Source organism: Photobacterium sp. GJ3, from assembly GCF_018199995.1.
GTDB lineage: Bacteria > Pseudomonadota > Gammaproteobacteria > Enterobacterales > Vibrionaceae > Photobacterium.
Window position 1 is genome coordinate 1 of sequence record NZ_CP073578.1, and the last position, 461,373, is coordinate 461,373.

A 461,373-nucleotide genomic window follows, 5' to 3' on the forward strand; every position below is an offset into this window, starting at 1 on the left:
GTAACTTCGGGAGAAGGTACGCTGCCGGCGGTGAAGAGACTCGCTCTTGGAGCTGCTGGCAGTCGCAGATACCAGGTGGCTGCAACTGTTTATTAAAAACACAGCACTGTGCAAAATCGAAAGATGACGTATACGGTGTGACGCCTGCCCGGTGCCGGAAGGTTAATTGATGGGGTTATCTTCGGAGAAGCTCTTGATCGAAGCCCCGGTAAACGGCGGCCGTAACTATAACGGTCCTAAGGTAGCGAAATTCCTTGTCGGGTAAGTTCCGACCTGCACGAATGGCGTAATGATGGCCACGCTGTCTCCACCCGAGACTCAGTGAAATTGAAATCGCAGTGAAGATGCTGCGTCCCCGCGGCTAGACGGAAAGACCCCGTGAACCTTTACTACAGCTTGGCACTGAACATTGACCCTACATGTGTAGGATAGGTGGGAGGCTTCGAAGCAGGTACGCCAGTATCTGTGGAGCCGTCCTTGAAATACCACCCTTGTCGTGTTGATGTTCTAACGTCGCCCCGTTATCCGGGGTGCGGACAGTGCCTGGTGGGTAGTTTGACTGGGGCGGTCTCCTCCCAAAGCGTAACGGAGGAGCACGAAGGTGGGCTAATCACGGTCGGACATCGTGAGGTTAGTGCAATGGCATAAGCCCGCTTAACTGCGAGAATGACGGTTCGAGCAGGTGCGAAAGCAGGTCATAGTGATCCGGTGGTTCTGAATGGAAGGGCCATCGCTCAACGGATAAAAGGTACTCCGGGGATAACAGGCTGATACCGCCCAAGAGTTCATATCGACGGCGGTGTTTGGCACCTCGATGTCGGCTCATCACATCCTGGGGCTGAAGTCGGTCCCAAGGGTATGGCTGTTCGCCATTTAAAGTGGTACGCGAGCTGGGTTTAGAACGTCGTGAGACAGTTCGGTCCCTATCTGCCGTGGGCGCTGGATGATTGAAGGGAGTTGCTCCTAGTACGAGAGGACCGGAGTGAACGAACCGCTGGTGTTCGGGTTGTGTCGCCAGACGCATTGCCCGGTAGCTAAGTTCGGAACAGATAACCGCTGAAAGCATCTAAGCGGGAAGCTGGCCCTGAGATGAGTCATCCCTGAGACTTTAAGTCTCCTGAAGGGCTGTTCGAGACTAGAACGTTGATAGGCAGGGTGTGTAAGCGTTGTGAGGCGCTCAGCTAACCTGTACTAATTGCCCGTGAGGCTTAACCATACAACACCCAAAGGGTTTGAAGTACGGACTCCATAAGCACTTGAATGATGTGCTGAGAACTTTAGTCAGATTTTTCCAAGATTGTTGAACAAAATATTTGCCTGGCGACCATAGCGCTGTGGACCCACCTGATCCCATGCCGAACTCAGACGTGAAACGCAGCAGCGCCGATGGTAGTGTGGGGTCTCCCCATGTGAGAGTAGGACATCGCCAGGCTCCTCTTTAAGAAGGCCACCCTTATCGGGTGGCCTTTTTGCGTTTATCACGTTCTGGAAAATTAACGGCTCAGGTCAATCCATTCCCGTGAGCATATCTGTTTGAGCCGATGAGTGCACTGCAAGAACTGGTTCCAGAACTGGTTCCAAGCAGCATAAATCTTATCAACAATATCGTCATAATTGCTGAAACTTTGATTGGCTAAGCAACGTTGCCTTAACCAACGCCATACCTGCTCTATTGGGTTCAGCTCAGGAGAATAGGGAGGCAGCTTGATGATGCTGACATTCTCAAATTGATGTGCGACGTCATCAGTATGCCATCCCGCACCATCCATGATCATGACGGCATACCGCTCTTTTTATGTCACTCTCGAGATTTGCTTGAGGTGTTCGATCATGATCTCTTTGTTGACCCAGGGGACGACAATCGCTTCATCAATCCCTCGGCTTGGGCAAACGGAGCCAAACAAGTCGGCATAATCGAACTGTTGCTGTTTCACCGCGCGTGGCCTTGTTCTGCGTTTAGCCCAAAGCCGTGTCGTTGTATTCTGCTGGCCAAATCGGGCTTCATCCTGGAACCAGGCATCCACCTGTTCAAGGCGGGATGTTACGGATCGTTTCCAGTAAGAAGTTTTTTAAACGCTTCTGGCGTCGCTTGGCATTGATTTGGGTGTTTTGAGCGGGATGTTATCCATGAGAAGTCCATCTGATCGAGAAAATAGCAAATAGAATCAGGGTGATAGTGCTTATTAAACTGCTGGACGATATATACATGGATATCGGCACCTGTGAGGGGTTATGGGCTTTATCTTTGAGATATTGGCGGAGTTGTTCTTGTTGCTCTGAGGTAAGAATGCAGGTCTACCTGTATTTGGTGTTTCTTGAAGTCATTCGAGGCCTTCATTTGAAGTAGGAAAGCGCGAGCAATCTCATTCTTATTTGAATGGATTTTTGTTGGCTTCCCAGGTTTTTGAAGTCGATATTATTGAGACTATCCATAGCGATTTGGCCATATGAAAAAGAAGCCTCAATGAGATCATATTCTTGCTTGGAATGGGATGAGATCACAGATAGATCTTGGATTGAAAACCTCAAATGAAGTACAAGAAAAAGCCAGTAGGGAACTCTGACTGGCCACATCAAATGGAATAGGTATGGCTTTAGTGCTGATGATGGCTGCGAGTGATGTTGAGCGATTGAATTGCGGACAGATCCTCGGCGAGGAGAATACCCGCTTTGAGCATCTCCTGGCAGCTGGATGCGACCGTCTCTGGCGCAATGCCACGACATGCTGAAAGGTTCACAATCACCCGAAACGCCCCTGTCGCTTGCAACTGTAGGGCAGTCGTCTTTACACAATAATCCGTTGCAAGACCGCCGACCAACACCGTCGTAACGTTCTTTGCTTTCAGCCATTCGATCAAACCTGTGCTGAGCTTTTCTTCCAGATCATGGTAGCAGGCGCCATAAGGGTGAAGATCAGGCTCGATCCCTTTCCAGATGACATGATCATAGTCGGTCACATCAGGCAGGCCAGGGATCACGTCAAATCCCCGGCTTCCCGGAACGGCATGCTTCACCCAGGTCAGGTCTGCATTTGGGTAGGACAGGGATTGCAGCATTTTATCATGGCTATCAACGACCCAGACAGCATTCGCCGGATGGGCGTCTTTCGTCAGAATACGCCAATCGGCTAGCTGTGCTTGCTGATTGAGTGCATCGACAATGCTGTCACCATCCGGAACGGGCAGTTCATTCGGACAAAGTGGTGTAAATGTTTGCTGCACATCAACATCAATTGCCGCGACAGACATGATCAACCTCCTACAGGATCTGATTCAGGATATGATCAGCTTTCAGTCGTCGGATACGTTTGATCAGACGTCTGACGGGGAGCGGGTAACTTTCGACCTTATCGATAAACTTATAACTACCCATTAACTGAGTATGTCGCAAGATAGCACTGAGTTCCTGCTGTTTTTGCTCGGCCAGCAGTTCATGCTTGTCATGCACCAGAATGGCGTTTTCCAGATCCAGTTTCCAGGCGCGCGGATTCAGGTTATTGCCTGTGATCAGCATATACTGGCGGTCTACCCAGATGCCTTTGAGATGGAAGCTGTTGTTGTCGTGTTTCCAGATATGGATGGCGAGCTGACGCCGTGCGATTGCCGCTTCATTGTGCTTGGCAAAATTGCGCAAATTGACTTCATACAGATAAGGTAAGCCGGCAATGGTTTTGAATGGCTCACTGGGTGGGATGTAGAAATCATTGGCTGTTTTATCCCCGACAATTAGAGTGATCTTTACACCACGACGCAAGGCGCGTTTCACTTCACGGCTGATACTGCGAGGAAAATTGAAATAAGGTGTGCAGATCGTCAGCTCCTGCTGGGCACTGGCAATCAGGGTACAGATATATTTGTTCAGATTGTTTTTACGACGCCCTAGTCCTACGATAGGGGTCAGACCAACCTGATGCGCTGCTACGGACTCCGCTTCGAACGTATAGCTTGCCTGTTGCAATTCCTGTCGCAAGTCTTTGATCGCATTGCGTAACGACTTGGTCTCCGGGCGGATTTGCTGGTTCAGACAATTGACTGCCGGACTATCGACCAGCGTTTGCTGAACAAAAGCCGCCATGCTGTCCGCAAGTTTTTCATTTTTGATGACATGATATCTGTCGTAGCGGTAGCGTTGATGCTGTGCCAGATAAACGTCATTCAAACTGGCGCCGCTATAGATCACTGAATCATCAATCACAAACCCTTTGAGGTGCAGGACGCCGAAAACTTCCCGATTACGTACAGGCACACCAAGAACTTCAATTTTATGCTCGTATGATTGTGAAAACTCTCGGTAGAGCGCTGCGTTCCCTTCTGATTTTTGTGCACCAATCAGCCCTCGCTGGGCTCGATGCCAGTCAACCAGGACTTTGATGTCCAGTTCGGGACGCTGTTGCTTGGCGTCATATAATGCTTTGAGAATACCTCGGCCTGCGTCGTCATCTTGCAGGTACAGTGCGACCAGATAAATCCGCTGAGTAGCGCTGGCAATAGCCTGATACAAGCGTTCACGGAAAGCACTGGCTTCTAGCAGTGTTTCCAAATTTTCCGGCTGATGTGCAATACGCGGCAGCTGGTCAATGAGCTGCCTATTTGCAGTAGCTGAATCCATTATCGCCTCGTTCCGCGACTTATTTGATAAATCTAAAAATTAAGGGGACCGATTATACCAGATTTTAATGATGGTAAAGCGGTCCAGCTGGAGCAATTCCTGAGCTTGGGAGGCAAGTTGGTCAATTCGGACTGTATCGCATGGGAATGAGCGATTTTCCAGCACTGCGATAGCGTTGAATTCTTCCCGCGAGCGAGACTGGTAGTGCATCTTCCGAGATCACCTGAAAGCCAGCCTGAGCATACAGGTTTTCAAGATGGCTGAATGCAAAGCAAAAGCAATGCTTTGATATCAGCTGAACCTGACAGGCTTTTAAGAGCGCCTGACTAATGCCTTGTTGTCTGAATGCGGGAACGACCAACATCCCTGTCATCAGTTGGTGATCTTCAAATTGCTGAAAACGAACGGCAGAGACAATCTCTGTTGTCGATTCACCAATCCAGATGACTTCATCCTTTTTCGCCTTCCCTGCCGGATAATGCGCTTTATACAGTCGGTTGACTAAGGGGAAGCGCAGAGGTTCCAAAGGATGGAAGCTAAGTGTTGTTTTCGTTAAATCTGTCATGGAATTCACTGCGTCAACAGCAGGGATCAGTTAGAATGCGGCCTCCAGTATAAAGTGATGGTTTGAAATTGGTATGGAAGTTTTGCGTTCCCATTCACTGGCTCGGCTGCACACCTTTGGGATTGATGTCAGTGCTGAACGAGTGATTCCCGTAACCTCTGTTGACGAGATGAAATCTCTTATTCGTGATGATGACATCAGCTCTGAGCCAGTCATGGTGATAGGGCAGGGCAGCAATTTACTGTTCTGTGAACACTATCGGGGAACCATCATTCTGAACCGGATTATGGGCATTGATGTTCGGGAAACAGATGTTGCTTACCACCTGCACATTGGAGCGGGTGAAAACTGGCATCAATTGGTGTGCTGGACTGTAGAGCAAGGCTATCCGGGTCTGGAGAATCTGGCACTGATCCCTGGCTGTGTCGGTTCCGCACCCATTCAGAATATTGGTGCCTATGGCGTAGAGCTACAGGATGTTTGTGCGTATGTTGATGTTCTGGAACGAGCCAGCGGAACGCTGACACGGCTGACTGCGGAAGCTTGCCGTTTCGGCTACCGGGATTCTGTGTTCAAGCATGAATTGAAAGAGACGCACATCATTGTGGCCGTTGGCCTTCGTCTGAGCAAAGACTGGCTCCCGAATATTTCCTATGGCCCGTTGGCCAACCTGAATGCACAAACCGTGACCCCCGCCCAGATTCTGGCACAGGTCTGCAAAGTGCGCCGGGAAAAATTGCCCGATCCGGCGGAGCTGGGGAATGCAGGGAGTTTTTTCAAAAACCCTGTGGTAAACCAGGACACCTATGAGCGGCTGATGGGCGATTATCCGAATTTACCCCATTTTCCGGCGCCTGACGGTCAGTATAAACTGGCGGCGGGCTGGCTGATCGACCAGTGCCAGTTGAAGGGATACAAGGTTGGTGGTGCCGCAGTACATCAGCAACAGGCGCTGGTGATTGTGAATACCGGTTCGGCAACCGCTGCAGATGTGTTGAAACTGGCACGTCATATCGTTGATACGGTACAGACACGTTTTGGTGTGAGCCTGGAGCATGAGGTGCGGTTTATGGACGCTACCGGGGAAACGACATTAGACAGAGAACTGCCATGAAAGAGCATGTCACAAAGCTGGCACTGATCCGTATTCTTGCTGATGGCCAATTTCACTCCGGTGAAGCGCTGGGTCAACAGATTGGGATTTCCCGCGCCGCAGTCAGCAAACACATGAAAGTGATCCAGGAGTGGGGGCTGGAAGTCCATCGTGTCCAAGGGAAAGGATACCGTCTGGCTGCTGGGTTTGATTTGCTGGATGAGGCGCAGATTCTTGATCAGACCGATTGTTCATCACTCTCGGTGATCCCGGTGATCGACTCCACCAATCAATATATGCTGGATCGCATTGGCCAAATGCCGAAAGGAGCCGTTTGTCTGGCTGAATATCAGCAAGCCGGGCGTGGCCGGCGTGGTCGCCAATGGCTCTCACCGTTTGGCAGTAACTTATATTTGTCCATGTATTGGCGCTTGGACGCCGGTGTCGCTGCGGCAATGGGACTGAGCCTGGTGGTTGGTCTGGCGATTGCCAAAACGCTTCGTCAGATCGGTGCAGCAGAGGTCAAAGTCAAATGGCCGAATGACCTCTATTTTCAGGATAAAAAACTGGCGGGGATTTTGGTTGAGATGAGCGGCAAAGCTGGCGATGCCGCGCATCTGGTCATTGGGATGGGTCTGAACCTAACCATGGCAACGACAGACACCAAAGTTGTGGGGCAGCCCTGGTCAAATCTGGCTGAAGCCTGTGACCCCATGCCAGAGCGCAATCAACTGGCAGCTGCACTCATTGCAGGTATGACTGAAACCTTGCAGCGCTATGAAGAAGTGGGGATGGCGGGCTTTGTTGACGAATGGGATCAGTATGATAATTTTCTCAATCGGCCGGTGAAATTACTGATGGGTGAAAAAGTCGTTCGTGGGATTGCTCGGGGCATTAATCCTCAGGGCGCTTTGCTTCTGGAAACCGAGCAGGGGATTGTCCCCTATCTTGGGGGCGAGATTTCTCTGCGCAAAGATGATTAAGTGCAAGGCCAGCGATTGCTAGCCTTGCTGATCTTCGGATTATTTTCGCAGGCGAACCGTTTGTACAGCGTGGTTCGAGCCTTTCTGCAGTATCAGACTGGCCCGCTCCCGAGTCGGAAGAATATTTTCGATCAAATTCTTCCCGTTAATTTCCTGCCAGATATTCGTTGCGGTTTTTACCGCATCGTTTTCTGTCAGTTTGGTGTAGTGATTAAAGTAGGATGATGGATCCTGAAACGCTCCTTCGCGGAATTTCAGAAAACGTTCGATGTACCAGGTTTGCAGCAAGTCTGGTTCTGCATCAACGTAAATTGAAAAATCGAGCAGATCCGAAATGAAAACCCGGTGGGGTTCATGCGGATAATCCATACCGCTTTGCAATACATTCAGTCCTTCAATGATCAGAATGTCCGGTTGCTCAACCATTTTAATTTCGTCAGTAATGTCATAAATGAGATGCGAATAGACTGGTGCTTCAACTTTGGTTTTGCCGGATTTAATCTCGGTCAGAAACTCAACCAGACGGCGAATATCATATGACTGCGGAAACCCTTTTTTCTTCATCAGTTTTTTTTCCATCAGCACATCATTCGGGTATAAGAAGCCGTCAGTGGTGATTAACTCGACTTTCGGATGTTCTGGCCAACGCGTTAACAGCGTTTTGAGTAAACGTGCGGTGGTGCTTTTCCCAACAGCCACACTTCCGGCAATGCCAATGATATAAGGCACATTGCTTGGTTTGGGTTGAGACAGAAATTCATCCAGAACACGATTACGTCCTTTGCGTGCACCCACGTATAAATTTAACAAGCGAGATAGCGGCAAATAAATATCGCGCACTTCATCCATCGATAAGTGCTCATTTATGCCGCGCAGGCGTTCGAGATCAGCTTCGTCCAACGTCATCGGAACGGACTTACGCAATTCAGCCCATGCCTGTCGGCCAAAGGAGAGGTAAGGGGTCAGGATCTCGTTCATTTTGTAACCAAAATCTCATTTACAGGGAATGGGACAATACAGGATCAATCCACGAAGTAAAAGTGCCCTGCTTTGAAGTTCCCGATAAATTATGTGCACGCAGGCCATTGTTTGATTAAGAATTGTTCATTGAAACCATTAAAAGTGATTTTTTTTAATTTTCCTATTGCAACCCCTAAAACCATCGCATAGAATGCGCAGCACTTAAGCCGACTTAGCTCAGTAGGTAGAGCAACTGACTTGTAATCAGTAGGTCACCAGTTCGATTCCGGTAGTCGGCACCAAAATTTGGAGGGATTCCCGAGTGGCCAAAGGGATCAGACTGTAAATCTGACGGCTCCGCCTTCGAAGGTTCGAATCCTTCTCCCTCCACCATATTCAAATGGTTGAATAGCTCTACGAGTTACGAGTTTGCGGGCATCGTATAATGGCTATTACCTCAGCCTTCCAAGCTGATGATGCGGGTTCGATTCCCGCTGCCCGCTCCACATTTCTCGTGTGCTGATATAGCTCAGTTGGTAGAGCGCACCCTTGGTAAGGGTGAGGTCGGCGGTTCAAATCCGCCTATCAGCACCACTCTCTCTCCGAAGCACTTCAATCCTTTTGATATATACTCTACAAAACCCATGATTGGTTGTGTGGTCGTTATACCACCTAAATACCGTGCCTAGAGGGACTACCCATGTCTAAAGAAAAATTTGAACGTACGAAACCGCACGTTAACGTTGGTACTATCGGCCACGTTGACCACGGTAAAACAACTCTGACTGCTGCAATCTGTACTACTTTGTCTAAAGTATACGGCGGTGCTGCGCGTGACTTCGCATCTATCGACAATGCGCCAGAAGAGCGTGAGCGTGGTATCACCATCTCTACTTCTCACGTAGAGTATGATACTCCGACTCGCCACTACGCGCACGTTGACTGCCCAGGACACGCCGACTACGTGAAAAACATGATCACCGGTGCTGCTCAGATGGACGGTGGTATCCTGGTTGTTGCTGCGACTGATGGCCCAATGCCACAGACGCGTGAGCACATCCTGCTGGGTCGTCAGGTTGGTATCCCTTACATCATCGTGTTCATGAACAAGTGTGACATGGTTGATGACGAAGAGCTGCTGGAGCTGGTTGAGATGGAAGTTCGTGAACTTCTGTCTGAGTACGAATTCCCAGGCGATGACTGCCCAGTAATCATGGGTTCTGCTCTGGGCGCGCTGAATGGCGAAGCTCAGTGGGAAGAGAAAATCGTTGAGCTGGCTGAAGCGCTGGACAACTACATCCCAGAGCCAGAGCGTGCAATCGACAAGCCGTTCATCCTGCCAATCGAAGACGTATTCTCAATCCAGGGCCGTGGTACTGTAGTTACTGGTCGTGTTGAGCAAGGTATCGTTCGCGTAGGTGACGAAGTTGCTATCGTTGGTATCAAAGAGACCACGACGACAACTTGTACTGGCGTTGAGATGTTCCGTAAGCTTCTGGACGAAGGCCGTGCAGGTGAGAACGTTGGTGTTCTGCTGCGTGGTACTAAGCGTGACGAAGTTGAGCGTGGTCAAGTTCTGGCGAAGCCTGGTTCAATCACTCCACACACAACTTTCGAGTCAGAAGTATACGTTCTGTCTAAAGACGAAGGCGGCCGTCATACTCCGTTCTTCAAAGGTTACCGTCCACAGTTCTACTTCCGTACAACTGACGTGACCGGTACTATCGAACTGCCAGAAGGCGTTGAGATGGTTATGCCAGGTGACAACATCAAGATGGTTGTTACTCTGATCGCACCTATCGCAATGGACGAAGGTCTGCGCTTCGCAATCCGTGAAGGTGGCCGTACCGTTGGTGCTGGTGTTGTTGCTAAGATCGTTGAATAATATTTGACGACAAGGCACGAAAAAGGGCATCATTTGATGCCCTTTTTCTACGCTCCGATTCAGATTAGCGCATTTTTTGGTCAGTGTGCCGAGTAAAAAGTGCGTTAGGCGTACAGAGCGTCAATAGGGATTGATTAAATCCTTTGAATGCCTCGCCACTTGCGAGGTTATTTTCGTCTATATTTTGAGACAAGTTACAGGTTGGTTGTATGAAAGCGAATGCTGAAAACCAAAGCAGCTCTAGTAGTATGGATGGCCTGAAGTGGGTTGTTGTATTTGCACTGCTGGCAACTGCCGTGGTTGGTTTTTACCTGTCTAGTAGTTTGATACCTTATGTCGCAGCCAGAGCTGCAGGCGTTGTGGTTCTTGTTGCTGCTGCTGGTGGTATTGCCGCAATGACAGCGAAAGGTAAAACAGCGATCACTTTTGCTCGTGAATCGCGCATGGAAGTCCGCAAGGTCGTATGGCCAACTCGTCAGGAAGCGACGCAGACAACCTTTATCGTTTTAGCTGTCACTGTCATTATGGCGTTAGCCCTGTGGGGTATCGACGGCATCATGGTCCGTTTGGTCCGCCTGGTTACCGGTGTATAGAGGTAAAAGTTCATGAGCGAAGCTCCTAAAAAACGATGGTATGTTGTGCAGGCCTTTTCTGGTTTTGAAGGTCGTGTAGCACAGTCACTACGTGAACATATCAAGATGCATGGCATGGAAGACTACTTTGACGAGGTCCTGGTACCGACAGAGGAAGTTGTTGAAATGCGCGCTGGTCAGCGCCGCAAAAGCGAGCGTAAGTTCTTCCCAGGGTACGTGCTTGTGCAAATGGTGATGAACGATGAAACCTGGCATCTGGTTCGTAGTATCCCTCGTGTGATGGGGTTCATTGGCGGAACTTCTGATCGTCCGGCACCGATTTCTGATAAAGAAGCTGCAGCGATTCTGAATCGTCTTCAGCAGGCAAGTGAATCTCCGGTTCACAAGACCGTATTCGAGCCGGGTGAAGTGGTTCGCGTGACAGACGGTCCGTTTGCCGACTTTAACGGTGTGGTGGAAGAAGTCGATTATGACAAGAGCCGCGTGAAGGTCTCTGTATCGATCTTCGGTCGTGCAACGCCGGTAGAATTGGAGTTTGGTCAGGTTGAGAAAAACTGATCAATAAATAATCAGGCATTATTGTCAGGGGCGCGGAATTGGACTATAATTTCGCGCCCTTTCGTTAGACGGGGAGTCTGTTTGCAGAAAGCAGACGTTTGAACCCAAATTAAGGTAATTTGTAATGGCTAAAAAAGTAGAAGCTTACATCAAGCTGCAAGTTGCAGCTGGTATGGCAAACCCTTCTCCACCAGTTGGTCCAGCTCTGGGTCAGCACGGTGTGAACATCATGGAATTCTGTAAAGCGTTCAACGCAAAAACAGACTCTATGGAAAAAGGTCTGCCAACGCCAGTTGTCATCACTGTTTACAGTGACCGTTCTTTCACTTTCATCACCAAGACTCCACCTGCAGCAGTTCTGCTGAAGAAAGCTGTTGGTATCAAGTCTGGTTCTGGTCGTCCGAACACTGAGAAAGTTGGTACTATCACTGACGCTCAGATTCAGGAAATCGCAGAAACTAAAGCTGCTGACATGACTGGTGCCGACATCGAAGCGATGAAGCGCTCTATCGCGGGTACTGCCCGTTCTATGGGTCTGGTAGTAGAGGGTTAAGACAATGGCAAAACTAACTAAGCGTATGCGCGTTATCCGCGAGAAAGTTGACGCAACTCGTGAATACGACATCAACGAAGCTGTTGCTCTGCTGAAAGAACTGGCTACTGCTAAATTCGTAGAAAGTGTTGACGTTTCAGTTAACCTGGGCATCGACGCTCGTAAATCTGATCAGAACGTTCGTGGCGCAACTGTACTGCCACACGGTACTGGCCGTGACATCCGCGTAGCGGTATTCACGCAAGGTGCAAACGCTGAAGCTGCGAAAGAAGCTGGTGCGGATCTGGTTGGTATGGAAGATCTGGCTGAGCAAGTGAAGAAAGGCGAAATGAACTTTGACGTCGTTATCGCTTCTCCAGACGCAATGCGCGTTGTGGGTCAGCTGGGTACTATCTTGGGTCCACGTGGCCTGATGCCAAACCCAAAAGTTGGTACTGTAACGCCAAACGTTGCTGAAGCGGTTAAAAACGCGAAAGCAGGTCAGGTTCGTTACCGTAACGACAAGAACGGTATCATCCACACTACCATTGGTAAGGTTGATTTTGACGCTGACAAACTGAAAGAAAACCTGGAATCTCTGCTGGTTGCGCTGAAAAAAGCGAAGCCTGCTTCTGCGAAAGGTTCTTTCATCAAGAAAGTTAGCATCTCAACCACAATGGGTGCGGGTGTTGCGCTAGACCAGAATTCTCTGGACACTAACGCTTAATATTTGCAGAATCGCTGGGATTATGTATAATCCTGCGTTTCGAATTTATGGCTAAGATCCGGGCAGTTTTCCTGCCGGGATCTTCGTCCCAGACCGTAGGTGTTCTCTGAACTTAATAATTCAGCCTACGTAGACGGTGCCAGGAACATGATTGATTTTTTCATTCTTGGATCTGCGCCGTACAAACTCTCCTGCAATTTTGCAGTGAGTGGGTAAACACAATCCAGGAGCAAATCCAATGGCTTTAAACCTTCAAGACAAAAAGGCAATTGTTGCTGAAGTCAACGAAGCTGCCAGCGGTGCCCTGTCTGCAGTTGTAGCTGATTCTCGTGGCGTGTCCGTGGGTGCAATGACTACTCTGCGTAAACAAGCGCGTGAAGCGGGCGTTTACGTACGTGTTGTTCGTAACACTCTGGCTCGTCGTGCAGTTGTTGGTACTAACTACGAGTGTCTGACTGACACTTTCGTAGGTCCGACTCTGCTTGCTTTCTCTAACGAGCACCCAGGTGCTGCGGCGCGTCTGTTCAAAGACTTCGCTAAAGAGAACAAAGATTTCGAGATCAAAGCTGCTGCATTCGAAGGCACACTGACTGATGCAGACGTTCTGGCGAAACTGCCGACTTACGACGAAGCGATTGCACGTCTGATGATGTGCATGAAAGAAGCTTCTGCTGGCAAGCTGGTTCGCACTATTGCAGCTATCCGCGATCAGAAAGAAGCCGCTTAATCTATTTGGCTTTTCACTGGTTGCTATTTAAACTAATTGTTGACTTTAAAAGAGAATTGTTATGTCTATCACTAACGAGCAAATCCTAGACGCAGTTGCAGAAATGTCTGTAATGCAAGTTGTTGAACTGATCGAAGCTATGGAAGAGAAGTTCGGCGTTTCTGCTGCGGCAGCAGTTGTTGCTGGCGGTGCTGCTGAAGGCGCAGCTGCAGAAGAGCAAACTGAATTCGACGTAATCCTGACTGCTGCTGGCGCGAACAAAGTTGCTGTTATCAAAGCAGTACGTGGCGCAACTGGTCTGGGTCTGAAAGAAGCGAAAGGCCTGGTTGACGGCGCTCCAGCACCTCTGAAAGAAGGCGTTGAGAAAGCTGAAGCTGAAGCTCTGAAAGCTCAGCTGGAAGAAGCTGGTGCTTCTGTTGAAATCAAGTAATTATTACTTAATTTCTTAGCCTTAATGGCTATGGGCTGGTGGCTAAAAAGCCACCGGCCCTTTTGCGCTGTAGGGTAGTGGTGTTTTTCACATTGTTTTGCAACCATTTCCCATGCGTTTAACAGCCTGTAATCCAGTGCTGTCCCTGCGACAAACAATGTTATTAGTCACTGCCTCTTACTAGAGGTAGTTAGGATCACTTATCAGCGATCTGAGGAACCTATGGTTTACTCTTATACCGAGAAAAAGCGTATCCGTAAGGATTTTGGTAAGCGTCCACAAGTATTGGATGTACCTTACTTGCTGTCGATCCAGCTTGAGTCTTTTGATAAGTTCATCGAGCAGGATCCGGAAGGGCATTACGGTCTAGAAGCTGCCTTTCGTTCTGTTTTCCCAATTCAGAGCTATAACGGCAATTCCGAGCTGCAATACGTTAGCTATCGTCTCGGTGAGCCGGTGTTCGATGTCAAAGAATGTCAGATTCGTGGTGTAACGTACTCCGCGCCACTGCGCGTGAAGCTACGTCTTGTTATGTATGACAAGGATGCACCAGCTGGCACCGTCAAAGACATTAAAGAACAAGAAGTTTACATGGGCGAAATTCCGCTCATGACAGATAACGGTACATTCGTTATTAACGGTACCGAGAGGGTTATCGTATCCCAGCTGCACCGTAGCCCGGGCGTCTTTTTCGACAGCGATAAGGGTAAAACCCACTCCTCAGGTAAAGTGCTGTATAACGCACGCATTATTCCATACCGTGGCTCATGGTTGGATTTCGAATTTGATCCGAAGGATAACGTCTACGTTCGTATCGACCGTCGTCGTAAACTGCCTGCGTCTATTATTCTGCGCGCTCTGGGTTACACCACCGAGCAAATTCTTGACCTGTTCTTTGAGAAGATCAATTTCGAAGTGCAAGGCAAGTCCTTGGTGATGGAGCTGATCCCTGACCGTCTGCGTGGGGAAACTGCGAGCTTCGATATCGAAGCAAACGGTACAGTGTACGTTGAGAAAGGCCGCCGAATTACCGCGCGCCATATCCGTCAGCTGCAGAAAGACAATGTAGACCACATCGAAGTGCCTGTTGAGTACATCGTCGGTAAAATTTCTTCACGTGATTACGTGAACGAAGAAACCGGTGAACTGATCGCAGAAGCCAACCAGGAACTAAGCCTGGAAAGCCTGGCGAAACTGTCTCAAGCGGGTCACAAGTCAATTCAGGTGCTGTTTACGAACGACCTGGACTACGGTCCGTACATGTCTGATACCCTGCGTATCGACAGCACGACTGATCGTCTGAGTGCTCTGGTTGAAATCTACCGCATGATGCGCCCTGGTGAGCCACCAACGCGCGAAGCGGCAGAACAGCTGTTCGAAAGCCTGTTCTTCACCGAAGATCGCTATGACCTGTCTGCGGTAGGCCGCATGAAGTTCAACAGCTCTCTGGTTCGTGAAGAAACCACTGGCCCGGGTACGCTGGACCACGATGACATCATCGAAGTCATGCGTAAGCTGATCGACATCCGGAACGGTAAAGGTGAAGTTGATGATATCGACCACCTGGGTAACCGTCGTATCCGTAGTGTTGGTGAAATGGCTGAGAACCAGTTCCGTGTGGGTCTGGTGCGTGTTGAGCGTGCAGTGAAAGAGCGTCTGAGTCTGGGTGACCTGGACAACGTGATGCCTCAGGATCTGATCAACGCCAAACCAATTTCAGCGGCAGTGAAAGAGTTCTTTGGCTCTTCTCAGCTGTCTCAATTTATGGATCAGAACAACCCGCTGTCAGAAGTCACGCACAAGCGTCGTATCTCTGCACTGGGTCCAGGCGGTCTGACGCGTGAGCGTGCGGGCTTTGAAGTTCGAGACGTTCACGCAACGCACTATGGTCGTCTGTGTCCGATCGAGACCCCTGAAGGTCCGAACATCGGTCTGATCAACTCGCTGTCTGTATTTGCGCGTTGTAACCCATACGGTTTCCTGGAAACGCCATACCGTAAAGTGGTTGACGGCAAAGTGACAGACCAGATTGATTATCTGTCTGCGATTGAAGAAGGTCAGTTTGTTATCGCTCAGGCAAACGCCGCGCTTGAAGAAGACGGTGGTTTTACTGATGAACTGATCACGGCTCGTCACAAAGGTGAATCTGGTCTTCACCCACGTGATCACGTCCAGTACATGGACGTTGCAACCAACCAGGTGGTTTCTGTGGCCGCGTCCCTGATCCCATTCCTGGAACACGATGATGCGAACCGCGCCCTGATGGGTGCAAACATGCAACGTCAGGCTGTTCCAACATTGCGTGCAGACAAGCCGCTGGTTGGTACAGGTATTGAGCGTGCGGTTGCGGTTGACTCCGGTGTAACAGCCGTTGCGAAACGTGGTGGTATGGTTCAGTCCGTCGATGCTTCTCGTATCGTGATTAAAGTCAACGAAGACGAGCTGGTACCAGGCGAAGCGGGTATCGATATTTACAACCTGACCAAATACACCCGTTCTAACCAGAACACCTGTATTAACCAGCGTCCGACTGTGATGCCTGGTGAACCTGTTGCACGTGGTGACGTGTTGGCAGATGGTCCTTCAACCGACCTGGGTGAACTGGCTCTGGGCCAGAACATGCGTATCGCGTTCATGCCTTGGAACGGTTACAACTTCGAGGACTCCATCCTGGTGTCTGAGCGTGTTGTTCAGGAAGATCGCCTGACCACTATCCACATTCAGGAACTGTCCTGTGTGGCACGTGATACCAAGCTGGGTGCTGAAGAAATCACAGCAGATATCCCGAACGTGGGTGAAGCTGCCCTGTCCAAACTGGACGAGTCCGGCATCGTATATATCGGTGCGGAAGTGAAGGGTGGTGACATTCTGGTTGGTAAGGTAACGCCGAAGGGTGAAACCCAGCTGACGCCAGAAGAAAAACTGCTGCGAGCTATCTTCGGTGAGAAAGCCTCTGACGTGAAAGACTCGTCGCTACGTGTACCGAACTCTGTGTCGGGTACCATCATCGACGTTCAGGTCTTCACCCGTGATGGCGTAGAGAAAGACAAGCGTGCACTCGAAATTGAAGAGATGCAGCTGAAAGAAGCGAAGAAAGATATCACCGAAGAATTCCAGATTCTGGAAGGTGGTTTGCTGGCTCGTGTTCGTTCTCTGCTGCTGTCTGCCGGTTATGCTGAAGACAGACTGTCTGGCATGGATCGTGAGAAGCTGTTCTCTCAGACACTGGATGACGAATCTCTGCAAAACCAGCTGGAGCAGCTGGCTGAGCAGTACGATGAGCTGAAAGCTGAGTTCGATAAGAAGTTCGAAACCAAGCGCCGTAAGATCACTCAAGGTGATGATCTGGCCCCTGGCGTCCTGAAGATCGTGAAGGTCTATCTGGCCGTGAAGCGCCGCATTCAGCCGGGTGATAAGATGGCCGGTCGTCACGGTAACAAAGGTGTTATCTCGAAGATCTGTCCGGTAGAAGACATGCCTTACGATGAGAAAGGTCAGACTGTCGATATCGTACTGAACCCACTGGGTGTACCTTCGCGGATGAACATCGGTCAGATTCTGGAAACTCACCTGGGTCTGGCTGCGAAAGGTATCGGTGACAAGATCAATCAGATGCTGAAAGAACAGCAAGAACTGCATAAGTTCCGCGAGTTCCTGCAGAAGGTCTATGATCTGGGCGATACCCGTCAGAAGGTAGACATTGCGTCTATGTCTGATGATGAAGTTCGTACCCTGATTGAGAACTTGCGTGCTGGTCTGCCAATCGCGACCCCTGTTTTCGATGGTGCACCAGAGCCTTCAATCAAAGAGCTGCTGAAACTGGGTGATCTCCCAGAGTCTGGTCAGCTGAATCTGTTTGATGGCCGTACGGGTGAGCAGTTCGAGCGTCCTGTAACCGTGGGTTACATGTACATGCTGAAACTGAACCACCTGGTCGACGACAAGATGCACGCGCGTTCTACTGGTTCGTACAGTCTGGTTACTCAGCAGCCACTGGGTGGTAAAGCTCAGTTCGGTGGTCAGCGCTTCGGTGAGATGGAAGTGTGGGCACTGGAAGCTTATGGTGCCGCGTATACGCTGCAGGAAATGCTGACCGTGAAATCGGATGACGTGAATGGCCGGACGAAGATGTATAAAAACATCGTCGATGGCGATCACCGTATGGAACCAGGTATGCCGGAATCCTTCAACGTACTGTTGAAAGAGATCCGCTCGTTGGGTATCAACATCGAGCTGGAAGACGAGTAATCCTGACTTGGTCAGGGACTCTTAAATCCGGTATCAATATGAAGGCGCCGCCGCCCCGGCGCCTTTATGGGTCAACTCCTCACAGGAGCCGAATGTGAAAGACTTACTTAAGTTTCTGAAAGCACAGCACAAGACCGAAGAATTTGACGCGATCAAAATCGGTCTTGCTTCACCTGACATGATTCGTTCATGGTCTTTCGGTGAAGTGAAAAAGCCAGAAACCATTAACTACCGTACCTTTAAGCCTGAGCGTGACGGTCTGTTCTGTGCACGTATCTTTGGCCCGGTCAAAGACTATGAATGTCTTTGTGGTAAATACAAGCGCCTGAAGCACCGTGGCGTGATCTGTGAAAAATGTGGTGTAGAAGTTACTCAGACCAAAGTACGTCGTGAGCGTATGGGTCACATTGAGCTGGCTTCTCCTGTAGCCCACATCTGGTTCCTGAAATCACTGCCATCCCGTATCGGTCTGTTGATGGACATGCCGCTGCGTGATATCGAGCGTGTGCTTTATTTTGAATCTTATGTGGTTATCGAACCAGGCATGACCAATCTTGAGCGGAGTCAGCTGCTGTCTGAAGAACAGTATCTGGACGCGCTGGAAGAGTGGGGCGATGAGTTCGACGCGCGCATGGGCGCCGAAGCAGTGAAAGCACTGCTGGCCAACATGGATCTGAATGCTGAAATCGAACTGATGCGTGAAGAGCTGGAAGAAACCAACTCTGAAACCAAGCGTAAGAAGCTGACCAAGCGTCTGAAACTGGTTGAAGCATTTGTTCAATCCGGTAACAACCCAGAGTGGATGATCCTGTCAGTACTGCCAGTACTGCCGCCGGATCTGCGCCCGCTGGTACCGCTGGATGGTGGTCGTTTCGCGACCTCTGATCTGAACGACCTTTACCGTCGTGTGATCAACCGGAACAACCGTCTGAAGCGTCTGCTGGATCTGGCTGCCCCAGACATCATCGTACGTAACGAAAAACGTATGCTGCAAGAGTCTGTGGATGCGCTGCTGGACAACGGCCGCCGTGGTCGCGCCATCACTGGTTCGAACAAGCGTCCGCTGAAATCTCTGGCTGACATGATCAAAGGTAAGCAGGGTCGTTTCCGTCAGAACCTGCTGGGTAAGCGTGTTGACTACTCAGGCCGTTCGGTCATTACCGTTGGTCCATACCTGCGTCTGCATCAGTGTGGTCTGCCGAAGAAAATGGCACTGGAGCTGTTCAAACCGTTCATCTACGGCAAGCTGGAAACCCGTGGTCTGGCGACCACCATCAAAGCTGCTAAGAAGATGGTTGAGCGTGAAGAAGCTGTCGTTTGGGATATCCTGGACGAAGTGATCCGCGAACACCCGGTGATGCTGAACCGTGCACCAACACTGCACCGTCTGGGTATTCAGGCGTTCGAACCTGTCCTGATCGAAGGTAAAGCAATTCAGCTGCACCCGCTGGTTTGTGCGGCTTATAACGCCGACTTCGATGGTGACCAGATGGCTGTTCACGTACCGCTGACGCTGGAAGCCCAGCTGGAAGCGCGTGCGCTGATGATGTCGACGAACAACATTCTGTCGCCAGCATCCGGTGATCCAATCATCGTACCGTCTCAGGACGTTGTACTGGGTCTGTACTACATGACCCGTGACAAGATCAACGCGAAAGGCGAAGGCATGTACCTGGCTGGCTCTGCTGAAGCAGAGAAAGCTTACCGCACCGGCAATGCTGAACTGCATGCTCGTGTGAAAGTGCGTATTACCGAGCACGTGAAAAACGAGCAAGGCGAGCTGGTGAAAAACACCCAGCTGGTGGATACCACTGTCGGTCGTGCAATGCTGTGGCAAATCGTGCCAAAAGGCCTGCCATACAGCTTGGTCAACACGGAAGCACTGGGTAAGAAGCAGATCTCAAACCTGCTGAACACCTGTTACCGTGAACTGGGTATGAAGCAAACCGTTATCTTTGCTGACCAGATCATGTACACAGGTTTTGCTTACGCAGCCCTGTCTGGTGTCTCTGTTGGTATCGACGATATGGTCGTGCCAGATGCGAAATACACCAAGATCGCTGAAGCAGAAGCTGAAGTTGCAGAAATTCAGGATCAGTTCCAGTCCGGTCTGGTGACCGCTGGCGAACGTTACAACAAAGTTATCGATATCTGGGCAACGGCGAACGAGCAAGTTGCGAAAGCGATGATGGATAACCTGTCTTTCGATACCGTGATTAACCGTGACGGTGAAGAAGAGCAGCAGAAGTCGTTCAACAGCGTTTACATGATGGCCGACTCTGGTGCGCGTGGTTCTGCGGCACAGATTCGTCAGCTGGCGGGTATGCGTGGTCTGATGGCGAAGCCAGATGGTTCGATCATCGAAACGCCAATCACCGCGAACTTCCGTGAAGGTCTGAACGTACTGCAGTACTTCATCTCGACGCACGGTGCGCGTAAAGGTCTGGCGGATACGGCACTGAAAACAGCGAACTCCGGTTACCTGACCCGTCGTCTGGTAGACGTTGCGCAGGACGTTGTGATCACAGCTGATGACTGTGGTACCCATGCGGGTATCAACATGATGCCACTGATCGAAGGTGGTGACGTGAAAGAGCCACTGCGCGATCGCGTACTGGGTCGAGTTGTTGCTGAAGACGTGCTGAAACCAGGTACGGAAGAAGTGCTGGCACCACGAAACACCCTGCTGGATGAGAAATGGTGTGACATCCTGGAAGAAAACTCTGTCGACCAGGTGAAAGTACGTTCTGTTGTAACCTGTGAAAACGACTTTGGTGCATGCCGTAACTGTTACGGTCGTGACCTGGCGCGTGGTCACCTGGTGAACCAGGGTGAAGCGGTCGGTGTTGTGGCTGCACAGTCAATCGGTGAACCAGGTACACAGCTGACGATGCGTACGTTCCACATCGGTGGTGCGGCATCGCGTGCTGCGGCAGAAAACAGCATTCAGGTGAAGAACAAAGGTTCTGTGAAGCTGCACAATGCGAAGTTCGTTACCAATGGTGACGGCAAGCTGGTGATCACTTCCCGTGCTGCTGAAATGACCGTTGTTGATGAGTTCGGCCGTACCAAGGAAAGCTATAAGCTGCCTTACGGTTCGATGCTGAGCAAAGGCGACAATGATGCAGTTGATGCTGGTGAAGTTGTGGCGAACTGGGACCCGCACACCATGCCAATCATCACCGAAGTAGCAGGTCACCTGCAGTTCGTTGACCTGATTGACGGTGTGACTGTCTCTCGTCAGACCGATGAGCTGACTGGCCTGTCTTCCATCGTGATCCTGGACGGTGCAGAGCGTACCGGTGCAGGTAAAGACATGCGTCCGATGGTGAAACTGGTGGATGACAAAGGCAACGATGTCATGATCCCAGGTACCGAGATGCCAGCACAGTACTTCCTGCCAGGTAAAGCGATCGTTCAGCTGGATGATGGTGCATCTGTTGGTATCGGTGACACACTGGCACGTATTCCTCAGGAATCTGGCGGTACGAAAGATATCACCGGTGGTCTGCCACGCGTTGCTGACTTGTTCGAAGCGCGTAAGCCGAAAGAGCCTGCAATCCTGGCTGAAATCACAGGTGCAGTATCCTTCGGTAAAGAGACCAAAGGTAAGCGTCGTCTGATCATCACCCCAACTGACGGCCAGCCATATGAGGAAATGATTCCGAAATGGCGTCAGCTGAACGTCTTCGAAGGCGAGAAAGTTGAGAAAGGTGATGTGATCGCCGATGGTCCAGAAGCGCCGCACGATATCCTGCGTCTGCGTGGTGTTCACGCCGTTGCTGAGTACATCGTGAACGAAGTTCAGGAAGTTTACCGTCTGCAGGGCGTGAAGATTAACGATAAGCACATCGAAACGATTGTTCGTCAGATGCTGCGTAAGGTAACCATTACTTCCCACGGCGACTCTGAGTTCCTGGAAGGCGAGCAGGTGGAATTCTCCCGCGTGAACATCGCGAACCGTCAGCTGATTGCCGATGGCAAACAGCCAGCACTGTTCGAGCGTGATCTGCTGGGTATCACCAAAGCGTCTCTGGCAACTGAGTCCTTCATCTCTGCGGCGTCGTTCCAGGAAACGACTCGCGTACTGACTGAAGCTGCTGTTGCTGGTAAGCGTGATGAGCTGCGTGGTCTGAAAGAGAACGTGATTGTAGGTCGTCTGATCCCTGCAGGTACGGGCTTCTCTTACCATCAGGAACGTCAGCGCCGTCGCGATGCGGATCTGGCACCAGTTGAGCCACAGGTTGATGCCGAGCAGGCGTCTCAGGATCTGGCGGCACTGCTGAATGCAGGTCTGAACGACGAAGACTAAGTACCGGGGTAAGCTCCGAGACAAAAAAGGCACCCTTCGGGGTGCCTTTTGTTTAGCTGCTGTTTTGCGTCATGAATCGCTGGAAACGGGTTGCCTCTGGTTTCATTGTTGTTGGATTTCAGGACAGATCTGTCTCCGCGTGGTCAGCCGTACCGGACAACGCAGGGTGGGAAGCATAACACCTGCTGGTTAAGCGCCCGGTGGCACTGCCAGACTCTCGCTGATGAGTTCAATCAGCTCATCTTCCAGTTCAAATCGCCATTCCATCTGTTCACCCATTTCAGACAAATTCTGATCGAAATCGTCCCAGTCTTCACTCTCATCCGTAATTTCGCAGTAGCGATCAGCGAAATTCAGTAAAGGATCTGTGGTATCTGTGATTTTGTGATAGAGCTGAGAGATTTCAGTGGTGGGGGAGTATCCGGTAGCCTGCCATCTTGCCATGACCTGGTCATAGATCTTAAAGTGACCTTCTGAGATGTAATCAACCAGTTGTTGGCTGAATAGTTGCAGTTGGGCAGAGGTGGGCAGATGTCGTGTTTTGTTTTCGAATGGAGGCAGTCCGGCCAATTTACAGTAATCGATCAACAGTTGCTGCCTCGACATGAGCCAGTGATCGATGACATCATTACTGCCACCCCATTGTTTTTGCACTTGTTCGAATTTACTTAACATGACCATGTCCTCATGATCGCCCAGCACCTGTGCTTGAGCAGAAAACAATACCTGTCAAACTCTTAGACAGTCCAAGAGTACCATGTATGGCGACGCCAAATTCCGTTGTTCTGTTTAGATTGCCAGCAAAATATCCCCCCTGCAAGGAGAGAGGAATCCCTGATGTCAAAAAAGCAAGACCCTGCTTACTGGTGTGTCATCCGTGATCGCCGGATCTATCTGGAAGCGGGTAAGTTACCGCTAACCCCACCTGCCGCTTTTTATCTTGATCACACGCGATCGCGTCAGATCGGAGACTATCAGGGGATTCCGGTCTTCTGGCTGGAAGATCCGATAGAACTGCCGGATGAAAATTTTTATTCCTTAAGGGAATTGCTCGACGTGGATCCGGTTTTGTTTGCCCTGGCAGGTAAAGCGCAGCAGCTTTCCTTTATGTGTGAGTCACAGGCGTTTTGTCCGAGCTGCGGCGGGGAGGCGCAATTGGCAGATAACGCATTGGCGATGGTGTGTCAGGATTGCAGGCAGCATCATTATCCGCGTGTCTCGCCCTGCGTTATTGTGGCTGTGCGAAAAGGTGGGCAGATCTTGCTGGCGCAGCATCCGCGTCATCAAAATGGTATGTACACGGTGATTGCCGGATTTGTCGAGCCGGGTGAAACGCTGGAGGAATGTGTGGCCCGTGAGGTGGCAGAAGAAACCGGGATCACGCTGACCAATATTCGTTATTTCGATAGCCAGCCCTGGGCATTTCCGTCGAACCTGATGATGGGGTTTCTGGCCGATTATCACAGCGGGCAAATCAGACTTGACTATGAAGAGCTGGTGGATGCCCGCTGGTTTGATTGTGATCAGCTCCCGCCAGTCGCACCGCCGGGCACCATTGCTTATCGTCTGATTCAGGCGACCTGTGATGCCGTTAGTCAGGACGCGGCATTTCGGGAACAAAGCCGTGAGTGATAGCAGTCATCAAAAGGGATGGCTCCCTGATAGAAAGGAAGCGAGTGTCGGTTACTCCGAGTGAATCTCGGGGATGTCGCGAAAGACGGCTTTGGCATTTTTGATCAGGTGCGCTGCGTACTGGGGGGAGACGCGGTGCAACTGACCTTTCATCGCTTTGAATGAGCTTTCCCAGCATCTGTCTTTGTAGATGCCCGTTTCTGTAAATTCGATAACAACTTGCAGGTTCATTGATCCTCCAAACTATGTTGCAGCCGATGTTGACTTTCAATCACCCTAACAAAGAATTGATAGAGAACTGATTAAAATATCTGCAACATTAGATTACCGGAAATGAAACACCGGACACTGGACGTATGGAAGGGCGGGTTGATGTGCTCTAAGCGGCATTAATTACTTCCCAGCTTATCCCTTTGGCTGCTGTTCCCGGATCAGAGTGTTACAATAGCGCCATTAACTTGCCAGGATGTTGACAATGACAGAATTGAAAAACGATCGCTATCTGCGTGCTTTGCTCAAACAACCGGTTGACTGTACTCCAGTATGGATGATGCGTCAGGCGGGCCGTTACCTTCCGGAATACCGTGCCACCCGCAGCCAGGCTGGCGATTTTATGTCGCTGTGTAAGAATGCTGAGCTGGCAAGTGAAGTCACATTGCAGCCATTGCGTCGTTTTCCGTTGGATGCGGCGATTCTGTTCTCAGACATTCTAACGATTCCGGATGCCATGGGGCTTGGGCTGTATTTTGAGGCCGGTGAAGGTCCGAAATTTGAGCGTCCGATCACCTGTAAGGCTGATGTCGACAAAATCGGAATCCCTGATCCTGAAGGTGAACTGCAGTACGTGATGAATGCGGTTCGTCAGATTCGCAAAGATTTGAAAGGCGAAGTGCCGCTGATTGGTTTCTCAGGCAGCCCGTGGACACTGGCGACCTACATGGTGGAAGGTGGCAGTACCAAGGCATTCACCAAGATCAAGAAAATGATGTATGCAGAACCTGCTGTGCTGCACGCTCTGCTGGATAAACTGGCAGACAGCGTGATCGCGTATCTGAATGCGCAGATCAAAGCGGGTGCTCAGTCCGTGATGGTGTTTGACACCTGGGGTGGCGTTCTCACGCCACGGGATTACAAGCTGTTCTCCCTGCAGTACATGCACAAGATCGTTGATGGCCTGATCCGTGAAAACGAGGGCCGCCGTGTACCGGTCACCCTGTTTACCAAAAATGGCGGCATGTGGCTGGAAGCGATTGCGGATACGGGGTGTGATGCAGTTGGTCTGGACTGGACCATCGATATTGCTGATGCGAAACGCCGTGTTGGCGACCGGGTTGCGTTGCAGGGCAATATGGATCCGTCGATGCTGTACGCAGCCCCCGAGCGAATTCGTGAAGAAGTGGCTGGGATCCTGTCAGGCTTTGGGGAAGGCACTGGTCACGTGTTCAATCTTGGCCATGGTATTCATCTGGATGTGCCGCCAGAAAACGCCGGTGTGTTTGTGGAGGCCGTTCACGAGCTGTCTGCGCCTTATCACAAGTAATCAGACATTTGCCTTATAAAAAGCGAGCTTCTGCTCGCTTTTTTGCGTTATTGTTTCGGTGTTTTTGCGCAAATCAGGCCCAGATGCTGGTGAACGTATTCCCGGATATAAGGCACGACTTCGGCTTCAAACCACGGATTCTTCTTCAGCCACAAGGTATTCCGCGGTGACGGATGCGGCAGGGGCAGATAGGTCGGTGCCCACTGTCGCCAGGCCCGCACGGTTTCGGTCAGTGTTTTGGGTCTGTCGGACAAATAATAATGCTGCGCATACTGGCCTACCAACAGCGTCATGCCCACATTGGGCAGCAAGGGCCAGACCTGCCCGTGCCATTGAGGTGCACATTCGGGTCTGGGGGGCAGATCGCCGCTTTTGCCTTTGCCCGGATAGCACAGGCCCATCGGCATGATGGCTATCTGGGTGGGGTCATAGAAGGTCTCCCGATCCAGCGCCAGCCACTGCCGTAAGCGATCCCCGCTGGGGTCATTCCAGGGAATACCGGTTTCATGGACCCGGGTGCCGGGTGCCTGTCCGACAATCATCAGCCGGGCTTCGCTGCTGGCCTGAATCACCGGCCGCGGGCCAAGCGGCAAGTGGGCCTGACATAGCGAACACTGACGGATCTGATGGAGTAACGCGGGTAAGGCGTTCGGATCTGGATTTGTTTTCATCGGCAGGTTTAATAACCCCGTTCAAAATCAATCTGAAATTGCAGTGGCTTTCCTTCAACATAGCGCAGGTAGTTGGTTTTGAATATGGTCATCACTTGTTCCGGGAAGCTTTCTGCGGCAATGTGCGGTGTGACTGTGATGGCCGGATGCTGCCAGAATGGATGATCCTGGGGTAATGGCTCCTGTTTGAATACATCCAGATACGCATGCGCGATGTTCCCGCCATCCAGCGCCTCCAGTAAGCCTGACTCACAGATCGCATTACCTCGCCCAACATTGAACAGCAGCGTATTTGTGCAATGGCTCAGGCTGTCAGCATTGAGTAAGTCATTGGTATGCGCAGTTGCCGGTAAAACAGACACCAGGACATCGGCCAGTGCTAATGCTTCGTGTAACCGGTGAGTCGGAAACACCGGGTCAAAATGCGTGGTCGGCTCACCCGAGCGGCTCACGCCAATTACGCGAAGCCCGAGTGCTTTGGCTGCGCCAGCCAGATGCTGGCCAATCGTGCCGGTGCCCAGAATCACCATGGTCTTTTCCGATAATGCGCCGTAAGAGTGCTGATGCCATTCTGCGGCCTGCTGCTGCGTCTGATACCGTGCAAAATGACGCTGGTGGCTGATCAGATAACCCAGCACATACTCACTGATCAACTGGCCAAAGAGGCCGCGGATATTGGTCAGCCGGTAGTCGGTGCGCAGGCCGGGCTGCGTCAGCGCATCAATCCCGGCATAGGTGGACTGCATCCAGTCCAGCTTCGAACAGTGTGCCAGTTGCTTGGTCATCAGCGGCGGATCGGCCAGGATCAGCGTTGCATCCTGCAGATTTTCAGTGATCTTCAGTTCAGGAAGGTTTTCTTTTTCAATCAGTTGCCTGTAAAGATCGGCTCGGCGGGAAATGATACAGAGCTGGTGCATGTGGCTTTTCCTTTTGCGCTGACGGGTTATCAAGTAAAATTCAGTGAACCTTTTCAGACAGATTATCCCATGCTTAAAAATCCAATTCAGCTTCGCTTAGAAAAATTTGAACCCTGGCAATACCTGACCTTTATGGCTTCCTTGTGTGAACGGATGTATCCCAATTACGCTCTGTTCTGCCAGGAGACGGAATTTTCCGATCCGCAACCTTATCGTTTGATTCTCGACAGCGTCTGGGAAATCCTGACGGTGAAGAATGCCAAGATCAATTTTGAGCGGCAGTTGGAAAAGCTGGAAGATATGGTACCTGCAGCGGATGATTTCGATCTGTACGCGGTGAATCCGGCGATTGATGCCTGTGTGGCGCTGTCGGATTTATTGCATGCCCTGCTGGATCGCGATCAGATCCCTGAGATTGCATTGAGCATCAGCGCTTTGTCGGTGGAAACCGTTGCCAATCTGGAAGAAGCGCAAACAGGCGAAGCCATCACCAATGAAAACCAGAAAGACAATCCGGCAGTTTGTGAAGAATGGGATGTGCAGTGGGCGATTTATCGTGCCCTGAAAGAAGCGGAAAGTCGCGACATTGAGCTGATCAAGAGTTTACGCAAAGAATTGCGTGATCCTTGTGTCAGCAATATCGGAATTGAACTCTGAAGCTGAACCTGATGAAAACGGCAGGTCTGATTGCCTGCCGTTTCTGAGGTGTGTTATTGCGGGGATTCGTCGTCTTCATCCCGGTTTTCGATAACGTTGTGCTTTTTCTTCCAGCGTTCCCAGCGCTGAAATGCCAGCTGCTGCATGTCGGTACTGGTGTCTGCCTCATCCACGATTTCCTCGCCGACCAGGCTTTCAAAGATATCTTCCAGGGTCACCAGGCCCATGACAGTGCCGTATTCGTCGACAACCAGTGCCAGCTGCGCGCGCTCTTTCATCAGTTTTTCAAACGCGATAGGCACGGTATCCAGATTCAGCACCACAGGTAACGGGCGCATCATCTCATTGAGGGTCATATTGCCCCGGCCACTCTGGCTTTCGGCAAAGAGCTCCAGCCGGTGGGCGAAGCCCAGAATATTGTCTTTGCTGCCGCGGTATACCAGCGGACGGGAAAACGGACTGTCTTTGGCTGTCGCTAGAAACTCATTGATCGTCATCGTTTCCTCTACCCGGAACAGGACCGGGCGCGGAGTCATGATCTTCGTGACGCTGACATCGCAAAACTGCAGCAGGTTATGCATGATTTTCGACTCACCCTCTGCCAGCTCGCCGGACTCTTTCGCCAGCATCGCCATGGCAGACAGCTCGTCCCGCAGTTTTGGCGGCTGATGGCCCCGGGACAGTCGGCGGGTAATTTGCTCCGACACCCAGACAAAAGGACGCAACAGCCAGACCATCCAGAACAGCATCCGGGCAGTGAGTGGTGCCAGCTGACGCCAGTATGTTGCACCAATGGTCTTTGGAATAATTTCAGACAACAGCAAAATGCCCACGGTCAGAGCCGCCGAGAACACCCCCAGCCACTGGCTGCCAAACACGACGGCCGCCTGCGCACCGGCTGTCGCTGCGCCAATGGTGTGAGCAATGGTGTTTAAGGTCAGAATTGAGGCCAGCGGCCGGTCAATATTGTCTTTCAGTGCAGCCAGTTTGTCTGCCATGGGGTGTTCCTGCTGACGCAGGGTACCGACATAGCTGGGGGAGATACTGAGCAGAACCGCCTCAAGGATGGAACAAACAAACGAAATACCAATCGCAATTGCGATATAAATGGTCAGAAGTATCATGCGCTTTTATAAGCTCTCAATGGAATAACAACTTAATATATCTGGTCACTTCAGCGTCGGACTTCAGCATCCGGGCATCGGTTCGGTTGAAGCGCATCATCTTATCTCATGATGTGCTCGCCCGGATGATGCAATGCAAAAAATAAAAGCAATGTCGTTTGCTCGCTTCGTTGATCTGGTTCTCTCATCGTGTGCATTCACGCGCCCTGACATCATCGTTTGTCAGCGGATTGTCGTGCTTTCCGTGAGTCAAACCACCCGCAACTGTCCTGATTTCCTGAGGTGACTTGGGAGTATAGATTGGTGCTTTCTGGCGCAAAAGCAACCAGCGCTTTCTTCAGGATAGTAACAATTTGTGAACTTGCGCTCAGTTTATGGTTAAAGAGACCGCAGGCGACCACAGGAAAGTGGACAAACCTTTGCCACATGGGCTTCTTTTGAATTAGAGTGGAATGCGTCTGAAGAAAAACCTTAGAAGGGAACCCGAATGAACAAGACCCAACTGATTGACCTGATTGCTGAACAAGCGGACCTGACGAAAGCGCAAGCAAAAGATGCGCTGGAATCAACTCTGGGCGGCATCACCGAAGCACTGAAATCCGGTGACCAGGTTCAACTTATTGGCTTTGGTACATTTAAAGTAAATCACCGTGCAGCACGTACTGGCCGTAACCCACAGACGGGTAAAGAAATCCAGATCGCTGCAGCAAACGTACCAGCTTTCGTAGCGGGTAAAGCGCTGAAAGACTCTGTAAAATAATTTGAACTCCGTCGATGAGCATTCCTCGACGGAGTTTTTTCTTTTATGAAACGAACCTGCCTTATTTTACTGACGCTTCTTCTTTCTGCATGTGGGTCCACCACGCTTTCTCAACATGCCCGTTCTTCTTCTGAGCTTCTGACCGGCGGTCAGGTTGCCGGGGATGCTGCATCCTTATATTGGGCCAGTTTTCGTCAGTCGAAACCTGAATCTTTATCGGAACGTGTCTGGATGGGAGAGTATGGCGAATACCAGACGGATTACCGCTGGCGGGAAGGCCGATTGCGCGAACTGAAGCGGACCGGGACTGCCCTGAAGGATAATGCGGTGCAGCCGTTTGAACTTCATGTCCGTTATGACCCACATGGCGAAGCTGTTTTTCAGCGTTACAAAGTGGGCGATGCGGTTTATCCGTTATCGGATATACAGCTGAACCAACTGAGTCAGCAAGCGGAACAGGTCATGGATGTGGTGAAATCTCAATCCCGGGATGGGCTGGAACTGGTTCAGGGGCTCTGGGATGGTCAGCGATTGATTCGTTGCGATAATCAGAAAGCGCTGACTGTTGAAGCCTTGCAAACGACTTTACCGGGTTATGTCGCACTGGTCGGGAAGCCTCAAGGCCCCGGGAAACTTACTGCAGAGACGGTATTGCTGAACCGAACCGCGACTCAGTCCTGCATTGAGCGACCGGTATTACTGGGGGAAGCGTCTTAAAACGCGCCAGAGAAAGATATAACAAAGGCGCCCGAGGGCGCCTTGATTGATTTGACAGAGTTGCTGTCTGCTTATGCCTGTTCACGGGCAATGGCACGATAGCCAATGTCATCGCGGCAGAAAGCCCCGTCCCAGTGGATTTGTTTGGCTAGTGCATAAGCGCGTTGCTGGGCTTCAGAGACGGTGTCGCCCATCGCTGTGGCACACAGCACGCGACCGCCGTTCGTCACGACCAGACCGTCTTTGCTCGCCGTACCGGCATGGAAGACTTTCTCGGCTTCGCCGTCCTGCTGAGGCAGGCCTGAAATGACATCACCCTTGTTGTACGCTGCCGGGTAGCCACCTGCCGCCAGAACAATGCCAATCGCAGCACGTGGATCCCACTCAGAGGTCACGGTGTCGAGTTTGCCATCCACGGCTGCCAGACACAGTTCGACCAGATCAGATTGCAGACGCAGCATGATCGGCTGAGTTTCCGGATCGCCGAACCGGCAATTGTATTCAATGACTTTCGGCGTGCCGTCGGCCATGATCATCAGACCGGCGTACAGGAAACCGGTATACGGATTGCCTTCCGCAGCCATGCCTTCAACTGTGGGTTTGATCACTTCATTCATGACGCGCTGGTGGATGTCAGCGGTCACAACCGGTGCCGGAGAATAAGCGCCCATACCGCCGGTATTCGGTCCGGTGTCGCCGTTGCCGACACGCTTGTGGTCCTGACTGGTGGCCATCGGCAGGATGTGCTCACCGTCGACCATGACGATGAAGCTGGCTTCCTCGCCATCCAGAAATTCTTCAATCACCACACGGTGACCCGCTTCACCGAAAGCATTGCCTGCCAGCATGTCCCGGACAGCCGCTTCAGCTTCGGGCAGTGTCATGGCGACAATCACGCCTTTACCCGCGGCCAGACCGTCGGCTTTCACGACGATTGGTGCGCCTTTCTCTTGCAGGTAGGCCAGTGCCGGTTCGATTTCCGTGAAGTTCTGATATTCCGCGGTCGGGATCTGATGACGGGCCAGGAAGTCTTTGGTAAAGGCTTTGGAGCCTTCCAGCTGCGCTGCCGCCTGAGTCGGACCGAAAATCGGCAAGCCTGCCTCACGGAAGGCATCGACGACACCGATCACCAGCGGCGCTTCCGGGCCAACGATGGTCAGTGCGATGTCATTTTCTTTGGCAAATGCAACCAGTGCCGGTACATCTTCCACACCAATCGCGACGTTTTCCAGTTTTGGTTCCAGTGCGGTGCCTGCATTGCCTGGTGCAACGAAAACGGTCTCGACCTGTGCAGACTGTGCCGCTTTCCAACCCAGCGCGTGCTCGCGGCCGCCGTTACCAATCACAAGAATTTTCATGCTCAGTCCTTTACCTCGTGAGATGGAGGAAAGCCCCTGAACGGATCAGAGGCTGAAATACGCAGGAAGGCGCCGCAACGACGCCTTCGGGAAATGTTAGTGACGGAAATGACGCATGCCTGTGAAGACCATCGCCATGCCGTGTTCATCGGCAGCAGCAATGACTTCCTCATCGCGCATCGAACCGCCTGGCTGAATCACACAGGTGATTCCGGCTGCTGCGGCTGCATCAATGCCATCACGGAACGGGAAGAATGCATCAGATGCCATCACACTGCCAGCGACTTCCAGATTTTCATCCGCGGCTTTGATGCCTGCGATTTTCGCAGAATAAACGCGGCTCATCTGGCCCGCGCCCACACCAATGGTCATGTTGCCTTTGGCGTAGACAATCGCATTGGATTTGACGTACTTGGCGACTTTCCAGCAGAACAGCGAATCACGCAGCTCTTCTTCGGTCGGCTGGCGCTTGGAAACGACTTTCAGATCGCTCAGAGCCACCATGCCCTGATCGCGGTCCTGAACCAGCAGACCGCCGTTCACGCGTTTGACATCAAACCCTGTGGTTTTGCTGTCCCACTGACCGCATGCCAGCAAGCGCACGTTTTGCTTGGCAGCAACGACTGCCGCTGCTTCAGCGCTGACGCTTGGTGCAATAATCACTTCAACGAACTGGCGCTCAATCATCGCTTTGGCGGTTTCAGCATCCAGTTCGCCATTGAAGGCAATGATGCCGCCAAACGCAGACGTTGGGTCGGTTTGATAGGCACGGTCATACGCTTCCAACAGATTTGCACCCAGCGCGACCCCACAAGGGTTGGCGTGTTTCACGATCACACAGGCTGGCTGGTCGAATTCTTTGACACACTCCAGTGCGGCATCGGTATCGGCAATGTTGTTGTAAGACAATGCTTTGCCTTGCAACTGACGTGCGGTTGCCACAGAGGCTTCTTCCGGTTGCGCTTCAACATAGAACGCAGCATCCTGATGGCTGTTCTCGCCATAACGCATGTCTTGTTTCTTGATGAACTGCTGATTGAAGGTGCGCGGGAATTTCGACGCGTCGTCGCCTTCTTTGTTGTCCCCGTAAGAAGGAACCATGGTGCCGAAATAGTTGGCAATCATGCCGTCGTAAGCGGCAGTGTGTTCGAAAGCTGCAATGGCCAGATCGAAGCGGGTCGCATGGGTCAGAGAGCCTTCATTGCCAGCCATCTCAGCCAGCACTCGGTCGTAGTCGTGTGCATTGACCACAATGGTCACGTCTTTGTGGTTTTTCGCCGCGCTGCGGACCATGGTCGGGCCGCCGATATCGATGTTTTCGACGGCATCTTCCAGCGTACAGCCTGGCTTGGCGACGGTGGCCGCGAACGGATAGAGGTTCACAACAACCATATCAATCGGTGCAATGCCGTGCGTTTCCATGATTGCATCGTCCTGACCGCGGCGGCCAAGGACGCCCCCATGGACTTTCGGGTGCAGGGTTTTCACACGGCCATCCATCATTTCCGGAAAGCCGGTATAATCGGATACTTCAGTGACCTGAATGCCGCTGTCAGCCAGCAGACGGGCCGTGCCGCCGGTGGACAGGATATCAACGCCACGGTTGGCAAGAGCTTGTGCGAATTCAACAATTCCCGTTTTGTCTGATACGCTGATCAGAGCACGGCGAATAGGACGAGCGTTTTCCATTGCTACCATCTCTTTGATTGCGGTGAATTATTTGCCAAAAGCTGACCGGACAGATGGCGGTTGCCTTTGGCAAATAGCCTCACACGGTAATGTGGGATGGAAGGATGTGATGGCGCGTATTTTACATGATTCTCAGTGTTGCGCAAACGTTTGCCTTGGGTGTTTTCTATCGTCTCTAGGGCCACGATTCAGCATGGAGGGTCTGCACATCATGGGGCAACATGGCTAGGTACTTGATTGGACAGCTGGCAAAGCTGTGCGAGGTCAGCAGTGATACGCTGCGGTTTTATGAAAAAAACGGTTTGCTGGTGCCCGGTGAGCGCAGTGACAGTGGTTACCGGCTATACAGCGAAGAAGACCTGTCGCGGGTTCACTTTATTCTCAGGGCCAAAGCGATTGGCCTGAGTCTGGACGAAATCCGGGAACTGCTGGCGATCCGGGTCGAAGCGGATCAGCACTCCTGTGCCGAGGTGAAAGCGATCACGCAGGCCAAACTGGATGATATCGACAGTAAACTGGCGGAGTTGAAGCGCATCCGTAATGCACTGAAAAAACTCAATGATGCCTGTTGCGGTGAAGACAATGACAATGCCAGTCATTGCTCAATTCTGGAAGCACTCGCAGATGAACCGCATTGATCACAATGCCCGGCTGAGAAAGATGTATGCGCTGTCAGGGAACTGTGATAGCGTGAGGAATCCAGCTTTTTCAGGATAAGGACTATCATGCTGAACAATAACGAATATTTTGATGGAAATGTGAAATCCATCGGTTTTGAATCCCAGGGCGATCGCAGCAGTGTCGGCGTGATGCAGCCAGGTGTTTATACGTTTTCAACGGCCGCCCCGGAGCGGATGACCGTGGTTAAAGGCGCGATTTCGGTCAAACTGCCGGGCCATGTGGACTGGGAAACCTACAATGCCGGTGATGACTTTGAAGTCCCGGGCGACGCTTCATTTGAGGTACAGATCCAAGTCACCACAGCTTACCTGTGTGATTACCTGTAAGTCAGGGGCTTCCCGCAATGACTGACACGGGATGTGCCCAGCGCGCATCCCATGTACCCCTCCGCTTTCCTTTCCTAATAACGCTTGTTCCATCCTGAGCTTTTTTGCCATACGTCGGAGAGGCGAGCATGCGATGGCGCTTTCCTGCCCATTTCCAGAAGTCACGGTTCGTGATGGATGCATTGTCATCCGGATGAAGCTGAAAATTTCCGGGTGGCGATCCTTGAATGTGCAAGAGGCTATCAGCAAGTGGATCACATCGAGTTGTTATTGAGTTGTTTGACCTGAATGGTTTTTGATTGGATAGATTTTGCTTGGTGTTGCTCTGAGGAAAAGACAGGCCATTGATTAAAACGGGCTGTCTTTATTGAGTGCAGTCGCAATCCCTGAAATGGCCAAAGCCAGGGTGGATTTCACAATCTGCTCTTGCCGGGCCATTTGCATCTGATAGAAGCTGAGGTCGACATCGTCGGAGATGGGCGGCATGTCCAGCTGAGCAACCCCCATGACGTTGGCCTGATGCAGTGCTTTGATTTCCTGTGTGATTTTCGGATCAGTGAAGCTGTATTCCGCTCCGTCTCGGTTGAGCATATCTCTGATCTTCAGGCAGCGTTCGATATCCTGATACAGCGGTTGTGCGATCACTCCCAGTCCGTACAGCAGTTTCATGCGGACGGTGAGTTCACCCAGTGGCCCGGAGTCATGGAGCAGGGGCTCTACGACGGATTTCACAGCGAAGTCATCTTTACGGAAAATACGTTGGATCAGTGCATCTACGGCTTCCTCCAGAATATCCACAGTGGTGATAAAAAAACCTCGGACTGTGGTGGCCTCGTTGAGGCGCTCAATCATGTCTGCTTCGTGTTCACAGGGTGCCATAGATGATATTTCTCTTGGTTGTAGTAACGGGGAGCGGACTCCCCGTACTGAATTCAGGACAACGCCTGATAACACTGTTCAATGCGACGGGCGACATCGCCATCGGCATCTAGCCCAGTGTACTGCGCCAGTGTCTGGCGGACGCCTTTCTCTTTTAACGAGGTCTGTAACGCAACGGCTTGCGGGTCGCTGTTGTTGATGTACAACAGAGCGGCAGCAATGCCGGTGATCAGCGTCTGATTTGGCGTGTTGTACTCCAGAGTGCCCAGCAAGGGTTTGATGAGTCGATCATTCGGGCCCAGCTTTCGGATCGGCTGGCGACCGACCCGGTCAATTTCATCCCGAAGGAATGGATTGGCAAACCGGGACAGGATTTTCTCGATATAGGCATCGTGCTGTGCCCGATCAAACCCGTACCGGCGGATCAGCACTTCGCCACTTTCACGCATGGCATTGCTGACCTGAGTCCGGATGTCCGGATCTTCAATCGCATCCCGGATGGTCTCATAACCCTGCAGCGCCCCCAGATAGGCCGCTATGATATGGCCTGTGTTGAGTGTAAACAACTTCCGCTCGACGAATGCCATCAGATCGTTGGTGGTTTCCATGCCAGCGATGGCAGGAATCTCGCCTTTGAACTGCTGCTGGTCGACAATCCACTCGCTGAAACTTTCCACTGTGACTTCCAGTGGATCATCATTGGCCGCTTCGGCTGGTGGGACGATCCGGTCGACTGCTGAGTCCACAAACCCGACATAAGCTTCCGCCATTGCCTGATGGGACAGACTCAGATAACGATAGACTTCCTCTTTTAGATGCGACGTGCCGCGCACCATGTTTTCACACGCGATGATATTCAGTGGGTTGAGATTGCCGGATTCAAAGCGTTTTGTCAGCCCATCGGCAATCGTCTTGGCGATTTTATCCAGCACCGCCGGGCCAACGGCCGTGGTGATTAAATCGGTGTGCGCGATCTGTTCGATGACATCCGGTCCCGCTGCGTTGACGGCGGTGATGTGGCTGACCGTGTCCAGGTGGCAGTCGTTGCCAACAACTTTCACCTTGTACGATTGCGCGTGACTGAGCTGGTCGATGAGTGGCTCGTTCACATCGGCAAAGGTCACATTGACCTGCGCATCTGCCAGTACTTTTCCAATAAAACCCCGGCCGATATTTCCGGCACCAAAATGAATTGCTTTCATAATCATATCTACCTTCAATCAAGAGGCTGGTGGGCTAGCCTCTGAACACACTGGCGTTAAGCCGCTTCTTCCGTTGCAAGAATGCTCAGGACTTCCTGGACATCTGTCGTCCGTTTGAGGCGCTCAATGGCCTCTGGATCATCCAGTGCGTTGGTGATGGTGGTAATGACTTGAATATGCTCGTCATTTCTTGCGGCGATGCCGATCACCAGATGCGCAATGTCATCTGCATCATCGGTGAATAGGACGCCGTCCGGGTACTGACATATAACGATCCCGGTTTGAATGACACGGTCTTTGGCTTCGACCGTCCCGTGTGGCACGGCGATGGATTCGCCCAGATAGGTCGGGACCAGCGCTTCACGGTCAAACATGGCCTTGACGTATTCCGGCTCTGCGTAGCCCAGTTTCACCAGTTGTTCACCGGCAAAACGAATGGCTTCTTCTTTGCTTGCCGCTTTCAGGCCTAAATGAATATTGCTGGCCTGAATCTGGAACACAGAGGGTTGCTGTGGTTCGAGTGAGTCATCGTTCGCCGCCACGGGCGTCAGTTTCACCAAGGTCGGATCGTTGGCTGCTTCCGGACTGGACGCCGCAATAATCCGGGTGATCAGATCGTTGTAGACCTGGCCATCCAGAAAGTTCGTCAGTGAAATATGCTGGGCGTGTGGCGCATGTTTGCGGGCGCGTTCCGTCAGATCTTTGTGTGTGATCACGACATCCACATCATTCGGCAGACTGTTGATGGCACTATTGGTCACATCAATATTGAGCTTAGCCTCGTTCACTTTTTTACGCAGCAGTCCGGCGCCCATGGCACTGGAGCCCATGCCGGCATCGCAGGCCACAATCATTTTGCGAACCTGACTGAGTGACGTACCAGATGCGGTGTGTGCTGTGGTCGTTGCGTTACTTTGTGCCGCTTTGCCAGACTTCATGGCTTTCATTTTTTCACTGGCCGTTTCCAGTGCAGTGCCGTCGTCTTCATCGGTCACTTTCTGGGTTTTCAGCAGTAACGAGGCAACCAGGAAGGAGACGGCTGCTGCAGCCACGATGGAGCACAGCACGCCAAACATGGAAGCTTTGGGTGACATCAGCATCACGGCAAAAATCGAACCGGGAGAGGCCGGAGAAACCAGACCCGCATGAAACATTGTCAGTGTGAACACACCGGTCATCCCGCCAGCGATGGCTGCCAGAATCAGGCGTGGATTCATCAGAATATACGGGAAGTAAATCTCGTGGATCCCACCAAAGAAATGAATGATGGCTGCACCCCCGGCGGTTTGTTTCGCCGTACCGCGGCCAAACACCATGTAGGCCAGTAAAATACCTAGCCCCGGTCCCGGATTGGCTTCAATCAGGAAGAAGATAGACTGGCCGACTTCGTTGGACTGCTGGATCCCCAACGGAGAGAAGATACCGTGATTAATCGCGTTGTTCAGGAAGAGGATTTTGGCCGGCTCAACGAAAATAGACGTCAGCGGCAGCAAGCCAGCATCGACCAGAAAATTGACCCCCGCAGCCAGTCCGCCGGACAGCAGTTTCACGAAAGGACCGATCAGGAAAAAGGCGACGATGGCACACAGCATCCCGATGATGCCGGCTGAGAAGTTGTTGACCAGCATTTCGAAGCCGCTTTTGATTTTGCCTTCAACGGCCTTATCAAAGTGCTTAATTGCCCAGCCGCCCATCGGGCCGACAATCATGGCCCCATGAACATCGGAATATCTGTCCCCACGATCACACCCATGGTGGTCACGGCACCGACAACGGCACCCCGGTCGCCCCCAACCAATTTACCGCCGGTATACCCAATCAGCAGCGGTAGCAGGTAAGTGATCATCGGACCAACCAGCTTGGCGAGCGTTTCGTTAGGCAGCCAGCCGGTTGGAATGAAGAGTGCGGTAATAAACCCCCAAGCGATGAATGCGCCAATATTAGGCATCACCATGTTGGAGAGGAAGCGGCCAAAATTCTGTATCTTGACCTTGGTGTCTGGTGATATCATAACCTTTCCCCGTTTGATGTTCTGTTTACAGTTCTGAGTGTGGATAACGGTTCGCCAAAACCGTCGATTGCTTCGTACCCAATCAATCTACCACAGAACGGTCAAACCGAACTGATGACGGGGTTTTTGTGATCCCCGCCTCCTCAACCAGCGCTTCCCCTCTAAATTTCGTGACATCACTATCAAAATCTAACTGTAACTTTATTACATTTATCAGAAGTTAGAATTGTCAAATCAATTTTAGGTGATCTATGTATCATTTACTGACTGTTTGATAATTAATCTTTTAGTGATCATTATCACGTATTTGGTATTTGAATGGCGATTGGTCAGTATTGATGGTGATCTTGATCACTGCTTGGTTTTTGTTTGAATCGTGAAATAAATACGCTGTTTCGAGGTTTCGTCACGCTCAATTCGATTTGTAGAAAAATTACATTGGAGAGTTGAATTCAGTGTGCGAATGAGTGAGGTCAATTCGAACGGATTCAGGCTGGGGGAACTGCTGGCAGCAGAATAATGCTGAACTGGCTGAGCGCTGAGGAAGGGCTGCTTGATCCGTTGATAAAAATCAGAAAGGGGCTCCTGTGTGAACAGGAACCCCTTTCTCTGAACAAAAACAGAAAAGTTCTGCTTAGTTCATACCATACTTTTTCAGTTTCTTACGCAGTGTACCGCGGTTGATGCCCATCATGGTTGCTGCGCGGGTCTGGTTGCCGCGAGTGTATTGCATGATGGTGTCCAGCAGAGGCTGCTCGACTTCTGCCAGTACAAGCTCGTACAGATCATCGACGTCCTGACCGTTCAGCTGGGCGAGATAGTTCTTTAGCGAGGCTTTGACGGAGTCACGCAGAGGCTTCTGAGTGATTTGGTCCTGAGAAGTGACAGTAGTCACTGTAAGTGCTTCGGAAGTCAGATTTTGTTCGAACATATTCTGTAAGCTCTTCTGGTATTTATGCAACGTTGTCGAAGTAGCCTTGCAGCGCATCGAGCTGCTGTTGGGCATCCTCGAGTGCGTTGAAGGTCCGGCGGAAATCACCTGCAGAAGCTTGTTCTTTGAGGTACCAAGACACGTGTTTGCGTGCAATGCGTAACCCCTGGTACTCCCCGTAAAAGGCGTGGAGTGCCTGAACGTGCTCCATCAAAATGCTGCGCACTTCCTCCAGGGAAGGAGCAGGCAAGTGTTCACCGGTTGTTAAATAGTGGTGGATTTCGCGAAAAATCCACGGCCGTCCCTGCGCTGGGCGGCCAATCATCAAGGCATCAGCCCCGGTATACTCCAGGACGAAGCGTGCTTTTTCCGGCGAGTCGATATCACCGTTCGCAATCACAGGAATCGATACCGCCTGCTTTGCTGCCTTGATGTAATCGTATTCCGCTTCCCCTTTGTACATACAGGCTTTGGTTCTGCCATGCAGTGCCAGTGCCTGAATGCCGCAATGTTCAGCGAGCTGTGCGATTTCGACACAGTTTCGGTTCTCTGTATCCCAGCCGGTCCGTGTTTTGAGCGTCACAGGGACGTCCACGGCGTTGACCACGGCCTTGAGGATATCCTCAATCAGGTCCGGGTATTGCAGCAGGGCAGAGCCAGCCAGTCGCTTGTTCACTTTCTTCGCCGGACAACCCATGTTGATGTCGATGATCTGAGCACCGTGCGCCACACTAAAGCGGGCTGCATCGGCCATCTGCTGGGGATCAGCCCCGGCAATCTGAACCGAACGGAGACCGGATTCACCTTCATGAACCATACGGTTGAGCGACTTGGTCGTGTTCCAAACGTCTGGATTGGCAGACATCATTTCGCTGACAGCCATCCCTGCACCATGGCGCAGGCATAACTCCCGAAACGGACGATCGGTCACCCCTGCCATTGGGGCAACAATTAACGGGTTGTCTAATTGATAAGGACCGATCTTCAACGTCTGTTCCTGACTATGCCAGTAAGGGCGCGCATTTTACGCATTTTTTGTGGTGCTGAAAAGGCCAATATTTGAGCATCCCTGAATTGCAGGGGAAAAGACCATGGAATTCAGTCAATTGCTCAGAAATTGGTCAGTGGACAAATTTGTCCGATCAGGCTTTTTGGCCTGAAATCCGGCACCATTCCTCGCGGGCTGCGATGGGATCTAAACGCAGTTCATCACGGTAATGACTGGCTACATCTTCAGCCTGAGATTCCAGAACACCGGAAATGGCAAGCAGACCTTCGTCTTTCACCAGACTTTTGATCACCGGCGATAACTCCCGCAGCGGACCTGCCAGAATGTTGGCAACCACCACGTCAGCCTGCAGGTTTTCAGGTTGATCCTGAGGCAGGTAGAGTTCCAGATGATCGGCCACGCCATTGCGTTTAGCGTTATCGCGCGAAGCCAGAATGGCTTGTGGGTCGATATCGATCCCGATCACTTTGGCTGCGCCCAGTTTCAGCGCAGCGATCGCCAGGATGCCGGAGCCACAGCCGAAATCAATCACGGTTTTGCCAGTCAGATCCTGACCGTCCAGCCACTCCAGACACAGCGAAGTGGTCGGGTGGGTGCCCGTTCCGAAGGCCAGACCCGGATCCAGCAGTACGTTGACTGCGCCCGGTTCTGGTGCTTCACGCCAGCTCGGACAAATCCACAGGCGGCGACCGAACTTCATCGGGTGGAAGTTATCCATCCACTCGCGTTCCCAGTCTTTGTCTTCCAGTTGCTCAACCTTGTAAGCGAAATCGTCTGCCAGCAGCGGACTGGATTTCAGCAGGCTGAGGACCATGTCCATGTCGCTTTCTGCATCGTACAGGCCCACCACATCGGTATCGCCCCACAGGCGGGTTTCGCCCGGCAGTGGTTCAAAAACAGGGGTGTCCTGTGCATCGAGAAAGGTGACCGACAGCGCGCCGGTTTCATCCATCAGCAAGTCGCCAATGGCTTCTGCATTGGCGGCAGTGGCATTCAGTTTCAGTTGAATCCAAGGCATGAGTAAATTCGCTTTCAAAGGGACTTTGGCATAAGGCCGCGGAGTTTAGCACGAAAAGTAGTCAGCTCGCATCTGCTTCCTGTCGCGTACAGCAGGAGATCCTGACGCCAGCATGAAAAATAGCACCCGAAGGTGCTATTGGATCAGTGTGTTGTGATTTCTGTCTGGGCTTGCTCTGCAGGGGCCTGTTTGGGCCACAGGTAGCTGCCGGCAATGAAGCTGATCAGCCCGACCAGTAGGGTCGGTACGATGGCATGCACGCCCCCCAGGTCCGGTTTGAGCAACAGCAGCGCAATGTAGCAGCCCAGCCCGCTCAGCATCGATGCAAATGCCCCGGCAGCAGAGGCTTTTTGCCAGTAGAGCCCCAGCACCAGCGGCCACAGGAAAACTGCCTGCATCCCGCCAAAGGCCAGCAGGTTCAGCCAGATGATCATGTCGGGGGGGTTGGTTGCGGCGATGAACACCAGAACCGAAAAAATCCCGGTCACCCACAACGACAGTTTGGGTAAGCGGCTTTCGATTTCTGGGGCTTTGGCTGCCTTGGGGCTGAGGTAATTCAGGTAGAGATCTTTCAGCAAAGTGGCAGAGGCCTGAATCAGCTGGGAATCAATGGTCGACATGATGGCCGCCATTGGACCGGCAAGGAAAATCCCGGCCACCACTGGCGGCAGAACGGTCATCATCAGGGTCGGCATGATCTGATCCGGGGTGGCAATATCCGGAACAATCGCCCGGCCCAGTGCGCCGGCCAAATGCATACCCAGCATCAGAAAGGCTACCATGACAGTGCTGATCACCATGCCCCGGTGCAGGGAGCGGCTGTCTTTGTACGACATACAACGCACTGCGGCATGGGGCAGACCAATCACGCCGAAACACACCAGGATCCAGAAACTGAGCATAAAGGGCTGCGATAAAAAGTTGTCCGGCCCGTAAGGCGACACCAGTGCCGGATCGATCTGATGCAGCGTGGTCACCAGCTCGCCGATGCTACCGCCAGCGTGAATAATGCCGGCCAGTAATGCCAGCGTGCCGATGATCATCATGATGCCCTGCAGGGTGTCGGTCATGACCACAGCCCGAAATCCGCCAATGGTGGTGTAAAGGCCCACTGTGACGGCAAAGATCATCAGCCCCTGCGCATAAGATAGTCCGGTGACGGTTTGCAGCAACCGGGCTCCGCCGACAAACTGCACCACCATGGTGCCAAAAAATGCCAGCAGCAATGCCAGCGAGGCGAAGATCACCACGCCCCGGTGCTGATAGCGGGCATACAGCATGTCATTCAGTGTCAGGGCGTTGTGCTTGCGGGCTTCGATCGCAAACTTTTTCCCCAGCACCCCGAGCGTCAGCCAGGCGGCAGGCAACTGAATCATTGCCAGTAACACCCAGCCCAGGCCCATTTGATAGGCAGCCCCCGGACCACCAATGAAAGAACTGGCACTGGCATAGGTGGCCGCCAGTGTCATGGCCAGTACGAAGCCGCCCATACTGCGGTTGCCCAGCAGGTACTCGCTTAAAAAACCACTGCCTTGCTGTGTCCGGCGACGCGTGAACAGTGCCAGCGCAAACACGGCAGCGAGATACAGGACGAGGGGGATCAGCAGTTGACTATGCATTGTCATCCTCCGTATCCGCAGACAGCGGCATGTCCTGATAAATGAATTTCACCATCAGTGCACACAGCAATGTAAAGAGAGCCGGTCCGACAATGCAGGCGAGCACAAACCACAGCGGCAGGCCCCAGTACAGCTCTGGCAGGGTGTCCTGAGCAGGCGTAGGGGCAACGTAATAGGCAGTGCAGTACCACCACAGAAAATAGGCGACAGCCAGTCCCAATGCCCACCTGGCTTCTTTGTGCGCCTGACGGTATCGGGTGGAAAGGGTCTTCATACTGAAATTCCGCTCAGTCGGTGTATCACACAGAACGACGTCGAAATGGTGCCGAAATCGTTCTAAAACGAAGAAAAAGAAAGGTATTGTGACAAATGACATCCATCTGCACCAGATGCAGATGATAGGACCGGAGAAAATAAAAAGGCTGCCGAGCGGCAGCCTTGATTCAGTGCTGAAAGTGGGATTGCAATTATTGCAGGCCCAGTTTCTTCTCCAGGTAGTGGATGTTTGCGCCACCGTGCTGGAAGTTCTCGTCTGCCATGATGTCTTTCTGCAGCGGAACGTTGGTCTTGATGCCGTCGATGATCATCTCGTTCAGGGCATTGCGCATCCGCGAAATTGCCACGTCACGGTTTTCACCAAAGGCGATCAGCTTACCGATCATTGAATCGTAGTGCGGCGGAACCGTGTAGCCTGTGTAGATATGGGATTCCCAACGGATACCCATGCCACCTGGCGCGTGGAAACGCTCGATCTTGCCCGGAGATGGCAGGAAGCGCACTGGATCTTCAGCGTTGATACGACACTCGATGGCATGGCCACGCAGATGAATGTCACTCTGGCTGAAAGACAGCGGCTGACCGGCTGCAATACGCAGTTGCTCTTTGATCAGGTCAACGCCGGTCACCATTTCAGTCACAGGGTGTTCTACCTGAATCCGGGTGTTCATCTCAATGAAGTAGAACTCGCCGTTTTCGTACAGGAACTCGAATGTACCTGCACCGCGGTAGCCGATTTCAACACATGCACGGGTACAACGCTCACCGATGTACTTACGCATTTCTTCAGTGATGCCCGGTGCCGGTGCTTCTTCAACCACTTTCTGGTGACGACGCTGCATTGAACAGTCACGCTCACCCAGATGGATGGCGCCGCCCTGGCCGTCAGCCAGAACCTGAACTTCGATATGGCGTGGGTTTTCCAGGAATTTCTCCATGTACACCATGTCGTTGCTGAAAGCCGCTTTGGATTCCGCGCGGGTCATGGCGATGGACTGGATCAGATCCGCTTCTTTGCGAACCACACGCATACCACGGCCGCCGCCGCCACCGGATGCTTTGATGATCACCGGATAACCGATGCGTTTCGCGATCGCTTTGTTCTTCGCTTCATCGTTGCCCAGCGGGCCGTCAGAACCTGGAACACAAGGTACGCCTGCTTTCTTCATGGCGTTGATTGCAGAAACTTTGTCACCCATCAGGCGAATGGTTTCTGCTTTCGGGCCCACGAAGATGAAGCCGGAGCGCTCAACCTGCTCAGCAAAGTCTGCATTCTCAGACAGGAAGCCGTAGCCTGGGTGAATGGCAACCGCGCCAGTCACTTCAGCCGCACTGATGATGCGCGGAATGTTCAGGTAGCTGTCGGTGCCTTTTGCCGGACCGATACAGATAGACTCGTCAGCCAGCAGAACGTGTTTCAGATCGCGATCCGCTGTGGAGTGCACAGCGACCGTTTTGATCCCCAGCTCTTTACAGGCACGCAGGATACGCAGGGCGATTTCGCCGCGGTTTGCTATGACTACTTTATCTAACATAAGCGCCTCTGTTACTCGATGATAACGAGAGGTTGATCGAACTCAATCGGATCACCATTTTCAGCCAGAACAGCAACAACAGTACCGGCTTTATCGGCTTCGATCTGGTTCATCATTTTCATGGCTTCAACGATGCACAGGGTATCGCCGACTTTCACGCTCTGACCAACTTCAACAAATGGTTTTGCTTCCGGGCTTGGCGAACGGTAGAAAGTACCGACCATAGGAGACAGAACTTTGTGACCCGCAGGCTCAGCGACTGCTGGCGCTGCTTCTGCAGCCGGTGCAGGCGCCGCCGCTGGTGCAGGCGCTGCAACAGGGGCAGGGGCCGCGGCGTAAACCTGTGCTGGCGCAGGGGCTGCAGCAGTGGTACGGCTGATGCGTACGGATTCTTCACCTTCAGAGATTTCCAGCTCAGAAATGCCAGACTCTTCTACCAGTTCGATAAGTTTCTTGATCTTGCGAATATCCATGTATCTATACTCTTATGTTTGTTCATTGAGCATTCTGAAGGCGGCGTACTGCTGCCTCCAGGGCGAATTCATAACCATCCGGACCCAAGCCGCAAATCACACCTACGGCCTTGTCAGACAGGTAGGAGTGATGCCGGAATGGTTCACGGGCATGTACGTTAGACAAATGTATTTCAATAAACGGTATCGCCACGCCCAGCAGCGCGTCGCGAATGGCAACGCTGGTGTGGGTGTAGGCCGCCGGGTTGATGAGGATAAAATCCACCTTGCCATGTGCCTGGTGAATGGCCTCAATCAGTTCGTGCTCTGCATTTGACTGCAGATGGTCCAGTGTCACGCCCAGTTTTGCGGCTTTGGCGGTCAGGTTTGCGACAATCTGATCCAGCGTATGCTGGCCGTAGTGGCCGGGCTCTCGCAGTCCCAGCAGATTCAGATTGGGTCCGTTCAGCAATAAAATGTGGTATTGTGTCGACATATTCAGTTATCTATACCCGTTCTTGGTCTTTTCTTACCGAATCAAGTATCAAAGCACTAAAAAACTGTGATTTTGCTTCCTTTCATGCAAACCTGCACGGCTTAAAACCTGATTGTTGCTCAATTATAGAGAATTCAGCGCAATTCGCAGCAAAATACTGGTCTAATCAGCATATTTTTGACCTTACACTTGTACGCGAACGGTTGGTATTGCTGCATCTTGGGCTGATTTTCACCGCGGGTTCAGGCAGATAGCGGCCAATGAGCACCCACTTAGAAGATAAGCGGCTAATCCTGTTGAATCTTAATCGGTTTTACAGAAAATACCGGCAGGATGCAGCAGGTTCCGCCAAGTTTCCATGCAGTTGTTTCAGACAATGAGACGGGTTGGGAAGTTCCCCGCGGCGGGTTTCCTGAAATGGGTGACCGACTGCCCATCTTGTTGAGCAGGCGCTGAAAAAGAAAAAAGCCGCCAGGCTGAAGTGACCCCATAAAGTTGGACATTTCTGTTAAACGGCTTGTAAGGCCTGCTTCCGATATTCTATCGGTGTCAGGCCTTTTAGTTTCACCTTGATGCGTTTGGTATTGTAATACTCAATATATTCTTGGATTTTCTCTATGAGATCATTTGCGTCTTCAAAGTGCTGGTTATGGTACATCTCGGTTTTGAGCAGGGCAAAGAAGTTCTCAGCGATGGCGTTGTCTAAGCAGTTACCTTTTCTCGACATACTTTGCGTTAACCCTCTGGCAGCCACTGTCTGCTGGTATGTCCGGTGACGATACTGCCAACCTTGATCGCTATGTATGATTGGCTTTGCGTTTCGAGCTAGCTTCGAGATCGCTTCCGTCAACATGTCAGTAACGAGCGACAAGCGTGCATTCTTATCAACCTTATAAGCAACGACTTCTTGAGTAAACAAGTCAACCACGGGTGATAGGTAAACTCTCTGCTCTTTGACTTTGAACTCCGTAACGTCAGTTACCCATTTCTCATCTGGCTTGGTCGCCGTAAAATCTCTTTCAAGTACATTAGGAGCAACTTTTCCAGACTCGCCTCGGTAAGCGCGGTATTTCTTCGGCCTGACTATCGATTTCAGTTCAAGTTGAGCCATAAGCCGCTGTACGGTCTTGTGGTTCAGTATGATGCCTTGCTTTCTCAGCTCTAAGTGAATGCGGCGATAGCCATATCGTCCCTTATGTTCATGATAAATTGACGTTATCAGCTCCCGTTCATTCGCATAGCTATCAGGTCGCTTACTGGCTTGCATCTGGTAATAGAATGCACTTCTCGCAAGCTGGAGAGCTTGGAGTAGGTCTTTTAAGGAGTGCGTGTTTCTTAGAGTTAGAGCTATTGCCGTTTTTTCTTTGTTTGACGGCGCTTTTCCTGCTCTAACTCCTCCAACTTTTTTAGGACAGCATTCTCTGCTCTCAAGTAGGCTAACTCATCTTTTAGCTCCTCAAGCGTCATTTCATCATCTGATTTGGTCGTACGTTGAGGTTGCTGCTTCATGGGTGGCCTTCCTATTGCGTGAGGCTTAAGCCCTTTGATACCTTGCTCTTTATATCTTTTGAGCCAAACAGATAGTATCCCAGGGGTAGAGAGATTTAAGACTGCACTAGTGTGCGTCAGAGACCAGCCATTCGTCCACATTAAATTTAATGCTTGGAGCTTAGCTTCAGCCGTTGATGTATGAGCTGTTGGTAAAAATGAATCAGTACCGTGAATAGCAAAGACTTGAGTCCAGTACCTTATTTGCCTAGAAGAGATGGAATGTTGCTTGGATAAAAGACCGGATGGCACGCCACTCAAGCACTGCTTAGCAATGACGCACTTCAATTCGCGGCAATATTTGGACATAAAAGACCCCCAATAATTGGTGTCCAACTATTGGGGGTCAGTTCAAGGCGGCGGCTTGAAGATTGCAGTCATTTTGGGTCTGTCAGACCACTTTTTCTTTCTCGGCGATGAGTTTATCCACCACACTTGGATCGGCCAGCGTGGAAGTATCGCCCAGCGAGCCGGTGTCACCGGTTGCGATCTTGCGCAGAATCCGGCGCATGATCTTGCCTGAACGGGTTTTTGGCAGCGCATCAGTCCAGTGCAGGAAATCCGGCGTTGCAATCGGGCCGATTTCTTTACGTACCCAGTCTTTGACCTCTTTGTGCAGCTCTGCTGTTGGGATCACGCCATCATTGAGGGTGATGTAAGCGTAAATGGCTTGCCCTTTGATGTCGTGCGGTACGCCCACAATTGCGGCTTCTGCGATCTTGTCAAAGGCGACCAGCGCCGATTCGATTTCTGCCGTGCCCATCCGGTGACCGGAAATGTTCAGCACGTCATCCACACGGCCGGTGATCCAGTAATAGCCGTCTTCATCGCGACGGGCGCCGTCACCGGTGAAATACATGCCTTTAAAGGTCGAGAAGTAAGTCTGCTCGAAGCGCTCGTGGTCGCCCCACAGTGTCCGCATTTGCCCCGGCCAGCTGTCCAGCATCACCAGATTGCCTTCTGTTGCGCCTTCAAGAATATTGCCCATGTTATCCACCAGCGCGGGTTGTACGCCGAAGAACGGACGGGTGGCTGAGCCGGGTTTCAGGGCGGTTGCACCTGGTAGCGGCGTGATCAGAATGCCACCGGTTTCGGTTTGCCACCAGGTATCAACGATCGGGCAACGGTTGTCGCCAATGGTCCGGTGATACCATTCCCAGGCTTCCGGGTTAATGGGTTCACCCACAGAGCCCATAATCCGCAGTGACGTGCGCTGAGTGCCTTGAATGGCTTCATCCCCTTTGGCCATCAGGGCGCGAATGGCGGTTGGAGCGGTATACAGAATATTGACCTGATGTTTGTCGACCACTTCGCTCATGCGGGCGGTGGACGGGTAATTCGGCACACCTTCAAACAGCAGCGTGGTGGCGCCGTTTGCCAGCGGACCGTAAACCAGATAGCTGTGGCCGGTGATCCAGCCCACATCGGCGGTACACCAGTAGACTTCACCTTCCTGATAATCGAAGACGTATTTGAATGTCATGGTCGCGTAAACCAGATAGCCGCCCGTGGTGTGCAGTACACCTTTCGGCTTCCCGGTGGAACCCGAGGTATACAGGATAAACAGCGGATCTTCCGCATTCATCGGTTCCGGATCGCAGTGTGCAGGCACTGCTGCAGTGGCGTCATGCCACCACACATCGCGGTTGTTGTCCCATTCGACCGGGTTACCGGTGCGTTTGAAGACAATGACTTTCTCGACACAGTCGACATCCGGATTTTTCAGCGCGTCGTCGACATTCTTTTTCAGGGGAACGTTGCGGCCACCGCGAACACCTTCATCGGCAGTCACCACGACTTTGGCTTTTGAATCCGTGATCCGGCCTGCCAGTGCTTCCGGAGAGAAGCCCCCGAAGACGATGGTATGGACTGCACCAATGCGGGTACAGGCCAGCATGGCCACGGCGGCTTCTGCAACCATTGGCATGTACAGGCAGACCACATCGCCTTTCTTCACGCCCTGTGCTTTCAGTGCGTTGGCGAACTGGCACACCTGCTGGTGAAGTTCGTTGTACGTCAGCGTGGCATCGTCGCGGGGATCATCGCCTTCCCAGATAATGGCAGGTTGGTTACCACGCGTTGCCAGATGGCGGTCCAGACAGTTTGCCGACACGTTCAGGGTGCCGTCTTCAAACCATTTGATGCTGACATGGCCGGTATCGAAAGAGGTCTGTTTGATGGTGTTGTACGGCGTCATCCAGTCAACAATGTTGCCGTGCTCGCGCCAGAAGGCTTCGGGGTCGGTGACAGACTGCTGATACATGTCGCGGTATTGCTCTTCCGTGATATGAGCTCGCGCAGCAATCTGCGGGTTGACAGGGTAAACGTGAACCTCACTCATTGTACTCTCCTTGTGTTTCCGTCATCGTCCTGTGCGGACCGGATCAATCAATACATCTGCCACTAACTTGTGCCAGATTCATCACTTCCTCAATTAGACTTTAGGATGAGTGTGCGCTGTCTTCGTTTTTTCTGATGGCTTACATTGAGTTACATCACGCCATCATGCGCTGGTTGGAGGAGTGGAGCCGGAATGTTGCGACGGGTGCCACAACCAACCCCGGATCATCCGGGGGAGGTCAGGGCCGGTAAATCGCCGTGTTTCAGCCGGACGTAAATCAGTGCGGCTGTAATGCTGTCCTGCAGCGCATCATGGCGCTCAGTGGGGGGTAAATCCAGATGGCGGCTGATCGCCTCCAGACTGAGGTCGTAGCAGGTATTGGGTAACTGGCGTTCGAGCTGCGCATGGTACAGATGGCTGACCTCAATCAGTTTATTGGGCAGCGCAAAGCCGAACATCTGCCGGAAGTACCGGTCCAGAATCGTTTTGTCATAGCGAATGTGATAGCCCACCAAGGGGCGGTTGCCAATGAAATCCAGCAGCCGGGTCAGGGCTTCACGGGCATCCAGCCCATGCCGGAGATCCTGGTGCCGCATTTTGTGAATCGTCACTGATCCGGCATCCAGGCTGTCTGGCGGGCTCAGGGTCAGGTACAGCGATTCACTGGTCAGAATGCGGTTGGCCTGAATTCGCGTGGCTGCAATGGTCACCAGTTCGGCACTCGATGGATCCAGGCTGGTGGTTTCACAATCGAGCGACACTAGCTCTTCTCCCCGGTAGGGTTCAAAGAGTTTTTTCACAGAATGATGGCGAAATTTGTACTGATACCACCAGCGACGAAAAATATTCATGATGATTCGGGGGCCTCCGGCGATTAGTCTCTCAGCTGGTAGTGGTAGCTGAGCCATTCCTTGAATTTCTTGACGACGTGCAGGCTGTGGCGCAGAACGTCCCGCTCTGCCCGGCTTAAGACAGACAGATCCAACTGGTGATGCAGCCCGGCCACTGCTTCGGGTTGACCGAGCTGCTGCTGTAGTCTGAGGCGGATAAACAGCTTCAGCGCTTCGCTGAGATTCGAGGCCGTTGCCGGTTCCAGTACGTTGCGTTGTTCCAGTGCCGTCAGGCGGCGAAACGTATTGGTGTCTTCGATGCCATATTCGAGTGCCAGCGTCCGCACGCCATGCACAATGGGAAAAATGCCGCCGCGTTTGATGTCCGGACCATGTTTACTGCGCCTGATGTTGCCAAACAGGGTCAGCGGGACGCTGAACTGGATCGCCGGACGGGCGAAGGTTGCCAGAATGAATTCCTGACCGGCCAGGTGCTGCTGCAAGGTGTCCCGTACCGGTCGCAGCAGGTGAGTTTGTCCCGCCACGGCTTGGGCATCCGACAAAATAGCCAGGGTCATCATGGCCTGCTCGTCGCCCTGTTCACAGCAGGTCCGGATGCGTTTTTGCCAGCCGGAAACGCTGTGAACCCAGTCCGGATTGTTCACCATGACTTTTCCGGGGCAGGGCGGGTAGCCCAACTGACACAGCGTGTGGCTGAGCTGTTCCATCACCTCTTGCTGCTCGGGCCATTCGATGCCATCGGCCAGAATCAGGGCGTTGTCCTGATCGGTTTTCAGAATTTGCTCGCCCCGGCCTTCGGAACCCAGCACCAGCAGACAGCATTGATCCTGCCAGATTTCAGGCACAATCAACTGAAACGCTTTCTCGATGATTTGTTCATTCACGCTGGCAATCAGTTCCATGACAAAGCGGGTGTGAATGCCGTTGTTGAATAAGGTTTGTACCAGAGACGACTGGCTTTCGGCGGCTACCGCCAGTTCCTCGATGCTGGTGGCCCGGGCAATGCGCAGAGTGAGTACGTGCGAGTGCGTTGAAAACAGGCTCAGCACCTGTGTCATGTCCAGCATGCCGGCAATGGTGCCCTGATGGGTGATCAGCACCCGTTTGACCCGGTGCCGGGTCATCGCAATCATGGCATTGAACAGATAATCGTCCAGCGCAATGCTGATGACCGGTGTGGTGGCGATCTGGCTGATGGGCGTGCTGGTGGCTTTCCCCGCCAGCATCACGGCATGAAGCAGATCGGTGCGGGTCACGATGCCAAACGATGTTTTGTTGGCGTCTTGCATCTGAATAAAAGCGGCATCGCAGCTCTCCTGACGCATCCGGGCTGTGGCGGTGTGCAAATCGGTTTCGGGCTCCAGCACCAGACAGGGCTGGATGTTGTCAGTCCGGATGCGGGTCAGAATAAATTCGGCCAGATTCTGCTGACGCTGTGTCTGATCCAGCAGTTGCTGGCGAATCGCCAGATTACTGTCGAAATAGGCGGCAAACTCTGGATTCTGGTGGTACAGCTCAGAAAACAGGGACTGGGGCAGCAGATAGCACAGGGTATCTTCGATGGCGCGATACTGATGACGGCTGTGGCCGCTGAGTTGTGCGCGGACGTCGAACAGATCGTCTGTCGTGTAATGGGCAAAATGTTCCTGACGGTCTGCCGAAGTCTCTTCAACACTGCCTTTCATGATGATGTGCAGCGACTGGCAGGGATCCCCGATCCGGATAATCACATCTCCGGCTCTGAAATAAGCCACATCCAATGCCTTCACCAGACGGGATTGCTGTTGGGCATCCAGCCGGTCAAAGGGGATCAGTGAAGTGTTGAAGGTTTCCGACATGACGCTCTCGCTTCGTTTCGCCGCTGCACGGGCAGTCTACGGGATGTCCCGCTCTGTTAGCAGTGTCGCCCAGTGCCTGCATTTGCTCCAGCCGACTTTAGTCTATGGGGGCTCGGCGTGTGCCGGAGCGTCAACGGCTTCCTTCTGCATTTCATGACAATCCGGCTTTGCGGTCATGTGCTCTGCTGGCATAATTTGCGCTCTTTTCTACAGCAGCAGGATGTTCGGGATGTTCAGAAGTAGCCCGTTTGGCTGGACAGCGCAGTATATGTTCGGTTTTTACTTTAACTATGGTGTGTACTTACCGTTTTGGGCCGTGTGGCTGGATGCGCAAGGCATCCCTGCCGGGGATATCGGCCTGCTGCTGGGACTCGGGCTCGGGGTGCGCTGTTTTGCCAATATGGTACTGACTCCGCGCGTCCACCGGGTGGAGCACCTGCTGCCGGCATTGCGCTGGCTGGCGCTGAGCAGTTTGATTTGCTGTGCTGCTTTTGTGATGGTCAGCGACAGTCTGATTGCGCTGACGACGGTGATCGTGCTCTTCAATCTCCTGGTGGGTCCGGTGATCCCACTCTCAGACAGTCTGGCGAATTACTATGCCAAACAAGGCCATTTAGACTATGGTCGAACCCGGCTCTGGGGGTCGATTGCCTTTATCGTGGGCTCAACGATTGCGGGGCTGGCAGCCGCCGAACTGGGGGCGTCGGTGATCCCTTGGGTGGCGATGCTCGGACTGGCAGCAGCCTTGTTGCTCTCACTGCGGCAACCCTCTGTGATGCCAGCTGAAGACGCTGCATGCCGCCCGCCCCGGCCGCCGTTGATGGGATTTCTGAAAGACCGCCGGGTGATGCGTTTTCTGCTGATTGTGGCTTTGCTGCAAGGCAGTCATGCGGCGTATTACAGTTTTAGTGCCATGTACTGGAAGTCGATTGGTTACAGCGAGGCGATCAGCGGCTATTTGTGGAGCTTCAGTGTGGTGGCCGAAATTGCCGTTTTTGCGCTGAGTAAGCGCCTGTTCGCGGGCTGGAGTGTGGCGGGCATGTTCCGTCTGGCGGCGGCAGGTGTCCTGCTGCGCTGGGGACTGACGGCGACGATGACAGAGCTGCCGATGCTGGTGCTGACTCAGGCGCTGCACGGGGTGACTTTTGCCGCGGCGCATCTGGCTGCGATTCGCTATATTCAGCATGCCCAGAGCCATCAGATGGTTGCGCTACAGGCACTTTATAATGCTTTGCCGCTGGGGGCTGTGATGGCCGCGCTGACCACGCTGAGTGGCTGGGGCTACGGCTGGTGGGGCGCTGATGTGTTCTGGCTGATGGCGCTGATGGGCCTGCCCGTGCTGGTGATGAAAATTGATGAAGCACCGGCGGCGCGTCCGGCGGGTGCTCAGGAAGTGTTTTAATCTCAAATAGCTGGCGGGTGATGGGATGTGACTCGCCGGGCGGATGTCCGCACTGAACTGCGTTACACTGCAGTGCGGGCGAAGGCCGCCACAAGGATGATATTCAGGGAGATCCGATGGAGCAGGGATGGATAGTAGTGCCGGTCTCACTGGCATATCTGGGTTTATTGTTTTTGATTGCCTGGTACGGCGACAAACACAGTCACTGGATGGCGCGCTGGCGTCCCTGGATTTACAGCCTGTCGATTGCGGTGTACTGCACCTCATGGACGTTTTATGGCACGGTCGGGCAGGCCAGTCGTGATCTCTGGTCCTTCCTGCCCATTTATCTGGCACCGATTCTGGTCTTTACCTTTGGCTGGCGGATATTTGCCCGGCTGATTCTGATCGCCAAGCGCGAACACATTACCTCCATTGCCGACTTCATTGCAGCCCGGTACGGCAAATCTCAGGGGCTGGCCGTGCTGGTCACGCTGATCGCTGTGGCGGGGATTCTGCCTTATATCGCCCTGCAACTGCGGGGGATCACCATGGGGCTGGCGCAGGTCGCGCCTCAGCTCGCTCAGAACAGCGGGCTGAATGATGGGGATATCGCCTGGCTGGTCACACTGGCGCTGGCCGCTTTTACTGTGCTGTTCGGTACCCGGCATCTGGATACCACAGAACATCACCGCGGTATGATGATGGCGGTCGCTTTTGAGTCTCTGGTGAAGTTAGGCGCGTTTTTACTGGTCGGGCTCTTTGTCATGGTGCTGTGGTGGGAAGTCCCGGCGCTGGAACTGAGTCAGATTGAAGCCGCCGTGCTGCCTTCGACCTCAATGAATCCGGGCAGCTTCCTGATCCATACCCTGCTGACGATGACGGCGATTATCTGCCTGCCCCGTCAGTTCCATACCACAGTGGTTGAAAATACCCATGCGCCGGATTTGCACCTCGCGCGCCGGGTCTTCCCGGTTTATCTGCTGCTGATGGGGATATTCGTGATCCCCTTAGCTTTGGCGGGCAATGTACTGTTACCGGGCGTATCTGCCGATACTTACGTGATTAACCTGCCGCTGATGCAGGGGGCCGACACCATTGCTTTGCTGGCGTTTCTGGGCGGAACGTCTGCGGCCAGCGGCATGGTGATTGTGTCGACCATCGCGCTGGCGATTATGGCGTCCAACGATCTGGTACTGCCGCTGCTGCTGCGGCGGCTGCGGGTGTCTGGCCGCAATCATGCTGCATTTTCCGGGTTACTGCTGAATATCCGTCGTGCGCTGATCCTGCTGCTGTTACTGGCTGCCTGGGGCTTTCACGAAGTGCTGGATGAGATTGAATCCCTGTCTGCGATTGGTCTGCTGTCGTTTGCGGCAATTGCTCAGTTTGCGCCAGCGCTGCTCGGAGGGATTTACTGGCGGGAAGGGAACCGCAACGGGGTGTACGCCGGGATGCTGGGCGGCACAGCGCTGTGGGTCATCACTTTGATGAGCCAGACGGGCATGCTGGGGGGCACGGCGGAGACCAACCTGCTGCTCTGGCTGCTGACTCCCCCGTCATTGCCAGTGCTCAATGAACTGACCATCGTGGATTGGGGGATGCTGCTGAGTATGACGATCAACGTCGTGCTGTACGTGGTGATTTCCATCGTCACCCGCTCATCCCTGACAGAGCGGTTACAGGCCGCGACTTTTGTGGGCGCGCCGATGCCAGAAGCCGATGATGCGCGGTTATATCAGGCACGGGTCACCGTTTCTGAGCTGGAGTTGCTGGCGGCACGTTTTGTCGGCCGCAAGCGGATGCGCCAGGCGTTCAGCCATTTCGCGCAACAGCATCAGTACAATTTCATGCCTCAGCAGCAGGCACCTGCCAGTCTGATCCGGCATACCGAGCGTGTTCTGGCCGGGGTGTTCGGCGCTTCATCTGCGCGTCTGGTTCTGACGTCGGCGTTGCAGGGGCGGAACATGCAGCTGGAAGAAGTGGCGACCATTGTTGATGAGGCTTCAGAGCTGTTCGATTTCAGCCGTGGTTTACTGCAGGGGGCGATTGAACACATCAGTCAGGGGATTGCTGTGGTTGACAAGCAACTGCGGCTGGTGGCCTGGAATCAGCGCTATCTGGAACTCTTTTCTTTTCCGCCGGGCCTGATTCAGGTCGGGCGGCCCATCGCAGATGTGATCCGGCACAATGCCCGGCAGGGGTTGTGCGGACCGGGCGATCCAGAGATCCATGTCGCCAAGCGGGTGAAGCATTTACAACATGGCACCGCGCATACCTCCTCCCGCATCCGGCCGGATGGCCGGGTGATTGAAGTTCAGGGAAATCCCATGCCGGGCGGGGGCTTTGTGATGAGCTTTACCGACATCACCGCGTTCCGTCAGGCGGAAGAGGCGCTGAAAGAAGCCAACGAAAATCTGGAAGCCAGGGTGTTGCAGCGCACAGAAGAGCTGCAACAGTTGAACCGTCAGCTGGTGGCTGCCACGCAGCATGCCGAGCAGCAGACGCAGTCGAAAAGCCGTTTTCTGGCGGCCGTCAGCCATGATTTGATGCAACCGCTGAATGCCGCCCGGCTGTTTTCATCGTCACTGACGGAAGTGGCAATAGATGCGGAAAGTACCAAGCTCGCCCATCATATTGAAAGCGCGCTGGGTGCTGCGGAAGATCTGATCGGCGATTTGCTGGACGTGTCCCGGCTGGAGGCCGGAAAGCTGCAGGTGAATGTGCATGTTTTCCCGGTCAGTGACGTGTTCAACAATCTGAATGCCGAATTCAGCGCACTCGCCAAACAGCAGGGCATCGATTTCGCGGTGGTCGACAGTCAGGCGCTGGTCCATTCTGATCCCAAGCTGCTGCGCCGTGCACTGCAGAATTTCCTGACCAATGCATTCCGGTACAACCCCGGTGGCCGGGTGCTGCTCGGGGTTCGTCGGACCGGAAGCCAGTTGCGGATCGAAGTCTGGGATAACGGTCCGGGGATCCCTGAAGAGAAACAGGCCCATATTTTTGATGAGTTCACCCGCATCGACCGTGGACGCGGCGAGCATGGCCTCGGACTCGGTCTGGCGATTGCCCGGGGGATCAGCCGGGTGCTGGATCATCCGTTATCACTGCGATCCTGGCTCGGGGAAGGGACGGTCTTTTCGCTGTCTGTTCGCCGGGGGCAGGCGATTCATCTGCCAAAACTGGAGACAGAATCAGCTCAGGCTGCACACACTTTGCCGCTTTCCGGCACCCGGGTGCTGTGTGTGGATAATGAAAAAGAGATCCTGATTGGTATGGACCACCTGCTGAGTCGCTGGGGCTGCGAAGTCCGGCTGGCTGAGTCGGTCGAGGCTGCATTAGCTCAGTGCGCGCAGGGGTGGGTACCGGATGTCATTCTCAGTGATTATCATCTGGCCGATCAGGAAACCGGTCTGGATGTGCTGGAGCAGTGTGAAAGTAAACTGGGGCGGGTGTTCAACGGCGTGGTCATCAGCGCCGATCGGATGCCGGAAACCCAGCAGACCATCCGGCGGAAAGGTTTTGCCTTTATCAGCAAGCCGGTGAAGCCGCTGAAGCTGCGCTCTTTGCTCAACCAGTATAGCCAGGCAAAAATGAGCTAGAGTCTGTTTGATTCGAACTCAACCTGCCACACTCACGCGGGGTCCGCAGGGCAAGGTCGCAGCGAGATGACCTGCCCGGCGAGTGTTCAGTCTGAACTGATGCCGCTTGTCTTTTTGGAGCACTGCTTGGGTGCTCAGGAGAATCTGGCCGGATAAAAAAAGCGGAGCCTTTCGGCTCCGCCAGTGGTCGGGGTTTCCCCCGAGTTTGCAACTGAGTGTTATGATTGCCGATGCTCGGTTTTAGTGACTATGCGCCTCGCCAGCACCTTTCGGATAGCGGATGGACTCGACCAACTCCTGCACATCCTCTGGGACTTCGGCGGTGAATTTATTGACGACAATAGCCACCACGAAGTTCACACACATTCCCAGTGTACCAATGCCCTCAGGGCTGATGCCGAACCACCAGTTGTCTGGGGTGCTGGCTGCCGGGTTGATGAACTTGAAGTAAATGATGTACGCCGCGGTAAACAGGATACCGCTCAGCATCCCGGCAATCGCGCCTTCTTTGTTCATCTTCTTATAGAAGATGCCCATGATAATCGCCGGGAAGAAGGACGATGCAGCCAGGCCGAAGGCAAAGGCAACCACCTGTGCCACAAATCCCGGTGGATTGATCCCCAGATAGCCTGCACCAATCACCGCCAGTGCAGCACCAATCCGAGCGGCCCTCAGCTCCTGCTTGTCGGTCATGTTCGGCTTGAATCCTTTCTTGAGCAGGTCGTGCGAGACCGAGGTTGAGATCACCAGCAGCAGGCCCGCCGCCGTGGACAGCGCCGCCGCCAGGCCACCTGCGGCCAGCAGAGCGACAACCCAGTTTGGCAGTTTTGCCAGCTCAGGACTTGCCAGAACGATGATGTCACGGTTGATGTTCATTTCATTACGCTCATCGCCTGAGTAGAACATCTTGCCGTCGCCATTCTTATCTTCCCAGGCCACCAGACCGGTTTTTTCCCAGTTCTTGACCCAGCCCGGTGCCTGTTCAGCAGCAACACCCTGCATGTCCGGACCATTAATGGTTTCGAACATATTGATGCGGGCAAAGGCTGCCACGGCAGGCGCGGTGGTGTACAGAAAAGCGATGAACAGCAGTGCCCAGCCGGCAGAGATCCGTGCATCTTTGACGCGAGGTACGGTGAAGAAACGGATGATCACGTGAGGCAGGCCAGCGGTACCCACCATCAGAGCAGCGGTGATGAAGAAGACATCCACCATGCTCTTCGAGCCATCAATATAGGAGTTGAAGCCCAGTTCAGTACTCAGCCCTTCCAGTTTATCCATCAGATACACATCAGTACCGCTGATGGTCGAACCAAAGCCGACTTGCGGGAACACGGAACCTGTGACCATGATGGAGGTGAAGATGGCAGGCACCATGAAGGCGAAAATCAGCACGCAGTATTGGGCGACCTGAGTGTAAGTGATCCCTTTCATGCCACCCATGACGGCATAGAAGAACACGATAGCCATCCCGATGATAATCCCGATGTTGATATCAACTTCAAGGAAACGGGCAAACACAACGCCGACGCCCCGCATTTGTCCTGCGACATAAGTGAAGGAAACAAAGATTGCACAGAACACGGCTACCATACGGGCAGTTCGGGAGTAGTAACGATCGCCGATGAAATCCGGCACGGTGAATTTGCCAAATTTACGCAGGTAAGGTGCCAGACACAGCGCAAGCAGGACGTAACCGCCGGTCCAGCCCATCAGGTATACGCCGCCGTCATAACCGGCAAAGGAAATAATCCCGGCCATTGAAATGAAGGAAGCGGCTGACATCCAGTCTGCTGCCGTCGCCATGCCATTCGCGACCGGGTGAACACCGCCGCCTGCGACGTAGAATTCACTGGTGGAGCCCGCGCGGGACCAGATCGCGATCCCGATATAGAGCGCGAAAGACAGACCGACGAGTATGAAGGTCCAGGTTTGAATATCCATGAGTGACGACTCCCTTAATCCTCGTGAACGTTGAACTTACGGTCCAGCGCATTCATTTTGTAGACATAGACGAAAATCAGTGCCACAAAGACATAAATGGACCCTTGCTGTGAAAACCAGAAACCGAGCTTAAAACCGCCCAGATTGAACTGATTGAGGAAATCTACAAACAATACCCCGGCCCCGTATGACACGAGGAACCAGATGGCAAGCAAAGAACCCATAATGGTCAGGTTCTCCTTCCAGTAGGCTTGCGCTTGCTCCTTGGATTCAAACGCCATGGTCATCTCCTTATGATGGTCTGTCATTTTCAGTTAAAGAAATGTTACCTGATGACAATAGCAAGCTTCTTTCTGAGGCACAGTCCAACTTTAGTCGGGCAAAAAACGACCAAAACAAGCTGGAATTGAATAGGTTAGTGATTTATGTCAATAAAAATGCGATGTTAAATTGGTGTTAAGTTAGCCAAAAGTATAAGGCGGAGAAGGGACTGAGATTGAAGGGCTCGTTGGCTCGGTTTCCGGTTTTCCCTTGGTGGAAGAACGATTTTTCAGTGGATTACACTGGTTGATTGGAGAATTTGTTTACATATAGTTTTCTTAATGTCGCTGTAATTTAGGGCAAAATATAAAAGCGTGTCACTGAACCAAGGGGCACAGATAACAACAAGAAAGATGATGAATGGAGGATGAGTGGACGCTATTACAATTAACAGCTTTTTTTTGGTTGGTGCACTCCTGATTGCGTTAAGTGTTCTCCTGAGTCCGGTGTCGTCCCGATTGGGGATCCCGATTCTGCTGGTGTTTCTGGCCGTAGGGATGCTGGCCGGTGAAGACGGGCCGGGTGGCATTTTATTTGATGATTATTCACTGGCTTATCTGGTCAGTAACCTGGCGCTAGCCGTGATTCTGCTGGACGGCGGAATGCGGACCCGGGTTGCCAGTTTTCGCGTTGCGTTCTGGCCATCGATCACACTGGCGACGGTCGGCGTTGCCATTACAACCGTTCTGACCGGCCTGATGGCGATGTGGCTGTTTGATCTTGCGCCGCTTCAGGGCATTTTGGTGGGCGCCATTGTGGGATCGACTGATGCGGCTGCTGTTTTTTCCTTGCTGAAAGGACGCAGTCTGAACGAACGGGTCGGCTCGACCCTGGAAATCGAGTCCGGTACCAACGACCCGATGGCCGTCTTTTTAACCGTCACCCTGATTGCTGTGTTGAGCAGTCAGGGAGAAAGCTTCGGTGCCGGGTTTCTTGCACTGAGTTTTGTCAAACAGTTTGGCATCGGCACATTGCTGGGATTGGCCGGCGGCTGGGTCTTGTGGCGGATCATTAATCGCAGCCAGTTACCCGAAGGTCTGTACTCCATTCTGGCTGTCAGCGGCGGCCTGATGATTTTTGCCGTGTCGAACGCGCTGGGCGGCAGCGGTATTTTGTCGATTTATCTCACAGGCCTGCTGCTGGGGAATCGTCCGACCCGCTGTCGTCATTCCATTCTGAACGTGCTGGACGGGATGACCTGGCTCAGCCAGATCGGCATGTTCCTGGTGCTGGGTCTGTTGATTACACCATCAAATCTGATGGATATCGCCCTGCCGGGTCTGGCTCTGGCCTTCGGTATGATTTTGTTTGCCCGGCCGATATCGGTCTGGATTGGCCTGCTGCCATTTCGCAGTTTCACGGCACGAGAAAAATGGTTTATCTCCTGGGTGGGACTGCGTGGTGCGGTGCCTATCATATTGGCCGTATTCCCGATGATGGCGGGTCTGCCGAATGCGCAGCTGTATTTTAACCTGGCATTTTTCGTGGTCATGGTCTCGCTGATCCTTCAGGGCGGAACGCTGACCAAAGCCATGTCGCTGGCCAAAGTCGAGCTCCCGAGCCGGCCGGAGCCGGTGTCGCGCACCGGGGTTGAGATCTTCCCGACTTCGGAGTGGGAGTTGTTCGTTTACCGGATGAAAGCCGACAAATGGTGTATCGGTGAGCCACTACGCAACCTGTTCTTACCTCAAGGCACCCGGATTGCGGCGGTGTTCCGGGGAGAGCAACTGATGCACCCTTCAGGCAGTACGCGGCTGGAGGAAGGGGACACGCTGTGTGTGCTGGCGCAGGAAAAAGATCTGGAAGCGCTGAGCCAGTTGTTCAGTGAAGCGCCTGAAAAAGCCGAACTGGTGCGTTTCTTCGGGGACTTCTTTCTGGATGCAAACGCCCGGCTGGCCGATGTGGCTGTGGCGTACGGTCTGGATCTGGGCGATATCGATCCGGCGTTTACGCTCAAGGATCTGGTGATTCAGCATCTGGGGGTGAATCAGGTGCTGGGGGATAATTTTGAATGGAATGGCCTGTACTGGGTCGTTGCAGACGTGATCGACTGGCAGGTGACTAAAGTGGGTTTACGCCTGCCAGAAGAAGAGGAAGAGAAAAAGGACGGGCCAGAAGAAGAGTAAGTCTGAACTGATACCAATCAAAGTCAGTCAGTGATCAAAAATAGCGCAGGATAAATGTTTGAGAACAAGACAGATTTTTTAGATAAGTAGTGATTCTACAATCAAAAAATCTAACGCAGTGATCGAACATTTGAACAAGCTAGGATGACCAGTGATTGACTGCGATTGGTATTACTCGCCTCCGAGTTCGTTGAGCAGGATGACCGCCTGCGTCCGGTTCTTGACACCAAGTTTGCGGAAGATGGCGGTCATATGCGCTTTAATCGTAGCTTCAGAGACATTCAGCTCATAGGCAATCTGCTTGTTGAGCAACCCATCTGATAACATACACAAAACTTTGTATTGCTGGGGGGTCAGGGTCGCAATCTTGGCCGCCAGCGCATCCATTTCCGGGTTGTCTTCATCTTCACCAATCCCTGGCGGGAAGTAGGGATCGCCGTCCAGAACCTGATTCAGCGCACTGATCAGCGCCCGCATGTCGCTGGATTTCGGAATGAACCCGAAGGCACCATGATGCCGGACCTGACGGATCACCGACGCTTCTTCGTTGGCAGAAACCACCACTACAGGCAGTTCAGGATATTGAGCACGGAGCTGGATCAGTCCGGACATTCCATTGGCGCCGGGCATTTTTAAATCCAGCAGCAACAGGTCAACATCCGGTTCTTTCTCAAGCAGTTGTAGGAGCGTTTCAAGGGAATCCGCTTCCAGCAGATTCGCTTTGCTGACCGCCATATGCACCGATTGAAACAGGGCATTGCGAAACAGCGGGTGGTCATCGGCGATGACAATGGTGTACTGAGCGTCCATGGCATTCGTAGTCTAGTTTTTGTTAACGCTAGCATTGCTCAAATGTCAGATCAATTTGTTCCCCCTCAAGATACGAAGTGGATCCGGTCCTTGGTGCCACTTGAGGGGGAGTTTATACCGACAGCGTATGCTCAGATCAGGGTTGAGCAATCAACTGGTTTGCCTTGAGGTGATCGAGGAAAGGTGCGGCCTCCACAAATCCGGTCAGGCGTGCTTTCGGGGCCTGCTCACCGTCGGCATGCCAGAAATCCAGTGTCGGTAGCCCCAGCACGTTCATTTTTTGCAGCAGCTTGATGTCGTCCGGTGTACTTTGGGTGACATCAGCCTGCAGCAGGACAAAGCGCTGCAGCTGCGGGGCAACTGACGCATCGTGGAAGGTATATTTATCAAATTCCTTACAGGCGACGCACCAGTCGGCATAGAAATCCAGCATCACAGGTTTTCCTTCAGCTTTCGCCTGAGCCAGCGCAGCATCCAGTTCCGCCATATCAGCAACCCGCTGGAAGGTGATGTCCGGGACGGGAGTTGTGACCGTCTGAGAGCCGGACGTCTGGAACACGGCCTGGTAGATCGGCAGCAGCGATCCGAGCAGACCGACAATGGCTACGATGCCCACCAGACTGCTGCGCCAGGAATGGCTCAGGCCCTGTTTGACGTGATACAGCCAGCCAAACAGTGCAAGTCCAAACCCGGCCCACAGGAAGGGCATCCATGATTCAGGCAGAATGCGTTCCAGCAGGAAGAGCGGCACGGCCAGCAGCACAAATCCGAAGAAGGCTTTCACCCGATCCATCCAGGCCCCGGCTTTGGGCAGCAGGCGGTTGCCGAACATGGCCACCAGAATCAGCGGAATTCCCATCCCGATGGCCAGCGCATAGAGCGCGACCGCACCGGTAAGTAAGTCCCCACTTTGGGCGACATAAATCAGTGCGCCGGACAGCGGTGCCGTGGTGCACGGTGAGCAAACCAGACCGGAAATGGCACCCATGGCAAAGACCCCGCCCAACTGGCCGCCTTTTTGCTGGTTACTGAGCTGATTCAGCCAGGTCTGGACACTGGCGGGCAGTTGCAGGGTATAGGCGCCAAACATCGACAGCGCGAGCAACACGAAGAGTGCACTCAGGCCAATCAGCACATACGGATGCTGTAAGGCGGCCTGAAACTGGAGTCCGGCCGAAGCGACCACTAACCCCAGCACGGTGTAAGTCAGTGCCATGCCCTGGACATAAGTGAATGCGAGGGTAAAGGTCCGGCTGGTGCTGAGCTGGCCGCGTCCGAGGACGATGCCAGTCAGAATCGGGTACATCGGCAGGACACACGGGGTGAAGGCCAGCCCGATGCCCAGCGCCAGAAAGAGCAACGGCGTCCACCACTGTTCTGCCAGTTCACTGGCCAGCTGATCCTGCCGGGACTGCGGGGCAGCGGTGTCCGGACGAGATTGAGTGTCGTTTGCCGGGTTTGTTGCAGTAGCGGCTTCAGCCGCAGGGAGGATCAGGTTTGCTTTGACCGGCTCATGACTGCCGGGCGGTGTGCCTGTAACGGCAAACAGCGGGACTTCACGGGTTTCCGGCGGGTAGCAGAATCCGGCTTTGGCGCAGCCCTGATAGCGGACGGTCAGCGTAGCCTTGTCTCCGGCCTGTTTGATCGGAACATTCAGCGCCATAGACGCCGGATAAATATTGACCTCGCCAAAGAACTCATCCTTGTAAGGCGTTCCGGCTGGCAGGTGAATCTCACCGACCACAGCGTCCTGAGTGGTGACTGAAAACTGATGCTGGTACAGGTAATAGCCGGGCTTGACCTGCCAGTCCAGCACCAGTTGATCACCACGTTGATCAAAGTTGAATGCAAACGCCTGATCCACAGGGACAAAGCTGTTCTGGCTCGCATTGTCAGTCAGGCCCGGCAGAGAAAACTCGGCCCGCAACGGCAGGCTGAGCAGCAGGCACGCAAAGACAAACAAACGTGAGATGGGCAAATGTCGCAATATCGTCATCAATTTCGGCTCGTAACAGTAAGGGGCTGGCCGCCTGAAAGCGGACTGCTTTTCAGACGACTATACCTGATTGCTCTATGCCTGTCAGACCGGGGAAACGCGTCAGAGTTTCATATCGGTGTTTTCCTTCACGCAATCATGGGACCGAACACAAAACCGAGTGCGACAGAGGCGGCAATCGTGGTCACGCCGGGCAGGAAGAAGGGATGGTTAAACACCAGATTGCCAATCCGGGTCGAACCGGTGTCATCCATCTCCACCGCTGCCAGCAGGGTCGGATAAGTGGGCAACACAAAGAGCGCGCTGACCGCTGCAAAGGAGGCAATGGCAGTCAGGGGTGAGACGCCGATGGCCAGCGCAGCGGGCATCAGGGCCGTGGTGGTTGCGCCCTGGGAGTAGAGCAGCATGGAGGCAAAGAACAGTGTGACTGCCAGCATCCACGGATACTGAGCCAGCAGTTCTCCGGCAACGCCTTTGATTTCATCAATATGGCTGGCGACAAAAGTATCCCCCAGCCAGGCGACCCCTAACACGCACACACAGGCGCTCATCCCGGATTTAAAGGTCGCGGCATTGGCGATCTGACTCGCATCAATCTTGGTGAGCAGCACAATCGCCATGGCCGCTGTCAGCATGAAGACCATGATGGCATCGTTCCGGCCCATTGCCGGATCAGGGATCAGGCCGACGGCGTCGGACACCAGCGTGGCATAAATCACGACGGCAGCGATGGCCGTGAGAAAAATAAAGGTGGCCGGTTTGGCACTGGCCGGAATCTGTCGGGTCTGACTGCCCTGAACGTTCACCAGACCTTTTGCAAGTCTGTCCTGATAGACCGGATCATCTTTGAGCTCGCATCCTAAAAAACTGGCGATCATCGCTCCGACCATACAGGCCAGAAACGTACTCGGAATACAGATGGCCAGTAACGTCAGATAACTGATCCCCAAAGGTTCCAGCAACCCGGAAAAGAACACCAGTGCGGCGGAAATGGGGGAGGCGGTGATGGCAATCTGAGAGGCAATCACTGCGATCGACAGCGGGCGGGACGGCCGGATCCCTTGTTCTTTCGCGACTTCAGCGATGACGGGCAGGGTCGAGAACGCGGTGTGCCCGGTACCCGCCAGCAGTGTCATGCCGTAAGTCACCATCGGAGCATAGAAGGTGATGCGTTTGGGATGTTTGCGTAAAAAGCATTCCGCCAGATGCACCAGCCAGTCCATGCCCCCGGCCACTTGCATGGCAGCGATGGCGGTGATGACTGACATGATGATCAAAATGACATCAACCGGAATGTGCCCGGCGGGCAGGCCCAGTCCGAGCGACAGCACCAGAACACCGGCGCCACCGGCGAATCCGATGCCGATCCCGCCGATCCGCGCGCCGAGAAAAATAAAAGCCAGTACAACGAACAGTTCAATTCCAATCATGACAACCAACCCCTGCGGTGATGTGATACCAATCGCAGTCAATCACTGGTCATCCTCGCTTGTTCAAATGTTCGATCACTGCGTTAGATTTTTTGATTGTAGAATGACTACTTATCTAAAAAATCTGCCTTGTTCTCAAACATTTTTCCTGCGTTATTTCTGAACATTGACTGACTTTGATTGGTATGATTGAAACCGGGTATTCTCAACGGCTCCTTGTCGGAATCGGTTTCAGTGCAATACTTCTTCACAAATTATCGCGTTCACGATATCACCAAATTCAGGCCGGGAAATTGATTCAGAAAGGTGATCCGGTTAAAAGGCTCCGGTGCTATGGTTGAAAATCAGGGGAATCGCGCCATCGTACCCCCTGACTGATTTGATTTATTTTCCTGCCTGACAAAAGGGGTGTTTGTGTTTCCTGTTCTCTTGTTGCTGTTTATTCTGGTCCCCGTGATTGAAATTGCCCTCTTTATTCAGGTTGGCGGTGTGCTGGGATTGTGGACCACCTTATTTCTGGTGCTGCTCACAGCCATCGTCGGCGCATCACTGGTCCGCAGCCAGGGCATTGCGACTCTGATGTCGGTGCAGGATCGGCTCAATCGCGGTGAGTTACCTGCCCAGCAGATTCTGGAAGGTGTCATGCTGGCGGTGGCTGGTGTTTTGCTGCTGACGCCGGGATTTATGACGGATGCCATGGGGTTGGTCGTATTGCTGCCCGCACCCCGTGCAGCGCTGGCCAAATACCTGATGACCAAAGTGAAAGTGCAGAGCATGCATCAGGGCGGCTTTGGCGGCGGTTTTGGTTCACAGGGACCGTTTTCTCAGCGCGGTCCGTTTGAACGGGATGAGAACGGAGATATCTTTGACGGCGAGTATGAACGCAAAGACGAAAAAGAGAAAAAAGACAAATCAGACGACGATGATCAGCATCGTCTGCACTGAGTGTTGAATCATCCGACCTTGATGCCCTTTTCTTGAGCATGAAAAGGGTTGTCAGCGTGAGATGGACGACGAATCTGCTGCTTGCGACTCTGTGACTTTGATATGCTTGCGTCGCAATTGTCTCGCATACACCAAGGCTGCCAGGCCACACAGCACATTCGCGACGGCAATGCCGGTAAACAGCCCTTCAGTACCATTGAGTTGTCCGCCAATCCATGCTGCGGGCAGCAGCAGACCAAACAGGCGGATCAGGTTCCACAGCAATGCCTGAAATGACAGGTGCAGGGCATTCAGCGCATTGATTAACTGCATACAAACGGCCAGTAAGCCATAACTGGCTGGCACCAGGATCAGGTAATGCCACAGCTGCGTCTGGACGGCTTCATCCTGACTGAACATGGCGGAAATCGGCCAGCTGAGCGGCACCATCATGATGAAGACCAGTAACTGAAAGCCGATGGCAAACTTCATGGCAGTAAACAACGCTGTAAACGCCCGCTTGGGCTGCTCTGCACCTAAATTTTGTGCCATGAAGGGCATCAGGGCTGAGCCCAGAGCAATCATCACCAGCATCAGTAACGATTCAATCCGCATCGCGGCACCATAGGCTGCCACAGACGCCGTGCCTTGTGTTGCCAGCAATGTCATGACCAGCGCGTTTGAGAGCGGCGTCAGCGCGTTTGAGAGTCCTGCTGGCGTACCTACGTGCAGAATTTGCCGCCAGTCGGCAAAGATGAGTCGTAAATCCGGGGTTGCCAGTAGTTTTTCACGGACAATCAGCACCCGCAGCGACCAGACCAGCGCGACTGCCCAACTGACCCCACTTGAAATGGCTGCGCCTTGTACGCCCAATTCAGGAAACGGGCCGAGGCCAAAAATCAACATCGGATCGAGTACCCCATTGATCCCGCCAGCCAGCATCATAATTTTTGCCGGGGTTTTGGCATCTCCCGTAGCACGAATGGCACTGTTACCGGCCATTGGGATCACCAGCAACGGGATCGCCAGATACCAGACGTTCATGTATTCGTGAATGATGGGCAGCAGATTGTCTTCAGCCCCGAGCAGGCGGAACAGCGGGTCAATGGTCAGCAGTCCCAGCGTCGCTGCCGCGACCACCAGCAGCACTGCCAGCAGGAGGCCATGACTTGAGACCCGAGCCGCTGCATGCGTGTCACCCCCGCCCAGCAATCGGCCAATACAAGCGGATAAACCCACCCCGACGCCCATGGTGATCGAGTTCAGGGCAAAAGTGACGGGAAAGGTAAAACTCACGGCAGCCAGTGCCTGAGTGCCCAGCAGCGAGATAAAAAAGGTGTCGACCAGATTGAACATCAGGATCGCGACCATGCCGAACACCATGGGAATGGTCAGGCGTCGTAAAACTTCCGGAATCGGATCGGACAACAAACCGTGTTTATCGGGGCGTTCTGCTTGGGTCATAAGGCTCTCGCGTACTTCAGTGCCTGCACACCCTAATGCAAAGAATGTGATCCGGCAAAAAATCTGGCAGAAAAAACAAAAAAATTTCGCGACAGGACTTGGGTTCCAGAAAAACGACCCAACATGTCTAGAGAACAGATTTCGCGAGACGGCAAACTCACCGGCTCGCTTTTATATAAACCTATGGATATTACCAAAATCAGGAGAGACGACCGATGAATATTCGTCCTTTACATGACCGAGTGATCGTTGAGCGCCAGGAAGTTGAATCAAAATCTGCTGGTGGCATCGTTCTGACTGGTTCTGCTGCAGAAAAATCGACCCGCGGTATCGTACTGGCTGTGGGCAAAGGCCGCATTCTGGAGAATGGCTCTGTGCAGCCGTTGGACGTGAAAGTTGGTGATACTGTGATTTTCTCAGAAGGTTATGCAACCAAGACCGAGAAGATTGAAGGCAAAGAAGTTCTGATTATGTCTGAAACTGACATCTTGGCAATTGTTGAATAATCCATTCACCTCGAATCAAGAATGAAGAAAGGAAGTTAAACATGGCTGCTAAAGACGTAAAATTTGGTAATGACGCTCGTGTAAAAATGCTGGAAGGTGTAAACGTTCTGGCTGACGCTGTGAAAGTCACTCTGGGCCCGAAAGGCCGTAACGTAGTACTGGACAAGTCGTTCGGTGCACCAACCATCACCAAAGATGGTGTTTCTGTTGCGCGTGAAATTGAACTGGAAGACAAGTTCCAGAACATGGGCGCACAAATGGTGAAAGAAGTTGCTTCTCAGGCGAACGACGCAGCGGGCGACGGCACCACAACAGCAACCGTGCTGGCGCAATCGATCGTCAACGAAGGTCTGAAAGCTGTGGCTGCGGGCATGAACCCGATGGATCTGAAGCGCGGTATCGACAAAGCGGTTGTGGCTGCGGTTGAAGAACTGAAAGCGCTGTCTCAGCCTTGTACCGACAGCAAAGCGATTGCTCAGGTGGGTACAATTTCTGCGAACTCTGATGCGACCGTGGGTAACATCATTGCGGAAGCGATGGAAAGAGTGGGCCGCGACGGTGTGATCACCGTTGAAGAAGGTCAGGCACTGCAAGATGAACTGGACGTGGTTGAAGGCATGCAGTTCGATCGTGGTTACCTGTCTCCTTACTTCATTAACAACCAGGAAGCAGGCAGCGTTGATCTGGAAAGCCCGTTCATCCTGCTGGTTGACAAGAAAATCTCAAACATCCGTGAACTGCTGCCAACACTGGAAGCGGTTGCAAAAGCGTCCCGTCCACTGCTGATCATTGCAGAAGACGTGGAAGGTGAAGCACTGGCAACACTGGTTGTGAACAACATGCGTGGCATCGTGAAAGTTGCTGCTGTGAAAGCACCAGGTTTCGGTGACCGTCGTAAAGCTATGCTGCAAGACATCGCTGTCCTGACGGCCGGTACTGTGATTTCTGAAGAAATCGGCATGGAACTGGACAAAGTGGTTCTGGAAGATCTGGGTCAGGCGAAACGCGTGACGATCACCAAAGAAAACACCACCATCATTGATGGCCATGGTGAAGAAACCGCGATTCAGGGCCGTGTGACGCAAATCCGTCAGCAAATCGAAGATGCAACGTCAGACTACGACAAAGAGAAACTGCAAGAGCGTGTTGCCAAACTGGCAGGCGGCGTTGCAGTGATCAAAGTTGGCGCAGCAACTGAAGTTGAAATGAAAGAGAAGAAAGACCGCGTTGAAGATGCCCTGCACGCAACCCGTGCTGCGGTTGAAGAAGGCGTGGTTGCCGGTGGTGGTGTTGCCCTGATCCGTGCGGCATCGAAACTGACCGAGCTGACTGGCGACAACGAAGAGCAAAACGTGGGTATCCGTGTTGCGCTGCGTGCGATGGAAGCGCCAATCCGTCAAATCACTCGTAACGCAGGTGACGAAGAGTCTGTGGTTGCGAACGAAGTGAAGAACGGCGAAGGCAACTTCGGTTACAACGCTGCAACAGGCGAATACGGCGACATGCTGGAAATGGGTATCCTGGATCCAACCAAGGTCACCCGTTCTGCACTGCAGTTTGCAGCATCTGTTGCTGGCCTGATGATCACCACCGAAGCCATGGTCACTGATCTGCCAAAAGACGACGCACCAGACATGGGTGCCGCGATGGGCGGTATGGGTGGCATGGGCGGCATGATGTAATCAGCCCCGTCATCTGTGATGAATTTGAAAACCCGCCGCAAGGCGGGTTTTTTTATGGGTAATTTTTACATCTCTGATGTTTGTATTTTCAATCTGGCTTGAGGCGCTGAGGGTTTTATGTTGAGGGGGATGGAGATATACAATTTCTGGCGACTATAAGACCCTCAAGATAAACCTGTTTTTTAAAGCCGTCGTGAGAATTGAATCCGCTGCTCAATATTTAATTCTTAATTCAACCTCATCTTGATAAAAAATATACTGATTTTATTTGAGGTGTTTGTGATTGAAAAATATTTGAATGTTTGGAAGCGTAGTTTTGATTATCAATCCAGGGCGACTCGTTCGGATGTATTAATTTTCACTTTGATTCATTGGTTTGTGGCTTTGCTTTTGTCACCTTTGTTGACGGTGTTTCAAGGCAGTTGGATCGTTTTATTCTTTATACCTTTTGTACTGATATTGATGGTTTCCATCGTTCCTTCTTTATCTATGCTGGTGAGAAGGTTTCATGACATGAATATGAGTGGAAAGTGGTTGGGTACTTACTTCGTACTGAGTCTGATCCTTTTCTACTTGATGGTTAACCTGATGAAAGAGTTCAGTGTGCTTTCTGGGTTTGCTTTAGTGCTCTTTGTGATACTGCAATTCCCCCTATCAATATTTATTTTCTTGTCGCCTGAACATTTTGAAAATCGATATGGGAAAGACCCAAGGGGATAATCAATCAAACACTTTCTGCTGTTTCCTGAGACAATCATAGAAGTTACCGCGACGAAGTCCTCTACTCCTATAGCTGGGTGTCATGGTTACAGGTAGTTCTCAGCGATGAAAGGTGACATGTCATGTATCACGCCTGATAGCTTGTCACCCCAAATATAGCAAGGCATCCAGCGTTGTACGGGGGGGGCTGTGAAGGAAGTCTGTTTTGTATTGTGGAGATTCCTTCTATTTTCTGAAATTTATTTGTATATCAGTAATTATTATTCTTACAGGGTTTGAGTTTTCAATATTTTCATGTGTACCAAGCGGTTCCATTTCAATGAAGATTCCTCATTGAAATTATTTTCACAAGTGGGGATCTTCCATGTTCATGAAGACGATGTTTGGTACAGCGATGAAGAGAAAATTCATGCCTTTGATGGCTTTCAGCGGTTTTTGCATGACCGGAACTGCGTACGCCAGTGATTCTGAACAGGCATTTATCGAACAATACCACCTGGATGCTCAGATACATCAGGTACCAGGAAATGAAATGCTTTCTGATGATCGTCTGAGTGAAATGTTTCAGGCGCAGGCCAGAAGTTTGAAGATCTGCCGGGGAGATTTTATTCCAGCGGGGTATGTGATCACCAGTACGACGGTAGACTTCAACTGCGGTAGCTGGCAGCACAGTGATAATGCTTACATTCTTTCATTGGCACCGACAGATGGATCAACGTTCAAAACTTGTGCGGGCTACCACAGCCGTGTCTATGACGGTTTCGTGATTATCGCGAATATTTATAACCCGGCCTGTAATTTTGGTTCCGGCAATTCCGTGAACGGAAGTACACAAGTCTATGCAGATAAATACCGATCCAGATTTACCGTCTGTGCGAATTCTCCGATTCCCAGTAACTACACCCTTGGCAGACATCACTTCTCGATCAATTGTCGGGTCGGTTCTAGCATGAGCAACAATGCTTATGAAATTACCCGAAATTAATGCAGTTCGACACTGAAATGCTCGAAGCCCGCAGCTTGCTGCGGGCTTGATTGATTCTTGAAGGCAAAACAAGAACGACCCTTGCAAAAAATCGATAATACCCTCCAATTCTTTGCAATTTTTATCCTGCGGCTTTCCCCCTAAGATGATTCCTGAGCTGAACGAACAGCATGCACTGCCTGGCCAGGCTTTTGAATTTGATGCACTGAACCTGAATTTGATGCACTGAACCTGAATTGAGGAAATGATTGATGTCGGATACAAAGCCCAAAATCACCCTGGAATTTTTTCATGATGCCGTCTGTGGCTGGTGTTATGTCCTGAGCCCAAGGCTGCGCAAGCTGGCTGAGCGGGCAGATATCGAAGTGAAACAGCGCTGTTTTGTGTTGCAGCGTAATGATGACGAGATGATCACGCGCTTTGGTTCACTGGCAGCGGCGAAACAGGAAATTCTCAATCACTGGGTGGCTTGTCAGCAACATGCGGATGATCCGGAGCGGTTTGAAATTGAAGGGATGCGCGCCAAGCCTTTTTCTTATCCGAGCGGTTATCTGGCGGCGTTGGGGGCGAAAGCAGCCGAGCTGATGGGGAACTCGGATACCCACTGGGATTATTTTGATGAAATTCAGCATCTTCACCTCAAAGTGAATGACAACATCGGCGATCGTGACGTGATTCTTGCGGCTGCGAACAACATCGGGCTGGATACCGTGCGTTTTGAAACACTGCTGGACAGTGATGCAGTGCGAGATGCTGTGGAAGCGGATTTGAAGCGTGCCCGGGCATTTCATCTGCGCAGTATTCCCAGCCTCATCATCAATGGTGAGCAGGTGGTTTCGCAAACCCTGACGGAGCAGGCGCTTTTACAACTGCTCACTCAGGTTGAGCCAGTTTAACCGACACACATCAAATTCATCGGATTGAGGCGAGGAAATACCATGAATACAAAAGTTTTAGTGCTTTATTACTCCAGCTACGGACACGTTGAAACCATGGCGTATGCGGTCGCCGAAGGGGCAAGAGGTGTCGGCCATGTGGACGTAGATATCAAGCGGGTACCAGAACTAGTGCCAGAAGAAATTGCACGAAACTCCGGGATCCAGCGCGATCAGCTGGCACCGATTGCCAAGCCACAGGATCTGGCTGATTACGATGCGATCATTTTTGGTACCCCAACACGCTTTGGCAATATGGCATCGCAGATGCGGAACTTTCTCGATCAGACCGGCGGTTTATGGTTTGAGCAGAAACTGGTGGGAAAGATCGGCAGTGTGTTCACCTCGACTGGCACAGGGGGTGGCAATGAGACCACGCTGCAATCCTTTCATACCACCTTGTTTCACCATGGCATGGTGGTCGTCGGATTACCTTACACCGCGCCGGGTCTGGCTGATGTCTCGGAAGTCAAAGGGGGCTCGCCTCTGGGGGCGGCCTGTATTGCCGGCGGAGATGGTTCCCGTCAGCCATCAGAGAAAGAGCTGGCCCTGGCACAATTTCAGGGCATGCATGTCGCGACACTGGCGAAAAAGCTCAGCCGTTAAATTGCGGGTTCAGGCCGTTCCTGGTACTGAAGGTTGTTGCCTGAACCTGCCGCATTCAGTCATAGTGCGTTCTTTCTGTGAAAAGGGATGAATCATGACCACTGCGCGTGTCACGCTGGAAATGTGGCGGGCTTTTATCGCCATTGCCGAACAGGGCAGTGCTGCGAAAGCCGCGCTGTTGCTGCATAAGAGTCAGTCGGCGGTTTGCCACAGTATCAAGAAGATGGAGTCACTGCTTGGCCAGCCGTTGTTTGTGGTCGAAGGGCGGCAATCGGTGCTGACGGAGCTTGGGCAGGCGTTACTGCCTCGTGCCCAGAGCCTGCATCATAATGCAGTTCAGATTGAGTCCGTAGCGTCGAAATATCAGGGGCAGTTGATGACTGAAGTGAGTCTTGCTGTGGACGTTCTGCTGCCGCATACACTGACTCAGTCAGTCTTTGAACGCTTTTACGCGTTGTACCCGAACGTTTCTCTGCGGGTTTATGAAACGGCGCTTTCCGGGGCGGGTCAGTTGCTGGCGTCCGGTGTCGTTTCACTGGCCATTGCCAGCCAGTTACCGAAAGAAACTGTGGCTGAACCTTTGCTCGATCTGGAATTACGTTGCGTCTGTGCCCCCGATTTTGCTTTTGCTCAAGCACAGCAGATGACTCAGTCGGAACTGAAAGCACATCGGCAGGTGGTGATCCGGGATTCTGGTCAGCAAAATACGGACAGTGGTTGGTTGGGTTCGCATCAGCGGCTGACGGTGAGCAGTCTTGATGCGGCGATTGCAGCGGTTCGGCGCGGTTTGGGATTTGGCTGGCTGCCACAACATGCGGTGGCTGAACCCTGCCGCCGGGGGGAGTTGGTGCTGGTTGATTTGTCCCATGGACAAAACCGGCGGGTGAGCCTGAAATTGGGAATGAACCCGGAACTGGCTCATATCGGTGAAATCAGCACTTTGTTTGAGCTGTTCCACAGCCTGAGTATGGCTTCGGATGCTGTGGCATCGCTGGAAGCGGAGTGAATCGCTTTTTTATTGTCTTATTAGTCAGTTTTTGCATAGAAATCGCACAGCAAGTCATGCAAGATGAGGAGAAAGAACGACGAAGGAAGCGACCATGCATATTCAGGGATTATCACACCATACCGAATCCGCCTCGGTTTCTGTGGCGGACTGGCAGCTTGAGCCAACTCAACACTGGGGGATTTTTTCCACACACAGCCATGCGGCCACCTTACTGGTGCGTATTTTCAGTGGCGAACTGACACCGGAAAAAGGCCTGATTGAGGGGCTGCCGCAGCGAATTGCCTGTATTTCCCTGCACGAACAGCAAAGGTTGCTCGACCTGGAACTGGAAAAAGATGAAACCGATTTTGCCGACAGCATTGATTACGGCACCACAGTTGAGGCCTTGGTGCTGGAGGCAGGTTGCAATGCTGGGGCCTTGGAGTCGCTGCTGGAGAAAGCCGATTTGCGCCATTTGCGTCATCGGGGATTCCGGCAACTGTCCACGGGCGAAACCCGCCGGGTGATGCTGGCCAGAGCGCTGGCTGCCAATCCTGAATTATTGATTCTTGATGAGCCCTACGCCGGTCTGGATGTCCGTCATCGTCAGACACTATCTGAGCTGCTACAAGAGCTCTCAGCGCAGATGCAGATTCTGATTGTGACCTCCCGGGAAGATGAGTTGCCGGACTTTATCTCCCATGTGGCTTTATTCGACGAAACATCACTGTCGCAGACGCTGACGCGCGCTCAGTGGCTGTCCCATCCGGTGATGGCGCAGATGAAGGCGCTGTCTGCACAGAAAAGTGATGCCATGATGGCGTTGTTGCAGGCGCATCAGTCTGAACATGTTTATCCCAATCCGCTGGTCGAAATGCGTGAGGTCAGCGTCGCATATGTGGGAGCCACCATTTTTACCGGCGTGAACTGGCAGATTGAACAAGGACAGCACTGGCAGATCCGCGGACCGAATGGTTGCGGTAAAAGTACCTTGCTGGGGCTGATCCTCGGCGACCATCCGCAATGCTACAGCAACGACATCACCGTGCTGGGCATGAAGCGCGGCAGTGGTGAAACTATCTGGGATGTGAAAAAGCACATCGGGGTAGTGTCTTCGGCCTTACATCTGCAATATCGCGTTGGTTGTCAGGCGCTGGATGTACTGTTGTCCGGATTTTACGATTCAATCGGACTGTATCAGCAGCCGAGCAAACGCGAGGTTCAGCTGGCTCGGGAATGGCTGAATCTGCTGGAAATGAGCGCGCTGGAAAAGGTCAGTTTCCGGGCATTGGATTACGGCCAGCAACGGCTGCTGCTGATTGGCCGTGCGTTGATCAAACAACCGGCATTACTGATTCTGGATGAACCGTATCAGGGGCTGGATTTTCTCAACCGGAAGCTGGTTTTTCAGGCCCTCAACCGGATTGCCTCAGCGGGGCTGAGTCAGTTGCTGTATGTGACCCATCATGAAGAAGATACGCTGGAGGCGGTTCAGAACGTTGTCGATTTCGAACCGGCCCCGGCTGGTGGGTATACTGTGCGGCTTCATCGGCGTGAATCATGACGCCTTGTCTGAGGTTCATTCGGAAAAAAGCCTGAAAAGCTGTACGCTGAATGAATTATCTTTTAAATCAGTCTGTTAGTGTGGTTTTTTGAAGTTTGAGAATGATGATAATCAATGCGTACAGCAAAGTGCTGATTTTTCTGTAGAAAGCTGTTTAGTCTGCTCAGCGACAGATCCTTGCGTTTTTCCTGATTAACTCGTGTTGAGCCTGAGAAAAAATTAGTTCACCTGGAAAAAAGCCGGAAAAGCTGTACGGATGATTTTTTCGTTTAGTTTCAGTTGTTTGGGTGTTTTTTCTGATGACGATTGATTCACTGATTGAAAATGTACACCAATAAGCTGTTGTCTGTGGTAAGTGCTGCACGGAATGATGTTTTGTTTGTCGTTTGTTCGGGGCTGGCTGTTTTTTCTGATCAATCATCCGTCAGGGTTCATTGTGAAAATTGCCGGAAAAGCTGCACATGATTTTTTATCACATAAAAACAATGACTTATGATTTTTTTATCACACGGTTTATCCTGCGGCCTGGATCTGGTCAGGTTTTTACTGATCTTCAAGCGAATTGCTGTACAGGCTGCGTGAGGTAAATACGCAGCCTTGAGGGAATTACTGATCCTGATGACGACGCTTTTTCTTGGCGTGTTTTTCAATGTATTCAACAATCATGCTGGCAATGTCTTTGCCGGTCGCATGTTCAATGCCTTCCAGGCCCGGTGATGAGTTCACTTCCATGATCAGCGGGCCCCGGTTGGAGCGCAGCAAATCGACACCTGCGACATGCAGCCCCATGGCTTTGGCGGCAGCAACCGCGGTGCGGCGTTCTTCCGGGGTGATGCGGACCAGAGATGCACTGCCACCCCGGTGAAGGTTTGAACGGAATTCGCCGTCAGCAGCCTGACGTTTCATCGACGCAATCACTTTATCGCCCAGAACAAAACAGCGAATATCAGCACCGCCAGCTTCGGCAATGTACTCCTGAATCATGATGTTGGCTTTCAGGCCCATGAAGGCTTCGATCACGCTTTCGGCTGCTTTCTGGGTTTCTGCCAGTACCACGCCAATGCCCTGAGTCCCTTCCAGCAGTTTGATCACTACCGGCGTGCCACCCACCATTTTAATCAGATCTTTGATATCGTCCGGTTTGCTGGCAAAGCCAGTGATCGGCATGCCAATACCTTTGCGGCTCAGTAGCTGCAGAGAGCGTAGTTTGTCCCGGGAGCGCGAAATTGCAATCGACTGGTTGATGGAAAACACATTCATCATTTCAAACTGGCGTAGCACAGAACAGCCGTAAAATGTAATGTCCGCCCCGATTCGCGGAATAATGGCATCAATACCGACCAGATCGTGTCCTTCAAAGTGAATGGAGGGCTGAACGGAGTTGATGTTCATATAACAGCGCAGGGCGTTAATCACCACCGCTTCATGGCCGCGCTGCTCACAGGCTTCGCGCAGACGACGGGTGGAATACAGATTTGCGTTCTGGGACAAAATGCCAATTTTCATCGTGTTCTCATCAAAAAGCTGGAGGAATCTGAGCGGGTTGGCTGGCGAACCTGGAATTTCTGCTCAGTAAAACGGACGCAGAATATGCCTTGAAAGTGACCAAGAATCGAGAGGTTGGACCATGATCTCTTTTAATGGTGACGAGAAGAGAATTTACTCAATAGAGAGGAATGCAGAGAAGAAGCTGGCTGGAAAGGTCCCTGAGACCAAAGGGGGAGGATGGTCTCAGGGGAGGGCTGAATTATTTCAGCACTTTCGGATTGGACGTGCCCCAAAGCGTGTAGATTTCAGACAGAATCCGGCCTGAGTGATCTTCTGTTTCGCCAATGGTGATTTCGTCGCGGCCCTGACGGCCAAACAGCACCACTTCATCGCCAGGTCTCACGCCTTTGATATCTGTGATGTCGACCATGGTGGTGTTCATTGACGTTGAACCCAGTACTTTGGCACGCTGACCGTTGATCAGTACTTCACCCACACGGCTCATTGAGCGCGGGAATGCATCAGAGTAACCGATCGGCAGGTTAGCCAGCACGGAATTACGCGTCAGTGTTTCTGTTTTGCTGTAACCAATGGTTGAGCCTTTTGGCAGACGGTGCACAGAAGCAACCTGCGTCTTGAACGACACAATACGCTTGTACTCAGGGTATGCTGGTGTGGTGTCACCATACAGAGCGCCACCGGTACGAACCATGTCCAGATGTGCTTCCGGCACCATCAGTGTGGTGAAAGAGTTTGCCACGTGCAGCAATACATCATCACGATCCAGATCCGTGTGGTTGAAAATCCACTGGCTGTCTTGTTTGAACTGGTGCAGGCCGTCACGGATTTCATTCAGATCTTCCGTTGGGAAGTGCGTCATGATACCGACCACTTGCAGGTGACGGGTGTTCACAATCTTACGGGCTTCTTTTTTCCCGTGCTTGGTGCGCATTTCCAGACCGTTACGGCCCATGCTGGCAGAGTTCAGTGCCAGATGTACCGGGATCACCGTGCCGTGTTTACGTGCGATGCGGGCAATAATTTTTGCCTGCTGCTTGGTGCCGATCAGCTCTTCCAGTCCCAGATCAACAGCGGTTTCGATCTCAGAAGGAGTCGCGGCACGCAGACGCATCAGGCGGCCGTTAAAGCCCAGCTCACGCGCCAGACGTGCTTCCGCATTACTGGTGATCCCCACGCAAGAGATCCCGCTTTGCATCACGGAAGGCATCAGGTTGGCAATACCATTGCCGTAGGCGTCTGCTTTCATGACGGCACAGATCTCGGTGCTGCTGCCAACATGGTTTTGCAGGTGCATAATATTCGATTCAAACGCTGCCTTGTCGACTTCCACCCATGCATTCGCAGTTTGAACTTCATCCATGGTGTTCGCGTGCTCAATGCTTGGCAGCATTGGTGCAGCAGTCGCATGCATTGAAGCGGAAGTTGTCCCCATCATGGCAAGGGCAATCAGTGAGAATTTAAAGTTTTTCATTGTAAGTCTCTGTTGTTATTACAGGTTACAGGGTGAATTGATTGACGACCTGATGCAGTGCATTCGCACGGCGTTTCAGTTCATCAACACCCTGCTGAGCTTCCAGAGTGGACAGGCGGTTTTCTTCCGCGCTGTCACTCAGAGAAGCGACATTGCGAGACAGATGATCTGAGGCGTGAGCCTGCTCCTTGACCGAACCGGCGATTTCTTCCATGCCGGAACTGACCGCTGAGATTTCCTGGTTAAAGGAACTGAGGGATGCGTTGGCTTGATCTGCATGCTGCACGCTGCTGTCGACACGATCGACGGCGTGTTGCATGGTTTGCGTGGTGTCGCTGGTGTCTGTCTGAATCGAGCGGATCATGGTGCTGATCTCGACGGTTGCTTTTGAGGTGCGTTCAGACAGCTGACGTACTTCGTCAGCGACCACCGCGAAGCCGCGGCCTTGGGTACCGGCGCGTGCTGCTTCAATTGCAGCGTTGAGTGCCAGCAGGTTGGTTTGATCGGCGATGTCTTTGATCACTTCAACAATTGAATTGATTTCACCGGCGCGGCTGTCCAGCTGAAGGAGTTTATTGGCGACGGTATTGGTTTCCGTCTGGACCGATTGCATGCCGCGAACTGCATGGTCAATGGCTTCCACGGTGCTTTGTGTCAGCAGTTCAAACTGACCCATCTGCTGATTGGCGTTGTCGACAATCTCGGTGATACTTTGTGCACTGGCGGCCAGTTCTTCGATGGCGGTTGCACTGCTGCCGACATGATCGGACTGCGTGACAGAACGCTCGGCGACCGCGCGGATCAGTGAATCCAGTTGTGCGCTGGTGGCGGCGACGCTGTCTGATGACTGCTGGACTTCCAGCATGCGGTTACGCAGGGCTGCCATGAAGATATTGAAGGAATCGGACATTTCACCGATTTCATCCTGGCTGCTCACTTTGACGCGCTGGTTCAGATCCCAGTTGCCGTTTGCCAGCGAGCGCAGCACCTCATTCAGGCCATTCACTGGGGTGACAATCAGATTGGCAATCATGCGTGCAACTATCACGGTCAGGATCAGGAAAATTGCCGCAATAATAAAGGTTTTCTTCAGAGCTTCTGTTTTGACTTCGTCAATGTCGGTGAGTTTGACATCAATCCCGATGACATGAACTTCTCCGTTATCATTTCGGAAAGGTACAAAAATCGACCGGTACAGGCCGAATTCGCCCTGATAGCTCTGATACTGAGTCTGCTCTGTACGGAAGGCTTCATACAGCATTTCCGGCACTTTCTGATAGCGCTCCAGATACCAGTTTTTGTATCGGCCACTTTTCCACTCTTTTTCATCGCGGTTGATGTAGGTGTAATACACCTGACCGCCACGACGTACGGTGGCATAAGCCCATTCCAGCTTGGCCCCCTGTGTAAAATGGGTCAGATGGGCTGAAATGTCATCATAAAGGGCATCATCACGGTTGGCTTCATCGTTGGGCAGATCGCCAATGAGCTGCTCCACGGCATAAGCTGCTGTGTTTAGTTCAGTGTCAATACTGCTCATCGCTGAATTGACCAGAGTGTGATAAGAAATCGCAGACAGGGCCGCGATGATAATAAGCGCGATGGCTGTGAACAGCATCGAAAGCTTGGTTTTTAGATTCCAATTGGCAGTCATGACTTATTCCGAATGCTAGAGTGGGTGATGTGAATCACAAAAAAATGTATACCCGTGTATTCGGCGGCCAGTCTAATGACATTATTAACACTTTCAAATGCTAATAATTGATTAATTTTATTTGTTTTTTATTTGTTTTTGTTTTGTTTTTCAGATGTATGTGCTGTTGTTTGCGGGATATGGGAAAGGTTATTTTTTGTGGTGATTTATTGTTTTTTAATCACCAGAAATTGGCGCAGCGGCAAAAACTTGGGGGAGGGGCCGCTGCTCGTTTCATTTATTCCAGATGTAAATCCAGAGGCGTTTTACTGTTGCGCCCACCAATCTCCCGGGTCAGTTTCGGAACCAGATAACCTGAGACCTGTGCGATCAGTCCGGCCATGAGTCGGCGGGCTTCCTCATCGCTGACCATGAAGTGAGCGGCTCCCTGAACCTTGTCCAGCACATGCAGGTAATAAGGCAGAATCCCGGCATCAAACAGGGATTCACTCAGATTCACCAGTGCGTCTACGGAATCATTGACCCCCCGCAGCAGGACGCCCTGATTGAGCAGGGTTACCCCGGCATCACGCAATGGTGACAATGCCTGAGACAGGGTGTCGTTGATTTCATTGGCATGATTGATATGGGTGACCAGAATGGTTTGCAGCCGGATATGTTTCAGCAGCGAACAGAGCTCCGGCGTGATCCGGGCCGGAATCACCACAGGCAGCCGGGTGTGGATCCGCAGCCGTTTGATATGCGGGATCTCGGCGATACCTTCAATCAGCCAGCGCAATTCACTGTCTTTTGCCATCAGCGGATCACCGCCAGACAGAATGACTTCGTTCAGCTCCGGATGCGCAGCAATGTAATCCAGCGCCTGTTGCCACTGACGTTTGCCGCCCGGATTATCCTGATACGGAAAATGACGGCGGAAACAGTAACGACAGTTGATTGCGCAGCCCCCTTTCACAATCAGCAGCACCCGGTTGCGGTATTTGTGCAACAGGCCGGGCTGTTCGTTTTGCTGCTCTTCCAGCGGATCCTGAGAAAAGCCTTCGTGTACCTCAAACTCTTCGGCCAGAGGCAGAACCTGACGCAGCAACGGATCCTGCGGGTTGCCAATTTCCATCCGATCGACGAAGCTTCTGGGGACACGCTGCGCAAACAGCTTTCTGGCTGCCAGCCCTTCTTGCCAGGGGGCAGGATCAATCTCCAGCAGCCGGAGAAGTTCAAGCGGATCCGAGATCGCATTGGCTAACTGATCGAGCCAGTTTTGCTCAACAGTGGCGACGTTTCGGGTTATGATGTGCGGCATGAAAATAACTCGAAGATGTTAAGAGGAAAAAAATGGCGTCTTTCAGCACGAATGAATTCCGCGGCGGAATGAAAATTATGCTCGATAATGAACCATGTGTCATTATCGAAAACGAATTTGTGAAGCCAGGCAAAGGCCAGGCGTTCAACCGAGTCAAAATCCGTAAGCTGCTGTCTGGCAAGGTTCTGGAAAAAACCTTCAAGTCTGGCGACACAGTTGAAGCAGCAGACGTGGTTGATACGGATCTGGATTATCTGTACAACGACGGTGAATTCTACCACTTCATGAACAATGAAACCTTCGAGCAAATCGCAGCTGATCTGAAAGCAGTGGGCGACAACGCGAAGTGGCTGGTTGAAAACAACACCTGTACGCTGACCTTGTGGAATGGTAACCCAATCGCAGTGACGCCACCAAACTTCGTTGAACTGGAAGTGGTTGAAACGGATCCGGGCCTGAAAGGCGATACGCAGGGCACGGGCGGTAAGCCAGCCACGCTGTCAACCGGTGCTGTGGTGCGTGTACCTCTGTTCATCCAAATCGGTGAAGTGATTAAAATTGACACCCGCTCTGCGGAATACGTCAGCCGCGTGAAGTAATTCATCGCGTGATCAGACAAGGGCCGCATCATGCGGCCTTTGTTGTTTTCATCCCCCGTTTCATGTCTGCAATTTTCGACTCAGATGAAAAAAGACTCTCCTATGACAATGCATTGGCAACCCACCGCTGAGATCGCAACCCTGCGTCAGCGGGCTGAAATTCTGGCGTCGGTTCGTGATTTTTTCGCACAACGCGATGTTCTGGAAGTGGATACCCCGGCCATGAGCCAGGCCACCGTCACTGATATTCACCTGCATACTTTTCAGACGGCGTTTGTCGGACCGGGCTTTGCTGACGGCCAGACCTTATATCTGATGACCAGTCCGGAGTTTCATATGAAACGTCTGTTGTCGGCAGGCAGCGGCCCGATTTATCAGATCTGTAAATCCTTCCGCAATGAAGAATCCGGCCGTTATCACAATCCGGAATTTACCATGCTGGAGTGGTACCGCCCCGGTTTCGACCATCACGCGCTGATGGATGAAATGGATGCGCTGTTGCAGCAGGTCCTGCACTGCGGTGCTGCAGAGCGGATGAGTTATCAGCAGGCTTTCTTAAAAGTGCTGTCCGTCTGCCCGCTGACCGCTTCCATGGATACGCTGAAACAAGCGGCGCTGTCGCTGAATCTGGGCGATGTGGCGGCAAATGAAACCGATCGCGATACCTTGCTGCAACTGATGTTTAGCATGGGCGTGGAGCCGGTGATCGGGCAGCAGGTGCCAGCCTTTGTGTATGACTTTCCAGCGTCTCAGGCGGCACTGGCGCGGATCAGCCCGACAGACAGCCGCGTGGCAGAACGCTTCGAGGTCTATCATCAGGGAATTGAACTGGCAAACGGCTTTCATGAACTCTCAGATGGTGATGAGCAGCTGGCGCGCTTTGAAGCTGATAATGCCAAGCGTGTTTCTATGGGGTTACTGCCTCAGCCGATTGATCATCATCTGGTTGCTGCGCTGAAAGCCGGATTCCCCGACTGTGCCGGGGTTGCACTGGGCATTGACCGTCTGGTGATGCTGGCGCTGAAACAGACTCATATTGCCCAGGTTACAGCGTTTCCGGTCACGATTGCCTGAGCCTGGTCTGGCTCAAAACTTCAGGATCAGCCCGGCGCCAATCACGGCCAGAATGGCGCCCAACCAGGCTGCCGCCGGTGGACGATGTCGGGTGTAAAGCCAGAGCAATGGCAGGATCATGATGGGGGTGGTGGCGGATAATAAAGCCACCATCCCGACATCGCCATGCTGCAGTGCGAATAAAATCAGGGTCATTCCGACGGCCATGGCCAGAAATCCGTTCAGTGCCACCATCCCGAGGATCCGCCCGTTGATAGGCTGGCGTGGTTTGGCAATCTGCGCGCCACTCAGGCGCAGCACACTATGCGCGCTGAACGCTGCGGCCATTCGCATTGCAGAAGCAGCCACCGGATCCAGTGTTGTCTGCATGGCCGGTTTGGCAATAATCGCCCCGAGTGACTGACACAATGCCGCAGTTAACCCCAGAATGACCGCCACGCCCAGACTGCCGGTGATGGCTTCAATCTGATGTTTCTGACTTTTCTGGCCGAATAAAATGGCGGTCACGACCCCGGCAAAAACCAGTAACGCGCCCACCAGTTTCCAGCCGAACAAGCTTTCATCAAACAGCCAGATCCCGAGCAGCGCCGAGAAGACGGCATGACAGGAGAACAGCAGTCCGCCCCGTCGCGGACCAACCCGGTTAAAACAGGCAAACAGGGCGGTATCTCCGATGAAGATCCCAATGAGCCCGGACAGCATCATCACCAGTGCGAAGTCCCAGGAAACCGTGGACCAGCCACCGTTGAGTGCGGCCATGACGGTGAGCATCAGGGTGACACAGGCCATGCGCCAGCGGCTGTAGGCAAAAGCACCTAAATGACGGGAGGGTGTCACGGAGATTAAACTGCTGACCGCCCAGAGTGCGGCGGCGGCCAGTGCCAGCCATTCGTAGCCCATGGATATCCTTATTGAAAATGACTGCGAAGGCAGTGCGTCATGCTGATTGGCTGCATATCATGCAGCAAAGTGGCCGAAATTGGTATGGGAGAAAGAAGGTCTGTATCAGGGGGGAACACGGCCAGCAGAGCTGGCCATGTCCAGTGACGCGGGGGCGTTAAATTTTGAAGCGAGAGACGTCCTGCCGCATCGCTTCCGCAGACTGATTCATCGACTGAGCGCTGTGGCTGACATCCTGAGTCTGGGTTGCCAGATGATCCGACACATCGCGAATGGCCTGTGTATTGCGGCTGATATCTTCACTGACTGCCCGCTGCTCTTCTGCTGCGCTGGCGATTTGCGTGGCCATATCTGAAATTTCCCCAATGGACTGGGTGATTTGCGTCAGGCTGTCACTGGCTGCCTGCGCATAATCGACACTCTGACCAGCCAGATCCGTGCTGGCGCCCATGCTGTCAACGGCCTGGCGGGTGTTATTCTGCAGGGTTTCAATCATGGCCCTGATTTCTTCCGTGGAGTCGTGGGTTCGCTGACTCAGCACACGCACTTCGTCGGCCACCACTGCAAAACCGCGGCCTTGTTCACCGGCACGGGCGGCTTCAATCGCGGCATTCAAGGCCAGCAGATTGGTCTGCTCTGCGATGCCCTGGATGGTTGCCAGAATATGGTTGATGTCCTGCGCATTGGCTTCCAGTGCCTGAATGACCCGGGCTGCATCCTGCACCTGATTGGCCAGCGACACAATGGCTTCGCGGTTCTGGCTGATGACACTTTGTCCCTGCGCGCAAGCGCCGGTGGAAGACTGCGCTGCGGAGGCGGTCAGTTCGGCATGGCTGGCCACTTCGGCAGCGGTGGCCGACATTTCATGGATGGCCGTGGCGATCTGGTTGATCTCATTCTGCTGGCCGTTGACCCGTTCTGAGGCCTGACGCGCCTGATGGTAAGATTGCCCGGCCTGTTCACTCAACGTATTCGAACGGCTCACGATGCCCTGAATCATATGCTGCAGCTGGCTCAGGAACAGGTTCATGTTTTCTGCCAGTTCACCAACTTCATCCATACGCTCAATGGCGATACGCTGGGTGAGATCGCCGCTGCCCTGCGTGAGTGCATGTACAGAGCGGTTCAGATCACTGAGCGGGCGGAGCAGACTGTTGATAATCAGACCGGCGATCATGGCAATGACGACATACATCAAGAGTGAGGCCAGCAGCGTAAAGGAAAGCACTTTACCAATGGCCGCATAGGCCATGGATTTGTCTTCAATGATCCCGACAGACCAGTCTGTGCCGGCAATCGGTGCCACCAGAATCAGTTTATCACTGTTATCTTTATCAAAATGGAACTCGGCAACGGTCTGGCTGCCGTTCAGGCTGCGGATAAAGCTGGGGGTCAGATCATTATCCAGCTGTGTCAGCGGCTTGCGGCTGAGAGAGGCGTCCTGATAAGCCACCAGTGTATTATTACCGTCAATCAGAAAGGCGCTGCCGGCATTGTCGATCTTCAGACTGAGGATTTTGTCGATAATGTGAGTCACCGTCAGATCGGCGGCGAGCACACCCTGGTGTTCACCATGAAATGCGCGGGCAAAACTGACCACCAGGCTACCGTCAAAGTCCTGATAAGGTTCGGTCAGGATGAGTTTGCTGGACTTGATGGCATCCTGATACCAAGGGCGTGTACGGGGATCATAATCAGCCGGCCAGTCTTCCGTTTTATCGCCATACGCAATGCTGCCGTCCGTAAATCCGGCATAGACCGACAGAAAATCACCGGCACGTTTGGTCAGCAGTAATTCTCGGTCGACATTGTCTGTCGAGGCAATCAGTGGCAGGTTTGCCAGCATGAGATTGCGTCGGGCGTCCAGCCAGTCGGCAATATAGTCGCCGGTTGCTGCGCCGATCGCGCTCATTTGTGCATTCACCTCGCTGGTGGTTTCCTCGCGAAGCTGGGAAATAGAGATGCCAGCCTGAATCGCGCTGACGGTGGCAATGATGGCAGCAATGGCTACCTGTATTTTTAGCTTTATCGTGAATTTCATACTGCAATTCCGGTTTGGTTGGCCCCTTCTCATCCCGACGAAGGCGCTCAAGATGCCATAAGTGACTCAACCAGAATTATCAGCGAAACCGATGTTCGCTTTACATCAAATTAACAGGTCTATTGTTAAGCTGTGATCACGATGCCAGTTTTAGATGCGAGTGTTACAGGGATGCATTCATAAAAACAATAATGCTGCCAGATAGAGCAGCCCCAGCCCACTGAGGCCGACCAGCACCCCGATTTTCATCATATCCCGGCTGTGGAATAAACCTGTTGAATAAGCCAGAGAGTTCGGTGGCGTTGAGACGGGCAGAACCATGCCTAAAGATGCAGAAAATGCCAGAATCACCAGCATGGACGTCAGGCCGCCGGTGCCAGCCAGTGTCGGAACTGAGGTGGCAATCGCTGCGCCGATGGGCATTAGCAGGTTGGCGGTTGCAGTGTTGGACATAAAATTTGCCATCAGCCAGCACAGCAAGGAAAGCAGGACCAGCACGAGCAGGGCAGGCATCAGCGTATAATCGATCGCATGAGCCAGTTGCCGGGCCAGTCCGGTTTTTTCCAGCGCCATGCCGATGGCGATCCCTCCGGCAACCAGCCAGAGCACATCCCAGTTGAATAACTTGAGCTCTTCTTTTCCAATGATACCCGTCAGGGTAAACACAGTCAGCGGGATCAGCGCAACCACGTAGGCATTCATGCCATGAATCGCGGTGGTCAGCCACAGCAGAATGGTGATCCCGAAAGTCAGATAGACCACCCAGGCTTGCCAGCATTGCTGGAACTGTCCGTCCAGTTTGAGCTCAAGTACAGAAAGCCGGGCTGGAAACAGGCGCTGCAGTAACCACCAGGCCAGCCCAAGCTGAAGGAGCACGAAGGGTAAGCCGATGGCCATCCAGCCCAGAAAACTGATGCTGTGCTCACCGGTGAGATATTGCAGGGCGATGGCATTTGGCGGTGTGCCGATAGGGGTGGCAATACCGCCAGTGTTGGCGGCGACAGGCACAGCCAGAACCAAGGCCTTGACGCCAGTGTCTTCTTTCGGCACCGAAGCCAGGATGGGGGTCAGCAAAGCCAGCATCATCACGGTCGTAGCAGTGTTTGACATGAACATCGAAAACACGGCCGTGATCAGCATGAGTCCCAGCATGATGTAGCGCGGTTCATGGCCGAAGGGCTTGAGCAGGACCCGGGCCAGATTGGTATCCAGTCTGTACTTTGCTGCGGCGATGGCCAGCGCAAATCCACCCAGAAACAGCATGATGATGGGGGAGGCGAAGGCGTGAAAGATATCAGTATAAGGGAGCAGGGCGCCGAAATCGGGAGTGTCAGCGGGATGGCGAAAGATGCGGAGGCTTTGATCTGACAGCAGAACCAGTTCCAGTACGATGATCAGTAAAGACGTGGCATAAACCGGAACAGGTTCGAGTACCCAGAGCAGGGCAGCCATGACGAAAATTGCCAGTAACCGGTGCTGAATCAGGGTCAGTCCGTCCAGCGGGATGGCTTCGGTGGGGATTTGCAGCAGGGCAAAAGGCAGGCCAAAGGCGATCAGCAATTTCAGCAGTTGTACGAAAGATAGTTCCCGCATGTTGGATGCTCTGACTCAAAACTGGCTCAGGCAGCTTAACATGTCGTGTCTATGCATATGCTGGAGCAGATCAAAAAGCAGGCATTAAAAAAGGGACGTGATGAACGTCCCTTTTGTGATGATTGTCCGACTTATGCGTCGTTTGCTTCCGTCGCCACAGGCGATTGCAAGCGGGCATAGGCTTCACCCATCCGGGTTGGAACATTCGGCGCCAGAACTGGCTCGAAATTCACCATGCCTTTCGGGAACAGGTTGATGACGGTGGAACCCAGCTTGAAGCGGCCCATCTCTTCCCCTTTTTTCAGGGTAATGGCTTGCTCGCCTTCCGCCGGATAATCCCAGCGACGGACAACCGGACCACGCGGTGGGGTAATGGTGCCAGCCCAGACAGTTTCGATACTGCCAACAATGGTCGCGCCGACCAACACCTGAGCCACCGGACCGAACTCAGTATCAAAGATACAGACCACGCGCTCATTGCGGGCAAACAGGTTCGGCACGTTCTCTGCGGTCAGCGGGTTGACCGAGAACAGATCGCCCGGAACATAAATCATCTGACGCAGTGTTCCGTCACAAGGCATATGGACTCGGTGGTAGTCGCGTGGCGACAGATACAAGGTTGCGAAGTCTCCTTCGGCGAACTCATCAGCCAGCGTCTGATCGCCACCCAGCAATTCAACCGCTTCGTAAGTGTGTCCTTTCGCCTGAATTAACTGGCCTTTTTCAATCGGCCCCAATTGGCTGACACAGGCATCAGCCGGATGACAAAAGACATCAGCTTCCGTATTCAGGGGACGTGCGTCTTGCTTCAGCTCGCGCACGAAAAAGTCGTTGAAAGTCGCGTAGGCACCCGGATCTTCATTTCGGGCCTCAGACATATCGACTTTATAGCGGTTGATAAACCAGCGGATGACCGCGGTGGTTACAAAGCCGCCTTTCAAATCAGCTAACTTGCCTGCCAGACGGGTCAGGGCATGTTTCGGCGCGCAATATTGCAGGCCAATTTTCAGGTTATCGCTCACAATAAGATTCCAAATGTGTGATAAATCAATTGCTTGGTCTGTCACTTGATGCGACGCTGACCCGGGCAGCGAATTTTACCCGACTTCGTTGGTGAAGTCAGGCAGTGCTGCCGGAAGAGGAAGCCAGCTCGCAAAGTCACGGCTTAATTTTGCTTGTTCCGGGAAAACTGACGGTTTGCGACGTTTTCCGACATGCTGTCGATGATTTTATGGTAGCTGTCAAAGCGTGTCTGACTGATCTTGCCTTCAGCCAGCGCTTCACGCAGCAGGCAGCCGGGATCGTCTTTGTGTTTACAGTCACGGAATTTACAGCCACCGAGATAATCACGGAATTCGACAAATGCTTTGGTCACTTGTTCCGGCTCCAGATGCCAGAGACCAAATTCGCGCACACCCGGGGAATCGATCAAATCGCCGCCTTCGGCAAAATGATAGAGCCTTGCCGCTGTGGTGGTGTGCTGACCCAGTCCGGAGTTCTCCGACACAGCACCGATCTCTGCCTCAACTTCTGGCATCAATGCATTCACCAGACTGGATTTACCGACACCGGATTGTCCGGCGAAGATACTGATATGACCTTTTAAATCGGCTTTCAGGGCATCCAGGCCTTCTCCGGTCACAGTACTGACGTAACGTACTTCGTATCCAATGGCACGGTAAAGTGCGAGTGTTTCCTCAACCTGGGTGCGGCTTGCGTCATCCAGCAGATCGACTTTATTGAGGACGATCAGGGGCTCGATATCTACTGTCTCTGAAGCCACCAGGTAGCGGTCAATAATGTTGAGTGACAGTTCCGGCAACACAGAAGAAACGATGATAATTCGATCCACGTTTGCCGCCACCGGCTTCACACCGTCGTAATAGTCTGGCCGTGTCAAAACGGACGTGCGTTCATGCACCGCCTCGACGACACCTGCAATGCCCTGGAGTGTTTCGACGCCCGGCCGCCAGACAACCCGATCCCCAGAGACCAGGCTCTGAATGCTGCGACGCAGGTTACAGCGGTGAATGTCCCCGGTTTGTGGATCTTCAATATCGGCGTGCTGGCCGAAACGCGTAATCACAAGACCTTCACGGGCATTCTCCAGCAGGGCTTCATCCCACTGGACTTCTTCTGCGCCACGGTTGAGGCGCTTATTTTGATTAGAGCGGACACGCCGGCTCTGACCTTTAGTCAGCTTTTTCTTTTTTGCCACAAGAATATCGTTCAGTTTGGTTGGCTTTCATTTCAGGCTAAGTATGATACATGCTTTAGTCATCAAATAGGCAACTTCCAATGACAATCAGCGATCAGAACCTGATTTGGATCGATCTGGAAATGACAGGTCTGGATCCCGAGACTCACAAAATCATTGAAATTGCGACCATTGTTACCGACGCTCAGCTGAATATTCTGGCTGAAGGACCGGTGCTGGCCATTCATCAGCCACCGGAAGAACTGGCAAAAATGGATGACTGGTGCACCAATACCCATACGAACAGTGGCCTGATTGCACGGGTAGAACAAAGTCAGATCAATGAACAGGAAGCCGTTCGTCAGACGATCGCGTTTCTGGAACAGTGGGTCCCGAAGGGCAAATCCCCAATCTGTGGTAACAGCATTGGTCAGGATCGTCGTTTCTTATATCGTTATATGCCTGAACTGGAATCTTATTTCCATTACCGCTATCTGGATGTCAGCACCCTGAAAGAGCTGACGCGTCGCTGGAAACCTGAAATTTTGGATGGCCTTCACAAAAAGGGAAGCCATCTGGCACTGGATGATATCCGGGATTCGATTGCTGAACTGCGTTTTTATCGTGAACAAATCTTTAAGATTTGATGTTTTAATGAACGCTTAAGCTGAAAGGCGGAGATTTTTTTTCAGAACTATTGCATCCGCCTTTTTTCCTCGTATAATGCGCAGCCTCGAAAGGCAATAATGTTTTAGTTTGCTTTTCAGTGTTTTCGGACGCGGGGTGGAGCAGCTTGGTAGCTCGTCGGGCTCATAACCCGAAGGTCGTCGGTTCAAATCCGGCCCCCGCAACCAACGAATTTTACGATAGTTTGGGTGTTTGCAATGTCATAACCCTCAGGCCGTCGACGGATGCGCCGCCCGGATCAAATCCGGCCTCCGCAACCAACGAATTCAGATGATTCGATTCAAATCGAATGATCGACATGCGACACTAGCTCAGTTGGTAGAGCGCAACCTTGCCAAGGTTGAGGTCACGAGTTCGAACCTCGTGTGTCGCTCCAGTTTTAAAGCTGTCATCGTGCTAAACGGTGAAACAATTCGGACGCGGGGTGGAGCAGCTTGGTAGCTCGTCGGGCTCATAACCCGAAGGTCGTCGGTTCAAATCCGGCCCCCGCAACCAACGAATTTTACGATAGTTTGGGTGTTTGCAATGTCATAACCCTCAGGCCGTCGACGGATGCGCCGCCCGGATCAAATCCGGCCTCCGCAACCAACGAATTTTACGACAGTTTGAGTTGGCCAAGACTCAGGCATGTCCATGCGACACTAGCTCAGTTGGTAGAGCGCAACCTTGCCAAGGTTGAGGTCACGAGTTCGAACCTCGTGTGTCGCTCCAGTTTCAAAGCTGTCATCGTGCTAAACGGTGAAACAATTCGGACGCGGGGTGGAGCAGCTTGGTAGCTCGTCGGGCTCATAACCCGAAGGTCGTCGGTTCAAATCCGGCCCCCGCAACCAACGAATTTTACGATAGTTTGGGTGTTTGCAGTGTCATAACCCTCAGGCCGTCGACGGATGCGCCGCCCGGATCAAATCCGGCCTCCGCAACCAACGAATTTTACGACAGTTTGAGTTGGCCAAGACTCAGGCATGTCCATGCGACACTAGCTCAGTTGGTAGAGCGCAACCTTGCCAAGGTTGAGGTCACGAGTTCGAACCTCGTGTGTCGCTCCAGTTTCAAAGCTGTCATCGTGCTGAACGGTGAAACAATTCGGACGCGGGGTGGAGCAGCTTGGTAGCTCGTCGGGCTCATAACCCGAAGGTCGTCGGTTCAAATCCGGCCCCCGCAACCAACGAATTTTACGATAGTTTGGGTGTTTGCAATGTCATAACCCTCAGGCCGTCGACGGATGCGCCGCCCGGATCAAATCCGGCCCCCGCACCAATTTTCTTTTTAAGAAATTTATGCGACACTAGCTCAGTTGGTAGAGCGCAACCTTGCCAAGGTTGAGGTCACGAGTTCGAACCTCGTGTGTCGCTCCAGATTCAAAGCTGTCATCGTGCTGAACGATGAAATAAGATGCGACACTAGCTCAGTTGGTAGAGCGCAACCTTGCCAAGGTTGAGGTCACGAGTTCGAACCTCGTGTGTCGCTCCAGATTCAAAGCTGTCATCGTGCTGAACGATGAAATAAGATGCGACACTAGCTCAGTTGGTAGAGCGCAACCTTGCCAAGGTTGAGGTCACGAGTTCGAACCTCGTGTGTCGCTCCAGATTCAAAGCTGTCACCGTGTTGAACGATGAAACAAGATGCGACACTCACTCAGTTGGTCAAGCGCAGCTTGCCAAGGTTGAGGTCACGCTGTCTCCTCGAAGATCAGGAACCTCGTGTGTCGCTCCAGATTCAAAGCTGTCACCGTGCTGAACGATGAAATAAGATGCGACACTAGCTCAGTTGGTAGAGCGCAACCTTGCCAAGGTTGAGGTCACGAGTTCGAACCTCGTGTGTCGCTCCAAATTCCAGATTCGAAGCAGAATTCTGAAGATCAAAGCATTACTGTGAAGTAATCATCTGAGAGGCCAGTTGAACTTTGCCTCGTGAGGTTCAACAGGACGAAGTCCCAGCCGCCTCAGCTCTATGAGCAATATCACATCATCCCAAATCAGAGAAACAGCCGTCAGGTTGTTTTTTTGTCTGAGAATAAGATGCTCTGTATTCCCATACTGAGAAGTATTGGCGACCATCAATGATGACAATCAAAGTTGTAGTGTAGAAATTTGAGCTACACTTGTGCTTTGTTGCACATCATCTTCCAAACATGGTGACTCTTGTTGAACTGCAAGTTTCTCTGAGAGAACCGGTCTAATCTGTTTCGTTGCATAACATGATGCACAGACTTATCCACATATCATGCCATGTGGATAAGTTGGTTGATGACATGTGTTGTCTGCTTGTGTATAACTCTGTGTGTTTCTAAAGATATCCCCACAATTCACTGATTGTAACATTTTCTCTATTTCTGCAAGTGGTTGTTTTTTATTGGTTTAATTGTCTATCCTCTAAAGTTGTAAACAGCCTGATCATATAGTGATCATCGTGAATAACATTATTTTAGAGATCCCTTGCGGCTTGTGTTTAATAACCACTGTTCAGAACCAAATTGGTGCAATTGAAATTTTTTTCCACATACAAGAAAAGCTGATCAGGATCGCGTTTTGTAGCCCGTGACTCTCCCTGAGGCTGAACCCGGGCCGCTGGGAGTGAATGTCAGGCGTCGCGGGGCAGACCTTTTTCGACAATCCGAATCAGGCGCTTGGTTTTGGTTGGCAGCACTTCAACTGCTGCGGCTTCGCGTTTTGTCATTTGCTGTGCGATAGCCCAGTCCAGGTGCTCATCCAGCATGGCATCTTGCCCCTGGCGTGAGATCAGGGCGTCCAGTAAAGCGGGGTCATAGGGGGCATTGCCAATGGCAACGCTGAGGTTGCGTAACCATTTCAGGTGGCCAATCCGCCGGATGGGGGATCCTTCCGTATTTTTCAGGAAGGTCGCTTCGTCCCATTGAAAGAGCGTCAGCAGATCTTGTTGATAAAGCTGCGGCCGGCAATGGTAATCCTGCTCTTCTGTGATATCTGATTCGCGATTGAATGGGCACACCAGCTGGCAATCGTCGCAGCCATAGATCCGGTTGCCGATGGCTTCGCGAAACGCTTCAGGAATCGGGCCATCAAGTTCAATGGTGAGATAGGAGATGCAGCGACGGGCATCAATGACGCCTTCCGCTACAATCGCTTGTGTCGGACAACTGGTCATGCAGGCGACACACTTGCCGCATTGGTTTGAAACCGGGCTGTCGACCGGTAAAGGTAAATCAATCAGCAGTTCACCCAGAAAAAACCAGGACCCTGCCGTTTCATTGAGAATCAGCGAATGTTTGCCTGTCCATCCCAGACCTGCTTTCTCTGCCAGTGGGCGCTCCAGGATCGGGGCAGAATCGACAAATGGGCGATACCCAAAGGGGCCGACGGCCTGTTCAATTTTCTGACCCAGTTGCTTGAGGCGATTACGAACCAGTTTGTGGTAATCCCGGCCAAGTGCATAGCGGCTGATGTACGCCTTTTGCGGTTGCTTCAGTGTTTGGGCAAAACCGGCCTCAGGCGGCAGGTAATTCATCCGCACACTAATCACCCGGATAGTTCCCGGCAGTAATTCAGCCGGGCGGGCTCGCATCATGCCGTGGCGGGCCATCCAGTCCATTTCACCGTGGTAACCGGCGTCCAGCCAGCGCTGCAGTTGTGCCTCATGCTTCGACAAATCCACATCGCAGATCCCGACATGCTGAAAACCAAGGTCTTTTCCCCAGTGTTTGATGTCTTGTGCGAGTTGATGATAGTCGATGGTCATGGCACAGCCGCTTGATGGATAAATCGGGGGCCGGAGTGTAGCACAGTTCAGACTGGGAAAAATAACCTGTTGTAGTGAAAAATAATGTAAGGGTCGTTGTGACTTTCTGCGCTTTTCGGCACTATTTTAGAGTATATGCCACAACTGTTGACGAGCGGAAAACCACAGGTCATGACGCAGAACGCTTTACCCACTGTTGCTTATCGTGCAGTACAGGTCCGTCAGGGAGAGCAGATCGCTGCCCGACGGCTGGGCTGGCCGATGTACCGGTTAATGGAAAGTGCCGGTGCGGCTGTGTTTGAAGTGATCCGGGAAAAGTATCCTGCTTTAAAGTCTCTGTGCGTGTGCTGTGGCGGAGGCAATAACGGGGGAGACGGCTATATTGTCGCCCGGCTGGCGAAATTGCACGGGATGGATGTGGTGCTCTGGCAATTGGGCGATGCAGAGAATCTGAAAGGCGATGCTGCCGCCGCCCGCGATGCCTGGTTGGCCTGCGGTGGTCGGATTGAGTCTCCAGAAGTGCAGATACCCGAGTCATCAGAAGTCATTCTTGATGCCGTTCTCGGTACGGGTCTGACAGGAGCGGTCCGGCCTGATGCTGCCGCGCTGATCACCACAATCAATGCCGCCGGTAAGCCTGTGGTGGCGGTAGATATTCCATCGGGCCTTTGTGCCGATACCGGGCGCTGCCTGGGGGAGACGGTGCACGCTCGTCAAACGGTCACTTTTATCGGGATGAAACAAGGGCTGCTGACCGGACAGGCTGCGCAATATCGGGGAGAGCTGAGGTATGCTGGACTCGGCGTGGCTGAAACGCTGATGCAGATTGAGCCGCCGACAGCGTTGCGGATTGATCCGCAGGATATGTTGAACTGGCTGCCGCCCCGATCGAAGGTCGCACATAAAGGCAATTTCGGTCGCGTCCTATGTCTGGGAGGCGAGCAGGGCATGGGCGGCGCAATTCGTCTGGCCGCAGAAGCCAGTGCCAGAAGTGGCGCAGGCCTGACAGCGGCGGTAACACATGCTGACAATGTATTGGCAATCCTGGCCGCCAGACCTGAGATAATGACCCAAAGCTGGCAATCCGGATGTCCCGACGCAGAACAGAGGCTGACCTCAAGATTGAACTGGGCAGATGTGATTGTGATGGGGCCCGGACTGGGGCAAAATTCGTGGGGCAGCGCACTCTTTGACCATCTCAAGCGGTTAAGAGACGATCAATCGCTGGTTCTGGATGCGGATGGATTGAACTTATTGGCCCGGTCGCCTGACTATAAAGACAACAGAATTCTGACGCCTCATCCAGGAGAAGCTGCGCACTTACTTGGGCTGAGTGTGGCTGATATTGAAGCTGATCGATTTGAGGCGGTGGCAAGCCTGCAGCGCCGTTATGGCGGTGTGGTTGTGCTCAAAGGGGCTGGAACCCTGATTAATGATGGTCAGCAGCATTTCGTGTGTCTGGCTGGAAATCCGGGGATGGCCACCGGCGGGATGGGAGATGTGCTGGCCGGACTTATTGGTGGCTTGCGCTCACAGGGGCTGACGCTGTCTGAGGCTGCGCGGGCTGGCGTATGGATTCACAGCCGCGCGGCTGATCTGGCTGCCGAAGCCGGAGAGCGGGGCTTGCTGGCAAGCGACCTCTTTGCGTATATTCGACAATTGATAAATCTAAGATAAAGACAACGACAACAATGCAGACATTGAAACTTGTGTTGGCCGATGAAGCGGCAACCGTGAATTTTGGTCAACAATTGGCGCAGGCTTGTGAGCGTCAGACCACCATCTACCTGCACGGCGATCTGGGTGCAGGCAAAACCACATTTTGCCGCGGTTTTATCCGGGCGCTTGGCCATCAGGGTAATGTGAAAAGCCCGACGTATACGCTGGTAGAACCCTATGAACTGCCGCCCTGGCAAGTATACCACTTTGACCTGTATCGGCTGGCTGATCCGGAAGAGCTGGAATTTATGGGGATTCGTGATTATTTCACCCCGGATGCCATCTGTCTGGTGGAATGGCCGGAAAAAGGGACCGGGCTGCTGCCATCACCGGATCTGGATCTTGAGTTCCGTTACGTGGATGAACACCGTGAGGTGGAAGTGACAGCCAATAATGGTTACGGCATGGCGTTAATTCAGACACTGGAGCAGAGTTGATTCAATGGGGTGGCGCAGAAGTTTTTCTTTATTGGTTTGGTTGGCCGGGGTAAGCAGTGGATCCGTTCTGGCGAATCAATTAGAAGGGATTCGTGTCTGGCCAGCCCCGGATGAAACCCGGGTCGTGTTGGACATGGAGGAAGAACCGACTTTCACCTATTTCACGCTGACCAAACCCAATCGTTTGGTCGTCGACTTAAAACAGACATCACTGAAAGCCTCGCTGCCTGTTGTGGTGAAGGATAGCGACGTACTGACAAAAATCCGCAGCAGCAGCGCACCGGAGAGCGGTACTTACCGGCTGGTGCTGGAGACTAAAACCGGCACGTCTCCGAACATATTTAAACTGGCGCCCACTCCGGATGGCCATTACAGTCACCGATTGGTGGTCGATCTGCCGCATGCCGGAAAGCCGGAAAAGCCAGCGGTTTCTGAAACGAAATCACCGTCGAAACCTGTCAACAGCATCCATATGCCTTATGGCAATGACGATATCATCGTGGCGATCGACGCCGGACATGGCGGTGAGGATCCGGGATCGATCGGTCCGACCCGTAAATACGAAAAAAATGTCACGCTGACCATTGCCAAGAAAGTGGCCGCTCGGATCAACGCGACGCCGGGTATGAAAGCGGTGATGACCCGTCGGGGAGACTATTTCGTCAATCTCAACAAACGGTCTGAGATTGCCCGTAAGAATAAAGCTCATTTGCTGGTATCCATTCACGCAGACGGTTTCCATAAGCCGCAGCCGCAGGGCGCGTCGGTCTGGGTGCTCAACACCCGTCGTGCCAATACTGAAATTGGTCGCTGGCTGGAGCAGCACGAGAAGCAGTCTGAGTTGCTGGGCGGCGGTGATGTCTTGTCCGGCGGGCAGGATGATCAGTACCTGAGTATGGCCGTGCTGGATCTGCAGTTCAGTCATTCCCAGAAAGAAGGCTATGATGTTGCGAGCCGTGTGCTGGGCGAGTTAGCCAAAGTGACGAAATTGCACAAATCGAAACCTGAGCACGCCAGTCTGGCGGTCCTTAAGTCGCCAGATATCCCGTCACTGCTGGTCGAAACCGGCTTTATCACGAATCCGAGAGAAGAACGTTTGCTGAACAATCTGAGCCATCAGAACAAGATTTCGGACGCGGTTTACAAAGGAATCCTGGCTTATTTCAATGAGAAGCCGCCGGAAGGAACCTTATTTGCCGCACGCAAACACGGGATTCGGCATAAAGTTGCCAGTGGGGAATCCCTGAGTGTGATTGCGGATAAATACCGGACCACGGTCGAGGCGATTCGCGGGATGAACCAACTGAGTTCCAATGTTGTGAAAGTGGGTCAGGTGCTGCGAATCCCAGCGGGTAACAGTGCGCCAGCCGGGAGTGGGGGCGCTGTGACGTCTATCCTGAAACGCAATGTTGTGCATACCGTGCAGCGCGGTGAATTTTTGGGTAAGATTGCCGGCCAGTATCAGGTATCTGTCGGGACCATTCGTCAGGCTAATCAGCTCAGGTCAGATGAACTGGCGATTGGTCAGAAACTGAAAATCCCGGTAGAGCGCAAAATGGTTGAGCATACCGTTCGCCGGGGGGAGTTCCTCGGTAAGATTGCCTCCCATTACGGGGTCAGCGTCAGTAGTATCCGAGATGCAAATCAGCTACGCTCAGATACACTGGCCGTCGGCCAGAAACTCAAAATTCCTAGCAGTTAGTTGCAGAGCGATTATGCCGATTCAGATATTACCCGCCAGGCTTGCGAACCAGATTGCCGCCGGTGAAGTCGTGGAGCGTCCTGCCTCCGTGGTGAAAGAGCTGGTGGAAAACAGTCTGGATGCCGGGGCAACTAAAATTGAAATCGACATCGACAAAGGTGGCAGCCAGACGATCCGGATCCGGGATAATGGTCAGGGCATCGCGAAAGATGAACTGGAACTGGCGCTTAGCCGTCATGCCACCTCAAAAATTGCGACGCTGGATGATTTGGAAGCCATTGCCAGTCTGGGGTTTCGGGGTGAAGCGCTCGCCAGTATCAGCTCTGTTTCCCGCCTGACGCTGACATCCAAAACGGCATCGCAGCAGGAAGCCTGGTCTGCGTATGCTGAAGGCCGGGATATGCAGGTACAGCTCAAACCCGCGGCACATCCGGTGGGGACGACGCTTGAAGTCTTGGATCTGTTTTTCAACACCCCAGCCCGTCGGAAATTCTTACGCACAGAAAAAACCGAGTTCGCTCATATTGATGAGTTACTCAAACGCATCGCCTTAAGTCGGTTTGATGTCAGTATTTTGCTGCGCCATAACGGCAAGCTGATCCGACAGTACCGGGCCGCAGAAACTCAGGCTCAGCAGGAACGCCGTGTGGCTGCGGTATGCGGGCAGGGCTTTTTGCAGCATGCCATGTCACTGGAATTGAGTCATGGTGAGCTGCGGCTGTCTGGCTGGGTCTGTACACCTCAGGGAGCACGGGCTCAGAACGATATTCAGTACTGCTATGTCAACGGCCGGATGATGAAGGATAAGCTGATTAATCATGCGATCCGTCAGGCCTTTGAAGGTGCATTGCCATCAGAGCAGTATGCTGCTTATGTACTTTATATCGATATTGATCCCCATCAGGTCGATGTGAATGTGCACCCGGCCAAACACGAAGTTCGGTTTCATCAGGCCCGTCTGGTCCATGATTTTATTTATCAGGGTGTCCAGAGTGCGTTACAGCAAAGTGAAGCCAGTGACGCGCAACGCTATGCAGCGCCGGAACGGGCCTCGGCCAGTGCCGCTTATCAGGTGCGTGAACCGGCCCCTGAGACGCGCACGGCCTCGGAAGCCATTGCCAACACACCAGCTTACCCCCGACAGGCACCCGCTCAGGATTGGCTGGCTCAGGATGCACCTGAGCCATCGCCTGCACCTCAGCCAACAAGTCGCCGGGAAACGGGGGACATCCCCGTCAGTACTGCGTGTCGGACACAATCAAACAGCCGGATGCCATCTTCCCGCGCCTTTGGCCATGATTCACCTTCCAAAGCGGAGGTGGCTGCGTATCAGTCACTGATGCAGACACCGGAAGAAAGCGCGCCAAGTCATTCACCGCAGCCCGAAGCAAGTATGAACACCTGGCGAGACACACCGTCGCCCAAACCAAGGACACCAGTGTTCAAGCAGCCTGTCCAGGCGTTGGGAAAAGCACTGACCGTGGTTGCAGACCAGTATTTACTCCTCAGTTTTGGTGACGGGGTGGCTTTGCTGTCTCTGCCGGAAGCGGAGCGTCTCCGGGCGAAAGGCCAGCTGCGATTTGCCCGTCAGGACGGGCTGAAACCCCAGCCTTTGCTGATCCCGTTGGCGATTCCGGCTGCGCAGGCGCAACTTCAGGTCGCTGAACAGCACCGGGAGGTACTGCAAAAACTGGGGATCCAGTTGCGCAGTAAAGGGCAGGATAAGCTGGTGATTCTGGCCGTCAGTCAGCCACTGCGACAGCAAAATCTGCAGATCCTGATCCCGGCGATACTTGGAAGACTCGAAAAGCTGGCAGAAGCCAGTGACCAGCTCAGTGAAGATGAATCCTGGGAACCGCTGCTTGACTGGTTGTCGGGTCAGCTGGCTGCGGAACTCACGCGCTTCACACTGTCTCAGGCCATCAGCCTGTTGGGTGAGCTGGAACAGCTTTGGGGCCCTGCCCTGGAAACTTATTACTCCCGGTTGCTGCGTCCGGTTGACCTGCAGCCGGCTTTAGAAGCATTTCATCATGACTAAACCTCTTCCTCAGGCCATTTTTCTGATGGGGCCGACGGCCTCAGGTAAAACCGATCTGGCGATTCGCCTGCGGCAGCAACTGCCCGTTGAGATCATCAGTGTCGACTCGGCGCTGATCTACCGTGATATGGATATCGGTACGGCGAAACCGGATGCTGCCGAGCTGTCACAAGCTCCACATCGGTTGATCAATATTCTGGATCCGGCAGAAAGTTATTCAGCCGCCGATTTTCGTGCTGATGCACTCAAAGAAATGGCAGATATTGTTCAGGCTGGTCGCATTCCTCTATTGGTGGGCGGCACAATGCTCTATTACAAAGCGTTGCTGGAAGGACTTTCACCATTACCTCAGGCAGATCCGACCATTCGTGCTGAGATTGAGCAGGAGGCGAAATCACGGGGATGGCAGGCTCTGCATGAAGAATTGCAACAGATAGATCCTGTCTCTGCGACACGGATCCATCCAAATGATCCCCAACGGCTGTCACGGGCATTGGAAGTTTTCCGAATTTCAGGTAAAACTTTAACTGAGTTGACCCAAACGCAGGGGGAAACATTACCTTATCAGGTTCACCAATTTGCGATAACACCCAAGGATAGGGCTATCTTGCATCAACGGATCGAGCAGCGGTTTGACAAAATGATCATCGCAGGCTTTGAACAGGAAGTTCGAGCACTGTATGAGCGTGGGGATCTGCATCCGGATCTTCCGTCAGTTCGCTGTGTTGGATACCGCCAGATGTGGGATTACTTTGATGGGAACTGCACGATTGATGATGCGATTTATCGTGGTATCTGTGCAACTCGTCAGTTAGCCAAGCGTCAAATTACCTGGCTTCGCAGCTGGAAAGATTTGACCTGGTTGGATAGCAGTGATGTAGAGAAAGCGTTACAAACAGTCACAAACTCCGTTAGCCGTGAGGTTTGATTAACGTGTATACTCATCTCTGCTTTGCGTATTGTTAATTTTGTTCATTGAAACATACAACTACAATCAAATAAGGAAAAGAAAGAATGGCTAAGGGGCAATCTCTACAAGACCCGTTTTTGAATGCGCTGCGTCGTGAAAGAATCCCGGTTTCTATTTACTTGGTCAATGGTATTAAGCTCCAGGGCCAGATTGAGTCATTTGACCAGTTCGTGATCCTGCTGAAAAACACGGTCAACCAGATGGTCTATAAGCACGCGATCTCGACTGTTGTGCCGGCTCGTCCGGTCAACCATCACCATTCCGGTGATCGTCAGTCCCCAGAACGTGGCCAGGAAAAAACAGAAGAATAAGATTCTTCGATAAGGAGTTGATTGCTTGTTTGACCGTTATGAAGCCGGTGAACAGGCAATTCTTGTTCATATCAACTTCACGCAAGAAGGGGAGTGGGAAGATCTCAGCGAGTTTGAAATGCTGGTCTCCTCGGCGGGAGTCAACACGCTGCGTGTGATTACAGGCAGCCGACAGGCTCCCCACCCTAAGTATTACGTGGGAGAAGGTAAAGCACAGGAAATTGCCGATGCGGTCAGAGCGGAGAACGCTGAGATCGTGATTTTCAACCATTCACTCTCGCCAGCCCAGGAGCGAAACCTGGAACGGCTGTGCAAATGCCGTGTTCTGGACAGAACCGGATTGATTCTGGACATCTTTGCTCAGCGCGCACGCACTCACGAAGGTAAGTTGCAGGTCGAGCTGGCACAGTTACGTCATATTTCTACCCGATTGATCCGCGGCTGGACCCACCTTGAGCGTCAGAAAGGCGGGATAGGTTTGCGTGGCCCGGGTGAAACTCAGTTGGAAACGGACCGCCGTTTACTGCGTGAACGAATTAAATCGATATTGCGTCGGCTGGACAAAGTCTCCAAGCAACGTGATCAGGGGCGTCGGGCCAGAAACCGGGCGGAAATTCCGACCTTGTCTCTGGTGGGGTATACCAACGCCGGGAAATCGACCCTGTTTAACCGGGTGACCGATGCCGGGGTTTATGCCGCGGATCAACTGTTTGCGACCTTGGATCCGACCCTGCGTAAAATCGAAGTGGACGATGTCGGCACCAGCATTCTGGCAGATACGGTGGGCTTTATCCGCCACCTGCCGCATGATCTGGTGGCTGCCTTTAAGGCCACATTGAAGGAAACACAGGAAGCCACGCTGCTCTTGCATGTTGTGGATGCCAGTGACGAGCGTTACCGCGAGAATATCGATGCGGTCAACACTGTCCTGGAAGAAATTGATGCCCATGATGTACCGATGCTGGTCGTCATGAATAAGATCGATAATCTGGAAAACGCCGAGCCACGGATTGAACGTGACGAGGATGGCATTCCGCGCAGGGTTTGGGTATCTGCCCGTGATGGATTGGGGATCGACTTGCTCTTTACGGCATTGACGGAGCGTCTGGCCGGCACCATGGTAACGCATACATTGCGTTTACCGCCTGCGGTCAGCGGGCGGTTTCGCAGTAAGTTTTACCAATTAGGTGCGATTGTCCGTGAAGAGTATGAGCAAGATGGCTGTCTGATTCTGGATGTGCGTTTGCCGCTGGCAGAGTGGGCACGGCTGCAAAAAAGAGAGGAGCAGGGGCTGGATGACTTTATCCTGGCCTGATGGACTGCTAGAGTAATAAAAAAACTGTCGTCATATCATATTGATGGAGTTCTATAATGGCGTGGAATGAGCCTGGAAACAACGGTGGCCGCGATCAGGACCCTTGGGGGAACAAGAATCGTGGTGGCCGTGATCAAGGGCCGCCTGATCTCGATGAAGTCTTTGCGAAGCTGAGTCGTAAGTTTGGTGGTATTTTTGGGAACAAGCGTGGACCTTCTAGCGGCGGCGGTGCTGTCGGCTTAGGGGTCATCGCTGTGATCGCAGCTGCGATCTGGGGATTCTCTGGTTTTTACACCGTCGGCGAAGCCGAGCGTGGTGTGGTGCTGCGATTCGGAAAATTCTATGAGATGGTTGATCCAGGTCTGAACTGGAAGCCGACTTTCATTGATGATGTTGAACTCGTGAACGTTCAGGCGATTCGCTCGCTGCGCAGCTCAGGTCTGATGCTGACAAAAGACGAAAACGTGCTGAAAGTTGAAATGGAAGTTCAGTATAAAGTTTCGGATGCGCAAAAGTATCTGTTTAGCGTGACCAACGCCGATGACAGTCTGCGTCAGGCCACGGATTCTGCACTGCGTGCGGTGATTGGTGATTCCACCATGGATGAAGCATTGACTCGTGGCCGTCAGACCATTCGTGCAAATACTCAAACGGACATCGATAAAATTATCGATAAGTACGATATGGGGATCCTGGTTGTTGATGTGAACTTCCAGTCGGCACGTCCGCCGGAAGCAGTGAAAGACGCATTTGATGATGCGATTGCTGCCCGAGAGGATGAAGAGCGTTTTGTCCGTGAAGCGGAAGCTTACAGCAACGACATTCTGCCAAAAGCAACTGGTCGTGCTGAGCGTTTGAAGAAAGAAGCTGAAGGGTACACCGAGCGTGTCGTTAATGGTGCACTGGGTGAAGTCGCTCAGTTTGAGAAGCTCCTGCCAGAGTATCAGGCTGCAAAAGATGTCACGCGTACGCGATTGTATCTGGATACTATGGAGCGTGTTTACAGCAACACGAGCAAAGTGATGGTGGATTCAAACGCGGGTGGCGGTAACTTGTTCTATCTGCCGCTGGATAAACTGATGAATCAGACTGAGCAGGGTAGCAAGAAGACAATGCCGTCCAACACCTATGGTATTGAGCTTGAAAAGTCTGAAGAAGCATCGTCATCTTCGGTGGCACCTCGTGCTGACACTGGTCGTCAGGGGAGATATTAATTATGCGTAAGTTAATTATCCCGCTCGTGGTCATTCTCATCGCAGTGGTGTTGATGTCCGTCTTCGTGGTGAAGGAAGGTGAGCGTGGTATCGTGGTTCGCTTTGGTCGAATCATCAAAGATGACACAGCCAATATGGCGCGCGTTTATGAGCCGGGCCTGCACTTTAAAGTGCCGGTGTTTGACCGGGTTCGTACCCTGGACGCCCGTATCCAGACCATGGATGATCAGGCCGACCGCTTTGTAACGTCTGAGAAAAAAGACGTGATCATTGATACCTATGTGAAGTGGCGGATTCAGGACTTCGGGCAGTACTATCTGGCAACGGGTGGCGGCAATACCGCGACTGCAGAAGGTCTGTTGAAGCGGAAAGTGGTCGACAGCCTGCGTGCTCAGATTGGTTCGAAAGAGATCAAACAGATCGTCTCCGGCCCGGATCGTGGCAACAGTGTTGATGCAGATGTGGCTCCTTCCGACGAAAGTGTCGCGATCGCTTCGGAAATTGTCGAAGAAGTAGCACCGAAGAAAGCACTGGAAGGTGAGCGAGACAAGATCATGGAAGATGTGCTGGCGGAAACGCAGATTAGTGCCCGTGATCTGGGCATTGAAGTGGTTGATTTCCGGATGAAGAAAATCAATTTGCCGGATGAAATCAGCGAATCCATCTACCGCCGGATGCGTGCTGAGCGTGAGTCGGTTGCCCGTAAGCACCGCTCTCAGGGCCGTGAAAAAGCTGAAGTTATTCGTGCGCAGTCCGAGCTGGAAGTTGCGAAGATTATTACTGAAGCAGAGCGTGTTGCCCGGATTCAGCGTGGTGATGCTGAAGCAAAAGCTGCAGATATTTACGCAACAGCATTCAACAAAGATCCAGAGTTCTACAACTTCCTGCGTTCTCTGAAAGCCTATGAGAATAGCTTCAGCTCGAAACAGGATATTCTGGTCGTGGATCCGAACAGCGATTTCTTCAAATATATGAAGGAGTCAAACAGCGTGAATTAACACCTGTTGGACTGAACAGAAAGACAAGGCTTCGGCCTTGTCTTTTTTTTGCCTGCGATTCGAGGGCGTTCCCATACAAGGAAATGAGAGATGACTGTATTTTGGCTTGCCTTCGGGCTGGTTCTGATTCTGGAAGGTCTGGGCCCTTTACTGGCACCCAGAGGCTGGCGCGAGATGGTGCGTCAGCTCAGTCAGCAAGATGACGTCAACCTGCGTCGGATTGGTGGCTGTTTAGTGGTCGCTGGTGTCGTGATTGCTTATATCATGTACAGCCGACTGTAAATCTTCACGAAAGGGATTCGTGAACCATGCCTTAGGAATTTTCTGGCTCATGGTCAAAAAATGACTGCAAGCAAAATTGGAAGGTGCTAGAATCCATTTTTAACTACTGATAGACGAAGAAAGATGGCAAACAATGTAGTCGTTCTCGGCACCCAGTGGGGTGACGAAGGTAAGGGCAAGATCGTTGATCTGCTGACTGAAGATGCACAGTATGTAGTTCGCTACCAAGGTGGCCATAACGCGGGTCATACCCTTGTCATTGATGGTGAAAAAACTGTCCTGCACTTAATCCCTTCAGGCATTCTGCGTAACAACGTGAAATGCATTATCGGTAACGGTGTCGTCCTTTCTCCTGATGCACTGCTAAAAGAAATGGAACCACTGGAAGCCCGTGGTATTCCGGTTCGCGAGCGTCTATTCCTGTCAGAAGCTTGTCCGCTAATTCTTCCGTACCACATCGCTCTGGATCAGGCGCGTGAACTGGCGCGTGGTAAGAAAGCGATTGGTACCACTGGTCGTGGTATCGGCCCTGCCTATGAAGATAAAGTCGCACGTCGTGGCCTGCGTGTTGGCGACCTGTTCGACAAAGAAGCATTTGCCGAGAAGCTTAAGGAAGTCATGGCTTACCATAACTTCCAGCTGGAGCACTATTTTAATGCTGAGCCTGTCAGCTACGACGAAGTGCTGGAAAATGTCATGGCTCAGGCTGACATTCTGACTTCTATGGTCATTGATGTGACTCAGGAGTTGGATGATGCGCGTAAGCGTGGTGATAAGATCATGTTCGAAGGTGCTCAGGGCACATTGCTGGACATCGACCACGGTACTTACCCGTACGTAACGTCTTCAAACACCACAGCTGGTGGCGTTGCTGCAGGTTCTGGTTTTGGTCCGCGTTACCTGGGCTACATTCTGGGAATTGCGAAAGCTTACTGTACTCGTGTCGGTGCAGGCCCGTTCCCGACCGAGCTGGATGACGCGATTGGTGAGCATCTGGGCGTGAAAGGAAACGAGTTTGGTGCGACCACAGGTCGTAAACGTCGTTGTGGCTGGTTTGATGCAGTCGCGATGCGTCGTGCGGTTCAAATCAACTCCGTAACGGGTTTCTGTCTGACCAAGCTGGACGTGCTGGATGGTCTGGAAGAACTCAAGATCTGTACTGGCTACAAAATGCCTGACGGTAAGATCCTGACTGTTTCTCCAATGGCTGCGGATGCATTTGAAAACATCGAGCCAATCTATGAAACCATGCCTGGCTGGAGTGAAAATACTTTCGGTGTGAAAACACTGGATGAGCTGCCACAGGCAGCGCTGAATTACATTGCACGTCTGGAAGAACTGACGGGTGTGCCAATTGATCTGATCTCAACGGGTCCAGACCGTAACGAGACGATTATCAAGGTTCACCCATACGCGGGCTAATCGCCCAGTGAGTTGACCTGATGCTCAAAAGCCAACCGAAAGGTTGGCTTTTTGTTTTCCGCTTTCTTAAATTTTGTCTAAAGTCTGATGCATGCCAGCCGATAGACTTCATACTGCCGTCAGACCCTCAGTTGTCGTGAACAGGGGATGCGGTCGTGTCGTCTGATGTATCAATCAATAGAGAGAGCGGGATGTTTCTGCGAGCAGTGGTGCTTTCAGCCTGTCTGGCAGTGATGCCAGCGCAAGCGATTACAGATGTTGGAGATGCTGTGCCTTTGTATTCAGAGGCGGAATTGATCCATCTGTTTGAAGGCAACCAGCAGTTGCAGCGCGTCAGAGCGGATGACTGTCAGTTGGTTCAGGACATTGAAGCCCGTGCCGAACGGGTTGAATCACCGGCTTATCAATTTCTGTATGGTGATATGCTGGCCTGGGGGGTCTGCGTGAGCCGGGATGTTGAGCTGGGTCTGTACTACATGGAAACAGCAGCGCGTCAGGGACTGCCGTCCGCATTGGAACAACTGGGTCGCTACTACGCCAGAGGTACGCTGGTACAGCAGGATCAGGAACGAGCGATTCCTTATCTGCGTGAAGCCGCATCAATGGGCGATTTACGCGCCCGGATTCAGCTGGCAGAGTTGTTGCTGAAAGATTTTGGCAGCCCGAGAGATTATGAAGATGCCTATCGCTGGCTGTATCAGACCGCCACGGCAGACCGTCAGGTACATCAAAAGATCACCAAGCTTCGTGGCCGTTTAGAGCAGCGGATGCCTTCAAATGTCATCGCTCGCGCCAAACGTCGCGAAAGCTTCTGGTAACCTTCCTCTGACCGCAGCAGATGATGGCTGCGGTATCTTTTCATGCAGTTAGCGCTTAGAATGTGATCTGAGCGGCACTCTTTTTGTCGCGTAGCCGAGGCTGCCAGATACCAGCAGCACGCCTGAAAATCATGCAAGTGACTGATTTTCTCGCAGACAACGAATTCTTTTATTGGAGTGGATCTTGATCTGCTCCCCACTAATTAATGACGGCAGGGATATACTTAAGGTTATCTGGCTGCCAATACGGATGATTTTATGTCCAAAGGTACAACTGATTTACCTGTCGATCCTTTCCGTGAGCGGGAAGCTCAAAATTACGAAAACCCAATTCCAAGCCGCGAATTTATCCTGGAAGTGATTCGTGGCTTCAGTACGCCGGTGAACCGGGATCAGCTGTTTGCTGAAATGAAGTTATCAGGTGAAGACCAGTATGAAGGGCTGCGTCGCCGTTTACGGGCGATGGAGCGTGATGGTCAGCTGGTCTATACCCGACGCCAGTGTTATGCCCTGCCGGAGCGACTGGATCTGATCAAAGGCCATGTGATTGGCCATAAAGATGGGTTTGGATTCCTGCGTCCGGAAGGCAGCGGAATGGCCCGTCAGGATGATTTACTGTTGCCGCAGCATCAGATGCGTGGCGTGATCCATGGGGACTACGTCCTGGTTCAGGTGGCTGGCGTAGATAAGCGCGGTCGTCGAGAAGGACGGATTGTCCGCGTGTTGCAGGAATACAGCGGCCAGATTGTCGGCCGCTATTTTATTGAAGACGGTATGGGCTTTGTCGTGCCGGATGATTCGCGTATCGCACAAGATATCGTGATCCCGCAGGATGCCCGGATGGGTTCCCGGATGGGGAACGTGGTGGTGGTTGAAATCACCCAGCGGGCGACTCGTCAGTACAATGCGGTTGGTAAAATTGTTGAAGTCCTGGGCGAGAATATGGCGCCGGGGATGGAAATTGAAATTGCATTGCGCACCTATGATATTCCGCATGTCTGGCCGCACGACGTCGAGAAACAGGTGTCGACACTGAGCGAAGAAGTACCGGAAGAAGCCAAGAAAGGCCGGGTCGATCTGCGCGATTTGCCGTTGGTCACCATTGACGGTGAAGACGCCCGCGACTTTGATGATGCCGTTTACTGTGAGAAGAAAAAATCCGGTGGCTGGCGTCTGTGGGTTGCCATTGCGGACGTCAGCTATTACGTGCGTCCGGATTCAGCTCTGGATAAAGAAGCGATTCAGCGCGGAAACTCAGTTTATTTCCCGTCTCAGGTGATCCCGATGTTGCCTGAAGTACTGTCGAACGGGCTGTGCTCTCTCAACCCACAGGTCGACCGGTTGTGCATGGTGTGCGAGATGACGATCTCTGCAGCAGGTAAGCTGTCGGGTTACAAGCATTACGAAGCCGTGATGAATTCTCATGCGCGCCTGACGTATACCAAGGTCAGCAAGATGCTGGAAGGCGATGAAGACCTGCGCCAGCGTTATGCGCCTTTGGTTCCACACCTGGAAGAGCTGCACAACATGTACAAGGTGCTCAAGCAGTCGCGGGAAGAGCGTGGTGCAATTGAGTTTGAAACCGTAGAGACGCAATTCATCTTCAATGCGGACCGGAAAATTGATCGCATTGTGCCAGCAGAGCGGAACGACGCCCATAAGATCATCGAAGAATGTATGATCCTGGCAAATGTGGCCTCGGCCAAGCTGGTGGAAAAAGCCAAAGAGCCTGCCCTGTACCGTGTGCACGATACTCCGGGCGAAGAGCGTCTGACCGGGTTCCGGGATTTCCTGGGTGAACTGGGTCTGAATCTGACCGGTGGACTGACACCAGCACCAAGCGATTACGCGCATCTGGCCGCTGCCATTCAGAACCGTCTGGACAAAGAACTGATCCAGACCATGCTGTTGCGTTCGATGAAGCAGGCGGTTTATCAGGCAGACAACATCGGTCACTTTGGTCTGGCGCTGAATTCATACGCCCACTTTACCTCACCCATCCGCCGTTATCCGGATCTGGCGTTGCATCGTGCAATCAAGTATTTGATTGCGAAAGAAAACGGCACGAATAAAGATCGCTGGACACCGACCGGCGGCTATCATTATTCCTTTGATGATATGGATGTGCTGGGCGAACAGTGCTCCATGACAGAGCGCCGAGCCGATGATGCAACCCGTGATGTGGCCGACTGGCTCAAGTGTGAATATATGCAGGACCACGTCGGTGATGAATTTGACGGGGTGATCGCCAATGTGACCGGCTTTGGTTTCTTTGTACGGCTCAATGAGCTGAACATTGACGGCTTGGTGCATATTTCGAATCTGGATAATGACTACTATCAGTTTGACCCGATTGGTCAGCGACTGGTGGGGGATGCATCCGGGAAGATCTACCGTCTGGGTGATGCCGTACAAGTGAAGGTGGCGGCAATCAATCTTAACGATCGCCAGATTGATTTTGAACTGGTGGGCGGTGGCCGGCAGGTTCGCCGGAAAGGCAAAACAGCTCAGACCCGAGAGAAGCAACAGCGGATGAGGAAAGCGGAAGGGTTGAAGCGTCAGAACCTGAAAGTATTCCGGGTTGAAGACGGTGAGGCCCAGCAGGAGCACCGGGCGGAAGCAAAAAAAGAGCGCAGCTCCGTGCGTCAGCAACTGAAATCGGGTATGGTGCCGCGGCCGGACAGTGAAGACGGTAAGAAAGACAAGAAAGACAAGAAAAAAGATAAGGCGAAAAAGAAATCGGTCAAAGCGCGCAAGCAGCGGGCCGGTAAGAAAGAACGAGCGGCGAAGAAGAAAAAATAATGCGTAATGATATGATTTTCGGCATTCATGCCGTGAGCGCAGTGCTGGGTTCCGACCCGGCACGTTTCATTGAAGTCTTTGTGCTGAAAGGCCGTCAGGACGAGCGTTTGCTGCCGCTGCTCAATGAGCTGCAGCGTCTGGGCGTGACGATTCAGCAAACGGGCCGTAAAGCGCTGGATGACAAAGCTGATGGCGGCAGTCATCAGGGGATTGTGGCCCGTGTGAAGCCGGGTAAGCAGTACAACGAAAACGATCTGGATGACATTGTGTCTCAGAGCGAGAATCCGTTATTACTGGTGCTTGACGGCGTGACCGATCCTCATAACCTTGGCGCTTGCCTGCGTAATGCAGATGCTGCCGGTGTTGCCGCCGTGATTGTACCCAAGGATCGGGCTGCACAACTGAACGCCACCGCCTCGAAAGTTGCCTGTGGGGCGGCAGAAGTGGTGCCTTTGATTCGGGTGACGAATCTGGCTCGTACCCTGCGGGCGCTGCAGGAAAAAGGTGTCTGGGTGGTCGGGACCGCCGGTGAAGCCACGCATGATGTGTTTCAGAGCAAACTGACCGGGCCATTAGCCATTGTGATGGGTGCTGAAGGGGAAGGCATGCGTCGTCTGACCCGTGAAACCTGTGACGATCTGATTAAAATCCCGATGGCTGGTTCTGTCTCCAGCCTGAATGTTTCCGTGGCGACCGGTATCTGCCTGTTTGAGGCCGTGCGCCAGCGTCAGGGATAATCGAGTCTCAGTGCACGCCGTGCCTGACTGCCAGCTGAAACGCCACCCAATTGGGTGGCGTTTTCTATGGGATAGAAAAAGATCGCTGATTGTCGCCTGGCAGCCACAGTTTTAGTTGCGCTTGTCGGTGTAATTCTGTACTATCTCGCGCCTAAATTCTCGGTTTTATACCCTTAGTTCCTTGCTTCCCCAGGATAACCGAGCCGAACAGGGAAGCTGAATAATCCGTAAGGAGCAACAAATGCGTCATTACGAAATCGTATTTATGGTGCACCCTGATCAAAGCGAGCAAGTTGCTGGCATGGTCGAGCGTTACACTGGTGCTATCAAAGATTCTGGCGGTCAGATCCACCGTCTGGAAGATTGGGGCCGTCGTCAACTGGCTTACCCAATCAACAAACTGCACAAAGCTCACTACGTTCTGATGAACGTTGAAGCAGAGCAGTCTGTTATCGACGAGCTGGAGTCTAACTTCCGCTTCAACGACGCTGTGATCCGTAACATGATCATGCGCACTAAAGGCGCTATCACTGAGCCATCTCCAATGATGAAGGCTAAAGAAGAGCGTGCCCCACGTCGTGAAGAGCGTGCAGAAGCACAATCTGAAGACGAAGCTGCAGCTGAGTAATCATTGAATGACCAATCGTCTGGAGTTGTCTGGCACCATTGCCAAGCATCCCAAACGAAGTCAGTCCCCGGCCGGCGTACCTCATTGTCACTTTGTGCTTGAGCATCGTTCCAGTCAGGTGGAAGCGGGCTTACCCCGTCAGGTGTATTGTTACATCAACGTGGTAGTCAGCGGCAAAGGTCAGCAAATACTCACTCAAGATTTAGCTGTCGGAAGCAACATTCAAGCCGGGGGATTCATCTCGTGGCAAACCGGCCGGAATGGCATTGGTAAGTTAGTGTTGCACGCCGATCACATTGAAAAAATTTAGTTCAGGAGATAAGCCCATGGCACGTTTCTTCCGTCGTCGTAAATTCTGCCGTTTTACTGCAGAAGGCGTACAAGAGATTGACTACAAAGACGTAGCAACTCTGAAAAACTACATCACTGAAGCTGGTAAAATCGTACCAAGCCGTATCACCGGTACTCGTGCGAAGTACCAGCGTCAGCTGGCACGCGCTATCAAGCGTTCACGTTACCTGGCTCTGCTGCCATACACTGACAAGCATCAGTAATTGGCCGGTTTCATTAAGTTTAAGAGGACAAGATAATGCAAGTTATTCTACTTGATAAAATCGGTAACCTGGGCAGCCTTGGTGATCAGGTAAGCGTTAAAGCTGGTTATGCTCGTAACTTCCTGATCCCTCAGGGGAAAGCGGTTATGGCGACTAAAGCGAACGTTGAAGTGTTCGAAGCACGTCGTGCTGAGCTGGAAGCAAAAGTTGCTGAGCAACTGTCTGCTGCTCAAGCGCGCGCTGAGAAAGTTAGCGCTCTGGAAGCAGTTGTGATTGCTTCTAAAGCGGGTGACGAAGGTAAACTGTTCGGTTCTATCGGTACGCGTGACATCGCTGACGCTGTGACTGCAGCTGGCGTTGAAGTAGCGAAGAGCGAAGTACGTCTGCCAGAAGGTGCACTGCGCACAACTGGCGAATTCGAGATCAGCCTGCAGCTGCACTCTGACGTATTCGCAACCGTAAACGTGAACGTTGTTGCTGCTGAGTAATCAGTCGTAATTTCGTCCATAAAAAAACCAGCCTCCGGGCTGGTTTTTTTGTCTCTGAAGCCCGGTAAAACGTGGCAGAAGAGACGGCTTAGTATTGGAACAGCAGATTAATGGTCATGGTGCCATCGCGTTTTTGCAGGCCGTCCGGTACCCAGCTGTTCAGCTTTTGAGTATTACTGAGTTTAATGGCGATGTGCTCTGAGATCGCACTGGTCATCGAGACCTGACTTTCCAGTGTGCTGTTGCTGTTTCCTGCAATGCCAGTCAGCTTAAAGCTGAGTTCGACATCTTTTGATGGCTTCCAGATCATTCGGGTACTGCCCCGCAGGATCAGTTCATCGACCGTTTCCGGCACGATGATGTCATCATCATCAATCTCGTCGATATTGGGTTCCTGATGGCGATAACCCGGTCCCGCTTCGACTTCCATCAGCAAGTTTTCCAGCCGGAATACCCGGTAACCAATACCGGTCGCCAGGGTGAAATCTTTGAAATACGGGCCATACTTATCGTCGATGTAGCTGGTGTTGCCCAGAACATAAGCACGTTCGTTAATAATGAAGTCGCTTTGCAGCTCCATCTGGCCTTTGCGTTTCTCTTCTTCACCATCCTCTTCGGCCAGCAGATACTTGGCTTCGACCTGTTGGCGGAACTGATCTTTTACATAGGTCAGACCCAAACGGGTATTGAGTGATTTAGTATTAGAATTGCCGGAGAGCGACTGATACCCCAGTTCCAGTTCACTGGTCCAGGGGGATGTGATGGGCGGTAGTTCAGGTACATCCTCAGCACTGGCATGGGGAGCCAGAAGCAGACCTGCAGTCATCGCTGAAAGCAGTATGCAAGATTTTGCCAAGTGTCCTCCCAACGACTGACACAAGAAATGACAACTGGCACACAAAAAAAGTGCGGATCAGCATAAGCGCGCAGTCTAGCCTAAAAATGTCAGCGAATCGTCAGGATGTCAGGGGATTCGGCATATATTTTCCTGAACTGCCGTAAGATTAGGCAGGGTGAATATTTGCGGGTCTTTTTTGACGCGACGGCTGCCTGCTGGCAAGGATGTTCAGGTATACTAACCGACCGGATTCAGTTCAATCGTGCAAGTGGTTATGGCAGAAAACAGTAAATCCAATCGAGCAAGAGACAGTCAGATGGACGCCATCAAGATGCCGCCTCATTCTCTGGAAGCAGAGCAGTCGGTCCTTGGCGGTCTGTTGCTGGATAATGAGCGCTGGGACAGCGTCGCCGAAAAAGTCGTCTCGCGAGACTTCTACAGTCGTCCGCACCGGATGATTTTTGAAGCCGCTGCCGGGCTGCTGGAATCAGGTCAGCCTTTGGATCTGATTACGCTGTCGGAGCGGTTGGAACAGCTGGATCAACTGGATGATGTCGGCGGTTTTGCGTATCTGGCTGAGCTGGCAAAAAATACGCCTTCTGCGGCAAACATTATTGCCTATACCGACATTGTGCGTGAGCGCGCGCTGATACGCGACATGATCGGCGTGGCGAATGAAATTGCGGATGCAGGTTATGATCCGCAGGGCCGTACCAGTGAAGAATTGCTGGATATGGCAGAAAGTAAGGTGTTTGCCATTGCCGAACAGCGGACCAATGAGAATGAAGGTCCGCAGAATGTCGATTCCATTCTTGAGAAGACGTTGGAGCGGATTGAGCTGCTCTACCAGTCGCCACAGGATGGTGTAACCGGGGTTTCAACTGGTTTTACCGATCTGAATAAGAAAACCGCCGGTCTGCAAGGCTCGGATTTGATCATCGTGGCGGCCCGTCCGTCGATGGGTAAAACCACCTTTGCGATGAACCTGTGTGAAAATGCCGCGATGGAGCAGGAAAAGCCAGTGCTGATCTTCTCACTGGAGATGCCCGCGGAACAAATCATGATGCGTATGCTGGCGTCGCTGTCTCGGGTGGATCAGACCAAAATCCGGACCGGCCAGCTGGACGACGAGGACTGGGCACGGATCTCGTCGACCATGGGCATCCTGATGGAAAAGAAAAACATGTACATCGATGACAGCTCGGGTCTGACACCGACAGAAGTTCGCTCCCGTGCCCGTCGTATCGCCCGGGATCATGGCGGACTCAGCCTCATCATGGTCGACTACCTGCAGCTGATGCGTGTACCGGGACTGCAGGATAACCGGACCCTGGAGATTGCTGAAATCTCCCGCTCCCTCAAAGCACTGGCGAAAGAGCTGAATGTGCCCGTGGTTGCGCTGTCGCAGCTGAACCGATCGCTGGAGCAGCGGGCCGATAAACGCCCGGTGAACTCGGACTTGCGTGAATCCGGTGCCATCGAGCAGGATGCGGACTTGATCATGTTCATTTACCGTGATGAGGTATATCACGAAGACAGTGCACTCAAAGGCATTGCAGAAATCATCATCGGTAAACAGCGTAATGGTCCGATTGGATCCGTGCGTCTCACCTTCCAGGGCCAGTTCTCCCGTTTCGATAACTATGCCGGCCCGGCTTTTGATGATGAGTATTAATCTCTCCCAGCAGTAGGAAAAAGAATGAAAGCCGCGACCGCCTATATTGATCTTCAGGCCCTGCGCCATAATGTCAGTCTGCTCAGACAGCAGACGCCAGGCTGTAAGTTGCTCGCCATGGTCAAAGCCAATGGCTATGGGCATGGTTTGGCGCAGGTGGCAGCGGGACTGCCGGATGTGGACGGATTCGGTGTTGCTCGTATTGAAGAAGCGCTGTCACTGCGGGCGGGCGGGGTGGTGAAGCCCATTTTGCTGATGGAAGGCTTTTACTGTCCAACCGATTTGCCGGTGCTGGTGACCAATAATATTCAAACCGTGGTCCACACGCTGGAACAACTGGAAGCGCTGGAACAGGCGACACTGGATACACCGGTGAAAGTCTGGCTGAAAATCGACAGCGGGATGCACCGTCTGGGTGTTCGGCCGGAAGAGTTTCAGCAGTTTGTCGAACGTTTACATGCCAGTCCGAATGTCGCGCAGCCGTTGCGTTATCTCAGCCATTTTGCCTGCGCCGATGAGCTGGACAGCCCGGTGACAGACACGCAGATCCAGTCTTTCCTGACTCTGACACAAGGCTGCCGCGGCGAGCGTTCGCTGGCAAACTCTGCCGGGATTCTGGCCTGGCCGGACAGTCATCTCGACTGGATTCGTCCGGGCATCATCATGTATGGAATTTCTCCGTTTGCAGAAGAAAGCCACTCGGCGGCATCTTTCGGGATGACGCCTGTGATGACGCTGACTTCCAGTGTGATTGCCGTGCGGACCCTGAAGCAGGGGGAATCCGTGGGGTATGGCTGCACCTGGGTGAGTGAGCGTGATACTAAAATTGGCGTGGTGGCGATTGGTTATGGCGATGGTTATCCGCGCACAGCACCTAACGGAACGCCTGTACTCATCAATGGCCGACTGGTGCCGATTGCCGGTCGGGTGTCGATGGATATGATGACGGTTGATCTGGGGCCGGATGCTCCGGATCAAGTCGGTGATGAAGCCATTCTCTGGGGACAGGGATTGCCTGCGGAAGTGGTGGCGGCCCACGTGGGCACCATTGCTTACGAGCTGGTGACCAAACTGACTTCCCGGGTTGCAATGGCTTATCGGTGAGGAGGCGTCGGATGACAAGGAAGCACATCAAGCGTCAACCCGATCTCCAACCTCTGCAAGGTGTATTACGACAAGCCGCGGCGATTGCTGCGGCTTGTTTGTTTTCGGTGGGTATTCATGCTGCGGATGATGGCGTCAAAGTGAATACAGGCCAATATGAAGCCGATGGTGAGCTGAGCTGGGCGAAGGATTATGCCGTGGTCCCGTTTGCTTTTTATACCGATAATTTTGGCTTTGCGGTGGGCATGGCCGGTGTGGTGAAAGGGGCCTTTCAGCCGCAGGCATCTCTGTTTGGTGCTGGGGTCAAAGGCAGCAGCGGGACTTGGCTGACGTATTTCAGGGGAGATAACTTCCGCCTGAATGAACAGAGTCGCTGGTTGTTCGGGGCAGAAATCTACAATGCTGATTTTCAGGACACAGATTTCTATCTCGGCGAGGCAGCCGGTAATGATTCCACCCGGCAAGATGCGCTCAACACAAATGCTCAGGATGCCCGCTATCGGTTATTCGCCCGATATATTTTTCCACTCGGCTCTGCCACAAGTCATCCGTTAGCCGCACTGGCGCTCAAGCGGCCACTGACGGGCAGTACGCCTTGGGACAGCGGTATCACTTCTCTGGAATTCCGTCCTTTTTATCAAAGCCGCCGATTTGAAGATCGTCATGCGTTACCCCCCACTGAATTTTCAGAAACAGAGGAAGTCTGGGCGCTGGAAACACGGCTGGAGTGGGACAACCTCAATAATGAACATAATCCCAGCGAGGGCTCACACAGTTTGCTGACTGTGACGGCTGATCCCGGCAGTTCTGCGCGGGAAAGCTGGTGGCAGTGGGAGCTGAGTCAGAGCTGGTTCTGGGATATGGGACCCGCCGGTGACTGGTTCGATCAGCAAGTCATTGCGTTCAATGCCTATCTGTCGGATGTGCCCAGCTGGAATGACAGCGAACAGGCTCAGGGGGAAACGCGCTATCACCGGCCGCCGGAGTTTGCCCGGGCGAGTCTGGGAGGATTGTTTCGCTTGCGCAGCTATCCGGGCGGCCGCTTCAGCGACCGTAGTGCACTGAGCTACAGCCTGGAATATCGTGTCATGCCGGAGTGGCAACCCTTGAGTGGCTGGCCAGTGTTCGAATGGTATGACGTGCCCTGGTGGCAGTGGGTCGTTTTCGGAGATTTGGGCCGGGTGGCGGGTGAGTTCGATCTGAAGACTCTGAATCAGGAGATGCGCTGGAGTACGGGGGGCGCGGTACGGTTTCAGGTGGAAGGGATCGTGGTGCGCGCAGAAATGGCCTGGGGAGAAGAAGAAAGCAGTTTTAACGTCATGGTGAATCAGCCGTTCTGAAGGCGGTGCTTCAGTAAACTCGGTCATGTTCGTCCTCTTTGTGAAGAGACAGCCCTAACCCTCCCCTTGCCAAGGGGAGGGAAAACGGAAGACTTGCAGCAAACTCAATCAGTCCCTCCCCCTTTTCAAGGGGGAGGCTAGGCGGGAGTATTCATCCAAATCAGAAGCCGCGCAGTTGGATCCGGCGCAGGAATTCGGTCATGACGCGGTCGTAGAGCAGATCACCCAGGAAGGCGTCTTCCACGCGGTGGTCAATACTCGGGTTGTCATTGATCTCAATCACCACCACCTGGCCATTCACTTCTTTCAGATCGACGCCGTACAGGCCGGAACCTATCTGGTTGGCGGCTTTGAGCGCCACATCAATCACGTTCTTCGGCACTTGTTTCAGATCCAGCGTTTCAAAGCCGCCGGAGCTGACCCGGCCGCTGTTGTGGTGCTGGTAAATCTGCCAGTGGCCGCGGCTCATGAAATACTTACAGGCAAACAGTGGCTGACGGTTGATCACCCCAATCCGCCAGTCGAAATCGGTCGGCAGAAATTCCTGCGCCAGAATCAGCGTACTGCGGGCAAAGAGTGTATCCATTTGCGTCAGCAGTTCGTCGCGGTTTTTCACCTTGACCACGCCCACCGAGAAGGCACCATCCGGCACTTTCAGCACCATCGGGTAGCCGATTTCGTTCTCGGCCTGATCCAGCCAGCCGGGGTCGAAACTTTTCAGCACCGCACTTTTCGGGGTCGGCACCTTATGTAAACGTAGCAGCTCGGTCAGGAACACCTTGTTGGTGCACTTCATGATGGATTCCGGATCATCCATCACCACCAGTCCCAGCTTCTCGGCTGTTTTCGCGAACCGGTAGGTGAAATTACCGATGTTGGTGGTGGCGCGGATAAACAGACCGTCAAATTCACCCAGCCGTGACAAATCATCCGGCGTGATGGTTTGCAGGCGCATGCCCAGCCGCTTGGCTGCTTTTTTGAAGTTGCTCAGTGCCGTGCTGTCGGATGGAGGCATCTTCTCGTTCGGATCAATCAGCAGCGCCAGATCATAACGGGCATTTTTGTTTGGTTTTGGCGATCGCCAGACCTTGTTCGAAAAGCGCTCCAGGGCCTCTGCAAACAAATCCTGTTCCGGATCAGTCAGATCCTGAAAAGGATAGGGAGTGATCTGATCCACCTGCCAGTGGGCGTCTGAACGGCGAATGGTGACTTTAATGACAGGCACCATGAAATGTTCGAACAGGCGGCGGGCTATTTTCTCAAAGCCCGGCACCTTGGACTGACCAAAATAAATTTTTTCTTCTAACTGTTCTCCCGGTGACAGCAACTGACTGGCAAATGCCTTTTCCAGTTGGTCTGATGGTACCGACAACAAAAAAGGCTGAGACAAATCATTGATTGTCATCACCCTTGGAATCACCCGGTGTCCGCGCGCTTCCGCCATCAGCGAGCAGTAATAGCCGCTGCTCATGTAGCCGTAGTCACGACACAGATTGATAACCTGAGTGGTTTTGTTTTCACAAAAAGCACCCTGCTGTAAATATGTGTCTACAGTGACAACCCTGTCGGAGGGAAAGTACTGCCGCCAGTCACTGTCGTTGTCGGTAATAATGAGGACTTTAGTCATCTTATTGTTCACCTATAGCCTTACGGCTAATTTTGGGATTAAATCGAACCAGTCCACTCAAGCGTGAATCAGTCCATGATAGTCCGAATTGCACAGCTTTATGATCTAGCCAGTTTAAATACTCTTGAGGCTCAGCTGTTTGACGGTGATCGAATTTCGCCCCGTCAGATGCGGCGGTTTATTGTATCGCCTCAGAGTGTGTTGTTTGTCGCGGAAGATGAAGGCCGCATTGCTGGTTACGGGCTGGTGTTGTTTCACCGCGGTACCCAGTTGGCACGGTTGTATTCCCTCGCCGTCGATCCCGTTTACCGAGGCAGGCACATTGCCCAGCAGTTGCTTTCTGCATGTGAAGCGGCGGCATTGGCAAACGGTTTCAATACATTAAGGCTGGAAGTGCGGAATGACAATGTCGCTGCGCGAAATCTCTATGAAAAATGCGGATATAAACCATTAAAAGTTTTAATCCATTATTACGACGATCTGGCGGATGGACTCCGGATGCAAAAGCGTCTGAGCCCGATAGAAGCCAAGCATTTGTTGCCGTTGCCTTTGTATGTTCAGACCACCCCATTTACCTGCGGACCCGCGTGTCTGATGATGAGTCTGGCGTATGTGGATCCGCAGGTGCAGCCCAGCCGTCAGTTAGAGATGCAACTGTGGCGGGAAGCCACCACCATTTTTATGGCATCCGGCCATGGCGGGTGCAGCGGTCACGGTCTGGCACTGGCGGCATCTCGCCGGGGGTGTAAGGTTGAGCTCTGGACTCAGTCGTTATCCACGCCTTTTATTGACAGTGTGCGGGATCCGAAAAAGAAAGACATTATTGAATTGGTGCATCAGGATTTCTGTCAGCAGCTGGATGCGGCCAGCATTCCTGTGGTGGATGCGATGCCGACGGTCGAACAGGTTGAAAATTGGCTCAAGCAGGGATATTGCCTGCTGATGCTGATCAGCACTTATCGGTTTAATGGCAGCAAAGAGCCGCACTGGATTGTGCTGAGCGGGGTCAGTGAGCAGTTCTTTTTCTTTCATGACCCTTATGCGGAAGATGAAACAGATATCGGCCACCGGGCTCATATTCCGCTCAACAAGGCTGGGTTGAGTCAGGTACTGGGTTTCGGCCGTCAGAAACACACGGCGTGTGTGGTGATTCATCCCTGAACTTCAGCGATGCAGAATTCGGGTGACAGAAAAAGCCGCAGCTGCGGCTTTTTCTGTGCCTGATTTGCTGTTTCCACCAGAGCAGGATGGGGATGTGTCGTCAGATGGTGTGACTCTTTCCTTCTCACATCCCGAATGGGAATTGTTGCATATCTTCCTGTAGTGTTGCGCGGACCGGTCCCAGCGCTTTCGCGTAGGCTAACAGCGATTTGACGGTATACCGTGCCCGGCTGTCGAACTGTTCGTCACTGACTGCTTTGTCGGACACCAGAAGGCTTTCGCAGTGACGGAAAATCAAATGATCCGGGATAAAGCAAGCGTGATTGTTTTTACTGCCGGTCATCCGCAGTTCACTGATCGGATAAACGCCGTTCACGCTTGCGGAAACACTGGCGAGCAGTACAGGTTTATGGCCCAACTCTTCCGAAGTACACAGCATCAGGAAGTTCTTGAGGGCTGGCGTCACCATGCCATGCCATTCAGGCGTGATTAGCACAATAGCATCAGACTGTTTCAGCGCTGCTGCGAGGGTTCTCCAGTCATGCCATTCTTCACTGGCATTCCAGACGCCCTCATTCCACATCGGAAAATCAAGTGTACTCAAATCCATGATGTTCGCGTCCTGGAAGCCTTCTTGACAAGCCAGATGCTGTAAATAGGTTGCGGCTTTCAGGCTGTATGAGTTCTTGCGGTGACTTCCTGAAATAATGCTGAGTTTCATCGTTTTTTCCTTATGGCAGTGCGGTTGTTGTCGGCGTCGTGTGAGCGGCACAGACGCTTATTCGGGCGCTTGTGACCGGCCAAATTGGTGCTAGAATGTCTATTGCTTTCCAGTAAGTATCTTTTTGGAAAGGTATGTTCAAAAGATACGCGAGGAATATCTTTTATTCAAGTATCTTTTTGAAAAGATAAATTAAGGAGTCACAATGAAAAATGATCATGTAGACCGAGTGCTGCTGCAGTGGCAGGATCAGCGGCCGGATCTCGACTGCTCACCAATGGGGGTGATTGGCCGACTCAGCCGTATGAGCCGAATCGTCGACAAGGAAATGAATCGAGTCTTTCAAAACAACGGATTAAGTTCGGTTGAGTTCGATATCTTAGCCACGCTGAGGCGTTTCAATGAACCGATGACACCCACCGAGCTTTATCAGACACTGATGTTGTCATCCGGCGCAATGAGTACGCGCATTGAGCAGTTGGTCAAACGGGAGCTGATTGAACGGATTGCCAGCCCGGAAGACAGAAGAAGCTGCCGTGTGGTCCTGACCAGAGAGGGCAGGGCACTGATTGATCAGGCGCTTGAGGCGCATGTGATCAACGAAAAAGCCATTCTCGATCCACTGACAGATGAGCAGCGCGAGCATTTCGCCAGCCTGCTCAGAGTCTGGCTAATGGCCAACGAGTCTTAAGGCTTCAGCCAGCACACCGTCGGCTTTTTTAATGATTCATTGAGTCAGTTTCAGAATCTGTTGTTCAGTTACATCAGCCCTTCGAACAGCACGGGGTCATCCTCTGCATGGTTACTGCTGAAGTTGCTTCCCGTCGGCTGCTTATTTCTCTTCGTTTCTTTCCGGCTGCAGCCGATTATTCCTTTCGCCTTCCGGTTTATAACCGCTATGATTGAGTCACCAAAAGCGTGACCTGGAGCAAGGCAGGGGGTGGTTTGTGGGTGGCATCATTCACAATAAGTTGTAAATTTACCAAAATATCGCCATGCTTATGGCCAGTTTGGCCGTGCTAACGCCGTTGATTCAGGAAATTATGGCAGCTGCCTTGTTTTTGCTGTCGTGAAAAAATAACACATCAGGAACGTCATTATGTTGAAAAACATTAACCCCACGCAAACCCCGGCCTGGAAGGCACTGACTGCTCATTTCGAACAGGCGCAGGATCTTCAGCTCAGTGAGCTGTTTGCAAAGGATCCGTCGCGGTTCGAGAAATTTTCTGCTGCGTTCGGCAACGATATCCTGCTGGATTATTCGAAGAACCTGATCACCGAAGAAACCCTCAGCAAGCTGTTTGAACTGGCGGATCAGACTGAACTGAAAGCAGCAATCAGCGCGATGTTCAGTGGCGAGAAGATCAACCGGACGGAAGACCGTGCTGTGCTGCACGTGGCGTTGCGTAACCGCAGCAACACACCCGTGCTGGTGGATGGCGAAGACGTGATGCCAAACGTGAATGCGGTGCTGGAGAAGATGAAGCAGTTCTCCGATCGCATTATCGGTGGCGACTGGAAAGGATACACCGGGAAAGAAATTACGGATGTGGTCAACATTGGTATCGGTGGTTCTGATCTGGGCCCATACATGGTCTCTGAAGCACTGGCGCCTTACAAAACACGTTTGAACCTGCATTTTGTTTCGAATGTTGACGGGACGCATATCGCGGAAACGCTGAAAGGTCTGAATCCGGAAACCACACTGTTCCTGATTGCATCGAAAACGTTCACCACACAGGAAACCATGACCAATGCGCACTCGGCGCGGGACTGGTTCCTGGCTGAAGCCAAAGATGCCGCGCATGTTGCCAAGCACTTTGCAGCCCTGTCGACCAACGCTGATGCCGTGTCTGCGTTCGGGATTGATACCGCCAATATGTTCGAGTTCTGGGACTGGGTTGGTGGCCGTTATTCGCTATGGTCTGCGATTGGCCTGTCGATTTGCCTGTCGGTCGGCTTTGACAACTTTGAAGCGCTGCTGGCCGGTGCGCATGCCATGGACAAGCATTTCGCAGAAGCCCCGCTTCAGGAAAATCTGCCAGTGATTCTGGCGCTGGTTGGCCTGTGGTACAACAACTTCTTTGGTGCGGAATCTGAAGCCATTCTGCCTTACGATCAGTACATGCATCGTTTTGCGGCTTACTTCCAGCAGGGCAATATGGAATCCAACGGGAAGTCTGTCGATCGTGGCGGTTTTCCGGTGGACTACCAGACGGGTCCGATCATCTGGGGCGAGCCGGGTACCAATGGCCAGCATGCGTTTTATCAGCTGATCCATCAGGGAACCAAGCTGATCCCATGCGACTTTATTGCGCCGGCCATCAGCCACAATGCTATCAGCGATCATCATCCGAAACTGATGGCTAACTTTTTTGCGCAGACAGAAGCGCTGGCATTCGGGAAAACCCGTGCTCAGGTCGAAGCTGAATTCGCCGCGGCCGGGAAGTCTCCGGAAGAAGTTGCTGAGCTGGTACCGTTTAAAGTGTTCGAAGGGAATCGTCCGACCAACTCGATTCTGGTGAAACAAATTACTCCGGAAACGCTCGGTGCGTTGATCGCGATGTACGAGCATAAGATCTTCACGCAAGGGGTGATCTGGAATATTTACAGCTTTGATCAGTGGGGCGTCGAGCTGGGCAAACAGCTGGCCAATCAGATTTTGCCAGAATTGGCAGACAATGCGCCGGTGAGCAGCCACGACAGCTCAACCAATGGTTTGATCAATGCGTTCAAGCAATGGCGCCAGTAATCGGACTGGACTGCTGAATGACAAAACGCCGCTGCTTGCGGCGTTTTTCATAGATTGCGCATGCCTTTCGGTTAAGACAGGGCGACCACTTCACTGGCCTGTGGACCTTTCTGGCCATCAGTAACGATAAACTCTACGCTTTGGCCTTCTTTCAGGGTACGACGACCTTGTGCCTGAATTGCACTGAAGTGAACAAAAACGTCTTTACCATCAGTACCAGAGATAAAGCCAAAACCCTTTTCATCGTTGAACCATTTGACGGTTCCTGTCAGTTTGCTCATTTGAAGATTTTTCCTTTGTAATCTTATTTCCTTGCGTTACCCGAAGGCAGGCAACACGAATGCTATTGATAGGTATCATGGTATGCAAGTTGATGCCTCAGCAGCATTTCCAGTCTAGATCGTAACCGAATCCGGGGGCAATCCTTTCTGAAGGAAATATGCAAAAAGATGAGAAGGGCGCTGTAAACTCAGTTATTTTTATCTTGCGCGAACTGGGGACAACAGGGAAGCGGAGGGAGCTGAGCGGTCAGGCCAGTATACACTGGCCCGAAAAACGAACGGTTTGAAAGGGACTTAGCGGTCAAAGCTGATTTCGATGAAGGCTTTGCCATACTCAGATTCAAACGGCATGATGATGATCGCACCTTCACTTTTGTGGGTGATGGTATGACCGCGACCAGACACGACGGCAGGCGTAGCCATTTCAAAGTCATAGCCTTTTTCAGACAAAATGCGCTTGGCACCGCCTGTCACCATATTGGTGATTTCACCGACCATATCGGTCACTTCATCATTAATGCCATTCGGGCGTTCGCCCAGCATTCGCTGCATAATTTCCAGTGCCAACCCTTCATCGAAGGTGATGGACATCGAACCTCGTGTTTGCGGGCCGATCATACCGATCAGGCCGGAGACATCACCACGGGCGATTTCATCTTTTTTCAGCAGAGGTTTTTGCGGGGCCAGCTCCATTGACGCCATGGTCTTGAGCACATTCAGCAGAGAGGCCAGAAACGGGTTTACAAATTCTGCTCGCATAGGATCTGGGTTGCCTTGTTGTTGAACGGAAACGGACTACTTCTTACGCTGGCATGCCTGGCACACACCGTGACTTTCCACCACATGGTGCGCAATCTGAAAGCCTTGTTGTTGTGCCTTTATTTTTAGCATTTTTGCCAGCTCGTCGTCGTGACATTCCTCCACATGACTGCATTCATCACAAATCAACAGTTGTGAGCAATGGTCGGCATGTTCAGGTAAATGGCACGCAATATAGCTGTTTGTGGACTCTACTTTATGAACAAACCCCTGAGCGAGCAGGAAGTCGAGTGCACGGTAAACAGTCGGCGGCTTCGCCTGAGGTTCGGACTCCCGAAGCAAATCAAGCAGCTCATAAGCACTGATAGAACTGCGATGCGAGAGAATCAGTTCCAGTACTTTATGACGTTGCGGCGTCAGCCGGACTCCACGTTGTTCACAGAGTTGCTGAGCCTGGTTCAGCAGTTGCATATGATTTGCCATACTTCCTCAAAAAAAGCGACGAGCAACATAGTCTATCATAGCATTTCAAAAACCCAGCTCAGAGAGACACAATCGCACGGATATGGAGAAAATTTTCGTGTAACTGATCACATTCGAAGCAGTTTTCACGCACAACGAGCGGGAATTTGTGTTTAAGACACGCGTGAAAATGATGGCGGGCCTTTGCCTGAGCAAAGGCACCGCATTATCGGGCGAGCATCCAGTGAGATGTTGCGTAGCGCGAGACTATGGCTGGGCCTGAAAGGTATCGCAGTCTTTGGGGTTGCCAGATTCAAAGCCTTTGCGGAACCAGGCAACACGCTGCTCAGAAGTCCCATGGGTAAAGGCATCCGGCTGAACGGCACGGCCTGACATTTCCATCAGCCGATCATCGCCGACTGAGCTGGCCGCCTGAATCCCTTCTTCTAAATCACCGGTTTCCAGAAGTTGCATGTCATTGTGAACATAATAGCCCCAGACGCCTGCATAGCAGTCGGCCTGAAGTTCCAGCATCACACTGAGCTGATTGGCCTCTGTTTCACTGGCTTGCTGCTGTAACTGAGCCACCTGTTTACTGGTGCCCAGCACATTTTGTACGTGGTGCCCGACTTCGTGCGCAATCACATAGGCAAAGGCAAAATCACCAGGTGCACCTAGCTTTTTCAGTTCATCCATAAAGCTGAGATCCAGATACACTTTGCTGTCTGCCGGACAATAAAACGGACCCGATTGAGCCTGTCCCATACCACAACCGGTTTGGGTAATGTTGTTATACAGCACCAGCTGCGGTTCCGGATATTGGCCGTTCAGCAGCTTGTTCCACACGGTTTCTGTGGTGCCGAGAATGGCGGCGACAAACTGGGCATTTTCATCATTGGCCGCGGCTTGACCATTGCTCGTGCCCTGTTGCTGTTCCTGCCCCGGTGCCTGCTGGACATCCATCGTACTCATGCCACCGGTAAAGTACTGGTAAGCCAGATAAATCCCGCCCACCACCAAAATCAGTTTGCCAACTTTGGTGCGCAGTAAAAAAGGCAGAAATCGCAGCAACCCAGCCGCAGCCATCCCGGAACGGGCGGGCCCCTGACCCCGTCTGTCGTCAATATTTGTACTTTGTTTGGTATTGCGCCAGCGCATGGGAACCTCCGGATCAGCGGCGATATACCGATTAAGTCTGAACGATTCCAGAGATTTTTCCTGTTACACACTGAGAAAATGTTTGTGTTCCGAAATCCAGAGAATTCCCTTCGTACTTAGACCAAATATTCTGCGTATCAAATCGTATCAAAATGGAATTTTTTTCTACTGTAAATTCAAGAAAACGAAAATGTTGAGTGATTTTTAAACGCGTTACTTGTAAGTGGTTGTAATTTATGTGTTTTCTGTCGGGTTTTTATCTGTCACTAAAAATGAACGATTTTGAAGACACTCAAATACCTCGTGGCTATTGCCTTTCAATCCTTTTAAAACAATACGTTAGTTAATCTTTGTTGTGGATCGCATCATTCATGTAATTCGCAAACACTCTGTTACAGCCAAAAAATTCAGAATGATCCGCTGATGCATAAGTGAAATGTTGCGTATAGCTTTGAATGGATGCCCGCGGTGAGAGGCAGCATTCCAACCAAACGGAACGATCAGGAAAAGGATTTATCATGCTAAAAACAATGCTAGGTTGCTGTATCACGTCTGCACTGGCGCTCTCCAGTGCTGCTGTCTGGGCTGTGGATGCGCAGGCCACGGAGAATGACACATATCAGGCGGCACTGATTCAGGCTGCGCCCGAGAAAGCGATTGCCAATCAGTACATTGTGGTTCTGAAAGAACCTGCGTTCATTGCCAATGATCAGGCTGCCCGCGCCAATTTTGTTGCGACTCAGGTGGAAAGCCTGAGCGCTGTCCATGCCGTCAGTGCAAAGCGTGTTTTTGATACCGCGCTGAGCGGCTTCGTTGCAGAGCTGACCCAAGAGCAGGTCGATGCACTGCGTCAGGATGGTCAGGTTGATTATATTGAGCAGGATCAGATCATTTCTATCGACCCTTTGTTCCCTGAAGCCTTCAATGCTCAGCAGTCGAATGCAACCTGGGGATTGGATCGGGTGGACCAGCGTAATCTGCCATTGGACGGCAATTACGTCAGTCAGTATAACGGCACAGGTGTCACGGCTTATGTCATTGATACCGGGGTGACCACAACACATGCTGAGTTCGGCAATCGCGCCCGTTCGGGTTACGACTTTGTCGATAACGACGCGGATGCGAGCGACTGTAACGGCCACGGTACCCATGTTGCAGGGACCATTGGCGGCACACAGTATGGTGTGGCGAAAAATGTCGATATCGTTGGTGTGCGTGTCCTGAGTTGTACCGGTTCAGGGACGACGTCGGGGGTTATCTCTGGGGTGGACTGGGTGAAGCGGAATGCCAGCGGACCATCGGTTGCGAATATGAGTCTGGGCGGCGGCATTTCAACGGCACTGGATAGTGCAATCAATAACGCGATCAGCGCTGGTGTCAGCTTCATGCTGGCAGCAGGGAATGAAAATCAGGACGCCTGTAATGTTTCTCCGGCACGGGTTGGGGCTGGGATCACTGTGGGCTCGACCACACGTTCAGATCAGCGTTCCAGCTTCTCGAACTGGGGCAACTGTGTTGATATCTTTGCCCCGGGCTCGTCGATTACATCCGCCTGGTATGACGGCAGTTATAAAACCATCAGTGGCACCTCCATGGCAACCCCGCATGTTGCCGGTGTGGTCGCACTGTATCTGGATGAGAACCCAGGTCTGAGCCCGTCGCAGGTGGGTCAGTTACTGGCTGAGCGCGGCACAAACGGAAAAGTGACCGACACTCGGAATACAATCAACAAGCTGGCATACAGCGGTACGGATGTCGGTGGCGGCGATCCGGGCACTCCGGATCCGGGCACAGACGGCAAACTGGAAAATGGCAAGACAGTCAGCGGTCTGAGCGGTCAGTACGGCAGTGAGCAGCACTTCTATATTGATGTACCGGCAGGCAAGCGACTGACCGTCACTTCGTCTGGCGGCACCGGTGATGTGGATCTCTATGCCCGTTATGGTCAGAAAGCCTCGAAGTCCAGCTGGGACTGTCGCCCTTACCGCTATGGCAACGGCGAAACCTGTACCATCACCCCGACGCAGTCTGGCCGTTATCACGTGATGCTGAATGGTTTTAACGCCTACAATGGCGTATCACTGACTGCGAGCTTCTGATTCGTTTGAATTCATCCACTTGTGATGCGCCTCTGCCATCTGGCCGGGGCGCATTTTTGTCGTGCGCATGCTGTCAGCAAAGTTGTCGATAAAATGGGACGTCATCCTTCCGGTGATTTGGCTAGCTTTTGTTTAAGCTGAATCGCTTCTTGCAAGTGACCCTTCTTATCCCCCGTCAGGGGTTGTCAGTGGCCTGGATCTGCGGATCCTGAGGAGTAGTCATGGGTTTATTCAACGATATTCTCAACAAATTAGGGTTCGGGAAAAAGGCAGCGCCGACCCCACAGCCGTCCGAGAATGTGACTTTTGCACCGGATTCCCCGGCGTCCGATACGGCAGCGCAAACCGATGCTCCAGCGACCGAAACCGTGGATGTGGTGGCGCAATTAGAGGCGATGGCCAGCAGCCATCCTGAACCGCTGAACTGGAAAACTTCCATCGTTGATTTAATGAAACTGCTGGGGCTCGACAGCAGCGTCACCGCCCGAAAAGCGCTGGCCACCGAGCTGGGTTGCCCGGCGGATAAGATGGCAGACTCAGCACAGATGAATTCGTGGTTGCACAAAACCGTGCTGCAAAAGCTGGCGGATAATGGCGGAAACGTGCCGCCGGAATGGCTTTAATCCGGCGCGTCTTGCTCCGTTTCACTGTAAGCGGCGAGCTGTTGTGCGACAGTCAGGCGCTTGAGCAGGTGCATATTCATCAGCAATTGCTGGAAGGCCTGTGCCTGCTCACTGGCAGTGCGTGCGGGTTCAGTTACCTGAGCTGCCAGCGCGGCCAGATCGGAAAAACCGAGCAGTTCAGCCTGCGCCTGCCAGTGCCGGGCCAGTTGAATATTGTAGGTTGCCGGAGCATTCAGGCCCTGGGTCAGGTAGCGTTCTGCCCAGATTTGCCAGTCCTGAATGAAAGTGGTCAGGGTGAATTCAGTCATGTGAGTGCCCATTCTGGTGATGTTGCTGTATGACGGTGTCGTCGAGCAGGGTGATGCACTGAAATGTCGGATGACCCAGCCCCGTCTGCCAGCGGCCAAACAGGACCGCGTCGGTAGCGGCATCCCAGCGTTGCTGCAGATCCGCTGACATCGTATCCGCCGGAACCGTGACCCTGATGTCATGTCCGCAGAGGCTCTGGCAACTGGCCTGCCATTCACCCAGAGCCGGTTCGGATTGTAAAGGCCGTCTGGACTGCGTCACCACCCAGCCAAGATAATCCCGATGGGCCGGCGCTGTTGGCGCGGCCAGTTTATCAGCCAGTTTCTGCCATTGCGCCTGAATGGACAGGGCGGGCAGGGCGCGCAGCATGGCTAAGGTGACGGGGCGCAGCAAATTGACATGCCGGGTCTGTGCGGCATTGATGCTGCCGTCTTCGCTGATCGCCCCTGCCAATTCAAATTCCCGGAACTGCGCCGCACTGAGCGGATGCATCACCAGCCGGCACTCGTGAAACCCCTGTTGCGGTGACCACGACGGATCGAGCCCTGCCTTTCGGCTGGCTGCGACGGTATAGAATTCAGCCGATTGCGGATCATAGCAGTAATACCGAAATCCCCGTCCGCGTTGTTGATCCTCCCAAAACACTGCATTTAAGCCGATGAGCGTCATGCTGGATTGCGGGCGATATAACCGGCGATGCTGACCGGCAAGATCCCGCAGCGGCTGCGGTAGCACGGGTTGGCTGAGGGCATTCAGATTCAGCAGCACGTCAGCGATTTGTTCCAGCAACCGGCTATGGGAAGCTTGGTGGTGCTTTTGCTGCAGCAGGCGCAATGTCGAGATCACGCCACCGAGCAGAGCCGCAGGCTTGGGCAAATCGGCCTGATTGAGTTCGGTGCTGTAACCGGCACCCTGATCGATCTGAGCCTTCAGTGTTTCTGTGGTGCCAGTTTTCAGCAGGGTTTGCAGCCAGGCCAGTACCGTGTTCACCAGTTCGGCCTGCTCCGGATTCAGGCGGTCCAGCTCGATGTCTGCTTCAGCAGAAAAGGTGTTGTGCGCGACAGAAAATGCCAGAATTGCCAGTGCCCGGTGTGTGCATGGGGTCTCTTTACAGTTACACAGCACGGATGCCCATTCGCCGGTCGCGGGTAAGTGCAACTGATAGGATTTCTGACTGTGCAGGGTCACCTGGACGACGCAATGATCGGCCTGAGTATCAAATGTGACCAGCGCACCTTTCTGGTACAGCTTGATCGCCTGTGTCGCGTTGCCACGGCCATAGGCCTGATCGAGGGCTTCACGGGACCGGATGCACCAGTGTTCAGGTTCAAAAGGCGTCGGCGGTGGGGGAGCCTCCGTGGCATTCAGTTGGCGGAGCTTCAGCAAAAAGGCGAGCTGATGGACGCAACTGCCCAGCGTGCCGCACTGGCAACTGAATTGCGCCAGATCTGCGCCGGATAAGGTGACATCGACATTGTCGATCCTGAGGGTCAGCGGTAGCGCCGGATTCGTGCTTGAAATGTCCGGGCTTTGGTCTGCCAGTTTCCCGGCCCGGCGGAACAGCCCTTTGCTGGTCCAGTTGATCAGGTATTCATCGGTGAGCTGGCGGGTCCAGTCGGATAAGTGCATGGTGTTTTCTCTTTGGTGTATTGTGCACGGATTACCGGATCACATCGGCAACCCATTGGCTCAGGTGTTCCGGCGTCATTGATGCAATCGGCATGTCCATCTTGAGTAAACGATCAATGATCTGATGGTCATAGCTGGGCGCACCAATGGTGTCCATGGCAGTCAGCCCCAGAAGCGTGACCCCGGCTTCCTGCATTTTCGCAACCTGTTGATACAGATTGGCCGGAGAGCCGCCCTCATAAAAATCACTGATCAGCACCACGATGGAACGGTGCGGCTGGGTGATCTGTTCCCGGGTATATTGCATGGCTTTGCCGATATCGGTGCCGCCGCCCAGCTGGACAGACAAGAGATTTCGGACCGGATCATCAATAAAGTCCGACATGTCGACCACCCGGGTATCGAACAGCACCAGCCGGACGTTCAGCACGGACAAACGACAGAAAATAGCCGCAATGACGGTGGCATGGATCAGGTTGTTCAGCATGGAACCGCTCTGATCGACCACCAGATGGATGTCCCAGCACACTTGGCTAACCTGACTTTGGTAGAAATACATCCGCTCCGGCAAGATGACCTGCTCGTCCGGCTGATAATGTTTGAGGTTTCGCATCAGGCTGCTTCGCCAGTCCGTGAGGGCAAAGGGCATTTTCCGGCTGCTGCGAAAGGGGGTCCGCTGACGGGCAAAAGGGGACTGAACCGGTTGGGCCAGCACGGCTTCCAGATCGGCGCATACCTGCTTCACGATGGCTTCGATTTCGTTTTCCAGTGCAGGCGGGATCTGCGAACGAAAGGACAGAATGGTCTGCAATAACCCGATATCCGGTTTCAGGGACGCCAGCATGTCTTTATCCAGCAAGAGTTCCTGAATTCCGTATCGGTCAACCCCATCTTTTTGCAGGATGTCTGCGGCTGGCACCGGAAAAGCTTTCCGGACCTGATTCAGCCAGGTGACGGGTTTGGGCATTCCGGAAGCGGTGCCTCCCGACAAGCCATTGCGGTCATGGTATTCGTTGACGTACAGGGTCTCGAGGCATTCATCCCGGGTGGCGTCCTCGCCGGATAACTGCTGCGGATGCGCGTTGCCCAGGATCAGTCGCCAGCGTCGGGACAGTTCATTGTGTGTACTCATACTGGGATCCCCCAATGCGTCTGAGTCTGACGCAGTTGTTCTTTCAGCGCCTGTGCCGCCAGCAGTGTGTCCTGTGTGATCGCCGGTGTCTGTCCGGGTAGCCCGGGGGCGTGTTCTGACAGGCATGTCTGGCTGAAGTCGGCGGCTTCTCTGGGGGTGAGCTGAGTAAACGCACGCCGCAGGGCCGGAAGACAGGTAAGAAAGGTGGTTTCATCCAGCAGAGATAGCTGGTGATTCAGTGCCGGCAACACCTGATCGGGCTGGAACAGCTGATTCTTGTTGGTGGTCAGCAGGCCGAAGAGAAAATCGCCGATGGCCGAGGGTTCAGTGTGCTGACGGGAAAATGCCCGGGCCAGACAAGTATCCAGTGCGTCGGGCAGCCGTTCATGGCGGATCAGGACACCGGCACAGGCACCGGTCAGCAGGGCAGAATCTTCCTGCGGATAGCAGGCTTCAATGGCATCGATAAAATAGACCGCCGGACACAGCGACGGATACTGCTGGGTCATGGCCGACAGATCGGCCATCCACTGCGCGCAGGTTTTGGCGTCATAGCTGTGATCGATGCGCGGCAGCCGGGTGCAAATCCGGATAAAACTGTGCCGGATGAGCCCGGCCAGATCGTCGGTCGATACCCGGCTGAAAATGCCGCTGCCGTGATAGCAGGTCAGCAGGATGTGCAGGGACTGATGCAGGGCGAACAGGTTGGTCTCCTGTTCCAGTAGCTGCTGAACCCGGTGAAAGATAGGCAGCAGCCATTGCTGGATCCCCATTTGCATGGCCTGCAACAGCAGATGGACCATGTCTGTCGCGCAGGGATCATCCTGTTCAAACGCGACTTGCAGCTTGTTGCGAGCGGCATCGATGACACTGGCGCCCAGATGGCTGGATTCAATCAGTGCGGCGTCTGTTTCGGTCTGCCATTGGCACTGCCAGCGTTCCCGCACCAGATGCAGGGATTCAGGATCGCTGGCATCCGGACCGGCAATCCGGCTGGCGTAAGGGATCGCCAGAAAACGCAGGCGGTGCAGAAACTGAGAGACGGCCTGATGTTTCTGTTTGCGGTAAATCGACAAATCTTTTCTGACCGTGCCTGCCTGGAAATCCATCGGCAGCCCGAGCTGCGATGTCAGTAGCCGGAAGTCCTGAATCAGGGGCGCGACGGGTAATCCCGGGGGACCTGGCCAATGGCCGGTGTATCAAAGAACGCATCCAGCCAGCGGCGGAAATAAGTGTCCGAAGGCTGGTGGTTTTTCATCAGGGTCGCGGTCAGCGATTCCCGCAGTTCGGATCGCCCGGCCGGGATCCCACGCAAAGCGGACAGTTGCTGGCACATCACCAGCGCGTCGGTGAGTTGTGGCAGCGCTACGGGATGGCGGTGTTGTTTCAGAAAGCTCATCCATCCGGCAGCCAGTTCCGTGTGATAGCTTTGTGTAAACTGGTCCGGCAGCGCGTCTGGGTACCGAGACAATTGTTGCCAGAGCTGATGATAATAGCCGCAATCGGTCAGTCCCGCCGGATAGCCCTGTTTCTTGCTGAATCGGTTCAAGGCATAAGGGATCAGGTGAGAACCGGTTTCCCAGTGTTCCGGCAATGGCTCGCGTGGTGGCTCTGAGGCAGAAACCGTGGCGTCGGATGCCAGAAAATGGGCGATGCCCAGACAGTGATAGCCGCCGCAGACCACCAGAACCCGTTTACCTTCAGACAGGTAGGGTTGAATCTGCTGTGCCATGAACTGTTCACGCTTCAGGGTCTCTGGATCGCTGTCGACAGACAGGTTTCGCATCATCAGACAAAAGTGGTGCATCTGCGTGAAGAAGGCATCCGGGGCCGATGCACTGGCAGATTCAAAATGGCGATCCCACCACTGGTCAAAGTCGTCACAGCGGCTTTCGGTCAGCAGCGCTGCGAGATATTCCCCTTCTTCGAGTTTTCTGTTGTCGTACAGCAACTGATCCCGATTGACATCGGCATGATGGTCGGGTGTTCGCGCGGCATAGGGCAAATCAATAAACTGGCAGGGCACCTGCGCCTGTTTTGCCAACTGGATGGCCTGCCACTCCGGCGACATGTCCGCAAACGGAATAAAGACCCGGCTGGCTCTGAGTTTTTGCGTCGATGTTCCATCTGCCTCATCGTCAGGCTGGGCGGACAGATCGGCGGTGCTGTTATCCCGCAGATAGCTGTAAATCGCCAGCGGCAGCGTCGTCTGCTCGTTCTGCAGAAACGGGATCAGGAAATTGGCGTCATGCGGTCCTTCAATCAGGACGACGTCAGGCTGATGCTGTCTGAACAGGCGGCCCAGTTGCCAACTGCACATCGGGCTGTGATGGCGGACCGGTGCCCAGATTAACTGCGGATCTGCCCGGAGCGTCGCCAGACAGGACTGTAATGCGGATGAATCAGACATGGTTTCGGCATCCGTCCAGAAATGCCTGCCATTGCGGGTCATCGGCCCGTTGCCGTTTAATCACACGAATGTAGTCGTGAAAACAATCCCGGTCTTTCTCATTGTCTTTGATGATGGTGCCGAGCATGAATGAGGGTAAATGCCCTGCGGAGACTTGCTGGTCCCCGAAATAATGACTGCTGATGGCGGCGTTGTACGCAACGTTGATCGCTTCGGCCAGCGACAGCAGCGTGGTCGGAGAGGTCACCGATAAGCCGGAGACATTGCCGTGACGTAACTCGTCAAAAACGGTGATCAGCAGCTCGGTGGTGTCCTGATCGATCTGAATGTCCAGCGCATCTTGTTGTAAGCGACGATTGACCTGGGTCATCACCAGTTCTGTTTTCTGTTTTTTGGTGCGGATGGGTTGCAGGGTTTCAAAGTTGAAGCGACGCTTCAGTGCCGAAGACATCTGATTCACGCCCCGGTCATGCAGGTTGGCCGTGGCGATGATGTTAAAGCCGGGCTGGGACAACAGGTATGCTTCATCGCTGTCCTTCAGTTCCGGGATTTGCAGGATACGGTCGGACATCACTGGGATCAGGTTGTCCTGAACCTCGGTCGGGCAGCGGGTGATTTCCTCAAACCGCATCAGTCGGCCCTGTTTCATGGCCTGAAAGAGCGGACCGGGAACCATGGCATCCAGACTCGGCCCGTCTTTCAGCAGGGCGGCATAGTTCCAGCTGTAGCGGATATTCTCCTCAAACAGCCCGGCACTGCCTTGCACGGTCAGGGTGCTCTGGCCGGAAATGGCGGCGGTGAGTAATTCAGACAGCAAGGATTTGGCCGTGCCCGGTTCACCGACCAGCATCAGTCCCTGCTGGCTCATCAAGGTGACGATGGCGCGCTCAACCGCGGCGTCGTTGCCGTATATTTTGCGGCTGATGGGCGTGCCCTGAACCGGCTCGTTGTTACTGCCGAGAATGAAGGTCCGTACCATGCGCGGGCTGAGCTGCCAGCCCGCCGGTTTCTGGTTCTGATCTGCGGATTGAAGCGCTGCCAGCTCTGTGGCATACAGGGTTTCCGCTGGGAGTCGTTGTCCATTTTGCATCGGTTTTCTCTCGTCGAATTTGGCTTGTGGCACCGCCAGCCGGTCAGGGGCTGGCGGCCCAGTCTGGATTACTGGAAGGCGCGTCTGGCCTCCAGCAGTAACTCGCGGGCAACCCGTGTTGGGAGATCGTTGACCGCCAGACGCAGGTTGGCGTATGCCTTGTCCTGTAAGTCGTCGTAAACGTAACTGCCTCGCGGTAGCTGACCCGTGCGGTAAAATTCAATGGTTTTGGCGGTAACACTGGGTTCATCGCTTTCGTAGCCGTCACTGCTGTGCCAGATGCAGGCATCAAAGGTGATTTCAATCCCTACACTAAGACCATCCAGTTCTTTGTAGATTTCGTCAAAAGAACCGCCATCCCTGACGGAACCCACCGACCAGCCGTTTTTCCGCAGCCGGTTGATTACTGTCGAAGGCGATTTTCGGCCAAAATCCGACACTTTGTACTGAGTACTCTTGGCTGACTTGAGCTGAACCGCCTCTCGTGTCAGTTGGCTAAACAGGGGCGTCAGATTCCAGTCATCGAAATAACCTTGCCAGGTGGCCAGTTGTTCCGACGACAGCTCCGCCGGATGCACCAGGCCGACTCTGGCGTCTGGCTGGATCGCAACCGGCTCATCTGCGGTATCCACGGGGGCCGGATTAGGCAGGAATGTGCGGATGAGCTGATCATCTTCATAGACGCCCCAGACCAGCTGTTCGGCAATTTTGTGCATCACCGGATTGCCCAGAAACAGCGTCCGCCAGCAGTCAAAGGACCAGGTTCGCCAGGCAACGAACGCATCTTCCATGCGTTTCACCTGCAGATCGACCATGGCTTTCAGCAGCTTTTTCAGGGTGTTGAAGTGTTGTTTCGCCTGCTCTGCCTGCTGGGCGTCATCGCCCTGTTTCGGCTTCGGCAGGGTTGTGCTGAGTTTGCCGTCCGGCTTGCGGATCACGAATTTGAGTTCGTCATTGAGGATCAGCGACAGGGTCTGGCCGCAGTAGTCGAACGGGATCTGATCGCCGTCAAAGCCCAGATCGTCCACCAGTTGATCCCCGAGTTCCTCAGGCGTGATCCCGGCTTGTCTGGCGCCGATGACAAAGGCTGCCCGGGCGGCATCTTTTATGCTTTGTTTTTTACTTTGGCGGCTGATGCGGTCAATCACCATGAAAGCGATCATCTGGTGACTCAGTCCCATGAGTTTCATCGTGTGACCCGCCAGCTGGTGCTTCGAGCCAGCGGCGTATTTTTCAAGCAGCGTTGCCAGAGCTTCCATCACTCGGGTATCGCCATGAATGGCCGGAATTGCCAGCAGCCATTTGTTTTTGGCTGTGATTTTTTCGCCGTAAACGCTGAGGAGACTCAGCGCGAATTGTGCCAGCGAATCGGGTGTGAAAGCGCTGGTAATGGCACGGGCTTCCTGAGGGAGGCGATACCCTTCGTGGTGCTGATAAATCAGACAAAGCTGCATAACGGCATCATGTGCAGCTTTGCCATCGGTCCGGATCGGCAGGTGCAGCGGCTCGAAATCCACCGGTGATTTTTTCGGCGGGTGATAGTTGCTGGCCAGATAGGCATCGAGGTCAAATTGCCCGGCCGCATTGGTGTAAACGGCACTGAGATCAATCGGCCCGTGCTCGATCAGCAGGGCACGGGAAGCAGCGGCACTGACTTGGTCGAACAACTGGCGGGCAGTTTGCGCATGCACGCCAGCCGTACAGATGAGTTCGATGGCATGCACCTCCTGTTGGGCGCTGAAGTTCGTCAGGTCGTGAATCATCTGTTGGATGACTGCAGCCCGAATCGGCTGCGGTAATGCGTCCATACAGTCCTTCACCGCGGCAATGACGCCTTTGTGCTTGTCTTTCAGCAGGGCAACCAGCAGCTGCGCTTCTTCCGGATCCGTGATCTGGCCTTTGAATAACGGCAGCACAATTGCTTTCAACCTTGCGGGCAGTGTGGTCAGCCGTTGAATGACGGCCACGCCATGCTGATGCAGATAGTGCAGTTCATTGGCAGCGATATGACGGCGGAATCTGACGTTGTGCCATTCATACTCGTCTGAGCGGCGGTCGTTGCATTCGGCAAATGATTCGGCAAAGTGGGCGTAAACCGGGAAAGCGATGGCCTGGTATTCTGGCCGCTCAAGTACGATCTCTGAGATCAGGCGATGTGGAGTCGCTGTAAATTTCCGCTCTGCCGCGTGAAAGAAGTCGGCAAAAAGCGCGTTGTTTTTCCCGTTCAGCATGACCCGGGTGAGGCGTTGCAACGGCCGATCTTCCAGATAGCAGACTTGCGGGAACTCGCTGTCTTCTGCAAGCTGAAGCGCAAGCGTGCTGCTTGCTTCCTCATGTTCCCCGGTCACAAGGTAATCTGCGAGCTGCGCGGCATCCTGTGCATTTGCTGTCAGCGCCGGGCTGAAGGACAGGATCCACTGCCGATCATGTTCGGCTTTCAGTGCGGCCAGTTGGTCGTCAGCGGCAAGCCGGTTTAGTGTGTAGTAACCCCGCCGTTCAGTCATAGCATCGCGCGGTTCGAAACCATCCCAGATGGTTTGGGCACCATAGGTTTCAATCAGTGTCATTAGAATCTGATCATGCGGGTTAGGTTTTCGTGCATCGGCCGGGATGCGATAGAACGAACAGGCATAGTGTTCAATGCTGTAACGGGCAATGAACGTAACGAGGGGGACCTGAATTTCCGGATTTTCGGCCACGGCTTGATTGAGTTCTGCCAGAACCTCACGTTTGCTCGACCACCGGCATTCGGGAAAATAGCCTAACCTGAGCTGTTTTTTAAACCAAATAGAAGGTTCCAGCCGGAAGACAAGTTCTTTCAGATGGTTGGCCGCAACAGACTGGTGGACGATGGGATCTTTACTGTTGCAGAGAAAATGGAATAAATCAGTGAAATCTTCGTCAGCTTCCAGCAGGGTATAAGCGGCCTGCTGATGATGAAAAAGGGGCTTCCGGTGCAGATGCGCCCGGATCAGCGCTGGGGTCTTCGCCCAGTCGCCCTGCCCGCGCAGCAGCTCGGTGAGCGCTGTGATTGCTTCGACTGGCAGTGCGGCCCGGTACTGGCTGATCTTGTTTTTGTCCAGTTCATCGGCCTCGGGGAACGTTTCACAATTCAGATAATCACTGGTTAAATCCTGTAGGTAGGTGATCAGCGCTTCTTCAAAATGCGCGGCGTCACGTCGCACCAATGCCTGTTTCATTTCAGGAAATAAAATTCCCCGGCAATACAGGTGGTGAGGCCAGTGATAGTGTCCATGGGTTTGATGGCGTTCATCGGCAAAAAACGAGCGCAGGTCGTCCTCTCGGAACATGGAGCGAAGCTGGCTGATGCCGGCATCTGTGCCGAAGTAGTCGGTGAAAATTTCCGTCATGAGTGAAAACTCGGCTTTGATGCAGTCCGAAAATGTCGGCATGACGGCGCGGAGTTTATTGATTCTGACACTTTTGAGCCATTGCTGATCTTGGGTCGACAGGACCAGCGCATGCAGGAAGCGCGCAATGTGGTCAGGGGTATCGTTCAGCGTTGCCAGCATTTGATTGAGAAAGGTTTCTAAATAAAAAGGAGGTAAGCTGGGAATGGTCTGAAACTGATTCAACCCGGCATTGCTGTACACAAAGTCGCGGATTTTACGGATGGCTTCGACGTCGTCCGGGCAATCGGACAACGGATTGTCCTGGAGCTGGTCGAGTACCGTGCTGATATTCATGGTGTTGTCCTGAGCGTGAGTCAAAATGAAAAACAGCCAGTGCCATCCGGGCACTGGCTGATAAAAGGTGCATGATTATAGGAAGGCTTTTTTCGCTTCCAGCAGTAGCTCGCGGGCAACCCGCTCTGGCAGATCATCGGCCGTCAGACGAAGGCCTGCATATGCTGCATCCTGCAAATCATCGTAGACATAACTGCCCCGGTGCAGCGGGCCGGTGCGGTAGAACTCGACGGTTTTCGCGGTGACGGTCGACTCATGACTTTCGTAGCCATAGCCGCCATGCCAGATACTTTCATCGAATGTGATTTCGATACCGACATCGAGTCCGTCCACTTCTTTGTAGATTTCATCGAAGGAGCCAGCGTCGCGGACTGAACCAACCGACCAGCCATTCTTTCGGAGCCGGTTAATCACGGTCGACGGTGACTTGCGGCCGAAACAAGGGACGCTGTACTGATTGCTGGTGGCCGGTTGCAGCGCGACGACTTCGCGCAACAGTTGGCCGAACAGGGGCTCCAGATTCCAGTCGTCAAAGTAATCCTGCCAGGCCGCCAGTTGCTCGGAGGACAGTTCGATCGGATGTACCAGGCCGATTTGGCCACTGGCCGGGATGTCAACCGGTTCATCTTCCATGTCGACCGGTTCCGGATTTGGCAGGAAGGTGCTGACAAGCTGCTGGTTTTCATAGACCCCCAGACCAGCTGGCTGGCAATTTTGTGCATCACCGGATTGCCCAGAAACAGTTTCTGCCAGCGCTCAAAAGACCACATCCGCCAGGTGACGAAGGCATCTTCCATACGTCTGACCTGCAGGCCAACCATGTCTTTCAGCAGTTTTTTCAGTGCGTTGAAGTGCTGTTTGGCTTGCTCTGCCTGTTCGGTATCATCGTCCTGCTTGGGCTTTGGCAGGGTTTTGGCGAGTTTCCCGTCCGGTTTCCGGATGACAAATTTGAGCTCCTCATTGAGGATCAGTGCCAGCGTCTGACCACAGTATTCAAGCGGGATCTGGTCGCCATCAAAACCCAGATCGTCTACCAGTTGATCGCCGAGTTCATCTTTGGTGATCCCCGCTTGTTTCGCGCCGATGACAAATGCCTCGTGGGCGGCATCTTTCACACTTTGCTTTTTGGTATTGCGGCAGATGCGGTCGATTTCCATATAGGCTTGCGTTTGGCCACTGAGTCCCATGAGTTTCATCAGGTGGCCTGCCAACTGATGCTTGGAACCGCTGGCAAATTTTTCAACCAGCGTTGCCAGGGCTTTCAACACGCCGGTATCGCCGTGAACCGCGGGAATGTTCATCAGCCACTTGTTTTTGGCCGTGATATTCGGGCCATACCCGCTCAGCAGTGCATGTGCGAATTGCGCCAGAGACGCTGGCGTAAACTGGCTGACAATTGCGTGGGCTTCCTGGCTGTGGCGATAGCCTTCGTGATTTTGATAAATCAGGCATAGCTGAATCACCGCATCTTGTGCTGGCTTGCCGTCAATCCGTTCAGGTCGTGGCAACTGGCTAAGGTCGAGCGGCATTTTTTTCGGTGCGGTATAGCTTTCGGCCAGATAGGCATCGAGATCGAACTCACCGTCATTTCCTGCAAATAATTGCGAGAAATCGAGATTGCCCTGCTCAACCAGCAGGGTACGGGATGCCGTCGACTGAACGCGGTCCAGCAGATCGCGTGCGGTGTCCGCATCAATACCGGGTTCACACAGCACTTCGATGGCATGGACTTCCTGCTGGGTATTGAAGGTGGCCAGTTCTGCGAGGATTTTTTCCCGCACACGCTGGCGTAATGTCTCTGGCAGGGCTGCCAGACAGGATTTGGCGGATTCCACCACGCCTTTCTGTTTTTCTTTGAGGAAATCAATCAGTAACAGTGCTTCTTCTGCATCGGAAATGCGTCCCTTCAACAAAGGCAGCAGTACGCCTTTCGATTTGGCGGGTAGTTTGGAAACCTGATTCACACAAGCCATGCCGTGCTGCATCAGATAGTCCAGCTCATCTAAGACGATGTGATTCGCGTACGCAACGCCCTGCCAGTAAAAGGATTCATCCCCCAGTTCATTACGTTCTGCAAAGGATTCGGCGAATTCGACATAAGCTTTGAACGCGATTTCGTGATAATCCGGGTTCTCAAGCACCACGTCTGAAATCAGTCGTAGGGGGGCGGTTGTATAGAGACGGCGCGCGCCAATGACAAAACGCGGGAAGAGTTTGTTGTTTTTGCCGTTCAGCATGACGCGGGTCAGGCGTTGCAGCCGCGTGTCATCCAGATAGCACAGGGTGCCGAGCTGACGGGCCGGGTCAATGACGATTTTGCTGATCTGACTTTCGTGTTCACCGGACATAAGGTAGTCAAACAGCGGCTGCGCATCGGCCTCTTTTTTCGTGAAATGGGTGCTGAACCATTGAAGCCACTGGCGATCATACTCGGTTTTGAGCGCTGAAAGGCTGTCGTCTTTCGCCAGCGCAGCGAGGGTGTAATAACCCAGCCGCTGTTCAACGAGACTGCGGGGTTCGAATGCCTCCCAGATAGACCGGGCACCATACTGATCCATCAAGGCACAAAGTAACTGATTGTGCGGGTTCTCTTCCGGCGACATGACTGTGTGTCCGAACGCACAGTCGTAGTGTTCGAAGGTGTAGCGCAGCGTATAGGCAATCAGTTGATCTTTTTTATCCGGGGCTGCTGCGATCGCCGCATTCAGCTCTTTCACAACCTCATCTTTATCGGACCAGCTGCAATGGTGGTGACAGTCCTGCAGGAAATGCTGCTCAATCCAGACATTCGGATCCAGCAGAAAAACCAACTGTTTCAGATTGTTGGCGACCTCGGACTGGGTAATGATTGCTTCTTCACGTTCACACAGCCAACTGAATAATGCTTCAAAGTCCTGATCGGCTTCCAGCAGGGTATAGGCGGTCCGATCGTGTTTGTAGACAGGTTTGTGGCTCAGGTGAGCGCGGATCAGTTCTGGATCCTGATCCCAGTCTCCCTGTCCCAGCAACAGGTTGGTCATGGCCTGAATGGCGGTCGGATGCAACGCGATTCGGTATTTCGTTTCGTCGTTCTCGCGTTTTCTGGTGCGTAATCTGGGAATGTAGCTTGCGTCAGCATAGTCGCTCGCCAGTTCCTGAACATAAGCGAGCAATTGGGTATCAAATCGCTGGGCATCCTGATCGGCAACGGCTTGCTTGATTTCAGGCAGCAGGACAAAGCGGCAATACAGGTGATATTTGCCTTGGTAATGGCCATCCATTTTGAGATCGTCTGATCTCAGAAATGTATTGATCTCGGCTCTCGGGAAAGCCCGTAAGAGTGCTTTCAATCCATCTTCAGAGTCATAGGCATCTTTGAAGATATGCATCATCAGATCAGCCGGGGACATGACGTAGTCGTGGAAGGTCGGCATCCATTTTCTGACCTTCTCAATACTGACCTGATTGAGCCATGAATCGTCTTCCAGTGACAGGGCCAGTGCGTGTAAATACCGGGCGATATGTTCAGGCGTATCCTTCAGATCTTTTAGTTGTTCGTTGAAGAACATGTGCATGAAAAAAGTGGGCATCACCGGATTTGGTTGAAAGTCGGCGTAGTTCATGTCGCCGTATACAAAATTGCGGATGTTGATTGCACTTTGCTCGGGTACTAAGCGCTGGTAGTAGCTGCTCTCTCTCAGTGCGTCAATCACCTGACTGATATTCATCTGTTGTCCCTTAGAATGCTTCATTTGCCGGATGGACGGTAAATGGATGGGTTCTGCCTTATACAAGACCGCGATTTATTATCTTCTTCTGAATTAGTAAAACGTCAGAATGTATAAAACCCTTTGCATGGTGCTGTGATGAAGTTCGTATTTTTGAATAAAAGTCTCAGAATCAGAATTTGGAGCTTATGCCTTATCTTGGTTTAATTTTGTGCTGCGGAAGGTCGTTTATCCCTGTTTTCAATTCTTCCGATTCAGTGTGAGTCGGATCCTCAGAGGAAGGCATTCTCATGCGGCAGGCTGGCATTCATCAAACCGAACCCCATCAACAAAGACAAACGACGTCCCGGCAACCCCGGAAAGTGAGTTACACCCGGATGTTTCAGATTGCCCTTGGCGTCGCTCTGTTACTGCTGGGTGCTTACGTTCTGGTGTTGCTCGGACTGAACCTGTATGACTACATTCAGTCTTTTCCGGGAACACCGGTCCATCAGTATATTGTCGATATTCAGGATCACGGCTTTTTTCTGGCGTTTGGCGACAGTGACTTCCGGGTTTCCCGATCTTTCCTGAATATCCTGGCTTTATTTTTTGGTCTGCATATCCTGAAAATCTGGCTCAGTATTGGTAAAACACTGGTCCAGACGGGCAAGTTCCTGCTGGATAACAAAACAGATCAGAAGTGATCCCTGTTGATCCTTGTGCGATGAGGAAGATCGCCCGGTCTCCGTCTATAGTGACAGCGCGCACGAAAGATGCAGGAGATGCCGGATGCCCGCGCCCACGACGATGACCTTTTTTGCCCGGTTTGAAGCCGATATTCTGTCGGGCAAAAAGACGATTACCCTACGGGATGAATCAGAAAGTCACTATGTGCCCGGATCTGTCGTTGAAGTGTCGACGCTCGAAGACGGGCGGGTCTTTTGTCGGCTCGAAATCTTATCCGTCACGCCGGTGCAGTTTGACCAGCTGTCCGAAGCCCACGCCCGGCAGGAAAACATGACCTTACCGCAGCTCAAAGCCGTGATTCAGGAAATTTATCCGGGCATCGAACACTTGTATGAGGTGTCGTATCGGTTGGTGGGTTAGATAAACTGCAAAAGCACTCAGGCTGTAAAAAGAGTGGTGGAAACGTTATTCTCAAATCTTGAAATCTTAGCGAGTACGTATGCATCGCTTAGTTCCCAGTGCAGGAAAAATTCTTAAGGGCATATTTGACCCGATGTTAACCGTGGGGGGGGATTTGAGTCATTATCTCTGTTTAGGTCTTGGATTCTTTTGTAAATATACGAGAAATACGTTTGTAAATTATTGATTAAAATCATGATTTTTGATTGTGTTCTTGAAGGTGAATTTGAATGTATTTCTCAATCTTTTGGTATTTGTTTATATTTATAACTTTAATTCTTGATTTGTTTGATGTGTTTCATTATGACCTTCCACCAATTATAGGGATTTTTATTGGTCTGACGGTACCGATTACAATTGCTTTCTATCTTGTTCAAATCATATTGACTGCGATTGAACGTGACTGGAAACATTTTTCACTTCACCATGTATGTATGGGGATAATTGTCCCAACCTTCTATATCCTGATGTATTAGTTCGTATTCAACCTATCAAATTAATGATATGCAGGCATTATTACTCATGCGGATCGACGTTAACCGTTAGCGATTTCATTGAAGTGTCCGTAAAATAAAAATCAGGTTCGGATCAGCTTTTACAGGTATACATTCAAAAAGATAAGATCATGTTCGATCACTTTGGAGGATTTTAATGTGTTTTTCAATTGTCCACTTCCCCTATGCTGAGACAGTCTAAACTGGAGATTTCTGCCACACAAAAGCCGGCGGCGTTCATCCCGCGGTAGCCATTTCGCATCCTGGTGCTGGATGGCCGCCTGAGATAACTCGCCCACACTGGCAGAAGCGGCCAGCGCACAGCTGGCAAGCGTGGCGGCGTTGGCATCGGTGGGCCGTTTTGCGGCCACCATGTCGAGCGCAAGCAAAAGCCCATTAATGATTTTTTGGTCGTCGGTGTAGTCGGTCAGCATGATGAGATCACGACAGGTGAGCTGCGCTGGCTGTTCTGGGTTCAACTTGTTTCGCAGCTTTTGCCCGGCCATGCCCAGTTCGATGGCAACGTGCTCAATCACCACCGATTCCGCAAATGCGCAGCAGGCATCATCAAAAAGCTTTTGTTTACGTTCAGGTAATCCATACATTGAGTGATTTCCGTCCGTGCTAAATACTCAAATACAAACAAAGGGTAAGAAAACAACGCAAAACGCGAACAGGTGCAGCCAAAGCGGATACTTTTCCGGATGCCCGGCTGAATGCGCGGTGTGAAGGCGTTCGGTTTTGCGGAGTGTGAATTTAGGCTTCGAGCTAATGTGAATGTGTTTAGATCACCTGTTTGAGAGCTTGCTTAGCGGCTTGCTCTGTCATCGCTAACACATTGATAAGTGGGGTTTCTCGTTTGCCGTCCTTAGGCACCATGATGAGCTTTCCCTGTGCTGCCCAGTCTTTCAGGGTACGGACGGACAGGCCTGAGTGACGGGAATATTCCTCATATGTCATGTATGGCGCGTTGATCACTATTTGAAATGAGAGCATGGTGTTATCCTTAGTCGTTGGTTTTGCGTGTTTATTTGTGTTGTTTCGCATTAATGCGTTTATGTGAATGTGTTTGCGTTGATTCTTGATCGGTTTTTCGTTCAATTGGTGTTTGGGGTTCGTAGATGGGTAGGTTAAAAGCAGAAATCCCGCCTTTTGAGTATCTGAAGGGCAACGATTTCACGAACATGTTGTTAGAGATAAATGGAGTTAAATCGCATAGACAGCTTGCTGATATCTATGGGATCCCAGCTAGCACTATCTCAACGTGGAATCAGTTCGATAGAACTGCACATGAGCTGATCTTAAGAGCAGCCTTACATAATCCAAGGCTGAACTTAAGGGCTATTGCATTAGGTGAAGGGAAGTTTCTTGGTGATGAGCAATTAACAGCTAACTCTTTGCCTGTTTATAAGATTATTGATGGCAGGAAAGTTGAGTCAGGTACTACAAGTATTGATGAGGGCACACTAGAACGATATGGATTGAATCACCAGTCTACAGAAGTGATTGATATAGATAGTGTTTTACATTTTGTTGACATGACTAACATTGACCCTTTCTCTGGTCATTATCTGATTGATTTTGACGGAAGAGTTTCTATCAACAAGATTCAGCGCTTGCCCGGGAAGAAGCTATCTGTTGTGTTCTCGGATACACCTACAGAAATTTCAGAAAACGATATCAAGGTTATTGGTAGGGTAGCAGCAAGGTTATTGAAGGATTAGATATACGACATGATGTCGTTGATTAAAATGTTAGATAAATTTAGAAATAAAATACGGAGGTTTGATTGTGGCAAGACCTGCTAGATGGTTAGATGGATATTTTAGTGATGGAGTTAAAGAGTTTCGGTTGAGCTCATGGAAGTACTTTTCCGATTTTATTAATCAAGAGATGTTGGATTACACAACTTATGTTTATAGAGGGCATGCAAAGTCTGAGTGGAAGCTTGAGCCTACCTTAGATAGATTAATTCGATACTCTAAGTCACCTAAACGAAAACAGCACTTAGAGAAGTTTAAATATGAGACAAGAGGTCGGCGAGGGGCTCACCCCACAGCACTCAATACGGATGATGATTGGTGGGCATTGGGTCAACACCACGGTTTAGCGACACCTCTTCTAGACTGGACTGAATCACCGTTTGTAGCTTTATTCTTTGCTATGAGTAACGCGGTTCGAGAAAAAAGCAGCGAAATTGTTGTATATGCAATATCCCAGTCTTCAATAAGATACAAAAATAACATCATTAAAAAGAGCGATTCGATAAAATTAATAAATGATCAAAAGCCGACAGTAAAAATTGTACGACCATTGAGTGATGAAAATAGCCGACTGGTTAGTCAAAGAGGATTATTCACCAGAGGGCCCAATAATGTCGACTTAGAAACTTGGGTTAAAACGCATAGAGTTGAAGGGAACGAAAATATTATTGAGCTAATGAAGGTTTTTATACCTATAAAAAACAAAAGGGATTTTTTTGACTGCTTACGATACTTAAACCGCATGAATATTAATCACTCAACGCTTTTTCCAGATCTAGGCGGAGCTTCAGATTATTGTAATTTACATCTTGAGGTTGATCGATACTAATTTGTCTAACAAGTTATTTATTCTGATTAGACAGGTAATCACATCATGACAAGAGGTAACAAGGATGTCAGAACAGATATGTGTTTATCGAAACAATGAAGGCTTTGTAAGTGTACAGAGCCTTCGAAACACCAGCCACAATGAACCCTACATACAAGGGTGGTGTAAAAAGTTCAAAGCCCCGCGAACGTTGAGGATAGAAAGAATCATCAACACCTTCGACATCCTGCAAGATGCTAATGACTACCTTAACAATTTCGACCCCGATGAGATTGTTTCCCCCTCCCAAAGAAAAGCTCTCTCCGCATCAACCTTCGACGTTCACTTCACTGGTTTTAAGAAAGCAGACAAGACCCAACTCACAGAAATTGCTAAAGCAAATGGCATGACTGTACGCGGTGAAGTAACAAAGAATTTGAACTTGCTTTGCTACGGCTACAATGCAGGCCAAAAGAAACTGGAAAAGGCACTCGATCAAGGCTGCATCATCCTGAACGAACCACAGTTCATAGCCTTGATTGAGACTGGGGAAATACCGGAGGAGTGATGACTCCTCATTTTACATTACAAGGATGTAATCATGAAAGAATTTACGTCATTATTTAGTGATGTTTTAAAAGATAGGCTCAAAAACACTTTACTCGTTAACTTTGTTTTTTCTTGGGTTTTTGTTAATCATAGTTTGGTTTTTTATCTTATTTTTAGTGAGGATTCAAGAAATACGAAACTGGAAAAGCTGGATAGTCTTTCGTTTAGCTTTATGACAGATTTGATTTTGCCATTGGTCGTAGTATCTATTTATGTGTTTATATTGCCATTAGTTAACTTGTTCGTATCAAAAGCTAAATTTAATTTTGTTGATGAAAAAATCGTTAAGCAAGTTGAAGAAGAAAATCAATTTAAACTTGACCAAAAAGTGAAGACTGAAAGTGCTCGTGTTAAGTTAGCATTATTGGAAAAATCATCTGAAGTAGAATTAGACCAGAAAAGGGCAATTCATCAAGAAAAATTATCAAAGTCCATTGAAGATGAAGCTAAAGCTGTAGAGAGGAAAAATGAGGCCGAAAAAGAAGAAATTATTTTGCTTGAGCAAAGAAAGGTCGAATTTGAAAAAGTGGTAAAGTTAGAAGATGTTGTCGAGAGAATAAATGAAGTTGAGAAAAGAGAAGATCATCTAAGGCTATTGAAGAAAAATTTAGATTTGCAGAGGCATGATTTAGATACTCGTATGAGTGGGTACGTTTGGGGGGCGTTTGATGTTGAAGTTGAGGAGTCCGATAGAGTAACATTTTCTTATGAATCCAGACAGAGAGGTAAAAATATTGCTATTTTTGGAAACCGCATGAAAGAATCTGTCGAACTTGGTCTTGGTCAAATGCCTGAAGATTTCGAGATGCAGTTAATAGGTCGGAAATTGCATGATGAATTCATTGTTAAATTTAATTTTCCGAATGATTTTCATAAAGAAGATTTAGCTGGTCGGCATGAAGAGTTGGCGCTGAAAATAGAAAAGATTGAAAAGAAGGTAATACCGATAAAGTCTACGTTTCTTAAAAAAAGAATGATACCAATGAATTCAAAGTATTCATTGGATAACAATTTAATGAAATTAATTAAAAATGAGTTGAATGTGTATTTCAAAAGTAAACCTTATGGTATTACAGGGCATCGAGATGACTTGGAAAATGAAGCTTATGAGATAATTTCTGATATAAGTGACGTATACAAAGAATTCAGGAATGATTCTGAATTTAAAGCTTATTTTAAAGCGGCATATCAAGAGTTGATAAACTCAGAGAGTAATGAAGAAGTCGATGCTTGATGAAAGTTCTTAAGTATGAGGTAAAGGTATGATTGACATTGCGTCTTTGAATGCAGCATTAGGAAGTCTGAAAACGGCAACTGACATAGCAAAACTGATTAAAGAAAGTGGCACTTCACTTGAGCAAGCTGAGATCAATATGAAATTGGCAGAGCTCATCAGTGCGTTGGCCGATGCAAAGCTTGAGGTTTCTGACTTAAAGGAACTTTTAGTTAGTAAGGATGAAGAGATTCGTAAGCTTCAGGAATCTCAGGACTTGAAGAAGCATATGATTTGGGAGAAGCCTTACTATTGGAATATGCAGTCAAGAGACAAGGAGGGTCCCTATTGTCCTCAATGTTTTGACTCTGATACAAAGCTTATCCGACTGCAAGAACATAATGTAGGTTCTTGGCATTGCAGAACTTGCAATGTCTCGTATAGAGATAGTAATTACCAAGAACCTGAACCTCCTATCGTGCCTAGTATCTCTTGGTAGTTGGATTAATGATTTTCTTAAATAGCTCACATAACCATAAAGAGCATGAGATATAAAATACTACTTTTTTAACAAATTTTCATATGGCAGGAGGAATGATGCCTGATTTATTAGGTTCACTTATACAGCTTCTTCAATTGTTAGAAGAAGCGATGTTTGGGTGGCTAGCTAACACAGTGCTTGTCATTTTTACGGCAATGAGCGTTATCTATTTTTCGGCTGTTGTACTGTTTAGCCAGAAAGTCATAATGTTGGGGAGGTTAATCCTTCAAGGTGTTTCTTCAGTTAAACCAAAAATTAAAGAAGCAATGAGTTCTCCTTATGACCATAAATTTGCTAACAATAGAGTTTTAATCATCATTTCAATGCTCATGTATTACTTCTATCTGATCTTTGTGCTCATTTATGCTCTGTTATTTACTGGTATTGCATCGGGCTTCTTGATTGATGGTAAGTTACCACTATCTAAGTCCCTTTTAGCATATGTTTGTGCATTAGGTTTCTTTCTTCTGGCTCGTTTGTTCAAGTGTCAGGGAGATAAAGAGCTGTTTAAGCTTCGCAACCCAGAAGAAACGAACAAAACGCTTGAAAGTGATTCATAGGGTATGAATATGTTAATTTTTATTCCTATACTTTCGTGACTTACGGCTCAGTATCGTAACTCACCGTTATGGTACTAAAACACCACAGCTCAATTCAAAAAGGGGGCACGAATATGGAAGAGTGGACATTCGATTATGATGATTACGAATACAAGATAAACCCTCGTTCTATCGAGTTTGTTGGGGCATGCAACGGCTTTGTTGACTAAATCAGCTTGAACTTTTCTTGCAGCCAGTGATCTGATCTTATAACGCTCACTGACTGATCACTTCCATGGACAAAAGCACTTACCGAACAGAAAACTGGAAAGAGTACAACCAAGCACTGATTAACCGCGGCTCGCTGACATTCTGGATCGACGAAGAAGCAATAAGCAGTTGGTTATGCTCTGAACATCACGGTAACCGTGGACGCGGCTATCAGTATTCAGACACAGCGATCATGACTGCGCTCATGGTGAAGCGACTATTCAATCTGTCACTTCGTGCTGTTCAAGGGTTCATGAACTCAGTGTTTTCTCTGATGAAAGTACCGCTAACATGCCCGAACTACAGCAGTATCAGCAAACGAGCGAAAACGGTCGATATCCCCATCAAAATGCCTGCTCGAGGTGAAATTCGTCATCTTGCCATTGACGCAACTGGCCTGAAGGTTTTCGGTGAAGGTGAATGGAAAATGAAAAAGCATGGCAAGGAGAAACGCCGTGTCTGGCGAAAACTCCATCTTGCAGTTGATGCGGATACCCATCAAGTCATCTGTGCAGAACTCTCGTTATTAACCGTCACTGATGGCGAAGTTATGCCAACGTTGCTCAACCAGACTTATCGTCAGATCAAATCGATATCAGGTGATGGTGCGTATGATACCAGGCTGTGCTACCAAGCGATTCAAAGGAAAAAGGCACAGCCCCTTATCCCGCCCAGAGCTGGAGCAGCCTACTGGGAGCACGGTCATCCCAGAAATGTTGCGGTTGCAAACCAGCGGATTCACGGTAGCAATGAACACTGGAAAAAGACCAGTGGTTACCATAGTCGCTCAATCTCTGAAACAGCGATGTCGAGATATAAACGATTACTTGGCTCGGCGCTAAGCCTGCGAGATTACAACGCTCAAGTCGGCGAAGCATATGCGGCCGTCCGAGCGTTGAACAAATTAACAGGGCTGGGTATGCCCAAAACACATAAAGTTAGATAAATTATGATTTATTTGGGATAGATCTGTTTGTTATCCGATTTGATCAACAAAGCCGCATGCAACGGCAATCGTTATGTGTTCAGAGTGTTAGCTAGCACGCTGAATGATTTTTTTGAAACGGCAGATGATAGAGAGTCAGCAATAGTTAACTATTTAGAAAATATGGACGATATTCATAGTGCAGCAGAAAGTGTGGCCGCTGAAAACGAGGAAAATGAAGACTCACCACACTTTTACATCGAAGCTGAAGACTTAGCCGAGTTTTGTTAAGTGTTGCTTTTCTCATGCAGCTTATGCGGATAAAGCTGCGTGTAAATCTGCCACAGAATGTTCAAGTTCCGGTGGCCTGTGACCTGGGCCACTTCTTCAATCGAATAACCTTTCTCAAACAGGCGGCTGGCCCCTTCTCGACGTAGATCGTGGTAGCGTAAATCTTCAATACCCAGTTTGTTTCTTACTCGCTGAAAACCTGCAGTCACGCTGCGCGGTTGGTAGGGGAAGATCAGGCGGTTGGTGCGCGGGTGCTGAAGGCTGGGATTCAGGCGGCGTAATGCTGGGTGCATTGATGAGCCTAATCACGGGCGGGGTGGCGGCTTGGCAGCAGCACAGCCAGAACAGGGCGGAAGCCCTCAAGCGCAAAGACGAGCTGGCGCAGGCCAAGCACGCCGCCCGGCTCAAGCGGCTGGAGTATGGCGACGAGCAAGCGGCCAATCTGGACGAGCTGAGTCTCAAGGGCAGGGGCTGGAAAGATGAATTCATTCTGCTGGTTGTGTTCACGCCCTTGGTGCTGTGCTTCGTGCCGGACTATGCAGTGTATGTGGATGCGGGCTTTCAGGCGCTGCGAAGCATTCCAGAGCCGTACTGGTATGTGGTCGGGGCCATTGTCGTGGATGTGCTGGGGATGCGCTCTATGGTGCGCTACCTGCTGGAATTTTTCTCACAAAAACTCAGAGGCAAACCGACTTGATAGAGATACTGCAACAACTCACCGCAATGGGCTTACCGCCAACCATGATCGCGCTGCTCATCGTCCTGTACAAGCAGGACAAGCGGCTAACAATACTGGAAACGAACGTACAACTGGGGAAAAAACATGGCTAAGACAGGACTGAAAAGTAACGGCACACTGAAGAAAGGCTACCGCTTCGCCAAAGGTGGCCGGGTGGTGAAAGCGAAGAATGCGACGGTGAAGAAAAGACGCACTTAAATATTACTATAGCCCGTCATAAAACGCGGGCTATAGCCAGTAAATTTGGTGGCTTGAGATGTTTTATACTTAGTTCTGCGATTCAAGTTGTGTATTGACAAAAATTATGAGTGGTAAATGTGATGAAGTGCATTTAAAATGCGTTACAAGATAAGTTAGAAGGTATAAGCTTAATTAAGTTTATCTAATATTTTAGATCTAAAAACCTATTGGAAATTATATGGATCTCATTCATCAAAATCATCACTTTCATTTTTTTTCAAATAATAGTGACGTTGAACCTTCACCTACAGTGATAGGAGATCTTCTGGAAGCATTTTCAGAATATCAATTAGTTCCTGTACCTTCTAATGAATACAATACACTTACTGGGCAAAATCGTGATTACGTCACATTGATTACACCAGATCATCGATTGAGATTGGAGTTTCCAAGTAATGAAATAATAATTTATTCATTTGGTGATGAATCGCAAGATGAATTTAGAAGTACAACAATTAAGATCATTTCAATTTTGTCAACGCTGTTTCCACTAAAAATGGCTAATCGATTATCTGTTCTTAATTCAATTTACTTTAAAGGTGAAGTTCAGCAATATGACTCTCTCTATAAGAAACTTTTTACGTTCAAAAAGGTTTCTCCATTTGAGTGGGATAATAGAATTGTTGAGAAAATAGCTCTTGATGACATTGGTGAAGAAATTAACAGCATTAGTTCAATAAGACGTTCAGTTGTTTCCTCTCAATTTTTCAAAAGCCAGTCGCCAATGGACTTAATAAATTTTAATATTGATAGCAACACTGTTTACCAAAACCAACAACAGCGTTTTCGATTAAAAGATTGCCAATTGGTAGTAGATAGATTATTTGAAAATAACAGTAAAATAATTACTGAACTTCAACGGTATTTCTAGTTGGGAGCGTTTATTTTGGAAGATTTATCTAAAATTGTAAATCATTACTCAGACGGTTCTACCAGTCATTTTTTTGATAATTTTTTTGATAGTTCAAGTCAAAGGAAAAACAATTTAATTGAACATTCAAAAGTGAAAAGATGCGCGAATGAAATTATTCAATATGTGATTTCTGATGAGTTTGTTGAAGGTGAAATAAGTAAAACTCAATTATATTTAGAAAAGTTACATTTAGAAAACCCACTTCTATTTCGTGAGTCTTTTACAAGCGCATGGGTAAAGCTTTACCATATGACAAATCCTCGTTTTTTGTATGTTTTTGCTTCTGTTGCCTCGTGCTTGCCTTATGAGTGGCTTAAGGCTCATGGTATTACGCTGATCTTGGGTTGTAGTTCTCATCAGGATCCTCTTGTAAATGAAGCATGTATAAGGATGGCCGAAGCTTGGGAGCAACCAGAACATGCTGCATATTTAGAGAAAATGCGTGATTTTCATTATGATTGGCTGCAGAGTTATAAGTTGGAAACTATCCTGTATTTAAAGGAGCTTGAAGGATGAGCTTTTTACTAAGGAAGATTTCAGCTAATAAATGGGAGCCAAATCTTGGGAAAATCTCAAGCCAACATACAGCTGATGCAATTACAGGATGTACAAGAACAAGTAATAATACACTTTCTGTATGGCATTCAAATACTAAAGAGTTTGAAGATGAATCAGTAAAAAAGCTAATTGTGGCTTTAGCGGTAAGCATGCCTCAGCCAGCTAAAATTGACGTTTTGTGGTTAGAGGAAGATTGGCTAGTTCAACAAGGTCTCAATATTAATTCTAATCTAGCAAATACATGCTATAGAGATGTTAACCCTTTGCATAAGGATATTGAGTTCCTCGATCATGGAAAGTTGGGAATCGTCAGTGAGCATATCGTTAACCAACTGTCTCTGACAGAAAATAGGCATAGTATATCTCGCCCAAAGCTGATTAGACTTGTAGGCGAATGGCTAGAAAAAGATAATACGTTTGAGCTTGACGAATTAAATGAAAAGTGGCGTGCTGAAATAGTAAAAGTTCTGAAGCGTAAATCTTGCTAGAGAAAATAAAAATAGCTTATTGGTATCGATATTTATTAATAATGGCGCCTCCCGGCGCCTTTATTAATATTGCTCATGCAATTTATGCGGATGCAACTGCGTATACACCTGCCAAAGAATGTTCAAGTTTCGATGTCCCGTCACCTGTGCCACATCTTCGATGCTGTAGCCTCGCTCAAACAAGCGGCTCGCACCTTCCCGGCGTAGGTCATGATAACGCAAGTCCTCAATCCCTAAGCTGTTCCTAACGCGCTGAAAGCCTGCTGTGACGCTGCGCGGGTTGTAGGGGAATATCAGCTCATTGCTTCTGTCTTGCCGCATGGCGATATCAAAGGATTCGCCCAGCAGTGGCACAATCATGTGATTGCCTTCTTTCTTACGCGGGTCTTTGCGATCCCGGACAAGAATCGTTTTGTGTGGTTCGTTGAGGTCTTCCCAGCGCAGGCGGCACACTTCCCCGATACGCATACAGGTCAGAATACTGAAATCCAGAATATCGACGAATGGGATCCGGCTTTTGCCGTTGCTCCGGTAGGACTGGCGGGCCAGTAATCCCTCTTTTAATAGCTCCAGTTCTTCCCCGGTTGGTCGGCGGGTACGTTTCTGACTTTTCCCCACCAAGCCCATATCAATGAGTACAGGCACGGCTTCTTCGAAAATGGCATGGTTCGCATCAACATTGAACACCGGGCCTGCTTTCTTCATCACAGAGCGCAGGTAAGCAATTTCGTGATAAATCGTCGCGGGCTTTGCTCCGGCGGCTTTCCGGTGTCGGCAGTGCTGAATCAGATCACTGGTTTTAACTTTGCTACTCTCCACTAAGGATATGTCACAGTCCCGGAGCATCCGAAGTACGTATTGTTTCGTCCGGCCCGTTCTGTCCCATAAGTCCCTGTCACCGATGTACATATCCAGCAGAGCCGACAGTAACACGGTTTTCAAACCGGAGTGCATGGGGTTTTCCAGCTCGTTCAGACGCTTGCGGGCGTAGGTTCGGGCGAGTTCTTTTTTCCTGAATGTTTTGGACTCTCTGTGTATAATCTGCGAATTCTTTTTGACGATGAGTTCAACTGTGTAGCGGCTTTCACCGCTTTTCAGCGTCCGTTTTCTAATGCTGAATGATGCCATTGTCCTACTCTTTTTATACGTACCATATACGTACGAATTGAAGATTTGGGGCAAGAGGTTAGCAAACTCATGTATATATATACAGTATCCAGATCGTAAGTAAGCCATGATGAAACCTGAAAACCCTACTCAATACCCGACTTGCCGTTTCTCCGTTGCACCCATGCTCGATTGGACCGATCGCCATTGCCGGTACTTCCATCGTTTGCTGTCTGAGCATGCGCTGTTGTATACCGAGATGGTGACGACCGGGGCGATTATTCACGGTAAGGGTGACTTTCTGGCGTATAACGAGGAAGAGCATCCGCTGGCATTGCAGCTGGGTGGTTCGAATCCGGCGGATCTGGCGCATTGTGCCAAGCTGGCGCAGGCGCGTGGCTACGATGAGGTGAACCTGAATGTCGGTTGCCCGTCGGACCGTGTTCAGAACGGCCGCTTTGGTGCGTGTCTGATGGGCGAGGCGGATCTGGTTGCGCAGTGTGTTTCTGCTATGCGTGAAGTGGTCGATATTCCGGTGACCGTGAAAACCCGGATCGGGATTGATGAGCAGGACTCGTATCAGTTCCTGGTTGATTTTGTCGGAACTGTGTCTGAAAAAGGTGGTTGTGATCATTTCACCATTCATGCCCGGAAAGCCTGGCTGAGTGGCCTGAGTCCGAAAGAAAACCGCGAAATTCCGCCGCTGGATTACCCGCGTGTGTATCAGTTGAAGCAGGATTTCCCGCATCTGACGATGGCGATCAACGGTGGTGTCAAAACACTGGCCGAAATCGAAGCGCACTTGCAACATCTGGACGGTGTGATGGTCGGCCGCGAGGCATATCAGAATCCATACATGCTGGCTGAACTGGATCAGCAGCTTTTTGGCTGTGATCGCCCAATGAAGAAACGCCGCGAAGTGGTTGAAGCAATGTACCCTTATATTGAGCGCCAGCTGGCTAATGGCTCCTATCTGGGGCATATCACACGTCATATGCTGGGATTGTTCCAGAATATGCCGGGTGCGCGTCAATGGCGTCGTCATATCAGCGAGAATGCCCATAAACCGGGCGCTGGCATTGAGGTTGTTCAGCAGGCGTTGGCTAAGATCCCTGCTCACCTTGATGTTTAACGGGTTCCTTCGGAGCCGATAGCGAAATTGACGATAACGGTTCGTCAAAATCACTCAGTCAGCTTCAAAAGCCGCAGCATTGGACTGCGGCTTTTTAGTATCTGACTGAAAGATATGATGATTTTTAGTTTCGAGAGATTGGCCCGAAACCTGCAATATACTCTGCATTCTATCCCACAGCGATGTCCTGATTTGTGATATATCTGATGGGTTTCTGGGCATAAATGGAGAGATTGGAATGGTTGAGATTCTGTTTTTACTGGTATTTGCCGGTGTATTGATCATGACGGGTGTCAGTGTACTGGGCATGGTGATTGCGATGGCGGCCGGGTTTGCGGTCATGGCTTTCGCGGGTCTGATTGGGGTGGTGATTAAGCTGCTGCCTTGGATCATTTTGATTGCTATCGGGGTGTGGCTGTATCGTGGATCCCGTCGGGGGAACCCGTACCGGAAACGTTATTAAACGCGTTATTCCTAGGATATGCATACAAGCAATGATACGCGTGTTTAAAAAGTGAGCTTGAGCCAAATCCCTGATTCTCACGGAGGAAATGCGGTTTTCCTGAACAGCATCTGGTATAGTCTGGCGCAGCAAAAAAGCAAAGCACAAAGATAACGAGCGGAGACTCACAATGAAAAAAACGATGCTTTCAGCGGCGGCCGCAGTGGCGCTGGCAACGGCTGTGCCAGCTCAGGCTGATATGCTGCTGGGTGGTACTGTAGGCGCGGATGCCTGGTTCAGCAGTGCTGAAATTAACGATGCTGTAGATGGCGGCGATAAAACCATGCCTTCTTTCTATGTGTCGTTTGAACACTTTATTCCACTGATTCCAAATGCACGTATTGCTTATGCTGATATTGAAGCTGATGCGGTTGCATTCAAACAAACGGACTTCACTGCTTATTACGAGATTCTGGATAACGATCTGATTGCGGTGGATATCGGTGTTTCGCTGATTCGATTCGCTGATGGCCAGTACAATGCACAGGGCCATGCTCAGACGTTTGACGACGAGTGGCAGCCAGCCATTTACGGCAATGTTGAATTCGGTTTCCCGGCAACGCCGCTGACCGCGTTTGCAGAAGGTAACGTCGGTGAATTCGACGATACCAGCACGCTGGACGTAAAAGCCGGTATGAAATTTACGATCCCGTTAGTTGCTGCAGATCTGAATCTGCGCGGTGGTTATCGTGTGATGGATTATGATTTTGATGCCATCAACAACCCTCTGGGTGGCAAAGTGAAACTGGATGGTTTCTTTGCCGGTGTTGAAGTCGATTTCTGATTCAGTGCCCAAGATTACAAAAGCCATGCGAAATGCATGGCTTTTTTGTTGCCTGTTTTCTGAGTTATAGACCATTTTTAAATTGGGCAATCACTCAGGAATCAGGCCGATGACCATAACCGAGTTACAGCGTTTGTATGCCAACAGTGAAATCGTTGAAGCCGTGATTGAACCATCACTTCAGGCCAATGGCTGGGTGGTGGAGTTTCGTCATCGCCGCGGTGGTTTTGTCACCCTGACAGACGGCTCCGGCAGCGAAAAATGCTACCGTGATATTGATACGGCCACGGAACGGGCATTTGAGGTCGGATTTCATCAGGTCCGTATTGCTGATCATTTCTGAGGTTTGCTGTTTTTCTCACTGTCTGACGGTACGTCAGGCGCAGCCAAGGTCGCTCAAATCCCCGGATTGGGCGATTTTTATTGATTTCCCACTCATCTTCACTTCCAAAAAGTTATAAAACATTCTTATCTATTCTTTCTTGTTATTTGGTCGAGTAGCTAATCTACCCTGTACGCAATGTAAAGGGATCGTCGTGTCATGTTACTTAAGGAACTCTCGGCTTTAGCAAGCCCGCTCAATGATCAGCAGATCGGCCAGCTGCAACAGGCAGTCGCAGAACTGTCACCACAGCAGATGGCCTGGATCAGTGGTTATTTCTGGGGGTTAAGCCAAACCCAAGCGGCAGGCCAGCAGCCTGCTGGTCAGCCTGCGGTTGCTGTGGCAGCCAAACCGGCTGGCAAACTTACCATTATTTATGCATCGCAGACGGGCAACGCCAAAGGTGTGGCTCAGGCGCTGAAAGATGAAGCGGTTGCTTCCGGCATGCAGGCCGAGGTGTTCGCGGCCGGTGACTATAAAGGCAAGAACCTCGCCAAAGAAACCCATGTGGTCTTTGTGGCGTCAACCCACGGGGAAGGGGAAGCGCCGGATGATGCGATTGAACTGCATGAGTTTTTGCAGTCCAAACGCGCACCGAAGCTGCCAAACCTGAACTATGCCGTGCTGGGACTGGGCGACTCAAGCTACGAGTTTTTCTGCCAGACGGCAAAAGACTTCGACAGCTATCTCAGCAAGCTGGGTGCCAAAGCTTTCATTGAGCGCATTGACTGTGATGTCGACTACGATGCTCCTGCGGCGGAATGGCGCAGCAAAGCGCTGGACAGCATCAAAGGTGAATTGCTGGGCGGCAGTCAGGCTGACGTGGTGCAACTGCCGGTCGGGCAGAGCGCTGCAGCAGCGGTGTCGCAGTACAACAAACAAAATCCGTATGCCGCTGAATTACTGGTGAGCCAGAAAATCACGGGCCGCGATTCCGGTAAAGATGTCCGCCATGTCGAGATCGATCTGGGCGAATCCGGTCTGACCTATCAGCCGGGTGATGCATTGGGTGTCTGGTACGACAATGATCCGGCACTGGCAGCAGCACTCGCGGCGAAAGTCGGTCTGACGGGCGAAGAAAGTGTCGACGTAGACGGCGCATCCATGAATCTGAAAGATGCCCTGATCAGCCAGTATGAAATCACGGCAGCGAATCCGCAATTGGTGACAAAGTTTGCGGAACTGTCAGGCAGCAAGAAACTGCAGAAACTGGTGGAAGACAAAGACAAACTGCGTGAGTACGCAGCCAATACGCAGGTCATAGATGTTTTTGCCGAAAAGAAAACTCAGCTGAGTGCCGAGCAGCTTCAGGGCCTGCTGCGTCGCTTAACGCCGCGCCTGTACTCCATTGCTTCCAGTCAGGAAGAAGTGGGTGAAGAAGTGCATCTGACCGTGGGTCTGGTGGAATATCAGCAAGGTGATGAGCCTCGATTTGGCGGAGCATCCGGTTTCCTGGCCCACCGAGCAGAAGAAGGTGCGAATGTTCGTGTTTTTGTCGAAGAAAACAAGAACTTCAAACTGCCTTCTGATGACAATACGCCAGTGATCATGATTGGTCCGGGGACAGGTATTGCACCGTTCCGGTCGTTCATTCAGGAAAGAGAAAACCGCGATGCGGAAGGGAAGAACTGGTTGTTCTTCGGTGACCGGACCTTCACGGATGATTTTCTGTATCAGGTGGAATGGCAGAAATATCTGAAAGATGGCGTTCTGACCCGACTGGATGTCGCATTCAGCCGCGATCAGGCCGAGAAAGTTTATGTTCAGCACCGCATTCTGGAAAACGCAGCGGAAGTCTGGCAGTGGCTGCAGGAAGGTGCGCATCTGTATGTGTGCGGTGATGCCAACCGGATGGCCAAAGATGTGCACGATGCTTTGATCACCGTGGTTGAGCAGCAGGGCGGCAAGAGCCGTGAAGATGCAGAACTGTATTTGAATGATTTGCGTAAAGCCAAACGCTACCAGAAGGATGTGTACTAATGACTGAGAAACTGTCTGATAATGAACGCCTGAAACGCGAAAGTAACTTCCTGCGTGGCACCATTCAAGATGATTTGCAGGATCGGATCACCGGTGGCTTTACGGCAGACAACTTCCAGCTGATCCGTTTCCACGGCATGTATCAGCAGGATGACCGCGACATTCGTCCTGAACGCCAGAAGCAAAAGCTCGAACCGCTGCACAATGTGATGCTGCGTGCCCGGATGCCGGGTGGGATCATCACGCCGAAACAGTGGCTGGCGATTGATCAGTTTGCTCAGGATAAAACCATGTATGGCAGTATCCGCCTGACCACGCGTCAGACGTTCCAGTTCCATGGTGTCCTGAAGCCGAATATCAAACTGATGCACCAGACGCTCAATGACTATGGCATCGACTCGATTGCCACGGCGGGTGACGTAAACCGGAACGTGCTGTGTACGTCGAATCCGGTTGAGTCTGAACTGCATCAGCAAGCTTATGACTGGGCGAAGAAAATCAGTGAACACCTGCTGCCAAAAACCCGTGCTTATGCGGAAATCTGGCTCAATGGTGAAAAACTGGAAGCCGAGCAACAGGACAAAGAACCGATTCTGGGCTCGACGTATCTGCCGCGTAAGTTCAAGACCACGGTTGTGATCCCGCCACAAAATGATGTGGATGTGCATGCCAACGATCTGAACTTTGTCGCCATTGCTGAAAAGGGTCAGTTGATCGGTTTTAACGTGCTGGTTGGTGGTGGCCTTGCCATGACTCACGGGGATACGGCGACGTATCCGCGCCGCGCGGATGATTTTGGTTTTGTCCCGCTGGAGAAAACGCTGGATGTCGCCTCTGCTGTTGTGACGACGCAGCGCGACTGGGGAAACCGTTCGAACCGGAAAAACGCGAAAACCAAGTACACCTTGGATCGTGTTGGTGTGGATGTGTTCAAAGCGGAAGTTGAAAAGCGTGCTGGTGTGACTTTTGAAGCAAGTCGTCCTTACGAGTTCACCGGACGAGGCGATCGATTCGGTTGGGTGAATGGCATTGATGGCAAGTATCACCTGACGCTGTTTATTGAAAACGGCCGGATTCTGGATTACCCGGACAAGCCGCTGAAGACCGGCATTGCTGAGATTGCGAAGATCCACACCGGGGATTTCCGCATGACTTCAAACCAGAACCTGATTATTGCCGGGGTTGCACCGGAAGATAAAGCGACAGTCGAGCAAATTGCGCGTGAGCACGGTTTGATTGACGACGGCGTCAGTGTGCAGCGTCAGAATTCGATGGCCTGTGTGTCGCTGCCGACCTGTCCGCTGGCGATGGCTGAAGCAGAGCGTTTTCTGCCGGAGTTCGTGACGGACTTTGAAGGACTGCTGGAAAAACATGGTCTGAGCAAAGAGGAGCATGTGATCCTGCGGGTGACGGGCTGTCCGAACGGTTGTGGTCGTGCCATGCTGGCGGAAATCGGTCTGGTCGGAAAAGCGCCGGGCCGCTATAACCTGCATCTGGGCGGTAACATCAATGGCACCCGAATTCCAAAGATGTACCGTGAAAACATTACCGTTGATGAAATTATGACTGAGCTGGATCAACTGGTGGGCCGCTGGGCGAAAGAACGTGAAGCCGATGAAGGCTTTGGTGATTTCACCATTCGCAGCGGTATTATTGCTCCGGTTGAGGTCTCTGTGAGGGATTTTTATGCCTAAATATGCGTTGGCGGATTTGCTGAGTGCAAGCAAGGTTGAGCAGATCCTCCGGCTGGCGGAAATTAACGCTGAGCTGGAGCAGATGACAGCCCAACAGCGTGTTCGCTGGGCGCTGGAATATCTGGACGGCAATTTTGCACTGGCTTCGAGCTTTGGGATCCAGTCTGCCGTGATGCTGCATCTGGTGACACAGGAATCACCGAATATTCCGGTGATCCTGACCGATACCGGTTATCTGTTTCCGGAAACTTATCAGTTTGTAGATTTTCTGACGGAGCGTTTGTCTCTGAATCTGAAAGTGTACCGGGCTGAGCTGAGTCCGGCCTGGCAGGAAGCGCGGTATGGTCAGCTGTGGACGCAGGGTGTTGATGGCATTAAGCAATACAACAAAATGAACAAAGTTGAACCTATGCGCCGTGCGCTGGAAGACTTACAGGTCAACACCTGGTTTTCCGGCCTGCGACGCGCACAGTCTTCAACCCGGGCGACCTTACCGGTTCTGGCGATTCAGAATGGGAAATTCAAGTTCCTGCCGCTGATCGACTGGAGTGAGCAGGACATTGATACCTACCTGCTTGAGCATGACTTGCCTTACCATCCACTGCGCGAGCAGGGTTACCGTTCCATGGGTGATGTGCATACCACCACCAAGTGGGTGCCCGGTATGGCAGAAGAGGAAACCCGCTTCTTTGGCCTGAAGCGTGAATGCGGATTGCATGAAGATGACGTAGAAAGTGATGGCTCGGGCATCTGATCCCAGGGTCACCTGACATGAAAAGAATAAAAAACCTGACTGGGGAAACCCGTCAGGTTTTTTTATTTGCGAATCAGAAAATTGACCTGAGTCTGACAGCAAAAAAATGCGGAATCGTTACGCTCGGCCGTTGTCTGAATCGGGTCAGCCTGCTGTTGGCGTCCAGATTTTGGTCAGGGTATCGATGAGCCCGGCGCTGGCGCCCTGAGTGCCTAAAAATTGTGTGATGATTGGGATGAACTGACTGATCATACTGGCGTCTAATCCAAGTGCAGTGAACACAGGGCCCAGCGCATCCATGTTGTTCAGCATGCCACCCAGGCCGGCAGGAATTGCATCCATCAGGTTTTCAGAACCCGGGATGAGTTTGGTCAGTTCAGAGGCCTGATCGCCACTGAGCTGACTGGCGGCCATGGATAACAGCGCACCAGCACCGCCAGCAGCTTGTTCGGTGCTGACGCCGAGTTGATCGGTCAGCATGCTGGCCAGTGGGTTATCAGCCAGGGCTTCCATTTTGTCGTCACCGCCGCCGAAAAGGTCGGACAGGCTGAAGGCATGGGCAGCGGTGCTCAGGGTCAGGCAGGCAGCAAGCGGGATGACAAACAGCCACATGCGTTGAAGTAAAGCTCGGGTCATAACATTCTCCTTAGAATAGAGGCGCGGGGGATCCCGCTGGAAAGCTAAAAGCTACTCTAAGCGTAGTCTGGAAAAGATAAAAGAGGGCAAACTGTCAGTTTCCTGTCAGTTTATTCCTGAGCTATCGCGTTGAAAGGAGACAAAAAACGGTGCCGAAGCACCGTTTTGACCGAAGATGGCAGGACTTACAGGATGTCCAGCAGTTCGACTTCGAAGACCAGCGCAGCAAAAGGAGGAATCGCTGCACCTGCACCACGCTCGCCATAAGCCAGGTTGTGCGGGATGTACAGTTTCCACTTTGAGCCAACAGGCATCATTTGCAGGGCTTCAACCCAACCTGCGATCACGCCGGTCACTGGGAATTCAGCTGGCTGGCCACGGGTTACTGAGCTGTCGAACACAGTACCGTCGGTCAGCTCACCGTGGTAGTGCACGCGAACTTGCTTGTCAGACGTTGGGATTTCACCGTTGCCTTCAACCAGTACTTCGTACTGAAGGCCGGAATCGGTCACTGTTACTTCAGAGCGCAGTGCGTTATCTTTGAGGAAGGCTTCACCATCAGCAGCAGCAGCTTTTGCTTGCTCCTGACGCGCAGATTCTGCACGTGTGTGCAGTTCACGCAGTGCGTTGTTGATGTCGTCAACTGGGATTTCTGGCATGTCGCCAGTCAGTGAAGTCGCGATGCCTTTTGCGATGGCTGCAACGTTCAGGCCTTCCAGGCCGCTTTGAGCCAGTTGCTGGCCCATTTGCAGACCGATACCGTAGCTCGCTTGGGTTTCAACTGTATCTAGTTTAACGTCAGACATAGTCTTGTCTCTTGATGTCGAGTGAATTAAGCGGGCAGGATAACAGTTTCAGCCCTTAGGGGTAAACTTTTGTAAACAGGGGTCGCAACAAAGCGTGATCCCGAAGATTTGGCGCAGAGTGATGGAGAGTAGTTGTTATGGGACAGGCAAAACGCCGTAACAGGAAAAAAACAGCACCGGCACTGCCGAACATTTCGCTGGCGGAATGGAAAGCCCGTATCAGCGCAATGCCATGGCGGGATGTCTGCAAGAGCCAATGGCAGGCTGTCAGCACAAAAGTGACACCATACTGGCAGCTTCTGCCCGGTTTCCACCGTAAAGCATTAATGGTGCTGGTGCCTGTCGTCATCGTGCTCCTGTTTTTACCTGCGCCCGAGCCGGAACTCAAAGTCCCCGGCGGCGAGCCTGTCCGTCAGGAAGTCAGCCTGAACTTATCTGAAACGCCACGGGAAGCGGAACAACCGCAGCGTCAGCGTGCGCCAATCACTTCAACGATTCATCCGCTCAATGCAGAGCAGCAGCCCGATGCCCGTCCGAAACCGGAAGTGAAACCAGCGACGGTAACCAGTCAGTCGCAGTCTGGTGCAAACTGGCGGAGCTATGAAGTGAAGCAGGGAGAAACGCTGGCGACGATCTTCCGTTCCAAATCACTGCCACTGACGGATTTGTACGCCATTGCTGCGATTGAAGGGAAAGATAAACCTCTGAGTCAGATCAAATCAGGCCAGTTGCTGCGGTACAAGCAACTGGCCAACGGCGATCTCGATGTATTGCAGATTGAGAGCCGCAGCGGGGATCCGGTGATGTTCTTCCGCCGATCAGACGGCAGTTTTGCCCGCGGTAAATAGAGGCCCTGCAAAAATTTAAGCGGCGGACTGGTTTTTGGTCAGCCGCATATCAATATGCGGGATGCCGTCTTCCAGATATTCCTCAGAAAAAGGTGTGAAGCCAAACCGGCCATAGTATCCCTGCAAGTGTGACTGGGCACCAATTTCAATGGCCTGTCCCGGCCAGAGTTGTTCCGCAAAGTACAGTCCCTGCTGCATCAGTTCATGGCCCAGTCCACGGCCTCGGGCTGCTTCTGATGTCATGACCCGCCCGATACTGACCGCATCATAAGTCAGCCCTGCTGGGAGCAGGCGGAGGTAAGCCATCAGCACACCGTCCTCATACGCCATCAGATGATGCACACCTTCGGCTGTGTCATGTCCGTCGATTTCGGGGTAAGGACAGTGTTGTTCAACCACAAAAACATCCACCCGTAGTTTGAGCACATCATAAAGTTGCTGCGTTGTCAGTTCATCAAAACCAAGGCACTGCCACTGCATCATACGACTTCCTTATAGATGAGAGTTTCTCAGCAGCATATGGGGTGGATTCAGTGAGTGCAACACTTATGGTGCCGACGCCTCCGGGGGCGTATGCAGGTGACGTTTCAGGCTGTCGAGCTGAGTGGCTGACAATCCGAGATAGGAGGCCAACTGGGCGTTGCTGATGTGCGCAGTAAAATCGCCAATGCTTTCTGTAAACAGGGCATATCGTCTGGCCGGGCTGTACAGCCGCATGAACTGTTCTTTTTGTTCGCGAAACAGCAGTTGCCTTTCTGCCAGCGCCATATATAAATCCGGACACGTTTCCCGCCAGTTCAGAATGAGATCGATCGGTAAAGTCAGCACTCGGCAGGCAGACAACGTTTCCAGCAGATAAGGCGAGCCTTCTTCTGTCAGCAGGCTTTCAAAGCCGATGAGCAGCTCCTGCTCCCAGAAGAAATCTTTGCTGATGGCATGACCTTCGGCTGTAAGGTAGCAGGCATGACATAACCCATCGATCAGGAAAAACGCCTGAGTTGCCAGTTCCCCCTGATTCAGGAGAATGTGACGGGTGGGGAGCTCGAGTGTCTCGGCGACAGATTCAGCCTGGGCGATTGCTTCCGGGGAGGCGGCGTGCAGTGCCAGAAATTGTGAGAGCGGTGCGTTCATGGTCTCGGATGTCTGTGAGTGTGTTTCCCCTAAGCTTATCAAAAAAAACCGCAGCCGGAGCTGCGGTCATCGTTGAATCCAATGGCGGGGATCAGCCTTGCAGATCAATTCGGTAGACGGCAAAGCCTTCAGGATTCGTCGCTACCTGCTTCATCGGGTACTGACCTTTGGCTTTGATGAATTCCGCTGCGGTGTTGCTCGGTGACGTTTCAAAGCGGATATCAAGTGGTGTTGCACTTTTCAGCGGAGCAAAATACCAGTTGTTATCTGCACTTGGCGTCACCTGGCCTTTGTCTTTGCTCACCCGGCTGATGTAGTTTGCCACGACGCTTCGGTTTTCATCCGGCGCAGAGAACGCGACGTATTGTTCTCCGGTTCCGGCAAACTTGGCGCTATATGCGCGGTAGTTGTTGGTCGCTATCAGGAATGTCTGCGCCGGATCCAGCGGCTGGTCCTGATAAGTCAGTTGCCTGATACGTTCTGCATTCGGGTTCACCAGCTTGCAGTCCCCGTCGTAACGCGCTGGCTGAGACACATCGATCTGATACCGGACCCCATCAATCACATCAAAATTGTATGTGCGGAAGTCTTCCCAGTTAATGAGTGACTGCGGCGCGCTCGAGGTCAGATCGATCTGATTGAACTGTCCGGCAGCACATTCCAGCCATTCTTTCACCTCTTTCCCTGTCACTTTCAGGGCGACCAGTGTATTTGGATACAGATATAAATCGGCGGCATTCCGGAACGTCAGCTGACCGGCTTCCACTTCTGTGTAGTTGCCCGGATCGTTGGCCCGCCCGCCAGCTTTGAAAGGCGCGGCAGCCGACAGGACAGGCAGACCGTCCAGATCCGGATCCCCTTGAATGAAGCGCTCGACATAATCTTTCTGGGCCAGATTGACAATTTGCACGGTCGGATCATCCTGCACCAGCGCCAGATAGCTGTACATCACATCGCTGGCTTTACCGATGGGCTGGTTCACAAAGGTTTGAGTGCCTTTGTGATCTGCGGCCACCGCTGCAACCAGCTTGGGATCTGCTTCAACCAAAGATTTTCCACCTTCGAAGATCGGACGTGCTTCGGTCTGGCCCTGGGTCACGACCCACTTACCGTCTTGCTGTGACAACACCAGATCAATGACCCCCAGATGATCGCCCCAGCGGCCGGGCATGACCGACGGCACACCATTGATGGTGCCTTTGTCGAGATCGGTATTCGGCAGTGCCGAGAACGTTTTGCTCGGGAACACCGCATGAGAGTGACCGAAGGCAATGGCGTCAATGCCGTCAACTTCCGTGAGGTAATAGACTGAGTTTTCCGCCATCGCCTGATAAGGATCGGCCGAAACGCCGGAGTGCGGAATCGCGACAATCACATCGGCACCTTCGGCTTTCATCTTCGGCACGAAGTATTCAGCCGTCTTTTTGATATCTCTGGCTTCGACTTTACCTTCCAGATTCTTTTTATCCCAGATCATGATTTGCGGCGGTACGAAACCAATGTAGCCGATTTTGATGTTGTGGGCCTGGCCGTCGGTGTCCTGCAGGCGGTAGGTTTTGATCAGATAAGGCGTGAACAGATTCTGTCCGGTTTTCAGGTCATACACATTGGCATTGATATACGGGAAATTCGCGCCTTCCAGAGCCGAGTTCAGGAACGACAGGCCATAGTTGAATTCATGATTGCCGAGGTTGCCCACGTCATAGTTCAGCGGGTTCATGGCTTTATAAACCGGGTGAACGTCACCGGCTTTCAGACCTTTTGCCGCCATATAGTCGCCCATGGGGCTGCCCTGGATCAGATCGCCATTATCAACCAGAACACTGTTCACCACTTCCTGCCGGGCTTGTTCAACCAGCGTAGCCGTTCGGACCAGCCCGGTTTTTTCAGTGGCTTTGTCTTTGTAATAGTCATAGTCCATGACATTGGCATGGATATCCGTGGTTTCCAGAATACGCAGCTTGATTGTATCGGCCAGTGCCGGGCCTGCCGTGGTCAGCAGGGCACCCAGTACGGCGACAGAAAGTGGTTTAACAGATAAGGGCATGATTTCACCGTATTTAAATGGATAAGAAACGTGGCTTAAGGTAGCAAAAATACTGTGCGTGAATTGCAACGACTTGTCAGATATGTGACACGCATTTCACTCGTTACGCGGATGGGTTCACGCCGTGTCACGGGTTGCGAGGAGACGAAGCCATGAGGGATGAGTTAGAACAGAATGTCATAACTTAATCTTTTTTGAATGTGTCAGTGCCTGAAAAAGAGTTGTTTTATACAGAGTTAGGCCGCGTTTGACCTTCTGATACAGCAGATCTCGAATGAAGAGACCAAAAGGAAGGCTGCCTAAACTTTTGGGAATAAAAAATGAAATTTTAGAATTTCAGGTAATATCTCGCCCCGTCTATAGTGCTGTTAATTACAGTGAGTAAGAGCAGTGATTATGGACTACCTACCAATTTTTGCCGATTTGAAGCGTCGCCCCTGCCTGGTTGTCGGCGGCGGTGAAGTCGCCTGGCGTAAAACCCGGATGCTGCTGAAAGCCGGAGCGGATGTCCGAGTGATTGCTCCTGAGCTGAATGCAGATTTTCAACAGGCAGTGCATCACGGACAGGTGACGCATCTGGCGGCAGAATTTTACCCAGAGCATCTCGATGGCATTTTTCTGGCCATCGCTGCAACCGATCGCAAAGCCGTGAACGCACTGGTGTATCAGTCGGCCAACCAGCGTCAGGTGCTGGTGAATGTGGTCGATGACACGCAGCGTTGCAGCTTTATTGTGCCGTCGATTGTGGATCGCTCTCCAATCATTGTCGCTATCTCTTCTTCTGGCAAAGCCCCGGTGCTGGCACGTCTGGTGCGGGAAAAACTCGAAGCCTTGCTGCCGCAGCATCTGGGCAAAATGGCCACGCTGGCCGGAAATTTCCGGGATCGGCTGAAAAATACCGTGAAGACCTTGTCGGCGCGTCGACTGTTCTGGGAACAGGCGTTTGATGGTCGTTTCGCTGAGCTGGTGGCGGCCGGTCAAGATCAGGAAGCCGAGCAGGAGTTGGTCCGTCAGTCCCAGCAAGTTTCACTGCAAGGACAGGTTGCGCTGATTGGTGCCGGACCTGGCGATGCGGGCTTGCTGACTTTGCGCGCGTTGCAGCTGATGCAGCAGGCTGATGTGGTGCTGTACGACTATCTGGTCTCAGACGACATTATGGATCTGGTCCGCCGCGATGCCGAACTGGTTTGCGTGGGGAAACGTGCCGGATTCCACAGTGTGCCACAGGAAGAAACCAATCGTCTGCTGGTTGAACATGCCAGCCAGGGCAAACGTGTGGTTCGTCTTAAAGGGGGCGATCCCTTCATGTTTGGCCGGGGAGGCGAAGAACTGGAAGTGCTGTTTGATGCCGGTATTCCATTTCAGGTGGTCCCGGGCATTACCGCTGCGGCGGGTGCAACGGCTTATGCCGGGATTCCGCTGACGCACCGGGATTATGCGCAGAGCGCGATGTTTATCACTGGCCACACCAAACCCGACAGCGACACACTGGACTGGTCAACACTGGCGCGAGGCAAGCAGACGCTGGTGATTTACATGGGCTTGATGAAGTCGAGCCATATCCAGCAACAGCTGATCGAACATGGCCGGGCAGCAGATACGCCTGTTGCTATTATTGAGAGAGGCACGCAGGCATCACAAAAAATTTACAAAGGTCAGTTAAGTGAACTGGCACAGCTTGCAGAGCACGCAGAATCCCCGTCACTCATTGTTGTGGGTGAAGTGGTGAATCTTGCGCAGAAATTACATTGGTTCGGAAAGCAGGAACAACAAGGGCAACCACACCCCGCTGTCGTGAGCCTGGCTTAACATGGAGAGAAAGATGGATCCGAAACGCCTTACCCACCTTAAGCAGCTCGAAGCGGAGAGTATTCACATTATCCGTGAAGTCGCTGCTGAGTTTGATAATCCAGTCATGATGTACTCCATCGGGAAAGACTCATCGGTGATGTTGCATCTGGCACGCAAAGCATTTTATCCGGGCAAAATCCCGTTTCCGCTGCTGCATGTCGATACCGACTGGAAGTTCCGCGAAATGATCGAGTTCCGCGATGCCACCGCAAAAAAATACGGTTTCGATTTGCTGGTGCATAAAAATCCGGAAGGCCTGGCGATGGGGATCAATCCGTTTGATCACGGTTCGTCCAAGCATACCGACATTATGAAAACCCAGGGCCTGAAGCAGGCACTGAATCAATATGGTTTTGATGCGGCCTTTGGTGGCGCACGCCGCGACGAAGAAAAATCACGTGCGAAAGAGCGTGTCTATTCTTTCCGCGACAAAAACCATACCTGGGATCCAAAGAACCAGCGTCCTGAACTGTGGAAAACCTACAACGGCCAGATCAACAAGGGCGAAAGCATTCGCGTCTTCCCGCTGTCGAACTGGACTGAACTGGACATCTGGCAATACATCTACCTGGAAGGCATCGATATCGTGCCGCTGTACCTGTCGGAAGTTCGTCCTGTTGTCGATCGTGACGGCATGCTGATCATGGTGGATGACGATCGGATGAAACTGCGTCCGGGCGAAGAAATCCAGCAAAAGAGCGTGCGTTTCCGGACGCTGGGCTGTTATCCGCTGACCGGTGCCATTGAATCTGAAGCCAGAACGTTACCGGAAATTATTGAGGAAATGCTGGTGGCGACGTCCAGTGAACGTCAAGGCAGGGCGATCGACCACGATCAGTCCGGGTCAATGGAATTGAAGAAACGTCAGGGTTATTTCTAAGGAGTCGGGACATGAACAGCGCAATTCAACAACAAGTAGCTGAGCTGGGCATTGAAGCCTATCTGGATCAGCACCAGAACAAGTCCCTGCTTCGTTTCCTGACCTGTGGTTCGGTCGATGACGGTAAAAGTACGCTGATCGGCCGCCTGCTGCATGATTCTCAGCAAATTTATGAAGATCAGCTGGCTGCGATTCACGCCGACAGTCAGAAAGTCGGCACCACAGGCAGCAAACCGGATCTGGCGCTGCTGGTGGATGGTCTGCAGGCTGAGCGTGAGCAGGGGATCACCATTGATGTCGCATACCGCTATTTCTCGACCCAGAAACGCAAGTTCATCATTGCAGATACACCGGGACATGAGCAGTACACCCGTAATATGGCAACAGGGGCTTCGACCTGTGATGTCGCCGTCATTCTGATTGATGCTCGTAAAGGGGTGCTGGATCAGACACGTCGTCATTCTTATATCGCCAGCCTGCTGGGCATTCGCCAGTTTGTTGTGGCGGTGAACAAGATGGATCTGGTGGGCTTTGAGCAATCACGCTTCGAGCAAATCCGTGATGATTATCTGACGTTTGCAGAAAAACTGAATTCAGACATCAACATTCAGCTGGTGCCGTTGTCGGCGCTGGAAGGCGATAACGTGGTAACCGCCAGTGAGCAAACGCCCTGGTACACGGGTGAGCCGCTGCTGACACTGCTGGAAAATGTTGAAGTGAATAAGAAGACCGACGGCGAGCTGCGATTCCCGGTTCAGTATGTGAACCGTCCGAATCTCGACTTCCGTGGTTTTGCGGGAACGCTGGCATCTGGCACTGTGAAGGTGGGGGATGCGGTGAAAGCGTTGCCATCCGGTAAAACTTCCACGGTTGCCCGGATTGTGACCTTTGACGGAGATCTGGAGGAAGCGCATTCAGGTCAGGCGATTACGCTGACACTGGCGGATGAAATTGATATCAGTCGTGGCGACACCCTGGTGCATGCACAGGACAACGTGCCCCTGAGCAATCAGCTGCTGGCTGATATTGTGTGGATGGCAGAAGCACCGCTGCAACCGGGCCGTCAGTATGATGTGAAAGTGGCAGGCAAGAAAACGGTGGGTTCTGTGAGCGCTATCCGTCATCAGGTGGATATCAATAATCTCGACACCTTTGAAACCGAAGTGTTGCCGCTGAACGGGATCGGGTTATGTGAAGTCTCTCTGAATGAGGCCATTGCCATCGATGCCTATCAGAATTGCGCTGATACCGGTGGTTTCATTCTGATTGATCGCCTCACCAATGTAACTGTGGGTGCCGGCATGGTTCGTGAAGCGCTGGCTGAATCTGCCTCGTCTCAACAGACCTACAGTGCATTTGAAGTCGAACTGAATGCTCTGATCCGGAAGCATTTCCCGCACTGGGATGCGAAAGATCTCAGCAAGTTGCTGGGGTAATTAGCCTATGGCATGGGAACAAGCCCTGGTACTCGGGATGCTGCTAGTGATCGTGACGAGTCTGATCACCACGCGTATCAAGCCTGCATTTCTGTTTGCGGGGGCAGCATTTGTTGGCTTCCAGACCGGGATGATTGAGCTGTCGACTTTGGCCGGGAACTTTACCAATGCATCATTGCTGACGCTGGTGTTGCTGATTCTTGTTTCCATTGCACTTGAAAAAACGCGCCTGATCAGTTGGGTCGGGCGCCAGATCTCTCAGGGCGGACAAAAGACAGTCGTAGCCAAGCTGGGCTTGTCGACGGCATTTTTGTCCTCCTTTACGAATAACACCGCTGTGGTTGTGTCACTAATCGGGGCGATTAAACGCAATCAGCGTCATGCGCCCTCTCGTTTGCTGATCCCGTTATCCTATACTGCAATTCTGGGCGGCACCCTGACCTTAATCGGCACTTCAACCAATCTGATCGTCAACAGCTTCGTGGAAGATGCCGGGTTGCCAAGTTTGGGCTTTTTCGCGCCGTCGATGATCGGACTTGCTGTATTGGTCGCGGGGCTGATGCTCCTGATCCCGCTCAGTCACTTGCTGCCGAATTATGACGACAGCAGTCAGGATGATTTACCGTATTTTCTGGAAGCAAAGGTGGTTTCTGGCGCTCCGCTGGCCGGAAGATCGGTCTCTGATAATGGCCTGCGTGCTTTGCGGCGCTTATTTCTGGCAGAAATTATCCGTGGTGGAAATACCATCGCGCCGGTATGCCCGGAAACCATCATTGAGGCCGGAGACACCTTACTCTTCTGTGGTGATATAGAAAGCGTCACCACGTTGCAGGAAATCGATGGTCTGAAACTATTCGGCCAGCATCACCTCAACGGCCAGTCCATGATGGAAGTGGTCGTCAGCCATTCGGCAGGTATACGCGGCAAGACTCTGAAAGATGTTCAGTTTCGTGAGCGTTTTGATGCGGTGGTTGTGGCGATCCGCCGTGGCCATGAACGTCTGGCCGGCGGACTGGGCAACATTGAATTACATCCGGGCGATACACTGGTCATTGTTCCCGGCAAAACCTTTCATGAGAAGAAGCAAACTCTGAACCGTGAGTTTGTGCTGATCAATGGCCTGGATTCCAGTGCCCGTCTCGACAGTACGAAAAGTATGGCGGTACTGGGCGGCTTTGTTGCCGTGATCATGGCTGCATTGCTGGATGTTTTGCCACTGATCAAAGGTCTGGCTGGTTATCTGCTGGTGCTGCTGGCAACAGGAATCATCAGTTTTGCCGAAATCCGTCGTCGTTTTCCGATTGATATTGTTGTGATTGTCGGTTCAGCGCTTTCTCTGGCACAGCTCATGTTGTCCAGCGGATTGTCGGAGCGGATGGGTAACATGATGATGACGTCCTTTAATGGCTGGGGTGTCTATGGCGGGCTGGTGGCTGTTTATCTGCTGACATTGTTAATGACAGAATTGGTGACGAATAATGCTGCCGCAGCACTGTCCTTTCCGCTGGCCTATAGTTTGGCCTTAAGCTACGGCGTCGATCCGATGCCCTTTATTATGGCGGTGCTGTTTGGTGCCAGTGCCAGCTTTATTTCACCTTACGGGTATCAGACGAATCTGCTCGTCTATACCGTTGGGAACTATAAACTCCGGGATTACCTTCGGATTGGCTTGCCATTCTCGATTATGTACTCGGTTGTGGTCCTGACACTGATCCCGCAGTTCTTTCCTTTTTAATCTGTACTAGCAACGGAGTGTACAATGACCGCTGTCGTTCAATCCCACGAAAATGAAAATGTGGTCTGGCACAATCACCAGACAGACAAAGCACAGCGTGCTCAGTTGAAAAATCAGAAACCTTGTGTCCTCTGGTTTACCGGGTTGAGCGGTGCAGGAAAATCCACCGTGGCTGGTGCCTTGGAAAATCGTTTGGCAGAGCAGGGTTTCCATACCTATCTGCTGGATGGCGACAATGTCCGTCATGGGCTTTGCAAGGATCTGGGGTTCTCTTCAGAAGACAGGAAAGAGAACATTCGCCGGATCGGTGAAGTGGCAAAGCTGATGGCTGATGCTGGCCTCATCGTTTTAACCGCTTTTATTTCTCCTCACCGTGAAGAACGTCAGTTGGTTCGCGAACTTCTGCCGGAAGGGGAATTTATTGAAGTCTTTGTTGATACACCACTGGCAGAATGCGAGAAGCGCGACCCGAAAGGGCTCTATAAAAAAGCCAGAGCGGGTGAGATCAAAGACTTCACCGGGATTGACTCTGAGTATCAACCTCCGGAAAATCCAGAGATTCACCTGCAGGCTGGTCATGCATCTGTGGACGAACTGGTGACACGATGTATGGAAGCTTTAAAGCAGCGTCACATTATATAAGACAAGGAGGAAAGCGTGAGCACAAGACTGGAGTCGATTTATCAGGTCGCCCTGGAAGCGGGGCAAGCCATTATGGATTGCTATCACAGCAATGTTCAGGTTGAAGCAAAGGCGGACAATAGTCCTGTCACTGAAGCGGATCTGGCTGCTAATGCTGTGATCATTCGCCACCTGTCTGAATTGACACCAGAGATCCCGGTTCTTTCTGAAGAGTCTGCCCATACCGAATGGCAGGAGCGTCAGCATTGGGAAACCTTCTGGTTGGTTGACCCGCTTGACGGAACAAAAGAATTTCTGCGCAGAAATGGGGAGTTCACGGTCAATATTGCTCTGATTCAGGCAGGGAAACCTGTTCTTGCTGTGGTTCATGCGCCAGCCTTAGACAAAACATGGCTGGCTGATGGCTCCAAAGCATGGCTACAAACGAAAGCCGGGCGTGAGCCGATCCGCGCCAGAACGGCAACCATCCCGACTGTCGTCGGTAGTCGCTCTCATCCCAGCCCGGATATGGCTGCCTTTCTGGAAAAATTGGGTCAGCACAAAATGACAGAAGTTGGCTCATCCCTGAAGTTCTGTTTAGTGGCAGAGGGACGCGCGCAATTTTATCCACGTCTTGGTCCTACGATGATGTGGGATACGGCGGCAGGGCAGTGCGTTGCAGAAAGTGCAGGCGCTCGGGTCACGCAACTCAATGGTGAGCCTTTACGCTATGACCGTGAAGACTTACTTAATCCCTATTTTCTCGTTGCCTTATAAGGCCCTTTCCTTTAGTCCGCCACCCATATGTGGCGGATTTTTTATGAATGTATGGATTCACACTAGATCTTTTCAACTCCTAAAGCTTCCCTTTATGTCTTCCTCTCACTTCATCAAAGTGGCCACCAAAGACTGAAAGCATGATTCTTGCTGCTTTTTTGTATCTTTTACGCCGTTCAGTTGGATTATTCGTCTTTCGTAAGAAAATATACAAAAAACACTTGCCGTGTTGAGAAAGCTCCTTATAATGCCGCCTCACTGACAGGGCAGAGCAGGTTTTGAATAAGTTCTTCGTAACTTGTGTATAACTTGTGATGAACTGAAAGGGCGCAAAAAGAACTGAAAAATCTGGTTGACAGTGTTTTTTGTTTTTGTAAAATGCGCATCCTCGCTAGGAAATACGGCTCAAGGCTTTAAATCCTGATGTTTTGCTTAGTGAGGGCTTGGTTAAGAAGGTTTTCGAAAAAATATTTGAAAATAAAGCTTGACTGAGAAAGATGGCTCGGTATTATATGCAGCCTCTGACCAACGAGTTAAATGTTGAGTCAACGTTCTTTAACAATTTGACCATGCAATCTGTGTGGGCACTCGACAATGATACAGTCAAAAGATTTTATCAGTGAACTGAGTGACCAATTGGTAGCACTTTCTTGAAAGGGTTACCGGCACAGTCAATTCGTTTCAACTACGGTTGAAACATCAGTAATCACTGAGCCGCTTCTCTTCGGAGAGGCAACAAAATTCTAATTGAAGAGTTTGATCATGGCTCAGATTGAACGCTGGCGGCAGGCTTAACACATGCAAGTCGAGCGGCAGCGACATCAACAATCCTTCGGGTGCGTTGATGGGCGGCGAGCGGCGGACGGGTGAGTAATGCCTGGGAACATGCCTTAGTGTGGGGGATAACCATTGGAAACGATGGCTAATACCGCATAATCTCCTTTCTTTTACGAGATGGGAGCAAAGCGGGGGACCTTCGGGCCTCGCGCGCTAAGATTGGCCCAGGTGGGATTAGCTAGTAGGTGGGGTAACGGCTCACCTAGGCGACGATCCCTAGCTGGTCTGAGAGGATGATCAGCCACACTGGAACTGAGACACGGTCCAGACTCCTACGGGAGGCAGCAGTGGGGAATATTGCACAATGGGGGAAACCCTGATGCAGCCATGCCGCGTGTGTGAAGAAGGCCTTCGGGTTGTAAAGCACTTTCAGTAGTGAGGAAGAGGTGGTGTTTAATAGATACCATCTTTGACGTTAGCTGCAGAAGAAGCACCGGCTAACTCCGTGCCAGCAGCCGCGGTAATACGGAGGGTGCGAGCGTTAATCGGAATTACTGGGCGTAAAGCGCATGCAGGCGGCGTGTTAAGCCAGATGTGAAAGCCCGGGGCTCAACCTCGGAATCGCATTTGGAACTGGCATGCTAGAGTCTTGTAGAGGGGGGTAGAATTTCAGGTGTAGCGGTGAAATGCGTAGAGATCTGAAGGAATACCGGTGGCGAAGGCGGCCCCCTGGACAAAGACTGACGCTCAGATGCGAAAGCGTGGGGAGCAAACAGGATTAGATACCCTGGTAGTCCACGCCGTAAACGATGTCTACTTGGAGGTTGGTGTCTTGAACACTGGCTTTCGGAGCTAACGCGTTAAGTAGACCGCCTGGGGAGTACGGTCGCAAGATTAAAACTCAAATGAATTGACGGGGGCCCGCACAAGCGGTGGAGCATGTGGTTTAATTCGATGCAACGCGAAGAACCTTACCTACTCTTGACATCCAGAGAACTTTCCAGAGATGGATTGGTGCCTTCGGGAACTCTGAGACAGGTGCTGCATGGCTGTCGTCAGCTCGTGTTGTGAAATGTTGGGTTAAGTCCCGCAACGAGCGCAACCCTTATCCTTGTTTGCCAGCACTTCGGGTGGGAACTCCAGGGAGACTGCCGGTGATAAACCGGAGGAAGGTGGGGACGACGTCAAGTCATCATGGCCCTTACGAGTAGGGCTACACACGTGCTACAATGGCGTATACAGAGGGCGGCCAACTAGCGATAGTGAGCGAATCCCACAAAGTACGTCGTAGTCCGGATTGGAGTCTGCAACTCGACTCCATGAAGTCGGAATCGCTAGTAATCGTGGATCAGAATGCCACGGTGAATACGTTCCCGGGCCTTGTACACACCGCCCGTCACACCATGGGAGTGGGCTGCACCAGAAGTAGATAGCTTAACCTTCGGGAGGGCGTTTACCACGGTGTGGTTCATGACTGGGGTGAAGTCGTAACAAGGTAGCCCTAGGGGAACCTGGGGCTGGATCACCTCCTTACCTAAAGACTGCGTTGTTGACGCAGTGTCCACACAGATTGCCTGGTTAAAATGTAAAGAGCGCAAGAGAAGGGTCTGTAGCTCAGGTGGTTAGAGCGCACCCCTGATAAGGGTGAGGTCGGTGGTTCAAGTCCACTCAGACCCACCACTGTTTTCCCAAACACAGTGGTTGAACACTCTTGCAATACTCGATGGGGCTATAGCTCAGCTGGGAGAGCGCCTGCCTTGCACGCAGGAGGTCAGCAGTTCGATCCTGCTTAGCTCCACCAATTTCTCTGATACCGCGTTGTGCGATTCCTCGTTTAGCAACCTAAACGTCGGAACCTCACGCCTTGTCTCAGAATCATTGGGTCCACTCTTTCAAGGTTTTTCCTTAAGAATCTTTAAAAAGTGGTTATCACTTGATAATTCACAATGCTCTTTAACAATCTGGAAAGCTGACTAGTAATTCAATCGATATGACGATTGAATCAAACTGTTTCGAAAGAAACAGAGTTCTCAAGCAATACACATTCAAGTGTCTTGTATTTTTTGTTTTCACTTTCCAAAGTGAACACAAAGTGAGTCCGGCGAAACAAATCAAACCTTGGTTGTTTGCGATACAGACCCTTTGGGGTTGTATGGTTAAGTGACTAAGCGTACACGGTGGATGCCTGGGCAGTCAGAGGCGATGAAGGACGTACTAACTTGCGATAAGCGGTGATGAGGCAGTAAGAGCCACTTGAGTCACCGATTTCCGAATGGGGAAACCCAGCTGCATAAGCAGTTATCATCAGGTGAATACATAGCCTGATGAGGCGAACCGGGGGAACTGAAACATCTAAGTACCCCGAGGAAGAGAAATCAACCGAGATTCCGGCAGTAGCGGCGAGCGAAACCGGATTAGCCCTTAAGCGTTTTTTGTGTCAGGTGAAGGCTCTGGAAAGTGCCGCGATACAGGGTGACAGCCCCGTAACCGACGATACCTTAAACGTGAAAACGAGTAGGACGGGACACGTGTTATCTTGTCTGAAGATGGGGGGACCATCCTCCAAGGCTAAATACTCCTGACTGACCGATAGTGAACCAGTACCGTGAGGGAAAGGCGAAAAGAACCCCTGTGAGGGGAGTGAAATAGAACCTGAAACCGTGTACGTACAAGCAGTAGGAGCCCTTCGGGGTGACTGCGTACCTTTTGTATAATGGGTCAGCGACTTAATTTCAGTAGCAAGGTTAACCATCTAGGGGAGCCGTAGGGAAACCGAGTCTTAACTGGGCGTACAGTTGCTGGGATTAGACCCGAAACCAGGTGATCTAGCCATGGGCAGGTTGAAGGTGAGGTAACACTTACTGGAGGACCGAACCGACTAATGTTGAAAAATTAGCGGATGACTTGTGGCTAGGGGTGAAAGGCCAATCAAACCTGGAGATAGCTGGTTCTCCCCGAAAGCTATTTAGGTAGCGCCTCGGACGAATACTACTGGGGGTAGAGCACTGTTAAGGCTAGGGGGTCATCCCGACTTACCAACCCTTTGCAAACTCCGAATACCAGTAAGTACTATCCGGGAGACACACGGCGGGTGCTAACGTCCGTCGTGGAGAGGGAAACAACCCAGACCGCCAGCTAAGGTCCCAAAGTATCACTAAGTGGGAAACGATGTGGGAAGGCTCAGACAGCCAGGATGTTGGCTTAGAAGCAGCCATCATTTAAAGAAAGCGTAATAGCTCACTGGTCGAGTCGGCCTGCGCGGAAGATTTAACGGGGCTAAGTGATACACCGAAGCTGCGGCAATGCGATTTATCGTATTGGGTAGGGGAGCGTTCTGTAAGCGGCTGAAGGTGTGCTGTAAGGCATGCTGGACGTATCAGAAGTGCGAATGCTGACATGAGTAACGACAATGGGGGTGAAAAACCTCCACGCCGGAAGACCAAGGGTTCCTGTCCAACGTTAATCGGGGCAGGGTGAGTCGACCCCTAAGGCGAGGCCGAAAGGCGTAGTCGATGGGAAACGGGTTAATATTCCCGTACTGCTTACTATTGCGATGGGGGGACGGAGAAGGCTAGGTGGGCCGGGCGACGGTTGTCCCGGTTCAAGGGTGTAGGCTGATGGTTTAGGCAAATCCGGACCATCTTTAAGGCTGAGACCCGATGTCGAGCCACCACGGTGGTGAAGTCATTGATGCCATGCTTCCGGGAAAAGCCTCTAAGCTTCAGATAGTAAGGAATCGTACCCCAAACCGACACAGGTGGTCGGGTAGAGAATACCAAGGCGCTTGAGAGAACTCGGGTGAAGGAACTAGGCAAAATGGTACCGTAACTTCGGGAGAAGGTACGCTGCCGGCGGTGAAGAGACTCGCTCTTAGAGCTGCTGGCAGTCGCAGATACCAGGTGGCTGCAACTGTTTATTAAAAACACAGCACTGTGCAAAATCGAAAGATGACGTATACGGTGTGACGCCTGCCCGGTGCCGGAAGGTTAATTGATGGGGTTATCTTCGGAGAAGCTCTTGATCGAAGCCCCGGTAAACGGCGGCCGTAACTATAACGGTCCTAAGGTAGCGAAATTCCTTGTCGGGTAAGTTCCGACCTGCACGAATGGCGTAATGATGGCCACGCTGTCTCCACCCGAGACTCAGTGAAATTGAAATCGCAGTGAAGATGCTGCGTCCCCGCGGCTAGACGGAAAGACCCCGTGAACCTTTACTACAGCTTGGCACTGAACATTGACCCTACATGTGTAGGATAGGTGGGAGGCTTCGAAGCAGGTACGCCAGTATCTGTGGAGCCGTCCTTGAAATACCACCCTTGTCGTGTTGATGTTCTAACGTCGCCCCGTTATCCGGGGTGCGGACAGTGCCTGGTGGGTAGTTTGACTGGGGCGGTCTCCTCCCAAAGCGTAACGGAGGAGCACGAAGGTGGGCTAATCACGGTCGGACATCGTGAGGTTAGTGCAATGGCATAAGCCCGCTTAACTGCGAGAATGACGGTTCGAGCAGGTGCGAAAGCAGGTCATAGTGATCCGGTGGTTCTGAATGGAAGGGCCATCGCTCAACGGATAAAAGGTACTCCGGGGATAACAGGCTGATACCGCCCAAGAGTTCATATCGACGGCGGTGTTTGGCACCTCGATGTCGGCTCATCACATCCTGGGGCTGAAGTCGGTCCCAAGGGTATGGCTGTTCGCCATTTAAAGTGGTACGCGAGCTGGGTTTAGAACGTCGTGAGACAGTTCGGTCCCTATCTGCCGTGGGCGCTGGATGATTGAAGGGAGTTGCTCCTAGTACGAGAGGACCGGAGTGAACGAACCGCTGGTGTTCGGGTTGTGTCGCCAGACGCATTGCCCGGTAGCTAAGTTCGGAACAGATAACCGCTGAAAGCATCTAAGCGGGAAGCTGGCCCTGAGATGAGTCATCCCTGAGACTTTAAGTCTCCTGAAGGGCTGTTCGAGACTAGAACGTTGATAGGCAGGGTGTGTAAGCGTTGTGAGGCGCTCAGCTAACCTGTACTAATTGCCCGTGAGGCTTAACCATACAACACCCAAAGGGTTTGAAGTACGGACTCCATAAGCACTTGAATGATGTGCTGAGAACACTAGACAGTTTTCCAGAGATTGTCCCGAACTGCGTGCCCAGGGTGCGCAGGAAGGATCAAGGCTGACAAAGCCGCCCACGCACTGAACGAAGGCGTGTACATGAGTACATAACTGAGTGAAGGAGGCAGGCAATACCGTCAGGATTGATTCTCACCAGCGGGATAATCACACCGATTTTGCCTGGCGACCATAGCGCTGTGGACCCACCTGATCCCATGCCGAACTCAGACGTGAAACGCAGCAGCGCCGATGGTAGTGTGGGGTCTCCCCATGTGAGAGTAGGACATCGCCAGGCTCTCTCTTTGAAAGACCCGTCCGGCGACGGGCTTTTTCTTCGCTCGAACCCCGCCGGGGTGAGCGGAGTCAACACAGAGTTTTTTGCTTTTGACCGGGAATTCACCGGGATAAAAAAGATGAAAATTTTGTCTTGACTTCAAATGAGGGAAGCGTAATATACGCGTCCTGACTTGCTGAAGCGAAACGCGCTAAAGCATTGAAAGTCAACGTTCTTTAACAATTTGACCATGCAATCTGTGTGGGCACTCGACAATGATACAGTCAAAAGATTTTATCAGTGAGCTGAGTGACCAATTGGTAGCACTTTCTTGAAAGAGTTACCGGCACAGTCAATTCGTTTCAACTTCGGTTGAAACATCAGTAATCACTGAGCCGCTTCTCTTCGGAGAGGCAACAAAATTCTAATTGAAGAGTTTGATCATGGCTCAGATTGAACGCTGGCGGCAGGCCTAACACATGCAAGTCGAGCGGCAGCGACATCACCAATCCTTCGGGTGCGTTGATGGGCGGCGAGCGGCGGACGGGTGAGTAATGCCTGGGAACATGCCTTAGTGTGGGGGATAACCATTGGAAACGATGGCTAATACCGCATAATCTCTACGGAGCAAAGCGGGGGACCTTCGGGCCTCGCGCGCTAAGATTGGCCCAGGTGGGATTAGCTAGTAGGTGGGGTAACGGCTCACCTAGGCGACGATCCCTAGCTGGTCTGAGAGGATGATCAGCCACACTGGAACTGAGACACGGTCCAGACTCCTACGGGAGGCAGCAGTGGGGAATATTGCACAATGGGGGAAACCCTGATGCAGCCATGCCGCGTGTGTGAAGAAGGCCTTCGGGTTGTAAAGCACTTTCAGCAGTGAGGAAGAGGTGGTGTTTAATAGATACCATCTTTGACGTTAGCTGCAGAAGAAGCACCGGCTAACTCCGTGCCAGCAGCCGCGGTAATACGGAGGGTGCGAGCGTTAATCGGAATTACTGGGCGTAAAGCGCATGCAGGCGGCGTGTTAAGCCAGATGTGAAAGCCCGGGGCTCAACCTCGGAATCGCATTTGGAACTGGCATGCTAGAGTCTTGTAGAGGGGGGTAGAATTTCAGGTGTAGCGGTGAAATGCGTAGAGATCTGAAGGAATACCGGTGGCGAAGGCGGCCCCCTGGACAAAGACTGACGCTCAGATGCGAAAGCGTGGGGAGCAAACAGGATTAGATACCCTGGTAGTCCACGCCGTAAACGATGTCTACTTGGAGGTTGGTGTCTTGAACACTGGCTTTCGGAGCTAACGCGTTAAGTAGACCGCCTGGGGAGTACGGTCGCAAGATTAAAACTCAAATGAATTGACGGGGGCCCGCACAAGCGGTGGAGCATGTGGTTTAATTCGATGCAACGCGAAGAACCTTACCTACTCTTGACATCCAGAGAACTTTCCAGAGATGGATCGGTGCCTTCGGGAACTCTGAGACAGGTGCTGCATGGCTGTCGTCAGCTCGTGTTGTGAAATGTTGGGTTAAGTCCCGCAACGAGCGCAACCCTTATCCTTGTTTGCCAGCACTTCGGGTGGGAACTCCAGGGAGACTGCCGGTGATAAACCGGAGGAAGGTGGGGACGACGTCAAGTCATCATGGCCCTTACGAGTAGGGCTACACACGTGCTACAATGGCGTATACAGAGGGCAGCCAACTAGCGATAGTGAGCGAATCCCACAAAGTACGTCGTAGTCCGGATTGGAGTCTGCAACTCGACTCCATGAAGTCGGAATCGCTAGTAATCGTGGATCAGAATGCCACGGTGAATACGTTCCCGGGCCTTGTACACACCGCCCGTCACACCATGGGAGTGGGCTGCACCAGAAGTAGATAGCTTAACCTTCGGGAGGGCGTTTACCACGGTGTGGTTCATGACTGGGGTGAAGTCGTAACAAGGTAGCCCTAGGGGAACCTGGGGCTGGATCACCTCCTTACCTAAAGACTGCGTTGTTATCGCAGTGTCCACACAGATTGCCTGGTCGAAATGTAGAGAGCCACTGGTGCTGCCCAACAGCATCAGTATGAGTGAGCGAAATATGTTTCGCTGACAAAAAATTTAGTCCCGTTCGTCTAGAGGCCTAGGACACCGCCCTTTCACGGCGGTAACAGGGGTTCGACTCCCCTACGGGACGCCATGGGTCGTTAGCTCAGTTGGTAGAGCAGTTGACTTTTAATCAATTGGTCGCAGGTTCGAATCCTGCACGACCCACCATTCCTGCCACGGAATGTAAAACACAGTGGGCGATTAGCTCAGTTGGGAGAGCACCTCCCTTACAAGGAGGGGTCACTGGTTCGAGCCCGGTATCGCCCACCATTCTTTCTCTTGCAGAAAGAAGCCCAGACGGAGGGGCTATAGCTCAGCTGGGAGAGCGCTTGCATGGCATGCAAGAGGTCGGCGGTTCGATCCCGCCTAGCTCCACCACTCTTTCAAGGTTTTTCCTTAAGAATCTTTAAAAAGTGGTTATCACTTGATAATTCACAATGCTCTTTAACAATCTGGAAAGCTGACTAGTAATTCAATCGATATGACGATTGAATCAAACTGTTTCGAAAGAAACAGAGTTCTCAAGCAATACACATTCAAGTGTCTTGTATTTTTTGTTTTCACTTTCCAAAGTGAACACAAAGTGAGTCCGGCGAAACAAATCAAACCTTGGTTGTTTGCGATACAGACCCTTTGGGGTTGTATGGTTAAGTGACTAAGCGTACACGGTGGATGCCTGGGCAGTCAGAGGCGATGAAGGACGTACTAACTTGCGATAAGCGGTGATGAGGCAGTAAGAGCCACTTGAGTCACCGATTTCCGAATGGGGAAACCCAGCTGCATAAGCAGTTATCATCAGGTGAATACATAGCCTGATGAGGCGAACCGGGGGAACTGAAACATCTAAGTACCCCGAGGAAGAGAAATCAACCGAGATTCCGGCAGTAGCGGCGAGCGAAACCGGATTAGCCCTTAAGCGTTTTTTGTGTCAGGTGAAGGCTCTGGAAAGTGCCGCGATACAGGGTGACAGCCCCGTAACCGACGATACCTTAAACGTGAAAACGAGTAGGACGGGACACGTGTTATCTTGTCTGAAGATGGGGGGACCATCCTCCAAGGCTAAATACTCCTGACTGACCGATAGTGAACCAGTACCGTGAGGGAAAGGCGAAAAGAACCCCTGTGAGGGGAGTGAAATAGAACCTGAAACCGTGTACGTACAAGCAGTAGGAGCCCTTCGGGGTGACTGCGTACCTTTTGTATAATGGGTCAGCGACTTAATTTCAGTAGCAAGGTTAACCATCTAGGGGAGCCGTAGGGAAACCGAGTCTTAACTGGGCGTACAGTTGCTGGGATTAGACCCGAAACCAGGTGATCTAGCCATGGGCAGGTTGAAGGTGAGGTAACACTTACTGGAGGACCGAACCGACTAATGTTGAAAAATTAGCGGATGACTTGTGGCTAGGGGTGAAAGGCCAATCAAACCTGGAGATAGCTGGTTCTCCCCGAAAGCTATTTAGGTAGCGCCTCGGACGAATACTACTGGGGGTAGAGCACTGTTAAGGCTAGGGGGTCATCCCGACTTACCAACCCTTTGCAAACTCCGAATACCAGTAAGTACTATCCGGGAGACACACGGCGGGTGCTAACGTCCGTCGTGGAGAGGGAAACAACCCAGACCGCCAGCTAAGGTCCCAAAGTATCACTAAGTGGGAAACGATGTGGGAAGGCTCAGACAGCCAGGATGTTGGCTTAGAAGCAGCCATCATTTAAAGAAAGCGTAATAGCTCACTGGTCGAGTCGGCCTGCGCGGAAGATTTAACGGGGCTAAGTGATACACCGAAGCTGCGGCAATGCGATTTATCGTATTGGGTAGGGGAGCGTTCTGTAAGCGGCTGAAGGTGTGCTGTAAGGCATGCTGGACGTATCAGAAGTGCGAATGCTGACATGAGTAACGACAATGGGGGTGAAAAACCTCCACGCCGGAAGACCAAGGGTTCCTGTCCAACGTTAATCGGGGCAGGGTGAGTCGACCCCTAAGGCGAGGCCGAAAGGCGTAGTCGATGGGAAACGGGTTAATATTCCCGTACTGCTTACTATTGCGATGGGGGGACGGAGAAGGCTAGGTGGGCCGGGCGACGGTTGTCCCGGTTCAAGGGTGTAGGCTGATGGTTTAGGCAAATCCGGACCATCTTTAAGGCTGAGACCCGATGTCGAGCCACCACGGTGGTGAAGTCATTGATGCCATGCTTCCGGGAAAAGCCTCTAAGCTTCAGATAGTAAGGAATCGTACCCCAAACCGACACAGGTGGTCGGGTAGAGAATACCAAGGCGCTTGAGAGAACTCGGGTGAAGGAACTAGGCAAAATGGTACCGTAACTTCGGGAGAAGGTACGCTGCCGGCGGTGAAGAGACTCGCTCTTAGAGCTGCTGGCAGTCGCAGATACCAGGTGGCTGCAACTGTTTATTAAAAACACAGCACTGTGCAAAATCGAAAGATGACGTATACGGTGTGACGCCTGCCCGGTGCCGGAAGGTTAATTGATGGGGTTATCTTCGGAGAAGCTCTTGATCGAAGCCCCGGTAAACGGCGGCCGTAACTATAACGGTCCTAAGGTAGCGAAATTCCTTGTCGGGTAAGTTCCGACCTGCACGAATGGCGTAATGATGGCCACGCTGTCTCCACCCGAGACTCAGTGAAATTGAAATCGCAGTGAAGATGCTGCGTCCCGCGGCTAGACGGAAAGACCCGTGAACCTTTACTACAGCTTGGCACTGAACATTGACCCTACATGTGTAGGATAGGTGGGAGGCTTCGAAGCAGGTACGCCAGTATCTGTGGAGCCGTCCTTGAAATACCACCCTTGTCGTGTTGATGTTCTAACGTCGCCCCGTTATCCGGGGTGCGGACAGTGCCTGGTGGGTAGTTTGACTGGGGCGGTCTCCTCCCAAAGCGTAACGGAGGAGCACGAAGGTGGGCTAATCACGGTCGGACATCGTGAGGTTAGTGCAATGGCATAAGCCCGCTTAACTGCGAGAATGACGGTTCGAGCAGGTGCGAAAGCAGGTCATAGTGATCCGGTGGTTCTGAATGGAAGGGCCATCGCTCAACGGATAAAAGGTACTCCGGGGATAACAGGCTGATACCGCCCAAGAGTTCATATCGACGGCGGTGTTTGGCACCTCGATGTCGGCTCATCACATCCTGGGGCTGAAGTCGGTCCCAAGGGTATGGCTGTTCGCCATTTAAAGTGGTACGCGAGCTGGGTTTAGAACGTCGTGAGACAGTTCGGTCCCTATCTGCCGTGGGCGCTGGATGATTGAAGGGAGTTGCTCCTAGTACGAGAGGACCGGAGTGAACGAACCGCTGGTGTTCGGGTTGTGTCGCCAGACGCATTGCCCGGTAGCTAAGTTCGGAACAGATAACCGCTGAAAGCATCTAAGCGGGAAGCTGGCCCTGAGATGAGTCATCCCTGAGACTTTAAGTCTCCTGAAGGGCTGTTCGAGACTAGAACGTTGATAGGCAGGGTGTGTAAGCGTTGTGAGGCGCTCAGCTAACCTGTACTAATTGCCCGTGAGGCTTAACCATACAACACCCAAAGGGTTTGAAGTACGGACTCCATAAGCACTTGAATGATGTGCTGAGAACTTTAGTCAGATTTCCATGATTGTTGAACAAAATTTGCCTGGCGACCATAGCGCTGTGGACCCACCTGATCCCATGCCGAACTCAGACGTGAAACGCAGCAGCGCCGATGGTAGTGTGGGGTCTCCCCATGTGAGAGTAGGACATCGCCAGGCTCTGATTACCAATTTGTCTACTGTAGCTTGCCGCTTTTGAGTGCTGCGATGCTCATGTACTGAATGTACACTGCGCTTCTCGCATCAAAATCGTCATCGCACAGCGACAAATGACCAAAACAAAGCCGTGAAACGTAAGACTTTGTTGAAACGATATTTTCCTGGGAAACGCAGGAATTTTCGATGTGAACGAGGCATTCAAGAGATGAACGAAGGAGCATACATCAAGTATGTGACTGAGTGAAGAATGCAGAATAATGACGAACACATTGAAAAGAACCAGTTTCGGAGCGGTAGTTCAGTTGGTTAGAATACCGGCCTGTCACGCCGGGGGTCGCGGGTTCGAGTCCCGTCCGCTCCGCCACTTCTTAGAAGCCCCAGTCTTTCGACTGGGGCTTTTTTCATATCAGGATTTCTGAAAAGAGCTGCCCACTTGGTAGCGCAGGAAGAATCAAGGCTGACAAAGCCGCCTACGCACTGAACGAAGGCGTGTCTTGTGATGCTCACGTACTTCAGTACGCTGCGCGTCTCAGTTCGAAATCTGCATCGCATCTAATACTATTCTGGAAAATTAACTGGTCAGGTCAATCCATTCCCGTGAGCACATCTGTTTGACCCGCTGAGTGCACTGCAAGAACTGGTTCCAGAACTGGTTCCAAGCAGTACAAACCTTATCAACAATATCGTCATAATCGCTGAAACTTTGATTGGCTAAGCAACGTTGCTTTAACCAACGCCATACCTGCTCTATTGGGTTAAGCTCAGGAGAATAGGGAGGCAGATTGATGATGCTGACATTCTCAAATTGATGCGCGACGTCATCAGTATGTCATCCCGCACCATCCATGATCATGACGGCATGCCGCTCTTTTTCTGTCACTCTCGAGATTTGCTTGAGGTGTTCGATCATGATCTCTTTGTTGACCCAGGGGACGACAATCGCTTCACCAATCCCTCGGCTTGGGCAAACGGAGCCAAACAAGTCGGCATAATCGAACTGTTGCTGTTTCACCGCGCGCGGCCTTGTTCCGCGTTCAGCCCAAAGCCGTGTCGTTGTATTCTGTTGGCCAAATCGAGCCTCATCCTGGAACCAGACATCCACCTGTTCAAGGCTGATATGACCTGGGATGTTACGGATCGTTTCCAGTAGGAAGTTTTTTAAAAGCTTCTTGCGTCGCTTGGCATTGTTTCGGGTGTTTTGAGCGGGATGTTATCCATGAGAAGCCCATCTGATCGAGCAAATAGTAAATAAAATCAGTGTGATAGTGCTTATTGAACTGCTGGACGATATATGCATGGATATCAGCACCTGTGAGTCTGCCACCTTGCGTGTAAGTTCTGAATAGTGGGAGCCCTGATGCTTTTCTTTTCTCTTGATGAAGTTCAGTCAGAAATGAACGAGTTGATGACGACCAGGCGTTGAAGACAGATATCTGAAGATTGAACTTGTTCACTGGCTTACAGAGTCGTTGAAGGTTGTGATGTATCGTGACTATCAGCTTCAGAAAGCTCGGATCCGAGGGGAAGGAGATAGGTTGAGTTGTTTATGCTGGCTCCTTGGAGCAGGCAGGCTTTATGTGATTGCCCAGCTCAAGAAGTGAGCTTACAGAGTCCGCCCCATATGGGGATAATACGAAACCACTCTCTGTTCATGTATTGATATCCTACTGATTAAACGATGTAATCGGCATCGGAGGTATCATGGCTAACGATAAAGTGTTTATTGAGTAGTTCGATCAAACTGGTTTTATATTCGTCATGGCGCTGATTGCCGAGCAGTTGCGCGATTTCCTGGCCGACAGGGGAAAGGCGGTAATAAAGCAGGCTGACACCGTGCTTGGTTGGCAGTAGCTGGTACTGGCTCCCCTGATAATAGAAGTGAAGTGCCAGGCCCCGTTGAAGCTGGCCGGATTCTAATTCAGTACTCAGGATCAACCCTAATTCCATCAACTCTAACAGATGTGAGTACGGAAGACTGAAATAGCCAAGGTTGAGCTTGTCGGTAGAAGGCTGTTTTAGCTGGCGAAATAGGCCAGTTCTGAATTTAACCCCAGTGAGTAGCTTTTTACTGTTATCTTGCCCGAAATGACAACTCAGCATACAGGCACGGCGAAAAAGCTGAGCATCTCGCTGGGTCATTTGCTTGAGCGTGGTCATGGCCTTTAAAGAGATGGAGCCCGGAGAAATGACTTCCTGGCGCAGAATACGGCTCCAGAGTTTTTGCATAGGAGGGCTGTATATATCTTGTGTGATGGCAATGAAGTGATGCATCCAGTCTGGATCGGGTTCCCCGGCAGTTTCATCCAGGCAACTCTCGTACCCTAGCTTAAAGATGCGTTCCAGATTTTGCTGCTGGCGTTGTAGTTGTTTTTGCTGTCGGTTTTCGGTTCGTTCCTGAAGAGTTTTGTCATGATCGTCATCGATCTGGGCACCAACGGCATGGTGACGTGCGAGAGACTGAATCCGGAAACGACTGCTTTTGACCGTGTTTTTAGTGTTGTTCTTTTTTTCAGTGGCTGACACGACCTGTACGGGTTGTGGATTGACCTGGTTTTCAGTGCCCATTCGAATATCACTCCAAGCTACGATACCTATAGTTTTTACATTCGATTGGAATCTTTAGCAAGAGGCGTGACTTTTCTGTTAATTAATGGTTAAATTTGTTAATCGCCCGGTGTGATGAAGCTGTGCTATCAAGGAGGGGTTGATGACGAAAAAGTCCACGAAACGAATTACAGATATTTTGTTACTGCTTGGCTATGTGGTGATTCTGGCTTACCTTGCGTCCCACGTGTAAAGTAAGCCAGTCATTACTTTAGTTAGCTTGCATCGTCGTATTCTTCAATTTCAGTACCCTGCAGCATGTAGCCTGTTTCGGCCAGATCATGCTCAACCGTCTGTACCTTCAATTTTCCAACGATATAGACGACATCCCAAAGTTGCTGTACAGGTGCACCTTTCGGAAATTTTACGTAAATAATCTGATTGGGGGGCGGTGGTGGTACATGAATACAGGCACCAAAATAAGGGACCAGTAAAAACTCGGTGATCGTATTTTCATCTCCTTCTAAAGGAATGACGAAGCCGGGTATTTTCACTTTACTTCCGTCCAGCTCTGGACGGACCGATCCTATGCGCTTTTGCAAAGCGGCCTGATCGCCTTCATGATTCATGAAAGGCATCCCTTGTTGATTGAATTGCTGGCGCTCTTTTTCCGGGATCAGATCAATCCAGTCCAGCGTCAGTGTTTCTTTTGCACTGGCAACGAAGGGCAGCCAGCAACACAGCAGAATGAGAATAATCTTCATCATTTTTCCTTAAATTCGAATCGTCATACCATCGGCGAGAGATAGCCTGTACGCACGTAGTGCCGGGATCAGACTGGTGAACATCCCGGCAATTAAAATTATCCCCATCAGCATCCATTCATAAGCACTGGGGGCCTGAACTGGCAGATAGAGCCCAAATGTATCCAACAGCCAATTGTGACTCAAAAATAGGCCACCATAAAGTGTGAGCACCCCCACCAGAATTCCTGTCAGGGTTAGTGCTGTTGTTTCAACGAAGAGCAAGCCAGCAATCCAGCCCGGGCGCGCGCCAGTTGCGCGCAAAATTGCCATTTCCCTGCGCCTTTCATTCAGGCTGGTCAATAAGCTGGATAACATGCCCAGTAAGCCGGCAATCACAACAAACACCGAGACGACCATCAGTGCCTGTTCTGCCACAGACATCATACCCCATAGTTCATGCAGAGCGACTCCGGGCATGATGGCGCTTAATGGCTCATCAGGATAGGTGTTGATGTAACGCTGTAAGGCAAAGGTCTGAATTTTTGAATTCAAACCCAGCAGTACGGCGGTGATCTGTTTGGGCGAAAAGGTTTGCTGATTCAGGTGTGCAGCATCTGGGGTGTGCCCTAAATTGGCACCGGATTCCCAGCCCACATGAATGGCTTCAATGGCCGCTAAGGAGACATGAACACTGCGATCTACTGGAGTACCAGTTGGGGCCAGAATACCTGTGATGGTAAAGGGCAGATTGTCGTGGCGGGTGAAGCGCTTATCACTGATGCCATGAGCAATAATGATTTGATCACCAAGTTGATACCCGAGCTTTCGGGCGACTTCTGCGCCGATCACCGTTTCGAACAAGGACTGAAAGCTTGTTCCTTGCCTGAAGGCCAGATGCTGCTTTTGACCATACTGGTAGTATCGAAAGTAATCTTCATTGGTGCCAATGACCCGAAACCCACGATGTGAATCTCCGAGAGAGATTGGGATCGCCCATTGAACCGCTTTGTGGGCTTTTAAGGCCTGGAAACTCTGCCAGTCGATGTTATTGGTGGCATTGCCGATGCGAAAGACGGAGTACAGCAGCAGATTGACCTGACCAGAGCGGGCTCCCACGATGAGATCGGTTCCGGAAATCGTGTGTGCGAAACTGGCTTTGGCTTGCGTCCGTACTTTTTCAACGCCCAGCAACAACGTTGTTGAAATCGCGATGGTTAGCACTGTCAGGATAGCTGTCGTTTTTCTGTTTCGCAGGCTTTGCCAGGCGAGCAATATCAAAGCTTTCATGTGTGTTTCCCTGGCATCCTATGATTGAGTTCTTTGAGATTCAGGATGCGATCAAATCCTTGAGTCAGGGTTGGATCATGACTGACGAAAAGCAGGCTGGCTTCGGCCTGTTCACATTCGTCCATCAGCAACTGGATAAAGTGATTACGATTGTCGTGATCCAGCGCAGAGGTGGGTTCATCCGAGATCAGTAAAGCCGGGCGGCCAATCAAAGCCCGTGCAGCTGCGACTCGCTGTTGCTGCCCGATACTGAGCTGAGTCACCTGACGAGACAGGCAGGACTCGGGCAACTGTAGTGACTTGAGAAGTCGCTTTGCTTCTTGTTCGGGAGCGGTTGTTTTCTGCTTCCGGAGCGGTGAGAAGTGGCAGGGCAGCAGCACATTGTCTATCACGGAAAGATAAGGCAGCAGATTGAACTGCTGAAAGATATAGCCAATGTGGTCGGCCCGGCGTCGATCCCGTTGAGATGCGGATAATGCACTGAATGATTCACCTAACAGCCGGATATCACCTTGTATGGGCTGGTGAATACCAGCCATCAGACTGAGTAAGGTCGATTTTCCACTGCCGCTTGGTCCTTGCAGGAAGACCTTTTCGCCCTGAGACAAGGAGAATGATGTGATGCTGATGAGGTCATCGGTCTGATCCGGCCAGCGAAATCGGACCTGATCGAGTTGCATGATTGTCATGGTGCTCCCCAAAAAAGGGAGCCGAGCTCCCTTGTGTTTGCAGATTCTGGCTTAGAAACGAAATTCGGCCTGACTGGCAGTCAGTGTTGCTGCTTGCTGGCCTTTTTCTGTGATGGCTTGCAATTGAACTTTTTCTGTTGCCGGGAACTGAGAGAACCATTTCAGCGTCAGCGTGTTGAGCTTGTCGATGTTATCGCAGTGGTAGGTGTATTGGAGACTGAATTCGCCGTGTTCAGCATGCTCATGTTGATCGTGGTCGTCATGGTCATGGTGCTCATGCGCGTGTTCATCATGATTGTGTCCATCATGGTCATGGTGTTCATCATGATCGTGGTCGCTGTGATTTTCATGCTCATGTTTTTCAGTGTGATCTGAAAGAGTATGTGAAATCTGATGTTCATGCATTTGACATCCAGCTGAAGCATTGAGCGTCAGCAGTGCTTCTGGACGATTTAGTTTCAGAATGGCATCTTTCAGCGCTTTTTGTTCTGCATCTGTCTCTGGTGGATGCTCAAATCCGATGACATCTGCAGCGGGTGCGGTGATCTCAAGGAGCAGATCGTCGCCATCCTGCGCCATATTCAGTTCAACTTGTCCATGAACGTGTGCTTCATGTTGGGTATAGGCCCAGGCCGGGGCGGCGCAGGTTGCAGCAGAAACCAGCAGCCAGGTTGCTGCGCGGAAATGTTGAGTTGGCATGTGAAACTCCCAAAAAATAAAAATGTGAAGAAATAGGGGTAATTATAGGGAGAGCTCGGGTGGATCCCGGGCAGCCGAACGTGCTATGAGCCAGTCGGAAAACCGTTGAACAACGTGAAATACTTCGATGGAAGCTGTACTGAATAATGGCAGGTTAAATCGGGCCGGAGGTACATCGCCGGAAACAATATGATGGCAGGGGCAATCTTGTTCTGCATGGTGCGGCTGATTCAGCGCATCGAGTGTGTGAAGCACCTGAAGGGGAGATGCCAGAATGAGCAGGCCGAAGACCAAGGTCAGAAGTCCGTGTTGCCATCCCTGGTTGAGCGGATTACGCACCTTCAAGTCCCTACCTCATAAAAAGAAAGGATGTAATGATATATTATTACATCCTTTCCGGGAAGACCGATTAAAGCAGAGACTGAATTTTTGACATGGCTTGCTGGATTTCGCTCTGATTCAGTTGCCCGTCTTTGACAAAAACCACTTTGCCGGACTGATCCAGCACGATGATTGCAGAGCTTTCTTCTTTGAGTTCCCAGCGAGAACGTACCTGTCCTTTGGCATCTAGCACGATGGAAGACCAGGCAAATTCTTTTTTGCTGTTTTCAGCCGAGGATTTCACAAAGCCCCCGTACCCCAGATGGCATCATCCTGATTAATGATGGTGGTGGTCTGGTACTGATCCTGAGGCAAGTTGGCCGCTTTGATGGCTTCAATCAAGGGTGCATTGAGCTCTTTGGCTGAACTGCGACCGGCGATGGCCTGGATCACGCGGACCTTGCCGGTCAGCTGACTGCTTTGCCAGGACTGATACACGATGCTGTCTCCTTGCAGGATCAACTCACCTTTATCGGAAACGCTGGTGCTCGGCAGCGGTTGTCCAAGGGTCAGGTTATGGGCGCTGGCCTGAAAAGCCATGGCAGGTAAAAGGGTACAGAGTGCAATCAAAGATGACTTCATGTTCATTCGTTTTTTTCCTTCTTGATGGTTGTGCTGACTTATCATAGTTGAGTTTTTATTCACTGGTAGAACCAGTTTGTTAACCTTGAAGTGAATCACTGTTTTCCCCGGTCTGATGAAGGAATTGTGATTTCTTGAAAATTGGATACGCAGACTGAACTTTTTTGTCCTACAGTTGGGCGTTGTTAAGGAAGCGCTTGCACAAGTTGAAGCAAAATAATGATGGCAAGCCTTTTGCATATTATTGACAACGAGAAAGCAACTTTCCTGTCTACTAAGGGTCAGAGGTTCAGTGAGTTGAGGGATATTATGCTGAAAATCTTTAAACAATATCGTCCGAACCAGATTGCACGTTATGTGAAGAACTACTTCCGTGGTCGCTTGTTCATCGTGGGTATCGGCGCATTTGAATTTGATGGCGGGCGATTGCTGCCGCCAGTGACACAGGATATCAAGGCACTGAATGTCTTATCTGAGGTCAATAAAGAAATTCAACTGATGACGGCTGCCAGTTACAGCTTTTAACCGCAGCCATCACAAATGCGCCAGCGAGCGATGACACTGGCGCAATGGGGTGGGTTACTGTGGCGGCAGACACACGCCTGTGCCCCCTAAGCCGCAATATCCCTGAGGATTTTTTTCCAGATACTGCTGGTGATAATCTTCAGCAAAATAGAATGCCGGAGCGGGCTGAATGGCTGTAGTAATCACAGCGGTACGCTGATCGGCACGCAATGCAGATTGATACCTTTCTTTGCTGTTTTCCGCCAGTTCCTGCTGTGCATCGCTGGTGGTATAGATGACTGAACGGTACTGTGTTCCGATGTCATTCCCTTGTCGCATGCCCTGTGTTGGATCATGATTTTCCCAAAATTGGGCAAGCAATTGCTCCAGAGAGATCTGAGCAGGGTCGAAGACAACCCGCACAACTTCAGTGTGGCCGGTTTCGCCGGAACACACTTCCTGGTATGTCGGATTGGGTGTAAATCCACCACTGTAACCGACGGCGGTATTGATGACACCGGGCTGACGCCAGAGGAGACGCTCTGCGCCCCAGAAACATCCCATTCCCAGAATGATTTCTTCCATACCTGCCGGCACCGGAGCGTTCAGTGGCTGGCCGAAAATAGCATGCAGCTCGGATGGAATGAATTGCGCAGAACGACCCGGTAAAGCCGACTCTGCAGTGATCATCTGCTGTTTATCCATGGTGCAGTTTTCCTAATGTCTCGTCGTATAAGGCAAAAAGTAGAGGATTCGCGGCTGACAATCAATAGGGATGCAGCCTGTGTATCAATAACAGACCGGCTTTTTGAAAAGATCTTCTTTTGCGGTCAAAAGGTTGGCAGTTTGCCCGGCAGTTGTCAGAATAAAGTATGCGCGCTATCTAATAAGACTCAATCAGTGAAGAACATAAAAGAATGATGAAATTGTTTCGGCGCTGTTTCTGGACAGTTGCTGTTTTTGTGGTACCAGTGCCCGTTTGGGCTGAGATGGACATTCAAATCAACGGATTGAGTGGCAGTCTGAAAAAAAACGTCAACATCTACGTTGCTGCCATTCCAAAAAGTGATTACAGCACCTCGCTGCGGTTCAGAAATCAGCTGGAAACGGAAATGCGAACCGCGCTGAAAGCGCTGGGGCGATATCAGCCTGTATTTACCTATAGTGTCGAAGAAGACGGTGATGACAGCACATTGACCGTGAATGTTGACGCCGGTCCGAAGACAAAAATCGCCCGTAGTGATATCCGGATTACGGGTGCTGCTGAAGATGATCTGGATTTTTTTGTGCTGAAGCGCGACAGCGACTTAGAGCTCGGGCGGACCCTGAATCATGGGAAGTATGATGCTTTTAAGTCGTCGCTGGAAAGCCTGGCGCTGCGAAAAGGTTACTTTGATGCCGAGATGAAGACCAGCCGCCTGGAGGTGGCTCCGGGCCGGAATGAGGCGTTCATTGAGATCGCGTTTGATTCCGGAAAACGTTACAAATATGGTGAGATTGATATTCTGGGCAGCCAGATTATCGACCGTAAAGTTCGTTCACTCTCTCCTTTTGAAGAAGGGGATTATTATCTAGTGTCCGAAGTGGGCGAATATAACCAGCGATTGTCGCAGGTTGGCTGGTTCTCCTCCATTTTTGTTGGCGGCGATGTCGATGATCTCCAGAACGAAACTGTCCCCATTCGTGTCAACCTCAGGCCTGAAGTGAGAAACAAAATTGAAACCGGTATTGGCTACTCGACCGATGTCGGCCCGCGTCTGAAATTCAACTGGCGCAAACCCTGGATGAACAGTGCAGGTCATAGCCTGGATGTCCGGACAGAAATTTCAACGGTTCAACCCAAAGTCGAAGCCATCTATAAGATCCCGCTTGAGAATGTTCTGGAAGATTATTATCAGATCCTTGGCGCTATCCGGTATGTGGATAATCACAGCACCACCAGTACCGAGTACCATTTCGGGGTGGAGCGGCACTGGAATCTGGATGATGCCTGGGATGGTGTCGCCTCGGTTCGTTTACTTTATGAAGACTACAGTCAGGGGGCCTTTGAAGAAGGTTCCACTTTTATGGTGATTCCGGGGATTGGCGTAGACCGGACCCGATTGCGGGGCGGCAGCTGGCCAACCTGGGGCGATAAGCAGTTGCTGAAACTGGAGTACTCAGATCCTGCGCTGGGTTCAGACACCCGGCTGGCGAAATTGCGCGGGCGTAGCGCCTGGATTCGCTCCTATGGCGAGAATCATCGCGGTCTGGCCCGTCTGGATGCCGGGGCGGTCTGGGCTGAACGACTGGAAGATATCCCGCCTTCGATGCGTTTTTTCATCGGTGGGGACAACAGCCTGCGCGGATACAGCTATGAATCGATCTCGCCGCGTGACAGCGAAGGCCAGCAGGTGGGGGGCGAGTATATGCTTGCGTCCAGTCTGGAGTACCAGTATCGGCTGACCGGAAATTGGTGGGGGGCTGTGTTCTACGATTACGGTTCTTCCTGGAACGATACCCCGGACTGGCAAGCGGGTTCAGGCGTCGGGATACGTTGGGCATCGCCTGTCGGTCCGATCCGGCTGGATTTCGCCTGGGGGCTCGACAAACCGGACGATCGTTTCCAAATCCACTTTGTTCTGGGGCCTGAATTATGATTTGGCTGAAAAGGCTGGCTGTGGGCCTGCTGACTTTGCTGCTGTTACTGACGCTGCTGTTGTGGGCATTCCTTTATTCACATGCAGGGGTTCAGATTGTGTTATGGGGAGCGCAGAAATTTGTGCCTGCGTTGTCGGTGAAAGACAGCTCCGGCGCATTATTGAAAGGCTTCACACTCAGCGGTGTCCGGTACAAAGATGATCTGATGTCGCTGAGTTCAGAGGCGGTGACCCTGAATATCAATGACGATTGCTTACCCGTGCCGGCTTTATGTATCCGGGAACTGAGTCTGAACGGTCTGAAATTTACCATGGCAGAACTCCCGCCGGCATCGGAAGAGGAAGAAACGCCCTCCGAGCCGCTGACAGAAATTGCTCTGCCCATTCCTGTGAGTCTGGACCGGCTGACGCTCAATGACATTGATCTGAATATTCTGGGCAATCAGGTGCGCTGGAAACGCTTCAGCTCTGCAGCAACCATGACCGGCAGTCATCTCACACTCAAGCCCACCGACTGGGAAGAGATTGTGCTGAATCTGGCCTCTCCGGCTGAACAGGAGATTCAGGAGCAGACACAGGAACAGGCCGAAGATGTTGCTGAGGCCTACACGGAGGACAAGCGCGAAGCCATCGTGCTCCCGGAAGTGGTGCTGCCACTGAAAGTGACGGTAGAGCGTTTTACCGTCAAAGATTTCCTGCTGGAAGGTAAAACACCGCAACAGGTGAACCAGCTGGAGCTGGTGGCCGAAGCGCAGGACAGTCAGGTGACACTGACCCGTTTGTGGCTGGATGTCCCCCAAGCCAGTCTGGATGCTTCAGGTGAGGTAACGCTGAAAGGTGAGTACCCGCTCACTCTGAAAGCGAAGTCTGACATCGCGATGGCGCCCGTTCAGGGCCATCACCTGGCGCTGGATGCCAAGGGATCACTGGCACATCTGGGGCTGGATCTGGCTTTGACCGGGCGTCTGGATGCGGCACTTCAGGGGAAAATCTCCCCGCTCGATCCGGATCTGCCTTTCGATCTCAAGTTAGTTAGTGAACACTTACAGTGGCCTCTGACGGATAAACCGGACTTTGTCGCCAAATCAACTGCTATCAATGCAAAAGGCAGTTTAGACGGCTTCAGTTTCGAGGCGCGCACGAAAGCCGATGGTGAGCCGATCCCGGCAGTGGATGCAAACCTGAAAGGGAAAGGTTCCCTGACGGATGTCAGTCTGGATGTATTCACGCTGAATACCCTTGGCGGTCAGATCTCGGGCAATGCAAAAGCCGACTGGGCCAAATTAGTGAACTGGCAGGGAGAATTAAACCTGACTGATATTCAGCCGGGTTTGCAGTGGCCGGAAGCGGAAGGGCGGCTCAGTGGCCGGGTTCGCACATCCGGCGGCCTGACATCGCAGGGGGCTGGTCGGTGCAGGTGTCAGAGCTGAATATTGATGGTGAAGTGATTGGCCAGCCGTTTAATCTGGCAGGCCAGCTGGATGCCGAGGATCGCACGGGTCAGGGGGCGCTGACGCTGGTCACGCAGGGGCTATCCTTGTCACATGGTCCGAATTCGCTGACTGCGAACGGCAGCCTGAAAGAAACCTGGGATCTGTCTGCCATCATCAAAGCGCCGAATCTGGCCCAGTCTGTCCCTGGACTGCGTGGCCGGGTGAATGGTGATCTGAAGCTGAGTGGCAAAATGGCCGAGCCGACCGTGGCTGTGAATCTGACCGGACAGGCGTTAGGCTGGGCGGATCTGGCCCAGCTCAAAAGTCTGAGCCTGAAAGGGCGGATCACGCCGCTGCCAGCACTGAATGCAGACATCCGACTGATTGCCGAAGAAGGTAAGTATCAGGATGCGGCAACGCTGAAAAAGTTGGATCTGACTTTTCAGGGCACGGAGGCCAGCCACGCCCTTCGCCTGAACCTGAATGGGGAACCGGTCAGCACAGTACTGACGGTCCGCGGCAGTCTCGACAGAACACAAGGCTGGCAGGGGATCTTGCAGCGAGGCGAGCTGGAAACACCGATCGGGCCGTGGCGAATCAATCAGCCAACAGCCATTGCTTACAGCTTCAGTAAGCAAAGCGTTTCGGTTGCAGCCCATTGCTGGCGGCAACAGGATGCAGCGGTTTGTCTCAGCCAGCCGCTCGATGCTGGCGCGAGTGGGCAGGCGGCGCTGGCGATCAATCAGTTTGGTTTTTCGATCTTGCAACCTTTTCTGCCGCCGGAGCTGAAACTGGATGGGGAGTTAAATGCCACCGTGAATGCGGGCTGGTCACCGAATCAACCGCCAGTGCTTCAAGCACAGCTTCGTTTACCTTCGGGCAGTGTGAAGCAGCAGGATGCGGCGGATGCTCCCGCGATGACACTGGGATGGGATCAGGTCACGCTGAATGCGGAGATGCGCAATGATACGCTCAATGCCGACTGGCTGGTGGCTGTGACAGAGAATGGCGATTTGTCGGGTCAGGCCCGGATTTCTCAGCTGAGTGGTGAGCAGCAAATCAATGCGAATGTAAAACTGGATGCTTTCCGGCTGGATTTCCTGCAGCCGCTGGTGGCAGATTATGACACCTTTGCCGGTCAGGTGGATACGAATCTGACGTTCTCCGGACCGGTGATGCAGCCTCAGGTGCAGGGGATTTTGAAAGTATCTCAGCTCAAAGCCATTGGGCGTAAAGTGCCTTTGGATCTGGAGCGGGGCGAGATTGTGGCGAACTTTAGCGGGTACACTGCTCAGTTACGCGGCGAGCTGGATACACCAGACGGACAGTTGCTCCTGCAAGGGGATGCAAATTGGGCTGATCTGGCGAACTGGAGCACGAATTTGCGGGTAAACGGACGAGAACTTGAGGTGAACGTTCCTCCGATGCTCGCGATGAAGGTCTCCCCGGATCTGCAAATCAGTGCAGCACCGCAACAGGCGGAAATCACCGGGACCGTCGCGATTCCGTGGGGACGAATCACGGTGGATCGTTTACCGGAGTCGGCGGTACAGGTGTCTGATGATGAAATTCTACTGACGGATGATCTCAAACCGATTGAGACCGAAGCAAAAGTACCCTTTGCCATCAAAACTGATGTCATGGTCCAGATTGGTCCCGATGTCCGTCTGTCGGCTTTCGGGCTGGATGCCGGACTGTCGGGGAATCTGAAGGTGAACCAGAAAGATAAAGCGCCGCTGGTTTACGGGGAAATCCGGGTGGATGACGGCACCTACCGTGCCTTCGGTCAGGAACTGGTGATCCGGAAAGGGGAAATTATCTTTAATGGTCCGGCGGATCAGCCTTATCTGTCCGTGGAAGCGATTCGTAATCCGAACAATATTGAAGATGATGTGACTGCCGGGATCCGGGTGACGGGACCAGCGGACGAACCTCGGGTGGATATTTTCTCAAGTCCGGCGATGCCACAGCAAAATGCCCTGTCCTATGTACTGCGCGGCCGGGATCTGGACAGTGAGTCGCCCGAAGGCGGCGGTGCGATGACGACGGCGCTGATCAGTATGGGACTTGCGCGCAGCAGCCAGATGGTGGGGAGTGTCGGGGAAGCCTTCGGCGTGCAGGATCTGACGCTGGATACCGCCGGTGCCGGGGATGATTCTCAGGTCACCATCAGTGGTTATGTCTATCCCGGGTTGCAGGTGAAATATGGCGTGGGTATCTTTAACCCCATCGGTGAATTTACGATTCGCTATAAACTAATGAAGGATCTGTATCTGGAAGCAGTGTCCGGCCTCGACAGTGCCGTGGATTTGCTCTACCAGTTCGAATTTAACTAAGAGGAAGTTACTCAGGTGCACACGCTGGTTTTTGTCTATGGCAGTTTGCGGCGGGATCAGTCGAATCATCACTGGATGAAGGGGGCGACCTTTCGCGGGGCGTGCCGTTTGCCCGGTTTTGAGATCTATGATCTGGGCCCCTATCCGGCGGCTCTCAGGCAAGTGGCGACTGAGACCAGTGTGTTGGGTGAAGTCTTTGCCGTGGAAGCTGAGACTTTTAGGTCACTGGACATTTTGGAAGGGCTCGGAGAGGAATATTGCCGGGAGCAGGTGATGACTCCATATGGAGAAGCCTGGATTTATCTGTACCTGCAGCCATTGGGACAGGCACCACGGATCCCGGAGGGAGACTGGGTACGCTGGCGAGACCGTGAGCCAGCACCTTCTGGTCACTGTCGCTGAGCAACAAAAAAACGCTCCCTCGGGAGCGTTTTTTACGGGTCTTCATTCACGAAGCAGGATTATACCAATCGCAGTAAATCATTGGTCATCCTAGCTTGTTCAAATGCTCGATAACTGCGTTAGATTTTTTAATTGTAGAATAACTACTCATCTAAAAAATCCGCCTTATTCTCAAACATTTTTCCTACGCTATTTCTGATCACTGACTTACTTTGATTGGTATTATTTTTCCTGAGCGCGTTTGAAAGATTCCAGAATTTCAGCTTTCGCTGCTTCAACGTCTGCCCAACCGTCAACTTTCACCCACTTACCGGATTCCAGCTCTTTGTAGCGCTCGAAGAAGTGTGTGATCTGAGATTTCAGCAGCTCAGGCAGATCGTTCACATCTTTGATGTGATCGTATTCTTTGCTCAGTTTGCTGTGCGGAACTGCAACAACTTTTGCATCTTCACCAGATTCGTCAGTCATTTTCAGCACGCCAACCGGGCGGCAGCGAATCACTGAACCTGGCTGTAGCGGGTAAGGGGTCGGAACCAGAACGTCAACCGGGTCACCGTCCAGAGACAGGGTGTTGTTCACGTAACCGTAGTTGCAAGGGTAGAACATTGGTGCAGACATGAAACGGTCTACAAACAGTGCGCCAGAGTCTTTATCAACTTCGTATTTGATTGGATCCGCGTTCGCAGGGATCTCGATGACAACGTAGATGTCTTCTGGCAGTTCTTTACCTGCAGGGACGTTGTTCAGGCTCATGATAGATTCCTTCATTGTTTCAGATGATTTTGTCGCCGGGAATTATAACGAGTCGCTGTAAAAAAAACAGCTTCAAAGACACAGACTGCCCAGATGGGGAAGTGAAGGCGAGATGAAATGCCCGGCAGAAAGCCGGGCATTGGAAAGGTTATTCCGCGTCCGGAAATTCTTTCAGGAAGCTTTCCACTTTGCGAACCATTTTGGTGGAACCGACAAAGAACGGCACACGCTGATGTAGTTCGGTCGGTTTCAGTGCCATGATGCGGTTTACACCGTCAGAGGCCTCACCGCCAGCCTGTTCAATCAGGAAGGCCATCGGGTTGCATTCATACAGCAGGCGCAGCTTACCGTTTGGATGTGTGGCTGTGCTTGGGTACAGATAAATACCGCCTTTTAGCAGGTTACGGTGGAAATCTGCCACCAGTGAGCCGATATACCGTGAAGTATACGGACGATCATCTTCCGGCACATTTTCCTGGCAGTACTTGATGTATTTTTTCACACCCTGAGGGAAACGGATGTAGTTGCCTTCGTTGATCGAGTAAATACGGCCGTCTTCAGGGATGGTCATATTTTCGTGAGACAGGCAGAACACACCCAGAGACGGGTCATACGTAAAGCCATGTACGCCGCGGCCCGTGGTGTACACCAGCATGGTTGAAGAACCATAAATGATGTAACCGGCAGCCACCTGCATGTCGCCCGGCTGCAGGAAATCTTCCATGGTCGCCGGGCCGCCCACAGGGGAAACGCGACGGTAGATCGAGAAGATTGTGCCGACGGAAACGTTTACGTCAATGTTCGAAGAACCATCCAGTGGGTCCATTAAAACAACGTACTTCGCTTCACGGTTCAGTTCTTTGTTGAAGACAACCAGCTCATCTTCTTCTTCACTCGCGACACCACAGACCTGACCTCGGGCTTCCAGAGCTGCTTTGAACTTATCATTGGCATAGACGTCCAGTTTTTTCTGGGCTTCACCCTGAACGTTTTCGCTGCCGACGTCGCCGGTAATATCAACCAGACCTGCTTTATTGATTTCACGGTTGACGATTTTGGCCGCCAGTTTAATGGAACCCAACAGGGAAGACAGTTCACCGCTGGCATGGGGGAAGTCGTGCTGATTCTCGACAATGAACTCGCCAAGGGTTCTAATATCGGACATATACAATCCTTGCATCGTGTTGTCATGGGGGTAGAAATGTTAGGTACAATGCCTCTTTTCGGACAATTGAACTGTACCCTCGGCCACTGGCCAGTTATTGTTTGACTGCAATTGTATATAAAGATCTTTTTTATGGTAACGAAGTAACACTGAAGCGTGGTCGTAACCTATTTTTTGTTTGTGAGCCGACAGTTATGCATATCCATATTCTCGGAATCTGCGGCACTTTTATGGGCGGAGCCGCCATGCTGGCGAAGCAGCTTGGCCATAAAGTGACCGGTAGTGATGCCAACGTTTATCCGCCGATGAGCACCATGCTTGAATCGCAAGGGATTGAAATTATTCAGGGCTATGACCCGGGCCAACTGGATCCTGCGCCCGATCTGGTGGTGATTGGGAACGCCATGAGCCGCGGCAACCCTTGTGTCGAGTATGTCCTGAATAAAAATCTGCGTTATACCTCCGGGCCGCAGTGGTTGCAGGAATTTTTGTTACATGACCGCTGGGTGCTGGCGGTGGCCGGTACGCATGGCAAGACCACGACGGCCAGTATGCTGGCATGGATTCTGGAAGACTGCGGTTATCAGCCTGGATTTTTAGTGGGCGGCGTGCTCGGAAACTTCGGAATTTCCGCACGGTTAGGGGAAAGTTGCTTTTTCGTCGTGGAAGCGGACGAATACGATAGTGCTTTTTTCGATAAACGTTCTAAGTTTGTTCATTATCGACCACGAACGCTGATTATGAACAATCTGGAGTTCGATCACGCAGATATTTTTTCGGATCTGGCCGCGATACAGCGTCAGTTCCATCATTTAGTCCGGACTGTACCGGGCGAAGGCAAGATTCTGACACCGAAAGGCGTGCCTGCGATTGAAGAGACGCTGGCCATGGGGTGCTGGAGTGAGCTGGAATACAGTGGTGAAGATGGCCACTGGCAGGCACGCAAAGCCACCGCAGACGGCAGTGAATTTGAGGTGTTATTTGAAGGCAGCGTTGCCGGAACCGTCTGCTGGGATTTGGTGGGCGATCATAATGTCAGTAATGCCCTGATGGCGATAGCCGCCGCCCGGCATGTGGGAGTGACTCCGGAGCTGGCCTGTGAGGCACTGGCTCGTTTCGTCAATACCAAACGGCGTTTAGAGTGCAAAGGTGAGCAGGGCGGCGTGACTGTTTACGATGATTTTGCCCATCACCCGACCGCCGTGGAACTGACACTGGGCGGATTGCGCGCCAAAGTTGGTGATTCGCGCATTCTGGCGGTGCTGGAGCCGCGCTCGAACACCATGAAGCTGGGTGTCCATAAAGCGGATCTGGCCCCGGCTCTGGCGGCTGCGGATGAAGTTTTCCTGTTCCAGCCGGACACGATTCCCTGGTCGGTTCAGGAGATCGCTGATTTGTGTGTGCAACCGGCAGTGTGTGAAGCCGATTTGGATGCACTGGTCCAGCGTATTGTTGCACAGGCGCGTCCCGGAGATAACATTCTGGTGATGAGTAATGGCGGCTTTGGCGGGATTCACGACAAACTGCTGACCGCACTGGGAGAAGCAAATGCAGGATAAACGCATCACGCTGGCATGGACCGGCGCATCAGGCGCACCTTATGGCTTACGCTTGCTGGAATGCCTGCTGGCGGCGGATTATCAGGTCTATCTGCTGATTTCCTCAGCGGCGAGAGTGGTGCTGGCAACTGAGCATGGTCTGAAGTTACCGGCTGGGCCGGAAGCGGCACAGGCAGCACTGGCGGAGCACCTGAACTATCAGGGTGATCAGCTGGTGGTTTGCGGCAAGGAAGACTGGTTCTCTCCAGTGGCATCCGGTTCTGCTGCGCCAAAGAAGATGGTGGTCTGTCCGTGCTCTGCCGGGACACTGGCATCCGTTGCACACGGCATGTCCGACAATCTGCTGGAGCGGGCTGCTGACGTGGTGCTGAAAGAACGCGGACAATTGCTGATGGTGGTTCGCGAAACTCCGTTTTCGTCATTGCACCTTGAGAATATGCTCAAGCTGTCGAATCTGGGAGCGACCATCATGCCAGCGGCGCCTGGTTTTTATCACCAGCCGACCTCCATTGACGATCTGGTTGATTTCATGGTGGCGCGGATCCTGGATCATCTGGGAGTCGAGCAGGGACTGGTGCCTCGCTGGGGGTACGACCACCGCACCTAACCACCGCAACTCAGGGTTAACTGCCGGGCGGTTTCAGGACCAGAATCTGGCCCGGTGCATTTTCCACGACTTTTGCGGCAACCGATCCCAGCATCAGCTTATCGACTTTGGTGCGCTGATGGCTGGGCATAATAATTAAATCAGCTTTGATCTGACGGGCATGATCAACAATTGTGCTCCAGGGTTTCCCTTCCGAAACAGTCTCGACATGCTGAACCCCCTCAGGAATATGGGTTGCAGCAAATTCCCTCAGTTTCATCTGGGTATCCTGCATCATTTTCCGGGCTGCGTCTTTGGGAAAATAACTGGAGACCATAGCCATATGGATGCCGGGCAGCACGTTCAGTAAATGAATGATCCCACCGGAACGCTGTGCATGCCAGACGGCCAGTTCGACCGCTTTATCACCAAATCCGTTCTCATTGAGATCGACGGGCACCAGAATGTGTTGATACATAGGCGTTTCACCTTGTCAGAAACCCACAGGCGTTGCTGCCTGTGGGTGAGTTTGCATATTCTGACTCAAGTTTAGCCTTGATTGGCGTTTTGCGGGGGTTCAACTTTGCGCTGCGATTCCAGATTGGCTTTGCGGCGTTGATTCCAGCCCAGCAATGCCAGTAAGGCCAGTGTCGGAACGAAGACCCATTCTTTCATCGGTCGGGCCGCAGGCAGGCTGACCGTCACAATCTCCCAGCCAAAATCGATCCCGGCTTGTTCCGCAGGACTGCCGAATTCCACCAGTTCTACGATCATCTTCTCCCCATCCTGTTTCAGCATCAGGCCGGTGGACGCGATTTTCTCATTGGGATCGACGGCAGCTGCATCAAAGGGCAGCAGCACATGCTTGGTGACTTCATCGCCCAGCAGATCCATGCCGGTGGCCTGGACTTCAAGCGGCTCACCAACAGCCAGTTTATCGGCGGCATCCACAATCAGGGTGCCCGGCATTTCGTGCTTCGGCGGGTAAACCATATCCCACCAGAATCCAGGCCGGAACAACGAGAAGGTAATCAGCAGCAGCAAGATAGTTTCCCACCACTTCACTTTGGTGAACCACCATCTTTGGGTTGCTGATGAGAATGTCAGCATTGCGATCACGGCGGAGATCACCGTCAGAAGCAGGTGCCACCAGGTATCAATATCCATCAGCAGTAACTGGGTATTGAAGATGAACATGAAAGGCAGGATTGCCGTTCGGATGTCATAGGTAAAGCCCTGAATACCGGTACGGATCGGGTCACTTTTCGCAATCGCAGCCGCAGCAAACGCCGCCAGACCAACCGGCGGTGTATCGTCTGCCAGAATCCCGAAATAGAACACGAACAGATGCACAGCCAGCAATGGAATGATCAAGCCGTTCTCTGCGCCCAGCGTCACAATGACTGGTGCCATCAGCGTGGAAACGACGATGTAGTTGGCTGTTGTGGGCAGGCCCATGCCCAGGATCAGACTGATGACTGCGGTGAACAGCAACATCAGCATGATGTTCCCGCCGGAGATGAACTCGACAAAATCCGTCATGACCAGACCGACACCGGTGAGGGTGACCACACCAACGATGATCCCGGCAGCAGCAGTCGCCACCCCAATGCCGATCATATTGCGTCCACCGGTGACCAGGCTTTCCAGCAGGTCGTGCCAGCCTTGTTTTCCGGCTTCTGCTAATGTCTGCTCTTTGGTGAACAACGCCAGCAGCGGTCGCTGGGTCAGCAGGATAAAGATCATGAATACCGTGGCCCAGAACGCAGACAGACCCGGAGAAAAACGCTCTACGGTCAGGCACCAGACCAGCACCACGATGGGCAGCAGGAAGTACAATCCGGATTTGACCGTTGGACCGGGATCCGGCACTTCGGTCAGTTCCTGATCCGGATCTTCAAGTAAATGATCCTGATAATTGGCTGCAACCCGGAGCAGGGCGATATAGGCGATCAGGATCGCCACAGCAATGATCGGTGTGGCCGCAGCGCCAAAGACATCCTTTGTCCAGCCAATGCCGTAATACACGATGGCACTGAGAACAATAAGCCCGACAATGGTACCGGTGAAAGAAAGTAGTTTCTGCGCCAGGGTTGGCTGGTAATGTCTTGGCAAGCCCGTCATGCCCGCCTTGCAGGCTTCCAGGTGCACAATATACAGCAGCGCAATATAGGAAATCAGTGCCGGTAAGATGGCGGCTTTGATGACCTCAATATACGAGACCCCGACGTACTCCACCATCAGGAAAGCCGCAGCCCCCATGATCGGCGGTGTGAGTTGTCCGTTTGTGGATGCTGCCACTTCGACGGCACCGGCTTTATAGCCCGGGAAACCGACGCGTTTCATCAGCGGAATTGTGAATGTGCCCGTCGTCACTACGTTGGCAATGGATGATCCCGACACCAGACCGGATAAACCCGATGCGACGACTGCTGCTTTGGCGGGGCCGCCACGCATATGGCCCAGCAGGGAGAAGGCAACTTTAATAAAGTAAGCCCCGGCCCCGGCCCGTTCCAGCATGGCACCGAACAACACAAACAGGAATACGAACGCAGTCGAGACCCCCAAGGCGACGCCGAAGACCCCTTCTGTGGTGAGCCACAGATGCGACATGGCTTTGTTCAGGCTGGCACCTTTATGTGCGATGACATCCGGCATGTATGGGCCGGCGAAAGTGTAGAGCAGGAATACGGAGGCCACCACCATCAGTGGCGGACCCAGTGCACGTCTTGTCGCTTCGAGCAGCAAGATCATGCCTGTGACTGCAACGACCACATCCATGGTGGTTGGTGCCCCGGCACGGCCGGATAAGGCCTCATAGAATAAAAAGATATACGCAGCCGAGAAGCTGGCCAGCAAAGCAATCACCCAATCCTGGAGGGGAATTTTGTCTCGGGGTGAATGTTTCAGTGCCGGAAATGCCGTGAAGGCAAGAAAGATGGCAAATGCCAGATGAATGGAGCGTGCTTCAGTATCGTTAAAGATACCGATATCAAAAATAAAAGGCAGCGGTGAGGCGTACCACAGCTGGAATAATGACCAGCACAAAGCAACAGTCCACAGGATTCTGCCTTGTAAACCGTCGGGATTGCGAGCGCCGGTATCCGCCTGTGCCACCATGTCCTGGACATCGTTATGGTCGGTTTTTGTCATGCTACTTCCTATATGATCAGGAGCGATCCGGAGTTATATCATTGAGGCTTATTATGAATTCTAGACAGGGTTAGTCTAAAGGCGTGTTCGTTTTTTGTGCTACGTCAGACAAAAAGTGCACCGTATAAACGGTGCACTGGATTGAAATCAGCACAAAGAGGCTTATTTGATCAGGCCGACTTCTTTGTAGTATTTCTCTGCACCTGGATGCATTGGAATTGAAATGCCGGCTTTCAGCATGTCTTCTTTTTTCAGGTTCGCGAAGCTTGGGTGCAGACGCGTAAAGACGTGGAAGTTTTCGAACACGGCTTTCACCACGGCATACACGGCATCGTCAGACACTTTGGTTGAACTCACCAGTGTTGCAGCAACACCAAAGCTGTTAACGTCGTTATCTGTACCGCGGTACATGCCACCCGGTATGGTCGATTTCGCGTAGTATGGATTGTCGGCCACTAATTTATCGATGGCAGCGCCTGTCGCAGGAACCAGTTTAGCGTCACACGAAGTGGTTGCTTCTTTGATCGATCCGTTCGGGTGGCCGACCACGTAAACAAAGGCGTCGATCTTGTTATCACACAGCGCCTGAGAACGCTCCGAACCTTTCAGCTCAGCAGCCAGTTTAAAGTCATCTTTGTTCCAGCCCATCGCATTCATCACGACTTCCATGGTGGCACGGTCGCCTGAACCCGGGTTACCGATGTTCACACGTTTGCCTTTCAGGTCATCGAGGTTGTTAATGCCAGCGTCGGTCCGGGCGATGATATTAAAGGGTTCTGTATGCAGCGAGAAAACAGCGCGCATCTCTTTATAAGGACCCATTTCTTTAAATTCACTGGTGCCGTTGTAGCCGTGATACTGCCAGTCGGATTGCACCACACCGAAATCCAGTTCCCCGGCACGCATGGTGTTCACGTTGTAGATTGAGCCACCGGTTGATTCGACGGAACAGCGAATGCCGTTGGTTTTACGCTCGTTGTTCACGAGTTTACAGATTGCGCCGCCTGTCGGGTAATACACCCCGGTGACAGAGCCTGTACCAATGGTGATGAATTCTTCTGCGTGCGCCAATCCGGACGTCATGACGGTCGCAGATAATGCGCTGACTTTCAGCAGTTTTGAAAATGCCATTGTGATCCCTTCCTGTTGTGTTCATTCTTATCAGCTGTGAGCGGCAATCCGGCTCGCAATGCTTTAAACAAATCAAAGAGATAATAGCAAACGTTTTGGATGAGTTTAAAACTTTGTAAATGCCTTTTTGTCAAAAAGTAATGAGATTGCGACATCAGACAGGTTCAGAAGAGCATAATTATCCACTCTTGTTTGAAATCAGGCGCGGGCAGAACGGGGAAAATGAGAAGGGAATTGATGTTTGCCCTCTCTATGGTTCAGAGAGGGCAGCGTGCAGACTCAGGCTTACTTGCTGTAATCAAACAGCGAGCAGACCGAATCGAACAGCTCTTCTGAAGTGGTGTTCAGGGTCGGGGTGATAAAAATCGTATCATCACCAGCGACGACTCCCAGAATGCCCTCAGCGCGGCCCAATGAATCCAGCAGACGGGCAATGACCTGCGCTGCGCCTGGTCCGGTGTGGATCACCACCATGGCATGGTTATAGCCAACCTCCATCACCAGCTCTTTCAGCGGGCTGCTGATTGTCGGCACTCCCAGTTCAACTGGCAGGCAGTAAACCATTTCCATTTTGGCGTTGCGGGTCCGCACAGCGCCAAATTTCGTCAGCATCCGTGACACTTTCGATTGGTTAATATTATCGAAACCCTGCGCTTTCAGGGCGTCAACGATCTCGCCTTGAGAGCTGAATTTTTCTTCCTTGAGTATGGCTTTGAATGCTTTTATCAAGCGTTCTTGTTTATCAGAGCTACGCATAAGTAAATTTCATGTACAGGGAGAGGGGCCATATTTTGTCACAACCTCTTAGTCAGTAGCAAACAGTGTTCATTCAAAGTTGGGACTAAGTTACTGTTATGAGTTTAGTCGATTGCATAATTATTGAGTAAATCACTTTTTTGGCATGATGTTTACTGAATATGTTGAAAAGAAAATGTGACGCCTGCCTGCGTAACATCGCAAAGCTGAGGGGGTATGATTGTTTTTTTTCGGGGCTTCCTATACCGTCTTGATGCCCGAGAAAATGAAAAATATCCGATTCAGGGTGACAACATTGGGCCTACACCTGATGTCAGTGCGAAGGGTCTGTCTGTTGAACCCTGGGGGCTTTGAGCTTTTGGGATGACGAAAGATCAAGAGCCCCTCATATCTATCGTAAAGGAGAACGAAAATGAAAGTTGCTGTTATTGGTGCGGCTGGCGGTATCGGCCAGGCTCTGGCTCTGCTGCTGAAAAATGAACTGCCTGCCGGCTCTGACCTGGCACTTTATGATATTGCCCCTGTGACCCAGGTGTTGCGGCTGATCTGAGCCACATCCCAACGCCAGTTTCAATCAAAGGCTATGCCGGTGAAGATCCAACACCAGCACTGGAAGGTGCGGATGTGGTGCTGATTTCTGCAGGCGTGGCGCGTAAGCCAGGTATGGATCGTGCCGATCTGTTTAACGTCAATGCCGGTATCGTAAAATCTCTGGCCGAGAAAATTGCCGTTGTTTGTCCGAAAGCGTGTATCGGCATCATCACGAACCCGGTAAACACCACTGTTGCCATTGCTGCTGACGTTCTGAAGAAAGCAGGTGTTTACGACAAGAATAAACTGTTCGGTGTGACCACACTGGATATCATCCGTTCTGAAACTTTCGTGGCTGAACTGAAAGGTCTGGACCCACGTGAAGTGAAGGTGCCGGTCATCGGCGGTCACTCTGGGGTGACGATTCTGCCCTTGCTGTCTCAGGTTGAAGGCGTGACGTTCACAGAAGAAGAAGTGAAAGCGCTGACCCCACGGATTCAGAACGCGGGCACCGAAGTGGTTGAAGCGAAAGCGGGCGGCGGTTCTGCAACCCTGTCTATGGGTCAGGCGGCTTGCCGTTTTGGGCTGTCTCTGGTTCGTGCCCTGCAGGGCGAGCAGAACGTGATTGAGTGTGCCTACGTTGAAGGCAACGGCAAACATGCCCGTTTCTTTGCACAGCCAGTACGTCTGGGTAAGAACGGTGCGGAAGAAGTGCTGGATTACGGCTCACTGAGTGCGTTTGAGCAAGAAGCACTGGACAGCATGCTGACAACGCTGAAAGGTGACATCGAGCTGGGCGAAACCTTCGCTGCGAAGTAAAACTGTCTTGCGTGATCCGGCCGACCAACCGGTATCGATCAACAAAGCGGCCTCAGGCCGCTTTGTTTGTTTTGGGCTCCGGAATTCATCCGGCTGGTTTCAGTAATAATCGCTACATCCGCCATGCAATTGCGGCTCGTCTTTTAATTCACTGCACTGAATATGGATCCGTTTGTGATCCTTCAGGTTTTCAATCAGCGCGGTGTCATGATCCGGATCGACTTCGATCACTTCTGCGATCCCTTGCGGGTATTCGACCCACATGCCCTGTTTCACATCTTTGGTTTGCATGCTGACCTCCGACGAAGAAGATAAAGGGTTTCCCTGCTCTGATAACTATAGTGCAGGCCAAAATATCGCGCGCGGAAGCAGAAATGGGTGTGGGAGCAAGTCGCGGCCTGAAGAACATCAGGCCGCAAAAAAGGGGCATCACAAAAAGGAATTACTTGGTGCGATTGACCGACAGGTGCGCCAGTGCTATCAGGGCGGTTTTGTAGTCGCTTTCAGGCAGCACAGAGAGCGCTGCAATGGCTTTTTCTGCCTCTTCCTCAGCACGTTGCTGGGTGTAGGCCAGAGAGCCGTGCTCTTCCATACAGGCGAGAATCGGTTGCAGTTTGTCCAGACCGTTGCCTTGCTCAATGGCTTCACGGATCATCGCAGCCTGGGCCGTATTTCCGTGTTGCATGGCGTGGAGCAGTGGCAGGGTCGGTTTCCCTTCTGCCAGATCATCCCCAACGTTCTTGCCCATTTCTTCGCCGTCTGCACTGTAATCCAGTACATCGTCAATCAGCTGGAATGCTGTGCCCAGATACCGGCCATATTCCTGCAGTGCCAGCTCGACAGATTCGGATGCATCCGACAGGATCGCCGCGACCTGAGTGGCGGCTTCAAATAAACGTGCAGTTTTGGAATAGATGACCTGCATGTAACTGGCTTCGGTGGTGTCCGGATCATTACAGTTCATGAGCTGTTGGACTTCACCTTCAGCGATCACATTGGTGGCCTCACTCATAATGTCGAGGATCCGCAAGGATCTCAGGCTGGTCATCATCTGGAAAGAGCGGGTATAGATATAATCACCAACCAGCACACTGGCAGCATTCCCGAAGGCGGCATTGGCAGTGGCTTTCCCGCGGCGCATGTCTGATTCGTCCACCACATCGTCATGGAGCAAAGTGGCGGTATGAATGAATTCAATAAATGCCGCTGCCGTGATGTGTTTTTCGCCTTGATAACCAAGTGCCCGGGCGGCCAGAATGGCAAGGATGGGACGCAGGCGTTTACCACCGCTGCTGACGATATAAAATCCCAGTTGGTTGATCAGGGCGACTTCTGAGGTCAGTTGTGCCTGAATCTTTGCGTCAACCGCCGCCATATCATCGGCGGTGAGTGCTTGGATAGTTTTGAAATCCATGATACATCCAGCAAAATTGTAAGCCGTATCGGCGCATTCAAAATAGAAAGATGCAGGCATACTACACTAAAACCTTCTCAGCTTCCTAACCTCCAGTCATGCAAATTGAATGACTTTTTCTGCTGAGCAGCTTTTCGCCAATTTTCTTTAGCCAACGGCTTGCCAAGCAGCACGATTTCCAGTAATATTCGCGCCCTATTGATGACAAGATTAAGCGCATACCCATTGCCCAAATTTTGCCGTGGCAAGTGGCCTATGCGGATAAGCGGAGTAAGACATGTACGCTGTTTTTCAAAGTGGTGGTAAGCAACACCGAGTGAGCGAAGGCCAGACCTTACGCTTGGAAAAACTGGACGTTGAAACTGGTGCGAACGTTGAATTCGACAAAGTTCTGCTGGTTGCTAACGGTGAAGAAGTAACAGTTGGTGCACCATTCGTTGCGGGTGGTAAAGTGACTGCTGAGGTTGTGACACACGGTCGTGGCGATAAAGTTAAAATCGTTAAGTTCCGTCGTCGTAAGCATTCTCGTAAGCAAATGGGCCACCGTCAGTGGTTCACTGAAGTCAAAATCACTGGCATCAGCGCTTAAGAATTAGGAGAGTTTAGAGATGGCACACAAAAAAGCTGGCGGTTCTACTCGTAACGGCCGTGACTCAGAAAGTAAACGCCTAGGTGTTAAGCGTTTCGGTGGCGAATCTGTTCTGGCAGGTAACATCATCGTTCGTCAGCGCGGTACTAAGTTCCACGCTGGTACTAACGTAGGTTTGGGTAAAGACCACACTCTGTTCGCTCTGACTGATGGCAAAGTGAAATTCGAAGTGAAAGGTCCACAAAACCGTAAATTCGTTTCTATCGAATCTGCTGAATAAGTTCAGTTTCGTGAAGAACGTGAAAGCCCTGCCAATTGGCGGGGCTTTTTGTTATGGAGCAGGATGGCCTCATCCTCGCTGCCAGTGGGCATTGCCTTGCCCTGAGAATTATTCCGATTGGTATTACAATAAAGACAGTCAGGCGGCGTATGCCCGTGACTGACGACGTGAACGCCAGAGTGCGGAGAATAAGATGAAATTTGTAGATGAAGCGGTAATCCGGGTGGATGCAGGTGACGGCGGTAACGGTACTGTCAGCTTCCGTCGCGAAAAGTATGTCCCGAAAGGCGGCCCTGATGGCGGCGATGGTGGTGACGGCGGCGATGTGTATCTGCTGGCGGACGAGAACCTGAATACACTGATCGATTACCGTTTCGAACGTTTTCATGCGGCGGAGCGCGGTGAAAATGGCCGTGGCGGCAACTGTACCGGTAAGCGCGGGAACGACCGTGTTCTGTCTGTACCGGTGGGAACCCGAGCGGTGGATGAAGAGACCGGTGAGGTGATTGCCGACCTGACCAAGCACGGCATGAAAATCATGGTGGCCAAAGGTGGTTTCCATGGTCTGGGCAACACCCGCTTTAAATCGTCCGTAAACCGGGCACCACGCCAGAAAACCATGGGCACCAAGGGTGAGATTCGTCATCTGCGCCTTGAGCTGCTGCTGTTGGCTGACGTGGGGATGCTGGGCTTGCCGAATGCGGGTAAATCGACCTTCATTCGTGCGGTTTCTGCAGCGAAGCCAAAAGTTGCGGATTATCCGTTTACCACACTGGTCCCAAGCCTGGGTGTGGTGCGTGTGGATAGCGAGCGCAGCTTTGTGGTGGCCGACATTCCGGGCCTGATCGAAGGGGCTGCTGACGGCGCTGGTCTGGGGATCCGCTTCCTGAAGCATCTGGAGCGTTGCCGCGTGCTGCTGCACATGATCGATCTACTGCCGGCGGACGGCTCGGATCCGGTTGAAAATGCCTTTACGATCCTCAATGAGCTGGAGCAGTACAGCGAGAAGCTGGTGAACAAGCCGCGTTGGATCCTCTTTAACAAGGTGGATTTGTTGCCGGAAGAAGAAGCGCAGGAAAAGATCCAGGAAGTGCTGGAAGCGCTGGCATGGGAAGACAAGTATTTTTGTATCTCTGCCCTGAACCGGACCGGTATCAAGCCGCTGACTTATGAGCTGATGGATCTGATTGCTTCTATTCCTCAAATCGTCGAGGAAGAGGAAGAAGTCGAAGAGACCAAGAAAGTTGACTTCAAGTGGGATGACTACCACGAGCAGCAGCTGAAGAAAAATGCCAAGCAAGACGATGACGATGATGACGACGACTGGGATGACTGGAATGAAGACGACTATGATGTCGAAATCATTTACAAGCCATAACGGCCGTTGATCTGAAAACCGCTCTCAGGAGCGGTTTTTTTGTGCCCCATCAAATTGAATTTTCTCTGAGCAGAGATAATGCACAGCGAGCATGGAAGCAGAGGGAGTCACAGGATGCAGCCAGTCATACTGAAAATGGAACGGGATATCGCCCGGATTGTCGCACAGGTCGGCCAGCGGTTATTACAGCATGGTGCGGAATCTGCGGTCGTGGTGGATGTCAGTCAACGTGTGGGGCTGGCACTGGGCGTGGATGAGGTCAATATTGCGCTGACCGCGAATGCCATTGTGGTAACCGTCCATGTTGAAGGGCACTGTCTGACGACCACACGTCGCTGCCGGGATCATGGGATCAATATGGCGGTGGTGATCCGGATCCACCACTTGTGCATCATGGCGGAAAAAGGGCTGTTGGATCCGGACAGCATGGCAAAACGCCTGGCGGCGATCCAGCCTCAGCGTTATCCGCCGCTGGGAGTGATCCTGATGATCGGTCTGTCCTGCGCCGCATTCTGCCTGCTGGCTGGTGGCGACTGGATCCTTGCGATGATCACCTTGACTGCCGCCTCTGCTGCCATGGCCTTGCGACTCTGGATGGCGCATCATCACTTTAACCCACTGCTGACTTTCGCTGCTGCTGCGTTTGTGGCGACTGCGGTATCGGCATCTGCTCCTTTATTTGCGCTGGGGAATGAGCCCTTTCTGGCCATGGCCTCGTCCGTGCTGTTACTGGTGCCCGGCGTTTATGCGTTTAAAACCATGATTGCCCTGGTGGATCTGAATCAGCATGGCTTTTCCCCCGAGATCTGGCAACGCATGGCGGAAAACGGGATCACCGCAGCCTTTACTGTGGCAGCCCTTGCAATTGGACTGGCAATGCCCGGCCTAATGTTTTATCGTCGCCGACCAGTGATTTAAAAGGAGTGAGACGCGTGAAAATCAGTATGGTCGCCGCGATGGCAAAGCACAGAGTGATTGGCAAAGATAACGCGATGCCCTGGCATTTACCGGCTGACTTCGCCTGGTTTAAAAAAGTGACGCTGGGAAAACCCATTGTGATGGGACGTAAAACGTTTGAGTCCATCGGTCGTCCTTTGCCGGGTCGTCATAATATCGTGATCACCCGCAACCCGGATTATCGGGCGGAAGGGGTGACGGTGGTGACTGATCTTCACGCTGCCCAAGAGGCGGCAGGCGCGGTTGAAGAGTTGATGATCATTGGCGGTGGCAGTGTGTATGCTGAATGCCTGCCGATGGCCGATGCGCTGTATCTGACGTTGATTGATCTGACGGTTGAGGGCGATACCTGTTTTCCAGATTGGGGAGCGGGCTGGAAGCAGATTTACAGCGAACACTATGCGGCAGACGAAAAAAACGCGCATGATATGGAATTTGTCGTACTTGAGCGTGAGTAATCCTGCTGCTTGCGATTTGGCCCGTGCGTGAACACGGGCCGATGTGAATTATCCGGCCATCGGTGCCAGCGCCAGCGAGGCACCCAGCAGCATGAGAACACTGCCAATGGTCCGGTTGATGATGCTCTGACGACGGAGCATGGCAGTCCTGAGAGATGCCTGCGAGAAGAAGATCGCCACCAGACTGAACCACACCCCATGTGCGCTCGCCATAAAGAGCCCATAACCCAACTGGACCCATACCGAGGTGTCCGGGTTCACCACTTGCGTAAAAGTACTGAGCACAAACAGCGTCGTTTTCGGATTGAGCGCATTGGTCATCAATCCCTGTCTGAAGGCAGCAAATCCGGAAGGGGCCAACGGCATCTCTTCAGGGCCCTCTAAGTGTGTTCGGGTCCGTAACGTACTGAATCCGATATAGATCAGATACGCCGCGCCGAGATACTGGATGGCCGTGAACAGCGTTGGGGAGGTGGCAATGAGGATACCGATCCCCAATAGGGTGTAGCCGACATGAATCAACACACCAGCAGCGATGCCCAGAGCAGCCAGTAGGCCTGCTTTCCGGCCACACAGATAACTGTTCCGGGTGACCATGGCAAAATCAGCCCCCGGACTCATCACGGCCAGCACAGTAATCATCACGACGGCAAAAAGTTCTGTCATTTCAGGTTTCCTTTACAAATATTCAAGTCATCATGCAGTTGATTTCGTCTTATTGTTCTGTAAATTCGGTATCTTGAATACTGATAGCTTCTCAATGATTACTTGCGAAAAACTCAACGATGATGAAATTACCCTCACTCAATGCGCTGCGTGTCTTTGAAGCGGCTGCACGATATCAAAGTCTGGTGAAAGCTGCGGATGAATTGTGCGTGACGCAATCAGCCGTCAGCCGGCAGCTGACACAGCTGGAAGGAACACTGGGATTGCAATTGTTTGAGCGGAGAAATCGGGGCATTTTTCTGACGCCTCAGGGCGAGCAACTGCAGGCCGGTTGTCAGGAAATGTTTGATATCCTGAAGCAGACTCTGAAAGCAATGCAAGCCCCGGAAAACCAGCCCCCGCTGGTGGTTTCCTGTGAGCCGACCATCATGATGAAGTGGCTGATCCCGCGTCTGGCTGAATTTCAATCTCTGCATCCGGAGATTGAGGTGCATCTGAGTGCTTCCGGCGGGCCGATAGATTGGCGGCACAGTCAGGCCGATATTGCGATTCGCCGGGACGATTTCAGTCGGAGTCCGAATGACCACGCTGCCATCATCGGGCCGGAGCTCACGGGGCCGGTTGTACTGACCGAATCCTGGGAGCAGCGTGCATCTGATACGGAGCCGGTAACTCGGCTGCATACCCAAACGCGGCCAAGTGCCTGGCAGGTCTGGCAGCAAAATGCTCGACAGGCTGTTCCAGTCCGGGATGAGGTCTGGTTTGAGCATTTCTACATTATGCTTGAGGCGGTCTATGCCGGAACTGGCTGGGGTCTGGGGTCGATTTACATGGTGGACAGTGACATCCGAAACCGGCAGTTGACTGCCCCTTTCGGATTTACGCCGGACGGCTCGTCTTATTGTCTGCTGTCGCCGAATGCGATCGAGGCGGACAAACGGGTTGTAGCTTTGCTGGACTGGTTACGCCAGGCTTTTCAGGAAACCACTGAGCGTGTCATGGCTGCATTGCCAGCACGCCCTTAGGGAATGATACCAATCGCAGTAAATAACTGGTCATCCTAGCTTGTTAAAATGTTCGATATCTGCGTTAGATTTTTTGATTGTAGAATCAGGACTTATCTAAAAAATCTGCCTTGTTCTCAAACATTTTTCCTGCGCTATTTTTGATCACTTACTTACTTTGATTGGTATGATTCTGTCTTGCTCAAACCGTTGTTGATCTTCCCAGCGCAGCATGGTGAGCTGATTGCCCCAGACACAGCCGGTATCCAGGCCGATAAATCCGGTTTCTTCGACACCCATCAGTGATGCCCAGTGGCCGAAGATGACGGTTTTGCCCAGTGGTGCAGGCCGGGGATACTGAAACCAGGGCGTCAGGTGTTCTGTACCGGGCTCGCCGGGAGGCAGTTTGCAGTGCATGTCCAAACGGCCATCCGGGTGCAGAAAGCGCATCCGGGTGAGGGCGTTGATTGTGAAACGCATCCGGTCCAGCCCGGTGAGTTCAGGGTGCCACTGATCCGGCTTATTGCCGTACATCTCTTTCAAGAGCCAGGGATACTGCTCGCTTTGCAGCAAGGCTTCAACGTCCCGGGCACAGAGCCGGGCGTCTTCAAGTGGCCATTGCGGCGGAATCCCGGCGTGCGCCATCACAATCGGATGGTGCGGATGTTCTGCGAGCAACGGCTGGTGGCGCAGCCAGTCCAGCAGTGCGTCGCGGTCAGTGGCCTGCAGAATCGGATCGATGCCATCTTTGGGTTTGGCTTTACCAATCCCCTCGGCAATCGCCAGCAAATGGAGGTCGTGATTCCCCAGTACAGTGGTTGCCGCTTTGCCCAGCGATTTCACCAGACGCAGGGTCGAGAGAGAATCCGGCCCGCGGGCGACGAGATCGCCCGCCAGCCAGAGCTCATCTTCTTTTTCGCTGAACCCGACGTGCGCCAGTAAGGCGCACAGTTCACGGTAACAGCCCTGAATATCACCGACCAGATAAGTCGCCATGCATGCCCTGTGATTAATGCAGAATATTGGGAATTGCGAGGCGGAAAGGTAAGATTTCTGCCTGAAACTCGTTGCCATCTTCGTCGATCATGACGTAATGGCCTTCCATCACCCCCAGTGGGGTTTCGATAATCGTCCCGCTGGTATAGGTATATTCATCGTTGGCAGCAATGGTGGGCTGCTCACCGACGACCCCTTCACCTTCTACGACCAGTTTCTTGCCATTGGCATCTGTGATCAGCCAGCGACGACGCAGTAATTGCGCATTGCCCTGGCCCAGATTGCAGATAGTAATGGTGTAAGAAAAGACGTAGCGATCTTGTTCCGGTTCCGACTGGTCATCAATATAGTGAGTGATGACGCGGCATTTGATGGTTGGATTTGCTTTCTTGTTCACCTTGCAGCTTCCTTTCGAAACGACGTTACCCTATATAGCAAAAAAGCCGGACATTGGGTCCGGCACACGCTGTTTAGTGGGTTGGGTTGGCATCCAGCCAGTTCGCCATGGCCACAAACTGTTCCAGAGTCAGGTTTTCCGGACGAGCGCCCGGATTGATCCCCAGATGTTCCAGCGTTTCTGCATCCATCAGAGACTTATAGCAGTTCCGGATGGTTTTACGGCGCTGGTTAAATCCTTCGCGCGTCACGCGATCCAGCCATTTCAGGTTAGTACACGGATGCGGCAAGGTCTCATATGGTGTTAAACGAACCACTGCAGAATCGACTTTGGGGGCTGGTTTAAACGCACTTGGCGGCACTTCCAGTACCGGCATGACTCTGCAATAGTACTGAGCCATCACGGTCAGACGACCATATGCTTTGCTGCCCGGACCTGCGGCCAAACGGTTCACCACTTCTTTTTGCAGCATGAAGTGCATGTCCTCTACATGTTCATGGAAAGTGAACAGGTGGAACATCAGTGGTGTTGAAATGTTGTAGGGCAGGTTGCCGAAAATCCGCAGCTTGTTGTTTTCTTTGATCAACTGCGTGAAGTCGAAGCGCATGGCATCGCCTTCATGAATCGTCAGTTTACTGGCCAGCTCCGGATGGTGGCGCAGACGTTCTGCCAGATCGCGGTCAAGCTCGACCACGGTAAATTTATCGACCTGTTTGCCAACAGGCTCAGTCAGGGCACCCAGACCCGGACCGATTTCTACCAGGTTCTGGCCTGGTTTCGGATTAATCGCGGCGACGATGTTGTCGATGATGTACTCGTCGTGCAAAAAGTTCTGGCCAAAGCGCTTACGGGCGCGGTGGCCCAGATGGACCTGATCACTGCTCATTGTTGTTTGTCTACCATTTCGATGGCGTGGGTCAGCGCTGTCCTGAGGCTCCCAGTATCCGCCTGTCCGGTACCTGCGAGTTCCAGTGCAGTACCATGATCTACTGATGTTCTGATAAAAGGCAGTCCCAGCGTGATGTTGACGGCATTGCCAAAACCTTTGAATTTCAGGACAGGTAAGCCCTGATCGTGGTACATCGCCAGTACCGCATCAGCGTTGGCCAGGTACTTGTCCTGGAAAATTGTATCCGCTGGCAACGGGCCAACCAGATGCATGCCGTCCTCTTCTCTGAGGACATTCAGTGCCGGGGTGATCACATCGATCTCTTCCCGGCCCAGGTGACCGTCTTCCCCGGCATGGGGATTCAGACCACAGACGTATATTTTTGGCGTCTTGATGCCGAATTTGCTTTTCAGATCTGCGTGCAAGACACGAATGACCTGATGAATTCTGTCCTGGGTGATGGCCTTGGCCACATACGCCAGTGGGATATGCGTGGTGACCAGCGCCACCCGTAATCCTTCGGTTGCCAGCATCATCACAACCTGATTCGATTGCGCCTGCTGGGCAAAAAATTCGGTGTGGCCACTGAAGGACACACCTGCCTGATTGATAATGCCTTTGTGAACCGGTCCGGTGACCAGCGCTGCAAATTCGCCATCCATATTGCCTTCGGCGGCACGGCGCAATGTTTCCAGCACGTAGTGGCCATTGCGCTCGTTCAGCTGGCCCGGGACAACCGGCGCATCCAGCGGGCGATCGGCGACGAGCAGGGTGCCCGGCCGGTGCGGCGCAGCCGGACGGCTGGCATCATAACGGATGACTTCCAGTGGGACACCCAACGCGGCTGCACGTTCTACCATGAGCTCGGCACTGGCACAAACGACCAGCTCGTGCGGCCAGGCTTCCTGTGCCAGCGTCACCACGAGATCCGGGCCTATTCCCGCCGGTTCCCCCGGCGTGACGGCAATACGTTTAACCTTGTTCATCATCATATCCTGGTTGTTCAATATAGGCGCCAGCCCGCAATTCCTGCAGCCACGCCTGAGCTTCTTCATTAAACTTCCGGCTGAAGAGGATCCGGTAGGCACGGTTTTTCACCGCGGCATCGGTGCGATCCACCTGACGGCGATCCAGCACTTCAACAATATGCCAGCCGTGGACCGTCTTAAACGGTTCACTGAGGGTGCCTTCCGGCAGGGATTCGACCTGCGCTTTGAATTCAGGGACATAAATGTCAGGGGTTTGCCATCCCAGGTCACCGCCATTGACGGCAGAACCCGGATCAGCACTCAGTGCCTGTGCGGCATCGGCAAAATTGCGACGACCGGCCAGGACATCCTGGCGAACCTGCTCCAGCTCTTTTTTCGCTCCCTCATCACTGAGGATGACGGAGGTTTTCAGCAGGATGTGGCGGGCTTTCACTTCCGTGACGGAGACAGTCTCCAGACCCTTCACATCATTGATTTTGAGAATGTGGTAACCCACACCACTGCGGAATGGCCCTATGATAGCACCTTTCCCCTGTCCATGGATCTGATCGGCGAAGATAGTCGGCATTTCTTCCGGGCTCATCCAGCCCCAGGCACCACCCTGCAAGGCTTTCGGGCCGTTGGAGGCGCTGTAAGCCAGATTGGCAAAGTCAGTACCCGGCTGATTGAGCTGAGTGACCAGATCGCGGGCTTTGCCTTCTGCGCGCTGGCGGTCAGTCTGACTGGCTCCTTCGTCCAGACGGATCAGAATATGGCTGACATTGTACTGCACCCCTTCCTGTTGTTGCTGGTTCAGCTGCGTCGCGAGGTTGTCGACTTCCTGTGGCAGAATATTGATCCGGCGGCGAACCATGATGGTGCGGGCTTCACTGGCGGTCAGATCCCGGCGGATCTGCTCGCGAAACATAGGATAGCTGATGCCGTTGCTGGCCAGTTCCTGCTGTAGCTGTGCCAGAGACATATTTCGCTCAGCAGCGATTTGAGCGATCGCCTGATCCAGACGGTTATCATCAATGCGGATCCCGAACTGTTCTGCCTGCTGTAGCTGCAGGGTTTCCATGATGAGCTTTTCCATCACCTGATTGATCAGAACACTGTCATCCGGCAATGACTGGCCCTGCTGGGCGGCATTGAGATGAACGGTTTTCAGCATGGCATCCACATCGCTTTGCAGAATCACGCTTTCGTTCACAATGGTGACGACTTTATCCAGCGGCTGAATGGCCGCCAGAGAGCTGGTGGTCAGGCCTAACAGGGACAGGCCAACAAGAAAAGACTTCCACATTTTCATATCCGTATCCAGGCGCATCATGCGCAGTTGGTGAGGACGGGCCATGGCCCGTCCTGTTTAGTTATTCAGGTAGAAAGGACGACCATAGCCGATGGCATTGCCACTGGCGCTGGAAGCACCGACCGCCGATGCGCCAGCCAGACCCAGCAGCGAGAACGAGATACTGAAGTTCTGCTCGTACTCAACCGGTTGTGTGTTCACATTGCTGCGCGCCACCATGTATTCGTTGTAACCCAGCGTAATCATCCAGCAGTCAGAACGGTAGTTCAGTGAGATTTGTCCTTCCACCATCTGATTTTCCGTGAGGTCATGGTAGTAATCCCCCCGGATGCTCAGACCCGCATGGATCGGGAAACCGGTCGAGAAGCCGACCTGAGAAATCCCTTCCTGTGTGTAATTATCGATCTGATTATTATCCGGCAGACTCTGCTGAATATACTCTTTCGAGACATAGCGATAGTTGAGCTGGCTAAACAGGCCGCCTTCCCGGTATTCCATCGCCGCGTTGGCAAACTGCATGTCTTTTTCGCTGGCGTCATACTGCAGGCTGCCATGGAAGAACAGCCAGTCGTTATAGTTGAAATCTGACTCAAAGGCAGATGCCGAATAGTTCGGTTGGGATTCGCCTTCTTCCTGCAGATTACGACCGGAATCATTGAGATAAAAGATCTGACCAAATGACAGGTTGAAACGCTCTTTTAAATCGTTGTCGAAGAACCGGGTACTGGCCCCGACGGTAAACTGGTTGGCTGCGGCAATCCGGTCCACGCTGGAATAGCGGCGATCGCGGAACAGGCCGTAGTAATCGGTCTGCAGAATCGTGGTGTCATAGGCGCCGTAAATATTGCTCTGATCGACATCTTTCACATACAGATACTGAAGCTGTGGCTCCAGGCTCTGGGTGTAGCCACTGCCGAACAGATCGGTATCCCGCTCAAAGTACAGGCCGGTCAGCATGCGCAGGCTGGGCACGGTCCGGGTCGCGGTTTCATCCAGATCTTCCAGGCCGACCACGGTTGGGTCGAATTCCTGATTGTAATAGGTGTACATCAGCTTGGCTTCTGTGGTCATCGACCACCACGGTGTCGCATAGGGAAGCGTCAGCGATGGCTCCAGATGCACCCGGTCTGCCGATGGATTACTCGGATCATCATTTTCAAAGCGGCTGATATGACTCAGCAAACCAAAGTCCAGACCATAACCCAGTTCAGGTTCGTAATAGTTGAACTCAAGTTGCGGCATCAGGCGATAGTTGGAAGAGACCCCGGGTGTCAGTGGCTGGAAATTCCGGACCCGCAGGGTTGAATCCCAATTGTAATCCCGGTAGGAGACTTCGCCGGTTTGCAGCAGGTTGTTGTCTTCACGACGGCCGATGTCAGAATCAACATCCGAGAAATAGGTCACGTCGCTGACTTTGCTGTAATCGACATGGAAAATCCAGTTCTCGTCATAAGTACCGCTGTGGGACCAGTTAAAGGCCCAGCGCGGATCGTTATCGCTGGCTGCACTGTCGTCTGGCAGATATTCGCCTTTCAGGCCGCCCTGGCCAAATTCGGTCAGATAGCGGAAATGGCTTTTGAGCTGCACCCCGCGGTTACTCATGTATTTCGGCGTCAGGGTCAGATCGTAATTTGGCGCGATGTTCCAGTAGAACGGGGTTTCCAGTTCGAAACCATCGCGGGAGCCGTAACTAACGGTCGGATACAGAAAGCCGGTCAGGCGCTCATCGCCGACAGGCACCCGCAGGTAAGGCATGTAAAATACCGGCACATCGAGGACTTCGAAGCGGGCGTTGTACAGATCGGCAAACGGCGAATCGGCTTCGCGCTCAATGCTGGTGGCGGTGAATTGCCAGCTTTTGTCTCCGGGCGGACAGGTGGTATAGGTGCCGTTCCGCAACCGATAGTAGGTCATGCCTTCTTTTTCGATTTTGGTTGCTTCACCACGGCCGGCTTCACAGGTCAGGCTGTAGACGGCGTTGTTGATCTCGGCATCATCGGTATCCAGGTTGTTGTGCATGTTATCGGCATACACTTCGATGGTGCCATCATGGAAGTAAACATTGCCTTCGGCGCTAACGGTATTCTTGCGCTGGTTCATGGTGGCAATATCGGCGGCAACCGTGCGGTTGGATTGTCGAATCACGACATCGCCGGAGTATGTGACGCTCTCTCCGCTTGATGCTTCGGCCTGATCGGCGGAGATACGGATTGGGGCGTTGTTCGGGTCCCCTTCGCTGGGATCCGGTGTCAGGCACATGCCTCGAACCAGAGCCAGTTCATCCTCGGCCGTCGGGCTGGTTTCCTTCTCAATGAGGGCATCATTGGCGAATGCTGACGGGCCATATAAAGCAATGCTGATCATGGTCGCCAATAAACTGCGGGAAGTGAAAGACATTGAGATTTAAATTCCTGTGTTCATGATATAGCGCAAAGTGACCCAACGGGGGTTGAACTATTTTGTCCGGGCCACGACGCAACCAGACAAAAACTCAACAACCTCAGGTATCCGGCCCGAGCCAGAAGTCCCCAGATAAAGGTTGCTATGATAAAGCAATTTCTGCTCCACAGCATCACAATGGATGGGTAACAGGTCTGTGACCGGATAAAATCATTATTATTTTTTCTGCTATGATGCCGCGAGACATTTGTCAGACTGAGGCTGCCTTTATGGCTAGAGATCATGTCGACAGTCCACTCTTTTCATAAGATTAGACGGCATTCGCGGGCACAATTTAGCAAATTACCAGAGAGTATAACATGCAGGTGTTGGGCAAGATTCTAGGTGCATTTTTTGGTTTCCTCCTTGGTGGACCTATTGGTTTGTTATTAGGCATCTTTTTAGGCCATAAGTTCGATCAGGCCCGTCGCAATGCTTATCAGGGGGCGGTTTTGGGCGTTTTTCAGGCGGGCAGGCGGATCAGCAGTCCCGTCAGGCCGAGTTCTTCCATGCCGGATTTTCGGTCATGGGCCATGTCGCGAAAGCCAAAGGCCGGGTGACACAGGAAGAGATCCGGGTGGCCAGCGCTATCATGGACAGAATGCAACTGCATGGTGAAGCCCGCCGTCTGGCACAGGATGCATTCCGCGAGGGGAAGGCGGAAGATTTTCCATTGCAGGACGTCTTGGGCCGGGTCCGGCAGAGTACACAGGGGCGCCTGGATTTGCTGCAATTTTTTCTGGAGCTGCAAATTCAGGCAGCCTTTGCAGACGGCAGCCTGCATCCGAAAGAACGCCAATTGCTCTTTGTGATTGGCCGGGGACTGGGGTTTTCTGATCAGCAACTGGAACGACGTCTGCACATGCAGGAAGCGGCGTTTCGTTTTCAGCAGGGCGGTGGTTTCTACCGCCAGCAATCCCAGCAGCAACAGGGTGGGCCTCGTCAGGCACCCAGCCGGGATCAAATGGCCGATGCCTACGAATTACTGGGCGTTGCACAGGACGCCAGCGCGAAAGACCTGAAACGAGCTTACCGCAAACTGATGAACGAACATCACCCGGACAAGCTGGCGGCCAAAGGTCTGCCGCCAGAGATGATGGAGCTGGCCAAACAGAAAGCACAGGAACTGACGGCTGCTTATGAGCTGATCAAAAAAGAAAAGGGCTACAAATAAACCGCGTCTCAGACGCGGTTGCGTGGCTTGCCTGCGACGAAGGCTGCCAGATTGTCTATTAACTGGTTTGCCAGTGCCTGAATGGCTGAATCAGCGCCCCAGGCCACATGGGGTGTGAGTAACAGGTTGGGCAGATCCGCGTTGGCCAGCAACGGGTTTGATTTGTCTGCGGGTTCAGCGGTAAACACATCCACACCGGCGCCGCCCAACGGGCCGGTTTTGAGCGCTTCCACTAAATCCGCTTCATGAACTAATCCGCCCCGGCCTGTATTGATCAGCAAGCTGCCGGGTTTCATCTGGGCCAGTTCCGGGGCCGCAATCAAATTTGTCGTCGCCCCTGTGAGCGGACAGTGCAGGGTGATCGCATCGGCAGTCTGAAGCACCTGCTCAAACGGCAGATAGCCGTCACGGCAGACGGCTGCACCTTTGCGTTCTGCAAAGATCACCCTGATACCCAGTGCTGAAGCCAGTGTTCCGACCGCCTGTCCAAGACTGCCACTGCCGATAATGCCGAGCGTACTGCCTGCCACATCACCAATCGGGTGAGTGAAGAAGCAGAACTGCTTTTTGTCCTGCCAGACACCCGCCTGAATATCCTGATGATAGGCAAAGAGATTTCTTTTCAGGGCGAACAGCATGGCGATGACATGCTCCGGCACCGAGCCAGTGGCATAACCCCGGATGTTACTGACGACGATGTCATGCGCGCGACAATAATCTAAATCCACATTATTGGTGCCGGTTGCGGCGATCGCCACCATTTTCAGCTGGGGTAACTGACGCAAAATACCGGCATCCAGTACTACCTTATTGGTGACTGCGATGTGGGCGTCTTTGAGTCGTGCAACAATCTGATCCGGCGCGGTTGCCGGGTAATCCTGCCATTGGTGTTCAAACGCCGGACGGGGGAGCTGGATCTGGCTGGGAATGGTATCCCGATCCAGAAAAACAATGTGTTGCATCACGCTTACTCCTTGCTGCATGCGATGTGTTTTCGGTCAGAAGACAGACAGTAAACACCAGCCTCGGTATGGCTGCAAGCCGGGAAACAGAGCGACACGCTGGCCGCTCTGCTGAAGGGGCACTTACAGCATGAGCAGGAAAATCGCAGCCAGTGCGGACATGAAGGCGGCGAAACCATAGCAGATCACTTTGCCGGCCAGGCCGGTGTGAAATTTCAGATCGTGCAACCCGTGGTGAACCCGGTGCATGGCATGCCACATGGGTAACGCCAGTGTCAGAAACAGAAAAGCGGCGCCGACCCAACGGGTGGCAAAGGCCAGCACGCGATCATAACTGAAGTGTTCGGCATCAATGATCCCCAGCGGCATCAGAAGACCCAGTACCAGTATGGTGACCGGGGTGACCATGGCAAACCAGGTGCCCCCGGCACCAAACAGGCTCCACCAGATGGGTTCTTCTGAGCGTTTCGGATTGAGATCGACCGGATGAGATGTCTTCACGTTGCGCTCCTTATACCAACCACAGTACAACCAGAGAAATCACAGCGGCGGCTGTCCACTGCGCGCCAATGACCCATTTTTTATCCAGCACTTTGCTCCCGAGGCGAATCGGCATCACTTGCGGCATCATCTTGAAGAAGGTGAAAGCATGCAGCAGACTGCCTGCCAGCGCGACGAGATTGATGGCGATAATCACCGGATGGGACATCAGCGCCAGCCAGCCTTGCCAGGCCGCCGGCCCCCGGACTAGCGCACCCAGGCCGCAGGCCAGCAACACGGTAAAGCACACCAGCGGCACAACGGTCGCCTCACGCAGCATATAGAAACGGTAGAACGGGTGATGCAGCCACCAGTCTCGTTTCATCGGGCGGACATAGGGTTTGCGATGACTCATGTTCAGACCTCCACGGGGTTGTGTGAGCCGTCCGGCTTGAGCATGGCAATCACGAAGTCCTTGGCGGATTCGATCTTGCCCTGATTGACGGCCGCCGCCGGATCGACATGTTTCGGACAGACTTCGGAGCAGTAGCCGACAAAAGTGCAGCCCCAGGCACCGTTTTCGCTATTGATCAGTTTCATGCGTTCAGCGTTGCCAAAATCCCGGTTGTCCAGGTTATAACGATGCGCCAGAGTCAGCGCTGCCGGGCCGATGAAGGCCGGGTTCAGTCCAAACTGTGGGCAGGCGGCATAGCACAGGCCGCAGTTGATACAGCCGGAAAACTGTTTGTAGAGGTCCATCTGCGCCGGGGTTTGCAGGTTGGTGCCGTCTTCCGGTTGACGAGGGTTCCCGATGAGGTAGGGCTTGATGGCTTCCAGGCGCTCAATGAAGGGCGTCATGTCGACCACCAGATCCTTTTCAATCGGGAAATTCGCCAGCGGCTCAATAGTGACGCCGTCCGGATAATCCCGCAGAAAACATTTACAGGCCAGTTTCGGCACGCCATTGACCATGACGCCGCAGGAGCCACAGATCGCCATCCGGCAGGAGCAGCGGTAGCTCAGATCTTTATCCAGATAGTCTTTGACATAGTTGAGGGCATCCAGCACCGACATGGTGGCATCGAAAGGCACCTCATAAGTCTGGATATGCGGTGTGTCATCCTGCTCCGGTTGATAGCGCAGAATGTTCACCGTTTGAATTCCGGTCGCTGACATCAGTGGTGCTCCTCTGATTGGGCCGCTGCCTGCACGGCGGCAGCTTGCTCGGCAGCTTCGCCGTACAGTCGTGCTTTCGGCTGGGATTTGGTAATCGTGACCTCGCTGTAATCAATGCGGGGTGCACCGTCAGGTTGAAAGAAAGCCAGCGAATGTTTGAGGAAGTGCGTGTCATCCCGCTCCGTACAACCTTCATCCAGTCGCTGGTGGGCCCCGCGGGACTCGCGGCGCTGGATCGCGGAATGCACCATGGCTTCGGCCACATCCAGGCCGTAACCGATCTCCAGGGCATAGAGCAGATCGGTGTTGAACACTTTGCCTTGATCCTCAATCCGGATCCGCGTGTAGCGATCTTTCAGCCCGGCCAGTGTGTCGATGGTCTGCTGCATGAGATCGGCCTGACGGTAGATACCGCAGCCGGCTTCCATCGCCAGCCCCATTTCCTTGCGGATCTCTGCCCAGTTTTCATCCCCTTCCTGAGTCATCAGCGCCTGGATCCGGGCTTCGGCTGCCTTGATCTGTTGCGTGATGGCCGCATCATTCCAGCCCGTAAATTCCCCGGCCCGTTTTACGGCCTGTTCTCCGGCAACCCGCCCGAACACCACGAACTCAGCCAGAGAATTGGACCCTAACCGATTAGCGCCGTGCAGGCCGATGGAAGCACATTCCCCGACAGCAAACAGACCAGCAATGCGGGTTTCACAGCGAGCGTCGGTTTCAATGCCCCCCATGGTGTAGTGCACCGTCGGACGGATCGGGATGGGCTCCCTGGCCGGGTCGACATTCACATAGGCTTTCGCCAGTTCACAGATAAACGGCAGCCGCTCGTTGAGATAGTCTTCGCCCAGATGACGCAGATCCAGATGCACCACATCGCCCAGCGGATGATCAATCGTGTTGCCCTTTTGCTGTTCGTGCCAGAAGGCCTGCGAGACTTTGTCGCGCGGGCCGAGCTCCATGTATTTATTTTTTGGCTGGCCGACCGGCGTTTCCGGTCCCATGCCATAGTCCTGAAGATAACGGTAACCGTGTCTGTTGACGATGATGCCGCCTTCGCCGCGGCAGCCTTCTGTCATCAGAATACCGGTGCCGGGCAGTCCGGTCGGATGATACTGCACGAATTCCATATCCCGCAGCGGAACGCCGTGGCGATACGCCATCGCCATGCCGTCGCCGGTGACGATGCCACCGTTGGTATTGCAGTGATACACCCGGCCAGCGCCTCCGGTCGCCAGCACCACAGCTTTGGCCTTGATGGCGACCAGCTCGCCTTCTGACATGTGAATGGCGATCAGGCCCTGCGCTTTGCCGTCGTCAACCAGCAAATCCAGTACAAAGAACTCGTCGAACCGTTTGATCTGAGGGTATTTCATTGAGGTCTGGAACAGGGTATGCAGCATGTGAAAGCCGGTTTTATCGGCGGCAAACCAGGTCCGTTCGACTTTCATGCCGCCGAACCGGCGGACGTTCACCTCGCCGTTGTCTTTCCGGCTCCAGGGGCAGCCCCAGAGTTCCATCTGAATCATTTCGCGGGTGGCGTGATTGACAAAGTATTCCACAACATCCTGTTCACACAGCCAGTCGCCACCACTCACGGTATCGTGGAAGTGGTTGTCCAGGCTGTCTTCTTCCTTGATCACTGCAGCAGAGCCTCCTTCTGCGGCAACCGTGTGGGAGCGCATCGGATAGACTTTGGAAATCAGAGCGATTTCCAGTTCAGGGTTTGCTTCAGCAGCGGCAATGGCGGTGCGTAATCCGGCGCCGCCAGCACCGATGACTGCGATATCAGTGGTCAGGATTTGCACGGTGTCCTCCTGTAGGGCCTGCGGGGTTTGCGGGCATTCCTCGTGATTCGGCTCTTGCGGGAACCGGGATGACACGAGTGTAGAAGAGGCGTATCCGGTAAATATTGATGTATTCGGGCTTTTATGCCGATTTCAGACCTGAGCCATCAGGCGAAGGTCATCGTGCGACGGGGTTAACGTTTCAGAGGGAGAGTGGATGAGGGACAGAAGACAGAGAGTCACTCAGTGAATGAGAGTGACTCCGATCCGGTCTCAGAGGCTGCGCTCAGGCGCGTCCGGGAAAAAGTCACAGGGGGCGAACAGATGACGCGGTTCTTGGGTGTACGGATGGAAAAAGCTCAGCTCAGCCGCATGCAGTTGCAGGCGTGGGGCCAGTGCTTTGGCTTCTTCATGCGCATAAAACCCGTCTCCCAGAATCGGATGACCCAGCGCGAGCATGTGGACCCGCAACTGATGGGAACGGCCCGTCACCGGACGCAACCGGACCAGACTGCTCTGTCCGTCGCTTTCCAGCACCTCATAGTGCGTCACCGAGGGTTTGCCGTCTTCAAAACAGACCTTCTGCATCGGCCGGTTCGGCCAGTCGCAGATGAGCGGTAGATCAACGGTGCCTTGCTGGGGTTCCGGCGTGCCCCAGACCCGTGCGTAATACACTTTTTCGGTCTGGCGATCGCGAAACTGGGCTTTCAGATGACGTTCTGCATCTTTGTTGAGTGACAGTATGATCAGTCCGGATGTTGCCATGTCCAGCCGATGGACAATCTGTGCCTTGGGATATTCGGCCAGCACCCGGTTCATCACACTGTCGGCATGCGCCGGATCCCGTCCCGGATTGGACAGCAGGCCGGAAGGCTTATTGACAGCAATAATATCGCGGTCGACATACAGGACGTCGAGCCAGGGATCCGTTGGCGGGTGATAGGCCAGTGGCGGTAAGGGATTCATGCTCAGTTTTCTCTGGTTGAACGCAGAAGCGGCGGGCGCGATAGTATCACAGGGCAGCCGGGAGATCCCACTGCCCTGTGAGGTGGTCAGACGGGCTGTGATCAGTTGTGGCTGACCGCAATCAGACGCAGCGAGTCTAGCTGGATCTGAGCTTTGCTGATGTAACCGGTCAGGTTCTGAATCTGGCTTTGCAGCAGTTCCAGCTCATCGTCACGGATGTTCGGATTCACAGATTTCAGCGCCTGCAGTCGGGCCAGTTCTGCCCCCAGCGTGCTCTCCATGTCCTGCTGAGCGGCCTGTCGGACTTTGTCCAGCTCGCTTTCCACCATCTGATCACCGGCAGCAATCAGGGCATGAATTTCTTTCTGGACCGAGTTCACCAGCTTGCTGCCCAGGTGACGGTTCACCGGGCTCAGCTGACGGTTGAAACTTTCAAAGGCAACCTGAGCGGACAGGTTGTTCCCTTTGCCATCCAGCAGGATGCGGATCGGCGTGTGCGGCAGGAAGCGGCCAATGCCGGACTGCTTCGGTGCCTGAGCATCCACCACGTAAACCAGTTCCAGCAGCAGGGTTCCTGCCGGAAGTGCTTTGTTTTTCAGCAGTGAAACGGCTGTGGTGCCGACGCCTTCGGACAGCAGCAGATCGATGCCACCCTGAATCATCGGGTGCTCCCAGCTGATGAAATGCATGTCTTCCCGGGACAGCGCAGTTTCGCGGTCAAACGTAATGGTGCAGCCGTCGTGGGGCAGTCCCGGATAGCTGGAAACCATCATGTGTTCCGAAGGTGTGATCACCAGGGCGTTTTCTCCGCGGTCATCCTGATTCAGGCCGACGGTATCAAACAGGCCCAGTGCGAAGGTGACCAGATTGGTATCTCCGTCTTTGGACGCAATGTTTTCTGCCAGCGCCCGGGCTGCATCACCGCCGTTGGAATGGATTTCCAGCAACCGGTCTCGGCCCTGTTCCATCTTGCTGCGCAGTTCAGAATGCAGACGGGCACTGTCGGTGATCAGTTCATCCAGCGCTTCCGGGCTGTGATTCTCACTTGCCAGCAGGCTGATCAACTGCGGTTGAACGGCTTCATAAACAGCACGGCCCGTCGGACAGGTTTCTTCAAAAGCGTTCAGTCCTTCGTTGTACCAGTGTGCCAGCAGGGCCTGCGAGGTGCCTTGCAGATGCGGGACGTGAATTTCGATATCCCGCTGCTGACCGATCCGGTCCAGACGGCCAATCCGCTGCTCCAGAAGATCCGGGTTGTTTGGCAGATCGAACATCACCAGCTGGTTGGCAAACTGGAAGTTGCGGCCTTCTGACCCGATTTCAGAACACAGCAGCACCTGCGCCCCGTCTTCGATTTGCGCAAAATAAGCCGCTGCTTTGTCTCGTTCCAGAATCGACATGCCTTCGTGGAACACCGTGGCACGGATGCCTTCTTTTTCACGCAGCGCCTGTTCCAGATTCAGCGCCGTTTGTGCGCGGGAACAGATCACCAGTACTTTTTCGTTGCGGTTGGCTTTGAGGAAGTCCAGCAGCCAGCTCACGCGCGGATCGAAGTTCCACCAGGTCGCGGCACTGCCTTCAAATTCCTGATAGATATCTTCCGGATAGAGCAGTTTCAGGACTTTTTCTTCTTCGCTGACTTTGCCCATCATCATTCCGGCCACACGCATTGCCGTACTGTACTGGCTTGGCATGGCCAGCGGATACAGATTCAGATGGCGCGCAGGGAACCCCTGAACCGCAGAACGGGTATTTCGGAACAGCACGCGGCCGGTGCCGTGACGGTCCATCAGGCTGTCGATCAGCTCCTGTCGGGCCGCAGCCTGCTCGCTTGCTTCGCTGTCGCCGGTCAGTGTGTCCAGCAGCGGGGCAATCTCTTGTTCCGACAGCAGACGGATCAGGGTGTCACGGGCAGCATCATCCGGTTGTTTTCCGGCCAGCAGCTCAGACACGGCATCAGCCACGGGGGCGTACTGGCGTTCTTCTTCCAGAAACGCGTCGTAGTCGTAGAAACGATCCGGGTCGAGCAGGCGCAGGCGGGCAAAGTGGCTCTGATGGCCCAGCTGATCCGGGGTTGCGGTCAGCAGCAGGCAGCCTGGTGTGGTCTCGGCCAGTGCTTCGACGACCTGATACTCGCGGCTCGGTTTGTCTTCATCCCACACCAGATGGTGTGCTTCATCAACGACCAGTAAGTCCCATTCGGCTTCCAGCGCCTGATCAAAACGGCGCTTGCTTTTGCGCAGGAAATCCAGAGAACACAGCACATACTGGGCTGTATCAAAGGGGTTGGCGGCATCAGCAATGGCTTCCACACAGCGTTCTTCGTCAAAGATAGAAAAATGCAGGTTGAATCGGCGCATCATCTCGACCAGCCACTGGTGCTGCAAGGTTTCCGGGACCAGAATCAGTATGCGTTCCGCACGGCCGGACAGCACCTGCTGATGGATGATCATCCCGGCTTCAATGGTTTTCCCCAGGCCGACTTCATCAGCCAGCAGCACACGCGGTGCAAAACGGCGGCCCACTTCATGGGCAATGAACAGCTGATGCGGGATTAAACCGGCACGCATCCCGCACAGGCCACGCAACGGACTTTTATGCTGTTCATGCTGATTTGTCAGGGCACGGTAACGCAGGGCGAAGCGATCCATCCGGTCAATCTGACCGGCAAAGAGTTTGTCCTGAGGTTTGTTGAAGCGAATCTGATTGCTCAGGAAGATCTCGCGCAGTGCTACGTTTTCTTCCCCGGTGTCCGAGCGGGTCCCGAAATAGGTCAGCACCCCTTGCTGTTCTTCCACTTGCTCGACCTTGAGCGACCAGCCTTCCTGACTTTCAGCCAGATCGCCGGTGTTGAACATGACGCGGGTAACCGGTGCATCATGGCGCGCATAAACGCGATTCTCTTCGCTTGCTGCAAACATCAGGGTAACGGTACGCGCATCAAGCGCGACCACGGTTCCTAACCCTAAATCACTTTCCGTGTCACTGATCCAGCGTTGACCCAAAGCAAATGGCATAGTGGAGAAAACCTTCTAAATATTTGAAATTTTGGAGAATGTCTATCCGGCGGCGGTATTGTTATCGACTACACTGAAATTAAGTGTAAGCCAGAAATGGCGCCGGAAAAAAGGGGGCTAATGGTACTGCATGATGGGAGCCAGGTCACGGGCTAAGTGACGGGCTGAGACAGTGAGAAAATTGTCACAATATTTTCATTTTTTGCGGTCATTAATGAAAAGCGGGTTTACGCTTAACAATGATAGCCGACGGCAATGGCTATCTCTGATGAACAAGGAGACGTCTATGGACGATGCCGCTAGGAAAGTCTTTGTACTTGATACCAACATCCTGTTACATGAACCCCTCGCCATTTACTCCTTCAAAGAGCACGACGTAGTTATACCCATGACAGTTCTGGAAGAACTGGACCGAATCAAAGACAGCAAACGGGATGTTGCCCGTGATGCCCGGGTTGCCATCCGAGCATTGGAAGCAATCTTTCACGATGCGACACCAGAGCAGATCTCTGCCGGGATCCCACTGCCGACCGAAGGTGACCACAAAGGACGTATCGCCATTTTCGCGGATTACGAAATTCACGAAACGGTCCATGCCTTTGCGGATAAAGCCGGTGACAACCGGATCCTCAATGGGGTGCTCTACCTGCAAAACCATTATGCGCCACGTAAAGTGGTGCTGATCACCAAAGACATCAACATGCGGTTGCGTGCGAAAGGCGCCGGGGTGCTGTATGTCGATGACTATCGTTCCGACCAGCTGATTGACGATGTCAGTCTGCTGACCAAAGGGTTCCACCGTTATCCGGGCAGCTTCTGGGAACGCGTGGGGGAATGTCATTCTGAAAAACGTGGCCGCTCCACGCTGCATACGCTGCCACAGGAACTGTTTGATACACCATTCGTCAATCAGTATCTGATTGATGAAGATACGGATTTTGCTGCACGGATTCAGGAGCTGGACGGTGAAAACGTCACCCTGAAAGATCTGGGACACGAGCGGCTGATGCACCGTCAGGCGTGGGGAATCCATCCGAAAAATATCTATCAGGGCATGGCGATGGATGCTTTGCTCGATCCGGATATTGATCTGGTGATTCTGACCGGTCCTGCGGGGTGCGGTAAAACCATTCTGGCGATGGCTGCCGCGCTGGAACAGGTGATCGAAAAAGGCATGTACGACAAGATCATTGTCACCCGGAATACGCCGGACATTGCCGAGTCCATCGGCTTCCTGCCGGGGACGGAAGAAGAGAAAATGATGCCCTGGCTGGCTGCTGTGACAGACACCATGGAGGCACTGCACAAGCACGATGTCTGCACGGACGGCTCGATGAAATATATCTTCGAGAAAGCCAATATCCAGTTTAAATCCATCAACTTCATGCGCGGCCGCTCGATCCAGAATGCCTTTGTGTTGCTGGATGAGTGTCAGAACCTGACCGCGTCGCAAATCAAGACCATCATCACCCGCTGTGGTGAAGGCACCAAGCTGGTCTGTTCCGGGAACCTGGCGCAGATCGACTCCACTTACCTGTCGCCTGTTACATCAGGCCTAACCTATATCGTCGAGCGATTTAAAAATTTCGAGGGCAGCGCCAATATCTACCTCAATGGCGTGGTTCGCAGTCGTCTGGCAGAATTTGCCGAAGAGAATCTGTAATACCAGAACGGGACTCAGCGTCCCAGATACTGCTTCAATCTTTCATTCGATGCCTCACCCAGCACCTGCCGGGTGGGGCCACACACCTGAATCCGCCCCTGATCGACAAAAGCACAGTGATCGGCAATTTTGACGGCATCCTCCGGACTGTGGGTGATCATCAGCACAGTGATCCCATCTTCTCTGGCGAGATTGGCGACTTGAGTCAGCATGTCCTGTCGCAGCGCCGGATCCAGCGCAGAAAAAGGCTCATCCAGCAGCAACAGCGGCCGATGACGCACCAGACAGCGCGCCAGCGCCACCCGTTGTTTCTGGCCGCCGGACAGTTGTTCTGGCAGACGGGTCAGGTACTGAGCGATGCCCACCCGTTCCGCGGCGGCTGTGATGTGAGCTTTGTCTGCCGGGCTGAGTTTTAACCCTGGATGGATCCCCAGCGCAATGTTATCGAACACACTCAGGTGCGGGAACAGGTTGTGATCCTGAAACAGGATCGACAGAGGACGATCCGCGGGCGACTGCTGGTGGATTGGCTGGCCATTGATGTGCAGCGTGCCGCTGTCGGGTTTGAGAAACCCTGCGATCATCGCCAGTAGCGTACTTTTTCCGGCACCGCTCGGGCCGATCACCGCCAGAATCTCGCCCTGACTGACTTCGAGATCAAAGCACAGGGTCATGGGTTCCTGATTGCCGTGGCGATAGCAGTGGCTGAGTTGGGAGAGAGACAGCATCGGAGACATTCTGATTAATCCGTAGAAGAGGTGGTCGCGGCTCGTGAAAGCAGCAGGTTTTCGACCAGGGTGAAAATCCCCAGACTGAGCAGAAGCAGCAGCAGGGCAGCCACGGCTGCCGCATCCATCTGATAGCTGTCCATCAGCTGGAACAGATACAGAGGCAGGGTCTGAAAGTCCTGACTGCCAAAAAGAGCAATGGCGCCGAGATCACCCAGTGATAACACAAAGCTGATCGCCATTGCCTGCGCAATCGGCTTGCGCAGTGCCCGCCACTCGACCAGATATAACCGGGACAGCCCGCGCATGCCCAGACTCTGACACAGCGGATTGTACTGCTGGGCCAGATGCAGCATCGGCTGGCTGAGGGTTTTGATCACATAGGGCAGCGCCATCAGCGCATTGACGGCGACCACCACCCAGAAAGCCGAGGCGAAGACATCGGTGAATTCGCGCAGCAGCAGAAACAGCCCGGTACTGATCACCAGTCCCGGCGTCACCAGAATAATGGTGCCGATCAGTTCCAGTCCGTCGGCAGACCAGCGGTAGCGCTGCAAGCGCCAGAAGCGGCTGGCACAGAGAATCGCAATGCCGCTGACCAGTGCCAGCACACACGCCAGCGCCGCGATCTGCAACGAGTGAGTCACAGCCTGCCACAGCGCGGGGGTTGTCAGCAGTTGCGGGAGCTGGCTGTTCAGACCAGCCCCCAGTACGGCCAGCATCGGTGGCAGCACCAGCAGCAGCACCAGACCAATCCACAGGGTATCCCAAATGCGGGCCGCCCGGCTGTCGAGATAATTCGGATGGCCTTGCTGAACCCGGCCACTCAGGGTTGCCAGCGGTCGGGCAAAGCGCTGGCTGAAGAGAACCAGCGCGCAGCAGAGCAGCATTTGCCACAGCGCTAGCATAGCCCCGGCAGCCAGATCGAAGTCGTAGCGCAACGCCTGATAAATGGCCAGTTCAATCGTGGTTGCTTTCGGACCGCCACCCAGCGACATAATGACCGCGAAACTGGTGAAGCACAGCATAAAGACCAGCCCTGCCACCTGCGGCAATTGCTGACGCAACCGGGGCCAGGCAACCAGCCGGAACAGCGGCCAGCCTTTCATTCCCAGATGCGCAGCAAGCTGATGCTGCTCCGCCGGAATGCCTTCCAGACTTTGCAGGAGTAACCGGCAGGCCAGCGGCAGATTCAAAAAGACATGCGCCAGCAAAATCCCGTTCAGACCATAAATACTGAACGGGAGTTTCATCTCCAGCCCGGCCAGCCCTTGTGCCAGCAGGCCGCTGTTGCCGTAAATCGCCAGCAAGCCAAATACAGCTACGAGCACTGGCAGCACCACGGTCATCGCGAACAGTCGCAATAGCAGAGATCGGCCCGGAAACCGCCGCCGCGACAGGGCGTAAGCGACAGGGATTGCAGGGATGACACTCAGCAGGGTCGAGAGCAGCGCTTGTTTGAAGCTGAATGCAGTGACATGGCGCAGATAGGGGTCCTGCCAGAGGGCCAGCGGGTGTAATGCCGTGGCTTGTCCGAGCAGGGCGCTGAGCGCCCCGCCGACCAGAATCAAAATCAGCCCGGCACTCATCACGCCGGGCAGGCTGGAACGGGAAAGTAACAAGAGAAAACCTATACGATTACTGAGTCAGTGCGGTTTGCCATTCGCGGACCCAGGTTCTGCGCTCTTTGGCGACTTCATCTGCGCTGAACTCCAGCGATTTGGCCGGACGCGTCAGCGTGCTGAAGCCTTCCGGCAGGGCCTGATTCGTCACCGGATACATCCAGTTGCCTGTTGGGATCTCAGACTGGAATCCAGGCGTCAGAATAAAGTTCAGGAACTGATCGGCCAGCGCGTTGTTTTGGGTGTTTTTCAGCTTGGCTGCGACTTCAACCTGCATATAGTGTCCTTCGCTGAAATTGGCAGCTTTATACTTGTCTTCATTCTCGGCAATCAGATGATACGCCGGTGAAGTGGTATACGAGAGCACCAGATCCGTTTCACCATTGAGGAACATGTTATAGGCCTCAGACCAGCCTTTGGTGACGGTGACGGTTTTCTTCGCCAGTTGTTGCCAGGCTTGGGTTGCCTGATCGCCATAAACGGATTTCACCCACAGCATCAGACCCTGACCCGGCGTAGAGGTGCGCGGATCCTGATAAATCAGGTTCAGATCTTCGCGTGTCACCAGCTCTTTCAGGCTGCTGGGGGGATTTTTCAGTTTTTCGCTGTCGTAGATGAAGGCGAAATAACCGTAATCAAAAGGAACAAAGGTATCGTCTTTCCAGCCACCCGGAATGGTCACGGCTGAAGTATCTATAGTGCTGGTGGCCAGCAGGCCTGTTTTCTTAGCCTCGGTCATCAGGTTGTTGTCCAGGCCCAGCAGAACATCTGCTTTGGTCCCTTTACCTTCCAGGCGAACCCGGTTGAGGATAGAGACGCCATCATCCAGCGCAACAAACTTCAGGTCGCAGCCACATTCTTTTTCGAACGCTTTTTCAATGGCCGGACCTGGTCCCCAGTCGGCAGTAAACGAACTGTAGGTATACACGGTTAAGGTGGGTTGTGCGGCGGCCGCTGAAGTTGCTGCAACCATGAAAGGTAAAGCGGTAATGAGGTGTTTCACAAAGCGCTCCTGAGTCCTGACGGGCAGGGAATTCCAATTTCTTCAAGAAGGCGCGGCGTCGAGTGAGTGGGCGGTTTGTCCCGGAAAGACACGGCAAATTGCAATCAGGTGCTTTCCGTTTCTCAATTCCTACGCCAGCATGACCTGGTTCAGGTTCGATGGGTCCCGTGTATTCTCCCGTGATGGGCGAATAACACGATCTCAGTCGGATGACTCCCCATGAGAACGGCTCTCATTGTAAACGGGGCTGCGCACCTTTGCCAGCCACAATGCTGCGTCTGGCCAAAGGTTTGACCCAAGGTCAGACACAGTATCTTGCGGGATCAGCGGGCTTCGTTGAGCCGCCAGTCGTAGTCATATACGGGTTTGTTCAGAGTGACGGGTTGTTCACGATACATGTTCAGGTGCTGTTGTAAGTCTGGCAGCGCACCGAAGTCAGACTGATACCAGTCATAAATCGAGGATAATCGGACTTTTCCACCGGATTCCTGAACGCCTTTGCGGCTGTTGATGAAGCGTGTGGCAGCGGCTTCGAGCTGCGCGTTGAGATTGCTGGCGTTCATTGCTTTCGGCAGCAGATCCGGACAACCCAGGCTGGCACAGTTCACCACATAATGAATGCGTTTGTCCTGCCAGATTGGCCGCAGAATTCTGTGCTCGATATCGTTCAGCGACAACTGCTGTCCATCAATGGTGATCAGCTTTTCATCCCAGGGACCGAAGCTGAGGAAACCGCCCAGTTTGGTGATTGAGCTGATCGGATAGTTGTCCAGAATCACCTTCACCGTCAGTGCGTTGTAGAGGTTCACCCAGTAAGCAAACTGCTCATTTCGGTTCAGCTGGCGCGGATCTTCCGCCGTCAGGGTGTTCAGATAACCGTTCAGCACAACTTTATCGGCTGTCGTCACGGCGGCATAACGGAAACGGGTTTGTTGCGGTGCCACAACCAGATAATGATCCAGCAGGTGTTGCCATGCGCCATGATCAACTGTTTTTGTGCTCTGGGTTTGACTGGCTTGCCAGAACGGCCAGAGATCAGCCTTGGGGGCGGCGAAAGCCGGGAAACTCAGGCTGAGAAAACCCAACAAGAGGAATGTGAGAACAGATTGCCGGCGAAGAATCATGGGAACACCTTTGTCAGTGAGCGATACCCAACAGACCGTGATGCGCACGGATTCTTTCTGAAATCTGGGGTAAAAAAACACCCTGCCGGAGCAGGGTGTCAGCGTCAATCAGAAAGACGGGCGATCAGGCCAGAAATGCCGGGATCCTGCTTTCATAATCTGCGATTTTATCTTCGTGCTGCAACGTGAGCCCGATGTTGTCCAGACCGTTCAGCAGGCAGTGGCGGCGGAACGCGTCGATTTCAAACGAATACGATTTGCCATTGGCGGTGACCGTCATGGTTTCCAGATCGACCGTGATCTCCGCGCCTTCGCTGGCTTCGACATATTGGAACAGTTCGTCGACTTCAGCTTCGGTCAGGCGAACCGGGACCATCTGGTTGTTGATCGAGTTGCCGTAGAAAATGTCGGCAAAGCTCGGCGCGATCATGACTTTGATCCCGTAATCCGCCAGCGACCATGGGGCGTGCTCACGAGACGACCCGCAGCCGAAGTTTTCACGGGCCAGCAAAATGCTTGCCCCCTGATAGCGCGGGTAGTTCAGGACAAATTCCGGATTTGGCTGCTCACCGGCATCGTCCAGAAAACGCCAGTCATGGAACAAATGTTTGCCAAACCCAATCCGGTTTACTTTCTGTAAAAACTGCTTAGGTATGATGGCGTCGGTGTCGACGTTTGCGGCATCCAGCGGCACCACCAGTCCGGTATGTTGTTTGATTCCTGCCATGGTTTTCTTCCTTCTCTGTTAGGCGGTGGCGACGGTTGCTTGGTCCAGCTCGCGGATATCCACGAAGTGACCGGCACAGGCTGCAGCAGCAGCCATGGCGGGACTGACCAGATGAGTCCGGCCATCACGGCCCTGACGACCTTCAAAGTTCCGGTTACTGGTGGACGCGCAGCGCTCCCCGGGACCCAAGCGGTCGTTGTTCATTGCCAGACACATGGAGCAACCCGGCAGACGCCATTCAAAACCGGCTTCGATGAAGATTTTATCCAAACCTTCTTTTTCCGCCTGCGCTTTCACCTGTTCAGAACCCGGGACGACCAGCGCCTGAACATTGGCTGCGACTTTGCGGCCTTTCGCGACGGCTGCCGCGGCCCGCATATCTTCGATGCGAGAGTTGGTGCACGAACCGATGAAAACTTTATCAACCGGAAAATCAGCCAGCTTTTTCCCGGCTTCCAGACCCATATACGCCAGTGCTTTGGCTGCAGAAGCGCGCTCGACCGGATCGCTGAAGCTTTCCGGTGCCGGAATCGGTGCATCGACAGCAATCACTTGTCCCGGGTTGGTGCCCCAGGTGACTTGAGGTTTGATGCTTTGTGCATCCAGCGTCACCACTTTGTCGAACCGGGCGTCCGGATCCGACTTCAGGGTTTGCCAGTAGGCCACGGCAGCGTCGAAATCGGCACCGGTCGGGGCAAACTTGCGGTCCTTGATGTAATCAAAGGTGGTTTGATCCGGCGCGATCAGACCCGCTTTGGCACCCAGCTCAATCGCCATGTTACAGACCGTCATCCGGCCTTCCATCGTCAGATCAGTGATGGCTTCACCACAGAACTCGACCACATAACCGGTACCGCCGGCTGCCGTGGTTTCGCCGATGATGGCCAGAATAATGTCTTTTGCCGTGATCCCCGGAGCGACCTGGCCTTTGACCTCAATTTTCATGGTTTTGGCGCGGGCCTGTTTCAGGGTCTGAGTGGCCAGCACATGCTCTACTTCCGAGGTGCCGATGCCGAACGCCAGCGATCCGAATGCACCGTGGGTAGCGGTATGAGAATCACCGCAGACAATGGTCATGCCCGGCAGCGTGATCCCCAGTTCAGGCCCCATGACGTGGACGATGCCCTGATATTTGTGGTTCAGATCGTACAGGGTGACGCCGAATTCTTCGCAGTTCTTTGCCAGGGTTTCCATCTGAATCCGTGCCATTTCGCCGGACGCTTTGATGTCTTTGGTCTGAGTGGACACATTGTGATCCATGGTGGCAAACGTCTTGCCGGTCTGGCGGACTTTGCGGCCTTTTTCACGCAGGCCGTCAAACGCCTGTGGTGAGGTAACTTCATGGACCAGATGACGATCGATATACAGGATCGGGTTTTCACCTTCAGCGGCCACAACCACGTGGGCGTCATAAACTTTTTCGTACAGCGTTTTGGCTGATGTTGTTGTGTTTGACATTGCTCGTTTGCTCCTCGTGGTTCAGCTTACGCCTGACGGATATAGGCTGCGATCTTGTCGCCCATGGCATCGGTCGACAGGGCCGGACGGCTGCCTGCCAGATCTGCCGTCAGTTCCCCGGCTTCCAGTGCCTGAGAGACGGCTTGCTCAATGGCGCGTGCCGCTTCTTCTTCACCCAGGCTGTAGCGCAGCATCAGCGCCGCCGACAGAATCTGTGCCACCGGGTTGGCGATGTTTTTACCTGCGATATCCGGGGCAGAACCACCGGCAGGTTCGTACATACCGAATTTGTCCTGATTCAGACTGGCAGAAGGCAGCATGCCCATGGAACCGGTGATCATGGCGCATTCGTCTGAAATAATGTCGCCGAAAATATTGGAGCACAGCATCACGTCAAACTGGGACGGATCTTTGATCAGCTGCATGGTTGCGTTGTCGATGTACATATGGCTCAGTTCGACATCCGGGTAATCTTTGGCGATCTGCTCGACCACTTCGCGCCATAAAATGGAGCTTTGCAGCACGTTGGCTTTGTCGATAGAGCAGACTTTTTTGCGACGCAGGCGGGCAGATTCAAACGCGATGCGGGCAATGCGTTCAATCTCGTAGCGGTGATAGACTTCGGTATCGAAGGCTTTTTCCATCGCCCCTTCGCCTTCCCGGCCTTTCGGCTGACCAAAATAAATGCCGCCCGTCAGTTCACGGACCACCACGATATCAAAGCCGCGCTCGGAAATGTCGGCTCGCAAGGGTGAGAAAGCTTCCAGGCCGCTGTGGATCTGGGCCGGACGCAGGTTACAGAACAACTGGAAATGTTTGCGCAGTGGCAACAGTGCCCCGCGTTCAGGCTGGTCATTGGCTGGCAGGTGTTCCCATTTCGGGCCGCCGACCGAGCCGAACAACACGGCATCGGCGGCTTCACAGCCTTTCAGGGTATGCGCTGGCAGCGGGGAACCGTGATTGTCGATGGCAATGCCACCGACATCAAATTCTTCGCGGGCCAGTGTGAAACCGAACTTTTCCTCGATCGCGTTCAGGACTTTGTGCGCCTGTTGCATCACTTCCGGGCCAATCCCGTCGCCGGGTAACACAGCAATTTGATAGCTTTGACCTGCCATGGTTATACAGTCTCCATTTTAGCTTTTTGTTTAATTTCTTCGATTTGTTCGGCGCGGTGGATGCTGTTGATCACATGCAGCAACGCCTGACCAGAGGCTTCCACAATGTCGGTTGCCAGACCGGTGCCGTGGTATTTACGGCCTTTATAATTGGCAATAATATCGGCCTGACCCAGACCGTCTTCCCCTTCACCCTTGGCCGTCAGTTCGAATTTCTCCAGCACGATCTCATAGCCGGTTAAACGGTAAATACACTGGTACAGCGCATCAACCGGGCCGTTTCCGACCGCCGCTTCGCATTTTTCTTCTTCACCGCATTGCAGCTTGATACTGGTGGTGGCAACGACGCTGCCGGACTGGACGCTCAGGTAGTTCAGTTTGTAGAAATCGTCTTCTTCGCGCAGGTTGGCGAAGTACATCAGGGCTTCCAGATCGTAATCAAATACCTGACCCTTGCGGTCGGCCAGTTTCAGGAAATCGGCGTACAGGGTGTCCAGATTGTAGTCGCCTTCGGTGTAGCCCATGGTGTCCATGTGGCTCTTCACGGCAGCACGGCCGGAGCGGCTGGTCAGATTCAGAGCCTGATTTTTCAGACCGATCGACTCAGGCGTCATAATTTCGTAGGTGTTCTTGTTCTTCAGCATGCCATCCTGATGAATCCCGGAGGAATGGCTGAAGGCATTGGCACCGACAATGGCTTTGTTGGACTGAATCGGCATGTTGCACAACTGGCTGACCAGACGGCTGGTGCGGGAAATTTCTTCATGCTTGATTTGGGTGCTGACGCCCAGGAATTCGGCGCGGGTTTTGATGATCATGGCGATCTCTTCCAGCGCACAGTTACCCGCGCGTTCACCAATACCGTTGATGGTGCCTTCAATCTGGCGGGCACCGGCCTGAACGGCTGACATAGAGTTGGCGACCGACATGCCCAGATCGTCGTGGCAGTGAACAGAAATCACGGCTTTATCAATGTTCGGCACCCGGTTAAACAGCTGGGTGATAATCCCGCCAAACTCGTTGGGCAGGGTATAGCCCACGGTATCCGGGATATTGACTGTGGTGGCACCGGCTTTGATCGCGGCTTCAACCATGCGGCACAGGTTATCAATCGGGGTCCGGCCTGCATCTTCACAGGAAAATTCCACATCATCCGTGTACTGACGGGCACGTTTGACGGCGGCCACACCCATTTCGATGACATCATCGTAGCTGCGGCGCAGTTTGTCCTGAACATGAATGGTGGAGGTGGAGATGAAGGTATGAATTCGGAAGGCTTCGGCAACTTTTAACGATTCGGCGGCGACATCAATGTCGTTCGCGACGGCACGGGACAAGGCACAGATACGGCTGTTCTTGATGTGCCGGGCAATGGTCTGCACCGATTCAAAATCGCCCGGCGAAGAGACCGGGAAGCCTGCTTCGATCACATCCACGCCCAGCCGCTCCAGCGCGTATGCAATTTGCAGTTTTTCTTTCACAGTTAAACTGGCGGATAACGCTTGTTCGCCGTCACGTAACGTGGTGTCGAAGATGATGACCTGATCGTTGTTCATGATTGCTTCCTTTTCTGGCCTGCCTGTCTTTGATTATGGCTTGGTCGCGTCCTGTTCGCCGGGCCTTTGATACGAAAAACCCGCGCCAGGCGCGGGTTTGTCTGAAACTTTAGCGGTGAATTTCACCCATCAGCTACCCACGCGACGATTCACGAGAAGGAGTAGGCTGAGTAGGAGGGTGATTTGTGTTTGCATTTTAAGTATCCGCTGTGTTGTTGACCAAAGGAATATCAGATTGTGCAGACAAGCGTCAAGCCTTTCTTGAATCTTTATTCATTCAAGGGTCTGGACCGATGAGTTCAAAGCAGTGTTTTCGGCCTGAAATTGGAGGATCGAGCCACACCTCAGGCCATTGTCATTATCCTTCCTCGAAATCGTCACCCGGATGTCATATCTGCTTCCTAATGTGATGACATAGGTTCAAAGGAGAATTGTGCTATGACAGTGACTGTATTGGCACCCATTCAGCGTTTTGATTATGCCTTTTCCAGTGTGTGCTTGTGTCACCGCTTCAATCAACCGGTGGCGACGCTCAGCCGTTTGGTGTCCCGGTCCGGTGACGGTCCGTTGTATGTGATATTCGGCTTGCTGGCGTGGGCGTTTGACCGCCAGCAGGGCGGGCTGGTTCTGGCTATTGGCCTGCTGGCTTTTTTGCTGGAATTGCCCATCTACCTGTTGCTGAAAAATACCTTTAAACGTAACCGCCCGGCACAGCTGCCCAGTTTTATCAAACCTTCTGACAAATACAGCTTGCCATCCGGCCATACAGCGGCGGCTTTTCTGATGGCCTCCCTGATTGCCACGTTTTACCCGGCAGCGGCCTGGCTGGTCTGGCCCTGGGCTATCCTGATCGGATTCTCCCGCGTGCTGCTGGGGGTGCATTTTATTACGGACATTGTGGCCGGCGCTTTGCTGGGCATGATGTGTTTTGATGTCGTCAAGGGGGCGATATGAAGATACTTTACGGCGTTCAGGGGACGGGCAACGGCCATATCTCCCGGGCGCGGGAAATGGCCCGGGCGTTTACACAACTGGGTGTCAGTGTTGATTTTCACTTCTCTGGCCGATCGGCCGATCACTATTTCGATATGGATTGTTTTGGGGATTACCGTACCTCGACCGGCCTGACTTTTGTCACGGAGCAGGGCAAGGTCAATCAATGGAAAACCTTTCGTGAGAATTCGCTGAGGGATGTCTGGCGCGAAGTGAAGGCTCTGGATCTCGGGGGCTATGATCTGGTGCTGAATGATTTTGAGCCGGTTTCTGCCTGGGCTGCAAGGCGTCAGGGGGTCCGGTCACTGGGGCTGAGTCATCAGAGTGCGTTTTTATTTGATGTGCCCAAGTCGGGAGAAGGCTGGCTGGATCGCAAGTTGATCCGTTATTTTGCCCCAACCGATCAGCAGCTGGGGCTGCACTGGTATCACTTTGGCGCTCCCATTCTGCCGCCCATCGTGCCTCAGCCGCAGGCACCGCAGAAGACCGATGGTTCTGTGCTGGTTTACCTGCCTTTCGAAGAGTTACAGCAGGTGCTGGCCTTGCTGAACCGGTTTTCCGAGGTCAGTTTCTATTGCTATCACCCGTCGGTAAAAACGGATTATCAGCAAGAGAACGTTAATGTTCGTGCTCTGAGCCGAACCGGTTTTCATCAGCGACTGGCCATGTGCGATGGCGTGATTGCCAATGGCGGCTTTGAACTGCCATCCGAGGCGATTGCGCTGGGGAAAAAACTGCTGCTGAAACCGCTTCAGGGGCAATATGAACAGATGAGTAATGTGGCGACGCTGGAGCTGATGGGTCTGGCTGCCTGTATGCATGCGCTGGATACCGCGGCTTTACGAAACTGGCTGGCCAGTCATTCACCGGGTCAGGTCGTCTGGCCGGATGTGGCCATGGCTGTGGCCGAGTGGCTGCTGGCTGGTGAGCCTCAGTCGCCGGAAGCCTTATGCCAGTCATTGTGGGCCCCGATCAGCTTTCCTGAACCTGTGCTGGAAACAATCAGAGATCTGGACATGAATGCTAGCACATCCGGGCTGAAATCATTAATCACTGGAACTTATTGATCCTGCCTTTACGCCTGACTTTTGCGTGGAGTCAGGCCTCTCAAATCCTCTAACCTATTGATCTGTATATTTGGTAATACTGTTTTATATCCTTTTAGATATTTTTAGAAAGGCTTTATCTGCTTGTTTTCCTTTGGACAATCGTTCAATATTGGTTTCTTTCATACCCTTAGAGCCGGATTGATGTCTTCTACGGTATTGGTGCCATCAATCTTTTCAATGATACTGAATATCCCCAGTTTTCTAATGGGTATGTTAGGGCATGTTGCCCTTTGACGCTGGGAGCTCGGCTCTCTGAATGATTCGAAGAAGAGGTCAGAAATGGCGCGTAGAGGAATGTCTTTCCAAGCAGCAGAGAATATCTCCATGGGTTCAAGCCTGCGGAATATTGATTTAAACCTGCTGACAGTTTTTGATGCGGTGATGCAAGAGCAGAACATCACACGCGCAGCACATAATCTGGGGATGTCTCAGCCTGCGGTGAGTAATGCCGTAGCCCGACTGAAGACGACATTCGACGATGAGTTGTTTGTCCGCCATGGACGGGGAATCCAGCCAACGGTTCGGGCAAAGCAGTTATTTGGACCGATCAGACAGGCGTTGCAGTTAGTCAAAAATGAATTACCTTCGGCCACTTTCCTGCCGGAAACATCGAACCGGATGTTCCGACTGGCGGTGTGCAGTCCGTTGGATATGCGATTTGCGCCGAATATCCTGCGTCAGTTAAGTCAGGTTGCGCCCAAAGCACAGGTGGCTTTGGAAGCGGGCATTGACAGTGATGCAGCCGAAAAGCTGCGGTATCAGGATCTGGATTTCGTGATTGATTACCTGCGGTTTGACGAACCGGGTTTTTCATCCACAGAAATCTTTAAAGACGAGCTGGTGGTGGTCGCGGCGGGTAATCATCCGCGGATTCAGGGCAACCTCAGTGCGGATGTTTTTGCGGAAGAAAAACACGCCTCTCTCAAACCTGTGCCGGGTGCACGCGGTTTTGCGGAAGCGGTGTATGCACAATCACCGAATTGCCAGGTGGCTTATCAGGGCAGTAGCCTGAGTAACATGATGTATGTGGTCGGCCAGTCTGATCTGATTGCCGTGATGCCGAAATGGCTGGCGGAATCGATGGCAGAGAATCTGTCGTTGCAAATGCTGACACTGCCCTTTGAAGGCAAAACAATCAGTGGCTATCTGAGTTGGCATGATTCGTCGCAAAAAGACAAAGGTCATCAGTGGCTGCGTGAGCAGGTGCTGGCGATTTGTGAAGAAGAGATTTGCGAAAAACAGTAAGGGCTGAACACGCCCGCTGACCTGCAGAAATCGGCCTTTTTCTCTCTGCCTTTTGGAGATAAAAACGGCCGTTTCTTTTTTCTGCTCCCCGATTTTCTCCTGCGTTTGCAAGCGGATAGGGATCAGAATTTCCCCGCAAAGCCCGGAAGTGTGAGCGCCACCCGGCATTCTGTTGCAAAGGCTGTGCGCTTTGGTTGCCTTTTTTCGCTCCTTCAGTAGACTTGCCGCTTCTTCAGCGCACATCTGTACGCTCATCACATGGCAGAGCAGTTTATGTCACAACGCAAGTATCACATTGTCCACCGCATTCAGCAGCAAATTGCCCGTCTGGGCGAACGAACCGCGCTTCGCTATTCACAGGATGGCAAGTGGCAGGATCTCAGCTGGCAGTCGCTGGGCGATCAGGTGCGTCAGCTGGCTCTGGCGATGCTGGCTCAGGGGATTGATGTACAGGATAAAGTCGGGATCTTCGCACCCAACATGGTGCGCTGGACCATCGCCGATCTGGCCTCGTTGTTCCTGCGGGGAGTCACGGTGCCGATTTATCCCACCAGTACGCCTCAGCAGGCGGGGTATATCATCAACAATGCGGATATAAAAATTCTGTTTGTCGGTCAGCAAGCCCAGCTGGATGCGGCGCTTGAGGTTGCCGATGAATGTCCGCAACTGGCGCACATTGTACTGCTGGAGGGCAACTGTGATGCTGTGGAAGATGCACGGGTTTGTGGTTACGCGCAATTTTTGGCTCAGGCAGTGCAGGCGGATGAATCCGAACTGGCGCAGCGTCTGGCCGACTGCCGGATGGATGATCTGCTGACCCTGATTTACACCTCGGGTACGACAGGCACGCCAAAAGGGGTGATGCTGGATTACGCCAATTTTGCCGCGCAGCTTGACGGGCATGATCAGCGTCTGGCGCTGGCAGAAGGGGATGTATCCCTTTGCTTCCTGCCGTTATCACATGTGTTTGAGCGGGCCTGGACGTTTTACGTATTACACCGCGGTGGGGTGAACTGCTATCTGACTGACACCAATGCCGTGCGTGAGGCGCTGGTCGAAGTGCGGCCCAATGTCATGTCGGCCGTGCCCAGAGTGTACGAGAAGATTTATGGCGCGGTGCAAACCAAGGTAGCTAAAGCACCGCTCCACCGCCGGGCGCTGTTTCACAGCGCGATTGCGATCGGAAACCGCATGGCGCAGTGCCGTCAGCAGCAGCAACGTCCTTCAGCCGTGCTGAAACTGGCGCACCGGGCCGCCGATCAACTCGTTTTGTCGAAACTGCGCGATGTGCTCGGCGGGCAGATCAAATTCATGCCGTGCGGCGGGGCCAAACTGGATGCAGGCATCGGTCGTTTTTTCCATGCAATCGGCATCAATGTGAAGCTGGGTTACGGCATGACGGAAACCACCGCGACCGTGTCCTGCTGGGATGATACGGCGTTCAATGCCGACTCCATCGGGACTCTGATGCCGGGCGCGGAAGTGAAAATTGGCGACAACAATGAAATTCTGGTGCGCGGTCCCATGGTGATGCGGGGATATTACAAGCTGCCGGAAGAGACAGCCGCAAACTTCACTCAGGATGGCTTCCTCAAAACCGGGGATGCCGGTGAATTTGATGCACAGGGGAATCTTTATATTACCGACCGCATCAAAGAGCTGATGAAAACCTCAGGCGGTAAATATATCGCGCCTCAGGTGATTGAAGGCGCAATCGGGAAAGACAATCTGATTGAGCAGATCGCCGTGGTCGCAGATGCCAGAAAATTTGTCTCTGCGCTGGTGGTCCCTTGTTTTGAAACGCTGGAAAATCACGCCCGTGAGCTGAATATCCAGTACCGGAACCGCTTGGAGTTGCTGAAAAACAGTCAGATGCTGGCGTTTGTGGAGAAGCGGATTGCGGAGCTGCAAAAAGACTTGGCCAAGTTTGAGCAGGTGAAGAAATTTACCCTGCTGCCCAAAGCGTTTTCGATGGATGAAGGTGAGCTGACCCCAACCCAGAAATTGCGCCGGAAAGTGATTCTGGAGCGTTACCACAAACAAATCGAAGATATGTATACCGAGAGTCAGCGCAAAGAGCCGCCGCAACACTAATGCCTTCTTTTTTCGGACAGTGGCCGCCCCGGTCACTGTCTGAGTACCGATTTTCCTGCCTCTTTTTTAAGATTTTTTACTGGCTCACTGCTCAAAAGGATGGTTTTCTTCGTGAGATATGTAGACCGATAGGGCTCATTTCAGTCCATTCCACTATTGATATGCTTGTTGTTGGCGAATCATAGGGCGATTTGGGTTCAGTACAGAAAATAACCACGAAGTGCCTGAGGGGAATAGACGCCAGCGGTGAAAACAGGCTATTTTGGCTGTGGGTACTACGGATGGGAACATCCACCGTAGCCGCATAGTACGAAAAACACTGGATTTCTTTAGGCTAAAGATAAGCCCTAACTATGTTATACCCGTCTGTATCGCTGACTTTTGCTGGTCCTGTTCTCCCTGCTGCAGCCCGTCTGGCTGCGAATCTTCGGACAGACCCGTTCGGTTATCTGACGTAACCCGGTATGACTGTCACCTTGCTGCTCCGGCAGGGAAAGACGGCCCCAACTCGTCATGGATATCCGGCAAAGCGGAATCAGAGCCACGGATACAGGCGCAGGTATACGCGACCTGGAGGCAAGAATATGGAAATGTTGTCCGGCGCTGACATGATCGTTCGTTCGATGATCGATCAAGGCGTGAAACATATCTTCGGTTACCCTGGCGGTTCTGTTCTGGATATCTACGATGCGCTGCATGAAAAGAGCGACATCGAGCACGTGCTGGTGCGCCATGAGCAGGCAGCCGTTCACATGGCAGATGGTTACGCCCGTGCCACCGGCGAGGTGGGCGTGGTGCTGGTGACTTCGGGTCCCGGTGCGACCAACGCCATTACCGGTATTGCAACGGCGTACATGGATTCAATTCCAATGGTGGTCCTGTCCGGTCAGGTGATGAGTGATCTGATTGGCAACGATGCCTTTCAGGAGTGCGACATGGTGGGGATCTCCCGTCCGGTCGTGAAACACAGTTTCCTGGTACAGCGCACCGAAGATATCCCTACGATTATCAAAAAAGCATTCTACATTGCTGCCAGTGGCCGTCCCGGTCCGGTGGTGGTTGATATTCCGAAAGACATGCTGAACCCGGCGAAAACCTATCCGTACAAGTACCCGGAAGCCATCAGTATGCGTTCCTATAACCCGACGTTGCAGGGGCATAAAGGCCAGATCAAACGCGGGGTGAAAGCCTTACTGTCTGCGAAGAAACCTGTGCTTTATGTCGGTGGCGGCGCCATTATGTCGGGCTGTGAAGCACAGATCCTGAAACTGGCTGAAAGCCTCAAAATTCCAGTAGTCAGCACCCTGATGGGGCTGGGCGCTTTCCCCGGCACACACCATAACAGTGTCGGCATGCTGGGGATGCACGGGACCTATGAAGCCAATATGACGATGCACAATTCCGATCTGATCTTCGGGATTGGTGTGCGCTTTGATGACCGGACCACCAATAATCTGGAAAAATACTGTCCGAATGCCACGGTCATGCATATTGATATCGACCCGTCTTCGATTTCCAAAACCGTGAAAGCCGATATCCCGATTGTCGGCTCGGCCGATGCTGTGCTGAACAGCATGTTGAAGCTGATTGAAGAGCAGCAGGGCACCAATGATCAGGCCGCCATGGATGAATGGTGGAGCGAGATTGAGTCCTGGCGTGCCCGTAAATGCCTGAGCTATAAAACGGATCAAGAGCGGATTAAGCCGCAACAGGTCATTGAATTACTGCACAAACTGACCAACGGTGATGCCTATGTCGCCTCCGATGTCGGTCAGCACCAGATGTTTGCCGCATTGTATTACCCGTTTGATAAACCACGCCGCTGGCTGAATTCCGGCGGTCTGGGCACCATGGGCTTTGGTTTGCCAGCAGCCATGGGCGCTAAATTTGCCCTGCCGGATGCAGAAGTTTTATGTGTCACGGGGGACGGCAGTATCCAGATGAATATTCAGGAGCTGTCGACCGCGCTGCAGTACGATATCCCGGTCAAAATTATTAACCTGAACAACCGTTTCCTGGGCATGGTGAAACAATGGCAGGATATGATTTATCAGGGACGCCACTCTCATTCTTACATGGACTCTGTGCCTGACTTTGCTGCAATTGCGGAAGCTTATGGCCATGTCGGGATCCGAATTTCAGATCCGGCGAAGCTGGAAAGTGAGCTGGCGCGCGCTTTAGCGATGAAAGATAAGTTAGTCTTTGTTGATATCAGCGTGGATGAAACAGAGCACGTTTACCCGATGTTGATCCGTGGCGGATCCATGAGTGAAATGTGGCTGAGTAAAACGGAGAGAACCTAATGCGCAGAATTGTATCAGTATTATTAGAAAATGAACCCGGTGCACTTTCACGCGTGGTGGGGCTGTTCTCCCAGCGTGGTTATAACATTGAATCACTGACGGTCGCCCCGACAGATGATCCGACCCTGTCTCGCCTGAATATTACCACCAGTGTGGAAGATGCCGCGCTGGAGCAGATCGAGAAACATCTGCACAAGCTGATCGATATTCTGAAAGTCAGCAATGTCACGGATTCTGAGCATGTCGAGCGGGAGCTGATGCTGGTGAAAGTGAAAGCCAGTGGTTATGCCCGTGCTGAAGTGAAGCGCACTTCTGATATTTTCCGTGGTCAGATTGTGGATGTCACCAGCCAGATTTATACCGTTCAGCTGGCCGGAACCAGTGAAAAGCTGGATGCTTTCCTGGATGCGGTGAGCGAAGCGACTGAGATTATTGAAGTTGCCCGCAGCGGTGTCGTCGGGATTGCCCGTGGCGAACGGGCTTTAAAAGCCTGATCTGAATCGTTTTCCTTTCGATGAACGCCCGTCCGGCTCTGCCGGCGGGTTTTTTTATGCCTGAATTTCGGGTCTGCTGGCCGTTCCAAACGAGATTAGACTAAAGTCTAATAATACCAATCGCAGTCAATCACTGGTCATCCTAGCTTGCTAAAATGTTCGATAACTGCGTTAGATTTTTTGATTGTAGAATCACTACTTATCTAAAAAATCCGCCTTGTTCTCAAACATTTTTCCGGCGCTACTTCTGATCATTGACTTACTTTGATTGGTATAAGTGGGCTGAATCAGACTTGAGTCTTCCCTGAATATGGATTGTTTTCAGCCCCGGCAAGGTTTCAAGATGTTCGACGAAAGTTTAACTGTCTGCTGAAGCGGAGGCGTGAATTCATGCTGAATACCGTGTTAGTCCGGTGCACAGTGTTGCTGGTGTGTTTTCTCGGCTTTCATGCCAGTGCCATCTATTTCCTTTTGGCGGTGTTGCTGCTGAACACCCATCATAAGGAATTCTTTGGCTGGTGACTGTCGGATAAAACACGCGATGCAGCCCATAAAAAACGGGAGCCGAAGCTCCCGTTTGCTGTTTGGATGCTGTTGTCGCTTACAGGACGTGAACCGAAGCTGTGTTCGTAGTACCTGATGGGACCAGGGCACCGGAAACCATCACCACGATGTCGCCTTTGTTGCCCAGACCGGACTCGATCGCCAGAGCTTTACCACGCGCATAGAACGCATCGGTGCTTTCAATGGCTTCGACAACCACAGGAGTCACGCCTTTGGTCAGGCACAACTGAGCTGCCGTTTTCGGGTTGGTGGTTACCGCCAGAATGTTTGCTGTCGGGAAGTATTTACGCACTGAACGGGCAGATTTACCTGCTTCAGTTGCCACGACGATCAGCGGCGCATTCAGCTTTTCAGATGTGTCTACTGCACCTTTACACACCGCTTCAGTGATACGCAGGCGAGGGCTGTCCAGACGAGCGCTCAGAGAAGCACGCATGGCCGCATCAGTGCGGTCACAGATCTGTGCCATGATGGTCACAGCTTCAATTGGGTATTTACCCTTCGCAGATTCACCAGACAGCATCACGGCGTCAGTGCCGTCCATGATGGCGTTGGCAACGTCGCCAGCTTCTGCACGGGTCGGACGCGGGTTCTTGATCATGGAATCCAGCATCTGCGTTGCAGTGATAACGACTTTACGGGCACGGTTACATTTCTCGATCATCATCTTCTGCGCGAAGATCACTTCTTCAACCGGGATTTCTACACCCAGATCACCACGGGCAACCATGATGCCGTCAGATGCGTCCAGAATGGCGTCAAAGTTGTCGACACCTTCCTGGTTTTCAATTTTAGAGATGATCTGGATCTTCTCGCCGCCGTTTGCGTTCAGCAGTTCGCGGATTTCCTGAACATCTTCCGCCTTACGGATGAAAGATGCTGCAACAAAATCAACGCCTTGCTCACAACCAAATTTCAGGTCCGCTTTGTCTTTTTCAGCCAGCGCTGGCAGATTCACAGAAACGCCTGGCAGGTTGACGCCTTTGTTTTCGCCCAGATCACCGTTGTTCAGCACGCGGCATTTGACTTCGGTGTCTGTCGTAGCCAGCACTTCCATTTCGATCAGACCATCGTCGACCAGAATGGTGTTGCCGACAGTCAAATCGTTCGCAAAACCCGGGTAGGTGACGGCCACACGGTCTTTGTTACCGATAACCGTGGTATCCGTGGTGAACGTAAATTCCTGACCTGCAGTCAGGGTCACGTCTGCACCGCCTTCCAGCTTGATTGTCCGGATTTCAGGACCTTTGGTGTCCAGCAGAATCGCAACAGGTTTACCGGTTTGTGCCATAACTTCACGAACGTTCTGGATACGCTGACCGTGCTCGGCGAAGTCGCCGTGCGAGAAGTTCAGACGCATGACGTTCATGCCTGCATTGACCAGCTTGGTCAGCATTTCAACTGATTCTGTCTTAGGACCAATCGTGCAGACGATTTTGGTTTTTTTCATCGAGAGTATTCTCCGGAGAACTTGAAGGAAACTTTAGGCGCTTTATACCGCAAAAGATGATGTTAATGATGTTGAATCATAGCTACAAAACGAGATCATGATCGTGTTTTGATGAACAATGTCCTCACGGTATTCGTCAGCCATACAAATTTGTTGGGCAACATTACTTGCTTTATGAAAGCAGTTGCTTTGCTTTCATAAAGCAGGTGATATGAATGCGCGATCCGGCTGAATCGTCAGCATCGGGGAGATGGAGATTCGTTGCCAGTGCCACAAAGTGGCTGATGAAACAAGGTCGTAAGTATAGCAGAGTTTCTTTCCCATTCCAGCGTGTGAGATAGCTCAACCTTTTGTGCGTAACAGGGTTCCATCATTCTGATTCTTCTGAGAAAGCCTTTTCTGGCAAGGCATTTCATCTGTTATCAGAATGATTGGCTCGTGTTGCCAGCCATAAAAAGTTTTTTATCAAATAACCGATTTTGTTGAAAACAGGTTGCCGTTTGATGACAGGCGACCAATTTTGCCTGTTTCTTTCGGTTTCAGTCCTGTTCCCGCGCAAAAATATGCCGAAAAGTGCAGGCTTCTGTACACCAATGGTTGAATATTATTTCTCTATATTGATAATCATTATCATTAGGATTCTCATTTATTTAGTTGTTTATTAATAAGTAGCAGGAGCGCCAGACGATGACAGCGGCAGACCAGACGAATATGAAGCAGGTGGGTCAACTCTATCAGCAACATCAAAGCTGGTTATCGGTCTTTATTCAGCGTCGTTTGGGTTGCCCTGAGACCTCGGCCGATCTGGTCCACGATACTTATCTCCGGTTGCTCAACCGTGGCCGTTTACCAGAACCCGGCGAATCCCGGCGGTATCTGACCCATATTGCCAAGGGGCTGGTGATCGATCTCTATCGTCGTCGCCGTGTGGAAGCGGCTTACCTAGAATATCTGCAACAGCAGCCACAAGAATTCGGTGTCTCGCCCGAAGCACGTTTGCAAATGGTTGAAGCCCTGATTGAGGTGGATCGCTTATTGCGTCACTTGCCAGACAAAGTGCGTCAGGCACTGCTGATGCGTCAGATCGACAACATGAGCTATAAGCAAATTGCCGCTGAACTGGGCGTTTCTGTGTCCTCCGTGGAAAAATATATCGCGAAAGCGTTACAGGCCTGTTTACTCGCCAGCATGGAGACAAGCTTTTGACCCCGCATCGTTTGTCGGGGGAAGCCATTCGTCAGGCTTCTTGCTGGATGGCGCGGCTGTGGGCGGATGATGTGAGTGATGCTGATAAAAAGGCGTTTGATGCCTGGCGCTTGGATCATCCCGATAATGAATCGGCCTGGCAGCAGTTGAATCAGCTTCAAACACAATTTTCCGCTTTACCTCAGCACTCTGCCAGTCGTCGGATCCTGATGGCCCGTCGCGGACTCAGCCGACGCCGTTTGCTTTCAGTCATTGTTGGTGTTGGCTTGCTAACGGGCGGTTGGACGCTTGGCGGCCAGCAGTCCTTGCCGCCCGGGCACAGGTATGCAACGGCGGTGGGTGAAATTCGGTCACTGACACTGAACGATGGCACGGCGCTGGTGCTGAATACGGACACCGAAGTTTATGTGGATATTACGCCACAGGCCCGCCAGCTCACGCTGACGCAGGGGGAGGTAATGGTCACAACCGAACATCACCAGACGCCGTTTCATTTCAGCAGTGCTCAGGGACAGGTGACGCCGATCGGCACCCGGTACACGGTTCGCCAGTTGGAAGACAGCACGGTCGTCAAAGTCCAGGAAGGTCAGGTCCGGTTGGCACCGCGCGAATCTGCGCAAGCGCTGGTGCTCGCAGCCGGAGAATGGGCGGATTTTTCGGCGACCGCTGTCGGTGCCGTTCAACCCTTGCCGCAGTATGACGCCAGTTGGGTCTCGCGTCGGCTGGTGGCACATCAGATGCCGCTAACAGTGCTGTTGGATGAACTCTCCCGCTATCGTCAGGGGATACTGAGCATCGATCCCGCATTGGCCAGCCTGGCCGTCACCGGGGTGTTTGATCTGAACCAGATCGATCAGGTGCTCCGGCAACTGGAACAAATCCTGCCGATTCAGGTGCGCTTCTTTACCCGGTACTGGGTGTCTGTTGTTCCTGCACCAGTCGCTTAATTTTGTGATCACTGTAACGAAATTGTCACCTGTGTACCGTTGGGTTTACGGGTTTCTCCCGCGCGTGCGGTGTACGGAGGCAAGAACAAAAAATTTGAGAAGGAAATCACAGTGCATCACAAGGTTCAGCCCAATTTTATTGCGTTGCTGCTCAAGGCTCATTTGGGGCTGGCAGTGACCCTGTTTCCCGGCGCCGTTTCAGCCGAGTCCGCAGAACAACAATATGATATTCCCGTTGGCGATCTCGACGCCGCATTGACGCAGTTTGCGTTGCAATCAAATCTGACCCTGCATCTCGACGCCCGCTTATCGCAGGGGCTGCGAAGCGATGGTCTGCATGGCAGCTTCACGCCGGATCATGCGCTCGAGTTGCTGCTGGCCAGTACCGGACTGAATGCCACCCCGCAGACAGACGGCTCTTATCAGATTGCTTCAAATGAAAATACTATGACGCTGGATACCATCAGTGTCTCTTATGGGGAGTCCGGTGGGCTGACCCGTGATGAAGTGGGTGAATTTGCTGTATATGACGAAGACGTCTCGACGGTTTATTCCGGTAAAGATGAAATTGAGCGATACAAAGGCAAAGATGCCGCAGATATGTTCAAAGGGATGCTCAATGTGTACAGCGGTGATGCCCGAAATGGTGGCGGGGTTGATCCCAGTATTCGCGGGGTTCAGGGACCGGGCCGGGTGCCATTATCGATTGACGGAACCGAGCAGGATCTGACGGTCTGGCGCGGCTATCGCGGGGTGTCGAACCGCAATTATATCGATCCCAACCTGGTGGGCGGGATTCAGGTGATCAAAGGGCCGTCACTCACACCGAATGTGCATTCCTCGGTCGGTGGTGCTGTGGTAGTCAATACGATTTCTGCGTCAGATATTCTGAAGGAAGGCGAAACCTTTGGTGGTGAAATCGTGATGGAAGGCAGTAACAATGCCATCGCGCCCCGAGAACCAGTCTTGCTGACCGGTCAGGATTACCGCAATGTTCCCGGCTTTCCCCAGGATAATCCGGAGTATCCGTATGGCGATCCGTCTCTGTGGAAAGTGATGAGCAACGATAAAGAGCACAACCCGTTCGCCGGCGAAGACTATGCTTACCGGCTGGCACTGGCAGCGAAAAAGGAAACGTATGAATTGCTGGCAGCCTATGCATATCGCAATAAAGGGAATTATTTCAGTGGCACCCGGGATGCTGATTTTTACAATCATCCCGCACAAGATGAGCAGTACATGACCCGGATTAACCCGCGCTCGCTGGCAACAAGGCAGCGCCCCGGTTACGAAGTGCCGAATACGTCCAGTGAGCTGGAATCTTACCTGCTGAAAGCCAAGTTCAATCTGGTGGATCAGCAAACGCTGGAATTTGGGGCCCGGTATACGGATGCCACTTATGGTGAAATCATGGCCAGCCGCTCCGGCAACATTGGCGAAAACGGAGAAATGGCCCAGTGGCCGCTCAGCCATGTTGAAACGCAGGCATACAATATCCGCTATGCCTGGCAGCCGGAAACCCCCTACATTGATCTGACGTCGAATCTCTGGACGACCTACACCGTCAGCGATACCAATACTGCAGGTGGTTTTCCGAATTATGCCAATCGTGTTGATGTTCCAGATCCTGAGCCCGGTGCCAGCCCGCAGCTGAGAAATACCGCCGGGACCAATGCCAAAGACAGCCGGATCGGCTTCGATCTCAGTAATCAGATGTGGCTGACGGATACGCTGGGGCTGACGCTGTCGGGACGTTATCAGTACCACAAACTGCGTTCCGATGATGAATACCGGGGGCTTTGGATGGCTGGCGTCACTGGCCGCGTGAAGGCCGTCGGCAGGAATATGAAGGACAGTTTAATTTCCAGTGGCAGCCGGTTGATTTCCTGCGCTTTACTGCTGGGGCGAGTTACAAGAATTACTGGGCGATTGATGACTTTCTGTCGGATCGGATTGCCGCCGGAGACAGTCGGTTCACCAAAGAGCATTCTGCCGACAAGGGGATGTTACTGTCTTATCGGACCCTTGAAAAATATACCCCGGAAGAGATTGAGAAGCATGTTGCGGCAGTCGCTGAAGAAATCGTGATGCTGAACTTTATGAATCAGATGCTGGGGAAACCGCTGGTCACGCCGGAAGAAGAAGCGGCAATGTATGAGAAAGCCCGCAGTAACACGACTTATGAAGTGACCCATGAAGGGAATGAGTGGCTGCATGATGGGGAAGGGCGTTACAGCCGGGAAAACAACCCTTGCCTCATCGCTCAGCAGTCGAAGGCCAATTACATCGAAGAATCCTGCATGCGTTATGGTGCGCCGGTCGGGGCTTATGACAAACAGATCACAGGCGGCAAGAAGAAGGGAAATGCCTGGGTGCCAGCGCTGTCCGCGACCCTGATGCTGAACGACCGCAGCCGGATGTATTACCGCTATACCGAGGCCGTCCGTTTTCCAAGTATGTTTGAAAGCACGCTGGGCTTTTCCGCCAACGATAACCCCTATACAGGGTTAGATCCGGAACACGCTTATAACCATGAAGTGGCTTTCATTCATCATTTTGATCAGGCCGATCTCAAACTGACCTACTTCCATCACAGAACTAAAGATGTGATCGAGCGGTCGGGTAACTTACTGCGTTTTTACAATATTGATCAGCAGACTCTGGAAGGGCTGGAATTTCAGAGTCGCTATGACAACGGCGGTTTTTTCTCGGATCTCAGCCTCTCTTATATGCTGAACAATGAAGTCTGTGATGAAAGTCTGGCGATTTTGTCTGATTTTAATGGCTCAGTTGGAGATTGTGTCCATGCCGGTTTTGAAGGGGGATATCTGACGGATCAGGCCATCCCTGAGTATTCGGTGAATCTGAATATCGGCGGCCGCTTCTTCAATCGCCGGATGGAAACCGGTTTACGCACAGTTTACATCCCCGGCAGCAAGGATGAAGAAGATTTAGCGCGGGATGACGCCTTAACTTTTGATGCCTATGCCCAGTACCGCTTCAATGATGCGCTGGCACTTGAAGTCGTTGGCACCAACCTCAGCGATCTGTATTACATCGACCCCTTGGTTCGTTCCAGCGTCCCGGCGCCGGGTCGGACGGTGAAAGTGAAGTTGCAGGTGAATTTCTGACGAACCGAAAAAATTTTCAAAGCGGTTTACGGGTTTGAAGTCGTGGTTCGGTATACCCCATGAAGGCATCAATTTGCGGCCTTCATGAGCCAACCCAAACATCAATAAGGATATGTAACATGAAAAAAGCTTTCATCACCCTTGCTGTTTTTTCTGCCTGCGTCAGCGGCGCTGCCCAAGCCAATTTTGTCGGAAACCAGAGTGACAACACGCAAATTCAGGTCGGTGAATCGACTATGAATGCCGGACCCCATGTGGCGGGCCGTGCCGGGATTGGGGCTGCATCCATGGGGTCGACTGCACAGAAAGTCGATTTTCAGGCGCTGAAAAATTATGGCAGCGTCCAAAACGGCGTTTATGTGCTGGGTGGGGGACATTCGGGGATGGGCAAGTTCAACTTTGCCAAAGTCGGTGCCGGTGATGTCTGGTTCGGTGAGTGGGCGAGTGATATCAGCAGTGATACCGATCGGACGGTTTATTATGTCGGCGATACCACGGGCACCACACTGCCGACCAGCGGCACAGCGACTTATGCGGTGAAAGGGGTGAATAAGTTCTCAGGCAGCAATGATCTGAATGGGACATTCACGGCCAACTTCAGCAACAATACCCTGAATGGCTCGATTGCCAACAGCCAGTACACACTAGGTGTGAATGCGACCATCAACAGCGCCACTGCAGCCTTTAACGGGACGGCTTCCGTTGGCCCAATCAATGGGACTGCGACAGGTCATTTCTTTGGCAATAACGCGGCAGCACTGGCCGGGATTGCGCAGTTCTCCAGTAACTTCAAATACTTCGACACCGCGTTCGGCGGAACCAAACAGTAACCGATGGATGCCGGGGACTGAGTGCAGGCCCGGCTGAATGTGACAGGGTTGTATGATCACAGCCCCTGTTGATTGTCGTCACACCCTCAGGTTAAAGCATGTTGATGAAGTTTCTGAGCCGCCCGTTGTCCTGCCTGGGTCTGGCTTGCCTTTCTTTTCCGCTGTTGAACCAGCCAGCTCACGCTGATCAAGATACCAACCTCCGTCTGGAACAAAATGCCACGTTGCAAGCCAGGGAAAAAGAACAGACCCTGCTGGAAGCAGAGCAGGCCCGTGAAGATGCCGAAGCGCTGATCATCGACGGCCAGGTTTATCAGGTGGATGACAACCTCAATGCGCTGGGTCAGGCGATTTATCTGTCGGTCAAAGCCCGGCGCTGGATCGCGGCCCGTGGCTTTCTGACCCGCTATCTGGCACTGCCCGGTCATGACATGATGCTGGTGCACTATGCCCGGGGTGCGTTGGCGCGAGCCGACGGGGATCTGGTGCAGGCAGAGCAGTCATACCGGGCGCTTTTGCAGCAACAGCCGGATTTTCTGCCGGGTCAGCTCGAACTGGCGCGTGTGTTGTTCGAAAATCATAAAAACCGGGATGCGCTGAAGCTGTTTGAGCAGATCCGGACCTCGCTGCCGATCCATGATCCCAAAGCTCAAGGTGTGATCAACACCGTCAATGCCTTTTCTCAGGCGCTGGTTTACCGGGACAGCTGGCAGGGGCTGTTTCCTTCGGACCCGGTTACAACAATAACCTGAACCTTTCTTCAGAAAGTTACACCTGCTTACTGCTGATGCCGAACGGTGAATGTCTGGTGGAGCGCAAAACCCCGAAAGCCGAATCGGCATACGGCACCACGTTTGAAGCCAGCCTGAACAAACGTTTTTCTCTGAGTGGCCATCATGGCATCAGCTTTCTGGGACTGGCCTATGGTGATAATTACGTTCACCACAGCCAGTACAACGAGCATACCCTGCTGACTTATCTGGGTTACAGCTATCACACAGCGGATTATCAGTGGCTGGCAGCACCGCTGTTTGAATACCGGACACAGGGAAATGACGCTTTGTATCAGGCTTGGGGCGGCAAGTTGAGCGGGCTGTATCTCTATTCGGCAGCCACGGCTTTTAAGCTGGAAGCTGAAGCGAAAGATCTGCGATTTTTGCCCGACGGGCTGGATTTTCAATCGGGCTGGCAATACGCCGGATATGCCACGTTCTGGCATCAGTTCCCCGGTCAATGGCTGTTGTTTGGCGGGCTGGACTGGACGGACAAACGCACCGATGAAGCGGTGTACGCCTACCGGATGACCGGTGTCCGTCTCGGTGTTCAGCGCGCTTGGGAGATGGGGATTGAGACCTCACTTTTCACCTCGTTCCGCCAGCGGGAATATCAGGCTTACAGTCCATTGCTGGAAGCAACGCGAAAGGATGATGAGCAGAGTTACACGCTGGAAACTCGTTTGACCGGGCTGAGTTTCTGGGATCTGACGCCGGTTCTGACATTGGCGCATCACCGGGTGTACAGCAATGTGGATTGGTTGTACAGCCACGATCAAAGCGAGGTGAGCCTCAAAATCGAAAAGCGCTTCTGACCCCATCCACCCCATGCTGAAAAAATTCGTGATTGGATTACGGATTTGGTGTGCTCGTTCGGTATCTCTCATAGGAGCGTTTTTCCGGGCGTGTTTTGTCACGTCTGATGAACTGGAAAAAATCAGAGTGGAAAGGGATATGAATCAGAGATTTGGATGGATCGCAGGACCGATGCGTCTCCGGATAGCCGTGATGATTTTCGCGGGAATGGTGTGGTCTTGTCAGAGTTTTGCACAGGTGGAAACAATGCCGACTGCTGCACAGAGCCCAGATGCTGCGGAGCCGGTATTTGAGGAAATCCGGACGTTGGATTCTCCTGCGGACCTGCCGGGGAGCGAAGCGGCGCAATCAGAAAAGCAATCACCACAAAGGATACCGTCAGAAGGCGTGCAGCCTGACATGGCCCATCCGGTGCAGACCCATGCGGGCATGGATTTATCTCCCATGGGGATGTATCAGGCAGCGGACTGGGTGGTGAAATCTGTGATGATTCTGTTGCTGGTGGCTTCTGTGCTGACCTGGGCGATGGGCGTTGCGAAGCAATTACAGATTTATACGGCCAACCACTATGCGCGCCGGATACTGCGGACGTTGGGCGCTGCAGACACGCTGGAAGCCGGGGCGGACAACACGCAAACCGGCAAAGGGATGGGCATGGCGCTGCTCCATGCCGCCCGGCATGAGTTGGTCTTGTCTGGTCGCGGGGCGGCCAGTGAACATGGCATTAAGGAACGGGTTCAGGCCCGGCTGGACCGGGTGCAGGCTTCGGCCGGACGCCAGATGAATCAGGGAACGGGGATCCTGGCGACCGTCGGTTCCGTGGCCCCGTTTGTCGGACTCTTCGGCACGGTGTGGGGCATCATGAATGCGTTTATCGGGATTGCCGAGACCAAAACCACCAATCTGGCTGTTGTTGCCCCCGGGATTGCCGAAGCCTTACTGGCGACGGCCATTGGCTTAGTGGCCGCGATCCCGGCTGTCGTGATTTACAACCATTTCACCCGTGCCATTCAGGGTTATAAAGCGTTGCTGGCGGATATCTCCGTCGCCATTCTGGTGCTGATCAGCCGGGATCTGGATCGCCAATCCTCCGGGGATGTACAGACGGCTGCACCGCAGCCCATGCAGAAAGCGGGGTGAATGATGGCGTTTCAAACCCCGCAAGACAGCGACGAGCTGGTCGAAAACCATGATATTAATGTCACCCCATTCATTGATGTCATGCTGGTGTTGCTGATTATTTTCATGGTGGCGGCGCCGTTGTCGACCGTGAGTGTACCGGTGGATCTGCCCAGTGCGGCTGCAGAACCGCAACCCATGCCAGATCAACCTTTCTATCTAACGGTTCAGAAGAATATGACGCTGACTCTGGGCGAGGAGACAACCGTCCCCTTGGCTGCTCTGGCTGATGCGATGGCCGCGACGCTGCCGGACAAGCAACAGCGTATTTATCTGCGCGCGGATCAGTCGCTGACTTACGCGCAGCTGATGCAGGTCATGAATGCCCTCGGGCAGGCCGGATATCTCCACATTGCGCTGATTGGCCTTGAGCAACTGAAAGGACAGACTTCATGAGTGATCTGGCCGGATACGACTGCGGTCAGTCAAGAGGGGACGCCAGCCGTCGATGGGTGCTGACGGGCATTGCTGCCAGCCTGTTGCTCCATGGCGGCGCGATCGCTGCGTACTGGTGGAAACCTTCTGTCTCGGTGTTACCTGCGGCACCGGCTGCTGCGCCTATGGTGGTGTCGCTGGTGATGCCACTGGCCTCACCGGATGAAGACCCGAGTGACTTACCGCCAGCGGAGCAGAAACAGCAGCAGGCACCAGCAAAGCCGGCTGAAATGGCATCACAGCCGGAAGCGCCGCCAAGTAAACCCGTTGCCAAACCCACTCATCAGGACCGTGTGGCGTTGCCTGTTGCAGCATCGGCATCACCATTTCGTGCGCAAACGGAGCCGACAGAGGCGGCTCTGGTCAAACCCGCCGAGGAATCTCAGGGACCGGTTCAGGAATCTGTTCAGGGTCCGGTTCAGGATGTACATGACCTCAAGCCGCCGGAAAAATTAACCGAGAAAACTCAGGTGGCCTCATTGAAACAGCAAGTGAAGCCGCTCCTGGAACCGATTTCGGAATCGGTTCCGGAATCGGTCCCGGAATCGGTTCAAGATCCCGTCCCGGAATCAGCGGAAAGCGCCCGGATGGCTGCGACCGCGCAGGCCGCCAGTGCGCCGAAAGGTGTGAAAGCGCCAGAAAAGGCCGAGACAATTGCCGCGCCCATGCAAGGCCAACTGAATCCGCAGGGGGCGCAGCAAAAGCTGACCTGGCAACGTTTGCTGCATGCTCATCTGGAGCAGCATAAACAATTTCCCCGTCAGGCCAGGCGGTTTGGCCGTCAGGGCATCCCGGTCGTGGCTTTCACGATGGACCGACGGGCCATGTACTGTCGGTGACACTGGTGAAATCCAGCGGAACCCGCGTGTTAGATAATGAAGCGCAGGCCATGGTTCGCAGGGCCGAGCCACTGCCGCTGCCACCGGACAGTCTGGAAGGAGAGCGCCTGACTCTGACCGTTCCGGTGAGTTTCAGGCGTCCGGGTTAATACCAATCGCAGTCAATCACTGGTCATTCTAGCTTGTTCAAATGCTTGAGCACTGCGTTAGATTTTTTGATTGTAGAATCACTACATATCTAAAAAATCTGCCTTGTTCTCAACCATTTTTCCTGCGCTATTTCTGATCACTGACTGACTTTGATTGGTATGATTCGTCCATATGCATCCATTCAGGCAGGCTAGCACCGACTCCCTTACAGCCAGCTGCTCTCGCAGTAGACGAGGTGTGCTTTCGGCTCTGCTGGGAGGGCGACAGCCTTGCCCGCTAAAGCCTGCTGGTATTGCTGCTGGCGCTGTGAATCTTCAGGTAGCCATTGCTCGGGAAAGTCTGCCTGAAACTGGGCCAGCGTCGTTAGCGCACGCTCGGGATGCCCCAGTTCATAGTGGGCCCGCGCCGTGTAAATGGCTTCCAGCCGTGTGATTGATCGGCTGGTGCCTTCTGCGAGGGCCGCGGCATAATCCCCCTGTTCTAAATGAATACGCATTTTACTGTAGCGGACATAGCTCTGGGTCAGCGGCAGATTGAGATCTTTCGCCATGCGTCCAGCCCGTTCCAGATGTTGCATCGCCAGTTCTGTCTGGTGCTGATCGGTCGCGATCCAGCCCTGAAATAAGGCAATGTTGGCCTGTAACAGGGGGGAAACGCCTTCTTTTTTCAGCAGTGCCGTAAATGCCTGATCCGCCCGCGCCAGATGATGTGACTGCTGAGGATGTTTCCCCAACCATTGCAGATCGAGCCCCTGATCCATGGCTGCAAAGGCCAGATAAAATTCACTGTCGAGCAACAGCCGCTGCGCGCCAAGTTGTTCCGCCAGAGTTCTGGCTTCTGCAAAATAGCCTTCAGCCGCGTCGCCCTGATGGGTCTGCATCAGATAAAACCCCTGATAGATCAACGCGAGGGCGAGCTCATACGGCTGGCCGAGTTCACGATACAGGGCAATCGCATCACTGAGGGATGATTCACGGATGGGTGGCTCGATCTGATCATTCTGGGCAATCGCCAGCAAGGTGGCAGCCTCTCGCGGCCGATCATTGAGCTGGCGGTAAAAGTTCAGCGCCTTGAACAGGCGAACCTGATTGGCTGCTAAATCATTGCCGGGACTTCTTTCCAGACCCACACTGGCCGGGCGTCCCAGATAAAATTGCTGATCGGCATCCTGTCGCAGCGCCTGTCCGGTGCCCAGAAGGGCAATCAGCTGTTCGGTCAATCGCTGGTGGCGATTCCAGTCCATCTCATTCCATGCCATCTGAGCCTGTAACTGATATGCCTGAATCAGCAGTTGCGACGCATTGGCCTGCGTTGCGGCCCGGACGGCTTCGGCGGTCAGCGCGGCTGCGTTTGAATCCCCGCGACGGTAACTCAGCTCACCGAGCCAGTAATGCTGTGCGGCAGACAGGGCCGGGTCTTTGTGGCGCTGAGCGTCTGGCAGTGACTGCAGCCGATGTGATGCCTGTTGCCATTGGCCCAGCAGCACCTCCGTGCCTGCCAGTTGGATCTGCGTCCACAGATTCTCCGGCTCCAGAATGTGGGCCGCTTCAAAATATTTCCGGGCTGCCTGTGCGCCTTGAGTCTGTAGCAATGAGCGCCCCTGTGCCAGCGTTTGCACCGCGATGGCCGGGGAGGACTGCGGTTTCTCCTGAGGCTGGCCGGGCTGGAGCAGTCGCTGGAGCTGGTGGCTGACCGAATGCATGGCCGCGGCCAACTGCGGATAGGTCATGCTGCCCTGCTGCGTTCGGCCATCGGCATAAATGACCTGAAAAGTCAGTACCTGCTGTTTATTGTGCAACCGGACACTTGAAAACAGGGCGGCTTCATAACCCCGTTGCCGGAGCAGTGTCCGGATCTGTGCCGGCAGGGCTGGCCAGCTCAGTTCCGCATCCAAGAGCCAGGCTTTGGCGAGTGCCGGCGGGATCACCGTGAGGGTACTGCTTTGATTGAGCTGTACCGACAGCATGTCCGCGAGCCCGAGCTGTACCCAGTCGAATTCTGCTTTTCCGGTGTCATTGATCATCGGAAAGACCACCAGCCCGGTACTGTGCCGGGCGGTTTCCTGCTGCGCGTCAGGTGCGGGCAAAGGCCCGGGATGGTGAACCAGCCAGAAACCGGCGACGAGCAACAGCGCTGCGAAAAGCCCTGAAAGCAGGAGAGGTCTGGAAAAGCGGCGGGCGGGTGCGACAGGCGTCGTCGCCTGTTTTTCTGCGGGTGGGTGCGCGGGTGGTTGTGTGGCTGGTTCCTGTGGCTCCGGCGCGAGAACCGGGCAGATCCATTGATAACCCCGCTGCGGAAAAGTGCGGATAAATTGCGGATTCTGAGCACTGTCCCCCAGCGCTTTTCTGAGTTCACGAATGCTCTGCGTCAGAGAATTTTCACGGTATTCACTGTGATCCCACAGTGCCTCCAGCAGGGTGTCTTTGGCGAGCACCTGATCCGGATGGGTCAGCAAATAGGTCAGGAGCTGGGACACTTTATGGCGCAGATAGGTTTCGGTCTGACCCGACGGCGTCTGGTGAAGCAGCTGGCCGGTGTCGGCGTCAAACGTAAATGCAGCAAACTGATAGCAGGCCATAGCGTGTCCGGTTGGGTCTGAATTTCTGAGGCTTCATTGTACGGACAACCCGCCTGAAATCAATCAGATATGACGAAAAGATATTGATTTTAACTCATTGATTTTAGATGTTTTATCTTGATTTTATGTCGATTTTACCGCCATTTTAGGTCGATTTGAGAACGTATTTTCGATTGTCCGATATAACGGTTGCATCTTTCACGACGACGGGTGTGACTTTCAATGGAAACTGCAATTCAGGCTGCACTGTTTAATCAGCAATTCGGACTATGGATTGTTGGCGCAGTCTTTCTGGCCGGGCTGTTCACCAGCCTGACTCCCTGTGTTTACCCCATGTTGCCAATCACTGTTTCTGTGGTCGGCAGTCAGGCCAGTGGCCGCAGGCAGTCCTTTCTACTCTCTCTCAGTTATGTGGTGGGCCTGGCGGTGGTGTATGCCCTGCTGGGCGTACTGGCGGCGACCACAGGCCAATTGTTTGGCGTGGTGGCCACGCATCCGCTCACGCTGCTGCTGATGGGCGCGTTCTGCTTTGCAATGGCGGCCTGGATGCTGGGGTGGCTTCGTTTGCCCGGATTGTCGCTCAACCTGTCCCTGCCGCGGCTGGTTCGTCATCCGGTGCTCGGTACGTTTCTGGCCGGTGCCTGTTCGGGGCTGGTGATGGCGCCCTGTACCTCGCCGGTTCTGGGCATGCTGCTGATGTACGTGGCGTCTGCCGGAAATGCGTACTGGGCTGCTTTGCTGATGTTTGTGTTCGCGCTGGGCATGAGTGCCCTGCTGGTGCTGGCGGGCACCTTCAGCGGATTGCTGGCTTCACTACCACGCTCCGGCCAGTGGATGAACCGGGTGAAATGGCTGATGGCTCTGATGATGGCCGGAGCCGGAACCTTCTTTTTCTTTCAGATCATATCAATGGAGATCATATGAAAACTTCTGTTTTGATTCACAAAGGCTGGCAAGCCATGGTCATGGCTATGGCATTGTCGCTGCCTGCCGTGCAAGCCGCAGAGACGGCAAAAACGGCACCCTTGTTTACGGCAACAACGGTGTCGGGTCAGGAATTTAAACTCGCGGATTATCTGGGCAATCAGCCGGTTTATCTTAAATTCTGGGCGACCTGGTGCAGCTTCTGCAAGGCGGAGATGCCGCATCTGAATACCATCAAAGATGAGTTTGGCGACGAGATAAAAGTGATTTCGGTGAACGTGGGTTTCAATGATTCGGTGGCCAATGTTCAGCAGTTTTTTCATCAGGAAGGGTATGACATTCCCACCATTTTTGATGCCAATGGGGAGATTACCCAGAAGTATCAGGTCGTGGGCACACCGCACCATATTCTGATCGATAAGGACGGAAAAATTGCCTACCGCACTTTTCTGGCGACGGATCAGTTGGATCAGATCATTGAGCAATGGGCTCAGCACTGAAGTGTTCTAAGAACTGAATTGAGAGGATAAATGCATGAAACGAGCAAGTTTTTTATACACATTTTCTGTGCTGGCCTGCCTGCTGACCCCGGCCGTTGCTCAGGCTGAATCGAGCATGGCCTTGCTGGAACAGCAGAAAACAATCGCGGGCCAGCCGCTCGCGCTGTCTGATCAGACCCGGACGCATCTGGTGTTTCTGGATATCTGGACCAGTTATACCGGTGCGGGGGCTGAAACCTTTGTCGCTCAGTTACCGGCATCTTTCCTGCAGTCCACACAGCAGATCTGGATCCAGCCGGAATTTAATGTGACGCGCGCGCAATTACAGGAATTTCAGAGCTATTACCCGCAAGTTGCACCGCTGGTGCTCGATCATCAGCAAGCGCTGCTCAAGCAGTTCGGCTTGTGGCAAACCCCGGCACATGTGCTGATTGAGCACGGCAAAGTGGTGTTTTCGGGTGGGAATGAGGCTTTACTGGCTTATCTGAATCCAGAAAAAAAGGCTGAAGCGGCCCCGAAACGGGATGCGGAAACCGATGCATGGAAAGCGATCCGGCCTCCAGTGGATGCTGCTGGCATGACGCGTCAGCCAGCGAAACAGCCAGCACCTTATGTGGTTCCGCTGGTCGGTGCTGAGGCACCGCGGTTTGAGCGCCAGACCCTCTCTGATCAGACGGTGTCGCTGACGACATTACTGCAGCAGAACAAAGGCAAGCAACCTGTGTCTCTCGTCTTTGTCGATGCCCTGTGTCCGATGCCGCATTTCCCCGGATGTGAGGAAAAACTGGCAAAGTGGCAGCAGCAAGTTGAATTGGATCCGTCCCGTCAGTGGGTGGGCGTGATCAGCGGCTATTACATTGATGCCGGCATTGCCGCAGGCTTTGCGGAAAAATTCGGCCTGACGGCGCCGTTGATCTTTGACACCGACAATGCCCTGTACAAAGCCTATGGCGTCCATGCCACGCCTTATCAGATTGATGTCGGGCCGCAAGGCCGGATCCAGTATCGTGGCGACCAGCTGCGCTGATACCGGTGAGATTGTCCGTCAGGGGGAGTGATGAAACAGTGAAGCCAAACGGGCAATCAGCGGCATGATCGCTTCGGGCGCTATATTGCCGAATCCGAGCACTGCACCCTGCCAGTCTCTGATGCGGTGGGCCGGGTGTTCGTAGTCACTCAGCGGTCGCAGAATGATCCCTGCGGCCGCGGCTCGCTCTGTCCAGACGGTCTCGCTGGGGCCGTTCTCCCAGCGGAGGGTGACATGCAGTCCGGCAGGCTGGCTAATCACCTGAATGCGCGCTCCGAAGCAGGTGCTGATGGCCGCGAGCATTCGCTGGTGTTTTTCGTGATAACGGCGGCGCATTTTTCGGATATGGCGCAACAAATCGCCTTCCTGAATAAAATCAGCCAGAGCAGCCTGCATCAGCGCCGGGGTGTCGCCAGTCAGCGCATCTTTGATCATCAGACACCGCTCAACCAGCGATTCTGGCACCACCAGATAACCCAACCGCAGACTGTTAAACATCACTTTGCTGAAGGAGCCGATATAGAGCACCCGGTTGTCATGGCCCATTTGTCCGGCCAGCCCCTGCATGCTGGTATAAGGCCGGTGCGCAAACTGAAACTCACTGTCGTAGTCATCTTCAATGATCCAGCGTTGTCCCTGCACGGCCCAGTCAATCACGCCCAGCCGCTGCTCGGTATTCAGCGTGGTGCCCATGGGATACTGATTGCTCGGTGTCAGGTATAACGCTTTGGCGTGGCTGGCGCGAATCGCGGTGACATCCGGGCCTGACTGCGCCCGGATGTGCAGTGGTTCCAACGGATAACCCTGCCAGTCGATGACTTTACGCATTTGCGTGTAGCCGGGTTGCTCCATCAGGACGCTGTCGCCACGCGTAAGCGTGGAAAGCAATGCCAGCGACAGTGCCTGCTGCGCTCCGGCCGTGATGATGATCCGGCTGGGATCGCAGTGAACGGAACGACTGGTGGCCAGATACGCCGACAGCGCCTGACGCAGCTCGGGCAAGCCCTGCAGATCCTGATTGCCCATCAAGGCTTGTCGGCCCGCATGGCGCTGCAGTAATTTCTGCCATTTTGCCGCGGGAAAGGCCGCCAGATCCGGCACGCCCGGGGCAAAGGGAAGATTGAGGTCGGTGCGTTTGACGGCAGGCACCGGCTGGCGGCTGTGGCGGTTTGCGCCAGCGGTGATGAAATGTTCCGGCAGTTCAACCGCTACATAAAACCCGGAGCCCTGACGACTGTCGATATACCCTTCGGCAACCAGCTGTTCATAAGCCGCCGTGACCGTATTGCGGCTCAGTTTCAGTTCTTGGGCAAGGTGACGTGTTGATGGCAATTTCCCACCCGTTGGCCACAAGTTGCCGACAATTTTGTCGCGAATCGCGTGAAACAGCCGCTCCTGACGGCTGCCCGTCTGCGTCGCGAGTGTCAGATCACCGATTTCGATCAGCTGTGGGGGAAGATATGACATCACTGGCTCCATCAATCGTTTAAAACTGGTTCTAAAAAATAGACCAGTTTGCCCGTACATTGCCAGCATTATGACTGAGCAGTGGCGCAAGGACGATCATGTTATCGCATACAGAAAGAACTCAAATCAGGAAGGCAGCACACAAAGCGGTGCAGGAACCTCAGGCGTTGTACGACATTATTGATGAAAGCCTGATGGCGCACGTGGCGATCTGCGACGCGCACGGGCCGGTGGTGATTCCCATGCTGGCCTGGCGGGTCGATGAGTACGTTTATATTCACGGCGCGAACAACAGCCGCTTGATCCGGCACCTGAAGCAGGCGGAGCAGAGTTGTCTGACCTTTACTTTGTTTGATGGCTGGGTGCTGGCCCGTTCTGCGTTTCATCACAGCGCGCATTATCGTTCGGCTTTGGTGTTTGGCCCGTTTGAAACCGTTGAAGACAATGCAGAAAAAGACCGGGTCCTGAATCATTTTGTCGAGCAGATTGCCCCCGGTAGAACGCAGGATGTCCGGCTTGGCAATGATAAGGAGCTGACTGCGACGTCTGTGTTGCGGATGCCGCTGACCGAAGCCTCGGTGAAAATCAGCAATGGCCCGGTGCATGATGATCGGGCGGATCTGGCGGTCCCGGCCTGGGCGGGTTTCATCCCGTACCGGACCGTGGTCGGCCCGCTGAAAGCGGCAGCAGATCTGCATGAATCTGTGCCAACCCCGGATTACAGTGCAGCGTATGGGTCGCGTTGGGTGAAATAAATCAGACGAAGCCCTCCCGGTGGGAGGGCGCTGAGATTACTCTTTCGCCTGTTGATCCTCATCTTCCTCCTCTTCCATATTCCACGGCAGGATGCCGGGAGAGACATGCAGGAAGTGCAGGTAGTTTTCAAACTGATCCAGAATGTCTGAAATAATATCCTGCTGTTCATAGCCATAAACGTCGTACGCCCGGCCGCCCCGGCGCAGGAAGACTTCTGCCCGGTAATAATGCTCCGGTTCTTCAGGATTGTGGTCGGTTTCCGGGAAAGCGAAATCGGGCAGCAAATAGCCTCTCAGACGCACTTCATACAGGAACTCCAGTTTCCCTTCCTGAAACACCTCAAATTTGGCCCGGCAGTTTTCTTCATCATAAGTGACTTCAGCCACCCAGTCTTGCTCCTCCAGCTCCTGTTCGACTTTCTGCATGCTGGGAAAGACCGTCCGCTGAATAAAGCGGGAGACTTCTTCTCTGGCCGGGAAATCGACAATATTTGCCAGCCGCTTTTTCCAGTAACCCGGGCCGGCTTTACTGCTGCCATGGCGGGAGCGCGATTGCACATGCTGTTCCAGACTCTGACTGTGATGGCTTTCAATCACCAGTGCTCGCCACATGCCGACTGCCGCGATCAGCATGATGATCGCGAATGGCAGGGCGCTGACAATGGACGCAGTCTGCAGGGCGCTGAGACCACCGGCAAGCAAGAGCACCGCCGCGACCAATCCTTCCATGGACGCCCAGAACACCCGTTGCCAGGCAGGGGTATGAGCCACGCCGCCGGAGGCCAGTGAGTCGATCACCAGCGAACCGGAGTCCGATGAGGTAACGAAGAAGGTAATGATCAGAAAGACCGTGATAAATGAAACGATCGAGGTCAGGGGTAACTGTTCCAGTAATTTGAACAGGGCGATGGCTTGATCGTTCTGCACTTCCTGGATGAGCTGGGTATAGCCCTCGACCATGATCAGGTGTAACGCCGTATCGCCGAACACAGAAAACCACAGGAAGGTGAAGATGGTCGGAACCACCATGACCCCGACCACGAACTGGCGGATGGTGCGGCCCCGGCTGATTTTCGCCACGAAGAGTCCGACAAAAGGTGCCCAGGCAATGGTCCAGCCGAAGATAAACAGGGTCCAGTTACCTATCCAGTCGCTGGCAGTATAGGCCTGAAGGTTAAAGGTCCGTTCGACAATATTGCTCAGGTAACTGCCGGTATTCTGCATGAAAGTATTGAGAATGAAGATGGTTGGCCCGACGGCGAACACAAACAGCATTAACGAAATCGCCAGCACCATATTCAGGATCGACAGGCGCTTGACCCCTTTATCCATCCCGGCCACCACCGAAAAAATCGCCAGTGCGGTAATGGCCACAATCGCGATGATCTGCACCGTGGTATTGACCGGAATGGATGGCCAGAGGTAATTCAGACCGGCATTGATCTGCGCGACGGATAACCCCAGCGTGGTGGCAATCCCGAACAGGGTACCGAGGATGGCAAAGATATCGACCGTATGACCGATGGGACCGTGAATCTTATCGCCAATGAGCGGGTAAAGAGTTGAACGCATCGACAGCGGCAGACCATGACGAAAGGCAAAGTAGGCCAGTGTCAGGCCGACCAGTCCATAAATGGCCCAGATGTGAAATCCCCAGTGGAAAAATGCAATCTGCATGGCTTGCCGGGCTGCATCCACCGTCATCGCCGGACCATCGGGCGGCGAAGCATAGTGCAGGACGGGCTCTGCCACGCCAAAGAACAGCAGGGCGATCCCGTAACCCGCGGAAAACAGCATGGCGAACCAGGCCGGAAAACTGTACTCCGGCTCGGCGTGATCGGGCCCGAGTTTGATTTCTCCCCATTTGGTCAGGGCAACTGTCACAATAAAGAACAGGAAGATCGCGACAGATAACATATAGAACCAGCCGAAACTTTGGGTCACGTAGCTCAGGGTTTCAGAGAAGACTTTCCCGGCAAGGGTCGGGTTACTGATGGTGCCGATCACCATCAGTAAAATGACGGCCACGGCAGGAATGAAAACAGGGATCAGAATTGTTGAATGGCGCTGCGGTTTTTCTTCTGTTGGGGTTTCTGCTGACATGGTCTCACTCCACGATTCAAACCTTGTTCCCAAGTATGGCATACGTGACGGTTTGCATCTGAGTGATTCTAAAGGCACAAGTGTCGTTTGACACTTGTGCTGAATCTTACTGCCGGTTCACCAGATGAAAGCCCAGACTGGGTTTGATGCGGCCCAGAAGGTACGCCAGTTTGGACAGGCCCACCCGGATTTCATGCTGGTTGTGCTGCAGTCCTTTGAGGATTGCTTGTGCGACATCCTGAGGTGAGATGGCCCGGACTGTCGCTGGCAAGCCGTTCTGATGGAAAGGAGTATCGACCAGCGGCGGCAGGACTTCAACCACCTGCAGATCTTGCGTCCTGAGTTGTTCGCGCAGACTCTGCGTGAAGCTGTGCAGCCCGGCTTTGGCGGCGCAGTAGAACGGGTTGGCAGCTTTGGGGTTATACACCAGCCCGGTGGTGACATTAATGATCAACGCGCCGGGTTGCTTCAGCAGCCGGGGCAGGGCATTCAGGGTCATGCCGATATGCGCTTCCAGATTGTGGCGCAGCTCCAGTTCATAATCTTCGCAGCTTTCCTCATCGGTCTGATCCGGTTGCCGAGCCGCCAACTGATGCGGACGGCTCCAGCCGGCATTGTTGATCAGCACATCAAAGTTTGGGTAATGCTCATCCAGCCAGTGAAAGAAGGCCTGTCGCTCTGTTTTCTCGGCAATATTCAGGCTGAAAGTGACCAGACCCCGGGTTTCAAGCTGGGCCAGTTTGGCTTTGTCCCGGCCCAGCACGATGACGGTATTGTCCTGCTGAAGCCGTTTGACCAGTGCCAGCCCGATTCCTGAACTGCCGCCTGATATGACAATGGTTTTGCCGGTGAGTTGAGTCTGTTTCATGTGATCTCCTGCAGCCTTCGATGGCGGTGTGATGGGTACGGAGCCAAAGTACAGACAGCAGGCAGAAAAGACTTTAACAAAGGTTAAAAAGAGCTGTGTTTTACCTGTGGCGCTGATACGGATGCTGAACCCCCAGCCGGCCGCGGATGCGTGAGAGAGACACTTCTGAAATCCCGAGATAAGCGGCAATCTGGTAATTCGGCAGGGACTGATTCAGCGCTGGGTGCTGGGTGCAAAATTGTTGGTAGAGTTCGAGCGGTGACATCAGGAGCAAATCGGCTTCACGGGTTTCTTTCTTCAGCGCCAAACGGGTCAGCAGTGCCTGACTGAGTGATTGCCACGGCTGGAAACAACAAAGGTTCTGGAAATCCGGATAAGACAGGGACAGACACAAGGTGTCCTGCAAGGCTTCACAACCAAAACGGGCGGGTTCACCGGTATGCATGGCAGAAAGGCTGGAGGCAACATCTGCAACCTGAAGAAAGGATTTATTACGTCTCGTGCCGTCCGGTTTGATGTAGTAATGGCAGGCCAGACCTTCGCAGATAAACCGCAGTTCGCGGTTGATTGTACCGGGCATAAAAATCGGCTCCCCGGCCCGGTAGTGAACCAGACGACTCAGGTTGAGCAAGCGCTGCCAGTCTTTCTGATCAAGCGGAACCAACTGACTGAGATGCTGAAATAAGTGTTCGGTCTGATGCTGTGTCATGGGCTTCCTTGCCTGGAAAACTTCGCTGATTACCTGTTCAGCAGTGTATCGTCGTCAGGTTGCATTTGCCTCTGATTTAACTCATTCGTCAAAACATCCGCCTTATTCATGAGGCGTTTTATTCATTTTGGCTCCTGAGAGAAGGTCGAATGCAAGACAATAACATGGCAAATAATGAATTTCTTTGGTCGAAAATCAGAAGCTTACTGGGCGTGACGATCGCGACCATCGGCTGCTTTTTCTTCTGCATCCAGGCTTATCAGAATTTTGCTGCCTCTTTTCAATTTACAACGACCACGACAGCCTACACTTATGTCGCGATGTCACTGGGTTCGGCATTGATTGCGATTCCTTTCTTCCTGTATGCCGTGAAATCACTGCTATCATTTTTGGGAAAACGCTAGTCACCGGACAAAACCTTCACCGCATTTATGCCGGTTCATCGCCCTGAGCTGGCTTTTCTGCCTTATTCTTCCTCTGATCCACCCGCGATTCGATGAATGTCTCTGTGCTCAGTTGCCGAGCCACGTCGATGACACTTTTATATTCTCAGATTGTGGTTGTAGTTACGCTCGCAGAGTCATTGTGTCACTGCGGAATTGATTGCCGGGTGATGCTGTGAATCCAAAGGCTGGCTTTCGTGGGAAACAAATACCTTGAAAGCATTTATTGCGGGCAAAGTGGTCTCTAATGCGATGTAACATATGTTTTGAAGAATTTTGTGGTCGCCATTTTATGCACTTATCGAATTCTTTATCTACGCTTTTGATTGTTCGTTTCACATGTTCACATTTTTGTCATAACGCTGTGTATTGGCGCATAAGAACACAACAAAAGATGGAAAGATGATATGAATAAAAAGCATTTGGCAATTGCAGTGGCAGCTGCATTCTATGGGTCTCAGGCAGTCGCGGTCGAGTTGTACAATGAAGGGGACACCACCTTCTCCGTCGGTGGTCATGTTTCTGTCGGCTTAGGCGGTTCTGAGGAAGGTGAAACTGAAGTACAGCAAGTCTCTCCGCGCATCAACGTCAATGCGACACAGAATATCGGGAATGGTTATACCGCAGATGCGAAAGGCGAATGGGCCCTGAATGTTCTGGAAGGTGGCGAAGAAACCTTTACGACGCGTCTGGGTTACATTGGGGTGACCCATAATACTTACGGTCGCGTTGTGGTCGGCACGCAATGGTCGCCATACTATGACGGAGCTGGCATTGCTGATTTACCCATCGCCTTTGCGAACGACTTCCTGTACGACGATCAAGGCCCACTGGGTACTGCTCGTGCCGAGCGGATGATCTCTTATTTCAATGCGCTCGACCTGAATGAAGCCGGTGAATTGATTTTTGGCTTGGGCTGGCAGGGAACGACGACCGGAGAAACCTTTGCTGGTGGTACAGATGAAGCCCAGTATGATGATCGCTTCCAGATCGCACTGCACTATTCCATCATGGGTTTCGGCTTGAACTATGCCTTTAGCACGGGTGATGTCAAGATTGCCAATACCACCTTCGACGAAACGGCACAGTCGAATATGTTCAGTGCTAACTATGGTGACTATTATGATGAAGGTTTGTACGTGGCTATTGTGTATGCCATGAATGAGTACATGAACCAGGGTCTGGAAGAGTCGGTTGCGATTGAAGCGCTGCTGGCGTACGCACTTCCGAATAGTCTGAACCTGAGTGTGAACTACGAATCAGTTGAGGACGACAAGAATAACAACACTATCTTCAGCCAGTCGGCGCTGCAGGCGGAATATAACTTTACGTCGAGCTTCGTTGGATTTGCGGGTTATCAGTTTGATCTCGGCAATGATATCAACGTCCCTGAAGATGATAAGTGGATTTTCGGCATGCGTTACTACCTGTAACGTGTTCGGTAAACCCATCCAAGACAGCGCCGCGGGGAGACCTGCGGCGTTTCTTTGTCAATCACAGTGGCATTCAGATGTCAGTTTTCGGGTTCACTTTTGCACTGCGATGCCAGCCAACATACTTGCTGAAAGCCGCCCGGCCTTTGGCTGTCACTGGGTTCTCTGTACCCCGGTACTTTTTCTCAGCATGATACAGATCCCCTTTATGGATCAGATGTTTCTGAACGAGTGGCGTCTTGCTGAGGGGAAATGTCGGCTTTTGTTTCTTCCTGCTTCTCTAATTTTATCCAAAAGACAAACAGTTCATACCAGATAGCCAGAATGACCGCACCGAGGAACAGGCCCGTCATGCCGTAGTACATCATGCCGCCAATTGCACCGAGCAGGATGATGGGCATAGGGACATTGACCCCGCGGCCCATCAACATCGGTTTGAGCACGTTGTCCGCCAGCGAACCGATACCGACCCAGACGGTAAACAGTGTTGCCGTGGTGGCGTCTCGGGTCAGGTACATGTAGATGATCACGGGCAGAACGGCTATCAGAGCTGGCAACTGAGCGATACATAAAATCATCAGGAGTAAGGTCAGCAGGCCTGCCGCCGGAATGCCAAAAATAAAGAAGCCGGCACCAATCAGTAGCGCCTGAATGGCCGCGACACCGACAACGCCAATTAAGACGCTTTTGATTGTTGCTGCAATCAGAGATGTCCAATGCGCGGCGTTTGTACCTGCTGCGCGCACAGCAACTGTCTTTAACGAGGCGGTAATTTTTTCTGAGTAGGTCATAAAACCAGCGGCAATCGCCAGCGAGAGGATGAAGATCAGCATGTCGCCTAACACACCACCCAGCACACCAATGAAAGCGGACAGGGTTGATTTGACTTGCGGCAGGAAGGTTTGAATGGCTTTTTCCAGGTTCGTGGCGAACAAACGCCACATGTCGAACAGCTTATCGCCGATCACTGGAATATCTGCAATTCTGCTGTCTGGCCCCGGAAGACTCACCTGACCCTGTTGCAGCGTCTCCAGCACTTGGATCGACGCGTGGTAGACAGAAACCGAGATCATGACGAGCGGCGTCACTAAGAGCATAATCCCCAACAAGGCAACGGTTGTCGCTGCGAATCCTCGGCGATTGCCATACCAGTGCTGGATTTTCAGCGTCAGTGGCATCAGCGCTACAGCAATAATCGCCCCCCAGATCACAGGGATGATAAACGGTCTGATGATGTCGTACGTGAACATCAGCAGTACCAGCAGCAAGCCGATGCGGATCGCTGATTCCACCATATTGCTGATGAAAATTTTGTTCTGATGTTGTTCCGGTTGTCTATCCATTTTGGTTCCTGATTTTGAGTATGAGCGCTGATAGAGCTGGATACGCTGTTGCCTGCAGTGGCCGTCATGTTTCATGCTCACGGCAGTGTCATCAGAATTCGATCTCAGTACCTATCAAATGCAGGTTCAGGCAGATGATCAACGTCAGTTCTGTAAACTGTATTCGTTCAGACTAGAACTGATACTTTCATTTGAAAAGAAGAGAGAATTTTAAAAGAAAAAAGCTGGAGATGACGCGGCATTCTGCGTGCTTCGTTCTGAACGTTTGCCAAGCCTGAGGGCATTCCGTCCTTGTTCTGTCACAGTGACTTCCCTGACATCAAGCAGCAGGCTGGCGATCAAGAGTGTCAGGAACTGCGCAGGCCAGTAAGCGCGCCCGGTCAGGAAAAAGGCACTTCATTGAGGGAATATTGCGGGTTTACTTGATTTTTTTCGCAATCACATGAAAAGAATGCCAATGCTTGGCCTGCCCGTTGGATGAAAATCCATCTTTATTTCTTTCTTCAAACAACAGGATTTCGAAATCAGAAAAAAGCGTGAAGACTTCTGGTTTTTTAAAAGAAGTGGTATCGAATTCGAAGTTATTCCATCCATCTTCATTGCCAAGTAAAGTGCCACAGAAAAGGCCACCGAGCACAATACTATGTGTGATCTTTCGCCATACCTGTTCAAAAGAAACTTCTTTGCAAAAATACAGGCTGGAATTACACACAACGACATCGTAACGATGATAATCAAAATCCTCAAAGCTGGCATGCTCAAGTCGGATGATATGATTCGCTTGATGACTCAAACGTTTTCCACAAATGTCTATGGCGTATCGAGATGCATCAAATCCGCTGACCATGGCACCTTTTTGAATTAAAAACGCTAAATCATTCCCCGCGCCACATCCACAATCCAAGACATGTAAGCCGTCGAGGCTTTGTAGCATATATTCCATTCTCATCAATAATTGAGAAGGGTTGTATCCGTTGGTTTTATCAATGTAATCAGTCCAATCGATCATCATGAATGCTATTGAGGAAATCGGAGAATCTCTGACAAAAAACAAATGAGTTCAATCGTGTTATCAATAAAATATGATGCCATTCAAAGAATGCATAGATGCTTATTGGAATGTCTCTGAAATATTCTGCACCAGAATAGGAAGGGAGGTTGATGTAACGTCTCGTGCCAGATTCTGTGGCGTTAATTTTTTATTTCAATATGTGTTATATGTATTGAGGCAGGATGGTTTTCACATTGAATTAAAGTGAACGAAAAGACGTTCGAATGAGCCTTAGATTCGGTCAATGATTGTGAGGGTAAAAAAAGGCCAGTCAAAACTGGCCTTCTTACTTTTAGTGATGAGATTGCTGCGGCGAGCAGTGACTTACGCCAGCAGTTCTTTCGCGGTGCTGACCACGTTTTCAGTGGTGAAGCCGAACAGCTTGAACAGCTCGCCAGCCGGTGCTGATTCACCGAAGCTGGTCATGCCGATGATGCGGCCGTCAAAACCAACATACTTGTACCAGAAATCTGCGATACCCGCTTCAATGGCGATACGTGCAGTCACATCTGATGGCAGCACAGACTCGCGGTAAGCCGCGTCTTGCTTGTCGAATGCATCGGTCGATGGCATAGAAACCACACGGACCTGCTTGCCTTCGGCACTCAGTTCAGCGGCAGCATTCACAGCCAGCGCCACTTCAGAACCCGTCGCAATCAGGATCAGCTCAGGCTTGCCTGCGCAGTCTTTCAGGATATAACCACCCTTGGCGATATCTGCAACCTGTGCGTCGTTACGCTCCTGCTGAGCCAGGTTCTGACGCGAGAAGATCAGCGCGGTTGGCGCATCTTTACGCTCGATGGCCAGTTTCCAGGCCACGGCAGACTCAACCTGATCACAGGGACGCCAGGTGCTCATGTTCGGGGTCAGACGCAGAGAAGCCATTTGCTCAACTGGCTGGTGCGTTGGACCGTCTTCACCCAGACCAATTGAATCATGGGTGTAAACCTGGATGTTCTGCACTTTCATCAGCGCAGCCATACGCATGGCGTTCCGGGCGTATTCCATGAACATCAGGAAGGTGGCGCCGTAAGGCACGAAACCGCCGTGCAGGGCGATACCGTTGATGATGGCCGTCATCCCGAACTCACGCACACCGTAGTGGATGTAGTTACCGGAGGCATCATCCGCCGTCAGTGACTTGGAGCCCGACCACAGGGTCAGGTTGGAAGGTGCCAGATCTGCAGAGCCGCCCATGAATTCAGGCAGGATCTTACCGAAAGCTTCCAGCGCGTTCTGAGAGGCTTTACGGGAAGCGATGTTCGCCGGGTTTGCCTGCAGATCAGCGATGATCTGACGGGTGGCTTCTTCCCACTGTGCTGGCAGTTCACCGTTTACACGGCGTTTGAACTCGGCAGCCAGTTCCGGATGCGCGGCTTCATAAGCGGCCAGTTTTTCATTCCATGCCGCTTCTTTCGCTTCGCCTGCTTCTTTCGCATCCCACTGTGCGTAAACGTCTGCAGGCACTTCGAACGGACCGTGCTGCCAGCCCAGGAATTCACGGGCTGCTGCGATTTCGTCGTGACCCAGCGGGGCACCGTGGCAGTCGTGAGAGCCGGCTTTATTCGGAGAGCCGAAACCAATGATGGTTTTGGTGCAAATCAGGGTTGGGCGTGGATCGGCTTTTGCCGCTTCAATCGCCGCGTTGATGGCTGCCGCGTCGTGGCCGTCTACCGCTGGAATGACATGCCAGCCGTAGGCTTCAAAACGCTTCGGTGTATCGTCAGAGAACCAGCCTTCCACATGACCGTCGATGGAGATGCCGTTGTCATCCCAGAAGGCGATTAGTTTGCCCAGGCCCAGCGTCCCTGCCAGAGAGCACGCTTCGTGAGAAATCCCTTCCATCAGGCAGCCGTCGCCCAGGAATGCATAGGTGTAGTGGTCAACGATGTCGTGGCCGTCACGGTTAAACTGTGCTGCCAGAGACTTCTCCGCAATCGCCATACCCACCGCATTGGTGATGCCCTGGCCCAGTGGACCTGTGGTGGTTTCGATGCCCGGCGCGTAGCCGTACTCCGGGTGACCCGGTGTTTTGGAGTGCAGCTGACGGAAGTTTTTCAGATCGTCAATCGACAGCGCGGAGCCAGACAGATGCAGCAGGGAGTAAATCAGCATGGAGCCGTGGCCGTTGGACAGCACGAAGCGGTCACGGTCAGCCCAGTTCGGGTTTTGCGGGTTGTGGTTCAGGTGGTCACGCCACAGAACCTCAGCGATGTCCGCCATGCCCATCGGTGCGCCCGGGTGGCCGGAATTCGCCTGTTGTACACCGTCCATGCTCAGGGCACGGATTGCATTCGCCAGTACTTTACGTTCCATAATTAATTCTTCTTACTCAATACAGGTTAGTCATAAAACGATTGAGAGCAGCGATGTGCTGCTCTCAGAAATTGTCGCGGGATTACAGACGCGCTTCGATCATGGTTTCCAGTTTACCCTGGTCGATGGCGAAGTTACGGATCCCTTCCGCCAGCTTCTCAATTGCCATTGGGTCCTGGTTGTGATCCCACAGGAACTCAGCGTGAGTCATCGGTGCCGGGCGTTCTTCAGAAGCCACGTCAGCAGACAGCTTCTGAACGACGTCGCCTTGTGCTTCAGAGAGTTCTTGCAGCAGCTGCGGGCTGATGGTCAGGCGGTCACAGCCAGCCAGCTCCAGGATTTCACCCGTGTTACGGAAGCTTGCGCCCATGACCACGGTGTTGTAGCCCAGTGCTTTGTAGTAGTTGTAGATCTTGGTGACAGAAATCACGCCCGGATCTTCAGAGGCTTCGAAGTCACGGCCTTCTTTCGCTTTGTACCAGTCCATGATGCGGCCAACGAACGGAGAAATCAGGAACACACCGGCTTCAGCACAGGCACGGGCCTGAGCGAATGAGAACAGCAGGGTCAGGTTACAGTTGATGCCTTCTTTTTCCAGCACTTCTGCTGCGCGGATCCCTTCCCAGGTCGATGCCAGTTTAATCAGGATACGGTCGTTGCTGATGCCAGCATCGTTGTACATTTTGATCAGCTTGCGAGCTTTTGCAACACTGGCTTGCGTGTCGTAAGACAGGCGTGCGTCAACTTCAGTGGAGATACGGCCAGGCACCACGTTCAGGATTTCTTTCCCGATGTTCACAGCCAGCTTGTCGCCCGCGTCTTCGATTTGTTGTGCTTTGTCGTTGCTCTGTGCTTTGGCATACGCAATGGCATCGTCGATGAGCGGCGCATACTGTTCGATTTCAGCAGCTTTCAGAATCAGGGACGGGTTGGTGGTCGCGTCTTGCGGTTGATATTTCTTAATTGCTTCGATGTCGCCGGTGTCGGCAACAACAGTCGTCAGGGCGCGCAGTTGTTCCAGTTTGTTGCTCATCTCAGTTAAACCTTTACGTAATGTGTGGGCGAAAACCAATCCACATGCTTTGATGGACAAAATCACATTGCTGTGAACAGATGTGATAGTGCTGAGCAAATGGAGATACAATATTTGTGCTTTTCGCCACAAAAGTCAAATGCAACGTTTCAGATTAGGGCATTTAATCTCACTTTCATCTGACGTATTTCCCGCTGTTGCTGCCAGCGTGCGTTGGTCCGCCGTGAATCGCTTCTGTTCATCAAAAAGAGAACACTGATCAATCCTGCATACATCATGAAATGCGCAATAATCGCTGGCTTTCGGCAAGGTGGAGGGGGGAACACCAGGCGTTGCCCTGTATAAACAGAAAGATAAACGTCGTTATCCCTGTGACCCCGGCTTTGGTGAGTGTTGTGGTCGAGTGGGTGAACAAAATTTTATTAATTGGTTTTTTGTTCACCCGGAGTTGCGTTTTTTACAGGACGCATTCGTTTCGTCCGATCAGTCAATCGGTGTGGTCAGCTTATCTTGAACCGATTTGGCTAAACTGGTCAGGAGCAGGGCGCAAGAGACGGACCCGGCATCCAATACCCCGATAGAGCGTTCTCCCAGCCTGCTGGCACGACCGATTTTAGCGACCAGATTTTTAGTCGAATCACGACCTGTTTGGGCGGCCGTTGCCATGGCAATTAAACACGCTTCGAAACGACAGCCTCGCTGTTGCTTTTCTTCAAAAGTATGTACGGCAGGAACCAGCGCATCCATCAGGCATTTATCGCCAACGCCGGCATCGGTGATATCTCTCAGACTGTCCAGCCCGGACAGAAGCATGGCTGAAAAATCTGTGGATGTCAGTTGTTGCTTGCCTTCAATCTCTGCCGCCATGCCAAAAAACAGGCTGCCATAGAGTGGGCCCATCGAACCGCCGATTGATCCCATCAGAATGTTGGAAAGCAGTGAGAATCCCTTGTCGAGGCTGATTTCCGGAAAACTGTCTAAATCAGTTTTGAGGATATTGAATCCTTTCGCCATATTGATGCCGTGGTCGCCATCACCAATCAGTCCGTCTACCTCACTGAGATATGTTTTGTGCTGGATGATGGTGTCGCACAAGGCCAACATGACATCCCGACCGTCCTGGTTATTAAATACCGTCATGCCTATTCTCCTGTCTGTGTCAGTCCCAGTGAAACGGCGGGCGTATCAATCAGGGATTTCAGTTCATGATCCAGTTTGAGAACGGTTAAGGTCGCACCGGCCATTTCGAGTGAGGTGAAGTAATTACCGACATAACTTTTGTGCGTGCGGATCCCCTGCTCGGAGAGCAACCGCTCAATTTCAGCAAAAAGAATGTGCAGCTCATTGTTGGGGGTCGAACCAAGACCGGAAACGAGCACAACAACTTCATCATCGGCAGTAAAGGGCAGATCCGGCACCACGGTCTCAACCATGACTTTCGCCATTTCGTTGGCAGATGCGAGATCCGTGACATGGATACCGGGCTCACCGTGGTGACCAATACCGACTTCCATTTTGCCGTCTTCAATGTGAAAGTTTGGTTTACCCACGGCAGGAATGACGCAGGAAGAAAGGCCGATACCGATACTGCGGGTATTGTTGATCGTCCGCTGAGCAAGCTCGATCACTGTGTCCAGATCATCCCCGCGGGCGGCGGAGGCAGCCCCCACTTTCCACATCAGAATTTCACCAGCGACGCCACGTCTTTTCTCAAGCTCTGTGGGCGGCGCGGAGGCGACATCGTCGTTGGCGACAACGGTTTTGATGGTCAGCCCCTGCTTTTCGGCCATTTTGCACGCCATTTTGACATTCATGTTGTCACCGGCATAGTTGCCATAAAGGCACGCAACCCCTGCACCTTGATCCGCGGCTTTGGCGGCATCAAAAAAACTGATGGCGGTTGGAGATGAAAAAATCTCCCCGACGGCAACCGCATCCAACATGTTGTGACCGATATACCCTAAAAAAGCCGGTTCGTGACCAGACCCGCCACCGGTAATGACGCCGACTTTGCCCTCTGCTGTTTTACCTGCATATTTCAATACTTTGGGATTCTCTGTATGTGCGAGAAGTCCCGGGTGAGCTTTGACATACCCGATCAATGATTCTTCTACAACCAGATTCGGATCATTCACGATGCGTTGCATACAGTTTCTCCCTGTTCGTTCGTATTTCCCTGTTTTCAGCACAGGTCAGGCTTTTGTTCACCATGCCATCAATGACAGAGTGACCCGTCATTTCTTATCTATATTTTCAAAAAAGTGAATACGCTCCACTTTTGGTCCTGAACGCTCGGGTTCAAAGTCGGAATGGATGAAAGCGTTCACAATATCCTTGGCGAGCTCGATCCCGATGACCCTTGCACCAAGCGTGACAATCTGAGCGTTGTTGCTTTTGCGGGCGCGTTGCGCAGAGTAAGTATCATGCGCCTGAGCTGCGCGAATGCCGGAGACCTTGTTGGCTGTAATCGCCATGCCGATACCGGTTCCGCAACACAGTATGCCGAGGTCCTGTTTTCCCTCTTTTACTGCCTTAGCCAGTTGATAGGCGATATCCGGATAGTCAGTCGACATGCCTGCGGTCACACCATAGTCCTCAACGGTGAAGCCCAGGTCTTTGATGTATGTGAGAAGCTTCTCTTTCATTTCTATAGCAGCATCGTCACAGCCGATTGCAATGGTTTTCTGTTGCATAATTCACCTTTAAAAACTGGATCATTGGTTTTTGTGGTTGCTCATATGTTCATTCAATATATGACGAAGAAGTGTATTTAGAAAGTAATTTGTTCTCGTACCGATCAAACGTTAATGGGCTCAATCAACATTTGAATTGTCTTATTCTTAGAAGGGTTATTTGTAAGTCATTGTTTTTATGTTTTTTATTTTTCATGGTTATTATAATTTCAACTTCGTTACCATTTATTGATTAAAATGTTAATAAATTGATCATGATCACGGCTGAATCAAAAGTTACTTGAGTTAACATATGAGCAGGTCTAGTTTCGTAAGTCATGAGAGGTAAGACTGGGGACATATCACAGGCTTATTTGTTGTTGCCTCTTATTCACCCGGTAGTGAACGAGATTTCAATTGTTGCTTTGCTGCCTGAATCAAACAGTAACGCCAATCAGGGTCAGTACACATTGAAACCACAATTTGACCTTGGGTAAGACACTAAAAAAATACTCTGAATCATAAGGACGAGATTATGAAAGGTTCAACATTGAAGGCGCTGTATCTCCTGTGTGCCTCTAGCGTGTGTGCGACACCAGCGCTTGCAGCCGATCCGGTCAAAATTGGTGCTGCGGTTTACGGTTTACAAGGTGAATTTATGCAGCTCTGGACACGAGCGGCGGAAATGCATCCAGCAGTGAAATCGGGCGATGTGGAGCTGACCGTGTTCGACGGGCGATATGATGCTTTAGTGCAGGACAACCAGTTCGACACCATGGTCACGCGTCAGTTTGATGCCATTCTGTTTGTCCCCATTGATGCCAATGCCTGCATCAGTGCCGTGGCAAAAGCGGCTGCCTCTCAGATCCCGGTCGTGGGCTCAAATACTCGTTGCAACACCGATATGCTGGCCTCGTTTGTCGGCTCTGATGACGTCAAGGCCGGTGAAATGGTGGCGACAGCGGTGCTGGATAAAATCGGTAACAAAGGCAACGTTGTCATTATTGAGGGGCCAATTGGTCAGTCAGCACAGATTGACCGGCTGGAGGGCATTAAAAATGTTCTCGGAAATCACAAGGACGTGAAGGTGCTTGAAATGCGGACTGCCAACTGGTCTCGTGCTGAAGCGCTGGCATTGATGGAAAACTGGCTGACCGCACACCGGGGACAGATTGATGGCGTGATTGCCGAGAATGATGAAATGGCACTGGGTGCGATTGAAGCCATCAAAGCCGCCGGACTGAACGTGAACGACTTTGCAATCGCAGGGGTTGACGGGATTACCGATGCCTTGAATGCGGTGAAGAGCGGTGAAATGGAATCGGTCCTTCAGGATGCAGAGGCACAGGCACAAGGTGCGCTGGATGTGGCGTTACGCCTGGTGAAAGGCGAAGACTATCAACCGGGTTCTGAAATCTGGAAGGCGTACGAAAGTGGCATGCCGTGGAACAGCGGAAAGGAAGCACAATATAACGTTCCGTGGACACCGGTGACCACAGCGAACGTCGCCACCTTGCTGCAAAAACGCTGATTACATCTGATTGAAGGGTGTCGGTAACGGCACCCGATGAATGACTGAAAGGGATGTCTGATGACACAAGTGAATTATGATTTTTCTCTGTCCGGCAAGGTGGCACTGGTGACCGGTGCAGCGGCTGGTATTGGTAATACCATTGCGAATGCGTTTCTGACACAGGGCGCTAAGGTGGCTTTTCTGGACATTAACCCGGCGGTCTCGAATGCGGTGGAAACCGTCGAAAACGGACGGGCCATTGCCATTCAGGCCGATGTGACTCAACGGGAAAATGTTACGCAGGCGATTGAACAGGTCAAAGCCGCCTTCGGTCGGATTGATATTCTGGTGAACAGTGCTGGCATTGTACTGCTCGATGAGGCCGAACATTTCAGTGAGCAGGATTGGGACCGCACCCTAGACGTTAACCTCAAAGGTGTGTATCTGCTGAGTCAGGCTGCCGGGAAAGAGATGCTGGCTCAAGGCAGCGGCCGCATTGTGAATCTGGCGTCTCAGGCGGGGGTGATCGCGCTGGATCGTCACCTTGCTTACTGCGTGAGTAAGGCCGGTGTGATTTCTATGACGCAGGTGATGGCGCTGGAATGGTCACCGAAAGGGGTCACGGTCAATGCCATTTCTCCTACCGTGGTGTTGACTGAGCTGGGTAAAAAAGCCTGGGCGGGTGAGGTCGGGGAAGCCATGAAGCAAAAAATTCCAGCGCGCCGTTTTGCCGAGCCGGAAGAAATCGCCGCCGCGGCCGTTTATCTTTCCAGTGATTTAGCTGGCATGGTGACCGGGGCCAATTTAATTGTCGATGGTGGTTACACCATCCAGTAACGGTGACGCAGGACTGTGATGAACGACATGATCTTGTTAGAAGCGCAAGGGATAACCAAGGCATTTTCTGGTGTACCCGCACTGAAAAACGGCCAACTGGTGTTACGTGCTGGCTCCGTCCACGCGTTGTGCGGGGGCAATGGGGCCGGGAAATCCACCTTTTTAAATATCCTGATGGGGCTGTATTCACGTGATAACGGGACAATTCATATCAATAGCGCGCCTGTTCAGTTTACTGGCCCCGCCGATGCCCTGAAAGCTGGCATCTCTATGATCAGCCAGGAGCTGGAACCGATTCCGGACATGACGGTGGCCGAGAATATCTATCTGGGCAGAGAGCCGCGTCGGGCCGGTGTGCTGGTCAATTATCACCAGATGAATCAGGACTGTGCAGTCTTGATGGCGGAACTGCAGATGGCGATTTCGCCAACGGCACTGATGCGTGATCTGAGTCTCGCCCAAATTCAGTTGGTTGAAATTGCCAAAGCCATTTCCTGTCGCTCCCGCATTTTGATTATGGATGAGCCCACCTCTGCCATCGGGGAACAGGAAACCGAAATCCTGTTTGAAGCCATCCAACGGCTGAAAAGCCGTGGGGCGGGCATTATTTACGTGTCGCACCGAATGAATGAGCTTTACCGGATTGCGGATGAATACACCATTTTCAGAGATGGCGAATTTATCGGCAGCGGTAAGATGGCAGACATTGACCGTCATACCCTGGTCAACACCATTTTAGGTGCGGAGCTGGAAGAGGAGTTTGCCAAGTTTAACCAGCTGGGTGACGACAGGTTGCTGGAAGTGACGGATTTAACTCGTGCAGGCATGTTTGATCATATCAGTCTGAATGTACGGGAAGGGGAAATCCTCGGCATTTTTGGTCTGATGGGGGCGGGGCGAAGCGAATTTCTCGAAGCGCTTTTCGGCCTTCATCCCGTCGATAAAGGTGAGATCAAAGTGCGTCGCAGCCTTGTCTCACCGACATCTCCCATCGACGCAATGCAGGCAGGTCTGGCGTTGGTGACAGAAGATAGAAAGGCGAGTGGCCTGTGTCTTGATGCTTCTGTGGCGCATAACATCGCGTTGGCCTCTTTGCCTGCGCGGGCAAATGCCGGCGTGGTGAAAGCCCGTGCGGAACAATCCATCGTTCAGAAATCTATCCAACAATTCTCGATTAAAACAGCCTCGGCAGATTTGCCGGTGCGTAGCCTCAGCGGCGGTAATCAGCAGAAAGTCGTGCTGGCGAAGTGGATGCAAACCGCCCCTTCAATATTGCTGCTGGATGAGCCGACCCGCGGTGTCGATGTGGGGGCCAAACGGGAGATTTATCATTTTATGTCGGAGTTTGCCCGTGATGAGAAAGCCATCATCATGGTGTCTTCTGAAATCCCGGAAATTATCGGTATGTGTGATCGTGTCGTGGTCTTCAAACGAGGCAAGGTTTCCGGAGAACTGACCGGAGATGAAATCACACAGGAACAACTTGCGCGTCTGGCGTCTTAGTGAAGGAATGCTGTTATGAATTTAAAAACTAATGAAACGCCGTTGTTCGATGCCGGGAAGGCTCAAGCGGTGAAATATTATCTGGCGAAATATGGAATTGTGCTGGCGTTTCTCGCCCTGTGTGCAGCACTGGCATTTGTCAGCCCTTATTTTCTGACCGCAAACAACCTGCTGAATGTGCTGAGGCAAACGTCCATCAACGGTATTCTGGCGCTGGGCATGACGTTCGTGATTCTTACCCGGGGTATCGACCTGTCGGTTGGCTCAGTGGTGGCATGCGCTGCCATGGTGGCAGCAAGTTTTGCCACCGGTACTGAAAATTCGGCCGTGCTGATGCCGGTGCTCGCAGGGTTGGGAGTTGGGCTGATTCTGGGTGCGGTGAACGGCGTGATGATTGCCCGTTTCGCGATTCCGCCATTCGTGGTTACGCTGGGCATGCTGAGTATGGCCCGCGGCTTAACCTACATTTATAACGATGGTATGCCTATTTCCAACCTGAACCCAGCGTTTCGCTTTATCGGTCAGGGCGTCGTTTTTGGGATCCCAATGCCTGTGATTCTGTTTCTGACTGTTTTCCTGATTTGCTGGGCGGTGCTGCGTTTTACGACCTTTGGCCGTTACGTGTATGCGGTGGGGGGGAACCCGAAAGCGGCGCGGACATCGGGCATTCAAGTGCGTACCATGACATTCAGCGTTTATGCAATATCCGGGCTGTTGGCTGGATTGGCCGGCCTCATTCTTTCCGGGCGAACGTCGGCAGCGTTGCCACAGGCTGGGGGAGCTTATGAGCTGGATGCGATTGCGGCCGTGGTGATTGGTGGCACCAGCCTCGCTGGTGGTGTCGGTAGCGTGGTGGGAACATTATTTGGCGCTTTGATTATTGGCGTGCTGAACAATGGCCTTGATTTACTGGGTGTGTCGTCTTTCTACCAACAGGTGGTCAAAGGCGCGATCATTATTCTCGCCGTGATGCTGGATCGCTCCAGGCTGACGCGCGACTGAATCAACCGGCCCCACCAATTGTCTCTTTGCTTACAACCCGCCTATCGGCGGGTTGCTTCGTCTAAGCTTAACACCGTGAGTGCGTTGGCATAGCTGGTTGCAAGGGTATCAATAGCGCCTGTTCGCAGCGCCCCCAAAATACCCGCCGCCTTGGTTTTTTCACTGGCAATGGCGATCACATCCGGGATACGGTGCAGATCGTCGATTTGCAGGCCAACGATGCGATCCTTCATTTTGGTTTGGGATGCATTGCCGTGAATATCGATAAAATCGTAGCCCATCATGTCGCCGACCGTGCCTGAAAGTCGTGCTTCCGCGATTTCCTGCGGCGTGAACCAGCCCATCCTGACCATGTTGCTGTCTTCACTCATATCCCCGACGCCGATCAAGGCGAAGTCGGCCCGTCTTGCTCGGTCAAGTGTCTGTTTGACGGTCGGGTTTTCCAGCAGCTCTTTTCTTAACTCAGGATTTTGCAGCAATGCCGGTGCATAAAGCGATTCGCTGTCCCCGCCAAACTGAGCAGCCAGGCGGCGGCAGATATGGTCTGGGTTCATGTGTTCCCCAGCTTTCAGAGAGCCACCGATGGCACAGACAAAGGAACATTGGTATTGATGATCGGTAAATACGTTTTCCGCAACGGCGGCAACGTTCCGGCCCATCCCGACGGCGATGATGTGCCCTTTGTCGAGGTGACGCGTGAGGTGATCGGCCACCATGGAGGCGACATCAGCACGCTGCTTGTCAGGATCGGAGTGGTCAAGTGCGATGAGGGCGCGTTTGATATTGAAGCGTTTGATCAGCTCCAGTTCAATCTCTTCGCTGACGGAATGGTGATGTCGTACCCTGACATCCACAATGCCCATCGCATGCGCACGTTTGATCAAACGTCCGACTTTAATTCTTGATAGATCGAGCTTTTGCGCGATGGATTCCTGCGTTTCACCGTCAACATAATAGAGGGTCGCAATCTCGGTCAGTTGCTGGATTTCTGTATGTTCCTCGCGGCTCGTCATCTTCGTTTCCTTGCATGATGAAAAACAAAACACTGTGAATTTTTGGTCTCATTGATAACAAATGATAAAACTGATGCGTAGGAAATTCTGCTCAAACAGCTCATTTTGGAAAGGATTTGTGACGGGAGATCAAAGAACTCCCGTGCTAGATGTATCACTTGGTTAACATTTGCTCGGCACAGACGAGTCACTCTGAATCCGACATATTTAACAGCGCCATTGCGCAGCTGGCACTGGTCGCCAGCACGTCGATCACACCGGTGCGTAAGGCGCCAAGAATCGACAGGGCTTTGCGGCTCTCGCTCGCCATTGCGATAACATTGGGAATGCGATGCAGATCGGACATGGTCAGTCCCACGACGCGGCCGCGCATCAGGGTGTCGGCCTGTTGGCCGTCAAGGCGGAAAAAGTCGAAGCCGCCGATATCCCCGACAATGCCATCATTCAGACGCGCTTCCACAAACTCTTTGGCGGTAAAACATCCGAGCTTCACCATATGGCTGTTTTCGTCCATGTCACCGATGCCCACTAAGGCAAACTCCGCCTTACGCGCCTGATTCAGGGTTTCACTGATGTTAGGATTTGAGATAAAGACCCGCTGTGTGGCGTCGCTGTCTACATAGGCTGGCGCATACAGGGTTTCACTGGTGCCGCCGAATTTTTTGGCCAGCCGACGACAAATGTGATCGGCATTGATGGTGTCACCGCTGCGGTGCGTGCCGCCAATGGCGCAGACAAAGCGAGCGTTACGGTGAGAGACGATACCCGGATGATCAGCCACGGCAGCCACGTTCTGGCCTTGACCGACGGCGACGACCATACCGTCTCGCAAATAACCATCGAGGTAAGCGGAAACCAGAGTTGAGACTTGCATACGCTGTTCCAGCGCGCTGGGTTGATCCAGTGCGATCAGGGCGCGTTTGAGATGAAACCTGTCCATCAATCGCTGCTCTAACTGAGCACTGTGGACCGGGTGAAATTTCACCGTGATTTCTACGATGCCTTCTTCACGCGCTTTTCTCAGCAGGCGGCTGACCTTCGGGCGGCTGATGCCAAACTTTTTCGAAATTTCTTCCTGCGTGGCGCTTTGCTGGTAATACAGAATCGCGATTTCTGTCAGCAGATCCGTGTCTTCAAGTTGATGGTCAAAAGGCGCGTTAGAAGTTGAGGGGGTCATAATGCAAGTCCGTACCAGAAGAGGCCTCAGTGTAATGGATTCTGAAATACTGAACAAATGCATGCATCGCTAAACTTTGTCCACAGAGGGATTGGGCGGGATTTTTAGGGTCAGGCGTCTTTGCCAGCGCCCTCAATTGGTGTCCAGAACCCCAATACGGGGTCAGGACCGACTTCCAGAACACATTAAACTTTGGCGCTTTTCAGTACGCAAGCCACACTGTCTTATAGTGTTGATCCAATTACTTTTGATGCACTTCGACAGAACAAACAGTGATCGCGTTCAGGTCTCAATGCCAAAGTTGAGACCTCATCGTGCAGGATGTGTCGATGATGATCATGATTCAGACATTAGGATTCATTTTCAGCACATGGAGCCAGTGTGAAAAGATTTTTATCCCTACATCGCTTGATTAGCTTTTTGTTTATATTTGCTGTGCTGCCTGTCAGTGCTGCGAGCCCGGAATCGGTCTGTGCTTCATGCCATGAAAAACAAGTGAAAGACTGGCAGGCTTCCCACCACTTTCATGCCATGGAAGTGGCCACAGCAGACAGTGTTCTGGCCAATTTTGAGGATGTCAGCATCGATTATATGGGGAAGCCTGCCCGGTTTTTTCAGGCTGACCAGCAATACTGGACAGAGTTTTTTGATGAGCAGGGTGAAAAGCACCGGATAGCACTCACTTATACCTTTGGTTACAAGCCATTACAGCAATATCTATTTGATGCAGGCAAAGGGAAGCAACAATTTATCCCCTTTGCCTGGGACAGTCGGCGCGCCTCAGAAGGAGGACAACGCTGGTTTGTATTACATCCGGAGCAGACACCGTCTGACAGTTTCCACTGGACACAAATGGGCCAGAACTGGAATCAAATGTGCGCCGACTGCCACTCAACTGATTTTCAGAAAAACTATGACGCAACAACCCAAAGCTACCAGTCTTCATTCAGCGCGATCAATGTGAGCTGTAATGCCTGCCATGGTGATGCGACCGATCACCTTGCCTGGGCTCATGGTGACAAAAATGTTCAGCACAAGGGCTATCCCACGGAGATTGGTGTCAAAACCCCTTTGTTTCGTCTCAATACTGCCGGAAAACTGACTCCCGTAACCCCGCTGAAAGGCTCACAGCAGATTGAAGTTTGCGCCAGTTGTCATGCCCGGCGTGCCCAATTGGCAGACCGAAATCTCCCTGCAGAACTGCTCAATGCATTCCAGCCGTCTCTGATTACATCTGGCCTCTATCATGCTGACGGTCAGATTGATGATGAAGTTTACGTCTGGGGTTCCTTCCTGCAGACAAAGATGTATCAGGCAGGTGTCACCTGTACGAATTGCCATAACCCGCATTCAGGTGAGTTGAAGCTCGCAGGCAATCAGACGTGTACGCAATGTCACGCCACGGATACCTATGACACTGAAAAACATCACAGACACAGCAGTTTTGCAGCAGGGAATCAGTGTGTCGACTGTCATATGACCGAAAACACTTATATGCAGGTTGATGCGAGAAGGGATCACAGCTTTCGAATCCCCCGTCCTGACTTAACCGCGTCAACCGGTTCTCCCAATGCCTGCCAGTCTTGTCATGCAGATAAAACGGCTTCTTGGGCAGCCCAGAAGGTGAAATCATGGTATCCGGAGAGTCAGTTGGTTGGTTCTCCGCACTTTTCCCGTGTTTTTCACGCCGCCGATACTCATCAGCTCCAAGACAGCGCAGAGTTGTCGAAAATTGCACAGGATAAAAATTACCCGGACATTATTCGGGCATCCGCACTGAGTCGTATGTCCGTAATGCCGGACAGAAACGCTGTGGTCGCGATTGTCAGATCCGTAAAAGAGGATGAACCGCTGAAACGCTTGGGGGCGATTAGTGCTGCAGAAAACTTCCCGATCCATCAAAAATGGCGCATGCTGTCTTCGCTCTTAACGGATGACAGAGTATCCATCCGAACCGCGGCTGCAAGAACGCTGGCGCCGATCCTGAATGAGCCGGTGCTCACTTCTGGTATCTCAGACTCAGACCGGCACTTGTTGCTGGAAACGCTGACAGAATATAAGCAGGCGCAGTATTATCAGGCTGACAGAGGCTTCTCCCACGCGGCATTAGGCAATCTTGCCGCTGCTCTCCATGATCCCATCAAAGCTATCTCGCATTTTGAGGCTGCTATGGCGGTTGAACCTCATTTTATTCCGGCCTATGTGAATCTGGCCGACCTATACCGCGCGCAAGGAAATGAGGAAGCATCTCAGCAAACCTTAAAAGAAGGCCTCAAACGATCTCCCCGGTCTGCGCCTCTGAATTATGCCATGGCGATGAGTTTAATCCGGGCGAAGGACAAAAAATCGGCGGTCAGTTACCTGACACTCGCAACTGAATATGAGTCAGAAAACCAGCATTACCACTATACGTTATCCCTTTTACTGAAAGATTTAGGAAAGCAGAGAGCTGCAATGCAGGCAATGTATCAGGCCTATCAGCTCAACCCGAGCAGCCCTGACTTTACTTATGCGTTGTCTCAGGCTTACACAGAGCTAGGGGACTATAAGAATGCGTTGTTTTATGCCCAACGATTGAAGCAACTGTTACCTGATAACCCTCAAGTCACGCAATACATCTATCAACTACAAATGGCTATTCAGCCATAGGGTTGATGTCCAGTTGTGGATACTTGCCTGGCTGGGTATGTTTAAGTCGTGAGAAGACAAAATGGAAAAGGCTGTTTTGCTATATCTGTGCTAATGGGGGAAATACGCAAGATTGCCCCCTTATTCTTAAGCGAGAGGAGGCTCTAGGATCTCACTCTTAAGCAAGGAACGAAAAATCACACTCTATGATAGCTCTATAGAGCTTACTCTGATCTGAGTGCACAAATTTTCTAATATCAGAAAATAAGTTTGTATCATCCAACTCACCTCTGAAATAAGGCTCAATCACTCTAATATAGCGACCGTCGTTATTCGGCTGATATTCATCGTTTACAAACAACAACTCTTGGGCATAAAGCACTTGGAATATTTCATATCCAAAATCCCCAAAGGTTTGTTGAAGCTGACTTGTCGGCATGACGATTACAGATTCATCATTGTATCCAAACATCGTTTTAGCATACTGGCCATATGCAACAACATAAAATAGATACTCTCTCTGATGTTTAGTCAAGTTAGATATAGTATGTAACAGTTTTTTAAGATCTCTTAAAAGCTGCTCAGTATATTCTAGCTCATCCTCTAGCCCCAAAAACTTGATAAAAGAGTCAGGTCTTGGTGCTGCATGATTGGTTATCAAACTAGTGGGTAGTATACTTTTGTTAGAATCAATACGACTGACTAAGTTTTGAGCCAGATAGTTTTCTATATAAAAGACATCTCGATCATCTAAATTAGCTATTTGCTTATAGAGATCATTTAAGTTGATAACTTTAGTATCAATATCATGATCTGATAAAGAACAGAGTTCCTTGTTAGAAATAATCAGAAACACTAACGTATAAAAATCCCTATCCAACTGTTTTTCTTTGAATTTTGCTACGGTTTTTCTGAATTTTTGATTTGTAGATTCTGAAGTAACTTGAATGCATACCCGTTCATAATAGTCACCTAAGTCAATAGCAGGATAATTATCCTGAATCGAATTCATGTCTCTAAGACGCAGGTTGTATGCAACGTTGAGAATATCAATAAAGAGTCTTTCAGCACTCTTATTAATATCATTAAAACCAGCTCTGTTCTGAGTTGTCACCACATTGGCGAATATCGAAAATCTTTCCGCTAACGACTTAAGGGCATCTTCTCGCTTTATGTTCATAGCTCTACTTTTTCTGTTTGAGATATAAAAACTTACATGTACATCAGGCTTTCCTACGTGACCAAAAAGGTTTCGCACTAATCAGATAAACTTCTGTACCTAACTAAAGGTTGTTGGAGAACTTTTTAAACTCCCTCCAAGTCACATAAAACTCTTTAAAGGCAATAATCAGAATCCCAACACCAAATTGAGCAAACAAACATGCATATAAGTAAGTTTGCTGACTATCCCCCTCTCCGATATTTAACGTTAAAGAGTCAGGGATAAACATAGTAATAAGAAAGACAACACAAACGGCTAACAACCATCCCATAGTTGAGTGCAACTTGGATGTAAGAGTCTTCAGATACCCCGTTTTCTTTGTATTTTCAACTAAAACATGAGAAGACGAAGTCAGCAAAGTAATTGACCCCATTGCAAAACCAAAAAGAATTCCAGCAAATGTTGCGACCGTTGAAGCAATAGGCTGCAAATGTGCCATCTTCAATTGGCTAATAATTGGCCAAGAAAAATACATAATTAATAATGTGCAAGGATACACGCTTAGGCTTGCTAAACGTGTTAAGTTAAAACCCTTTGTCGTTGCACTTTTATCAATCATACTTATGCCAATCTATCGTTTAACTCGCCAAAAAAGCTGACTAACTCAGGTTCTTTAGCGTGCCTAGCTTCTTCTAACTTATTCCACATATCAAATCCATTAGGATAACGACCATTCATATCTACAGAATCATAGTGCATCAACCTATCTGTAACCAAATCAATAGGGTGCTCAATTCCAGTCTGTTCATGCTCAGTTACCAAGTCTAGTTTTTTTACTTCTAGAGTTTCTTGAAGCTCTCTCAAAGCCCTCTTAAAACTGCTATCCAAATAACGTTCTACTGGGTCATCAGAACGAGCATCACCTCTGAACACTAAATTCATACTTGCCGAACGCGTACCATTAAGAGCTGCAATAATGGAGTTATTAAAATCGTGTTCTATATCGCGGAGTAGTTCAGGATTTCTAGGACGAGCGATTGTGATTTTTGCTGACTTTACCTGAACATGACCATCAGCAAGCCATGCCAAGTTAGCAGGCTCAATAATCGGGTTTAGAACTGTGGTGTAATTTGCTGGAGACAGGTAAGCTCCCAATGTCTGCCAGTTAACACACAACCTATTCCGTTGAATGATAAGAAGTGAGTAATCTTGATAGTAGACAAAATGAGTCTTTTCCAAAAGATTCTCATTCTCCTCTAACGGCAACTCTCTCTCTTCTCCTCCTGCAATAGCCGCATGAGGAAGATTATTCTTTCTATGTCGCCCGATAACACCTCGATATCCGTAATCTGTTTCTCGGATATCTCTTAGCTCTACCAATTGATTCTTTACTGTTTTTACTGTGTTCTCTCGCCCTTGCTGAAACAGGTCAAACAGTTGCCTAAACGCTCCTGTTGTATCAAGAGGCAAAGCATTAACTAATGATGTTTGAGTCTCACATGCATAGAAATCGAAGAAAAAAGTTTTTGTCGCCATCAAATCTCCAACCAACTGCGATAGTCGTGTGATTATGTTATATGCAACTATAATACATGAGCATCTTTGAATGCAATACCTTGCATTGCGTGGAATTTAGCCTCTGAAGCGAGTGAAAAGTTGAGTGACCGGATATAGACAGGCCAGAACGAAAAAAGGCCCATGGATTTCTCCATGAGCCTTATCGAAATTCTGGTGGCCCCTCCCAGACTTGAACTGGGGACCAAGCGATTATGAGTCGCCTGCTCTAACCACTGAGCTAAGGGGCCAAATGTGCAACCGATTATATGGGATGGGTGGGGTATTGTCTACCGGGCAGGGGGTGACTTTTGTTTGTTTCTTAGGCAGTTAAATGCCTGTTGAGCCCTTGTGTGGCAAGGGTTGTGAGCTGAGTCCCACCGATACACTGGCCAAGAAAAAGCGGGCAATGATGCCCGCTTTGTCATGTTTGATTGACCGAGAACCGGCTTACTCGTCCAGGAAGCTGCGCAGCACGTCGGAACGGCTTGGGTGGCGCAGTTTACGCAGGGCTTTGGCTTCGATCTGACGGATACGCTCACGGGTAACGTCGAACTGCTTGCCGACTTCTTCCAGCGTGTGGTCCGTGTTCATGTCGATACCAAAACGCATCCGCAGAACCTTGGCTTCACGTGGCGTCAGGCCAGCCAGTACTTCGTTGGTCGCCATACGCAGGTTGGTTGCAGTGGCAGAGTCCATCGGCAGTTGCAGCGTGGTATCTTCAATGAAATCGCCCAGATGTGAATCTTCATCATCACCGATTGGGGTTTCCATCGAGATTGGCTCTTTGGCAATCTTCAGCACTTTACGGATCTTGTCTTCCGGCATTTGCATGCGCTCTGCCAGTTCTTCCGGCAGTGGCTCACGACCCATCTCCTGAAGCATCTGACGTGAGATACGGTTCAGTTTGTTGATGGTTTCAATCATGTGAACCGGGATACGAATGGTTCGTGCCTGGTCCGCGATTGAACGGGTGATTGCCTGACGGATCCACCAGGTTGCGTAAGTGGAGAACTTGTAACCACGGCGGTATTCGAACTTGTCGACCGCTTTCATCAGACCAATGTTCCCTTCCTGAATCAGATCCAGGAATTGCAGGCCACGGTTGGTGTATTTCTTCGCAATCGAAATCACCAGACGCAGGTTGGCCTCAACCATTTCTTTCTTGGCGCGACGGGCCTTGGCCTCACCAATGGACATGCGACGGCTGATGTCTTTGATTCGCTCAATCGACAGGCCGGTTTCGTCTTCCAGCATACGCAGTTTGGTCGTTGCACGACGCAGATCTTCTTCGTAGTTTTTCAGACGTTCTGCGTAAGGTTTGCCAGAATTCAGTGCTTCGTCAATCCACGCAGAAGAAGATTCGTTACCGCTGAACAGCTGAACGAAGGTTTTCTTCGGCATCTTGCTGTTGTCGACACACATACGCATGATCAGGCGTTCGTTGGTACGAACTTTATCCATAGAATCGCGCAGCGAGCTGACCAGACGGTCAAACTGTTTTGGGATCAGACGGAACTGTTTGAAGATTTCAGACAGCTCACCAATGGCCACTTCGGTATCGGCATGATGACGACCATTTTTATCAATGGCAGCAGCCATACGCTCATAAGAAACACGCAGTTCTTTGAACTTCTCGCGTGCGACTTCCGGATCAATGCTGCCGTCGTCTTCATCGCTATCGCTTGAGTCGTCATCGTCGTCTTCAAGATCTTTGTCTTCGTCTTCAAGATCGGACTCACTCAGCTCGGAGCCAATGTGTGTCGCCGTTGGCGCAGACGTTTCTTCTTCGTTCGGGTCAACAAAGCCAGAAATGATATCAGTCAAACGCAGTTCTTCTGCTTCAACTTTATCAAATTGTTCAAGCAGATAAGAGATTGCTGATGGGTATTCAGCAACGGAACACTGAACCTGATTGATACCATCTTCGATGCGTTTTGCGATGTCGATTTCGCCTTCGCGGGTCAGCAGCTCAACCGTTCCCATTTCACGCATGTACATGCGAACCGGGTCAGTGGTACGGCCAATTTCGCTTTCAACGCTTGATAATGCCTGCGCCGCTGCTTCGATGGCGTCTTCATCGGCATTATCTTCAGTCATCATGAGTTCATCGGCATCAGGGGCAGTTTCCACTACCTTAATACCCATGTCGTTGATCATCTGAATAATGTCTTCGACCTGATCAGAGTCAACAATGTCTTCTGGCAGGTGGTCATTAACTTCGGCATAGGTCAGATAACCTTGCTCCTTGCCTTTGGCAACAAGCAACTTTAGCTGTGACTGCGGATTTTGCTCCATAGACGATATCCAACTTAGGGTCTGAGTGAGAAAAAAGAATGCAGAAATGCAAACCAGTAATTATAACAAATGTCAGAATTGTTGACTACTTTTTAGTCGGGACGATTGAACAGCAATAGCTGGAGTTCCCGCTTTTCTTCGACTGATAAGCCGACAGTGTTCGATTTAGCCTGCAACTTCTCAATTTGTTGTGTGACGCATTGATCGATAACTTTATCCATCGCGTCTAGAAATACAGTGTGTAAACTATCTTCGTCATTGCCGAGAGGCATGTCCCAGGTGGCAAGCCGGGCCATCAGAGCGCCTTGTTCTGTCTCTCGCCAATCTTCAAGCAACTGTCCGGTAGTGATATTGGGACGAAGTCGACATTTATCAACTATTGTCAGTAATAATTTTAATCCGGCCAGTTCTATGCCGGCAAAATCGGCCGTGTTCAGTTCCATCCCGTCGGCAAACCCCGGATTTTGCAGCAGCAGCGCAATGGCCACCCGCATAGGCGTTCGCTTGATGGTCGGCTGCGACACACGCACCGGTTTGTTGTCGCCATGTTCGCTGATCAGCTGTCTGAGTTGCTCCTCATCAGGTAGACCCAGCTTTTGCCCTAAAACTTTCCGTAAGTATAGTCGCAGCGTTCCGCCCGGTACTTTGTCAATCAGGGGAACCGCCAGCGTACTGAGCTTGGCTTTGCCTTCCCGGCTGCTGGTATCCACCTGTTGCATCAGGGTCGAGAACAGAAAATCAGAGAGCGTCATGGCGTCGCTGATTTGCTGCTCGAAAGCTTCCTTTCCGAATTGACGGACATAACTATCCGGATCTTCGCCGTCGGGCAGGAACATAAATTTCAGTTGGCGGCCATCATTCAGATAGGGCAGTGCCTGTTCCATCGCCCGCCAGGCTGCGTCCCGTCCGGCCCGGTCGCCGTCATAACAGCACACCACGGTGCCGGTCTGCCGGAACAGATGCTGAATATGATCGCCTGTCGTCGAGGTTCCCAGGGATGCCACCGCATAGTCGACGCCATATTGCGCCAGGGCGACAACGTCCATATAGCCTTCGACGACTAAGACGCGCTCAGGTTCCCGATAGGTCTGCATCACCTGATACAAGCCATACAACTCACGCCCCTTATGGAAAATCGGGGTTTCCGGTGAGTTGAGATATTTCGGGGTTCCGTCGCCCAGTACCCGTCCGCCGAATGCGATCACCCGGCCGCGACGATCATGGATCGGGAACATGATCCGACCCCGGAAGCGGTCATAGCGCCGGCCCTGATCGTTTTCGATCAGCATGCCAGCACTGACCAGATCCTGCTGCGCCTGCTCGGTTCTGCCGAAGCGGTTGCGGACCTGATCCCATTGATCCGGCACATAACCAATGCCGAATTGTTTGACGATCTCACCTGACAAGCCGCGCCCTTTTAAATACTCAATGGCAACCTGAGCGTCTTGCTGACGTAACAGGGACTGATAGTATTGGGCGACCTGACCCATCAGGTCATAAAGACTTTGTTTTTCCTGTCGCTTGGCTGCACTCTGGCCGCTCCCACCTTGTTCACGAGGTACTTCCAGACCGAGCTGTGAGGCCAGATCTTCAACCGCTTCAACAAATTCGAGACGGTCAAACTCCATGACAAAGTCGAGGACATTGCCTTTGGCGCCGCAACCGAAGCAATAATAGAATTGCTTTTCGGGGCTGACAGAAAAAGAAGGGGTTTTCTCATTGTGGAAAGGGCAGCAGGCACCATAGTTTTTGCCTTGCTTCTTGAGCTTCACCCGCGCATCAATCACATCAACGATGTCATGTCGTGAGATGAGGTCATCGATGAATGAACGAGGGATCTTTCCTGCCATACAATGAGCATTACCTGAAATTTGATCGGGAGAAATACAAACAAGCCGCGCATTCCCGGTAGGATAGCACGGCTTGCTGTAGAGCTGGGGCAGTTTTAGCCGAGTTTGGCTTTCACCAGTTGGCTAACTTTTCCCATATCGGCGCGGCCCTGCAGCTGTGGTTTGAGCACAGCCATCAGTTTACCCATGTCTTGCATGCTGCTGGCACCAGTGCTGGTAATCGCTGCGTCCAGCAGAGCGGCAACTTCGTCGTCGCTCAGAGGCTGAGGCATGAATTCTTCCAGCACGGTAATTTCAGCAAGCTCAACATCGGCCAGATCCTGACGACCTGCAGCTTCATACTGAGCTACAGAATCACGACGCTGTTTCACCATTTTCGTTAGTACTGCCACGATGTCGTCGTCGGTCAGAGTGATCTTCTCGTCGACTTCACGTTGTTTGATGGCAGCCAGAACCAGACGGATAGCACCCAGACGGGCTTTATCCTTCGCCTTCATAGCGGTTTTCTGTTCGTTCTTAATACTTTCGATTAGGGCCATGACGCTGTCCTTGTTCTCTGTAAATTAGTACAGACGAACGCGACGTGCGTTTTCGCGAGCCAATTTTTTCAGGTGACGCTTAACTGCCGCTGCTTTAGCGCGCTTACGTACAGTTGTTGGCTTTTCGAAGTGCTCACGACGGCGAACTTCAGAAAGGATACCTGCTTTCTCGCAAGAGCGCTTAAAACGACGTAGAGCTACGTCGAACGGTTCGTTTTCACGTACTTTGACTACTGGCATGTAATACTCACCTCAGAGTGATTCGGTTAACGCTGATGATCAAAATTATCAGCTGATTAAAAATGGTGCGAAATTCTAATCTGATCCGGGGCCGTTTGTAAAGTATTCTGCATGTCAGAACTGGTGAAATTCTGTCAACAGCGGTAACATGCCCGTCCGACGTTCCGCACCGGCTAACGGCATCGGTGCTGCACCGAGTGTTAGTCCGTATTAAGTATAGAGGTTGATATGCGTATCCTGGGCATCGAAACGTCCTGTGATGAAACAGGCGTAGCGATTTACGATGACGAAAAAGGCCTGCTGGCTCATGAGTTGTACAGCCAAGTGAAATTGCACGCCGATTATGGCGGTGTCGTGCCAGAGCTGGCCTCACGGGACCATGTCAAAAAAACTATTCCGTTGATTAAGCAGGCACTGGCTGATGCCGGATTAACCCCGGCGGATCTGGACGGTGTAGCCTACACAGCCGGTCCGGGACTGGTGGGCGCACTGCTGGTTGGCGCGACCATTGGCCGCAGCCTGGCTTATGCCTGGAACCTGCCTGCAGTGGCAGTACACCATATGGAAGGCCACTTGCTGGCTCCGATGCTGGAAGATAATCCACCTGAATTTCCGTTTGTGGCATTGCTGGTTTCCGGTGGTCACACCATGATGGTGGAAGTGAAGGGCATTGGTGAATACCGCATTTTGGGCGAATCGATTGATGATGCGGCCGGTGAAGCCTTTGATAAAACCGCCAAACTGATGGGGCTGGATTATCCGGGCGGGCCTTTGTTATCAAAACTGGCCGACCAGGGCACAGCAGGGCGCTTTACGTTCCCGCGTCCGATGACAGACCGTCCGGGGATGGATTTCAGCTTCTCCGGTCTGAAGACCTTTGCTGCGAATACGATTCGTGCGAACGGTGATGATGACCAGACCCGTGCTGACATTGCTTATGCGTTTCAGGAAGCCGTGGTCGATACGCTGGCGATTAAATGTAAGCGTGCGCTAAAAGAAACCGGTTTTAAACGCCTGGTGATTGCTGGCGGTGTGAGTGCGAACAAGCACCTGCGCGCCGAACTGGAAGTCATGATGGAAAAACTGGGTGGCGAAGTCTTTTATCCGCGCACTGAGTTCTGTACCGATAATGGTGCGATGATTGCGTATGCGGGTATGCAGCGTCTGAAAAATCAGGAAATCATGGATCTGGGCGTGAAAGCCCACCCGCGCTGGCCGATTGATACCCTGAAACCGCTCCGCGGCTAACCCCTTGCCGAGCTCAGTGCTCTGTCTGAATCCGGGATTCGGGCTGAACGCTGAGCTTATTTCGGCAGAAATTTATGCCAGATTTTATATTCTTTGCCGTCGAGTAACCGGCGTACATTCTCGTGATGTCGCAGGATAATCAGGCAGGAGAGCATCGCCACCGGCATGGTGTACTGTGGTTTGACCCACCAGGTAAACATCGGAGCCAGCAGTGCTGTGATCATCGAAGCCAGCGAAGAATAGCCACAGACGAGCGCCACGATCACCCAGGTCCCAATCAACATTCCGCTTAAATCCCAGCCTATCGGCGCGAGTGCGCCCAAGGCAGTCGCCACGCCTTTCCCGCCCCGAAAATGAAAGAAAATCGGGTAGATATGTCCCAGACAGGCGGCGATCCCGATGATCCCCAGTAAGAACGGATTGATTCCAAGAAAGTAACTGATCCAGACCGGCAACATGCCTTTCAGAATATCGCAGACCAGCACCATAGCAGCGGCGCCCCGGCCACCGATACGCAGCACGTTGGTGGCTCCGGGATTTCCTGAGCCGCTGTCACGGGGATCCGGTAATCGGAACAGGCGGCAGATCAAGACAGCACTGGAGATCGATCCCAGCAGATAGGCAGCAATAATGATCAGCAGCACCAGCGGTGTCATAGCGGCTCCTGTGGATCCGTGACGGCGTCGTCATCCGGATCAATTCGGTGTTCGTGACGTGTCACGTCTGATGACATTCTTGAGAACAGCTGTGGTATAGTGCATCAGCTTTCAGCGGCCTGGCGTGTTTTAAACGCCGGGCAGCGCTTATGTCATGAAAAGTGACAACAATGTCCCGATAATACGCACTTTTGCTCACATTGGGTATCCGACCTCTCAACAAATTAGCGATGGAACATGGATTCAGTATTTATCGAACATCTGGACGTCATTGCCTCGATTGGCGTGTACGACTGGGAACAGGAAATTAAGCAGAAGCTGGTGTTGGATCTGGAAATGGCTCACAACAACCAGCCCGCCGCGCTGGCTGACGATGTAAATCTGGCACTGGACTATGCGGCGGTCAGCCAAACCGTAACCGACTTTGTCGAACAGGGACGCTTTTTATTGGTTGAGCGCGTGGCAGAAGAAGTCGCCAGCCTGATCATGAACCGATTCAATGTGCCTTGGATTCAGGTGAAAGTGACCAAGCCGGGCGCTGTACCAAATGCGCGTGGTGTGGGTGTGGTGATTCAACGGGGACAGCGTGACTGAGGTTTATATCAGCATCGGCAGTAATCTTGACCGTGAGTACTCGGTACGCGCGGCCGTTGCTGAGCTGAAACGCCTGGGGGCTGAATTTCGGTTATCGCAGATCTTCGAAGCGGAGCCGGTGGGTTTCGACGGGCCGAGCTTTTTGAATTGTGTTGCAGCATTTAAGACCAAACTGTCGCCGGATGCATTGCAGGCACAACTGAAAACACTGGAACGCAAGTATGGCCGTTTACCGGACGCCCCTAAAAATCAGAGCCGGACGCTGGATTTGGATCTGTTGCTGTATGGCGATCTGATCCGAACGGATACGCCTGTGCTTCCCCGTGATGATATTTATAAGTTTGCATTTGTCTTGCAGCCGCTGATGGAGCTCTGTCCTGAACAGGTGATTCCCGGCGATGGCAGAACCGTGGCAGAGATCTGGCGGGAATTTGATCACCCGCAGGTGCTTCGGCCGGTTGTCATCAAGTTTTGACCCGGAATTGTCTTTGCTGCCGGAACTGACTGCGTCAGCTGCGGTCAATCCGTTGACGATCAAACACCAAAGGTCACAGACCTGAAGAAAAGAAAGGAAAACAATGAGTCATTTTGAAGCGTTCATGTTGGCATTGATCCAAGGCTTAACGGAGTTTTTACCGATCTCCAGTTCGGCACATTTGATCCTGCCGTCTCAGGTTCTCGGCTGGGCGGATCAGGGTATGGCGTTTGATGTTGCGGTCCATGTGGGGACGTTGGCGGCCGTCGTGCTGTATTTTCGTAAAGAAGTCGTCGCCTTGCTGGTGGCCTGGGGCCGTTCGCTGATTACCGGTAAATGTTGCCGGGAAGCCTCACTGGCCTGGATGATTGTACTGGCAACGATTCCGGCCTGTGTGTTCGGCTTTTTCATGGCCGACATTATTGAGCATTACCTGCGTTCAGCCTGGGTGATTGCGATCACGACGATCGTTTTTGGTCTGCTGTTGTGGTGGGTGGATCGCCGGGCACCGCAGAATATGGATGAATACGCAGCTGATCCGAAACGTTCCCTGTATATCGGTCTGGCGCAGGCTGCAGCCATGATTCCGGGCACTTCCCGCTCTGGGGCCACCATGACGGCGGCACTGTATCTGGGCTTCACCCGTGAAGCGGCAGCCAGGTTTTCGTTCCTGATGTCGATTCCAATTATCGTGCTGGCGGGGACCTATCTGGGCACCAAGCTGGTGGAAAGCCCGGCACCGATTGATCTTGGCGGTCTGGGCATCGGTGTGGCGGCCTCTTTTGTCAGTGCCTATGCCTGTATTCACGTCTTCCTGAAGCTGGTGACCCGGCTGGGTATGCTGCCGTTTGTCATTTACCGGCTGTTACTGGGCTTTGGTCTGATGGCTTTCCTGCTGAGCCAGCAGTGAATCTGATTTGACCCTTTGAGATGAAAGCCGGACATGTGCCGGCTTTTTTGTACGCGGAGATCAGGATTGGTTCATGCCATCATGAGCTGGCAAACATTCAGCAGGGGAGTCTATCTAGTGTCCCAAAACGTGTGCGGCAGCCTCGGTGCGGCGTATGGCCAGTTGTTCCTTGATGGCTGCGCCCTGATATCCGGCCTCGACAATGGGCTGGACTGCCACGGCCTGAGCCGCTGCAAAGACAGCCAGCAGCACATCTGCCTGCGGGTATGGATCGTTTTCAAAGCCTGTCCGGCCCCGGACATCTGCCCGACAGCACAGGGCCAGCTGTGTCACTCGTTCTGGTTTTCGCCAGGCATCGATCTGGTCGAAGATTTTGATGAACGTGGCCGGACGCAGCTCATCGGCTTTGTGGATCTTGGTGTGCTGGGCGCAGACCATTAAGGCGGCATCCCGGTAATGATTGGGGATCCGCAGCCGCTGGCACAGATTGCGAATCACATCCAGCCCCAGCTGGCAATGCAGTTTATGACTGGGCAGTTCCTCGACCGGTGACAAGGCTTTGCCGAGATCGTGGACTTGGGCACAAAAACGAATCACCGGATCCGTGCTGAGCAAAGACGCCTGATAAGCAACCATCAGGGTGTGCACGCCGGTATCGATTTCCGGATGCCATTTGGCTGGTTGCGGGACGCCAAACAGGGCATCAATTTCTGGCATCACCACGGCCAGCGCACCACACTGGCGCAGAACCGTCAGGAAGATATCGGGCCGGGCGGTGTTCAGGGCACGCTCCCATTCCTGCCAGACACGCTCCGGGGTCAGGGCTTCCAGCTCACCCTCGGCAACCATTTCCTGCATCAGCGACAGGGTTTCCGGTGCGACCGTAAACCCCTGCGGTGCAAAGCGGGCCGCAAATCGTGCCACACGCAAGACTCGTAAAGGATCCTCAACGAATGCCGGGGAGACATGACGTAATTGACGCTTTTCCAGATCGCGCTGGCCGTGATAGGGGTCGATCAGCGTTCCGTCGTCTGCTTCAGCGATGGCGTTGATGGTTAAATCCCGGCGCATCAGATCCTGCTCTAGGGTGACTTCCGGCGCCGCATAGCATTCAAAACCTGTGTAGCCTTTGCCAGCTTTCCGCTCCGTGCGGGCTAAGGCGTATTCTTCTTTGGATTTCGGATGCAGAAAAACGGGAAAATCACTGCCGACCTGGCTGAATCCCTGTTCCAGCATCTGCTGTGGTGTGGCGCCGACGACCACCCAGTCTTTATCTTTGACGGGCAGATTTAACAGCTTGTCCCGCACAGCGCCGCCCACAAGATATATTTCCACGATTCTCTCCTCGTCTTTGTCAGTCTTGCGTCCGAAGGGTATACAATCGGTGTCACGAACGCTAATGTATCTCAGTTATTTTACTTCATCCCGGACGAAGACATGTACACGGCATTTTTTGGCCTGACCGAAGCCCCTTTTTCAATTGTGCCCAGTGCACGCTTTCTTTTTCTCAGTGATCGTCATCGGGAAGCACTCAATCATATGCTGGCCGGACTGGCGGACGGCGGCGGTTTCGGACTGCTGACCGGTGAAGTCGGGACGGGCAAAACCACAGTGTTGCGGGCGCTGCTCTCCAAGTTAGGTGAAGACACTCAGGTGGCTGTGGTGCTGAACCCGGCGCTGTCGGCGCACGAATTGCTGGAAAGCATCTGCGATGAACTGGGATTACCGGCTTCGCCGAAAGACAGCTATAAAGCCTTGACCGACCGCTTGTATGCGCATCTCAAACAGAATGACCAGGCGGGCAAGCATACGCTGTTGTTGGTGGATGAGGCGCAGCACCTGCTGCCGGATGTGCTGGAGCAACTGCGGCTACTGACCAATCTGGAAACTGATCAGCGCAAACTGCTGAAAGTGGTGCTGGTGGGTCAGCCGGAATTGCAGCAGTTGCTGCAGCAGCCGGGTTTACGGCAACTGGCACAGCGGATCACGTCACGCTATCACCTGTTACCTCTGACAGAAACAGAAGTGGCTGCTTATGTCCGTTTCAGGCTGGAGCAGGTGGGATGCGCGCAACCTGTCTTTACGCCTGCCGCACTGAAAACGCTGGCCCGGGTGTGTCATGGCATTCCACGTCAGATCAATCTGGTGTGTGACAAAGCCATGCAGCTTGCCTGCAGGGACAGTCGTCAGCAAATCGCACCGGAGCACATCCGGCAGGCCAGTGAGCTTGCTCTGGGTTGGGCTGTCCCGCAGCCGGTGAGCGCACCAGTGGCCGGAAAGCGGCATCTGAAGTGGATCATTGCCGGATTGCTGGCGCCTGTGCTGGTGGCCAGCGGCTATTATGGTGCGGGCTGGCTGACGGAAAACAAGCTGGGCGTGGTGATTCAGGCACCGGCTGTTGTGGATCTCGAGTCCGGCGAAACGGCTCCTTCCGCGGAAGTACTTGCGGCGCGAGCGTCGGCCGAGCAGGAAAAACGCTGGCAGCAATTACTGGCGATGCAGCCGGATGAGCGGGGCGCGATGCAGCGTTTGTACCAGTTGTGGGGATATGATGTCACCCCGAATCTGGCCAATTGCCTCAGCAGTCAGCGAATCGGGCTGGTCTGTCAGGCGCGGGAAGGGGATCTGGCCGAACTGAGCCAGATTAACCGGCCTGCTGTGCTGCCGCTGACCCTTGAGGACGGCACCACCGATTACGCCGTTTTGTATGCACTGTGGCCCGGTGAAGCCGAACTGATGCTGGGTGACGAGCGGGTTCGGGTCAGCCGGGCCTGGCTTCAGGCTCGCTGGCAACAGCAATATACCCTGATGTGGCGACCCCCGATGGGCGAGAGCAGCAGTATTCGCTATGGTCAGCAGGGGTCGCGTGTCGCCTGGCTGGATCGCCAGCTCAACCGCCTTCTGGGAGAGTCCGGTGGTGTCAGCCGTCAGTTTGATCAGGATGTGCTGGAAAAACTTCGCCGGTTCCAGCGGGCACAGGGCCTGTATCCGGACGGGATTGCCGGACCGATGACCCTGATGGTGCTGGATACCGCGCTGGCCTTGCCCGGTCCGGTCCTGCATCAGCAGTATCGTACCGAAGCCGAGCCTGCACATGAGCTGGGGCCGGTCGCTTTCCTGCCGATGCCCAAGCTCACGACAGAGGCATTACCTGATCTGATTCAGACTGGTTATTCACCGTCTGGCGATGCACAGCCTGAGCGAAGAGCGTCGGACAGCACCCCGGATGATCAGTGGCCTGAACTGGCTGAAACACCTGTGGAATATGACAGCGCTCGGGACAGCAGCTGGGATCTGGATAATCTGGATCTGTCGGAGTTATCGCCAGAACTGGCCAGCCGGCTCCATCAGGCGATTTCGGCCACGGAGCAGCCCAAAGGTCAGGGACCTTCCCTGATTGATTCACAAATGCTGGAAAAATCAGCCCGGGATGAAACACAAGCCCCGGTGGACGATGGGCTGATGAGTGTTGAGCAATTACCGGTACGACTGCAAAAGCAGTTACCCGCGATTGATCTGCAAACACATATCTATTCTTCCAGCGCGAACAGCCGCTGGATTAAGGTCAATGGCCGAGAAGCTTATGAAGGGGACGAAATCGCACCGGGGTTGATTCTGGAGCAGATTGGCCCGAGAAAAGTGGTGCTGGACTTCCGAAACCAGCGCTTTGAAATGGCTGCACTGTCGCAGTGGCCTGCTGGCTAAAAATTCGAGAGGCAAAACGGACAGCAACAAAAATGGCAGCCTTGGCTGCCATTTTTCTGTGTCGGAATACGGGTTCCGTTGACGGGGGGTTATGCCCAGCCGTTGTTGCGCTTTTTGCGGCGCGGGATCAGGTGTGGCAGAACCAGACCAAACAGCAGGCCACCACCGGCAACCATACCGCCGTAAGTGAACCACTTCATCAGCAGGTCGTCCGCTTGCGTATCCAGCTTGGCGCGCAGTTCACGGATTTCAGCCTGTGTGGTCGACAGTTGTTCATTCAGGCTGGAATTTCGGTTTTCCAGATCGGTGATCTGCTCTGTGCGGCTTTCCAGAGAAGACTGAAGCGTCGCATTGCGCTCGTCACTGGATTGTTTGGCATTGGCCAGTGCTTTTTTCACTTCACTCAATTCTTTTTCAAGCTTCGGCAGGCGTTCTTTCAGGCCAACCTGATTGGAAATGAAATCACTGTTCACCCAGCCGGTACGACCACGGTCATCTAAAACCTTCGTGAAACCTGATTCTCTGTTGGTTTCCAGCACGGTGACTTTGGTGCCGGCATCGACGCTGCCTAAAATTCTGTATTGCGTACTTGGTCCGCGATGCATGTAAGTAAACAAGTCATCGGAGATGTAACGCACCTGCTGAGCGTGTACCTGAGCGACCATCAGCACGGCGACAGCGGCAAAAACTAAGCGGAAAAGTTGCTTCACTCTGGGATCCTTGAAGGAGCTTGGTTAATCGTTGGAGCACAGATACTAAAAATTTTGCGTCTTTTGCGCAAGAGAAGAGGGAGGCATAGCCTCCCTCTTTTGACCTTGTGCTACTTTTTGGCAAAGTTGACTGAAGGTTGACTGAAATCAGCCAAAAGCCGCTTGCATTACGTAGAAGAAAATGACTGACAGCAGCGCACCTGCAGGCAGGGTGATGATCCAGGATGCCACGATGTTACGGACAACGCCTAGATTCAGTGCTGCGATACCGCGGGCGAAGCCCACACCCAGAACTGCACCCACCAGTGTTTGTGTGGTGGAAATCGGCAGGCCTGTGCCCGATGCCAGCACAACGGTTGAGGCGGTTGCCAGCTGTGCAGCAAAACCACGGCTAGGCGTCAGTTCTGTAATTCCGGTACCCACGGTGGCCATCACTTTGTGGCCCATGGTCGCCAGACCGACAACGATACCGAAGCCGCCCAGCGGCAGAATCCACCAGGCAATGGTCGCTTTCTCAGCCAGCTCGCCCATATGCTCAACAGTGGAAACAACGGCAGACAGCGGACCAATCGCATTGGCGACGTCGTTTGAACCGTGAGCGAAAGCCATCGCACAGGCCGTGACGACCATCAGCAAGCTGAATACGCGCTCAACGCCCGCATAGCCATTGTTCCCGACAGATTGCTCTGCGTCTTTATAATTGCGCTGAATATAAAGATAACCGAAACCCATCACAATCAGAGACACCACGATTGAAGCCGCCCAGGCTTCCGTGTTGCTCAGATGCAGGCCTACGTGCTTCAGACCTTTCTTAATGGTCACCAGCGCGATCACCATCGCGGTGATAAACATATAAACAGGCACAAAACGTTTGGCGTTGATCAGCGGATTATCTGTATCGAAAATCAATCGCTGCGCACTGATAAAGATGACATAGGCAAAAATACCCGAGATCAGTGGCGTGACGATCCAGCTGCCCACGATGCCCTGTACTGACCCCCAGTCGACAGCTTCTGTTCCGACAGACACGCAGGCAAAACCGATGATGGCACCGATGATGGAGTGTGTGGTCGAAACCGGCCAGCCCATGTAGGAGGCTAGCAACAGCCAACAGCCAGCAGCCAGCAGTGCCGACATCATGCCGTACACCAGAATTTCAGGTTGTGCCGAATAGTAAGAGGTCTCAATCACCCCTTTCCGAATCGTTTCGGTGACTTCGCCGCCTGCCAGATAAGCACCGGCGAACTCAAAGATCATCGCGATGATGATCGCCTGTTTCACGGTCAGTGCTTTCGAGCCGACTGAGGTACCCATTGCGTTTGCGACATCGTTGGCACCGATACCAATCGCCATAAGAAAGCCAAAGAGGGCCGCCACCATGATAATCACGGTGCCATAATTAGCCAGGATTTCCATTGTAAAACCTTGTGTATTTACTCTTGCTCGTTACGAGCGGGATAGCATAATTTCAAGTCGTGAACCGACGCGTTGCGCCTGATCCGCAATACCACCAATCCACTCGAGGATTTTGTACATAAACATCACGTCGACTGGGTTGTATTGGTCTTCGACCTTGCGTAACTGCTGCCGCAGGGTGACCTGCATGCTGTCAGTATCATCTTCGATCACATCAAGTTGGTTGATCATTTCAGCAACCAACGTGACTTCGCGGCCTTTGAAACCGGTTTCCAGCAGTTCATCCAATTCGTGAATGACACGGCTGGCCTGATTTGCGGCATCAAGGCAACGTTGAACATAGGCGAGAAAGTCTGCGTAAAGGTTCTCAGGGATGTCTAACTGGCGTCCGTAGACGCGCCCTGCGATATCCTTGGCGAGGTTGGCAAGTTTATCCTGCTGGGTCAGAAGGTCCAGCATGTCAGTCCGGTCGACTGGCATGAACAGACCGCGGGGAAGCTTCAGGCGGATTTCACGTTTCAGCACATCTGCATCTTTTTCAAGCTGCGAGATTTGCTCACGGTACTGTCCGGCTTTTTCCCACTCTTTGGCGTGGCACGCTTCAAAAAACGGGACAAGCAGTTCACAACATTCATTCACACGAGTGACGTGGCGTTGCAACGGTTTGATTGGGGATTTCGCAAAGAGCCCCATAATTGTATTTACTGGCATAGCCGATCAACCTAAAGATACCTGTGATAAAGGCGAAATCTTGAGCGATGAATCTGAGCTTGTTACACGTTGGAGACTTGTTCGGGACATCAGCAATAAGCCGATGTGGCAGCAGAAAGCAGGAGGGGTGTCGCAAAACAAAAGCCTGAATGACGTCGAAGAAGCGATCATAGTCGTCACAGTTCAGGTCCTGAACTGAACGAGCGCTTCACTGCGTTACTCATCATTTATTTAGACGCACTAAACTCCATGATTCGTGCCTTGATTAGCGCTTTATCCAGCACTGAACAGAACAAATAGTCCAAAGGTCAACAGGCCCTATGGCGCGCATGTTAACGTATAACTTAGTACAGGGAAACACATTTTGTAGGGCGATTTCGGGAGATTTCCTGCTTGCTCCCGGCAGGATAAGCAAATATCCTTGGCTGGCTACCGTTTATAGGGACAATTATGGAAACCGAGATAGAACTGAAGTTTTTCGTCTCAGCGGACTTTTCGAGTCATTTATTGCGGAAAATTGCGCAAGCCAAGATTTTGCAGCAAAGCAGTAAACGACTGGGTAACATTTACTTTGACACCCCTGAGCAAATTCTTCGTCAGCATGATATCGGCCTTCGGGTGCGCCGGATTGATGATGTCTACATACAGACCCTCAAAACAGCAGGACGCGTTGTTGCCGGTCTGCACCAGCGCCCGGAGTACAATGCTGAACTCAATGGCTCTCAGCCGGACTTATCCTTACATCCTGCAGATGCCTGGCCGGAGCATTTCGACATTGCTTCTATATCCAGCCAGATCGCCCCTCTCTTTTCGACTGATTTTGAACGCCAGCAGTGGCTGATTGCCATGCCGGACGGCAGCCAGATTGAACTGGCTTTTGATCAGGGAGAAGTGCGTGCAGGCGAGCGGAGCGAGCCGATTTGCGAAGTGGAGCTGGAACTGAAATCCGGACAGACCGATGCGCTGTTTACACTGGCTCGCGATCTCTGTGATGAAGGCGGTATGCGGCTTGGAAACCTGAGCAAAGCTGCCCGCGGTTATCGCCTGGCGGCTGACTATCCCGGAGATAATGTCCATCCGTTGTCTGATGTGATGCTGCCTGGGGATGCGTCTGCGGAACGCGCCCTGATGGTCTCGCTTGAATATGCCCTGGCTCACTGGCACGACCATGAGCAGATTTATGTTGAGCGACAGCCATTAGAAGCCCTGATTGAAATTCGTCATGCCATTTCCCTGATCCGTCAGACTTTGGTGGTCTTCGGGGCCATGATTCCACGCCGGGCCAGCGCGCAGTTGCGTCAGGAACTGACATGGCTGGAAGGCGAGCTGGACTGGCTGGAAGAGGCAGGAGCGCTGGATCGCTGGCTGGCTGAAAAAGGCCACGCCCTGAAAAAACTCAATGCCCGCAAACCGCTGGTGAAAATGCTGAAAGCGCAGCACAAAGATTTGCCGGATAGCGAGGCAGTGCTGCGTTTATTCAATTCCAGCCGCTACTGTAATTTGCTGCTGAATCTCAGTAATTGGCTGTTAAGTCGTGGCTGGCAGCCATTTCTGGATGAGAAAGCACGGGACAAGCTGGCGGCGTCGGCCAAGTCGTTTGCGGATAACTCTCTGGCCAAAGCCTGGGAAGAACTCGGTGAAGCGTTCAGTGAAAAGCGTAGCCTGAGCCGGGCCGATTATTTGGATCAACAACCGCGCCTGTTACGAAATCTGGTCGGTGGTTTGTGTTTTGCGTCGCTGTATGACGCGGAGCGCCGCGAAGCATTCCGCAGTCCCTGGCTGGATATTCTGCAGGGGATGGAAGATCTGAAACAGCTGGAACCGATCCGCGTACTTCAGCCTGAATTTGACGATGAAGATGATCGGAAACAAATCGATAAATGGTTGCACCGCAAGGAAGATTCTCTGCTGCACGCCATGGATCAAAGCCGTCAGATTGGACTGACGCAACAACCTTACTGGCCTTAAGCCAACGTCGGTATGATTAATCCGGCTCTGAATCTGAACGCCCTGTCTGCGTTGTCCCGGAATCCGAGGACGATGTGGCGGGCGTTTTTTGTTGCTGTTTTTCGCGTGCCGCTCTGTCCAGTTTGCGCTCCAGCGCATCGATTCGAGTCAGTAGCTTTTGCTGGCTCTGAAGCAGTTGTTCGAAATGCTGCTGATCGGCCACGGGGGTCGCCTGTTTATGTTTACCCGGCTCAGAAATAAAAGAACTAATCAGGCCCGCGACCATACCAAACAGGCCCACACCACAGGTAATAATGACCGCTGCCAGTAATTTCCCCAGCGTGGTTACCGGATAATGATCGCCGTAACCCACGGTTGAAATCGTCACAAAAACCCACCACAGCGCATCATCCGCACTGTGAATATTTGCCGCCGGATCTTTACTTTCAATGATAAGGATCAAGGAGGAGCCGACGGTAACCAGTACAGTGAGCAGCAACACAATGGTGGCGATCGTCGCTTCCCGGCGGTAGGTGAGTACATGCTGCAGCACCTGCTGACCGGATCGGAGCAACCGGATCACCCGGAAGATCTGAACGACTCGCATAAACCGTAATGGCTCAATAATGGGGATGCTGGCCAGATAATCCGGCCAGTGGGTTTTCAGGAAGGCGCGCTTGTCCTGACTCCGAATCAGATCCGCTGTCAGCTGTAGCCAGAACACCAGACAGATCAGGGTATCGATGGTGATAAAAAGCGAATAAACCCGGTCGTCGCGTGGGATAAAGAACAAACTGGTGACCAGCGCCAGCGAGATAAACGAAAGCACGAGTGCAACCAGACTCATCGGGTTTAGTTCATGTTTGACACCGTCGATATTTTTCATCATTCCATTTTAGTTATTCATGACAGGCATATAAGATACAAAATTACTGCGAGCTCTCTGAATTTACTGGTGTTACTCAGGAAAATGCAAGTGTGTTGTTGCGTGTGAATGCACACTTTCGGGTACCGTTGCAGTGCAGAGACTGTGCCATCGCAGCAGACTCCAGGCGTTCGAGGATCGAACTGCTGACTCAGACAAAGGGGATTCATCCATGATGGTCGAAATGACGTTTAAACCTTGGGAGCGCGGAGTGAGTAATCTCCGGCTGGTCCCCAAGCTGGTCTTGCTGATGGTGTTCAGTACGGTGTTATTGATTGGTAAGCAATTGTGGGATGCCCGTACCTTTTATCATGCCGTGGTTGATATTCAGCAGGCGCAAGCCAGAGAGCAAGCGATCAGTCAGGCCGAGATGTATCGGTCTTTGCTGACTCAGGGTGAATCCGGTGTTCGTCTGATGCAGTCTGCACTGGCGTCACAGCAGGTACAGGACGGTGCTTATCTGTATCTGATTCAAACAGAAAATGGACAGGTTTTGGGTCACCCCGCGGCGCAGCGTCTGAATGATTTATCGGCGGCCACGCAAACCGATCAGCAACTTGGGCAGGTTTTGAAATCATTGTCGTCTGCTCAGGCATTCATTCTGGGCGACAACCAGCGGTTTGAATACGCTGTGCCGCTGGACGGCAACAGTAGCTGGGTGCTGGTGGCGTCACAATCCGGCGCGGAAGCCGACAATTATTATCAGGCTTATCTGGTGCAGATGGCCTGGCAAACCGCCGGGATGATCGTGGCTTTCATGGTGCTGCTTCTGGGCGCTGCCAGTCTGATGCTGCGTCAGACCAATTATCTGGCCGATGCGATTCAGCGCATGGCCAACCGGGACTTTTCTCAACCTGTCGTGATGCACTGCCGCGACGAATACGGCGATCTGGCCCGTGAGCTGGAACGCACCCGGTTGCAACTGAGCGATGTTATCCGGAATCAGCGTAGCGCCTCCACAGAGCTGGCTGAGCTGGCCGATATCATGTCGCTGAGTATGCAGGAAACCAAAGCGTCGGCGCAGGAAGAATTCCACGAGATCGATCAACTGGCGTCTGCAATGGGTGAAATGACGTCGACGGTTCAAACGGTGGCTGAAAATGCCCGTGAAGCGTCCGGTGCCACCGAAGGAACTGCGGCGCAGGCGCATCAGGGACAAGAGTTCGTCGCGAAAACCATCACCACAATTCATCAGTTATCGACCGATATCCGGGCTTCGGCTGAAGTTGTCAGTCAGGTGGAAAGCCGGGTGGAGCAAATTGGCTCGGTGATTGTGACCATTCAGGGTATCTCCGAACAAACCAATCTGCTGGCACTGAATGCGGCAATTGAAGCGGCCCGTGCCGGTGATGCCGGTCGGGGATTTGCTGTGGTTGCAGATGAGGTCCGCAATCTGGCCCAGCGAACTCAGACAGCAACGGTGGAAATTCAGGACATGATTGGCCAGTTGCAGGGGAGTGCCAAGCAGGCGGTCAGCCTGATGGAACAAAGTGTGGTTGAAGCGGCGGAAGGCGTGGATCTGGTCACCAGCGCGGGTGGCGAGCTTGATAAGATTGTCGAGCAGGTTCAGCGGATTAATGACATGAACTTCCAGATCGCGTCAGCATCGGAGCAGCAAAGTACAGTCGCGGAAGAAATGAACCAGAACCTGAACAATGTCAGGGAACTGGTGGAGGCGTCTGTTGTGGTCGTGACGGAGCTGACGGAAACGGCTGACACCATGAAAGGCCACGCTGCCGATCTGGAGCAGAAAATACAGGCCTTCAGCGTCTGATTCATCTCAAATTGACACGGTAGACACAACGCCCGCCTTTTGGTGGGCGTTGTTGTCCTGATCCGTTATCTTATACCAATCGCAGTCAATCACTGGTCATCCTAGCTTGTTCAAATGTTCGATCACTGTGTTAGATTTTTTGATTGTAGAATAACTACTTATCTAAAAAAATCTGCCTTGTTCTCAAACATTTCCCCTGCGCTATTTCTGACAATTGACTGACTTTGATTGGTATTATTGGCGCTGCCTGGCACTTCTGACGACCGGGCAACACAGCGATGTTGGGTGGACAGCCCCTATGAATTGCCAAGGAACCGATATGACACATGCACTGCTGAAACATGCCGCCGAACGCGCTCTGGAAACGTTGCAAAACACCCATCCGGAGCATTTAGAACAATGGCCGTCATCTTTACAGGACGAGCTTGTTCAGGTGCTGGGATACAGCGATTTTATTCAGGACTCCCTGGTTCAGGATGCGGCTCTGCTGCCCTGGCTGGCAACGCAACTGAATGAGCATGAGCGTGGAGCCCTGTATCGCAGTGAGCTGAAAACATGGCTGTCCACAGTGACGGATGAAGCAGCGTTCATGCGCGTGCTGCGGTCGTTCCGGCGCCGCGAAATGGTGTGGATTGCCTGGCGGGATTTCACCGGCCGGGCCACGCTGTCGCAAAGCCTCTCTCATTTGTCATTACTGGCTGAAGCCCTGATCATGGAAGCCTATCACTGGCTGTACGCGCAATGCTGTGCGGAATATGGCACGCCATGTAATGCCGAGGGTGAGCCTCAGCCAATGCTGATCCTGGGGATGGGGAAACTCGGCGGCGGCGAGCTGAATTTCTCTTCTGACATCGATTTAATTTTTACCTATCCGGAAAACGGGGAAACTCAGGGCGGACGCCGTAGTCTGGCCAATGCGCAGTTCTTTACCCGGCTGGGACAGCGGCTGATCAAAGCACTGGATCAGCAAACCGTGGATGGATTTTGCTACCGGGTGGACATGCGTCTGCGTCCGTTTGGGGACAGTGGTCCCTTAGTCATGAGCTACGCTGCGCTGGAAGATTATTATCAGGAGCAGGGCCGGGACTGGGAACGTTACGCCATGATTAAAGCCAAAGTCATGGGGGATGAAAGTGCCGGGCATTATCAGGCACTGCGCCAGATGCTGCGGCCTTTCGTGTTTCGCCGTTACATTGATTTCAGTGCGATACAGTCGTTGCGCCGGATGAAATCCATGATCAGCTCGGAAGTCCGCCGCCGGGGCCTGACCCATAACATCAAGCTGGGGGCGGGTGGCATCCGTGAAGTCGAGTTCATTGCACAATCCTTCCAGCTGATTCGGGGGGGCCGCGAGCCCAGTCTGCGTCAGCGTGGCTTGCAGCCAACGCTGGATGCGGTGAATACACTGGGACTATTGCCGTCGTCGCAGGTCGCGCAGCTTCATGATGGTTATGCTTTCCTGCGCCGGCTGGAAAATCTGTTGCAGGCGCTGAGTGATAAGCAAACGCAAACGCTGCCGGATACTGCACTGGATCAGATTCGCCTTGCCAAGGCGATGGGTTATGAAGACTGGGCCGCGCTGTCTGCGGCGGTGAATCAGCATATGTCTGCGATTCATCAGGTGTTTGAGGACATTATCGGTGCCGATGACGAAGACACGCATGACACCGCCGCACAATCTTATCAGGAACTCTGGACGCTGATTGACGATAATGAAATGCTGGCATCGATTCTGACCGATGTTGGTGCGCCCGCCACAGACATTCAGATCACAGTGCTGGGCCGGATACGCGATGAGCTGGCGAAACGGACAATTGGCCCGCGTGGACGGGAAGTCCTGGCCCGGCTGATGCCGGAAGTGTTCTCCCGGATCGTCACCCGGGAAGATGCCGCGTTGGTGCTGGAACGCGTCGGGCGTCTGATTGTTCGTATTGCCACGCGGACCACCTACCTTGAGTTGCTGAGTGAGCATCCGGGGGCGCTGGATCATCTGGTCCGGTTGTGTGCCGCCAGTTCTATGGTTGCCGAACAGCTGGCGCAGTATCCGATCCTGCTCGATGAACTGCTGGATCCGCAACATCTGTATCATCCGGTGCCGCTGGATCAGTATCAGGCCGAATTACAGGAATATCTTGCCCGGATCCCGGAAGAAGATATGGAACAGCAGATGGAAGCCATCCGCCAGTTCAAACAGGCCCAGTTGCTGCGCATCGCCGCGGCAGATATTGCCGGTGTGCTGCCTTTGATGAAGGTCAGCGATCATCTGACCTATCTGGCAGAAGCCATTATCGGTGCCGTGGTCAAACAGGCCTGGCATCAGATGGTGGCCAAGTATGGCGAGCCGTCGCATCTGGCGGAGCGGAACAGTACCGGATTCGGGGTCATTGGCTACGGAAAACTCGGCGGGATTGAGCTGGGCTACGGATCTGATCTTGATCTGGTGTTTTTGCATGACTGCCCGGCAGACGTGTACACCACGGGCGATAAAAGTATTGATGGCCGACAGTTTTATCTGCGCCTGACTCAGCGGATTGTGCATCTGTTCTCGACCCGCACGGCGTCTGGGGTGCTGTATGAAGTCGATGTGCGGCTGCGTCCTTCCGGAGCTTCGGGCTTGCTGGTCAGCCCGCTGGATGCCTTTGCAGATTATCAGGCGAAAGAGGCCTGGACCTGGGAGCATCAGGCACTGGTCCGTGCCCGGATGGTCTATGGTGATGCCGTGCTCCGGCCCGGCTTTGATCAGGTGCGGGCTGCGATCCTGTCGCAAACCCGCGATCCCGAGACCTTGCGTCAGGCTGTGGTAGAAATGCGGGAGAAAATGCGCCAGCACCTGGGGCAGAAAAAGGCCGGTCAGTTTGGCCTGAAGCAGGATCCGGGCGGGATCACTGACATTGAATTTATGGCGCAGTATCTGGTACTGCGCCATTGTGCGCGCCAGCCGAAACTGTCGCGCTGGTCTGACAATATTCGTCTGTTCGAAACCATGGCAGCCAGTGGCGTGCTGGAAGAAGCACAGGCGATGGCACTGATTCAGGCCTATTGTACGCTGCGCGATGAAATTCACCGTCTGAATCTGCTGGGTCAGGATGCCTATGTGGACGAGCAGGCTTTTTCGGCCGAGCGTGATGTGGTGACGCATCTGTGGCAGCAAATCTTCGAGATCGAAGTTGACTGTTAACTCGGTGCCAGCGGCATGCCCCCAAGTGTATGCCGTCCCGGCTTTTATGATAAGATTCTGCTGTTTTTACCGTTCCGGAGAGAAGAATGAAACTGACACTGCCTGATTATGACCATGCCAGTGTGCTGGTTGTGGGTGATGTGATGCTAGATCGCTACTGGACTGGCCCGACAGGACGCATTTCACCGGAAGCGCCTGTGCCTGTTGTGAAAGTAGACCAGATTGAAGAACGCCCGGGCGGTGCAGCCAACGTGGCAATGAACATTGCGGCTTTGGGCGGCCATGCGCGCCTGGTTGGTCTGACCGGAATTGACGATGCGGCCCGAGCGCTGAATGAAAAGCTGGCGTCGCTGAAAGTCCGTTGTGATTTTGTCTCCCTGCCGGATTATCCAACGATCACGAAACTGCGTGTGATGAGCCGGGGCCAGCAACTGATCCGTCTGGATTTTGAAGAAGGATTCCATGATGTCGACGTCGATTTGATTCTGCCGCGTCTGGAGCAGTCGCTGCCGAATGTCAAAGCGATGATCCTGTCTGATTATGCCAAAGGTGCACTGGAACACGTGCGTGCGATGATCGAACTGGGTCGTCGGCACGGCGTTGCAGTCTTGATTGATCCGAAAGGGACGGATTTTGAGCGTTACCGTGGTGCGACCATGCTGACGCCGAACCTGTCTGAATTCGAAGCGGTGGCAGGCAAAGCGAAAACCGATGAAGAACTGGTTGAGAAAGGCCTGGCGCTGATAGACCAGTTTGAACTGGAAGCCTTACTGGTGACTCGCAGTGAGCATGGCATGACGCTGTTGCAAAAAGGCCAGGAGCCATTGCACATGCCGACTCAGGCGAAAGAAGTCTATGACGTGACAGGTGCGGGCGATACGGTGATTTCGGTGCTGGCTGCTTCTCTGGCTGCCGGGAAATCCCTGTCTGATGCCTGCAAACTGGCGAATGCTGCGGCTGGCGTTGTGGTTGGGAAGCTGGGAACTTCGACCCTGTCGACGATCGAGCTGACCAATGCCGTCCACGGCAGTCAGGACAGTGGCTTTGGCGTGATGGCGGAAAGCCAGCTCAAACAAGCGGTTCTGGCAGCAAAAGCCCGTGGTGAGAAAGTCGTGATGACCAACGGGTGTTTCGACATTCTGCATGCCGGTCATGTGGCCTATCTGACGGAAGCGGCGAAACTGGGCGATCGCCTGATTGTTGCCGTGAACTCCGACCGTTCCGTGCGTGGCCTGAAAGGGCCGGGGCGTCCGGTCAATCCGGAAGATCGCCGTATGGCGGTACTTGCCGGACTGGGCGCAGTGGACTGGGTGGTTCCTTTTGCTGAAGAGACCCCACAGCGGTTGATCAGCGAAATTCTGCCGGATTTACTGGTGAAGGGCGGTGACTACAAGCCAGAGCAGATTGCGGGCGGCAAGGAAGTGATTGCCAATGGCGGGGAAGTGCGTGTGCTGAATTTTGAAGACGGCTGCTCTACTACCGAAATCATTGAAGCCATTCGTGGCGGCAAAGGTTAAGACACCTGCCCGGTTGGCCGCCATCGTGTGGCTGACCGGGCTTTGATCAGATCGGCTCAGGTGCTGTCACCTGGGATTGATTTTCCTCCGACGATCTCGCCTGTTTTTACAGGACTTCTGCTGTGTGATGCAGGTTTTATACATCTAGCACACCATTGTAGCGCCTAATCGCACGATATTTTGATGCGTTCATATCGCTCCCTGTTGAATCAACAGAGAGATTGACTGCTTATCCTCATGCGCTGAATCGATTTCTATTTTGTTAAGATTATCTCTATTTTTTTATTTTGATTACTTTTGATTTCAAAAAACATTGATTCCGTGTCGCTTTTTTCACTTTTCTTCGTGTTTTCATTGATGTGATTCGATGGGGTGACTACTCTCCAACATCTTCAATTTACATTTATCAATCATTCAATCAAATTGAAGGTGAGTCAAAACCCTCTTTAAATTGATTTTCGGCACTGCCATCAATCAATATCAAATTATGCCAATCAATAATCATATGAAAACGCAACTGAAAAAAATTGAACCGATAGACATCAAAGAAGTCGCAAACCTCCATTTAAGATCATGGTTACTGGCATATAAAGCGCTTCTACCGAAGGCAATGTTGGATCATCTGACGGTCGAAAAGAAGATTCAGTCTTGGGAGTCAATTCTTGATAATAATCAGATCCATGCAATAGCTTCTGTTACAGAAGGAAAAATTTCTGGCTTTGTTTGTTTTGGTATGAGCAGAGATAGCGATAAGAATCGAGAAGAGGGTGAGTTAATTGCGATTTATATTGATCCACTTTTTCTTCGGCAGGGAATCGGGTCTATTTTAATCGATCATGTGAAGCATGAAATGCGCAGTTTAGGCTATAGAAGCATTTCTTTATGGGTTCTGAAAGGGAATATATCTGCAAAGTTGTTTTATCATCAGCATGGATTCAACTGTGTTCATACCTCAAGAGAATTAACTTTCTGGGGACATGAAATCAGCGAGTTTAGAATGAAGGTTACGATCTAGATTGGTATATTCTGGCGTAATGCATTAGCCATGGGGTAAAGCGTACGCTGAAGTGAAATAAGCGGCGGACTCATCAATTCAAGAAGCATGTATCACGAACAGTGCCACGATGTCGATATGGAACTCGAGGTGATTGCGTTTGCTTAAAGCTGGTTCTTTGACAATCAATCTTTCCGGATGAAAGATCTGCTCGCAGAACCAGCTTTTATGTCTCACCTGTTTATCCTGAACTCAGGTGACTTATTTCTTCTTCGCTGGGATCAGGCCCTGGTTGACATCCAGCACATCCTGCTCGTTCAGAGAGCCCACCGCTTGTCTCAGCTGTAGCTGGCTGAGAATGTATTCATAACGCGCATTCGCCAGCTGGCGGTTGGCATCATACAGACGACGGGTTGCATCCAGCACATCGACAATGGTCCGGGTGCCGACATCAAAACCAGCTTCAGTCGCTTCCAGTGCGGAACGTGCAGAAATCACGGACTGCTCGTAGGCTTTCAGTGCACCGATGGACGCATTGATGTTGTTATAAAAGGCACGGACATTTTTCACCACACCCCGATACGTTTCTTCCAGAGACTCGCTGGCGGAAACATAAGCGTATTGAGCCTGTTTCACTTCAGAAGTTACGCGACCCCCGGTATAGACCGGCAATTTGAGGTTGATACCGGCTGAAATCGTCCCTTCATCACTGCTCTGGCCTTGCTGCATATCGTTGTACTGATAACCCGCATCAAAGCTCAGTGTTGGCAGGTGACCGGTCTCCGCCAGTGAGATTCTGTCACGGGAGATGTCTTGTGAAATGCGTTGGCTGAGGAGTGACAGGTTTTCACTTTCAGCATTTTCCAGCAAGGTTCTGACCTGATTTTTCGGGCTGCTGGCAGAAAAACGTTTTGTATCCAGCACGGCCAGATCTTTATGCGCCTGACCCGTAATTTCACGCAGGTTCTCGTAGCTGTTGGTCAGTGCGTTTTCTTTCAGAATTTCATCAGCCAGCACGCTGTCGTACTGCGCTTGTGCATCATGGACATCAGTAATGGCAGACAGGCCGACTTCAAAGCGCTGTTTGGTTTGCTCTAACTGGCGACCCACGGCGGCTTTTTCTGCCCGCACGAACTCCAGATCATCCATTGCGCGCAGGACAGAGAAATAGGCGTTCGCGACCCGAAGGATCAGATCCTGCTGAGCAACCGCGTAGCTGGCGTCGCTCTGACGAGCCAGTTTTTCACTGATATCCAGATTCACCCAGCTGGCACGGTCGTATAGCGATTGGCTCAGCGTCAGGCCACCGGTGAAGCCTTCGTCATCATAATCCAGACGGCTGGCTTGCAGTCCCGCACTCAGATTGATTTGAGGCAACAGATTACTGCGGGATGAATTAATCGCTTCGAAAGCGGTATCTTTATCAGCCGCGGCCCGGAGCAGCTGAGGGTCGTTTTGTTTGGCTTGTTCGTAGATATCGGCAAGATCGTCGGCAAAAGCAAATGGGGTAAGACCGCCCAAAGCTAGACCGAGATAAAGCGGAAGCAATTTTTTCATGAATGCTTTTCCTGAGTCCTGACAAATTATGTGCAACGTTCAGTTTACCTGATGATACCTTGCTTGAAACTGATCAATTGTGATTTTTTTGCGCAATTTTAACCTGATCGGCTGCTTTTACTTGATTGTAATTGCAAACTTTTTGTACAGATGTCGAAATGATAGCGAATATTTAACATCATAGCCCAGCAAAATTTCACATCTATCTTTTCCTGTTTAACATTTGATTCATGCCACCAATCAGCATGATTGAGCGTGGTAATGAAAAATTACTGCAACATTTATCAAAAAAGTTGAGTTTACCCATTGCCACATTGTGGGGATGAATGGAAGAATGGTGCATTGCTCAAAGAGCTTCAGACCAGTCATTCGGGTGTCTGCAAGGAGAGGAAAGATGACTGAACCACAATCGGATTTGGCGGGAACGTTTGGACAGAGTGATGTCGAAGTGACTGCTGAAACGGTGCTTTATCAGGGATTTTTTCGTTTAAAAGCGTTTCAGTTTCGCCATCGCCTGTTTGCTGGTGGCTGGAGCCCGTCCCTGAACCGGGAAATGCTGGACCGCGGTCATGCCGCAGCGTTGCTGCCTTATGATCCGGTGCGGGATGAAGTGGTCCTGATTGAGCAGTTTCGGATTGGTGCGCTGGCCGGCGACTGCCAGCCCTGGCAGCTGGAGATCGTTGCCGGCATGATTGAACCGGGCGAGACGGCGGAAGCCGTGGTCAGCCGCGAGGCGGTTGAAGAAGCGGGGGTGACGGTGGACCAAATGACCTTCATCACCCGGTACTTGTCCAGCTCGGGTGGCTGCTCAGAAACGCTGAGTGTGTATGCCGGTTGTGTTGACGGTCGGCTGGCTCAGGGCATTCACGGTCTTGAAGATGAAGGCGAGGATATTCGTGTCCACGTCGTCAGTCGTGAACAAGCCTATGCGTGGGTGGTGTCTGGTAAAATAGAAAATGCAGCCAGCATCATTGCGCTACAATGGTTGCAGCTACACTATCAGCAATTACAGGCTAAATGGGGTAAGGAAGGGTTGTGAACAACAGAAGGTACACCGTCGATCTCGCAGGTATCATGCGTTTATATGAAACCAATTATGCGAAGTTGCTTCCATTGCTGCCAAAAAGTGAAGTGGTGGGGGATGAGTGTGCCTATCAGGTTGGCAACCATGACTATAAGCTTCGTATTCTGGAATCAACCCGCTACACCACGCTGATTCAGCTGCAAATGGAGACCGATACCGGCTTACCGGAATACCTGATCCCGACCTTCAAAGTACGTTTGTACCATGATGCCAGGGTGGCAGAAGTGTGTTCCATTCAGCAGATTTCGCGTTTGAAGCCAAGGTATGATTACCCCAATATGCGGATGCACCAGAAAGATGAAAAACATCAGGTCAATCGCTTTTTGGGAGATTGGCTGGCTTACTGCCTGAAGAACGGTCTCAGTAAGCAATCGGTTTATTAACGACTTCATTCAACAAGGTTTTGACGTTTTGCAGACCTACTCTCTGCCGCAAAAAAATTCAGATAGTGTGCTGTTACTTCAGCTGACCGATACTCATTTATTTTCGGATGAGACGGGCAGTCTGCTGGGAGTTGCAACCAGAGACAGCTTCCATGCCGTACTTGAAGAGGTGGCGGCCCAGTCACGTCCGTTTGATGCAATCATCGCAACCGGCGATATTTCACAGGATCATACGCCGGAATCCTATCAGCGCTTTGCAGATGGGATCCAACGCTGGACGCAGCCGTGTTTCTGGTTGCCGGGTAATCACGATGATCAGCCGAGCATGAAAACTGTGCTGCCTTCACCACAGATCAAATCTTGTGATCAGGTGCTGGCAGGCGAACACTGGCAGGTGATTTTGCTGGACAGCCAAGTCGTCGGGGTGCCGCACGGGGAACTCAGTCCGGTGCAGCTGGACATGCTGGATCAGGCGCTGTCTGGTGAACCGGACCGTCATGCGCTGGTGCTACTGCACCATCATCCGTTACCGGCCGGCAGCCGCTGGTTGGATCAGCATCAGTTGAAAAACAATGATGCGTTCTGGCAAGTCGTGTCCCGCTATCCACAGGTCAAAGCCGTGTTGTGCGGTCATATTCATCAGGAACTGGATGTGCTGCATCAGGGTGTTCGCGTTCTGGCAACGCCATCGACCTGTATTCAGTTTAAACCGGACTCTCAGGATTTCGCGCTGGATAAGTGCAACCCGGGCTGGCGCTGGTTATCGCTTCTGCCGGACGGTGCCATCGAGACTCAGGTTGAGCGCGTGTGTCGCCGGACGTTTTCACCTCAGTTTGATGCGGCAGGTTACTGATGAAATCACTGCTGCTCTATCTTCACGGTTTTAACAGTTCCCCCAAGTCCCTGAAAGCCCAGCAAATGGCAGCGTACTGCCAGTTGGAACGCCCGGACATCAGAGTCGAAATCCCGCAACTGCCTTGTTATCCGGCGCAGGTGGCTGATTTCATTGATGCACTGGTCACTCAACTGAAATCCACCCATCACATCGGGCTGGTGGGCAGCTCGCTCGGGGGCTATCTGGCCACCTGGCTGAGCCAGCGTCATCAGTTGCCGGCAGTGCTTGTGAATCCTGCGGTCCGGCCGTTTGAATTACTGATGGATTATCTGGGGGAGCAGGTGAACCCATATACGGGGGAAACCTATGTTCTGATGCCGCATCATATGGATGAACTGAAAGCACTGGACATTGCCGGATTGAATCATCCTGAACTGCTGTGGCTTTTGCAGCAGGAAGGGGATGAAGTGCTGGACTACCGTCAGGCGGTTGAAAAATACGCAGCCTGTCTGAAGATGGTAGAACCGGAAGGGGATCACAGTTTCATCGGATTTAATCGTTATCCCGCCGATATTGTCCGCTTTTTAGGTTTATAACTGTTTTTCAGTGTGTGCTTCGGCACACTTTGTTTATCTGGTCTCAGCGAGCCTCAGCTTGACATCAAGGCTGAGGTTACTGACTATTGTGGCAACATTTTCTCGTAACTTTCCGAATCTATGACAGACCAAAGCTATAACGCCGGAGCCATTGAGGTTCTGAACGGCCTTGAGCCGGTTCGCCGTCGTCCCGGCATGTACACCGATACGGCACGGCCTAACCACCTGGGTCAGGAAGTGATCGACAACAGTGTCGATGAAGCCCTGGCTGGCCATGCCAGGAAAGTCGAAGTCATCCTGCACGCAGATCAGTCACTGGAAGTGATTGATGACGGGCGGGGGATGCCGGTCGATATTCACCCTGAAGAAGGGGTTTCCGGGGTTGAACTGATCCTGTGTAAACTGCATGCCGGCGGTAAATTCTCCAATAAAAACTACCAGTTTTCCGGGGGTCTGCACGGGGTCGGTATCTCCGTGGTGAACGCCCTGTCGAAGCGGGTGGAAGTCACCGTGAAACGTGACGGCCAGGTTTATCAGATTGCTTTTGAGCATGGCGATAAAGTCAGCGAGCTGGAGGTGATTGACACCTGCGGCCGTCGCGCCAAAGGCACCCGTGTGCATTTCTGGCCGGATGGTCAGTACTTTGACAGCCCGAAATTCTCGCTCAGCCGCCTGAAAAGCGTGCTGAAAGCCAAAGCTGTCCTTTGTCCCGGGCTTGAAATCGTCTTCACAGACAAAAACACCGATGAAACACTGCGCTGGTGCTACGAAGATGGCCTGAACGATTATTTGTATGAAGGCGTCAAAGATTATCCGCTGGTGCCTGAAGCTCCCTTTACCGGTGTGTTTTCCGGTCAGACGGAAGCGGCAGACTGGGCGGTGGTGTGGCTGCCGGAAGGCGGTGAGCTCATCACTGAAAGCTACGTGAACCTGATCCCAACGGCGCAGGGCGGTACCCACGTGAACGGCTTACGTCAGGGTCTGCTTGATGCCATGCGTGAATTCTGCGAATTCCGGAGCCTGCTGCCGCGTGGCGTGAAGCTGACGGCTGAGGATATCTGGGAACGCTGTGCTTACGTGCTGTCGGTGAAAATGCAGGATCCGCAGTTTGCCGGTCAGACCAAAGAACGCCTGTCGTCGCGTCAGTGCGCGGCCTTTGTTTCGGGTGTGGTGAAAGATGCCTTCAGCCTGTGGTTGAATGAGCGTCCGCAAATTGCCGAGCAACTGGCGGAAATCTGTATTGCGAACGCCCATCGCCGGATGCGTGCCAGCAAAAAAGTGGTGCGGAAGAAAGTCACCAGCGGCCCGGCACTGCCCGGCAAACTGGCAGACTGTTCGCAGCAGGACCTCAGCAGAACCGAACTCTTCCTGGTCGAGGGTGACTCGGCAGGCGGCTCGGCCAAGCAAGCCCGTGACCGTGATTTTCAGGCTATCATGCCGCTGCGCGGTAAGATCCTGAATACCTGGGAAGTGTCTGCCGATCAGGTGCTGGCTTCTCAGGAAGTGCATGATATTTCGGTTGCGCTGGGCATTGACCCGGACAGCGACGATCTCAGCGGCCTGCGTTACGGTAAAATCTGCGTTCTGGCCGATGCGGACTCCGATGGTCTGCACATTGCCACCCTGCTGTGCGCCTTGTTCATGAAGCACTTCGAATCGCTGGTCCGTGCCGGACATGTCTACATTGCAATGCCGCCGCTGTACCGGATCGATTTGGGGAAAGAGGTGTATTACGCCCTCGATGAAGCCGAGAAAGAAGGCATTCTGGATCGTCTCAGCAACAAGCGCGGCAAAGTGAATGTGCAGCGCTTTAAAGGTTTGGGCGAGATGAACCCGATGCAGTTGCGTGAAACCACCATGGATCCGAATACCCGGCGTCTGGTTCAGCTCACCATTGATGATGATGAGCAGACCACCCAGATGATGGATATGCTGCTGTGTAAGAAGCGTTCAGAAGACCGCCGTAGCTGGCTGCAGAGCAAAGGTGATCTGGCCGACGTAGAAGTCTGAGCCTCGCCCATTCAAGATTGATCTCTGCCGGGCGATCCCGGCAGAGCAAAGACACGGATTTTAGCCACCATGACTGATGTCTCAATGGAAGGTATCGAACAGCTCCCGCTGCGTAAGTTTACGGAAGATGCCTATCTGAATTACTCCATGTACGTAATCATGGACCGGGCCCTGCCATTTATTGGTGACGGCCTGAAACCGGTTCAGCGCCGGATTATTTACGCGATGTCAGAGCTGGGCCTGAGTGCCACAGCCAAGTATAAAAAATCGGCCCGGACCGTGGGTGACGTGCTGGGTAAATACCACCCGCATGGCGACTCGGCCTGTTATGAAGCCATGGTTCTGATGGCGCAGCCGTTTTCTTACCGCTATCCGCTGGTCGATGGTCAGGGGAACTGGGGTGCGCCGGATGATCCGAAATCGTTCGCAGCGATGCGTTATACCGAATCGCGCCTGTCCCGATTCTCTGAAGTGCTGCTCAGTGAGCTGGGTCAGGGTACTGTGGAGTGGGGGCCGAACTTCGATGGCACCATGAAAGAGCCCCTGACGTTGCCTGCACGTCTGCCGCATATTCTGCTCAATGGTGTGACGGGGATTGCTGTGGGCATGGCGACGGACATTCCGCCGCATAATGCCCGTGAAGTGGCCGATGCTGTGGTGCATCTGATTGAAAATCCACAGGCTGAGCTGGATGATCTGATGGGCTTTGTGAAAGGTCCGGATTATCCGACAGAAGCTGAGATCACATCCGCCAAAGATGATCTGAAAAAGATCTACCGCACCGGGAAAGGCAGCGTGAAAATGCGTGCCGTGTGGAGCAAAGACAATGGTGAAATCATCATTACTGCGCTGCCACATCAGGTGTCCGGTTCGAAATTGCTGGAACAGATCGCCGGACTGATGCGGGCCAAGAAACTGCCGCTGGTCGATGACCTGCGGGATGAGTCGGATCATGAGAACCCGACCCGAATCGTCATTGTGCCGAAATCAAACCGGGTGGATTGTGAACAGCTGATGGCGCATCTGTTTGCGTCTACGGATCTGGAAAAAAGCTACCGTGTGAACCTGAACATGCTGGGGCTGGATGGTCGTCCGCAGGTGAAAGGTCTGGTGACCATTCTGTCTGAATGGCTGACGTTCCGTCGCGACACGGTTCGCCGTCGTCTGCAGCATCGTCTGGACAAAGTGCTGGCCCGTCTGCACATTCTGGAAGGTTTGCTGGTGGCCTATCTCAACATTGATGAAGTGATTGAGATTATCCGCACCGAGGACGAGCCGAAAGCCGTACTGATGAGCCGTTTTGGTCTGAGTGCGACCCAGGCGGAAGCGATTCTTGAGATCAAATTACGCCAGTTAGCCAAACTGGAAGAAATCAAGATTCGCGGCGAACAGGATGAGCTGAACAAAGAGCGTGAGAAGCTGGAGCAACTGCTGGGCTCCGAGCGCCGGATGAACACGCTGCTGAAGAAAGAAATTCTGGCGGATGCCGAGAAATACGGGGACGAGCGTCGCTCACCACTGGTAGAGCGTGCAGAAGCCAAAGCCATGACAGAACGCGAACTGATCCCAAGTGAAGCGATTACTGTCGTGCTGTCTGACAAAGGCTGGATCCGTCATGCCAAAGGGCATGAAGTGGATCCGAGCAGCCTGAACTACAAGTCTGGCGACAGTTATCTGAGCCATGCACGGGGCAAGAGCAATCAGCCTGCGGTCTTCATTGGCAGCGATGGGCGCAGCTATGCGCTGGAGTCGCATACACTGCCATCGGCCCGGAGCCAGGGTGAACCGATCACCGGACGCCTGAATATCACTGCAGGCAGCAGTGTTCGTCAGGTGTTGATGTCAGAAGAAGAGCAATACTGGCTGATGGCGTCGGATGCGGGTTATGGTTTCGTCTGCAAAGGCAGCGACATGATTTCCAAAAATCGTAACGGTAAAGCCCTGCTGACCGTACCTGCGGAATGCGAAGTGATGCCGCCGCAGCCGATTACGGATCTGAAACATGATCTGGTGCTGGCGATCACCAATGAAGGTCGGATGCTGATCTTCCCGATTCAGGATCTGCCGCAGTTGGGTAAAGGGAAAGGAAACAAGATTATCAATATTCCTTCCGCTCGTGCCAAAGCAAGGGAAGAGTTCCTGTCGCACCTGCTGGTGCTGCCTGCGGGCTGTGAGCTGACGCTGTATGCCGGGAAGCGCAAGCTGGGGCTGAAGCCAGCCGATCTGGAGAACTTCTACGGTGAGCGCGGTCGCCGTGGCGCCATGCTGCCACGTGGTCTGCAGCGTGTGACCAGCTATGAGATGGCACGACCGGCCCAGGACAGCGACGACAGTTGATCGCTTCAGTCACATCCATTGAACAGGCCTCAAATTTGAGGCCTGTTTTGTTTTTCGGGGTGTTTGAACTGGTGTCAGAATCGGATAAAAAAGCGGTTTTTTGGGTGTAATTTCCTATTGACTGAGTATACTAGCGCACGCTTGTACGCTGAGGAGAGTTTGATGATTGCTGTATTTCGACTGGTGGCCATTGCGTTGTTTGCCATCGTCATGTTTGTATTCGGGTGCGGTTATTGCCTGCTGAGTCCGAGAAACCCAAAACATGTTCACACGTTTGCCCTGTTATTCGCTAAAATGTCGCGGATCCTCGGTATCAAGCTGGAATTACGTGTGGCCGACTCGGCCAGAGAAGTGGGTCCGAGCATTCATATCGGTAACCATCAGAACAATTATGATCTGTTCACGATTTCCGGGGCTGTCTTGCCGCGTACCGTGACGGTTGGTAAGAAAAGCCTGCTGTGGATGCCATTGTTCGGCCAGCTGTACTGGCTGACAGGGAACATTCTGATTGACCGCGCCAATCGCAGCAAAGCGATGGGGACGATCAGCCAGGTCGTTGAAAAAATTAAAGATCGCAATGTATCGGTGTGGATGTTCCCGGAAGGCACCCGCTCTCGTGGTCGTGGCTTGCTGCCGTTCAAAACCGGTGCATTTCATGCTGCGATCAGTGCTGGCGTGCCCGTGGTGCCGATTGTGTGCAGCAGCACGGAACATGTGAAGCTGAATCGCTGGAACAATGGTGTGGTCATTGTTGAGGTGATGCCGCCGGTTCAGACGGAAGGCATGACCAAAGAGGATGTCCGTGATTTGTCTGTACGCTGCCGGGATCTGATGGTCGCAAAGCTGGATGACTTGAATGCCGAGGCTGCGTCACGTTCATAATCAGGGATACACTGAAACCAGATTGTCAGGAAGACAGGCCGTTATGGCCTGTCTTTGTTTTTAGCGCACAGCAGTGCGTGGTCGGAGGGTAAGCGATGAGCCGGGAATATGTGATATTAGTCAATCAGGACGGTGAACCGCGTGGCCTGGCTGAAAAAATGCAGGCACACCGTGATGGCGCACTTCATCTGGCCTTTTCGGTGCTGTTGTATCGTGAGACCCCGTCAGGTCGCGAATTTCTGTTGCATCAGCGGGCGCTGGGGAAGTACCACAGCGGCGGGCTGTGGACCAATACCTGTTGTTCGCATCCGCGTGAAGGCGAAAGCCTGCAACAGGCTGCGACACGCAGACTGGGTGAGGAAATGGGGATCACCAGCGTGCGTGAGTTTGATGAGATCGCCCGTTTTATCTATCGGGCAGCGCTGGATAATGATCTGGTCGAGCATGAGCTGGATCATGTGCTGGTGGCGCATGCCGATCCGGCTATTGTGCCTAATCCCAATGAAGTGATGGCGTATCGCTGGTGGCCGGAAGCAGAATTGTCGGCCCGGTTAACTCAAACGCCAGAGGTATTTACGGCCTGGTTTGCAGAAGTCTTTCGCAGGACACTGGCCTCATTCTGAGGTGCTGGCCATGGCGGGTGATGAAGGCGGGAAACCCGCCTTCAGGAAGTGATACCAATCGCAGTCAATAACTGGTCATCCTAGCTTGTTAAAATGTTCGATCACTGCGTTAAATTTTTTGATTGTAAAATAACTACTTATCTAAAAAATCTGCCTTGTTCTCAAACATTTTTTCTGCGCTATTTTTGATCACTGACTTACTTTGATTGGTATGAATCAGGCTTTACGCACTGCAATCGCTTCAATTTCAATTTTCACATCTTTTGGCAGACGTGCCACTTCAACACAAGAGCGTGCCGGATATGGCGCATGGTTCTCGTCAAAGAACTGGCCATACACTTCGTTCACAGTGCCAAAATCATTCAGATCTTTCACAAACACCGTCATTTTGACGATATCAGAGACTTTCAGGCCTGAAGATTCAACCACAGCCTTCACGTTTTCCAGCGACTGACGTGCCTGCGCGGCGATATCTTCCGGCACTTCACCTGTGGCCGGATTCACTGGGATCTGGCCTGAAGTCAGAACCATGTTGCCCAGATCTACGCCCTGTACGTAAGGGCCAATGGCAGCAGGAGCTTTGTCGGTGTGCAGTACTTGAGTCATCTTCGATCCTTATTGGCTTTATTCGGGAAGAAAGACCCTAGTTTGCAACGGCTTTTCGGGCAGGTCAAAAGGTTTGCGGACCCGAGTGGAAAAGGCCCGCTGACGCTAACGAAATGCCGGGTCATTATTCATGTTCTGAATCATCTCCGGAGGTGACTGGCTCTGATAAATAACGGGCTGGGTCTGCTTCAGGGCTATGTCATTCTGCTCTTCTTCCGTGGCGGGAAAAGTGCCAGACACCGGGGTCTGGAAACTCCCCAATGGCGATGGCGTATTGTGCGTGCCTGCAAATGGTGCGACGCCCGTGACGTTTTGCCGTGCCTGTGTATCGCGGGGCAGGCCCAGCTTGTCCGGGACATCCGTATGCCGGTTGATCTGGCGGACATAATTCGACACTTGGATACCCGCCAGTGCGTCATTGGCTGCGGTCGGACTGATCCCCAGCTCTGCCAGCCAGTCGAAGATCAGGGTGGCAGGAACAAACTGGCTGTAGCGGTCTGCTGCCCTTAAGTTACGCAGATCTTCCGGATTATTGACGATGGCCACGGTGATCCCAACCACTTCGCCTGCCTGATTGAAAACCGGGCCGCCGCTCATGCCGGACATCACTGGCGCATCACTCAGCGAATACAGACATTTGGTGTTGGTATCAATCACATCCTGCAGATATTTCCCCTGTCCCTGAATGCTGGTGCCCAGCAAAGAGTGACCCAGATGGGTAACCGGCTGATCGGGATAAATCAGCCCCCAGGTCGGGATGGTGGCTGAATCGGCTCGGATCAGGGCCAGATCGCAGAGCGGGTGATAAATCACATCCCGGTTCCAGGCATACCGAGCGACGTGCTTGGCCGTGACCTGAAGCTGGGGCGTAATGGGTACGGCAGAGCCAAAACCACCCAGTAAAACCGGTACGCCAATGACCACTTGCCGGTTGGCGGCGTGGGACGGCGCCTGCGTGACGTCGCCATTGGCCGTGATACAACTGGTCAGGAAGATGACCAGTCCCACGACCAGAGATTGACCGGCCTGAAATTTCAGCAACCGGCGACAAAACTGCGCATTCAAACTCATGCAATGTCCCCGAAACGAGCTTTTGATGAAAACAGGACGAATCACGTGCTGTTTTCCTGAGTCTAGTGAGCGGGGACAGGCGCAATTGTTGTTGAACTGAGAACGGCGGGCGTGTGCGGGAGAAAGCTTGAAAAACAATAAAGCCGACTCAGGGCTGAGTCGGCATTCTCAGTTTTGCCATCCGGGAAACCGGGGGATTAGTGGTAATCGGTCACGATATCGCGGGCAAAGACTTTCTCGCAGTATTTACATTTCAGGCGAACTTCTTCACGCTTCGTCAGTACTTTGAAGCTACTGTCGACGGGTTCGTTATGGGTAATACAGTTGGAGTTCGGGCATTTGAAAATGGCATGGATTTGATCGGGCAGCGACAGCGTCAGTTTCTTCACAACCTGATAGTCTTCAATCTGATTGACGGTCGCATTCGGCGCATATAACGCCAGCTGATTGGCCAGTTCCTCATTCAGGAACACGTTTTCAATTTTGATCAGATCTTTGGTGCCCTGCGCGGAAGACGGCAGATTCAAACCAATGGTGACGCGTTCTGAAGCTTCGTGCAGTTGAAATAACCGCAGCACTTTGATGCCGATGTTGGCAGGAATGTGGTCAATGACAGTGCCATTTTTAATGGCTTCGACCTGAAGCTGAGTATCTTTTGTCATGATGGGTCTCCTGCTTAAATTGTTTCGTTCAGGACCAGGGCCAGCAGCGCCTGGCGGGCATAGACGCCGTTCTCCGCCTGCTGGAAGTAGTATGCGTGCGGGGTTTTATCCACATCTGTCGTGATCTCATCCACCCGTGGCAGCGGATGCAGGACTTTGAGATTGGCACGCGCATTGGCCAGCATGTCCGCATTCAGAATATAAGCCGCTTTCATATGGGCATACTCGGATTCATCGAAGCGTTCTTTCTGCACGCGGGTCATGTACAACACGTCCAGCTCCGGGATCACATCTTCCATTTGGGTGTGCAGGCTGTACTGAATCCCGGCATCGTCCAGTTCTTCGCAGATATAATCCGGCATCGCCAGCGCTTCCGGGGCGATGAAGAAAAAGCGGATGTTGTTGAATTTTGACAGAGCCTGCGTCAGCGAGTGCACGGTGCGGCCATATTTCAAATCACCGACAAAGGCGACATTGAGGTTATCCAGACGGCCTTGTGTTTCGGCAATACTGAACAGATCCAGCAAAGTCTGCGTCGGATGCTGATTGGCACCATCACCGGCATTGATCACCGGCACTTTACCGGAAAACTCGGAGGCCAGACGGGCCGCACCTTCCTGCGGGTGGCGCATAACGAAGGCATCCACATAAGAGGTGATGACCTGCACAGAGTCAATCAGGGTTTCGCCTTTCTTGGCCAGTGAGGTATTACCGCCGCTGTCAAAGCCAATCACGCTGCCGCCCAGCCGCTGAATGGCGGTTTCGAAAGACAGACGGGTCCGGGTTGATGGCTCGAAGAAGCAACTGGCAATGACCTTGTGTTTCAACAGCTCAGGATTCGGGCTTTTCTTCAGCTGGGTTGCCGTTTCCACGATAAGCTCGAGTTCGCTGCGACTAAGCTCGGGGATTGAAATAATGTGCTTATGGTATAGCGAATTCGCCATGACGCTTTCCCTCTTTTAGGCTGGAACGAGTTGCTGCAAATCTGTCTCACCTGACGTGCAGGCAAAAAAAAGCCCCCTGAGATCAGGAGGCTTCTGGATTCAGATCCGGAGAAACAAAAACGGCATCGCTCGCCGTCAACCGGCGGCATCGCAACGGATTGTGCAGTGCGTTTGGGGCCATTTTTTGCTCTCGCTGGACAAATTGCGGAGGATTATACCGTCATTTACCCGGGGCGCAAGCGTTTGCCTGCTGGCTTGGCGGATTAACTGCCCAGCGTGGCGACCATCACAGCTTTGATCGTGTGCATCCGGTTTTCTGCCTGATCAAAGACAATCGAGTGTTCCGACTCAAACACGTCTTCTGTCACTTCCAGACCGGAAAGCCCATACTTCTCGGCGACTTCCTTACCGACACTGGTTTCGTCGTTATGAAAAGCAGGCAGGCAGTGCATGAATTTCACTTTAGGATTACCGGTGGCCTGAAGCACCTGAGTGTTGATCTGGTAAGGCAGCATGGTTTTGACCCGTTGATCCCAGGCTGAAGCTGCTTCGCCCATAGAAACCCACACATCGGTATACAGGAAATCACAGCCATGAACGCCTTCCTCAACGGATTCGGTCAGGGTGATTTGGGCGCCGGTCTCTTTGGCAATCGCCTGACACTGACTGACCAGCTCGGCTTCAGGCCAGTAATCTTTCGGCGCCACCAGACGGATATCCATCCCCATTTTGGCGGCGCCGACCATCAGAGAGTTGCCCATATTGTTTCGCGCATCGCCCAGATAGGCGAACTTGATGTCCTGTAAATTTTTTCCGGTGCTGTGCTCTTGCATGGTCAGAAAATCGGCCAGAATCTGGGTGGGATGAAACTCATCGGTCAGACCATTCCAGACCGGTACACCCGCGTATTTCCCCAGTTCTTCCACAACCGACTGACCAAAACCACGGTACTGGATGCCGTCATACATGCGACCCAGCACGCGTGCGGTATCTTTCATTGATTCCTTGTGCCCGATCTGACTGCCCGAAGGGCCCAGGTAAGACACGCGTGCGCCCTGATCAAAAGCTGCAACTTCAAAGGCGCATCGGGTCCGGGTGGAGGACTTCTCAAAAATCAGCGCGATGTTTTTACCCGTCAGCTGGGGTTGCTCGAAACCACCGTACTTGGCTTTTTTCAGCTCTGCGGAAAGAGACAGCAGATACCCGATTTCTTGTGAAGTGAAATCCAGCAGCTTGAGAAAATTCCGGTTGCGCAGATTAAATGCCATAGCTTGTCCTCGTGTTCATGACTTCAGCGAACACTGAATCGCAGTGTTATGTGTGAAAATGTGCAATTTATGAATAATTATCCATAAAATATGAAATTATATATGGTTGTGTCAATCGAAAAAACAACCTGAAAATTGGTGCGGTTCATCCCGTGTTGAACCGGCCTGTATTGAGGATGGAAATCCGCGAGAATCCATGCCATATTGGCGGCCAATTTCGTACATACTTTGGTCGGCAGACCTTACTTGGAGAGACCCCATGTCTTATGCAGAATTGATTGAAGAGCAGAAGGAAGAGACTCGCGAGATTATTGAGTCCCTGCTGGAAGATGGCAGTGATCCTGATGCGCTGTATTCGATTGAGCACCACTTCTCTGCAGATACCTTTGCGCAGCTGGAAGGCGCGGCTGCAGAAGCCTTTAAAATGGGCTTTGAAGTCATGGATGCAGAAGAGCTTGAGCTGGATCCGGAAGACGGTGGCGGTAAAGTTGTCTGTTTTGATGCCGTGATGGAATCTGCACTGGATGCCGAACTGATCGACGCTCAGGTGCTGAAGCTGGTTGAGCTGGCGCAGAAATACAATATTGACTACGACGGCTGGGGCACTTACTTCGAGTCCGGCGAAGACGATGAAGGCGAAGACGCTTAATTTTCTTCGGTGATGGGATAGGTTTCACCTGCCATCAGGGGCCGCAAAGACTGGCCATGATTCAAAAAATCCCCCGACCCGTCGGGGGATTTTTTTATCTGTTGTTTCAGTTTTTCCGGGAAACATCAGACAGTAAAGGTTGTATTGGAACCATCTTTACAGGCTGAGGTTACGCTCGAAAAGAACGATATCCACATCGGGTTTTAAGGTATAGAGCTGCGCCAGTCGGCCACCGGATTTCACTTTTTCATCCAGCGCTTCAAACATGCCGCTGGCCTCGATGCGTCTGACCAGGCTCTTACGCTGAATGGGCTTGGCAATGATCGCTTCAATGGCGGACTTGAGCTGTCCGATGGTGAACTGCTCGGGCAGGCAGTAGACCGGGATCATCGAATACAGGGCCTTCTGCTGTAAGCGCTCTTTGGCTTTTTCGATGATGTGTTTGTGATCAAATGCGACGGCAAGATCAGGTAAGTCACTCAGATCGACCCATTGAACGTCATCTACGGCGTCGATTTGTGTTGCAATCTGCTGTGGAGAAATTAAAGCGTAATACACCAGCGTCACGCTGAACCCTCTTGGATCGCGGTTGATCCCAGAGAAGGCTTGCAACTGTTCCAGATATTGAGGTGCTACGCTGGTTTTCTCTTTGATCTTCCTGAGCGCACTCATCTCTGTATTGTCGTCTGAATCGACATCCACAAAGCCGCCAGGCAATCCCCACCGACCTTGAAAAGGCGCATTGGCTCGTTTAACCAGCAGCACTTTCAGGCTGCCCTGCAAAATTGTAAACAGCACACTGTCCACCGTGAACAGTGGTTTTTTGTATTGATTTAAATCGTAATCAAGCGCCATGAGAGTCTTATTTTGTGTCTTTTCGACACAATAACGAATTCTGACTGCTCATTCAAACAAAGCGGGAGAAGGATAAAAAACTGAATCAATAGTGTCTTTGGGACGTAAAGATGTTGATCCACCGAATCTTGTTTGTTACTTTATTTGTGTCTTAGGGACATTATCTGTGAGGGGTTATGAAAATCATCAGTTTTGATGGTGCTGGCAACACCAAAGAAGTGGCATATGAAGCATTTACATTCTCCGGTGGGGAGGAGCACATTCGTTTCGAGCCATCAGATTTTGCTCAAAGTGAGAAGATACGGCTGATTGTCAGAGCCTCGGATGCCTCACAGATCATGCGACTCTTCATGGCTGTTGATGCATTAAAAAGGTTGCGTATGGAACGAACATCAATTGAGTTGCTCTTGCCCTATTTTCCTTATGCACGTCAGGACCGGGTCTGTGTTGCGGGTGAAGCGCTGGGCGCAAAAGTCATGGCCTCACTGATCAACTCGCTTCACCTCAATCAAGTCACCGTGTGGGATGCCCATAGCGATGTCGTCCCGGCGTTATTGGACCGGGTTGAAAATGTTTCGCAGGTCACACTGATTGAGCAGTTTCCAGCTTTGCGAGCGCAACTGAGCCGCGGTGAGCTCGTTCTGGTGTCGCCGGATGCTGGCGCCAGCAAAAAAACGATCAAAATTGCGGAGCACTTTGGCGGTGAGCCAGAAGTGGTTCAGGCACAGAAAGTCCGTGATCTGAAAACCGGAGATATCCTGCAAACTCAGGTACTGGGCGAGGTCAGGGGAAAAGACGTGCTGATCGCCGATGATATCTGTGACGGAGGCCGAACCTTCACCGAGCTGGCGAAAGTGCTGAAGGCACAAGGGGCCAAGTCGGTTGCCCTCTATGTCACTCACGGCATCTTTTCTCAGGGGCTGGCTGTTTTTGCTGGTCTGATCGACACCATTTACACCACGAATTCTTGCCGCGACAAAGCGGACTTTATCCAGCACAGCGATGTGCAACTTGAAATGATTGAACTTTAAGGAGCACCTCATGACCATTACCGCAGCCAGCATGCAGAAAGATGTGTATAAAGAGTTTCACAGCCGTGCCTATCACCCGGATGTCACGGAGGTGTATGCGAACTATACGTCCCGCAGTGGCAAGTTAAGCAATGTCGAAAATAACGACAAAGTAGCCTTTGTCGGCCTGCAATACTTTATCAAAAGTTACCTGCAGGAAGAGTGGCAGGCCTTCTTTGCGGCAGACAAAGAGAGCGCAGTAGCAAACCACAGACGGATTATGAGTGCCATGCTGGGCTACCCTGTGGATGTCAGCTATCTGGAAGCTTTGCATGATCTGGGCTATTTGCCGTTAAGGGTGAAAGCGTTACCGGAAGGCACGCTGGTGCCTTATCAGGTGCCGCCAATCACCATTGTGAACACCAAACCAGGCTTTGAGTGGCTCACAAACATGATTGAGACCGTCCTCAGCTGTGAAAACTGGCCGATTCAAACCAGCGCCACCACGTCTGTGGCATACCTGAAAGTCTTCCGGGAGTTTGCGGAAAAAACAGGACTGCCAGCCGAGATCGTCCCTTTTCAGGGCCATGATTTCAGCTTTCGCGGCATGTTCGGTAAACACGCCGCGGCGATGAGTGGTTTCGGGCATCTGGCATCGGGGCTGGTGGGAACCGACACCATTCCTGCGGTGCTCTTTGCCGAAAAATATTATGGTTCAAATGTGGATGAGGAGCTGGTGGGATGCTCAGTCGATGCGACGGAACACTCGGTCACCTGTTCCTGGATACTCGAAGGCGAAATTGAGTTTTTCCGTTATCTGATGCGGGAACAGTCACCGACGGGCATTCTCAGCGTGGTATCAGACACCTGGGATTTCTGGAAACTGGTGACGGACTATCTGCCACAACTGAAAGAAGAGATCATGGCCCGCGAGGGGACTGTGGTGATTCGCCCGGATTCCGGCGATCCGGTGAAAATTCTGACGGGTTATCGGATGTCGCCCGTGTCTGATTACAGTGAACTGGTCAACACACAGCAAGAGGCAGAAAAAGCGGCTGTGCGTGAAGGGTACGAAGCCTATCGTTGGCAGGGGGAATACTTCGGGGTGGTCGAAGGCGACACGCAACGGCTTGAGCACTGTGAAATCAAGGGACTTATTGAGTGCTTGTGGGACACCTTTGGTGGCACATTCACCGACAAAGGCTATAAATTGCTGGATGATCATATCGGTGCCATTTATGGGGATGCGATTACCCTGACTCGCCAGCGTCAGATTCTGCAGCGGCTCATGGACAAAGGGTTCGCCTCCAAAGTGGTACTGGGAATTGGCTCATTCAGCTATCAGTATGTCACGCGGGATACCCATGGTTCAGCGGTGAAAGCAACCAGCGTTGTGAAAGGCAACCAGCGGGTTGCGATTTTCAAAGAACCTAAAACTGACAGTAAAAAACGATCGGCAAAAGGCTTACTCAAAGTGGATCGTGTCGATGGCGAACTGGTGTGCTTTGACAACGTGACCGAAGCCGAGGAGCAGCAAGGATTATTGCAGGTTGTTTTTGAAGACGGACAACTGGTGAAAGAGACGACGCTTCGCGATATCCGGGGGCTGATCAGCACGCAGATTTAAAGGACGTTTATTTTTATCTCTGATTGAAAAGCTGGCATGGCCAGCTTTTATTTAATAAAGATACTACGTGAATCCGAGGTTATTTTTGAGCAGGAAATGGAATCAAGGTTTGAAAAAAAGAGTTAAAGTCATTTGAATTCAGTCAAACAAGTTGCACTGAACTTTCAGACCCGATTATCTTGTGGATTTTTATTTTTACAAAATAATCGATAAGGGCTGCAGTTCATGAATCATAAAATAACATGTGACATTGAGCTAAGGAAATTTCTGAAAATATTATTAAAAAATATTATTTTTATTTTTATATCTTCTGGTGCTTACTGGGTATGGGCAATGCCCCAAATCATGCAATATACTTATTCTCAGACAAAAATTGGTTCACTTAAGTTTGATTATCATGTGACACCCTATGAACTATTACAATATGCGTTGGGTCTTGGGGGTGTTCTTTTCGTTTTGTTCGCTATTGCTGTTCAATCGATTGAGTCGTTTATGATTTCATTAATTACATTTATTTTGTGCATTCCACTTTTTTATTATAAATGTGTGCAGGTTAGTGTAGGTGGTAAGAGTTTAAACTCTTTGAGGTTTAATTTTTCTGGACCTAAATTAGGTGCATATTTTCTCTTTTTCCATCCGAAGGTAGTTTTCTTTTTAATTCTTGTGTGTGGGTTCATTTACTCGGGCTTTCAAGTTCAACGAACAAATGAAACTCTCAGCTATAGTCTTTATGGTTGTGCTTTCCTGTCTATGGTTCTTCTGACTATTGTTTTTGTTGTTGGAAAAGCACGTTATATTATTAATCATTACACGTACGGTAATTATTGCCTGAAAACGACAATATCTGAAAGAGAAATTTTTCAATCAATGCTCAGTGCATTCGTATCAGTAAAATATTTTTTTGTGGCGATTTCCCTGAGTGGGCTGATTTATTGGATGTCTGGCGATTATTTTTGGAAGAGCTTAGCATTAGTATTATCGTTCACTACAATGCTATTATTTATTATTTCATATGCAGCAGAGTACCGATATCATTATTTTGATAAAATACAAGTGGAAGGAATTGATGAATTTAAATTTGTTTCGACGGCAAGTGGATGGCATATTTTTCTTCATTGGTTCAGTTGTTTATATACTTTCATTTTTACATTAGGGCTTGCAATGCCCTGGGTGTTCGTGAGCAGGCATAAGTTTTACTTCGAACACATTATGATCGTCGGAGATTTAAGGCCGATTGAAAGCGCTTGTGTATCCGCACTTCAGGTTGAAAAGGCAGGCTGAGGAAAAAAATCGGATGTCTGCGCAATGTTAATGCTGCCGCTTCTTGGCAGCATTGGCTGAAAGTGTGTCTCACCTGCCGGGTCAAAACCACTTCACCATCCGGATTTCACAGGCATCATGTCCGGTGTTGCCCATGGGTTCCTCAATATGGTGAAATCCTAAAGACTCGTAAAGCGCGATGGCTTCGACCAGATTAGCGGTGGTTTCCAGATAGCAGGCACGGTAACCCTGTTCCCGGGCAAAACGCAGGGCTTTCACCGCAAGCTTTCGCGCCAGACCTAAACCGCGTAGCTCTGGCAGGAAATACATTTTCTGCAATTCGCAGACATCTGCCTCCCCAGCCAGTGCGGCAATACCACCGCCGCCCAGCACCCGGTGATGATGTTCGATCACCCAGTACTCATGCCTGTCCGCCTGATAGACTTCACTCATGCTGTCGAGCGTCGGATCGGCGACACCATAGCCTTTGTCTGCGGTCAGGCCATATTCAGCCGAGACTTTTCGGATCACGGCGGCAATGGATGCGTTATCCAGCGGCGTTAACGGCCGGATGGCGTAACCCTGCTGACGGCTGGCCATGACCATGGATTTTTTGTATCTGGCCAGACTGGCACCCAGCGCTTTAATCTCATCCAGATCCATCTGAGCCAGAAAACCTTCCACCTGAGTATTCAGACTGTAGTGCAGTGCTGTCAGTTTTGTCTGCCCGGCAGGAGTCAGGGTGGCAATCTGGCTTCGCTTATCGTCGGGGTGCGGATGAAAGCGGATCAGGCCAAGATTGCTCAGAACCGCAAGGGTACGGCTGGCATTGGACTTATCGACCTTGAGCAGAGTGGCCATATCGCTGACAGTGCAGGGTGCAGCTTCCAGTTCGATCAGTGTGTGGGCCTGAACCGGAGTGAGGTCTATATTGCCGCACTGATTGTCCAGCATGCCGAGCTGGCGAACTAACTGGCGGGAAAGGTGACGCAGGGTTTGTGCATCCATGTCTGTGTTCCATTCGGTTGTTTTTCGCAACTGAATTTAGTTGCGAGTAACAACAATGTCAATGAAAAACAGAATGATGATGGCAGTGAAACGCTGAATGTTGTGCCTCACGTTTTTCACGACGTTGCCACAGGGTTTCATGCGCCAGATATGCCAGCGTATTAATTGAGGGCTCAATCAGCGCCATAATGCCGCCAATCATCCAGCTGCCACTGAGCAGAGAAGCCACACTGAATGCGACACTGAAATGGACCACGGCAAATGTCATGGTCTTGTTTGACGGTTTCCCGAACCGGGATGTTTTCAGAGATGGCCACTGCCAGACTTTCTCGTGAAAGTAGAAGGCGACTGTGTTGACCATGGGCTCAATCATGGCGATCAGGCTGCCCAGAATCATATCGCCGGTCAGTAGGTAAGCGACGGTGAAGGCAACGGTAAAGTGAATCACGGCGAAACTGATTGTTTTTTTCATGGCAAAACCCTCTGTTGATGGTTTCAGTTTGGGGGGATCCGGTAAATAAGTAAAAACGATTGGTTCTATCATATCAATCGTCATTAGCTATTGTTTTCTGCGAATCAACATGAATAATCTTCCCGGGTCGCCTTATCTTTTCTGGCTTCGATAAAAAATGGAGACGGTACGCTTTATTATGCTTTATGTTGCATTATGATGGCGTCGAATTGACGACCTGCATCCTCAGGTTGATGTGATTGCTTGCGAACAGCTAGGAACGATAAGAATGAATAATAAGGTTATATTTTACGGGAAAGGTGGCGAGTTTTTCGGCATCTGGATTGTTAATATTCTGCTCAGTATTGTAACGCTCGGAATTTACTCTGCATGGGCAAAGGTCCGGACAAAGAAGTATTTTTACGGTAACACGGAGCTTGCAGGTGACCGCTTTGATTATCATGCAACCCCGCAGCAGATTCTGATTGGCCGGATCATCGCTTTTGTGTGTGTCTTGATCTGGGCAATCGCAAATGCAATTTTCCCATTGGCTGCTTCATTACTGATGCTGATTTTTGTGGGTTTCACCCCCATTCTGGCCCGAAATAATGCCCGATTCGATGCGCGGATGAGTAGTTACAGAAATGTCCGTTTTAACTTTACGGGAAGCGTGAAAGGTGCTTACTGGGCGATGATGGGGGCTGGTCTGATCGGGATGATTCCGCTTGTGTTCTTGGCGATCGTCACGGCGCTTGTCGCAGAGCACTCTGTCGTTTTGGGTATCATTTGTAGCATTTTGACTGTTGCAGCCTATCTCTTTCTATTTGCTTATGTGAGTGCAGCAATGACCCGTTATTTCGCAAACGGGTATCAATATGGAGATCGGCCCTTCCGTGCAGAAATCAGCACTGAGTTTTTTATAAAAACCATCTTGCTGGGGGTATTACTGGGCGCTGGCCTGACTATCGTGATGATTGCTGTCGTCGCCATTATCGCTTTAGTGATTGCTTTCATGACGATGAGTTCGGGTGAAATGGGCTCTGTGATTGATCAATTCTGGTTTATGGTGGGCGGTATGTCTGGCATGGTGTTTGTCATTTTACTGATGGTCTTTATTGCCGTGTTTGTGCAGGTGCGTGTCCGGAACTACACCTTTGCGCAACTGGTCGTCTCGGGAGCACCGGAATACGGTTTTACGTCGACCGTCCGTACGCGCAGCTTCGTTTGGCTGATGATCACCAACTTCCTGGCGCAGGCTTTTTCTCTGGGTCTGGCACGGGCATGGGTGATGGTTCGCACAACGCGCTTCCTGTGTGAGCATACGTCTGTGGTCGGGGATCTCTCGCTGCTGACGGCCAAAGGTGAGGTCATGGATGAGGGTGCAGCCATTGCGGATGAAGTCGCGTCTGCCTTTGATATTGAAATGGGGCTGGGATGATCATCTCTGGCTTTTGTTATCCGCCGCTCAGTGCTGAGCGGCAGGATGCAGAATTGGCATTGGGAGCTTCGGGTGAACTGACGTTGCGTTGCGGGGAATACACCACACAATGTGCGGCCTCGCGTGCGCAGCTGACTGAGCCGTTAGGAAATCTGCCTGCATCGGTGACATTTCCGGATGGCTGGTTGTTTAAACCCAGCGATGATCGGGTTCTGAAGAGATGGATCGCGCAGCATGCGCCACAACGGAACCGTTGGGTGCACCGGCTGGAGCGCCACTGGCTGGCGATCCTGCTCAGTATCATGCTGACGGTACTGGCGGGTCTGGGAGGGTTCCGTTATGGCATTCCTGCGGCGAGTCATTATTTTGCCCGGATGTTGCCACAAGCAGTGCCTGTCTATCTTGGTGAAAATGTCCTTGAGATCTTAGATGCGCATCTTTTCGAGCCGTCGGATCTGACGGAACCGGAGCAATGGGAGATTCGTGACCGGTTTGCTTTGTTGCAGGACAATTTGCCCGCTTTACCGGTTGAGCCGAAGATCGTGTTTCGCACTTGGGAGCATGGCCCCAACGCCTTTGCATTGAGTGACGGGACCATTGTCGTGATGGATTCGCTGGTTGAGCTGGCAACGACACCTGCTGAACTGGACAGTGTGCTGCTGCATGAAGTCGGCCATGTGTACCACCAGCATGTGATGGAAGCAGTGGTTCAGTCGGCCCTGTTATCTGTCTCGGTTGCGCTCCTGACCGGGGAAAGTTCAGGTCTGGTGGATAACCTGACCGGTACCGGCGTTTTTATTGCGTCTTCCGGTTACTCCCGGAATGCCGAGCGCGAGGCGGACCGTTTCGCTGCCGAGCAGATGATCCGGCAGTATGGTTCAACAGCGCCCATGGTGGCGATGTTCAATCGTTTCATGGAGCACGATGGTGACAGCGAGCTGCCGGCGTGGTTGCAAAGTCACCCGGAGCTCTCTGAGCGTATTCAGAGCCTTCAGCAAACATCCCGCGATTAACAAAACAAGCTATCCGGTGGTTCGGGTAGCTTATACCAATCGCAGTAAATAACTGATCATCCTAGCTTGTTAAAATGTTCGATAACTGCGTTAGATTTTTTGATTGTAGAATAACTACTTATCTAAAAAATCTGCCTTGTTCTCAAACATTTTTCCTGCGCTATTTTTGATCACTGACTTACTTTGATTGGTATTTTTGATTCCTTTCTATTTTCGTCTTCCTGCTTTTCAGCTCAAATCTAATTTCTTGTGCAATGACATGAGGAAAAACATTTCAACCTGTGAAAACGGTCAAAAGCAATTTATTGCATCGTTGTTTCTATCGGTTTGAAAGTTAGTCTCCGGTGGTTCACGCGGATGAACCCGATGTTCGGGAATCACAGGAAGAACGCTCAATGAAAAAACAAATGACACTGGCCTCAATGCTGTCCACTTTTGCTGCCGCTGAAGCACAGGCAAGCTTGCAGCAGGAAGCTGAAAGCCGAGGTGCAGATTTCCATGACACGGCGGTTTTGGACAAGACGGTGATTGTGTCCAACGAAGCCTTGCTGGCGACCTTACTCAAAATTCGCGATGCGAAACGAGAAGGGACGCATCACGGCATTGTGATCCCGGGGTTACCGGGGGGCAATGGCTGTGAAGCTTGTGGTACTTACTCTCAGGGAGGAACCTATACCCAGACCGCAAATACAGATCATTACATTCAGCACGATCATTACGATCCGGACGGACGGATCCTGGACCATGACTTTCACCGTATTAACGAAGTTGCCCTCCGGGAAATACTGGAAGCCCGGGTCGGCCTTAATCTGGAAGCCTTATTTGAAGCGCCCAAAATGCAGTAATGACCATGCATTTGAAGCGTTTAGATATCATTGTGAAGGTTGCATCCCGGTGCAACCTTGATTGTACGTATTGTCATTGGTTCCGCGATCCGGAAGTGCTCCGGTTGCCGAAAACATTGTCTCCGGCACTGGAAGAGATGCTGTTTGAAAAACTCGCGGCCTTGATTGCATCCCATCAACTGGAACACCTGAATCTGATTTTGCACGGGGGAGAGCCGTTACTGTTTGGATACCGGCGATTGGCGGCCTTTTTGCAAAAGGCGCAGCAACTGGCGACTCGCAGCGGGTGCCGGATTCGCTGCAATATCACCACCAATGGCGTGTTATTGAATGACCGTTTACTGAGTCTTTTCCGGCAGTTTCAGGTCGGGATTGCGATCAGTGTTGATGGCCCGAAGTCCGTGCATGACAAATACCGCATCACGGTGAATGGCAAAGGTTCTTACGACAAAGTGATAGAGGCCATTGACCGTTGCCGATCCGCAGGCATCGAACCGGCATTGCTGTGTGTGGCTGATCCTTCTGCGAGCGGAAAAGCGCTGGTGAAGTTTTTTGCCGACGAACTGGGCTCGAAGCGATTTGATTTTCTGATCCCCAATTTTACACGGGATGATGAAGGCGTCGCTTCGATCGCCCAATTTCATATCGAGGCTTTTGAGACCTGGTTTCATCATTATTGGCCAAAAGGCGTGGTTATCCGCCATTTGGAAGGGATGGTCGAAGGGCTGCTTGGGTTAACACCACAGATAGAAACGTTCGGGACCTCGAATGTTGCAGCAGTTGTGATTCAGCCGGATGGCGCGATTGAACCGCATGATGTGCTGAGAATCTGCGGCCATGATGCCGTAGATACCGGGTTAAATCTGATGGATGATGCCATTGAAGCGATTTTTCAGCATCCGTTGTGGCTTACGCCTTTTCAGGCCAAGCGTCATTTGCCGGAGAACTGCAGGCAATGTGAGTTTTCGGCGTCTTGTGCCGGGGGCTATGTCATGCACCGTTACTCCAAAACCAATGGTTTTCATAACAGCAGCCTTTACTGTGAAGATATTCAACAGATCAGTCGGCATATCTATGACACGCTCTTATCCAGCATGTACGTTGAGGTGGAAGGATAAATGACGCTTCGAAAAAATATGATTCGTGCATTCAGAAACACGATGAACCCGCCTCAGTTACCGGGTTCTTTTTTTGTCGACCTGTCCGGCAATGCAGAGATGCTGGACACTTTACTGCACTGGCATGAAAGAAAAACCGATTTTATGCTGAATTTTTTGTGTCAGCTGGCGGGGTATGAAAAGCACTGGATCCCGCAGCTGTTCAGCAACCAGAAAGCAGACGTTTATCGCGCCATGCCTTTTATTGCCTGGCTGGGGACACCCTGAAGCTGCTCGACGATCTGGAAGCGCAGCAAGTGCAATCCGACGTCATTCAACGGGCGGTACAACAGAGAATTGCGGTGTTGTTGCCCTTATTGCTGAAAGTGTTCGATCTGAACGTCCCGATTGAAGACATGCCAGTGGTGATTGAGCCAATCTTTTTACCCATCGGCAGCCGGTGGGGGCTGAAATTTCCGCAAGAACAGTCACTGACGATGACCATTCACGCCAATCAGGTGGTATTGAAAACACAAAGCGACGTCGTCTGTGTTTATCATGCAGAGACCGACTCGTTTGAGCTGTGTGATGATCGTCTGGAGCGTTTCGAACGATTTTATCTTCTGGGTCAGATTGAAGTGATTCATCATCAGCACTGTCACATCCATGCGATGTCGAATAAAACGGGGGAAGATGACCTCAGTGTTGATCTGGCGACGATCCGGGATGAGCTCAATCACAGCTTTCAATTGCTTGCTTGTCTGTATGGCTCGGAAGGCATTCAAAAGTTAGTCGCGCTGAACAGAACGCTCGTAGTGAAGGTGCCTCAGGAATCGGGGTGGTTTAACAGTTCAAGTGGGTATCAATACCCTTTCTCCTGTTTTTTAACAACCTATCCCAAGACCTGGATTAAATCTGCGGAGTCTATTTTGCATGAGACCATGCATATTCTGCTGGGCCTGTATCTGGAGTTTGAAGATTTATATCTCAACCCAGATGAGCAGCGGATTTATCGACATCCGTGGATGGATATTCCAAGGCCGATGCGGGGGTATTTCTCGGTGCCCATGCGTTCACCAATGTCTGTGATTTTTATCGGCGGATTTTAGCCGACGAAGCGCTGTCTCAGACGCAAGCCTGGTGCAAAGATCAACTGTCCCTTCGGGTCAGCGAAGTTGCCCGCGCACTGGGTGAAATTCACGATCATGCTGATCTCACGGCTTCGGGGCTTCAATTCGTTTCCGGGTTAGATGCACTGTGGCTGCACGCCAGTCAAAGTCTGCCACAGCCTCATGCGCAGGTGCCGGCATTGACCGAGCGTTAAGAATATTCTGATCAATGCTCTGAACGGGGTTCAGGGCGTTCATCGAATCAAGCCACTGGCCCAGTCAATCATCAAGCAATCCTCAACCCATCGAAAAGTGGCGATGCCTGTCACTTTTCGATGAGATGCAACTCAGCTTTCAATCCGTTGAGCTGATGCTGCCGTTTGTCGTCAATCCTGCCGAGCCTCATGAATGATATCCGTGTCGCAATGCGTGATGTTCGTGGGTGAATGTACGGGCTGAAACGAGTCACCATGTTGTAACCAATTGATTAACATTTAAAATTCACCGGATTATACACCTTGTTGGTTATGCGCTTGCTGTGTTGGGATTGGCGCAGACCGGTTTATCCAATCATGTCACCTCATGGAAGATAGTGATGATCTCATTTTCAAATATCAGACAAGTTTTGATGCTCATGTCTGTGATTACTCTGGCTGCCTGTAAGGGTGGAGACAGGCAGTCAGAGCAGTCTCCTGCTGTCACCGCATCCACTCAGATTCAGGGACAGGTTTTTAAAGGGCCAGTGGCATATGCGACGGTACGCGCTTTTGATGCCATCGGAAATACGCTTGGTGAAACCGTAACCGAAGATAAAGGTTTTTATCGGCTGTCTCTGGATATGTCTTATCAGGGGGTGATCCGGATTACTGCCACCGGGGGAAATTACATTGATGAAGCAACCGGCGAACTCACGTCATTGACGGAAAGCATGAGCGCAGTGACCGTGCTGTCGGAAAGCGAAGCGGTGATGAACGTGACCTTGCTGACCGAGTTGGCGGCCCGTGAAGCCAATCTGGGGCTGTCGACGGATCGGGTCGCATGGGCAAATCGTCATATTGCGGAATCCATGGCATTGGATCTGGATATTGTGAGTGAAGCCCCCGTTGATTTGCTGGATACCGCACATCAGGGACAAGCCGGTCCTCATGTTGATTATGCGCTGGTTATTGCCGGGATGACGAAAATTGCACAGACTGAAGGCATCGGTCTTGGAGAAGTATTGAATGGTTTTCGTCAGGACTTTGCAGATAATGGCAATCTGGATGACCCTCAAGTGCTGAATCGACTGCATGCGGGTATCAATAATTTTCTCGATTCTCCACTCAACCGGGTTGTACTGGACCGGAGTCAAACATCCAAAGACAAGGCGTTTTACCGCAATACACCGCCAGTGGTAGAAAAACTCGCAGCGTCAACGCTGATAGAGGGGGCGTCTATGAAATTGCGCCTGAGATTACGGATAATGATAATCAAGGTGCATTGCGGTATCAGTGGCAGCAAATCAGCGGTCCTGAGGTGCTCATGCAAGGGACTGAAACCGCTGCGGTTTCCATCAAAGTACCGGCACCAGAGACAAGTCAATTCTTCGTGCTCAAATTAACGGTCACAGACGCTGAAGGCTTATCAACGGAACAGCACTATTCTTTTCGCATCTCTCCGGTTCCGGTGATTTCAGGCATCGCTTTTAAAGGTCCGTTAGCGGGTGCAAGGGTGATCATTTATCAGCCAGATGGGACGGTCATCGGAGAAGCGATCACCGCAACTGACGGTCGCTATCGCATCAAGAATTATCAATTTTATGAAGGCATTATTATTGCTGAAGTGACGGGTGGCACATATGAAAGTGAGGCGACAGGTCAGTCCGTCACTCTGGAGCAGCCTCTCCAGGCTGCAACCGATACGTCTGCGGCCAGAATGACGACATTGAATATTACGCCGTTGACTGAACTCGCTGTTCGCCGGGCAAAAATGCTCGGGACAATGCTGACGAAAAATACTATTGAGCAAGCGAATCGGGATATTGCGTTCGCCTTTGGTCTGCGTCGCAGCCTTGTTTTTTACCCGCCCACGAATTTGCTGGATCCGTCGGGCATCTTCAGGAAAGGGGATAACACTGAGCATGCTTTAGCGATTGCAGCCATGATGGTTGCGATCAATACAAACGCGTACAGTTTAACCGACTGGCTGGAAATGGTTTCCAGAGACTTGTCGGACGATGGCCGGCTGGATGATGTCAATCTGCAGAAAGTGCTGTACCAAGGGTTGAACGACTTTATCCGATCGCCGTTGAATGTGCTTGGTGTGACCCCTGAAGACACACAGCTGGATGAGCGGTTTAGCGGGATCGCGCCGCCAGAAATTATTTCAGTGACGGGGAGCGATGGTTTTGAGCGGCAACTGACTTCCGCGACGGTTCAGGTCAAAGACACTTCGGGTGTGAGCTATGACTGGTATCAGACTGAGGGTCCTCACGTCACGCTCTTTAATCGTGATAGCAGCCGTGTCACATTCAAACTTCCGAACATTGAAGAAAACTCGCCAGAAACGATCACATTGGCTGTCACGGTGGAAAACAGAGACGGGCTGATGAGTTCATCGCAAATCACGCTACAGATCCAGCCCTATTCTGAGGTTGCGTTCGATAAAATTATCGATTCACAACTGCGTCGCTGTGTTGAGGATCTTGCCCCGAAAGTTCGTGATATCGGGGATTTAAACCAGCTTGAATGTGGTCCTGATTATGCGGGGATCAGTCAGTTCGATGGCTTGGCACAATTTACCCATCTGAATCATATCGGGGTGCTGGCGAAAAACCAGATCACGGATGTTTCCGCTTTGGTGTCATTGAGCACACTGAAAAGTCTGGCGCTTCAGCAAACGGTCATGACTGATTTGACTGTGCTGAAAGCGCTGACCAGCCTGACGGAGCTGGCTTTGACTCATAGTCCATGGCTGACCGATTTCAGTGCGCTGCCTCAACTCACGCAACTGATCGGAATCAACTTGTATGGCACAGGCATCAGTGATGGTCATATTTTTCTGCAAATGAATGAGCTACAGAAAATTGCGATAGGGAACACTCAGATCAGCGACTTCAGCTTTTTCAGGGAAAAGCCCAACCTGATTTCCCTCGAGCTTGCTGATTCAGGATTGACCCAGCTTGATCCCATCGGACTGGCGTATCAAACCGAATTAAAAACACTGGATATTTCGGGCAATCCACTGACAGATATTTCGGCCCTGTCAGGGTTGACGAAGTTGCAATGGGTGAACTTATCAGACACCAATATCTCAATGTTGCCATCGCTGGAACAGTTGAGTGCATTAAGAAATGTGTATCTGAATCATACCCATGTCACCGATCTGTCTGCTTTGCGCGTGTTACCGGAACTCATGCAAATTTCTTTACAGGGCTTCAAGGGGACAGATATCAGCCCGTTGATTGACCTGAAGCAAAAGAGACGGTTCAGTGCTCTGTCACGGGTTGATCTCACCGGTGCGGTTCATGTGCCTTGCTCGCAGATGACAACGCTCAAGCAATTGAATGTGAATATTTTTGTCGACGTGAACCCCGGCGTGACTTGTACTGCGGATTAAGGGGCGATGTCTGAGCACAAAAAAAGAGGCCATTCGGCCTCTTTTTTCATGTCTTGCTGTGAACTGAAATCGCTTACAGCGCCGCGATGGTCGCTTTCTGCTCTTCCAGTTTAATCAGGGTTTCTTTGTAACCTTCCAGCTTCTCGCGCTCTTTGGCCACCACGGCTTCCGGCGCTTTTGCGACGAAACCTTCGTTACCCAGTTTGCCTGCGATGCGTTTGATCTCGCCCTGAGTCTTGGCCATTTCTTTGTCCAGACGTGCCAGCTCAGCGTCTTTGTCGATCAGACCGGCCATCGGAATCATCAGCGTCGACTTACCGACCAGTGCTGTGGCGCAAGCTGGTGTTTCTTCACCGGCAGCCAGCACACGCAGACTTTCCAGTTTCGCCAGCGCAACCAGAACAGCCTGGTTTTGCTGCAAACGGGCAGCGTCTTTGTCGTCGGCGGCTTTGAGCATCACATCCAGGCCTTTGCTTGGTGCAATGTCATATTCGGCGCGCAGGTTACGAATGCTGGTGATAAAGTTCTTCACCCATTCGATGTCAGCCAGTGCATCGGCATTGAAGTTCGCGTCATCATACTGAGGCAGTGCCTGTGTCATGATGGTGTCGCCTTCGACGCCTTTCACCAGTGGCTTCACGCTCTGCCAGATAGTTTCTGTGATGTACGGGATCACCGGATGGGCCAGACGCAGGGTCTTCTCCAGCACAGTAATCAGGGTACGGCGGGTCGCGCGTTGCTGCGCTTCAGTGCCTTTCCACAGAACCGGTTTGGTCAGTTCCAGATACCAGTCACAGAACTGGTTCCAGATGAACTCATAGATACTGTTGGCTGCCATATCCAGACGGAAGTTCTCAATGTGGCCGTTGAATTCTTTCGCGGCCAGCTCGAACTGAGATTCGATCCACTTGTCTGCCAGAGAGTATTCCAGCTCAGCACCTTCGGCAAAGCCGCAATCCTGATCTTCGGTGTTCATCAGCACGTAACGGCTGGCGTTCCACAGCTTGTTACAGAAGTTCCGGTAACCTTCCAGACGCTTCATGTCCCAGTTGATGTCACGGCCGGTAGATGCCATGGCAGCCAGGGTGAAGCGCAGGGCGTCAGTACCATAAGGTTCAATGCCGTTTTCGAATGTTTTACGGGTGTTTTTCTCGATCTTCGCGGCCAGTTGCGGCTGCATCATGTTGCCAGTCCGTTTCTGAACCAGAGACTCCAGATCAATCCCGTCGATCATATCGATTGGATCCAGCACGTTCCCTTTCGACTTCGACATTTTGTCGCCGTTTTCGTCACGGATCAGGCCGGTCACGTAGACGGTTTTGAATGGAACCTGTGCTTTACCGTCTTCATCTTTACAGAAGTGCATGGTCATCATGATCATGCGGGCAACCCAGAAGAAGATGATATCGAAGCCGGTCACCAGCACATCAGACGGGTGGAAGACTTTCAGATCATCGGTTTTCTCCGGCCAGCCTTGAGTCCCGAATGTCCACAGGGCAGAGGAGAACCAGGTGTCCAGCACGTCGTCGTCTTGTTTCAGCACGATCACTGGCGCCAGGCCGTATTTTTCACGGACTTCTTCTTCAGTGCGGCCAACATAGACGTTGCCGTCATTGTCGTACCAGGCCGGGATGCGGTGACCCCACCACAGCTGACGGGAAATACACCAGTCCTGTACGTCGCGCATCCAGGAGAAGTACATGTTCTCGTACTGCTTCGGCACGAATTTGATGTCGCCGTCTTCAACCGCTTTCACCGCTGGTGCGGCAAGCGGGGCGGTGCGCACGTACCATTGGTCGGTCAGCATCGGCTCGATCACCACACCGCCACGGTCGCCGTAAGGGACGGTCAGGTCGTGATCTTTGATTTCGTCCAGCAGGCCCAGGGCATCAAATTCAGCGACAATGGCTTTCCGCGCTTCAAAACGCTCCATGCCCTGATAGGCTGCAGGCATGTCGGTTGCGTAAACGTCCGAGGGTTCGCCGTTGCTGTTGAATACTTCAGCCGCATCACGGATGTTGGCGTCGAAAGTCAGGATGTTGATCATCGGCAGGCTGTGACGCTTGCCTACTTCGTAGTCGTTGAAATCGTGCGCCGGGGTGATTTTCACACAACCGGTGCCTTTTTCCATGTCTGCGTGCTCATCGCCCACGATAGGAATCCGGCGGTTCACGATTGGCAGCAGGATGTGTTTGCCAATCAGATCCTGATAACGCGGATCTTCCGGATTCACCGCAACGCCGGTATCACCCAGCATGGTTTCCGGACGCGTGGTGGCAACCACGATGTAATCTTTGCCATCCGCAGTTTTTACGCCATCGGCCAGCGGATAGCGGAAGTGCCACATGTGGCCCTTCTTGTCTTTGTTTTCAACTTCCAGATCTGAAATGGCGGTGTGCAGTTTCGGATCCCAGTTGACCAGGCGCTTGCCACGGTAGATCAGATCGTCTTCGTACAGACGGACAAAGACTTCACGCACGGCATTGGACAGGCCGTCGTCCATAGTGAAACGCTCACGATCCCAGTCGACGGATGCACCCAGGCGGCGCAGCTGTTTGGTGATGGTGCCGCCGGATTCGCCTTTCCATTCCCAGATCTTGTCAATGAAAGCTTCACGGCCGTAATCGTGCTTGGTTTTGCCTTCTTCAGCAGCGATTTTACGCTCCACAACCATTTGGGTGGCGATGCCCGCGTGGTCTGTACCGACCTGCCACAGGGTGTTTTTGCCTTTCATACGCTCACAACGGATCAGGGTATCCATGATGGAATCCTGGAACGCGTGGCCCATGTGCAGGCTGCCTGTGACGTTCGGCGGTGGGATCATGATGCTGTAGGCATCTTTCGTCGTGTCACCGTGAGGCTTGAAGTAACCAGCCTCTTCCCAGCGCTGATACAGCGCTTGTTCAATCGATTGTGGGTTGTATGTCTTTTCCATAGCGCTCTTGATGGATCTCGGTGGAATTAGGGCGACTCAGGCGCAGCGGCGGTCTGTAATTGGATGCCAGCCAGGCGATACGCTTTAAAACGTTCGCGGGCCTGCTGCTTGAGTTGTTCATCGCAAGGAACGAAGTCTACCACTTGTGCAAAGGTCACGGCAAAATTTGGTGCGTCTTGTCCCAAATTTATCAGCACGGCCCGTCGGCCACTGTGGCGCATGCCGGGCCAGCCGATTTCGACCGGTGAACCCTGACGCGGACCTTCCCCAATGAGATTATGGGGGACAAAGTGATCCGGTTCCTGTTGCCAGAGGTATTCGTCCAGCCATTCGGCCTGTTCGCGGCTTTCAGCGAGCAGATAAACGGTCTGGCCTTGCTGGTAGCGCCATGCGGCCTGCTGACAGGCCAGTTTCAGCCTTGCCTCGGGGGCGGCGTCATCAATGATATAAAAGGTCGCATGGCTCATAAATTACTATCCGAAAAAAGGGGCCTGCTGGCCCCTCTGTCGATGATGATTAATCGAGGTTTTCCAGCCCGGCTCTGTTGAGCAGGAACTGGACCAGCAGCGGCACCGGACGGCCGGTCGCACCTTTGTCTTTGCCTCCGGTCCAGGCGGTACCGGCGATATCCAGGTGTGCCCAGTTGTACTTCTTGGTGAAGCGCGACAGGAAGCAACCGGCAGTGATGGTGCCGGCACCCGGACTGCCCAGGTTGGCCAGATCCGCAAACGGGCTGGCCAGTTGCTCCTGGTACTCATCTGTCATTGGCAGACGCCAAGCGCGGTCACCGGCCTGCTCAGAGGCATTCACCAGCTCATGCGCCAACGGATTGTGGTTCGCAATCAGGCCACTGATGTGATGACCCAGTGCCACAACACAGGCGCCGGTCAGGGTGGCAACATCCACCACACATTCAGGCTCATAACGCTCGACATAAGTCAGGGCGTCACACAGTACCAGACGACCTTCGGCATCGGTGTTCAGCACTTCAACCGTTTGGCCGGACATGGTGGTCAGAATATCACCCGGACGGTACGCACTGCCGCCAGGCATGTTCTCACAACCCGCCAGTACGCCAATGACGTTGACCGGCAGATTCAGTTTCGCCAGAGAGCGCATGGCGCCGAAGACCGTCGCGGCACCACACATGTCGTATTTCATTTCGTCCATGTTGGCAGACGGCTTAATTGAAATACCGCCGGAGTCGAAGGTCAGACCTTTCCCCACCAGCACAATCGGCTTGGCGTTCGGGTCCGGATGACCTTTGTACTCAATGATGGACATCATGGCTTCGTTCTTTGAGCCCTGACCAACCGCCAGATAGGACGTCATGCCCAGCTCTTTCATTTCCTGCTCGCCAATGATCTTGGTGCTGACGGTTTCAAAATCGTCTGCCAGACGGCGTGCCTGAGAAGCCAGATAAGCCGGGTTGGCCACGTTCGGTGGCATGTTGCCCAGATCTTTTGCAGCACGGACACCGGAGGCAACAGCCAGACCATGACTGATTGCACGCTCACCCAGCGACAGTTCGCGACGGGTCGGAACATTAAAGACCAGCTTGCGCAGCGGACGGCGTGTCTCCGGCTTCGTGCTCTTGAACTGGTTGAAGGTGTAGAGGCTGTCTTTGGTGGTCTCTACTGCCTGACGAACTTTCCAGTAGGTATCACGGCCTTTGACATGCAGTTCAGTCAGAAAACACACGGCTTCCATCGACCCGGTTTCATTCAGGGTACTGATGGTTTTCTTGATGATTTGCTTGTACTGGCGCTCATCCAGCTCGCGTTCTTTTCCGCAGCCAACCAGCAGGACGCGCTCTGACAGCACATTAGGCACGTGATGCAGCAACAGCATCTGTCCCGGCTTTCCTTCCAGATCACCGCGACGCAGCAGGGAACTAATGTAGCCCTCGCTGATCTTATCCAGTTGTTCAGCAATTGGAGAGAGGCGGCGTGGTTCGAAGACGCCAACGACGATACAGGCACTGCGCTGTTTCTCGGGGCTACCACTTTTAACACTGAACTCCATGCGTACTCCTAACATCCTATAAAGACAATGAGGGCTAAATGATAGATAATGCCGCACTTACTTGTTGTCTCTTGAATTCAGTTTAAGATCGAAGTGCAGGCTGACAGTTAGCCGAAAGATAAAAAAATAACTGATTTACCGGAAAATTATAGTGATTCCAGCAAAAAAACAAGTTTTCTATGGGTATGTAACGCGTGATTATTGTTCGTTATTTGACACGTGAGACAATAAAGAGCCAGGTTGCAGTGCTTTTTGTACTGTTTCTTATCTTTATTAGTCAGAAGTTTATCCGCATCCTGGCCGATGCGACAGAAGGATCCATTCCCGGCGACCTGGTACTGACCCTGATGGGGTTATACATGCCGTCGATGGCGATGTTGATGCTCCCACTCAGTCTGTATATCGGGATCTTGCTCACATTTGGGCGATTATATGCGGAAAGTGAAATAACTGTGATGAATGCCACAGGGATTGGAAATACTTTCCTCATTCGCGCAGCATTGTGGCTGGCAATCATCACGGGGTCAGTGGCAGGCTTTAATGCCTTGTGGCTGGCACCCTGGAGTGCCGAGAAAGAAACCCAGGTGATGGAGCAGGTGGAAGCTGATTCCGGCCTTGATCTGCTGGTCAAAGGGCAGTTTCAGGGCGCGCCGGATGGTCGGGGGGTCGTTTTTGTCGATGACATTACAGATAAAGGTGGCACGCTGAATCGTGTCTTTGTGGCACAGCCGACGGCCAGTGACACCCTGCGTCCGAGCGTGATGTTTGCCAACAGCGGCACGATCAGTGAGCTGAAAGACGGCCGGCAGGTACTCGATCTGCAAGATGGGGTGCGCTACGAAGGGTTACCGACGCGTCTGGATTACAGCATCACCTCGTTTGATAACTATCAGGCGGTGATCGGGCAGCGGGCCATCAAAGAAAAAAACCGGGATTGGGATGCACTGCCGACTCTGGCGCTGATGCAGCGACCGGAGCTGGCTGCGCAGGCTGAATTCCAGTGGCGGATGTCGCTGGTGCTCTGTATTCCGTTGCTGACCATGGTGGTGGTGCCTTTATCTGCGGTGAACCCGCGACAGGGCCGTTTTGCCAAACTGGTGCCTGCGGTGCTCATCTATCTGACCTATTTCCTGGCAATCAGTGCTGCGAAATCTGCCGTCGAAGACGGTGCGTTACCGGTCGGGATCGGACTTTGGGGGATCAATATCATCATGCTTCTGGTCGCCATTGGCCTCAATAGCTGGGATACCTTACCGATGCGACTATTCAGAGAAAAATTCCGGAGACGCGGCTGATGTTTAAGATTCTCGACTGGTACATTGGCCGGACCATTATTGCGACTTCTGCATTGACTCTGTCGACGCTGGTGGGGCTGTCGGCCATCATTAAATATGTGGAACAGCTGCGTAAAGTCGGCGATGGTAGCTATGATTTGTGGAAAGCATTAATTTACGTGTTACTCAGTGTGCCGCGTGATATTGAAATGTTTTTTCCCATGGCAGTCCTGCTCGGGGCCCTGATTGGTCTGGGAACACTGGCCTCCAGTTCGGAGCTGGTGGTCATGCAGGCGGCAGGGTTCTCGAAACTGGATATCGGCATATCCGTGCTGAAAACGGCGGTGCCGCTGATGCTGCTGGTGATGGTGCTGGGGCAATGGGGGGCGCCACAGGCGCAAAAGGCAGCCCGTGAACTCCGGGCGGTCTGGACCTCTGGGGGGAACGTTTTCTCAGTACAGCGAGGAGTCTGGGCCAAAGATGACAATGACTTCATCTATATTGGCCGGATCCATGAACAAACCACGCTCAATGCCATCAACATCTGGGAATTCGATGAGAATGACGTCTTAAAGGAAAACCTGTTTGCCCGTACGGCAACCTTTGTCGAGGATAAAGGCTGGGAGCTGAAAGATGTCACCGTGACCCGGATCGGTGAGGTGAAACAGGAAAATACGCATTTTGATACGAAAATCTGGCAAACCAGTCTGACGCCGGACAAGCTGGCCGTGGTTACGGTGAAACCGGAAGAACTGGCACTAACCGGTGTCTATGACTATGTGAGTTATCTGAAAGATACCAAGCAAGATGCGTCCCGGTATGAGCTGGCTTTCTGGCGTAAAGCGCTCCAACCGGTTTCGATCGCCGTCATGATGTTGCTGGCTCTGTCGTTCGTGTTCGGGCCGCTGCGTTCGGTGACGATGGGCGCCAGGGTATTGTCCGGGGTGATTTTCGGATTTGCCTTCTATATCTCCAACGAAGTTTTCGGTCCGCTGAGTATTGTCTATCGGCTGCATCCGGTGATTGGGGCATTGGGGCCAAGCCTGGTGTTCCTTGGCATTACACTGTATCTGCTGAAGCGAAAACTCTGAGACAGAATCCACAAAGAAAAATGGCGCCGATCAGGCGCCATTTTTGTATCCGTGAGCACTTAATTCGGTTTCGGCAGTAAGACCATTTCGCACTCTGCCATCAGATCCTGGAAAGACTGTTTGGTGGTGCTGAAGGGAACCATCAGATTGCCTAAACCAAAAGCTGACGTTGCCATCCGGATCAGGGCCTGCGTCAGGCGAATGTTGGAACCGTCCGCATTTTGGATCCGCAGTTTCCAGGCCCGCATGCCCAGCGTCTGTCCGGCTTTACACCAGAAATAAGCATAAAAACCAATCACACTCAAAGCCAGATACATCGAATACAGCGGGGCTGCCACCGGATGTTTGCTGAGGTATTCACTGGCATCGATATAAGGTGCCAACGTCAGTATGCCGGCATTGAGCAGGATGGCGACGACTGCCATTGCCAGTCCGCCCGCGAGCATGAGTACAGCCGCAACGACCAGCGCATCATAAATCCAGGCGCCGATCCGGCGGAAAAGCCCCGGATATTGTTTGGTGTGCGTTGTGTCCTGATTCACTTTCGTTGTCATGGTTCCACCAGAAAATGTGAGCGACCGGCCAAACCGGCCTGCCAGAAAAATCTGGCGCACAGTGTAGCAATACTTCTTTCGCAGGGGTACATACCCAAGGTATCTCCCCACTTTTATTCGCTGAATTGAAAGCCTTGATGTGTCAATTGGCTGATGTGATCGCATCATGTTGAAAAAAGCAGCAAACGGTTCGTGAGGCCAGATAAAGTTTCTTGCACATCAACACGGTATACGTATAATGACCCCCATCTGCCCGGGTGGCGAAATTGGTAGACGCAGCGGATTCAAAATCCGCCGGTGGCAACACTGTGCCGGTTCAAGTCCGGCCCCGGGCACCAATTTCAACAATAAAGCCTCGACGAAAGTCGGGGCTTTGTTGTTTCTGCGTTCTGAAACGGACGCCCGCTTTTCTCTTGTCATCAAACGCAGGAAAGCGGGCTGATGTTTTCTGTCCTCTTCTCTAAAAACATTCCTCAGACTTGAAGTATGAAACCCCGAAAATGTCTGCATATACTGGATGTTCAGGGACGCTTTGTTCATTCAGGGAAAATCATTTGAAGACTCAATTGATCAGCCTGTTCCTCGGGCTCGGGCTCGCGGGATGTGGCTTGCAGATGCATCATGGTCGCCCGGATATCCTGACGGAACATGCCAGATATCGCATTGAAGATCGATCCGATGACGCTGGCAGACAAATCCGGTTTGCCGATTTCCAGGGAGTGATCCGAAAGCGTTGGGTGAATCTTCATGAAGCGGGTGATTTTCCGGACGAGTACCATGCGCCATTCAATGTGCAGGAAGTGCAACTGACGTTGTCGGGATTAAGCGGTGTACAGGCTGCCATGAATTACCGGCACGCCTGCGTTCAAAAACAGCCTGTCTTTGGGGCAGGGGTGTCACTGTTTGGGGATGATCCGGTGTTGCTCAGTGGCGCAGCGCAGGTGAAACAAGCGTTGTGGACCGTGCAAAATACGGCCCTGCTTGAAAATGAAGCCAAAGACGCCATTGAGGTTGGCGGCAACCGCGTGCGGCTCAATCAGCGTGTGATCGCAGAATATCATTTCTCGTCAGGGCAACCTTTAGGCGCTCGCGGCGATTATGTCTGGCTGGATGAATCACTGCCGGATGAACGTCGTGTTCTGGCGGCCTTGATGGTTGTCTATGCGATGACGTATGAGGCAGTTTCCTGTGCATTGAATTAGTTTAACATCCATCTTCATGTATGCTCTCTGTTTCTTAATGAGGACAGGTTGGAGCTATTGATGAAATATGTTTTAACGGCGGCGATGATAGCAGCCAGTGGGTTGGTTCAGGCTGCTGAGACAATCGACTGTGGTGAGGTGGATTTGAAAACTGTTTATGTGCAGGCTGATCGCGGAGATGGGTCTTTCCATGCCAACAAAATGCTGATCTTGATGGGGCGGGGAAGAATGCCGCTTGCAATGATATTACGTTTGCCTATCTGGAAAATAATGATGACGCTTATGACAGTACGTTATCGATGGCGATTTCGGCTTATATGGCAGGCAAAAAGCTCCGGGTTGTTGTTGAAGATGCGCCAGCTCAGGCTGATGCGAAAAGGATTGCCTGGATAAACTTTTGAATCAGAGACTGAACGGCATGTATGCTGTTCGATTTTAACTGACTGAACAGTCATGTTATCACTCGCAACACCTGTATTCGGGCAACCGGTTCCGCAAACCATTGCCTGGTGGCGGGAGTCGCCTGCCGCAGGTTAACCGCACGATTGGTCACAGGCTTCGGAACGATTTCCGAAGCCTGTATTCTCAGCGTCTTGCTTTTTTCTCAGGCAAACGTTTTCTTTTTCCTGACCGGAGATCGGTACTGGAAATTAGATGCATGTCACATTAATATGCGCTCCCGGCTTGCGTGTTCAACCTGAATTCAGATTGAACTCTGCAGTTGCCAGCTATCAGTCGCCGCGTTTGCCCATGGATGCCAGGTGTTGCACTGAGATGCTTCTTGGCACACACGCATGACGGAATTTCTCGCCTTCGGCAGCTTTGCGTGCGCCAGTCCACACTCACCGGACTTCGACATCGCAAGGTAGTTTTATGCAGCTTCTCTTCAGCGCGGCAGGTATCGTCGCAATATTTTTATGTGCGTATGCACTTTCCACCAATCGACAGGCCATTCGCTGGCGAACCGTATGCGGCGCATTCGGATTGCAGTTTGCGCTGGCAGCCTTTGTGCTGTATCTGCCGTGGGGGCAATCTCTGCTCGGTAAGATGAGCCAGGGCGTCTCGACCATTATCGGATTCGCCAACGAAGGGATTGGATTTGTCTTCGGCCCGCTTGCAGACAGTGGGGCTGTGGGGTTTGTGTTCGCTGTCAAAGTTTTACCGCTCATCATTTTTATCAGTGCACTCATTTCTCTGCTCTATTATCTGGGTGTCATGGGCGTGGTGATCCGGGTGATCGGCGGTGGTCTGGAACGTTTGCTGGGAACAACCCGTGCTGAATCTCTGGTCGCGACCAGTAATATTTTTCTGTCTCAGGGCGAATCGCCTCTGGTCGTGCGGCCATTTCTGGCATCGATGACGCGTTCAGAGCTGTTCGCTGTGATGGTGGGCGGCATGGCTTCCGTTGCTGGCAGTGTTTTGGGCGGTTATGCAGCTATGGGCGTGGATCTGCAGTACCTGATTGCAGCCAGCTTTATGGCGGCTCCGGGCGGATTGCTGATGGCGAAAATCATGGTGCCGGAAACCCAGCAACCCGTTGATCAGTCAGAGATTGATCTCTCTGGCAGTGAGCAAAGTAATGCAATTGATGCGCTGGCATCCGGTGCCATGAACGGGATGAAAGTTGCCGTCGCGGTCGGCACCATGCTGATTGCCTTTATCAGTGTGATTGCCATGGTGAACCACGGGCTGGATCTTCTGGGCCAGGAACTGGAGATTCAGGGGTTGTCTCTGCAGCGTCTCTTCGGCTACCTGTTTGCGCCACTGGCTTTTGTTACGGGTGTCCCGATGGATGAAGTGATGGCTGTTGGCAGCCTGCTGGGCCAGAAGATCGCCATGAATGAATTTGTTGCTTTCATGGATTTCGCGACCATGAAAGACACTTTGTCGGCACACAGCCAGATCATCGTGGTGTTTGCTCTGTGTGGGTTTGCGAATATCGGTTCGATTGCCATTCAGCTGGGCTCAATTGGTGCCATGGTGCCGGAGCGTCGTAAAGATGTTGCCAGCCTGGGAATCCGTGCCGTGATTGCCGCGACGTTTGCCAACCTGATGAGTGCTTCACTGGCAGGCTTCTTTACGCAATTGTCTTTGTAATCACCGACCTCCGGGGCATATTCAGAGAAAAGCAGCACTGTGGCTGATGCGATCCGGCATCAGAGCCCAGTGCTGTTTTTTTATGTCTGACAGCGGGCTGAAGGGGAGAAAAGGGGCGCCAGATTGGACTGAAGGCATCTGTGAGGGCGAAAAGCATCTAAACTCAGTGCATTACGATGAACGTCGCAGGAGGGACGGATGATTGATCTGGTGACTTTGGGCGTTACGGTTTTTATGGGCTTTTTCGCCATCATGAACCCCATTGCCAATACCGCGGTGTTTACGGGTCTGACGGCACACCAGTCCAGTGCCGAAAAAAGACAAACCGCCATCAAAGCGCTGACGGCTGCATTTTTTATTGTCGCGGCGTTCAGTTTGCTGGGAAAAGGGATTTTCCAGTTATTTGGCATTACCTTGCCAGCGCTGCGTCTGGCAGGAGGCATTCTGGTCTTTTTAGTCGGCTTTCATATGTTGCAGGGGAGCAGTTCTGCAATGCACTCTCAAAGTCCCAGTCGTGATGCCGAGGATATCTCGATTTCGCCGCTCGCCATTCCGATTCTGGCCGGTCCGGGCACCATCGCGACCGCGATGAATTATTCTGCGGCAGCGAGTCTGCTGCATATTCTGATCACCATCTCGGCATTTGCGGTGTTGTGCCTGCTCACCCTGATCTGCTTTTTATACGCGCAGAAGCTGGTAGATTTTCTGGGGAAAGACGGGGTGAATGTGATCACCCGGATTATGGGGTTATTGCTGACGGTGATTGCCATGCAGATGCTGATTCAGGGCGTGCATGATGCCCGGCAACTCTTTACTGCTGCGGGTGCCTCCTGAGTGATTTCACCTCACAGGATTATGGTCTGTTTTAGCAAGAAGCTGCTTTTGGGAACAACGCAGAAATCCCCGTCATCAGGTCCAGAATCTGCTTTACAACACGGATGACTATGGGCGAGACTTCTCCCTGAATTTTTTAAGGTCAATGCGTCCGATCGTTTTGGCTAAACGAGCAGTACGGGTTGTGTGCAAATGATGTGGGATTCTTTTTTGGAAAATATTGAACAGGTTGTCACGTACTTTCTGACACACAAGCTCTTACTCAGTGCCTGTATTGTCCTGATTGCGATCCTGATCCGTCGGCTGACCATTACCCGGATTCGCGGTGAGGCGAATTTTCTCAGCGAAGATCAGCGCAAGTGGATTTCCCGTACCAAAAATGGCGCATTCACACTGGTGTTGCTGACGCTGTTCCTGCTGTGGGAATCGGAAATCAGCAAATTTGCCTTGTCGCTGACAGCGATCGCGGTGGCACTGGTGGTGGCATCCAAGGAGATTATCCTGTGCTTTACCGGATCCCTGCAGCGTGCCAGCTCGCGTTCATTCAGAATCGGTGACTGGATTGAGGTCGGGCCGGTTTGTGGCGAGGTGATTGAGCACAATCTGATGGCGACCGTGATTCAGGAAATTGCTTTGCATCAGGGCCAGTATCACTACACCGGAAAGACCATCACACTGCCAAACAGTATGTTTTTCACGGTTGCCGTCAAAAATCTGAATTTCATGAAACGTTATGTTTACCATGGCTTTACGATCACTGTGAAAGAAACGGTGAATCTGTATCCGATGGTGCCGATCATGCTGCAGAAAATTGACGCGCATATTGTTGAGTTTTTTGATGTGGCACAGCGCTACAACCATATGATTGAGCGGCATGCCGGTGTCGACTTGCCTGGGGCAGATCCGCACATTTATATCACCACCACCCCGACGGGGGAGCAGCAGGTTCACTTTAAGCTGTTTTGTCCCACTATTCAGGCAGCAGAGCTGGAAGCGATCATCCGGGAAGAATTTATGACCATGTATTGCCGGGATTTTCTGCCTAAGCCGACTCAGGAAGCCTGTACGCCGGATCCTGTTGAATCCGTTCTGTAATTCAACATGAAAGCAGCGTCCGAAGACGCTGCTTTTTTTATGCGAACAGTTTAACAACACGAACTCACCTGAACGACCGTCCCTGTCACTCAGGGTAACTTCCCTGTGGGATTTCCATTGCGTACAACATGCATTGAGGTTGGTGTATCTGCACCATCCATATCACTGCAATGCTTGTGCCATTTTATATTCCTTGGTAAGCGACTGATTTTATTTACAACAGTCGCAGCCAACGGTTCTCGTTATCATCCCGTTTTGCAAAATGCATGTGTATGTCTTGAAGTTGCTGTGTGCAATTGCATTTTAGGAAACTTCCCGGCATTGTGCATGGGGTTGAGTAGAGGGGTCACGATTGAAAACTGTCGTTAGAGCGATAAACGGAGGCTTAATGCGCGAAGTAACTTATCCGATTCGGGGCGCCTGTCAGTGTGGCGGGGTCACTTATTCTTTGCTGGCACCACCGAAAATGGTGGTGGCCTGTCATTGTAGGGAATGCCAGAAATTATCCACCAGCGCCTTCAGTATTACTGCGATGGTCGATGCTGAGAATCTGGTATTCGAAGGCGTGATGTCGGACTGGTCCCGTCCGGCGGACAGCGGCAACACCAGCGCTGCAAAATTTTGTCCGACCTGCGGGAATCGGATTTACCATTATGATCCGACCCAGCCCAATGCCATTAAACTCAAGCCCAGCAATCTGGAAGATACCCGCATTATTGAGCCGACATTGCATGTCTGGACCAGTGAAAAGCAAGCCTGGTATCAAATCCCGGAAGGGGTGAAACAGTTTGAGAAACAGTTTGAGAAACAGCCTTAACCGACTCGCCCTGAATGAACAACCACCTGCGTGCAGGTGGTTTTTTTGTCGGTTTCATGGACATGAATGCATGCGGCGTTCCCACGTTGCGAAAAAGGATACGCTTCCGGCCGAATCGTCACCGAACCCGTTCGGGTGAGTTTTTGTTCTACACTCTGATTGTGCAGTCGTAAGATAAATAACAAGAATTGGGTGTACTGATGAGCATAAGTCGAAAACGAAAGGCCGTCCGTTTCTGCTGGCTGGCGGGCTTTACCCTGGTGAGTGTTTCGGGGGGCATACAGGCTAAAACTGAAGCAGAAGCCAAAGCACAAATCAAACAGGATTTGATTGGCTTCTGTGCCGATTGTCATGGCCGGCAAGGGATATCCGAGCTGAAAAATGTGCCCAATCTCAGAGCACAGCCGCCAGCTTATCTGAAGGCGCAACTGGAAGCGTTTCGTAGTAAGACCAGAAGCACCTCTTTCATGGATGCTTTCATCTATCAGATTTCAGATGCCCAGGTCGAACAGGCTGTCGCGCATTTCTCCTCTCAACCTGCAAGTTTAAAAGCGCAACCTGTGTGGCGTGGTGAAAAGTGGCCGGGAGATATGTCGCCTGGAGAGCAATTGGCGTATGTCGGTAAACTCTCCCCGCACGTGCCAGCCTGTGTCGCCTGTCATGGTCCGAGCGGGATTGGCGTTGAGCCGTCGTTCCCCCGGCTGGAAGGCCAGAAATCTGATTATATGGTGAATCAGCTGAAGGCCTGGAAAGCCGATAAACGGCCCCCCGGCCCACTGGGTGTGATGGCTGCCATTGCAAAATCCCTCACTGATGATGAAATCCTCGCCGTCTCCGAATACTTTGCGCAACTGGGAGGTGAGCAATGAAAACGTTCAACGTGTTCACGCTGTGTCTTCTGAGTACAGCCGTTTCAGCGGCAACCGAATTTGAACAGGAATACCGGCATCTGGGAGAGATTGAAGCGGGCCAGCGTCTGCCGGACGGGGAAAGCTATCATGCCACGCCGGACTGGAACAACTTACCGGAGGCACACTTTGGGGATGTGGTGAAGCAGGGCTACCAGGTCTTCACCAACACCCAGGCGTTGAAGTCTCAGGGGGTGATCAAAGGGGGGCTGAATTGTGTGAACTGCCACCTGAATGCTGGCCGCCTTGCCGGTAGTGCGCCTTTGTGGGCGGCTTATGTTGCTTACCCGGCTTATCGTTCAAAGAATCAGCGGGTGAATAATTACGAAGATCGCTTGCAGGGGTGTTTCCGCTATTCGATGAATGGCGGCGATAAGGTGCCTGCGCTCGACAGTGATGAAATCCGCGCATTAACGGCTTATTCCTATTGGCTGGCAACCAATGCGCCCGTGAACAGCCAGTTGCCCGGGCGGGGATTTTTCAGTGTAGAGAAACCCAAAGAAGCGCCGGATTATGGTCGGGGAGAAGCGGTCTATCAGGAAAAATGTGCGTTTTGTCATGCGGAAAACGGGGAAGGCCGTAAAGCAGCGGATCGTTATGTTTTCCCGCCGCTGTGGGGGGAGGACAGTTATAACTGGGGTGCAGGCATGCATCAGATCAATACCGCGGCTGCCTTTATTAAAGCCAACATGCCCCTGGGAATGGGGAATACGCTGACGGATCAGGAAGCCTGGGATGTGGCTATGTATATCGACAGCCAGGATCGTCCGCAGGATCCACGCTTTACCGGTAATGTGAAAGAAACGGCTGAAAAATACCACAGTCATCAGGGGATGTACGGTAAACCTTCACCGGCTGATCAGCATGTGCTTGGTGAACCTTCTAAGAAATGACCGGCTGACTCAACTCGCGCGGCTCAAGCGCAGTTGAGTCAGAGAGCTGTGGCTCAGACCCTGAAATGACTTGTGATATCCTCCAGTTGCGTCGCCAGCGTTGAGAGCTCTTCGCTGCTGCCGGAGATCCGCTCTACCGCAGTACTGGTGTCACGGGTCATCATATTGATGGTGTTGATATTGCTGTTGATTTCTTCTGCCACCGCCGATTGCTGTTCAGAGGCTGTCGCGATCTGACTGGTCATTGCGGCAATATGATCCACGGAAGCCACCACCAGGCGCAGCCCTCGGTTGCCGCCAGTGCCTGCTCGCTCACCCGGCTGGTGTGGTCGATACTGTGTTCCATCACCGTGCTGACATCCCGGCCGTGGTTAAGCAGAGTTTCCAGCATGGCGGCAGTCTCATTGGTGGCTTCCTGGGTATGTTGTGCCAGATTGCGGACTTCTTCTGCAACCACTGCAAATCCCCGGCCATGCTCTCCGGCCCTCGCCGCTTCAATGGCGGCGTTGAGCGCCAGCAGATTGGTTTGTTCTGCTATCCCGCGAATGGTTTCCAGCACTTGGGTGATATCATCCGAACTCTTTCTCAGAAGCGTGAGTTTCTGGTTGGCCTGCTGCATGTCGCTCGACATCACACTCAGGTTGTCCGTGCTCTGTTTCAGCAATTGTGAGCAGTCGCTGACCTTGGCCTGCGCCTCATTTCCTGCTTCGGCAGCCGATGCGATATTGCCGGAAATGTCTTTGGCCGTGGCACTCATTTCATCAATGGCGACGGCGAGATGGGCGGTTTCCTGTTCCTGCTGAGTCACCGCCTGAGCGGTTTCGACGGCACTGGCCGCTAAGGCTTCTGCTTCACTGCGTTGCTGGCCAGCTGCCAGTTTGAGCTGGTTGATAATGGTGCTCAGATTCGAAGACATGGCCAGCATAGACGCATAAACCCCCGTCACTTTTTGCTGGGATGGATTTCGGATGCGTAAATCTCCTTCTGCAATGGCACTGGCCATCTGAGCCATTTCGTCCGGTTCCCCGCCAATGGGGCGGGTAATGTTCCGGCTGATCAGGATGGCGGCCCCGAGGATCAGCAGCGTCACGACAGCAATGACGGACAAACCGATGTGTTTGAGTTGGGTAATTGCGGCCAGCGCTTCTGCATGGTCGATTTCTGCCACAATCACCCAGCGGTGCTGGTTCAGTTCAATCGGCGCAAATGCCGAGAGGACGGTATTCCCTTTGTAATCCAGTAGTGCGTCGATGCCACTCTCGCCCGATAACGCGCGGCGGACAGCTTCAGTGTTGACCTGGCCTTTCTCCGGGTGGAGAAATGAAGCCACCACGGAATGATTGACCGGATCGAGATACGAGTTGGACCGCATGAGTTTATCCGGACCAACCAGATAGGTTTCCCCGCTGTCTCCCAGTCCGGCACGGACGCCCATGATGGCGGTCAGGCGGTCTATCGGAAACTGAAACACCAGCACGCCAGACACCTGACCCTGATCGTAAACAGGGGTTGCGATAAAACCGGCCGGGGTCAGATAAGAGGGCAGATACAGGTTAAAGTCGATCAGCGCACTCTGGCCTTTATTGAGCTTTAAACCTGCCTCATAAGCTTGCCGCAGCAGGCTGTCCCGGAACGGGCCGCTGCGCAGGGACGTCGCGAAGTCGACTTCTTTGTATACGCTGTAAATCACTTGTGCGCTTGCAGCATCAATCAAAAAGAGATCGTAATAACCTGATTGTTCAATCAGTTCCTGAAAGAAGGGGTGGTACTGAGCGTGTGCGGTATCGTAAGCCGTACCGCCTGCCGTGAGTAGTTTCTGTTTTTCACCCAGACCGAACGGACTGTCTGCTATATAGCGGGCCTGAAGGATTCGGGCTGTGGGGGAGAGCTCGCTCACCAGCGCAGTCGCTGAATCATCCTGATTGGGTGCATTGGCTTTCAAACGTGGGATAAATTGCTGGGTGTAAAACTGCTGCAAACGCGCGTCTGATTGTTCATCAAGCGGGGGAAGGTCCCGAATCCCTTGGCGGAAATCCCTGACCGCCTGAATGGTTTGCGGGTTGGCCGCTTCCAGAGATATTTGCTGGTTCAGGGTTTCGAAATATCGTTCGATGGCATCCTGTTTCACTTCACGCAAAGATTCCAGTTGGTTATACGCCTGACTTTCCAGCGACTGGCTGGCCTGATTGAGTGTAAAGTACAAAATTGCTGCGGCCGGCAGCAGACCGGATAGTAAAAGACAACTCATCATTTTATGTTGTAGTTTCATGCCCCCCCCAAGAACTGCTGTCCAGCTACCATCGAAATTAGTTCAGCTTTTGACATGCGACGAATCTTTCAGCCGGGATGTCAGTCACATTCATTTGTTTTTGTGATGTTAATCAGTATCCATATTGTCCGTATGGATTGACGCACGATGTGAATCGCAGAGGAGAGAAAAGATTATCAGGCGTCCAATTTTTAAATGATTGTTATTTATCGTTTTATTGCAGCGGTCGCGAGGGTTTTTATCTCCGTATGTTTTCTGTTCGCTTCGAAACTGTCGCATTAACCAAACGATACTGATTTTTGCTGTAAGGAGTAATCGTCGATGGGACAAAGGACTCGGCTGACTGCGGAAGACAAACAGAATCTTGTCAATGAGTTAAAACAACTCATCGCCATTCGGATGGGGAAAGCGGTGTGTGTCACGCGACAGCGTGATGATGAAAGTGGTTTGGTGGTCGAATTCACAGTGGAAGGTCAGCGCTTTGCTGAAGTCACCATCTAGCGCAGGTCACTGAATGTGTCAGGTGTGATGTTTGATGCCGCCCGTCAGTCCTGACGGGCGGGCATCGGTTCAAGCCTGTTCTGGTTCAGGCCCGGTTAAACCGGATCGAAACTGGCGAGTGCAAGAATGCTTTCAATCGTTTGTGCAAAGTCCAGCCCAATCTCCCGGCTGGCCATCGGGAAGACACTGCGCGGTGTCATACCTGGGGACGTGTTCATCTCAATCGGATAAATCCGTCCGTCATCACCCAGAATGATATCCAGACGACCCCATCCGCGGCATCCCAGTGCATGGAATGCGGCGAGTGATACGGCTTGAATGGCTTGTTCTTCGCTGGGTGATAGGTCACTCGGGCAATGATAGGTGGCCGTTTGCGTACCAAATTTGGCAGCCCAGTCGAAAAAGGTTTCAGAGCGAATCTGGACCACGGGCAACGCTTGATCGCCTAAAATCCCACAGGTGTATTCTTTGCCGCTGATGAAGCCTTCCAATAGTATATTGTCATCATAATCAAATGCTTGCCGTACAGCAGCGGACAGGTCCTCCGGCGAGGATACCTTGGTGACCCCGATGCTGCATCCCTGAGATGTCGGTTTGACGACCAGGGGATACCCCACGTGCTCAGCGGCTGCCACAATGGCTTCTGCGTTGTGGGAGCGGTGAACGGCCTGCCACTTGGCATAATGGAAGCCTTGTTCAGAGAGAACTTGCCGGGCCCGGTGCTTATTCAGACATATTGACGAGGACGATAGTCCGCTCCCGGTATAAGGGATCTCCAGCCAGTCGAGTAAGCCCTGAATATGTCCGCTTTCACCGAGGTTACCGTGCAGCGCAATAAAGACTTTCTCCACGGATTTTAAAGCGTCCAGTGTGTCGCTCAGACGGCAGGGATCAATGCTGATCGCTTCATAACCTAATTGATTGATTGCTTCACAAACGGCTTCACCGGAACGTAGTGAAACACTGCGCTCACTGGATTCCCCTCCCATTAGTACACCTACACGCATAATCAACTCCCTCCATAAGTCTATGTGCACATATATTAATACAATGCGGTGCACTTCACAAAGTTATTGATTTTTATGACAATACTAAGTTTCGGTATTGAGTGGGAGAATACGTTTCCATCCAAAACATTGTCTTACGGGTATATATGCGACCTTTTGATTGATTTCGTGAATTATTGTTGTTTGGCATTGTTGTGATGATCTTCAAAGACAATCCTTCAGCGTCTCTGTTAGCATCTACATCAAAGTTACCGGTAACATTACACAATAACAACCGGAACATTTCACGACGTGCACGGGTTTCAGACCCGAAAAACAAAAGGAAAGTACCCATGAAAAAGTTGACCTGCACCCTGCTCGCGGCATCACTTGCCGGTACCTTTACTGCTTCAGCCATGGCTGCGGATTACACCTTCAAGTTCCAGTCGTCGGATCCGGCGGGTGATAAAAACTTTCAGGTGCAGCAAGCCTGGGCTGAGCGTGTTGAAACCATGTCGGCCGGCCGGATCGAGATTGATCTGCTGCCGGTCGGCAGTGTGGTGAAACACACCGAAACTCTGGGCGCGATTAAGTTGGGGATTCTGGATGGCCAGATCACCGCGACCAGCTACTTTTCGGGTAAAGATCCGGCATTTGGTCTGATCGGCAACATGGTGGGCGCCTGGTCTGACACCACGCAACTGCTGCAGTACATCAACTATGGTGGTGGTTATCAGCTGATGACTGAACTGTATGCGCCTTACGGTGTGAAGTTTATTGGCGGCTCGACCACAGGCGTTGAATCCTTTGTTTCGAAAGTGCCGGTGGACGGCGTGGCCGATCTGAAAGGCCTGAAATTACGCGCCCCGGAAGGGCTGGTCCAACAGGTCTTTAAAGCCGCAGGTGCTTCACCGGTGAATCTGCCAGGTTCAGAAGTCTTTACCGGTCTGAGTAAAGGTGTGATTGATGCTGCTGACTACACAGTTTTCTCGACCAACCAGAAAGCGGGCATGAACGATGTGGCGACCCATCCGGTTCAGCCAGGTTTCCACTCGCTGCCGCTGATCGATATTTCGATGAGCCAGAAAAAATGGGACAAGCTGCCGGCAGATCTGCAAGCGATCCTGACGACGTCTGTCCGTGATTTTGCTTATGACATGACGACCCAGCTGAAGATTGCCGATCAGCAAGCCGTGAAAGAAGCGGAAGCGAATCCGAAAATTACCATTCATAACTGGTCTGATGAAGAGCGGAAGAAGTTCCGTGAAATTGCCCGTGAACAATGGAAGGTTTTCGCGAAACAGTCGCCAAATGCCGAGAAAGTGTATCAGTCGGTCACGCAATTTCTGGAAGATAACGCCCTGCTGTAATTCTGAGAACACCGGGTCGGTCAGTGGACCGGCCATTCCCCTTAAGGGCTGAATTCAGCCCTTGGTTCTGATGTCGTCCGTGTTGTGAGCTTTCCGCCATGAATACCAACCCCACGCCTGCCGGGCAGGATGAAGAGCAGCCTAAAAACGGGCTGGACGCAGCAATTGTCAACATAGGAAATTTGCTGAGTCTGCTGTTTCTGTTCACCGTCATGATTTCATTTTATGAAGTTTTGATGCGTTATGTGTTTAATTCGCCAACCATCTGGGTGCATGAAACTGCCTCGTTCCTTGGGGGATCGCTGTTTATCGTTGGCGGCCTGTATGCACTGGCGACCAATAAACATGTGCGGGTTGTTTTGCTGTATGACATGGTTTCTCAGCGCACCCGGCAGTACCTGAACCTGTTCCATCATGTGATGGGGTTGCTGTTCTCCGTCCTGATGGCCTGGGCCTCTTACACCATGGCGCATGAAGCCTGGATCACTCCCTGGGGCGAGATGCGTCTGGAGACTTCCGGCTCTGCCTGGAACCCGCCGTTCCCGGCGTTGCTGAAAGGGATCATTTTCGTGTCTCTTTGTGTGTTGTCCGTGCAGTTTCTGTTGCACCTGATTGCCGAAATCCGTGGCCTGAGGAAGAAAGATGTTTGAGTTATCGTCAATGGGGATCGGCTACGGCAGCCTGCTGATGCTGGGGCTGATGATTGCCTTATTGCTGACCGGTATGCAGTTGGCTTTTGTCACCGGTCTGGTGGCCCTGATTTTCACCCTGGGCTGGTTTGGCCCGGACGCTTTACCGCTGGTCACCAGCCGCATGTATTCCTTCGTGGACGGCTACATTTTCCTCGCGGTGCCCATGTTTGTCCTGATGGCAGCCCTGCTGGACCGTTCCGGGATCGCCCGTGATTTGTTTGATGCCATGAAGTCCGTTGGCCGTCGCGTCCGGGGAGGCGTGGCAGTCCAGACGCTGCTCGTGGCTGTCGTGCTGGCCTCCATGTCGGGCGTGATTGGCGGTGAAACGGTGCTGCTGGGCATTCTGGCACTGCCACAGATGCTGCGTTTGGGGTATGACCGCAAGCTGGCGATCGGCACCACCTGTGCCGGTGGGGCATTGGGGACCATGTTGCCGCCCAGTATTGTGCTGATTATTTACGGTCTGACCGCCAGTGTGTCCATTGGCGACCTGTTCAAAGCGGCCTTCCTGCCAGCATTGTTGCTGGCGCTGATGTACATCGGCTACGTGTTGATCCGATGCAAAATGAATCCTGCGTTAGCGCCACTGCCAACGGAAGAAGAGCTGGCAGAAGATGCAGCACGGGACACCCGTTATTTCAAAGCCCTGTTCTTCCCGATGCTGTCTGTGGGCGTCGTTCTGGGCAGTATTTACACCGGCGTCGCTTCTGTGACGGAAGCCTCGGCACTGGGTGTGGTCGGGATCATGGTCAGCGCACTGATCCGGGGCGAGATGAGCTGGAGCATGCTCAAGGAAAGTGCCATCGCAACCATGCGAACCTGCGGCATGATTATGTGGATTGGGATTGGCGCCAGTGCCTTGGTCGGGGTGTATAACCTGATGGGCGGCATCGATTTTGTGGAAGAAACGATTCTGGCGTTCAGTGGTGGCAGCCCGACCCTGACCCTGCTGATTATGATGGTGATTCTGCTGGTGCTGGGAATGTTCCTGGACTGGGTGGGTGTGGCTTTGCTCACCATGCCGATTTTCGTGCCGATTATTACCGGCCTGGGTATGGATCCAATCTGGTTTGGTGTCGTGTTCTGCCTGAACATGCAGGTTTCTTTCCTGTCACCGCCATTTGGTCCGGCAGCATTTTATCTGAAATCTGTTGCGCCGAAAGATATCAGTCTGGGCGAAATTTTCTCTTCACTGCTGCCATTTATTGCACTTCAGCTGGTTGCGCTCACGCTGGTGATTCTGTTCCCGCAGCTGGCACTGTGGTGGCGTTAAAGACGGACAAACAATAAGAACAATGATTTGCCCTGCAACCATGCGGGGCAGGGAAGATGGCTATGACACCGAAAAAGATGATTGTGATGGGCGTTTCGGGCTGCGGTAAAAGCTCGATTGGCAGCCATCTGGCAAAAACGCTGGGGCTGAACTTCTTCGACGGGGACGATTTTCATCCGCCTGAGAACGTACGCAAAATGAGTCAGGGCATCCCGCTCAATGATGATGACCGGACTGAATGGCTGGCAACACTGAACCAGTTGCTTCGGCAGGAATCTCACGCTGTTCTGGCCTGTTCGGCGCTGAAGCCGGATTATCGTGCACAGTTGCGTGATGGCGTGGATGATTTGGTATGGGTGTATCTGCAGGGGGATTTTGGCACCATCTGGCAGCGTCATCAGCAGCGTTCAGATCATTATTTTAATGGTCGCACGATGCTGGAAAGCCAGTTTGCGACACTGGTTGAGCCCGCACAGGATGAAGCTTTGTTTGTTGATATTCGCCAGACTCAGGCGGCAGTCTTGCAGGAAATCCTCAACCGGCTGCCCGAAACCGGCTCACTGGTTGAATCACCAATGGTTGAAAGGAACAAAGGATGACAGCGACTTCGTGCAATATTGCGATGATCGGTTTGGGCGTCATGGGACGCAATCTGGCACTGAATCTGCTCGAACATGGCTTTTCGGTGGCGGGTTACGATTTGCAGGCCGATCTGACGGCGCAGGCAGACAAAGAAGCGGCCGCACTGGGCAAAGCCCCTTTTGTTGCCTGTGATTCGCTGGCGCAGGTCTTGGCGACGTTGCAGAAACCGCGTGTCATTGCATTGTCTGTCCCTGCCGGACCGGCTGTGGATGCGGTGATTTCAGCACTGCTTGAGGCCGGTCTGGCTTTCGAGGATACCGTGATTGATACCGGCAACAGCTTGTGGACGGATACCCTTGCCCGCGACAAAGCTTATCAGGGGAAACTGCAGTTTTTCAGTACTGCTGTCTCTGGCGGTGAAGTCGGTGCCCGACACGGTCCGGCCTTAATGGCCAGTGGCAGTGCGGATGCCTGGCGTCAGGTCGGGCCGATGTGGAAAGCGATTGCGGCGCAGGTGGATGCGCAGGGAAAACCGCTGCCGCCCATGAGTCAGGGTGAAGCCTGTGCTGCTTATTTAGGGCCGGATGGTGCCGGACATTATGTCAAAATGGTTCATAACGGCATTGAATATGCCGACATGCAGCTGATCTGCGAAGTCTATCAGTGTATGAGCCAGCAGCTCGGGATGGCCCCGGCAGAGATTGGCAAAATTTTTGCGGATTGGAATCAGGGTGTGCTGAACAGTTATCTGATGGAGATCAGTGCTGATATTCTGCAGCAGGCCGATCCGGAAACCGGTCGTCCGCTGGTCGACATGATTCTGGATAAAGCCGGTCAGAAAGGCACCGGGCTCTGGACTGCCGTCAACAGTCTGGAAGTCGGCAGCCCCGCTCCGACCATTGCTCAGGCTGTGTTTGCCCGTGCGATGAGCGGACTGAAAAGCCAGCGCCGGGAAGCGGCAAACAACTTGCCGCTGATGGCCGAAGACACGCTGACTCCGGATCCGTCTGCGCTCATCACCCAGCTGCATGATGCACTGTACTGCGCCAAACTCTGCACCTACGCGCAAGGGTTTGCCCTGATGAAAGCCACTGCTGCTGAGCAGGGCTGGCCGCTGGATTATGCAGAGATTGCGCGAATCTGGCGGGCGGGTTGTATCATCCGGGCCATTTTCCTGCAGGACATCAGCCACGCCTTTCAGCAGCAGCCGGAACTGGAGAACCTGTTGCTGGCCGGGCACTTTCGGGATGCACTGACCGAGCGTCAGCAAAACTGGCGCCGGGCGGTTGCTCATGCCAGCCTGACCGGCGTTTCGATGTCCGGTATCAGTTCAGCCCTGCAGTACTTTGATGCGTTTCGTACCGAGGTGCTGCCTGCGAATCTGCTGCAGGCCCAGCGGGATTACTTCGGCGCACACACCTATGCCCGGATTGATCAGCCGGAAAGCAAAGCCTATCACTTGACCTGGAGCCAGATGCCCCGGCGGCAGGTGAACACTTGATCTCAGCAGGCCCTCAATTGAGGGCCTGTATCGTTGTGCTTCAAGGAATTTGAGGCTGCCTGAGGATATGCGACGGATTTCCCCCCGGCTGCCGGGCTTATGGTAATCTAGTGCACTTGAAGCCAAACTCAGGGCATGCCCGATTTCAGACATGAAAGATACCCCCGAATGACAGCCAAACCCAAACGTCCCACGCTACAGGATGTCGCCAATCAGGTCGGTGTGACCAAAATGACCGTCAGCCGTTATCTGCGTGATCCCTCTCAGGTTTCTGCCGCTTTACAAACCAAAATCGCTGCGGCGGTCGAAGCGCTGGGTTATATCCCGAACCGTGCCCCGGATATTCTCTCCAATGCTAAGAGTTATGCGATTGGCGTGCTGGTGCCTTCCCTGACCAACCAGGTTTTTGCGGAGGTGATCCGGGGCATTGAGAAAGTCACGGGCCCCGCAGGTTACCAGACCATGCTGGCCCACTATGGCTACAGTGCTGAAGTCGAAGAGAAAAATATTGCCTCCTTGCTGTCTTACAATGTGGACGCGATGATTTTGTCTGAAAGTGTGCATACCGAACGGGCCCGCAAGATGCTCGATACTGCAGGGATTCCTGTGGTGGAAATTATGGATTCGGCTTCCCCTGCTATTTCACAGGCTGTCGGATATGACAATCAGGCGGCGGCTGCCGCAATGACGGAACAGATGCTGGCCAGAGGGCGGCACAATCTGGTGTACTTTGCGGCACGGATGGATGCCCGAACGCACCTGCGCTATCTCGGTTATGAACAAGTCATGCTCGCACATGGCCTGACCCCCGCAGTATCGAGACCGAAGAAGCGTCATCATTCAGCCTGGGCGCCACTTTACTGCGACAGACGCTGCAGGAAATGCCAGCAACGAACGGGATTTTCTGCACCAATGATGACCTGGCAATCGGTGCGATTTATGAATGTCAGCGATTGGGCATTGCAGTCCCGGAGCAGATGGCGGTTGCGGGGTTTCACGGCCATGATATCAGTCAGGTGATGGTGCCTCGGCTGGCGACAGTGATCACACCGCGGGAGCAGATCGGCAAGGTCGCGGCAGAGCAGATTTTACAGCGCCTGCGTGGCGAGCCTGTGACGGAGAAAGTGATGACGCTGGATGTGACCATTGCACTGGGTGAGAGTATCTGACCTTCTGTGTTTTCATCAGGCCCGGAAAAAAAATGGGAGCCATTCGGCTCCCAAAACATTGCCAACACAACCATTCAAGGTCTAAAGACACTTCACAACACACGGCTGAACCCGGTCACCCAATACCGTGTCAACGTCCGGGTTCAATCCATGTTTTTGCTGACCGCCGCGATCGCGCGGCGGATTAATACGGACGGTAATTGATCCCCATCCGGTCCAGATATGCGAGCTGGCCATGGAGGCGCGCCAGAAAATCGTCCCAGTGTCGCTGCTCCGGCGGACACCAGCACACTTCACTGATGGCGAGTAACCGTGGGAACAACAGGTATTCAAAGCGAGACTGGCTGAATACGTGCTCACACCAGAGGCCACACTGAATCCCCAGAACCTGTTTGAGCTTCGGATCAGACGGCTCCAGTGCTGCCAGAGGCCGGTAGCTGTACACGGTTTCCAGCGGCAGGAATCCGGCCCAGTTGGCGCCCGGTTCTTCTGCGCACGCACTCTGCGCCAAGTCCAGATAGGTGTATTGTGCAGGCTGCATGATGACTTCATAGCCATTGCCGGCACAGTCCAGGCCTGCCTGCTCATTCATCCAGGGCAGAACAATGGTGTTTTTGCTGACTTTGTCGCCTTTCACAACTTCCTGCCAGCCCAGCATGCGTTTTCCTTTCTGGGACAGGTAGTTTTCGACAAACCGCAGCAGGTGGCCCTGAAGCTCCATCGGATCGGTATAGCCGTGCTCTTCCATCATTTTTCGGCAGGCCGGACTGTCCGTCCATACCCCATGCGGGACTTCATCCGCACCGACATGCAGGAAGGGCGCCGGGAACAAATCGCAGACTTCGTCCAGCACGGTTGTCAGGAAGGTGTAGGTGCCTTCAAGGGCCGGTGACAGTACGTTGTCCGAATAATTCTGGATACTGCGGTAGCTTGAATGATCTTCAGGGTCGACCAGCAGCGCCGGCAGCGATTTGATGGCTGCGCGGCAGTGGCCCGGTATATCTATTTCAGGGATGACCTGAATGCCGCGATCTGCTGCGTAAGCCACGATGTCGCGAATGTCCTGTTTGCTGTAGAAGCCACCGTGACGCCGATCAATCGTTGAAAATTGCGGGATCAGTGCTTCTTCTGGCCCGCGCCAGGCACCAATTTGAGTCAGGGCAGGGTAAGCATCAATTTCAATGCGCCAGCCTTCATCATCAGTCAGATGCCAGTGGAAAGTATTGAATTTCAGTCGTGCCAGTTGATCCAGCAGACGCTTGATCCGGGTGACCGGATGAAAATGGCGGGCGCAGTCCAGCATCATGCCCCGGTGAACATACTGCGGTTGATCCTGAATATCGACCATCGGCAGGGTGATCTGGTGTTCAACCTGATGAACCGGCTGAGCGGGAAGCAATTGCAGCAGACTGGCCGTGGCATGACTGAATCCGGCTGAAGAGCTGGCTTCCAGCCAGATGGCTTCGGCTTCAATCAGAAGATGATAAGCGCCTTCGGCCAGCTCTGGTTTCAACTGATAGTGGATCTGGCCCTGAGGTTCAACCGTCAGCGGCGTATCCAGCCATGATGCCAGGGTTTGCTGCAGCCAGCGCACACAGCCGGTTGCTGCGTCCGGGACGGGGGCCAAGGCTGTATAGCGGGACCACCGGAATTCACCCTGTAGTTCCTGCAGTGCTGCAGGTGCTGGGATCAGGTTGATGGCTTTGGCCGGCGGTAAATCGAGATGAATCCGCTCCTGCGCCGGTTGTCTGAGGTTCAACGGTGTCACCACCACAGGAAGCGGCTGATCAGACGTCGCCGTATAGAGGCAAGCTTCAGTAATCCCGTCACTGTGCAGCGTCAGCGGTGGTGTTTTAATGGTGAACTCGGTGTAAAAGTGTCCGTTGGCCTGTAATGCAGACTGAGGGTGAGCTGCCAGCGTGCAGTAACTGCCGTTCTGTTTCAGGTGGCCGTGACTGACCGTGGCTGGCTCAATCCAGCGGCTCAGGATAAAGGCCAGTGACCAGGCTTCCAGCGATTGATCACTCAGGTTATGCAGCGTCAGTGACAGCCGGGTTTCGGTCTCAGTTTGATGGAGTACTGTGAAATCTAGGCGGTAGCTCATGATAGCCCTTATAATGGATACAGGTTGTGATCGCCCTGAGCAATCAGAATGGCACCATCCATGGCATCTCCCTGCGGAGTTGCCAGCCGGCGCTGAATCGCTGGTGTCAGCCAGGGGGCAATACGTTCACCAATACCGCCCATCAGGCAGACCCGGTCTGCACCATGTGCAAGTAATGCATTCAGCCACATCTCAATGTCGGCCGCGGTTTGCTGCAACATGGCTACGGCCAGACTGTCGTTCTCTTCAGCCAGCCGGAAAATCTCCGGTGAAAACTGACCATAATCCCGGGACGGGCGGTTTTCGACCAGGCGACAATCGCGTCGATATCATCGTCGAAATGGGCCAGAACATGGCGTGCCAGTGCCGTTTTCGGTACGATTCCATCGACGCTCAGCAACACCTGCTGGATCAGGCGCAGCCCCATCACCGCGCCGCTGCCCTGATCGGAGATTGGAAACTCACGGCCACCGACCACGGTGATGGCTTTGCCTTGTCTCAAGATCCCGACAGAACCCGTGCCTGCAATGAAGATGGCACCGTCCCGACCTTGCCAGGCGCCCAGACAGGCACCATAACCATCGGTATTGAGCACGACCCGGCCATAAGGATGTGGCTGCGCCATGAAGTCATACCAGGCCTGACGGTGTTCTGCGCCCGCGAGTGCCAGACCCACAGCGAATTGCCCGTAATCAGCCTCCCTCAGGCCTGCCTGCGCGGCGGCTGTCGCGATGGCGTCCTGAATAGACGCCATGGCCACGTCGGCTCCCAGCAGAATGTTGGCGCTGCCGGTTTTGGCTTCGGCCAGAATTGTTCCGGAACGATCGCAAATCCGGGCGCGGCAGGAGGTGCCGCCGCCATCAATGCCAATCCAGTAACGGCAAGTCTCAGTCATGTTGGTACTCCTTAAACTGCAATGCGATGGCCAGCAAATACCAGGCGGCATGGGGGATCCATTGCTCGCCCCAGCGCCAGTTCTGCAACATATCGCTCGCCTGAGGATCCGGGTTGAATGCGATATCGGACTCATTGTCAAAGCCCGAGGTGATCCCGTTGCAAATCCCGCCTTTGGCGTTGAAGTATCCCAGATGCGGCAGATAGTCCGGGTTATTTTTGCCTTCCCCATCCAGCATGCACAAATCGAATGGGTTGAGGCCAAGAATCCAGTTCAGCAACTGATCGGCATATTGATGCAACTGCTTCTTGAGCTGTGGATCCTGCACTGTCGGCGCTGCCAGATAAGCCATGGCAGCCAGGGATCCGAGCCGGGCATTTTCACCTTGCCACCAGTAACCGCTTTCATTGCAGTGCGGGATAAAAAAACTGCCCTGTTTTTCACCATCCACAGCTTTCACATACTGCCGGGGATAGCCGAAGGGATTGGCGACTTCCTGCGTGATCTTCAGTTCAAAGCGCAGTGCATTTTCAATGACCCGGTGAATGGTAGCGAACCGCTCGGGTTCGGACTCCACTTGCTGGTACTGCAGCAGGCTGATGACGGGTAACCCGGCTTCGGCAGCGTGATAGTAAGGGCGACTGCCATCCGGCGTGGCGCTCCAGAAATGAGATTGCTGTGCATCGCTTTGCTGACGGCAGGCCAGACGGTCAGCCCAGTGGCGCGCTTCGTCCAGATAGCGCGCTTCCTGCGTGGCTTTGTGTAATTCCACCGCAGCCAGTAAAGCGCAATATTCGTCGATGATGTTTTCCTGGCCATCGTCCAGGTATTGTTCGTTATGTGTTTTCAGGTGCCAGTAGGCGGTTTGAGCAGCCGCCAGATACGAGTCGGTGTTCGGCTGCACGCCCAGATCCAGCTGCGCAACAACCGGGCTGTTGATCAGCCGGAAAGCTGCCGCCAGTGCGGCAATCGCGATGCCGCCGCCCTGACGGAAACCTGCCTGATAGCGCTCGGATTTAATCCCCTCCTGTGTTGAATAGCTACAAATCTCCCGTTGCCCGGTGGATTTACTCCACTTATCGAACACTGTGACATAAAAATATCCCTGCGGAGAAAGCATCCGCAGTAAAAAATCCGCGCCAAAAAGTGCCTCTTCAATCAGGCGGACGCGGGAAAAATCCGCAAAAGCGGGGTCATCGTGCAGCGACGTCAGGGCTGTCAGCATGTTCCAGACAACCATGGGCGTCTGCTGCGGATTCAGATAATTGGCATAAGACAAGTGACTGAAATATTTGCTCACGTCACCGGAAGCGTCGTACCAGCCGCCGTGTACATCCACACGGGTCTGGCTGCCAAACAGCGGGGCGGCATGATCAAATTGCTCAAACTTGCCGCCGCAGCGCTGAGATTTAAAATAGTGCAGCACATCGCTGAAGGTGCGCTGCATGAGTAAGCCTTCTCGAATCTCGAAGTCCGGCGATTCCAGCTCGCCACACCGGATCCGGTAACGGCCAGACTCCTGCCAGTCGCTGAAATCAATCCGTGCAGCAGCACCGGTGTGCCACTGATCCGTGTGCAGACTTGGGGAAAGCGTCAGTTGCATCACCGGTTGCTGATCCACACTGCGGATCAGTGTTGCCTGCGTCAGAGACAGGGGCGACTGATGCTGAACCATTGCAATTTTACTGCCTGTGCGTTCGTATCCGAGTTGATTGATGAGCAGCTGCATAGCTTTCCTTTTTGGTAAGTCGGTGTTTGGGTCTGAAATCAGTTTTCGTACAGATAGCAGCGAACAAAATGATTCTCTGCCAGTTGGGTGACTTCCGGCAGACGCTGGCGGCATTGCTCTGTCGCATGCGTGCAGCGTCCGGCAAATGGACAGCCCAGGCTTTCTGGAGTCCACAGCGGAATATCCCCTTTATTGCCCGCCAGCGGATCGTGAATCGATTTGCTTGGATCCGGCACCGCTGAAATCAGCAACTGGGTATACGGGTGCTGCGGGTTGTGGATGATCGCTTCGGTATCGCCCCATTCCACCATGTGGCCGACATACATCACGGCCAGATCTTCGGCGATATAACGGGCAGTGGCGATATCGTGGGTGATATACAGCAGCGCCATTTCCCGCTCGAACTTCATTTCTTCCATCAGGTTGAGTACCCCGGCCCGGATGGAGACATCCAGCATCGAGGTCGGCTCATCGGCCAGGACGACTTCAGCACCGACCGCAATGTTCCGGGCCAGATTGACCCGCTGACGCTGACCGCCGGACAACTGATGCGGATATTTCTCCGCCGTTGCTTTGGGCGGGATCAGGCCAACCTGCTCCAGCAGATCGTAGACACGCTCTTCCAGCTCTTTTTTGTTGCCTTTGCTGACTTTGTTGTGAATCAGCAGCGGCCGGGCAATATGGTGAAAAATCGTGTGTGTCGGGTTCAGAGAGCCAAACGGATCCTGCCAGACCATCTGCACGCCCTGACGGTAGGTCATCAGGTCTGCTGTTTTGGTGATGTCCTGAATATCCCGGCCGTAGTATTCGATAGAACCGGCCGTCGGCTCATACATCTTGGCGATCATTTTCGCGGTGGTGGATTTTCCGGAACCGGATTCCCCCACAACGGCCAGACCGCGACTTTTATACATTTTGAACGAGACCTGGTTCAGTGCCCGCATCATAGATTTTTTCAGCGAGTTACTGTTGACTGCAAAGTCTTTGACCAGGTTTTTTCCTTCGATAATTGGTGTTCCCACTGGATTGCTCATCTTGCCTCCATTGTTCTTTTATTTGTTATACAGGTGGCAGTTGCTCAAACGGCCAGGTTCCAGTTGGCGAAGCTGTGTGCTTTGCGAGAAGCAGGCATCATGCGCTTGACTGCAGCGGGCCTGAAAACGGCATCCCTGCGGGATTTCCAATAAGTTCAGCGGGTTGCCCGGAATCCCGGTCAGACGGGTTTTCGGCCCGGTCAGTGGCGGGAAGGAACTCCCCAGTCCCTTTGTGTACGGGTGATACGGGGTTTCCAGAATTTGCTTGGAGGGGGCGACTTCCACCAGTTCGCCGGAATACATGATGCCGATGCGGTCGGAGAATTCGACCATCAGCGACAGGTCATGGGTGATGAACAGAATGGCAAACCCAAACTCTTCTTTCAGGGCGTAGATCTTTTGCAGGATCTCGCGCTGAACCACGACGTCCAGTGCAGTCGTGGGCTCATCCATGATGATGAGTTTCGGATTCAGCGCCAGCGCAATGGCAATCACCAGTCGCTGACGCATGCCGCCGGAAAACTGGTGCGGATAATCCTGTAACCGGTCCGGATGGATATCGACGATTTCCAGCAGTCCCTGTGCCCGGCGAACGGCTTGCTCACGGGTAAGCGGCGTGTGGCGCATAATCACGTCACAGAACTGCTCTTCCATAGTCAGAACCGGGTTGAGGGCGTTCATCGCGCTCTGAAAGACCATTGAAACCTCGCTCCAGCGAAAGCTGTTGAGCTTCTGATCATCAAATTTCAGAATATCGCCATGACCGTCGAACAGAACTTCCCCGCCCGTAATAAATGCAGGCGGCTTGTGCAGACGCATCAGGGAAAAGGCGACCGTGGATTTGCCACAACCGGATTCACCCGCCAGCCCGAAGACTTCGCCTTTCCCGATGTCAAAGCTGACATTGTTCACGGCGCGGACATCCCCGGCGTCGGTAATGTAGTCGACGCACAGGTTACGAATCGAGATTTGAGGTGTTGTCATGACTTCTCTCCTCCCTGCAGGGCAGGCTGGGCGGTTACTTCTGTGGCAGCTTGTGCCTGTTGGTTTTTCTTTGCCAGATTTTTCCAGCGACGCAAGCCTTTGTGCGAGCGCAGTTGCGGGTTGGCAATCTCATCGACCGCAAAGTTCAGCATGGCCAGACCGATGGCAATCAGCGTCAGCGCGATACATGGGGCCAGCAGTTCCCACCAGGCACCCACCAGCATCGAAGATGAGGTCTGCACGTTATAGAGCATGATGCCCCAGCTGATGGAGTTCGGGTCGCCCAGTCCCAGGAAGGACAGCGTGGCTTCGGTCATGATGGCCAGCATGACGGAGCCGATGAAGCTGGCACCGATGATGGAAATCAGGTTCGGCAGGATTTCCACGAAAATGATGCGCCATGAAGATTCACCGAGCACTTCAGCGGCCTTGACGAATTCTTTCTCGCGCAGAGACAGGGTCTGGGCCCGAACGACCCGTGCGCCCCATGCCCAGGAGGTCATGGCGATGACCACGGCAATCGTCAGCGGACCGGCCTGACCGATAAAGGCTGCAATGACGAACAGGAGCGGGAGCTGCGGCATCACCAGCATGATGTTCATGGCCGCCGTTAACACATCATCAACGCGACCGCCGAAGTAGCCGGCAGAAACACCAATCACAGTCGCCAGAAAACACACCATCAGGCCCGCACCGAAGCCAACCGCCAGCGACGTCCGCGCGCCATAGACCAGCTGCGACCAGATATCGCGGCCCATGCGGGAAGTGCCCATCACGTGTTCGGCTTTTTTCGACATCCGCAGCGTGCGTTTGTTGTCTGCCAGGTTCTGTGCCACCCAGCCATCCGGATTGTTCTGAGCCGATTTGACGATGAACGATGGATATTCATGCGGATTGCCAGTCCGGCGATCCGGTTCATGCTGCGTAATCAAGGGGGCAAAAATTGCCGCGAGGATAAAGGCACTGATAATGATCAGCCCGGCCAGCGCTTTGTAGTTGTTTGAGAGTAGTTTGATAAACCCTTTCATGATTATTTGCCTCCCTTACGCAGGCGCGGATCCAGTGCCACAATCAGCAGATCGGCCATGAAGTTAAAGAACAGCATAAACATCGTCATGATGAGTAACTGACCCTGCAGTACCTGATAATCCCGGGCATGAATGGCATTGAGCATCACGGTACCCAAGCCCGGATAGTTAAAGATGATTTCAACGATTAACTGTCCGCCAATCGCCATCCCCAGAGCCATCGACAGCGCGGTGACGCTGGGCAGCATGGCATTCCGGGCAGCGTAGTTGAAGACCACCCGGTTTTCGTTCAGCCCTTTGCCTTTGGCCATGGTGATGTAGTCTTCATTGAGCAGGTTGATCATGTTATTCCGCATGCTGATCAGGAAGCCCCCGATCTGAATCGCAGTGGCACACAGCAGCGGCAGTGCAGCGTGGTAAAGCACATCCTGATAAAACGCCAGACTGGTCCAGTCCGGTAAAGTGCCTGGCGTGTAGGCGTAGCTGGTCGGGAACCATTTCAGGCCCATGCCAAAGGTGAAGAGCACCAGCATGGCGATCACCACCGGAGGCACGGCCTGGATGACGAGCATGCCCGGTGACACGAAGGCATCATATTTGCTGCCGCGTTTCCAGGCGGCGAAGATACCCAGCACGGAGCCGATGCAGAAGGCCATAATCACCGCCGACCCCGCCAGAAACAGGGACCAGCCAACCGCGCCACCGAGAATATCGTTCACGGTCTGCGGGTAGAATTTGATCGAGATCCCCAGATCCCAATTCAGAATACTTTTGATGTAGGTGAAATATTGTTCGTACCATGTCTGCGCTTCGTCGAAGCCCAGCAGTTTTTTCATGGCTTCAATCCGTTCTGCGGTGACCTGGACTGAGGCATTGGCGAACATCATAGTCACCGGGTCGCCGGGCATGGCCCGGGGAATAGCAAAGTTCAATGTGGCTGCAAAGAGCAGAGCAACCAGATAGAACGATAAACGACGAAGAAAAAATCCCATAACTCTCACCTTTCCCAACCAGTGACTTACGACGCTGGGCTGAACTCAAAACGTAAAACCCCCTGACGCTGTGCGCCATACGTGTCATCGTACGGGGGAAGAGGCGGTGCACAGGGCGTGCACCGCAAATAAAGTTGTAATTATGATTTAGGTTTCAGGTCAAGCACTTGCAACAGACGCTCTGGTACACCAGCCCAGACCATTGGACGGCCGTTCGGGTGCTTCTCGTTCCACCAGCCCGTGAATCGGGTTGAGTTGTACTGGAACATGTCTGCACCAGACAGCACTGGAACGGTAATCTGGTTCTCAGCAATGATCTTCTGAATTTTGTGAGCCATCGCCATCTGCTCTTTCTTGTCGGCTGTTTTATAGAAGCCGTCCAGCAGTTGGTCCAGTTCAGCATTCTTGAAGAAATGCATCGAGAAACGTGGGTTCCCTTCGCCTTGCAAACGGGAGTTGAAGCCACTGTTCCAGTACAGGTGCGGATCTGCACCGTGGAAGTAGTTGGTATAGGCAACGTCGTACGAACCTTTCAGCATCGCTTCATTGTAAACCGCGAAGTCAGGTGTCCGTGCGTTGGCTTTGATACCGACATCCTGGAGCTGCTCAACAGCCAACTGAACCGTATTGTTGAAATCAGTCCAGCCGTTTGGCGATTGTACATCCAGCTCAATTTTCTTACCGCTGGGTGATTCAACGAAACCATCGCCGTCGAGGTCTTTAAAGCCTGCTTTTTTCAGCAGCGCTTTGGCACCATCAACGTTGTAGGTGTTGTATTGCTTATACTGGTTATAAACCGCATTGTCAGACCAAGGCTTGAATGCGTCACCCAGACCGGAAGCATAGTGGTTGGGTGTACCGTTGCCATAGAAGGCAATGTCAATAATGGTTTGACGGTCAATCGCCATGGAGAACGCACGACGGAACTCAATGTTGTTGATGGCTTCGTTGTTGCCTGCTTTCGGCGACTTGAAGTTCAGCATGAACGCCTGGGTGCCTGCTGCCGGATACCAGTATTTGTGATTCGGATTTGCCGCCGCATAGGTGCTGTCGATATCTGGAATGAACGAAGACGTCCAGTCCAGTTCAGAGGCGATCACTTTGCTCAGCAACTGGTCGTTGTTTGCGATCTGTGGCATGCGGATACAATCGATATCCAGGTTGGCGTTATCCCAGTAATGCGGGTTACGACACTGGATGTACAGCTGCGGGGTGAAGGTGTCGATTTCAGTGAACGGACCTGTACCGACAGGGTTTTCATTGGCGAAGGTTTCAGGCTCTTTCACCTTGCTCCAGATGTGCTCAGGCACGATGCTGACGAACGACATCTCATAAGGCACATTGGAGTTCGCTTCTGTCAGGTCGAAGGTAATTTTGTCGCCGTCAACTTTGACATTTTTCACCCACTTGATGATGCCACGCTGGTCCAATGCAGGATGCTTGCGCAGCATGTCATAGGTGAATGCCACGTCTTTGGCAGTAAACGGGGTGCCGTCAGACCATTTCACACCGTCACGAATCACATAAGTGACCTGCATCAGGTCATCAGACATGTAAAAGTCTTTTGCCAGACGCATCACGGGATCATTGCCGTGCATTTGGTTGAAAACAGCCAATTGCTCGTAAACGAAGTCGGTGGTGGTACGAAGGTTGGTTTGCAGATAAGGGTTGAAGTTACGTACCAGGGTCGGATAGAAATCCGGCACAATGGTCAGTTCACTGCGCTCTGCACTCATGGCTGGTGCAGTCATTGCCGCGGCTGCAACAGCCAGAGCGGTCAGAGTTACCTTTGTTTTCTTTATGTTGGCAAGCATAGCTGTTCCTTACTCTTTGCTTTGTAGGGTTTCCGTTTCACTTAGGTCTCCTGCCTTCAATGGCGGAGCTGCTTATCCACTCTGTCGCGGCTGAGTAAAGCGACCGCAATTCAGATGGCCTGTGGACACTCAGTGCCTTAAGGAAACGATTTCAGACGATATTCGTCAATTCCATCGCTCGTTAAAAACGTCAAAACTATCCTACGTGCTGTTAAAACCGTAAAAATCGGGATGGATTTTACCTGTTGGCGACGGATGTTTCACGTCGAAATGGGGGTGGGATTGAATCTCATGTGAGTGCCTACTACTCCTTTGTGTCAGTTTTATGAAGGGCTTAAAATTCGTTGGTTTTGCATCGGAATATTGGGAACAACCGCGGAGTGCTTATTTTCAAACGGAAATTTTTTGTGAATATTTTGTTGTGATTGGCTTCTCATATCATGAATTTTATCACTACAGAAGGGGGCTCAGGGGACATATGGCGTATTTTTGGCCGCTGTGCAGTGCAATTTTTACTGCTGAAACAAGAGAAAAAGCGGCTTATTTTTTATCGGGAGAATTAAGTTTTCCGACAGATTTCAGACCATGGTACGGGCTTGAAATACAGGGAAAGCGGAGGGGTTTCGGTTTGGGGGAGCGTGGAAGGCAGGTCGTCTAATTGCCGGGTGTGCGAGGGGCATGTGGCTCAGAAACTCGGCTCTTGACGTCCCCTGAGCTTGACCTGTCGTAAGAGATGCGTCTCTCGGATTCAGCCTTGAACCATCCGTTGAATCCGGTTTCGCATCTCAGTCATTTGCTCGCGCTCAGGGCTGGCTTTCGGACAACGGGCCAGCACAAAATCCAGTGTACTGATCACTGTGCGCCAGCGGGGCGTTTTCGGCAACGTCTCGACATGCAGGTATTTGTCCAGCGTTCGGGTTTGCAGCGTACTGCGGTCCAGATAAACACGCCATAAACCGCTCTCTTCGGCCAGATCAAACTTGGTTTTCCCGGTTTGCGATTCCCAGACATGCAGGCTGGCTTTCATCACCTCGACCAGCAGCTCACGGAGCTGATCGGCTTTATCCGGCTGGCCGTGGTCCAGCCGATCGGCCAGTTGACTGAATTCATCCCCCAGTGCCCGCAGTTGTTGCAGGCTGTGCTTGTCACCATCTGCCGCAAAACCGGACAAGACATCCACGGCATTTTCCAGCAGCGCGATGCGCTCTTCGGAGCTCGGTCCCTGACTGTCAAAGAGGAACATCTGGCTGAGTCCGGAAGCCTCCGGTAACTGAATCAGATCCGTCGCCAGTGTCAGATTCTCATCCTGGATTCGGTAGGTTAGCTCGCCACTGTAATGCCGGTTCTGCTCAATATGATCGGGGAGCTGAGTCAACAGGATGTCCTGAATCGACAAGCGCTCCAGTTGTTCCGGGGAACGCAGAAACAGCTGTCCGGCAGCATGGTTGGCGTAGCGGATCCGTCCGTCATTGCGGACGCACAAAATGGCTTCGCTGGTGGTTTCAAGCAGGCCCAGCAGGCGGGTTTGCGTGTCGAGTAAAGCGGCCTGTACGGCTTCCCGGTGCTGAATTTCCTGTTGCAGTGTGACATTTTCCTGCCGTTGTCGTTCCGCCTGAGCGGCCTGTAAATGTGCCCGGATCCGGGCGGTCAGTTCATCTTTGTGGAACGGCTTGCTCAGATAGTCGTTGGCACCATACTCAAAGCCTTTCACCCGGTCCTGCACCTGACCCAGTGCCGACAGCATGATGACCGGCAGTTCAATCAGAGAAAAACGGGTGCGCAGCTGCTGACAGACTTCATAGCCACTCATGCCGGGCATCATGACATCCAGCAGGATCAGATCCGGCTGATGGGTGTCCAGAAGTTGCAGGGCCTGAGGGCCGTTTTCTGCAGTGATCACCCTGAATCCGGACATCCGCAGGAAGCTGGTCACCACCTGAAGATTGACCGGCTCATCATCGACCACCAGCAGCAGTTCACCATCGGCCTGTTCAGGTAAATCTCCGGATTCAATGACATGGGGTTCCTGGCGCGGCGCCTGAAAATGGGTTTGAACCCTGCATTGTTTGCTGCGGGCAATTTCGTCTGCTGTGGCCAGAGGTAACGTAAAGCTGAAGGTGGTGCCGATCATCGGCTGGCTGCTGACATACAAACTGCCGCCCATCAGCTCAATCAGCTGGCGTGTGATCGACAGTCCCAGCCCCGCACCCTGGCGGTAGTTCGGCGCTCCGATGTTGGCCTGCACCAGCGGTTCAAAAATATGCTCAAGCTGCTCTGACGGAATGCCTTGTCCGGTATCCACGACTTGAATCCGGACCTGATTTTCCAGAATGGTGGCAGACAGGATGATTTTGCCTTCTGTGGTGTACTTGATGGCATTGCCAACCAGATTATAGAGAATTTGTTCCAGCCGCTGTTCATCCGCCAGAACCAACGGCAGATCCGGCTGAATCTGGTTGATGATCCGGACCGGCTTGTTATCCAGTAAATGGGAAGACAGCTCCAGAACGAGGCGGTTGGCAGCCGCCAGATCGACAGCATGGGGCTGAATATCCAGATCGCCGTAACGCATTTTATGGTAATCGAGCAGGTCATCGACCAGCCGGGTCAGGCGCTGGCCGCTGCTGATCATCATCTCCAACTGACGGGCTTGTCCGGACTGGACTGGACCATTGGCCCCCGCCATCAGTGCTTCAGCAATGCCCACCATGCCATGCAGCGGCGTCCGCAACTCATGGGAGGTGGTCGCCAGAAATTCATCTTTGAGCTTATCAGCGGTTTGCAGTTCGTCATTCTGCTGCTGAATCACCGCCAGATTTTGCTCCAACTCTTTATTCTGTTCACGGATCAGGGTGATTTTTTCCCGGATCGAACGCTGCATCCGGGCAAAGCTGATCGCCAGACGGCCAATTTCATCCCGGCGATCGGTCGAGGTGATTTTCTGATCCAGATCACCTGCTGAAACCTGCTCCGCAGCCCAGGTCAGCCGCAGCAGCGGCGCAGTAATATAGTTCGACAGCCAGTGGGCTGTCAGGGTCACGCCGATGACGGCAGCCAGAATGGCGAGGAGAAAAAATTCCTCCAGCTTATGAATTCTGGAGAACGCTTCCTGCTCTGGTAACTCGACGGCCAGTGCCCATTGATGGCCAAGGACATCAATGGGAGCATAAGCACTGAGTACCGGAATGTTCTGGTAATTGTGCAGGCTGCCCACACCCGCCTGTCCGGCCAGTGCCGCATCAATGCTTTTGCTGGACAGTTGCTGAGGGAGGTCATTTTCTTTTGGTAAGCGCAGGCTGTGATCCGGACCAACTAGCAATGTCTGGACGGACTGGCTGCCTTCCCGGCTGTTGATCATCACCGAGGCAAGGGCTTGGTTGTTCAGCTGGAAAAAAGCATAACTGTGCAGGTAACCGTGCTGGATGATGGGCGCAGCAAACCAGGCCGTTGCGCTACCGTCAGCATGCTCTGCAGTGAAGTCGGTAAAGGCGACGGGTAACGGCTCGGATTCACGTTCACCGGTTTGCTGGCGCGCATGTTGGGATTGCCGGACCCGATATTGATTCGTCAGGCTCTGGATGCTGAGGAAGGTCTCGTTCAGCGCCGGAAACTGTGCAGTCGCCTGAGACAGATTGGCCGCAAACAAATCTTGATTCTGCGAGGTATAAACGACATTCCCATCCAGATCGACCAGCAAGATATCCAGAAAATCGGAACGTTTCAGATACTCTTCATAGGCCCAGTGATAGCGCTTGTAGATCAGCCGGTAGCGTTCCTGAACGATATAGTCTGACGAGGTATTGTCAACGGTATTTGTCAAGGGTTTGGTCGTCAGCATCTGGCTGTAATAATCGCCCCGGCTCGCTCCTTTACTGAGTCGGTTAATGTCCCCTAGCTGGCGGAAGGCGCCGACCAGTCCGTAGAAGCGCCCGCCACTGGCATTGGCCAGTTCAGAACTGACAAAGCTTTGTATTTCAGATTCTTTTGAGGCAAAAAACGCGCTGAGTTGCTGACTTTTGTTATCCCGAAGCGAAGCCAGATGGTTGGTACTTTGTTCTGCAAGATCCCGGGTGTGGGAGTGGAGGAAAAACAGGGATGATAACGTCAGAGGGATCAGGCTGAGCATGAGAAAAGCCAGCATAAGGGTATGCTGAAGACGTTTAAACCGTGTGGTTTTCTGCATGTCTGACGGACCTAATAACCTGAAGATGACAAGACGGTCTGAGATGCAATCTGTTTTGACGATTCTCACGTCACCTGTACGACTGCCATGTGTGCGCAGTCGCAGGAAATTGCATCAGAATCCCCGGTTATACTGAGTTTTTTTTCACAATCAAGGAAGTCTTGAATGAAGCGTGTGCCAAGACACAATTTTGACGATCTTGACGGGGTGTGGGCTGAAAATGGCGGGATGAACCCCCTGCATGCAGTCAGTACAGCAGGGGATTCGGGTTATTTTTTCGCGTGATAAATTGAGAACTTATTGTTCTTCGCACGAATATCAACGTTGCCTAATGTACGTTCCAGTAACGGCGGATATTGCAGGAAGTTATTCGCGACGATCACCAGTTCTCCCTGAGAAGTCAGGTGAGCAGGCGATTGTTCGATAAACTGCTCTGTTGCGGCGTAGAAGGTCTTCAGCCCAGCATGGAAGGGCGGGTTACTGATCAGGAAGTCGTATTGATCCGGCAGCGCAGCGTAGACATCCGTTGCCACGAAGTGACCTTCCAGATGATTTTCACGGAAAGTTTCCCGGGCCGATGCAATGGCCAGTGCACTGACATCAGCCAGATCAATTTGGATGTCCGGATATCGCGTTTTCAGCACGGCGCCAATCACGCCCGCACCACAGCCGAAATCCAGCACGCGGCCGGTCAGATCCGGCAGGTTGTCGATCAGCAGTCGTGATCCCTGATCGAATTCGCCATGGCTGAATACACCCGGCAGTGACCGGATCGTCAGCGTATGTTCTCCGACGGTCAGCGGATAACTGCGGAACCAGTCATTCAGATTGAAGGCCGGGGCAGTTTCCTGACACCGTCCCCAGTAGAAGCTACAGCGGCGGGCAGAATCGTATTTATTGAGCGGCCCATAGGGGGTAAACATTTTTTCGGCGCTGCGCACACCACTGCGGTTTTCACCCACAATGCAGATTTCAGTGTCCTTACCACAGAGTGACATCAGCATGGCCATCAGGTAGTTGGCTTCTGCTTTGGCTTTCGGCCAGTACAGCAGTACCATGTCGATATCTTTGACATCATCCGCTGACAGTTCAGCGCCAAAGTGACTGCTGATTGAATCAAAGCGGTTCAGTGCCAGATGCTGACCATAATGGGTGGTGAAGACTTGAACCTGTGCAGCAACCTTGGCTAATTCGACGGGATACAGATCGTCCAGTTCACCGGCGACCAGGACATGGCGATCGATGAAAAAGTCGGATTGGCGTGCAACGACCTGACTGGCCGCGCTGAAAGTTGCAGCATTGGAAGACATGATTGCCCCTGTGGGTGATTCTGATTTCGGGCGCGAATTGTTCCACAAAAGCGCCCGGATGGAAAGTGAGCCGATTATTCAGCGTCCTGCTTTTCCAGGAAATCTTTAAACTCCACTTCATAAAGTTTAAACAACACCAGCGTGACCGAAAAGATGATCGGTCCGTAGATCAGACCAATCAGGCCAAACAGGTGCAGACCGCCCAGAATCGAGAAAAAGATCAGCAAGGTGTTCATCCCGGAATTGCCTTGCATCAGGAGCGGACGGACAAAGTTATCAATGGAACCAACCACAATGATGCCCCAGGCGATGAGAAAGACTGCCCATTCCCACTGATCGACCAGCAACAGATAGATGGAGGCTGGCAGCCAGATCAATGCGGTGCCAAAAACCGGAATAAAGGAGGCGAACGCCATCATGGAACCCCAGAACAAGCCCGGGAATCCGGCCAGCCACATGGCAAATCCTCCCGCGATGCCTTGTGCCAGAGCCGTCAGAAACGATCCCATCACAGCCGATTTTGCCACTTTTTCGACTTCATCCAGCAAGGCATCTTCCTGACTGCGGGACAACGGCACCACATGGCGCAAGGTGGTGACGATTTTGTCATGGTCACGGAGCAGGAAGAAGAGCACGAACAGCATCAGCATGAAACTGAGGATAAAGTTGGTTGCATCCCCAAGCAGCTTCGCACTGATGTTGAGGAGCTGTGACCCCAGTTTCGACGCAGCTGACGCCAGTTTCTGAACGATCGACTGAATGTCCAGACTCTCAAATGGAGACCATTTATTGATGGTCTGTAATGCGGTTTGTGCATAAGGGTGCGAGAGAATTTCTTTCGGACCCCTTCGGTCAGCCAGGCGTAACTGTCTTTTGAAAAGGTTGAACCTTGCTGCACGATCGATGCAAAGACAATCAGCACCGGGATCACAATGATAAAGGTCAGAATGATACAGGAAAGCATCGCGGAGCGGTTCGGGCGGCCCAGCTTGCCCTCGATTTTCGCATGTAGCGGATAAAACAGCAGCGAGATGATAAAGGCCATCACGATCGGGCCGAGGTAGGGCTCAATCAGCCGGTAACTGGCGTAAGCCGCCAGTACAAGGGCAGCAACGAGCATCCAGTGTCGAGATTGGGGTTGAAAATTATTCACATGAAGGTCTTCCGTTCACCAAGGCAGGGGCAAATATCATTACACCGAGCCAAAGCTACCGCAAGGTCACTGTTCTTTCAAAGTTACTGATTGATTGAGGTTTTAGCGATACATCTCACTATTTTATCAAAATTGAAGCATGCACTGAGCTGATTGAGGGAATAAATGAGGCTTTACCCGGTTAATTCATTTTGGAGGCAATTTTTAGCACGGCTGTTGACTCGTTGTGCAGGGTACCGGTGAAAAAGGAAAATGGAATGAAAATAAAAGTAATTGCAGGTTTGTCGTGTTTGATGGCATTGAGTGTTCAAGCGGAAGAGTTCTCTCCGTTTGTCGATAAGAAAGGAGAGATTTCGTTACCGGATGATTTTCGCAATACGATGTCACATTTAGGCTCATGGTATGTCCCTCAAGGCGATGCCAGTGGATTCCATGATGTTTACATGCCTGCCGATCAGGTGGCTCAGTATCGTGAAAGCGGTCAGTTTCCGGATGGTGCCGTGATTGTGAAAGAGTTACGCCATTCTGCCAGTGGTGCGTACACCACAGGGGCTGGTGTTTCGCATGCAACGGAAATGGTGAAGCAGACGTTTGTCATGATTAAAGACAGTCAGGGCCGCTTTAGCGATTCCGGTAACTGGGGCGAAGGCTGGGGCTGGGCCTTATTTAAAGTGGGGCAGAAGAAAAACGCTTCCATGAATTACAAAACGGACTGCTTAGGTTGCCATATTCCAGCAAAGCAGCATGATTACGTTTATACGGAAGGTTATCCGACATTACATGCCAAGTAGTCTTTCGGGATGTTTTGACTGAACGACAGAACCAAGCCAGACACTGAATAGCGTCTGGCTTGTTTTTGGATTACTTCGCTTCTTCAGCCAGCGTCGCAAAGGCGTACTCAGCCGCTTCAAGCGTTGCGTGAATTTCTTTCTCGCCGTGTGCCAGTGAGGTAAAGCAGGCTTCATAGGCGGACGGTGCAAGATAAACACCTTTTTCAAGCATCAGATTGAAGAAGCGCTTAAAGCGTTCCACATCGCAGCGGGCGACGTCCTGATAGTTGTGCACCTCGGCCTGATCGGTAAAGAAGAAGCCGAACATGGCACCCACCTGATTGGTCACCAGCGGAATGCTGTATTTGTCAGCCAGAGCCTGGAAGCCTTCAGCCAGACGCTGTGTGGCCTGCGCCAGACGTTTTTCGTTGCCTTCCTGGGTCAGCACCGACAGACAAGCGTAACCTGCAGCTATGGCAACCGGGTTGCCAGACAGCGTTCCCGCCTGATACACCGGACCGGTTGGAGCGATATAGGCCATGACTTCACGACGACCGCCAAATGCACCGACCGGCATACCGCCCCGATGATTTTACCCAGTGTGGTCAGATCCGGTTTCACATCGTAGTAAGCCTGCGCACCGCCGTGAGCGACACGGAAGCCGGTCATCACTTCGTCCAGAATCAGCAATGCGCCGAATTCGTCACAAATGTCGCGCAGTCCCTGCAGGAAGCCCGGGACTGGCGGAATGCAGTTCATGTTGCCCGCAACAGGTTCAACGATGATACAGGCGATCTGCTCCGGGTTTTCTGCAAAGGCAGCCCGTACGGAGTCCAGATCGTTAAAGGTGCAGGTCAGGGTATGTTTGGCGAAATCTGCCGGCACGCCCGGAGAGCTTGGCTGGCCCAGCGTTAGTGCACCTGAGCCGGCTTTCACCAGCAGACAGTCTGCGTGACCGTGGTAGCAGCCTTCGAATTTGATGATTTTGTCACGGCCGGTAAACCCACGCGCCAGACGAATCGCACTCATGGTTGCTTCTGTGCCTGAGCTGACCATACGGACCATCTCCATGGACGGCACCAGATGGGAAACCAGCTCAGCCATGGTGATTTCCATCTCCGTCGGGGCGCCAAAGCTCAGCCCCTGACGTGCAGCATCAATCACGGCATCACGAATTGCGACATGATTGTGGCCAAGGATCATCGGGCCCCATGAGCCGACGTAGTCGATATACGCTTTGCCGTCGGCGTCAAAAATGTAGGCACCGTCGGCACGATCGATAAATAGCGGATCACCGCCCACGCCAGCGAATGCGCGGACCGGAGAGTTCACACCGCCAGGAATGGTTTGTTGTGCTTTGGCAAATAGTTCAGCCGATTTGCTCATGATGATTTCCTGTAATCCTTGGTGAAGAAGGCGCTATTGTACGGAAATGCGTTTGGGTTGGCGAGCGTACATTTCTCGCGGCGATACAGACAAAAAGCGGTCAATCATGGTCAATACTTGAACGCAGCACTCAGGTATTAGATAATCGTGACAAAAGGTCAGATGGCCGAAGAATTTTAAATTGAGAGGTTGCTCATGAGCGATGCCAGTTTCCCGCTGAACTTTTCTGACGTTGCAGCGAACAAGGTAAAAACGCTGATAGCGGAAGAGGAAAACCCTAATCTGAAGCTGCGCGTGTACATCACGGGTGGCGGATGCAGTGGCTTCCAGTACGGTTTTACCTTTGACGAGAAAGTCAACGAAGGTGATATGACGATTGAGAACAGTGGTGTGACCCTGGTGGTTGACCCGATGAGCCTGCAGTATCTGATGGGGGGAACCGTCGATTATACCGAAGGTCTGGAAGGTTCCCGTTTCTTTGTCAATAACCCGAATGCCACCACCACGTGTGGCTGTGGCGCATCTTTCAGTGTGTAATACCAATCGCAGTCAACCACGGGTCATCCTAGCTGGTTCAAATGCTCGATAACTGCGTTAGATTTTTTGATTGTAGAATCACTACATATCTAAAAATCTGCCTTGTTCTCGAACATTTTTCCTGCGCTAGTTCTGATCACTGACTGACTTTGATTGGTATCACTGTTCGGGAAAACCGGATGACAAAAAAGCCGTCACTTTTCAGTGGCGGCTTTTTTTATCCTTTATCCTTTAACCTTGTGCCGGGAACAGGCTGGCGTTGGTATTCGCTGCCAGCAGATGCCTGAACTGTGTCAACTGGCCAAGACGTTCGTTGGCTTGCTGGATAAAGGCGGCTTTAGCCTTGCCACTCAGCGAGTCGGCCTGAGGAAGCGACACAGTTCTCGGGTTCTTATGAACCCCGTTAACCAGAAACTCATAGTGCAGGTGCGCCCCCGTAACCCGGCCGCTGCTGCCCAGCTTACCTATTGTTTGTCCCTGTTTCACCCGCTGACCGGTTTTCACCAGTCGCTTGCTCAAATGCAGGTATTTGGTGATGTAGGTCGAGCTGTGGCGGATAAAGACATAGTTGCCGTTAAATTGGTTGTAGCCGGATTTCATGACGATGCCATCACCGGCTGCCCAAATCGGGGTGCCTACCGGTGCCACATAATCTGTGCCCCGATGTGCTTTGACCTGCCCGGTGACCGGATGCAGGCGGCGCGGGTTGAAGTTGGAGCTCACATAACGGAAGTTCACCGGTGACCGCAAGAAGGCTTTCTGCATTGCCCGGCCTTCCGGATCATAATATTTGCCATCTTTACTGTTGCGAATCGCCGTAAAGGTTTGTCCCAGGTTGGTGAAGGTCGCGGCCAGAATGTTGCCGCGGCCAATGGGTTCGCCTTCCACGTAACGCTCTTCAAACAACACGGAGAAGGTATCGCCTTCGCGAATGTCCAGCGCAAAGTCAATGTCCCAGCCAAAGATGCCGGCGATTTCCATGATTTGGTTTCCGGTCAACCCGGCATCGGATGCTGCATTCCAGAAACTGGAGGTAATGACGGCCTGTGCAAAATTCAGTTGGGTATCGACGGATTTGACTTCTTTACGGGAATGAAAGGTTTCGCCCTTGCGGGTGATGAACAGGGTTTCGGTTGCATTCATCGGCTGGATTAACTGAACCAGATCTTTATTTTCATCCAGTCCGAAACGGAGTTTATCGCCGGGGCGCAGGGTGATCAGCGATTTGGTGCCTTCATCGGCATTAATCAGCCGATAGAGCGTGGCCGGGCTGAGGCCGACTTTGTCGAAGACCAGGGCCAGACTTTCACCAGGCTCAATGACATGTTCCGTCCAGGCCAGTGGTGGCGGCAGTAAAGGAGGCGTTACCCCGCTGGCCTGAAGTTGCGGGCCGTCTATGCTCAGTTCAAGCGGATAGGACTTGCCGATTTGGAACTTTCGCTCGGGCTGCGCCATTGCCTCGGGTTCCGGCAGCAGCATCAGAAGTACCGTCACTGCACTAATCAGGGTGATGAGAATCTGGTGCATCCGTGGCAACCGGGAAAATTTTGATATTAGCATGTGATGGTTTTGATGTTGTTTTTGCGAATCAGTGAAAAATAAGACAAGCCTAAGTCTAACTGGTTTCAAAAAACATCGCTATTCAAGTAAGATTGCCCTTTATCATATTTATGCCAATTTTGTGGGAGTGAACAAGAATGGCCAGCATTGAGCAAGCGTTAGCGGAAATTAAGCGCGGGGTCGACGAACTGATCCCGGAAGAAGAGTTGATTGCCAAACTGAAAGAAAACCGCCCTCTGCGTATTAAACTGGGCGCAGATCCAACGGCGCCGGACATTCATCTGGGCCACACGGTGATCCTGAACAAGCTGCGCACGTTCCAGGAACTGGGCCATGAAGTGACTTTCCTGATTGGTGACTTTACCGGCATGGTGGGTGACCCGACCGGTAAAAACACCACGCGTCCGCCGCTGACCCGTGAAGATGTGCTGCGCAATGCTGAAACCTATAAAGAGCAGGTATTCAAAATCCTGGATCCGGCTAAAACAAAAATTGAGTTCAACTCCTCCTGGCTGTCGGAACTGGGTGCTGAAGGCATGATCCGTCTGGCCGCCAGTCAAACCGTTGCCCGGATGCTGGAACGTGACGATTTCAAAAAGCGCTATAACGAAGGCCGTCCAATCGCCATTCATGAATTCATGTACCCGCTGCTGCAAGGCTACGATTCTGTGGCAATGAAAACAGACGTTGAGCTGGGCGGTACGGATCAGAAGTTCAACCTGCTGATGGGCCGTGAGCTGCAAAAAGCGGAAGGTCAGAAGCCGCAGGTTGTGCTGACGATGCCACTGCTGGTGGGTCTGGACGGCGTGAAGAAGATGTCCAAGTCGGCCCACAACTATATCGGCATTACAGAAGCGCCGACCGAAATGTTCGGCAAGATCATGTCGATTTCTGATGATCTGATGTGGAACTACTACGAACTGCTGTCTTTCCGTTCGCTGGAAGCGATTGAGCAACTGAAGCAGGAAATTGCTGATGGCCGGAACCCGCGTGATGTAAAAATTCTGCTGGCAAAAGAAATCATTGCCCGTTTCCACTCTGAGGCGGACGCTGATGCAGCCGAGCAGGATTTCATCAACCGATTCCAGAAAGGCGCGATGCCGGATGAAATGCCTGAATTCGAATTTGAAGCGGGTGTGGCGATTGCCAACCTGCTGAAAGATGCGGATCTGGTGAATTCAACGTCTGATGCACTGCGGATGATCCGTCAGGGCGCCGTGAAAATCGACGGTGAAAAAGTAGATGACACCAAGCTGGAATTGTCTGCAGGCACTGCGGTATACCAGGTCGGCAAGCGGAAGTTTGCTCGGATCACCCTGAAGTAAGTTCAGGATGTTTAAGGGAAAGGCGCCGAATGGCGCCTTTTTTGTCTCGGTCAGGCAAGCGCTGTTGCAGGTGTGTTTTCCACCGCAACCTGAGATTGAAGCAAGCCAGCCACCCGCTGGCCGAGATGCGCCGCTGTTTTGAGATCGGCTTCACTGAGTTCACCGTTTGGTGTGTGGCCGCTTGCGCCGAGCTGGCGACCCATCGGATTGATTCGTTTATCATCATAGCCGTAAGGCATGTCCATCCCAACCCACAGCATCCCGTGCTGCATCGCGAGAATCATGAGGTAATTCAGGGTACTGTCCTGTTCGCCCCCTGACTGCCACCGACAGTAAAACCGGCGGCCAGTTTATTGCGCCAACCCTGTCCGCTCCAGCTGTCGCTGCTGGCATCTGCAAACGCTTTAAACTGGGCGGCAGGGCCACCCATATAAGTCGGCGTGCCAAAGATAATGGCGTCTGCCTGTTGCAGGCTGGCAAACAGAGCCGGATCGTTAAAGCGACCCTGCTGAATGGCGTCCCCGGAAATCCGGTAGCTGATCACCTGGATGTCGGCTTGCGTTTGGGCTCCCCGGGTGATGGCTTCAGCCATCTGGTGGGTTGCACCAGTGCCGGAATAGTAAATCAAAGCAATAGTTTTCATGCGGTGTTCCTTTATTGTTCTTCGTGTGAGGCCTGTTTCATCTGAATCGCGGCCAGATACTCATTGAATGAAAAAGTCTGATACAGGCGGCTGCAACTGTAGGTCAGCTTGATCGTGTGGTCGTCTGACAGCGAGGTCACGGTGTCAAACCAGCGTTCCCACTCAGGTTGGATATCTGCCACAGGTTCTGTCGGGAGAGGCGTCATGGTTTCCGCTGAACAGAAAGCGGCGACATAAGCCTGCCAGTAACAGGCCAGTGCCTGCCTGCGATCTGCGATATAGGGCATGAGCTGCAACAAAGCATCAAAGCCGGTGACCCCGTGCAGCAGAGTAAAGTCCCCGCTTGCCAGGTAGGCACGAATGATCAACCGGGCCATCTCGGTTTCATTCAGGGTTTCCGGCACTGCCGCCAGCGACTGATAGTCCGGATGTGCGATGACTTCGCCAATGCGCTCGGTGATGATCCACGGCTGTATCTGGACATCACGGAAACACTGATACGCTGCGGTCAGCTGTTCATCGGGCCGATAACGGTCTGTGAAGGTTAACTGTCCTAACGACTGGTATTCACTGGCCCAGTAAGCCAGCGCGATAGCAATTTCATCGTCATTGTCTGCTTCCAGCGCGTAACTGAGGCGAATCAAGGCGTGAAAGGCGCTGGCGGCAAGTCCGGGCAGTAAGATCGGCAACCATTCCCGCAGGACAGTATTCACATCTTGAAGGGCGATTTGTTGACGAAACTGCTGGAGAAAGGCCGGGAAACTGTCGCGATCCGCCAGTGCTGGCGTTGCGTGCCGGGGTGGGATCGTTTGACGGATCGGCCGTAAGTTCGGCGCATAGGCCTGATAAAAATGGTCCAGCTGGTGTGGACTGGCACCGCAGCGTGCCAATGCGATGAGTGCCATGGGTAAATGATTCGACAGGTCCGGTCCGTAAATGGGATCGAACTCTAACCCTTGCTCAATCAGCGTCAGGCATTCGGCGTGAATGGGAGAATACATATTCAGAGCTCCTTCCGTGTCGGTTTACCGGGAATAATCATTGCGCTGCGAAGGTGCGTCACTCAGGTACTGCGTGAACTCCCACTCGATCCCATCCCGATCATAAAAGTAAATCCGCGTGCGCCAGGGATGGCTGGTCTCCAAATCATTTTCCCGGTATCCGGCACGAAGTAACCGGTCGCGCACCTGTGCCACATCGTCAACGACCAGACCAATATGGTTGATCCCCAGATCCCGGTAGGGGGTGCGATCAATCGCATCGCGTTCAACCACCTCCTGCAGCGCCAGATAAGTTTCATCTGTGCCGATATGGCACCAACGGTACATTGGCTGCTGTCCCTGATGGCGGACGGTAAATTCCGGGATCGCGGTCTGCAGAAATTGGATCGTGTTTTCCAGATGACGGACGGTGAGGTTGGCATGTTCAACGTAGGGTTTCATGGTGCCTCCTGGCTTGTGTGATGCACTTGTTAGTAAAGTATTTTGTTTACATATTAGTATGAAACCTGATTAAGTAAAGTTTTTTGTTTATTTAATGGCGTCGTGACTTTCTCATCTGTTTGATTGGGTATAGCATGGAATCCGCTTACAGAATCTTTGGAGAATGGCATGGATCATCTGTTACAGGACTTGGCGCCACTGATGCAGGAATACGGCTATGCAGTGCTGGCGCTGGCCATCGCGGTTGAAGGGCTGGGGATTCCAGCCCCCGGTCAGTCTTTGTTGATTGTCGCCAGCTACTTATCAGTGAGTGGCACGTTTTCACTGCCCTCTGTCTTACTGGTGGCTGGCTCGGCCAGCTGGCTGGGGAATACGGCCGGTTACCTGGTGGGATCGAAATTTTCTCATGTTGTAGAACAACGGGGATGGCTCAAACCCGCTTCAGTCAAGAAGGTGCACCGCTTTATCGACAAGTACGGCGTCATGGGGTTGATTCTCAGCCGGTTTCTTGAAGGGCTGAAGCAATTGATGTGTCTGGGATGTGGCATGGCGCAAATGCCGAAGCATCACTTTCTGGTCGGCAATACACTGGCGGTCGGGATTTGGCTGTTGGTGTTTGGGATGGGACCTGCGTATTTTCATGATGAAATCGGGCAGATTGGCTTATTTTACCAGCGGCATCAGCATGGATTCTGGGCTGTAGCCGTTTTTGCAGGACTGGCGCTGTGCTGGTGGCTGGTGCGCAGACGCCGTCCTGCGAATTAAATCAGGTAGATGAAGAGTTTCGCAGTGAGAAGGTCGGCAGAGACAAGTGCCAGCGAATCGCTGCCAGACGGATCGACAAGGTGGTCGCGATACCGCCCAGGCTCGCAACCGCAGTGTCCAGCCCGAAGTGCAGACCCAGCGTGTGGACAATGCCCCCAGAATACAGGCCGTGGCATAGACTTCAGTCCGCAGGACCATCGGGACTTCACGGGCCAGCACGTCCCGGATCACCCCGCCGCCACAACCGGTGATCACGCCCATAATGACGGCCACCATCGGGGAAGCGCCAAAACGCAGGGCTTTTTCCACCCCAATAGCGACAAAGACCGCCAGACCAATGGCATCGGCAACCGGCAGGAAGTACCAGGGCATTTTTCGTGGATTCTGAATCGCCAGCATGGCCAGCAGACAGGTGCCGAAAATCACCCAGAGATAGGTGGTATCCGTGATCCAGAACACGGGCGTTGCCCCCAGCGCCATATCGCGGATTGTGCCGCCGCCAATGGCTGTCACACAGGCCAGCACCACGACCCCAAACGGGTCCATTCTCAACCGGCCCGCCAGTAAAATGCCGGAAATGGCAAATACAGCGGTGCCAAACATATCAAGCGTGTAAATCAGCATAGGGTTCCTGCATACAGCCAGTCATCACTGACCGCGATATCTGGCTGAACTGATCACGGTCAAAAGCGGCTGAGATTGTACGGTGAAATGTAAGACTGACAACAGATTGCGCTGGCTTTGTGAACTCTTTCACACCCTATTTGCTTGTCTGTTTGCGCACTTCATCGAGTTGCTTACAGATAATTTCCGCAGCTTTTAATGCGCGGGGCGTCGGGCGATTGAGCCAGTCAGCCTGAACCTGATAGAGATGTTGATGTTTCACTGCCGGCAATTGTTCCTGCCAGGGTTGCCACAAATTGAACACGCTCTGATCCGGACCGCCGTGGCCGAAGGTGGCAAAAAGCGCCTGCGGCTGACGTATCAGCACCTGTTCTCTGGAAATCTGAGGATAAGCCACCGGGCTGTCGGCAAAAATATTCTGCCCGCCGCAAAGGCTGAACACCTGACTGGGCCAGCTGTCCCCCGACATTGACATCAGTGGCGAGTGGCCGAGCTGATAGAAAAAACGGACGGGTGATTTCTGCCCGTATGCAGCGGCCAGTCTGGATTGGGTCTGGCGAAAATCTGCCGCAGCTTTGCGGGCCACAACAGGATCGTCGGCAAACTGACCCAGTGCGTCCAGACTGTCTGCAATGGCATCCAGGCTGGTGGGATGAGAGTAAAAAATCTCAATCCCGAGCTGTGTCAGTTTTGCCATTTCACGGGGAGGATTCCCGCCTTGCCAAGCCAGAATCAGATCCGGCTTCAGCGCCAGAATACGCTCAAGCTTGATCCCCCGGTGATTGGCGACCCGTTCCAGCGCCAGAGCAGCAGGCGGATAATCACTGTAATCACTGGCGGCCACCAGTTTGTCGCCCAGTCCGGCAGCATAGGCCAGCTCCGTGGTATGCGGTGCCAGGCTGATGATACGTTGCGGTTTGGCTGAGGTTGCTTGTGCCAGTGTTGAAGCCAGACACAGGAGCAGCAGCAGAGCACGGACAGGTTTCACAGCAGGCTCCCCATCAGAAACATGAACAGACTCTGCATCATGACCCAGCTCCAAAGACGTTGCTGAAGCAGCCGATCGATTTGCGACAGATGTAATGCAGCCGGGGCAATCCGGCCACCCAGCCGCGGGCGCTCCATTTTACTGCTGTCATAGACTGCCGGCCCCCCAAGGCTAAGTGAAGTTTGTGCCCGGTCGCAGTCAGCAGCCAGCCCGGTCCGGGCAGTTGCCAGTTTTCCCCTTGCTCTCGGATGCCGCGAAAGGCCTCCCGGCTGTTCTGTCCCAGGCTGATCACCACAGCGAGTAAGCGCAGCGGGATAATATCCAGCGTCGCCAGAATCCGGATGGCAGGCAATCCAAAATATTGGAACTGGCTGCGGCTGGGCGACCAGCAGCGGGCCAGACTCACGGCAAGCCGATACAAAATAGCGCCGAATCCACCGGCAATGGCATACCAGAACAGCACGCCGGCCACCTGTCGTCCGTAACTGAGCAACTGGGTTTCCGCGCAGGCTTTGCCCAGTCCCAGCAGGGATAAGTTGTCGGTTTTCCGGTTGAGGGCCAGCGCAAGCAAGTCGCGGCAGCTTTGCTTATCCTCCCGGCTGTACGCCTGAATAAACTGGTGGCTGAAGGTCCGGCTTTCTTTCCAGCCCAGCGCCAGCCAGAGCAGCACCAGGTGAAACAGGCTGTCGAACCAGACCAGTTGATAAAACGCAACCAGCAACACCAGCACGGTCAGCCACATCAGCGACCAGGCCAGCAGGCCGGAGAGGATTCGCTGCCTTGGCGTATCGGTGTCCTGATTGACGCGCAGGGCGATCTGAATCGCCAGTTGCTGCCAGGTGTGCAGGGGATGAAAACTGGCCGGGACAGGCAGCAGCCAGTGTAATGCCAGCGCTCCCCACATGGCGAGCAGGGTCGGATGTTGATTGAGGAGCGCAAGCAAGTCGTTCATTACGCGTTCAGCAGTGCTGCCATTTTTACCACCATGGCTGAAGAGCTTTTCGCAGCCAGCGGCAGGAATTCTTCGAAACTCATTGGGGATTCTTTATCAGCGACATCGGAAATGGCACGGACGACCACGAATGGCACATTGAACTGATGGCAGGCCTGCGCGATGGCGGCAGCTTCCATTTCAACAGCAACCACTTGCGGGAAGTGAGTGCGAATGCGTTCCTGTTGCGCAGCGCTGCAAACAAATGCATCGCCGGTGCAAATCAGGCCGCGTACGGCGTGTGTGGACTCATCGAGCTGAGCCAGCGCCTGTTCAGCGGTTTGCATGAGTTTTTCGTCAGACAGAAAAGCCGCAGGCTGTTGTGCCATCTGGCCGATTTCATAGCCGAATGCGGTCACATCGGCATCGTGATAACGCACTTCGGTTGAGATCACGACATCACCGACGTTCAGGCTGCTGTCGAAACCACCGGCAGAACCTGTGTTCAGCACGACATCCGGCTCAAAGATTTCCAGCAGCACTGCAGTCCCGACAGCCGCTGCCACTTTACCAATGCCAGATTGCAGCAGGACAACGTCCGCACCGTTCAGGGTGCCGGTATAAAAAGTACAGCCGCCTTTTTTCAGTGTTTCACAGTGGTCCAGCTGATCTTTCAGGATGGCAACTTCCTGCTCCATTGCGCCGATAATGCCGATTTTCATTGATGTGATCTCTCGTTAAATTAAACCGCACTGTGGCGGCGAATGGGGGAGATTGTAGCAATGCCTGCCAGCAGAGAAAAGGCGACAGAGATGGAGAATCCCTGAAGGACAAAAATAAAAAAGCGAGCGGAAGACCGCTCGCTCGACTCGATGATGGACAGCCTTACAGGCCGAGGAAATCGAGGATCCCGTCTGCAGCACGGCGACCTTCATCAATGGCTGTGACGACCAGATCCGAACCGCGCACCGCATCACCACCGGCAAAAATCTTGGCGTTGGTGGTCTGGAAGGCGTGGCTGCCGCTGGTTTTGATCCGGCCCCACTGATCCAGTGCGACGTCGAAGCTTTCCAGCCATGGCATGGCATGTGGCTGGAAACCAAAGGCCATGATCACCGCATCCGCTTCCAGCACATGTTCACTGCCTGCAACTGGTTCAGGGCGGCGACGTCCGGCTTCATCCGGTTCGCCCAGTGCAGTTTTGACGACTTTCACGCCCGTGACCTGACCGTTGCTGTTCACTTCAATGCCCAGCGGTTGCAGGTTGAACATGAAGTTCACGCCTTCCTCGCGGGCATTTTTCACCTCACGGCGTGAACCTGGCATGTTGGCTTCATCGCGGCGATAGGCACAAATGACATTGCTGGCTCCCTGACGGACGGAGGTCCGGACACAGTCCATGGCGGTATCCCCGCCCCCCAGCACGACGACGCGCTGACCGGCCATATCGATATATTCCGGTGCGTTCTGGTCCAGATTCATCACCCGGTAGGTGTTGGAAATCAGGAACGGCAGGGCATCGTAAACGCCTGTCGCATCTTCGTTTTCCAGTCCGGCACGCATGTATTTGTAGGTGCCGACCCCCAGGAATACGGCATCGTATTCATCAATCAGATCCTGCAACTGAACATCGGTGCCGACTTCGGTATTGAGGCGGAAATCAACACCCATCTCCGTGAACACACGGCGGCGGTTGATCATGACCTCTTTTTCCAGTTTGAACGACGGAATACCAAAGGTCAGCAGGCCGCCGATTTCCGGGTAGCGATCAAAGACGACAGGTTTGACGCCATTTCGGACCAGAATATCGGCGCAGGACAGTCCGGCAGGACCCGCGCCGATGATGGCGACTTTTTTGTCGGTCCACTCAACGCCGGACATATCCGGTTTCCAGCCCATTTCGAAGGCTTTGTCTGTGATGTACTTTTCGACATTCCCGATGGTGACAGCACCAAAGTCGTCATTCAGAGTACAGGACCCTTCGCACAGACGGTCCTGAGGACACACCCGGCCACAGACTTCCGGCAGGGTGTTGGTCTGATGCGACAATTCAACCGCTTCCAGAATCCGGCCTTCATTGGCCAGTTTCAGCCACTGCGGAATGTAGTTGTGTACCGGGCACTTCCATTCACAGTATGGGTTACCACAGTCAAGACAGCGGTCAGACTGAGCGCTGGCCTGCTGCTGCGTGAAAGGTTCGTAAATCTCGACGAATTCGATTTTACGGACTTCAATCGGCTTCTTTGGCGGATCAACACGCTCAACATCGATGAATTGGTAAATGTTCTGACTCATTGGATTCCCTCCCTTATTGTGCCTGAACGCGTAGCTCAGCAGCTGAGCGGCTTTGGTGACCCAGCAGTGTATTCACATCTGCCGACTTCGGTTTAGCCAGGAAGAATTTCGGGATCCACTGGTCAAAGTTGGCCAGAATTTCCTGTGCACGGCTTGAACCCGTCTCTTCCAGATGACGGTCAATCAGACCCCGCAGGTGTTCCTGATGAATCGCCAGATCCTGCAATGGCAGGGCTTCGATCAGCTCAGGGTTCACCCGGCCGGCAAAATCGCCGACTTCATCCAGAATATAAGCGAAGCCCCCGGTCATGCCCGCGCCGAAGTTGACGCCGGTATGGCCCAGAATCGCGACAATCCCGCCGGTCATATACTCACAGGCGTTGTCACCGGCACCTTCCACAACGGCAATCGCGCCAGAGTTCCGGACACCGAATCGCTCGCCGGCTTTACCGGCGGCAAACAGCTTCCCGCCCGTTGCCCCGTAAAGACAGGTGTTGCCGATAATCGTGGCTTCGTGCGATTGAAACGCCGAGCCCACTGGCGGACGGATGGTGATCACCCCCCCGGTCATGCCTTTACCAACGTAGTCGTTGGCATCGCCGGTCAGATAAAGGTTCAGACCGCCGGCATTCCAGACACCGAACGACTGACCCGCCGTGCCGGACAGGTACACATTCACCGGATTGGCTGCCATGCCCTGATTCCCGTAACGCTGGGCAATTTCGCCGGAGAGGCGGGCACCTACGGAACGGTCGGTGTTGCGCACATCCAGATAAAGATCCGCACCGGTTTGTGCTTCGATGGCCGGTAAGGCCAGCTCGACCAGTTTCTGGTTCAGGGCGCCGGTGTCGAATGGTGTATTGGGTTCACTGCAGTATAGTGTTTTCCCTGCCACCGGCGTTGGCGCATGCAGCAGGCCACTCAGGTCCAGCTTGCTCTGCTTGGCAGTGAAACCATTGACCACTTCAAGCAGATCGGTCCGGCCAATCAGATCGGTGAGTTTTTCAACCCCCAGTTCGGCCAGCAGGTTACGGACTTCCTCACCCAGACCGATAAAGTAGTTCATCACCTGCTCTGGCAGACCTTTGAAGAAGTCCCGGCGCAGGGTGTCATCCTGTGTGGCAACACCGGTTGCACAGTTGTTCAGGTGACAGATTCGCAGATACTTACAGCCCAGCGCGACCATAGGGGCGGTACCGAAGCCAAAGCTTTCGGCGCCCAGAATGGCCGCTTTGACCACATCCAGACCAGTTTTCAGGCCGCCATCCACCTGCAGGCGGATCTTATGGCGCAGACCATTGGCGACCAGCGCTTGCTGTGTTTCTGCCAGACCCAGTTCCCACGGGCTGCCCGCGTACTTCACTGAGGTGAGCGGGCTGGCACCTGTCCCGCCGTCATAGCCGGAGACCGTGATCAGATCGGCGTAAGCTTTTGCCACGCCTGTGGCAATGGTGCCAACGCCCGGCTCTGAAACCAGTTTGACCGAGACCATGGCTTTCGGGTTGACCTGCTTCAGGTCGAAAATCAGCTGAGCCAGATCCTCAATCGAATAAATATCGTGGTGCGGTGGTGGAGAAATCAGCGTCACGCCGGGGACTGCATAACGCAGCTTTGCAATTTCCGTCGTCACTTTGTGACCCGGCAACTGACCCCTTCACCAGGTTTCGCCCCTTGCGCCACTTTGATCTGAATGACGTCTGCATTGACCAGATAATGTGGTGTTACGCCGAAGCGGCCGGACGCAACCTGCTTGATCCGGGAGTTCCGTTCGTTCCCAAATCGGCGCGGATCTTCGCCGCCTTCGCCGGAGTTGGAGAACCCGCCCAGACGGTTCATGGCAATGGCCAGTGCTTCGTGTGCTTCCGGGCTCAGGGCGCCGATCGACATCGCAGCGGAGTCGAAGCGTTTGTAGAGCTCAGTTGCTGCTTCAACGTTGGCGACGTCAATCGGGTTCTCAGACATTTTTAGTTTCAGTAAGTCACGCAGGGTCGCAGCCGGACGCTCGTTCACCACTTTGGCGAAGTCCAGATAGTCTTCGTACTTGCCGCTTTTGACTGCTTTTTGCAGTGTGGTGACCACATCCGGGTTGTAGGCATGGAACTCACCGCCATGCACAAACTTCAGCAGGCCACCGTGGTCAATCTGCTTCCGTTTGACAAAGGCTTTACGTGACAGGTTAAACAGGTCTTGCTGGAAGTCGTCGAAGTTCGCTCCCTGGATCCGGCTGGACACGCCTTTGAAGCAGAGTTCCACCACATCGGCATGAAGGCCGACGGCTTCGAACAGCTGTGAACAGCGGTAGGATGCAACGGTTGAGATCCCCATTTTCGACATGATCTTGTAGAGACCTTTGTCGATACTGTTGCGGAAGTTCAGCATGACTTCGCGGTACGGTTTGTTGATCGCACCACTGTCGATCTGCTGCGCCAGTGACTCATACGCCAGATAAGGATAAACGGCGGTCGCACCGAAGCCGAGCAGCACAGCGAACTGATGCGGATCCCGCGCAGTTGCGGTTTCCACGATGATGTTTGCATCACAGCGCAGGTTGGCATTCACCAGACGGGTCTGAACTGCACCCACAGCCATGGCCGCCGGAATGGGCAGTTTCTCGTCGCTGATGCCCCGGTCTGACAGAACCACCAGCACAGTGCCGCCGCGAACCAGACGCTCAGCCTGATCACAGAGATCAACAATGGCTTGTTTCAGGTCTTTTTCGGCCGGGTCGTAGTTCATATCCAGGATGTTATTGCGATAGTGCTGATCATCCAGCCCCAGCAATTGCACCATATCGGAGTACAGCAGGATCGGCGATTTGAAAGCAACACGATGCGCGTGGCCGTCGGTTTCGCAGAACACATTCATTTCACGACCGATACAGGTCGCCAGTGACATCACGTGTTTTTCACGTAAGGGATCGATGGGTGGGTTGGTGACCTGTGCAAACATCTGGCGGAAGTAGTCAGACACCAGACGTTCTTTGGAAGACAGCACCGCCATCGGGGCATCGTCGCCCATAGAGCCAGTGGCTTCCTGACCCATTTCACCCATGACACGCAGCACCTGATCCAGCTCTTCGCGCGAGACGGCAAAGAGTTTCTGATAGGTATTGAGCTCATCGGCAGACATTTCACGGCTGCCGACCTGATCGTCACCCATGTCTTCAAAGGGCACCAGACGGCGCACATGCGTATCCAGCCATTCTTTGTAGGGATGGCGGCCCATCAGATCTTTATCAATGTCGGCTGAATGCCAGATTTTGCCGAATTTTGTATCGATGACCAGCAGCTCTCCCGGACCGACGCGGCCTTTCTCGGCCACTTCATCCGGCGCGTAATCCCAGATACCGACTTCGGATGCCAGCGTGATCAGTTTGTCTTTGGTGATCACATAACGAGCCGGGCGCAGGCCGTTCCGATCCAGGTTACAGGCCGCATAGCGGCCGTCCGACATGACGATCCCGGCCGGGCCATCCCAGGGCTCCATGTGCATGGAGTTGAAGTCGTAGAAGCTGCGGAGCTTCGGATCCATATCCGGGTGATTCTGCCATGCCGGCGGCACCAGCATCCGCATCGCACGGAAGAGATCCATGCCACCAGACAGGAAGAGTTCCAGCATATTATCCAGGCTGGAGGAGTCTGATCCGGTTTCATTCACGAAGGGGGCAGCAGTTGCCAGATCCGGTAACAGGGGTGAAGCAAATTTATACCCACGGGCACGGGCCCACTGGCGGTTCCCGGCAATGGTATTGATCTCACCATTGTGAGCCAGATAACGGAATGGCTGCGCCAGCGGCCATCGCGGCTGGGTATTGGTCGAGAAACGCTGGTGGAACAAACAAATCGAAGATTCCAGACGAAGGTCGCCTAAGTCTTTGTAAAACTTAGGCAAATCTGCGGGCATGCACAGCCCTTTGTAGACGGTGACCTGAGTCGACAAGCTACAGATATAGAAATCCGGATCGTCCTGAATGCGTTGCTCAATGCGGCGACGGGCAATATAAAGACGACGATCCACGTCCCGGGGTTTCCAGCCCGCCGGGGCATTAATAAACACCTGCGCAATGGCTGGTAATGAGGCTTTTGCGATTGGGCCCAGAACCTGCGGGTTGACCGGCACATCTCGCCAGCCTGCAATCGACAGGGTTTCTTTGCTGAGCTCTTCTTGGATAATCGTGCGGGATTTCTCAGCCAGTACAGGATCCTGGCTTAAAAACAGCATACCGATGGCATATTCACGGGCCAGCGTCCAGCCCTGTTCTTTTGCCATGAGTTGATAAAAGCTATCCGGCTTTTTCATTAACAGGCCGCAGCCATCACCGGTTTTGCCATCAGCAGCGATGCCGCCACGGTGTGTCATACGATCCAAGGCCGATATTGCTGTGCGGACCAACTTGTGACTGGCTTCGCCTTCTGTATGGGCGATCAGGCCGAAACCACAGTTATCTTTTTCCAGCTTTGGGTCATACAGTGTCATTGCAACTCTCCCTTGCGCCTGCTCCTTTGAGCAGGGTTACTGCATAATTATGACAATCTCCCTGATTGTCACCTTTGCTTCCAGCAGCCTTTCAAACTAACGGCAAATTACAAAAAGGTCAAATTTTCTTTAATTCTGGTCATAAATTCTGAATAATTCAAAGTCATTAATTTATCTGTATGATTTGTATCGGATTAATATTTTTTTGAAATATTTTGTTTACAATTGGGAGGCCGTAAATCATGACTTTTTTGCGGTAAAACTCAGCCGTTTTCAGGTCTGGGTTAAAATCCTGTTAAAAAGGATAAAACACTGATTCATTTTAAATAAAAAAGCCAGCTCGCAGGAGCTGGCTAATAATTTTAGGATAATATCCAGTTGAATTAGGATTCTGACAGCATAAGTGAATGGTCTTTCGCTTCCAGCTTAGAATCACCCATCAGGTAAGCATCAATTTCGCGGGCACATTCCCGGCCTTCATTGATGCATCGCACGACAAGTGACTGCCCGGTCCGCATATCGCCAGCAGCAAATACGCCAGGCTGACTGGTCGAGAATCCCTGCGTCGCGACATTCCCGCGTTCATCCAGTGCAATGTCCAGCTGGGCCAGCACACCGTGCGGTTCCGGATGCAGGAATCCCATGGCCAGGAATGCCAGATCACAGGGAATCACACGCTCAGAACCCGGGACTTCGGTGAAGCCCGGACGTTCACCCGGTTTGGCCTGATTCCAGGTGATATCCGCGATGCGCAGGGCCGTCAGCTGACCCGCATCGTTGCCGATGAATTCTTTGGTCAGAATATTCCAGTAACGATCGCAGCCTTCTTCATGGGAAGTCGAGGTGCGCATAATCATCGGATAGGCTGGCCAGGGCTGATTCGCCGGACGCTTTTCAGGCGGCGTCGGCATGATTTCGACCTGAGTAATGCTGGCTGCGCCGTGACGGTTCGAGGTACCAACACAGTCAGAGCCCGTGTCACCGCCACCAATGACGACCACATGTTTGCCCGCGGCATGGATTTCTGCAGTTTTCAGATCCATGTTGTTGGCGCGGCGGTTGTTCTGACCCAGAAACGCCATTGCAAAGTGCACGCCGTTCAGCTCCCGGCCCGGGATCGGCAGGTTGCGCGGAACCGTGGAACCACCGGTCAGCAGCACGACATCGTGCTGTTTGCGCAGTTCACGGGCGTCAATATCCACGCCGATGTGCGCATTCACCACAAATTTGATGCCTGCCTGTGCCATCAGATCCAGTTTCCGGTCAATCACAGCCATGCTGAGTTTGAAATCCGGAATACCAAAGCGCAGCAGGCCGCCTATTTTTTCGTCCCGTTCGTAGACGGTAACGGTGTGGCCGGCGCTGTTGAGCTGTTCAGCTGCTGCCAGCCCTGACGGGCCGGAGCCGATAATCGCCACGCTTTTGCCGGTGCGGCTGCGCGGGGTTTTTGGCTTTGCGTAGCCTTCACGGTATGCGGTTTCAACGATGGTCTTCTCTATGTTACAGATGGTAATCGGATCCTGATTGATCCCCAGAACACAGGCGCTCTCACAGGGCGCCGGACAAACCCGCCCGGTGAACTCCGGGAAGTTGTTGGTCGAACTCAGGATATGCCAGGCTTCTTCCCAGCTGTCCCGGTAGACCGCATCGTTGAATTCAGGAATGATATTCCCGATTGGACATCCGTTGTGACAGAAAGGCACGCCGCAGTCCATGCAGCGAGATGCCTGTGTGCCAATTTTGCTGCCAAATTCGTTGTTCAGCACGAATTCTTTGTTGTCCTGAATACGGACTTCAGGGGCAATTTTCGACGGCAGTTCGCGGCCGTGTTCGAGAAATCCGGTTGCCTTACCCATGGCTCACCTCCAGTGCTTCCTTGTTCTGTACTTCCGCCGCTGCTTTGCGTTTTTGCAGCACGGCTTTGTAGTCACGTGGCATGACTTTCACGAGATGTTTGAGGTTGTCCTCAAAGTTGCCGAGGAAAGTTGCCGCGACGGTACTGCCCGTCAGTTGCTGGTGACGGGTGAGCATGTCCTTCAGCAGTCCAATGTCCTCATTGTCCAGCGGGTCCAGATCCACCAGTTCATCGTTCAGCTTGCTTTCAAAGTCGTTGAACTGATCCCAGACATAGGCGACACCGCCGCTCATACCGGCTGCGAAGTTACGGCCGGTCTGACCCAGTATGATAGCCACGCCGCCGGTCATGTATTCACAGCCATGGTCACCCACGCCTTCAACCACCACACGGGCACCGGAGTTCCGGACACAGAAACGCTCACCGGCTTTACCGCGGATGAAAGATTCACCCGACGTTGCGCCATAGAAGCAGACGTTGCCGACAATGATATTGTCTTCGGCAATTAAGTCAGATTTTGCATCCGGGTAGAGCACCAGCTGACCGCCAGAGAGGCCTTTGCCCCAGTAATCGTTGGCATCGCCTTCCACTTCAAATGTCACACCTTTCGCCAGGAATGCGCCCAGACTCTGGCCAGCGGAGCCGTTGAATTTCACATGCATCGGCTGCGGCAGACCGGCATCTTTGTAGACTTTGGAGATTTCGTTCGACAGCATGGTGCCCACGCTGCGGTCAATATTGGTGATCGGGAACGTGGCATTGACCGCTTCACCCCGCGTTAGCGCTGGCTCTGCAACATCAATCAGCTGGCGGTCCAGTACGGCTTCCAGATGGTGATTCTGGCTGCATTGGTTGTAAACACCGTCTGCCTCACGCGCCGGTTCCAGATGCAGAACCGGGCTCAGATCCAGATTTTTGTATTTCCAGTGGCCAATGTTGTCGCGGATTTTCAGATGCTGTGACTGACCGACCATCTCATCAATGGTACGGAAACCCAGCTCGGCCATGATTTCACGCAGGCCTTCCGCCATGTACTGGAAGAAGGTCACCACGTCTTCCACGCGACCGTCGAAGCGCTCACGCAGCGTCTTGTTTTGCGTCGCGATGCCCACAGGACAGGTGTTTTTATGACACTTACGCATCATGATACAACCTTCCACCACCAGAGCGGCGGTTGCGACGCCCCATTCTTCAGCACCCAGTAAGGTGGCAACAGCAAGGTCTCTTGGTGTTTTCATCTGACCGTCACTCTGGACCACGATGCGGTTTCGCAGGCCGTTTTTCAGCAGTGTCTGATGCGTTTCCGCCAGACCCAGCTCCCATGGCAGACCCGTATGACGAATGGATGAGATAGGTGATGCCCCTGTACCGCCGTCGAAACCGGCGATCAGCACCACATCAGCTTTGGCTTTGGCAACCCCGGATGCAATGGTGCCGACACCAGCTTCCGAAACCAGTTTGACGTTGACGCGGCTCTTGCGGTTGGCGTTCTTCAGGTCATAAATCAGCTGCGCCAGATCCTCGATCGAATAAATATCGTGATGCGGCGGCGGCGAGATCAGGCCGACGCCCGGCGTCGAATGTCGGGTCGCGCCGATCCAGTCATCGACTTTATCGCCCGGTAACTGACCCCCTTCGCCTGGCTTGGCCCCCTGAGCCATCTTGATTTGCAGCTCATCGGCGTTGGTCAGATAGTAAGAGGTGACACCAAAGCGGCCTGAGGCGACCTGCTTGATGGCGGAGCGCTCCCAGTCGCCGTTTTCTTTCTTCTCAAAACGAGCTGGATCTTCACCGCCTTCACCGGAGTTCGATTTGGCGCCAATCCGGTTCATGGCTACGGCCAGTGTTGAGTGGGCTTCGTAGGAAATTGAACCAAAGCTCATCGCACCGGTGGCGAATCGCTTGAGGATCTTCTCAATCGGCTCGACTTCTGCCAGCGGGATGCTGTGGCTTGGGTCGGTGTGAAACTGCAGCTGGCTGCGCAGGGTGGCAGCATGATCGCCCTGACTGTCGACTGCGTGACAGTATTCTTTGAACTGGTTGTAGTCTTTGCCACGGGTAGACTGTTGCAACAGGGAAATCGTGGTTGGGTTAAACAGGTGCTTTTCGCCCCGTTGTTTCCATTGATAAACCCCGCCGACATCCAGCATTTGCAATGGAATGTCACGCAGCGGATAGCCGACGCGATGACGGATCAGCACTTCTTTGGCGATGTCGTCCAGTGTCAGCCCTTGAATCCGGGAGACGGTACCGGTGAAGAATTTGTCGACTACGGCTTTGCTGATCCCCAGTGCTTCGAAGATTTGCGCGCCATGGTAAGACTGCAATGTGGAGATCCCCATTTTCGAGAAGATCTTCAGCAGGCCACCATTGACGGCTTTACGGAAGTTGTTGAAATAAGTGTCAACAGGCGTCGCCAGATCCAGCTTCTTACGCTGCTGCAAAGATACGATGGTCTCGGTGACAAGGTACGGGTTGATCGCATTCGCACCATAGCCAATCAGGGTCGCAAAGTGATGGGTTTCCCGGGCATCTCCGGTCTCAACCACCAGATCGCATTTTGCACGTAGCCCTTTACGGATCAGATGGTGATGGACGGCACCCACAGCCAGCATGGCCGGAATATGGGCATGCTGTGAATTGACAGTCCGATCACTTAAGATCAACACCGAATAGCCATCAGTCACCGCATCCTCAGCATGCTGGCACAGATGGTTCAATGCTTGTTCCAGCTTGCCGGTTTCGTCACTGGCAGGGAACACGATATCCAGCGTTTTGGCCTGCAGGTGCGGCTGATCGATGGCACGGAGTTTTTCCAGTTCCGCATCACTTAGAACAGGGGAATCCAGTTCCAGTTTCTGACAGTGAGACGGGCCTTCTTTCAGCAGGTTCTGATCTTCACCCAGATAGGTTTTGAGCGACATCACCATGCGCTCACGGATCGGATCGATCGGTGGGTTGGTGACCTGCGCAAATAACTGCTTGAAGTAATGCGACAGATGCTGAGACTGATGCGACAGCACAGCCAGTGGCCAGTCAGCACCCATAGAGCCCAGTGGCTCTTTACCTTCATTTGCCATGGGCAGAATGATGTCGTTGACTTCTTCACTGCTGATGCCAAAGGCTTGCTGCTGATGCAACAGCTTCTCGGCTTCCGGCTGTGTATGACTGTAAGCTGCGGCAGGTAGATCATTAAGGTGCAGCAGGTTCTCTTTCACCCACTCGTCATAAGGCTGAGCCGTTGCGATGCTGTCTTTGACCTCATCGTCAGAGACAATCCGGCCCTGCTCCAGATCCGCCACAAAAATACGGCCCGGCTGCAGACGGCCACGGAAGTGGATATTGTCCGGTTCGATTTTCACAACACCGGATTCAGACGCCATCACCAGAAAATCGTCTTTGGTTACGGTATAGCGCGACGGACGCAGGCCATTCCGGTCCAGGGTTGCACCCACGGTGACACCATCGGTGAAACAGACGGAAGCCGGACCATCCCAGGGTTCCATCAGATTGGCGTGATACTGGTAAAATGCCCTGCGTTTCGGATCCATCGCCGGATTTTCCTGCCAGGCTTCCGGGATCAGCATCATCAATGCATGTGGCAGGCTGCGGCCGGACAGAACCAGCAGCTCCAGCGCCATGTCGAAGTTGGCTGAATCGGATGCGCCTTCCTGACAGATTGGCATCAGCATTTTCAGCTCTTCTTCACTGAATAAGTCGGATTGCAGCAGGGCTTCCCGCGCTTTCATCCAGTTCAGGTTACCGCGTACGGTGTTGATTTCACCATTGTGGGCGATGTAACGGAAAGGCTGGGCCAGACGCCATCTCGGGAAAGTATTGGTCGAAAAACGCGAGTGAACCAGAGCCAGCGCGCTGACCATCGCCGGGTTTTGCAGATCCAGGAAATACTGTGGCACCTGCTCTGTGGTGAGCTGGCCTTTATAGATCAGCGTTTTGGTCGAGAAGGCATTGATATAAAAGTCTTCTCCGATATTAGTTACGCTTTCCAGGCAGACTCGAACGGTGTAGTTACGTAGCACATAGAGTTTACGCTCCAGTTCTGCCTGAGGCATGTCGGCGCCGCCGGTCACGAATGCATGTTCAAACTGAGGTTCGGTGCTCAGGGGATCGGCACCAATCATGCTGTTGTCGGTGGGTAGTACACGGTAACCCAGAACGCTCAGGCCCAGACGTTGTGCGTTTCTGGCCAGAATTTCCCGGCATTGTTCGCGTTTGTGTTCGTCTTTCGGAAACAGAATGACACCCACGCCATACTGATCAAAAGCAGGCAGGGCGAGGCCAATTTTCTGGCATTCCTGCAGCAGGAATTCGTGAGGCTTTTGCAGCAGAATCCCGGCACCGTCACCACTACACGGGTCACAACCCTGACCGCCACGGTGCTCCATTCGAGCCAGCATATCCAAAGCCTGGGTGATGACCTGGTGAGACTTGCGGTTTTTAAGATGGGCGACAAAGCCGATACCACAGGCATCGTGCTCCATTTCAGGGACATACAGCCCCTGACCATTCAACGCATGATCTGTCATAACTACATCCTTCCAGTGTAGAGCAGACGGTTCCTCCGTCTGCGATTCCTTCTTTATTTTTATGCCTGCGTATGATGGGTCATCCGGACCTCATGCCCGATTTGCCCGCAGGAACTGCCGTCGTTCCTGACGAGCGGCAGCTTGTCTGCGCATCAACACATTGTGCTGAATGACGAAGACGCGAAAGCCATCCTGAGTGGATGGCCATCTGGTTATATAATGCACACAATGAAAATATATTACAGATCTGTTGGGTGAATTACTATCAATAAATCCGACTTTAGTTGTAGCTGCTGCTGAATGGATACGCTGGATAGTCACTTTTATGACTTTTAATTCACAAAGTATATTTGATTGTGAATTATTATTGCTTTACTTGGATTTCAGATGTCTTGGATGTCAATCATTTTTGTTTGAAAATGTAGTTGTTTTATTTCATGTTGGTTTCTTGGTATCTTTCTGTGCAATTTGATGGATGCATAGTCGATCAGACTGAAATATTGCGTGGAATCAGTTGCTGTGCCTGACAGGAATGGCACGTTAAACATCACTTTTTGGCATATTAATTTTTCACCCTATGCAGCAGCTTCTTGCAACTGTGTTAAATTGGCGACAATACTTGGACGCGCTGATTCAGCGAACAGCAGAGGATCTGCCAGCAAGGCTGCAGGAGACGAACAGACATGCAAAAAAGAGACAGTTTGAATCTTGTTGGTGCTGCCTGTGCCGCATTCCCCTGCTGGGGGGCAGCAGAGGAAACACTGAGCCTTTCCATGATCGGTCTGGTCCTTCTGGGAATTGCAGTCCTGACGTCCCTGAGTGCCTGGCTGATCCATTATCTGGGCACGATGGCGTTCAAACGACTGCATGCGACGATTTCCCGTTTGCCGATTGCCGCCGCCATTATCCGCAGGAAAGACGGGAAGCTGTTTTACGCGAACAGTGCTTGTCAGGCGTTACTCGGGGTCAGTAAAGTCGGACACCGTTACTATTATCCGGAAGGGATTGGGACGCATATGGTGGCCGATGTATTGCGGCCGCTTCAGTTGGGGACCGGGTTCGAGAATGTCGAAGATACGCTCCGGATCAGCGACCATAAAAGTATTCGCGTTCTGATCTCCGGTCAGCTTTTGAGTTATCGGTTACAGTCAGCCTGGTTGCTGTTTTTTACCGAGCCTGCCAAACCCGCCAGTCCGTCTGTACAGCTGGAACAGCGGATCTTCCAGCGGGTGCTGAATTCCTTGTCTGAATTGGTGTATTTTCAGGATAAGGCCGGCAATATCATTGGCACCAACACGGCGTTTGACCGTTTCTGGCGAGGGCGGCGGGAGGAAGGTCTGATTCAGGGTGATCCGACAGGAGTTGAAGAAACGCCAGTGATTCACACCTGGACAACCGCGCCGGACGGTTCGAGCCGCTTGCTGGAAACCAATAAAACCACCATGACGGATGAAGAGGGCCAGGTGATGGGAACCCTCAGTATCAGTCACGATGTGACCGACTGGCATGAAATGCAGGAAAGTCTGAAGCAGGAAATTGAAAAACGCGAAGTAACCGAGCAGATCCTCGCGCAGCGCAATACGCTGCTGAATTCCATTCTGAATGCCAGTCAGGATCCGATTGGTCTGTACAACGAACATGGCGTTTATGTGGGATGTAATGAGCCGTTCGCCCGTGTTCTGGGGTTCCAGGCCAAAGAATTGATTGGCAAAACAGCCCGCAACGTGATTGATCCGGAAATGCTGCAAGAATTCTATCAGTCGGATGTTAAAGTCCTCAAAGAAGGGCTGACCGTGAAAACGGATGCGTATGTGATTTTGGAAACGGGTGAACCGGTCTGGTATGAAATTGTGAAATCACCTTACCGGGATCCGACGGATGGTTCGGCCGGCGTTCTGCTGATTGCCCGAGATGTCACGGAGCGGAAACAGGCCGAGCAGCAACTCGCGGATGCCATCATGGAACTGCAGGAACTGAGCTTTGTCGACAGCCTGACCAAAGTGGCCAACCGTCGCAGTTTTGATGAACATCTGCGAAAGCTCTGGCACAGCCATATGCGTGAGCAACAGCCCCTGACTTTGATTCTGTGCGACATCGATAGTTTCAAAGCCTATAACGACAACTACGGACATCAGCAGGGAGACCATGCCCTTCAGGAAGTCGCGCAGGTGTTTGACAGCGTGATCCGCCGGGAAACGGATGAAGTTGCCCGCTACGGCGGTGAAGAATTTGCATTTCTGTTGCCCAATACGCCGTTGTCGGGCGGGGAAACGGTCGCCCAGAAAATTCACGATAAGCTGGCCGACAAGGCGATTCCCCATGGCTACTCCGGGATCAGTGATCTGATGACCGTCAGCCTCGGTGTGGCGACGATGACGCCGATGCCAACGCAAGATTACGGTGAGTTGATTGCGATGGCCGACAAAGCTCTATATAAAGCAAAAGCCGAAGGACGGAACACGACCCGCCTGATGGCAGAACAAGACGAATTCTGATGCTGCCTGCGGGCAGCATTTTGTTGTGATGGAATCTTCATGAAACAAATCAAAATGTTGGCGCAGTTCTATGTGGATCTGCTGGTGAAACTGGGCATTGTGCGTTTCAGCCTGTTGCTGGCACTAGCGCTGGTTGCACTGGCTGTCGTGGTACAAGTTGGCGTGACGCTCGCACTGCAGGGCGAAGTGCTCAATATCGACATTGTCCGCTCTGTATTCTTTGGCTTACTCATTACGCCCTGGGCGGTGTATTTCTTGTCTGTGGTAGTTGATCAGCTGGAAGATTCCCGCCAGCGTTTGTCTAAGCTGGTGACCAAGCTGGAAGAGATGCGCTCACGCGATCTGACGCTGAATAAGCAACTGAAAGATAATATTACCCAGCTCAATCAGCAGATCGAAGTACGAATCAAAGCTGAAGAAGAACGCCGCACAGCGATGGAAGATCTGGAGAACGAGGTGGCTCAGCGTGAAAGTGCGCAATTGGAGCTGGCCGAGCAGAGTGCGTTACTGAAATCTTTCCTGGATGCCTCGCCTGATCTGATTTATTACCGCAACGAAGACAATGAGTTTTCGGGATGTAACCGGGCTATGGCCGAATTGACCGGAAAAACCGAAAAAGAGCTGGTCGGCCTGACGCCATGGGATGTTTACAGTGAAGAAGTGGCCAGTAAGATTGTTGAAACGGATCAGCAGGTCTTTACCCAGAATATCTCGCTGACCTATGAACAGTGGCTGGAATATCCGGATGGCCGCAAAGCCATTTTTGAACTGCGAAAAGTACCGTTTTACAGCCGTGATGGTCGTCGACTTGGCCTGATGGGGTTTGGCCGGGATATCACGGAGCGGAAGCAGTACCAGGAAGCGCAGGAAAAAGCCAGCCGCGACAAAACGGCCTTTATCTCGACCATCAGCCATGAATTGCGTACCCCGCTGAACGGGATTGTCGGGCTGAGCCGCATGCTGCTCGACAGCCGTCTGGATGAACAGCAGCGCGGTTTTATGCGGACGATTTATGTCAGTGCTATCACCCTTGGCAATATATTCAATGACATCATTGATATGGATAAGTCGGACCGCCGTCGTCTGGAACTGTTGCCGGCACCGCTTGATTTTGATGCCTTTATTGAAGAGATGGGCAATATCTCCGGGCTGATGGCCGAGCAGAAAGGATTGCGTTTTGATCTGGAACAACTGACGGATTTACCGCCCTTTATTCAGGTCGATGGCACCCGGTTACGTCAGGTGTTGTGGAATCTGATCAGCAATGCCACCAAATTCACCAAGGAAGGAGGGGTGATCCTGTCGGTGAGCAGCGACCTTGTTGATGATCAGCAGGCTGAAATCACCTTTGAAATCGAAGACAGCGGCATTGGGATCCCCGAATCTGAACTGGATAAGGTCTTTGCCATGTACTATCAGGTCAAGCAAGGGCAGGACAATCTGCACGCTGTAGGCACAGGCATTGGTCTGGCGGTCTCGCGTCAGTTGGTCAATATGATGGGCGGTGATATTCAGGTCACGTCAGAAGTGGGCGAGGGCAGTACCTTTACCGTGACCATCCGGGTGCCTGTGCTGGAGCAAATCACCGAAGATGAAGAAACGCCTGTGCTGTCTCAGCGCTCCCTGCGTATTTTTATGGTTGAAGATATTGAGCTGAATATTACGGTGGCCCGAGCGCTGCTGGAAGGATTAGGTCATCAGGTTACAGTGGCCATGCGGGGGGATGAAGCCCTCGAGCTGTTCCAGCCGGCAGATTATGATCTGGTGTTGCTGGATATTCAGTTGCCGGATATGACCGGCTTTGAAATTGCCAAGGTGCTGCGGGCCCGTTACCGGAACCTGCCTCCGCTGGTGGCGTTGACGGCCAATGTTATTAAAGACAAAGGAGAATATCTGGAGCAGGGAATGGATGATGCCATCAGCAAACCGTTGAGTGTGAAAGCCATGAATACGGTGATTCAGCACCTGGCATTGCAAGACAACACGACACCGACATCCGAAGCGTCTCAACCAGTGAATAGCGAGGAAACGAAGATGAGCGAAGACACCCTGAGTCAGTTACTCGATTTTGAGATGCTGAGTTCTTACGTGGACATTGTGGGTACAAAGCCTGTCTTCGACTCGATTGAGATGTTTGAAAAAATGATGCCGGAATACTTGTCGATTCTGGATACTAATATGACGGCCAAGGACAAGGATGGCATTAAGTTTGAAGCCCATAAAATCAAAGGTGCAGCCGGTTCGATAGGCTTGAAACGAATTCAGCAGGTGGCGCAGAAAGCGCAATCGCCTGAGCTGCCAGCCTGGTGGGAAAACATTGAAGACTGGGTGGATGAGATCAAAAACAGCTATCAGAACGATCTGAACTTGCTGAAGGGGTGGCTGGAAAGTAAAGCGGCAGAGTAATACCAATCAAAGTCAGTCAGTGATCAGAAATAGCGCAGAAAAAATGTTTGAGAACAAGGCGGATTTTTTAGCTAAGTCGTGATTCTACAATCAAAAAATCTAACGCAGTTATCGAGCATTTGAACAAGCTAGGATGACCAGTGATTTACTGCGATTGGTATAAGTTGCAGCGACTGAGTTCACCATCTGACAAAGCAAAAAGCGTCGCAATTGCGACGCTTTTTTGATGCGAATCGACCGAAGTGAGGATTAATTCTCTTCGATATCGCCGCAGAAGCGGTAACCTTCGCCATGAATCGTGGCAATGATTTCCGGTGTGTCTGAGACAGATTCAAAGTGCTTACGAATCCGGCGAATCGTGACATCCACGGTGCGGTCATGTGGTTTCAGATCACGACCGGTCATTTTCTTCAGCAGTTCTGCACGGGTCTGAATTTTGCCCGGGTTTTCGCAGAAATGCAGCAGCGCACGGAACTCAGAACGTGGCAGCTTGAATTGATCACCACTTGGACTGACCAGAGAGCGGCTGTTGAGCTCCAGAGACCAGCCATTAAATTCATAACGCTCCACCAGACGACGATCTTCAGCCGCCAAGCCCTGACTCATGGCGCGGGTCAGCAGATTTCGAGCGCGAATGGTCAGCTCACGAGGGTTGAAAGGTTTCGTGATGTAATCATCCGCACCAATTTCCAGACCCAGAATTTTATCGACTTCATTATCGCGGCCGGTCAGGAACATCAACGCCATATCGCCTTGCTCACGCAGTTCACGAGCCAGCAGCAGACCATTTTTACCTGGCAGGTTGATATCCATAATGACCAGGTGTACAGAATGTTCTGACAGTATCTTGTGCATTTCAGCACCATCACTGGCTTCCAAAACTGTGTACCCTTCAGCCTCGAAGATGCTTTTCAGGGTGTTACGGGTGACTTGCTCGTCTTCTACAATTAGAATGTGAGGGGTTTGCATTGGCAGTACCTAATTACTCAAAACGGAAACTGGTCTAACATAGAATATTTCAATTCTATAAAAATAATTCGATCACAGGCAAAGTAACAGAACTGTTGCAGTTTGCATTCGTCTTATCCACTACCTGTTGGTACGCCATCCTCATTTCTCAGCAGGGCTGCCCCTCAACTGAAAAACCCGATTGTTACGGAACTGGCTACAATTTCCCTTGGATGCACACGATTGTATGCATTTAACAGCGTACTAACAATATGATTTTATTGTATTGCGCCCGGTTTTTTTCGAATTCACCGTGACATCTTAGCCTGACACAGACAGTATCTTATTGTTATAGCTCAAACAATTTGTTGTTTCAGCAATGAAATGCAGCTGTTAAAACTTTCTTGAACTTGAACAGGAATCTAACTTGATGGTGGCCAATCAACCACGCAAAGACAGTTTTGTGATATCTGCATTGTCAACGGCAGCACCCGCTGAACACTGGCAAAGCTATCAGGACATTCTGTTCCGGGCCGTTCAACTGCCTGAATTCAAATCGTTCGCTATTTTAACAGCATTTAATCCCGAAAGTATTGTGCTCAGTTGTAAAGAAAATCGTCGGCGGCAGGACCAGTTGGCCGCGGAACTGGAGGCGGCTGGATATGTCGTCGCCCCAGTGGATTGCAGTGCGCCTGACGGCAACTGGCATGAACCCAGTCTGGCCGTTGCAACCGATTTGAAATCTGCCTGTGAGATAGCTTTACGCTGGCGACAAAATGCCATCTACTGGGTTGAAAAGGGTCAGTTACATCTGGTGCCCGTCTTGCTGGATGAGCAGGGTTTCTCCCAAATTGTCATGGGGCCCTGGCTGTCCTACCTTCGAATTCATGGATCAGAGGAAAGGAGTTGTGAGATGAAAGATTTATTACCGGATTTGTGTGACCACTATGAGGAAGAAGTGCGTTGGTTGCCTCTGGTGCACCGGGACTTCGGTGGAAAATCGGTTTTTTATGGTGAAGTGGTCACGTTACGCTGTTTTGAAGACAACAGTTTAGTGCGTGAAATTCTCAGCGAAGATGGCACAGGGAAAGTACTGGTGATTGATGGACATGGCTCTCTGAATCGCGCGCTGCTGGGAGATCAGCTGGCATTGATGGCCATCCAGAACAATTGGGAAGGCGTTGTGGTCAACGGGGCTGTGCGTGATGTCGTGACGCTGGGTGAGCTGGCACTCGGTGTCAAAGCGATTTCAGCCTGCCCGTTTAAAACTGAAAAGCGCCAGACCGGAGACCGGAATGTCACGCTCACAGTAGCGCATACGCTGGTGTATCCGGGGGATACGCTGTATGCCGATCCCAATGGCATTTTACTGAGTAAAACGCCGCTGGATTTATCGGTGTTCTGATGAGGACATGACGCGCCCCCGAGTCGAGGGGGCATTGCTGTGATGGTCAAAACCGATAGCCAATGCCTAACTGGTAGACTTGTTCTAAGGCTTCGTAATCCATGGTGGCGTGCAGGTTCACTTTTTCCGTCAATTCATACTGACTGCTGACTTCAACCCCCAGCCGGGTATCCTGGGCCACTCGTTCCGATGTCAGAGCGCTTTGCAGGCTGATTTTCGGGCTGAAACTGTATTTCACGCCCGACAGCAGGCCACGGGTGGCAGATTGACTTTGGGTCCCGCTTTTCAGGCGGGTACTGACATAGAGTTGGGTCGAGGAGGTGAGCGCATAGGCATAGCCACTATCGATCTGCCAGAGATCAAATTGTTCTGCACTTCGCGATTGAGAGTCCAGAAACCAGCCGGAAGAGAAAACTGGCACTGGGGGGGGCTCTGCCTCAGAGGCCAGTGTCGGCGAGGCGAGGCAGAGCAGGCAGAAAAGGTGCCAGTATTTCATCTTCATCATCCCTGTAATTCATCATCGCCGGATCTTCCGATCTTGTCTTTCGTTTATATTAGGCCAGAACCATGACAGGATTCGGGCAATCTCGGCTCTGAATACGACTTACACGGCAGAATGCGGGAAAGATCAAATTCTGGTCAGTCTGTGCTCCGATTTGTACGGGAAAACATCTTCCACCTGTCCCTGAACAATATTGCTCTGCAGTTGCTGCCAATAGGCCGGATCAAACAGATCGCTGTGCAGTTCATCAAATAATGCCCGTACTTTCGGATTGATCAGTAAAAAGGTACGGAATTCTTCCGGAAACACATCATTGGTGCCAACGCTGTACCAGGGCTCAGCGGACAGTTCATCTTCCGGAAAGCGCGGCGGTGGGATACGACGAAAGTTAATCTCAGTCATATAGCTGATTTCATCATAGTCGTAGAACACCACGCGTTTATGACGGGTAACGCCAAAGTTTTTGAAGAGCATATCTCCGGGGAAAATATTGGCGGCCGCCAGTTGTTTGATGGCTTTTCCGTATTCGTCGACTGCGTGACGGAGTTCGTCATCGTTCGCCTGTTCAATATACAGATTGAACGGGATCATCCGCCGCTCAATATACAGATGCCGGATGATCACTTTCTCGTCTGTCACAATCAGGCTGGAGGGGGCTTCCTGCCGGAGTTCTTCCAGCAGGGTGTCACTGAAACGGTGGCGATCAAAACTGAAGTTACGGTATTCCTGCGTATCGGCCATTCGTCCAACCCGGTCGTGCTCTTTGACCAGTTTGTATTTTTCCCGGACTGTCGCACGATTCATTTCTTTTTGTGGGGCGAATTTGTCTTTAATCACTTTGAAGACAAAGCCATAAGATGGCAGCGTGAAAACACTCATCACCATGCCTTTGATGCCCGGGGCTAGAATGAATTCATCGTCCGATTGTTCCAAATGATGCAGAAATTCCCGGTACAGCTCTGTTTTGCCATGTTTCTGGCAACCAATCGCGGTGTATAGCTCGGCATGGGTTTTGTTGGGCAGTAATTCGCTGAGAAAGCGAACCAGTGCTGCCGGGGCCGGGGCATACACCATGAAGTAGGAGCGGGCGAAACCAAAAACGATACTGACATCGTCCACATGACATAAGCAGGCATCAAGATGAATCTGGCGATCCGGTGTCGTCAGTACGGGAAGCACCAGCGGAATCCGGGTGTCATCGGCCAGCAATAAACGCCCAATCAGGTAAGCGGCTTTATTGCGATAAAACGGTTCTTTAATGAGCTCGAGCCTGGCCTGCTGTATTGCTTCTGCACCGAATTCGCGTTCCAGACGCTGAACGAGCAGATCAATGTCCCGCGTTTTGTCTTGCCATTGCAGGGTAAACGGAGTTTCGTCCATCATCCGTTCAAACAGAAAGTGCGGGCCATTGGGCGACTGATACAGCCGGGTGAGGGCCGTGGGATAAGGGGCAATCCGTCCGGTCTGAGAGCTGTGTACGAAAAGTTTGTCCCGGTTAATATCCCGGTGGTCGAAAATACGGCAATAGACTGAATTAAAAAAGCTTTCAGCGATATCGTATCTGGGGTAATCCAGCAGCAAATCTTCATAGGATGCTTTGACCGCCGTGAGAAATTCACGGTTTGCGTACTGTTTCCCCAGCATGATCTGGATCTGGCGGCTGACCAGTTCCACATGATGGTCATAAAAATTAATGCGTTGCTTCAAGGCCTGGTGTACGGACAACCATTCCTGATTTTCGAACCTTTCCTGTGCGCCGGCCGTGACATCCAGAAAACGGCCGTACATGGCATCAAAGCCTTGGAGTATGGTATGCGCAACCAGCTGTTCCATTGCTGCGGTCATGCCGGATCCCTCCGATATTGATTTATAGTTTTCATGCTCCGGCCTGATTTCTATCCGGCTCGGGAGGGGTCTGAGGCCGGTATCGTAACACCACCGTCCTGAGACCTGACTGGGCTTTCAACTGCGATTCTTTTCTGGGATTTCCCAAAAGGAATCAAAACGCTTTCGGGACCGTGTCCCTGTCGACTTACTATGCTATGGCAATGAGTTTCCTGCAAATATTGAAACGTGTTTCCATCTAATTTTATGTGACTTAATTATTCTTTGTGGAAATAATCCATTCTCAGACAAAAAAGTTGTATTTGAAGAAAGGAAAAAATTATTCACTAGTCAGTGTTGACTCTGTTTCATCAATCGGGTAAACGTAAAGAACACACAACATGAAGATAATCATTTAATAAAAAAACATGAAGAAGACGCTGATCGGCACCACCACCACGATTATTACCGGCACAACCAGTGTTGGGGCGGGCTGATACGCGCAAGATTTTAAAAAAAGCCCGCACTCCAGAGTGCGGGCTTTTTTTTCACCATGATTTTTTAGAGTTAAGGACATGTTTTTCCGGTGAAAAGCATAAAACCCGGAATAAACTTGTCAGGACAGTTCAAATTAACGGAAGTGGAGTAGGGAATGCGAGTGCTTAAATTTGGCGGCTCATCGTTAGCAGATGCCGACCGGTTTCTCAGAGCGGCGGATATCATCGCCAGTAATGCTCATCAGGGGGAAGTTTCCGTGGTGCTGTCCGCACCGGGTAAAGTGACCAACAAACTGGTTTCAGTGATTGAAACTGTCGTGGCGACCGGCGATGCTGAGCTGCAGCTGGCCGATCTGGAAAATACCTTCAACAGCCTGATTGACGGCATCGTACAACAACTCCCTGCTTTTGATCGCACCGCAGTTGATGCCAAGCTGGCCAGTACGCTGGGCAATCTGAAACAGCTGGTACATGGCATGAAGCTGTTGGGACAATGCCCGGATAATGTGTATGCGCGGGTGATCAGTAAAGGCGAGCGCCTGTCGATTGTTGCGATGAAATCGGCGCTGGAAGCCAAAGGCCACAAAGCCGATTTAATCGATCCGGTCGCTTACTTGCTGGCTCATGGGGATACTCTGGAAGGCCATGTCGAGATTGAAGTGTCCACAGACAACTTCCGCCGTCAGCCACTGGCTGAAGGTCATATCCATATCATGCCGGGTTTCACTGCCGGTAATACCAAAGGGGAGCTGGTGATTCTGGGCCGTAATGGTTCAGACTATTCAGCAGCCGTTCTGGCAGCCTGTCTGCGTGCCGAGTGCTGTGAAATCTGGACAGATGTCGATGGTGTGTATAACTGCGATCCGCGTCTGGTCCCGGATGCCCGGTTACTGAAGTCGCTCAGTTACCAGGAAGCGATGGAGCTGTCTTACTTTGGCGCTTCCGTGCTGCACCCGAAAACCATTGCCCCGATTGCTCAGTTCCACATTCCCTGTCTCATTAAAAACAGTTTTAACCCGCAAGGGGCTGGCACCCTGATTGGTCAGGATACCGGTGAAGACAATCTCGCCATCAAAGGGATCACCACACTGAAAAACCTGACCATGGTCAACGTGTCTGGTCCTGGGATGAAAGGCATGGTCGGGATGGCGGCCCGCGTCTTTGGTGCGATGTCGGCAGCCGGTGTATCAATTGTGTTGATCACGCAGTCTTCCTCGGAATACAGCATCAGTTTTTGTATTGAGAGTGATGATAAGTTTGCCGCAGAGCAGGCGCTTCGCAACAACTTCGAGCTGGAGCTGAAAGAAGGCTTGCTGGAGCCGGTAGAATTTATCGATGATTCTGCCATCGTGACCTTGGTCGGTGATGGCATGCGCACGTCCCGTGGCGTGGCTTCCCGCTTCTTTACCTCGCTGGCCGAAGTGAACGTGAACATTGTGGCCATTGCTCAGGGCTCTTCAGAGCGTGCAATTTCAGCGGTGATCCCGGCCAACAAAGTGTCTGAGGCGGTCAAAGCCTGTCACGAGAACCTGTTTAACAGTAAGCATTTTCTGGATGTCTTCGTGGTGGGTGTTGGCGGTGTTGGCGGCGAGCTGGTGGATCAGATCCAGCGTCAGCAGGAAAAGCTGGCAGAAAATGGCATTGTGATCCGGGTGTGCGGTCTGTCTAACAGCAAAGGTCTGCTGCTGGATAACAATGGTCTGCCGCTGGAAAACTGGCGCGACACTCTGGGACAGGCCAAGGAAAGCTTTAATCTGGCCAGCTTGATTCAGCTGGTGCAGCGTCACCATATCATTAACCCGGTCATCATTGACTGTACGTCTGATGAGGGCATTGCAGAGCAGTATGTCGACTTCCTGGCTGCGGGTTTCCACGTGATCACGCCGAACAAGAAAGCCAATACGGCGAGTATGGCTTACTATCATCAGTTACGTCAGGCTGCACGTGTGACACGCCGCCGCTTCATGTATGACACCACAGTGGGTGCGGGTCTGCCGGTGATTGAAAACCTGCAGAACCTGATGGCCGCCGGTGATGAACTGGAACGTTTCGCCGGGATTCTGTCGGGGTCTCTGTCGTTCATCTTCGGCAAGCTGGACGAAGGCATGAGCCTGAGTGAAGCGACCACGGTGGCCCGCAATAACGGCTTTACTGAGCCGGATCCCCGTGATGATCTGTCCGGAATGGATGTCGCGCGTAAGTTGCTGATCCTGGCCCGTGAAGCCGGATATGTCCTGGAACTGAGCGATGTTGTGGTTGAACCGGCGTTACCACCGGGCTTCGATCAGAGCGGTGATGTGGAAGCTTTCATGCAGCGTCTGCCGCAGGCGGATGCGTATTTCAGCGAGCTGTCTGCTCAGGCGGCGGCAGAAAGCAAAGTCCTGCGCTACATTGGTGAAATCGATCAGGGCAAATGCACCGTGAAAGTGGCAGCGGTGGATCCCGATGACCCGATGTTCAAAATCAAAGATGGCGAGAATGCGCTGGCATTCTACAGCCGCTATTATCAACCCATTCCGCTGGTCTTGCGTGGTTATGGCGCAGGGACTGAAGTCACTGCAGCCGGGGTATTTGCCGATCTGATGCGTACCGTCGGCTGGAAACTGGGAGTTTAAGGATGAGTGTGACCGTTTACGCACCGGCATCGATCGGAAATGTCAGTGTGGGATTTGATGTATTGGGGGCGGCTGTGTCGCCCATCGACGGCACCCTGCTGGGGGATAAAGTCACTGTGGCTGCGGGCAGCGAACCTTTTGCGCTGCGTTGTGAGGGCGATTTTGTTGCCAAGCTGCCAGCAGAGCCTGAGCAGAATATTGTCTACCACTGCTGGCAGGTGTTTGCTCGCGAATTAGACAAGAAAGGCATTGCACTTCAGCCGGTGTCTGTCACCCTGCAGAAAAATATGCCGATTGGTTCCGGTCTGGGCTCCAGTGCCTGTTCGATTGTGGCGGCTCTGGATGCGCTGAACCGTTTTCACGATAATCCGCTGAATGAAACTGAATTGCTGGCGCTGATGGGTGAAATGGAAGGCCAGATCTCGGGCGGCATTCATTACGATAATGTTGCGCCCTGCTATCTGGGCGGTCTGCAGTTCATGGTGGAGGAACTGGGGATTATCAGCCAGCAGGTGCCTTGCTTCGACAATTGGTACTGGGTGATGGCTTATCCGGGCATTAAAGTGTCGACCGCTGAAGCCCGGGCGATTTTGCCGGCACAGTATCGTCGTCAGGATGTGATTACGCACGGCCGTCAACTGGGTGGTTTCATTCACGCCTGCCACAGTCAGCAAGCGCAACTGGCCGCAAAAATGATTAAAGACGTGGTTGCAGAACCATACCGGGAAGGGTTGCTGCCTGGCTTTAAAGAAGCGCGTCAGTACGCACTCGAAGCCGGTGCGTTGGCCAGCGGGATTTCAGGGTCCGGCCCGACCATGTTCAGCATCTGTGATGATCTGGAGGTTGCAGAGCGCATCGCCCGCTGGTTGCAACAGCATTATGTCCAGAACGATGAAGGATTCGTCCATGTCTGTCAGCTCGACAGTCAGGGTTCAAAAGAAATAGGAAGCGAGTATTAATCATGAAGCTGTATAACTTAAAAGATCATCAGGAAGAAGTCTCTTTTGCTCAGGCCGTCCGTCAGGGGCTGGGGCGTCAGCAAGGCTTGTTTTTCCCGTCTGAGCTGCCTGACCTGGGTGATATTGATGCACTGCTGGCGCAGGATTTTGTGACGCGCAGCAGCCGGATCCTGTCTGCTTTTATTGGTGAAGAGTTGTCGGCAGACACCGTACAGCAGATGGTCGGCAATGCATTTCAGTTCCCGGCGCCTGTGGCACAGGTTAAAGATGGCGTGTATGCGCTGGAACTCTTCCATGGCCCGACGCTGGCCTTTAAAGATTTTGGCGGCCGTTTTATGGCTCAGTCGCTGGCTGCGGTGTCTGACTCGAACGGCAAGATCACCATTCTGACGGCGACTTCAGGCGATACCGGCGCTGCTGTCGCCCATGCTTTCTATGGCATGGACAATATCAACGTGGTGATCCTGTACCCGAAAGGCAAGATCAGCCCGCTGCAGGAAAAACTCTTCTGTACGCTGGGGGCAATATCCACACGGTTGCTGTGAACGGAACCTTTGATGACTGTCAGTCGCTGGTGAAGCAGGCCTTTGATGATGCAGAACTGCGCCAGGAAGTGGGCCTGAATTCAGCAAACTCGATTAACATCAGCCGTCTGATGGCTCAGATTTGTTATTACTTCGAAGCGGTTGCACAGTTGCCGAAAGAAGCCCGCGGCAATCTGGTGGTTTCAGTACCCAGCGGCAACTTCGGCAACCTGACTGCTGGTTTACTGGCAAAAGCACTGGGTTTGCCTGTGAAACGTTTTATTGCGGCAACCAACGTGAACGACACCGTGCCGCGTTATCTGCAAAGCGGTCAGTGGGAACCGAAAGCCACGATCCCGACGATTTCGAATGCCATGGATGTGAGCCAGCCCAACAACTGGCCACGCATTGAAGAGCTGTGTCAGAAACAGGGCTGGGGTCTGAGCGAGCTGGGTTACGGCGCTGTGACTGATGAGCAAAGTGCAGAAACCCTGCGTCAGATGGATGCGGCAGGGTATCTGTGCGAACCGCATGGTGCGATTGCCTACCGCGTACTGAATGAGCAGCTGCAGCCAGGTGAAACCGGCCTCTTTCTGTGTACGGCGCATCCGGCCAAGTTCAAGGAAGTGGTGGAAGAAATTCTGGAGAAAGACATCGATCTGCCAGCACCACTTGCTAAACATGGTGCGATGGAATTGTTGTCTGAAGAGCGCGATAACGACTTTACACAGCTGAAGGCTGTCCTGCGCGCCGTTCAGCCGGATTGACTGTGATACAGCAGCCCGTCTTGAGCCACCTTCGGGTGGCTCTTTTGTTTGGCGGCGTTTCTTCTCTATCCGGATTTGATTATAATTTGATTATCATCACCGACGCAGAGTAAACACACGTGGAAAGCAAAACGGCCCGTTTTACGGTATTGATGGACCCCCGCAAAAAGCAGGCATTTGAGAAGTTATGCGCCTCTCAGGATCTCACCCCTTCTCAGGTGGTCCGCCAGCTGATCCGTGAGTATCTGGAAAAACATGATGTCAGTTATCTTGATGAACCAAAATCGGACTAATGCACTCCGGATTGTGCAAGGACTCTGAGCCCCTTTCCCTGTGAAAGGGGTTTTTCATTTCTGGCGCAGCCATTCGCAGTATTCAGGGTGACAAGAATAGTTGTGATAATTTCATTGTAATTACATTATAATATTTGCCTTTGAGTTTCCCCTGGCAAGACTGCGCTGGGCGAATATCCTTAAGTTGATACTTTTATTAAAGAGAGACCGTGAGCATGAGTGACACCTTACCTCCTTGCCCAGAGTGCAATTCATCTTATGTCTATGAAGATCAGGCAATGCTGATTTGTCCTGAGTGTGGCCATGAGTGGATTCAGGGTGAAGTCGCTGAAGATCCGGATGCGCTGGTCGTGAAAGACTCGAATGGCAATGTGCTGCAGGAAGGCGACTTCGTGACCTTGATTAAAGACTTGAAGGTCAAAGGATCCTCTTCAGTCGCAAAAGTTGGCACTAAAGTAAAAATCAACCGTCTGGTGGACGGTGACCACAACATCGACTGTAAGATTGATGGCATCGGTGCCATGATGCTGAAGTCTGAGTTCGTGAAAAAAGCCTGATTTCAGCCACAATCAGACAGAAAAACGCCGCAACCTGCAAAGGTCGCGGCGTTTTTTCATGGCAAGTCCTTACAAAGTGTCGGTGAAGGTCCGGGCGATGACATCCCGTTGCTGTTCCGGTGTGAGGGAATTAAAACGGACGGCATAACCAGAGACGCGAATGGTCAGTTGCGGATATTTTTCTGGATGCGCCAGGGCATCTTCCAGCGTTTCCCGTTTGAGCACATTCACGTTCAGATGCTGTCCCCCTTCAACGCGGGACGCTTGTTCGACCGGCAGCTCGCGAAATTCAAACTGACCCAGATCTGAAGTCTGTACTTCCTGATCCGCACTGAAGCCTTCAGCGGCAGATAGGCAGCGGGCAGTGCCCTGGTCTGAATCCAGTAACCAGATTGAATTCAGCAACTGAGGGTTGGCTGCCTGGGTGATTTGAATGCCTTTGATCATGGCTGCTCCTTGAGTGAGGAATGACAACAATAGAGAACGATCTCATCCTACCGCGTTCATGAAACGGACCATTGATCTGCGTCAACTCACATGGCACTGCAAAAGCGCAACCGACTGCACAAATTACGCGCAAAATTGCGCTTTTTGAGGGCAGCGCTCATCATTTGCACAATTGAGTGGTCGCATAGTCATCAGGTGCAAGGCTTTTAACCTGCTGAAACGACGTGTGATTTTTCCGGCAGAAAAAGTTGGCACTCTTCTTTCATAGAAGAAACAAGATGTTTGATTTCATGAGGAGATTACAATGAATCCAGAATCCATCCCCGTTCCCGAATACTGTGTGCTTCAAATGACCCGACTCCCTCAGGCAAACCGTCCGGTTCAGGGACGGGGCCATTGGCGAACCCCTGTCGGTCCTGTCAGCCGGCCGAAATAAAACCGTCTGTTACCCCCGCTGTCGATTCAGGTAGAATATTGGCTCATTGACTGATTCACCAGCAGGAGCCGAGATGTCTGCCCCGGAACCCATTCGCACAGTTGATTTTGACTGGGCAACCCTTCTGGAACACGAACGCCAGCAAGATTATTTTCAGCAAACGGAGGCCCGGGTGGCTGAAGCAAGAGCCGCCGGGAAAACGGTTTTCCCGCCTCAGGCGTCTGTCTACAATGCGTTTGATGCCACACCTTTTGATCAGGTTAAGGTGGTGATTCTCGGACAGGATCCTTATCACGGCCCGGATCAAGCCCATGGACTGAGCTTTTCGGTGCTGCCCGGTGTGAAGGTGCCGCCGTCGCTTGCCAATATGTACAAAGAGTTAGCGACCGATATCGACGGTTTTACCATTCCCGGACACGGTTATCTTCAGCACTGGGCAGAGCAGGGCGTGCTGCTGCTCAATACGGTATTGACGGTCGAGCAGGGGAAAGCCCATTCTCACAGTAAGTTTGGCTGGGAAACATTTACCGATCAGGTCATTGCCAGCCTGAATCAGCATTGTGAAGGTCTGGTGTTTATGCTGTGGGGTGCACATGCCCAAAAGAAAGGGAAACAGATCGATCGGGACAAACACTGTGTGCTGTCTTCTGCTCACCCGTCACCGCTGTCGGCCTATCGTGGCTTCTTTGGCTGCCGCCATTTCTCACAAGCCAACCAATGGTTGAGAAAAATGCATAAAAGTGAGATTGACTGGCAACTTCCCCCAGAAGTTTAACGGAACCTAATCTGGATCAAGCCCATTTCGTCAGCCCGGATTACACTTAAATATTGAGTTGGGAGTTAATGTCCGGGAGGTCGAAATGCTATTGGACAGTATTCACACCGAACATGGTTATATCAATCGTCTGCTCCGGTTGCTCCGGACTAAGCTGGCCGCAATCCGGGAAGGGTATGACGTCAATTATCAGATGATTCGCGATATCGTGACTTATCTGCAAAATCAGGCAGAGCACTGCCATCATCCGAAAGAAGATGTGATTTACCATTATTACCTCAGCCACTACGGGGATGAGCAGCGGATTCTGGATCTGGAAGCCGAACATGTGGAACTGGCAAAGCTGACTTCTGAGTTTGCTGAGACCGTCGATATGGTGCTCATGGATGCTGTGATTCCGCTGGATGTCTTTGCGGAAAAACTCAATGCCTTTGTGGAGCGGCAAAAGCAGCATCTGGACATGGAAGAAAAGCAGGTGTTTCCTGTGATTCGTCAGCACTTCACCTCGTCCGACTGGGCTGCGGTTGAAAGTGAATATCAGGAATGTTTGTGTGACCCGCTATTCGGGAAAGAAGTTTCGGCGCAATACAGAGAGCTGGCGAGCCGGCTGGAATCATAACTTGAACTGCTGAAAAAACACCGGCAACAGCGCCGGTGTTTTTCGTTATCTGGTTGTTTCCTGATATGCAAAACCCGGATTACAAATCCACCTCATCAGTGAATTCATGAAGAATATCAATATCCTGAAGTTCCTTCTTCAGACGTTGTTTATCTTTCAGTGCTTCAATTTCCCGCCACTTGCGCTTCACGGGTTTACTGCGTGAACTCCGACGGGGTAAATCGCTTTCAAGCATGTTGTCGAATCCAAAGCTATCCATAGTGCACCTCGCTCAATCCTGAGTATTGCTCAGATAAAGGGGGATTAAACCCCTTGGTCATCAGTTAAATATCACAACCCGATAGAGAATAAAATTGAACTATTTCGCATTTGTTGTTTATTTGTGAAATTTATTCAGACTTCTGATTTTTGACAATGGTTGGTCCAGTCCTGTTCAAAGCAATCCAACGCTCACTTTTTCATGGCGTGCATTGATTTTTGCGAGTTAACTCCGCATGATCGCTCAGCTTTTCATCAGTACAGGCGTTGTGCTGGCAAATTCTGCTCGCCATCAGTGAAAGAAACAGGATTGGCTGCAATGTCAAAGTTGAACAGCCTATACTGACAAAGAGATGACATGAGGATGAATCGAACCGGACATCCTGCCATGTCGAGGTTCACACGGCTCCGGTGCGCTGGGCCAAACGTAACATGGTGAGAAGACGCTAAGGGGTAGATGTGACAAGCCAGATCAATTTTCTGAATGACCTGCTGTGGGGATCGGTACTGATTTACCTGCTCATTGGTGTCGGGATCTTTTTTACCTGTCGGCTGGGATTTATCCAGTTCCGACATTTTCTGCATATGTTCCGGGTAATGAAAAACAGTCGTAAGTCAGACGCTGCCGGGATTTCTTCTTTTCAGGCGCTGTGTACCAGTCTGGCTGCCCGGGTTGGCACCGGGAATATGGCGGGTGTTGCGGTTGCCCTGACGCTGGGTGGGCCTGGCGCCATTTTCTGGATGTGGCTGATTGCCATGCTGGGAATGGCGACAGCGTTTGCTGAAAGTGCGTTAGCCCAGCTCTATAAAATCCGGGATGATGAGGGTAATTACCGGGGTGGGCCAGCTTACTATATGGAAAAAGGGCTGGGGATGCGCTGGATGGGCGTTGTGTTCTCCATTTTTCTGATCATTGCGTTTGGTTTGGTTTTCAATGCAGTTCAGGCGAACTCCATCGCCAAAGCCATGAATGTCGCCTTTGGCTGGCAGCCAATTGTGGTCGGAATGGTGCTGGTGGCCCTGACCGGATTTATTATTTTTGGCGGGATGCGCACCATTGCAAGGACAGCCGAGATTCTGGTGCCTGTGATGGCGGGCTGCTATCTGGCACTGGCGCTGGTGGTGGTGGCGATGAACATTGAGCAAGTGCCCTCGGTGCTGGGATTGATCTTCCGCAGCGCCTTCGGGCTGGAAGAAGCGGCCTCCGGGGCATTGGGATACACCATTGCGCAGGGGATGATCAATGGCCTGAAACGCGGATTGTTTTCCAATGAGGCCGGGATGGGCTCCGCTCCCAATGCGGCAGCGTCGGCGACCCCTTATCCGCCGCATCCGGCGTCGCAAGGCTATGTCCAGATGCTGGGTGTGTTTACCGACACCATTGTGATCTGTAGTGCGACGGTCGCGATTATTCTGATGTCGGGTGAATATGTGCCGCACAGTGAAGTGACCGGGATTGAACTGACGCAGCGGGCGCTGTCGTCTCAGGTCGGAGACTGGGGCGGGATTTTCATTGCCATCGCAATCTTCATGTTTGCTTTTACCTCTCTGGTTGCGAATTATTCCTACGCCGAAACCAATCTGATCTTTCTGGAGCATAACCACAAAGCGGGGCTGACGATTTTTCGTCTGGTGGTACTGGGTATGGTGATGTTCGGTGCGCTGGCTGAACTGCCAACGGTCTGGACCATGGCTGATATTTCAATGGGGATGATGGCGATGATTAATCTGGTTGCCATTGTGCTGTTGTCGGGGACGGTTGTGAAACTGGCCAAAGACTACAACGCGCAGTTGTCTCTGGGTAAAGTACCGCAGTTTGACAGTCGTCAGTATCCCGAACTGCATGCGCAGCTTGATGAAGATATCTGGACCCGTTCAAAGGACTAATCGAATTTTCCGATGGCAGAAATCCGGAAAACCACTCGCCCTGAAGCTATCCATTTCTGTATTTTTTGCGCTGAAATGGTACTCTTTGGGGCAGTTTCGTTGACAGGATATTGAAGCATGTTGATTGTGGTTTCGCCCGCCAAAACTCTGGATTATGAATCGCCGTTGGCAACTCAGGTACATACTTTGCCTGAACTGCTGGATCACTCCGCTGAACTGATTGAAGTCTGCCGTAAACTCACGCCGATGGATATTGCCAGCCTGATGAAGGTGAGTGACAAAATTGCCGGCCTGAATGCTGCGCGCTTCGCCGACTGGCATCCGGACTTCACCTCAGAGAATGCCCGTCAGGCAATTCTGGCGTTCAAAGGTGATGTTTACACGGGTCTGGAAGCGGAAACCCTGAGCGACGAGGATTTTACGTTTGCTCAGCAACATCTCAGAATGCTGTCTGGCCTGTATGGCTTGCTCCGTCCGTTGGATCTGATGCAGCCTTATCGTCTGGAAATGGGCACCAAACTGGCCAATGGCCGCGGCACTAACCTGTATCAGTTCTGGGATAACATCATTACCGACAAACTGAATGCGGCACTGGAAGCACAAGGGGACGATATCCTGATTAATCTGGCGTCCAATGAATACTTCAAAGCAGTGAAACCCAAATCCCTGAAAGGCAAGGTGATTACACCTGTCTTTAAAGACTGCAAGAATGGTCAGTACAAAGTGATCAGCTTCTTTGCCAAAAAAGCACGGGGTATGATGGCACGATACATCATTGAGAATCGTCTGACTTCAGTTGAACAACTCAAGCAGTTTGATGTGGCTGGGTATTATTTCTCACCGGAAGAATCCACGGCGACTGAGCTGGTCTTCAAACGCGAAGCGCAGTAATCGCATCATGATGAGGAGACGATACCGTCTCCTAATGGGATGGTCTGCTCCCCCCGAACTTCTTATGCTGAATGTAGGGCTGATGAAGGAGATATATGATGACCAACTCAAACGTGTACATTTATGGTATCGACCTGGGCAAAAACTGTTTTCACATGATTGCGATGGATAAGCAGGGACACATTCTCTCCAGACAAAAGCTAACTCGAAGCCAAATGAAAGAGTTTGTCATCAATACGCCGCCAACAACCGTGTGTTTTGAAGCATGCCCTGGCTCTCAGTATTGGGGGCGCATGTTTGCTGATGCTGGCTTTGAAGTGAAGATAATCCCGGCACAGTTTGTAAAACCTTACTTGAAATCAAATAAGAACGACTTCAATGACGCCGCTGCGATTGCCGAAGCTGGTAGTCGTGGCTCTATGCGCTGTGTGCCATTAAAAACTGATGAACAGCTTGCGTTGCAGGCAACACACCGAGTCCGACAGAGATTTATTACGGAACGAACAGCTGTTGTTAATCAGATGCGCGCACTTTTGTTGGAATACGGGATAACAGTACCTGTAGGACGGAAGGTATTTGAGCGAGCCCTTCCAAGTATTTTGGAAGATGCTGACAATGGATTGCCAGATTTCATGCGTGCGTTAGTTTTTCGTTTACGAGAACGCTGGCAGTACCTTGATGTTCAGATAGACGAGATGAGTGAATTATTGAAACAGGCGGCAATCGCGTCCGAACAATGCAAGTTGATAAGCACAGTACCCGGCATCGGCCCAATCGTATCAACGGCTTTGATTGCGGCTGTTGGCAGCGGAAACCAGTTCAAACGAGCAAGGGATATGTCAGCCTGGTTGGGGTTGGTACCGAAGCAATATTCGACCGGAGGAAAGTCTAACCTCGGGAGCATCAGTAAACGAGGTAACACCTACTTACGAACGTTGGTTGTCCAAGGAGCAAAAGCATTGAAAATTCACATGAATCGAGAGCAGTCTTCCCTTGGGAAGTGGATTGGCAGACTGGAGGCCTCACATCATCACCATGTGGTTCTTATTGCGCTGGCAAACAAACTCATTCGTATCTGCTGGAAGGTATTAACCTCTGGTCGAGAATATCAGGCATACCCGAGCACGGTATAAAGCATCCACTACAACAATAGCTATCCTATGTTTTGCGGAAGAAAACTGATGAAAGAAGCGTTCATCCCACATCACTGAAGCCTGGCTAAAAAAGCAGTCTATTGTGACTGAAAGCTTTATTAGGACGGTGATGTGCGGATCCCATCAAGGCCAGAGCACAAAGATTGCTCGCGAATAGGCCGGATACATTGACGCAAACGACTTCTGAAATCGAACTTCTCTTGCAATTCAGGAGCAGACCATACATTTTTTATAGTTTTGATTGATTCCACATCCCAGAGCAGATTTCCTCAGTCTGCTGCTTCACACTTCAACAACGCTCGCTATCATTTCCTTTGTTCACCGGTCATTGCTGGATTTTTGGGACAATGATCAATCTGAATAACCCGCCTGACTGCGATCGGGGGAAGCTGCTTGGTTCGTGAGAAAACAGCAGATCGATGGGTTAGGTTATCTCTGCGCCTTCTTGGTTGAGTCAATAAATTTATTTCTCCGTCCTAATTTATTCATGAACTCAATCAATGAATTGAGTTTATTTAACGAATTAATTGCCGGTGACTCATTTCCCGTGATAAGAAAATTGGTGATTAAATTAATCTTAATTAATACGAAATAAACAGATGAAACTCTCATTTTGACTGTTATTGCTCAATATAACAGTTGCTGCTTCTGGTCGTTTTGTGTACTAATCGATGACTCCAACAATAAATACTTACTTTTTTTCTGGTTATTATTCCATGTAGAAGGGTTGAACAATGGATGTTTTAAGTAATCGCTTTGAAAAAGCTTGGTTCATGATATTCATGGCTTTATATGTTTTTATCATGATGCCTTTTCCTTGGTTTTACAGTGAATCATATCTGCCTGGATTTCTGGGTATTCCTTGGTTTGTCTACGGTTGGTTAATTCATGGCAGTACAGTCTTACTCGCTATTGTTGTTTTTGCGAAGCAATGCCTGGCGAGAGATGAATACCAAAAATTACCTGAATATAAACAGCATCATGAGGGATAAAAAATGACGCCAGAATTATTAGTTGAACCAACGCCCACCCCATTTTTTATTACACTTTCCATTTATCTTGTTGTGATTGGTGCGATTGGTTGGTATGCATCCCGGACAACAGAGACATTGACAGACTTTTTTGTGATGAGTGGTAAGGCAGGCTCTATCGTCGGCGGCTTTGCTTATTTTGCCTCACAATACAGCATGAGTACCTTTATGGGAGTACCGGCGATTACTTATTCTAACGGGTTCGCAGGTATGAGTGTTTCGGTGCCCGGACTAGCCTTTTCAATGATTATTCCCGCCTTGTTCGTCGGCCGGAAACTGATGTTGCTTGGACGGCAGCATGGTTTTTTAACCATGAGTGACTATTTGGCCGATCGTTATGAATCGAATTCAATTCGAACCGTACACGCTGTCATGATGGTGGTTTTTCTGATCGCAATGATGGGTGCACAAACGGTGGGGGCTGGTGTGATTCTGAATACATTCACAGGGTTACCTGAGTGGATGGGGGTCGCAGGTATGGGATCATCGTGGTGGTGTATTGCATGGCCGGCGGGATGAAAGGCGCCATGATGACCGATGTACTCCAGGGCTTTCTGATGGTGCTGACTGCAATTGTGACATTCTTCGTGTCAGTCCGCGCGGGCGGTGGGCTTGAGCACATCAATGCATCACTGGTTGCACAGAACGAAGCTTATGTGACTCATCCCGGGGCGAAAGGGAGCTTTCCTTGGGCCGGATACGTTTCAATGATTGTGATGTGGAGTTTTTTTACGATTGGTCAGCCGACGCTTTTCACCAAGTTTTTTACCATGAAAAATTACTCGACTTTGTTTAAAGCTGTCATTCTGGGCACTTTAGGCATGCTGTTGTCGGCAACACTGATTGAGTGGGCTGGTGTGAATGCAATTTTATCGGTTCCGGGTTTGGAAGGGAAACAAACCGACTTTATCGTCCCCATGTTATTACAACAGAACCTTGAGCCAATTTTTGCCTCTATTTTGATTGCCGGGATTGTGTCAGCGGGTATGTCAACTATTGATGCTTTACTGGTTGTCGCAACGGGTGGGGTCACTCGGGATATTTATCAGAATGTGATCAATCCACAGGCAACGCCGAAACAAATCTTTCAACTGTCTCGTATTGTGACCGTGCTGATTGGGATTGCAGGCGTCGCGATTGGTATTGCAAAACCTGCGGGAATTTTCGAACTGATTAAGTTTGCGTTCGGTGGATTGGGAATCTGGGTTGCACCTGTCATTTTAGGTATGTACTGGAAAGGGGCGACGAAAGAGGGTGCGATTGCGTCTGTCATTTTCGGAGAATTGCTGTATGTGATGATGAAGCTGGGTTGGGTCAAGTTGAATTTCGGATTTGATCCTTTGATTATTTCTTGGGGATTTACCATGCTCGTCCTCACCGTCGTTAGTCTGTGTATCGGCCGTAACTCTGATGCAGCCATTGATCGTCATTTTAATGCCTTGTCAAAATCTTCTGCAGGTCGATAGGGTTTGCGGGTGGGGGTGAGAATCGCCATCCCCACCTTTTCTTTTGAAACATCAGCGGGGCTTATGTTTAATTTTATCCTTAATAAAAACTTACCCATTGGTGCGCAGGCACAGTTAGAGGGTTATATTGAGTTTGGTATTATGTCGGGATATTTCTGGCATCAGCCGCAACTTCCTTCTGTTCGTGAATTGGCTGCTCAGCTTGATATTTCTCAGGCGACAGTCAGTAAAGCTTATGAAAACCTGAAAAAAAAATCACTGATCTATACATTGCCCGGTAAAGGTGTTTTTGTTCATCAGCCCACACTGGAAAGCGAACGACAGCAAAGTATTGAATCTTTAAAAGGTGATTTTCGGTCATTGATTCAGCGTTCCAGAAGTCTCAATATTGATCCAATATTGTTTATTCATCTTTTTGATGAGGGTGTGAAACCAATCAAGCTGGACAAAAAAGTGGCTTGGGTTGGTAATGCAACACGTGTCAATGAGAAGTATATCCGAGAGCTCGAAAAGTTAGTCGACATTCAACCAAAGATCGATAATTTCAGTTTTGATGAGTTTTCATCCTATTCGAATAAAAGCGACTATGGACTGATATTGACGATCCCACATTGTGTGTCAAAAGTTGAAGGCATGCTCTCCGGAACGCCCATTCTTGCACCTTATTTGGTGCCCTCTCCGGTCGTGATTCAACATTTAAAAGAAATGAAAAGAAACAGCAAAATTTTGATGGTTTCTGCGTATCAGAATTTTATCCCGGTGATGATGGAAGGTGTCAATGTTTACTTGAATGAAGATTATGAGATTACTTCTATTTTTGTGGATGACTTGGTTTCTGAAATGAATCGTCAGACTTATGATGTGATTATTTATAGTTCAGGATGCTTTGATACGATCAAAAAAATAAATTTATCTGAGTCGATTGTATTTGAGTATGACCATATTCCTGCTTATGAATACTTACAAGGAATTGCGATACCGGCATTGTATAAAATGACGTGTGAGCACAGGGCAGAGAAAGAGAAATAAATGATGAATATTAGTGATATGAACTGGTTTCAGGTTGAATCCTATTTAGAGCATGATGACCGAGCGATGATATCTCTGGGAAGTACAGAGCAGCACGCATATCTAAGCCTTTGTGTTGATCATATTTTATCTTCAAAACTTGCAGAAGAGTCTGGTTCTCGAGCACAAGTGCCTGTATTTCCGGGAGTTCCGTTTGGTATTGCACCTTATTTCAGCGCCTTCCCCGGCACAGTGACGATACGCCCGACAACGTATTTTCAATTTGTTTGCGATCTCTTAGATAGTTTGTACCGCCAGGGGTTTCGCCGGATCATGATCATCAATGGACATGGGGGGAACAGCCCGGTTCAGGCACAAATTCAGCATTGGCTGATGGCGCATCAGGATGCAAAAGTGATCTTTCATAACTGGTGGGCATCGACAACAGTACAGAACATGGTTCAGTCCATTTCTTCCAATGCATCGCATGCCTCCTGGATGGAAAACTTCCCCTGGACACGGTTGCAAGGTGTCGTGATGCCGGATGCGGAAAAACCGATGATTGATCTGCAGAAAATGGCGCAACTATCACCCGCCGCAGCAAAGGCAATGATTGGCGATGGTAATTATGGCGGACGTTATTCAATGAGTGATGACGTGATGCTGGCAATCTGGCAAGCCGCTGTGGAAGAAGCGACTCATTTGGTGGAACACGGGTGGGCGGTCTCTGACGACTGCTGAGAGGGCGAGCACGATGTTTACAGTGATTAAAAACGGAAAAGTATTACACAACGGCGTGATTGAACATCATGAAATTCTGATTGCGGGTGAAAAAATTCTCGCGATACAACCGGTTATCAACCCCTGTGAGTGGATGAGCCCTGTCGCGGAAATTGATGCAGGTGGCCAGTTTGTCTTACCCGGCATGATTGATCAGCATGTTCATCTTATCGGTGGCGGGGGAGAAAGTGGTTTTTCAACCCGGACGCCAGAAGTGCAGATCAGTAAGTTGGTTCAAGCTGGGATTACCACGGTGCTGGGCTTGCTGGGAACGGATAGCGTTTGCCGTCATCTTGAATCTCTCTATGCGAAAGTGAAAGGGCTTGAGGAAGAAGGGATAACCGCGTACATGGTGACCGGTGCTTATCAGGTGCCGAGTCCGACAATTACAGGTTCTGTTTATCAGGATGTTGTTTTTATTGATAAAGTACTGGGGTGTAAAACGGCCATTGCGGATCATCGATCTTCCCATCCGACCGTTTCGGAGCTCACGCGTATGGCTTCAGAGGTTCGCGTTGGGGCCATGCTGGCCAATAAGGCGGGGCTGATTGTGGTGCATATGGGAAATTCATCCAAGGCACTGACATTGATTGATGATGTACTCAAACAGAGCGACATTCCGATCAAACACTTTTTGCCCACCCATGTGAACCGTCAGCAACATTTGTTTCATCAGGCGATTCAATTTGCGTTGAAGGGCGGGGCGATTGATTTAACTTCCGGGATTGATCCTGATCTGGGCGCAGCAGGAGCGGTCAAGCCGAGTTTAGGGATTTTACAGGCGCTGGATGCCGGGGTCAGTTTAAATCAGATGACACTGAGCTCTGATGGGAATGGCAGTATTCCGGTCTTTAATCAGGCTGGAAATATGATTGGGATGGGTGTCGCAGGCTTCGAGAGTCTGCTGGGGAGTATACAAGACTTAGTCAGCGCAGGACTCGCATTGGAGAAAGCCTGGACACTGGTTTCTTCGAATGTCGCAACCCGACTCCATTTAACTGAGACAGGTGAATTGAAGCCCGGTTATCAGGCGGATCTTGTGTTCCTGGATGATCATGATTTGTCTTTAACGCTGACCATGGCGAAAGGCAGCGTGATGTATAAGCGCGGAGCATACTGCAAGCAGGGAATGTTCGAATGATCGATGGTCCTCGCATGGAGTTGTTATCGTCGACCTTAACCAAGAAAGAAGTGACGCTTGCCAAACAGGGCTTATCCCTCGGGGATCATTGCAGCAACTTTGCTGCTGAGCATTTGTATCCGTTGCTGAAAGCGCGATTCAATGCAAAAAGCTGCCATGGGTTTATGGGGGGGAGAGCATCATTATTTGCGGTGATACAGGCGCTTTCTTTACAGCCTGGTGATGAAATTCTGGTGCCGGCGTTTACCTGTCAGGCAGTGACAAATGCACTGACAGCGACAGGTGCAGTTGTTGTTTTTGTCGATATTGAGCCGGAAACCTACGGCATGTCGGCAGATCTGTTGCTCAGCGCCATCACACCGCGTAGTCGTGTTCTATTTATTCAATATACTTTTGGGTTGATCTGCAAAGATCTGACGCGGTTACTGGAGATCGCAAAACAACATCACCTTCGGATCATCGAAGACTGCGCACATGCACTCGGCGCACGATATCAGAATCAGGAAGTGGGAAGGTTTGGTGATATTGCCTTTTTCAGCAGCGAACGCTCTAAATTGATCAACACCATTCATGGCGGATTTGTGATCACCCATGATCAGGCACTGGCAGATGCAATGGATGAGATAGTCCAGCAAGCGCGACTCCCCCCGACAGAGTTCACGGAAGCTTTACTGATGACGCTGATCCACGACTATTATCGCTATGCCGCGCCACGCAGGCATGTCTTATATCCTCGGCTCATGGAAGCCGGGTTGAATCAGCTGACCTTGCTCCCTCAAATGTTCGCGCAAGAGTTACAGGGACAAATTGCGGCGCATTATCACTATCGCATGCCGGATATTGTGGCAAAAATCATCTGGCTGCAGTTGAAGGGGTTACCCCAACGTGCAGCAGTGAGGCAGCAAAATGCGATGAAATGGCAGCGGGTGGCACAGGAAAAAGGATGGCAAACTCCGGTTGTGATCCCACAGTCTGAACCCGCCTGGCTTCGGTATCCTGTAGTTGCTGATCTGAAAACGAAAGAAAAGCTGAAAACAGATCCTTATGCATTGGCTGAAATGAACGCTGCGATAGGCGTTTGGTTTACATCCGCCACCCATCCAGCACCGATAGACCTGCCCAATTGTCCGATCGGCACATACCTTGCTCAGCGTTGTATTAACTTTCCGACTTACTGAATTCAATGTCTGTCTCAGTCAAACGGGGTTCTGAAACGAATCTGTCGCTTTGACTTGATAGCAAATCCTCGGAACACAGACTGATCAGTGTCGAATCAAAATAAAAGACAGCTCAGTTTGCCGAGAACTCAGAAAAGAAGGTCAGTCTTAATATGCGTTTCTGGCTAGATAATCGTCTCTATCCAGTGATTTTCACCTGGATGGTCTTTTCTGTAGCAGTGAATGGCTATCGACAGCTGGAGTAAATCCATAAACTTTAAAGGATCGAGTGCTGTGATTTTTTTGATACTGGACAGTCGGTAGGAGAGTGTATTCCGGTGAATACCAAGTTGCGTTGCAGTTTTACTCAACTCAGCGTTGTTTTGAATGAATAAATCCAGGGTTTCTATGATTTGTTCACCTTGCGAATGGGCAATTAAAGATTCATTAATTTGACTAAAATAACTTTTTAAATGGCTGTTTTCTATTTCTTTTAAAATACATAGAATCGCCATGTTTTTGAAGTCGTAGATACGATTTTTACTGTTCGACTTACAACCAATTTCGATAACGGAACGTGAGAGAATGACTGAGTTTCGAATGTCACACGGTGTATTGGCCAGAATACCAACGCCTATTTTAAAACGACTTAACTGGCTGGATACTGCAATTTCTGCTTTCTCTATCATGGGTGATATTGATGCATGTCCGGGAAGCAGGAGCAGAACCTCGGAATGGTTTAATAATATGATTCTATCTAGATCCACAAAGGAAGAAAGTTTACTGAGTAAACTTTCGAATACATCGGTCATCATGAAATCTTGAATGTCAATTTTGATAATTACCGGCACCGTGTCTGATAATAGTAAGCCACTATTATAATTGAGTTTTTCTAATGCCAGTAAACCTCTTTCCGTTTCTCCATACTCGATGTATTCACTAACGAGATTGTCACTCACTCTTTTTTTCCAGTTAGAGATATGAATTTCATTGACACGTTTTAATAAAAGTTCAGCGGTTAGAATGGCCAATTCAGAAAAACGTTCAATAACAACTGGGTTTCCACTGATGCCTATCACAATCGAAACTTCACCATCAATAATAATGGGGTGATTAATTCCTGGTTCAGTGTTTGTATACCGAGAGGCTTCCGTGTCATTATTAATTGTAATTCTAGCGCCATTTTTAATGGCCTCAATCGCAGCACCATGTTTTTGGCCAATCCGTTTGGCGTGACCGGAGGCGATAATAATGCCATTCCCATCGATGATATTCACATTATGATGGATGATTGCCATCGCCCTTTTGACAATCTCGTTTGCTAACTCAACATGAATATTCATCGGTGACTCCTGTTGCTGGTGACAAATTAACAGGGAGCAATTTTTTGCCCAATTTTCAATAGGTAACCCATTTGCTCTGCTGCGATCTCCGTCAGATATTCGCCACTCGCCATTGCCTGACTTAATGGCATTGGTTGCTGAACAATCGCGCTCATTGCGTGAATATTGGGAATTGAAAGTTGCCCCATGTCAAAATCAATACTGCCAGCAAGCGCAATCACGGGAATCCCCTGTGCAGCAGCACGTTGAGCGACACCCACGGGCACTTTTCCATAAGCGGTTTGCCGATCAATTTTTCCTTCTCCGGTGATGACCAGTTGGCTGTCTGACAAAACATCGTCAATTTGGATCAAATCAAGGACGACTTGTATGCCAGGTTTCAGCACCGCATTGGTAAACCAGATCAATGCAGCCCCCATTCCCCCGGCTGCACCAGCTCCGGAAATATGTATTGCCCGACGACCCGTGACATCTTCAACGACAGCAGCATAGTTGCTCATTGCCATTTCAAGTGCATAGAGCGTCTCAGGTGTTCCCCCTTTTTGCTGACCATAAACGTAAGTTGCACCTGTCTCACCAAGTAAGGGATTACTTACATCGCAGCAAACATCGATCGAGATATCCTGCAATAAAAGCGGAAGATGGCTCCTGTCGACAGATGAGACATCTTGCATGTGTGTTGCTCGTGCCGGCACAGGAATTGGCTGGCCATCATCATCATAAAAACGAACCCCAAGTGCCTGAGCGAATCCAATGCCAGCATCATTCGTCGCACTACCACCCAGGCCAATAATGAACCGTCGACAACCTGACTCCAAAGCATGCATGACAAGCTCACCAAAGCCATAGCTGGTCGCAAACCTTGCATCTCGCTGTGACTCTGGCGTTAATTCAAGACCGCAAGACTGCGCCATTTCAATAATTGCGGTTTGATCAGAACGTAAATATGCAGCCTTCACCTGAGTATAGTAGGGGCCAGTCACATCCACATGGATGAGTTCTGCATCAGAAAATGCAGCGCTGTGACGGATCGTTTCAATCAAACCTTCTCCACCGTCCGCCACAGGTAAGGGGATGATATGGCTGTCAGGTAAAGCTTTTTTCAACCCCCTTACAGCAGCAAGACAAGCCTGCTCGGCAGTCATGCTTCCTTTGAACGAGTCTAATGCAACAACAATTTTCATGGAGATGACCTTTCACTTAGTCTTGGTATGTCAATAAATTTTCGATGTGCTGTATTTAGTCTTGATAGACTACAAAACCATGCCACCACCGACATTAATGACTTCACCATTAATATAATGAGCATCATCAGAGGCGAGAAAAGCAACACAAGCCCCCACATCTTCTGGATTGCCTGCATAACCTGCTGGAATTTTTGAAACCATGATATCCCAGACTTTTTCCGGGATACCTCGGGTCATATTCGTGTCAATAAACCCAGGGCAAATTGCATTCACGGTAACCCCTTTTTTAGCAAGTTCACGGCAGGCTGTTTTTGTCAGTCCAATCACACCAGCTTTTGATGCAGCATAATTAGACTGACCCACATTTCCGAGCCAACTCGCAGAAGCAATATTAATGATTCGGCCAGATTGTTGTTCACGCATTCTGATTGCCGCTTCCTGCATGCATAGGAAAGTTCCTTTCAAGTTGATATCAATCACACTATCCCAATCTTCTTCATTCAGTTTATGCAGCATCGCATCGCGGTTAATGCCAGCATTGTTGACTAAGATGTCAATTCTTCCGTAGGTGTTTTGCACCGTATGAAATAAATTTTTTATATCTTGTTTGTCACCAATATTACAACGAATGAAAGTCGTCTCTGCACCTTCCTCTTTTAATTTCTTGACAGCAAGAGCACCACCTTCTTCATTCATATCAACAATGATAACTGTCGCGCCTTCTCGCCCAAGAATACGAGAAATACCGAAGCCAATGCCTTGGTTTGCGCCAGTCACGATTGCAATTTTTCCGGATAGTTTCATGTTGTTTTCCTATTGGTTTTATTGTGTGAATATCGTGGAGTCCATAACTTTCAAAGATTCAGAGATCAGTGGTTTAAATGCCATGAATGGTAATATATCTTTTTCAAGATCAATTCCTGGTGCAATTTCAATCAGCATGAGTCCTTGTTCTGTCATTTCAAAAACTGCGCGTTCAGTTACGAAATGCATTTTTTGATTTATTTTTTTACCAAATTCTGAACTATAAGAGATTTGATTCACCGCGTTGACTAGCTTTATGATTCTTCCTTCCTGGTTAATTTTTAATTGCTGGTTGTTTACTTCTATTTCTAAACCTTTCGCAGTAAAGGTGGAACAAAATACGACGTGTCTGGCATTTTGAGTGATATCAATAAATCCGCCAGCCCCCGTACATTGTTTACCTAATTTTGTGGCGTTCACATTGCCACTTTGATCGAGCTCTCCTGCGCCCATGAAAGTGATATCAACGCCAGCACCGTTATAGTACAACATTTGATCCTGGTGACTGATCATAGCCGAGAGATTTTGGCCGATACCGAAGTCAATTCCACCTTCCTGTTGTCCACCATAAATGCCAGATTCGATGGTAATCGTGACGTCATCGGCTCTCTTTTCTTCTTTAATGACTTGACCAATCACGTCATTTGGAATACCCGTACCTAAATTGATGATATTGCCTGATTGAATAAATTTTGCTGCACGTTTACCAATGATTTTTCGAATGTCTAACGGTGTTTTTACATCATTATCGGGGACTTGTGTTTTAATTTTTCCACAATAAGAAGGGTCATAAAATGTTGTCGATGTTTGGCGGTGGTCATGTTCTGGTTCATCACAAATAACAATGTGGTCGATAAATTCTCCGGGGACAATCACTGATTTCGGATCAAGTGAACCAGATTCAACCAAATATTTTACCTGAACGATGACTTTGGCTCCGAAACGTTTTGCGGCGAGTACAGCAGGGAGGACTTCTAACTTCATTGCCTCTTCATCCGTAGTTAGGTTCCCTTTTGGATCAGCAGATGTCCCACGAATAATAAGGTAATCGAGTGGTATCTCAGGATAATAAATATATTCATTCCCCCTGAGTTTCACGATTTCGACAATGTCTTCTTTCGTTGCTTGATTCATTCGTCCCCCTTCAATTCTGGGGTCAATAAATGTTCCCAAACCAACCTGAGATAATCTGCCGGGCAGCCCTGCAGCCATTGCACTATACAAATGAACCATTTGCCCCTGAGGGAGACAATATGCTTCTACCTGATTATCTGAGATCATCGCCATCCACCGGGGAGCAAGCCCCCAGTGAGAGCCAATAATTTTTTTTACCAGGCCGGGATGCGCGAAATGTTGTATGCCACGATTTCTGTCGCTCTGGCCGGCAGCATGAACTAAGGTCAAGTTTCGTGGATGATGGGTTTGAATGAAACGTTCTTCAATTGAAGATAAAATTGATTCTGCTGAACTGACCAGTGTCATACCCACAGTGCAAATCGTTGTTTCATCCTGTATCAAATTTGCAGCATCTTCTTTTGAAATTATTTTTTGATTCATTTTGTTTCCTTTTTAATACAGGATTTATTTTCCTATGACGATGTTTTCAGTAAAGTGAACTCAGTATGAGCACGGCATTATCTATCCGATATCAAAGGGTTCAGAATCATTTGATTGTTGAGTGAAAATTATTTTCAATGGTTCCCATGATGGTCTCACAAGCATCATGAAATGAAATCAATAAAGTCAAATGTAATTTTTAATGTTTTTCTTGAGTGACAATTTACTGATTTTTCCATTGCTTGTTCGTGGTAAATCATCCATGAATATTATTTTTTTAGGAACTTTATATTTAGCGAGTCTTTCATAACTCCAAGCCATGATTTCTTTTGCTGTAATCATATAACTAGGATCCGTGACAATGAATGCCATGGGCTCTTCACCATATATTTTGCTTGGATAGGGAACAAGCGCGACTTCCTTCACACCAGGAAAAGTTGAAAGCAGGCTCTCGACTTCAAGAGAATAAACTTTTTCTCCTCCTCGGTTGATCATGTCTTTTGATCTTCCTTGAATATACAGATAATCATCGCTATCAATATAAGCTAAATCACCTGTGTTAAACCAACCTTGGTCGAATGATGCTTCATTTGCCGTTGGATTATTCCAGTAGGACTGAATCACAACAGGACCTTTGACCCAGAGTTCGCCGGTTTCCCCCGGTAGTAACTGAACGCCTGTTTCTGTTGTAATGCGAAATTCAACACCAGGAATTGCTTTTCCAGAACTTCCCTGCTTCGCGTGATTTCTGGCATCCTCACTGAAAATGCTCGCAGGAGAGCTTGTTTCGGACAAGCCATAAACAGGATGGATTTGAGAATTCTTAAAGTATTGTTGAATCTCATGGACCGTCCCAGAATTCAAATGACCACCGCCACAGGCAATTTTTTTGATTGAATCTAAGTTATAGGGGATCTTTTTCTCTTTCAGTGTACTACAAAGAAGAATAAATACTGTGGGCGATCCATGTAAGAAAGTTACTTTTCCTTGTTCAATACAATTCAAGAGATGTTCGGCACTAAATTTTCTGTGTAGATGGATTGTTCCACCAATATGAATAAACAGACCTAAAATGGCAGCCAGCCCTGTTATATGATAAATGGGCACAGCTAAAATGGTTTTGTCTTTTTCTGTTAAAGAAAAAGCTGTCTGATAGGAATCAATGCCATGCATTAAATTCCCATGACTGATGATAGCGCCTTTCGGCAGCCCGGTTGTTCCTGAGGTAAAGATAATCACTGCTGTATCATGAGAATGAAGAATCGGGAGTACTGCTGGAGGAACATCCGATTCAATCACTTTTTCCCATTCACTTAAGGTTGTTAGCTGTGCGTCTTCTAGAGAAGCGCTTGCAAATTTCTCAGCATAGCTATCATGGCAGAGTATCCAGGCGGGTGTAATCTGTTGCAGTAATGGTGCCACTTCTGTTGGCGTTAATTTTGTACTGACTGGAATGACAACAATTCCCAACCCCATGGCAGCATAAAGTACTGTACAGAACGAGTAATCATTTCCAAGCGAGAGTATGATCTTGTCATTTTTACTGAGTCCATACTTGTTCTGTAATATCCCTGAAACCTTTTGGACGTGCTGGAAAAATTGACCATAGGTAATTTCATCCTGGTCAATGACAAAGGCTAAGTTATCAGGGCATCGTTGAGCACTCTGCGCTAGGCTTTGATATAAATTGTAACATCGAAGTGCAGGAGACATAGATTGATTCCTCTGGATGTTCACTCTATATAGATATAAATATTTTGATCTTAACTTTTTAAAATCATAGCTCAATTTAACCTGATAACTGTGTATTGGATCACATTGAAGTTTTCATCTCCAGGGAAATGAATTGTAACATTGCACATGTTGAGTAAGCGTCCCTTCATTT

At 52.1% G+C, this 461,373-nt stretch carries 378 protein-coding genes, 24 tRNA genes, 7 rRNA genes, 18 pseudogenes, 1 riboswitch and 2 other annotated features; of the genes and pseudogenes, 237 read left to right on the forward strand and 190 right to left on the reverse strand.

The window, feature by feature from the left end; all coding sequences use genetic code 11:
- Positions 1-1,216, forward strand: a sequence feature (23S ribosomal RNA rRNA prediction is too short).
- 100 nt (positions 1,217-1,316) lie between these two features.
- Positions 1,317-1,432: ribosomal RNA gene (gene rrf, locus KDD30_RS00005) — 5S ribosomal RNA — on the forward strand.
- 61 nt (positions 1,433-1,493) lie between these two features.
- On the opposite strand, the gene KDD30_RS00010 is transcribed toward rrf (KDD30_RS00005), so the two are convergent.
- From KDD30_RS00010 to KDD30_RS00035, 6 genes are all read right to left on the reverse strand, one after another.
- Complete coding sequence (locus tag KDD30_RS00010) at positions 1,494-1,775, reverse strand: transposase (RefSeq protein WP_211646828.1); 282 nt, start codon at positions 1,773-1,775, stop codon at positions 1,494-1,496.
- A gap of 18 nt (positions 1,776-1,793) precedes the next feature.
- Positions 1,794-2,024 (reverse strand): hypothetical protein, encoded by a 231-nt coding sequence (locus KDD30_RS00015; RefSeq protein ID WP_211646829.1) that lies wholly within the window; start codon positions 2,022-2,024, stop codon positions 1,794-1,796.
- A 17-nt stretch (positions 2,025-2,041) separates the two neighbouring features.
- On the reverse strand, positions 2,042-2,212 hold the full coding sequence (locus tag KDD30_RS24420; protein ID WP_371826074.1) for a winged helix-turn-helix domain-containing protein: 171 nt from the start codon (positions 2,210-2,212) through the stop codon (positions 2,042-2,044).
- A 382-nt stretch (positions 2,213-2,594) separates the two neighbouring features.
- The gene (locus KDD30_RS00025) at positions 2,595-3,248 is read right to left on the reverse strand and encodes a nicotinamidase (protein ID WP_211646830.1); all 654 of its coding nucleotides are present in this window, start codon (positions 3,246-3,248) and stop codon (positions 2,595-2,597) included.
- Positions 3,249-3,258: 10 nt separating this feature from the next.
- On the reverse strand, positions 3,259-4,608 hold the full coding sequence (gene pssA, locus KDD30_RS00030; protein WP_211646831.1) for a CDP-diacylglycerol--serine O-phosphatidyltransferase: 1,350 nt from the start codon (positions 4,606-4,608) through the stop codon (positions 3,259-3,261).
- A gap of 121 nt (positions 4,609-4,729) precedes the next feature.
- Positions 4,730-5,173 carry a GNAT family N-acetyltransferase gene (locus tag KDD30_RS00035; RefSeq protein ID WP_211646832.1) on the reverse strand — a complete coding sequence of 148 codons (444 nt, stop codon included), beginning with the start codon at positions 5,171-5,173 and terminating at the stop codon, positions 4,730-4,732.
- 73 nt (positions 5,174-5,246) lie between these two features.
- On the opposite strand from KDD30_RS00035, the gene murB reads away from it, so the two are divergent.
- Both murB and birA read left to right on the forward strand, forming a co-directional pair.
- Positions 5,247-6,287 (forward strand): UDP-N-acetylmuramate dehydrogenase, encoded by a 1,041-nt coding sequence (gene murB / locus KDD30_RS00040; protein ID WP_211646833.1) that lies wholly within the window; start codon positions 5,247-5,249, stop codon positions 6,285-6,287.
- Positions 6,284-7,249, forward strand: a complete 966-nt coding sequence (birA, locus tag KDD30_RS00045) for a bifunctional biotin--[acetyl-CoA-carboxylase] ligase/biotin operon repressor BirA (protein WP_211646834.1) — start codon at positions 6,284-6,286, stop codon at positions 7,247-7,249. The genes murB and birA overlap by 4 nt, the downstream gene beginning before the upstream one ends.
- Positions 7,250-7,288: 39 nt before the next feature.
- Here birA and coaA read toward each other — a convergent pair whose 3' ends face one another.
- Positions 7,289-8,215: a type I pantothenate kinase gene (coaA, locus tag KDD30_RS00050; RefSeq protein WP_211649386.1), complete on the reverse strand. Its 927-nt coding sequence runs from the start codon at positions 8,213-8,215 to the stop codon at positions 7,289-7,291.
- Between the two features lie 220 nt (positions 8,216-8,435).
- Between coaA and KDD30_RS00055 the strand changes: the two genes are divergently transcribed.
- The 13 genes from KDD30_RS00055 (at position 8,436) to rpoC (ending at position 22,221) form a co-directional block, all read left to right on the forward strand.
- Positions 8,436-8,511 (forward strand) — tRNA-Thr (locus KDD30_RS00055).
- 6 nt (positions 8,512-8,517) lie between these two features.
- Positions 8,518-8,602: transfer RNA gene (locus KDD30_RS00060), tRNA-Tyr, on the forward strand.
- 38 nt (positions 8,603-8,640) lie between these two features.
- Positions 8,641-8,715: transfer RNA gene (locus KDD30_RS00065), tRNA-Gly, on the forward strand.
- 12 nt (positions 8,716-8,727) lie between these two features.
- Positions 8,728-8,803 (forward strand) — tRNA-Thr (locus KDD30_RS00070).
- Between the two features lie 106 nt (positions 8,804-8,909).
- Positions 8,910-10,094 (forward strand): elongation factor Tu, encoded by a 1,185-nt coding sequence (gene tuf / locus KDD30_RS00075; RefSeq protein WP_211646835.1) that lies wholly within the window; start codon positions 8,910-8,912, stop codon positions 10,092-10,094.
- Positions 10,095-10,303: 209 nt separating this feature from the next.
- Complete coding sequence (secE, locus tag KDD30_RS00080) at positions 10,304-10,687, forward strand: preprotein translocase subunit SecE (RefSeq protein ID WP_211646836.1); 384 nt, start codon at positions 10,304-10,306, stop codon at positions 10,685-10,687.
- A 12-nt stretch (positions 10,688-10,699) separates the two neighbouring features.
- Positions 10,700-11,245: a transcription termination/antitermination protein NusG gene (gene nusG, locus KDD30_RS00085; RefSeq protein ID WP_027254132.1), complete on the forward strand. Its 546-nt coding sequence runs from the start codon at positions 10,700-10,702 to the stop codon at positions 11,243-11,245.
- A 124-nt stretch (positions 11,246-11,369) separates the two neighbouring features.
- The gene (gene rplK / locus KDD30_RS00090; RefSeq protein WP_211646837.1) at positions 11,370-11,798 is read left to right on the forward strand and encodes a 50S ribosomal protein L11; all 429 of its coding nucleotides are present in this window, start codon (positions 11,370-11,372) and stop codon (positions 11,796-11,798) included.
- Positions 11,799-11,802: 4 nt separating this feature from the next.
- Positions 11,803-12,504, forward strand: coding sequence for a 50S ribosomal protein L1 (gene rplA, locus KDD30_RS00095; RefSeq protein WP_211646838.1), 702 nt, complete (start codon positions 11,803-11,805; stop codon positions 12,502-12,504).
- Positions 12,505-12,742: 238 nt separating this feature from the next.
- Positions 12,743-13,231, forward strand: a complete 489-nt coding sequence (rplJ, locus tag KDD30_RS00100) for a 50S ribosomal protein L10 (protein WP_211646839.1) — start codon at positions 12,743-12,745, stop codon at positions 13,229-13,231.
- Positions 13,232-13,292: 61 nt separating this feature from the next.
- The gene (gene rplL, locus KDD30_RS00105; RefSeq protein WP_211646840.1) at positions 13,293-13,661 is read left to right on the forward strand and encodes a 50S ribosomal protein L7/L12; all 369 of its coding nucleotides are present in this window, start codon (positions 13,293-13,295) and stop codon (positions 13,659-13,661) included.
- A 222-nt stretch (positions 13,662-13,883) separates the two neighbouring features.
- Positions 13,884-17,909 (forward strand): DNA-directed RNA polymerase subunit beta, encoded by a 4,026-nt coding sequence (gene rpoB, locus KDD30_RS00110; protein WP_211646841.1) that lies wholly within the window; start codon positions 13,884-13,886, stop codon positions 17,907-17,909.
- A 94-nt stretch (positions 17,910-18,003) separates the two neighbouring features.
- Positions 18,004-22,221: a DNA-directed RNA polymerase subunit beta' gene (gene rpoC, locus KDD30_RS00115; RefSeq protein WP_211646842.1), complete on the forward strand. Its 4,218-nt coding sequence runs from the start codon at positions 18,004-18,006 to the stop codon at positions 22,219-22,221.
- A 189-nt stretch (positions 22,222-22,410) separates the two neighbouring features.
- Here rpoC and rsd read toward each other — a convergent pair whose 3' ends face one another.
- A complete protein-coding gene (gene rsd, locus KDD30_RS00120; RefSeq protein ID WP_211649388.1) occupies positions 22,411-22,902 on the reverse strand; it encodes a sigma D regulator in 492 nt (163 codons plus the stop codon).
- 156 nt (positions 22,903-23,058) lie between these two features.
- Between rsd and nudC the strand changes: the two genes are divergently transcribed.
- A complete protein-coding gene (gene nudC / locus KDD30_RS00125) occupies positions 23,059-23,853 on the forward strand; it encodes an NAD(+) diphosphatase (RefSeq protein ID WP_211646843.1) in 795 nt (264 codons plus the stop codon).
- Between the two features lie 51 nt (positions 23,854-23,904).
- Here nudC and KDD30_RS00130 read toward each other — a convergent pair whose 3' ends face one another.
- Positions 23,905-24,084 carry a hypothetical protein gene (locus KDD30_RS00130; RefSeq protein WP_211650166.1) on the reverse strand — a complete coding sequence of 60 codons (180 nt, stop codon included), beginning with the start codon at positions 24,082-24,084 and terminating at the stop codon, positions 23,905-23,907.
- A 244-nt stretch (positions 24,085-24,328) separates the two neighbouring features.
- Between KDD30_RS00130 and hemE the strand changes: the two genes are divergently transcribed.
- Positions 24,329-25,393 carry a uroporphyrinogen decarboxylase gene (gene hemE, locus KDD30_RS00135; RefSeq protein ID WP_211646844.1) on the forward strand — a complete coding sequence of 355 codons (1,065 nt, stop codon included), beginning with the start codon at positions 24,329-24,331 and terminating at the stop codon, positions 25,391-25,393.
- 47 nt (positions 25,394-25,440) lie between these two features.
- On the opposite strand, the gene KDD30_RS00140 is transcribed toward hemE, so the two are convergent.
- Both KDD30_RS00140 and KDD30_RS00145 read right to left on the reverse strand, forming a co-directional pair.
- A complete protein-coding gene (locus KDD30_RS00140; RefSeq protein ID WP_211646845.1) occupies positions 25,441-26,064 on the reverse strand; it encodes a uracil-DNA glycosylase family protein in 624 nt (207 codons plus the stop codon).
- A gap of 8 nt (positions 26,065-26,072) precedes the next feature.
- Positions 26,073-26,981, reverse strand: a complete 909-nt coding sequence (locus tag KDD30_RS00145; protein ID WP_211646846.1) for a D-2-hydroxyacid dehydrogenase — start codon at positions 26,979-26,981, stop codon at positions 26,073-26,075.
- 69 nt (positions 26,982-27,050) lie between these two features.
- Here KDD30_RS00145 and KDD30_RS00150 point away from each other — a divergent pair, with 69 nt between their 5' ends.
- Positions 27,051-27,638, forward strand: coding sequence for a YjaG family protein (locus tag KDD30_RS00150; RefSeq protein WP_211646847.1), 588 nt, complete (start codon positions 27,051-27,053; stop codon positions 27,636-27,638).
- Between the two features lie 53 nt (positions 27,639-27,691).
- Here the strand turns inward: KDD30_RS00150 and KDD30_RS00155 are convergent, their stop codons facing one another.
- Entirely contained in the window at positions 27,692-28,762 is a 1,071-nt protein-coding gene (locus KDD30_RS00155) for a CNNM domain-containing protein (protein ID WP_211646848.1), read from the reverse strand.
- Positions 28,763-29,249: 487 nt separating this feature from the next.
- Between KDD30_RS00155 and hupA the strand changes: the two genes are divergently transcribed.
- Both hupA and KDD30_RS00165 read left to right on the forward strand, forming a co-directional pair.
- On the forward strand, positions 29,250-29,522 hold the full coding sequence (gene hupA / locus KDD30_RS00160; RefSeq protein WP_211646849.1) for a nucleoid-associated protein HU-alpha: 273 nt from the start codon (positions 29,250-29,252) through the stop codon (positions 29,520-29,522).
- Between the two features lie 45 nt (positions 29,523-29,567).
- Positions 29,568-30,239: a DUF1481 domain-containing protein gene (locus tag KDD30_RS00165; RefSeq protein ID WP_211646850.1), complete on the forward strand. Its 672-nt coding sequence runs from the start codon at positions 29,568-29,570 to the stop codon at positions 30,237-30,239.
- Positions 30,240-30,310: 71 nt separating this feature from the next.
- On the opposite strand, the gene purD is transcribed toward KDD30_RS00165, so the two are convergent.
- Both purD and purH read right to left on the reverse strand, forming a co-directional pair.
- Positions 30,311-31,597, reverse strand: coding sequence for a phosphoribosylamine--glycine ligase (purD, locus tag KDD30_RS00170; protein ID WP_211646851.1), 1,287 nt, complete (start codon positions 31,595-31,597; stop codon positions 30,311-30,313).
- A gap of 96 nt (positions 31,598-31,693) precedes the next feature.
- Entirely contained in the window at positions 31,694-33,286 is a 1,593-nt protein-coding gene (gene purH, locus KDD30_RS00175; protein WP_211646852.1) for a bifunctional phosphoribosylaminoimidazolecarboxamide formyltransferase/IMP cyclohydrolase, read from the reverse strand.
- 221 nt (positions 33,287-33,507) lie between these two features.
- On the opposite strand from purH, the gene zntR reads away from it, so the two are divergent.
- Positions 33,508-33,924, forward strand: a complete 417-nt coding sequence (gene zntR, locus KDD30_RS00180; RefSeq protein WP_211646853.1) for a Zn(2+)-responsive transcriptional regulator — start codon at positions 33,508-33,510, stop codon at positions 33,922-33,924.
- 87 nt (positions 33,925-34,011) lie between these two features.
- Positions 34,012-34,293 (forward strand): pyrimidine/purine nucleoside phosphorylase, encoded by a 282-nt coding sequence (locus tag KDD30_RS00185; protein ID WP_211646854.1) that lies wholly within the window; start codon positions 34,012-34,014, stop codon positions 34,291-34,293.
- Positions 34,294-34,641: 348 nt separating this feature from the next.
- Here KDD30_RS00185 and KDD30_RS00190 read toward each other — a convergent pair whose 3' ends face one another.
- From KDD30_RS00190 to KDD30_RS00265, 17 genes and pseudogenes are all read right to left on the reverse strand, one after another.
- Positions 34,642-35,172 (reverse strand): MltR family transcriptional regulator, encoded by a 531-nt coding sequence (locus KDD30_RS00190; protein WP_211646855.1) that lies wholly within the window; start codon positions 35,170-35,172, stop codon positions 34,642-34,644.
- Between the two features lie 53 nt (positions 35,173-35,225).
- A complete protein-coding gene (locus KDD30_RS00195; RefSeq protein ID WP_211646856.1) occupies positions 35,226-36,374 on the reverse strand; it encodes a mannitol-1-phosphate 5-dehydrogenase in 1,149 nt (382 codons plus the stop codon).
- 56 nt (positions 36,375-36,430) lie between these two features.
- Positions 36,431-38,035, reverse strand: a pseudogene (locus KDD30_RS00200) (PTS mannitol transporter subunit IICBA); the annotation flags it as partial.
- 44 nt (positions 38,036-38,079) lie between these two features.
- Complete coding sequence (locus tag KDD30_RS24820) at positions 38,080-38,385, reverse strand: PTS transporter subunit EIIC (protein ID WP_371826056.1); 306 nt, start codon at positions 38,383-38,385, stop codon at positions 38,080-38,082.
- A gap of 634 nt (positions 38,386-39,019) precedes the next feature.
- Positions 39,020-39,316, reverse strand: a complete 297-nt coding sequence (gene fis / locus KDD30_RS00205; protein WP_027254108.1) for a DNA-binding transcriptional regulator Fis — start codon at positions 39,314-39,316, stop codon at positions 39,020-39,022.
- Positions 39,317-39,338: 22 nt separating this feature from the next.
- The gene (gene dusB / locus KDD30_RS00210) at positions 39,339-40,304 is read right to left on the reverse strand and encodes a tRNA dihydrouridine synthase DusB (RefSeq protein WP_211646857.1); all 966 of its coding nucleotides are present in this window, start codon (positions 40,302-40,304) and stop codon (positions 39,339-39,341) included.
- 154 nt (positions 40,305-40,458) lie between these two features.
- Positions 40,459-41,343, reverse strand: coding sequence for a 50S ribosomal protein L11 methyltransferase (prmA, locus tag KDD30_RS00215; RefSeq protein ID WP_211646858.1), 885 nt, complete (start codon positions 41,341-41,343; stop codon positions 40,459-40,461).
- Between the two features lie 143 nt (positions 41,344-41,486).
- Positions 41,487-42,962, reverse strand: a complete 1,476-nt coding sequence (gene panF, locus KDD30_RS00220) for a sodium/pantothenate symporter (protein ID WP_211646859.1) — start codon at positions 42,960-42,962, stop codon at positions 41,487-41,489.
- On the reverse strand, positions 42,955-43,236 hold the full coding sequence (locus KDD30_RS00225; RefSeq protein WP_211646860.1) for a YhdT family protein: 282 nt from the start codon (positions 43,234-43,236) through the stop codon (positions 42,955-42,957). The genes panF and KDD30_RS00225 overlap by 8 nt, the downstream gene beginning before the upstream one ends.
- Positions 43,237-43,429: 193 nt before the next feature.
- Positions 43,430-44,773 carry an acetyl-CoA carboxylase biotin carboxylase subunit gene (gene accC / locus KDD30_RS00230; RefSeq protein ID WP_211646861.1) on the reverse strand — a complete coding sequence of 448 codons (1,344 nt, stop codon included), beginning with the start codon at positions 44,771-44,773 and terminating at the stop codon, positions 43,430-43,432.
- 11 nt (positions 44,774-44,784) lie between these two features.
- Complete coding sequence (gene accB / locus KDD30_RS00235; RefSeq protein WP_211646862.1) at positions 44,785-45,246, reverse strand: acetyl-CoA carboxylase biotin carboxyl carrier protein; 462 nt, start codon at positions 45,244-45,246, stop codon at positions 44,785-44,787.
- Positions 45,247-45,268: 22 nt separating this feature from the next.
- Positions 45,269-45,721, reverse strand: coding sequence for a type II 3-dehydroquinate dehydratase (aroQ, locus tag KDD30_RS00240; RefSeq protein WP_211646863.1), 453 nt, complete (start codon positions 45,719-45,721; stop codon positions 45,269-45,271).
- Between the two features lie 508 nt (positions 45,722-46,229).
- Entirely contained in the window at positions 46,230-47,072 is an 843-nt protein-coding gene (locus tag KDD30_RS00245; protein WP_211649390.1) for an IS3 family transposase, read from the reverse strand.
- Positions 47,069-47,578, reverse strand: a complete 510-nt coding sequence (locus KDD30_RS00250; RefSeq protein WP_211645636.1) for a helix-turn-helix domain-containing protein — start codon at positions 47,576-47,578, stop codon at positions 47,069-47,071. Before KDD30_RS00250 ends, KDD30_RS00245 begins: the two co-directional genes overlap by 4 nt.
- 82 nt (positions 47,579-47,660) lie before the next feature.
- On the reverse strand, positions 47,661-49,610 hold the full coding sequence (gene acs, locus KDD30_RS00255) for an acetate--CoA ligase (RefSeq protein WP_211646864.1): 1,950 nt from the start codon (positions 49,608-49,610) through the stop codon (positions 47,661-47,663).
- Positions 49,611-49,834: 224 nt separating this feature from the next.
- Positions 49,835-50,461, reverse strand: coding sequence for a 3'-5' exonuclease (locus KDD30_RS00260; protein WP_211646865.1), 627 nt, complete (start codon positions 50,459-50,461; stop codon positions 49,835-49,837).
- A 23-nt stretch (positions 50,462-50,484) separates the two neighbouring features.
- Positions 50,485-52,299, reverse strand: coding sequence for a DUF294 nucleotidyltransferase-like domain-containing protein (locus KDD30_RS00265; protein WP_211646866.1), 1,815 nt, complete (start codon positions 52,297-52,299; stop codon positions 50,485-50,487).
- Positions 52,300-52,528: 229 nt separating this feature from the next.
- On the opposite strand from KDD30_RS00265, the gene KDD30_RS00270 reads away from it, so the two are divergent.
- Together KDD30_RS00270 and KDD30_RS00275 are read left to right on the forward strand one after the other, a co-directional pair.
- Positions 52,529-53,701, forward strand: a complete 1,173-nt coding sequence (locus KDD30_RS00270) for a 3-phenylpropionate MFS transporter (RefSeq protein WP_211646867.1) — start codon at positions 52,529-52,531, stop codon at positions 53,699-53,701.
- 116 nt (positions 53,702-53,817) lie between these two features.
- Positions 53,818-57,282, forward strand: coding sequence for a hybrid sensor histidine kinase/response regulator (locus tag KDD30_RS00275; RefSeq protein ID WP_211646868.1), 3,465 nt, complete (start codon positions 53,818-53,820; stop codon positions 57,280-57,282).
- 240 nt (positions 57,283-57,522) lie between these two features.
- On the opposite strand, the gene KDD30_RS00280 is transcribed toward KDD30_RS00275, so the two are convergent.
- Positions 57,523-59,226 carry a sodium:solute symporter family protein gene (locus tag KDD30_RS00280; RefSeq protein WP_211646869.1) on the reverse strand — a complete coding sequence of 568 codons (1,704 nt, stop codon included), beginning with the start codon at positions 59,224-59,226 and terminating at the stop codon, positions 57,523-57,525.
- A gap of 14 nt (positions 59,227-59,240) precedes the next feature.
- Positions 59,241-59,507 (reverse strand): DUF4212 domain-containing protein, encoded by a 267-nt coding sequence (locus KDD30_RS00285; RefSeq protein ID WP_211646870.1) that lies wholly within the window; start codon positions 59,505-59,507, stop codon positions 59,241-59,243.
- Between the two features lie 411 nt (positions 59,508-59,918).
- Between KDD30_RS00285 and KDD30_RS00290 the strand changes: the two genes are divergently transcribed.
- Positions 59,919-61,673, forward strand: a complete 1,755-nt coding sequence (locus KDD30_RS00290; protein ID WP_211646871.1) for a potassium/proton antiporter — start codon at positions 59,919-59,921, stop codon at positions 61,671-61,673.
- A 171-nt stretch (positions 61,674-61,844) separates the two neighbouring features.
- Here KDD30_RS00290 and KDD30_RS00295 read toward each other — a convergent pair whose 3' ends face one another.
- The 3 genes from KDD30_RS00295 to KDD30_RS00305 form a co-directional block, all read right to left on the reverse strand.
- Positions 61,845-62,483 carry a response regulator transcription factor gene (locus KDD30_RS00295; protein ID WP_211646872.1) on the reverse strand — a complete coding sequence of 213 codons (639 nt, stop codon included), beginning with the start codon at positions 62,481-62,483 and terminating at the stop codon, positions 61,845-61,847.
- Between the two features lie 136 nt (positions 62,484-62,619).
- Complete coding sequence (locus tag KDD30_RS00300; RefSeq protein WP_211646873.1) at positions 62,620-64,479, reverse strand: protein-disulfide reductase DsbD; 1,860 nt, start codon at positions 64,477-64,479, stop codon at positions 62,620-62,622.
- 128 nt (positions 64,480-64,607) lie between these two features.
- Positions 64,608-65,909 (reverse strand): anaerobic C4-dicarboxylate transporter, encoded by a 1,302-nt coding sequence (locus tag KDD30_RS00305; protein ID WP_211646874.1) that lies wholly within the window; start codon positions 65,907-65,909, stop codon positions 64,608-64,610.
- A gap of 414 nt (positions 65,910-66,323) precedes the next feature.
- Here KDD30_RS00305 and KDD30_RS00310 point away from each other — a divergent pair, with 414 nt between their 5' ends.
- Positions 66,324-66,854, forward strand: a complete 531-nt coding sequence (locus KDD30_RS00310; protein WP_211646875.1) for an FxsA family protein — start codon at positions 66,324-66,326, stop codon at positions 66,852-66,854.
- Between the two features lie 51 nt (positions 66,855-66,905).
- Here KDD30_RS00310 and KDD30_RS00315 read toward each other — a convergent pair whose 3' ends face one another.
- Positions 66,906-68,297 carry an MATE family efflux transporter gene (locus tag KDD30_RS00315; RefSeq protein ID WP_211646876.1) on the reverse strand — a complete coding sequence of 464 codons (1,392 nt, stop codon included), beginning with the start codon at positions 68,295-68,297 and terminating at the stop codon, positions 66,906-66,908.
- Positions 68,298-68,512: 215 nt separating this feature from the next.
- On the opposite strand from KDD30_RS00315, the gene KDD30_RS00320 reads away from it, so the two are divergent.
- The 8 genes from KDD30_RS00320 (at position 68,513) to KDD30_RS00355 (ending at position 76,283) form a co-directional block, all read left to right on the forward strand.
- Positions 68,513-68,803 carry a co-chaperone GroES gene (locus tag KDD30_RS00320; RefSeq protein WP_036750845.1) on the forward strand — a complete coding sequence of 97 codons (291 nt, stop codon included), beginning with the start codon at positions 68,513-68,515 and terminating at the stop codon, positions 68,801-68,803.
- 41 nt (positions 68,804-68,844) lie between these two features.
- On the forward strand, positions 68,845-70,485 hold the full coding sequence (groL, locus tag KDD30_RS00325) for a chaperonin GroEL (RefSeq protein ID WP_211646877.1): 1,641 nt from the start codon (positions 68,845-68,847) through the stop codon (positions 70,483-70,485).
- A gap of 279 nt (positions 70,486-70,764) precedes the next feature.
- On the forward strand, positions 70,765-71,205 hold the full coding sequence (locus KDD30_RS00330) for a DUF805 domain-containing protein (RefSeq protein WP_211646878.1): 441 nt from the start codon (positions 70,765-70,767) through the stop codon (positions 71,203-71,205).
- A gap of 364 nt (positions 71,206-71,569) precedes the next feature.
- A complete protein-coding gene (locus tag KDD30_RS00335; protein ID WP_211646879.1) occupies positions 71,570-72,190 on the forward strand; it encodes a hypothetical protein in 621 nt (206 codons plus the stop codon).
- Positions 72,191-72,441: 251 nt separating this feature from the next.
- On the forward strand, positions 72,442-73,086 hold the full coding sequence (locus tag KDD30_RS00340; protein WP_211646880.1) for a DsbA family protein: 645 nt from the start codon (positions 72,442-72,444) through the stop codon (positions 73,084-73,086).
- A 42-nt stretch (positions 73,087-73,128) separates the two neighbouring features.
- A complete protein-coding gene (wrbA, locus tag KDD30_RS00345) occupies positions 73,129-73,731 on the forward strand; it encodes an NAD(P)H:quinone oxidoreductase (protein WP_211646881.1) in 603 nt (200 codons plus the stop codon).
- Between the two features lie 94 nt (positions 73,732-73,825).
- On the forward strand, positions 73,826-74,737 hold the full coding sequence (locus KDD30_RS00350; protein ID WP_249199165.1) for a LysR family transcriptional regulator: 912 nt from the start codon (positions 73,826-73,828) through the stop codon (positions 74,735-74,737).
- A gap of 94 nt (positions 74,738-74,831) precedes the next feature.
- Positions 74,832-76,283: an ATP-binding cassette domain-containing protein gene (locus KDD30_RS00355; RefSeq protein ID WP_211646882.1), complete on the forward strand. Its 1,452-nt coding sequence runs from the start codon at positions 74,832-74,834 to the stop codon at positions 76,281-76,283.
- A gap of 606 nt (positions 76,284-76,889) precedes the next feature.
- On the opposite strand, the gene rimK is transcribed toward KDD30_RS00355, so the two are convergent.
- From rimK to epmB, 4 genes are all read right to left on the reverse strand, one after another.
- Positions 76,890-77,789 (reverse strand): 30S ribosomal protein S6--L-glutamate ligase, encoded by a 900-nt coding sequence (gene rimK, locus KDD30_RS00360; protein ID WP_211646883.1) that lies wholly within the window; start codon positions 77,787-77,789, stop codon positions 76,890-76,892.
- Positions 77,790-78,030: 241 nt separating this feature from the next.
- Positions 78,031-79,263: an alanine racemase gene (alr, locus tag KDD30_RS00365; protein WP_211646884.1), complete on the reverse strand. Its 1,233-nt coding sequence runs from the start codon at positions 79,261-79,263 to the stop codon at positions 78,031-78,033.
- Positions 79,264-79,288: 25 nt separating this feature from the next.
- Positions 79,289-80,917: a methyl-accepting chemotaxis protein gene (locus KDD30_RS00370; RefSeq protein ID WP_211646885.1), complete on the reverse strand. Its 1,629-nt coding sequence runs from the start codon at positions 80,915-80,917 to the stop codon at positions 79,289-79,291.
- Positions 80,918-81,194: 277 nt separating this feature from the next.
- Entirely contained in the window at positions 81,195-82,217 is a 1,023-nt protein-coding gene (epmB, locus tag KDD30_RS00375; RefSeq protein WP_211646886.1) for an EF-P beta-lysylation protein EpmB, read from the reverse strand.
- A 32-nt stretch (positions 82,218-82,249) separates the two neighbouring features.
- Here epmB and efp point away from each other — a divergent pair, with 32 nt between their 5' ends.
- Positions 82,250-82,816, forward strand: coding sequence for an elongation factor P (gene efp, locus KDD30_RS00380; RefSeq protein WP_211646887.1), 567 nt, complete (start codon positions 82,250-82,252; stop codon positions 82,814-82,816).
- A gap of 102 nt (positions 82,817-82,918) precedes the next feature.
- Positions 82,919-83,890, forward strand: coding sequence for an elongation factor P--(R)-beta-lysine ligase (gene epmA / locus KDD30_RS00385; protein WP_371826057.1), 972 nt, complete (start codon positions 82,919-82,921; stop codon positions 83,888-83,890).
- A 12-nt stretch (positions 83,891-83,902) separates the two neighbouring features.
- Here the strand turns inward: epmA and KDD30_RS00390 are convergent, their stop codons facing one another.
- The 5 genes from KDD30_RS00390 to rsgA all read right to left on the reverse strand — a co-directional run bounded on the left by KDD30_RS00390 (position 83,903) and on the right by rsgA (position 90,642).
- A complete protein-coding gene (locus tag KDD30_RS00390) occupies positions 83,903-84,790 on the reverse strand; it encodes a DMT family transporter (protein WP_211646888.1) in 888 nt (295 codons plus the stop codon).
- A 157-nt stretch (positions 84,791-84,947) separates the two neighbouring features.
- A complete protein-coding gene (locus KDD30_RS00395) occupies positions 84,948-86,831 on the reverse strand; it encodes a methyl-accepting chemotaxis protein (RefSeq protein WP_211646889.1) in 1,884 nt (627 codons plus the stop codon).
- 177 nt (positions 86,832-87,008) lie between these two features.
- A complete protein-coding gene (locus KDD30_RS00400) occupies positions 87,009-88,424 on the reverse strand; it encodes a DASS family sodium-coupled anion symporter (RefSeq protein WP_211646890.1) in 1,416 nt (471 codons plus the stop codon).
- Between the two features lie 131 nt (positions 88,425-88,555).
- Positions 88,556-89,446 carry an archaetidylserine decarboxylase gene (gene asd / locus KDD30_RS00405; RefSeq protein WP_211646891.1) on the reverse strand — a complete coding sequence of 297 codons (891 nt, stop codon included), beginning with the start codon at positions 89,444-89,446 and terminating at the stop codon, positions 88,556-88,558.
- A gap of 143 nt (positions 89,447-89,589) precedes the next feature.
- Positions 89,590-90,642, reverse strand: coding sequence for a small ribosomal subunit biogenesis GTPase RsgA (gene rsgA / locus KDD30_RS00410; protein ID WP_211646892.1), 1,053 nt, complete (start codon positions 90,640-90,642; stop codon positions 89,590-89,592).
- A gap of 80 nt (positions 90,643-90,722) precedes the next feature.
- Between rsgA and orn the strand changes: the two genes are divergently transcribed.
- The 12 genes from orn to KDD30_RS00470 all read left to right on the forward strand — a co-directional run bounded on the left by orn (position 90,723) and on the right by KDD30_RS00470 (position 93,136).
- Positions 90,723-91,268, forward strand: a complete 546-nt coding sequence (gene orn, locus KDD30_RS00415) for an oligoribonuclease (RefSeq protein ID WP_211646893.1) — start codon at positions 90,723-90,725, stop codon at positions 91,266-91,268.
- Between the two features lie 130 nt (positions 91,269-91,398).
- Positions 91,399-91,475: transfer RNA gene (locus KDD30_RS00420), tRNA-Met, on the forward strand.
- 133 nt (positions 91,476-91,608) lie between these two features.
- Positions 91,609-91,684: transfer RNA gene (locus KDD30_RS00425), tRNA-Gly, on the forward strand.
- A gap of 42 nt (positions 91,685-91,726) precedes the next feature.
- Positions 91,727-91,803: transfer RNA gene (locus tag KDD30_RS00430), tRNA-Met, on the forward strand.
- Between the two features lie 140 nt (positions 91,804-91,943).
- Positions 91,944-92,019, forward strand: a tRNA-Gly gene (locus KDD30_RS00435).
- Positions 92,020-92,061: 42 nt separating this feature from the next.
- A tRNA-Met gene (locus KDD30_RS00440) sits at positions 92,062-92,138 on the forward strand.
- Positions 92,139-92,278: 140 nt separating this feature from the next.
- Positions 92,279-92,354 (forward strand) — tRNA-Gly (locus KDD30_RS00445).
- Between the two features lie 42 nt (positions 92,355-92,396).
- Positions 92,397-92,473, forward strand: a tRNA-Met gene (locus tag KDD30_RS00450).
- A gap of 114 nt (positions 92,474-92,587) precedes the next feature.
- Positions 92,588-92,663: transfer RNA gene (locus tag KDD30_RS00455), tRNA-Gly, on the forward strand.
- Between the two features lie 39 nt (positions 92,664-92,702).
- Positions 92,703-92,778, forward strand: a tRNA-Gly gene (locus KDD30_RS00460).
- Between the two features lie 39 nt (positions 92,779-92,817).
- A tRNA-Gly gene (locus tag KDD30_RS00465) sits at positions 92,818-92,893 on the forward strand.
- Positions 92,894-93,060: 167 nt separating this feature from the next.
- Positions 93,061-93,136, forward strand: a tRNA-Gly gene (locus KDD30_RS00470).
- A 752-nt stretch (positions 93,137-93,888) separates the two neighbouring features.
- Here the strand turns inward: KDD30_RS00470 and queG are convergent.
- On the reverse strand, positions 93,889-95,022 hold the full coding sequence (gene queG, locus KDD30_RS00475) for a tRNA epoxyqueuosine(34) reductase QueG (protein WP_211646894.1): 1,134 nt from the start codon (positions 95,020-95,022) through the stop codon (positions 93,889-93,891).
- A gap of 171 nt (positions 95,023-95,193) precedes the next feature.
- Between queG and KDD30_RS00480 the strand changes: the two genes are divergently transcribed.
- The 18 genes from KDD30_RS00480 to rplI all read left to right on the forward strand — a co-directional run bounded on the left by KDD30_RS00480 (position 95,194) and on the right by rplI (position 113,457).
- Positions 95,194-96,699: an NAD(P)H-hydrate dehydratase gene (locus KDD30_RS00480; RefSeq protein ID WP_211646895.1), complete on the forward strand. Its 1,506-nt coding sequence runs from the start codon at positions 95,194-95,196 to the stop codon at positions 96,697-96,699.
- A gap of 14 nt (positions 96,700-96,713) precedes the next feature.
- Positions 96,714-97,178 carry a tRNA (adenosine(37)-N6)-threonylcarbamoyltransferase complex ATPase subunit type 1 TsaE gene (tsaE, locus tag KDD30_RS00485; protein ID WP_211646896.1) on the forward strand — a complete coding sequence of 155 codons (465 nt, stop codon included), beginning with the start codon at positions 96,714-96,716 and terminating at the stop codon, positions 97,176-97,178.
- Positions 97,179-97,182: 4 nt separating this feature from the next.
- Positions 97,183-98,880 carry an N-acetylmuramoyl-L-alanine amidase gene (locus KDD30_RS00490; protein ID WP_211646897.1) on the forward strand — a complete coding sequence of 566 codons (1,698 nt, stop codon included), beginning with the start codon at positions 97,183-97,185 and terminating at the stop codon, positions 98,878-98,880.
- 13 nt (positions 98,881-98,893) lie between these two features.
- Positions 98,894-100,918: a DNA mismatch repair endonuclease MutL gene (gene mutL / locus KDD30_RS00495; RefSeq protein ID WP_211646898.1), complete on the forward strand. Its 2,025-nt coding sequence runs from the start codon at positions 98,894-98,896 to the stop codon at positions 100,916-100,918.
- A complete protein-coding gene (gene miaA, locus KDD30_RS00500; protein ID WP_211646899.1) occupies positions 100,911-101,846 on the forward strand; it encodes a tRNA (adenosine(37)-N6)-dimethylallyltransferase MiaA in 936 nt (311 codons plus the stop codon). The genes mutL and miaA overlap by 8 nt, the downstream gene beginning before the upstream one ends.
- 86 nt (positions 101,847-101,932) lie before the next feature.
- Entirely contained in the window at positions 101,933-102,199 is a 267-nt protein-coding gene (hfq, locus tag KDD30_RS00505) for an RNA chaperone Hfq (RefSeq protein ID WP_211646900.1), read from the forward strand.
- Between the two features lie 25 nt (positions 102,200-102,224).
- Positions 102,225-103,514: a ribosome rescue GTPase HflX gene (gene hflX / locus KDD30_RS00510; protein ID WP_211646901.1), complete on the forward strand. Its 1,290-nt coding sequence runs from the start codon at positions 102,225-102,227 to the stop codon at positions 103,512-103,514.
- 56 nt (positions 103,515-103,570) lie between these two features.
- Positions 103,571-104,728 (forward strand): FtsH protease activity modulator HflK, encoded by a 1,158-nt coding sequence (gene hflK, locus KDD30_RS00515; protein ID WP_211646902.1) that lies wholly within the window; start codon positions 103,571-103,573, stop codon positions 104,726-104,728.
- Between the two features lie 2 nt (positions 104,729-104,730).
- A complete protein-coding gene (gene hflC / locus KDD30_RS00520; RefSeq protein ID WP_211646903.1) occupies positions 104,731-105,726 on the forward strand; it encodes a protease modulator HflC in 996 nt (331 codons plus the stop codon).
- A gap of 90 nt (positions 105,727-105,816) precedes the next feature.
- Positions 105,817-106,008 (forward strand): DUF2065 domain-containing protein, encoded by a 192-nt coding sequence (locus KDD30_RS00525; protein WP_211646904.1) that lies wholly within the window; start codon positions 105,817-105,819, stop codon positions 106,006-106,008.
- Positions 106,009-106,131: 123 nt separating this feature from the next.
- Positions 106,132-107,430, forward strand: coding sequence for an adenylosuccinate synthase (locus KDD30_RS00530; RefSeq protein WP_211646905.1), 1,299 nt, complete (start codon positions 106,132-106,134; stop codon positions 107,428-107,430).
- Positions 107,431-107,621: 191 nt separating this feature from the next.
- On the forward strand, positions 107,622-108,248 hold the full coding sequence (locus KDD30_RS00535) for a tetratricopeptide repeat protein (protein ID WP_211646906.1): 627 nt from the start codon (positions 107,622-107,624) through the stop codon (positions 108,246-108,248).
- Positions 108,249-108,506: 258 nt separating this feature from the next.
- Positions 108,507-111,050: a ribonuclease R gene (gene rnr / locus KDD30_RS00540; protein ID WP_211646907.1), complete on the forward strand. Its 2,544-nt coding sequence runs from the start codon at positions 108,507-108,509 to the stop codon at positions 111,048-111,050.
- Entirely contained in the window at positions 111,050-111,787 is a 738-nt protein-coding gene (gene rlmB / locus KDD30_RS00545) for a 23S rRNA (guanosine(2251)-2'-O)-methyltransferase RlmB (RefSeq protein ID WP_211646908.1), read from the forward strand. The genes rnr and rlmB overlap by 1 nt, the downstream gene beginning before the upstream one ends.
- 241 nt (positions 111,788-112,028) lie before the next feature.
- On the forward strand, positions 112,029-112,415 hold the full coding sequence (gene rpsF / locus KDD30_RS00550) for a 30S ribosomal protein S6 (protein ID WP_211646909.1): 387 nt from the start codon (positions 112,029-112,031) through the stop codon (positions 112,413-112,415).
- Positions 112,416-112,422: 7 nt separating this feature from the next.
- Positions 112,423-112,725, forward strand: a complete 303-nt coding sequence (gene priB, locus KDD30_RS00555) for a primosomal replication protein N (RefSeq protein WP_211646910.1) — start codon at positions 112,423-112,425, stop codon at positions 112,723-112,725.
- 16 nt (positions 112,726-112,741) lie between these two features.
- Positions 112,742-112,969: a 30S ribosomal protein S18 gene (gene rpsR, locus KDD30_RS00560; protein WP_002539422.1), complete on the forward strand. Its 228-nt coding sequence runs from the start codon at positions 112,742-112,744 to the stop codon at positions 112,967-112,969.
- A 35-nt stretch (positions 112,970-113,004) separates the two neighbouring features.
- Positions 113,005-113,457: a 50S ribosomal protein L9 gene (rplI, locus tag KDD30_RS00565; protein WP_211646911.1), complete on the forward strand. Its 453-nt coding sequence runs from the start codon at positions 113,005-113,007 to the stop codon at positions 113,455-113,457.
- Between the two features lie 88 nt (positions 113,458-113,545).
- Here the strand turns inward: rplI and KDD30_RS00570 are convergent, their stop codons facing one another.
- The gene (locus KDD30_RS00570) at positions 113,546-114,313 is read right to left on the reverse strand and encodes a YdiY family protein (protein WP_249199166.1); all 768 of its coding nucleotides are present in this window, start codon (positions 114,311-114,313) and stop codon (positions 113,546-113,548) included.
- 256 nt (positions 114,314-114,569) lie between these two features.
- Here KDD30_RS00570 and KDD30_RS00575 point away from each other — a divergent pair, with 256 nt between their 5' ends.
- From KDD30_RS00575 to KDD30_RS00585, 3 genes are read left to right on the forward strand one after another with little or no spacing between them, the layout of a single operon-like run.
- Positions 114,570-115,970, forward strand: a complete 1,401-nt coding sequence (locus KDD30_RS00575; protein WP_211646912.1) for a replicative DNA helicase — start codon at positions 114,570-114,572, stop codon at positions 115,968-115,970.
- A gap of 24 nt (positions 115,971-115,994) precedes the next feature.
- Complete coding sequence (gene alr / locus KDD30_RS00580; RefSeq protein WP_211646913.1) at positions 115,995-117,074, forward strand: alanine racemase; 1,080 nt, start codon at positions 115,995-115,997, stop codon at positions 117,072-117,074.
- 11 nt (positions 117,075-117,085) lie between these two features.
- Positions 117,086-118,414 (forward strand): hypothetical protein, encoded by a 1,329-nt coding sequence (locus KDD30_RS00585; RefSeq protein WP_211646914.1) that lies wholly within the window; start codon positions 117,086-117,088, stop codon positions 118,412-118,414.
- A 160-nt stretch (positions 118,415-118,574) separates the two neighbouring features.
- Here the strand turns inward: KDD30_RS00585 and KDD30_RS00590 are convergent, their stop codons facing one another.
- Positions 118,575-120,041 (reverse strand): RimK family protein, encoded by a 1,467-nt coding sequence (locus tag KDD30_RS00590; protein ID WP_211646915.1) that lies wholly within the window; start codon positions 120,039-120,041, stop codon positions 118,575-118,577.
- Positions 120,042-120,116: 75 nt separating this feature from the next.
- On the opposite strand from KDD30_RS00590, the gene KDD30_RS00595 reads away from it, so the two are divergent.
- The gene (locus KDD30_RS00595; RefSeq protein WP_211646916.1) at positions 120,117-121,202 is read left to right on the forward strand and encodes a GNAT family N-acetyltransferase/peptidase C39 family protein; all 1,086 of its coding nucleotides are present in this window, start codon (positions 120,117-120,119) and stop codon (positions 121,200-121,202) included.
- A 124-nt stretch (positions 121,203-121,326) separates the two neighbouring features.
- Here the strand turns inward: KDD30_RS00595 and KDD30_RS00600 are convergent, their stop codons facing one another.
- Positions 121,327-121,923 (reverse strand): NADPH-dependent FMN reductase, encoded by a 597-nt coding sequence (locus KDD30_RS00600; RefSeq protein WP_211646917.1) that lies wholly within the window; start codon positions 121,921-121,923, stop codon positions 121,327-121,329.
- Positions 121,924-122,128: 205 nt separating this feature from the next.
- Between KDD30_RS00600 and KDD30_RS00605 the strand changes: the two genes are divergently transcribed.
- Together KDD30_RS00605 and pgi are read left to right on the forward strand one after the other, a co-directional pair.
- Positions 122,129-122,614 (forward strand): MarR family winged helix-turn-helix transcriptional regulator, encoded by a 486-nt coding sequence (locus tag KDD30_RS00605; protein ID WP_211646918.1) that lies wholly within the window; start codon positions 122,129-122,131, stop codon positions 122,612-122,614.
- 408 nt (positions 122,615-123,022) lie between these two features.
- Positions 123,023-124,675, forward strand: a complete 1,653-nt coding sequence (gene pgi / locus KDD30_RS00610) for a glucose-6-phosphate isomerase (protein ID WP_211646919.1) — start codon at positions 123,023-123,025, stop codon at positions 124,673-124,675.
- Positions 124,676-124,746: 71 nt separating this feature from the next.
- On the opposite strand, the gene KDD30_RS00615 is transcribed toward pgi, so the two are convergent.
- The 4 genes from KDD30_RS00615 to KDD30_RS00630 all read right to left on the reverse strand — a co-directional run bounded on the left by KDD30_RS00615 (position 124,747) and on the right by KDD30_RS00630 (position 127,335).
- Positions 124,747-124,956, reverse strand: a complete 210-nt coding sequence (locus tag KDD30_RS00615; protein ID WP_211646920.1) for a cold-shock protein — start codon at positions 124,954-124,956, stop codon at positions 124,747-124,749.
- A gap of 294 nt (positions 124,957-125,250) precedes the next feature.
- The gene (locus tag KDD30_RS00620) at positions 125,251-125,715 is read right to left on the reverse strand and encodes a chemotaxis protein CheX (RefSeq protein ID WP_211646921.1); all 465 of its coding nucleotides are present in this window, start codon (positions 125,713-125,715) and stop codon (positions 125,251-125,253) included.
- Positions 125,716-125,751: 36 nt separating this feature from the next.
- Positions 125,752-126,198 carry a zinc uptake transcriptional repressor Zur gene (gene zur / locus KDD30_RS00625; protein WP_211646922.1) on the reverse strand — a complete coding sequence of 149 codons (447 nt, stop codon included), beginning with the start codon at positions 126,196-126,198 and terminating at the stop codon, positions 125,752-125,754.
- A 246-nt stretch (positions 126,199-126,444) separates the two neighbouring features.
- Entirely contained in the window at positions 126,445-127,335 is an 891-nt protein-coding gene (locus KDD30_RS00630; RefSeq protein WP_211646923.1) for a neutral zinc metallopeptidase, read from the reverse strand.
- A gap of 518 nt (positions 127,336-127,853) precedes the next feature.
- Between KDD30_RS00630 and KDD30_RS00635 the strand changes: the two genes are divergently transcribed.
- Together KDD30_RS00635 and KDD30_RS00640 are read left to right on the forward strand one after the other, a co-directional pair.
- A complete protein-coding gene (locus KDD30_RS00635) occupies positions 127,854-129,434 on the forward strand; it encodes a S8 family peptidase (RefSeq protein WP_211646924.1) in 1,581 nt (526 codons plus the stop codon).
- Positions 129,435-129,655: 221 nt separating this feature from the next.
- Positions 129,656-130,057, forward strand: coding sequence for a DUF3597 domain-containing protein (locus tag KDD30_RS00640; protein WP_211646925.1), 402 nt, complete (start codon positions 129,656-129,658; stop codon positions 130,055-130,057).
- On the opposite strand, the gene KDD30_RS00645 is transcribed toward KDD30_RS00640, so the two are convergent.
- From KDD30_RS00645 to KDD30_RS00685, 8 genes and pseudogenes are all read right to left on the reverse strand, one after another.
- A complete protein-coding gene (locus KDD30_RS00645) occupies positions 130,054-130,365 on the reverse strand; it encodes a hypothetical protein (protein ID WP_211646926.1) in 312 nt (103 codons plus the stop codon). The genes KDD30_RS00640 and KDD30_RS00645 overlap by 4 nt on opposite strands.
- Positions 130,358-131,995 (reverse strand): hypothetical protein, encoded by a 1,638-nt coding sequence (locus KDD30_RS00650; RefSeq protein WP_211646927.1) that lies wholly within the window; start codon positions 131,993-131,995, stop codon positions 130,358-130,360. Before KDD30_RS00650 ends, KDD30_RS00645 begins: the two co-directional genes overlap by 8 nt.
- 31 nt (positions 131,996-132,026) lie before the next feature.
- On the reverse strand, positions 132,027-133,127 hold the full coding sequence (locus KDD30_RS00655; protein WP_211646928.1) for a VWA domain-containing protein: 1,101 nt from the start codon (positions 133,125-133,127) through the stop codon (positions 132,027-132,029).
- A pseudogene (locus KDD30_RS24825) lies at positions 133,124-135,579 on the reverse strand (DUF5682 family protein). The gene KDD30_RS00655 and the pseudogene KDD30_RS24825 overlap by 4 nt, the downstream one beginning before the upstream one ends.
- Positions 135,530-136,627 carry an AAA family ATPase gene (locus KDD30_RS00670; RefSeq protein ID WP_211646931.1) on the reverse strand — a complete coding sequence of 366 codons (1,098 nt, stop codon included), beginning with the start codon at positions 136,625-136,627 and terminating at the stop codon, positions 135,530-135,532. The pseudogene KDD30_RS24825 and the gene KDD30_RS00670 overlap by 50 nt, the downstream one beginning before the upstream one ends.
- 68 nt (positions 136,628-136,695) lie before the next feature.
- Positions 136,696-140,334: a DUF4132 domain-containing protein gene (locus KDD30_RS00675; RefSeq protein ID WP_211646932.1), complete on the reverse strand. Its 3,639-nt coding sequence runs from the start codon at positions 140,332-140,334 to the stop codon at positions 136,696-136,698.
- A 75-nt stretch (positions 140,335-140,409) separates the two neighbouring features.
- Positions 140,410-140,748: a hypothetical protein gene (locus tag KDD30_RS00680; RefSeq protein WP_211646933.1), complete on the reverse strand. Its 339-nt coding sequence runs from the start codon at positions 140,746-140,748 to the stop codon at positions 140,410-140,412.
- A 30-nt stretch (positions 140,749-140,778) separates the two neighbouring features.
- A pseudogene (locus KDD30_RS00685) lies at positions 140,779-144,065 on the reverse strand (DUF4132 domain-containing protein); the annotation flags it as partial.
- A 266-nt stretch (positions 144,066-144,331) separates the two neighbouring features.
- On the opposite strand from KDD30_RS00685, the gene KDD30_RS00690 reads away from it, so the two are divergent.
- Both KDD30_RS00690 and yqfB read left to right on the forward strand, forming a co-directional pair.
- Positions 144,332-144,727: a hypothetical protein gene (locus KDD30_RS00690; RefSeq protein WP_211646935.1), complete on the forward strand. Its 396-nt coding sequence runs from the start codon at positions 144,332-144,334 to the stop codon at positions 144,725-144,727.
- A gap of 85 nt (positions 144,728-144,812) precedes the next feature.
- Positions 144,813-145,130: a N(4)-acetylcytidine aminohydrolase gene (gene yqfB, locus KDD30_RS00695; RefSeq protein WP_211646936.1), complete on the forward strand. Its 318-nt coding sequence runs from the start codon at positions 144,813-144,815 to the stop codon at positions 145,128-145,130.
- Between the two features lie 634 nt (positions 145,131-145,764).
- On the opposite strand, the gene KDD30_RS00700 is transcribed toward yqfB, so the two are convergent.
- Positions 145,765-146,268 carry a phage regulatory CII family protein gene (locus tag KDD30_RS00700; protein WP_211646937.1) on the reverse strand — a complete coding sequence of 168 codons (504 nt, stop codon included), beginning with the start codon at positions 146,266-146,268 and terminating at the stop codon, positions 145,765-145,767.
- Positions 146,269-146,446: 178 nt separating this feature from the next.
- Positions 146,447-146,659 (reverse strand): hypothetical protein, encoded by a 213-nt coding sequence (locus KDD30_RS00705; RefSeq protein WP_211646938.1) that lies wholly within the window; start codon positions 146,657-146,659, stop codon positions 146,447-146,449.
- 125 nt (positions 146,660-146,784) lie between these two features.
- Here KDD30_RS00705 and KDD30_RS00710 point away from each other — a divergent pair, with 125 nt between their 5' ends.
- The 8 genes from KDD30_RS00710 to KDD30_RS00745 all read left to right on the forward strand — a co-directional run bounded on the left by KDD30_RS00710 (position 146,785) and on the right by KDD30_RS00745 (position 152,622).
- Positions 146,785-147,387 carry a helix-turn-helix domain-containing protein gene (locus KDD30_RS00710; protein ID WP_211646939.1) on the forward strand — a complete coding sequence of 201 codons (603 nt, stop codon included), beginning with the start codon at positions 146,785-146,787 and terminating at the stop codon, positions 147,385-147,387.
- A 67-nt stretch (positions 147,388-147,454) separates the two neighbouring features.
- Positions 147,455-148,255: an FRG domain-containing protein gene (locus KDD30_RS00715; RefSeq protein WP_211646940.1), complete on the forward strand. Its 801-nt coding sequence runs from the start codon at positions 147,455-147,457 to the stop codon at positions 148,253-148,255.
- Between the two features lie 64 nt (positions 148,256-148,319).
- On the forward strand, positions 148,320-148,802 hold the full coding sequence (locus KDD30_RS00720; RefSeq protein ID WP_211646941.1) for a BRCT domain-containing protein: 483 nt from the start codon (positions 148,320-148,322) through the stop codon (positions 148,800-148,802).
- Positions 148,803-148,835: 33 nt separating this feature from the next.
- Positions 148,836-150,077, forward strand: a complete 1,242-nt coding sequence (locus tag KDD30_RS00725; RefSeq protein ID WP_211646942.1) for a hypothetical protein — start codon at positions 148,836-148,838, stop codon at positions 150,075-150,077.
- 28 nt (positions 150,078-150,105) lie between these two features.
- Positions 150,106-150,555 carry a hypothetical protein gene (locus tag KDD30_RS00730; protein WP_249199167.1) on the forward strand — a complete coding sequence of 150 codons (450 nt, stop codon included), beginning with the start codon at positions 150,106-150,108 and terminating at the stop codon, positions 150,553-150,555.
- A 98-nt stretch (positions 150,556-150,653) separates the two neighbouring features.
- Complete coding sequence (locus KDD30_RS00735; RefSeq protein ID WP_211646943.1) at positions 150,654-151,157, forward strand: hypothetical protein; 504 nt, start codon at positions 150,654-150,656, stop codon at positions 151,155-151,157.
- A 274-nt stretch (positions 151,158-151,431) separates the two neighbouring features.
- Positions 151,432-152,352 carry an IS5 family transposase gene (locus KDD30_RS00740; protein WP_211646944.1) on the forward strand — a complete coding sequence of 307 codons (921 nt, stop codon included), beginning with the start codon at positions 151,432-151,434 and terminating at the stop codon, positions 152,350-152,352.
- A gap of 27 nt (positions 152,353-152,379) precedes the next feature.
- Positions 152,380-152,622 (forward strand): hypothetical protein, encoded by a 243-nt coding sequence (locus KDD30_RS00745; RefSeq protein WP_211646945.1) that lies wholly within the window; start codon positions 152,380-152,382, stop codon positions 152,620-152,622.
- On the opposite strand, the pseudogene KDD30_RS00750 reads toward KDD30_RS00745, so the two are convergent.
- A pseudogene (locus KDD30_RS00750) lies at positions 152,619-152,864 on the reverse strand (tyrosine-type recombinase/integrase); the annotation flags it as partial. The gene KDD30_RS00745 and the pseudogene KDD30_RS00750 sit on opposite strands and share 4 nt — an antisense overlap.
- A 38-nt stretch (positions 152,865-152,902) precedes the next feature.
- On the opposite strand from KDD30_RS00750, the gene KDD30_RS00755 reads away from it, so the two are divergent.
- From KDD30_RS00755 to KDD30_RS00775, 5 genes are all read left to right on the forward strand, one after another.
- On the forward strand, positions 152,903-153,319 hold the full coding sequence (locus KDD30_RS00755) for a hypothetical protein (RefSeq protein WP_211646946.1): 417 nt from the start codon (positions 152,903-152,905) through the stop codon (positions 153,317-153,319).
- Positions 153,316-153,453: a hypothetical protein gene (locus KDD30_RS00760; protein ID WP_155804952.1), complete on the forward strand. Its 138-nt coding sequence runs from the start codon at positions 153,316-153,318 to the stop codon at positions 153,451-153,453. Before KDD30_RS00755 ends, KDD30_RS00760 begins: the two co-directional genes overlap by 4 nt.
- 326 nt (positions 153,454-153,779) lie before the next feature.
- Positions 153,780-154,472 carry a hypothetical protein gene (locus KDD30_RS00765; RefSeq protein ID WP_211646947.1) on the forward strand — a complete coding sequence of 231 codons (693 nt, stop codon included), beginning with the start codon at positions 153,780-153,782 and terminating at the stop codon, positions 154,470-154,472.
- A 15-nt stretch (positions 154,473-154,487) separates the two neighbouring features.
- Positions 154,488-155,030, forward strand: coding sequence for a hypothetical protein (locus KDD30_RS00770; RefSeq protein WP_211646948.1), 543 nt, complete (start codon positions 154,488-154,490; stop codon positions 155,028-155,030).
- Positions 155,027-155,560, forward strand: coding sequence for a hypothetical protein (locus KDD30_RS00775; protein WP_211646949.1), 534 nt, complete (start codon positions 155,027-155,029; stop codon positions 155,558-155,560). The genes KDD30_RS00770 and KDD30_RS00775 overlap by 4 nt, the downstream gene beginning before the upstream one ends.
- 63 nt (positions 155,561-155,623) lie before the next feature.
- Here the strand turns inward: KDD30_RS00775 and KDD30_RS00780 are convergent, their stop codons facing one another.
- Complete coding sequence (locus tag KDD30_RS00780) at positions 155,624-156,688, reverse strand: site-specific integrase (protein ID WP_211646950.1); 1,065 nt, start codon at positions 156,686-156,688, stop codon at positions 155,624-155,626.
- A gap of 109 nt (positions 156,689-156,797) precedes the next feature.
- Here KDD30_RS00780 and dusA point away from each other — a divergent pair, with 109 nt between their 5' ends.
- The 7 genes from dusA to KDD30_RS00815 all read left to right on the forward strand — a co-directional run bounded on the left by dusA (position 156,798) and on the right by KDD30_RS00815 (position 163,895).
- Positions 156,798-157,799 carry a tRNA dihydrouridine(20/20a) synthase DusA gene (gene dusA / locus KDD30_RS00785; RefSeq protein WP_211649400.1) on the forward strand — a complete coding sequence of 334 codons (1,002 nt, stop codon included), beginning with the start codon at positions 156,798-156,800 and terminating at the stop codon, positions 157,797-157,799.
- Positions 157,800-158,037: 238 nt separating this feature from the next.
- Positions 158,038-158,262: an envelope stress response protein PspG gene (gene pspG, locus KDD30_RS00790; protein ID WP_211646951.1), complete on the forward strand. Its 225-nt coding sequence runs from the start codon at positions 158,038-158,040 to the stop codon at positions 158,260-158,262.
- 169 nt (positions 158,263-158,431) lie between these two features.
- Positions 158,432-159,085: a TIGR04219 family outer membrane beta-barrel protein gene (locus tag KDD30_RS00795; RefSeq protein WP_211646952.1), complete on the forward strand. Its 654-nt coding sequence runs from the start codon at positions 158,432-158,434 to the stop codon at positions 159,083-159,085.
- Between the two features lie 109 nt (positions 159,086-159,194).
- Complete coding sequence (locus tag KDD30_RS00800; RefSeq protein ID WP_211646953.1) at positions 159,195-159,428, forward strand: thymidylate kinase; 234 nt, start codon at positions 159,195-159,197, stop codon at positions 159,426-159,428.
- Between the two features lie 198 nt (positions 159,429-159,626).
- Positions 159,627-161,447, forward strand: a complete 1,821-nt coding sequence (locus KDD30_RS00805) for an assimilatory sulfite reductase (NADPH) flavoprotein subunit (RefSeq protein ID WP_211646954.1) — start codon at positions 159,627-159,629, stop codon at positions 161,445-161,447.
- Positions 161,447-163,141, forward strand: a complete 1,695-nt coding sequence (gene cysI / locus KDD30_RS00810) for an assimilatory sulfite reductase (NADPH) hemoprotein subunit (protein WP_211646955.1) — start codon at positions 161,447-161,449, stop codon at positions 163,139-163,141. The genes KDD30_RS00805 and cysI overlap by 1 nt, the downstream gene beginning before the upstream one ends.
- Positions 163,134-163,895 (forward strand): phosphoadenylyl-sulfate reductase, encoded by a 762-nt coding sequence (locus tag KDD30_RS00815; protein WP_211646956.1) that lies wholly within the window; start codon positions 163,134-163,136, stop codon positions 163,893-163,895. The genes cysI and KDD30_RS00815 overlap by 8 nt, the downstream gene beginning before the upstream one ends.
- Before the next feature lie 144 nt (positions 163,896-164,039).
- On the opposite strand, the gene KDD30_RS00820 is transcribed toward KDD30_RS00815, so the two are convergent.
- Together KDD30_RS00820 and KDD30_RS00825 are read right to left on the reverse strand one after the other, a co-directional pair.
- On the reverse strand, positions 164,040-164,531 hold the full coding sequence (locus KDD30_RS00820; protein WP_249199168.1) for a DUF2780 domain-containing protein: 492 nt from the start codon (positions 164,529-164,531) through the stop codon (positions 164,040-164,042).
- Positions 164,532-164,716: 185 nt separating this feature from the next.
- The gene (locus tag KDD30_RS00825) at positions 164,717-165,337 is read right to left on the reverse strand and encodes an FKBP-type peptidyl-prolyl cis-trans isomerase (protein WP_211646957.1); all 621 of its coding nucleotides are present in this window, start codon (positions 165,335-165,337) and stop codon (positions 164,717-164,719) included.
- Positions 165,338-165,474: 137 nt separating this feature from the next.
- Here KDD30_RS00825 and KDD30_RS00830 point away from each other — a divergent pair, with 137 nt between their 5' ends.
- Positions 165,475-166,185, forward strand: coding sequence for a LysM-like peptidoglycan-binding domain-containing protein (locus KDD30_RS00830; protein WP_211646958.1), 711 nt, complete (start codon positions 165,475-165,477; stop codon positions 166,183-166,185).
- A 15-nt stretch (positions 166,186-166,200) separates the two neighbouring features.
- Here the strand turns inward: KDD30_RS00830 and KDD30_RS00835 are convergent, their stop codons facing one another.
- From KDD30_RS00835 to KDD30_RS00845, 3 genes are all read right to left on the reverse strand, one after another.
- The gene (locus KDD30_RS00835) at positions 166,201-166,668 is read right to left on the reverse strand and encodes a GNAT family N-acetyltransferase (RefSeq protein WP_211646959.1); all 468 of its coding nucleotides are present in this window, start codon (positions 166,666-166,668) and stop codon (positions 166,201-166,203) included.
- A 63-nt stretch (positions 166,669-166,731) separates the two neighbouring features.
- On the reverse strand, positions 166,732-167,316 hold the full coding sequence (locus KDD30_RS00840) for a Crp/Fnr family transcriptional regulator (RefSeq protein ID WP_211646960.1): 585 nt from the start codon (positions 167,314-167,316) through the stop codon (positions 166,732-166,734).
- A gap of 91 nt (positions 167,317-167,407) precedes the next feature.
- The gene (locus tag KDD30_RS00845) at positions 167,408-169,363 is read right to left on the reverse strand and encodes a bifunctional 2',3'-cyclic-nucleotide 2'-phosphodiesterase/3'-nucleotidase (protein WP_211646961.1); all 1,956 of its coding nucleotides are present in this window, start codon (positions 169,361-169,363) and stop codon (positions 167,408-167,410) included.
- Positions 169,364-169,759: 396 nt separating this feature from the next.
- Between KDD30_RS00845 and cysG the strand changes: the two genes are divergently transcribed.
- The 19 genes from cysG to KDD30_RS00940 all read left to right on the forward strand — a co-directional run bounded on the left by cysG (position 169,760) and on the right by KDD30_RS00940 (position 189,008).
- Positions 169,760-171,172, forward strand: a complete 1,413-nt coding sequence (gene cysG, locus KDD30_RS00850; RefSeq protein WP_211646962.1) for a siroheme synthase CysG — start codon at positions 169,760-169,762, stop codon at positions 171,170-171,172.
- 13 nt (positions 171,173-171,185) lie between these two features.
- The gene (gene cysD, locus KDD30_RS00855; RefSeq protein ID WP_211646963.1) at positions 171,186-172,094 is read left to right on the forward strand and encodes a sulfate adenylyltransferase subunit CysD; all 909 of its coding nucleotides are present in this window, start codon (positions 171,186-171,188) and stop codon (positions 172,092-172,094) included.
- 11 nt (positions 172,095-172,105) lie between these two features.
- Positions 172,106-173,530 carry a sulfate adenylyltransferase subunit CysN gene (gene cysN, locus KDD30_RS00860; protein ID WP_211646964.1) on the forward strand — a complete coding sequence of 475 codons (1,425 nt, stop codon included), beginning with the start codon at positions 172,106-172,108 and terminating at the stop codon, positions 173,528-173,530.
- A gap of 7 nt (positions 173,531-173,537) precedes the next feature.
- Positions 173,538-175,265, forward strand: coding sequence for an SLC13 family permease (locus tag KDD30_RS00865; protein WP_211646965.1), 1,728 nt, complete (start codon positions 173,538-173,540; stop codon positions 175,263-175,265).
- Between the two features lie 24 nt (positions 175,266-175,289).
- Positions 175,290-175,907: an adenylyl-sulfate kinase gene (cysC, locus tag KDD30_RS00870; protein WP_211646966.1), complete on the forward strand. Its 618-nt coding sequence runs from the start codon at positions 175,290-175,292 to the stop codon at positions 175,905-175,907.
- A 15-nt stretch (positions 175,908-175,922) separates the two neighbouring features.
- On the forward strand, positions 175,923-176,663 hold the full coding sequence (cysQ, locus tag KDD30_RS00875; RefSeq protein ID WP_211646967.1) for a 3'(2'),5'-bisphosphate nucleotidase CysQ: 741 nt from the start codon (positions 175,923-175,925) through the stop codon (positions 176,661-176,663).
- Positions 176,664-177,407: 744 nt separating this feature from the next.
- Positions 177,408-178,973: ribosomal RNA gene (locus KDD30_RS00880) — 16S ribosomal RNA — on the forward strand.
- A gap of 70 nt (positions 178,974-179,043) precedes the next feature.
- A tRNA-Ile gene (locus tag KDD30_RS00885) sits at positions 179,044-179,120 on the forward strand.
- Positions 179,121-179,165: 45 nt separating this feature from the next.
- A tRNA-Ala gene (locus KDD30_RS00890) sits at positions 179,166-179,241 on the forward strand.
- A gap of 353 nt (positions 179,242-179,594) precedes the next feature.
- Positions 179,595-182,480: ribosomal RNA gene (locus KDD30_RS00895) — 23S ribosomal RNA — on the forward strand.
- A 241-nt stretch (positions 182,481-182,721) separates the two neighbouring features.
- Positions 182,722-182,837 (forward strand): 5S ribosomal RNA (gene rrf, locus KDD30_RS00900).
- 404 nt (positions 182,838-183,241) lie between these two features.
- Positions 183,242-184,793: ribosomal RNA gene (locus tag KDD30_RS00905) — 16S ribosomal RNA — on the forward strand.
- A 125-nt stretch (positions 184,794-184,918) separates the two neighbouring features.
- Positions 184,919-184,994, forward strand: a tRNA-Glu gene (locus KDD30_RS00910).
- A 1-nt stretch (position 184,995) separates the two neighbouring features.
- Positions 184,996-185,071: transfer RNA gene (locus KDD30_RS00915), tRNA-Lys, on the forward strand.
- Positions 185,072-185,098: 27 nt separating this feature from the next.
- Positions 185,099-185,173 (forward strand) — tRNA-Val (locus KDD30_RS00920).
- Positions 185,174-185,205: 32 nt separating this feature from the next.
- Positions 185,206-185,281, forward strand: a tRNA-Ala gene (locus KDD30_RS00925).
- Positions 185,282-185,548: 267 nt separating this feature from the next.
- Positions 185,549-188,432: ribosomal RNA gene (locus tag KDD30_RS00930) — 23S ribosomal RNA — on the forward strand.
- Between the two features lie 96 nt (positions 188,433-188,528).
- Positions 188,529-188,644, forward strand: a 5S ribosomal RNA gene (rrf, locus tag KDD30_RS00935).
- The 16S, 23S and 5S rRNA genes sit together here with 7 tRNA genes alongside, the layout of an rRNA operon.
- 287 nt (positions 188,645-188,931) lie before the next feature.
- Positions 188,932-189,008 (forward strand) — tRNA-Asp (locus KDD30_RS00940).
- Between the two features lie 207 nt (positions 189,009-189,215).
- On the opposite strand, the pseudogene KDD30_RS24425 reads toward KDD30_RS00940, so the two are convergent.
- The 9 genes and pseudogenes from KDD30_RS24425 to KDD30_RS00990 form a co-directional block, all read right to left on the reverse strand.
- A pseudogene (locus KDD30_RS24425) lies at positions 189,216-189,746 on the reverse strand (IS630 family transposase).
- 28 nt (positions 189,747-189,774) lie between these two features.
- A complete protein-coding gene (locus KDD30_RS24830) occupies positions 189,775-190,098 on the reverse strand; it encodes a winged helix-turn-helix domain-containing protein (protein WP_371826058.1) in 324 nt (107 codons plus the stop codon).
- Between the two features lie 217 nt (positions 190,099-190,315).
- A complete protein-coding gene (locus KDD30_RS00960; protein ID WP_211646969.1) occupies positions 190,316-191,209 on the reverse strand; it encodes a TIGR03899 family protein in 894 nt (297 codons plus the stop codon).
- A 254-nt stretch (positions 191,210-191,463) separates the two neighbouring features.
- Positions 191,464-191,955 (reverse strand): DUF3299 domain-containing protein, encoded by a 492-nt coding sequence (locus tag KDD30_RS00965; protein ID WP_211646970.1) that lies wholly within the window; start codon positions 191,953-191,955, stop codon positions 191,464-191,466.
- Between the two features lie 6 nt (positions 191,956-191,961).
- A complete protein-coding gene (locus KDD30_RS00970; protein ID WP_211646971.1) occupies positions 191,962-193,221 on the reverse strand; it encodes an ABC transporter permease in 1,260 nt (419 codons plus the stop codon).
- Entirely contained in the window at positions 193,218-193,910 is a 693-nt protein-coding gene (locus KDD30_RS00975; protein WP_211646972.1) for an ABC transporter ATP-binding protein, read from the reverse strand. Before KDD30_RS00975 ends, KDD30_RS00970 begins: the two co-directional genes overlap by 4 nt.
- Before the next feature lie 51 nt (positions 193,911-193,961).
- On the reverse strand, positions 193,962-194,609 hold the full coding sequence (locus tag KDD30_RS00980) for a DUF2796 domain-containing protein (protein WP_211646973.1): 648 nt from the start codon (positions 194,607-194,609) through the stop codon (positions 193,962-193,964).
- A gap of 42 nt (positions 194,610-194,651) precedes the next feature.
- Positions 194,652-194,948, reverse strand: coding sequence for a hypothetical protein (locus KDD30_RS00985; protein WP_211646974.1), 297 nt, complete (start codon positions 194,946-194,948; stop codon positions 194,652-194,654).
- Positions 194,949-195,018: 70 nt separating this feature from the next.
- A pseudogene (locus KDD30_RS00990) lies at positions 195,019-195,578 on the reverse strand (YtfJ family protein).
- Positions 195,579-195,881: 303 nt separating this feature from the next.
- On the opposite strand from KDD30_RS00990, the gene KDD30_RS00995 reads away from it, so the two are divergent.
- Positions 195,882-196,097 (forward strand): DUF1107 domain-containing protein, encoded by a 216-nt coding sequence (locus KDD30_RS00995; protein WP_211646975.1) that lies wholly within the window; start codon positions 195,882-195,884, stop codon positions 196,095-196,097.
- Between the two features lie 54 nt (positions 196,098-196,151).
- Here KDD30_RS00995 and msrA read toward each other — a convergent pair whose 3' ends face one another.
- Complete coding sequence (gene msrA / locus KDD30_RS01000) at positions 196,152-196,781, reverse strand: peptide-methionine (S)-S-oxide reductase MsrA (RefSeq protein ID WP_211646976.1); 630 nt, start codon at positions 196,779-196,781, stop codon at positions 196,152-196,154.
- Between the two features lie 212 nt (positions 196,782-196,993).
- Between msrA and KDD30_RS01005 the strand changes: the two genes are divergently transcribed.
- Genes KDD30_RS01005 through KDD30_RS01015 form a run of 4 tightly spaced genes read left to right on the forward strand, consistent with a single transcriptional unit; the run spans position 196,994 to position 202,886 of the window.
- Positions 196,994-198,715 (forward strand): autotransporter assembly complex family protein, encoded by a 1,722-nt coding sequence (locus KDD30_RS01005; protein WP_371826059.1) that lies wholly within the window; start codon positions 196,994-196,996, stop codon positions 198,713-198,715.
- Positions 198,712-200,145: a hypothetical protein gene (locus KDD30_RS24835; protein ID WP_371826060.1), complete on the forward strand. Its 1,434-nt coding sequence runs from the start codon at positions 198,712-198,714 to the stop codon at positions 200,143-200,145. Before KDD30_RS01005 ends, KDD30_RS24835 begins: the two co-directional genes overlap by 4 nt.
- Positions 200,127-202,484 carry a translocation/assembly module TamB domain-containing protein gene (locus KDD30_RS24840; protein WP_371826061.1) on the forward strand — a complete coding sequence of 786 codons (2,358 nt, stop codon included), beginning with the start codon at positions 200,127-200,129 and terminating at the stop codon, positions 202,482-202,484. The genes KDD30_RS24835 and KDD30_RS24840 overlap by 19 nt, the downstream gene beginning before the upstream one ends.
- Before the next feature lie 15 nt (positions 202,485-202,499).
- Complete coding sequence (locus KDD30_RS01015) at positions 202,500-202,886, forward strand: gamma-glutamylcyclotransferase (protein ID WP_211646977.1); 387 nt, start codon at positions 202,500-202,502, stop codon at positions 202,884-202,886.
- 222 nt (positions 202,887-203,108) lie between these two features.
- On the opposite strand, the gene ppa is transcribed toward KDD30_RS01015, so the two are convergent.
- The gene (gene ppa / locus KDD30_RS01020; RefSeq protein ID WP_211646978.1) at positions 203,109-203,639 is read right to left on the reverse strand and encodes an inorganic diphosphatase; all 531 of its coding nucleotides are present in this window, start codon (positions 203,637-203,639) and stop codon (positions 203,109-203,111) included.
- A gap of 148 nt (positions 203,640-203,787) precedes the next feature.
- Positions 203,788-204,804, reverse strand: coding sequence for a class 1 fructose-bisphosphatase (gene fbp / locus KDD30_RS01025; protein WP_211646979.1), 1,017 nt, complete (start codon positions 204,802-204,804; stop codon positions 203,788-203,790).
- Between the two features lie 194 nt (positions 204,805-204,998).
- On the opposite strand from fbp, the gene mpl reads away from it, so the two are divergent.
- Positions 204,999-206,363 carry a UDP-N-acetylmuramate:L-alanyl-gamma-D-glutamyl-meso-diaminopimelate ligase gene (gene mpl / locus KDD30_RS01030; RefSeq protein WP_211646980.1) on the forward strand — a complete coding sequence of 455 codons (1,365 nt, stop codon included), beginning with the start codon at positions 204,999-205,001 and terminating at the stop codon, positions 206,361-206,363.
- Entirely contained in the window at positions 206,353-206,970 is a 618-nt protein-coding gene (locus tag KDD30_RS01035; protein ID WP_211646981.1) for a flavin prenyltransferase UbiX, read from the forward strand. Before mpl ends, KDD30_RS01035 begins: the two co-directional genes overlap by 11 nt.
- A 16-nt stretch (positions 206,971-206,986) precedes the next feature.
- Here KDD30_RS01035 and KDD30_RS01040 read toward each other — a convergent pair whose 3' ends face one another.
- The 4 genes from KDD30_RS01040 to argR form a co-directional block, all read right to left on the reverse strand.
- Positions 206,987-207,427 (reverse strand): universal stress protein, encoded by a 441-nt coding sequence (locus tag KDD30_RS01040; protein ID WP_211646982.1) that lies wholly within the window; start codon positions 207,425-207,427, stop codon positions 206,987-206,989.
- A 71-nt stretch (positions 207,428-207,498) separates the two neighbouring features.
- Positions 207,499-210,102 carry a TRAP transporter permease gene (locus KDD30_RS01045; protein ID WP_211646983.1) on the reverse strand — a complete coding sequence of 868 codons (2,604 nt, stop codon included), beginning with the start codon at positions 210,100-210,102 and terminating at the stop codon, positions 207,499-207,501.
- A gap of 162 nt (positions 210,103-210,264) precedes the next feature.
- Positions 210,265-211,233 (reverse strand): TAXI family TRAP transporter solute-binding subunit, encoded by a 969-nt coding sequence (locus KDD30_RS01050; protein ID WP_211646984.1) that lies wholly within the window; start codon positions 211,231-211,233, stop codon positions 210,265-210,267.
- Between the two features lie 285 nt (positions 211,234-211,518).
- The gene (argR, locus tag KDD30_RS01055; protein WP_211646985.1) at positions 211,519-211,989 is read right to left on the reverse strand and encodes a transcriptional regulator ArgR; all 471 of its coding nucleotides are present in this window, start codon (positions 211,987-211,989) and stop codon (positions 211,519-211,521) included.
- Between the two features lie 412 nt (positions 211,990-212,401).
- Between argR and mdh the strand changes: the two are divergent.
- A pseudogene (gene mdh, locus KDD30_RS01060) lies at positions 212,402-213,339 on the forward strand (malate dehydrogenase).
- A gap of 99 nt (positions 213,340-213,438) precedes the next feature.
- Here the strand turns inward: mdh and KDD30_RS01065 are convergent.
- Together KDD30_RS01065 and ispB are read right to left on the reverse strand one after the other, a co-directional pair.
- Positions 213,439-213,630, reverse strand: coding sequence for a hypothetical protein (locus KDD30_RS01065; RefSeq protein ID WP_211646986.1), 192 nt, complete (start codon positions 213,628-213,630; stop codon positions 213,439-213,441).
- A gap of 151 nt (positions 213,631-213,781) precedes the next feature.
- Positions 213,782-214,753, reverse strand: a complete 972-nt coding sequence (ispB, locus tag KDD30_RS01070; RefSeq protein ID WP_211646987.1) for an octaprenyl diphosphate synthase — start codon at positions 214,751-214,753, stop codon at positions 213,782-213,784.
- Positions 214,754-215,030: 277 nt separating this feature from the next.
- On the opposite strand from ispB, the gene rplU reads away from it, so the two are divergent.
- The 5 genes from rplU to folA all read left to right on the forward strand — a co-directional run bounded on the left by rplU (position 215,031) and on the right by folA (position 218,415).
- Positions 215,031-215,342 carry a 50S ribosomal protein L21 gene (gene rplU / locus KDD30_RS01075; RefSeq protein ID WP_027251813.1) on the forward strand — a complete coding sequence of 104 codons (312 nt, stop codon included), beginning with the start codon at positions 215,031-215,033 and terminating at the stop codon, positions 215,340-215,342.
- 19 nt (positions 215,343-215,361) lie between these two features.
- On the forward strand, positions 215,362-215,622 hold the full coding sequence (rpmA, locus tag KDD30_RS01080) for a 50S ribosomal protein L27 (RefSeq protein ID WP_211646988.1): 261 nt from the start codon (positions 215,362-215,364) through the stop codon (positions 215,620-215,622).
- A gap of 193 nt (positions 215,623-215,815) precedes the next feature.
- Positions 215,816-217,000, forward strand: a complete 1,185-nt coding sequence (gene cgtA, locus KDD30_RS01085) for an Obg family GTPase CgtA (RefSeq protein ID WP_211646989.1) — start codon at positions 215,816-215,818, stop codon at positions 216,998-217,000.
- Between the two features lie 114 nt (positions 217,001-217,114).
- Positions 217,115-217,918 (forward strand): threonine/serine exporter family protein, encoded by an 804-nt coding sequence (locus tag KDD30_RS01090; RefSeq protein WP_211646990.1) that lies wholly within the window; start codon positions 217,115-217,117, stop codon positions 217,916-217,918.
- A 14-nt stretch (positions 217,919-217,932) separates the two neighbouring features.
- On the forward strand, positions 217,933-218,415 hold the full coding sequence (gene folA / locus KDD30_RS01095; protein WP_211646991.1) for a type 3 dihydrofolate reductase: 483 nt from the start codon (positions 217,933-217,935) through the stop codon (positions 218,413-218,415).
- Positions 218,416-218,463: 48 nt separating this feature from the next.
- Here folA and KDD30_RS01100 read toward each other — a convergent pair whose 3' ends face one another.
- Entirely contained in the window at positions 218,464-219,081 is a 618-nt protein-coding gene (locus tag KDD30_RS01100) for a LysE family transporter (protein ID WP_211646992.1), read from the reverse strand.
- A 119-nt stretch (positions 219,082-219,200) separates the two neighbouring features.
- Here KDD30_RS01100 and KDD30_RS01105 point away from each other — a divergent pair, with 119 nt between their 5' ends.
- Positions 219,201-220,106, forward strand: a complete 906-nt coding sequence (locus KDD30_RS01105) for a LysR family transcriptional regulator (RefSeq protein WP_211646993.1) — start codon at positions 219,201-219,203, stop codon at positions 220,104-220,106.
- 144 nt (positions 220,107-220,250) lie between these two features.
- Here the strand turns inward: KDD30_RS01105 and apaH are convergent, their stop codons facing one another.
- The 6 genes from apaH to lptD form a co-directional block, all read right to left on the reverse strand.
- Complete coding sequence (apaH, locus tag KDD30_RS01110; RefSeq protein ID WP_211646994.1) at positions 220,251-221,081, reverse strand: bis(5'-nucleosyl)-tetraphosphatase (symmetrical) ApaH; 831 nt, start codon at positions 221,079-221,081, stop codon at positions 220,251-220,253.
- A gap of 13 nt (positions 221,082-221,094) precedes the next feature.
- Entirely contained in the window at positions 221,095-221,478 is a 384-nt protein-coding gene (gene apaG, locus KDD30_RS01115; RefSeq protein ID WP_211646995.1) for a Co2+/Mg2+ efflux protein ApaG, read from the reverse strand.
- Between the two features lie 73 nt (positions 221,479-221,551).
- Positions 221,552-222,364: a 16S rRNA (adenine(1518)-N(6)/adenine(1519)-N(6))-dimethyltransferase RsmA gene (gene rsmA, locus KDD30_RS01120; RefSeq protein WP_211646996.1), complete on the reverse strand. Its 813-nt coding sequence runs from the start codon at positions 222,362-222,364 to the stop codon at positions 221,552-221,554.
- Positions 222,361-223,353, reverse strand: a complete 993-nt coding sequence (gene pdxA, locus KDD30_RS01125) for a 4-hydroxythreonine-4-phosphate dehydrogenase PdxA (RefSeq protein ID WP_211646997.1) — start codon at positions 223,351-223,353, stop codon at positions 222,361-222,363. Before pdxA ends, rsmA begins: the two co-directional genes overlap by 4 nt.
- A complete protein-coding gene (surA, locus tag KDD30_RS01130; protein ID WP_211649410.1) occupies positions 223,340-224,647 on the reverse strand; it encodes a peptidylprolyl isomerase SurA in 1,308 nt (435 codons plus the stop codon). The genes pdxA and surA overlap by 14 nt, the downstream gene beginning before the upstream one ends.
- Before the next feature lie 57 nt (positions 224,648-224,704).
- Positions 224,705-227,044: an LPS assembly protein LptD gene (lptD, locus tag KDD30_RS01135; protein WP_211646998.1), complete on the reverse strand. Its 2,340-nt coding sequence runs from the start codon at positions 227,042-227,044 to the stop codon at positions 224,705-224,707.
- Between the two features lie 362 nt (positions 227,045-227,406).
- Here lptD and djlA point away from each other — a divergent pair.
- Positions 227,407-228,260: pseudogene (gene djlA / locus KDD30_RS01140) on the forward strand (co-chaperone DjlA).
- 8 nt (positions 228,261-228,268) lie between these two features.
- Here djlA and KDD30_RS01145 read toward each other — a convergent pair.
- The 7 genes from KDD30_RS01145 to rapA form a co-directional block, all read right to left on the reverse strand.
- Positions 228,269-229,222 (reverse strand): D-2-hydroxyacid dehydrogenase, encoded by a 954-nt coding sequence (locus KDD30_RS01145; RefSeq protein WP_211646999.1) that lies wholly within the window; start codon positions 229,220-229,222, stop codon positions 228,269-228,271.
- 123 nt (positions 229,223-229,345) lie between these two features.
- Positions 229,346-229,723, reverse strand: a complete 378-nt coding sequence (frdD, locus tag KDD30_RS01150) for a fumarate reductase subunit FrdD (protein WP_211647000.1) — start codon at positions 229,721-229,723, stop codon at positions 229,346-229,348.
- Positions 229,724-229,733: 10 nt separating this feature from the next.
- Positions 229,734-230,117 carry a fumarate reductase subunit FrdC gene (gene frdC, locus KDD30_RS01155; RefSeq protein ID WP_211647001.1) on the reverse strand — a complete coding sequence of 128 codons (384 nt, stop codon included), beginning with the start codon at positions 230,115-230,117 and terminating at the stop codon, positions 229,734-229,736.
- 2 nt (positions 230,118-230,119) lie between these two features.
- Complete coding sequence (locus KDD30_RS01160) at positions 230,120-230,878, reverse strand: succinate dehydrogenase/fumarate reductase iron-sulfur subunit (protein ID WP_211647002.1); 759 nt, start codon at positions 230,876-230,878, stop codon at positions 230,120-230,122.
- Positions 230,878-232,683: a fumarate reductase (quinol) flavoprotein subunit gene (gene frdA / locus KDD30_RS01165; protein WP_211647003.1), complete on the reverse strand. Its 1,806-nt coding sequence runs from the start codon at positions 232,681-232,683 to the stop codon at positions 230,878-230,880. The genes KDD30_RS01160 and frdA overlap by 1 nt, the downstream gene beginning before the upstream one ends.
- 252 nt (positions 232,684-232,935) lie before the next feature.
- Positions 232,936-233,628, reverse strand: a complete 693-nt coding sequence (gene rluA, locus KDD30_RS01170) for a bifunctional tRNA pseudouridine(32) synthase/23S rRNA pseudouridine(746) synthase RluA (protein WP_211647004.1) — start codon at positions 233,626-233,628, stop codon at positions 232,936-232,938.
- Between the two features lie 101 nt (positions 233,629-233,729).
- Entirely contained in the window at positions 233,730-236,645 is a 2,916-nt protein-coding gene (rapA, locus tag KDD30_RS01175) for an RNA polymerase-associated protein RapA (protein ID WP_211647005.1), read from the reverse strand.
- 286 nt (positions 236,646-236,931) lie between these two features.
- Here rapA and KDD30_RS01180 point away from each other — a divergent pair, with 286 nt between their 5' ends.
- Positions 236,932-238,308, forward strand: a complete 1,377-nt coding sequence (locus KDD30_RS01180) for a PhoH family protein (RefSeq protein ID WP_211647006.1) — start codon at positions 236,932-236,934, stop codon at positions 238,306-238,308.
- Between the two features lie 14 nt (positions 238,309-238,322).
- Here the strand turns inward: KDD30_RS01180 and thiQ are convergent, their stop codons facing one another.
- The 8 genes from thiQ to leuA all read right to left on the reverse strand — a co-directional run bounded on the left by thiQ (position 238,323) and on the right by leuA (position 247,644).
- A complete protein-coding gene (thiQ, locus tag KDD30_RS01185) occupies positions 238,323-239,036 on the reverse strand; it encodes a thiamine ABC transporter ATP-binding protein (RefSeq protein ID WP_211649413.1) in 714 nt (237 codons plus the stop codon).
- 14 nt (positions 239,037-239,050) lie between these two features.
- Complete coding sequence (gene thiP, locus KDD30_RS01190) at positions 239,051-240,658, reverse strand: thiamine/thiamine pyrophosphate ABC transporter permease ThiP (protein WP_211647007.1); 1,608 nt, start codon at positions 240,656-240,658, stop codon at positions 239,051-239,053.
- A gap of 16 nt (positions 240,659-240,674) precedes the next feature.
- Positions 240,675-241,631 (reverse strand): thiamine ABC transporter substrate binding subunit, encoded by a 957-nt coding sequence (thiB, locus tag KDD30_RS01195; RefSeq protein ID WP_249199254.1) that lies wholly within the window; start codon positions 241,629-241,631, stop codon positions 240,675-240,677.
- A gap of 138 nt (positions 241,632-241,769) precedes the next feature.
- A riboswitch (TPP riboswitch) is annotated at positions 241,770-241,891 on the reverse strand.
- 93 nt (positions 241,892-241,984) lie between these two features.
- Positions 241,985-242,785, reverse strand: coding sequence for a DUF547 domain-containing protein (locus tag KDD30_RS01200; protein ID WP_211647009.1), 801 nt, complete (start codon positions 242,783-242,785; stop codon positions 241,985-241,987).
- Positions 242,786-242,909: 124 nt separating this feature from the next.
- Entirely contained in the window at positions 242,910-243,512 is a 603-nt protein-coding gene (leuD, locus tag KDD30_RS01205; RefSeq protein ID WP_211647010.1) for a 3-isopropylmalate dehydratase small subunit, read from the reverse strand.
- An 18-nt stretch (positions 243,513-243,530) separates the two neighbouring features.
- Positions 243,531-244,970, reverse strand: coding sequence for a 3-isopropylmalate dehydratase large subunit (gene leuC, locus KDD30_RS01210; RefSeq protein ID WP_211647011.1), 1,440 nt, complete (start codon positions 244,968-244,970; stop codon positions 243,531-243,533).
- A gap of 26 nt (positions 244,971-244,996) precedes the next feature.
- Entirely contained in the window at positions 244,997-246,088 is a 1,092-nt protein-coding gene (leuB, locus tag KDD30_RS01215) for a 3-isopropylmalate dehydrogenase (protein ID WP_211647012.1), read from the reverse strand.
- A gap of 2 nt (positions 246,089-246,090) precedes the next feature.
- Entirely contained in the window at positions 246,091-247,644 is a 1,554-nt protein-coding gene (gene leuA / locus KDD30_RS01220) for a 2-isopropylmalate synthase (protein ID WP_211647013.1), read from the reverse strand.
- A gap of 438 nt (positions 247,645-248,082) precedes the next feature.
- Between leuA and KDD30_RS01225 the strand changes: the two genes are divergently transcribed.
- The 7 genes from KDD30_RS01225 to KDD30_RS24730 all read left to right on the forward strand — a co-directional run bounded on the left by KDD30_RS01225 (position 248,083) and on the right by KDD30_RS24730 (position 256,404).
- A complete protein-coding gene (locus KDD30_RS01225) occupies positions 248,083-248,598 on the forward strand; it encodes a phosphatase PAP2 family protein (RefSeq protein ID WP_211647014.1) in 516 nt (171 codons plus the stop codon).
- Complete coding sequence (locus KDD30_RS01230) at positions 248,595-249,704, forward strand: MJ1255/VC2487 family glycosyltransferase (protein WP_211647015.1); 1,110 nt, start codon at positions 248,595-248,597, stop codon at positions 249,702-249,704. Before KDD30_RS01225 ends, KDD30_RS01230 begins: the two co-directional genes overlap by 4 nt.
- A gap of 321 nt (positions 249,705-250,025) precedes the next feature.
- Entirely contained in the window at positions 250,026-250,991 is a 966-nt protein-coding gene (gene leuO, locus KDD30_RS01235; RefSeq protein WP_211647016.1) for a transcriptional regulator LeuO, read from the forward strand.
- A 273-nt stretch (positions 250,992-251,264) separates the two neighbouring features.
- On the forward strand, positions 251,265-253,085 hold the full coding sequence (locus tag KDD30_RS01240; protein WP_211647017.1) for a long-chain fatty acid--CoA ligase: 1,821 nt from the start codon (positions 251,265-251,267) through the stop codon (positions 253,083-253,085).
- Between the two features lie 584 nt (positions 253,086-253,669).
- Positions 253,670-255,388: an acetolactate synthase 3 large subunit gene (locus KDD30_RS01245; protein ID WP_211647018.1), complete on the forward strand. Its 1,719-nt coding sequence runs from the start codon at positions 253,670-253,672 to the stop codon at positions 255,386-255,388.
- Positions 255,388-255,882 carry an acetolactate synthase small subunit gene (gene ilvN / locus KDD30_RS01250; RefSeq protein ID WP_211647019.1) on the forward strand — a complete coding sequence of 165 codons (495 nt, stop codon included), beginning with the start codon at positions 255,388-255,390 and terminating at the stop codon, positions 255,880-255,882. Before KDD30_RS01245 ends, ilvN begins: the two co-directional genes overlap by 1 nt.
- 390 nt (positions 255,883-256,272) lie before the next feature.
- A complete protein-coding gene (locus tag KDD30_RS24730) occupies positions 256,273-256,404 on the forward strand; it encodes a hypothetical protein (protein WP_256449223.1) in 132 nt (43 codons plus the stop codon).
- A 79-nt stretch (positions 256,405-256,483) separates the two neighbouring features.
- On the opposite strand, the gene pykF is transcribed toward KDD30_RS24730, so the two are convergent.
- A complete protein-coding gene (pykF, locus tag KDD30_RS01255; protein WP_211647020.1) occupies positions 256,484-257,896 on the reverse strand; it encodes a pyruvate kinase PykF in 1,413 nt (470 codons plus the stop codon).
- Between the two features lie 687 nt (positions 257,897-258,583).
- Between pykF and KDD30_RS01260 the strand changes: the two genes are divergently transcribed.
- The 11 genes from KDD30_RS01260 to KDD30_RS01310 all read left to right on the forward strand — a co-directional run bounded on the left by KDD30_RS01260 (position 258,584) and on the right by KDD30_RS01310 (position 268,201).
- Positions 258,584-259,102, forward strand: coding sequence for a sigma-70 family RNA polymerase sigma factor (locus KDD30_RS01260; RefSeq protein ID WP_211647021.1), 519 nt, complete (start codon positions 258,584-258,586; stop codon positions 259,100-259,102).
- Entirely contained in the window at positions 259,099-260,049 is a 951-nt protein-coding gene (locus KDD30_RS01265) for a FecR domain-containing protein (protein WP_211647022.1), read from the forward strand. Before KDD30_RS01260 ends, KDD30_RS01265 begins: the two co-directional genes overlap by 4 nt.
- A 111-nt stretch (positions 260,050-260,160) precedes the next feature.
- Positions 260,161-262,137, forward strand: a complete 1,977-nt coding sequence (locus KDD30_RS01270; RefSeq protein WP_211647023.1) for a TonB-dependent receptor — start codon at positions 260,161-260,163, stop codon at positions 262,135-262,137.
- Positions 262,053-263,180: a TonB-dependent receptor domain-containing protein gene (locus KDD30_RS01275; RefSeq protein WP_211647024.1), complete on the forward strand. Its 1,128-nt coding sequence runs from the start codon at positions 262,053-262,055 to the stop codon at positions 263,178-263,180. The genes KDD30_RS01270 and KDD30_RS01275 overlap by 85 nt, the downstream gene beginning before the upstream one ends.
- 119 nt (positions 263,181-263,299) lie before the next feature.
- Positions 263,300-264,010: a Slam-dependent surface lipoprotein gene (locus KDD30_RS01280; RefSeq protein WP_211647025.1), complete on the forward strand. Its 711-nt coding sequence runs from the start codon at positions 263,300-263,302 to the stop codon at positions 264,008-264,010.
- Positions 264,011-264,108: 98 nt separating this feature from the next.
- A complete protein-coding gene (locus KDD30_RS01285) occupies positions 264,109-264,762 on the forward strand; it encodes a tetratricopeptide repeat protein (protein WP_211647026.1) in 654 nt (217 codons plus the stop codon).
- A complete protein-coding gene (locus KDD30_RS01290; RefSeq protein ID WP_249199256.1) occupies positions 264,759-265,598 on the forward strand; it encodes a surface lipoprotein assembly modifier in 840 nt (279 codons plus the stop codon). The genes KDD30_RS01285 and KDD30_RS01290 overlap by 4 nt, the downstream gene beginning before the upstream one ends.
- 247 nt (positions 265,599-265,845) lie before the next feature.
- The gene (gene exbB, locus KDD30_RS01295) at positions 265,846-266,739 is read left to right on the forward strand and encodes a tonB-system energizer ExbB (RefSeq protein WP_371826075.1); all 894 of its coding nucleotides are present in this window, start codon (positions 265,846-265,848) and stop codon (positions 266,737-266,739) included.
- 3 nt (positions 266,740-266,742) lie between these two features.
- Entirely contained in the window at positions 266,743-267,174 is a 432-nt protein-coding gene (exbD, locus tag KDD30_RS01300; protein ID WP_211649431.1) for a TonB system transport protein ExbD, read from the forward strand.
- Positions 267,171-268,052 (forward strand): hypothetical protein, encoded by an 882-nt coding sequence (locus tag KDD30_RS01305; protein ID WP_211647027.1) that lies wholly within the window; start codon positions 267,171-267,173, stop codon positions 268,050-268,052. The genes exbD and KDD30_RS01305 overlap by 4 nt, the downstream gene beginning before the upstream one ends.
- 26 nt (positions 268,053-268,078) lie before the next feature.
- Positions 268,079-268,201 carry a hypothetical protein gene (locus KDD30_RS01310; protein ID WP_249199171.1) on the forward strand — a complete coding sequence of 41 codons (123 nt, stop codon included), beginning with the start codon at positions 268,079-268,081 and terminating at the stop codon, positions 268,199-268,201.
- 206 nt (positions 268,202-268,407) lie between these two features.
- Here KDD30_RS01310 and KDD30_RS01315 read toward each other — a convergent pair whose 3' ends face one another.
- The gene (locus KDD30_RS01315; protein WP_211647029.1) at positions 268,408-270,780 is read right to left on the reverse strand and encodes a winged helix-turn-helix domain-containing protein; all 2,373 of its coding nucleotides are present in this window, start codon (positions 270,778-270,780) and stop codon (positions 268,408-268,410) included.
- Positions 270,781-271,002: 222 nt separating this feature from the next.
- Here KDD30_RS01315 and KDD30_RS01320 point away from each other — a divergent pair, with 222 nt between their 5' ends.
- From KDD30_RS01320 to KDD30_RS01330, 3 genes are read left to right on the forward strand one after another with little or no spacing between them, the layout of a single operon-like run.
- Entirely contained in the window at positions 271,003-271,704 is a 702-nt protein-coding gene (locus KDD30_RS01320; RefSeq protein WP_211647030.1) for a cytochrome c biogenesis protein CcdA, read from the forward strand.
- Entirely contained in the window at positions 271,701-272,204 is a 504-nt protein-coding gene (locus KDD30_RS01325) for a TlpA disulfide reductase family protein (RefSeq protein WP_211647031.1), read from the forward strand. The genes KDD30_RS01320 and KDD30_RS01325 overlap by 4 nt, the downstream gene beginning before the upstream one ends.
- 34 nt (positions 272,205-272,238) lie before the next feature.
- Positions 272,239-273,231 (forward strand): redoxin domain-containing protein, encoded by a 993-nt coding sequence (locus tag KDD30_RS01330; protein ID WP_211647032.1) that lies wholly within the window; start codon positions 272,239-272,241, stop codon positions 273,229-273,231.
- Between the two features lie 18 nt (positions 273,232-273,249).
- Here KDD30_RS01330 and KDD30_RS01335 read toward each other — a convergent pair whose 3' ends face one another.
- Complete coding sequence (locus KDD30_RS01335) at positions 273,250-274,698, reverse strand: PLP-dependent aminotransferase family protein (protein WP_249199172.1); 1,449 nt, start codon at positions 274,696-274,698, stop codon at positions 273,250-273,252.
- A 98-nt stretch (positions 274,699-274,796) separates the two neighbouring features.
- Here KDD30_RS01335 and KDD30_RS01340 point away from each other — a divergent pair, with 98 nt between their 5' ends.
- Positions 274,797-275,453, forward strand: coding sequence for a pyridoxamine 5'-phosphate oxidase family protein (locus KDD30_RS01340; RefSeq protein WP_211647034.1), 657 nt, complete (start codon positions 274,797-274,799; stop codon positions 275,451-275,453).
- 36 nt (positions 275,454-275,489) lie between these two features.
- Here KDD30_RS01340 and KDD30_RS01345 read toward each other — a convergent pair whose 3' ends face one another.
- The 3 genes from KDD30_RS01345 to KDD30_RS01355 all read right to left on the reverse strand — a co-directional run bounded on the left by KDD30_RS01345 (position 275,490) and on the right by KDD30_RS01355 (position 279,133).
- Positions 275,490-277,556 (reverse strand): BCCT family transporter, encoded by a 2,067-nt coding sequence (locus KDD30_RS01345; RefSeq protein WP_211647035.1) that lies wholly within the window; start codon positions 277,554-277,556, stop codon positions 275,490-275,492.
- Between the two features lie 106 nt (positions 277,557-277,662).
- Entirely contained in the window at positions 277,663-278,424 is a 762-nt protein-coding gene (locus KDD30_RS01350) for an SDR family oxidoreductase (protein ID WP_211647036.1), read from the reverse strand.
- Between the two features lie 100 nt (positions 278,425-278,524).
- Positions 278,525-279,133 (reverse strand): Crp/Fnr family transcriptional regulator, encoded by a 609-nt coding sequence (locus KDD30_RS01355; RefSeq protein WP_211647037.1) that lies wholly within the window; start codon positions 279,131-279,133, stop codon positions 278,525-278,527.
- Positions 279,134-279,282: 149 nt separating this feature from the next.
- Between KDD30_RS01355 and KDD30_RS01360 the strand changes: the two genes are divergently transcribed.
- Entirely contained in the window at positions 279,283-279,537 is a 255-nt protein-coding gene (locus KDD30_RS01360) for a hypothetical protein (RefSeq protein WP_211647038.1), read from the forward strand.
- Between the two features lie 446 nt (positions 279,538-279,983).
- Positions 279,984-281,009 carry a porin gene (locus KDD30_RS01365; RefSeq protein WP_211647039.1) on the forward strand — a complete coding sequence of 342 codons (1,026 nt, stop codon included), beginning with the start codon at positions 279,984-279,986 and terminating at the stop codon, positions 281,007-281,009.
- 206 nt (positions 281,010-281,215) lie between these two features.
- On the opposite strand, the gene KDD30_RS01370 is transcribed toward KDD30_RS01365, so the two are convergent.
- From KDD30_RS01370 to rpiB, 7 genes are all read right to left on the reverse strand, one after another.
- A complete protein-coding gene (locus KDD30_RS01370; RefSeq protein ID WP_211647040.1) occupies positions 281,216-282,352 on the reverse strand; it encodes an AI-2E family transporter in 1,137 nt (378 codons plus the stop codon).
- 418 nt (positions 282,353-282,770) lie between these two features.
- Positions 282,771-283,364 (reverse strand): bifunctional 2-polyprenyl-6-hydroxyphenol methylase/3-demethylubiquinol 3-O-methyltransferase UbiG, encoded by a 594-nt coding sequence (locus KDD30_RS01375; protein ID WP_211647041.1) that lies wholly within the window; start codon positions 283,362-283,364, stop codon positions 282,771-282,773.
- A gap of 363 nt (positions 283,365-283,727) precedes the next feature.
- Positions 283,728-285,719, reverse strand: a complete 1,992-nt coding sequence (gene tkt, locus KDD30_RS01380) for a transketolase (protein WP_211647042.1) — start codon at positions 285,717-285,719, stop codon at positions 283,728-283,730.
- An 82-nt stretch (positions 285,720-285,801) separates the two neighbouring features.
- Positions 285,802-286,752, reverse strand: coding sequence for a transaldolase (gene tal, locus KDD30_RS01385; protein ID WP_211647043.1), 951 nt, complete (start codon positions 286,750-286,752; stop codon positions 285,802-285,804).
- 483 nt (positions 286,753-287,235) lie between these two features.
- Complete coding sequence (gene dhaL / locus KDD30_RS01390) at positions 287,236-287,892, reverse strand: dihydroxyacetone kinase subunit DhaL (protein ID WP_211647044.1); 657 nt, start codon at positions 287,890-287,892, stop codon at positions 287,236-287,238.
- Between the two features lie 2 nt (positions 287,893-287,894).
- Positions 287,895-288,899 carry a dihydroxyacetone kinase subunit DhaK gene (locus KDD30_RS01395; RefSeq protein WP_211647045.1) on the reverse strand — a complete coding sequence of 335 codons (1,005 nt, stop codon included), beginning with the start codon at positions 288,897-288,899 and terminating at the stop codon, positions 287,895-287,897.
- An 87-nt stretch (positions 288,900-288,986) separates the two neighbouring features.
- The gene (gene rpiB / locus KDD30_RS01400; protein WP_211647046.1) at positions 288,987-289,445 is read right to left on the reverse strand and encodes a ribose 5-phosphate isomerase B; all 459 of its coding nucleotides are present in this window, start codon (positions 289,443-289,445) and stop codon (positions 288,987-288,989) included.
- A gap of 514 nt (positions 289,446-289,959) precedes the next feature.
- Here rpiB and KDD30_RS01405 point away from each other — a divergent pair.
- Genes KDD30_RS01405 through KDD30_RS01420 form a run of 4 tightly spaced genes read left to right on the forward strand, consistent with a single transcriptional unit; the run spans position 289,960 to position 294,279 of the window.
- Positions 289,960-290,955 (forward strand): substrate-binding domain-containing protein, encoded by a 996-nt coding sequence (locus KDD30_RS01405; RefSeq protein ID WP_211647047.1) that lies wholly within the window; start codon positions 289,960-289,962, stop codon positions 290,953-290,955.
- 60 nt (positions 290,956-291,015) lie between these two features.
- On the forward strand, positions 291,016-291,774 hold the full coding sequence (locus KDD30_RS01410) for an SDR family oxidoreductase (protein WP_211647048.1): 759 nt from the start codon (positions 291,016-291,018) through the stop codon (positions 291,772-291,774).
- 18 nt (positions 291,775-291,792) lie between these two features.
- Positions 291,793-293,277, forward strand: a complete 1,485-nt coding sequence (locus tag KDD30_RS01415; protein WP_211647049.1) for a sugar ABC transporter ATP-binding protein — start codon at positions 291,793-291,795, stop codon at positions 293,275-293,277.
- Positions 293,278-293,292: 15 nt separating this feature from the next.
- Positions 293,293-294,279, forward strand: coding sequence for an ABC transporter permease (locus KDD30_RS01420; protein ID WP_211647050.1), 987 nt, complete (start codon positions 293,293-293,295; stop codon positions 294,277-294,279).
- Between the two features lie 41 nt (positions 294,280-294,320).
- On the opposite strand, the gene KDD30_RS01425 is transcribed toward KDD30_RS01420, so the two are convergent.
- Both KDD30_RS01425 and KDD30_RS01430 read right to left on the reverse strand, forming a co-directional pair.
- The gene (locus tag KDD30_RS01425; RefSeq protein WP_211647051.1) at positions 294,321-295,292 is read right to left on the reverse strand and encodes a sugar-binding transcriptional regulator; all 972 of its coding nucleotides are present in this window, start codon (positions 295,290-295,292) and stop codon (positions 294,321-294,323) included.
- A gap of 187 nt (positions 295,293-295,479) precedes the next feature.
- Positions 295,480-296,469 carry a sugar-binding transcriptional regulator gene (locus tag KDD30_RS01430; protein WP_211647052.1) on the reverse strand — a complete coding sequence of 330 codons (990 nt, stop codon included), beginning with the start codon at positions 296,467-296,469 and terminating at the stop codon, positions 295,480-295,482.
- 420 nt (positions 296,470-296,889) lie between these two features.
- Between KDD30_RS01430 and KDD30_RS01435 the strand changes: the two genes are divergently transcribed.
- Positions 296,890-299,118, forward strand: a complete 2,229-nt coding sequence (locus tag KDD30_RS01435) for a tetratricopeptide repeat protein (RefSeq protein WP_249199173.1) — start codon at positions 296,890-296,892, stop codon at positions 299,116-299,118.
- 157 nt (positions 299,119-299,275) lie between these two features.
- Here the strand turns inward: KDD30_RS01435 and KDD30_RS01440 are convergent, their stop codons facing one another.
- The 8 genes from KDD30_RS01440 to rpsU form a co-directional block, all read right to left on the reverse strand.
- Complete coding sequence (locus tag KDD30_RS01440) at positions 299,276-300,277, reverse strand: SMEK domain-containing protein (RefSeq protein WP_211647053.1); 1,002 nt, start codon at positions 300,275-300,277, stop codon at positions 299,276-299,278.
- Positions 300,278-300,380: 103 nt separating this feature from the next.
- A complete protein-coding gene (locus tag KDD30_RS01445) occupies positions 300,381-300,878 on the reverse strand; it encodes a hypothetical protein (RefSeq protein ID WP_211647054.1) in 498 nt (165 codons plus the stop codon).
- Positions 300,879-300,880: 2 nt separating this feature from the next.
- A complete protein-coding gene (locus KDD30_RS01450) occupies positions 300,881-301,795 on the reverse strand; it encodes a DUF6731 family protein (protein ID WP_211647055.1) in 915 nt (304 codons plus the stop codon).
- Between the two features lie 193 nt (positions 301,796-301,988).
- Positions 301,989-302,064, reverse strand: a tRNA-Ile gene (locus KDD30_RS01455).
- Between the two features lie 199 nt (positions 302,065-302,263).
- Positions 302,264-304,111: an RNA polymerase sigma factor RpoD gene (gene rpoD, locus KDD30_RS01460; protein WP_211647056.1), complete on the reverse strand. Its 1,848-nt coding sequence runs from the start codon at positions 304,109-304,111 to the stop codon at positions 302,264-302,266.
- A gap of 92 nt (positions 304,112-304,203) precedes the next feature.
- Complete coding sequence (gene dnaG / locus KDD30_RS01465; RefSeq protein ID WP_211647057.1) at positions 304,204-305,961, reverse strand: DNA primase; 1,758 nt, start codon at positions 305,959-305,961, stop codon at positions 304,204-304,206.
- Between the two features lie 95 nt (positions 305,962-306,056).
- Positions 306,057-306,500 (reverse strand): GatB/YqeY domain-containing protein, encoded by a 444-nt coding sequence (locus KDD30_RS01470; protein ID WP_211647058.1) that lies wholly within the window; start codon positions 306,498-306,500, stop codon positions 306,057-306,059.
- 24 nt (positions 306,501-306,524) lie between these two features.
- A complete protein-coding gene (gene rpsU / locus KDD30_RS01475) occupies positions 306,525-306,740 on the reverse strand; it encodes a 30S ribosomal protein S21 (RefSeq protein WP_002537656.1) in 216 nt (71 codons plus the stop codon).
- A 228-nt stretch (positions 306,741-306,968) separates the two neighbouring features.
- On the opposite strand from rpsU, the gene tsaD reads away from it, so the two are divergent.
- Positions 306,969-307,988 (forward strand): tRNA (adenosine(37)-N6)-threonylcarbamoyltransferase complex transferase subunit TsaD, encoded by a 1,020-nt coding sequence (gene tsaD / locus KDD30_RS01480; RefSeq protein ID WP_211647059.1) that lies wholly within the window; start codon positions 306,969-306,971, stop codon positions 307,986-307,988.
- Between the two features lie 56 nt (positions 307,989-308,044).
- Here the strand turns inward: tsaD and plsY are convergent, their stop codons facing one another.
- Positions 308,045-308,644, reverse strand: coding sequence for a glycerol-3-phosphate 1-O-acyltransferase PlsY (plsY, locus tag KDD30_RS01485; protein ID WP_211647060.1), 600 nt, complete (start codon positions 308,642-308,644; stop codon positions 308,045-308,047).
- 237 nt (positions 308,645-308,881) lie between these two features.
- On the opposite strand from plsY, the gene folB reads away from it, so the two are divergent.
- The 3 genes from folB to KDD30_RS01500 all read left to right on the forward strand — a co-directional run bounded on the left by folB (position 308,882) and on the right by KDD30_RS01500 (position 310,623).
- Positions 308,882-309,238: a dihydroneopterin aldolase gene (gene folB / locus KDD30_RS01490; RefSeq protein ID WP_211647061.1), complete on the forward strand. Its 357-nt coding sequence runs from the start codon at positions 308,882-308,884 to the stop codon at positions 309,236-309,238.
- Entirely contained in the window at positions 309,231-309,713 is a 483-nt protein-coding gene (gene folK, locus KDD30_RS01495; protein ID WP_211647062.1) for a 2-amino-4-hydroxy-6-hydroxymethyldihydropteridine diphosphokinase, read from the forward strand. The genes folB and folK overlap by 8 nt, the downstream gene beginning before the upstream one ends.
- Positions 309,714-309,816: 103 nt before the next feature.
- Complete coding sequence (locus KDD30_RS01500; protein WP_211647063.1) at positions 309,817-310,623, forward strand: undecaprenyl-diphosphate phosphatase; 807 nt, start codon at positions 309,817-309,819, stop codon at positions 310,621-310,623.
- Positions 310,624-310,737: 114 nt separating this feature from the next.
- Here the strand turns inward: KDD30_RS01500 and KDD30_RS01505 are convergent, their stop codons facing one another.
- Entirely contained in the window at positions 310,738-311,958 is a 1,221-nt protein-coding gene (locus KDD30_RS01505) for a multifunctional CCA addition/repair protein (RefSeq protein WP_211647064.1), read from the reverse strand.
- Positions 311,959-312,060: 102 nt separating this feature from the next.
- Here KDD30_RS01505 and KDD30_RS01510 point away from each other — a divergent pair, with 102 nt between their 5' ends.
- The gene (locus KDD30_RS01510; RefSeq protein ID WP_211647065.1) at positions 312,061-314,328 is read left to right on the forward strand and encodes an AAA family ATPase; all 2,268 of its coding nucleotides are present in this window, start codon (positions 312,061-312,063) and stop codon (positions 314,326-314,328) included.
- An 89-nt stretch (positions 314,329-314,417) separates the two neighbouring features.
- On the opposite strand, the gene KDD30_RS01515 is transcribed toward KDD30_RS01510, so the two are convergent.
- The 3 genes from KDD30_RS01515 to KDD30_RS01525 all read right to left on the reverse strand — a co-directional run bounded on the left by KDD30_RS01515 (position 314,418) and on the right by KDD30_RS01525 (position 317,165).
- Positions 314,418-314,993, reverse strand: a complete 576-nt coding sequence (locus KDD30_RS01515; RefSeq protein WP_249199258.1) for a TIGR04211 family SH3 domain-containing protein — start codon at positions 314,991-314,993, stop codon at positions 314,418-314,420.
- Between the two features lie 192 nt (positions 314,994-315,185).
- Complete coding sequence (locus KDD30_RS01520) at positions 315,186-316,454, reverse strand: inorganic phosphate transporter (RefSeq protein ID WP_211647067.1); 1,269 nt, start codon at positions 316,452-316,454, stop codon at positions 315,186-315,188.
- A gap of 30 nt (positions 316,455-316,484) precedes the next feature.
- Positions 316,485-317,165 (reverse strand): TIGR00153 family protein, encoded by a 681-nt coding sequence (locus KDD30_RS01525; protein WP_211647068.1) that lies wholly within the window; start codon positions 317,163-317,165, stop codon positions 316,485-316,487.
- Positions 317,166-317,615: 450 nt separating this feature from the next.
- On the opposite strand from KDD30_RS01525, the gene KDD30_RS01530 reads away from it, so the two are divergent.
- Entirely contained in the window at positions 317,616-319,133 is a 1,518-nt protein-coding gene (locus KDD30_RS01530) for an inorganic triphosphatase (RefSeq protein WP_211647069.1), read from the forward strand.
- Between the two features lie 16 nt (positions 319,134-319,149).
- On the opposite strand, the gene KDD30_RS01535 is transcribed toward KDD30_RS01530, so the two are convergent.
- Positions 319,150-319,998: a potassium channel family protein gene (locus KDD30_RS01535; RefSeq protein ID WP_211649433.1), complete on the reverse strand. Its 849-nt coding sequence runs from the start codon at positions 319,996-319,998 to the stop codon at positions 319,150-319,152.
- A 214-nt stretch (positions 319,999-320,212) separates the two neighbouring features.
- On the opposite strand from KDD30_RS01535, the gene KDD30_RS01540 reads away from it, so the two are divergent.
- The 4 genes from KDD30_RS01540 to KDD30_RS01555 all read left to right on the forward strand — a co-directional run bounded on the left by KDD30_RS01540 (position 320,213) and on the right by KDD30_RS01555 (position 327,521).
- Positions 320,213-321,811: a methyl-accepting chemotaxis protein gene (locus KDD30_RS01540; protein ID WP_211649439.1), complete on the forward strand. Its 1,599-nt coding sequence runs from the start codon at positions 320,213-320,215 to the stop codon at positions 321,809-321,811.
- Between the two features lie 319 nt (positions 321,812-322,130).
- Positions 322,131-324,989 (forward strand): bifunctional [glutamate--ammonia ligase]-adenylyl-L-tyrosine phosphorylase/[glutamate--ammonia-ligase] adenylyltransferase, encoded by a 2,859-nt coding sequence (gene glnE / locus KDD30_RS01545; RefSeq protein WP_211647070.1) that lies wholly within the window; start codon positions 322,131-322,133, stop codon positions 324,987-324,989.
- A gap of 86 nt (positions 324,990-325,075) precedes the next feature.
- Positions 325,076-326,506 (forward strand): bifunctional D-glycero-beta-D-manno-heptose-7-phosphate kinase/D-glycero-beta-D-manno-heptose 1-phosphate adenylyltransferase HldE, encoded by a 1,431-nt coding sequence (hldE, locus tag KDD30_RS01550; RefSeq protein ID WP_211647071.1) that lies wholly within the window; start codon positions 325,076-325,078, stop codon positions 326,504-326,506.
- 505 nt (positions 326,507-327,011) lie between these two features.
- Positions 327,012-327,521, forward strand: a complete 510-nt coding sequence (locus KDD30_RS01555) for an N-acetyltransferase (protein ID WP_211647072.1) — start codon at positions 327,012-327,014, stop codon at positions 327,519-327,521.
- Between the two features lie 240 nt (positions 327,522-327,761).
- On the opposite strand, the gene tolC is transcribed toward KDD30_RS01555, so the two are convergent.
- Positions 327,762-329,057 carry an outer membrane channel protein TolC gene (tolC, locus tag KDD30_RS01560; protein WP_211647073.1) on the reverse strand — a complete coding sequence of 432 codons (1,296 nt, stop codon included), beginning with the start codon at positions 329,055-329,057 and terminating at the stop codon, positions 327,762-327,764.
- A gap of 394 nt (positions 329,058-329,451) precedes the next feature.
- Between tolC and nudF the strand changes: the two genes are divergently transcribed.
- The 8 genes from nudF to idi all read left to right on the forward strand — a co-directional run bounded on the left by nudF (position 329,452) and on the right by idi (position 337,807).
- Positions 329,452-330,096 (forward strand): ADP-ribose diphosphatase, encoded by a 645-nt coding sequence (gene nudF / locus KDD30_RS01565; protein WP_211647074.1) that lies wholly within the window; start codon positions 329,452-329,454, stop codon positions 330,094-330,096.
- Complete coding sequence (locus KDD30_RS01570) at positions 330,093-330,524, forward strand: DUF1249 family protein (protein ID WP_211647075.1); 432 nt, start codon at positions 330,093-330,095, stop codon at positions 330,522-330,524. The genes nudF and KDD30_RS01570 overlap by 4 nt, the downstream gene beginning before the upstream one ends.
- Positions 330,525-330,552: 28 nt before the next feature.
- Entirely contained in the window at positions 330,553-331,377 is an 825-nt protein-coding gene (cpdA, locus tag KDD30_RS01575) for a 3',5'-cyclic-AMP phosphodiesterase (protein ID WP_211647076.1), read from the forward strand.
- Positions 331,377-331,955 carry an esterase YqiA gene (gene yqiA, locus KDD30_RS01580; protein ID WP_211647077.1) on the forward strand — a complete coding sequence of 193 codons (579 nt, stop codon included), beginning with the start codon at positions 331,377-331,379 and terminating at the stop codon, positions 331,953-331,955. The genes cpdA and yqiA overlap by 1 nt, the downstream gene beginning before the upstream one ends.
- A gap of 120 nt (positions 331,956-332,075) precedes the next feature.
- On the forward strand, positions 332,076-333,965 hold the full coding sequence (gene parE, locus KDD30_RS01585; protein ID WP_211647078.1) for a DNA topoisomerase IV subunit B: 1,890 nt from the start codon (positions 332,076-332,078) through the stop codon (positions 333,963-333,965).
- A gap of 69 nt (positions 333,966-334,034) precedes the next feature.
- Positions 334,035-336,302 (forward strand): DNA topoisomerase IV subunit A, encoded by a 2,268-nt coding sequence (parC, locus tag KDD30_RS01590; protein WP_211647079.1) that lies wholly within the window; start codon positions 334,035-334,037, stop codon positions 336,300-336,302.
- A 162-nt stretch (positions 336,303-336,464) separates the two neighbouring features.
- Entirely contained in the window at positions 336,465-337,184 is a 720-nt protein-coding gene (locus KDD30_RS01595; RefSeq protein WP_211647080.1) for a 1-acylglycerol-3-phosphate O-acyltransferase, read from the forward strand.
- A gap of 95 nt (positions 337,185-337,279) precedes the next feature.
- Positions 337,280-337,807 carry an isopentenyl-diphosphate Delta-isomerase gene (gene idi / locus KDD30_RS01600; protein WP_211647081.1) on the forward strand — a complete coding sequence of 176 codons (528 nt, stop codon included), beginning with the start codon at positions 337,280-337,282 and terminating at the stop codon, positions 337,805-337,807.
- Positions 337,808-338,023: 216 nt separating this feature from the next.
- Here the strand turns inward: idi and KDD30_RS01605 are convergent, their stop codons facing one another.
- The 5 genes from KDD30_RS01605 to argF form a co-directional block, all read right to left on the reverse strand.
- The gene (locus tag KDD30_RS01605) at positions 338,024-338,413 is read right to left on the reverse strand and encodes a RidA family protein (protein ID WP_211647082.1); all 390 of its coding nucleotides are present in this window, start codon (positions 338,411-338,413) and stop codon (positions 338,024-338,026) included.
- Positions 338,414-338,518: 105 nt separating this feature from the next.
- Positions 338,519-339,484, reverse strand: a complete 966-nt coding sequence (locus tag KDD30_RS01610; RefSeq protein WP_211647083.1) for a serine protease — start codon at positions 339,482-339,484, stop codon at positions 338,519-338,521.
- 197 nt (positions 339,485-339,681) lie between these two features.
- Positions 339,682-340,146 carry an aspartate carbamoyltransferase regulatory subunit gene (gene pyrI, locus KDD30_RS01615; RefSeq protein ID WP_211647084.1) on the reverse strand — a complete coding sequence of 155 codons (465 nt, stop codon included), beginning with the start codon at positions 340,144-340,146 and terminating at the stop codon, positions 339,682-339,684.
- Positions 340,147-340,160: 14 nt separating this feature from the next.
- Positions 340,161-341,090 carry an aspartate carbamoyltransferase gene (gene pyrB, locus KDD30_RS01620; protein ID WP_211647085.1) on the reverse strand — a complete coding sequence of 310 codons (930 nt, stop codon included), beginning with the start codon at positions 341,088-341,090 and terminating at the stop codon, positions 340,161-340,163.
- 263 nt (positions 341,091-341,353) lie between these two features.
- The gene (gene argF / locus KDD30_RS01625; protein WP_211647086.1) at positions 341,354-342,358 is read right to left on the reverse strand and encodes an ornithine carbamoyltransferase; all 1,005 of its coding nucleotides are present in this window, start codon (positions 342,356-342,358) and stop codon (positions 341,354-341,356) included.
- 259 nt (positions 342,359-342,617) lie between these two features.
- Here argF and rraB point away from each other — a divergent pair, with 259 nt between their 5' ends.
- The gene (gene rraB, locus KDD30_RS01630; protein WP_211647087.1) at positions 342,618-343,007 is read left to right on the forward strand and encodes a ribonuclease E inhibitor RraB; all 390 of its coding nucleotides are present in this window, start codon (positions 342,618-342,620) and stop codon (positions 343,005-343,007) included.
- Between the two features lie 156 nt (positions 343,008-343,163).
- Here the strand turns inward: rraB and KDD30_RS01635 are convergent, their stop codons facing one another.
- The gene (locus KDD30_RS01635) at positions 343,164-343,862 is read right to left on the reverse strand and encodes an NUDIX domain-containing protein (RefSeq protein WP_211647088.1); all 699 of its coding nucleotides are present in this window, start codon (positions 343,860-343,862) and stop codon (positions 343,164-343,166) included.
- Between the two features lie 176 nt (positions 343,863-344,038).
- Here KDD30_RS01635 and prs point away from each other — a divergent pair, with 176 nt between their 5' ends.
- From prs to KDD30_RS01650, 3 genes are all read left to right on the forward strand, one after another.
- Positions 344,039-344,893: a ribose-phosphate diphosphokinase gene (gene prs, locus KDD30_RS01640; RefSeq protein WP_211647089.1), complete on the forward strand. Its 855-nt coding sequence runs from the start codon at positions 344,039-344,041 to the stop codon at positions 344,891-344,893.
- Between the two features lie 10 nt (positions 344,894-344,903).
- Positions 344,904-346,499 carry a nicotinate phosphoribosyltransferase gene (locus KDD30_RS01645; protein WP_211647090.1) on the forward strand — a complete coding sequence of 532 codons (1,596 nt, stop codon included), beginning with the start codon at positions 344,904-344,906 and terminating at the stop codon, positions 346,497-346,499.
- A gap of 225 nt (positions 346,500-346,724) precedes the next feature.
- On the forward strand, positions 346,725-347,780 hold the full coding sequence (locus KDD30_RS01650; RefSeq protein WP_211647091.1) for a DUF898 family protein: 1,056 nt from the start codon (positions 346,725-346,727) through the stop codon (positions 347,778-347,780).
- Between the two features lie 81 nt (positions 347,781-347,861).
- On the opposite strand, the gene KDD30_RS01655 is transcribed toward KDD30_RS01650, so the two are convergent.
- Both KDD30_RS01655 and KDD30_RS01660 read right to left on the reverse strand, forming a co-directional pair.
- Positions 347,862-348,767, reverse strand: a complete 906-nt coding sequence (locus tag KDD30_RS01655; RefSeq protein ID WP_211647092.1) for a helix-turn-helix domain-containing GNAT family N-acetyltransferase — start codon at positions 348,765-348,767, stop codon at positions 347,862-347,864.
- A 58-nt stretch (positions 348,768-348,825) separates the two neighbouring features.
- A complete protein-coding gene (locus KDD30_RS01660; RefSeq protein ID WP_211647093.1) occupies positions 348,826-349,239 on the reverse strand; it encodes a DUF2061 domain-containing protein in 414 nt (137 codons plus the stop codon).
- A gap of 268 nt (positions 349,240-349,507) precedes the next feature.
- On the opposite strand from KDD30_RS01660, the gene KDD30_RS01665 reads away from it, so the two are divergent.
- The 8 genes from KDD30_RS01665 (at position 349,508) to KDD30_RS01705 (ending at position 358,317) form a co-directional block, all read left to right on the forward strand.
- On the forward strand, positions 349,508-350,656 hold the full coding sequence (locus KDD30_RS01665; protein ID WP_211647094.1) for a YjgN family protein: 1,149 nt from the start codon (positions 349,508-349,510) through the stop codon (positions 350,654-350,656).
- Complete coding sequence (locus tag KDD30_RS01670; RefSeq protein ID WP_211647095.1) at positions 350,653-351,669, forward strand: M48 family metallopeptidase; 1,017 nt, start codon at positions 350,653-350,655, stop codon at positions 351,667-351,669. Before KDD30_RS01665 ends, KDD30_RS01670 begins: the two co-directional genes overlap by 4 nt.
- Before the next feature lie 395 nt (positions 351,670-352,064).
- A complete protein-coding gene (locus KDD30_RS01675) occupies positions 352,065-352,514 on the forward strand; it encodes a hypothetical protein (protein WP_211647096.1) in 450 nt (149 codons plus the stop codon).
- Positions 352,515-352,519: 5 nt separating this feature from the next.
- Positions 352,520-353,632, forward strand: coding sequence for a radical SAM protein (locus KDD30_RS01680; RefSeq protein WP_211647097.1), 1,113 nt, complete (start codon positions 352,520-352,522; stop codon positions 353,630-353,632).
- Entirely contained in the window at positions 353,633-353,899 is a 267-nt protein-coding gene (locus KDD30_RS01685; RefSeq protein WP_211647098.1) for a hypothetical protein, read from the forward strand. It begins immediately after the preceding gene.
- A gap of 29 nt (positions 353,900-353,928) precedes the next feature.
- Positions 353,929-354,720 (forward strand): HEXXH motif-containing putative peptide modification protein, encoded by a 792-nt coding sequence (locus tag KDD30_RS01690; RefSeq protein WP_211647099.1) that lies wholly within the window; start codon positions 353,929-353,931, stop codon positions 354,718-354,720.
- Between the two features lie 634 nt (positions 354,721-355,354).
- The gene (locus KDD30_RS01700) at positions 355,355-356,320 is read left to right on the forward strand and encodes a carboxypeptidase-like regulatory domain-containing protein (protein WP_211647101.1); all 966 of its coding nucleotides are present in this window, start codon (positions 355,355-355,357) and stop codon (positions 356,318-356,320) included.
- A complete protein-coding gene (locus tag KDD30_RS01705; RefSeq protein WP_371826076.1) occupies positions 356,236-358,317 on the forward strand; it encodes a hypothetical protein in 2,082 nt (693 codons plus the stop codon). The genes KDD30_RS01700 and KDD30_RS01705 overlap by 85 nt, the downstream gene beginning before the upstream one ends.
- 73 nt (positions 358,318-358,390) lie before the next feature.
- On the opposite strand, the gene KDD30_RS01710 is transcribed toward KDD30_RS01705, so the two are convergent.
- Genes KDD30_RS01710 through pepA form a run of 3 tightly spaced genes read right to left on the reverse strand, consistent with a single transcriptional unit; the run spans position 358,391 to position 363,277 of the window.
- Complete coding sequence (locus KDD30_RS01710) at positions 358,391-361,252, reverse strand: valine--tRNA ligase (protein WP_211647103.1); 2,862 nt, start codon at positions 361,250-361,252, stop codon at positions 358,391-358,393.
- A 26-nt stretch (positions 361,253-361,278) separates the two neighbouring features.
- On the reverse strand, positions 361,279-361,719 hold the full coding sequence (locus KDD30_RS01715; RefSeq protein WP_211647104.1) for a DNA polymerase III subunit chi: 441 nt from the start codon (positions 361,717-361,719) through the stop codon (positions 361,279-361,281).
- 49 nt (positions 361,720-361,768) lie between these two features.
- Positions 361,769-363,277, reverse strand: a complete 1,509-nt coding sequence (gene pepA, locus KDD30_RS01720) for a leucyl aminopeptidase (protein ID WP_211647105.1) — start codon at positions 363,275-363,277, stop codon at positions 361,769-361,771.
- 194 nt (positions 363,278-363,471) lie between these two features.
- Here pepA and lptF point away from each other — a divergent pair, with 194 nt between their 5' ends.
- Both lptF and lptG read left to right on the forward strand, forming a co-directional pair.
- Positions 363,472-364,572: an LPS export ABC transporter permease LptF gene (gene lptF, locus KDD30_RS01725; RefSeq protein WP_211647106.1), complete on the forward strand. Its 1,101-nt coding sequence runs from the start codon at positions 363,472-363,474 to the stop codon at positions 364,570-364,572.
- A complete protein-coding gene (gene lptG, locus KDD30_RS01730) occupies positions 364,572-365,642 on the forward strand; it encodes an LPS export ABC transporter permease LptG (RefSeq protein ID WP_211647107.1) in 1,071 nt (356 codons plus the stop codon). The genes lptF and lptG overlap by 1 nt, the downstream gene beginning before the upstream one ends.
- A 59-nt stretch (positions 365,643-365,701) precedes the next feature.
- Here the strand turns inward: lptG and KDD30_RS01735 are convergent, their stop codons facing one another.
- Positions 365,702-366,196, reverse strand: coding sequence for an RDD family protein (locus KDD30_RS01735; RefSeq protein ID WP_211647108.1), 495 nt, complete (start codon positions 366,194-366,196; stop codon positions 365,702-365,704).
- A 251-nt stretch (positions 366,197-366,447) separates the two neighbouring features.
- On the opposite strand from KDD30_RS01735, the gene KDD30_RS01740 reads away from it, so the two are divergent.
- The 9 genes from KDD30_RS01740 to KDD30_RS01780 all read left to right on the forward strand — a co-directional run bounded on the left by KDD30_RS01740 (position 366,448) and on the right by KDD30_RS01780 (position 374,042).
- Positions 366,448-366,534, forward strand: a tRNA-Leu gene (locus KDD30_RS01740).
- Positions 366,535-366,750: 216 nt separating this feature from the next.
- Positions 366,751-367,398, forward strand: coding sequence for a hypothetical protein (locus KDD30_RS01745; RefSeq protein ID WP_211647109.1), 648 nt, complete (start codon positions 366,751-366,753; stop codon positions 367,396-367,398).
- A 60-nt stretch (positions 367,399-367,458) separates the two neighbouring features.
- Positions 367,459-367,791: a hypothetical protein gene (locus KDD30_RS01750; protein WP_211647110.1), complete on the forward strand. Its 333-nt coding sequence runs from the start codon at positions 367,459-367,461 to the stop codon at positions 367,789-367,791.
- Positions 367,792-368,271: 480 nt separating this feature from the next.
- Positions 368,272-369,495 (forward strand): NupC/NupG family nucleoside CNT transporter, encoded by a 1,224-nt coding sequence (locus KDD30_RS01755; protein ID WP_211647111.1) that lies wholly within the window; start codon positions 368,272-368,274, stop codon positions 369,493-369,495.
- Between the two features lie 198 nt (positions 369,496-369,693).
- On the forward strand, positions 369,694-370,329 hold the full coding sequence (locus KDD30_RS01760; RefSeq protein WP_211647112.1) for a MarC family protein: 636 nt from the start codon (positions 369,694-369,696) through the stop codon (positions 370,327-370,329).
- A 210-nt stretch (positions 370,330-370,539) separates the two neighbouring features.
- Complete coding sequence (locus tag KDD30_RS01765) at positions 370,540-371,424, forward strand: mechanosensitive ion channel family protein (RefSeq protein WP_211647113.1); 885 nt, start codon at positions 370,540-370,542, stop codon at positions 371,422-371,424.
- A gap of 388 nt (positions 371,425-371,812) precedes the next feature.
- Entirely contained in the window at positions 371,813-372,241 is a 429-nt protein-coding gene (locus tag KDD30_RS01770) for a GFA family protein (RefSeq protein WP_211647114.1), read from the forward strand.
- 200 nt (positions 372,242-372,441) lie between these two features.
- Positions 372,442-373,110: a c-type cytochrome gene (locus tag KDD30_RS01775; RefSeq protein ID WP_211647115.1), complete on the forward strand. Its 669-nt coding sequence runs from the start codon at positions 372,442-372,444 to the stop codon at positions 373,108-373,110.
- Positions 373,107-374,042 carry a c-type cytochrome gene (locus KDD30_RS01780; protein ID WP_211647116.1) on the forward strand — a complete coding sequence of 312 codons (936 nt, stop codon included), beginning with the start codon at positions 373,107-373,109 and terminating at the stop codon, positions 374,040-374,042. The genes KDD30_RS01775 and KDD30_RS01780 overlap by 4 nt, the downstream gene beginning before the upstream one ends.
- Positions 374,043-374,095: 53 nt before the next feature.
- On the opposite strand, the gene KDD30_RS01785 is transcribed toward KDD30_RS01780, so the two are convergent.
- Both KDD30_RS01785 and KDD30_RS01790 read right to left on the reverse strand, forming a co-directional pair.
- The gene (locus KDD30_RS01785; protein ID WP_211647117.1) at positions 374,096-374,305 is read right to left on the reverse strand and encodes a hypothetical protein; all 210 of its coding nucleotides are present in this window, start codon (positions 374,303-374,305) and stop codon (positions 374,096-374,098) included.
- On the reverse strand, positions 374,284-376,311 hold the full coding sequence (locus KDD30_RS01790; protein ID WP_211647118.1) for a methyl-accepting chemotaxis protein: 2,028 nt from the start codon (positions 376,309-376,311) through the stop codon (positions 374,284-374,286). Before KDD30_RS01790 ends, KDD30_RS01785 begins: the two co-directional genes overlap by 22 nt.
- A 321-nt stretch (positions 376,312-376,632) precedes the next feature.
- Here KDD30_RS01790 and KDD30_RS01795 point away from each other — a divergent pair, with 321 nt between their 5' ends.
- Positions 376,633-376,812 carry a hypothetical protein gene (locus tag KDD30_RS01795; RefSeq protein ID WP_211647119.1) on the forward strand — a complete coding sequence of 60 codons (180 nt, stop codon included), beginning with the start codon at positions 376,633-376,635 and terminating at the stop codon, positions 376,810-376,812.
- Between the two features lie 95 nt (positions 376,813-376,907).
- On the opposite strand, the gene KDD30_RS01800 is transcribed toward KDD30_RS01795, so the two are convergent.
- Positions 376,908-377,819 carry a D-alanine--D-alanine ligase gene (locus KDD30_RS01800; protein WP_211647120.1) on the reverse strand — a complete coding sequence of 304 codons (912 nt, stop codon included), beginning with the start codon at positions 377,817-377,819 and terminating at the stop codon, positions 376,908-376,910.
- Between the two features lie 332 nt (positions 377,820-378,151).
- Between KDD30_RS01800 and KDD30_RS01805 the strand changes: the two genes are divergently transcribed.
- The 6 genes and pseudogenes from KDD30_RS01805 to gntR all read left to right on the forward strand — a co-directional run bounded on the left by KDD30_RS01805 (position 378,152) and on the right by gntR (position 384,385).
- A complete protein-coding gene (locus KDD30_RS01805) occupies positions 378,152-379,168 on the forward strand; it encodes a TRAP transporter substrate-binding protein (protein ID WP_211647121.1) in 1,017 nt (338 codons plus the stop codon).
- Between the two features lie 98 nt (positions 379,169-379,266).
- Positions 379,267-379,818, forward strand: coding sequence for a TRAP transporter small permease subunit (locus tag KDD30_RS01810; RefSeq protein WP_211647122.1), 552 nt, complete (start codon positions 379,267-379,269; stop codon positions 379,816-379,818).
- Positions 379,811-381,133, forward strand: coding sequence for a TRAP transporter large permease subunit (locus tag KDD30_RS01815; protein WP_211647123.1), 1,323 nt, complete (start codon positions 379,811-379,813; stop codon positions 381,131-381,133). The genes KDD30_RS01810 and KDD30_RS01815 overlap by 8 nt, the downstream gene beginning before the upstream one ends.
- A gap of 62 nt (positions 381,134-381,195) precedes the next feature.
- Positions 381,196-381,732, forward strand: coding sequence for a gluconokinase (locus KDD30_RS01820; RefSeq protein WP_211647124.1), 537 nt, complete (start codon positions 381,196-381,198; stop codon positions 381,730-381,732).
- Complete coding sequence (gene gndA / locus KDD30_RS01825; RefSeq protein WP_211647125.1) at positions 381,729-383,216, forward strand: NADP-dependent phosphogluconate dehydrogenase; 1,488 nt, start codon at positions 381,729-381,731, stop codon at positions 383,214-383,216. Before KDD30_RS01820 ends, gndA begins: the two co-directional genes overlap by 4 nt.
- A 168-nt stretch (positions 383,217-383,384) precedes the next feature.
- Positions 383,385-384,385, forward strand: a pseudogene (gene gntR, locus KDD30_RS01830) (gluconate operon transcriptional repressor GntR).
- Between the two features lie 184 nt (positions 384,386-384,569).
- Here gntR and KDD30_RS01835 read toward each other — a convergent pair.
- The 8 genes and pseudogenes from KDD30_RS01835 to KDD30_RS01870 form a co-directional block, all read right to left on the reverse strand.
- A complete protein-coding gene (locus KDD30_RS01835) occupies positions 384,570-386,489 on the reverse strand; it encodes a beta-N-acetylhexosaminidase (RefSeq protein ID WP_211647126.1) in 1,920 nt (639 codons plus the stop codon).
- An 8-nt stretch (positions 386,490-386,497) separates the two neighbouring features.
- Positions 386,498-387,384, reverse strand: a pseudogene (locus KDD30_RS01840) (BadF/BadG/BcrA/BcrD ATPase family protein).
- A complete protein-coding gene (locus KDD30_RS01845) occupies positions 387,377-389,113 on the reverse strand; it encodes a glycoside hydrolase family 9 protein (RefSeq protein WP_211647127.1) in 1,737 nt (578 codons plus the stop codon). The pseudogene KDD30_RS01840 and the gene KDD30_RS01845 overlap by 8 nt, the downstream one beginning before the upstream one ends.
- Positions 389,114-389,151: 38 nt before the next feature.
- Positions 389,152-390,147 carry an ABC transporter ATP-binding protein gene (locus tag KDD30_RS01850; protein WP_211647128.1) on the reverse strand — a complete coding sequence of 332 codons (996 nt, stop codon included), beginning with the start codon at positions 390,145-390,147 and terminating at the stop codon, positions 389,152-389,154.
- 18 nt (positions 390,148-390,165) lie between these two features.
- Positions 390,166-391,131 carry an ABC transporter ATP-binding protein gene (locus KDD30_RS01855; RefSeq protein ID WP_211647129.1) on the reverse strand — a complete coding sequence of 322 codons (966 nt, stop codon included), beginning with the start codon at positions 391,129-391,131 and terminating at the stop codon, positions 390,166-390,168.
- On the reverse strand, positions 391,128-392,159 hold the full coding sequence (locus KDD30_RS01860; protein ID WP_211647130.1) for an ABC transporter permease: 1,032 nt from the start codon (positions 392,157-392,159) through the stop codon (positions 391,128-391,130). Before KDD30_RS01860 ends, KDD30_RS01855 begins: the two co-directional genes overlap by 4 nt.
- A 2-nt stretch (positions 392,160-392,161) precedes the next feature.
- Positions 392,162-393,151 (reverse strand): ABC transporter permease, encoded by a 990-nt coding sequence (locus tag KDD30_RS01865; protein ID WP_211647131.1) that lies wholly within the window; start codon positions 393,149-393,151, stop codon positions 392,162-392,164.
- A 140-nt stretch (positions 393,152-393,291) separates the two neighbouring features.
- Complete coding sequence (locus KDD30_RS01870; protein WP_211647132.1) at positions 393,292-394,965, reverse strand: ABC transporter substrate-binding protein; 1,674 nt, start codon at positions 394,963-394,965, stop codon at positions 393,292-393,294.
- A 325-nt stretch (positions 394,966-395,290) separates the two neighbouring features.
- Here KDD30_RS01870 and KDD30_RS01875 point away from each other — a divergent pair, with 325 nt between their 5' ends.
- Positions 395,291-395,623, forward strand: a complete 333-nt coding sequence (locus KDD30_RS01875; protein ID WP_211647133.1) for a hypothetical protein — start codon at positions 395,291-395,293, stop codon at positions 395,621-395,623.
- Positions 395,624-395,713: 90 nt separating this feature from the next.
- Here KDD30_RS01875 and KDD30_RS01880 read toward each other — a convergent pair whose 3' ends face one another.
- The 3 genes and pseudogenes from KDD30_RS01880 to KDD30_RS01890 all read right to left on the reverse strand — a co-directional run bounded on the left by KDD30_RS01880 (position 395,714) and on the right by KDD30_RS01890 (position 401,578).
- Positions 395,714-399,148 (reverse strand): response regulator, encoded by a 3,435-nt coding sequence (locus KDD30_RS01880; RefSeq protein ID WP_211647134.1) that lies wholly within the window; start codon positions 399,146-399,148, stop codon positions 395,714-395,716.
- Between the two features lie 269 nt (positions 399,149-399,417).
- The gene (gene rsmC / locus KDD30_RS01885; protein WP_211647135.1) at positions 399,418-400,458 is read right to left on the reverse strand and encodes a 16S rRNA (guanine(1207)-N(2))-methyltransferase RsmC; all 1,041 of its coding nucleotides are present in this window, start codon (positions 400,456-400,458) and stop codon (positions 399,418-399,420) included.
- Positions 400,459-400,532: 74 nt separating this feature from the next.
- Positions 400,533-401,578: pseudogene (locus KDD30_RS01890) on the reverse strand (AI-2E family transporter).
- A 290-nt stretch (positions 401,579-401,868) separates the two neighbouring features.
- Between KDD30_RS01890 and KDD30_RS01895 the strand changes: the two are divergent.
- Positions 401,869-402,402 (forward strand): cytochrome P460 family protein, encoded by a 534-nt coding sequence (locus tag KDD30_RS01895; RefSeq protein ID WP_211647136.1) that lies wholly within the window; start codon positions 401,869-401,871, stop codon positions 402,400-402,402.
- 70 nt (positions 402,403-402,472) lie between these two features.
- Here the strand turns inward: KDD30_RS01895 and hemL are convergent.
- Positions 402,473-403,767, reverse strand: a pseudogene (hemL, locus tag KDD30_RS01900) (glutamate-1-semialdehyde 2,1-aminomutase).
- A 195-nt stretch (positions 403,768-403,962) separates the two neighbouring features.
- Here hemL and erpA point away from each other — a divergent pair.
- The gene (erpA, locus tag KDD30_RS01905) at positions 403,963-404,304 is read left to right on the forward strand and encodes an iron-sulfur cluster insertion protein ErpA (protein ID WP_211647137.1); all 342 of its coding nucleotides are present in this window, start codon (positions 403,963-403,965) and stop codon (positions 404,302-404,304) included.
- A gap of 231 nt (positions 404,305-404,535) precedes the next feature.
- On the opposite strand, the gene KDD30_RS01910 is transcribed toward erpA, so the two are convergent.
- Complete coding sequence (locus KDD30_RS01910; protein WP_211647138.1) at positions 404,536-405,864, reverse strand: peptidoglycan DD-metalloendopeptidase family protein; 1,329 nt, start codon at positions 405,862-405,864, stop codon at positions 404,536-404,538.
- Positions 405,865-406,001: 137 nt separating this feature from the next.
- On the opposite strand from KDD30_RS01910, the gene tyrS reads away from it, so the two are divergent.
- Positions 406,002-407,189: a tyrosine--tRNA ligase gene (tyrS, locus tag KDD30_RS01915; protein WP_211647139.1), complete on the forward strand. Its 1,188-nt coding sequence runs from the start codon at positions 406,002-406,004 to the stop codon at positions 407,187-407,189.
- A gap of 50 nt (positions 407,190-407,239) precedes the next feature.
- On the opposite strand, the pseudogene KDD30_RS01920 reads toward tyrS, so the two are convergent.
- The 3 genes and pseudogenes from KDD30_RS01920 to KDD30_RS01930 form a co-directional block, all read right to left on the reverse strand.
- Positions 407,240-407,832: pseudogene (locus tag KDD30_RS01920) on the reverse strand (flavodoxin family protein).
- An 11-nt stretch (positions 407,833-407,843) separates the two neighbouring features.
- Entirely contained in the window at positions 407,844-408,833 is a 990-nt protein-coding gene (locus KDD30_RS01925) for a questin oxidase family protein (protein WP_211647140.1), read from the reverse strand.
- Between the two features lie 24 nt (positions 408,834-408,857).
- Positions 408,858-409,274: a VOC family protein gene (locus KDD30_RS01930; RefSeq protein WP_211647141.1), complete on the reverse strand. Its 417-nt coding sequence runs from the start codon at positions 409,272-409,274 to the stop codon at positions 408,858-408,860.
- 168 nt (positions 409,275-409,442) lie between these two features.
- Between KDD30_RS01930 and KDD30_RS01935 the strand changes: the two genes are divergently transcribed.
- A complete protein-coding gene (locus KDD30_RS01935; protein WP_211647142.1) occupies positions 409,443-410,039 on the forward strand; it encodes a DedA family protein in 597 nt (198 codons plus the stop codon).
- A gap of 1 nt (position 410,040) precedes the next feature.
- On the opposite strand, the pseudogene KDD30_RS01940 reads toward KDD30_RS01935, so the two are convergent.
- The 8 genes and pseudogenes from KDD30_RS01940 to gltB (KDD30_RS01975) all read right to left on the reverse strand — a co-directional run bounded on the left by KDD30_RS01940 (position 410,041) and on the right by gltB (KDD30_RS01975) (position 425,755).
- Positions 410,041-410,663, reverse strand: a pseudogene (locus tag KDD30_RS01940) (TRIC cation channel family protein).
- Positions 410,664-410,799: 136 nt separating this feature from the next.
- Entirely contained in the window at positions 410,800-411,651 is an 852-nt protein-coding gene (btuF, locus tag KDD30_RS01945) for a vitamin B12 ABC transporter substrate-binding protein BtuF (RefSeq protein WP_249199174.1), read from the reverse strand.
- Positions 411,648-412,603, reverse strand: a pseudogene (locus tag KDD30_RS01950) (cobalamin biosynthesis family protein). Before KDD30_RS01950 ends, btuF begins: the two are co-directional and overlap by 4 nt.
- Positions 412,603-413,304: a 5'-methylthioadenosine/S-adenosylhomocysteine nucleosidase gene (gene mtnN / locus KDD30_RS01955; RefSeq protein WP_211647143.1), complete on the reverse strand. Its 702-nt coding sequence runs from the start codon at positions 413,302-413,304 to the stop codon at positions 412,603-412,605. The pseudogene KDD30_RS01950 and the gene mtnN overlap by 1 nt, the downstream one beginning before the upstream one ends.
- A 163-nt stretch (positions 413,305-413,467) precedes the next feature.
- Complete coding sequence (locus KDD30_RS01960; RefSeq protein ID WP_211647144.1) at positions 413,468-414,877, reverse strand: FAD-dependent oxidoreductase; 1,410 nt, start codon at positions 414,875-414,877, stop codon at positions 413,468-413,470.
- Positions 414,878-414,890: 13 nt separating this feature from the next.
- Positions 414,891-419,353: pseudogene (gene gltB, locus KDD30_RS01965) on the reverse strand (glutamate synthase large subunit).
- Between the two features lie 383 nt (positions 419,354-419,736).
- Complete coding sequence (locus KDD30_RS01970; RefSeq protein WP_211647145.1) at positions 419,737-421,209, reverse strand: glutamate synthase subunit beta; 1,473 nt, start codon at positions 421,207-421,209, stop codon at positions 419,737-419,739.
- Complete coding sequence (gltB, locus tag KDD30_RS01975; RefSeq protein WP_211647146.1) at positions 421,202-425,755, reverse strand: glutamate synthase large subunit; 4,554 nt, start codon at positions 425,753-425,755, stop codon at positions 421,202-421,204. Before gltB (KDD30_RS01975) ends, KDD30_RS01970 begins: the two co-directional genes overlap by 8 nt.
- A gap of 683 nt (positions 425,756-426,438) precedes the next feature.
- Between gltB (KDD30_RS01975) and KDD30_RS01980 the strand changes: the two genes are divergently transcribed.
- Together KDD30_RS01980 and arcB are read left to right on the forward strand one after the other, a co-directional pair.
- Complete coding sequence (locus KDD30_RS01980) at positions 426,439-428,250, forward strand: diguanylate cyclase domain-containing protein (protein ID WP_211647147.1); 1,812 nt, start codon at positions 426,439-426,441, stop codon at positions 428,248-428,250.
- 39 nt (positions 428,251-428,289) lie between these two features.
- Entirely contained in the window at positions 428,290-430,656 is a 2,367-nt protein-coding gene (arcB, locus tag KDD30_RS01985) for an aerobic respiration two-component sensor histidine kinase ArcB (RefSeq protein ID WP_211647148.1), read from the forward strand.
- Positions 430,657-430,905: 249 nt separating this feature from the next.
- On the opposite strand, the gene arcA is transcribed toward arcB, so the two are convergent.
- A complete protein-coding gene (arcA, locus tag KDD30_RS01990) occupies positions 430,906-431,625 on the reverse strand; it encodes a two-component system response regulator ArcA (RefSeq protein ID WP_211647149.1) in 720 nt (239 codons plus the stop codon).
- Positions 431,626-432,034: 409 nt separating this feature from the next.
- Between arcA and KDD30_RS24430 the strand changes: the two are divergent.
- Positions 432,035-432,376: pseudogene (locus KDD30_RS24430) on the forward strand (DUF3293 domain-containing protein); the annotation flags it as partial.
- A 141-nt stretch (positions 432,377-432,517) separates the two neighbouring features.
- Positions 432,518-433,009, forward strand: coding sequence for a putative 4-hydroxy-4-methyl-2-oxoglutarate aldolase (locus KDD30_RS24435; protein ID WP_249199261.1), 492 nt, complete (start codon positions 432,518-432,520; stop codon positions 433,007-433,009).
- Between the two features lie 46 nt (positions 433,010-433,055).
- Here KDD30_RS24435 and KDD30_RS02000 read toward each other — a convergent pair whose 3' ends face one another.
- Both KDD30_RS02000 and aceK read right to left on the reverse strand, forming a co-directional pair.
- On the reverse strand, positions 433,056-433,505 hold the full coding sequence (locus KDD30_RS02000; RefSeq protein WP_211647151.1) for a hypothetical protein: 450 nt from the start codon (positions 433,503-433,505) through the stop codon (positions 433,056-433,058).
- Between the two features lie 132 nt (positions 433,506-433,637).
- Positions 433,638-435,356, reverse strand: a complete 1,719-nt coding sequence (aceK, locus tag KDD30_RS02005; protein WP_211647152.1) for a bifunctional isocitrate dehydrogenase kinase/phosphatase — start codon at positions 435,354-435,356, stop codon at positions 433,638-433,640.
- A 414-nt stretch (positions 435,357-435,770) separates the two neighbouring features.
- Positions 435,771-435,885, forward strand: a sequence feature (Thr leader region).
- 102 nt (positions 435,886-435,987) lie between these two features.
- On the opposite strand from aceK, the gene thrA reads away from it, so the two are divergent.
- From thrA to KDD30_RS02030, 5 genes and pseudogenes are all read left to right on the forward strand, one after another.
- Positions 435,988-438,447 carry a bifunctional aspartate kinase/homoserine dehydrogenase I gene (gene thrA, locus KDD30_RS02010; protein ID WP_211647153.1) on the forward strand — a complete coding sequence of 820 codons (2,460 nt, stop codon included), beginning with the start codon at positions 435,988-435,990 and terminating at the stop codon, positions 438,445-438,447.
- A 2-nt stretch (positions 438,448-438,449) separates the two neighbouring features.
- Positions 438,450-439,406, forward strand: coding sequence for a homoserine kinase (gene thrB / locus KDD30_RS02015; protein WP_211647154.1), 957 nt, complete (start codon positions 438,450-438,452; stop codon positions 439,404-439,406).
- A gap of 2 nt (positions 439,407-439,408) precedes the next feature.
- Positions 439,409-440,697 (forward strand): annotated as a pseudogene (gene thrC / locus KDD30_RS02020) (threonine synthase).
- Positions 440,698-440,816: 119 nt separating this feature from the next.
- Positions 440,817-440,990: a CopG family transcriptional regulator gene (locus KDD30_RS02025; protein WP_211647155.1), complete on the forward strand. Its 174-nt coding sequence runs from the start codon at positions 440,817-440,819 to the stop codon at positions 440,988-440,990.
- Between the two features lie 215 nt (positions 440,991-441,205).
- A complete protein-coding gene (locus tag KDD30_RS02030; protein WP_211649443.1) occupies positions 441,206-441,547 on the forward strand; it encodes a zinc ribbon domain-containing protein YjdM in 342 nt (113 codons plus the stop codon).
- Positions 441,548-441,616: 69 nt separating this feature from the next.
- Here the strand turns inward: KDD30_RS02030 and grcA are convergent, their stop codons facing one another.
- Positions 441,617-441,994: an autonomous glycyl radical cofactor GrcA gene (gene grcA / locus KDD30_RS02035; RefSeq protein ID WP_211647156.1), complete on the reverse strand. Its 378-nt coding sequence runs from the start codon at positions 441,992-441,994 to the stop codon at positions 441,617-441,619.
- A gap of 304 nt (positions 441,995-442,298) precedes the next feature.
- Here grcA and KDD30_RS24735 point away from each other — a divergent pair, with 304 nt between their 5' ends.
- From KDD30_RS24735 to KDD30_RS02045, 3 genes are all read left to right on the forward strand, one after another.
- Positions 442,299-442,430 carry a hypothetical protein gene (locus KDD30_RS24735; RefSeq protein ID WP_256449224.1) on the forward strand — a complete coding sequence of 44 codons (132 nt, stop codon included), beginning with the start codon at positions 442,299-442,301 and terminating at the stop codon, positions 442,428-442,430.
- A 73-nt stretch (positions 442,431-442,503) separates the two neighbouring features.
- Positions 442,504-443,205, forward strand: coding sequence for a uracil-DNA glycosylase (gene ung, locus KDD30_RS02040; protein WP_211647157.1), 702 nt, complete (start codon positions 442,504-442,506; stop codon positions 443,203-443,205).
- An 85-nt stretch (positions 443,206-443,290) separates the two neighbouring features.
- Complete coding sequence (locus tag KDD30_RS02045) at positions 443,291-443,824, forward strand: hemerythrin domain-containing protein (protein ID WP_211647158.1); 534 nt, start codon at positions 443,291-443,293, stop codon at positions 443,822-443,824.
- A 79-nt stretch (positions 443,825-443,903) separates the two neighbouring features.
- Here the strand turns inward: KDD30_RS02045 and KDD30_RS02050 are convergent, their stop codons facing one another.
- Positions 443,904-444,083, reverse strand: a complete 180-nt coding sequence (locus KDD30_RS02050; protein ID WP_211647159.1) for a DUF3545 family protein — start codon at positions 444,081-444,083, stop codon at positions 443,904-443,906.
- Between the two features lie 458 nt (positions 444,084-444,541).
- Here KDD30_RS02050 and KDD30_RS02055 point away from each other — a divergent pair, with 458 nt between their 5' ends.
- From KDD30_RS02055 to KDD30_RS02100, 10 genes are all read left to right on the forward strand, one after another.
- Positions 444,542-445,969, forward strand: coding sequence for a sodium:alanine symporter family protein (locus KDD30_RS02055; RefSeq protein WP_211647160.1), 1,428 nt, complete (start codon positions 444,542-444,544; stop codon positions 445,967-445,969).
- Between the two features lie 117 nt (positions 445,970-446,086).
- Positions 446,087-446,860: a peroxide stress protein YaaA gene (yaaA, locus tag KDD30_RS02060; RefSeq protein ID WP_211647161.1), complete on the forward strand. Its 774-nt coding sequence runs from the start codon at positions 446,087-446,089 to the stop codon at positions 446,858-446,860.
- Positions 446,861-446,955: 95 nt separating this feature from the next.
- Complete coding sequence (locus KDD30_RS02065; RefSeq protein ID WP_249199155.1) at positions 446,956-447,993, forward strand: IS110 family transposase; 1,038 nt, start codon at positions 446,956-446,958, stop codon at positions 447,991-447,993.
- A gap of 755 nt (positions 447,994-448,748) precedes the next feature.
- Positions 448,749-449,006 carry a hypothetical protein gene (locus KDD30_RS02070; RefSeq protein WP_211647162.1) on the forward strand — a complete coding sequence of 86 codons (258 nt, stop codon included), beginning with the start codon at positions 448,749-448,751 and terminating at the stop codon, positions 449,004-449,006.
- 3 nt (positions 449,007-449,009) lie between these two features.
- On the forward strand, positions 449,010-449,564 hold the full coding sequence (locus tag KDD30_RS24740; RefSeq protein ID WP_211647163.1) for a hypothetical protein: 555 nt from the start codon (positions 449,010-449,012) through the stop codon (positions 449,562-449,564).
- The gene (locus tag KDD30_RS02080; protein ID WP_211647164.1) at positions 449,549-450,511 is read left to right on the forward strand and encodes a sodium:solute symporter family protein; all 963 of its coding nucleotides are present in this window, start codon (positions 449,549-449,551) and stop codon (positions 450,509-450,511) included. The genes KDD30_RS24740 and KDD30_RS02080 overlap by 16 nt, the downstream gene beginning before the upstream one ends.
- A gap of 9 nt (positions 450,512-450,520) precedes the next feature.
- On the forward strand, positions 450,521-451,540 hold the full coding sequence (locus KDD30_RS02085; RefSeq protein WP_211647165.1) for a GntR family transcriptional regulator: 1,020 nt from the start codon (positions 450,521-450,523) through the stop codon (positions 451,538-451,540).
- Positions 451,541-452,260: a creatininase family protein gene (locus KDD30_RS02090; protein WP_211647166.1), complete on the forward strand. Its 720-nt coding sequence runs from the start codon at positions 451,541-451,543 to the stop codon at positions 452,258-452,260. It begins immediately after the preceding gene.
- A gap of 13 nt (positions 452,261-452,273) precedes the next feature.
- Entirely contained in the window at positions 452,274-453,440 is a 1,167-nt protein-coding gene (gene iadA, locus KDD30_RS02095; RefSeq protein WP_211647167.1) for a beta-aspartyl-peptidase, read from the forward strand.
- Positions 453,437-454,618, forward strand: a complete 1,182-nt coding sequence (locus tag KDD30_RS02100) for a DegT/DnrJ/EryC1/StrS aminotransferase family protein (RefSeq protein ID WP_211647168.1) — start codon at positions 453,437-453,439, stop codon at positions 454,616-454,618. Before iadA ends, KDD30_RS02100 begins: the two co-directional genes overlap by 4 nt.
- Before the next feature lie 164 nt (positions 454,619-454,782).
- On the opposite strand, the gene KDD30_RS02105 is transcribed toward KDD30_RS02100, so the two are convergent.
- The 5 genes from KDD30_RS02105 to KDD30_RS02125 form a co-directional block, all read right to left on the reverse strand.
- Positions 454,783-455,940, reverse strand: a complete 1,158-nt coding sequence (locus KDD30_RS02105) for a sugar diacid recognition domain-containing protein (protein ID WP_211647169.1) — start codon at positions 455,938-455,940, stop codon at positions 454,783-454,785.
- Positions 455,941-455,966: 26 nt separating this feature from the next.
- Positions 455,967-457,124, reverse strand: coding sequence for a glycerate kinase (locus KDD30_RS02110; RefSeq protein WP_211647170.1), 1,158 nt, complete (start codon positions 457,122-457,124; stop codon positions 455,967-455,969).
- A gap of 69 nt (positions 457,125-457,193) precedes the next feature.
- Positions 457,194-457,931: a 3-oxoacyl-ACP reductase FabG gene (fabG, locus tag KDD30_RS02115; RefSeq protein WP_211647171.1), complete on the reverse strand. Its 738-nt coding sequence runs from the start codon at positions 457,929-457,931 to the stop codon at positions 457,194-457,196.
- Between the two features lie 18 nt (positions 457,932-457,949).
- Entirely contained in the window at positions 457,950-459,488 is a 1,539-nt protein-coding gene (locus tag KDD30_RS02120) for an acyl CoA:acetate/3-ketoacid CoA transferase (protein ID WP_211647172.1), read from the reverse strand.
- Positions 459,489-459,674: 186 nt separating this feature from the next.
- Positions 459,675-461,201, reverse strand: a complete 1,527-nt coding sequence (locus KDD30_RS02125) for a class I adenylate-forming enzyme family protein (RefSeq protein WP_211647173.1) — start codon at positions 461,199-461,201, stop codon at positions 459,675-459,677.
- Between the last annotated feature and the right edge of the window lie 172 nt (positions 461,202-461,373).

Excerpts from the sequence above, each read along its gene's own strand:
- KDD30_RS00725 (WP_211646942.1), top strand. The coding sequence starts at position 148,836 with ATGAAAGAATTTACGTCATTATTTAGTGATGTTTTAAAAGATAGGCTC.
- KDD30_RS01795 (WP_211647119.1), top strand. The coding sequence starts at position 376,633 with ATGGGACAAAGGACTCGGCTGACTGCGGAAGACAAACAGAATCTTGTC.
- KDD30_RS24835 (WP_371826060.1), top strand. The coding sequence starts at position 198,712 with ATGATTTGGCTGAAAAGGCTGGCTGTGGGCCTGCTGACTTTGCTGCTG.
- KDD30_RS01365 (WP_211647039.1), top strand. The coding sequence starts at position 279,984 with ATGAATAAAAAGCATTTGGCAATTGCAGTGGCAGCTGCATTCTATGGG.
- KDD30_RS00190 (WP_211646855.1), bottom strand. The coding sequence starts at position 35,172 with ATGGCACCCTGTGAACACGAAGCAGACATGATTGAGCGCCTCAACGAG.
- KDD30_RS01605 (WP_211647082.1), bottom strand. The coding sequence starts at position 338,413 with ATGACTCAAGTACTGCACACCGACAAAGCTCCTGCTGCCATTGGCCCT.
- KDD30_RS01760 (WP_211647112.1), top strand. The coding sequence starts at position 369,694 with ATGATTGATCTGGTGACTTTGGGCGTTACGGTTTTTATGGGCTTTTTC.
- KDD30_RS00480 (WP_211646895.1), top strand. The coding sequence starts at position 95,194 with ATGACGCAGAACGCTTTACCCACTGTTGCTTATCGTGCAGTACAGGTC.
- purD (WP_211646851.1), bottom strand. The coding sequence starts at position 31,597 with ATGAAAATTCTTGTGATTGGTAACGGCGGCCGCGAGCACGCGCTGGGT.
- KDD30_RS00595 (WP_211646916.1), top strand. The coding sequence starts at position 120,117 with ATGATAGTCCGAATTGCACAGCTTTATGATCTAGCCAGTTTAAATACT.
- KDD30_RS01805 (WP_211647121.1), top strand. The coding sequence starts at position 378,152 with ATGAAAAAGTTGACCTGCACCCTGCTCGCGGCATCACTTGCCGGTACC.
- KDD30_RS24820 (WP_371826056.1), bottom strand. The coding sequence starts at position 38,385 with ATGATATCACCAGACACCAAGGTCAAGATACAGAATTTTGGCCGCTTC.
- parE (WP_211647078.1), top strand. The coding sequence starts at position 332,076 with ATGACAGACCAAAGCTATAACGCCGGAGCCATTGAGGTTCTGAACGGC.
- KDD30_RS01520 (WP_211647067.1), bottom strand. The coding sequence starts at position 316,454 with ATGGAAATCCTGGCTAATTATGGCACCGTGATTATCATGGTGGCGGCC.
- KDD30_RS01635 (WP_211647088.1), bottom strand. The coding sequence starts at position 343,862 with ATGGCGCTTGATTACGATTTAAATCAATACAAAAAACCACTGTTCACG.
- KDD30_RS00530 (WP_211646905.1), top strand. The coding sequence starts at position 106,132 with ATGGCAAACAATGTAGTCGTTCTCGGCACCCAGTGGGGTGACGAAGGT.
- KDD30_RS00525 (WP_211646904.1), top strand. The coding sequence starts at position 105,817 with ATGACTGTATTTTGGCTTGCCTTCGGGCTGGTTCTGATTCTGGAAGGT.
- KDD30_RS02125 (WP_211647173.1), bottom strand. The coding sequence starts at position 461,201 with ATGTCTCCTGCACTTCGATGTTACAATTTATATCAAAGCCTAGCGCAG.
- parC (WP_211647079.1), top strand. The coding sequence starts at position 334,035 with ATGACTGATGTCTCAATGGAAGGTATCGAACAGCTCCCGCTGCGTAAG.
- acs (WP_211646864.1), bottom strand. The coding sequence starts at position 49,610 with ATGAGTGAGGTTCACGTTTACCCTGTCAACCCGCAGATTGCTGCGCGA.
- KDD30_RS24435 (WP_249199261.1), top strand. The coding sequence starts at position 432,518 with ATGAAAGATTTATTACCGGATTTGTGTGACCACTATGAGGAAGAAGTG.
- pyrI (WP_211647084.1), bottom strand. The coding sequence starts at position 340,146 with ATGACAAAAGATACTCAGCTTCAGGTCGAAGCCATTAAAAATGGCACT.
- idi (WP_211647081.1), top strand. The coding sequence starts at position 337,280 with ATGAGCCGGGAATATGTGATATTAGTCAATCAGGACGGTGAACCGCGT.
- KDD30_RS00805 (WP_211646954.1), top strand. The coding sequence starts at position 159,627 with ATGTTACTTAAGGAACTCTCGGCTTTAGCAAGCCCGCTCAATGATCAG.
- apaH (WP_211646994.1), bottom strand. The coding sequence starts at position 221,081 with ATGGCGACTTATCTGGTCGGTGATATTCAGGGCTGTTACCGTGAACTG.
- murB (WP_211646833.1), top strand. The coding sequence starts at position 5,247 with ATGGAAGTTTTGCGTTCCCATTCACTGGCTCGGCTGCACACCTTTGGG.
- pgi (WP_211646919.1), top strand. The coding sequence starts at position 123,023 with ATGTTGAAAAACATTAACCCCACGCAAACCCCGGCCTGGAAGGCACTG.
- KDD30_RS01880 (WP_211647134.1), bottom strand. The coding sequence starts at position 399,148 with ATGCAGAAAACCACACGGTTTAAACGTCTTCAGCATACCCTTATGCTG.
- KDD30_RS01145 (WP_211646999.1), bottom strand. The coding sequence starts at position 229,222 with ATGCAACACATTGTTTTTCTGGATCGGGATACCATTCCCAGCCAGATC.
- KDD30_RS02120 (WP_211647172.1), bottom strand. The coding sequence starts at position 459,488 with ATGAATCAAAAAATAATTTCAAAAGAAGATGCTGCAAATTTGATACAG.
- rplA (WP_211646838.1), top strand. The coding sequence starts at position 11,803 with ATGGCAAAACTAACTAAGCGTATGCGCGTTATCCGCGAGAAAGTTGAC.
- KDD30_RS00590 (WP_211646915.1), bottom strand. The coding sequence starts at position 120,041 with ATGACTAAAGTCCTCATTATTACCGACAACGACAGTGACTGGCGGCAG.
- KDD30_RS00575 (WP_211646912.1), top strand. The coding sequence starts at position 114,570 with ATGGCAGAAAACAGTAAATCCAATCGAGCAAGAGACAGTCAGATGGAC.
- rluA (WP_211647004.1), bottom strand. The coding sequence starts at position 233,628 with ATGAATCCCTTACCGCCACTGGCCTATCACCCGCCAACGGATCCCTGG.
- purH (WP_211646852.1), bottom strand. The coding sequence starts at position 33,286 with ATGGAAAACGCTCGTCCTATTCGCCGTGCTCTGATCAGCGTATCAGAC.
- KDD30_RS24735 (WP_256449224.1), top strand. The coding sequence starts at position 442,299 with ATGAATCCAGAATCCATCCCCGTTCCCGAATACTGTGTGCTTCAAATG.
- KDD30_RS01755 (WP_211647111.1), top strand. The coding sequence starts at position 368,272 with ATGCAGCTTCTCTTCAGCGCGGCAGGTATCGTCGCAATATTTTTATGT.
- folB (WP_211647061.1), top strand. The coding sequence starts at position 308,882 with ATGGATTCAGTATTTATCGAACATCTGGACGTCATTGCCTCGATTGGC.
- KDD30_RS02000 (WP_211647151.1), bottom strand. The coding sequence starts at position 433,505 with ATGAAATACTGGCACCTTTTCTGCCTGCTCTGCCTCGCCTCGCCGACA.
- KDD30_RS00140 (WP_211646845.1), bottom strand. The coding sequence starts at position 26,064 with ATGAAAACAAATCCAGATCCGAACGCCTTACCCGCGTTACTCCATCAG.
- arcA (WP_211647149.1), bottom strand. The coding sequence starts at position 431,625 with ATGCAAACCCCTCACATTCTAATTGTAGAAGACGAGCAAGTCACCCGT.
- KDD30_RS00165 (WP_211646850.1), top strand. The coding sequence starts at position 29,568 with ATGAAACGAACCTGCCTTATTTTACTGACGCTTCTTCTTTCTGCATGT.
- rpsR (WP_002539422.1), top strand. The coding sequence starts at position 112,742 with ATGGCACGTTTCTTCCGTCGTCGTAAATTCTGCCGTTTTACTGCAGAA.
- KDD30_RS01045 (WP_211646983.1), bottom strand. The coding sequence starts at position 210,102 with ATGACAAAAACCGACCATAACGATGTCCAGGACATGGTGGCACAGGCG.
- KDD30_RS01810 (WP_211647122.1), top strand. The coding sequence starts at position 379,267 with ATGAATACCAACCCCACGCCTGCCGGGCAGGATGAAGAGCAGCCTAAA.
- pspG (WP_211646951.1), top strand. The coding sequence starts at position 158,038 with ATGGTTGAGATTCTGTTTTTACTGGTATTTGCCGGTGTATTGATCATG.
- leuO (WP_211647016.1), top strand. The coding sequence starts at position 250,026 with ATGGCGCGTAGAGGAATGTCTTTCCAAGCAGCAGAGAATATCTCCATG.
- KDD30_RS01680 (WP_211647097.1), top strand. The coding sequence starts at position 352,520 with ATGCATTTGAAGCGTTTAGATATCATTGTGAAGGTTGCATCCCGGTGC.
- KDD30_RS01670 (WP_211647095.1), top strand. The coding sequence starts at position 350,653 with ATGATCATCTCTGGCTTTTGTTATCCGCCGCTCAGTGCTGAGCGGCAG.
- KDD30_RS02090 (WP_211647166.1), top strand. The coding sequence starts at position 451,541 with ATGATGAATATTAGTGATATGAACTGGTTTCAGGTTGAATCCTATTTA.
- iadA (WP_211647167.1), top strand. The coding sequence starts at position 452,274 with ATGTTTACAGTGATTAAAAACGGAAAAGTATTACACAACGGCGTGATT.
- KDD30_RS00275 (WP_211646868.1), top strand. The coding sequence starts at position 53,818 with ATGGAGCAGGGATGGATAGTAGTGCCGGTCTCACTGGCATATCTGGGT.
- KDD30_RS02030 (WP_211649443.1), top strand. The coding sequence starts at position 441,206 with ATGAGTGACACCTTACCTCCTTGCCCAGAGTGCAATTCATCTTATGTC.
- KDD30_RS01100 (WP_211646992.1), bottom strand. The coding sequence starts at position 219,081 with ATGACAGAACTTTTTGCCGTCGTGATGATTACTGTGCTGGCCGTGATG.
- KDD30_RS01345 (WP_211647035.1), bottom strand. The coding sequence starts at position 277,556 with ATGTCAGCAGAAACCCCAACAGAAGAAAAACCGCAGCGCCATTCAACA.
- KDD30_RS00390 (WP_211646888.1), bottom strand. The coding sequence starts at position 84,790 with ATGGGCTACGAATGGCTGGCACTGGCCGCCGCCGCACTCTGGGCGGTC.
- KDD30_RS00620 (WP_211646921.1), bottom strand. The coding sequence starts at position 125,715 with ATGCGAGCAGAATTTGTAAACCCGTTTCTGGCCTCTCTGCTGAATGTG.
- KDD30_RS01710 (WP_211647103.1), bottom strand. The coding sequence starts at position 361,252 with ATGGAAAAGACATACAACCCACAATCGATTGAACAAGCGCTGTATCAG.
- KDD30_RS01525 (WP_211647068.1), bottom strand. The coding sequence starts at position 317,165 with ATGCCAGTAAATACAATTATGGGGCTCTTTGCGAAATCCCCAATCAAA.
- KDD30_RS00635 (WP_211646924.1), top strand. The coding sequence starts at position 127,854 with ATGCTAAAAACAATGCTAGGTTGCTGTATCACGTCTGCACTGGCGCTC.
- KDD30_RS01665 (WP_211647094.1), top strand. The coding sequence starts at position 349,508 with ATGAATAATAAGGTTATATTTTACGGGAAAGGTGGCGAGTTTTTCGGC.
- KDD30_RS01410 (WP_211647048.1), top strand. The coding sequence starts at position 291,016 with ATGACACAAGTGAATTATGATTTTTCTCTGTCCGGCAAGGTGGCACTG.
- KDD30_RS01515 (WP_249199258.1), bottom strand. The coding sequence starts at position 314,993 with ATGGTCGCTCAGGTACACGCTCAGCAGGTGCGTTACATCTCCGATGAC.
- KDD30_RS00975 (WP_211646972.1), bottom strand. The coding sequence starts at position 193,910 with ATGACAATCATGCAACTCGATCAGGTCCGATTTCGCTGGCCGGATCAG.
- KDD30_RS01750 (WP_211647110.1), top strand. The coding sequence starts at position 367,459 with ATGAAATATGTTTTAACGGCGGCGATGATAGCAGCCAGTGGGTTGGTT.
- KDD30_RS00705 (WP_211646938.1), bottom strand. The coding sequence starts at position 146,659 with ATGCTCTCATTTCAAATAGTGATCAACGCGCCATACATGACATATGAG.
- msrA (WP_211646976.1), bottom strand. The coding sequence starts at position 196,781 with ATGGATAAACAGCAGATGATCACTGCAGAGTCGGCTTTACCGGGTCGT.
- fis (WP_027254108.1), bottom strand. The coding sequence starts at position 39,316 with ATGTTCGAACAAAATCTGACTTCCGAAGCACTTACAGTGACTACTGTC.
- rpiB (WP_211647046.1), bottom strand. The coding sequence starts at position 289,445 with ATGCAACAGAAAACCATTGCAATCGGCTGTGACGATGCTGCTATAGAA.
- KDD30_RS01325 (WP_211647031.1), top strand. The coding sequence starts at position 271,701 with ATGAAAACTTCTGTTTTGATTCACAAAGGCTGGCAAGCCATGGTCATG.
- KDD30_RS01430 (WP_211647052.1), bottom strand. The coding sequence starts at position 296,469 with ATGACCCCCTCAACTTCTAACGCGCCTTTTGACCATCAACTTGAAGAC.
- KDD30_RS01860 (WP_211647130.1), bottom strand. The coding sequence starts at position 392,159 with ATGAAAGGGTTTATCAAACTACTCTCAAACAACTACAAAGCGCTGGCC.
- KDD30_RS01275 (WP_211647024.1), top strand. The coding sequence starts at position 262,053 with ATGTTACTGTCTTATCGGACCCTTGAAAAATATACCCCGGAAGAGATT.
- KDD30_RS00755 (WP_211646946.1), top strand. The coding sequence starts at position 152,903 with ATGCTGGGTGCATTGATGAGCCTAATCACGGGCGGGGTGGCGGCTTGG.
- yaaA (WP_211647161.1), top strand. The coding sequence starts at position 446,087 with ATGTTGATTGTGGTTTCGCCCGCCAAAACTCTGGATTATGAATCGCCG.
- rpmA (WP_211646988.1), top strand. The coding sequence starts at position 215,362 with ATGGCACACAAAAAAGCTGGCGGTTCTACTCGTAACGGCCGTGACTCA.
- KDD30_RS01005 (WP_371826059.1), top strand. The coding sequence starts at position 196,994 with ATGATGAAATTGTTTCGGCGCTGTTTCTGGACAGTTGCTGTTTTTGTG.
- KDD30_RS00765 (WP_211646947.1), top strand. The coding sequence starts at position 153,780 with ATGGATCTCATTCATCAAAATCATCACTTTCATTTTTTTTCAAATAAT.
- leuA (WP_211647013.1), bottom strand. The coding sequence starts at position 247,644 with ATGAACAACGATCAGGTCATCATCTTCGACACCACGTTACGTGACGGC.
- KDD30_RS01420 (WP_211647050.1), top strand. The coding sequence starts at position 293,293 with ATGAATTTAAAAACTAATGAAACGCCGTTGTTCGATGCCGGGAAGGCT.
- nusG (WP_027254132.1), top strand. The coding sequence starts at position 10,700 with ATGAGCGAAGCTCCTAAAAAACGATGGTATGTTGTGCAGGCCTTTTCT.
- accB (WP_211646862.1), bottom strand. The coding sequence starts at position 45,246 with ATGGATATTCGCAAGATCAAGAAACTTATCGAACTGGTAGAAGAGTCT.
- KDD30_RS00720 (WP_211646941.1), top strand. The coding sequence starts at position 148,320 with ATGTCAGAACAGATATGTGTTTATCGAAACAATGAAGGCTTTGTAAGT.
- KDD30_RS01790 (WP_211647118.1), bottom strand. The coding sequence starts at position 376,311 with ATGAAACTACAACATAAAATGATGAGTTGTCTTTTACTATCCGGTCTG.
- hflC (WP_211646903.1), top strand. The coding sequence starts at position 104,731 with ATGCGTAAGTTAATTATCCCGCTCGTGGTCATTCTCATCGCAGTGGTG.
- KDD30_RS02065 (WP_249199155.1), top strand. The coding sequence starts at position 446,956 with ATGATGACCAACTCAAACGTGTACATTTATGGTATCGACCTGGGCAAA.
- rplU (WP_027251813.1), top strand. The coding sequence starts at position 215,031 with ATGTACGCTGTTTTTCAAAGTGGTGGTAAGCAACACCGAGTGAGCGAA.
- leuC (WP_211647011.1), bottom strand. The coding sequence starts at position 244,970 with ATGTCAAACACAACAACATCAGCCAAAACGCTGTACGAAAAAGTTTAT.
- KDD30_RS01685 (WP_211647098.1), top strand. The coding sequence starts at position 353,633 with ATGACGCTTCGAAAAAATATGATTCGTGCATTCAGAAACACGATGAAC.
- KDD30_RS00960 (WP_211646969.1), bottom strand. The coding sequence starts at position 191,209 with ATGGGCACTGAAAACCAGGTCAATCCACAACCCGTACAGGTCGTGTCA.
- KDD30_RS00795 (WP_211646952.1), top strand. The coding sequence starts at position 158,432 with ATGAAAAAAACGATGCTTTCAGCGGCGGCCGCAGTGGCGCTGGCAACG.
- KDD30_RS01845 (WP_211647127.1), bottom strand. The coding sequence starts at position 389,113 with ATGCAGCTGCTCATCAATCAACTCGGATACGAACGCACAGGCAGTAAA.
- KDD30_RS01375 (WP_211647041.1), bottom strand. The coding sequence starts at position 283,364 with ATGATGATCGATTGGACTGATTACATTGATAAAACCAACGGATACAAC.
- KDD30_RS02045 (WP_211647158.1), top strand. The coding sequence starts at position 443,291 with ATGCTATTGGACAGTATTCACACCGAACATGGTTATATCAATCGTCTG.
- KDD30_RS01355 (WP_211647037.1), bottom strand. The coding sequence starts at position 279,133 with ATGACACAGCATCAGACCGAACACTTATTTCAGCATCTCAGTCAGTTG.
- nudC (WP_211646843.1), top strand. The coding sequence starts at position 23,059 with ATGTCAAAAAAGCAAGACCCTGCTTACTGGTGTGTCATCCGTGATCGC.
- KDD30_RS00145 (WP_211646846.1), bottom strand. The coding sequence starts at position 26,981 with ATGCACCAGCTCTGTATCATTTCCCGCCGAGCCGATCTTTACAGGCAA.
- cysI (WP_211646955.1), top strand. The coding sequence starts at position 161,447 with ATGACTGAGAAACTGTCTGATAATGAACGCCTGAAACGCGAAAGTAAC.
- dhaL (WP_211647044.1), bottom strand. The coding sequence starts at position 287,892 with ATGACGGTATTTAATAACCAGGACGGTCGGGATGTCATGTTGGCCTTG.
- KDD30_RS01360 (WP_211647038.1), top strand. The coding sequence starts at position 279,283 with ATGCAAGACAATAACATGGCAAATAATGAATTTCTTTGGTCGAAAATC.
- KDD30_RS00300 (WP_211646873.1), bottom strand. The coding sequence starts at position 64,479 with ATGACGATATTGCGACATTTGCCCATCTCACGTTTGTTTGTCTTTGCG.
- yqiA (WP_211647077.1), top strand. The coding sequence starts at position 331,377 with ATGAAATCACTGCTGCTCTATCTTCACGGTTTTAACAGTTCCCCCAAG.
- tkt (WP_211647042.1), bottom strand. The coding sequence starts at position 285,719 with ATGGAACGTAAAGTACTGGCGAATGCAATCCGTGCCCTGAGCATGGAC.
- thiQ (WP_211649413.1), bottom strand. The coding sequence starts at position 239,036 with ATGCTGTCTCTCTCCCAACTCAGCCACTGCTATCGCCACGGCAATCAG.
- KDD30_RS00670 (WP_211646931.1), bottom strand. The coding sequence starts at position 136,627 with ATGCAAAATGGACAACGACTCCCAGCGGAAACCCTGTATGCCACAGAG.
- pyrB (WP_211647085.1), bottom strand. The coding sequence starts at position 341,090 with ATGGCGAATTCGCTATACCATAAGCACATTATTTCAATCCCCGAGCTT.
- KDD30_RS00150 (WP_211646847.1), top strand. The coding sequence starts at position 27,051 with ATGCTTAAAAATCCAATTCAGCTTCGCTTAGAAAAATTTGAACCCTGG.
- KDD30_RS00315 (WP_211646876.1), bottom strand. The coding sequence starts at position 68,297 with ATGACCCAAGCAGAACGCCCCGATAAACACGGTTTGTTGTCCGATCCG.
- KDD30_RS01395 (WP_211647045.1), bottom strand. The coding sequence starts at position 288,899 with ATGCAACGCATCGTGAATGATCCGAATCTGGTTGTAGAAGAATCATTG.
- KDD30_RS01440 (WP_211647053.1), bottom strand. The coding sequence starts at position 300,277 with ATGAACATAAAGCGAGAAGATGCCCTTAAGTCGTTAGCGGAAAGATTT.
- rpsU (WP_002537656.1), bottom strand. The coding sequence starts at position 306,740 with ATGCCAGTAGTCAAAGTACGTGAAAACGAACCGTTCGACGTAGCTCTA.
- KDD30_RS00995 (WP_211646975.1), top strand. The coding sequence starts at position 195,882 with ATGCTGAAAATCTTTAAACAATATCGTCCGAACCAGATTGCACGTTAT.
- KDD30_RS00700 (WP_211646937.1), bottom strand. The coding sequence starts at position 146,268 with ATGTATGGATTACCTGAACGTAAACAAAAGCTTTTTGATGATGCCTGC.
- KDD30_RS01405 (WP_211647047.1), top strand. The coding sequence starts at position 289,960 with ATGAAAGGTTCAACATTGAAGGCGCTGTATCTCCTGTGTGCCTCTAGC.
- KDD30_RS00295 (WP_211646872.1), bottom strand. The coding sequence starts at position 62,483 with ATGGACGCTCAGTACACCATTGTCATCGCCGATGACCACCCGCTGTTT.
- nudF (WP_211647074.1), top strand. The coding sequence starts at position 329,452 with ATGACTGAACCACAATCGGATTTGGCGGGAACGTTTGGACAGAGTGAT.
- lptD (WP_211646998.1), bottom strand. The coding sequence starts at position 227,044 with ATGTCTTTCACTTCCCGCAGTTTATTGGCGACCATGATCAGCATTGCT.
- orn (WP_211646893.1), top strand. The coding sequence starts at position 90,723 with ATGACAATCAGCGATCAGAACCTGATTTGGATCGATCTGGAAATGACA.
- KDD30_RS00640 (WP_211646925.1), top strand. The coding sequence starts at position 129,656 with ATGGGTTTATTCAACGATATTCTCAACAAATTAGGGTTCGGGAAAAAG.
- gndA (WP_211647125.1), top strand. The coding sequence starts at position 381,729 with ATGACAGCGACTTCGTGCAATATTGCGATGATCGGTTTGGGCGTCATG.
- hflK (WP_211646902.1), top strand. The coding sequence starts at position 103,571 with ATGGCGTGGAATGAGCCTGGAAACAACGGTGGCCGCGATCAGGACCCT.
- KDD30_RS01260 (WP_211647021.1), top strand. The coding sequence starts at position 258,584 with ATGACAGCGGCAGACCAGACGAATATGAAGCAGGTGGGTCAACTCTAT.
- KDD30_RS01850 (WP_211647128.1), bottom strand. The coding sequence starts at position 390,147 with ATGAGCAATCCAGTGGGAACACCAATTATCGAAGGAAAAAACCTGGTC.
- KDD30_RS00335 (WP_211646879.1), top strand. The coding sequence starts at position 71,570 with ATGTTCATGAAGACGATGTTTGGTACAGCGATGAAGAGAAAATTCATG.
- wrbA (WP_211646881.1), top strand. The coding sequence starts at position 73,129 with ATGAATACAAAAGTTTTAGTGCTTTATTACTCCAGCTACGGACACGTT.
- pepA (WP_211647105.1), bottom strand. The coding sequence starts at position 363,277 with ATGGAGTTCAGTGTTAAAAGTGGTAGCCCCGAGAAACAGCGCAGTGCC.
- rpoD (WP_211647056.1), bottom strand. The coding sequence starts at position 304,111 with ATGGAGCAAAATCCGCAGTCACAGCTAAAGTTGCTTGTTGCCAAAGGC.
- KDD30_RS00820 (WP_249199168.1), bottom strand. The coding sequence starts at position 164,531 with ATGACCCGAGCTTTACTTCAACGCATGTGGCTGTTTGTCATCCCGCTT.
- rraB (WP_211647087.1), top strand. The coding sequence starts at position 342,618 with ATGTCTTATGCAGAATTGATTGAAGAGCAGAAGGAAGAGACTCGCGAG.
- KDD30_RS00320 (WP_036750845.1), top strand. The coding sequence starts at position 68,513 with ATGAATATTCGTCCTTTACATGACCGAGTGATCGTTGAGCGCCAGGAA.
- KDD30_RS00710 (WP_211646939.1), top strand. The coding sequence starts at position 146,785 with ATGGGTAGGTTAAAAGCAGAAATCCCGCCTTTTGAGTATCTGAAGGGC.
- KDD30_RS24740 (WP_211647163.1), top strand. The coding sequence starts at position 449,010 with ATGACGCCAGAATTATTAGTTGAACCAACGCCCACCCCATTTTTTATT.
- birA (WP_211646834.1), top strand. The coding sequence starts at position 6,284 with ATGAAAGAGCATGTCACAAAGCTGGCACTGATCCGTATTCTTGCTGAT.
- KDD30_RS00270 (WP_211646867.1), top strand. The coding sequence starts at position 52,529 with ATGTTCAGAAGTAGCCCGTTTGGCTGGACAGCGCAGTATATGTTCGGT.
- KDD30_RS00835 (WP_211646959.1), bottom strand. The coding sequence starts at position 166,668 with ATGATGCAGTGGCAGTGCCTTGGTTTTGATGAACTGACAACGCAGCAA.
- dusA (WP_211649400.1), top strand. The coding sequence starts at position 156,798 with ATGAAACCTGAAAACCCTACTCAATACCCGACTTGCCGTTTCTCCGTT.
- mtnN (WP_211647143.1), bottom strand. The coding sequence starts at position 413,304 with ATGAAAATCGGCATTATCGGCGCAATGGAGCAGGAAGTTGCCATCCTG.
- KDD30_RS01780 (WP_211647116.1), top strand. The coding sequence starts at position 373,107 with ATGAAAACGTTCAACGTGTTCACGCTGTGTCTTCTGAGTACAGCCGTT.
- pssA (WP_211646831.1), bottom strand. The coding sequence starts at position 4,608 with ATGGATTCAGCTACTGCAAATAGGCAGCTCATTGACCAGCTGCCGCGT.
- KDD30_RS00260 (WP_211646865.1), bottom strand. The coding sequence starts at position 50,461 with ATGAATATTTTTCGTCGCTGGTGGTATCAGTACAAATTTCGCCATCAT.
- KDD30_RS01050 (WP_211646984.1), bottom strand. The coding sequence starts at position 211,233 with ATGGCATTTTCAAAACTGCTGAAAGTCAGCGCATTATCTGCGACCGTC.
- KDD30_RS01800 (WP_211647120.1), bottom strand. The coding sequence starts at position 377,819 with ATGCGTGTAGGTGTACTAATGGGAGGGGAATCCAGTGAGCGCAGTGTT.
- plsY (WP_211647060.1), bottom strand. The coding sequence starts at position 308,644 with ATGACACCGCTGGTGCTGCTGATCATTATTGCTGCCTATCTGCTGGGA.
- KDD30_RS01935 (WP_211647142.1), top strand. The coding sequence starts at position 409,443 with ATGGATCATCTGTTACAGGACTTGGCGCCACTGATGCAGGAATACGGC.
- accC (WP_211646861.1), bottom strand. The coding sequence starts at position 44,773 with ATGTTAGATAAAGTAGTCATAGCAAACCGCGGCGAAATCGCCCTGCGT.
- KDD30_RS01610 (WP_211647083.1), bottom strand. The coding sequence starts at position 339,484 with ATGAGTTTGAATGCGCAGTTTTGTCGCCGGTTGCTGAAATTTCAGGCC.
- aroQ (WP_211646863.1), bottom strand. The coding sequence starts at position 45,721 with ATGTCGACACAATACCACATTTTATTGCTGAACGGACCCAATCTGAAT.
- KDD30_RS00675 (WP_211646932.1), bottom strand. The coding sequence starts at position 140,334 with ATGAATATCAGCACGGTACTCGACCAGCTCCAGGACAATCCGTTGTCC.
- KDD30_RS01340 (WP_211647034.1), top strand. The coding sequence starts at position 274,797 with ATGTTATCGCATACAGAAAGAACTCAAATCAGGAAGGCAGCACACAAA.
- KDD30_RS00010 (WP_211646828.1), bottom strand. The coding sequence starts at position 1,775 with ATGATCATGGATGGTGCGGGATGGCATACTGATGACGTCGCACATCAA.
- KDD30_RS02110 (WP_211647170.1), bottom strand. The coding sequence starts at position 457,124 with ATGAAAATTGTTGTTGCATTAGACTCGTTCAAAGGAAGCATGACTGCC.
- exbD (WP_211649431.1), top strand. The coding sequence starts at position 266,743 with ATGGCGTTTCAAACCCCGCAAGACAGCGACGAGCTGGTCGAAAACCAT.
- KDD30_RS00965 (WP_211646970.1), bottom strand. The coding sequence starts at position 191,955 with ATGATGAAGATTATTCTCATTCTGCTGTGTTGCTGGCTGCCCTTCGTT.
- tuf (WP_211646835.1), top strand. The coding sequence starts at position 8,910 with ATGTCTAAAGAAAAATTTGAACGTACGAAACCGCACGTTAACGTTGGT.
- KDD30_RS01925 (WP_211647140.1), bottom strand. The coding sequence starts at position 408,833 with ATGTATTCTCCCATTCACGCCGAATGCCTGACGCTGATTGAGCAAGGG.
- KDD30_RS01930 (WP_211647141.1), bottom strand. The coding sequence starts at position 409,274 with ATGAAACCCTACGTTGAACATGCCAACCTCACCGTCCGTCATCTGGAA.
- prs (WP_211647089.1), top strand. The coding sequence starts at position 344,039 with ATGAAAATCATCAGTTTTGATGGTGCTGGCAACACCAAAGAAGTGGCA.
- KDD30_RS01910 (WP_211647138.1), bottom strand. The coding sequence starts at position 405,864 with ATGCTAATATCAAAATTTTCCCGGTTGCCACGGATGCACCAGATTCTC.
- KDD30_RS01540 (WP_211649439.1), top strand. The coding sequence starts at position 320,213 with ATGGTCGAAATGACGTTTAAACCTTGGGAGCGCGGAGTGAGTAATCTC.
- KDD30_RS01230 (WP_211647015.1), top strand. The coding sequence starts at position 248,595 with ATGAAGATACTTTACGGCGTTCAGGGGACGGGCAACGGCCATATCTCC.
- KDD30_RS01700 (WP_211647101.1), top strand. The coding sequence starts at position 355,355 with ATGTCTGTGATTACTCTGGCTGCCTGTAAGGGTGGAGACAGGCAGTCA.
- KDD30_RS01500 (WP_211647063.1), top strand. The coding sequence starts at position 309,817 with ATGAGTCATTTTGAAGCGTTCATGTTGGCATTGATCCAAGGCTTAACG.
- tolC (WP_211647073.1), bottom strand. The coding sequence starts at position 329,057 with ATGAAAAAATTGCTTCCGCTTTATCTCGGTCTAGCTTTGGGCGGTCTT.
- KDD30_RS00285 (WP_211646870.1), bottom strand. The coding sequence starts at position 59,507 with ATGGCGTTTGAATCCAAGGAGCAAGCGCAAGCCTACTGGAAGGAGAAC.
- epmA (WP_371826057.1), top strand. The coding sequence starts at position 82,919 with ATGACAATGCATTGGCAACCCACCGCTGAGATCGCAACCCTGCGTCAG.
- KDD30_RS00025 (WP_211646830.1), bottom strand. The coding sequence starts at position 3,248 with ATGTCTGTCGCGGCAATTGATGTTGATGTGCAGCAAACATTTACACCA.
- KDD30_RS00400 (WP_211646890.1), bottom strand. The coding sequence starts at position 88,424 with ATGCGGGAACTATCTTTCGTACAACTGCTGAAATTGCTGATCGCCTTT.
- KDD30_RS01160 (WP_211647002.1), bottom strand. The coding sequence starts at position 230,878 with ATGTCAGCGACCGGAATTCAAACGGTGAACATTCTGCGCTATCAACCG.
- cysC (WP_211646966.1), top strand. The coding sequence starts at position 175,290 with ATGACCGCTGTCGTTCAATCCCACGAAAATGAAAATGTGGTCTGGCAC.
- KDD30_RS00585 (WP_211646914.1), top strand. The coding sequence starts at position 117,086 with ATGACAAGGAAGCACATCAAGCGTCAACCCGATCTCCAACCTCTGCAA.
- fabG (WP_211647171.1), bottom strand. The coding sequence starts at position 457,931 with ATGAAACTATCCGGAAAAATTGCAATCGTGACTGGCGCAAACCAAGGC.
- arcB (WP_211647148.1), top strand. The coding sequence starts at position 428,290 with ATGAAACAAATCAAAATGTTGGCGCAGTTCTATGTGGATCTGCTGGTG.
- ppa (WP_211646978.1), bottom strand. The coding sequence starts at position 203,639 with ATGAGCCTGAACAACGTCCCTGCAGGTAAAGAACTGCCAGAAGACATC.
- KDD30_RS00815 (WP_211646956.1), top strand. The coding sequence starts at position 163,134 with ATGCCTAAATATGCGTTGGCGGATTTGCTGAGTGCAAGCAAGGTTGAG.
- cysG (WP_211646962.1), top strand. The coding sequence starts at position 169,760 with ATGGACTACCTACCAATTTTTGCCGATTTGAAGCGTCGCCCCTGCCTG.
- KDD30_RS01105 (WP_211646993.1), top strand. The coding sequence starts at position 219,201 with ATGATGAAATTACCCTCACTCAATGCGCTGCGTGTCTTTGAAGCGGCT.
- KDD30_RS01865 (WP_211647131.1), bottom strand. The coding sequence starts at position 393,151 with ATGGGATTTTTTCTTCGTCGTTTATCGTTCTATCTGGTTGCTCTGCTC.
- thrB (WP_211647154.1), top strand. The coding sequence starts at position 438,450 with ATGAGTGTGACCGTTTACGCACCGGCATCGATCGGAAATGTCAGTGTG.
- KDD30_RS00490 (WP_211646897.1), top strand. The coding sequence starts at position 97,183 with ATGGGGTGGCGCAGAAGTTTTTCTTTATTGGTTTGGTTGGCCGGGGTA.
- KDD30_RS01445 (WP_211647054.1), bottom strand. The coding sequence starts at position 300,878 with ATGATTGATAAAAGTGCAACGACAAAGGGTTTTAACTTAACACGTTTA.
- KDD30_RS01225 (WP_211647014.1), top strand. The coding sequence starts at position 248,083 with ATGACAGTGACTGTATTGGCACCCATTCAGCGTTTTGATTATGCCTTT.
- KDD30_RS00655 (WP_211646928.1), bottom strand. The coding sequence starts at position 133,127 with ATGAGTACACACAATGAACTGTCCCGACGCTGGCGACTGATCCTGGGC.
- KDD30_RS01350 (WP_211647036.1), bottom strand. The coding sequence starts at position 278,424 with ATGAAACAGACTCAACTCACCGGCAAAACCATTGTCATATCAGGCGGC.
- KDD30_RS00130 (WP_211650166.1), bottom strand. The coding sequence starts at position 24,084 with ATGAACCTGCAAGTTGTTATCGAATTTACAGAAACGGGCATCTACAAA.
- KDD30_RS00605 (WP_211646918.1), top strand. The coding sequence starts at position 122,129 with ATGAAAAATGATCATGTAGACCGAGTGCTGCTGCAGTGGCAGGATCAG.
- zur (WP_211646922.1), bottom strand. The coding sequence starts at position 126,198 with ATGGCAAATCATATGCAACTGCTGAACCAGGCTCAGCAACTCTGTGAA.
- rapA (WP_211647005.1), bottom strand. The coding sequence starts at position 236,645 with ATGCCATTTGCTTTGGGTCAACGCTGGATCAGTGACACGGAAAGTGAT.
- KDD30_RS00370 (WP_211646885.1), bottom strand. The coding sequence starts at position 80,917 with ATGACTGCCAATTGGAATCTAAAAACCAAGCTTTCGATGCTGTTCACA.
- gltB (WP_211647146.1), bottom strand. The coding sequence starts at position 425,755 with ATGACAGATCATGCGTTGAATGGTCAGGGGCTGTATGTCCCTGAAATG.
- groL (WP_211646877.1), top strand. The coding sequence starts at position 68,845 with ATGGCTGCTAAAGACGTAAAATTTGGTAATGACGCTCGTGTAAAAATG.
- zntR (WP_211646853.1), top strand. The coding sequence starts at position 33,508 with ATGGCTAGGTACTTGATTGGACAGCTGGCAAAGCTGTGCGAGGTCAGC.
- KDD30_RS01555 (WP_211647072.1), top strand. The coding sequence starts at position 327,012 with ATGAAAACGCAACTGAAAAAAATTGAACCGATAGACATCAAAGAAGTC.
- KDD30_RS01335 (WP_249199172.1), bottom strand. The coding sequence starts at position 274,698 with ATGTCATATCTTCCCCCACAGCTGATCGAAATCGGTGATCTGACACTC.
- thiB (WP_249199254.1), bottom strand. The coding sequence starts at position 241,631 with ATGGTTGCAGCAACTTCAGCGGCCGCCGCACAACCCACCTTAACCGTG.
- KDD30_RS00645 (WP_211646926.1), bottom strand. The coding sequence starts at position 130,365 with ATGACTGAATTCACCCTGACCACTTTCATTCAGGACTGGCAAATCTGG.
- KDD30_RS01065 (WP_211646986.1), bottom strand. The coding sequence starts at position 213,630 with ATGCAAACCAAAGATGTGAAACAGGGCATGTGGGTCGAATACCCGCAA.
- erpA (WP_211647137.1), top strand. The coding sequence starts at position 403,963 with ATGAGCGATGCCAGTTTCCCGCTGAACTTTTCTGACGTTGCAGCGAAC.
- ispB (WP_211646987.1), bottom strand. The coding sequence starts at position 214,753 with ATGGATTTCAAAACTATCCAAGCACTCACCGCCGATGATATGGCGGCG.
- epmB (WP_211646886.1), bottom strand. The coding sequence starts at position 82,217 with ATGCCGCACATCATAACCCGAAACGTCGCCACTGTTGAGCAAAACTGG.
- KDD30_RS01595 (WP_211647080.1), top strand. The coding sequence starts at position 336,465 with ATGATTGCTGTATTTCGACTGGTGGCCATTGCGTTGTTTGCCATCGTC.
- KDD30_RS01200 (WP_211647009.1), bottom strand. The coding sequence starts at position 242,785 with ATGATTCTTCGCCGGCAATCTGTTCTCACATTCCTCTTGTTGGGTTTT.
- rplL (WP_211646840.1), top strand. The coding sequence starts at position 13,293 with ATGTCTATCACTAACGAGCAAATCCTAGACGCAGTTGCAGAAATGTCT.
- KDD30_RS01330 (WP_211647032.1), top strand. The coding sequence starts at position 272,239 with ATGAAACGAGCAAGTTTTTTATACACATTTTCTGTGCTGGCCTGCCTG.
- fbp (WP_211646979.1), bottom strand. The coding sequence starts at position 204,804 with ATGTCCGATATTAGAACCCTTGGCGAGTTCATTGTCGAGAATCAGCAC.
- KDD30_RS01715 (WP_211647104.1), bottom strand. The coding sequence starts at position 361,719 with ATGAGCCATGCGACCTTTTATATCATTGATGACGCCGCCCCCGAGGCA.
- tyrS (WP_211647139.1), top strand. The coding sequence starts at position 406,002 with ATGGCCAGCATTGAGCAAGCGTTAGCGGAAATTAAGCGCGGGGTCGAC.
- KDD30_RS00800 (WP_211646953.1), top strand. The coding sequence starts at position 159,195 with ATGACCATAACCGAGTTACAGCGTTTGTATGCCAACAGTGAAATCGTT.
- KDD30_RS00280 (WP_211646869.1), bottom strand. The coding sequence starts at position 59,226 with ATGGATATTCAAACCTGGACCTTCATACTCGTCGGTCTGTCTTTCGCG.
- KDD30_RS01660 (WP_211647093.1), bottom strand. The coding sequence starts at position 349,239 with ATGAAAAAAACAATCAGTTTCGCCGTGATTCACTTTACCGTTGCCTTC.
- aceK (WP_211647152.1), bottom strand. The coding sequence starts at position 435,356 with ATGACCGCAGCAATGGAACAGCTGGTTGCGCATACCATACTCCAAGGC.
- rplK (WP_211646837.1), top strand. The coding sequence starts at position 11,370 with ATGGCTAAAAAAGTAGAAGCTTACATCAAGCTGCAAGTTGCAGCTGGT.
- leuD (WP_211647010.1), bottom strand. The coding sequence starts at position 243,512 with ATGGCAGGAATCAAACAACATACCGGACTGGTGGTGCCGCTGGATGCC.
- KDD30_RS00690 (WP_211646935.1), top strand. The coding sequence starts at position 144,332 with ATGCGGCAGGCTGGCATTCATCAAACCGAACCCCATCAACAAAGACAA.
- KDD30_RS01530 (WP_211647069.1), top strand. The coding sequence starts at position 317,616 with ATGGAAACCGAGATAGAACTGAAGTTTTTCGTCTCAGCGGACTTTTCG.
- KDD30_RS01675 (WP_211647096.1), top strand. The coding sequence starts at position 352,065 with ATGAAAAAACAAATGACACTGGCCTCAATGCTGTCCACTTTTGCTGCC.
- KDD30_RS00340 (WP_211646880.1), top strand. The coding sequence starts at position 72,442 with ATGTCGGATACAAAGCCCAAAATCACCCTGGAATTTTTTCATGATGCC.
- secE (WP_211646836.1), top strand. The coding sequence starts at position 10,304 with ATGAAAGCGAATGCTGAAAACCAAAGCAGCTCTAGTAGTATGGATGGC.
- KDD30_RS00035 (WP_211646832.1), bottom strand. The coding sequence starts at position 5,173 with ATGACAGATTTAACGAAAACAACACTTAGCTTCCATCCTTTGGAACCT.
- KDD30_RS01820 (WP_211647124.1), top strand. The coding sequence starts at position 381,196 with ATGACACCGAAAAAGATGATTGTGATGGGCGTTTCGGGCTGCGGTAAA.
- KDD30_RS00730 (WP_249199167.1), top strand. The coding sequence starts at position 150,106 with ATGATTGACATTGCGTCTTTGAATGCAGCATTAGGAAGTCTGAAAACG.
- argR (WP_211646985.1), bottom strand. The coding sequence starts at position 211,989 with ATGCGTAGCTCTGATAAACAAGAACGCTTGATAAAAGCATTCAAAGCC.
- tal (WP_211647043.1), bottom strand. The coding sequence starts at position 286,752 with ATGAGCAACAAACTGGAACAACTGCGCGCCCTGACGACTGTTGTTGCC.
- KDD30_RS00650 (WP_211646927.1), bottom strand. The coding sequence starts at position 131,995 with ATGCACTTATCCGACTGGACCCGCCAGCTCACCGATGAATACCTGATC.
- KDD30_RS01775 (WP_211647115.1), top strand. The coding sequence starts at position 372,442 with ATGAGCATAAGTCGAAAACGAAAGGCCGTCCGTTTCTGCTGGCTGGCG.
- KDD30_RS00615 (WP_211646920.1), bottom strand. The coding sequence starts at position 124,956 with ATGAGCAAACTGACAGGAACCGTCAAATGGTTCAACGATGAAAAGGGT.
- KDD30_RS01415 (WP_211647049.1), top strand. The coding sequence starts at position 291,793 with ATGAACGACATGATCTTGTTAGAAGCGCAAGGGATAACCAAGGCATTT.
- KDD30_RS01980 (WP_211647147.1), top strand. The coding sequence starts at position 426,439 with ATGCAAAAAAGAGACAGTTTGAATCTTGTTGGTGCTGCCTGTGCCGCA.
- priB (WP_211646910.1), top strand. The coding sequence starts at position 112,423 with ATGACCAATCGTCTGGAGTTGTCTGGCACCATTGCCAAGCATCCCAAA.
- KDD30_RS01285 (WP_211647026.1), top strand. The coding sequence starts at position 264,109 with ATGTTGATGAAGTTTCTGAGCCGCCCGTTGTCCTGCCTGGGTCTGGCT.
- KDD30_RS02100 (WP_211647168.1), top strand. The coding sequence starts at position 453,437 with ATGATCGATGGTCCTCGCATGGAGTTGTTATCGTCGACCTTAACCAAG.
- KDD30_RS00740 (WP_211646944.1), top strand. The coding sequence starts at position 151,432 with ATGGACAAAAGCACTTACCGAACAGAAAACTGGAAAGAGTACAACCAA.
- KDD30_RS01370 (WP_211647040.1), bottom strand. The coding sequence starts at position 282,352 with ATGGATAGACAACCGGAACAACATCAGAACAAAATTTTCATCAGCAAT.
- miaA (WP_211646899.1), top strand. The coding sequence starts at position 100,911 with ATGACTAAACCTCTTCCTCAGGCCATTTTTCTGATGGGGCCGACGGCC.
- KDD30_RS01090 (WP_211646990.1), top strand. The coding sequence starts at position 217,115 with ATGCAGCCAGTCATACTGAAAATGGAACGGGATATCGCCCGGATTGTC.
- KDD30_RS00735 (WP_211646943.1), top strand. The coding sequence starts at position 150,654 with ATGCCTGATTTATTAGGTTCACTTATACAGCTTCTTCAATTGTTAGAA.
- KDD30_RS00830 (WP_211646958.1), top strand. The coding sequence starts at position 165,475 with ATGGGACAGGCAAAACGCCGTAACAGGAAAAAAACAGCACCGGCACTG.
- KDD30_RS00970 (WP_211646971.1), bottom strand. The coding sequence starts at position 193,221 with ATGAAAGCTTTGATATTGCTCGCCTGGCAAAGCCTGCGAAACAGAAAA.
- KDD30_RS01450 (WP_211647055.1), bottom strand. The coding sequence starts at position 301,795 with ATGGCGACAAAAACTTTTTTCTTCGATTTCTATGCATGTGAGACTCAA.
- KDD30_RS01470 (WP_211647058.1), bottom strand. The coding sequence starts at position 306,500 with ATGGCCCTAATCGAAAGTATTAAGAACGAACAGAAAACCGCTATGAAG.
- KDD30_RS01305 (WP_211647027.1), top strand. The coding sequence starts at position 267,171 with ATGAGTGATCTGGCCGGATACGACTGCGGTCAGTCAAGAGGGGACGCC.
- KDD30_RS01970 (WP_211647145.1), bottom strand. The coding sequence starts at position 421,209 with ATGGGTAAGGCAACCGGATTTCTCGAACACGGCCGCGAACTGCCGTCG.
- rsmA (WP_211646996.1), bottom strand. The coding sequence starts at position 222,364 with ATGAGCAGTGATCAGGTCCATCTGGGCCACCGCGCCCGTAAGCGCTTT.
- KDD30_RS01425 (WP_211647051.1), bottom strand. The coding sequence starts at position 295,292 with ATGACGAGCCGCGAGGAACATACAGAAATCCAGCAACTGACCGAGATT.
- mpl (WP_211646980.1), top strand. The coding sequence starts at position 204,999 with ATGCATATCCATATTCTCGGAATCTGCGGCACTTTTATGGGCGGAGCC.
- KDD30_RS00265 (WP_211646866.1), bottom strand. The coding sequence starts at position 52,299 with ATGTCGGAAACCTTCAACACTTCACTGATCCCCTTTGACCGGCTGGAT.
- KDD30_RS02105 (WP_211647169.1), bottom strand. The coding sequence starts at position 455,940 with ATGAATATTCATGTTGAGTTAGCAAACGAGATTGTCAAAAGGGCGATG.
- argF (WP_211647086.1), bottom strand. The coding sequence starts at position 342,358 with ATGGCATTTAATCTGCGCAACCGGAATTTTCTCAAGCTGCTGGATTTC.
- KDD30_RS00775 (WP_211646949.1), top strand. The coding sequence starts at position 155,027 with ATGAGCTTTTTACTAAGGAAGATTTCAGCTAATAAATGGGAGCCAAAT.
- KDD30_RS01320 (WP_211647030.1), top strand. The coding sequence starts at position 271,003 with ATGGAAACTGCAATTCAGGCTGCACTGTTTAATCAGCAATTCGGACTA.
- yqfB (WP_211646936.1), top strand. The coding sequence starts at position 144,813 with ATGCCCGCGCCCACGACGATGACCTTTTTTGCCCGGTTTGAAGCCGAT.
- KDD30_RS02070 (WP_211647162.1), top strand. The coding sequence starts at position 448,749 with ATGGATGTTTTAAGTAATCGCTTTGAAAAAGCTTGGTTCATGATATTC.
- frdC (WP_211647001.1), bottom strand. The coding sequence starts at position 230,117 with ATGAGTCATCGCAAACCCTATGTCCGCCCGATGAAACGAGACTGGTGG.
- KDD30_RS01280 (WP_211647025.1), top strand. The coding sequence starts at position 263,300 with ATGAAAAAAGCTTTCATCACCCTTGCTGTTTTTTCTGCCTGCGTCAGC.
- ung (WP_211647157.1), top strand. The coding sequence starts at position 442,504 with ATGTCTGCCCCGGAACCCATTCGCACAGTTGATTTTGACTGGGCAACC.
- KDD30_RS00845 (WP_211646961.1), bottom strand. The coding sequence starts at position 169,363 with ATGCCCTTATCTGTTAAACCACTTTCTGTCGCCGTACTGGGTGCCCTG.
- KDD30_RS01735 (WP_211647108.1), bottom strand. The coding sequence starts at position 366,196 with ATGACAACGAAAGTGAATCAGGACACAACGCACACCAAACAATATCCG.
- rlmB (WP_211646908.1), top strand. The coding sequence starts at position 111,050 with ATGCGTAATGATATGATTTTCGGCATTCATGCCGTGAGCGCAGTGCTG.
- KDD30_RS01245 (WP_211647018.1), top strand. The coding sequence starts at position 253,670 with ATGGAAATGTTGTCCGGCGCTGACATGATCGTTCGTTCGATGATCGAT.
- queG (WP_211646894.1), bottom strand. The coding sequence starts at position 95,022 with ATGACCATCGACTATCATCAACTCGCACAAGACATCAAACACTGGGGA.
- cysD (WP_211646963.1), top strand. The coding sequence starts at position 171,186 with ATGGATCCGAAACGCCTTACCCACCTTAAGCAGCTCGAAGCGGAGAGT.
- KDD30_RS01315 (WP_211647029.1), bottom strand. The coding sequence starts at position 270,780 with ATGGCCTGCTATCAGTTTGCTGCATTTACGTTTGACGCCGACACCGGC.
- rpsF (WP_211646909.1), top strand. The coding sequence starts at position 112,029 with ATGCGTCATTACGAAATCGTATTTATGGTGCACCCTGATCAAAGCGAG.
- KDD30_RS01835 (WP_211647126.1), bottom strand. The coding sequence starts at position 386,489 with ATGAGCTACCGCCTAGATTTCACAGTACTCCATCAAACTGAGACCGAA.
- KDD30_RS00535 (WP_211646906.1), top strand. The coding sequence starts at position 107,622 with ATGTTTCTGCGAGCAGTGGTGCTTTCAGCCTGTCTGGCAGTGATGCCA.
- KDD30_RS00195 (WP_211646856.1), bottom strand. The coding sequence starts at position 36,374 with ATGAAAGCAATTCATTTTGGTGCCGGAAATATCGGCCGGGGTTTTATT.
- KDD30_RS01815 (WP_211647123.1), top strand. The coding sequence starts at position 379,811 with ATGTTTGAGTTATCGTCAATGGGGATCGGCTACGGCAGCCTGCTGATG.
- KDD30_RS01870 (WP_211647132.1), bottom strand. The coding sequence starts at position 394,965 with ATGCTTGCCAACATAAAGAAAACAAAGGTAACTCTGACCGCTCTGGCT.
- surA (WP_211649410.1), bottom strand. The coding sequence starts at position 224,647 with ATGAAAATGTGGAAGTCTTTTCTTGTTGGCCTGTCCCTGTTAGGCCTG.
- KDD30_RS00395 (WP_211646889.1), bottom strand. The coding sequence starts at position 86,831 with ATGAAATTCACGATAAAGCTAAAAATACAGGTAGCCATTGCTGCCATC.
- panF (WP_211646859.1), bottom strand. The coding sequence starts at position 42,962 with ATGCATAGTCAACTGCTGATCCCCCTCGTCCTGTATCTCGCTGCCGTG.
- grcA (WP_211647156.1), bottom strand. The coding sequence starts at position 441,994 with ATGATCAAAGGCATTCAAATCACCCAGGCAGCCAACCCTCAGTTGCTG.
- ilvN (WP_211647019.1), top strand. The coding sequence starts at position 255,388 with ATGCGCAGAATTGTATCAGTATTATTAGAAAATGAACCCGGTGCACTT.
- KDD30_RS01655 (WP_211647092.1), bottom strand. The coding sequence starts at position 348,767 with ATGGATGCACAAACCCTGCGTCACCTTTCCCGCCAGTTAGTTCGCCAG.
- rimK (WP_211646883.1), bottom strand. The coding sequence starts at position 77,789 with ATGAAAATTGGCATTTTGTCCCAGAACGCAAATCTGTATTCCACCCGT.
- KDD30_RS00155 (WP_211646848.1), bottom strand. The coding sequence starts at position 28,762 with ATGATACTTCTGACCATTTATATCGCAATTGCGATTGGTATTTCGTTT.
- tsaD (WP_211647059.1), top strand. The coding sequence starts at position 306,969 with ATGCGTATCCTGGGCATCGAAACGTCCTGTGATGAAACAGGCGTAGCG.
- alr (WP_211646913.1), top strand. The coding sequence starts at position 115,995 with ATGAAAGCCGCGACCGCCTATATTGATCTTCAGGCCCTGCGCCATAAT.
- cysN (WP_211646964.1), top strand. The coding sequence starts at position 172,106 with ATGAACAGCGCAATTCAACAACAAGTAGCTGAGCTGGGCATTGAAGCC.
- KDD30_RS00825 (WP_211646957.1), bottom strand. The coding sequence starts at position 165,337 with ATGTCTGACGTTAAACTAGATACAGTTGAAACCCAAGCGAGCTACGGT.
- KDD30_RS01645 (WP_211647090.1), top strand. The coding sequence starts at position 344,904 with ATGACCATTACCGCAGCCAGCATGCAGAAAGATGTGTATAAAGAGTTT.
- hemE (WP_211646844.1), top strand. The coding sequence starts at position 24,329 with ATGACAGAATTGAAAAACGATCGCTATCTGCGTGCTTTGCTCAAACAA.
- KDD30_RS00355 (WP_211646882.1), top strand. The coding sequence starts at position 74,832 with ATGCATATTCAGGGATTATCACACCATACCGAATCCGCCTCGGTTTCT.
- KDD30_RS01855 (WP_211647129.1), bottom strand. The coding sequence starts at position 391,131 with ATGACAACACCTCAAATCTCGATTCGTAACCTGTGCGTCGACTACATT.
- rpoB (WP_211646841.1), top strand. The coding sequence starts at position 13,884 with ATGGTTTACTCTTATACCGAGAAAAAGCGTATCCGTAAGGATTTTGGT.
- KDD30_RS00225 (WP_211646860.1), bottom strand. The coding sequence starts at position 43,236 with ATGAAGACCCTTTCCACCCGATACCGTCAGGCGCACAAAGAAGCCAGG.
- tsaE (WP_211646896.1), top strand. The coding sequence starts at position 96,714 with ATGCAGACATTGAAACTTGTGTTGGCCGATGAAGCGGCAACCGTGAAT.
- KDD30_RS24730 (WP_256449223.1), top strand. The coding sequence starts at position 256,273 with ATGCTGAATACCGTGTTAGTCCGGTGCACAGTGTTGCTGGTGTGTTTT.
- dnaG (WP_211647057.1), bottom strand. The coding sequence starts at position 305,961 with ATGGCAGGAAAGATCCCTCGTTCATTCATCGATGACCTCATCTCACGA.
- thrA (WP_211647153.1), top strand. The coding sequence starts at position 435,988 with ATGCGAGTGCTTAAATTTGGCGGCTCATCGTTAGCAGATGCCGACCGG.
- mutL (WP_211646898.1), top strand. The coding sequence starts at position 98,894 with ATGCCGATTCAGATATTACCCGCCAGGCTTGCGAACCAGATTGCCGCC.
- KDD30_RS01650 (WP_211647091.1), top strand. The coding sequence starts at position 346,725 with ATGAATCATAAAATAACATGTGACATTGAGCTAAGGAAATTTCTGAAA.
- glnE (WP_211647070.1), top strand. The coding sequence starts at position 322,131 with ATGACACATGCACTGCTGAAACATGCCGCCGAACGCGCTCTGGAAACG.
- KDD30_RS01770 (WP_211647114.1), top strand. The coding sequence starts at position 371,813 with ATGCGCGAAGTAACTTATCCGATTCGGGGCGCCTGTCAGTGTGGCGGG.
- KDD30_RS01040 (WP_211646982.1), bottom strand. The coding sequence starts at position 207,427 with ATGTATCAACACATTCTGGTGCCCGTCGATCTCAATGAGAACGGATTT.
- KDD30_RS00865 (WP_211646965.1), top strand. The coding sequence starts at position 173,538 with ATGGCATGGGAACAAGCCCTGGTACTCGGGATGCTGCTAGTGATCGTG.
- KDD30_RS01875 (WP_211647133.1), top strand. The coding sequence starts at position 395,291 with ATGAAGGGCTTAAAATTCGTTGGTTTTGCATCGGAATATTGGGAACAA.
- KDD30_RS00250 (WP_211645636.1), bottom strand. The coding sequence starts at position 47,578 with ATGTCCAAATATTGCCGCGAATTGAAGTGCGTCATTGCTAAGCAGTGC.
- hupA (WP_211646849.1), top strand. The coding sequence starts at position 29,250 with ATGAACAAGACCCAACTGATTGACCTGATTGCTGAACAAGCGGACCTG.
- KDD30_RS00350 (WP_249199165.1), top strand. The coding sequence starts at position 73,826 with ATGACCACTGCGCGTGTCACGCTGGAAATGTGGCGGGCTTTTATCGCC.
- KDD30_RS00305 (WP_211646874.1), bottom strand. The coding sequence starts at position 65,909 with ATGATTGGAATTGAACTGTTCGTTGTACTGGCTTTTATTTTTCTCGGC.
- cgtA (WP_211646989.1), top strand. The coding sequence starts at position 215,816 with ATGAAATTTGTAGATGAAGCGGTAATCCGGGTGGATGCAGGTGACGGC.
- KDD30_RS02080 (WP_211647164.1), top strand. The coding sequence starts at position 449,549 with ATGGCCGGCGGGATGAAAGGCGCCATGATGACCGATGTACTCCAGGGC.
- hldE (WP_211647071.1), top strand. The coding sequence starts at position 325,076 with ATGAAACTGACACTGCCTGATTATGACCATGCCAGTGTGCTGGTTGTG.
- rplJ (WP_211646839.1), top strand. The coding sequence starts at position 12,743 with ATGGCTTTAAACCTTCAAGACAAAAAGGCAATTGTTGCTGAAGTCAAC.
- KDD30_RS00600 (WP_211646917.1), bottom strand. The coding sequence starts at position 121,923 with ATGAAACTCAGCATTATTTCAGGAAGTCACCGCAAGAACTCATACAGC.
- KDD30_RS00185 (WP_211646854.1), top strand. The coding sequence starts at position 34,012 with ATGCTGAACAATAACGAATATTTTGATGGAAATGTGAAATCCATCGGT.
- KDD30_RS00840 (WP_211646960.1), bottom strand. The coding sequence starts at position 167,316 with ATGAACGCACCGCTCTCACAATTTCTGGCACTGCACGCCGCCTCCCCG.
- KDD30_RS01960 (WP_211647144.1), bottom strand. The coding sequence starts at position 414,877 with ATGAGTCAGAACATTTACCAATTCATCGATGTTGAGCGTGTTGATCCG.
- exbB (WP_371826075.1), top strand. The coding sequence starts at position 265,846 with ATGCCGACTGCTGCACAGAGCCCAGATGCTGCGGAGCCGGTATTTGAG.
- rsmC (WP_211647135.1), bottom strand. The coding sequence starts at position 400,458 with ATGTCTTCCAATGCTGCAACTTTCAGCGCGGCCAGTCAGGTCGTTGCA.
- KDD30_RS00780 (WP_211646950.1), bottom strand. The coding sequence starts at position 156,688 with ATGGCATCATTCAGCATTAGAAAACGGACGCTGAAAAGCGGTGAAAGC.
- KDD30_RS01535 (WP_211649433.1), bottom strand. The coding sequence starts at position 319,998 with ATGAAAAATATCGACGGTGTCAAACATGAACTAAACCCGATGAGTCTG.
- KDD30_RS01180 (WP_211647006.1), top strand. The coding sequence starts at position 236,932 with ATGGACGATGCCGCTAGGAAAGTCTTTGTACTTGATACCAACATCCTG.
- lptG (WP_211647107.1), top strand. The coding sequence starts at position 364,572 with ATGTTTAAGATTCTCGACTGGTACATTGGCCGGACCATTATTGCGACT.
- KDD30_RS01240 (WP_211647017.1), top strand. The coding sequence starts at position 251,265 with ATGTCACAACGCAAGTATCACATTGTCCACCGCATTCAGCAGCAAATT.
- pdxA (WP_211646997.1), bottom strand. The coding sequence starts at position 223,353 with ATGAACAAGGTTAAACGTATTGCCGTCACGCCGGGGGAACCGGCGGGA.
- rsd (WP_211649388.1), bottom strand. The coding sequence starts at position 22,902 with ATGGTCATGTTAAGTAAATTCGAACAAGTGCAAAAACAATGGGGTGGC.
- hfq (WP_211646900.1), top strand. The coding sequence starts at position 101,933 with ATGGCTAAGGGGCAATCTCTACAAGACCCGTTTTTGAATGCGCTGCGT.
- KDD30_RS01895 (WP_211647136.1), top strand. The coding sequence starts at position 401,869 with ATGAAAATAAAAGTAATTGCAGGTTTGTCGTGTTTGATGGCATTGAGT.
- alr (WP_211646884.1), bottom strand. The coding sequence starts at position 79,263 with ATGAAAAACTTTAAATTCTCACTGATTGCCCTTGCCATGATGGGGACA.
- rplI (WP_211646911.1), top strand. The coding sequence starts at position 113,005 with ATGCAAGTTATTCTACTTGATAAAATCGGTAACCTGGGCAGCCTTGGT.
- KDD30_RS00630 (WP_211646923.1), bottom strand. The coding sequence starts at position 127,335 with ATGCGCTGGCGCAATACCAAACAAAGTACAAATATTGACGACAGACGG.
- leuB (WP_211647012.1), bottom strand. The coding sequence starts at position 246,088 with ATGGCAGGTCAAAGCTATCAAATTGCTGTGTTACCCGGCGACGGGATT.
- efp (WP_211646887.1), top strand. The coding sequence starts at position 82,250 with ATGGCGTCTTTCAGCACGAATGAATTCCGCGGCGGAATGAAAATTATG.
- prmA (WP_211646858.1), bottom strand. The coding sequence starts at position 41,343 with ATGCCTTGGATTCAACTGAAACTGAATGCCACTGCCGCCAATGCAGAA.
- pykF (WP_211647020.1), bottom strand. The coding sequence starts at position 257,896 with ATGAAAAAAACCAAAATCGTCTGCACGATTGGTCCTAAGACAGAATCA.
- rnr (WP_211646907.1), top strand. The coding sequence starts at position 108,507 with ATGTCCAAAGGTACAACTGATTTACCTGTCGATCCTTTCCGTGAGCGG.
- KDD30_RS00980 (WP_211646973.1), bottom strand. The coding sequence starts at position 194,609 with ATGCCAACTCAACATTTCCGCGCAGCAACCTGGCTGCTGGTTTCTGCT.
- KDD30_RS01510 (WP_211647065.1), top strand. The coding sequence starts at position 312,061 with ATGTACACGGCATTTTTTGGCCTGACCGAAGCCCCTTTTTCAATTGTG.
- KDD30_RS02050 (WP_211647159.1), bottom strand. The coding sequence starts at position 444,083 with ATGGATAGCTTTGGATTCGACAACATGCTTGAAAGCGATTTACCCCGT.
- KDD30_RS01035 (WP_211646981.1), top strand. The coding sequence starts at position 206,353 with ATGCAGGATAAACGCATCACGCTGGCATGGACCGGCGCATCAGGCGCA.